Raw genomic sequence first — 383319 nt, 5'->3', positions numbered from 1 at the left:
CCGGTCGCCCTACTTCCAACCATCCCCGGCATGTCGGATTTCGCGGACCTTGGACTAGGCGGGCTCGACATCGGCGCCTGGGAGGCGCTGGTGGCTCCCGTGGCCACTTCCCCCGAGATCATTAGCCAGCTGCATGCCGCTGCGCTGCAGGCAGGCAACGATCCCAGGCTCGGCGAGCGGATGCGTGAGGTCGGCTTCACCGCCGAACCATCCGCCACGCCAGGGGCGCTCGCTGACAAGATCAAGCACGAAACGCCGATCTGGCGGCAGCTGGTGGAGGCCTCCGGCGCGAAGCTCGACTGATCGCGCAAGTCACGAACCACAGCGGCGGCCGGGCATAAGTCCGTGCGTACCGTGGCTGGCCATCCTTGAACGTCCGAGAAGGACTTGTGCGCCGACGCACCCAGCAGTTGTGGTGAGTCGCGACGCCGACCTGGAGGTTTATCGTGCTTAGCCGCTTTTGGGTGGCCGGGCAGAGCTGCCTCGCTAAGCGTTTGGAGACCCTGCCCTTATTGGTGCTCACCGCTGCCCAGGTCGGATCGGCGGTGCTGCCACGATGGACGCCTACCGCGGCGGAGGGCGTACAGCAGAGATAGCCGCTCGCACCCCAACTGCCGCTGTGCGCCCTTATCGGCTAGTGGAGGCCGCAGGAGGGATTGCTGCAGTACGAGGCTAACCGTGGCTACACTGTTCGTCGCTTTGGTTGGGTAACGTCCACGGAGGTGGTGGAAAATCCGGCGTGGTCCGGGGTGTAGGGCTTGGGTGGCCATCGGACCTGGCGGCTAGGGTGGAGTTGCGAAGCTCCCACCCCTGACCGGCCGAGGACCCGATGACCGAGGAGGGACTGCCACTGGCTGACCTGCTGGCGAAAGCAGGAGATGGTGACTTCCTTTGCAGTGTCGCGGAGGCGGTGCTGCAGATGCTGATGGAGGCGGACGTGGAGGGGCAGATCGGCGCCGCCCGGCACGAGCGCACCGGCGAGCGGCTGAACTACCGCAACGGCTTTCGCGACCGCACGCTGGACACGCGGCTGGGGTCGCTGCAGCTCCGGATTCCCAAGCTCCGGCAAGGCAGCTACTTCCCGCCCTTCCTGGAGCCCAGGAAGACCTCGGAGAAGGCGCTGGTGGCGGTGATCCAGGAAGCCTGGATCGGCGGCGTCTCGACCCGGCGTGTGGATGAGCTGGTGCAGGCCATGGGCCTGTCGGGCATCTCGAAGTCGACCGTCTCCAAGCTGTGCCGCGACATCGACGAGCGGGTCACGGCCTTCCTCGACCGGCCGCTGTCGGGCGAGTGGCCCTACCTGTGGCTGGACGCCACCTATCTCCGTCAGCGCGAGGGCGGGCGCATCGTCTCGGTCGCCGCCATAATCGCCGTGGCCTGCGATGCCGAGGGGCGGCGCGAGATCGTCGGCCTGCACATCGGCCCCTCGGAAGCCGAGACCTTCTGGGCGACCTTTCTCAAGAGCCTGGTGAAGCGCGGCCTGAAGGGCGTGAAGCTGGTTATCTCCGACGCCCATGAGGGGCTGAAGGCGGCGATCGCTCGCGTCCTCGGCGCGACCTGGCAGCGGTGCAGGGTTCATTGGATGAGGAACGCGCTGGCCCACGTCGGCAAGGCCCAGCAGTACATGGCCTCGGCCGCGCTGCGTCAGGCCTTTCTCCAGCCCGACCAGGACGGGGCCCGGCAGACCTGGCGCCATGTCGCCATGTCGCCGACCAGCTCCGCGAACGCTGGCCCAAGCTCGGCAAGCTCATGGACGACAGCGAGCATGACGTGCTCGCCTACCTGGCGTTCCCAGCGCCGCATCGGACCAAACTGCACTCGACGAACCCGCTGGAGCGCCTCAACAAGGAGGTGAAACGCCGCGCCGACGTCGTCGGCATCTTTCCCTCTGAGGCGTCCATCATCCGCCTCATCGGCGCTGTGCTGCTCGAGGCCAACGACGAATGGCAGCTGCAGCACCGCTACATGGGCGTCGAGGCCATGGGCGAGATGCTCAACCCGGCCCCCACCAACGAAACCCTGCAACTCCCACCCAGAGCCGCCTGAGCCGTGGCCATCTCAAGCCCAGATGCAATTTCCACCACGTTGACGGACGCTACCCCGAAGCAGCCGGGGAATGGCCCTCCCCATTCCTGATGACCCCTGGCCGGCAGCCGGGGCGTTGCTGTTGCAGGAGTGGGGAGAGCGAGCCCCTGGAAAGCAAGGCGCAGGCGCCGCACTGCCGCGGGGGCCGGCACGATGGCCGCGCGAGTGACAAGCTCGCGCAACCGGCCTCAGCCCACATGCCGGACGAGGTTTTCACCGGAAACTGGGAGCGGCGTTACGGCCAACCCCCGGCGACAGCATCAATGACCAGCGCAGGTGGGCCCGCCGACACACTGACCAGCCCTGCCGCGGAGGAGCACCTCCCGGGCGGGCATAGATGTGGAGGCGCCCACCGAGGGCCAGATCAGCCCTGATGAACGCCCAACGGCGGGCACAGGCCCATGATCCGGCCCGCCCCGCGACCTATCATTCCAGAGCCTGCCAGGGACCACCTCGGCTCCGCGCGCCCGTCCCTGCCGAGGAGAGCACCGAGGGCCGCCTGGCTGAAACCGGGCTCGTCCGCGGAATCCGCCCTTCGCGCCCCGCTCCCGTCAGATCGGACAGACGCCCGAGGCGCATTGCAGGTGCGCCAGGTCGATCGCCTCGTGCAGCGCGGGATCGGAAATCCCCTCGACGAGTCCCGCGAAGCGCCCCAACGGTACCTCCTCCTCCGGCAGGTACTCGTAGCCCAGCGCATGGTCCGGGCGGCTCGGCAGGATCGCGCAGCAGCGGATGCGCGGCTGGTGCTCCAACAGGATCGTGCGGAACGCCTCCAAGTCGTGCCGATCGGTGAGGATCTTCAGCGTGTAGGAGACCTGGTTGCCCCTCTCCGCGCCGATCCAGTGCCGCTCCAGCAGCGCGAGCCAGCGGTACTGGTCCTCCGGCGAGGCTTCCGGAGCGGTGACGAGCCTCTCCCCGATGCCGAGGCGCTGGATCAGTGGCAGGGTCGGGAATCCGACCACCGACATGCCCGGGAAGCTCCGCAACGCCCGAACGGGGTAGCCGCGGGATTCGTAGTCCGTCAGCAGCGGGTCGCTGTCATCGGCCCAGTCGCCCGTGCCGTCCCGCGTGCCCCTGAACTGCACCCAGCGCAGATACTGCCGCCGCGCCGGCAGGTGGGCGCCCTCGGTCAGGCCGAAGAGCTTGCTCGTGGTCCCGGCCGGCTTGACGGTGGTGATGGTGACCGGCGCCTCCAGGCCCATCTGCGCGGCATAGGCCCGTCCCTCGTCCTTCGCCGCTGCCGAGAGCCGCCCGAGCATGGCCCAGAAGGGGGCGGAGCGCGCCTCGTCCAGCAGGTCGTCGAAGCCGAGGCCCCAGCGCATCCAGGCCCATTCGTGCAGGCCGGTCGGGCCGATTCCCATGCGGTTGGTCCGGCGCACCTCCTCCGCGTAGAGCGCGTCCATCGTGTTGGCGCGCATGAGGAAGCGCACGCCGAGGCGGACGGCGTCCTCGACGCGCGCGTCCCACTCGGCCGCCAGATCGTCCGGCACGAGGCCGGGCGTCACCTCCGAAAGGTCGGCGGGGCAGGCGAAGAGCGGGCTGAAATCGGCGATGACGCAGTAGCCGCCCGTGACGTGCAGCGTGATCTCGCCGCAGGGATTCGTGGTCACCGGGAAGCGCGCCGTCCGCGCGCGGCGCGACAGCTCGGCCAGCAGCGGCACGGCCAGGTCGGCCGCGTAGCGCGCCGAGCGCACGTCGCGCCCGTCCGTGTGCACGGGCTTGCGCCAGGCGCTCCCCGTGCGCGCATCCTCCAGCCGGTCGCCGTTGATGAAGCCGGGCTCGCCGTTGATGTAGGCGCAGCACGTCGCCTCGTCGAAGACCGCGAGCGCGTGGCGGTGCAGCGGGTCGGCGCTGCCGGAGCGGGCGGCGCGCACGCCCTCCCAGAACTCCGCGTCCACCATGACGGAGTTGTTCGCGGTCCAGAGCCCGCCCTCGGACTTGGCGCAGATGAAGCGCAGGATGCCGGGGTCGCGCCAGGACTTCGTTGCCATGCGCGCGGCGCGGCGGGCGCCGCCCACCTGCACCTCGACCGAGAGGTGGTGATCCACCAGTAGCGCCTGCTCCCAGGGGGCAAGCGCCTCGTCCCCGGGCGCGCGGTGCCGGGCGGGCTCGATGACGTGCTGGCGCAGGTTGACGAAGGCGCGCATCAGCGAGAGCGGACCCGAGGCCGGGCGGCCCTGCATGCCCGCGATCGGTGCGCCGCGCGGGCGGATCGGGCTGAAGTCGAGCAGCAGCGTGCGCCCTGCCGCGCCCTCGAAGGAGAGGCTTTCCAGCAGCTCCACCGCCTTCGCCCAGCCCTCCCGGCTGTCCGCGACCTCGTGGCGCAGGGCGCCGGGCGGAAGCCCCGCCGCGTCGCCGACGAACTCGCGCGCGATCCAGGCCCTCAGCTCGGCCTCCTGCGCCTCGGTGAGGTCCTCCAGCGCGGTGCCCCAGGGCAGCAGGCCGAACTCGCTGCCGAAGCGGTGCAGGTCCGCGCGGGTCCGCGGCCAGTCGGCATGCGTGGGGTCGAGGCGGAGCAGCAGCCTCGGCGCCTGGCCCCAGTCCACGGCGACCAGCTCATCGTCATAGGCCCGGCCCACGCCGCTCCCGTTCAGCAGCAGGTAGAACAGGGTGAAGGAGGCGTTCGCCGTCGAGCAGTTGGTGAAGACCTCCATGTTCCGGCCGGGCTGCCCGGCATCGCCGTGCTGGAGGTGGCGGCCCGAGGTGATGAGGGCGCCAGTGGCGATCGCGTTGCGCAGCCGCGCCCGCTCCGCCGGGTCCGCCGCGGCACCGAGCAGGGCCATGTTGCCCGCCGCCACGCGGTCCGCCACGCGGCCGAGATCCTCCCCGTCCTCCGGACGGAACACGGTGCGGCGCGCGACCGCGAGCCCCATGCCGGGGTCGAGCTGGCGGGCGGGAAGCGGGGCCGTTCCGAAGCGCGCGCCGGGAATCGAGAAGAGCCCGGCCTCGGGGGCGCGGGAGAGAACACCGTCCATCGGTACTATTGGTCCTCGCGCTCGCCGCCGTCGGCGAGTCGGTCAACACATCATATGGTGGCTATACGGGCGCGCAACCCGCAATATCTGGTGTTAGCACCGGAGCAACCGGGGCCGGCAGGCAATCCGCCAGGCGGGAGTCGTCGAGCTCCGCCAGGAAGGCCTCCCTCGCCCTGGCCAGCCGTGCGCGCAGCCGGCAATCCGGCGACAGGCAGCAGGAGCCTCCGTCCGGGAGGAAGCACTCGACCAGCGCCTGCCCCCGCTCGAGGTGGCGCACCACCGCGCCGAGGCTGATCTCGGCCGCTGGCCTGGCGAGCATGACCCCGCCTCGCGCCCCGCGAAGGGTCCGGACGAAGCCCGCCTCCGTCAGATCCTGGACGATCTTGTGGATGTGGTTGCGCGGCACGCCGATCTCGCGCGCCAGCGCCTCCGTCGTCCGGTGGCGGCCCTCATCGGCGCCGAGGCGCATCAGCAGCCGCAGGGCGAAATCGGTGGAGGCAAGGAGGCGCAAGGCATCAACCCCGAAACTGGTATTGACGATACCACATTCTCGGGAGAGGGTAACCCTCATCGGCGATGCAGGACTGCACCGGCCGAGAAGGGCCCCACGGGCCCGCAGGAGACCCGCCATGAGCGTCACCACCGAGCCCGGCTTCGCGACCCGCCGGGTTGCCGAGATCGCCGCCACCCTCCCCGGCTCCACCGCCGTGTTCCGCAAGCACAAGCTCGACTTCTGCTGCGGCGGGGACGTGCCGCTGGCCGAGGCCGCCGCGAAGCGCGGCGCGAGCCTGCCCGCGATCGAGGCGGAGCTGGCCACGCTCCTCCCCCGCGAGGCCACGGCGCCGGAGGAGACGGGCGCGCTGATCGACCTGATCGAGACCCGCTACCACGCCACCCACCGCCGCGAGCTGCCCGAGCTGATCCGCCTCGCCCGCCGCGTTGAGGCCGTGCACGGCGACAAGCCCGAGGCCCCGCGCGGCCTGGCCGACCTGCTGGAGGAGATGGGCGCCGAGCTAGAATCGCACATGCAGAAGGAGGAGGCCGTGCTCTTCCCGATGATGCGCGACGGCGGCCACCCGATGATCGGCCACCCGATCGCCATGATGCGCCACGAGCACGACGACCACGGCGAGCACCTGCGCGCGCTCGAGGCGCTGACGAACAACGGCGTGCCGCCCGCGGGCGCCTGCAACACCTGGCGCGCGCTCTTCGCCGGCACGCGCAAGCTGGCCGACGACCTGATGGAGCACATCCATCTGGAGAACAACGTCCTCTTCCCGCGCTTCGGGGCCTGAGGATGGCAGACTCCACGCCCATCGGCGTCGTCACCGTCTCCGACCGCGCGAGCCGCGGCGAGTACGAGGACAAGGGCGGGCCGGGGATCGAGGCCGCGCTCGCCCGCATCCTCGCCTCTCCCTGGCACCCCGTGCGCCGCCTCGTGCCGGACGAGCAGCCGCTGATCGAGGCGGCGCTGCGGGAGCTCGCCGATGTCGAGAACTGCCCCCTGATCGTCACCACCGGGGGCACGGGCCCCGCGCTGCGCGACGTGACGCCGGAGGCGACGGAGGCGGTCTGCGAGCGGATCCTGCCCGGCTTCGGGGAGCTGATGCGCGCGGTCTCGCTGCGCGCGGTGCCCACCGCCATCCTCTCGCGCCAGATGGCGGGCACGCGGGGGCGCAGCCTCATCGTGAACCTGCCGGGCAAGCCCTCCGCCATCGCGGAGTGCCTCGACGCCGTCTTCCCCGCCATTCCCTACTGCATCGACCTGATGGGCGGCCCGAGGCTGGAGACGGACCCTGCCGTCTGCGCCGCCTTCCGGCCCAAGGGAGCCTGACGGCACGGGGATGAGCGGCTGGGGCGAGTTCATCGCGGCCTTCGCGGCCTTCCTTCTCTCCCACGCCCTGCCGGCGCGGCCAGCGCTTCGCCGGCGCCTCGCGGCAGCGGTGGGGGAGCGCGGCTATCTCGCGCTCTACAGCCTTGTCTCGCTTGCCATCCTCGCCTGGCTCGTCGCTGCCGCCGGGCGGGCGCCCTATGTCGGGCTCTGGACCATGGAGCCCTGGCAGTACTGGGCGCCGAACCTCGCCATGCCCCTCGTCTGCCTGCTCGTGGCCTTCGGTGTCGGCGCACCCAACCCGCTCTCCTTTGGCGGGCACGCCGCGGGGTTCGATCCCGCACATCCCGGCATTGCGGGCCTCGCCCGGCACCCCCTGCTGATCGCCATCGCCCTCTGGGCCGCGGCCCACATCGTCCCGAACGGCAACCTCGCCCATCTGCTCCTCTTCGGCAGCTTCGCGGGCCTCGCGCTGCTGGGCATGACCGCGATCGACCGGCGCAAGCAGCGGCAGCTCGGTGGGGCGGAATGGGCGGCCCTCGCCGCCCGCACCTCCCTCTGGCCGGGAGCCGCGCTGCTCTCCGGGCGGTGGCGGCCGTCATCGCCCCCCTCGCCTGTCCGGCTGGCAGCAGCGCTTCTCCTCTGGCTGGTTCTTCTGATGCTCCACCGGCCCGTCATCGGCGTCTCGCCCCTGCCGCCCTGACCCGTCCGGGCCGGAGCACCTCCCTGCCCTGCCATGGCGAGACCTTTTCCTTGACGCCGGGCTCTCTTCGGGCCTCTACCGGATCTCCCCTGATCTCACGCCGCCGTGATCAAGCGACAGCCGGCAGGACTCGCCGATGAGCACCATGACAAAGCCACATGCCGGCCCCGGCAGCCTGGACCAGGCGATGCTCCAGGGCATTCCCTTCTTCGCCGGACTGGGGCGCGACGAACTGGCCGACATCCTCCAGGCCGGACACACCCACCGCCTGCCGAAGGATACCGTGCTGTTCGAGCAAGGGGACGCGGCCCGATCGCTCCACCTCGTCCTCCAGGGGCGGGTCAAGGTCGTACAGACGGCGGCTGATGGTCAGCAGATGGTGCTGCGCTTCGTCGGCCCGAACGAGTTGGCGGGCGTCCTCGCGCTGCTCGGCCCCGGGCAGACCTATCCGGCCACCGTCGCGGCCGTCCTCGACTGCGTGCTGCTCTCCTGGAACCCGGCGGCGCTCGAGGTCCTGCTGCGCCGCTTCCCCCAGGTCGCGCTCAACGCGATGCGCGCGCTGAGCGGCCGCACGCAGGAGGCCCATGACCGGCTGCGGGAGGCCTCGGCCGAGCGGGTGGAGCGGCGACTGGCGCTGGCCCTGCTGCGCCTCATCCGCCAGGCCGGGGTGAAGGAAGTGGATGGCAGCATCACCATCGACTTCCCCCTGGCCCGGCAGGATCTGGCCGAGATGGCGGGAACCACCCTGCACACCGCCAGCCGCATCCTCAGCGGCTGGGAACATGCCGGGATCCTGACCGGAGGCCGGATGCGGGTGGGCGTGCGCGACCCGCACGCCCTGGTGCGGATCACCGAGAGCTAGGGCGTCCCTGCGGCAGCCTTCAGCTCCGCCAGCAGGTCGGGAAGGCTGAGCCGGTACTCCGCGCTCGCCTCGGCGACGCTGTGGAACGGGCTGACGGCGCAGCCCACGCAGTGCATGTGACGGCGAACGAAGACGGGGACGGTGGCGGGCCAGTCCCGCATCACCTGCTCAACGGGCATCTCGGGGGTGATGGCCGCCTCGGTCATGGCCTCGAACTCCGAAGGTTGAGAAAGGAAGGGCGCCGGTCCCCTCGGACCAGCGCCCATTCCGCTCCGCCGCGCTCCGCCTACTCCGCAGGCTGGGCGGGCACCGGCGCGGGAAGCGGGCCGGCGCCACGCTGGCGGGCGGAGGCGCGCACCGCGCGCACCAGCTTCCAGGCGAAGATCCCCAGCAGCACCGGCCCGGCGGAGAACACGATGTCCCCCGGCACGCGCATCCACACCACTAGGTGCATCAGCGGCTGGTGCATGAACTCTGCCGACCGGGCGTACCAGAGCCCGTGCGACACGCTCGCCCAGGCCTGCAGCGCCCCCTGCGGCAGCAGCGAGAAGAGGATCATCATGCTCAGCCCCCCGTTCAGCGCCCAGAAGGCCGCCTTGAGGTAGCCGTCCTGCCAGGCGTGCCGCGGCGCGAGACCGCGGAGGCAGAACAGCATCAAGCCAATGCCGAGCATGCCGTAGACCCCGAACAGCGCGGCGTGGCCGTGCGTCGCCGTCGTGTTCAGGCCCTGGATGTAGTAGAGCGAGATCGGCGGGTTGATCATGAAGCCGAAGAAGCCGGCGCCGACGAGGTTCCAGAAGCTGACGGCGACGAAGAACAGGATCGGCCAGCGATAGGCGGCCACCCATCCCTTCTCGCGGCTGTGGCGCCAGTTCTCATAGGCCTCGAAGCCCACCAGCGAGAGCGGCACCACCTCCAGCGCCGAGAACACTGCGCCCACCGCGATGACGGAGGAGGGCGTGCCGGAGAAGTAGAGGTGGTGCAGCGTGCCGAGGATGCCGCCACCGAGGAAGACGATGGTGGAGAAGAGCGCCGCGTTGTTCGCCGTGCCCACGCGCACCAGGCCCAGCCGGGTGAAGAGAAGCGAGATCACACAGGTGGCGAAGACCTCGAAGAAGCCCTCCACCCACAGGTGCACCACCCACCAGCGCCAGTACTCCACCAGGCTGATATGCGTGTGCTTACCCCACATGAAGCCGGCCGCGTAGAAGAGGCCGATCGCGACGGTGGAGAGGAACAGGATGATGAGCAGCGGCCGCGCGGCCTCCGCCCGGTCGCGGAGCGCCGGCATCAGCGCCCGGCCCATCAGCACGAGCCAGAGCATCAGCCCGACGAAGAGCAGGATCTGCCAGAAACGGCCGAGATCGACGTACTCGTAGCCCTGGTGCCCGAAGTAGAAATTGGCATCCAGGCCGAGCTTCTGCTGCACGCCCAGCCACTCGCCGAACATCGAGCCGACGACGACGAGCACCAGCGCCGCCCAGAGCGCATCCACGCCCAGCTTCTGAAACCTGGGTTCGTAGCCGGAGATGGCGGGCGCGATGTAGAGGCCCGTGGCGAGCCAGGCCGTCGCGATCCAGAACACCGCGAGCTGCGTGTGCCAGGTGCGCGTGACCGCATAGGGCAGGAGTTGCGACAGCGGGATACCGAAGAACTCGTGCCCTTCCACCTGGTAGTGGGCGGTCAGCGCACCGAGCCCGACCTGGGCCAGGAACAGCCCGATCACCGTCAGGAAGTACTTGCCCGTCGCCTTCTGCGAGGGGGTGAGGCGCATCCCCAGCAGCGGATCGGTGCCCGGGAGGCTCGGCGCCTCCTCATGCGCGCCGGCCGCGGCGTGGTGCCAGACGAGCGCGCCGATGCCGGCCACCAGCAGGATGACCGAGACGACGGACCAGACCACGGAGGGCGTGGTCGGCACGTTGTTCACCAGCGGCTCGTGCGGCCAGTTGCTGGTGTAGGAGAGGCCGGGCTCGCCGGGGCGGTCGGTCGCGGTGGCCCAGGCTGTCCAGAAGAAGAAGCCGGTCATGGCCTGCCGGTTCTCGGCGGAGGGCATGGCGTTGTCCGCGATGGCATAGGCCTCGCGCAGCTTCGCCAGGCGCGGCTCATTGCCGAAGAGCCCAGCGTAGTGCGCAGCCACCTCGCGGATCACCGCCGCGCGGTCGGCCGAGACCTTGATCGCGCCGGTCGCGGGGTCATGCGTGTTGGTGCGCAGCTCGGCGACGAGCCGCGCGCGGAGCGCGCCCTGCGTCTCCGTATCCAGCGCCGCGTAGCCCGCGGCCCCGGCGCGGCGCGCCCAGAGGTCGAGCAGCGCGACAGCCTCGCGATGCAGCCAATCGGCCGACCAGTCCGGGGCGAGATAGGCGCCATGGCCCCAGATGGAGCCGAGCTGCTGCCCGCCGGTGGACTGCCATGCCTGGCGACCGCGGCCGATCTCGGCGCCGGTGTAGAGGACCTCGCCGCTGGCCGAGATGACGCTCTCGGGCACGGGCGGGGCGGCGCGCATGATGTCGCGCCCGAGCATTCCCAGCCAGCCGAAGGAGGCGAGGAAGACGAGCGTGAGCGCGATCCAGAGTCTGCTTTGTCTCTTCATGATGTCCCTCAGCCGCAAGGCCGGCCGGGCGTTTTCCCGGCCGGCTCAGGCGATCCGTTCAGCGCCCGGCGCTGGCCGTGCGGGCGGGTACGTTGAAGATCTCGGGATTCGCGGGCCCCTCGACGTTGAGGAAGCCGATGCAGCCCTTCTCGAGGCGGGACAGCGCGTGGTCCACGAGGATGAAGCGGCCGGGAACCTCGCACTTGAACTCCACCGCGCAGGCGCCGCCGGGCGCAACCGTCGTGGTCTGCACGTTGTTGAGCGGCTTCGTGGTGAGGTCGCCCATGGAGTAGACCTTGTCGAAGACCTCGCCGATCACGTGGAAGGAGGAGGTCAGGTTCGGCCCGCCCACGCCGAAGAAGATGCGCACCGTCTCGCCCACCTTCGCCTTCAGGGGGGTATGGGTGGTCAGCGCGCCGACCGCGCCGTTGAACAGGACATGGGTGGGGCGCTCGTCCAGCAGCCGGTCCAGGTCCTCGCCGATCTCGCCCTTCGTGCCGAAGGGCTGGTCCGTGTAAAGCTCGCCTTGCACGACGTAGAACTCGCGGTCCACGCGGGGCAGTCCGCCCTCGGGCTCGACCAGGATCAGCCCGTACATGCCGTTCGAGATGTGCTGGGCATGGGGCGCCACTGCGCAGTGATAGATGTAGAGGCCGGGATTGATCGCCTTGAAGGTGAAGCTCTTGCTCTCGCCCGGCGCGGCGACCGTCACGGCACCGCCGCCGCCCGGGCCGGTGACGGCGTGGAAGTCCACGTTGTGGGAGTGGACGCTGCCGTCGGCGTTCCTCATCGTCACGTCGACGGTGTCGTTGACACGGACGCGGACGAAGGGGCCGGGCACCTTGTTGTTGAACGTCCAGTACCGGTAGGTTGCGCCGTCGGCCAGCTGGCCGGTCACCTCGGTGGTCTCCAGGTCCACCCGCACGCGCTGCGGCCCGCGCTGGCCGATGGGGCCCGGCAGGTCGCTCGGGTCGCGCACGATGTCGATGACGGGCGAGGCCGCGGCGGACGGGGCGCTGGCGGGAATCACTGGCGCTCTGCCGTGCGGCGCGGTGCCATGGGCCAGGGCATCCCCCGCAACGGCCAGAACGCCGGCGCTGCCCATGGCGAAGATCCTGCGGTTCATCATCATGTCCGTAGCCGCTCCAAATCGGCTGATGCTCTGCGTGAGCGGCGGGGAGCATTGGCCAGTTCGGACCGGGCATCTTTGTCCGCCGACAATGATGGAAGCCGTTCGCGCTGGCCGCCGGAGGAAAGGCCTCCTCCCCCTGCGGGCGCAGCCTTCGTTCACCGGCAAGGACGGCCGGAGTGCGCCGCGGCGCGAACGGAGGGCGAGGTAAGGAAGCTGGATCGCGGCGAGGATGATGGTCTTTGAGCCGTCCTCCTCCGCCTCGTACCCGGCGACAGCCTGCGCTTCCGCGCCAGCCACCCCGGCCACGATACGAAGTCGATCCACGCGGCCACCGCCCATCCCACCCGCGCGTTTCCAGAGCATGTTCAGGGGCCAGGAGGACTGATCCTCCCGCCGGGTTAGCCGCACGGGGCAGTCCTGCGTCATTCCACGCGCGCCTTCGGGCCGGCACTGGCGGAGGATGGTCAGGCGAGGATCGCAGGGGCGATGCAGTTGCCGGCGCGCTTCAGCGCACGGCCTTCGCGCCATAGGCCGTGGACCGAGGCCATGCGCCGGCGGGGCGCCATCCGTCTCGGCGCCTCATCCCAGGCCTTCCCGGGGGCACAGGCTATCCGGCGGCCCTTGCCGGTACTGCGGCTCCCGAGGCTGCCGCAAGGTGATGACCCCAGCGCGGTCACCGCAGCCGCGTCGCGGCGAGGCTGGACCCGCCGCGACGCTCATCGGCCGGTCACTCGGCCCGGATGTTCGCCCGCCGGGCCACCTCGCCCCAGCGCTTCGTCTCCGCCTCAACGAAGGCGTGGAACTCCTCGGGCGAGTTTCCGCCGGGCTGGAGGCCGAGATCGCGGAAGCGGGCGAGCACTTCCGGGTCCTGCAGGGCCGCCCGAGCCTCCCGGTTCAGCCGATCGATGATCGGCCGGGGCACGGCGGCCGGCGCGAACAGGCCGCTCCACGACACGGACTCGAAGCCGGGCAGCACCTCCGCGATGGCGGGGAGATCGGGCGCCGAGGGATTGCGGCCCTGCGACCCGACACCGAGCGCCCGGATCTGTCCAGCCTGCACGAGCGGCCAGGCAGAGGAGAAGTTGTCCAGCACCATCGTGAGCTGCCCCCCGATCAGGTCGTTCAGGCTCTGCGAGCTTCCGCGATACGGGACATGCACGCCCGTGGTGCCGATCGTCTGGAGAAGCAGCTCCGTGCCGAGATGCTGCGAGGTGCCGACGCCGGAGGAGCCGTAGGTGTGCTCGCCGGGCTTCGCCTTCAGCATGGCAATGAGTTCGTTCAGGTTCCGCGCGGGCACGCGCGAGTTCACCACCAGCAGGTTCGGCTGCGTCGCCAGCAGCGTGATGTCCCAGAAGTCCCGCAGGTTGTCATAGGGCATCTGAGGGTAGACGCTGGCATTGATGGCATGGGCGCTGATGGTGCTGATGCACAGCGTGTAGCCGTCCGGCGCCGCCTTGGCGCAGACGTCACTGCCGATGTTGCCGCCCGCCCCTGCCCGGTTCTCGACCACCATGGGCTGGCCCAGCCGCTTGCTCATGCTCTGCGTGACGACGCGGGCAAGGATGTCGGTGGACCCGCCGGCAGCGAAAGGCACGACGACGCGGATCGGGCGGGTCGGGTACTCCTGCGCCCGGGCGGGCAAGGCAGCGAGCAGCACACCGAAACACACCCACAGGGCTCGCAAGGACATCTCTTTCCTCCTCAGATTCACGCTTCGTGACGCCGCTCCCGCTTCACGCGGAGGCGGCGGACCTGCCGAATTTCATCGTCAAAGCGGCTGGCCTTCCGCCATGTCGCGGCCCACGGAGCGCGCCCGCGGGTCCAGGAAGCAGTGCAGGATGGCCGGCTTGCCCGAGGCCAGGGCATGCTCGAAGGCGGCGGCGAAGTCCTCGGTGCGGCGAACCGTCTCGCCATGGCCGCCGAAGGCCGTGGCATAGGCGGCGAAATCGGGGTTCACGAGCCGCGTCGCGGAGATGCGCCCGGGATAGTCGCGTTCCTGATGCATGCGGATCGTGCCGTACATGCCGTTGTCGATCACGATCGTGATGACCGGGATGCCGTACTGCACCGCCGTCGCGAATTCCTGGCCCGTCATCAGGAAGTCGCCATCGCCGGCGATGACGACGGCAACGCTGTCCGGCTTCTGCCGCTTGGCCATCACCGCCGCCGGCACGCCATAGCCCATCGAGCCGGAAGTGGGCGCGAGCTGCGTGCCCAGCTTCGAGAAACGCCAGTGCCGATGCATCCAACCCGCGAAGTTGCCCGCGCCGTTGCAGAGGATCGCGTCCGGCACGCGCTCGTTCAGCCAGCGCACCACCTCGCCGTACTGGAAGTCGCCGGGAAGCGTGCGGGGCTCGCCGGAGAGGTCGAGATAGGCGCGGTGCGCGGCCTCGGTGGCCGCGGCCCAGACCGGCCTCCCCTCGGGCGAGAGCCCGGCCAGGGCCGGCGCGAAGGCGCGCGGCGCTGCCTGGATGGCGAGGACCGGCGCATAGACCCGCCCCAGCTCCTCCGCCCCCGGATGCACATGCACCAGCCTCTGCTTCGGCACGGGAATGCCGAGCAGCTCATAGGAGTTGGACGGGATCTCCGACATTCGCCCGCCGACCAGCAGCAGGAGATCCGCCTCCTTCGCCATGGCGGCGAGGACCGGCCCCGGCCCGATGCCGAGATCGCCGGCATAGCAGGGATGGTCCCAGCGGAACCGGTCGGCCCGGCGGAAGGAGGTGCAAACCGGCAGCGACCAACGGGTGGCGAAATCCCCCATCGCGTCCACCGCCGCCTCGTCCCAGCCCGAACCGCCGAGGATGACCAGGGGCCGCTCCGCCCTGGCCAGCAGCCCGGCCAGTGCCTGCATGTCGGTGGTGGAGGGAACGGGAAGCGCGGGCTCGACGCGCGGCACGTCCACCACCGTCGCGACCTCCGTCAGCATGTCCTCCGGCAGTGCGATCACCACCGGCCCCGGCCGCCCCTGCATCGCCACCCGGAAGGCGCGGGCCACCATCTCCGGGATGCGGTCGGGGGTGTCGATCTCGGTGGCCCACTTCGTCATGCTGCCGAAGACCGCGCGGTAGTCGAGCTCCTGGAACGCCTCGCGCTCGCGCATCTCCCGCGCCACTTGGCCGACGAAGAGGATCATCGGGGTGGAGTCCTGCATGGCGATGTGCACGCCGCAGGAAGCGTTCGTCGCGCCCGGCCCGCGCGTGACGAAGCACACGCCGGGCCGGCCCGTCAGCTTGCCATAGGCCTCCGCCATGATCGCCGCCCCGCCCTCCGCGCGGCAGGTCAGCACGTCGATCCGGGCGTCGTACAAGGCGTCCAGCACGGCGAGATAGCTCTCGCCCGGCACGCAGGTGACCCGCTCCACACCCTGGGCGAGGAGCTGGTCCACCAGGATCTGGCCGCCGGTGCGCGCGGCCGGCGCGCGGGGCGTCAGGTCGGAGGCGGTGCCGGGTAGAATATCCACGTCAGGATCCTTCGTGTGAGATCGGCCGGGAGGGACAAGGCGCGCGGTTCGCGAGCGCTGGCGGCCGGTTCACGCCAGAACACCGATCTGCCAGGGCACGAACTCGTTCCGCCCGAGCCCGTTCAACTCGCTCTTCGTCCGCTCGCCCGAGGCATGGCGGAGAAGTTGCCGGAAGATGCGCTCGCCCATCTCCGCCACCGTCATGCGGCCGTCGATGATGACGCCGCAGTTGATGTCCATGTCGTCGGCCATGCGCTCGTACATGGGCGTGTTGGAGGCGAGCTTGATCGTCGGCGAGGGGAGCGAACCGAAGCAGGACCCGCGCCCGGTGGTGAACATAACCATATTCGCGCCGCCGGCGATCTGCCCGGTCGCGGAGGTCGGGTCGTAGCCCGGCGTGTCCATGAAGACGAGGCCGCGCGCCGTCACCGGCTCCGCATACTCGTAAACCTCCATCAGCGGCGAGTTGCCGCCCTTCTTGGCTCCGCCGAGCGACTTCTCCAGCACATTGGCGAGGCCGCCGGCATTGTTGCCGGGGGAGACGCGGCCGTTGATCTGGGTGTCGGCTCCCGTGCTGTAGTCCAGCCACCAGTTCATCCGGTCCACGAGCTTCTGCCCGATCTCCGGCGTCACCGCGCGCGCCGTCAGCGTGTGCTCCACGCCGAAGATCTCGCCCGTCTCGCTCAGGATCGCCGTGCCGCCATGGCGCACCAGGATGTCCATCGCTGCGCCCAGCGCCGGATTGGCGGAGAGCCCGGAGAACCCGTCCGACCCGCCGCACTGCATGCCGATCACCAGGTGCTCGGCCGAAACCGTCTCCCGGCGCACGTCACTGGCCGCCGGCAGCATCTCCTGCACGATCGCGACGCCGGCCTCCACCGCGCGGCGCAGCCCGCCGGATTCCCCGATCACGAGCGTCCGCAGCTTCGGCCCCTCGGCCAGCCCCTGCTCCCGGAGGAAATCGTCCAGGGCGTTGCTCTCGGCGCCGGTCGCGATCACCAGGGCCGCGGCCGTGTTCGGGTTGCGGATCGTCCCGGCGATGGTCCGCCGCAGCAGCGCCATCGGCTCGCCCGAGCGCTCCATCCCCTCCCCCGAGCCATGGGCGAAAGGGGCCACGCCGTCCAGATCCGGGAAGCCCGCGAGCCGCTCCGGCGTGAACCAGTCTGCGATCCTGCGCGCCGCCGTCGCGGCGCCCGCTCCCAGCGCGAAGACGCCGACATAGTTCCGCGTCCCCACGCGGCCGTCCGGGCGGCGGATGCCCTGGAAGGTCGCGCGCTCCGCCGCGGGGACGTACTCGGTCGGCCGGTAGTTCTTCGAGAAGGCGTAATCCTTCTCCACGGCGTCGAAGAGGATGTTGTGGCTGTGCATCCAGGTGCCCGGCGCCAGATCCTCGGAGGCGTAGCCGATCACCGTGTTGTACTTCCTCACCGCCTCCCCCTTCCGGATGAAGCGCGCGGCGATCTTGTGTCCTGCGGGCACGTCCTGCCGCGTGACGGTGTTCTCCATCGCGACCGAGGTTCCGGCGGGCACGGGCATGCGCGCGACCACCACGTTGTCGGCGGGGTCGAGACGGATGAATGGGTTGAGCGGGGCTTCCACGTCCATTCCTGCCTCCTCAGGCCAGCACGCCGACGGGCCAGGGCACGAACTCGTTCTCTCCCATGCCCTCGATCTCGCCCTTGGTCCTCTCGCCGGAGGCGTGGCGGAGCAGCGCGTCGAAGATGCGCCGCCCCATCGCCTCCACGCTCACGCTGCCGTCCAGCACCGGCCCGCAATCGATGTCGATGTCATTCGCCATGCGCGCGAAGGTCTCGCCGTTCGAGGCCATCTTGACCGTGGGCGCCGGAAGCGATCCGAAAGCCGTGCCCCGCCCCGTCGTCATGGCGATCAGGTTCGCGCCGCCGGCGATCTGCCCGGTGACGGAGACCGCGTCATGGTCGGGCGTGTCCATGAGGACGAGGCCCGGGCCCTGCACCCGCTCGCTGTAGCGGTACACGCCCGCGATCGGCGCATCCCCCGCCTTGCGCAGCCCGTCGAGCGCCTTCTCGACGACGCTCGCCAGCCCGGCCTGGGCAGGCCCGCGGTCCAGCACGCCGTTCAGCACCGTGTCCCGCCCGCGGTGATGGGCGCGCCACCAGGCCAGCCGCTCGCGCAGGGCCTCCGCCACGGCCGGCGTACCCGCCCGCGCCAGGAGAGCCCCCTCCGCGGCTAGCAGCTCCGGGGTTTCCGACAGGATCGCCGTGCCGCCCGCCTGCAGCAACAGGTCGACCGCCACCCCGAGCGCCGGGTTGGCCGAGAGCCCGCAGAACCCATCCGGTGCCGCACCTTGCAGCCCGAGCACGAGATGGGCCGCGGAGACCTCCTGCCGCTGCGCGGCGTTTGCGGCCGGCAGCATCGCCTCCACCATGCCGCGCGCGGTGTCCACGGCACGGCGGATGCCGCCGACGTCCTGGATGGTCACGGTGTGCAGCCGCTCGCCCACCTCCAGCCTTTCCTGCTCCAGGAAGCTCTTGAGGTTGTTGCGCTCGCAACCGAGCGCCACCACCACGGCCCCTGCCGTGTTGGGGTGGCGGATGAAGCCCGAGAGGGTGCGGCGGAGGAGATCCATCGGCTCCCCGGTCATCTCCATCCCGCAGCCGATCTCGTGGATGAAGGGCACGACGCCGTCCACGTTCGGGAATGCGGCCAGCCGCTCCTCGTCGAACAGGTCCGCTGCCTGACGTGCCGCTGTCGCCCCGCAATTCCCGACGACGAAGACGCCGATCATGTTGCGCGTGCCCACGCGCCCGTCGTCGCGCAGGAAGCCGCGGAAGCTGGCCGGCGCCACCGCCGCGCGCGGCGAGGCGGGGATGGAGGGAAGCGCGACGCCGGTGCAGGACAGGTCCGCGGCCCGCAGCCGCTGCCCTGCCGCAATGGCGGCCGTCGCCCGGCCGATGGGCATCCCGCCCCGCAGCACCGCCTCTCCGGCGGCGATGTCGTGGAGGGCGATCTTATGGCCGGCCGGTACCTCCTCGCGCGCCGCCAGTCCCATTCCGGGCAGCCCCTCTCCCGCGCTCAGGCCGCGCAGGGCGACGGCGACGTTGTCGTGGGAAGCCGGAGGGAGCACGGGCCGGCCCAACAGGCTCTCGCCCTCCGCCAGGAACACCGCCATGAACCGCCTTCCTCCTCTGAGGAGCCCCGTCCTGCGCCTTGGGCGAGCCGGGCCATCCCTTCGTTGAGAGAAGACTAAGGCGTCCGATCAATACCGGTCCAACATCATATTTGTATTTCTGTAATATCAGATTTAGATCGCGGCGTGCTGGACCTGAACCATCTCCGCTCCTTCGTCGCCGTCGCGGAGGAACTCCACTTCGGCCGCGCCGCGCGGCGGCTAGGCATGACCCAACCGCCGCTGAGCCGGCACATCCAGTTGCTGGAGGCTAGGCTGGGGGTCCGGTTGCTCGAGCGCACCAGCCATTCCGTGGCTCTCACGCCAGCGGGCCAGGTTTTCCTGCCGGAAGCCCGCGCGCTGCTCGGGGCCAGCGAGCGCGCCTCGCAGCTCGTCCGTCAGGCCGCGCAGAGGCATGGAAGCGGCACCCTGACGATCGGCTTCATCGGCTCCTCCACCTATGATTTCCTGCCGAGCATCCTCAGCCGGGCCCGCGCCGAGCTGCCCAACACGGAGCTCGTGCTGAAGGAGATGCTGGGATCGGCGCAGATCGACGCGCTGCAGCTCGGGCGGATCGATCTCGGGCTGATCCGGCCATCGCCATCTCCTCTCGCCTACGCCTCGTCCTGCGTGCTCCGCGAAGGGATGGCGCTGGCCCTGCCGCAAGGCCATCCCCTCACCTCGGGCCGCTGGCCGAGCCTGCACGACCTGGAGGGCGAGCCCTTCATCATGTACTCGCCGGACAGCCCCTACATGCACGCGCTGCTGTCGACGGCTTTCGCAGCCGCGGGCATCCGCCCGCGGGTGGTGCAGGCCGTCTCGCAGGCCCAGACGATCCTGTCCCTCGTCAGCACCGGCATGGGCCTGGCCCTGGTGCCGGAAGACACGCGGAAGGCCTGCTTCGGGGACGTGGTCATCCGCCCGATCGGATCGACGCCCGAGCTGGTCGCCGAATTGCACGCGATCTGGCAGCCGGAGAACCGTAATCCCGCCCTCGGCCCGTTCCGCGACCTCTTGCACCGGATCGCGAAGCGACGGCCCTGATCCCGGCCGGAAGGATCAGGAGACGCGATCGGATCAGAGCAGCGATCTCACGCGATCGAGTGTCCGGTCCAGGTGGAGGCCGAGCACCCGGGCCAGCGCGTCGCCGTCCCGCGCCTTCAACGCGCGGAGCATCTCCTCGTGCTCCTCCACGGCCCCGGCCCACTTCTCCGGCTCCGCATTGCCGATGAAGCGGATGTGCTTCATCCGCGCCTGGATGACCTCGTGCGTCCAGGACAGCGTGGCGTTGTCGGACAGCGCGACGATGCCGGAATGGATGGCCTGGTTGAGCTTGAAATAGGCCAGCCGGTCGCGCTCGGCGTAGCGCTCCATCATGGCGCGGTGCATCGCCGCCACCCCCTCGATCCCCGCATCCGTCGCATGGGCGCAGGCAAGGCGCCCCGCGAGCTCCTCCATGGACTTCAGGACGACGAGACCGTCGGCCACATCCTTCACGCTGAGCTTGCGCACCACCGCGCCGCGCGCCGGAACCAGCTCGACCAGCCCCTCGCCCGCCAGCATGCGGACCGCCTCGCGCAGCGGCGTGCGCGAGACGCCGAGTTGGGCGCCCAGCACCACCTCGTTGATGCGCGCCCCCGCCGGGATCGTGCCCTGGGTGATGAGGTCGCGCAGCCTGGATGCGACCTCCTCCTGGAGCGGACGGCGGATGATGCGGCCGCCACTCCCCAGGATCTCCGCTTCGGCCGGATCTGACGGCAATGCCCCTGCCTCCCAATCGGCCACCCTATAGGGCTGCTTGACGCAGCGGGCGAGCCCCGATAACACACACATACTGCATACAGTACAAAGAATGAAGCTGAGGGGAGAAGGGCATGGTCCAGGATCTGCCGGTTGCGAGCCTTCCCCGCATTGCCCTGGCCATGGGCGATGCGGCCGGGATCTCGCCCGAGCTCACGGCCAGGGTCCTCGCCGACGAGGCGGTGCGGGGATCGGCGGAGATCACCGTGATCGGGGACCAGCGCGTGCTCGCGGACGGCGCGCGCATCGCCGGTCTCGCGCCCGAGCTCGATGTGGTTATGCAGGGCGATCCCTCTCCGCCTCGCCAGCCCGGCCGCCCGCTGCTGATCGATCTCCAGCACTGCGACCCCGCCGCCATCCCGGTCGGCGAGATCTCCGCGGCGAGCGGGCGCTTCGCGACGGAGAATTTCCGTCGGGCCCTCTCCATGGCCGCGGCCGGCGAGGCCGATGCGGTGTGCTTCACGCCCTTCAACAAGGCGGCGATGCGCCTCGTCACCCCCGGCTACGACGACGAGATCGGGTTCAGCGCGGAGACGATCGGCTTCCGCGGCGTCGCCAAGGAGTTCAACATCCTGGACGGGCTCTGGAACGCCCGCGTCACCTCCCACGTGCCGCTGAAGGACGTGGCTGGGCTGCTGAGCCGGGAGAGCATCCTCGACAACCTGCGGCTGACCCATGAGGCCCTGCGCGCGGCGGGGATCGCGCGGCCCCGCATCGCGGTCGCGGGACTCAACCCGCATGCCGGCGACAACGGCAACTTCGGGACGGAGGAGATCGAGATGATCGGCCCGGCCGTGGAGGCCGGCAAGCGGGAAGGATTCGGCTGCGATGGCCCCTTCCCCGCCGACACCGTCTTCCTGCGCGCCAGGCGCGGCGACTTCGACGCCGTGCTGACCATGTACCACGACCAGGGCCAGATCGCGATGAAGCTCATCGGCTTCGACGCAGGCGTGACGCTGATGGGCGGCTTCCCCTTCCCGATCTGCACCGCGGCCCATGGCACGGCCTATGACATCGCCGGCAAGGGCGTCGCCCATCCCGGCGCCATGCGGAACGCCATGCTGCTGGCCGCACGCATGGCAATGCGGGAGACCACCGCGGCCGCCTAGGGACGACCCACCCGCGCAGACCCGGAACGGGCACGCGGTCACCGAGACAGGAGGAGAGTTCATGAAGCTGTTCCGAAGGGCCGCGCTGGGCGCCGCCCTCTGCACGATCCTGGGCGCCGCGCCGCCCGCCGCCGCCCAGGCATCCTGGCAGCCCACGCGGCCGGTGGAGTTCATCGTCACCGCCGGGGCCGGCGGCGGCACGGACCTCTTCGCCCGCGCGGTGCAGGCGGCGATCACCCGCCACAACCTTGTTCCCACCTCCATCGTCGTCAGCAACAAGGGCGCAGGATCGGGGGCCGAGGGCTTCGTCTACGGCCGCGGCGCCCAGGGCGACCCGCACAAGGTGATCTTCGGCACGAACAACGAGTGGCTGCTGCCGCTGGTGGCGCGGGTGGCCTGGAAGGCGCAGGATCTCACCCCCGTGACCGTCATGGCCTATGACGAGTTCATGCTGTGGGTGAAGGAGGACTCCCCCTATCGCAGCGCGGCCGACCTCGTCGCCGCCGCGCGGGAGCGTCCGGGCGCCATCCGCATGGGCGGCAGCCAGACCAAGGACACGGACCAGGTGCTGACGCTGCTGGTGCAGCGCGCCACCGGCGTGCGCTTCAACTACATCCCCTTCCGCAGCGGCGGCGAGGCGGGGGTGCAGCTCGCGGGCGGCCACATCGACGCCAACACCAACAACCCCGCCGAGAGCATCGGTGGCTGGCGCGGCGGCCAGGTCCGCCCCCTCTGCGTCTTCCGCCCCGATCCGCTGCCCCAGGGCCCGCGCGTGACCGAGGCCCAGGCCTGGTCCGACATCCCGACCTGCGCGAGCCAGGGCGTGCCGATCGAGGAGTACCGCATGCCCCGTACCATCTTCTTGCCGCCGGGCGTGCCGCCCGCGGCCCAGGCCTACTGGGCCGAGGTGATGCGGCGTGTGGCCGAGACCCCGGAATGGAAGGACTACCTGCAGCGCACGAGCCAGAGCGCCGCCCTCATGTCCCCGGCCGAGATGCGCGCCATGGCCGAGCGCGAGGAGCGCGCGGCGCGGGAGATCTACGCCCCCGAAGGCTGGCTGGTGAACTGACGCGGGCGGGAGGGCCGGGCCATGCTGAACCGACTGCAACTGGAGTACGGCTTCGCCGGGCTCGTCTTCCTCGTCGGCGCCATCGGCTTGCGCGGCACGGTGGAACTCGAGACGGGCTGGGCCGCCGATGGTCCCCAGGCCGGCTTCTTCCCCTACCGCGTCTCCCTCATCCTCATGGCGGCCGCGGCCCTCGTCGCCTTCCAGGCCTGGCGCAACCGCGCGGCCCTGTCGCAGGCCGTGGTAGTGGAGGCGGAGGGCGGCGGGCGCGTGCTGCGCTTCGCCCTTCCCGTCCTCGGCATGGTGCTGGTGGCGCAGTGGCTCGGTCTCTACCTCGCCATGGCGCTCTACCTGCTGGGCACCATCCGCTTCACCGGGAAGCGGCCTTGGGGCACGGCCCTCGGCGTCGCGCTCGGCGTCACCGCCATCACCTTCGTCGTGTTCGAGAAATGGTTCGCCGTGCCGCTCCTGAAGGGGCCGCTCGAAGTGATGCTGGGCCTGGGCTGAGGGGGGCGCGACATGCTGTCCAATCTCGACGCGCTGATGCACGGCTTCTCCGTCGCGCTCACCGCCCACCACCTGATGCTCATGATGGCGGGGGTGCTGCTCGGCGTCCTCGTCGGCGTGCTGCCCGGGCTCGGGGCGCCGAACGGCGTCACGCTGCTGCTGCCGCTCACCTTCACCATGGACCCCGTCTCGGCCATCATCCTGCTCACCAGCCTCTACTGGGGGGCGCTGTTCGGCGGGTCCACCACCTCCATTCTCTTCAACATCCCGGGCGAGCCGTCCTCCGTCGCCACCACCTTCGACGGCTACCCCATGGCGCGGCAGGGGCGCGCGAGCGAGGCGCTGACCCTCGCCTTCCTGTCCGCCGGCATCGGCGCGATGGTCGGCATCGTCGTCATCACCCTGCTCTCCAGCGCGGTCGCCTCCTTCGCGCTGCGCTTCGGGCCGCCGGAGTATTTCGCGGTCTACTTCCTCGCCTTCGCCTCATTCATCGCCTTCGGCGGCGGCGCGCCGCTAAAGACGATTGTCTCGCTCGGCCTGGGCTTCGGCTTCGGCATGATGGGGATGGACACCGTCTCCGGCTCCATGCGCCTGACCTTCGACATCCCCGAGCTGATCCGCGGCATCTCCTTCCTCGTCGTCGTGATCGGCCTCTTCGGCCTGGGCGAGTTGCTGCTGACGATCGAGGAAGGGCCGGAGTTCAAGGGGGCGAACGGCCGCCTCGATCCCCGCGCCATGCTGCGGGCCCTTGTCAGCCTGCCGCGCTACTGGGTCGCGGTGCTGCGCGGCAGCGCGGTGGGGGTGTGGATGGGCATCACGCCGGGCGGCCCCACCGCCGCCTCCTTCATGTCCTACGGCCTGGCGCGGCGAATGTCGCGCAACGGCGCCCGCTTCGGCCAGGGCGAGCCGGAGGGCGTGATCGCGCCCGAGACGGCAGACCACTCCGCCGGCACCTCCGCCATGCTGCCCATGCTCGCCCTCGGCATCCCGGGCTCGGCGACCTCGGCGGTCATGCTGGGCGGGCTGATGATCTGGGGGCTGAATCCGGGGCCGATGCTCTTCACCGAGCAGCGCGACTTCGTCTGGGGCATGATCGCCTCGATGTATCTGGGCAACGTGATCGGCGTGGTCCTGGCCCTCGCCACCGTGCCGCTCTTCGCGGCCATGCTCTCCGTCTCCTTCTCCGTCATCGGGCCGATCATCGTCACCGTCTGCCTCGTCGGCGCCTACACCGTCGCGGGCGCGCCGTTCGACCTCTGGCTGGCCCTCGTTTTCGGGGCCGCGGGCTTCCTGATGAAGAAGCTGGACTACCCGCTGGCCCCGCTCGTCCTCGCCATGGTAATCGGCGACAAGGCGGAAGATGCCTTCCGCCAGTCGATGCTCCTCTCCAACGGCTCACTGGGCGTGCTCTGGTCCAACCCGCTGGTCGGCACGCTCTCCACGCTGGCCGTCCTCTTCCTTCTCTGGCCCGTGATGGCCGCGCTTCTCGGCCGGCATCGGACCAGCCGGGCCATGAAGCTCGCCCAGGCGGAGAACCGCGCATGAGGATCGCCTTCCTCGGCCTGGGCCTGATGGGGGCGCCCATGGCGCGCAACCTCCTCGCCGCCGGGCATGCCCTGACGGTCTGGAACCGCAGTCCCGGCAAGGCGGCGCCCCTCGTCCAGGCCGGCGCGGCCGCCGCGCCCTCCGCGGCCGAGGCAGCCGCCGGCGCCGAACTGGTGATCACGATGCTGGAGAACGGCCCGATCGTGGAGGCCGTGCTCTTCGGGGGCGTGGACGCCGCCATCCCGGCGGGATCCATCGTCGCCGACATGTCCTCCATCCGCCCGGCCGAGGCGCAGGACCACGCGCGCCGCCTTGCCGCCCGCGGCGTGCACCACCTGGACGCGCCCGTCTCGGGCGGCACCACCGCCGCGACCGACGGCACGCTGGCCATTATGGCAGGCGGCGAGGCCGAGGTCTTCGCCCGCGCCGAACCCGCGCTGCGCGCCCTGGGCCGGCCCGTGCTGGTCGGGCCCAGCGGGGCCGGTCAGCTCGCCAAGCTGGCGAACCAGGTGATCGTCGGCGCGACCATCGGCGCGGTGGCGGAGGCGTTCCTGATCGCGGCGCGCGGCGGCGCCGATCCCGCGCGGCTGCGCGAGGCCCTGCGCGGCGGCTTCGCCGAGAGCCGCATCCTCGACCTGCACGCCCAGCGCATGATCGAGCGCGACTTCGCCACGCGCGGCCGCTGCGTGACGCATCTGAAGGACCTCGACAACACGCTGGACGCGGCCTCGCGCCTCGGACTCGGCGAGACGCCCTATACTGCCATCACCGCCGGCCTCTTCCGCGACCTGATCGCGGCCGAGGGCGACCCGGACCACTCCGCACTGCTGTTGGAGCTGGAGCGGCGCAATCCCGCCCGGCTTGAGGAAACCACCCCGTGACCGACGACCCGAACGACTACAGGAAACCTGGTGAGCTGCGCTCCCGCGCTTGGTTCGCGCGCCAGGACAAGATGGGCTTCTACTACCGCTCCTGGCTGCGCAACCGCGGCCTGCCCAACGACCAGTTCGACGGGCGCCCGGTGGTGGGCATCTGCAACACCTGGTCCGAGCTGACGCCCTGCAACGGGCATTTCCGCACCATCGCCGAGCACGTGCGCTACGGCATCCTGGAGGCCGGCGGCTATCCGCTGGAATTCCCTGTGCTGAGCCTGGGCGAGACGCAGATGCGCCCGACGGCCATGCTCTACCGCAATCTCGCCTCCATGGACGTGGAGGAGGCGCTGCGCGCCAACCCGCTCGACGGCGTCGTGCTGCTGATGGGCTGCGACAAGACCACGCCCTCCCTGCTGATGGGCGCGGCCAGCGTGGACCTGCCGACCATCGGCGTCTCGGGCGGCCCGATGCTCAGCGGCCACTACCGCGGGCAGAAGATCGGCTCGGGCACCAACACCATCTCCATGAGCGAGCAGCTCCGCGCCGGCGAGATCACGCTGCGCGAGTTCCACGAGGCCGAGGGCGCGATGTCGCGCTCCGCCGGCTCCTGCATGACCATGGGCACGGCCTCCACCATGGCCTCGATGGTCGAGGCGCTCGGCGTCGGCCTGCCCGGCAACGCCGCCATCCCGGCGCCCGATGCGCGGCGCAACGAGCTGGCGCGCCTCGCCGGGCGGCGGATCGTCGAGATGGTGCGGGAGGACATGCGCCTCTCGAAGATCCTGACGCGCCAGGCCTTCGAGAACGCGATCCGGACTCTGGCCGCCATCGGCGGCTCCACCAACGCCGTGGTGCACCTGCTGGCCATCGCCGGCCGCCTCGGCGTGACGCTGGAGCTGGAGGATTTCGACCGGCTGGCGAGCGAAGTGAACTGCCTCGTGAACCTCCGGCCCTCCGGCGAGCACCTGATGGAGGATTTTTACTACGCCGGCGGCCTGCCCGTGGTGCTGCGGGACCTCGTCGAGCGCAGCCTCCTCCACGGCGACGCGATCACCGCCAATGGCCGTACGCTCGCCGAGAACGTGGCGGATGCCCAGTGCTGGAACCGCGACGTCATCCACTCCTACGACGCGCCCTTCAAGGCCCAGGCCGGCATCGCCATCCTGCGCGGCAATCTCTGCCCCGATGGCGCCGTCATCAAGCCCTCCGCCGCATCGCCGCATCTGCTGCAGCACACCGGCCGCGCCGTGGTGTTCGAGAGCATCGAGGACCTGCACGAGCGCATCAACGACGAGGATCTCGACATCGACGAGAGCTGCGTCATGGTGCTGAAATATTGCGGCCCGAAGGGCTATCCCGGCATGGCGGAGGTTGGGAACATGCCCCTGCCGCCGAAGCTGCTGCGCCAGGGCGTGCGCGACATGATCCGCATCTCCGACGCCCGCATGTCCGGCACGGCCTATGGCACCGTGGTGCTCCACGTCGCGCCGGAGGCGATGGCGGGCGGCAATCTGGCGCTCGTGCAGAACGGCGACACCATCACCCTCGACGTGCCCGCGCGCAGCCTGCACCTGCATGTGGACGAAGCGGAGCTCGCCGCCCGCCGCGCCGCCTGGGTGCCGCCCCCTACCCCGCTCGCCGAGCGCGGCTACACCCGCATGTATGTCCAGCACGTGCTGCAGGCCGACAAGGGCGTGGACCTCGACTTCCTCGTCGGCAACAGCGGCGCCCCGGTCGCGCGCGACAACCACTGACCCGCCCTCGGCAGATCCGGAGAGTTGCGATGACCTCGTCCCGTCCCCGCTACCAGGGCGTCTTCCCCGTCGTGCCCACCATCTTCGACGAGGGCGGCGCGCTCGACCTCGCGGGGCAGAAGCGCTGCGTGGACTTCATGATCGATGCGGGGTCCGATGGGCTCTGCATCCTCGCCAACTTCTCCGAGCAGTTCGTGCTCTCGGACCGCGAGCGCGAGGTGCTGACGGCGGAGATCCTGGACCACGTCGCCGGGCGCGTGCCGGTGATCGTGACCACCACGCATTTCTCCACCCGGATCTGCGCCGAGCGGTCCCGCCAGGCACAGGCGGCGGGCGCGGCGATGGTGATGGTGATGCCGCCCTATCACGGCGCCACCATTCGCGTGCCCGAGATCGGGATCCTCGATTTCTTCCGCGGCGTGTCGGATGCAATTGGTATCCCGATCATGATTCAGGACGCGCCCGTCAGCGGCACGGCCCTGTCGGCCACCTTCCTCGCCCGCATGGCGCGCGAGATCGAGCAGGTCTCCTACTTCAAAATCGAGGTTCCCTTCGCCGCAGCCAAGCTGCGCGAGCTGATCGCGCTCGGGGGCGAGGCGGTGGAAGGTCCCTGGGACGGGGAGGAGGCGATCACCCTCATGGCCGATCTCGACGCGGGCGCCACGGGCGCCATGACCGGCGGCGGGTTCCCCGACGGCATCCGGCAGATCGTCGATGCCTATCGCGAGGGGCGGCGTGAGGAGGCGGCGGAGGCCTACCAGCGCTGGCTTCCCCTCATCAACTACGAGAACCGGCAATGCGGCCTTCTCGCGGCCAAGGCGCTGATGAAGGAAGGCGGGGTGATCGCTTGCGACGCACCCCGCGCCCCGCTCCAGCCGCTGCACCCCGCGACGCGCGCGGGGCTGATCGAGGTGGCGCGCCGGACCGATCCGCTCGTGCTCCGGTGGGGCCGGTAGGGTCAGGCGGAAGAAGCGAGGAACGAGCCTCGTGCCAGCGACGAGCTGCTCTGCTGGATGCAATCGTTGGTGTCGAAGCGGCAGTCTGGGGCAAGGGGAGCCAGAAGCGGCCGCCGGCATTCACCCGCGGCTTCTTCCATCCCGACGGGAGTGCTGGCTTTGTCCTACAGGCCGATCGGCCACGCCGCAGCGACGGCGTCCCGCGTAGCCTAAGGGCGCTTCCAGAAGAGGACGGTGTCGGACAGCCCGCCCCCGGCCTCCATGGCGTAGCCGGGGATGGTCCCGGCCTCCTGCCAGCCCAGCGAGCGGTAGAGCCGTTCTCCATCGTCGTCGGCGCGGGTGTCCAGCACCAGAAGCCGGCGCCCGATGCCGCGCGCGGCCTGCTCCACGCGCAGCATGAGCGCGCGTCCAATGCCGCGGCGCCGGAAGGCGGGGTCCACCAGCAGCTTCGTCACCTCCGAGCGATGGGCGGCGTTGGGCTGGGGCGCGAGGGCGAGCTGCACGGTGCCGGCGAGCTGTCCGTCGCACCAGGCGGCGAGCAGCACCGCGCGCCCCGTCGCAACATCGGCGGAGACGCCGCGCCAGAAGGCGCGCGCCACCTCGGGCGAGAGCGGAGGCAGGTAGGAGACGGAGGCGCCGGCCGCGACGCAGGCGACCATGATCTCGGCCAGCCGGCGCTCCGCGCTCGAGGCGGCGGCGGCGTCGAGCGCCTCCACCACCACGCCCGTCGCGGGCTTGGCGTAGCGGAACTCGAGCGACTTCGAGATGTCGTCCAGGATGCGGATGGAGCCCGCCCGGACATAGCCGCGCTTCTCGTAGAAGCGGTGGGCGGATTCGAAGCGCGTGTCCGTCCAGAGGATCATGCGGCGCGCGCCATGGGCGACGGCGTGGCGCTCGGCGCCGTCCAGCAGCGCGTGGGCGAGGCCGCTGCCGCGGGCCGCGCGGGCTACGTACATCCGGCCGATCTCCCAGGCCTCGTCCTCGTCGCGCAGCGGGCGGGTGGCGACCATGCCGACTACCTCGCCATCCTCCGCCTCGGCGGCCCAGAGGGCGCCGCCGTTCTTCGCGAAATGCGTGGCGAGCGCCCGCAGTTCGGGCACCTCCGCATCCACGTCCAGCACGCAGTTCGGGTACTCCGCCCAGGCGTCGCCGATCAGGCGGATGAAGTCATCCGCATCGGCGTCACGGCCGGGGCGGATGGTGAAGCTCATGCCAGGCCCCGGCAGAAGTCCTGGATGCGGGCGCAGGCCTCGCGCAGCGTCTCCGTGTCCGCCGCGTAGGAGAGGCGGATATAGGGGCTCATGGAATAGGCAGCGCCGGAGACGGTGGCGACGTGGTTCTCCTCCAGCAGCGCCATCGCCACGTCCTCGTCGGTCTCCAGCCGCTTGCCGCCCGCGGTCGTCTTGCCGAGACAGCCGGCGACGCTGGGATAGACGTAGAAGGCGCCCTCGGGCTTGTGGCACTGCAGGCCGGGGCACTCGTTCAGCATGGAGACGACGAGGTCGCGGCGCTCGCGGTAGAGGCGCCGCCGCTCCTCCACCCCGTCCTGCGGGCCGTCCAGCGCGGCGATGGTCGCGGCCTGGGCGACGGTGGCGATGCCGTTCGTTGTCTGGCTCTGCATGTTGGTCATCGCCTTGATCAGCGCGCGCGGCCCGCCGCCGAAGCCGACGCGCCAGCCCGTCATCGCATAGGTCTTGGAGGCGCCCGACACGGTGAGGGTGCGCTCGCGCAGCCCGGGCTCGACGGCAGCGATGGAGTGATGCCCGCCCGTGTCCTCGTAGATGATGTGCTCGTACATCTCGTCCGAGAGCACCCAGACATGGGGGTGGCGCATCAGCACATCCGCCAGCGCCTTCACCTCCGCGCGGGTGAGGGCGGCGCCGGAGGGGTTGTTGGGGAAATTCAGCGTCACCCACTTCGTGCGCGGGGTGATGGCGGCCTCCAGGTCCTCGGGGCGCAGCTTGAAGCCGTTGTTCTGCGGGCAGGGCACGAGAACCGGCACGCCGCCGGCCAGCTTGCCGATATCGGCATAGGCCGACCAGAAGGGCGTGGGGATGACGATCTCGTCGCCCGCATCCACGGTGGCGAGGATGGCGTCGAGGATCACCTGCTTGCCGCCATTGGCGACGATGATCTCGTCGAGGGCGTAGTCCAGCCCGTTCTCGCGGCGGAACTTGCGCTGCACGGCAGCCTTCAGCTCGGGCCAGCCGTCATTGGGGGGATACTTCGTCCTGCCCGCCAGCGCCGCCTGATGCGCGGCCTCGATCGCCTCGGGCGGGGTGGCGAAGTCGGGCTCGCCGACCGTCAGGCTGATGACCTCCTGCCCGGCCTCGCGCAGCTCGCGCGCGCGGATGGACATGCGGGTGGAGCCGGAGATGACGATCTCCTGCAGCCTCTGGGCGAGGGCGGGCATTCGGCGGGTTCCAGTGAGCGGATCGGACAAGGGGTGCGCGCCGCCCCGCGGGACGGCGCGCAAGACGTCAGTGCAGGCGAGGCATCAGTTCAGGCCTTGGCAGAAGCGCTGGATGCGCGCGCAGGCCTCGCGCAGCTGCTCCTCGGCCGCGGCGTAGGAGATGCGCATGTAGCCCGGGAAGAGGAAGGCCGAGCCGTGCACGGTGGCGACGCCCTCCTCCTCCAGCAGGGCGAGGACGAAATCCTCGTCCGTCTCCAGCCGCTTGCCCGCCTTGGTCGTCTTGCCCAGGCAGCCCTGGACGGAGGGGAAGACGTAGAAGGCGCCCTCCGGCGTGTTGCAGTGGATGCCCGGCGCCTCGTTCAGCATGGAGACGACGAGGTCACGGCGGCGCTCGAAGGCCTGGCGCATGGTCTCCACATCGTCCTGCGGGCCGTTCAGCGCCTCGACGGCGGCGGCCTGGGAGATGGAGGAGGTGTTGGAGGTGGACTGGCTCTGCAGCTTGTCCATCGCCTTGGTCAGCGCCACGGGAGCGCCGGCGAAGCCGATGCGCCAGCCCGTCATCGCATAGGCCTTGGAGCAGCCGTTCATCGTCAGCGTGCGGTCGCGCAGGCGCGGCTCCACCTCGACGACGGTGGCGAACTTGAAGTCGCCATAGACGAGCTTCTCGTAGATGTCGTCGGTGAAGACCCAGACATGCGGGTGGCGCAGCAGCACGTCCGTCAGTGCCTTGAGCTCTTCGGCCGTGTAGGCGGCGCCCGTGGGGTTGCACGGGTTGTTCAGCATCAGCCACTTCGTCCGGGGCGTGATGGCGGCTTCGAGCTGCTCGGCGGTGATCTTGAAGCCCTGGTTCGGCCCGGCGGGGATCGTCACCGGGGTGCCGTCGGCCAGCGCGACGATGTCGGGGTAGGAGACCCAGCAGGGGGCGGGGATGATGACCTCGTCGCCCTTGTCGAGGGTGGCCACCATCGCGTTGAAGATCACCTGCTTGCCGCCGGTGGAGACGATAATCTCCTCCGGCTTGTAGTCGAGGCGGTTGTCGCGCCCGAACTTGGCGGCAACGGCCTTGCGGAGGGCGGGGGTGCCGGAGACGTCGGTGTAGAGGGTCTGGCCCTCCTCGATCGCCCGGATCGCCGCGTCCTTGATGTTGCGCGGCGTCGGGAAGTCCGGCTCGCCGGCCGAGAGGCTGATGATGTCCCGCCCCGCCGCCTTCATCTCGCGCGCCTTGGTGGAGATGGCGATGGTCTGGGAGGGGGATACCTTGTTCAGGCGCTCGGCGGTGAGGGACATCGTTCCAGTCTTCGAGAGTTTCGCGACGGGGCCGGAACCTAGCCCCCCTCGGCGCGCGGCGGAACCGGCGGAATGCGCATTTCAGCCGCGACGGCGCAATAACAGCCCCACCGCCGCCAGGGTGAGCCCCGCCGCGGCGAGGAGAAGGGTGGCGAGCGCATTCACCTCCGGCGTCATGCCGAGCCGCAGCATGGAGAAGAGGGCCACCGGCAGGGTGGTGCCCGCGGGGCCCGAGGTGAAGGAGGCCAGCACCACGTCGTCCAGCGAGAGGGTGAAGGCGAGCAGCCATCCGGCGGCGAGCGAGGGCGCCATGAGCGGCAGGGTAACGGTGGCGAAGGCCGCCGCGGGGGTGGCGCCGAGGTCCAGCGCCGCCTCCTCCAGGTCGCGCTCACGGCTGGCGAGGCGGGACTGGACGATCACGGCCACATAGGCGCTGCCGAGGGTCGCATGGGCGAGCAGGACCGTCAGCGCCCCCCGCCCCGCGGGCCAGCCGATGGCGGATTCCAGCGCGACGAAGAGCAGGAGGAGGGAGAGGCCCGTCACCACCTCCGGCAGGACGAGCGGCGCCCCCGCCAGGGCGCCGAGCAGCGCGCGCCCGGCGAAGGGGCCGTGGCGGGCGAGCACCCAGCCCGTGGCCCCGCCCAGCAGCACGGCCAGCGTCGCGGCACCGGCGGCGACCCGCAGCGAGAGCCAGGCGGCCTCCAGCAGGCGCTCGTTCGCGGCCAGGGCGGCGAACCAGCGGAGGGAGAAGCCGCCCCATCGGAAGGGGACCGGGCTGGCCGAGAAGGCATAGGCCACCAGCAGCACCACGGGCAGCCAGAGGAAGGCGATGCCGGCCCAGAGGGCGGCGCGGACCGGGCCGGGCATCATCCTTCCCGCCCCAGCCGCTGGAAGAGGAGGATGGGGAGGATCAGCAGGGCCAGCAGCGCGAGGGCCAGGGCGGAGGCGACGGGCCAGTCGCGGTTCCCGAAGAACTCCTGGAAGACCACGCGGCCGACCAGGGTGGCCTCGGGCGGGCCGAGAAGCTCGGGAATCACGTACTCCCCCGCCGCCGGGATGAGAACGAGGAGAAAGGCCGCCGCCATCGCCGGGAAGAGCTGCGGCAGGGTGATGCCGAGGAAGGCGCGGCCCGGCGTGGCGCCGAGATCGGCCGCGGCCTGCTCCAGCGCGGGGTCCAGCCGGGTCGCGGCGGCGAAGACGGGCAGGACGGCGAAGGGCAGGTAGGCATGGACCATGCCCAGGAGCATCGCGCCCTCGGTGTAGAGAAGCGGCACGGGCGCCTCCACCAGGCCGAGGGCGCGCAGCAGGCCATTGATCCAGCCCTCGTCCCGCAGCAGCCCGATCCAGGCGCCGAGGCGGATGAGGAAGCCCGTCCAGAAGGGCAGCAGCACCGCCGCCAGCAGCGCGTCCCGCCACCGCCCCGCGCGGGCGATGGCGATGCCCATGGGGGCGGCGAGCAGGAGGCAGAGCCCGGCCGTGAGGGTGGCGGTGACGAGGGACTGCGCCAGCGAGTCCCGGTAATGCGGGTCCTCCAGGATCAGGCGAAGGTTCTCGGGGTTGATCCCCTCCCCTCCCCAGGGCGGGCTGTAGGGCGGCACCCCCTCCGCCTGCCAGGAGAGGGCCATCACCGCCACCAGCGCGAGCGGCGCGGCGACGAGCAGGGCGAGCCAGAGGCCGGGGAGGAGGCGAAGGGCGATCCTCATGCGCGCAGCGGCACCACCGAGGCGGCGTCCCAGCTCACGCGCAGCTCGGCCCCGGGCGGGGGCGGGGCGCCGTCCTCCTCCGCGTGCAGCACGCGCAGGGTGGCGCCGCCGGCGAGGCGGACGAGCAGAAGCGTGCTCTCGCCGCGGAAAGCGGCGTCCTCCACCCGGCCGGCCGCCGTGTTCTCGCCGATCGCCGGGCCGATCCGCACGCGCTCCGGCCGCAGGGCGACGGCCTCCACCCCCAGCGGGAGCGGCGCGGCCGGGCGCAGGGTGCAGGCGGCGCCGGGGCTCTCCAGCGCCCCGTCGGCGGTGCGGGTGCCGGTGATGACATTGGCGGCGCCCAGGAACTCGGCGACGAAGCGGGTGGCGGGACGGTCATAGACCTCGCGCGGCGGGGCGACCTGGACGAGGCGGCCGCGATCCATCACCGCCACGCGGTCGGCCAGGGCCAGGGCCTCGGCCTGGTCGTGGGTGACCATGACGAAGGCGGCGCCGCTCTCCCGCTGGATGGCGCGCAGCTCGAAGCCCGTGCGCTCCCGCAGGTTGGCGTCCAGCGCGCCCAGGGGCTCGTCCAGCAGGAGCAGGCGCGGCCGCTTCACCAGGGCACGGGCGAGGGCCACGCGCTGGCGCTGCCCGCCCGAGAGGGCATGCGGGCGGCGCGACTCCAGCCCCTCCAGCCGCAGCATGGAGACAGCCTCCGCCACGCGCGACGCGATCTCCGCGCGTGGCCGGCCCTCGCGCTTCAGCCCGTAGGCGATGTTTGCCGCCACCGTCATGTGCGGGAAGAGCGCGTAGGACTGGAACATCATGTTCACGGGCCGGCGGTGCGGCGGCACGCCGAGGAGATCCGCGCCGTCCAGCATCACCGTGCCGGAATCCGGCCGCTCGAAGCCCGCGACGACGCGCAGCAGGGTGGACTTGCCCGAGCCCGAGCCGCCGAGCAGCGCGAGGAACTCGCCGGGTGCGACATCGAGCGTCACGCCGTCCAGCGCCGCAACACTGTCGAAGCGCCGCGTGACGCCGCGGAGGGAGAGGCGTGGCGGGGTCACCGCTCCCGCGCCGTCGCCCGTCAACGGCCGGCCTTGAAGCGGGACCAGGAGCGGGCGCGGGCGCGCTCCGCCGCCGGGCCGGGGGCGGAGACGGTGAAGCTGCGCGCGATGGCCTCCGGCGGGGGATAGATGTTCGGGTCCGCCGCCACCTCCGCGCGCAGATGCGGGCGGGAGGCCGGGACGGCGTTGGGATAGCGCACCTGATTCGTCACCCCCGCGATCACCGCCGGGCGCAGCATGTAGTCGATGAACCGCTGGGCGGCCTCGGGATTGGGTGCGTCGGCGGGAATGGCGAGCATGTCGAACCAGAGCTGCGCGCCCTCCTTCGGCTGCGCATAGGCCAGGCCGCCATTCGGGGCGCGGTTCTGCGCCTGCACGACGTCACCGGAATAGGTGAGCACGGCGCAGTACTCCCCCTGCGCCAGCGCGTCGGTGATGGCGGCGGAGGAGATGATGGCGCGCACATGCGGGCGGATGGCCAGCAGTGCGGCCTCGGCGGCGCGGGCATCGGCGGCGTCGGCGCTGTTGGGATCCTTGCCCAGCCAGCGGAGGACGGAGGGGATCACGTCGATGCCGCTGTCCATGATGGCGATGCCGCAGCGCGCGATTCGGGCCGCGTTCTCCGGTTTGAGAAGCAGGTCGAAGCTGTCCAGCGGCGCGTCGGGCGCCAGCGCCCGGATGCGGTCCGGCCGCAGGCCGAGGCCGATCGTGCCCCAGAGATAGATGGCGCCGTGCCGGTTGCCGGGATCGCTTCCCGCCACCTGGGCCAGCAGCGCGGGATCCTGGTTGCCCCAGTTGGGAATGGCGGCGCGGTCCAGCACGCGCAGCGCGCCGGCGCGGGCCAGGCGCGCGAAGCTCGGCTCGCTGGTGGGCACGATCACGTCGTAGCCGGAGCGGCCGGCGGAGAGCTTGCCCTCCAGCGTCTCCAGGCTGTCGAACACGTCGTAGCGGACCCGGATGCCCGTCTCCTGCTGGAAGCCCTCGATCGCGCGGGGATCGATGTAGTCGGTCCAGTTGTAGACGTTCAGCACGGGCTGCGCGGCCGCCGTCCAGGCGAGGGCTAGGGCCGGCAGGAGGGCGAGCAGGAAGGGGCGGAAGGGGTTCATGCCGTCTCCCGGAGGGCGCTGGGGGCGGTTGAGGTTATGGCGAAGCGCGGCGGGCGCAAGCTGGGTATTTTTTCTAGCATGATCTAGGAAGTATTTCTTGACATAGGACAAAGCCTCGGTTACCTCCCCTCCTATCAACGGGACAACTGCGCCCGCATCCCATCCGCCCCCTTCCGCCCCGCCCGGCCCCCGCCGGAGCGGGGTTTTTCGCGTCCGCCCGCAGGAGCCGTGCCCGCATGCCCTACAACTCCAGCAACCTGATCCCGCTCGTCGCGGCGGACAGCTTCACCCTCTGGCTCTACAAGACCACGGACAGCAGGGCGACGGTCCTGTCCGCCGGCTACTTCACCCCCGCGGCCAACCGCCTGCTGGCCGGCCATATGGTGGTCCTCCAGGCCTCGGACGCCACCGCGCTCCTGCCGGTCCGCAGCAATGCGGAGGTCGGCAACGGGCTGGTGGTGGATGCCTCGTCCTCCCCGATCCGGCTCAGCGGCGCGGGCTCGCTCGACCTCGGCGCCGACCTGGCGGCCGCGGCGATCGCGCGCTGCGTCTCCCTCGGCGCCATGCCCAGCGGCGTGAACGAGGGCGAGACCTTCACGGTGCACGCCACCGCCTCGGGCGCGACCACGAACCTCCGGTTCAGCATCCTGGACGCCGCGGGCAGCGTGGTGCGCGGCCCCATCACCGTCGCCGTCGCCGCCGGCGTGGCGAGCACCACCTTCACCGCGCCTACCCCCGGCAACGGCTACCGGCTGAAGGTGGAGGACGCGGCGGATGCCCTGGTCGCGCTGCTCTCCCCCAGCTTCGTCGTCCTCCCCGCCTTCGCGCTGCTCCTCGAGTCCGGGTTCAACCTCCTCGCCGAGACCGGCACCCGGCTCGTGATGTAGCGCCGCCCGACCGTCCCAGCTTCCTCCCCCCGACGCCGCCCCCATCACGGAGCCGCAAGCCCCCATGCCCGACAGCAAGATCACCGATCTTCCGCCAGCCACCGCCCTGACCGACACGGACATCTCCCCTTTCGTGCAGGGCGTGGGTTCCGCGGCCGAGACACGCAGGACCACCTTCGGCCAGATCCGCACCACCCTCATGGCCGACCGCCCCCTGCATGTCCGCGACTACGGCGCGGTGGGCAACGGCACCACGGATGACACGGCCGCCTTCCAGGCCGCCCTGAACGCCGCCGCGGCCTCGGGCGGCGTCGTGCTCGTCGGGCCGCGCCGCTACCTCATCGACAGCGCGGACCTCGTCATCCCCGCCAATGTCACGCTCCAGGGCGGCGGCGATCCCGGTGGCTGGCGCGTGAACAACGACTACAGCGCCCTGCCCTACTGCCTCGTGCTGAACCCCGCGCGCACGATCCGCCTGCGCCGGAACGCGGCGCTGGAGCAGGTGGCGATCCTGCGCAAGGGCTTCACCGCGCCCACCACCCTCCGCGAGGCGCTGGACTGCATCGCCGCCTTCTCCGGCACGGCGGTCAGCATCGGCGACGGCACGACGGGCAGCAGCGCGACCAACGCGACCGACGCCTCCGTGCGCGGCCTGCTGATCATCGGCTTCAACTGGGGCATCTACAGCAACGGCGCGAGCCGCACGCGCATCCGGGACGTGCTGGGCGACTGCACCAACGGCCTCTATCTCGGCAAGTCCTACGACATCTCGCACAACGAGCGCATCAACTGGCACCCGCTGGCCACCACGGGCCGAACCTTCTCCTCGCCCAGCTACAACGTCATCGGCTGCGTCAACAACGGATCGGGCCTCGTCCGCCTCACCCTGGGCTCGGCGCATGAGCTGCGGTCGGGCGACCTCGTCGTCGTCTCCGGCGTGGGCGGGGTGGCGGGCGCGAACGGGCGCTTCACCATCGCCGGCGTGCCCAGCGCCACCACGCTGGACCTGGCCGGCAGCAGCTTCTCCGGCAGCTTCAGCAACGGCGGCACGGTCAATCCCACGCCGACCCACCGGCGCGGCAAGGCCTTCTGGGTCTACGACTCCGACATGCCGAACTTCGTCAACTGCTTCGAATTCGGCCATGACACCGGCTGGCATCTGGACGACCTGACGCATTCCGGCCAGTTCGTGAACTGCGGCCTGGACGGCATCGTCGTCGATCCCGCGACGATCGGCGTCCAGATCAGCGCCCAGGCGAACCGCAACAAGTGGTATGGCGGCTTCTGGTCCAGCAAGGGCCGCGCGCTGGTGGTGGACTGCCAGTCGGCCGACCACAACACCATCGCCGGCGTCATGCTGCCCGCGGGCTCTGGCCGTTCGGTGGAGCTGCTGGACGGTGGCCTCGTGCTGATGGGCTGCGACATCTACGGCGCCGTCCACGTCTTCGATAACGCCGACAGCCTGCAGATCCTGGGCTGCGACATGAAGAGCGCGAGCCTCACGGGGCAGAGCGCGGCCGCCATCCAGAAAGTCCAGATCTCGGGCAGCCGGATGAACAACGCCGTCGGGATCGCGCGCCAGATCGGCGGGCAATCGGAACTGGCGGCGATCTCCTCCGCCGGCGCGATCGAGACGCGGCTCTCGGCCCGCTCGGACGGCATCGTCGCCCTGCACCGCCGCAATGCGAGCACGGGCGCGATGCTGCGCCTGCACGGCAGCGCGGACACCGCTGCGGCCTCGCTCAGCGTGGCCGGGTCGGACATCCAGCTCTCGGGCGACGCCTCGCTGAACCCGAACCCGGTCTATGCCCTCGGCAACAACGGCATGACGCAGCCGCTGACGCTGCGCCTGCGCCGCCTCTCGGCCACGCCGGCCGCGAACGACCGCTTGGCCGCGCTGGAGGCGAACGGCAACAACAGCGCCTCGGCGGAGGTGACCTTCGGCCGCATCGCGGCGGTGGCAGAGGCCGTGACGACGGGGGCGGAATCCGGCGCCATCGTCGTCGAGACGCGCTCGGCGGGCACGCTCGCGGAGCGCCTGCGCATCGCCGCCAACGGCGCTGTGACGCTGACGGGGCCGCTGACCCTGCCGGCCGATCCGGCCGCCGCGATGCAGGCCGCGACGCGCAACTACGTGGACAACAGTTACGTCCAGCGCGCCATGCCCATGGCCGTCACCTCCGCCGCGACGGCGCTGATCTTCGCCTCGCACAACGCGCGGATGGTGGTCGCCAACGCCGGTACGACGCTCTCCCTCGACTGGGCGGCGACCGGCAACGGCTTCGCCTGCATGGTCGTGAACCGCACCGCGGCCGACCTCGCGATCACGCTCACCGGCTTCTCCTCGGCGATCGTGAATGCTGACGGCTACACGAAGATCCGTGCGGGCGCCGTCGCCAGCCTCCTCGTCCTCTCGCCCGATGGAGGCACGACGAAGCTTTGCTACCTCACCGGCGGAGGAGCGCCATAATGATCGGAGCCACTCCTTCCATCCACGCGCTCGGCGGCGGGCCGCTCCGGCTCATCGCGCCGGGCAGCCTTCTTTCCCCAATCCTTCCGGCGCGCACGACCGCGGGCCTGGCACTGGGCGCCGACGGCACGAGCTGGGCCGAGGTCGCGGCCGGCACCCCACGCTTTCACGGCGTGGGGCGGCGACTGCTGATCGAGGGCCAGCGCACCAACGGCGTCCGCAACCCCCGTGCGGAAGGAGCGGTGGCCGGCACGCCGGGCACGTTGCCGACGAACTGGAACCTGCAGCCCGTCAGCGGTGTCTTATGCCAGGTCGTCGGCATGGTCAGCACCGGTGGGATGAGCGCCCTACGGCTGCGTCTCTCCGGGACAGCCGGTGTGACGGGGGCTTTCATCATCAGCTTCGATGCCGCGAATGCCTGCCCGGCCGGACCGAACCAGACCTGGACCGGGGCGGCGTTCCTACGGCGCGTCGAGGCACCGGCACCGTTCGGCGGCTACGGCCTGCGCCTGATCGCGCGCGACGGCGCGGGAGCCACGGTGGAGAGCGTCATCAACACCCTGGTCGCTCCCTCGTCGGCGATGGAGCGGCGTAGCCATACGCGCACCACGGGCACCAGTACCTCCATCACTCACATGCAGCACGGCTTGTCGCTGTCCTGCACGGCCGGCCAGGCCTATGACGAGACGCTGGAGATCGGCTGGCCGACGCTGGAGCAGGGCGCCTTCGGCTCCTCGCCCATCCTGCCGCCAGCGGGCGCCCCCGCCGCAGCCACGCGCGCCGCCGACGCGCCGAGCCTCGCGCTGACGCCCGCCCAGGCGGCGCGCGGAACGCTGGTGGGGACGTTCATGCTGCCCCAGGCCGCGGCTTCCTCCAACCAGGGCCTGCTCTGCCTGGACGACGGCACGCTCAGCAATCGCATCGTCCTGCGGAACGCGAGTGGCGGGAGCCTCGTCAACGCCCTCAAGGTGATCAGCGGCACGGTCATCGGCATCGGCAGTCTCGGGAGTCTCACCTCCGGCGTGCCCTTCAAGGTGGCGCTGGCCTGGGACGCCGCAGGGACGAGCGTGTCGATGGGCGGCTCGGCTTCCGTCAACGTCGCGGGCGCCATTCCCTCCATCAGCCGCCTGCTGATCGGCCACAACCAATCCGACCTCGTTGGTGCCACCTTCGGCGAGATCGGTGCGCTCGACCTCCACCCCACCCGCCTGCCGGACGCGGCCCTGCAGGCGCTCACCGCGAACTAGAGGAGATCCCCCCATGTCCGACCTGACCGATTACGCCCGCAACCTGCTGGCCCGCGCCATCTGCGCCCGTGCGCCGGGCCTGCCCGGCAATGTCTTCGCCGCGCTCGGCACCGGCGGCTCCGCCTCGGCGGGGCTGACCGGGGAGCCGGTGGGCAATGGCTATGCCCGCCAGCGCGTGACCTTCACCGGCACGGGCGCCCAGCGCAACGCGGAGGCGATCCGCTTCGTCTTCTCCGCCGCCGCCGGCACGCTGAGCCATGTGGCGCTCTACGACGCGGCCTCGGGCGGCAACCCGCTGCTCGTCTCGCCGCTCAACGCCGCCGTCACGATGACGGGCGCCGGCACGGTGACGTTGGCGGCGGAGAGCCTGGTGGTGAACCCGTCCTGACGCTTCCGGGGCACCCTCCCTAGTGCCAGTCCCGGCTGGACGGGAAGGCGGGGCCGCGCGGGTCGGGCCGGTGGTCCGTCCCGCGCGCGACCTCGTCGGCCCGCGCCAGCGGCACCGCCAGGGCGCCCATCCCGTGGAGACCATCGAGCAGCGCGGAGCGGTCCGAGAGGCGCTCGCCAACGAGATGCACGATCGGCACCGCGCCGCCGTCGTAGCGCTCCACCCTGCCCTCCACCAGCAGCAGCCGCGCCGCCACCACGGGCGCGCGGTTCGCCTCGATCACCCGGGGGTGCAGCACGAGGTTGATCGTGCCGAACTCGTCCTCCAGCGTGAAGAAGACGGTGCCCCTCGCGCTGCCCGGCCGCTGCCGCACGAGCACGAGCCCGGCCGTGCGGATCCTCTGCCCCCCGCGCGCCGCCGCCACCGCGCGGCTGTCCCGCAGGCCGAGCCGTGCCAGCCGCTCCCGCAGCAGCGCCACTGGATGCGCGCGCAGCGTCAGCCCCGTCGCGCCGTAGTCCAGCGCCGTCTCCTCCCCCTCTGTCTCGCCGGGCAGGGATGGGGCGGCCTCGGCCGCGGCGAAGAGCGGCAGCGGAGGCGGGGCGGCGCGCTCCACGGCCGCCGCTTCCCACAGGGCGCGACGGCGCTCCAGCCCGAGGCCGCGGAAGGCATCGGCCCGCGCCAGCGCGTCCAGCGCGCGCCGGCCCAGCCCGGCCTCCGCCAGGGCCGCGGGCGTGACGCGCGGGCGCATGGCGGCCACCGCCTCCCCCTCCTCCCTCGGCAGTCCCGAGACCTGGCGCAGCCCCAGCCGCAGCGCCCATCCCTCGCCGTCCCGCTCCAGCGTGCAGTCCCAGTCGCTGGCCGTCACGTCCACCGGGCGCACCGCGACCCCGTGCGCCCGTGCGTCGCGCACGATCTGCGCGGGGGCGTAGAAGCCCATGGGCTGGCTGTTCAGCAGCGCGCAGGCGAAGGCCGCGGGATGGTGGCGCTTGATCCAGGCGGAGATGTAGACGAGCTGGGCGAAAGAGGCGGCGTGGCTCTCGGGGAAACCGTAATCGCCGAAGCCCCTGATCTGCCGGAAGCAGCGCGCGGCGAAGTCGGGCGTGTAGCCGCGGCCGGTCATGCCGTCGATGAACTCCCGCTCGAAGACGCCGAGATCGCCGCCGTGCCGCCACGCCGCCATCGCGCGACGCAGCGCGTCCGCACGATCGGGCGTGAAGCCCGCGCCGACGATGGCGATCTCCATCGCCTGCTCCTGGAAGAGCGGGATGCCCAGCGTGTTCCGCAGCACCTCCTCCAACTCCGCCCTCTCGTACTCCACCGGCTCCAGCCCCTCGCGGCGGCGAAGATAGGGGTGCACCATGTCGCCCTGGATCGGGCCGGGGCGCACGAGCGCCACCTCGATCACCAGGTCATAGAAGCAACGCGGCCGCATGCGCGGCAGCATGTTCATCTGCGCCCGGCTCTCCACCTGGAAGACGCCGATCGAATCCCCGCGCGAGAGCATCTCGTAGGTTGCCGGATCGTCCTGCGGCACCGCCTGAAGGTTCAGGTCCAGCCCCTCGTGGCGGCGGAGGAGGTTGAAGGCGCGCCGGATGCAGGAGAGCATCCCGAGACCCAGCACATCGACCTTCAACATCCGCAGCACCGCGATGTCGTCCTTGTCCCACTCGACGGTGTGGCGGTCCTCCATCGCCGCCTTCGTCACGATGGCGAGGTCGGTCAGCCTGCCGCGCGTGATGATGAAGCCGCCGACATGCGTCGCCAGGTGGCGCGGGAAGCCGTGCAGCTCCCCCGCCAGGTCCATCGCCATGCCGAGGCGCGGATCGGCCTCCGGGTCCAGCCCCGCGCCGCGCGCGACGTCGCGCAGCGTCTCCGCGCCATCGTGCCACGACGCCTTGGCGAGCCGCCCCGTGATGTCGTCGGACAGGCCGAGCGCGCGCCCGACCTCCCGCACCGCGCTGCGCGTGCGGTAGCGGATGAGCGTCGCCGCCAGGGCGGCGCGGTCGCGGCCGTAGCGCTCGTAAATGTGCTGGATCACCTCCTCGCGCCGCTCGTGCTCGAAGTCGATGTCGATATCGGGCGGCTCGCCGCGCGCGTCGCTCAGGAAGCGCGCGAAGAGCAGGCGGTGCTTGGAGGGATCGACGGCGGTGATGCCGAGCACGTAGCACACCGCCGAATTCGCCGCCGATCCCCGCCCTTGGCAGAGAATGCCCTTTGACTTTGCAAAGCGCACGATCTCGTGGACCGTCAGGAAGTAGGCCGCGTAGTCCCGGCGCGCGATCAGCGCCATTTCCTCGGCGATCTGCGCCGCCACCTTCGGCGCCGGCCCCTGCGGCCATCTCTCCCGCACCGCCTCGGCCACGCGCCGCGCCAGGGTCTCCTGCGCGCTCAGGCCGGGCTCCAGGATCTCCTCGGGATACTCGTAGGAGAGGTCGCGCAGGCTGAAGCGGCAGGCCTCCATCACGCGCAGGGTCGCCTCCACCGCGTCCTCATGGCCGGCGAAGAGGCGCCGCATCTCCGCCTCGCCCTTCAGATGCGCCTCGGCATTCGCCTGGGCGTGGAAGCCCAGCGCATCCACCGTCACGCCCAGCCGGATCGCGGCCAGCACGTCCGCCAGCCGGCGGCGCGAGGCCGCGTGCATCCGCACCCCGCCCGCGGCCAGCAGCCCCGCCCGGGCGGAGCCCGCCATCGCCGAGAGGAGTCGCAGCCGCCGCCGGTCGTCGCCGCCGAAGCGGTGCTGGGCCGCGACGAAGAGGGGCAGCGCCAGGGCACGCCGCATCGCCTCCGCGTCGCGCCGCAGGCGGTGCGCGAAATCCTCGCCCGGCGCGTCGGGCGGCAGGATCGCCATCACCTGCCCCTCGGCGGCGGCGACCAGCGCCTCGCGCGGGATGCGGCACTCCCCCTTCTCCCCCGCCATCCGCGCGGCGGAGAGCAGGCGGGAGAGCCGCGCATAGGCGGCTCGGTCCGTCGGCCAGACGAGGTATTCCCCCCCGTCCTCCAACGCCACGCGGCAGCCATGGACGAAGCGGATGCCGGCCCCCTCCGCCGCCGCCATGCCGCGCACCAGCCCGGCGAAGGAGTTGCGGTCCGCGATGCCGATGGCGGCATGGCCCAGCCGCTTCGCCGCCGCCACCAGCTCCCAGGGATGCGACGCCCCCTCCAGGAAGGTGAAGTTCGACATCGCGGCGAGTTCCGCGAAGCCGCTCACGGCAGGATCCCGTGCAGGTACCAGCGCGACGAGCCCGGGCCGCCGGAGCGGCAGACCCAGAGGCGGCGGCCATCGGGTATCTCCAGCCGGTAGTAATCGCGCACGGGGCGGCCGGGGCGGTCCCGCCACCATTCCGGCTCCAGCCGCTCCGGCCCCTCGGCCGCGCGCACGGGGATCCAGCGGGCGCGCCAGAGGATGCGGACGGGCGGGTCGTCCGGCAGCAGCGCCATCGCCTCCAACCGCTCCGGCCGGCGCAGCAGGCGCAGCGGGCGCGGGCGCGCGGCCCAGCCCGCCGGCACCGCTGCCGGCGCCGTCCCTGGGGCGAGCGGGTCGGCGCGCACCACCGCCCGCTCGGGCCAGTGGCTCTCCCGCGGGCGCAGGCCCCAGGCGGGCAGGCGCTGCGCCACGCGGTCCAGAAGCGCGGCCAGGGCGGCGCGCCCGTCCTCCCCCTCCAGCCCGGACTGGGCGGCGGCCAGGAGCTCCGTCGCCTCCGCCAGCAGCGCGATACGGTCGAAGCCGAAGCCCGGGGCCAGTTCCTCCAGCCGCGGGGAGAGAAGGCGCGAGAGGTGGCGCGGGTCGCGGCTGGCCAGGCCGAGGCCGACCGCCAACTCCTGCACCCCGCCATCGGCCCGGTGGGCGCGCAGGACGAGACGCCGCAGCCCCCGCCCCTCCCTCTCCAGCCCCGCGCAGAGCCGCGCGAGCAGATGCTCCGCCGCGATCTCGATGGCGGTGCGGGTGATCAGGGGCTCCTCGACATCGAGCGCCGCGTGCCGGTCGGGCGGGGGGCGGATGCTGCGGAAGGGCGCCGGGACAATTCCCGTCGCGCGGTCGAGGGCGAGGACCAGCCCGGCCCCGAAGCGGCGGGCGAGCGGCGCGCGGGGCTGGGACAGCACCTCCCCGATCCGGTGCAGGCCCAGGCGGCGCAGGCCGGCCGCCACCCCGGCCTCCAGCCGCAGGACCTCGATGGGCAAGGGGGCCAGGGCCGTCGCCTCCCCACCCCCCGGCACGAGGGCCGGGATGCCGCAGCGGGCCAGCGCCATGGCCGCCGCCGCGCTGCCCGCCACGGCCCCGGAGGCCGCGTGACCCAGCCGCGCGAGCCCGGCCACGGCGCGCCGCAGCACCTCCCCTTCCCCCCCGTGCAGGCCCACCGCGCCGGTGATGTTCACGAGCAGCCCGTCCGGCGGCTCCGGCGCCGCGAGCGGGGCGATGCGCAGGGACCAGAGGGCGAGGTCCGACAGCCGCGCCGCCGCCGCCTCCGGCCTGTCGGGATGGGCCGGCACACCCGGCGCCAGGGCCTGCGCATCGCCCAACGCCTGGCCGGGCCGGACGCCCAGGGCCAGCGCCGCCGGATCCGCCGCGGCCACGAGGCGCCGGTTTCCCTGCATGTGCCAGGTGAGGACGGGGCCGGGCAGGCGCAGGATCTCGGTGGCCAGCCATGGCAGGTGCAGGGCGAGGAAGCGCGGCCCGGGTCCCGGCTCTCCTTCCGGAAGGCTTGCGGCGGGGCTTGCGGGGCCGAGCGGCGCCCGCAGCCTCGGCGGCTCGCAAGCGCGGCGCCTCACGCGCGCCGTCCCGGCCGGCGGGCGCGATCAAGGCGGGGTGGGGCTGCCGAATCGTGGAGCATGTTCGCCAAATGTTCCGGTCATTCGGCGAACTGGCAAGCCTCTCGACGGGGCGCAGGGGCCAAGCCCCAGGCCCGGTCGGATAGGGGGCTACTGGATGGCGGGTGCCGGCTCGTAAGGCGCGAAGCCTGCGGCGAGGGCGGAGAAGCGGGCGCGCATTCCCGTCGCATCCGCGGGCGCACCGCTCATGGGCATTTCGGAGATGCAGCGCTCCAATTCCTCCCGCAAGGATCGCAGCGCCTCAACGCGCCGCCCTACGGGAAGGCGGGACAGGATTCGATCGAACGCCTCCGTCACGGCCTGCTCAAGAGCATCCTCCGTTTCGGCGGCCTGCATGGGCAACTGTTCCATTGCACGCTCTCCCTGAGCCATGCCGTTTGTAGCCCATCCAGGGGCTGCACAGGCATCGCTGTCCACGCCAGCGCAGCACAAGATCGCGAGAGTGTTCCCGCAGCGGTTGAAATTTCCCGATCCTTCCAGGCGCCTCGCGATCCGCGCCGCAGTTGGTCGCGCAGCATCGAATCAGCCGGCAGGAAACGCTGCCTCAGGCCGCGTGAAGCGGTTGCGCCACGGCGCGCAGCCGGGCGGCCCGTTCCTCGAGCCCCGCGATGTTCGAGAATGTATGGGCAATGTCCGCAAGCTTGCCTTGCTCGGCGCAGCCCGGAACCGCTCCTTCGAAGGCCGCCAGCACGGCGTCCGCCAGCATGCCCATGAGTGGGCTGAAGCGCGCTGCGCAACCCGCGGGCCCGGCCCATTCCGGCGCGGCACCCCACCAGAGGATATCGAGCAGCCTGCCCGGCTCCGTCATGGCGAAAACATCGCGCGCCACCTCCGCCACCGCGTCCAGCACGGACTGCTTCATCGCGGCGTCGTGGTCCGCTCCGTCCAGTTTGAGGCGGAGATCGCGCAGCACACTGTGAAGCACCGGTTCGGAAGGGCAGAGGACGGGGGCGCCGATCATCGTGCCCGTGCTGTCCTCCAGCATTCCCGGCGCTTCCAGCGCATTCACCAGGGGGTGGTAGTCGTGATCGCCGCTCCAGTCGAACTGGCCGCGGAAGAAGCTCTCGTCATAGCCCCTGGGAACGCCGGAGAAGCTCACCGCCACGTCGCGCCCGCTGCGAAGGATCTCGAACAGGGCCAGTTCCAGCGTGTTGACGGGCCAACCGAGATCCACCGCGCTCCAGAACCGGCCGGGCTCGTGCTCTCCGGCCAGGGCGAGCGCGTTGACCAGCAGATGCGTTGCCTGGCGCAAGTTCTGCACGTTGAAATGACGGTCCGGGCCGTGCAGCCGGACATGACCGTCGCGGATGCCCTCCGCGATCTCGCGCGCGACCACGCCGTTCTCCAGCACATGGGTGAAGCGCGTCATGGCGAAGAGCGTGGGGCCGCCCGAGCGCGCCGCCCGCGCCCACTGGACCTCTGCGAGCTTCTTGCTCGCGGTGTACACGTGATCCGTAAGATAGGCGTAGCACTTCCCCGTCGAGGAATAGACGGCCTGGGCGACTCCGTGCCGCCGGCAGGCCTCGATCACGTTGGCGGTGCCGAAGACATTCGTGTCCACCGCCTCTCCCACCACCAGCTCGGCCTTGCCGGGCTCGCGGATACTGGCGAGGTGAAAGACCACCTCCGGCCGCGCCTTCGCGAAGGCCGCATCAAGCGCGGCGGGATCGCGGATGTCGGCCTGAAGCCAGCTTCCGTCCCCCTGGTGGGGCACGATGTCGAGGTTGACCAGCTCGGCCGGGCCGAAGCCGGCGATCAGCCCGCGCAGCCGCGTCCCCACGCAGCCCGACCCGCCCGTCACCAGCACGCGCCGGCCGCGCAGGCGCCGCTCCGCCGCTGCGTGATGGAGATCGACGCTGCGCGTCAGGGCAAGCTCCATCGGATCCTGCGCGAGCCGCCCCTCCTCCCGCATCGTCCGGATGAGGGATCGCGTCGCGGAGCGGAGCTCCACGAGATCCTCTTCCGATGGAGGACGATGCAGGCTGGAGAGTTCGGCAATGCGACGCACAAGATCAACGCTCGACGGAACCGGCATGGCCGGGATCGCTCCTTCCGGCATCTCGCCTGGAACAGGCGGATCAGGGAAGGCTACCGAGGACATCTGGACCGTGCACATGAAAAACGTTTCATTGTCGAAAAAACTTAACAACCCAGATCTCGGCTCGGCAGCCTCGTGGACAGCTAGGTATCCATAGCTTCGTTGATGGGAACGAGAGCGGTCGAGACTTTTTCCCAGGCCGCGAAGCCGCCCTCCAGATTGGTGAGCAGGCGGGAATCATAGCCTGCTGCGGCAAGCGAGCGGATGACAGCGGCACTGCGGACCCCGCCCTGACAGTAGAGCACCACCTCACGCGAATGGGGAATCGCCGCGAGCACCGCGTCAGCATCCCTCCCCGAAGCGCGCAGCGCGGCTTCGATCTCGGGCTTCGGCAGCGTCAGGGCACCCGGGATGACGCCGCCCGCCCATTCCGGCGGGTTGCGGACATCCAGCAGAAGGACATCCTCGCCGGCGTCCAGCCTCGCGAGCAACGCCTCGGCGGTGATACTGCCACCCGGCTGCGGCGCGGAGCAGACCATCGGCTCGGCCCGCAGCACGATCTCCCCGGACGGCTTGCTGCAACAGGGGCAGTTCGGCGACTTGGCGAGGGTGACGGTGTCGAAGCTGAGGTCGAGCCCGTCATAGACGAGCATGCGCCCGATCATCGGCGTGCCGATCCCGGAGATGAGCTTGATCGCTTCCGTGGCCTGGAGCGCGCCGATCACCCCGGGGAGCACGCCGAGCACGCCCGCCTCGGCGCAGTTGGGCGCGAGCTCCACCGGGGGCGGCTCGGGGAACAGGCAGCGGTAGCAGGGGCCGCGGCGCGCATCGAAGACGCTGAGCTGCCCGTCGAAGCGCAGCACGCCCCCGAAGACATTCGGCTTGCCCAGCTTCACGCAAGTATCGTTCACGAGATAGCGTGTCGGGAAGTTGTCGGTCCCATCGATGATCACGTCGTAACCCGAGATCAGTTCCAGCGCGTTCTCGACCGACAGGAAGACGTCGTGCCGCTCGATCACCAGTTCCGGATTGAGGTCGAGCATCCGTGCGGCGGCACTCTCGGTTTTCAGGCGGCCGAGCGTCGAGTAGCCGTGCGCGATCTGCCGCTGCAGATTCGTCTCCTCGACGCGATCCGGATCGACGAGGCCGATCCGGCCCACACCGGCCGCCGCGAGATAGAGCGCCGTCGGGCTGCCGAGTCCCCCCGCGCCGATGAGCAGGGCGCTGCCGGCCTTCAGCCTGCGCTGCCCCTCGATGCCGAACTCGGGGAGGATGAGATGCCTGCCGAAGCGGCGCATCTCAGTCTCGCTGAGTTGCGCCTGTCGAAACACGCTCTCCACGGTTCAGCCTCCCGCGATGCTGGCGAGGATGCGCACCTCATCCTGCTCGCCCACGGGCGTTTCCAGACCCTGCAGCAAGCGGATGTCCTGCCCGTTCCTCGACACCACCACAAAGGGGCGCAGCTTCTCCCCCGCGAAAAGATGGCTGCGCATTTCCGGAGCCGTCCGGGTGAGACTATCGAGAACGGAGGCGACCGTTTCACCCTCGACGGTCAGGCGCGCGTGCTGCGCCGTGTACCGCCGCAACGAGCTTGGGACCAGAATGACCGCCATTGCTGCTCTCCCGCACGAGGCACCGCCTCAACCGGTCCGGGAGCATAACCCCGCATTTTTCTTATTATATAGATAAGGCCCCCAGAAGCGCACGCCTCACGCGATCGTGCAACCTTAACAGATCCGTAACGAAAATGGAGGGGTTTGATCTTTGTGCTAACAGATTCGGGTTGGCGCAAGAACACTGCTAACCGCGACCTGAACTGCCCCTGCTACCGCCAGCCCGGCCGGCACCTCTTGGCGAGGTCGCTCCCAAGGGAGGAATCATCAGAGGGAGGGATGGTGCTGCCAGAGAGGATTGAACTCTCGACCTCTCCCTTACCAAGGGAGTGCTCTACCACTGAGCTACGGCAGCGTCCGGCCTGTGGGCGAGGCGCTACCTAGCCGCTGTCCCCGCCCCGCGCAACCCTTGCCTCTCCACCTCCTCACTTGACGCGGCCGCCTCTTCGCAGAATGGCTCCTCCCATGGCCGACGACGCGCCCAGCCCGACCGATCCCCCCCCCCGCTCCGCCTCCTCGGAGCGGGAGAAGCGCCTAGCCGCGGCGCTGCGGGAGAACCTGCGGCGCCGCAAGGCCCAGTCGCGGGAGAGGGCCCGGCCGGAGCCGCCGCCATCCGGGGCCGAGGACCGGAAGTAGGGCTTTCCTACCCGGCCCCGGTTGCTCCCCCGCATCCCAGGGTTTATCCCGCCCCCGCCTTCCCCGGGGCGCCGGCGCCTCCGGGGATGCGCCAGCGCTCCCCCCGGGGCGCGCCAGGGGGACCCCGCCATGCCGATCATGCCCGACCACTGGATCCGCCGCATGGCGGTGGAGCAGGGGATGATCGAGCCCTTCGTCGAGGCCCAGCGCCGGGAGGGGGTGATCTCCTACGGCCTGTCCTCCTACGGCTACGATGCCCGCGCCGCCGGGGAGTTCAAGATCTTCACCAATGTCGACAACGCGGTCGTCGACCCCAAGCGCTTCTCCGAGGACGGCTTCGTCACCCGCACGGGGGAGACCTGCATCGTCCCCCCCAACTCCTTCGTCCTGACCCATACGGTCGAGTATTTCCGCATCCCGCGCGACGTGCTGGTGATCTGCCTGGGCAAGTCCACCTATGCCCGCTGCGGCCTGATCGTGAACGTCACCCCGCTCGAGCCGGAATGGGAAGGGCAGGTGACAATCGAGATCAGCAACACTACCCCTCTGCCCGCCCGCATCTACGCGAATGAGGGCATCTGCCAGTTCCTCTTCCTCAAGGGAGAAGGGGCGCCGGACGTGTCCTATGCCGACCGGGCCGGGAAATACATGCGCCAGCGCGGCGTCGCGCTGCCGCGCCTCTGATAGAGAGTTAAGACGATGGACCGCATCCGCCTCCGCGGCGGCCGCCCGCTCCGCGGCACCATCCCCATCGGGGGGGCGAAGAACGCCGCCCTACCCCTGATGGCCGCCGCCCTGCTGACCGACGGGCCGCTGGTGCTCACCAACGCCCCCGCGCTCGACGACACCCGCACCATGGCGGGGCTGCTGGAGCAGCACGGGCTGACCGTGGCGCACGACCCCGCTGCCCGCACCATGACCCTGGGCGGGGCGGCGACGAACCTCGTCGCGCCCTATGACCTCGTGCGGAAGATGCGGGCCTCCGTCCTCGTCCTCGGCCCGCTCCTGGCCCGCTACGGCCAGGCGAAGGTCTCCCTCCCCGGCGGCTGCGCCATCGGGACGCGGCCCGTGGACCTCCACCTCAAGGGGCTGGAGGCGATGGGGGCGAAGATCGACCTGGACTCCGGCTACATGAACGCCACCGCCCCCGGCGGGCTGAAGGGGGCCAAGGTCTACTTCCCCCAGGTCTCGGTGGGCGCCACCGAGAACCTGCTGATGGCCGCCACCCTCGCCGACGGCATGACCGAGCTGGTGAACGCGGCGCGGGAGCCGGAGATCGACGACCTCGCCCACTGCCTCATCGCCATGGGGGCGAAGATCGAGGGCGTCGGCACGGACCGGCTGCGGATCGAGGGGATGAAGTCGCTGCACGGGGCCACCCACGCCATCGTGCCCGACCGGATCGAGGCCGGGAGCTTCGCCTGCGCCGTCGGCGTCACCGGGGGCGAGGTGCTGCTGGAGGGCGCCCGGATGGAGCATCTGGGCACCGTCGCCCGCGTGCTGCGAGAGGCCGGGGTGGAGCTGGACGAGGTGCCGCCCAACGGCAGGGCGGGCGGCGTGCTGGTGCGCCGCACCTCCGGCCTTCGCGGCGTGGACGTGATGACCGAGCCCTTCCCCGGCTTCGCCACCGACATGCAGGCCCAGTTCATGGCGCTGATGGCGGTGGCCGAGGGGGCCTCCATGATCACGGAGACCATCTTCGAGAACCGCTTCATGCACGTGCCCGAGATGAACCGCATGGGGGCGCGCATCAACGTCCAGGGGCGGTCCGCCATCGTGCGCGGGGTCTCCCGCCTCTCCGGCGCGCCGGTGATGGCGACCGACCTCCGGGCCTCCATCTCCCTCATCCTCGCCGGGCTGGCGGCGGGGGGTGAGACGATCGTGAACCGCGTCTACCACCTCGACCGCGGCTACGAGCGGCTGGAGGCGAAGCTCGCCGCGGTGGGCGCCGACATCGAGCGAATCCCCGGATAGCTCAAGAATCCTTCATCGAAGCGCCGCGAAAGCGGTGCTAGGCTCTCCCATGGACCTGCCGATCACCTCCCCCTTCCTTCCCCGCCCGGCGGGGGCCACCGATCTGATCCTCGCGCTCCCCAAGGGGCGCATCCTGAAGGAGGTCCAGCCCCTCCTGGCCCGCGCCGGGCTGGTGCCGGGAAGCGACTTCCACGACGAGGACAGCCGCCACCTCCGCTTCCCCACCAACCATCCCGGGATGGACGTGGTGCGGGTGCGGCCCTTCGACGTCGCCACCTTCGTCGCCCATGGCGGCGCGCAGATCGGCATCTGCGGCGCCGACGTGCTGATGGAGTTCGACTACCCCGAGATCTACGCCCCGCTGGACCTCGGCGTCGGCCGCTGCCGCGTCAGCGTCGCCGGCCCGGCGGACGACCCGCTGGCGGAGGAGGTCTCCCGCCTCTCGCGCATCACGGTGGCCACCAAGTATCCGGGCATCGCGCGCAGGCACTTCGCGGCCCGCGGGGTGCAGGCGGAGATCGTCCACCTGAACGGCGCGATGGAGCTGGCCCCCTCCCTCGGCCTCGCCCGGGTGATCGTGGACCTCGTCCAGACCGGCTCCACCCTCCGCGCGAACGGGCTGGTCGAGCGCGAGGTGATCGCCGGGGTCACCTCCCGCCTCATCGTCAACCGCACGGCGTTGAAGACCGAGCCCGAGCTGATCGGCGCCTGGCTGGCGCGCTTCCGGGAAGCCCTCTCCGCATGAAACGCCTCGATACACGCGACCCCGGCTTCGAGGCCGCGTTCGTCGCCCTGCTCGACACGGCGCGCGACACCACCGCCCGGGTGGACGGGGTGGTGGCCGGGATCATCGCCCGCATCCGGGCAGAGGGCGACATCGCCCTGCTGGACCTGACCGCCCGCTTCGACCGCTGGCAGCCCGCCAGTGCCGATGCCTTGCGCGTGACGCCAGAGGAGATCGCCGACGCCATCGCCTCCATCGAGCCAGGGCTGATGGAGGCGCTCGACACCGCCGCGACGCGGATCGAGACCTTCCACCGCGCACAGATGCCCGCGGACGTCACCATGCCCGACCCGGCCGGGCTGACCCTCGGGATGCGCTGGAACGCCGTGGACGCCGCCGGCCTCTACGTGCCCGGCGGGAAGGCGGCCTATCCCTCCTCGGTGCTGATGAACGCCATCCCCGCCCGCGTGGCCGGGGTGGAGCGCGTGGCGGTGGCGGTGCCCACCCCCGATGGCGAGATCAACCCGCTGGTCCTGGCCGCCTGCGGCCGCGCGGGGGTGACCGAGGTCTGGCGCATCGGCGGCGCCCAGGCGATCGCGGCGCTCGCCTGGGGGACGGAGAGCATCCCCCCCGTGGACAAGATCACCGGGCCCGGCAACGCCTATGTCGCCGAGGCCAAGCGCCAGGTCTTCGGCCGGGTGGGCATCGATTCGATCGCGGGCCCTTCCGAGGTGGTGGTGCTGGCCGACGGGGACCAGGACCCCGCCCGCGTGGCGATGGACCTCATGGCCCAGGCCGAGCACGACGAGGCCGCCCAGTCGATCCTCATCACGGACAGCCCGGCGCTGGCCGATGCCGTGCCCGGCGCGGTGGAGGCGGCGCTGGCCACCCTGCCCCGCGCCGCCATCGCCGGCGAATCCTGGGCCCGCCACGGCGCCGTCATCCTCGTGCGGGACCTGTCCGAGGGCGCGGCGCTGACGGACCGCCTCGCCCCGGAGCACCTGCAGCTCATGGTGGCCGATCCGCGCGCCCTCTTCGCCCGGATCCGCCATGCCGGGGCCGCCTTCCTCGGCCCCTGGTGCCCCGAGGCGCTGGGGGACTACGTCGCCGGCCCGAACCACGTCCTGCCCACCGGCCGCACCGCGCGTTTCGCCTCGGGCCTCTCGGTCTTCGACTTCCTCAAGCGCACCACCTGGATCGCGGCCGAGGAATCGGGGCTGCGCGCCACCGGCCCCGCCGCCGTGGCCCTCGCCCGCGCCGAGGGGCTGGACGCCCATGCCCGCAGCATCGCCGAGCGGATCGGCTTGAACTCGTTCTGAGCCCCCGCTCCCAGCGAAAGGTGAGGCCCCCGCGCATCGCGGGGCGCCAATCCGCCCGCACATGACCGCTTTCCTTGACCCGTGCGGCCCGGCGCATCATCTTCCGCTTGCTCTGACACACGATGCGCGGACCCCTTGCGGGGCCGCGCCTGTTTGCGTGCCGGGCCGGACGCGCATCCGCGCTGCCCGCTTTCCGCGCCGCCCCTTCATCGAGCGGGGTCGCGGCGCCCCCGCGATGATGAAGGATACGCATGTCGAAGGAAGACATGATCGAGTTCAGCGGCCAGGTGGTGGAACTGCTTCCCAACGCCATGTTCCGCGTGAAGCTGGACAACGAGCACATGGTCCTGGCCCATACCAGCGGGAAGATGCGCAAGAACCGCATCCGCGTGCTGGCCGGGGACCGCGTGAACGTCGAGATGACCCCCTACGACCTCACCAAGGGCCGGATCACCTTCCGCTTCAAGTAGGGCCGCCTCAGGTGACGCCGCTTCGGGAATCGCCCCGCCTCGCCGAGAAGGCCGGCCGGTGAGCGACGCTCCGTCGGACGCCTTTGCCGCGGAGACGGCCCCGGCACGCCCGCCCCTGGTGCTGGCGAGCGCCAGCCCGCGCCGCCTGGACCTCCTAGCCCGGCTGGGCATCCGGCCCGACCGCGTGGACCCCGCCGAGATCGACGAGACGCCGCGCAAGGCGGAGCTTCCGCGCGCCCTCGCCGCGAGGCTCTCGCGCGCCAAGGCCGCGGCCGTCGCCGCCCGCTCCCCCGGCGCCCTGGTGCTGGCCGCCGACACGGTGGTGGGGGTGGGCCGCCGCATCCTCGGCAAGCCCGAAGATGCCGCCGAGGCCCGGCGCTTCCTCGAATTCCTCTCCGGCCGCCGGCACCGCGTGACGACGGGGGTGGCGCTCATCGCGCCCGACGGAACCCTGCGGGCCCGGCTGGTCGAGACGACCCTCGCTTTCCAGCGCCTGACAACGGCCCAGATGGACGACTACGTCGCCTCCGGCGAGTGGGAGGGCAAGGCGGGCGGCTACGCCATCCACCAGCGCGCCGAGGTCTTCGTGCGCTTCCTCTCCGGCAGCCATTCCAACGTGGTGGGCCTGCCCCTCTTCGAGACGGCCCAGCTCCTGCGCGGCGTGGGCTGGCTCACGCCCTGACCTCCGTGGCCGACGCGGCGATCCTCGTTTCCGTCTCTCCCGGGGAGCGCCGCACGGCGCTCTGGCGGGACGGGCGCCTGGAGGCCGCCTTCGTCGAGCGGCCCGCCCGCCCCGACGGGGTGGGGGACATCCATCTCGGCCGCGTCGCCGCCCGCGTTCCCGCCCTCTCCGGCGCGTTTGTGGCGCTGGAGGGCGATGTCAGCGGCTTCCTCCCCGATGCGCAGGGCGGCGAGGGGCTGACCGAGGGCACCCACCTCCCCCTTCGCGTCACCCGCGCGGCGCAGGGCGGCAAGGGACCGCGCCTTTCCGGCACGGGCTTGCCGAAGGACCTGCCGCGGGAGGGCCCGCCCCGCCTTCTTCGCCGCGGCCCCGATGCCGCGCTGCGGCTGGCCGCCGCCCATCCCTCCCTCCCCCTGCTGGCGGACGGCGCGGCCGAGGCGGCCCGCCTGCGCGCGGCGCTCGGCCCGGAGCGCGTGCGCCTGCTGGCCCGGCCCGTTTTCGACGAGGCGGTGGAGACGGCGTTCGACGAGTTGGCCTCCCCGGAAGTGGCCCTGCCCGGCGGCGGGCGGCTCCTCATCCACCCCACCCCGGCCCTGACGGCGATCGACGTGGACACCGGCAGCGCCGCCGGCCGCTCTGCCGGCGCCCATCGCGCGGTGAACGCCGCGGCTCTCGCCGAGGCCGCGCGGCAGATCCGCCTGCGCCACCTTGCCGGGCCGATCCTGCTGGACCTCGCCGGCGGCAGCGCCGCTTCCCGCGCCGCGCTGCTCCCAGCACTGCGCTCCGCCGCGGGGGCCGACCCGCTGCTGCGCGTGGTCGGGCTCACCGGCCTCGGGCTGATGGAGATGGTGCGGACCCGCATCCACCCGCCGCTGCACGAGATCCTCGGCCAGCCCCTGAGCCCGCTGAGTTACGGCCTGGCGGCGCTGCGCCGCGCCGCGCGCGAGGCGGGCTCCCGCCCCGCCGCCCCGCTCGCCCTGCGCGCCCACCCCGCCGTGCTGGCGGCGCTGCGCGGGCTTCCGGGAGCGCTGGAGGACTACGCCGCCGCCGCGGCCCACCCTATCTCCCTCCGTCCCGACCCGGCCCTGGCGCCGGGCGCCGAGGTGATCGAGGAGGCCTCACCCCATGCCAGCTGACCCGAAACCCGTCTGCCCCGTCTGTGGCCGCCCGACCGCCCCCTCCGCCCGCCCCTTCTGCTCGCCGCGCTGCCGGTCCGTCGATCTCGGCCGCTGGCTCGGCGGCACCTATGCCATCCCGGGCGAGCCGGAAACGGAGGAGGAAAACAGCGCGGAAAGATGAATTCATGCCCTGGACAGGTGCCGGGGCATCGTCTATCCCCCGCCTCCTCTGCAGGCGGCGACTGCCGCTTCGCTTGGGCCCAGGTAGCTCAGTTGGTAGAGCATGCGACTGAAAATCGCAGTGTCGGTGGTTCGATTCCGCCCCTGGGCACCATTCCCCCTTCCCTGACGATCAGCACCGAGGCAGCAGCCCCGCTCCGTAAGGCACGCCCGCAAGCGTGAAGCTGCGGGGGCATGCCCGGACCGGCGGATGTGGTAACCGCTGGCCGGGCTGAGTTGCCCGGATGCCGCCCCCGGGGATGCGATCGTGAAAAGCCGCCACCTGCCCTTCCTGCTCCTCGCCGCCAGCCTGGGCGCCGCCCCGGCGGCCGCGGTGGAGCCGGACGACCTCGACCTCTTCCTGCCCAGCACCCTGCAGGACGCATTCGCCGGCCAGCCGGGGGAAGCGGAAGCGCAGCTCGGCCTGCGCTACGACCGCCGTCGCGGGAAGGATGAGCTTCGGATCTTTCCCCAGTATCAGATCAGCCCGGCGGACGGTCTGCTGCTCAATCTCAGCCTTCCCTACACCGTCGGTTCCGGCGAGCGCGCGAACGAGGGCGAGGTGGGGGTTGGCTTCTTCTACAACCTCAACCGCGAGCGGGGCTGGCTGCCGGCCTTCGCCGTCGCCGTGGAGGCCGATACCCCGGTCGGGCCCGGCGATCGGGGCACGCAGGTCCAGGTGACCGGCATCGCCACGCGCAGCATCGACGCGGCCGCGCATCGCCGGCTCCATGTGAATGCGAGCTGGTCGGTTCGCTTCGCTCCTTCCGCCGAGGAGCGGCACCAGCCCTACCGGCTGGTTGCGGGATACAGCCAGCTCCTGAGTCCGCAAACCGCGCTCATCCTCGACTACGTGCGCGAGCGCCAGGAACGAGGCGAGCACGATGCGAACGTCGTGGAACTGGCATTCCGGCATCGCTTGGCAGAACGCGTGACGGTGGGCTTCGGCGCCGGCGCGGGAATAGGGCGCGCTTCGCCGCGCTACCGCCTCCTGTTCAGCGTCGAAGCGGATTTCTGAACCTGCGCCGCACGGGGCACCCCGGAACCGTGCCGCCCCCTCACACCGGTTCGTGATTGGCCGTCCCTCGATCCGCTCCAACTAACAGGGAAACTGCGATGGGATAGGAAGATGCTGGCAACGGGGACTGGGCGTCGGCTCGGCGTAGCGGTTGTGGGTCTGGGTGGCGCGGTCGCCACCACGGCGGTGGCAGGGATCGAGGTCATTCGCCGCGGAGCCAACCGGCTGGAGGGACTCCCGCTCGCCGATGTCTCCGTCCCGGGCATGGCCGACTACCGCGACATGGTCTTCGGCGGCTGGGACCTCGACGCCTCCGACCTTTCGAGCGCCGCCAGCCATCACCGGGTGCTGAACGACACCCAGATCAAGGAGACGCAGGACGCGCTCTCCGCCATCAAGCCCTGGCCGGCAGTGGGCAGCGGCGCCTTCTGCCGCGGCGTGGACGGTGCCAACAAGTTCGAGGCGCCCGGCCATCGCGCGGCAGTGGAGGCGATCGCGGCCGACCTCAAGCGCTTCCGCGAGACGAGCGGCGCCGATGGCATCGTGATGATCAACCTCGCCTCCACCGAGCGCACGCCCGGGGACGATGCCGCGCTCAACTCGCTCGATGCCTTCGAGCGCGCGCTCGACCGCGACGATCCCTCGATCGGCCCGGCCATGCTCTACGCCTATGCGGCGATCGAGAGCGGCGTTCCCTACGGCAACTTCACGCCCTCGCTGGCCGCCGACGCGCCGGCGCTGAAGGAGTTCGCCAAGTCCCGCAACGTCCCCGTCGCCGGCAAGGACGGCAAGACGGGCCAGACCATGATGAAGACCGTGCTCGCCCCCGCGCTGCGCGCCCGCGCGCTGCACGTGGACGGCTGGTTCAGCACGAACATCCTGGGCAACCGCGACGGCGAGGCGCTGCGCGATCCTGGCAGCCTGCAGTCGAAGCTCGACACCAAGGGAAGCGTGCTGGACAGCATCCTCGGCTACCACGTCGAGGATCACCTCGTGGACATCCGCTACTATCGCCCGCGCGGCGACGACAAGGAGGCATGGGACAACATCGACGTCTCCGGCTTCCTCGGCCACAAGATGCAGATCAAGGTGAACTTCCTCTGCAAGGACAGCGTGCTCGCCGCGCCGCTGGCCCTGGAGATCGCGCGCGTGCTGGACCTCGCGCAGCAGCGCGGCGATGGCGGGGTGCAGGAGCAGCTCTCGATCTTCTTCAAGGCGCCGATGGTCGCCAACGGCCACGCGCCGGAGCACGCCTTCCATGTGCAGGAGCGCATGCTGATGGACTGGCTCGGGGCCCCGCAATGAACGACGGGATCGCGCCGGCGGCGGAAGCGCCGCCGGCGCGGATCCTCGGGCTGTTGCGGGAACTGGGCGAGCTGAAGCGCATCCGCTCCGCGGGGCGCGAGGGCTCGATCGCCGACCGCCTCTTCGCCTCCGCCTGGTCCGCCCTCTGTGGCGGGCAGGCGCTGGAGGAGGCGTGGCGCGCCACCACCGCCTCCGCCCTCGCGGCGACGCGCCTGGGCGACATCGACCGCACCGTGCTCGCCGAGGTCGGCGTCACGGGCGGCGAGGCGGAGGCGATCCTCTCGCGCGCCGTGGACGAGGCCGCGGAGGAAGTAGAGCCCGCCCTGCGCGCGGCCCTGCGCGACGCGCCGCGGATACCGGCCGGCACCCCTGCCCCGGACTTCGTCCCGCGGCTCGCGCGGCAGCCCCGCGCGGGCGTTACCTGCCCCGGCCGCCCGCGCCTGCTGCTGGAGCCGCCCGAGAACCATGCCGAGCACTGCCTGATGGTGGCGGTCTACGGCGTACTGCTCTGCCCCTTTTACGGAGCCCGGCCAGAGACCGTCTATCTCGCCTCCCTCGCGCACCACCTGCACAACGCGATCATCCCGGATTCCGGCTTCGCGGGAGAGGTGCTGCTCGGCGAGCATCTGGAGCCCGCCTTCGCCCGGGCGACGGAGAAGGCGCTGCAGGAACTGCCGCCCGCCCTTGCGGATGGGGTTCGGGAAGCGCGCGCGATCCTGCCGGACGCGAGCACGCCGGAAGGCCGCGCCTTCCACGCGGCCGACACGCTGGACCGCGTGCTGCAGATCGAGCAGCATCTGCGCGCGGGGAAGGCCAGCATGTCCTACGTGCTGAACGACATGGCGCTGGTGCATGAGGGGCCGGTAAAGCCCTTCCAGGACCGGCTGCTCGCGGTGGTCGGGCTGGCGGCATGAGGCCGGACACGGCGCATTCGGTGGTGGATTCCGCCGGCCGGCGCTGGCCGGTGATCGACGGCATCGCCTTCGCCCGCGTCTCGCGCCCCGAACTCGCCGCCGAGGCGTTGTCGCGCCTGGATGCGGGCGATGCCGAGGGCGCGCTGGTCCTCCTGCTGGCCGACCAGGACGACTGGTGGCGCGGCCCCACCGCCGACGAGGCCGCGCTGCGCGCCCTCCTGCGGGACCGCGCGCGGCTGAGCCTGCGCGAGGCGATGGCGCATCTCGCCTGGGGGCCGGTGGGCGACTATTTCGCGCATCGCTGGAGCGACCCGACCTTCTTGGCGGGTCTCGCGCTGATGGAGGCGCACTGGACGGCGCCTCGCACCGCCTTCGAACTGGCCTGCGGCATCGGGCAGTATCTCCGCGCCCTTCTCCAGCGTGGCGTGGCGGTGGCGGGGGCGGATGTGGTCTTCGCCAAGCTCTGGGTCGCGCGGCACTGGGTGGCGCCGGAGGCGGAGCTGATCTGCCTCGACGCCGCGGTCACGCCCTGGCCCGTGGCGGAGGACCGGCGCTTCGACCTCGTCGCCTGCCACGACGCTTTCTACTTTCTCGAACCGAAGCGGCCGATCCTCGACCGCCTCCGCCGGATGGCGGGCGCGACCGGCATCCTCACGATCGGCCATGTCCACAACCGCGAATGGCCGAACCTCTCCGCGGGATCGGCCGTGACGGCCGAGGAGCTGTCTGCACTTTTCCCCGATGGCATCGTCTATGACGATGGCGACCTCACCCGCGCCGCGCTGGAGCGTCGTGCGCCGCGCGCCGCAGCGCCGGAAGCGCTGCGCGGGGCCGAGGCCTTCTCCGTCGTCGCCGGGCCGGGCGCAGGGCCAGCGCGCCCCGTGACGGGCGATCTCGCCCTCCCGCCGGAGGGGGCGCCGCTGCGCCGCAACCCGCTCTACCGCTCGGGCGAGATCGCCTGGCCCTCCGAGCGCTACGCGCGGGAATACGGCCCGCGCGCCACCTATCCTGCCCGAGCCACCTGCCCCGAGCGCGCGGTGGCGGGCGCAGCAACGGCCGACTGGGCCATGCGGCGCGAGTTGCTCGACCTGCCGGAGCGCTGGTGATGCCCGAGGCGCCGCTTCCCGCGCGGGGCATCAACTGGGGGATCGTCGGCTATGGCTGGGTGGCGCGCGACTACGCGGCACCGGCCATCCTCGCGGCCGGGCACAGCCTGCACGCCGTCTGCGACCCGACCCCGGCAGCGCAGGCCGCCGCGCGCGCCCTGGCGCCGGCGGCAGCGATCCACGGCGAGTTGGCGCCGCTGCTCGCCGATCCGGCGCTGGACGCGATCTATGTCGCGACGCCCAACCACCTGCACCGCGCGGCTGTGGAGGCCGCCGCGGCGGCGGGCAAGGCCGTGCTCTGCGAGAAGCCCATGGCCGCGACCCTCGCGGACGCCGAAGCCATGGCGGCATCCGTCGCGCGCGGCGGCATCCTCTACGGCACCGCCTTCGACCAGCGCCACCATCCCGCCCATGCCGCCATCCGCGAAGCGGTGTCGGGCGGGCTCATCGGCACCCCCACGGCGATCCGGATTGCCTATGCCTGCTGGCTCGGGCCGGCCTGGAGCGTGACGGGAGAAGGCGACAACTGGCGCGCCGATCCCGCGCGCGCGGGTGGCGGGGCGCTGATGGATCTCGCGCCGCACGGGCTCGATCTCGCGGAGTACCTGCTGGGCGAGCGGATCGAGGAGATCGCCGCCCTCACCCAGCGCCGCGTGCAGGACTACACCGTCGATGACGGCGCGCTGCTGATCGGCCGCACGACGGGCGGCGTGCTCGTGCAACTGCACGTCGCCTACAACTGCCCGGACGCGCTGCCGCGCCGCCGGCTGGAAGTGCTCGGCGCCGCCGGACAGATCCTGGCTGAGAACACGATGGGCCAGGATCCCGGCGGGCGCGTCACGCACACCGACGCCGCCGGGCAATCGCGTCCCCTGCCCGTGCCGGACGAGAACGCCTCCCCCTTCGCCCGGCAGATGGCCGCCTTCGCGCGCGCCCTCTCCACCGGCGACCGCACCACCTTCAGCGCGGAGCGCGACCTGCACACCATGCGCCTTCTCCACCGGGCCTATGCGGAGGACCCCGTATGCCGTTGACGCCCTGGGCCTGCGCGAATTGCGGCTTCTGGCAGAAGCATTTCGAGCCGCGCTCCTGCCCCGTCTGCGACGACACGCGCAACGACCTCCCGCATGACGGCTGGAAGTTCCTGCGGGAGGAGGAGGTGGCGTCCATGCTCACCGGCTCCTGGCGCCGGCTCGACCGCGACATGGTGGCCTTCAACACCTCCCCGCCGCTCGGGCTCAACGGCACGGGATGGCTGCTGCTGCACCCCGACGGCAACCTCGCCTTCGAGGCCGCGCCCTATTACACGCCCGAGATGCTGGAGGAGATCCGGCGCCTCGGCGGCATCCGCTTCCTCGCGGCCTCGCACTGCCACGGCTACGGCGCGCTCTGGCAGCTGCAGGACGTGTTCCAGCCGGAGGTCATGGCCATCCAGAAGGACGACCTACGGATGACCAAGGCCTTCCGCGTCACCTGGCCCTATGACGAGGCGCTGGAGCTTCGCCCGGGCCAGACGCTGATGCATGTGGGCGGCCACTACGAGGGGCAGGCGGTGCTGCACGACGCGAACCGCCGCATCCTCTTCTGCGGGGACGCCTTCAAGGTGGACCAGGACAGCGCCGGGGAGAACCTGGCCGTGTCCACCCATAAGGCCTTCCACAAGGACATCCCGCTCTCGCCCGGCGAGGTGCGGAAGTACCGGGACGTGATCGGCGCCGTGGATTTCGACACGGTCTGCACGCCCTTCGAGCACGCGCCGGGCATCACCACCGAGATCGCGCTGGCGGTGCTGGACGATCAGCTGCGCGGCCCGCCGGGCGTGCGCCACATCCCCATGGAGGAACTCCGCCGCCGCGCGGAGAGGAGGATCGCATGAGTGACGAGCTGCGCGCCGTGGCGGAGGCTTTCCGTGCCACCATGCCGAAGGACTCCCACGTCTCCGTCTTCCGCATCGATCATCTCGACCGCACGGGCGTTCCCGTGGTGCAGGCGAACCTGATCCTGGAGAACGAGCCGGCCACCGTCGGCTACGGCTACGGCTTCACCGAGGTCGAGGCCGAGGTCGGCGCGCTGGGCGAGCTGTGCGAGGAGGTGCATTGCGGCCGCCACGTCGCCGAGGCGCCGCGCGTGACCGGGAGCTTCGTCTCCCTCTCGCGCGACCGCGCGGTGGTGGACCCCCTCACCCTCTGCCTTCCCGCCGGGTCGCACTACACGCCCGAGATGGCGCTGCCCTGGATCGAGGCGCGGCGCTGGCCCTCGGGCGAGCCCGTCCTCGTGCCGCGCGAATGGGTGGCGGCCTATCCCTACCAGCTCGGCGAGAAGCCGCTGCTGATCACGCCCATCACCAACGGCCTCGGCGCCGGCTTCGACCTGGAGCACGCCATCGCCCACGGCATCATGGAGGCGCTGCAGCGCGACGGGAACGTCGTCTCCTACCGCGCGCTGGACCAGGGCGCGGTGGTGGTGCCGGACGAGGTGCCGGACCCGCAGACGCGCGGGCTGCTAGACCACCTGAAATCGCTCGGCATCGACGTGACGGTGAAGCTGGCCGCCACCGATTTCGGCATGGCCAACCTCTACGTCGTCGGCGACGACAGGGGCGAGCCCGTGGCGCCGATCCAGGTGACGGCCTGCGGCGAGGCGGTGAGCCCGGACCGCGAGCGCACGCTCCGCAAGGCCCTGCTGGAGTTCTGCGGATCCCGCGCGCGCAAGGCCGCGACGCACGGCCCCATCCCGCTGCTGCGGGAGAAGCTGCCGCGCGACTACGTGGAGCGCCAGCTCGCCGTGGCCATGCTGGACGAGGAGGAGCAGCGCGCCCTCGACGCCATGGTGGAATGGATGGAGCAGGACGCCGCCTCGCTGCGCGCCCGCCTCTCGGGCAGCGTCTTCGCCGAGCGGAGCCGGCGCAACTTCTCCGACCTGCCGACGGTGCCGGCCTCCGCCGTCGCTTCCTCGAAGGACCGGCTGGCGCTGCTGGTGGAGCGCCTCGCGGCCGAGGAGCTGGAGGTGCTCTACGTCGACTGTTCGCCGCCGGATAAGGCCGTGCGCGTGGTGAAGGTCATCGTCCCCGGGCTGGAGAGCGAGACGATGAGCTATCACCGCATCGGCTGGCGCGGCGTGCGCCGGCTGCGCGACCGTGACGACCCGCTGGTGCTGGACGCGCCGAAGGAGGGGGCGAAGCGCGTGCTCCTGCGCCCGGAGGACGAGGCGCGCGCGGGCGGCCCCGCCTGGTTCGACGCGGCGCTGGCGGACCGCATCGTCGGCCGCCTCTACCCCATGTACCGGGAGACCGGCACCTTCTCCGCCCAGCTCGTCCTCGGGCAGCGCAGCGGGGAGGCTGTGCCGGCATGAGCCTCCGCTACGCCTACAACACCAACGGCGCGGCCAACCACCGCCTGGCCGATGCCGTCGCGATCATCGCCGATGCGGGCTATGACGGCGTGGCGCTGACGCTCGATCACCACCATCTCGACCCCATGGAGGAGGGATGGGAGCGCCGGGCGGAGGCGCTGGCGCGCGATCTCTCGGCCCGCAATCTCGGCTGCGTCATCGAGACGGGGGCGCGCTACCTCCTCGATCCCCGCGCGAAGCACGAGCCCACTCTGCTGACCCCGAGCGCGGAGGGGCGTGATCGCCGCGTGGCCTTCCTCAACCGCGCCACCGATATCGGCGCGATCCTCGGCGCGGAGGCCGTGTCCTTCTGGGCCGGCGTGCCGCGCCCGGGTGTGGAGCGGGAGCAGGCGAAATCCTGGCTGCGCGAGGGCGTGGAGCGCGTGCTGGCCCACGCCGCCGCGCGCGGCGTCACGGCGGCGCTGGAGCCGGAGCCGGGCATGCTGGTGGAGACGGTGGACGACTGGTCCGCGCTGGACCTGCCCGGCCTCACCCTCGCCCTCGATCTCGGCCATCTCCTGGTGACGGGAGAGCGCGAGCCCGCCGCGGCGGTGCGCGAGTTCGCCCCGCATCTCGGCACGGTGGCGATCGAGGACATGGCGCGCGGCACGCATATCCATCTCCCCTTCGGCGAGGGCGACATGGATATCCCGGCCTGCCTCGACGCGCTGGAAGGGATCGACTTCTCCCGCCTCGTCTGCGTCGAGCTGTCGCGCGAGAGCCACCGCGCCGACACGATGATCCCGCAGTCCTTGCAGTGGCTGCGCGCCTGCCGCGCCTCGGCGCAGGCCGCATGAGGGTCCTGTTTCTCTCGCGCCGGTTCTTCCCCGCCATCTCGGGGATGAGCGTCTACGCCATCAACCTGCTGCGCGAGCTCGTGAAGGCGGGCCACGACGTGACGATGGTGAGCCAGTACCGCGGCGATGCCGCCGGCACGAGGGTTTATGGCGGCGGCCCGCCGCCGGAGGTGCCGGGCGTGCGCGTGATCGGCCGCCGCTCCCTCGGCGAGGAAGCCTTCGCCGAGCCGGGCGGCGCGGATTTCGAGCGCGACGTGGACGACATGGTGGAGACCATCCTCGCCGAGCATGCGCGCGAGCCCTTCGACGTGCTGCACGCGCAGTACGGCTATCCCAATGGCTGGTCCGTGCTGCTGGCGGCGCAGAGGATCGGCGTGCCCACCGTCGTCTCCATCCAGGGCGGGGACGGCCACTGGGTCGGCTCCTGCTGCGAGACGCACCGGCAGGCGATGCTGCGCGTGCTGAACCACGCGGACCGCCTGCTGATCGGCTGCGACAGCTTCGCGCAGGAGGTGGTGGACCGCCTCGGCGTCCCGCGGGACCGCTTCACCATCGTCCCCGGGGCGGTGGAGGTGGACCGCTTCCACCCCGCCCCCGGCCGCGAGCCGGGCGAGGCCGCGGATCCCGTGCGCCTCTTCTACCACGGCCGCGTGGACCGCCGGAAAGGCGCGCTCGACTTCCTCGACGCGCTGGCGATGCTGCGCGCGCAGGGCGTGGCCTTCGCGGCCACCATCTCCGGCATCGGGCCGGATCTCGATGCCTGCGTGGCGCGCGACGCGGAGCTGGGCCTGGGCGTGCGCTTCTCCGGCTATGCCGACTACGCCGCCGCCCCGGCGCTCTACCGGGAGCAGGACGTCTTCGTCTCCCCCACCTATGCCGAGGGCTTCTCCAACACCGTGCTGGAGGCGATGGCGAGCGGCCTCGCCACGGTGTCCTGCTACGCCGTGGGCGTGATGGACTGCCTGCGCCATGAGGAGAACGGGCTGCTCTCCCAGCCCGGCGACGTGCCCGCGCTGGCCGAGAACCTGCGCCGCATCGTCACCGACGCCCCGCTGCGCGCGCGCCTTGCCCGCAACGCGCTGGAGGAGTGCCGCCGCACCTATTCCTGGGAAGCCGTTGGACGGCAGATCATGGGCGTGTACGAGGAGGTCCGCGGCACGACGCCGGACACGGGCTTCGATCCCGTCCTGCCGCTGTCCGAGTGCCGCTTCCGCGCGGCGCCGCATCTCCTCTGATGCCGCTCGCCCTCGCCCTCTCCCCGCACCTGGACGACGCGGCCTTCTCCGCGGGCGGGGCGCTGGCGCATATGGCGCGGGAGGGGTGGGAGGTGGTGGTGGCCACGATCTTCACCGCGACCGTCCCCTCCCCCACCGGCTTCGCCCTTGCCTGCCAGACCGACAAGGGATTGCCGCCGGAGGCCGACTACATGGCCATCCGCCGCGCGGAGGACAGGCGCGCCTGCGAGGCGCTGGGCGCGGGGGCGCTGCACCTGCCGCTGCGCGAGGCGCCGCATCGGGGCTATGGCTCCGCCGCGGCCCTCTTCGGTCCCCCACGGTCGGACGACATGGCCCATCTGCACGCGGCGGAGGCCATCGCGCCGCTGCTCCGTGACCTCCGCCCCGAGTTGGTCCTCGCGCCCCAGGCCATCGGCGGGCATGTGGACCACGTGCTGACGGTGCGCGCGATCCAGCTGCTCGACATCCGCCTGCCCCTGCTCTGGTGGCGCGACTTCCCCTACACGATCCGCGCCGACACGCCGCGCCGCCCCTTCGAGGCGATGCTGGCCACCCTTCCCGAGACCGCGCTGCCCACCGAGCCCGAGGCGAAGCACCGGGCCTGCGCCGCCTACACGACCCAGCTCGGCTACCAGTTCGGCGGGCCGGAGGGGCTGGCGCGCATCCTGGCCGCGACGGGCGGGCAGGAGACGGCGCGAGCCCAGGGTGCCGTGCCGCTGACGAGGGCCGCCTGATGCCGCCGCGCGGGCCCCATGCCGGCGCCCTGTCGAACCCGGCGGAACTGGCCGCGCGCCATGCCCTCCTGCAGCGCGCGGCGCACACCGCGCCGATCCGCGCCCTGGCCGAGCGCATTCGCCGCGCCACCGGCCGCCCCGTGCCGGAGCCGGACCCGCTGGATGGCGGGGCCGGGGCGCGGATGCTCCTCCTGCTGGAGACGCCGGGGCCGCGGCTCTCTCACACGGACGCCATCGTCTCCCGCGACAAGCCGGGCGGCACGGGCGCCAATCTCCGCCGCTTCCTCGACACCGCCGGGATCGCGCGGGGGGACACCCTCATCTGGAACGCCGTGCCCTGGATCATCCACGCCCCCGGCGCGCGCAACCGGGCGCCGCGGATGGCGGAACTGCGGGACGGGCTGGCCTGGGTGCCGCCCCTGCTGGACCTGCTGCCGCGCCTCCGCGTCGCCGTGCTGGCCGGGCGCTTCGCCGGCATGGCGGAGGCGCCGATCCGCGCCGCGCGGCCGGGGCTGCCCGTCCTCGCCATGCCGCATCCCAGCCCCACCTATGTCTGCACCAGCCCCGCCGTGCCCGCGCGCATCCTGGCCGCGCTGACGGAGGCGGCGCGCCTCCTCAGCGGCCCGGCGGGGGAACCGAGAGGAGAAGCGGCGTGACCTCCGTCCTCGTCACCGGCGGGGCCGGCTATATCGGCAGCCAGGCCGTGCTCGCGCTGATGGATGCGGGCTTCGCGCCCGTGGTGCTGGACGACCTCTCCACCGGGCTGCGGGAGGCCGTGCCCCCGGGAGTGCCGCTGGTTGTCGGGGATGTGGCCGATGCCGCCCTCGTCGAGCGCGCGCTGCGCGACCACCGCGCCGGGGCCGTGATGCATTTCGCGGCCTCCCTCATCGTGCCGGAGAGCGTGGCGCGGCCGCTCGCCTACTGGCGCAACAACCTCGCCGGCACGCTCGGCCTGCTGGAGGGATGCGTGGCGGCCGGGGTGCGGCGCCTCGTCTTCTCCTCCACCGCCGCCGTCTACGGCATCCCCGAGGTGCTGCCCGTGGCCGAGGACGCGCCCTGCCGACCGATCAACCCCTATGGCGCCAGCAAGCTGGCGGCGGAGCGGCTGATCGGGGACGCCGCCGCGGCGCACGGCCTCTCCTGCGTCGCGCTGCGCTACTTCAACGTGGCCGGCGCCGATCCGCTCGGCCGCACGGGCCGCCGCCGCCCGGGGGCGACGCATCTCATCGCCGTCGCCTGCGACGCGGCGCTCGGGAGGCGCGACGCCGTCACGGTCTTCGGGGACGACTACGACACGCCCGACGGCACGGGGGTGCGCGACTACGTCCATGTCGCCGACCTCGCCACCGCCCATGTCGCCGCGCTGCGCCACCTTCTCGACGGCGGGGGGAGCGCCACGCTCAACTGCGGCTACGGGCGCGGCCACTCCGTCCTCTCCGTGCTGCGGGCGGTGGAGCACGCCGCGGGCCGCCCCGTGCCGCACCGCATCGCCCCGCGCCGCGCCGGGGACCCGCCCGCCGTCATCGCCGTGGCCGACCGCGTGCGGGCGCTGCTCGGCTGGCAGCCCGCGCATGACAGCCTGGACCGCATCGTCGGGGACGCGCTGGCCTGGGAAGGGCGCCTCGCCGCCCCGGCCATGCGCGCCCTCGCGTGAGGCGCCCCGTGAGGGAGCCGGCGTGAGCGTGCGGCAGGAAGCCGCGCGGCGCGCGGCGGGGCGGCGCCGGCGCATCGCCTTCGCCGGGCTGGTCGCCCTGGCGACGATCGGGCTGGTCGCCCTCGGCGTCCATGTGCTGGCCGGCGGGGGGTGGACGGCGGTGGAGGGGCTGCTCCTCCTCTGCTTCCTGCTCAACGCGCCCTGGCTCGGCCTCTCCGCAGCCACGGGGCTGCTCGGCCTCATCATGCGCCTGCGCCCGCCGCCGCCCGAGCCGGCGCCGCGCGGGCGTTCCCTGCCGCGCACGCTGCTCGCCGTCTGCGTGCGGGACGAGGCGATGGACGCGGTGCTCCCGCCCCTCGCGCGGCTGCTGGAGGGGCTGCGGCGCGCGGGCCACGGGGAGCGTTTCGCCATCGGCGTCCTCTCCGACACCGCCGATCCGGCCCTCGCGGCGGCGGAGGAAGCGGCGGTGCGCGCCCTCGCCGCCACCCTGCCGCCCGACGCGCTGCGCTATCGCCGGCGCTCGGAGAACACGGGCTACAAGGCCGGGAACGTGATGGACTTCCTGGACCACCACGCCGCCGGCTTCGAGCTGATGATCCTGCTGGACGCGGATTCCGAGATGACGCCGGAGGCCGTGCTGCGGCTGGTGCGCGCCATGGCCGCCTCCCCGCGCCTCGCCATCCTGCAATCCCCCATCATCGGCCGCGACGCCGCCGCCCCCTTCGGCCGGCTCTTCGGCGCCGCGCACCGGGTGGGCGGGCAGACCTGGACGCTCGGCCAAGCCTGGTGGCAGGGGGATGAGGGGCCGTTCTGGGGCCACAACGCCGCCATCCGCATCGCGCCCTTCCGCGCCCATTGCCGGCTGGACCTTCTGCCCGACGGCTCGCACATCCTCTCGCACGACCATGTCGAGGCCGCGCGGCTGCACGCCGCGGGATGGGGCGTGCGGGTGCTGACCGATCCGGAGGCGGAGGAGGGCTCCTTCGAGGCGCATCCGCCCAACCTCCTCGCCTTCCTCTCGCGCGACCGGCGCTGGGCGGCGGGGAACATGCAGTACCGCCACCTCCTGCGAGACCCCTCGCTCGGCGCGACCGGGCGGTTCCAGATGCTGCAGGCGATCCTGCACTATCTCCTCTCGCCGATCTGGTTCGCCATGCTGCCCCTCGCCGCGCTGAACGCCGCGACGGATGGCGAGGGCACGCCGCGCGGGGCGCTGCTGGCGCTGCTCCTGCTGGGCTACCTCGCGCTGCACCTGCCGCGGCTGGCCGGGCACGCGGCGCTGCTGCTGCAGGGGGCGCCGGAGGGGCGGGCCGCGCATCTCCGCAGCGCCCTGACCTCCAGCCTCTTCATCCTGCTCTTCGAGCCGATCACCGCCTTCCACAACGCGCTCATCATCCTCTCCCACGCGCTCGGCCTCCACGGCCGGGGCTGGCCGGCGCAGCAGCGGGAGGAGCGGCGGCTGGGCTGGGGGGAGGCCGCCTCGCGGCTCTGGCCGCACACGCTGGCGGGCCTCGCGGTGCTCGCCCTGCTGGCCGCCTCCGGCTCGGGCTTCGTCCTGGCGCTCGGCCTGCCGGCGGTGGCGGGGCTGGTGCTCGCCATTCCCTTCTGCGTGCTGACCTCGGTCCCGGATCACGGGACCTCGGTCCCGGACAACGGGCCGGAACGTGGCTGAGGCCGCGCGCCGGGCGGGGCCGCTGATCGGGGCGCCCGGCTGGCGGCTCGCCACCATCTTCACCCTCTACGCCTATCAGGGGCTGGTCGCGGGCTTCGCGCTCACCGCCCTGCCGAACCACTTCGCCTCCCTGGGCGCGACGGCGCAGGCGGTGGGGGCGCATGTGGCGATGGTGGGGCTGCCCTGGATCCTGCAGCCGCTCTGGGGCCCGGTGGTGGACCGCTTCGGCGGCTTCGCCATGGGCCGGCGGCGCTTCTGGGTGATCGCGGGGCTGTGCTCCTCCCTCCTCGCCCTCTCCCGCCTGCTGCTGGTGGAGGACGCCTCGCCCGCCGGGCTGACGGCCATCAGCGCCGTCTTTCTCGTGCAGAGCGCCTTCGCCGCGCTGACCGACACGGCGACGGACGGGATGATCATCGACCACGCTCCTGCCGGCACGCTCGGCACGGCCAATGCCGTGACGCGGATGGGCTTCGTCGGGGGCGGCGCGCTGGGGGCCACGCTCTTCGCCTGGAGCCTGCCGGCCCTCGGGCTGCACAGCTCGGTCCTCATCCTGCTCGCGATCGGCTCCGCCGCCCTCATCCTGCCGCTGCTGGTGCGGGAGGGGCCGGGGGACGCGCGCCTCTCCCTCCGCCTCGCGCCGCGCCCCGCCATCGCCCACGGCTTCGGGCCGCTGATGCGGCGGCTGGCGGAGAGCCTGTCCGGGCGGCGCACGCTCCTCCTCCTCGCCTTCTGCTTCACGACCGACGCCGCCGCGGCGATTTTTCGCCTCCCGCTCAGCGTGGACCTCATCCAGTCCCGGGGATGGGAGGCGGAGGCGCTCTCGCGTTTCCAGGCCGCGGCCGCGCTCGTCACGGGCACGGGCGGCGCGCTGCTCGTTGGATGGTGGACGGACCGCGCGGGGGCCGGCCCGACGCTCGCCGTCCTGCTCGGCCTCTGCGCCCTCTCCCATGCCGGGGCGGCGGTGCTGCTGCTGGTGCCCGACCCCGGATGGGCGGCGCTGGCCGGGCCCGTCGCGCTCGGCCTCTCAACCGTCATGCCCGCGCTGCTCTTCGTGGCGCTCGCCCCCGCGGTGATGCAGGCGAGCCACGGGCCGGCGGCGGCGACGCGCTTCGCCCTCTTCATGGCCTCGCTGAACATGGGCGACGTCACGGGGTCGGCGGTGGCGGGGCAGGCCGCGTCGCTGGTGGGGCTGCCGCTGCTCGGGCTGGGCGCGGGGGCGGTGTTCCTCCTCGCCGCCTCGGTCGCGGCGGCGCTGGTGCCGCGCGCGCCCGGGGATGCCTCCGGCCCGTCGCGCGGCGGCTGACCTCCCGCCGCCCCGGCGTCAGGCGGAGACGCGGGCCTGGCCGAGGATGCCCCTCACGGCGGCGACCAGCTCGCCGGGCGGGACCGGCTTGGTCAGCACCGGCGCGCCGCCATGCCCCGTGGGCGCCTCCCCGTAGCCTGTGGCGAAGAGCATCGGCACGCCCCGCGCGGCGAGCATGTCGGCCAGTGGCGTGACATCCTGGCCCGCGAGGTTCACGTCGAGCACCGCCGCGTCGATCTGCAACGTGCGCCCGGCGAGGACCATCGCCTCGCGCAGGGTCGATGCCGGCCCGAGGACCTGGCACCCCGCCGCGACGAGGGAGTCCGCCGCTTCCAGCGCCACCAGCACCTCGTCCTCCACCAGCAGCACCTGGGTGCCGCGCAGCGCGCCGCCGGGCGAGGCGGGGCCGGGGGCGGAGGCCGGGGGCGGGGCGGCGGAGGGGCCGAGATCCGCGATGCAGCCGCCCCCCATGCGCATCCGCACGACGAGGCCCTCCGCATCCCAGTCCCGCTCGATCGTGCCGTGGAGCTGGTGGCGCAGCGTGATCTCGATCAGCCGCGACCCGAAGCCCCGGCGCTGCGGGGGCGCCGCGAGGGGCGGCCCGCCGGACTCGGTCCAGACCATGGCGATGCCGGGCACCAGCTCCCCCGGAAGGGCCTCCACCCGCCAGCGCAGGGTGATCCTTCCCCCCGGGCGGGAGAGCGCGCCGTACTTCGCCGAGTTCGTCACCAGCTCGTGCAGCACCATCGACAGGGGCTGCACGCTGTCCGGCTTCAGCACCACGGCGGGCCCCTCCAGCACGGCCCCGCCCGCCCTGTGCGCCCCCAGCTCCTCCTCGGCCAACTCTTGGAGCGAGACGCCCTCCCAGCGGTCGCGGGCGAGGAGGCTGTGGGCGCGCGCCATGGCGGAGATTCGCCCCTCGATGGCGCGGGCGAACTCCTTCGGGTCCTCCTTCGGGGAGAGCTGCACGAGGGAGCGGACCACGGCCATCACGTTGCGGGCGCGATGGTCGATCTCGCGCATCAGCAGCCGCTGCTGCTGGTCCGCCGCGCGGCGCTCGCGAAGGTCGCGCAGGATAACGGAGAGGCCGATCACCCGCCCGTCCTCCGTCATCGTGCGGGTGACGGTGATGGCGACGGGGATGCGCTCGCCGTTCCTGGCCACGCGCAGCGCTTCGTGGTCGCGGATCGTCTCCCCCGACATGGCGCGGCGGTAGAGGGGCGCGCCCGCCTCGTCGGGCGGGAGGAGCATGTCCGCCCGCTCCCCCACCGCCTCGGCCGCCGTGTAGCCGAACAGCGCCTCCGCCCCGCCGTTCCAGGTCAGGATGCGCCCCTCCTCCCCGGAGAGGCTGACGATGGCGTCGGCCGCGGAGTTCACCACCGCGGCCAGCCGGGCGTTCACCTCCTCGCCCAGCCGCTGCTCCGTGACGTCCTGCATGAGGGCGACGGCGCGCAGTGGCGTCACTCCCTCCCAGTCGGAGACGGAGGCGAAGACGCGCAGCCACAGCACCGTCCCGTCCCCCCTGATGACGCGGTGCTCGGAGGTGCTGCGCCCGGCGGCGACGAGCGCGGTCAGCCTTCCCCGGTCGGCGGTGGAATCGGTGGGCAGCAGGTGGTGGAACAGGTCGGAGCCGACCAGCGCTTCCTCCCCGCGCCCGAGCATCTCGCAGAGGCGCCCGTTGACGCGCTCGATCCGGAAGTGCGGGAGGTCGAACCCGACGACGCCCACCGCCGCCGTCTCGAAGATGGCGCGGAACTCGGCCTCGCTCTCGCGCAGCGAGCGCTCCCGCGCCTCGGCGGCCTCGGCCATGGCGTTGAAGGCGGCGGCGAGGCGGCCGAACTCGGAGCCGCCCCCCTCGTCCGGCGGCAGCCTGGCCGCGGTGTCGCCCGCGCGCCAGCGCGCCGCGGCCGCGAGGAGCCGGTCCACGGGGTCGCGCACGAGGCGGCGGGCGCCGAGCACGGTCAAGCCGATGGCGAGCAGGGTGGTGGCGAGCAGCACCAGCGCCCCGCCCCTCTGCACCCAGAGCGCCTCGTCGAGCATGGAGGCGTCGTCGAAGCCGAGGGCGACGAGATGCGTGCCCGTCACCTCCGCCGGAATATAGGCGAAGCTGCGGTGGACGCCGTCCGCGCCCATGCCCTCCTCCACCCCCGCGGAGCGGCGGCCGAGGAAGTTGCGAACCGCGCCCGCGGCCGGCTTGCCCACCTCCTCGGCGCCCTCCGGCCGGGCCGCCAGCACCGTGCCCTCGCTGTCGACGATGGAGAGCAGCGTGTTCGGGGGTAGCGGGATGCGGGCGATCTGCCGCCCGAGCCAGTCGAGCCCGACCGCGGCATGGACCACCCCCGCCATCCGGCCCTCGTTGTCGTAGAAGGGCTGGGCGAAGTGGAAGCTGCTCTGCCCCGAGGCCCGGCCCAGGACGAAGCCGCCGACGACGAACCCCCTCTCCCTCACCGCCGCGCGGAAGTACTCGCGGTCGGCGATGTTGTTGCCCCGGGCGCCGGGCTGGGCGGAGCAGACGACCTCCCCGTCCAGCGTCGCGGTCGCCAGCAGGACGTAGCGGGGGAAGTCCCCCATGATGCGCCGGAAGAAGGCCTGGCACTCCGCCTCGTCCAGGGCCCGCACGACGCGCAGGTTGCCGAGCGAGGTCAGGAGCTGCCGCGCCCCGTCCGCGAGCTGGCGATGGTCGGCGGCGACGAGGCGGGCGAGGCGAAGCGCGTCTTCCCGCGCCGCCGCCTCCTGCGCCCGCCCGGCCTCGCGCGCCCCCCAAACCAGCACGGCGAGCGCGGGGATGAGGGCGAGGCCGACCAGGGAGAGCAGGCGGAACAGCAGGGACATGAAGTCGTATCCGAGGTGAGGCCGGCCATCGCCGACGCTCGGGAAGGACGACCCTACAGCACAACCGTGGATGGGTCTGCATTATCGATGCAGGGGCGCACCGGAAGGCCAGCCGGGGTCGAGCAGCCCCGTCCGTTCGCCGATTCGCTACCGGTCCGCGCGCGGCCCGGCGCGGGCCCCCTCACCCGGCCGGCAGGTCAGCGGCGGCCGGGGGAGAGGAGCGAGAGCAGCCAGGGTTGCGAACTGGCCCCCGCCGTTGACGGCGAGGAGCCCGGATTGCCCGGCTCCGGCACCGACAGGTCGCGCCAGGCCAGCTGCGACATCATGACGAGGGAGGCCGCGTAGTAGTGGGGCGCCCCCGCGACGCGGGGAAGGAGCGCCGCGCGGCCCGAGCCGTAGAGGCTGGCCTGGGCCAGCCGCTCGACGGCCCGCTGGCCGGCATCACCGCCATAGGGAGCGATGGCGTTGGTGCGCAGGTCGGCCCAGGCCGGCGGCGAGGCATGGGCGGGATCGCTCCAGAACTCCACTGCGGAGCGCAGCGCGGCGCCGTCGGTGCGCCCCCCCCAGGCAAGGTAGAGGGGCACCCGAACCGCGTCGTAGGAGAAGCGCGGGGGCCAGCCCGCCGCCAGCCCGGGCCGGCCGGCGCCGCGCGGCAGGGTCACCCAGTCCGGCGGCAGCCGCCAGCGCCCGAAGCGCGCGCGGGAAGCGAGCGCGACGCCGCTCTCCTCCAGCGCGCGCCAGTGAGGTGAAGGCAGCACGCGGTCCAGCGCCCGGAAGGCGGGGATGACGTAGTAGCTGGGATTCAGCACGAGGTGGTCCGGCCGGAAGAAGCCCTCGGCTCCCGGCAGCAGCACGATCTCGTCCCCCTGGGACAGCACCACGCGGCGCAGCAGGTCCCGGCCCATCTGCACGGCGAGCGCGCGGTGCTGCGCCGCCCCCCAGCGCTCCGCCGCCTCGGTCAGGGCCCAGGCCACCATTAGGTCGCCATCCGTGGCGTTGTTCAGGTCGCTCACGGGTGTCGCGGTCCCCGGGCGGTAGCGCCAGGCGAGCAGCGCGTCCGTGGGCCGGCGAAGCACCGTCCGGGTCCATGAAAGGACGCGCTCGAAGGTCGCGCGGTCATCGGCCCGCACGGCGAAGAGCAGTGCCGCACCCTGCCCTTCGGAATGCGAGATGTTGCCGTTCCCCGTGTCGAGCACACGCCCTTCGGGGGTGACGAAGCGCTGCCGGAAGGCCGGCCATTCCGTGGGGACGGTGGCGAGACCCGCCCTGGGCCGCAGGGCGAGAAGGCCGCCGGCGCAGGCGGCCAGCACGGCACGGCGTGCCGGGCGCGGAGCGGCGGGCAGCCATGGGTGAGCGACCAGCTTTTCCGTCGTCATGTCGGTCTGCGCTCCGGCGGCGTGGTGGGCATGGGCGCCGATGCCGTGGCGCCCTGCGCAATCGTTAGCCACCGCGCCCGGCAGCTTCGAGTAACCTTCGCGTTATGGTTGTATTAAGGGATCCAAAACACCCTCACGTTGTGCGAAGTGTCGCCGCTCAACAGCGATAGTCTCACAAAGAATCACTTTGGGCGAACACTCCTGCCATTCCGCCCGGAGTGGCCGGGCTTTGCCATGCAGGATCTGTGTTGTGCGGGACACAACCGATCTTCGCTGACATGAGCGGTCCTCTGGCTCGCGCAGTCCGCTTCGGGGAGACGGACCGGAAAGTGAGGTCGGCCTGAGGCAGCAACCCTGAAAATCCCTGGCTTTCCAGCGGCGTTCCGGGAACAAGCTTCGGCCAGCTGTCAGGGGATGAGCCAAGTTCCTTGAATAACGAGACGGGAACAAAATTGTGGAAACTGACACTCTCTTACTGCGTGTGGATTCCTGCTCTCTCTCGCCTTAATGTTGTTCTCTCGTGATCGTGCGCAGAGGGAAACCCTGATGTCTGGCTCTCGGCCAGTTCTTGTCCTGGAAGACGATGCCAGCGTCGCCGCGACCATCTGCAATGCCCTCGTCCGCGACGGTTGGAGAACCGAGCGGGCCTCCACCCTCGCCGAGGCGCGCGCGCGGCTTCGCCAGGACAATCCGCGGATCGCCGTGGTGGACCTCGGCCTGCCGGACGGCAACGGCATCGCCTTCGTCCGCGAGGCAGCGGCTCGCCCCGATCTCGGCGTGATCGTGGTGAGCGGGCGGGCCGACGAGGTGGACCGGGTCGTGGGCCTGGAGGTCGGCGCCGACGACTACCTCGCCAAGCCCTTCTCCCTGCGCGAGATGGTGGCCCGGGTCCGCGCGCTCAGCCGCCGGCTGGACGCCATCGCCTCCACCGCGGCGGAGCCGCAGGCACCGGCGACGCTGGAGACGGCGGGATGGAGCATCGGCGGCGTGCAGCTCGAGCCGAGCCGGCTCCGCCTCGTCGCGGGCGACGGCACGGAAACCCGGCTGACCGGTGGCGAGGCGGGGCTCCTCACCCTTCTCCTCGAGGCCGCCGAGCACTTCGCGCGCCGGGAGACGATCTCGGAGAAGGTGCTCGGCCGGCGGCTTCTCCCGGAGCAGCGAGGGGTGGACCAGCTCGCCTCCAATCTCCGTCACAAGCTCGCCCAGGTCTCCGACGGCAAGGTCACCGTGGCCGCGGTCCGCGGCCAGGGCTACCGGTTGGTATGGTAATCGCGCCACGGCGGGGAGCCGGCCCGGCGGCACGGCTCTCCGCGACTGTCCACAACCCCGCGTTATTCTAGCAACGATCGAACAATCGGTAGCGACGCTGGATGCCTCGATCGCCGGACCGCGCGGCCATGGCCCTGGCCGATACGCAGCGCCCATCCCCTGACGCTACCAACTGCGCGCTCCCGCCCCGCTTCGGGGCGCTCATACGCTCCCTGCCCGGCGCCGCCCTGCTCCTGTCGGCCGATAGGTTCCGCATCCTGGAGGCGAGCCCATCCCTGCTTCGGGCGAGCGGAGCCGGGATAACCGGGCGTCCGCTCGCCGATCTCGTCCCCGGCGCGCTCGGCGCCGTACCGGATGAGGCGGCCGAGGCTCTCCAGGCCCTGCTCCGCCGGGCCCGGGAGACCGGGCGGCCAGGCTCCCTCCCGCCGCGGCCATGGGGAATGGCGGGCGACGCCCCCGGCGGGCGGGTCCGCGCCCTGAGCGCCGCACCGGTTCCGGGCGAGGACGGCGCGGTCGAGTTCATCCTTCTCCAGGCCGAGGACGTCACGGAGCGCGAGGCCGATCGCGCCCGCCTCGCCCATGCGCTGAAGCTGCAGCGCGTGACCGGCCGCACCGCCCGGCTGGGAGGCTGGGAGATGTCGCTGGCTACGGGCCGGATCGCCTGGGCCGAGGAGGCCTGCGCGGTGCTCGACCTGCCGCCCGGCCATGTCTCGGGCCTGCGCGAGGCGCTGTCCTTCGCCCTGCCGGAATGGCGGGCCGGGCTGCGCGCCGCCTTCATGGGCTGCTTGCGCAACGGCACCGGCTTCGCGAGCGAGGTGGAGATCGTCGCCGCCCGGGGCTGGCGCAAATGGGTCCGCATCGTCGGCGAGGCCGAGCGGGACGGCGCCGGGCGGGTCCGCGGCGTTGCCGGGGCGATCCAGAACGTCTCCGAGCGCAAGGCGGTTCAGGAGGCCAACCAGCGGCTCGCCGAGCGGCTGGCGGCGCGGGTGGGCGGGATCACCGATGCCTTCCTCACCCTCGATAACGCCTTCCGCCTCACCTACGCCAACCCGATGGCGCTCGCCCTGCTGGCCATCCCCGATGCGGAGAGGCTGGGCCAGCCCGTCTGGGAGAGCCCGGGCTTCGCGGCGGAGGGCCCCATCGGGCACCGCCTGGCCGCCGCCGCGGCGGAGGGGCGCACCCTGCGCTTCGAGGCCTTCCTCGATGCCGCCGGGCGCTGGTTCGACATCCACGCCTTCCCCACGCTGGGCGGCCTGACGGTCACGCTGCACGACGTGACGGAGCGGCGGCGGGAGCAGGAGAAGCTGCGCCTGCTGGAGGCCTGCGTGGCGCGGATGAACGACATCGTCGTCGTGACCGAGGCGGCGCCGATCGACGAGGCGGGGCCGCGCATCGTCTTCGTCAACGACGCCTTCGAGCGGCGCACCGGGCTGGTGCGCGAGCAGGTCTATGGGCAGACGCCGCGCATCCTGCAGGGCCCGGGCACGCAGCGCGCCGAGCTGGACCGCATCCGCGCCTCGCTGGCCGCCTCGCGCCCCGTGCGGGCGGAGCTGATCAACTACACCCGCACGGGCGAGGAGTTCTGGACCGAGCTGGACATCCAGCCCGTGGGCGACGCCGATGGCCGCATCACCCACTGGGTCGCCGTGAACCGCGAGATCACGGAGCGGCGACACTACCAGACCCAGCTCGAGGAGCAGGCCGCGCTGCTCGACCAGGTGGGGGACAGCATCCTCGTCCGCACCATGGACGGTCGGATCTCCTACACCAACACCAGTGCGCAGCGCCTCTACGGCTTCAGCGCGGAGGAGATGCTGGGCGAGGATCCCCGCGCCCTCATCCACGAGCGGCACGAGGCGCTGGAGGACGCGATGGCGGAGCTGCTCGCCTCCGGTCACTGGGCGGGCCAGCTCTTCCAGCGCTGCAAGGACGGCACGGGCATCGTCGTCGAATCCCGCTGGACCCTGATGCGCCACGCCGACGGCGCGCCGCGCGCCATCCTCTCCGTCAACACCGACATCACCGGACGGCTGGAGCTGGAGGCGCGGCTGCGCCAGTCGCAGCGGCTGGAGGCGGTGGGGCAGCTCACCGGCGGCGTCGCGCACGACTTCAACAACCTTCTCACCGTCATCCTCGGCAATGCGGAGATCCTCGCCGAGAGCCTCGTCGGGGACGACGAATTGCGCGACATGGCGGAGATGACCATGGCCGCGGCGGAGCGCGGCGCGGCGCTGACGAACCGCCTGCTCGCCTTCTCGCGCCGCCAGGCGCTGGACCCGAAGGTGACCGAGGTGAACCGCCTGCTGGCCGGGCTCGGCACGATGCTGCGGCGGACGATCGGCGAGCACATCGACCTCCGCCTGCTGCGCGCCAACGATCTCTGGCACGCGATGATCGACCCGCCGCAGCTCGAGAACGCCGTGCTCAACCTCTGCATCAACGCGCGCGATGCCATGCCCTCGGGCGGGCGGCTGACGATCGAGACGCGCAACATCGACCACGACACCGGCTTCGCCGTGCCGGAGGGGGAGCTGGCGCCGGGCGAGTACGTGATGATCGCGGTGTCGGACACGGGCACGGGCATGGAGCCGGAGGTGCTGGCCCGCGCCTTCGAGCCCTTCTTCACCACGAAGGAGGTTGGCCAGGGCAGCGGCCTCGGCCTCAGCATGGTCTACGGCTTCATGAAGCAGTCGGGCGGCCATGCGAGCATCTATTCGACGCCCGGCCTGGGCACGGCGGTGCGGCTGTACCTCCCCCGCGCGCATGGCCGCTCCGCCCCCGAGCCCGCCGCGCCCGTGGTGAGGGGCGCCGGGGGGAGCGAGCGCGTGCTGCTCGTGGAGGACGACGCGCTGGTGCGCGAGCACGTGGCCGCGCAACTACGCGAGCTCGGCTACCGCGTCGAGGTCGTCCCCGGCGCGGCCGAGGCGCTGGAGGCGCTGGCGGCGCGGAACTTCGACCTGCTCTTCACGGACATCGTCATGCCCGGCGGCATGGACGGGCTGGGCCTGGCGGCCGAGGCGCGGCGGCTCCATCCGGGCCTGCGGGTGCTGCTCACCTCGGGCTACACCGAGGGCGCCCTCACCTCCTACGGGCCGCCGGAGCCGGACGTGATGATGCTGAGCAAGCCCTACAAGCGGCGCGACATGGCCGAGGCCGTGCGGCGGGCCCTCGACCACGGGCGCTGATCCCCCGGGGGCGATCCACGATGCATTTCTGCATCACCGCGCGATCACCGTGCGCGGAGGCGGGCGGAGTACCGGCCGCCCCGGAGGGGGTGGGAATAGGAGACGGCGGAATCCGGGGTTACACTCCGGCCCGACGCCCCTGGCTGCCCGAGGAGAGACCGGCGATGGATTCTGGCGAGTGGAACACCCGCACCATGCCCCTCCCGCAGCTGCGCGCGAAGGCCGGGCGGGGCTGAGGAGGCCGGCGCCGCGCCCCGGCGGGCGCGGCCGGCATCCGGAAGACCTGCCCCAGACGGAGTTCCCCATGCATTTCCGCAAGCGAGTCCTCGTCACCGGGGGCGCGGGCTTCCTCGGCTCGCATCTGTGCGAGAGGCTGCTCGAGCGCGGCGATCACGTGATCTGCCTCGACAACTACTTCACCGGCACGCGCGACAACATCGCCCACCTGCTCTCGAACCCCTATTTCGAGGCGATCCGGCACGACATCACCTTCCCGATCTATCTGGAGGTGGACCAGATCTACAACCTGGCCTGCCCGGCCTCGCCGGTCCACTACCAGCACGACCCCGTGCAGACGACGAAGACGAGCGTGCACGGCGCGATCAACGTGCTCGGCCTCGCCAAGCGGCTGCGCGTGCCGGTGTTCCAGGCCTCGACGAGCGAGGTCTACGGCGATCCCGCCGTCCATCCGCAGGTCGAGGAGTACTGGGGCAACGTCAACCCGATCGGGCTGCGCTCCTGCTACGACGAGGGCAAGCGCTGCGCCGAGACGCTGTTCTTCGACTACCACCGCCAGCACGGGCTGCAGATCAAGGTGGGGCGCATCTTCAACACCTACGGGCCGCGCATGCACCCGAATGACGGGCGCGTGGTCTCGAACTTCATCGTGCAGGCACTGCGCGGCGAGCCCATCACCATCTATGGCGAGGGCCGCCAGACCCGCTCCTTCTGCTACGTCTCCGACCTCGTCGAGGGCTTCATCCGGCTGATGGAGTCCGAGCCCGGCGTGACGGGGCCGCTGAACCTCGGCAACCCCGCCGAGTTCAGCATCCTCGAACTCGCCGAGATGGTGCTCGCCGAGGTCGGCGGGCCGAGCCGCCTCGTCTTCAAGCCGCTGCCGAGCGACGACCCCCGCCAGCGCCAGCCCGACATCAGCCGCGCCAAGGCAGTGCTGGGCTGGGAGCCGCGGGTGCAGTTGCGCGAGGGCCTCCGGGCGACCATCGCCTATTTCGAGCGGGCGCTGGGGCGCCCGGCCGAGCAGAGCCTCTGAGCCGCGCCGGGTGGGCCGTGTTCTCGTCACCGGCGCGGCCGGCTTCATCGGCGCGTATCTCTGCCGCGCCCTCCTCGCCCGCGGCGAGGAGGTCGTCGGGCTCGACAACTTCAACCCGTACTACGACCCCGCGCTGAAGGAGGCGCGGCTCGCGGCGCTGACGGGGGATGCCGCGCCGGGCGCCTTCCGCATGCACCGGGCGGATCTGGCGGACACCGAGGCGGTGCTGGCGCTGATGGCCGGGGATCGCGGGATCGACCGCTTGGTCCATCTCGGCGCCCAGGCGGGGGTGCGCTGGTCGCTCCAGGCGCCCTTCGCCTACAGCGCGGCCAATGTCACCGGCCATCTCGGCATCCTGGAGGGGGTGCGGCGCAGCGAGGGGCGGATCCTCCACACGGTCTATGCCTCCACCAGCTCCGTCTACGGCTCGCGCACGGACGGCGCCTTCCGCGAGACGGACCGGGCGGACCACCCGGCCTCCCTCTACGCCGCCACCAAGCGGGCGGGCGAGCTGATGAGCAGCGCCTATGCCGACCTCTACGGCCTCTCGCTGACGGGGCTGCGCTTCTTCACCGTCTACGGCCCCTGGGGGCGGCCGGACATGGCCTACTGGCTCTTCACCGACGCCATCCTCAAGGGCGAGCCGATCGCGCTGTTCAACGGGGGGGAGATGCGGCGCGACTTCACCTATATCGACGACATCGTGGCCGGCGTCCTCGCCGCCCTCGACCACCCGCCGGAGGGGGGCGGCCATCGTCTCTACAACCTCGGCAACAGCCGCCCCGAGGCGCTGCTGGACCTCGTGTCCACGCTCGAGGACCTTCTCGGGGTGAAGGCGCGGCGGGTGCTCAAGCCCATGCAGCCCGGAGACGTGCCCGCCACCTTCGCCGATGTCGGCGCCATGCGGCGGGACTTCGGCTGGGCGCCGACCACCGATCTCCGCACCGGCCTCGGCCATTTCGTCACGTGGTGGCGGGGTTATTTCGGATAGGCCGGCCGGTCGTTGCCTGGGCGGATCGCCCATTGGGCAAATTGCGGGACGGCAAGCCTTTGGCCTAGTGTCGGCCCGGCTTGCCGGGCGGGGTGACGCTCGGCCGGGGACCACAGAGACGGGAGTGGGCCATTCCTCACGCTGACGGGCCGATCGAGCCGCCGACCCGCCGACCCGCCCCTTCCGCCGAGGTCACGGGCCACCCGCTGCGCCCCGGCGACACGGTGCTGGTGACCGGGGCCTCGGGCTTCCTCGGCTCGGCCGTGGCGCGCGCCCTCGCCGCGCGAGGGCTGCGCCCGCGTCTTCTCCTCCGCCCCGCGAGCCCACGCGGCAACCTGGCCGGGCTGGCCCACGTGCCCGCCGACGGCGACCTGACCGACCCCGCCTCCCTGGCCCGGGCGATGCGGGGCGCGCGCTACCTCTTCCACGTGGCCGCGGACTACCGCCTCTGGGCGCCCGATCCCTCGGTGATCCTGAGGGTAAACGTGGACGGCACGCGCGACCTCATGCGGGCGGCGCTGGAAGCGGGGGTGGAGCGCGTCGTCTACACCAGCAGCGTCGCGGCGCTGAAGGTGGCGGGCGCCACCGCGCCGGTGGACGAGACCGCCCCGCTCGACCCCGACGAAGCCATCGGCACGTACAAGCGCAGCAAGACCCTCGCCGAGCGGGTGGTGGAGCGGATGATCGCCGAGGAGGGGCTGCCGGCGGTGATCGTGAACCCCTCCACCCCCATCGGCCCGCGCGACATCCGCCCGACCCCGACGGGGCGCATCATCCTTGATGCCGCGCGCGGAAAGATCCCGGCTTTCGTGGACACCGGGCTCAATTTCGCGCATGTGGACGACATCGCGGAGGGCCACCTGCTGGCCTTCGAGCGCGGCCGGATCGGCGAGCGCTACATCCTGGGTGGCGAGAACCTGTCCCTGCAAACCCTTCTTGCCGAGATCGCCCGCCTTGCCGGCCGGCCCGCGCCCCGAGTGAAATTGCCGCGCGCGCCGCTCTTCCCCCTGGCCCTGGGCGCGGAGACGGTGGCGCGGCTGACGGGCCGGGAGCCGCTGCTGACCGTGGACGGGCTGCGCATGTCCCGCTACCGCATGTTCTTCACCTCGGCCAAGGCGGAGCGGGAGCTGGGCTACCGGGCCCGCCCCTGGCAGGAGGGCGTGGCGGATGCCATGGCCTGGTTCCGCGGCGCGGGCATGCTGCCGTGAGCATCGCCCTCGGCTTCCTCGCGGCCGCGATCTGGCTCGTTCTTCTTCTCTTCCGCGGCGGCTTCTGGCTGGCCCGCGAGCGGGACGACCGGGACGCCCCGCCCGAGCCGGCGCGCTGGCCCTCCGTGGTCGCGGTGGTGCCGGCGCGGAACGAGGCGGACGTGATCGGGCGCTCCATCGGCAGCCTTCTCGCCCAGGACTATCCCGGCCCCTTCCGCGTGGTGCTGGTGGATGACGGCAGCACGGACGGCACCGCCGCCGCGGCCACTGCTGCGGCCCTTGCCGCCACGGGCCGCGCGGCGCTGGAGGTGCTGCCCGGCGCCCCCCTGCCCCGGGGCTGGACGGGCAAGCTCTGGGCGCTGGAGCAGGGCGTCCGCCATGCCACGGCCGGGGATAGGCCGGACTTCGTCCTGCTGACGGATGCCGATATCGGCCACGAGCCCGGCAACCTCCGCGCCCTCGTCGCCCGTGCCGAGGCCGGGCGCTTCTCCCTCGTCTCGCTCATGGCGGAGCTCTCCTGCGCCACCGCCGCCGAGCGCTTCCTCATCCCCGCCTTCGTGTTCTTCTTCGCCATGCTCTACCCCTTCTCCTGGGTGGCCGATCCGCGCCGCCGCACCGCCGCCGGGGCTGGCGGCTGCATGCTCGTCCGGCGCGAGGCGCTGGAGCGGGCGGGCGGGATCGCCGCCATCCGCACGGCCATCATCGACGACTGCGCCCTCGCCCGCCGCCTGAAGGCGCAGGGCCCGATCTGGCTCGGCCTGACGCGCCGGGCGCGCAGCCTGCGGCCCTATGGCGGCATCGGCGAGATCGGGCGGATGGTGTCGCGCTCGGCCTATGCCCAGCTCGGCTACTCGCCGCTGCTGCTCGCGGGGACGGTGGCGGGGATGGTGGTGACCTATCTCCTGCCGCCCGCCCTCGCCCTGTTCGGCACGGGCATTGCGGGGGCGGCGGGGCTCGCGGCCTGGGCGATGATGGCCCTCGCCTTCCAGCCGATGCTGCGCTTCTACCGCGCCTCCCCGCTCTGGGGCGCGGCGCTCCCGGTGATCGGGGCGGCCTACACCCTCTTCACCCTGCAATCCGCCGTGCAGGTCTGGCGCGGCCGGGGCGGCATGTGGAAGGGCCGGGCACAGGCCATGGCGGGCGACGCATGAAGGACGTGCCGGACAGCATGCTCGCCGCCCCCGACGCGGCGTGGCTGGAGGAGGTCGAGGCCGGGGTGTCCCGCGCCGCCGAGGCGCTGCGCCGCGAGCAGCGCGAGGACGGCCACTGGGTCTTCGAGCTGGAGGCGGACGCGACCATCCCCGCCGAGTACGTGCTGCTGCGGCAGCATCTCGGCGAGCCGGACGATCCCGCGCTGGAGGCGAAGATCGGCAACTACCTCCGCCGCATCCAGGGAGAGCACGGCGGCTGGCCGCTCTTCCACGGCGGGGCGCTCGATGTCAGCGCGTCGGTGAAGGCGTATTTCTGTCTCAAGATGAGCGGTGACAGCCCCGATGCCCCGCACATGGCGCGGGCGCGGGCGGCGATCCTGGCGCATGGCGGCGCGGCGCGCGCCAATGTCTTCACGCGCATCCTGCTCGCCATGTACGGCGAGGTCTCCTGGCGGCAGGTCCCCACCATCCCGGTGGAGATGATCCTGCTGCCGCGCTGGTTTCCCGTGCATATCTCGCGCATGTCCTACTGGGCGCGCACGGTGCTGGTGCCGCTGCTTGTGCTCCAGGCGCTGCGCGTGCGGGCGCGCAACCCGCGCGGCGTGCGCGTGCAGGAGCTGTTCGCGCCGGGCCGCGCGCCGCGGCGGCGGGTGCGCACGCATCGCCACCCCGCCTGGTCGCTGTTCTTCAACGGCATCGATGGCGGGCTGAAGGTGGCCGAGCCGCTCTGGCCCCGCCGCCTTCGTCGGCAGGCCATCGAGCGCTGCGTGGCCTTCGTGACGGAGCGGCTGAACGGCGAGGACGGGCTGGGCGCCATCTACCCCGCCATGGCGAACGCCGTGATGATGTACGACGCGCTCGGCTACCCAGAGGATCATCCGGACCGCGCCATCGCCCGCCGCTCGATCGAGAAGCTCCTCGTGATCCGCGAGGAGGAGGCCTATTGCCAGCCCTGCGTCTCCCCCGTCTGGGACACGGCGCTCACCGCGCACGCGATGATGGAGGTGGGCGGCGAGACCGCGGAGGCGACGGTGCCGCGCGCCCTCTCCTGGCTGAAGCCCCTGCAGGAGCTGGACGTGCGCGGCGACTGGGCCGAGGCGCGCCCGCATCTCCGCCCCGGCGGATGGGCCTTCCAGTACCGCAACGCCCACTACCCCGACCTCGACGACACGGCGGTGGTGGTGATGGCGATGGACCGCGCCCGCGGCCAGCTCGGCCTCGGTGCGGGCTATGACGAGGCGGTGGCGCGCGGCGCCGAGTGGACGGTGGGGCTGCAGAGCAGCAATGGCGGCTGGGGCGCCTTCGACGTCGACAACGTCCACTACTACCTGAACAACATCCCCTTCGCCGATCACGGCGCGCTGCTCGATCCGCCCACGGCCGACGTCTCCGCGCGCTGCCTCGGCATGATGGCCCAGCTCGGCGAGACGCCGGAGACGAGCCCGCGCATGCGCGCCGCCCTCTCCTATCTCGAGCGCGAGCAGGAGGCGGATGGGAGCTGGTTCGGACGCTGGGGCGTGAACTACATCTACGGCACCTGGTCCGCCCTCATCGCGCTGAACGCGGCGGGGCTGGACGGCTCGGCGCCGAGCGTGCGGCGCGGCGCGGACTGGCTGCTCTCCATCCAGAACCCCGATGGCGGCTGGGGCGAGGACTGCGAGAGCTACAGCCTGGACTACCGCGGCTACGAGCCCGCCCTCTCCACCGCCTCGCAGACAGCCTGGGCCCTGCTCGGCCTGATGGCGGCGGGCGAGGTGGACCACCCCGCCGTCGCGCGCGGGATCGAGCATCTCCGCCGCACCCAGGACGAGACGGGGCTGTGGCGGCAGGACGCCTATACCGGCGGCGGCTTCCCGCGCGTCTTCTACCTCCGCTACCACGGCTATCCCCGGTTCTTCCCGCTCTGGGCCATGGCGCGCTACCGCAACCTCAAGCGGGGCAACGCGCGGCGTCCGGCGCACGGGATGTGACGGCCGGCGCCGCGCCGGTGCTCCTGGCCACGGGGCTGCTGCGGGAGGCGCGCATCCTCGCCGGCCCCGGCGTGACGGTGGTGGCCGGCGGCGGCGACCACGCGCGGCTGGAGGCGGCGCTGGACCGGCTCGCGCCGGGCGCGCGCGGCATTCTCAGCATCGGCATCGCGGGCGCGCTGGCGCCCGGCTTGCGGCCCGGCGACTGGGTGGTGGCGGATAACGGCACCGATCCCGGATGGGCCACCCGCCTCGCCGCCCTCCTGCCCGGCGCGAGGTCCGGACCGATCCTGGGCATGGAGGCGATGGTCGCGGAGGCCGCCGGGAAGGCCGCGCTTCACCGTGAGACGGGCGCCCTCGCCGTGGACATGGAGAGCCATGTAGCGGCCAGGGTGGCCCGCCGCCACAACCTGCCCTTCGCCGCGGCCCGCGCCATCTCCGACGCAGCGGACCGCAGCCTTCCCCCCGCCGCGCGGGTCGGGATGCGGCCGGACGGGGGGATGGACCTGCCCGCCGTGCTGCGCGACCTCGCCCGCGATCCCCGCCAGATCCCCGCCCTGATCCGGACGGGGTGGGAGGCGGAGCGGGGCTTCCGCGCCCTACTCCGCGGCCGCGACCGGCTCGGGCCCGGCCTCGCCGCTCCCTGAGCGCGTGATCCTCACGCGCGGGCCGTGCTTCGCACTCGCCGGCTTCTCCGCGCGGATCTCGCTCAGCTTCTTCTCCACATGGCCGGAGAAGACGTACTGCGCCGGCCGCTGCCGATCGAGCGGGATGTCCTCCGCCATCGGCCCCTCCGTGCGGATGCCGCCCAGCGTGACGGCCAGGGCCTTGATCGGATTCGTGACCATGTGCTGCACGGCCGAGGCCTCGAAGCCCGAATGGACCATGCAGTCGGCACATTTCTCATAGTTGCCGACGCCGTACTGGTCCCAGGCCGTGTCCTCCATCAGCTCCTTGAAGGTCTTCGCGTAGCCCTCGCCGAGGAGGTAGCAGGGCTTCTGCCAGCCGAAGACCGTGCGCGTCGGGTTGCCCCAGGGCGTGCAGTGATAGGCCTCGTTGCCGGCGAGGAAGTTGAGGAACATGCGGGACTGGGTGAAGGGCCAGGCCTTGCCGCCGCGCCCGCGCGAGAGGATGCCGCGGAACAGCTCCTTCGTCCTCGTGCGGTTGAGGAAGTGCTGCTGGTCCGGCGCGCGCTCATAGGCGTAGCCGGGGGAGACGGTGATGCCGTTGAGGCCGAGCGCCGTCACGTCGTCAAAGAAGCGCGCGGTCTGCTCGGGATCGGCGTCGTTGAACAGGGTGCAGTTGATCGAGACCTGGAAGCCCTTGGCCTTCGCCAGCCGGATCGCCTCGACCGCCTTCTCGTACACGCCTTCCTGGCACACCGACTTGTCGTGCATGGCCTGGTTGCCATCGAGGTGGATGGACCAGGTGAAGGAGGGGCTCGGCTCGTAGTCGTCGATCTTCTTCGCCAGCAGCAGCGCGTTGGTGCAGAGGATGACGAACTTCTTCCGCGCGAGGTAGCCGCGCACGATCTCCGGCATGTCCTTGTGCAGCAGCGGTTCGCCGCCCGCGATCGAGACGACGGGCGCGCCGCACTCGTCGATCGCCTCCATGCACTGCTCGACGGAGAGGCGCTGGTTCAGGATCTCGTTGGGATAGTCGATCTTGCCGCAGCCGGCGCAGGCCAGGTTGCAGCGGAACAGCGGCTCCAGCATCAGGACCAACGGATAGCGCTTCCGTCCGGAGAGCTGCTGCTTCAGCAGATAGGCCCCGATCCGGGCGGCCTGCAGCACGGGAATTCCCAAGGCTGCGCTCCTTCTTACTCGGCTGGCTGGGCGAGCGTCGTGGACGAGGGTGTCCTGAGCTCGGCGGGGAGGCGGAACTCGATGTTTTCCTGGATTCCCGCCATGGCCGCAACCTCCACCTCCCCATGGGAGGTGCCGTGCCGGCGCAGGGCTGCCAGGACGTCGAGGACCAGCTCCTCCGGGGCCGAGGCCCCCGCCGTCAGCCCCACCGTGGAAACGCCCTCCAGCCAGCGGGGGTCCAGCTCACCCCCGTTGCCGATGAGATGGCTCGGCACCCCCTGCTCTTCCCCGATCTCGCGCAGCCGGTTGGAGTTGGAGCTGTTGCGGCTGCCGACAACGAGCAGCAGGTCCACCTGCGCGCAGAGCTCGCGCACGGCGACCTGCCGGTTCTGCGTGGCGTAGCAGATGTCGGACACGTCGGGCCCCTCCAAGTCGGGGAAGCGGGCGCGGAGGGCGGCGATGATGCCGCGCGTGTCATCCACGCTCAGGGTCGTCTGGGTGATGTAGGCCACCGGCGTCTCCGCCGGCAGGTCCAGGCGCTCCACCTCCTCAGCGGAGGAGACGAGATGCACAGGCGCGTCCACCTGGCCGAGCGTGCCGTCCACTTCCGGGTGGCCGGCATGGCCGATCAGCACCAGCGTGCGGCCCCGCGCCGCGTAGCGCTTGCCCTGGACATGGACCTTCGCGACGAGCGGGCAGGTCGCGTCCAGCACCGGGAGGTTCCGCGCGGCCGCCTCCTCCACCACGGAGCGGGCGACGCCATGGGCGCTGAAGATAGTGACCGCGCCGTCCGGGATCTCGGACAGCTCCTCGACGAAGACGGCGCCCTTGCGCTTCAGCGTCTCGACGACATGCGCGTTGTGCACGATCTCGTGACGTACGTAGACCGGCGCGCCGAACCGGGCGAGCGAGCGCTCGACGATGTCGATGGCCCGGACGACTCCGGCGCAGAAGCCCCTCGGTTGTGCCAGAAGAACCCGCATGCAGACCGATCCTTCCCCTCGGGCCGCCGCGGCCCGCCCCTCTAACGCAGGTTAGGCGCGGGTGCGGCGATTTCCTATAACCTAAGGGCAGCCCTCGGGTCGCAAGACCCGGCCGGGTTGCGCTTTCGTCCCGGGCGGACATTAATCGCCGCCGGCGAAGGCGCGCCGCTTCAATTCCGGGGTTCGTTATGTCGTCCAGTTCCGCCGAGGCCGTTCCCCTCGACAGCCCGAAGGTCGCAGAGGCCGACTACTACGCCCGCAACTGGACCTTCGACGCGCCGGGGCCCGTGAGGATCGGCAGCGACGCGCACGGCCAGATGTTCGCCCGCATGCTGCTGGAGACACACAACCCCTACAAGCCGCGCGTGCTGGACTGGCCGAAGCTCGATCCCGACGCCCATGCGCGGCTGACCGGCCTGCCCATCTGGGACATCGCCGTGCAGACGGAGGGCCGCGCCTCGCTGCGCGTGCTCGACTACGCCGCCACCATCATGGACCCGCTGCTGCACAGGGCGATGGTCATGGATGGCGAAGAGGAGGCGCGCCACAAGAAGGTGCTGTCCAACCTCGTCGAGGCCTATGGCGTCGTGCTGGAGCCGGAGCCGGAATACACGGGCTACCGCGATGTCGAATGGGGCTGGATGCGCACGGGCTACAGCGAGTGCATCGACAGCTTCTTCGCCTTCGGCCTCTTTGAGGCCGCGCGCCGCTCGGGCTATTTCCCGCCCGACCTCGTGGACACCTTCGAGCCCGTGATCCAGGAGGAGGCGCGCCACATCCTCTTCTTCGCGAACTGGGCGGCCTGGCAGCGCGCGCGGCAGCCCCTGTGGCGCAAGCCCTGGTTCCTGGCCAAGACGGCGGCCGTCTGGGCCGTGCTGATCTGGGACCGGCTGGTGATGGCGCGCGACCTCGGCGGTTCCTCCAAGCAGACGAACTTCACGGCATCGTCGGATTCCATCGGCGTCAGCATGAGCGCGTCGGAGCTGATCGACATCTGCCTCGCCGAGAACGACCGTCGCATGGCCGGCTACGACAGGCGCCTGCTGCGCCCGACGACCGTGCCCTTTTTCATCCGTATCGCGCGCCGCTTCATGCGCAACCCCCAACCCAGCGCAGCCTGAGGCGATGAGCAGCAACACCGTCATCCACCGCATCGTGCGCCCCGCCGTGCGCGCCGTCGCGCCCAGCGGGATCACGCCGAACAGCATCACCACCCTGCGCCTCGTCACCGGCATCGCCGCCGCGGCCGCCTTCGCCTGGGATGCCGGGCCCTGGCAGGCCGTGGGCGGGGCGATCTTCCTCCTCTCCATGCTGCTCGACCGCGCGGACGGGGAGTTGGCGCGGCAGACCGGTCAATCGAGCGCCGCCGGGCACCGCTACGACCTCATCAGCGACTGCTTCTCCAATATCATCGCCTTCATCGGCATCGGCATCGGGCAGATGGCGGTGATCGGCGCCACCGGCCCGCTGCTCGGCACGGTGGCGGGGGCGGCGATCGGAGCGATTTTCTGGCAGCTCCACGTGCTGCGGATCGGCACGCTGCGCGGCTACGACCTCGCGCCCGGCATCACCATCGATCCCGACGACCTCCTGGCCCTCGTGCCCGTGCTCATCTGGGTCGGCGCGGCGGTGCCGATGCTATGGGCGGCCGCGATCATCACGCCGGGGGCGGCGCTCTACCTCGCCATCGCCGGTGCGCGGCAGCAAGGGGCGGGGCAGCGGCCCTAGGCCGCTTCCAGCGCCGCCATCACCTCCGCCACCGCCAGCAGAAGCCGCTCGAAATCGCGGCGGTCCAGCGCGCCGATGCAGCCGATGCGAAAGGTTTCCGCCCGGGTTAGCTTGCCGGGGTAGATGAGGAAGCCGCGCTCCGCCAACGCGTCGTAGAAGGGGCGGAAGGCCAGGGGGCGGCCCTCCGGCATGCGGAAGGTCGCGATGATCGGCGCCTGGACCGCCTCCTCCAGGAAGGGCTCGAAGCCCAGCCGCCGCATCCCGGCCAGCAGCGTGGCAAGGTTGTCCGCGTAGCGGCGGCGGCGCGCGGCGGGGCCGCCCTCGGCCTCCAGCAGCCGCAGCGCCTCGACCAGCGCGGCCACCACCTGCACGGGCGGGGTGAAGCGCCACTGGCCGTCGCTCTCGAAGCCCTTCCACTGGGCGTGCAGGTCGAAGGAGAGGGAGGGGCTCGCGCCCGCCGCCCGCTCCAGCGCCTCCGGCCGGACGAGGGCGAAGCCGATCCCCGGCACCCCCTCCAGGCACTTGTTCGAGGAGGCGAGGACGGCGGTGACGGGGGTGGCGGAGAGGTCGATCTCCAGCGCGCCGAAGCTGCTCATCGCGTCCAGCAGCAGCGCCCGCCCCTCCCCCGCCACGGCGGCGGCGATGGCGGGGAGCGGGTTCAGGATGCCCGTCGTCGTCTCGCAATGGACCAGCGCGACATGGGTGATGGAAGGGTCCGCCCGCAGCGCCTCGGCCACCGCGCCCGGCTCCACCGCCCGGTCCTCGGGCCAGCGCAGGGCCTCCACGGCGCGGCCCATGCGTCGCGCGATGGCCACCATTCGCTCGCCATAGGCGCCGTTGACGAGGACGAGCAGCCTGTCCGCCGGCCCGACGAGGGTGGCGATCGCCGCCTCGACGATGAAGGTGCCGGAACCCTGGAGGGGAACCGCGGCGTGCGTACCCTCGCCATTGGCCACGGTCAGGATGCGCTGCCGCAGCTCCGCCGTCAGCGCGATGAAGGCGGGGTCGCGCGAGCCCCAGTCCCGCATCATGGCCCGGCGCGTCGCCTCCGCCGTGGTCAGCGGGCCCGGGGTGAGAAGGATGGGGGTGGTGCTCATGGGTGGCTCCCTGCCCGGGCCTCGGCGGGCGCTGCGGGGGTGGTGGCGACGCTCCATCGCCAGGAGATCACGCCGGGCAGGCCGAGGATGATGTCCCGGATGCGGCGGACGAGGACGAGGGCGATGGCGCGGTCCGGCGGGATGCCGAACAGCCCACAGATCAGCACGTATCCGCCCTCCTGCACGCCGATCGCGCCGGGGATGAAGAAGCCAGCGCTGCGCACGGCCTGGCCGAGGCTCTCGATGACCAGCGCCTCGGCCAGCCCGGCCTCAATGCCTACTGCCTGCATGGCCGCCCAGGTCTCCAAAACGCCGATGAGCCAGGATGCGAAGTGCCAGAGCCCGCTGCGCCAGAGGCGGCCGGGCTGGCCGTAGAGCCCGACCACCGTGTCGTGCAGCCCCGACAGCTCCCCGAGGGAGGTCCAGCCGGCACGCGCGGCCAGCTTCGGCAGCATCGTCTCCACGACACGGAACAGGCCCCAGCGCTGCGCCGCGATGAACACGCCGGTGGTCCCCGCGCCGAGCGCCGTGCCCACCACGGCCCAGAGGGTGGTGGAGGAGCCCGTCGCGTGCGGGATCATCAGCAGCACGGCGAGGCCGAGAAGGGAGAAGACGATCTGCGACGCCATCTCCGTGCCGAGGTCGATGGCGAGGCTGGCGATCACCCGCACCTTCGCCACCCCGTGGCGGACGAGAAGCTGCGCCCGGATCAGCTCCCCCATCGCCTGCACGATCGGCAGCAGCGCGTTGGCGGAGACGCGGATCCAGCGCAGCCATGCCAGGCCGAGCACGCCGGGGCGGCGGGGGTCCTCGATCAGCGGCCCCCAGCCGAGGCCGGAGGCGAAGATCTGCGCGACGTTGAGCACGAGCACGGCCGCCATCCACCACCCCGTGTCCAGCAGAAGGCGGAGGATCGCGGCGGGGTCGTTGGTCGCGATGAGCGCGGCGGCGATGGCCAGCCCGACGAGGAGGCTGACCGCGGTGGTCAGGATCACGCGGCGGCGGTCTCCGTGACCGGCACCGCCAGGAAGTCGCGGAAGCGGCGCGCGACATCGGCCGGCCTCACCGTCGGCCGGCCGAGCTTCGCCATGGAGCCCGGCGCGATGCGCAGGTGGATCATCGCGGGCCCGCCACCCGCCAGGGCGGCGCGGAAGGCGCTCTCGAACCCGTCCAGCGAGGCGCAGGACGCGGCGTAGCGGTAGCCGCAGGCGAGGGCGATGGCAGCGAAATCCACCGAGGCCGAGACGGTCGCCTGCCCGCCCGTCGAATCATGCACGCCGTTGTCCAGCAGCACATGGACCAGGTTGCGCGGCGCCTGGGCGCCGATGGTGGCGAAGGTGCCGAGCTTCATCAGCGCCGCGCCGTCCCCGTCCAGCACCACCACGGGCCGCTCCGTGTGCAGCGCGACGCCGAGCCCCATGCCGCTGGCCCCGCCCATGGAGCCGACCTGGTAGAGGTGCTGCGGCCGGTCCGCGAGGGTGAAGAGCTCGCGCCCGCACTTGCCCGTGGTGGCGATCACCCCCGCCCTCTCCGGCACGATGGCGAGGAAGCGCTCCAGCACCGCGGCGCGGGAAGGGCGGTCGCCGCTGGCCGGGAAATCCTCGCGCGTGCCGGGCGGCGGCAGGGCGCGCGGGGGCTGGTCGAGCTCGCGCTCCGCCACGTCGTCCTTGCGGACCACCATGGCGAAGGGCAGCCCCGTCGCTTCCATCCGCTCCGCCGCGTGGGACAGCGCCGGGCCGAGGGCCTGCCGCGCCTGGGGGAAAGGCGCCTGCTCCAGCCGCATGAGGGAGATGAGGTCCTGCGTGATCTCGCCCATCACCTCGTGCTGCGGCTCGTCCGGAATGCCGGGCTCGCCGCGCCAGGTCGTGAGGAAGAGGGTGGGGATGCGGAAGGGATGGTTGAGGGAGGTCAGCGGGTTCACCGCATTGCCGAGGCCGGAGTTCTGGCACATCACCACCGTCCGCCGCCCCGCGAGCCAGGCGCCGGAGGCGATGGCCACCGCCTCCCCCTCGCTCGCCGCGCCGACATAGGCGAGGGCGGGCGTGGAGAGCACGCCGTTGATCAGGGGCGTGAGGAAGCTGCAGGGCACGCCGCTGTAGAAGTCGAAGCCGGCGCGCCCGGCCTCGGCGATGAAGTCGTCGGCCGTGATCATGTGAAGTTGCGGGCCTCGGCGAGGTCGGTGAGCGTGTCCACGTCCAGCCAGTGGCCGGTGAAGTACTTCACGCGCACGGGGTGCTTCGTGGCGATGCGGGTGAGCAGGGCCGGCAGGTCGGCCCCCTCCAGCAGCCCTTCCATCTCCATCGCGGCGATCTCCTCCCGCAGCCATTCCGCGCCGCGCGCGGTGAAGCGGGCGAGGCCCATCCACTCGCCGCAGAGCTCGCCGGGCGCGACCTCATGCGCCATGAGGCGAAGATGCGCGGGGCGGTCGTCGAGATAGTCGCCGGAGAAGCGGCGGTCGGCGGCGACGAGGTCCCGCTTGCCCGGGCGGGGCTGTGCCCCCAGCGTGTCCACCGCCACGACCACATCGGCGCTGCTCGTCAGCAGGCTGTCCAGGATGTAGCGGCGGAAGAGCACGTCGCCATAGGCGATGATCGTCTCGCCCCTGATCGCCTCCCGCGCGCAGGCGAGCGACCAGGCCTCGCCCGTCTCGGCGTGGCGGTCGTTGTCCAGCGTGCGGATGCCCTGCAGCGACACCGTCTCCTTGCGGTAGCCGCGCACCACGGTCACGTCCCGCACGCCGCTCTCGCGCAGCGTGCCGACGAGGCGCTGCAGGAGCGACTGGCCGCGGATGTCGAGCATGCATTTCGGCTGGTCCAGCGTCAGCCCGCCCATCTCCCCGCCCGAGGCCGCGAGCACGATGGCACCGGGCGCGGGACGGGCCGGGAGGTAGCGGCGCTCGGCCTCCTCCAGCTCGGCATTGCCGACGAGGCGGAAAATGTCCTTCACCGTCGCCACGCTTCCCTCCACGCGGACGAGGGACTGGTCCTCGTGGATGCGCGCGGCCGTCTCCCGCATGGCGGTGATGGAGGCGCGCAGCAGGTGGTTCGCCCAGATGATGGTGGATATGCCGGCCTGGCGGAACAGCTCGGTCGGCGTCGCGTAGTACATGGTGGGGACGATCACCAGCGGGGCGCGGCCGGCCCAGCGCTCGGCGAAGGTGAAGATCTCGTCCGCATCCGCCTTCTTCGAGTGGATGAGGATCGCGTCGGCGCCGGCGCGGTGATAGGCCTCTGCGCGGCGCAGCGCCTCCTCCATGCCCTGACCGGAGATCAGCGCCTCGACGCGCGCGACGAGGGTGAAGTCGTCATCCGTCTGGCTGTCCTTGCCCGCCTTGATGCGGCCGCAGAACTCGTCCACGTCGGCGAGCGGCTGCGCCTCCCCGATGAAGGAGTTCGTCTTGGGGAAGAGCTTGTCCTCGATGCAGACGCCGGCGATGCCGCGCTCGCAGAGCTTGCGGACGAAGCGGCGCACATTGTTGAAGTTGCCGTGCCCCGTGTCGCCATCGACGAGGATGGGCAGCGTGGTGGCGTCGGCCATGTATTCCAGCACGTCCAGCACCTGCGTCCAAGACGCCTCGTTGCTGTCGCGCAGCCCGAGCGAGGCCGAGGTCGTCAGCCCCGAGGCCCAGATGCCGCGGAACCCCGCCTCCTGCACGATCTTGGCGGAGAGGCCGTCATGCGCCTCCATCAAAAAGGAGAGGGAGGGCGAGGCGATCTCGCGCCGCAGCGCGGCGAAACGCGTCACGGGCGACGAGGAAGGGGTGTCCCCGGGCCGGAGGCCCGACAGGCTCGCATCACTCAAGGCGCTTCCTCTCGTTGCAAAAGGCGGAGTGTAAGACAGGCCAGGATGGCTGCCCTTGCAGGGCCGGCATAGTAACTTTACCTTCACGCGCCTTGAAGAGCCGCGCGGGATATTCTGGTTGACCGTTTCCCCTTCCGTCCCTTCCGCGATCATTCTCGCCGCGGGGGTGGGCCGGCGCCTCGGCGGGGCGCATGACCGCCCCAAGATCCTGCTCGAATTCGGCGGCCGCACCCTTCTCGCCCGGCATCTCGACGCGCTGGAGCAGCACGGCATCCGGTCCGTCAGCATCACGGTCGGCTTCGAGCGGGCGCTGATCGAGGCGGAGGTCGAGCGGCTCGGCCGGTCCGGGCAGGTGCACTTCGTCGGGAACCCGGACTTCCGCGAGGGCAGCCTCGTCTCCCTCTCCGTGCAGGAGAGGGCGCTGCGCGCGGGCGGGCCGGTGCTGCTGATGGACGGCGACGTGCTCTACGATCCCCGCATGATCGGCGCGCTGGTCGAGGCGGAGGGCGAGAATATCCTTCTGCTCGACCGCGACATCGAGCCCGGCGACGAGCCCGTGAAGATCTGCTTCCGCGACGGCACCATCGTCGATTTCCGCAAGAAGCCGGAGCACGCGCATGACAGCCACGGGGAATCCGTGGGCTTCTTCCGCTTCTCCGCCGGGACGGCGGCCGCCCTGGCGGAGCGCGCCGCCGCCCTCGTCGCCGCGGGCCGGCGGGAACTGGAATACGAGGAGGCGATCCGCGACCTCATCCTCGCCGGGCCCGACCGCTTCCGCGCGGTGGACATCACCGCCCTGCCCTGGATCGAGATCGACTTCGAGGAGGATGTCCGCCGCGCGCGGGAGGTGGTTCTGCCGCAGCTCGGCGCCGCCTGAACCCCGCGGCGTGGCCTCGGGGCCGGGGAGCGTGTATCCGCTCCGGCATGCCGGCCCCGCTGCCGGCCGACCCCTGACCGCGAGGCGCCGACGTGGCCACCCAGACCTCCCCCATCGGCCGCGTCGTCGCCTTCAGCGCCGCCCGCCCCTGGGTGGTCCTGCTCCTCGGCCTCGCTCTCTCCCTCGCCGCGCTCCTCTACACCGCGCGCCACTTCGCCATGACGACGGACACGGCCGAGCTGATCTCGACGGATCTCGAATGGCGCAAGCGCGAGATCGCCTATGACGCCGCCTTCCCCCAGCAGGAGGACCTAATCGTCGCGGTGATCGACGGCGCGACGGCCGAGATCGCCGAATCCGCCGCCGCGCGCCTCGCGGCCGGGCTGGCGGAGAGGCGGGGCGCCTTCCGCAGCGTTCGCCGCCCCGATGGTGGCCCCTTCTTCGACCGCAACGGCCTGCTCCTCCTCCCGCTCGGCACGGTGCAGGAGACGACCGAGGCGCTCGTCCGCGCCCAGCCCTTCCTCGGGCCGCTGGCCGCCGACCCGAGCCTGCGGGGCGTGCTGGGCGTCATCTCCACCGTGCTGGAGGGGGTGGCGCGCGGCGATGCCTCCCTGCGCGACATCGCCCCCGCCGCGGGCGCCCTCTCCGACGCCTTCGAGGCGGTGCTCGCCGGGCGCCCCGCCTTCTTCTCCTGGCGCGCCCTCATCGGCGGCGGGCAGCCGGGGCCGCGGGAGATGCGGCGCTTCGTGCTCGTCCAGCCCGTGATGGACTACAGCGCCCTCCAGCCCGGCGCCGCGGGCAGCGAGGCGATCCGCGAGACAGCGCGGTCCCTGGGCCTCGATCCCGCCCATGGCGTGACGCTCCGCCTGACCGGCCCCGTGCCGCTGGCCGACGAGGAATTCGCCAGCCTCGCCCAGGACGCGGAGCTGGTGACGGGCGCGATGCTGCTGGCCCTCCTCGGCATCCTCTGGCTCGCCGTGCGCTCCGCGCGCTTCGTGGCCGCCATCCTCATCACCACCCTGCTCGGGCTGGTGGTGACGGCCGGGCTGGGGCTGCTGGCGGCCGGTCGGTTCAACCTCATCTCCGTCGCCTTCATCCCGCTCTTCGTCGGGCTGGGGATCGACTTCAGCATCCAGCTCTCCGTCCGCTGCCTCGCCGAGCAGGGGCGTCACCCGGACATCCGGGACGCGCTGGCCGCCGCCGGGCGGGGCGTGGGGCGCTCCCTCGCGCTCGCCGCGGCGGCGATCGCGGCGGGGTTCTTCGCCTTCCTGCCGACGAGCTATGTCGGCGTCGCCGAGCTCGGCCTGATCGCCGGCCTCGGCATCGTCGTCGCCCTGCTGCTCGGCGTCACCCTGCTGCCCGCGCTGCTCGTGCTGATGCGCCCGCCCGCGGGGGGGCGGGCGGAGTTCGGCTACCCCGCCCTCGCCCCGGTCGAGCACGCGCTGCACCGCCACCGCCGCGCCGTGCTGTGGATCGCGGCCCTCGCCGCGGCGGGCTCGGCCGCCCTGCTACCCTTCGTGCGCTTCGACTTCAACCCGCTGCACCTCCGCAGCCCGGAGGTGGAATCCATGCGGGCCATAGCGGACCTCATGGCCGACCCGGACCGCACGCCGAACACGATCAGCGCTCTCCTTCCCTCCCCGGAGAGGGCGGACGTGCTGGCCCGGCGGCTGGAAGCCCTGCCGGAGGTGTCCCGCACGGTCACGCTCGACAGCTTCGTGCCCGGCCAGCAGGAGGAGAAGCTGGCGCTGGTGGCGGACGCCGCGATGCTGCTCCTCCCCGCGCTGGAGGGGGTGCAGCCCCTCCCCCCGCCCGAGGATGCGGAGCTCGTGCAGCGGCTGGGCGCCACCGCCGCCGCGCTGCGGCGGGCAGCTTCCGGCGCGGGGGACGAGCCCGCCACGGCCGCGCGGCGCCTGGCCGGCGCCCTGGAGGGGCTGGCCGCCGCCTCGCCGGACCGCCGCGCCGCGGCGGCGGAGGCGGTGACGGACCCGCTCGCCACCTTGCTCCGCCAGATCCGTGCCGTTCTCTCCGCCGGGCCGGTGACGCGTGCGGAGCTGCCGGCCGAACTCGCCGCGGACTGGACGGCGCGGGACGGCCGCGTGCGGCTGGAGGCCTTCCCCACCGGCGATCCGAACGACAACGCCAACCTCCGCCGCTTCTCCGCTGCCGTGCAGGCCGTGGTGCCCGAGGCGGTCGGCGTGCCGATCTCCATCCAGGCGGCGGGGGACAGCGTGGTGGAGGCCTTCATCCAGGCCGGCATTCTCTCGGCCCTGGCCGTGACCCTGCTGCTCGCCCTCGTGCTGCGCCGGGTGCGGGACGTGGTGCTGGCCATGATGCCCGTGCTGCTGAGCGGGCTGCTGACGCTGGCCACCTGCGCGGCCCTCGACCTGCCGCTGAACTTCGCCAACATCATCGCCCTGCCCCTGCTCTTCGGCATCGGCGTGGCCTTCAACATCTACTTCGTCGTCGCCTGGCGGGCGGGGGAGCACGACCTCCTGCAATCGAGCCTCACCCGCGCGGTGGTGTTCAGCGCGCTGACCACGGCCACCGCCTTCGGCGCGCTCTGGCTCTCCAGCCATCCCGGCACGGCCAGCATGGGGCGGCTGCTGATGATCTCGCTCGGATGGGAGCTGGTGGTGACGCTCCTCTTCCGCCCCGCCCTCCTCGCCACCTCGCCGGAGGACGCGGCCGGCGCATAGGCCTCACGGGCGCTTCACGGTCACGTGCGCGCGGGGCGGCTGTGCCCGGGCGGGGCGGCGGCTATGGTCGCCCCATGCGCCTCCGCCTCCTGATCCTCCCCCTCATCCTCTCCCTCGGCGCCTGCGCCACGCGGGGGGCGGAGGGAGAGGCGGCCACGCCGGGGGATCCGCTGGAGCCGGTGAACCGGCAGGTGCTCGACGCGAACCTGGCGGTGGACGATGCGGTGCTGCGCCCCGTCGCCCTCGGCTATCGCGAGGTGGTGCCGGAATACGCGCGGAACCGCGTCCGCTCCTTCCTCGACAACCTGTCGGAGCCGCGCATCTTCGCGAACAACATCCTCCAGGGCCGGCTGCTCGATGCCGGCCACACGACGATGCGCTTCTTCTTCAACTCCACCGTCGGGATCGGCGGGCTCTACGACGTGGCCACCGATTTCGGCATCGCCCGCCGCACCGGCGATTTCGGGCAGACGCTGCATTCCTGGGGCGTGGAGTCCGGCCCCTACCTCATGCTGCCCCTCGCCGGCCCCTCTAACACCCGCGACACAGTTGGCATGGTGAGCGACGGCTTCCTGAACCCGATCAGCTGGCTCCTGCCCTTCGAGGCGAACATCGCCCGCACGGCGGTGGCCGGCGTGGACCTGCGCGAGCAGAACATTGAGGGGCTGGACGCGCTCCGCAGCGGCTCGCTCGACTTCTACGCGCGGCTGCGCAGCGTGTGGCAGCAGCGCCGCGACGCCGAACTCGGCCGCACGGGCGATGCTGGAGATCGCATCGACGTGCTGGAGGACCCCGGCGGCGGCCTCAACGTGCTGGACGATCCCGGCGCCGCCCGGTAGCGCGCCCTATCCCCCGAGAAGGTCGGCCGTCCGCCGCCGCAGCTCCGCCGCCAGCCGCTCCGCCCCGCCGGACTGGAGCACGCCGGCAAATTCCGACCGGCGCGAGGCCAGCTCGCTGATCGTGCCGGTAAGATAGACATCCACGATCCGCCACCCGCCCGGACCGCCGCGCAGGAGGTAGTTGAGCTGCACCGGCGCGTCGCTCACACGGTTCAGTGAGGTCCGCACGAGGCGGTCGCCGCTCTGGAGCGTCGTCTCGCCCGAAGTGGTGAAGCTCTCGCCGGAATAGCCGTTGAAGCGGTTGGCATAGGTCGCGACCGACCAGTCGGAGAAGGCCTGGACAAGGGCCGCCTGCTCCTCCCGCCCCATGCGCGACCAGGGCGGGCCGACCGCGATCCGCGTCATGGCCGGCAGGTCGAAGGCGGCCTCCATCGCCGGGCGCAGCCGCTCGAACCGCCCGCGCGTGCCGAGCGAGCGGGCGTTGCGCATCAGCTCGATCAGCGCGGCGTGGAAGCGCTCCACCACCTCCGCCGGCGCCGACTGGGCCAGGGCCGGGAACGGGAGGGCGGCGCCGAGCGTCAGGAAGAGCCGGCGCGTCGGGCCGGGACGGGTGTTCACCTTCATGGCGCGGAGCCTTAGCACGCACCGCCCCCGCCCGCCCCTGCCAAGGGCGCGAGCGGCCGCCCCTACCCCGCCCGCCGGTCCCGGGCGATGTCGAGGAAGACCTCCTCCAGGTCGTCCCGCCCGTAGCGGGCGAGGAGGTCGGCCGGGGAGCCGCTGTCCACCAGCCGCCCCCGCTTGAGCATCAGCACATGGCCGCAGAGCCGCTCCACCTCCGCCATGTTGTGCGAGGCCAGCAGGATGGCGCAGCCGCTCCTCTCCCGGTAGCGCTCGAGCCAGGAGCGCACGAAATCCGCGGTGTCGGGGTCGAGGCTCGCCGTGGGCTCGTCCAGCAGCAGCACGTCGGGGCGGTTGATGAGGGACTTCGCCAGCGCCACCCGCGTCTTCTGCCCGGCCGAGAGCTCCCCCGCCGGCCGGTCCAGCAGATCGGTGAGGGAGAGCTGCTCCGACAGCTCCGCGATGCGCTCGCCCAGGCCCGCCACGCCGTAGAGATGGCCGTAGACCGCCAGGTTCTCCCGCACGCTCAGCCGGTGCGGCAGGGCGATGTAGGGGGAGGAGAAGTTCGCCCGGGCCAGGGCCGCGAAACGGTCCCGCGCCATGTCGTGGCCGAGGACGCGCGCGCTCCCCGCGCTCGGGATGAGCAGGCCGAGCAGCATGGCGATGGTCGTGCTCTTCCCCGCCCCGTTGCCGCCGAGCAGCCCGAAGGTCTCGCCCCGCGGCAGGGTGAAGGAGAGGGAATCGACGGCCAGGGTGTCGCCGTAGCGCTTCGTCAGCCCCTCGGCCAGGATGGCGGGAGCGGCGGGATCGGGGGCGCGGCGCATGCCCAAGGAGGTTGGGTGCCCCGCCCGGTTCCGCCAGGGATGGCCCCGGTCAGGAGCGGAGGTGGCGGTCCGTCGCCCGGCCCTGGAAAAGGGTGATGCCGTTCTCCCATCCCCAGGCGATGGCGGCCGTGCGGTCCGCCCCGGTCAGCACCACCTCCACCCCCTCGCCGGCCAGCGCCGCCGCCGGGCCGGGATCGGAAGGAAGCCCATCCCCCCAGGCCAGGCGCACCGTTCCCACCCCGAGCCGGGAGGGCGGGAGCAGGGCCAGGGCCGCGCCGTTCGGGGCCTCCAGCGCCAGCCCGTAGCCACGGCAGAGGGCAAGGTCCCGCCCCAGGGCGAAGCCGGCGGGATCGGAGAGGATGTCCGCCGCGGCCACGCCGAGGGTGAGCATCGGCCGCACCGCCCCGGGCAGCCGCCCGTCCAGCCCGAGGAAGGCTTCGGAGGTGAGGGCGGCCACCGAGAGCGAGAGGTGCAGCGGCCTCGGCGAGGCGAGCCATTCCGGCCGCGCGATGCCCGCCAGCATCCGGGTTTCCAGCGAGAGGCGCAGATGGGCGGCCAGGGCCGGCGCATCCTCCAGCCCCCATTCCGGCAGCAGGCGGTCCCGCAGGGCGCGCGGCAGGGGGGCGATCGAATGGGCCACCACCCCCGAATCCCCCTCGGGCGCAAGGCGGAGGATCGGCTGGCGGCGGAGATAGGGGGCGGGGTCCGCGCGCGTGAGCGTGGGCAGCACGGCCGCGAGCGCCCCGGCCTCCAGCGGCGGAAGGCTGGGCGGGGCCGCCCCCTCGCGCGGCGCGAGGCCGAGGCTCTCCTCCAGCCCCGCCAGCAGCGCCCCCGATTGGTCGGGCAGCCTGAGCGCGCGGACCACCTGCCCGATCGCTTCCTCCTCCACCGCTCCCTCGAGCGCGCGCAGCACGGCGGGGCGCAGCGTGTCCGGCGGGGCGGTGGCCACGGCCATGTCGCCGTCCGGCAGGTGGAAGACCCGGGCGCGGCGGGCGTGCTGCGGCAGAGCGAGCGCCTCCCGGAGCAGGCGGCGGTGATGGGGGCGGTCCAGCCCCTTGGGCAGGCGCGACAGGCGCAGCCAGAGCACGTCCCGCACGGAGCCGGAGGCGAGGCAGCGCCGCACCAGCGCGGCGAGGTCCGCCGCGCCCCCGTCCGGCCCGGTCAGGGGCGGCGGGTCGGCCGCGGAGAGATGGCTGCCCATGCGCGGCGGCTCGGGCGAGAGGGCGCGCAGCGCCGGGGCGGCCTGGGCGGTCCTCACCCGCTCCTCCGCCGCAGCACGGCCAGCAGCCTGTCCGCCCAGGGACCGGAGAAGCGCGCGATGCCCTGCGCCAGCCCCCATTCCGCCGCGGCGGCGTCCGCCACCCCTTCCAGCACCACGCGGCCCGGGCCCAGCTGCCGCCAGAACTCCCCGGGAAGGGCGTGCAGGGCGGGATCATGGGCGAGGTGGAGCACCGCGCCGGGAAGGCGCGCGGGATCGATGAGCGCGAGTGCCGCCGCGCCCGGCCCGTCCACGGCGAAGGGAACGGGCGGCGGGCAGGCCAGGGCGCGCGGGGGCAAGACGGGAAGGAAGCCGGGCGCCCCCTCGCCCAGCGCCTCGGGCGGGAGATCCAGGTGCAGCCCCCCCTCAGTGTCGGGGACGAGGCCGGGCGCGCGCCGGGCGACCAGCCCCCAGGCATGCGACTTCCAGGGCTCGCCCGCCCAGGCCGGACCGAGCGCCGAGGCGATGGCGCTGGCCGAGGGCAGCACGCGCAGCCCGGCCGGGCGCGGCACGCCGCCCGGGCCGAAGCCGAGGATCGGCCGGAATTCCAGGAGGCCGATGACCGGACGGGCGGAGAGGATCGCCTCCAGACCGGTCCCCGTCTCAATCGGCGCGGGCGGAACGGCTAGGGCCTCCGTCACCAGGGCGGCGTCGCGGCCGTTGAGCACGGCCGAGAGGGCGCGGCGGGCCATATCCAGCGCCGGTGGCGCGGCGACCAGCCGCCAGGTGCCGTCCGCGGTGGAGGAGACACGGCCGCCGCGGTTGCGGGCGGCATCCTCCAGCAGGGCGCGGGCGATGCGGTGGGCTTCCGGCGCGAGGTTGGGGCCGGGGCGGAAGAGCAGCGCCGCCATGGGCGGGGGCCCGTCCTGGGCCGGATGCGTGAGGGCTATCATCGCAACGTGAATCTGCGCCGCCTTGGGTTAATGCTTCGTCACCGCGCGACGCCCCGTTGCCACCCGCCCCGGCGGCGGGCTACGCCCGTGGGGATGACCGGCCCCGCGCCCGACACCCCTGTTCCGTCCATGGCCGCCGCCGACCTCGCCGAGGCCGTGCGCTCCCTCCGCCGCGCCTCCGTCCTCGTGGTCGGCGACGCCATGCTCGACCGCACCGTCTACGGCCACGTCACCCGCATCTCGCCCGAGGCGCCCGTGCCCGTGATCTCGGTGGAGCGGGAGGTGGCCATGCCCGGCGGGGCGGGGAACGTGGTGCGAAACCTCACCGCCCTCGGCACCTCCGTCGCCTTCCTCTCCGTGGTGGGGGACGACCAAGCGGGGTCGGACCTCACCGGCCTCATCGGCGGGCAGCCGGGGGTCGAGCCCTGGCTCCTCGTCCAGGGCGGGCGCACCACCACCACCAAAACCCGCTTCATCGCCTCCGGCCAGCAGCTGCTGCGCGCGGACCAGGAGGTGGCGCAGCCGATCCATCCCCGCCTCGCCGACCGGCTCGTGCGCATCGCGCAGGACACGGTCGCCGCGACGAAGGTGATGGTGCTGTCGGACTTCCGGAAAGGCGTGCTCGCCGGCGAGGTGCCGGAGAAGCTGATCGCCGCCGCCCATGCCGCCGGGCGGCGCGTGGTGGTGGACCCCAAGGGCGACGACTTCTCCCCCTATGCCGGGGCCGACCTCATCGTGCCGAACCGCGCCGAGCTTCGCCGGGCCACGGAGATGCCGGTGGATACCGAGGCGGGGCTGCTCGCCGCGGCGCGCGCGCTGCGCGACCGCCATCGGCTCGGCGCCGTGCTCGTCACCCGCGGGCGGGACGGCATGACCCTGCTGGAGGGCGACGCGCTCTATCAATTCCCCGCCGAGGCGGCGGAGGTGATCGACATCTCGGGCGCGGGGGACACGGTGGTGGCGGTGGTGGCCGCGGGCCTCGCCGCCGGCCTGCCCCTGCCGGTCGCCGCGCGGCTCTCGAACATCGCGGCCGGGCTCGTGGTGGGCAAGATGGGCACGGCGGTCGCGCGCGACACCGACATGCTGGAGGCGCTGGGCGGGCAGCACGGCGCGCTCCGCAAGATCGTCTCCCGCATGCGCGTGGCCGAGCAGGCCGAGCGCTGGCGCCGGCGGGGCTGGCGGATCGGCTTCACCGACGGACCCTTCGACCTGCTGCATCCCGGCCATATCCACCTGCTGGAGCAGGCGCGGCGCTGGTGCGACCGCCTGATCGTGGGCGTGCAGGCCGATGGCGCGGTGCGGCAGCTCAAGGGGCCCACCCGGCCCGTGCAGAACGAGGCGGCGCGGGCGGCCGTGCTGGCCAGCCTGCCCTCCGTCGATCTCGTCACGATCTTCGACGAGGAAACGCCCGTCTCGCTGATCGAGGCGATCCGGCCCGACGTGCTGGTCAAGGGCGCCGACCACCGGATCGAGGAGGTGGCGGGCGGCATCCTCGTGCAGGAATGGGGCGGCACCGTCCGGCTGGCCGAGTTGCTGCCGGAAGGTGCCGCGACCGTGGGCGGGCTGGGCGGCTAGGACCGCCGGAGGCTCCGGGCGGCCAGCGCCGCCGCGCAGGACGGCGCTACCAGGCGCCGCCCGCCCTCAGCGACGGCGCCTCAGCGGCGGCCCTGGAGCATCCCGAGGTCGATCAGGTGCTCGCGGATGCGGTCGCTGGCCAGCAGGGCCGTGATCTTGTCCGGCACGGGCGCATTGGCGCTCTCGGCGATGGCCGTGGTCAGGTTCAGCAGCTCCTGGTGGCCCTGCTCCTGCACCTGGATGAACATGCGGTCGAAGGCCTCGCCATTGGCCGCGTTCAGGCGGTTCATCACCTGCGCCTTCTCGCCGGTGAAGCTGGGATCAGGGAAGTTGTGGCCAGCCAGCTTCATGGCCTGGGCGACGCCCTCCTGCTCCCGCACCTCGAAATTGGCGAAGCGCTTCAGGTCGGGGTTGGTCGCCTTCTCCATGCCGAGGCGCGCGGTGACGAGGGAGAAGTGCCCGGCCTCATGCGTCATCATGGCCAAGCGCTCGGGGGGCTGGCCCGCGAGGTTGGCGGGCGGGGTCGCGGCGGAGGGGGTGGCGCCGGGGCCGGGGGCGCGCATGTCGATGCCCTGCTGGGCGCGGGCCATGGCGGGGATCAGGGCGGCGCCCGCGAGGGCGAGCGGAAGGGTGCGGCGTTGCATGGCGTGTCTTCTCCGAAGGGGGGCGCGGAGAGGAACGACCGGTCCGGTCAAGGGTTCCGGCGGGCGCAACAAGCGCGCGGGACGGTGATGCCCGCCCCTATTCGCAGAGCAGCGCGGCGCGCATCTCCTGCGCGCCCACGGGGTCGAGCGCCGCCGCCAGCCGGCCGGCGGCCAGCACGGCGTAGCGGTGCATCAGCGACTTGCGGCGCGCGCCCGCCAGCGCCCGGTGCTCGGTGTCGCGCACCATCACGGCGTCGAAGCCGTCGCTGACGATCAGCCCGATTTCCTCGGGGATGAGTTCCTGCGGGAAGTCGATGTCCACGGCGAAGTAGAGCCGGTCGCACCAGCCCCGGTACTCCTCCCACTTGTGGTCGGAGAGGAAGTCGCGCGGGCCGGACTTCACCTCGATGGCGTAGAGGCAGCCCTCCGGCGTCAGGGCCATGATGTCCAGCCGCCGCCCGCAGGGGATGGGCATCTCGGCCAGGGGCGCCCAGCGGTTGCGGGCGCAGAAGCGCATGGCTGCGCGGCAGGTGGAGGCCGTGCGCTCGGGGATGCTCAGGTCCAGCGGCATGGGCCGATTCACGCGGAGTCGCGGGGCAGGTCAAGCTTCCAGTTGGGGGTGCCGGGGGTGTAAAGAGGCGCCGTGTCCAATGAGCCCAACTCCCCTGGCCCTTTCTGGAAGCGGAAGTCCCTCCAGGCCATGACGAAGGCCGAGTGGGAATCCCTCTGCGATGGCTGCGGCCGCTGCTGCCTGCACAAGATCCGCGACGAGGATACGGAGGAAATCCACTTCACCAATGTCGCCTGCCGCATGCTGGACACCGCGGGCGGCGGCTGCCGGGACTACGCAAACCGGCGCACCCATGTGCCGGACTGCGTGCAGTTGAAGGCGAAGATGCTGCCCGCGCTGGACTGGCTGCCGCCCACCTGCGCCTATCACCTCCTCGCCCACGGGCAGGATCTCCCGGACTGGCACCCCCTCGTCTCCGGGGATCCCGAGAGCGTCCACCGCGCCGGCATCTCCGTGCGGGGCCGCGCCATCTCCGAGCGCGAGGCCGGGCCGCTGGAGGACCATGTGGTCGCCTGGCCCGGCCGCTGGCCCCGGGGCCGCGCGCCGCGCGCCCGCCGCACGGGCTGACCCCCTGGACGGGCCCGACCGCCCCGGCCGATCCTGCGCGGACCCACCAGGAAGATCCGCCCCGTGTCCGAGCCGCTGCGCTGCCGCATCCCCGCCGTCGCCACCCTCCAATCCGACGACGACACCGCCCGCGTCACCCGCTGGGACTTCCCGCCCGGTGCCGAGACGGGCTGGCACCGCCATGGCTGGGCCTATCTCGTCGTGCCCGTGACGGACGGGGTGATGCTGCTGGAGGAGCCGGGCGGCGCGGTGCGGGAGGCGCGCATCGCCGCCGGCGTCTCCTACACCCGCCCGCCCGGGGTGGAGCACAACGTGGTCAATGCCGGCACGGTGCCCTTCTCCTTCGTGGAGATCGAGTTCAAGGCGCATCCGGGCTGACCGCGCGGCGGGATCCGGTGAGGGCGGCCCGTCAGGCGGTTGTAAATGCGTGCCCCCGGCATGGCGCCGGCCACGGCCTCTGCTGCCCCTCTGTCAAGCCGTTGAACCGGACCCCGCCGAGGGTCCATTCTCCGGTCCATGGAACATAACGAGACCGAGAGCGTTCCCCTCCGCGCCCACCCGCTGGCCCTGCCGACGCCGACCCCGGTGCGCTGGAACCGCTCGGCCCGGGCACGGCGGGTCTCGCTCCGGATCGACCCCCGCGCGGGGGAGGTGGTGGTGACCCTGCCGCCCCGTTCCGGCCGCCGCGCCGGCATGTCCCTGCTGACGGCCCATGCGACCTGGGTGAAGGAGCGGCTGGCGAGCCTCGCCCCTCCCGTTCCCCTCGCCGAGGGGGAGCGGGTTCCGCTGGGCGGCGTGCCGCATCCTATCCGCCACGACCCCACCGCGCGCGGCCCCGCCATCCTGTGGAACGGGGAGATCGTGGTGGCCGGGGACAAGGCCTTCCTCGCCCGCCGCGTCGGCGACTTCCTGAAGGCCGAGGCGAAGCGGCGCATCGCCGTGCTGGCCGCGGGCCACGCCGCGGCGCTCGGGGTGAAGATCCGGCGCATCTCGCTGAAGGACACGCGCTCGCGCTGGGGAAGCTGCGCGCCGGACGGCACGCTCGCCTTCTCCTGGCGGCTGGTCATGGCGCCGGACTGGGTGCTCGACTACGTCGTGGCGCATGAGGTCGCGCATCTGCGCGAGCTGAACCACTCCGACCGCTTCTGGGCCCATGTCGCGCGGCTGACGCCGCACCGGGAGGCGGCGCAGGACTGGCTGCGCCGGCACGGCCCGACGCTGCTGCGGGTAGGGTAATCTTAACGCACCGATAAGAATCGGCCGCTAGCGTCGGAAGGGATCGTGGAGACCCGACCGTGACCGGCGCCATCAGTGGCAGCCCTGCCCCACTCTATACCAGCCTGCCCAGCGGCTACGCCGCCCCGGCCTCCACCAAGGCGCCGCCCTCCTCCGCCACCGCCGATATCGTCGATATCCGCGTGCCGCTCCCGGTCGGCGGCTTCACGGCGCGGGCGGGGGACGCCTTCTCCGTGCGCGAGTTGTTCGGCTCGCCCAGCGCCGACCTCGTGCGCGTCGCCATCCGCGGCGACGGCGCGGGGCGGCTGATCCTGCGCGGCGCCGATGTCACGGGGACGACCGATTTCGAGCCGATGGACTTCAACGAGCTGCAATTCGTCGCCGGGGCGGAGGGCAGCGTGCAGGACATCGTGGCCGTGGCGCGCAAGGGGACGAAGGGCGCGGACGGCAAGTGGACCGGCATCTCGGACAGCGAGCCCGTGCAGGTCACGGCCCTCGTGACCGGCACCCGCTCGCTCGATGCGTCACATGCGCTCCGCACCGCGCCCGGGATGGGCGACGCCGATGCGGACGCGATCGACCTCGTCCAGGACGCCGCCGTCTTCGCCGCCTTCGGCAGCCGCCAGGCCCCCACCCTCACCACCGCCGGCAACATCACGCTGAAGGCCGGGGACAAGGTCGCGCTGCACGACCTCTTCAGCGCGGGGAGCAAGCCCCCGGCCGCGCTCATGCGCGTGGCCCTGCGGGATCCCGGGGACGGGACCGGCGGCAAGCTGCTGCTGAACGGCGAGGACGCGACCCACCGGATCGACTTCACCCCGGAGGAGTTCATCAACCTCCAATTCGTCGCGGGGCCGGAGGGGAGCTCGCAGGATCTGGTGGTGGTGGCGCGCGCCGGGACGAAGGGCAGCGACGGCAGTTGGACCGGCATCGTGGACAGCCCCGCCACCATCATCACCGCCGAGGCCACGGGCCTGCGCTCGGCCAATGCCGCCCCTGCCCTGCGCGGCGAGCTCGACCCGGCCGCGGCGGATGCCGGCTATCTCCGCCTGGCGCGGGACGCGGCGGTCTTCGCCCCCATGGGCAGCCGCACGGCCCCTACCCTCTCGGGCGCGGGCGACCTCACGGTGAAGGCGGGGGACAGCCTCTCCCTGCGGGACCTCTTCCCGCTCTCCGGCAAGACGGAGGCGGCGATGATGCGCGTCGCATTGCGCGACGACCCCCGCGGCCCCTCGGGCGGCCGGCTCGTCCTGAACGGGGAGGACGTGACCGCGCGCACCGACTTCACCCCGGCCGAGTTCCTCGGGCTGCAATACGTGGCGGGGCCGCAGGGCGGGGCGCAGGACATCATGGTGGTGGCGCGGGCCGGCACGGAGGTGGGGGGCAAGCTCACCGCCATCACCGACAGCCCGCCCGCCCTGCTGCGCGCCGAGGTGACGGGAACCCGCTCCCTCAACACCGCGGAGGCGCTGCGCACCCCGGTCGATCCCTCGGCGGCCGATGCGGATTTTATGCGGGTCGCCTCCCAGGCCGTGCTCTATGCCCCGCTGAAGGGGCAGACCGCGCCCGGCCTCGCCACCGTGGGGAACTTTACCGCGGCGGCGGGGGACCGCTTCGCGCTCCAAGCCCTCTTCACCTCGCCCTACAGCGCCGCGGCGGAGGCCACCTCCTATCGCGTCGCGCTGCGGCAGGAAGACACGGCATCGGGCGCGAGGCTGCTGCTGGACGGGGAGGACGTGACCCGCCGCATCGACTTCACCCCCGCCGAATACCGCTCCCTCCAGTTCGTGGCGGGGGCGGCGGGGAGCGCGCAGGACCTTGTGGTGGTGGCGCGGCGGACGGATGCCTCGGGCATGCGGATCGACAGCCCCGCCCTCCAGGTCACGGCCCGGAGCACCGGGGAGCGCTCCCTCAACGCCCTCCCCGCCCTGCGCGACGCCCCGGCGGAGGACGCCTTCGCGCGCCTGGCGCGGGACGCCTCGGTTTACGCGCCGATGGGCAGCCGCACGGCCCCGACCCTCGCCGCCGCGGGGGACTTCACGGCAGCGGCCGGCGACCTCCTCTCCCTCGCCACGCTCTTCGACACGGGAGGACAGCTCTATGACAGCGGCATGCGCTACCGCGTGGCGATGCGGGACGACCCCTCCGGCACGGCGGGCGGGCGCCTGATGCTGAACGGGGAGGAGGTGACGGGCCGCACGGAGTTCAGCGGCGCGGAATTCGCCTCCCTCCTCTTCCAGGCCGGGCCGGAGGGGAGCGCGCAGGACCTGCTGGTGGTGGCGCGGCGGACGGAGGCGGGCAGCGGCGTCGTCACCGACAGCCCGGCGACCGAGATCACCGCCCGCGCCACCGGCACGCGCTCCGTCAACGCCATGGCCGCGCTGCGCAGCGCCGGGTTGGGCGTGAGCGGCTTCGACCGGGTGGTGCAGGACGCCGCGATCTACCGCGCCTCCTCGGCCCCCGCCCTCTCCACCGCGCTTCGCCCGGCCACCTCATCCCTCTCCCCGACGGCGCTGGCGGAGGCAGTGGGTGCCTATCGCGCCACGGGCGCTGTGCCGGGCAGCGCCCGCGGGGTCGATCTTACGGATCTCATCGGCGCGGCCGTGGGCACGAAGCAGGCGAGCGGAACGGGAGCGCAGCTCCGCCCGGCCGCCGAGTTGGTGGCGCTCCTCGGCGCGGGCGCGGTGGGCGGGGTGCGGACCACGGGCCCGGACCTCACGCAGCTCACCACCATCGCCCTCAGCGCGCGGGTCTAGGATCGCCATCTGCGGCGATATCCGAATTCGACACCTACTGGACAGCAGGCAAGGTCCTGCTGTCCCGCTTACTGTTGGGCTGTTGTTAACCCCTACATACCGTTGGAAGAAGGATTTGAACGTTCCAGATCCTCTGCTGATATCTCAACTCACAGCGTCTGAGGACAGAACACGACTGTATGCGACCTGCTTGTCTTCTTTCTGCAATCCCGCCAGCCAACCATCCACGACAATACGAAGATCGTCGATAACGCTTCTCTCGAAACCCTCAGCCTCATTCTTGACCACATGCTTGTGCCACACGTACTGGGGGAGTGGATAATTCACATCCACCAAGGAAATCCCTTCCACCGAAACTGGTTCCCGCTTGGCCATGGTTATTTCTTGCCCATATTGCCACGTACAGAGGCAAACCATAATGACGGAACCTTTAGAATTCGCACGCAGCCATTCCCAAATTCGGCGAACAGCACTCCAATTTGCATGCCGGGGCTGCATGACGTGGAGCACGAAGCACTTCCTATCTTCGTGAGCCAGCAACTCACGGAAATTCCTCAGCCGTCTGTCATATACCTCACGTAGGCGTTCGAAGTTGTTTTCAGCGAACTCCCGACCGACCTCGTGGTTGAAGCCCACCTTGTAAAGAACATTGGAACAAAAATTCTTCTCCTCAAGATATGTGAGGTTCGCCGGGTCTGTGTAACCCCGGAAATCCTGTTCCAGAAGATTGGCAAGAGACGATATCTGATGCACGGAGAGATCGAAGGGCATGGATCGTTCGCCGAACTTGGCGCTGGGCTTCAAGCCCCATCGCGTCAGCACCGTTCTTGAGAAGCAATCCTCTCCGATAGACACAAAATTAACGCCCGCATATTTCAGCAGGCACTCTCGGCGGTATCGAGCCGAACTCTCCATACGATCGAAGGTGACATTCAACATGGACAACGCTTTCCGTCGCGCCTCCTCGATCGCGGCGATGTCTGCCCGGGAGTTCGAGAAGCTTTGCCCCGATGTAGCGAGCAACCAGGACGTCAGCAGCTTCTGTAGTTGCGTCTCCGCTGCCTCGACACTGAATTTATCGTTGTGAACGGCTTCCAGTTCCATCTTTCCCTCTCGACCCTCACCGGACCGAAGATATGACATATCCGCGATCTTCGTCCAAGGTTTTCCGTTCACCACCCGTAACCATCGAAAGATTGGCGAAAGGTCATAACTGTTCCGCGGCCCGCCTTTTCATGGTTGCCAAGTAGGCGGAAAAATCGAATCCAGCGATCGCATCATGGAAGGCCGTAGAACACACACTTCCGGACAAAGCCTCAAGGTTAAGCAAGCAACCCCTCCCGCCCGGCTTGGCAGGCGAATCTCTCACCGCGAGATACAGCTTTGAATAAAATAACTCAGCTCCTTTCAGTCGTCCTTCCTGAATCTTCTCCTCCAGTATTTTCTGTACGTCGGCATGCCTGTTGCACCCAGATGACAAAACCCCTCTCGTGATCAGGTGCTGAGCCAGTCGCCGCCTACGAAGTTCTGGGTTCAGCGACTTCAGATGCAGGATGAAAAATGCACCTACCGATTGATCGGTCATGAGGCCGAGCGCGTTCCTGGCCGTATTGTGCCCGAGATGTTTGACATAGAAAAGCTTATCGGACCGGACGATCGACTTGCCCGAATTCAAACCAACCCTTAATGCACCCTGCCCCACGTCAAATGATATCGGAACGCTCCAATCGATGCGCGACTCCTGTGTGCTCGACGGAGGCTCCTGGTTGAACAGCCACGTTCCGGCATGCACATCGTCCTCGCAACTTTGCAGAAAGCTCGCAATTCGTCCTGTCGATAGGCAAGCACCCTCGTACATTATCAGAAATTCATCGGCATCAAGGATGGTGGCGTACTTGCAATTCGCTTCGATAAGTCGGAAGAATTCCACATTCGAATTCGGAGAATGTATGCGGTCGTAATAATGGGGATAACTCAGTACCAGTGCCCTGCTCCTGACCCCATCGAGCATTTCAATGTACTCAGGATCTTCGGATCCACAATCCAGGATGATTATGTTGTTCTCGCCCACGATGGCGGAATGGTGCTTAAACCATTGCGGAAAGAGTTCAGGCTCGTCTTTTGCTTTGAGGACGATTTTGAGACATGTGTTCCGACCCGCCGCATATTCCAGCCCCAAGCGGCGGCCTACGTTCAGCCAATCCAGATAAGCGTTTTCCGGAGAGTCGAACGTCTTCCCTCTCGCAAGTTGGTAATGTGCAACATCGAAGTCGGGCGTACGATGCTCGACAGCGGCGGCGCAGTTACTCCATGTTCGCTCCCCTTCATTTTCCAGCATGAAGAAGTAAGGATCGAACCGTTCCAATGCCCGCCCCCAAAAACTTGATACATACAGCAGAAGGGGATTACCAACAATCCTATCGATTCTGACACGATCAAGGCCGCAGGTACTCGTCCCTCGTGCTACGGACCGCCTAGCGGCCGGCCCTTCACAGGGTTAGGGAACTGGCTCGGCACTGTTGAACGCTATCGTTCCAGCCCTGCCCAGAACTCTAACGAGAGACCGCTGCTAGACCCCGCGTTGCAGCCCCCCGTCCACGGCCACGGCCTGCCCCGTGACATAGGCGGCGACGGGCGAGGCGAGAAAGGCGACCATCGCCGCCACCTCTTCCGCACTCCCGAGCCGGCCCATCGGGATGTCCGCGGCCACGCGGGCCAGCACATCGGCCTCCGCGATTCCCTCGTCCCGCGCCATGGCCGCGGCACGGTCGCGCCAGAGGGGCGTGAGGGCCCGGCCGGGCAGAACGCTGTTCACCCCGATCCCGTCCGGCGCCCATTCCAGCGAGAGCGTCTTGGCCAGGGCGAGCACCCCGGCCTTGTGGACGTTGGAGACGACCTGATGCGACGTCGGCTGCCGCGCCGAGACGGCGCCGAGCAGCACCACCCGCGCATCCCCCGCCCGGCGCAGCGCGGGCAGCAGCGCGCGGGCGGCGCGCACGGTGCCGAGGATGTTGAACTCATAATTCTCCAGCCAGGCCCCGTCGGTCAGGTTCTCGAAGGCGCTGCGCCGGCTGCCACCGGCCGCGAGGACGAGGGCGTGCAGCGGCGCCTCCCCCAGCCGGGAGACGAGGGCGGCGAGGGAGGCGGGGTCGGACTGGTCGCAGACGGTCGTGTCCGGCGCCGCGCCCGTCTCCCCGCGAAGGGTCTCCGCCGCCTCCTCCAGCCGCGCCGCGTCGCGGGCGGCGATGGTCACCGCCGCGCCCTCCCGCAGCAGCAGCGCCGCCGTGGAGAGCCCGATCCCGGAGGAGCCGCCGATCACCAGGGCGCGGCGGCCCCGCATGCCGAGATCCATCCGCCTACTCCACCTTCGCCCCGGAGGAGCGGACGATGGGCGCCCACTTCGCCGTCTCCTCCCGGATGAAGCGGGCGAGTTCCTCGGGCGAGGAGGGCAGAGGCTCCACCCCCTGCCCTTCCAGCGAGGCGGAGATGGTGGGGTCCGCCAGCGCCTCCCGCATGACGGCGTTCATGCGCGCCACGATCTCCAGCGGCAGGCCCTTCGGCCCGACCAGGGCGTACCAGTTCTGCACCTCGTAACCCGGCAGGGTCTCGGCCACGGCGGGCGTGTCGGGCATGCTGCGGACGCGCCTGAGGGTGGGCACGGCCAGCAGGCGGAGGCGGCCCGACTGCACCTGCGGCATCGCCGTGGGCGCGGTGGAGAAGGCGTAGTCGATCTTCCCGCCGATGAGGTCCGTCATCAGCGGCCCGCCGCCGCGATAGGGGACGTGGACGGTCTTCACCCCCGCCATCCCGTCCAGCAGCGCGCCCGCCAGGTGCCCGGCCCCGCCGACGCCGGAGGAGCCGTAGGTGATCGTCTCCGGCGACTTCTTCGCCGCCGCGATCAGCTCCGCCACGCTCCGCCAGGGGCGGTCCGCCGGCACGACCAGCACGTTCAGCACGTTGCCCGACATGGCCACGGGGGTGAGGTCGGCCTGCGGGTCGAAGGGCAGGCTGGCATAGAGGCTGGGATTGATGGCGAGGGCGCCGATCGTGCCCATCAGGAAGGTGCTGCCGTCGGGTGGGGAGCGCACCACGATCTCGGTCGCGAGGTTCCCGCCCGCGCCGGGCCGGTTGTCGATCACCACGGGCTGGCCGAGCAGGGCGGTCAGCTTCGGCTGCATCACCCGCGTGCTGATATCGGTGGCGCCGCCGGCCGCGAAGCCGACGACGATGCGGATGGGCTTGTTCGGCCAGGGATCCTGGGCGATCGCCGGGATGGGGAGCGCACAGGCGCCCAGCCCGGCGCCCAGCAGGGCGCGGCGGTGCATCATCGGACCTTCCTCTCTTGCGGCACCTCCCGGGCCCGTCTGTCGCGGGTCTCTCGGGAGGGCCGGTTCAACGCGGTATCGGCGGCCTGCAGGCCGGGGCGGGCCAGCGCCCTGCTGCCCGGCGCGGGCTAGCGCCCGCGGAACTGCGGCGGACGCTTCTCCATGAAGGCGCGGCGGCCCTCAATGTAGTCCTCGCTGCCGAAGCACTGCAGCACGAGGCGGTTGCACAGCGCCTCGTCCGGCTGCGCCTTCAGCGCCTCGGCCACGATGGTCTTCACCGAGCCGACGGTGAGCGGCGCGTTGCCGGCGATGGTGGTGGCGTAGTCCTGCACCGTGGCGTCCAGCGCGTCATCCGCCACCACGCGGTTCACCAGCCCCATGATGCGCGCGTCCTCGGCCGAGAAGCGCTTGGCCGTGAAGAACATCTCCTTCGCGAAGGAGGGGCCGACGAGGTGGACGAGCCGGCGGATGCCCGCCAGCGGGTAGCCCAGGCCGAGCTTCGCCGCGGGGATGCCGAAGGAGGACTTCTCCGTGCAGAGCCGCAGGTCGCAGCACACGGCGAGCGCCGAGCCGCCGCCGATGCAGTGGCCGCGGATGGCGGCGATGGTCGGCTTGGGGAAGTCGGACAGCGCCTCGTACACCTTGGCGGTCTGCGCCTGGTAGGCGTCCACCGCCTCCTTCGAGCCGCGCTCGCTCTCGAACTTCGAGATATCGGCGCCCGAGACGAAGGCCTTGCCGCCCGCGCCGGTGACGACGACGACGCGCACCTCCGGATCGGCCCTGAAATCCTCCAGGATGCGCTCCGCCGCGATCCACATCTCCATGGAGACGGCGTTGTGGCGCTCGGGGTTGTTGAAGATCATCCAGCCGACGCCGCCCTCCTTGCGGGAGAGCATCTTGTCGGTGCCGAGGTCCGGGTTCGGCGGGGGAAGCGCGTCGGGCATAATTCTGCTGTGTCCTAGATCACCTGGCGGGACTTGAAGCCCGCGATCTCGTCCTCGGAATAGCCGGCCTCGCGCAGCACCTCCTCCGAGTGCTCGCCGATGGCGGGCGGGTGGCTGGCGATGCGGCTGGGGGTGCGGGACAGCGTGATGGGCTGCGCGACATAGGTCTGCGCCTTCCCGCCATCGTCGAACTCGGCGGCGATGCCGAGATGCTTCACCTGCGGGTCCGCGAACATCTGGTCGATCGAGTAGATCGGCCCGGCGGGCACGCCCGCCTCGTTCAGCGCCGTGACCCACTCCTCGCTCGTGCGCTCGGCGATCTTCGCGTCGATCGCCGCGTTCAGCGCGTCGCGGTTGTCGGAGCGGGAGGCGGCGTCCTTGAAGCGCGGGTCCTCCAGCCATTCAGGCGCGCCGGCGGCGATGGCGAAGCGCTTCCAGATGGCGTTGCCGGTGGCGGCAATGTTGATGTGCCCGTCCCGCGTCTTGAACACGCCGGTCGGGATAGAGGTCGGGTGGTTGTTGCCCGCCTGCTTCGGCACCTCGCCGGCCTGGAGCCAGCGCGCGGCCTGGAAGTCGAGCATGAAGGCCTGGGCCTGGAGCAGCGAGGTCTGCACCCACTGCCCCTTGCCGCTCACCTCGCGCTCCAGCAGCGCGACGAGAATGCCCTGGGCCGCGAAGATACCGGCGCAGAGATCGGCGATGGGGATGCCGACGCGCACGGGGCCCTGCCCCGGCAGGCCGGTGATGGACATCAGCCCGCCCATGCCCTGCGCGATCTGGTCGAAGCCCGGGCGCCCGGCATAGGGCCCGTCCTGCCCGAAGCCGGAGATGGACGCGTAGACGAGGCGCGGGTTCACCGCCGCGAGGTCCTCGTAGCCGATGCCCAGCCGGTCCTTCACGTCGGGGCGGAAGTTCTCGACGATCACGTCCGCCTCGGCGGCGAGCTTCTTGAGGATCGCCACGCCCTCGGGCGACTTCAGGTTCAGCGTCAGGCCGCGCTTGTTGCGGTGCAGGTTCTGGAAGTCCGGGCCGCCGCGCGGGCCGCCCATCGGGTCGCCCTGGTCCAGCCCCTCCGGCATCTCGATCTTGATCACCTTCGCCCCCCAGTCCGCGAGCTGGCGCACGCAGGTCGGGCCGGAGCGGACGCGGGTGAGGTCGAGCACGGTGAAGCGGGAGAGCGCGCCGCCCGCGGCGGCATCCGCGCCGCCCTGCGGGGCTGGGGTCGGGGCATCGAGCATGGCGTGTTCCTCCTGCGGCGCAGGCTGAACCCCGCGGCCCAGCCTGTCAACAGCCTGTTGACAGCAACACCACGGCCGTGATGCCCTGCCCAGCATGGACACCCTGCCCCCACCTCTCCCCCTGTCGGAGCGCGCGCGGGCGGAGCTGGAGCGGCTGATCCTCTCCGGGGAGCTCGCGCCGGGCAGCCGGCTGAACGAGGTCGCCCTCGCCGCCCGGCTCGGCCTCTCCCGGGGGCCGCTGCGCGAGGCGCTGCGCGGGCTGGAGCGCGACGGGCTGGTGGCAGCCGGGCCGGCGGGCCAGGGGATGAGCGTGCGCCGGCTCGAGCCGGAGGAGATGGCCGAGCTCTACGACATGCGGGCCCTGCTCCAGGGCTTCATCCTCGGCCGCCTCGCGGAGCGGCAGGCGGAGGGCGCGCTGCCGGCACCCGCGCTCGGCGAGCTGCGGGACCAGGTGGCGCTGATGGGGGAGGCCGCCTCGGCGGGGGATGCGGCCGGCTACTACGCCCGGAATCTCGCCTTCCACGAGGCCCTGTACGAGCTGGCCGGGCATCGCCGGGCCGCCACGCTCTACGGCTCCCTGCTGAAGGAAAGCCATCTCGCCCGCCAGCGCTCCCTCTCCCGCCCGGAGCGGATGCGCGAGAGCAATGCCGAGCACGCGGAAATGATCGCGGCCGTGGCGGCCGGCGATGCCGCCCGCGCGCGCTCCCTGGGAGAGGCGCATGTGGCCGGCGGAGGCAAGCGCCGCTGGCTGGAATCGCTCGGGCGGGACTGAGCGGACGCATCCGGGGAGGCTCCGGCCCCGCCTTACCGGGGGCGGGCTGGCCTGCCACGGGGTCCGATGCGGCCTCGCAAAGGAGGATCGTTTTTGCGATGATGCCCGCGGCCTGACACCGCATGAACCCCTCACCCCCCTACCCACGGTCGCACCCGCCTCCCGGTCCCGCGCCCGTCTCGCACCGCCCATGGCGCCTCTTCGCGGCGACGGTGGTGATCGTCGGCGCCTGCTTCGCGGCCGTGTTCCTCATCCTGTTCGACCGGGGCGGGCGCGAGGCGGCGCATGAGGCCGAGCGGCTGACTCTCGGCGTGACGGCGACCATGGCCGACCAGCTCGCCCGCGCGATCCAGACGGTTGATTTCGTCCTGCTCGACATGGCCGAGCGCAGCAACGACACCGACCCCGCCGCCACCGCCCGCGCCCTGGCGGGGCGCATCCGGGACGTGCCGCAGCTCCGCGCCGTGCTGGTGGTGGATGCCACCGGCATGGTCACCGCCTCCACGGTCGAGGCGCTGCGCGGCGCCTCGGTGGCCGACCGGGAATGGTTCCGGGTGATGCGGATGGGCGGCCCGGCCCTGCGCCTGGGCGCGCCGGAGGCCGGGCGCTTCCTGGCGGGATCGGCGTCGATGGGGGCCCGCGCGATCGGGGCCGCCGGGATCTGGTCCATCCCCCTCGCCCGCGCGATGCGCACCCCGCGCGGCGACTTCAACGGCGCCGCGGTCGCGCTGCTGAACCCGGACTACCTCGTCTCCGTCGGGCGCCGCCATGCCGAGGCCTTCGGCGTCACCGTCCGCATCCACTCCCTCAGCGGCCTGCTGCTCGCGCGATCGGATGGGCGGGCCGAGGGGGTGGGCGAGGCGAATCCCTCGGCCTGGCTGTTCCGCGACTTCCTGCCCCGGAGCGAGAGCGGCACCTTCTCCGGCATCGACCAGGACGGGCAGGACGTCTTCGCGGCCTTCTCCACCATCCGCCAGGGACCGATGGTGATCGAGGCGGCGCGGCGGAAGGCCGTGGCCCTGGAGGGATTGGGGCGGCTCGCGGGGCTGCTGGTCGGCGGCGGCGTGGCGATCGCGGCCATCATGCTCATCGCCCTCTGGTTCATGTCCCGCCAGGCGGCCGCGCTGAAGGCGCAGGGCGACGCGCTCAGCGAGAGCGAGAGCGAGGCCCGGGCGGCCACGCGCGCGAAGGAGGAGTTCCTCGCCGCGATGAGCCACGAGATCCGCACGCCGATGAACGGCGTGATCGGCATGACGGGGCTCCTGCTCGATTCGCCGCTCGACCCGATCCAGCGGCGCTACGCCGAGACGATCCAGGGCAGCGCCGAGCACCTGCTGATGGTGCTGAACGACATCCTCGACTTCTCCAAGCTGGAGGCCGGGATGATCGACCACGAGCACATCCCCTTCGCGCTGGAGCACGAGATCTCCACCATCGTGGAGCTCTTCGCCGCCCGCGCGGCGGCGAAGGGGGTGGAGATGGTGGCCTCGCTGCCCCCCGGCCTGCCGCGGCAGGTGCTGGGCGATCCCGGGCGCTTCCGGCAGATCCTGTTCAACCTCGTCGGCAACGCCATCAAGTTCACCGAGAGCGGCTGGATCGAGGTCTCGCTCATGGCCAGCCCGCTGGAGGACGAGGAGGGCGCGCTGCGCCTCACCTGCTCCGTGGCCGATACCGGCATCGGCGTGGACCCCGCCAAGGTGCCGATGCTGTTCGACCGCTTCACCCAGGCCGACGCCTCGATCAGCCGCAAGTACGGCGGCACGGGCCTCGGCCTCGCGATCTGCCGCAAGCTGGCGGAGCGGATGGGCGGCGGGATCGAGGCCACGCCGCGCAAGGGCGGCGGCAGCGTCTTCCGCTTCTGGATCGTGGTGGGCGAGATGCCGCAGCCGCAGCCGGTCCCGCCGCCGCTCGCCGGCCGGCGCGTGCTGGTGGTGGACGACCTCCTCATCAACCGCGAGGCAATGACGCGCCAGCTCGCCGCCGCCGGGGCGAATCCCATGGCGGCCGAGAGCGGCGAGGCGGCGCTGCACCTCCTCCGCCTCGCCGCCGGGCGCGGGGTCGGCTTCCACGCGGCGGTGCTGGACGGTGCGATGCCCGGCATGGGCGGGTTGGAGCTTGCCCGCCGCATCCGGGCCGAGGCGCCGGGGCTCGGCAACCCCGCCCTCGTCCTCTGCTCCTTCGCGGCGGAGGCGCAGGGCATCCCGGTCGCGGCGCCGGGCGGGCCGGTGGATGCCGTGCTGCTCAAGCCCGTCCTGCCCGGGCGCCTGCTGGAGGCCGTGGCCGCCGCCCTCTCCCCCAGCCCGGTGCAGGCGCCGACGGCGCAGGTGGTGCAGCTCCCCCTGCCGGGCGCCCGGCAGTTCCAGCCGGAGGCGCGGATGCGGGCGCCCGCTAGGCACGTGCTGCTGGTGGAGGACAATGCGACGAACCAGCTCCTCATGCGGGCGCTGCTGGGCCGGCTGGGGGTGGAGGTGACGGTGGCGGGCAACGGGGCGGAAGCCGTCCAGCACTGCCGCGAGGAGGTCTTCGACCTCATCCTGATGGACCTGCAGATGCCCGTGATGGACGGGCTGGAGGCGACGCGCGCGATCCGGGCCGGCGGGCCGAACAGCGATTCCAGGATCGTGGGGCTGACGGCGGCGGTAGGCGCGGAGTTCGAGCGCCAGTGCCGGGAGGCCGGGATGGACGACTATCTCTCCAAGCCCGTGCAGCGGGACCAGCTCTCACGCGTCATCGGCCTCGCCCCCGCGATGAGCCCCACCCCGGCGGAGTAGCCGCCCTTCAGGCGAGGCCGTCCCCCGCTGCCAGGGCGGCCAGCTCGGACAGGGCCGCCTTCGCCTCCTCGCCGATGCCGATGATCATCCTCTGCGCCGGCGTCCGGTCGTCCGGGCGCATGGCCTGCCGCGCCATGGCCTCGAGCGACCGCGCGCCGATGGAGCCGGCGGCGCCGGCCAGCCCGTGGGCGGCGCGGCGGTATTCCTCCACATCCCCGGCGCGGGCGGCATCCACCATCTGGCGGACCAGGCGGGCGAGGTCCTGCTCGAAGGTGCGCACGATCCCCACGAACACGTCGCGGGGCAGCTCCTCGGCCAGCTGGCCGGCCACATCGGGGTCGATTGCGCTCACGCCGCGCAGGTTGCGCCCGCGCGGCCGAGGGGTCAACGCGGGGGGGGCGCTGGTGGCCGCGCCGCGGCGAGGGCATCCTGCGCGCCCCGTTCCACTAGGAGTCCACGACATGCTCCGCGCGTCCCCCCTGCCGCTCGCCGCCCTGCTGCTCCTCGCGGGCTGCGGAGGGAATCCCGGCCCGGGGGAGCGCGCCGGCCGGTCGGTGGACCGGGCGGCGGAGCGGACGGGCGGCGCCCTGGGGAATGCCGCGCGGGAGACCGGGGCCGCGCTGGACCGCGCCGGCAACTGGGTGGGGGAGCGGGTCGATCCCGGCCGCCGCTAGGAGGGCCCGACCCGGCCATCCCACGGGACGGAAACGCCCCCTCTCAGAGATGGCGCCTCGCACCCCGCAGCGCGACGAGCGAGCCGATCCCGCAGCCCGCCATGACGAGGGCGGTCGCGATCCCCGCCCCGTCCTCCAGCGCGCCGTTCAGCAGCGTCATCAGCGCACCGAACCCCATCTGCACGGCCCCCAGCAGGCCGGAGGCGGTCCCTGCCCGCTCCGGCCGCACGCTCACCGCCGCCGCCACCGCGTTCGGCAGGCTCATGCCGTTGCCGAGCGCGACGACGGCCATGGGAAGGAAGAAGCCCATCAGCGTGTGCGGGAGCAGGAGCTGCACGCCCAGCATGACGGCCGAGCCGAGGACCATGACGAGAAGCCCGGCCGAGAGCATCCGCACCAGCCCCATCCGCGCGGAGAAGCGCCCCGCCATCCAGGCCCCCGCGGCGAAGAGGACGGAGACGGCAAGGAAGGCGGTGGCGTAGCCGCGCGGCGAGTGGCCCATCGATTCCGCCACCTTCGGCGCACCGGCCATGAAGGCGAAGAACACGCCCGTGGAGGCCGCGCCCACCGCCCCGATCCAGAGAAAGGCCGGCAGGCGCAGAAGGGACATGTAGGCCAGGCCCATGCCGCGCAGCCCCGGCAGCGGCTGGGGCTCGCGCAGCGTCTCGGGCAGGCGGAGCAGGACGGCCAGCAGCAGCGGCACGCCGAAGAGAAGGCAGCCCACCATCGTGGCGCGCCAGCCGAAGCGCTCCTCGACGAGGGCGCCGGCCATGGGCGCGACCATCGGCGCCAGGGTCATCGCCATGACGACGTAGCCGATGCGGCTGGCGGCCTCCTCGCGCGGCCAGACGTCGCGGATGATGGCGCGGCCGAGCACCATGCCCGAGCAGGCACCCATGGCCTGCGCCACCCGCCCCAGGCCGAGCCAGGGCATGGAGGGGGCGAAGGCCGAAAGGGCCGAGGCGACGAGGTAGAGGCCGAGCGCGCCGACCAGCACCGGCCGCCGCCCGTAGCGGTCCGCCAGCGGCCCGTAGAGGAGCTGCCCCAGCGCGACGCCGAGGAGGTAGAGGGTGAGGGTGAGCTGCGCGACGCCGTAGGGCACGCCGAGATCCACCGCCATGCGCGGCAGGGCGGGGATGAGGATCTGCATGGTGAAGGGGCCGAGCCCCGTCATGGCCACCAGCAGCCAGAGGGCCGGGCGGCGGCCGGGCGGCATCACCGGCCCCCCACCCCTCACCAGCGGAGGGCGCGCAGGGCGGCGACCGGGGCCACGCCCTCGGCCGTGGCGCGGGCGACGAGGGTGGCGGAGTCGGCATCGCCCAGCCCCTGCTCCGCGGCGAGGCCGCCCAGGGCCCAGACGGCATCCAGCCCCGCGGCCTGGGCGCCGGCAAGGTCGGTGTGCGGGCTGTCCCCGATCGCCACCACCGCGTCCCGCGGCAGGTCGAGCAGCGCCATGACGGGATCGTAGGCGGCGGGGTCGGGCTTGCCGATCTCCAGCGTGCGCCCGCCCAGTTCGGCATAGCGCTCGGAGAGCGCGCCGGCGCAGATGATGAGGCGCCCGCCCACCACCACGAGGCGGTCGGGGTTCACGCAGAGCATGGGAAGGTCGCGCGCCAGGGCGGCGCGGAGCCCTTCCTCATAGGGCTCGACGGTGCTCACGCCCCGGTCCGGGTCCGGGCCGGTGTTGAGGAGCCAGTCCGCCCCTTCCGCCCGGTCCGTCAGCTCGATGCCGAGCCCCTCGACCACGGAGCGGTCCTCGGGCTTGCCGATATGCATCGCGCGGGGGCCGAGGGCCTGCACGAAGGGATGGGCACGGTCCCGCAGCAGGCGCCAGGTGATCTCGCCGCTCGTCATCACGGCGTCGTAGAGGGAGCGGTCGATGCCGAAGCCGGTGAGCTGGGCCTCCACGATGTGGGAGCGGCGCGGGGCGTTGGAGAGGAAGACGATTCGCGCCCCCGCCGCCTTCATCCGGGCCAGCGCGTCGGCCACGCCGGGGAAGGCCGCCTGGCCGTCATGCACCACGCCCCAGAGGTCGAGGACGAAGCCGCGATAGCGCCCCGTCAGCTCCGCAACGCCGTCCAGGATCCTCATCACGCCTCCACTCCGATCGCGTCCGAAAGGGTCTTCACGCCGTCGCGGTGGAGAAGCGCGGCGAGGTCCCGCTTGATCCGCCCGACAAGGGCCGGCCCGCCATAGGCGAAGGCCGCGTAGAGCTGCACGAGCGTGGCGCCCGCCTTGATCTTGGCATAGGCCGTCTCGCCGCTCTCCACCCCGCCCGCGCCGATGAGGGTGAGCCGCCCGCGCGAGAGCCGGTGGACCCGGCGGAGCAGCTCGGTCGAGGGCTGGAAGAGCGGCCGGCCGGAGAGGCCTCCCGCCTCGGCCCGGTGGATGGAACGAAGGGTATCGGGCCGCGCGATCGTGGTGTTGGAGACGATCAGCCCGGCGACGTCGCGATCCGCGCAGGTCCCGACGATGGCCTCCACCGCCCCTTCCGCGAGGTCGGGGGCGATCTTCACCAGCACGGGCGGGCGGCGGGGCAGCTCGGCCCGCGCGGCGAGGGTGGCGTCGAGGATGGCGGCCAGCCGCGCCTCCCCCTGGAGGTCGCGCAGCCCCGGCGTGTTGGGGGAGGAGACGTTGATGGTGACGTAGTCCGCCTGCACCGCCACGGCCGCGTAGAGGGCGGGGATGTCCCGCTCCGGCACCGCGCCCTCCTTATTGATGCCGATATTCGCGCCGAGCACGGCGGGCAGCGGGCGCGGCAGGGCGGCGAGGCGGGCGGCGAAGGCCGCGATCCCCTCGTTGTTGAAGCCGAAGCGGTTGATCACCGCCCGGTCCTCGGGGAGCCGGAACAGCCGGGGCCGGGGATTGCCGGCCTGGGGGCGCGGGGTGGCGGTGCCGGCCTCCACGAAGCCGAAGCCGAGCCGCATGAGGGGGAGCACCGCCACCGCGTTCTTGTCGAAGCCGGCGGCGAGGCCGACGGGATTGCGGAACGCCAGCCCGAGCGCGCGCACGGCCAGCACGAGATCGTCCGGCCCCTTGTCCCGCCCGGCCAGGCCGAGCCTGAGCGCGTGCAGGGAGAGGTTGTGCGCACCTTCCGGGTTCATGCCCCGGACGAGCGGCATCAGGGCGGAGGCGATGGCGGGGCGCATGGCACCCGCTTGTGCCGCAGTGCGGCGCGAAGGGCCAGGGGGAGTGCCGCGTTGACGCGGGGGTGATGGGACGGGAGAAGCACCCGCCCCTGCCTCACCCCTCGCCGGAGACGAGCCCTTGCGCGGCCCCTTGCTGATGCTCCTCGCGCTCGCGCTCTTCGCGGTGCTCGACGCCAATTCGAAGGTGCTGTCGGGGGGCTACCATGTGAGCCAGGTGCTCGCCTTCCGCTACGCCGTGCTGCTGGCGCTGCTCGGGGCGGCGCGACTGGCCGTGCCGCGCGCGGGCGGCGGGCTGGCCTCGCACCGGCCAGGGGCGCAGCTCCTGCGCTCGGCCTTCATGGTCGGCTCGGGCGCGGGCTTCTTCCTCTCCCTCCGCAGCCTGCCGCTGGCCGAGGGCTATCTCGTCTACTTCACCGCGCCCTTCATGCTGCTGGCGCTGTTCCGGGTGCTGCTGAAGGAGGCGGTTCCGGCGGCGGCCTGGGGCTGGTGCGGAGTGGGGTTCGTCGGCGTGCTGATCGCCCTCTGGCCCGGCCTCTCGGCGGGCAGTTCCTGGGCGGCCTATGGCTGGGGGCTCTTCGGCAGCTTCTGCCACGCCATGGTGCTGGTGATGAACCGCAGCCTGCGCGACGAGCCCGGCATGGCGCGGCTGATCTTCTGGAGCGCGGCCCCTGCCCTGCCCCTCCTCGCGCCCTGGGCGGCGGCGGAGTGGGTCACGCCCTCCTGGGGCGACGCGGTCGCGCTCTGCGCCAACGGCGTGCTCGCGGGCGGGGCGACGGTGGGGCTGGCGGCCGCCTTCCGGCACGCGAGCGCGGGGCGGCTGGCGCCGCTGGAGTTCACGGCGCTCGTCTTCGCCGTGATCGCGGATGTGACGGTCTGGGGGGTGTGGCCCGCGGCCCCGGTCTGGGTCGGGGCGGCGGTGGTGACCTTCGCGGGGGTGATGGCGCAGCGGCGGTGAGGCCGGATTGACCGGGCCCGCCCCGGCCTCCCCTAATCCCCGCCCGCCCGGGACCGGGCGACCAAGGATGCGGAGGAAACCAGAATGTTTATCCTGCCCCGTGCGGCCGGGCTGTTCGCCCTGCTCGCCGCCTTCGCCGCCCCCGCCAGCGCGCAACCCGCGCCCTCCGAGACCGCGCGGTCCCCCCAGGGCCCGCTCCTGATCGAGCGGCAGGGTTCCTTCTTCGTGGGCGGGCGGACGCTGCGCTCGGACACCCTCTCCACCCAGCCGGCCTATGCGCCGAGCGGCACGATCACCGTGGACCAGATCTATGTCCGCTATCAGGTGCCGGCCGGCACCGGGGGAAAGCGGCCGCTCGTCCTCGTCCATGGCTGCTGCCTGACAGGCAAGACCTGGGAGACGACGCCGGACGGGCGCATGGGCTGGGACGAAGCCTTCCTCCGCCAGGGCTACCCGACCTATGTGATCGACCAGGCCTGGCGCGGCCGCTCAGCGGCGCATCCGACCACCATCAATGCCGTGAGGACCGGGCAGGCCGCGGCCGACACGCTGCCCACGGTCTTCGCCGCCGGGCAGGAGGACGCCTGGGCAATCTTCCGCTTCGGCCGGCGCCATCCCGAGGTGTTCCCCGGCCTGCTCTTCCCGCTGGAGGCGCAGGAGGAGTTCTGGAAGCAGATGGTGCCGGACTGGAACTTCGCCGTGCCCACGCCGAACCCGACGGTGGTGGGGCTCTCCGCCCTCGCCAAGAGGCTGGAAGGGGCGGTGCTCGTCAGCCACTCGCAATCCGGCATCTATCCCTTCCAGACGGCGACGATGAGCCGGGAGGGGGTCGCGGGGATCGTCTCGATCGAGCCCGGGGCCTGCCCGGCGGCGGATAGCGACATGGAGCCCTACAAGGGCCTGCCCATCCTCGTGCTCTGGGGGGATTTCGTGGAGGAATCCACGCGCTGGTCCCCGCGCCTGCGCGCCTGCCGCGACTTCGCGCGCGCGGCCAATGCGGCGGGCGGCAAGGTGGAGGTCGCGGTGCTGCCGGAGATGGGAATCCGGGGCAACTCCCACATGCTGATGCATGACCGCAATTCGCTGGAGATCGCGGACTGGCTCGGGGGCTGGATCGGCCGGAACGTCGGGGAGCGGCGCTGAGCGTCGCCCTCAGGGCACCCAGTCGGGGAAGCGGTGCAGCCCGTCCGCGCCGAGCGGCAGGAAGACGGCGCCGCGCACGGCGGAGAGGGGCAGCGGCGCGTAGAGATGGGGAAAGAGGCCGGGGCGCTTGCCACCGGCCGCCGGTTCCCAGCGCAGCGCCGCCCCGAGCGCCGCACTCTCGGCGCTGACGAGCCAGAGATCGGGCTCGCCCGCGCGGTGCTTCGCGGCGCTGGCGCGGAGCTGGGCGGCGGTGGAGAAGTGCAGGAAGCCGTCCCGCCGATCATCTGCGCTGCCGTGATAGGCGCCGGCGTGCTGGGCCGCGCGCCAGTCCTCGCCGCGCATGAGGGTGTGGATCAGGGGTTCCGGGGCGTCGGCCATGGAGGGGGTGCATAGCGCGGGCGGCGCCCCGCGCCAGCCCCCTCCCCGCTCAGGCGGCGACGAGGGCGGGCGCGGCGGGGCTGGCCGGGCGCTCGCCCACCTCCAGCCGGTAGAAGACGAGGCCGCCAATCTCGGCCGAGGCCTCCCGCGCCACGGCCCAGGCGGGAAGGGTATCGGCCGGGTGCCAGTGGGTGGCGCTCCCCGTCGGGTCCGCCAGCGCGCCGGAGAGGGCGCGCGCCGCGACGCGGCGGCAGACGGCCAGCGCGCCGTCGCCCGGCGGCGGGGAGAGGATCAGCCCGTGCGCGGGGTGGCGCGGGTTGCGGCTGGGGAAGAGGAAGGGGTCGCGGAAGGCGGCGAGCAGTTCCCGCGTGCCCGGCTCGGGCAGGCGGGCATGGCCGCCGCGGGCGAAGGGGGCGGCGCCGGGGATGCGCTCCGGGCGCGGCATCAGGGCGCGGGCGCGGTTCATGGCAAGGGCCGCGAGCGCCTCGATGGCGCGCACGGGGCGGGTTCCGGCCTCGGCGAGGAGGGTGCGGGAGAGGGCTTCCGCGATGTCCATGGTTCAGCGATCCTCGGCCAGCACGCGAACCTGCGCGGCGGTGCTGTGGGCGGCACGGGTGGCCTCATCGAGCTTCTGCTCGATGCGGATGAGATGGGTGGTTAGGCGGTTGTCCACGTCCCGGATGAGGGAGAGCGGGACGTAGGTCCGCGCCACCTCCATCTTGAAGGCGGAAAGGTCCTCCCGCGTGCGCTCCAGCGCCGCCTCGTGCTGAGAGAGGTCGGGCGGCACCGGCGGGGGGGCGCCCTCGGGCGCCTGGGCGATGCTGCGGCGGATCGAGTGGAGCAGCCAGGCGAGGATCGCCATCAACGGCGTCTCCACCGCAGCGGCGATCCACTGCGGCTCGGGGGGAAAGGACGGCATGGCTCCTCCTTCGGGGGATCGGGCCAGGGAAGGTTGATCGGAAGGGTTGATCGGGGGGCGCGCCGCCCCGACTTGCCGGGGCACCGCAGGGGGTGCTTTGTGAAGTCGATGTGGAACGAGCCCTATCTCGAGACCTGCTGCCGGGCGGCGCTGCACCGGCTGTTCCTGACGCATGGCGGAATCCGCCCGGCGGGGCTGCCGGACGAGCCCTGCCTGCGGCGGCTCTGCACGATGGGCTTCGCGGAGGAGGTCACGCCCGGGCGCTTCGCCATGACGGAGACGGGAGCGAAGCGGCACGGCAGCGAGGTGCTGAAGAAGGCGGCCGCCTGAACCCGATGGCGCCGCCCCGGGGCGCGGCCGTCACCCCCGCCAGGACGCCCCGCGCGGCGCCGGCGGCAGCGACGGCAGCCGCACCGGCTCCGCCAGAAGACAGCCCGCCACCGCGTCGAGCGCGTCGTCGCGCGCGCCGTTCGCGCCGGGCTTCCACTCCGCCATCTCCTGCGGGAAGGCGGTGCGGAACACGGCCTCATGCGCGTGCAGCCGGCGCGCGGCCATCACGGGGTCCAGCGCGCCGAGGATGCGGTCCGCCTTCGCCTTGTGGCTGTGGTGCTCCACCACCGTGCAGGCGGCGCCGGCGCGCGACATCTCCCGCCGCAGGAGCGGGGGAAGGAACTTCCCGATGCCGTTCGTCTCCACCCGCACCACGGGGAGCAGAAGCTCCTTCGCGATGGTGGCGACGCGGCGGCACTGCTGCGTGGCGGGATCGGGCTGCGCGTCCGGGTTCTGGGTGATGTAGGCCAGGCGGTGCAGGTAATGGTTCCCCTCGCCGTCCGAGAAGGTGGCGGCGAGCACGCTGGAATCCCCCTGCCCCGCGCGTCCGTAGGCCGGGTCCCAGAAGCCGCCGCCGGAGACGAGGCGGCGCCCGAGAAGCGAGAGGATCGGTCGCCCGTTCGCCTCGCGGTAGTCACACTCCTCGCCGTAGCGCACGAGCAGCGCGGGATCGAGCCGCGCGGCGCCGGAGGAGGCGCATTCGAGCATCATCTGCCGCCGGAACTGCAGCGGCCCCACACGGTCGCGCAGTGACTGGATGCCCTCTCGCGGGAAGCGCTCGGGCCAGGCGCTGCGTCCCGCCGCGTCGAGCAGCGGCACGCGCAGGCGGCGATAGGTGGAGAGATAGGCGCCCTCCGTCTCCGGCGGGGCGTAGAGGCTCTCCGCGCAGTGCGGCGTGCCGACAAAGAGGATGGTGCCGCCGGGCGTCAGGATGAACTCGCATTCGGAGAGCCGCTCGCGCAGCTCCTCGCGCTTGCCCGGCGTGTCGCAGTTGCCGGCCACCTCGACGTCGTCGCAGATGATGAGCTCGGCGCGGGCGCCAGTGACGTTGCCGCCGATGCCCTGGGCGAGCATCGAGGGCTCGCGGATCGCGCCGCGCCGCTTCACGGTGAAGCGGTCGGAGGCCCAGGACTCGTCGCCGCCGAGAAGGTGGCGGCAGAGCGGGTGGCGCTCGATGATCCGCCGCACCGTCGCGACCATCCGCGCGGCGAGGCTGTGATCCGCCGCGAGCACGAGCACGCGCAGCTCCGGCTGCACGGAGAGGCGCCAGGCGCACCACAGCCCGATCAGCGTGGACTTGCCGCAGCCGCGGAAGGCCATCAGCAGCAGGCGGCGGTCGTCGGCCGCATGGCGCGCCATGAGCCAGCGCGCGATGCGGCGGTGCACGCCGGGGGTGGAGATCCCGGCACGCAGGTTCCAGGCATAGAGGAATTCCAGGAAGTCGGGCCCTGGCGCCTCAGGCGATATCATCCTCCGCGTTCTCCTCGACCTCTCGGTCTTCCTGCTCCGCCAGACGGATGGAGCGGCGGGCCTCGGCGAGCAGGGCGCCCGTCTCGGCCGCCGCCTCGCCCTCGGCCCCGCCGCGGTTGAGCTTCATCAGGTGCTCGATATGCGCGAGCGCGGCCCGCGCCGCCGCGTGGTGCGCGGTGAAGGCCTTCGGGTCCTCATGCGTGCCCGGAGCCGGGCCGCGCGAGACGAAGGCCTCGTAGTCCTCCGCCACCTTGCGGACGGCGCGGCGCAGCTCCTCCGGCGTGAGCGGGATCACGATTTCACTGCCCGCACGCGCACCGTGCCCGGGTTGAGGTCGATCGCCGCCCCGCTGCGGTTCCAGGCGGTGACGGTGACCACGTCCTGCGCCCCGACCTGGGCGAGGAACACGACGCCCGAGGTGGAGAGGCTGAAGGAGGCCTGCACGAAGTCGCCGGGGCGCGCGCCCGCGCAGGGCACGTTCACCTGCGCCGAGCCGCCGGCCGCGATGGAGGGCGGATCCCAGGCCAGCTCCGCCTTCACCTCCCGCACGCCGTGCGGCAGCTCGGGCGTGCCGTAGAGCAGGGTCGGGCTCCGCGAGGGATCGCAGGCCAGGCGCATGCTCCGCACTTCGTAATCCGTGCCGACGCGGGCGACGCCGATGATCGCGCTCTGCACCTGGGGCGCGAGGCGGACCACCTGCAGCCGGGTGAGGCTGGCATCGTTGCTGTCGGCATTGCCCTGCCACCAGCGCGGGCCGGCGACATAGGTGAGCGACATACCGGAGGCGCGCACCATCTCCCCGTCCGCCTCGGTGAGGAGCACGTTCCCCGCACCGAAGCACTGGATGACCATGCGGGGGTTGTCCGCGTCCACCGCCAGGGCGAACTCCTTGCAATCCCGCGTGTCCACCACGAAGCCAAGCCCGCGGCCGCCGGGCAGGATCACGCCCCGGTCCGTCAGCGCGTAGCCGTCGAGTGCCTGGAAGGTGAACTGAGGCAGGGTGGTCGGCGTGCCGCTGACATTGGTGGAGAGGCAAGCCAGCTTCTCGAAGCCGGTCTCCGATGCGTTCCACCGGATCGCCGCGGCACGCAGGTTCGGCACCTCGCCGACCGCGCGCGTGGATTCACGGTGACCGGCCGCCTGGTGCAGGGCGCGCACGACGGAACCGACGCGCGTCGCCGAAGCGGTGTAGTCGATGTCCACACCGTAGGCCTGGCTGGCCCAGGCCACCTCGTAGAAGTGATCCTGCGCGCCGGCCGTGTGGCGGGCGACATAGGGATCGCAGCCCTCCATCCGGATGTTGCGCGCGACCACGCCTCGCGAGTTCACCTGGATGAGGAACGGGATGCCGTCGATGGGGCGGTCCCGAGACTGCAGCTCGAAAGCCGGGCCGTCGAAGACGTGCCGGTTGTGCGCCACATAGGCGCCCGGCGCGGCCGAGAGGCGGATGCCGTAGCGGTCCTTCTCCGGCCAGGTCGCGAACGAGTGCGCGAAGTGCCCGCCGTAGTAGCGCACGGAGGTGTTCCAGGCAGCGGCACTGGCCGTGCGGACATCCAGCCCGTAGCGGTTGTCCACCAGGCGGCCGAGATAGAGCACCGTGTCCTCGAAGCCGCGCTCCACGCCCAGCGTCTGCACGCCGATGGTGAAGCCTTCCACCTGGCGCACGTCGATCAGGCCGGAGTCCTGGTTGCGGATCAGGATACCGATGTCGCGCTCGTCCTCCCAGGAGGAGATGCCCGCTCGCAGCACGCGCAGGCCCTGGTAGATGCGGGCCCTGTTGCGGATCGCCGCACCGTCGCCGAGGGTCAGCGCCGCCTCACCGCCCGCGCCCGCATAGAGGATGGCACCGCGCATGCTCAGCCCCGCCGCGGCACCCGGCAGCACGAGCGGGATGGTGGTGCGATAGGTTCCCTCCCCGATGTCGAGGAACTTCCCGGATGCCGCCGCCGCGTTCATCGCGGCCTGCAGGGCGGGTCCGTCATCGGTCGTACCATTGCCCATGGCGCCGAAGTCGCGCGCGGAGAGACGCTCGGACAACTTGTCCTCCACCGTTCGGGGGATCGCGCCGGGGAAAGGGGCGGAGAGAGTCGCCTCGCCGCGCGAGAAGGTGGCGATGTCGCCCAGGCTGTCGAAGCCGAGAAGCCGGTTGGCGCGCGCCGCGCGCATCGGCAGCACGAACTTCCCCCCTACCTCGCCGGGTCCCTGGCGCAGCGCGCCGGCCGTATCCTCGCGCAACTCCTGGAGCGCGGCCATCTGCCGGTCCAGCTCGTCGTTCAAGGTATTGGCGCGCAGCACGCCATTAGGCTGGTAGTCGGTCACGCGCTCCATGACGAGGCGGCGGCGCAGCACCACCTTGGCGCCCGCGGCCAGCGGAACGGCGAAGGTGATGGTTCCGCCCTCCGACTTCCCGGCACCCGAGACGGCGAAGCCGCTCGCGATCCGGAGTCCGTCGACATGCACCTCGATGTCGTCAGCCCCGAAGATGGGAAAAGGATAAACGAAGACGGTCTGCGCGCCGTCAGCCACGTAATGCACGCGCGGCGCGACGTCGCCGATGCGGATGTGCTCGGCCATGTATGATCTCCGGTTCTGCCGCGGGGGGCTTGTTCAGGTCAGTCGAGCAGGTTCTTCATGGCGCGGCCGAGGCCCTGCCCCGCGCGCACCCAGTTCGTGAGAGACGAGTCCTGGTCGAGCAGGGACTTCCGGCCGGCCGAGAGGCGCGCCGCATAGGTCGCGTCGTCGGCTTGCTGGGCCCCCTGCGCGGTGGCGCGCAGGCCGGCCGTCAGCGCCGCGGCCGATCCCTGGTCGGGGTTGACCCCGCCGGCCGCGAGGCGCGCGCGGGCGGAGGCGATGCTGCGGTCCAGCGCGCGGCGGCGCTCGGCCGTGTCCTGCGCCGCCTGGATCGCCAGCACCTGCTGCTGCACCTCCTGCTGCGCCTGGGCGTTCTGCTGCTGGATCTGCGCGTTCTTTTTCTGCCGCTTCGCCTCCTGGCTGGTGGCGTAGATGGAGGCGCCGGTGGCGGCGAGCGTCACGACGGGGGCAAGCTGCGCCATCAGTCGGTCGTCCTCGTCTCGGTTGTCACGGAAAGCAGGGTGAATGGCAGCGGCGCATCGCCCTCGATGCGCCAGAGCGGGGCGAGGTGGTCGCGCCGCCAGCCGAGGCCGCGGAGCGTCACGTCCCCCGTGTAGGCGGGGGGCGCGGCGTCCAGCATCGGCGTGTCGAGCCGGCGGAACGGAACGGGGCGCACGCCCTGGCCGAGATCGACCGAGAGGGCGCCCGTGCCGAGCAGGCGGAAGGTGATCGCGACGAGCCGCACCGGCCCCATGCGCGCGCCCTGGGCCGAGATGGTCTCGGCCGGCATGGGTTCCACGACATGGGCGAAGGGAAGGCCGGCCTGCACGGTGCCGGCGGCGGGATCGATCGCGATCGCGCCGCCCAGCACCGTCGCGGCCTCGCGCGGGGCACCGTCGGCGAGCACCGCGATGCTGCGTCCTTCGAGGTGCCCCAGCCCGGACCAGCGCGTGCCGGCCGCGTCGCCCACGGCCGTGACGGAAGCGTCCAGGCCCATCGCATCGTCGAAGCGCTCGAGCCGGAAGCTGCCGGCACGCTCCACCACGGCGTAGACCACGCCTTCCATCTCCGCGAGCGAACGGAAGGCGCCATCCGTCTCCTGGCGCGTCCAGCCCGTCACCTCCTCGGCACGGTAGATGGTCAGCGTCGCCAGCCCGCCGTCCCTCATCGCGAGGTGAAGCAGGCGGCGCCGCGAATCATAGGCCATGGCGACGGGGCCGTTGATGAGATGCCGCGCCACCAGCCCGAGGTCATCGGCCTGATAGGCGCCCTGGAGATCCGTGTAGGAGAACTCGTGCACGGCCCGCCCGGAGCGAGCGGCGAAGACGGTGGAGCCGTCCACGTCGAGGGGCGGCACGCTGCGGTCGGTCAGCGAACCCACGCGGGTTTGCCGCGTCACCTGGATGGAGGACGGCGTCAGCGGGTCACCGCTGACCATCCACTCCGCTCCCGAGGTGAAGACCTGCAGGTGCCGCCCCGCGAAGACCGCACGGATGGCGTTCAGCTGGTCGGAGACAAGGCCGAAGGCGATCGCCTGGTCGTCCAGCCCCTCCCCGAGATCGAAGTTGTCGTAGGCCGCCGTGCGGGAGAACCACAGGCGGTTGGGCAGGTCCCGCCCGCCGCCCAGCACGAGGCGCCCCTGGTGGAAGCAAGCGCTGACCGGCCAGCCATGCACCGCGCTGAACGCGGCCTCATCCCATTCCGTCGTCGCCTCCGTGGATGGGAGCGCGTCGATCACCCGCGCCGTCGCATTCGTCCCGCTGCTCACCGCGGTGATGCTCAAGCGCTTGCCCCGGAGCCGGACCTGCACCCCGGCATGGGCCGGCCGGAAGACGTCCGATGAGGCGGTGAGTGTCACCACCCCCGTCGTCGCGCTCGGCATGATGGCGACGGCCGCGGAGGCGTAGCGGTGGAACGGCTCCGCCGCGAAGGCGAAGGCGGCCACCGACCAACCACCCGCCTCACCCCGCCGGACGGCCTGGGGCGGCATCTCGGGATGCAGCAGCAGGAGGGTGCTGGCGCTCTGCGTGAAGGCGATCTGCGGCAGCATCGCCGCCGTCCAGGGTCCTGCCAGCTCGGCCACCTGCGCGTCGCCCTGGAAGACCCGCATCGCGCCGTGCAGGAGCACGAGGAGATAGGCCTGCTCCGTGCTGACCTCGAAGGGAACCAGCCGCGCGGCGCCGGGCAGCACCGCCAGGTGGCGCAGCCCAGGACGGCGCTGCACGCCGCCCGTGGGCTGGATGATGACGTTGCGCAGGCGCATCGCGCCGTTCGCCCAGGCCGGAACATCGCTCCGGCCGAGCAGTTCCGGCGCCAGCTCGCCGGCCGTGAAGGCCGTCTTGGCGCGCTTGATGACGGGCATGGCGGTTATCCCCGGACGCTGAGAAGGGGAAAGCTCTCGATGCCCCTCGGCGTGGCCTGCTGGCTGTCCACCAGCCTCGCCTGGCGCAGCTCGCTCTCGGCGATGCGGTGCAGCATCTCCGCGCGCGAGCTGTTCTCGGTGAGCGGGAGGCAGAACTCCGCGGCCAGCCGCGCGACGAGAGCCGCGGCGAAGAAGGGCGGGAACTCGCCCTCGGCCGGCCGGAAGACATAGGTGAGCGTCACCGACGTGGCGTCGGCATGAAGGCGCCCTTCCTGGATGCGGAAGGGAAGCCCGCGGCCACGGCCGCTGCCGGCGGAGAGGACGCGCAGCAGCTCTCCAGGGAGTTGGAAAGCGTGGGCCATATCGGCGACGGGCACCGCCTCCAGGCGGTTGAGCGACATCTGCCCCGTGGCGAAGGACCAGGGATGGCAGGAGAGCAGCATGTCGCGCGTGCCGGGATAGAGGTTGGCGGCAACCTCCGCCTCGGCCGTTCCCTCCTCCAGGGAGGCGATCGGCTGCGCGCCGATCTTGAGCAGCGCGCGCGAACAGAGGACGAGGGCGGAGAGCGCCATCGGGTCGATGCTCCCTGAAGGGGGGTCGGGGGGAATGCGCGGGGGCCGGCGCCGGTGCGGCCGCGAACGTCGCGCCACCTCGGCACGGAACAGGCGGTGCATCACGGATCACCGGCCCCACGCGCGGCGCGCGCCGATCGGGGGTCCGGGCGCGCGCATCGTCTCGTTGGAAAGCGGGCCGCGCGCGACGATCCCTCGTCGCGCGCGGCCCCGTTCACGCGGCTCGTCCGCGGGGCCACGCCGCCATCCGGCGGCGCGATCCCGTCGTCATCGGGCCGCGCACACCCGCCACTACTCGGCCGCGCGCATCCGCACGACGCCGGTGTCGTCGATCATGACGGCGCCCTGGCTCATCATGTTGTTGACGAAGTGCGCGGCGCGGTCGCCGTGCCAGGTGATGTCGGTCATCACGTCCTGCGCCACCGCGTGGCCGATGGCCGTGCGGTGGTAGAAGTAGCAGAAGCGCAGGTTGCCGCTCTTCGTCAGGCCGGAATGCGGCATCCACAGCGCGCCGAGCCAGCGCTTCGCCTGCATGCCCTTCCAGGGCAGGTCGGCATCGCCGACATACTGGGCGTTGGCGAACTCCTCGATCTGGAGGAGCTGGCTCCACTGCTTCCAGCCGACGACGGCGAAGCGGTTGCCGTCGTCCGGCACGTCGGCGGCACCGAGCTTCTCGAAGGCGAGCAGTACCTTCGCCTTGGTCAGCCCGTCCGTGTCGGTCGTGCCGGCCGCGGTGCCGACGGCCTCCTGGGTCGCGGTGTCGAGGGCGGCGATGATCAGCTCATCGGTCTTGCGGCCCAGCGCATAGGCGCCGGCATTCGCGACCACCGCGCGCTCGTCCAGGTTGGACTTGATCTCGTCGAGCCGGTCGACCCACTCACCGGCGTAGTAGTCCTGCAGGAAGCACTCGATCGCGGAGTAGTCGAGGTTCATCACCGGCACCACGCCGTTGCGCGCCTTCGCCGCGGCCGTGCCCTTGCCGACGCGGGGGAAGACGGTGGAAGCGCCGTGGACGCCGGTCTTGGAGCGGACGGTGGGGCGCAGCTTGCTGCCCTGGCGCTGGAAGGCCTCGTGCACCTCGGCCTGGAACTGCTTGACGAAAGCCTGGTCGATCGTGGCGGACATGCGTGTCGTCTTTCGGGATTGGGTTTCGACGCGGTGGGTGCGCCCGCCCGGTTGGCGCGGCCTTCTGCGGGAGAGGGCCGGGGCCGGGCGGGACGCGGAACGGCACGCGCCCGCCGCGGCTCCCGTGGATGCTCCATCGGGGCCGGGGCGGGTTGGTCGCGCCGGAAAGGTGGAAAAAGAAAAGGCCCCGTCCGCATGGCGGAGGGGCCTTGGAGAGAGGACGGGGGCGGGCGGCACCAGGGGGATAGTTGGGTGCCACCCGCCCCCGCAGCCGGTCCGCACGAGGGGGGATGCGGAACCGGCGACGAGCGGGGGTCACCCTTTGGGGGGATGCAGTCGGTGACCGCCCGTCGTCTTGAGGCATCGGTAAAACGCGACGTCCCGACTCAGGTTTCAGGACTTTAGCCCGGAATCCTGAATGCCTGGTTGAGGCTTCGGGTTCACCCTCCCGTGAGGCGGCGGAAGCCCTCCGTCACCCGCTTCACGAAGTCCGGCTCGCGGGAGCGCCAGTAGCGGGGGTCGCGCATCATGCGGCGGAGCGAGGCCTCGTCCATCCCCTCGGGCGCCTCGGCCTGGCGCGCCAGGGAGGGCTCGCCCTTCTCCATCATGCGGTGGAGCGCGATCACCCCGTCCGCCGTGGTGGAGAGGGCGGCGACCATCTCCTCGGGCAGGGTCGCGCGGGCCCAGGTGGCGATCTGCTTCGCCGTCCGGCGGTAGCGGTCCTCGCCGCCGAACTCGCTCCGCAGCCGGTCCCGCTGGCGCTCCGCCTCGAACTGGGAGGCGGCCTCGGCCACGATCGGCAGCAGCCGCTCGGCCGCGAGGTCGTAGACGAGCTGCACCTGGGAGGGGGTGAAGCCCGCCCGGTGCAGCGCCGCGTTCACCTCGGGGTCGGCGCCGATCAGCTCGTGCCTCGGCTCCACCTGGTACTCCTCGGCCGTGTCGGGCACGCCGATCGCGCGGCGGAAGCGCTGGCGCTCCTCCTCCGGCGCATCGTCGCCCGGCGGGGCGAAGCGGGCGGAGAGCTTGCGCTCCAGCTCGCGATAGGACTTCAGCAGCGCCTCGACGCGCAGCTCGCCCAGCTCGGTGTCCCAGAACTTCTCCGGCACGCCCTCGGGCCGCTCCGCCCGGGCGGGCGGTGCCTCCTCCTCCGGGATGTCGGACTCGACCTCCAGCAGGTTCTCACTCATGCGCTGGGTTGCTCCTGAATGGGCGCCAGGATGGCGCTGGGCGCGGAAAGCGTGCGGGCGAGGTGGCGCGCCGCCGCGGGAAGATCGACGACGCCCGCGGCCGCCGGCCCGAGCGCCGATACGGCCTGCAGGAAGAGCAGCGTGTTCGCCGCATCCGCCCTGCCCTGCACGCGGGCGAGGGGCGACTGGTAGGCGATGCGCGCCTCGTGCCCGTCGATGAGGATGGGCGGCACCTCGCCCCGCCGCCGGAGGATCGAGAGGCAGCGCGCGATCAGTGGCGTCAGCAGCTCGGCCTGCAGGCGGCCATAGGTGGCGCCGAGCAGCCGGGCCGTCTCGGCGCTGCGCTCCAGCACCTCGGTCGCGGTCATGTTCGGCCGGTGGGGCGAGAGGAGCCGGTCGGCCAGCAGCGCCGAGCGGATCCGCGCCCGCATGTCGGAAAGCACGAGCTGCGACACGTCGAAGGAGCCCGGCGCCGCCAGCGGCGTCAGCCCGGCGGAGCCGACGGCCTTGGGGATGATCGCCCCCGGCTCCAGCCGGATCGTCGCGGGGTTCAGCACCCCGTCGTCATCGGCCTGCCAGATGCCCGTCGCCGCGATGGAGGCGTTCTTCAGCACCAGCTCCACCACCTTGTTCGCGGTGCGGATGTCCGGCAGCGCCTTCATCACGGGGCCGCGCCCATAGGTCTCGCCCGGCGCCTTCATCCAGCGGAAGGCGAGGAAGGGGCTCTCCTCGAAGCGCCCCTCGGCGAGGGGAAGCGCGCGGCCGTCCCGCTCCAGCACCGCGGCGAAGCGCGGGCCGCCGCGAGTGGGCCATACCGCCTCGATCACCCGGTGCGTCGCCTCGGGCTCGTCGGCGCGGAAGAGGTCCGGCGGCAGGGAGGCGCCGGGGTAGCGGGCCGCGATGGCGTCGGCCGTCATCCTGATGAGGCGGAACACCGTGTCCAGCCGGCCGGAAGCGCCCTCCTCCAGCACCGCTTCGCGCAGCGGCACGGCGGTGAAGCGCAGCGCGGAGGCCTCGCCCGGGGGCGCCTCCTCCACCAGCACCACGCCGGTGCCGGCGACGACGAGGTCCAGGAAGGCCTGGTGCATCTCGAGCGCGAAGTTGGAGCGGTCCAGATGGCCCTGCAGCGTGTCCGCCGCGCGCTCCAGCACCCCGGCCAGCTCGGGATCCGCGCCCTCGTCCACGGGGGCCAGGCCGAACCAGCGGGACCAGGGCGGCGTCAGTTCGGCGAGGAGCGAGGCCGCGAGGTTCTCGGCCGCATCCGCCGCCGTGCCGTCATGCAGCGAGGGCCCGCCGGTGCCGGGCGTGGCCGCGAGGACGTGGTCGTAGCAGTCGCGCCACACGCCCTCCCAGGGGCGGCGCCCCTCCAGCGCCCGCTCGGCGCGGGCGATGATCTCGTCGGGCGTCATGCCGAGACCTCTCTTTCCTGGTGCAGCGGGAAGGTGGTGCTCTCGCCCATGCGCCGGCCTGCTCCTGTGTCTGGGAACCCGGGCCCGAAAAAGATCAGGCCCGGCACCGGAGGGGGTCCGGGCCGGGCCTGAGAGTTCAGGGATCGGGAGGAAGCCATCGGGCGCAATTCGCCCGTTGACGAGAGAGGTTCTAGCCTGGGACTCGCCCAACGTCAAGAACATTTTCCTTGTTAGGGAACTTTTTCTTCAAGCCCCGGAAAAGCCCGTGCGGCGTGACGGCGAAGGGGGCCGCCGGCCCGATCAGCGCGCGACAGAGCGACACGCAGGAGAAAGGCATCGCGGAGGGCAGGCCCTGGGCCGGTGCCGCGGGCAGGAAGGGCCCGAGCACGCGGCAGCCGGCGCGGCGCCAGAAGCCGGGCAGGTCGAACTCCGCCTCCACCGCCAGCCGCGTCACGAGGAGGCGGCGCGAGAGGGGGTCGAGCACGGTCCAGCCCAGGTCGTCCTGCAGGGCGGCGAAGCAGTGGCGGAAGCCCGGCCGCAGGAGCCGCATCCAGCCCTGGTCCGCGCCGCCGCCGAAGGCGATCCAGAGAAGCTGCGACTGCGACTCCGCGACGCGCCGATGTCCGGCCCCTCCATGCGCGACGCCGCCGCCCCGGGGGTCCGGGACGGCGGCGAGCAGGTCGGGAGCCGGCACGAAGGGTGCCGAGATCATGTTGTAACGGCCCGGTTTCAGGCCAGCGGGGGAAGCGCGAGCGAGACCACCTCGGCGGACTCCGCGCGCGGCTCCGGCCCGGCCACGATGCCCTTCATCCGCAGCGGCCAGTCCAGCCGCTCCATCGCCTCGCGCCAGAGACGGTGGTCGCCGCGCTCGCGCAGCACCGTCGGGTCGGGCGCCGTGCCGCGCTCGCCCCAGATCCGCATGATGCGGGCATGGGCCAGGTCGATGCGGCGGTGGCGGTAGAGCCGGTCGAGGCACTTCACCACGTCGTCGGGCTCGCAGGGCCGGGAGACCAGGCCGCGGCCGGAGACGATGCGCGCGCCGTCCCGGCGGGCGACGAGGGCGGCCATGGTCCAGAACCAGGCCTCCTCGGCGCTATGGAACGGCTGCACCTTGTCCATGCTCGAGAGGGTGGTCGACGTGGTGCGGAGGGCACCGGAAGCGGGACGGGTCATCGGGGGCTGATCCTGTCAGTTGTGAACACAACGTGAACATCAACCCACGCGCTTGTGATCGTCAAGGGGATTCTGCGACTCTATTCCTGTTGCCGTCAGATTCCTCGCCTATATGATGGGGCGATGCAGCACAGCGACATCTGGCGCGCCCTCGACGCGTTGGCGGCGGAGAACGGACTCTCCGCCTCCGGCCTCGCGCGCAAGGCCGGACTCGACCCGACCGCCTTCAACCCCTCGAAGCGGATCGGCCCGGACGGCCGCGCCCGCTGGCCCTCGACCGAGAGCGTGGCCAAGGTCCTGGCCGCCACCGGCGCGGGGATGGACGAGTTCGCGAGCCTCATCACCGGCAACATCCGCGCCTCCGGCCGCCCGAGCCGCCGCATCCCGCTCATCGGCCTCGCCCAGGCCGGCAGCTCCGGCTACTTCGACGATGGTGGCTACCCCGTGGGCGGCGGCTGGGATGAGATCAGCCTGCCCGAGGTGGGCGACCCCAACGCCTATGCCCTGGAGATCAGCGGCGACTCGATGGAGCCGGTGTTCCGGGACGGCGACGTCATTATCGTCTCCCCCAGCGCCCCCGTGCGGCGCGGGGACCGGGTGGTGGTCCGCACCCGAGGCGGGGAGGTGATGGCCAAGGAGCTGATGCGGCAATCCGCCAAGCGGGTGGAGCTCGCCAGCCTCAACCCCGCCCATCCGAACTACAGCTTCGACCTGGAGGAGCTGACCTGGATGCACCGGATCGTCTGGGCCAGCCAGTAAGGCCGGCCCGCGGAGCCCCGCCCCGGGGCTTCAGTCCCCCGCGGCTCCTGCGGAGAGCAGCCGCAGCACCTTCTGAGGGTCCTGCTCGCCCGAGAGCGCCATCAGCACCCCGTTGGGCAGCCGGACCGAGGCCATGCCGGCCTGCTCATAGGCGCGCAGCATCTCCTGCTTCACCCCCGCGAAGGCCGGGGCTACCCCGGCGGCGTCGCAGAGGTCGCGGAAGCGCCAGATCGCGTTGATCTGCGCCTCCGGCAGCCCTGCCGGATCGCCCTCCGCCACCCAGACCCCTTCCAGGCGGCGGAAGGCGAAGCCGGCCCGGCCGCCATCGGCGAAGACCACGCCGTCGGCATGGGGCGGCACCCGCGCGCCGAGCGCCATCAGCCGCGCCTGGGCCGATTCGTCATAGTCCTCGGCCCGGATGCGGGCGGGGCGCAGGAGGCGGAAGGCGGCGTAGAGAAGCAGCGCCACCGCGATGCCGATGGCGAAGCGCAGCGGCGTGGGGGTGCCGGATTCCACCACCACCTCCCACCAGGTCGCCGTGGAGAAGCGGCCGTGATAGGCGATCGTCGCCAGCGTCAGCCCGCAGATCACCCCGGTGGCGAGGGAGAAGACGCGCGATCCCGTCAGCGGTTCCCCCGTCAGCCGCGCATCCCGGTAGAAGGCGTGGCGCATCGCCGCGAGGAAGAGCCCCGTGCCGAGATAGGCCGCGGCCACCCACCAGGGATCGCCGCGCACCGCGAGAATCCACACGCCGTTCGCCAGCAGGACCAGCCCCGCCCACCAGGCGATGCGCAGGCGGCGGAGCATGCCGTAGGAGACCACCAGCAACAGCGAGCCGACGACGGAGGCCGCGAACTGGCTCGCCAGCGCCGCCCACTCCCCGCCCCATTGCGCGATGTCCGTCGCCCGCGCCGGCAGGGCGCCGACGAAGAGCAGCACCGCCCCGCCCAGCCCCGTGAGGCCCGAGAGCACCGGCACCTCAAGCGCCCCCGTCACCCGCGCCTCGGCCTGCATCCGGCCCATGGCGGGGCGCCTCTGGCTTACCTCGAAGGCCGCGAAGAGCCCGCCCGCGAGGAAGAGCGGCACGATGTAGTAGAACAGCCGGAACAGCAGCACCGCCCCGATCACCTCGGCGGAGGGCAGGTAGGGCTCCAGGCTCAGCAGGATGAAGCCGTCGAACACGCCCAGCCCCCCGGGCACGCTGGCGGCCAGCCCGGCCGTGTAGGCGGCGATGTAGATGCCGAGGAACTTCCAGAAGGTCAGGCCCGGCGCCTCGGGCAGCAGGGCGTAGAAGATCGCCGCCGTGACCGCCACGTCCACGCTCGCCAGCGTCACCTGCGCGATCGCCATGCGGAAGCCGGGCAGGTCGATCTGGTGCCCGAAGATCCTGAAATGCGGCCAGAAGCGCGACAGCACGACATAGGCCGCGACGATGGCCCACATCACCACCGCCACGGCCTGCGCCGCCCATTCCGGGATCGCCTCCCCCTCCCCCACCCAGGGCAGGACCGAGGGTTCGAGGAACAGCACCAGCCCGCCGAGCGCGAAGCCGCCGAGGCCGAAGGTGAGGGAGGTGAAGGCGATGACCTTCGCGATCTCGACCGGGGTCAGCCCCCAGGCCGCATAGAAGCGGTACCGCACCGCCGCGCCAGACACCGCGGCGAAGCCGAGGTTATGCGCCAGGGTATAGGCGCAGAAGGAGGCGAGCGAGGTCCGGAGATAGGAGATGGGCTTGCCGGCATAGACCGAGCCCAGCCGGTCGTAGATCGTCAGCACGGCATAGGCGATGAGGGTCCAGCCCCCGGCGATCCACAGCTTCCGCTCCGGCGTGTTCTCCAGCGCCCGGCCCACATCCGCCACCGAGAGATTGCGGAACTCCCGCTGCACGACATAGAGCGCCCCCACCAGCAGGATCAGGCCGAAGACGGTCGGTCCGTGCTTGCGGATCAGCGCCCAGCTCATGCGGCGTCGGCGCCCGGGGAAGCGGGAGCCTGGGCGAGCGTGCCCTCGATCAGCGCCACCGTCTCGGGGATGCCGTAGAGCGCGACGAAGCCGCCGAAGCGCGGCCCTTCCTCCTGCCCCAGCAGCACCTGGTAGATGGCCGCGAACCAGGCGCGGGAGACGCCGGGGCGCGAGGGATCCTTGCCCGGCTGAAGGAAGGGCTCCCGCCGCCCGGCGTCGTAGACGAGGTCCTGGATGGCGGAGGGCCGCTCGGCGGCCGGCAGCGCCTCGATCCGCGCCCGGTTCTCCCGCAGGAGGGCGGCGAGCTGCAACAGCGCCTCCCGCTCCGCCTCGCTCGCCGGGCGGAAGCGCTTCGTCGGCTTCACCATGTCCCGGTAATAGGCCGAGGCCCGCTCCACGAGGGTCGCGAGCATGGGCGAGGCCTCTGGCGTCGCCTCCGGCGCGTGGCGGCGCAGATAGCCCCAGAGCATCTCCGGCGTCTCGGCATTGGCCGCGACGGCGAGGTTCAGCAGGAGGGTGAAGGTGATCGGGCTCCCCGCCCCGTTCGGCAGCGCCCCGCCATGGATGTGCCAGGCCGGGTTCGCCGGGTCATCGCTGGCGCGCAGCTTCTCCACATTCGCCAGGTACTCGTCGGTCGCCCGGGGAATGACGTCGAAGTGGAGCCGCTTCGCTCGGCCGGGCTGCTGGTACATGAAGAGGGACAGGCTCTCGGGCGGGGCATAGCGCAGCCATTCCTCAATGGTCAGCCCGTTGCCCTTGCTCTTGCTGATCTTCCCCCCCTGGGCGTCCAGGAAGAGTTCGTAGGTGAAGCCGACCGGCGGCTCCCCGCCCAGCACGCGGCAGATGGCGGAGGAGAGCTTCACGCTGTCGATCAGGTCCTTGCCGGACATCTCGTAGTCCACGCCCAGCGCGTACCAGCGGAGCGCCCAGTCCGCCTTCCACTGCGCCTTCACGTGCCCTGATGTGACCGGCGTCTCGAAGCGCTCCCCCGTCTCCGGGTCCCGCCACACCACCGTCCCGGCATCGGGGCGGGTCTCCTCCATCGGCACCTGCATGACGATGCCCGTCCGGGGATGGATGGGGAGAAAAGGCGAGTAGGTCGCCCGCCGGTCCGGCCCCAGCGTCGGCAGGATCACCGCCCGCACCTCCTCATGCACCGCCAGCATCCGCAGCAACGCCTGATCGAAGCGCCCGGACGCGTAGTAATCGGTGGAGGAGGCGAACTCGAATTCGAAGCCGAAGGCCTCCAGGAAGGCCCGGAGCCGCGCGTTGTTGTGCGCGCCGTAGCTCTCATGGGTCCCGAAGGGGTCGGGGATGCGCGAGACCGGCTTGCCCAGGTTGGCCCGCAGCAGCTCCGGGTTCGGCACGTTGTCCGGCACCTTCCGCAGCGCGTCCATGTCGTCGGAGAAGGCGAGCAGGCGGGAGGGAAGGCCCGTCAGCCGCTCGAAGGCCCGGCGGACCCAGGTGGTGCGCGCCACCTCGCCGAAGGTGCCGATATGGGGCAGGCCGGAGGGGCCGTAGCCCGTCTCGAACAGCGCCGTACCCTTGGCCCTCACCGAGTCGCGGTCGGCCACCTTCGCGGCCTCCTCGAAGGGCCAGGCGCGGATGTCGCGCAGGGAGGGATTGGCGGGGTGGCGTTCCATGACCGGGCCCACATGCCCCCGCGCCCCCGCCGGGTCAACGCGCCGTTCCGTTGCAACCACGACGCAGCGGCCCGCGGGCATCGCTGCCCCCCGAAACAAGCGCCTCGCATCCCGTTCCGCCGCCTGTATAAACCGCACCGCCACACTGGCGGGGGTGGGGCCTGTTCCCGACCCCCAAGCAACGCCTCGAAGGGATGGCAGGTCATGCGCGTTGGGGTTTTCGGTGCGACGGGCGCGGTCGGCAAGGAACTGGTGCAGGTCCTGGGGGACCGCGGCTACCCCGTGACCGAGCTGCGCCTCTTCGCCTCCACGCGGAGCGCCGGCACCCGCCTGCCCACCCCCTTCGGCGAGAAGACGGTGGAGGTCTACGACCCCGCCAGCCCGCCGAAGCTGGACCTCGCCCTGCTCGCCGTCTCCGGCGAATGGTCCAAGGCCCATGCGAAGGAGCTGGTCGCGGCCGGCGCCGTGGTGGTGGACAACTCCTCCGCCTTCCGGCTGGAGGATGACGTGCCGCTGGTCGTGCCGGAGGTGAACGCGGCCGCGGCGGGCGGCGCCCGGCTGATCGCCAACCCGAACTGCACCACCGCCATCCTCGCCGTGGCGCTCGCCCCGCTGCACCGCGAGTTCGGGCTGAAGCGCGTGATCGTCTCCACCTACCAGGCCTCCTCCGGCGCCGGCGCCGAGGGCATGCAGGAGCTGGAGGACGGGCTGCGCGAGGTGCTGGCGAATGGCGGACAGGCGAAGAACGCCGTCTTCCGCCATCCCCTGCCCATGAACCTCATCCCGCACATCGATAGCTTTCAGCCCAACGGCTACACGCGGGAGGAGATGAAGGTCACCTGGGAGACCCGGAAGATCATGGGCCTGCCCGACCTCCTGATCTCCTGCACCGCCGTCCGCGTGCCCACGCTGCGCGCCCATGCCGAGGCCGTGACGATCGAGACCGAGCGCCCCGTCACCCCCGAGGCCGCCCGCGCCGTGCTCGCCAGGGCCCCCGGCGTGAAGCTGGCCGACGACACCGCCAACGCCGTCTATCCCATGCCCCTGACGGCCAGCGGCCAGTACGACGTGGAGGCCGGGCGCATCCGCTCCAATCCCGTCTTCGGGGAGTGCGGCCTCGACTTCTTCGTTTGCGGCGACCAGCTCCTGAAGGGCGCGGCCCTGAACGCGGTGCAGATCGCCGAGGCCCTGCCCCTCAAGATGGCGGCCTGAAGAAACAGCTGGGGAGAGGGAACTCTCCCCGGCCTTCCCGTCTTCTTCGGCCACCCGCCGAGAGGACGCGCCGTGACCGACAAGCCCCCCGACATCCCCGGCGGCGCGCAGCTGCGCACCATCGCCATGCCGCGCGACACCAATGCCGGCGGCAGCATCTTCGGCGGCTGGACCCTCTCCCAGATGGACCTCGCGGGCGGCACCCTGGCGGGCGAGCGCGCGGCCGGCCGGGTAGTCACCGTCAGCATCGACGCCATGCGCTTCCTCCGCCCCGTCTCCGTCGGCGACGAGGTGAGCTGCTACTGCGTGATCGAGAAGGCCGGCGACACGTCCATCGCCGTGAAGATCGAGACCTGGGCGCGGCCGCGCGGCGGGAAGCCCGCGGAGAAGGTGACGGAGGGCCTCTTCACCTATGTCGCCATCGACGAGGATGGCCACCCGCGCGAACTGCCGGAGGCGGGCGAGGGCTGACCTCGCCCCGCTCCCCCGAACGCAAGAAGGGGGCGGAGAGCCCAGGCCCTCCGCCCCCTTCCTGTGAGAGCGCCCCTCCCGGGGCGCGCCCCCTTCACCTCACTCCGCGGCCTGCTGGCGAGCGGGCATGGAGATGCCGAGCCCCTGCGCCACGCGGCTGCCGTACTCGCGGTCGGCCTGCATGAAGTAGCAGACCATCTTTTCCTGGATCACCGGCGCGCATTGCGAGAGCGCGCCGACGAGGTTCTTCACGAGGTCGTCCCGCTCGAAGTCGGAGAAGAGGCGCCAGCGCTCTCCGGCCTGCTTGAAGTCGTTCGTGCGCTCGATCTTCTGGCGCCCGACCTCGCCCGCCACATAGACCCGCGGCGGCGGTCCCAGGCGGGGCTGCTCGACGAGGCCGTCGAAGTTGGACGGCTCGTAGTTCACGTGCTTGTTCGCGCCCTGCTCCGCGCCGTCCACGTGGTAGCTCATCTGGCCTCCGCGCTGGTTCGTCGCGAAGGGGCATTTCGGCGCGTTGATCGGCAGCTGCAGGTAGTTCGGGCCCACGCGATAGCGCTGCGTGTCCGAATAGGCGAAGGTCCGCCCCTGCAGCATCTTGTCGTCCGAGAAGTCGATCCCGTCCACCAGCACGCCCGTGCCGAAGGCCACCTGCTCGACCTCGTTGTGGTAGTCCACGGGGTTCCGGTTCAGCTGGATGTGGCCGACATGCAGGAAGGGGAACTGCTCCTCGGGCCAGAGCTTGGTGACATCGAGCGGATCCCAGTCCAGCTCGGGATGCTCGTCGTCGCTCATCACCTGGATGTACATGTCCCACTCCGGGAACTCTCCGCGCTCGATCGCGTCGTAGAGGTCGCCGGTGGCATGGTTGAAGTCCTTCGCCTGGATGGCCTCGGCCTGTTCCTGCGTCAGGTTCCGCACGCCCATCCGCGGCTGGAAGTGGAACTTGCAGAGGACCGTTCCCCCCTCGGCGTTCACCAGCTTGTAGGTGTTCACGCCGGATCCCTGCATCTCGCGATAGGTGGCCGGGATGCCCCAGGGCGAGAAGAGGTGGGTGATCATGTGCGTCGCTTCGGGCGTGCAGCTCACGAAGTCGAAGAACCGGTTCATCTGCTGGCGGTTGTGGATCGGGTCCGGCTTGAAGGCGTGGACCATGTCCGGGAACTTCATCGCGTCGCGGATGAAGAACACCTTCAGGTTGTTGCCAACCAGGTCCCAGTTGCCCGTCTCGGTGTAGAACTTGATCGCGAAGCCGCGGGGGTCGCGCAGCGTCTCCGGGCTGTGCCCGCCATGGATCACCGTGGAGAAGCGCAGGAAAATTGGGGTCTCCGTGCCCGGCGTGAACACCTTGGCGCGGCTGTACTTGCTGATGGGGTCGTCACCGGCCTTGCCGGTCGGCACGAAGATGCCGTGCGCCGCCGCGCCGCGCGCGTGCACCACGCGCTCGGGGATCCGCTCCCGGTCGAAATGCGACATCTTTTCGAGGAACTGGTAATCCTCGAGCACCAGGGGACCGCGGTTGCCCACGCTCCGCGTGTTCTGGTTATCGAAGACCGGGTGCCCTTGGCGAGTGGTCAGGCCCACACCGCGCGCTTTATCAGACATTTTCCGTCCCTTCCCTACTGATGACGTGGGGAGGCTAAGGTGTTGGGACGGGGCCGGGAAATTGAAAGGTGCCGCGCATTCGATAGGTTTGCTCTATCGCGTGCGGCCAACCCGTTGAAACGTGCTATCGGGTTGCCTGGAACACCGGGAGGGCGAGTTGCCCTCCCGGCTTCGTGACAATCAGCCCGCCAGCGTGCGCCCGGCGGAGCCGAGATCGGCGAAGGCCTCGTCCAGCCGCTTCACGATGCCCTTCTCGCCCGCCCGCAGCCACTTGCGGGGGTCATAGAGCTTCTTCTGCGGCTTGCCCGTAGCCGGGTCGATCTGGTGCTTGAAGGCTACCGCATTGGCCTCGACATAGGCGCCCACCGGCTCGGAGAAGGCGAATTGCGTGTCCGTGTCGATGTTCATCTTGAACACGCCGTAGGACACGGCCTCGGTGATCTTGTCCTTCTCGGAGCCCGAGCCGCCGTGGAAGACGAGGCTCATCGGCTTCTCGCCGCCGCCGAACTTGGCGGAGACCGCCTCCTGCGAGCCCTTCAGGATCTCGGGCCGCAGCTTCACGTTCCCCGGCGCATAGACGCCGTGGACGTTGCCGAAGGAGGCCGCGACGGTGACGTGGCCGATGGGGGAGAGGATCTCCCAGGCCTTCAGCACGTCCTCGGGCTGCGTGTAGAGATGCGCGTTGTCGGCGCTCTCCTCGATGTCGTGGCCGATGCCGTCCTCCTCGCCGCCCGTCACGCCGAGCTCGATCTCGAGGCTCATGCCCAGCGGGGCCATGCGCTTGAGGACCTTGGCGCACTCCTCGATGTTGATGTCGAGCGGCTCGGCCGAGAGGTCGATCATGTGGGAGGAGAAGAGCGGCTGGCCCGTCCGCTTCATGTGCTCCTCGCCATGGTCGATCAGCGCGTCCACCCAGGGCAGCAGCGAGCGGTCGGCATGGTCGGTGTGGAGCACGACGCAGACGCCATAGGCCTTGGCCACGGTGTGCACGTGCTGCGCGGCCGAGACGGCGCCGAGCACGCGGGCGGCCGCCGCGTCGGGGCAGCCCTCGCCGGCGAAGAAGCGCGCGCCGCCGTTGGAGAGCTGGATGATGACGTCGGACTTGTTCTTCGCCGCCGCCTCCAGCACCGCGTTGATGCTGTTCGTGCCCACCACGTTCACGGCCGGCAGGGCATAGCCGCCGTCGCGGCAGGCCTGGAGGAGGGTGAGGTAGTCGGCGCCGGTGACGACGCCGGGCTTGAGCTTCGCGGCCGTTCCCGTCGGCGAGATATGGTTCACGCTTGGTTTCCTGCTCTGTTAGGCCCTTGGTGCGGGGCGCGCCCTCTCGGGCGGGGCTTTCCCCACCGAATCCAGCGCGCGGGATAGCACGGAAAAACCCGCCGGGCACGTAACCGTGCCGTGGGCGGCACCGCGCCCGCCCCCGGCCAGCTTGGCGCGGCGCGCGATTCGCCGTCTCCCGCCCCGCGAACAAAGCGGGTATAGGCCCGCCGATGCCCCCTGCTTCGGCCCCCCACCCGGCGGCTCCCCGCCTGCTGCTGCCCGAAGCCCCCGCCCTCGTCGCCGGGATCGGCCGCGCCACCCTCCTCACCCCCGACGGCGAGATCGAGACGCTGGCGCCGCACGCCCTCGCGCGCCGGCTGGCCGACCTCCCGCCGCCGATGCTCGTTCACGCCCCGGCTACGGCGCGGCGGCTCGGCCTCGCCCCCTTCCCCGTTGCCTACGACCTGCTGGAACTCTTCGCCTTCGTCCTGCCCGCCCAGCTCGCGGCCCCCACGCCGCGCGGCCTGGCCCTGGCGCTCGGGCTGGAGGCGCCCGGGGACGACGAGGCCGCGGCGATCCTCTTGCCGGAGATCGCGACCACCCTCCTCCGCCACCTCGCCACCAACCGCCACGCCCTCCTGAACCGGGATGCCCCCCAGCTCGCCGCCCGGCTGCGGGACGCCTCCGACTGGGTCTGGGCGCCCAGCCTCCTCGCCGCCCTGGGCCAGCCCGAGGCCCGGCCCGCGACCGACGCGCTGAAGGTCTGGCGCCGCCTGCCGGAATGGGAGGAGACCGCGCCCCCTACCCCGCCCGCCTCCCTTCCCGTCGCCCCGCTTGAGGCCCGCAAGCGCCTCGCCGAGATCCTGGGCGCGGATGCCGAGACGCGGCCCGCCCAGGCCGACTACGCCTCCGCCGCCTCCCTCGCCTTCGCCCCGCGGGAGGCCGAGGGCCAGCCCCAACTCGTCCTCGCCGAGGCCGGGACGGGGACCGGCAAGACGCTCGGCTACATCGCCCCGGCCTCCCTCTGGGCCGAGCGCAACGGCGCCCCCGTCTGGATCTCCACCTACACCCGCAACCTCCAGCGCCAGATCGACCAGGAGCTGTTCCGCCTCTACCCCGACCCGGAGGAGCGGCGGCGCCAGGTCGTGATCCGCAAGGGGCGCGAGAACTATCTCTGCCTCCTGAACCACGAGGAGGCGGTGAACGGTGCCATGCCCTCCCGCCTCCTCGCCCTCTCGCTCGTCTCCCGCTGGGCCGCCGCGACCCGGGACGGGGACATGCAGGGCGGCGACTTCCCGGGCTGGATCGCGGAGCTCTTCCCCTGGGGCCACGTCGCCGGCCTGACGGACCGGCGGGGCGAGTGCATCCACTCCGCCTGCCCCCACTGGCGCCGCTGCTTCGTGGAGCACTCGATCCGCCGCGCCCGCACGGCGCGGCTGGTCATCGCCAACCACGCCCTCGTCATGGTCCAGGCCGCGCTCGGCGGCGGGGAGGACAAGCCGGCCCTGCGCTACGTCTTCGACGAGGGCCACCACCTCTTCGACGCGGCCGACAGTGCGTTCTCCGCCGAGATCAGCGGCGGCGAGATGGCGGAGCTGCGCCGCTGGCTCCTGGGCGCGGAGGGGGCGCGCGGCCGTGCCCGCGGGCTGCGGCGCCGGCTGGAGGAGATCACCTCCGACCACCCCGCCCTCCTTCCCCTGGTGGAGGAGGCGCTGCGCCATGCGGGCAGCCTCCCCGGCCCCGGCTGGTCCGCCCGCCTCGGCGAGTCCGACGATCGCGAGAGCTACGAGGGCGAGGACGACCTTCCCGGCCACCCCGCCCACACCAATCCCGGCGAGGCCTTCCTGCGCACGGTTATCCTCCAGGTCTTCGCCCGCTCCCCCGAGGCCGATGCGGGCTACGACGCCGAATGCGACCTCCATCCCCTGAACCCCGGCGTCGCCGAGGCCGGGGCCGCGCTGGAGGAGGCGCTGGGCCTCGTCGAGACCCCCCTCCGCGCCCTCCACGCCCGCATCTCCGGCCTGCTGGAGGACCCCGACGCGGAGCTGGAGACAGGCGACCGCATCCGCCTGGACACGGCCCGCCGCACGGTGGACCGCCGCGGCCTGCGCCCCCTCGGCGCCTGGCGCGCCATGCTCAAGGCCCTGGCCGGGCGGCCGCCCGAGCCCGGCACCCGCCCGGCCCATGTGGACTGGCTCGCCATCACCCGCCGCGAGGGGCGGGTGATCGACGCCGCCCTGCACCGCCACTTCCTCGACCCGACCGAGCCCTTCGCCGCCGCCGTCGCCGCCCCCGCCCACGGGCTGCTCATCACCTCCGCCACGCTCCGCGACAGCGGCGAGGGCGATGCCGAGCACGCCTGGGAGGAGGCGGAGAGCCGCACCGGCGCCGTCCACCTCGCCACCCCCGCCATCCGCGCCGCCGTCCCCTCCCCCTTCGACTACCCCAACCAGACCCTCGCCCTCGTGGTCACGGACATCGCGCGGGACGGGCCGCAGGCCGCGATGGCGATGGAGCAGCTCTTCCGCGCCTCCGGCGGCGGGGCGCTCGGCCTGTTCACCGCCATCCGGCGGCTGCGCGAGGCCCATGCCCGCATGGCCCCCGGGCTGGAGGCGGCAGGCCTGCCCCTCTATGCCCAGCACGTGGACGCGATGGACAACTCCACCCTGGTGGACGTCTTCCGGGCGGAGGAGGATTCCTGCCTTCTCGGCACCGACGCGCTGCGGGACGGGGTGGACGTGCCCGGCCGCTCCCTCCGCCTGCTGGTCTTCGACCGCATCCCATGGCCGCGGCCCACCATCCTGCACCGGGAGCGCCGCACCCATCTCTCCGGCGCCCGGCCCAAGGCCTATGACGACGCTATCGCCCGCCACCGGCTGCGCCAGGCCTTCGGCCGCCTGATCCGCCGCGCCGACGACCGCGGCGTCTTCGTGCTGCTGGACGGCCGCGCCCCCTCCCGCCTCCTCGCCGGCCTGCCCCAGGGGGTCGTCCCCCAGCGCGTGGGACTGGCGGAGGCCGTGCGGGAGACACGAAGGTTCCTGGGCGCTTCCTGAATGGTGATCGCCCCGATGATTGACGCGCCGGGGCCGAAGCGCGAACCCTTCGCGCAAGATGGACACGAACCTCATGGACGGCGCCCCCACCCCCCTCCCCACCCGCTTCAGCGCTCAGGAAGCGCTGGTCTGCGCCATGGTGCTGATGGGCGTCAGCGACCGCGGGATGACGGATGCCGAGCTGGCCGCCATGTCCCGCCTCGTGCGGGAGCTTCCCGCCTTCGGCGACTTCCACGCGGGTGAGATCGACACCGTCACCGAGGTCGTCCTCGGGCTGCTGGACCAGGCGGACGGGCTGGACCGCGCCTCGGAGATGATCCGGGACGCCCTCCCGCCCCGCCTGCGCGAGACGGCCTATCTCCTGGCCTGCGAGATCGCGGCCGCGGACGGGGAGGCCTCGCAGGAGGAACTCCGCTTCCTCCAGGATTTCCGCATCGCGCTGGACATCGACCGCCTTATCGCGGGCGCGATCGAGCGGGCCGCCAAGGCGCGTTTCCAGGTTCTCTGAACCGGGGCGCTATCGGCGGGGCACGGCAACAACCCCGCCGCAGCCGCGTTGCAGGGCATGACATCCCGAGGGGAGCATGACATGCCCGAGCAGACCCAGGACCACTACACCAACGTCGTCGCGACCTTCGCCTCGCGCGCGGACGCGGAGAACGCCCTCCAATTCCTGAACGCGGAGGCGATCCCGAAGGACCGGATCACCATCCGCACCGCCGAGCCCACCCAGGAGCCGCCCCACGCTCCCGGCGAGATGGAGGGCAAGGTGCAGGAGGATGAGCAGCGCAACCTCCGCACCATGGGCTCGAGCATGGCGGCCTCCGGCGCCGGCATGGCGGCCGCGGGCGCCGTGGTCGCGACCGGCGGTGCCGCCCTGCCCGCCATCGTTGCCGCGGCGGTCGCGGGCCTCGGTGTCGGCGCGGCCAGCGAGGGCGTGGCAGCGGCCGCGAGCCCGGACGTGAAGCCGGAATCCGAAAAGGCGGCCGTGTCCATCATCGTCTCCACGGCCAATGCGGACCAGTCCGAGCGCGCCAAGGGCGTGCTGCGGAAGGTCTCCGCCCTGCAGGTCTGGGAGGAGTAACCCTCCCCGGGGGGAAGTATCCTCCCCGGGGGTCTTTCCTCCCGCCGGGCAGCCCGCCGCGCGGCCTGCCCGGCACCATCCCCGGCCCCGCCTAACCCGGCTGGATGCGGGTCACGATCGGCGCCGGCTTCTTCGGAAGCTGCTGCGCCTCATAGGTGATCTCCTCACCCTTCTTCAGATCACGCCGCCCGGCCGCCTCCACGACGGTCGAGTGGACCATCACATCGGGCCCGCCATCGTCCGGCCTGATGAAGCCGTACCCTTTGTGCGGCTGGTACCAGACCACCGTTCCCGTCGGCATCGCGCCACCTCCGCGCTGAACTTCCCCATCCTACAACGAGAAAGGGCGGCCCGTTGCCGGACCGCCCCTCTTCGTCACTACTTTTGATCCGAGGATCAGAAGTCCATGTCGCCCATGCCGCCCATGCCGCCGCCGGGGCCACCGGCCGGGGCCGCGGACTTCGCCGGGCGCTCGGCCACCATCGCCTCGGTGGTGATCAGCAGGGAGGCCACGGAAGCGGCGTCCTGCAGGGCCGTGCGGACGACCTTCGTCGGGTCGATGATGCCGGCCTCGACGAGGTTCTTGTACTCGTCGGTCTGGGCGTCATAGCCGTACTCGTAGGCGTCCGAACGGAGCACCTCACCGGCGATGACCGCGCCGTCCTTGCCGGCGTTCTCGGCGATCTGCTTCAGCGGCACCGCGATGGCGCGCCGAACGATCTCGATCCCGACCTGCTCGTCGTTGTTCAGGCCCTTGAGCTCGGACAGCTTCAGGCTGGCGCGCAGCAGAGCCACGCCACCACCGGGAACGATGCCCTCCTCGACCGCGGCGCGGGTCGCGTGCAGCGCGTCGTCGACGCGATCCTTGCGCTCCTTCACCTCGACCTCGGACGAACCACCGACGCGGATGACGGCCACGCCGCCAGCCAGCTTCGCCAGGCGCTCCTGCAGCTTCTCGCGGTCGTAGTCCGAGGTGGTCTCCTCGATCTGCGCCTTGATCTGCTCGACGCGGCCCTGGATGGCCTCCTTCTCGCCGGCGCCGTCGATGATCGTGGTGTTCTCCTTCTCGATGCGAATGTTCTTCGCACGGCCGAGCTGGTTGAGCGTCACGGTCTCGAGCTTGATGCCGAGGTCCTCGGAGATCACCTCACCACCCGTCAGGATGGCGATGTCCTCGAGCATCGCCTTGCGACGATCGCCGAAGCCCGGGGCCTTCACGGCCGCGATCTTCAGGCCGCCGCGCAGCTTGTTCACGACGAGCGTGGCAAGCGCCTCGCCCTCGATGTCCTCGGCCACGATCACCAGCGGACGCCCGGACTGCACGACGGCTTCCAGCAGCGGCAGCATCGGCTGCAGCTGGGAGAGCTTCTTCTCGTGGATCAGGATGTACGGGTTCTCGAGCTCGGCGATCATCTTCTCCGCATTCGTGATGAAGTACGGGGAGACGTAGCCGCGGTCGAACTGCATGCCCTCGACGACGTCGAGCTCGGTCTGGATGGACTTGGCTTCCTCGACGGTGATGACACCCTCGTTGCCGACCTTCTCCATCGCCTGCGCGATCATCTCGCCGATCTCGGTCTCGCCGTTGGCGGAGAGAGAGCCGACCTGCGCCACCTCGGCGGACGTCGTGATCTTGCGGGTCTTGGCCTGCAGATCGTTGACGATCACGGTCACGGCCTTGTCGACGCCGCGCTTGAGGTCCATCGGGTTCAGGCCGGCGGCAACCGCCTTCGCACCCTCGCGGATGATGGCCTGGGCCAGCACGGTCGCGGTGGTCGTGCCGTCACCGGCGAGGTCGTTCTGCTTCGAGGCCACTTCGCGCACCATCTGCGCGCCCATGTTCTCGAACTTGTCGGCCAGCTCGATCTCCTTGGCGACGGTCACGCCGTCCTTGGTGATCCGCGGCGCGCCGAAGCTCTTGTCGAGCACCACGTTGCGGCCCTTGGGGCCCAGCGTGACCTTCACGGCATCGGCCAGGATGTCCACGCCGCGCAGCATGCGCTCGCGGGCATTGGCACCGAACTTGACGTCCTTGGCAGCCATATTTGTTTCTCCTGCTTCTCGTTGCTGCTCAGGCGGCCTTGGCGGTCGCGGCAGAGGACTCGACGATGCCCATGATGTCGGACTCCTTCATGATCAGGAGCTCCTCGCCATCGAGCTTCACCTCGGTCCCGGACCACTTGCCGAACAGGATGCGATCGCCGGCCTTCACGTCCAGCGCCACGATCTGGCCCTGCTCGTTGCGCGCGCCGGCGCCGACGGCCACGACCTCACCCTCCTGGGGCTTCTCCTTGGCGGTGTCGGGAATGATGATGCCGCCAGCGCTCTTCTCTTCGGCCGTCACGCGGCGAACGAGAACGCGGTCGTGCAGGGGACGGAACTTGGTCATACGGTCCTCTCCTGAGCCTTGATCCTGGTTAGACCCGGCCGGCTGGCGCTGCCTTCGGAAAGCCCGTTGGCACTCGCCGCCGGTGAGTGCCAGCGATCTAGGAGATCACCCCCCATCGCGTCAAGCCCGGCAGCACTCTCGGTGATAGAGTGCCAACGCATTGAAATGAAACATTTATTGTCCCCGGCGCTTCATATCGCATGGCACCATTTGCCCGGGGAGGCGCCTTTGCCGCCCCGATCAGGAGGAAAGGACATGCATCTGCGGGGCATCGAGCACGTCGTCCGCATCCCCGAATGGCACCTGACCACGGCCGAGATTCTCTACCGGCTGCCCGACCATCCGGCCGTGCTGCAATCCTTCATCTGGCAGAAGGTCGACCGCGCCCCGGCCTTCCCCGAACTGCACGGCTTCCTCGAATTCTGGCGCAAGGACATCGAGGGGCAGCTCCACTCCGTCCGCGTCGCCTCCGCCGCGCTCTGGCGCCCGGCCGAATTCACCTATGCCGAGGGCGTGCTGCACCTGCACTGAGGACGGGCGCCCTGCCGCCCCGGCGTGGGCGGCAGGCCCTCACGGCCGGGCCAGGCCCGTCAGCCAGCCCAGGAGAAAGGTGAGGGTCACCACGGAGAGGATCGTGCCCATCAGCACGGCCGCCCCCGCCCGCTCCATCCCCGTGGCGTAGCGGCGGGACATGAGGAAGGCGTTGGCTCCCGTGGGCATGGCCGCGAGGGTGACGGCGACCGCGAGTTCGAGCGCCCCCAGCCCGAGGAGCCGACCCAGCTCCCAGACCAACGCCGGCAGCGCCACGAGCTTCAGCAGGTTGATCACCACCGCGTCCGCCCAGTCCCGCTGGAGCTGGAAGTCCCGCAGGGAGGCGCCGAGGCAGAAGAGGAGAATGGGGCTCGTCCCCCCGCCGAGGATCTCCAGGAAGCGCCGCATGAAGAAGGGCGGGGTGGGCAGGAAGAGCGCCCAGAGATTGCCCAGCAGCACTGCCATCACGATGGGGTTGCGCACCACCGAGCGCAGCGTCGTCCCCAGCACCCGCGACACGGAGGCGCCCGCGGCCATCCCCATCTCCGCCACGATGGTCGTCAGTGGCAGCATGACCAGGGAGTAGAGGCCGATGATGGCGGTGGCGGGACCGATCCCCGCCGTGCCGAAGGTGGCCAGCACCACCGGCACCCCCATCATCAGCGTGTTCCCGAAGGAGCAGTTGAGGGCGAACAGCCCGGATTCGGCGAGGCCGCGCCGCGCCAGGAACCGGGAGGCGAGCAGCGCGATCCCATAGGTGACCAGCACCCCGGAGAAGAAGGCCACCTCTAGCCGCCCGCCATGCCCGCCCAGCCCGCCGCCCGAGGCCGCCGAGACGAAGAGCAGCGCCGGCGCGCAGAGCCAGTAGGCGAAGTCATTGATCCCGCGCAGCGCCTCGTCCGAGAGCACGCGCCGCCGCCCCGCGGCATAGCCGAGCGCGATCAGGAGGAAGACGGGGGCGACAAGGTTCAGCACCCCCAGCACGGCGCTAGCCCATCCCCGCCACGAAGTCGGCGAGCCAGAGGTTCCGGCTCCGCGCCGTGCGCGCGGCCCGCAGGATGGCCCCCACCGTGTCCACCGTCTCGGTGAAGTCGGTGTTGATCAGGACATGGTCGAATTCCTGCCAGTGAGAGGCGTCGTCGCGCGCCTTGCCCATGCGGCGGAGGATCTCCTCCTCGCTGTCCGTCCCCCGCGCGCGCAGCCGCCGCTCCAGCTCCGCGATGGAGGGCGGCATGAGGAACACGCCCACCACATCCCCCGGCATCGCCTTCTGCAACAGAAGGTGGCCCTGCCAGTCCACGTCGAAGAGCACGTCCCGCCCCTCGGCCAGCGCCGCTTCAACGGGCGCGCGGGGGGTGCCGTAGCGCTTGCCGTAGACATGGGCGCTCTCCAGGAAGTGGCCCCCAGCCTCCATCGCCTCGAACTCCTCGGGCGGGTGGAAGAAGTAGTGCACCCCGTGCACCTCCCCCGGCCGCGCCGCCCGGGTCGTGGCGGAGATGGAGAGGGACAGCTCCCCTTCCCGCGCCAGCAGGGCGCGCGAGACGCTCGTCTTCCCCGCGCCCGAGGGGGCCACCAGCACCAGGCAGAGGCCCCTGCGTTTCATGGTCCCGCTCATTCCACGTTCGCCGCCTGCTCGCGCAGCCGCTCGATGGCGGCCTTTAGTTCGAGGGAGAGCCGCGTCAGCGCCAAGCTGCCCGACTTCGCCCCCAGCGTGTTCGCCTCGCGCCCGAATTCCTGGGTGAGGAACTCCAGCTTCCGCCCGATCGGCGCCGCCTCCCGCAGCAGGGCGCGGGCGGCCTCCACATGGGCGCCCAGCCGGTCCAGCTCCTCCCGGACATCGGAGCGGGCGGCGAGCAGGGCCACCTCGGCGGCGAGACGCTCCTCGGGCACGCGGCGCTCGCCCTCCAGCAGGTCCGACAGCGCCGCCTGGAGACGCGCGCGGTGGGCGGCGGGCTGGCGCGTGGCCTCGGTGGCCGCCTCGGCCCGCAGCGCCTCGATCTCGTCCAGCAGGGTGGCGAGGATGGCGTGCAGCCGCGCGCCCTCGGCCGCGCGGGCGATGTGAAGGTCGGCCAATGCCGCCCCGAAGCCCTCCGTCACCGCGGCCCGGCGACCGGCCTCGGATGCCTCGTCCGGCACTTCCACCTCCGTCCGCAGCACGCCGGGCAGGGCGAGCACCGCCTCCGGGCGGGGCGCGGCGGCACCCGGCATCCGCTCGGCCAGCTCCCGCACCAGGGCCATGGCCCGCTCCAGCGCCGCCTGGTCGAGCACCAGCCGCGGCGCCCGGTCCTCCCGCTTGAGGGAGAGGGTGGCGGAGACGTTGCCGCGGGCGAATCGCGCCCCCGCCGCCTCGCGCAGCGGCGCCTCCAGCGCGTCCAGCCCGCCGGGAAGGCGCAGGCGCACGTCCAGCCCCCGCCCGTTGACGCTGCGGAGTTCCCAGGTGAAGGGGGTGCCGTCCGGCAGGGTGCCGGTGGCGCGCGCGAAGCCGGTCATGGATCGGATGGCCATGCGCGGCCTTCTGCGGCGGGAGAGGGCGCGATGCAAGGCACAGGACAGGGGTGGCCCTGGCGGCGGGTGGGGATCACGGGGGCCTCGTCCGGCCTCGGCGCCGCCCTGGCGCGCGAACTCGCCGCCCCCGGGCGCGTGCTGCATCTCGCTGGGCGGGACGCCGCGCGGCTCGCCGCCACCGCCGCGGCCTGCCGCGCCGCCGGGGCCGAGGTGGCCGAGGCCGCCTTCGACGTGACCGACGCCCCCGCCGCCGCGGATTGGGTGCGCGGCGCGGGCGGGCTGGACCTGCTGATCGCCAATGCCGGCACCTCCGCCGGCACGGGCGGGGCGCATGAGGCGCCGGACCAGGTGGCCCACATCTTCGCCGTGAACCTCACGGGGGCGCTGAACACGATCCTGCCGGCGCTGGAGATGATGCGCGCCCAGACGCCGGGGGCGGACGGCATCCGCGGGCGGGTGGCGGCCATCGCCTCGATCGCCGCCTTCACCGCGTCCCCCGGCGCACCGGCCTATTGCGCCTCCAAGGCCGCTCTCCAGCGCTGGACGGAGGCGACGGACGCGACGGCGCGGCGGGAGGGGCTGCGGCTGCACGCGATCTGCCCCGGCTTCATCCGCACGCCGATGACGGCGCGGAACAACTTCCCCATGCCGTTCCTGATGGAACCGGAGGACGCCGCGCGCCGCACCCTCGCCGGGATCGCGCGCGGCAAGGCCCGGGTGGCCTTCCCCCGGGCCCTCTACGCGGCGGCGCGCCTGGGCGACGCGCTGCCGCCTGCCTGGCTCAGCCGGCTCCCGGCGAAGTCCGGCCCCGATTCGCCAGAACCTCCTCCGCCACCACGGACTGGCTGAGCGAGGCCTGTCCCGGCGCCGCGACGGTGGAGCTGGCAGGGTTCATCACCCGCCGGTCCGAGCCGCGCCGGGCCCAGATGTTCAGCCCCTCCACCCCCGCGGCGAAGGCCATGGCGACGTAGACGAAGCCCTTGGGCACATGGAAACCGAAGCCCTCGCCCAGCAGCACCATCCCGATCATCACGAGGAAGGCGAGCGCGAGCATCACCACCGTCGGGTTCTTCTCCATGAAGTTGGAGAGCGCATCCATCGACAGCAGCATGACGGTGACGGAGACGAGGATCGCCACGACGATCACCCACATCACGTTGGTGAGCCCCACGGCGGCGAGGATGCTGTCCACGCTGAAGACCATGTCGATCAGGATGATCTGGAACACGGTCGCGCCGAAGCTCGCCACCACCTGGTTCGCCGCCTGCGCCTCCGCCTGGGAGCCGGGGTCCACGCGATGGTGGATCTCGATCACGGCCTTGCCGATGAGGAACAGGCCGCCGGCGATCATGATCAGGTCCTTGCCCGACACATCCATGCCGAGAACGTTGAACAGCGGCGCCGTCAGCGAGATCAGCCAGCCCACCCCGGCCAGCATGCCGAGGCGCATGACCACGGCGAGGCCGAGCCCGATCAGCCGCGCGGACCGCCGCCGCTCCACGGGCAGGCGGTTGGTCAGGATGGCGATGAAGACGAGGTTGTCGATCCCGAGGACCACCTCCATGCCGATCAGGGCGACGAGCGCGACGAGGACTTCGGCTTCCACGGGGCAACATGGCCTTTCTGTAATGTGAGGCGCTTGTATGGGGACGGTTCCGGAGCACGGTAAGGCCTCGCCCGCCAGAAAACGCCATGGAGGCACGATCCGTCGCCGTGGTGGCAGGGTCCAGCCCGCCGCCTCCGACCCCTGATGCGCCCTCGTATCCCCGCCCGCTCCTTCAGGACGGCCGGCGCCCGCCGGTCGCCAGCCAGACCCCAGCGAGCACCACCGCGCCGCCGAGCAGCACGCGCGGCTCCGGCCACTCGCCGAGCAGCAGCGCGGCGAAGACAGCGGCGAAGCCGGGCTGGAGATAACCTGTCATGGCAGCGTCCGTCGCCCGCGCCCGCTGCGCGAGGGAGAGGAAGAGCGTCACCGGCACCGCCGAGCCGAACACCCCCGCCCAGGCCACCGCCGCCCAGACCTGCCAGGGCTGGTCGAAGCCCGAGAGCGGCTCGAAGAGAAGGCTCATCGCCAGCGCCCCCAGCGCGCTCACCCCCTGCTGCCCCGCCGCCAGTTCCAGCGCGCCGCCCGGCCGGGTCCGCCGGACATAGACGGTGCCCAGGGCGTAGGAGAGCGCCACCACCAGCATCGCCGCCCCGGCCAGCAGCCCCGCCCCCTCCCCCAGCACGGCGGCGGGCCCGAGGATGACCGCGATGCCCGCGAAGCCGAGCCCGAGCCCGAGCAGGCCGCGCAGCCCCGGCCTCTCCCCCGGCAGCAGGGCGAGGGAGAGCAGCGCGACGAAGAGGGGCGTCGCCGACTGGATGAGCGAAACCGTCGCCGCTGCCAGGGAGAGCAGCGCGAAGGCCGTGAGGCAGTTCGGCAGCCAGCCATTCACCGTGCCGATCACCAGCCCGGCCCGCCAGCTCCACCGCCCCCTCTTGCCGAATGCGCCCGTGGCCGCGGCGAAGGCGAGCAGAACCGTGACCGCCACCGCCGCCCGCCCGGCCGAGAGCGCGAAGGGCGGCATGTCGCGCGCGGCCAGCCGCACCACGGGAAAGGCCGTGGCCCACATCGCGGAGATCAGCAGGAGCCGCCAGAGCAGCGGCCAGCCCGATAGCGGCGCGGGAGAGCCCCCGCTCACGCCCGCCGCGCCGCGCGCCGCCTCATCGCCCGGAGGAAGGGGCCGGGGCGGAAGCGCCGGCGGGGGTGGCCCGGGCGCGCTCGATCTCGCGCCAGCGGGCCACGTTGCGGTTGTGCTCCTCCAGCGTGCGGGCGAAGGCGTGGCCGCCGCTGCCGTCCGCCACGAAGTAGAGGAGGTCCGTCACCTCCGGCCGCGTCACCGCCCGCAGCGATTCCTTGCCCGGGGAGGCGATCGGCCCCGGGGTGAGCCCACGGTTGCGATAGGTGTTGAAGGGGTGGTCCCGCTCCAGGTCGGCCCGGGTCAGCGCGCGCTCCAGCGGCGCGCCGTCGGCGGCGGCATAGGCAACGGTGGGGTCCGATTGCAGCGGCATCCCGCGGCGCAGCCGGTTGATGAACACCGAGGCCACGCGCGGCCGCTCCGCCGCCACCGCCGTCTCCCGCTCCACGATGCTCGCCAGCACCAGCGCCTCGCGGGCGGAGGCGATGGGCAGGTTCGGCGCGCGGTCCGCCCAGGCCTCGCGCAGCGCCTCGTCCATGGCGGCGGTGGCCCGGCGAACGATGGCGGCGCGGTTGTCGCCCCACTGATAGGTGTAGGTCTCGGGCAGGAGATCGCCCTCGTCGATCGGCGGCGTCTCGCCCACCAGCCCCTCGGCGCGGTCGATCAGGGCGACGATCTGGCGGGCCATCAGCCCCTCGGGAATGGTCAGCCGGCGCTGGACCGGGCGGGCCGTCCGCAGCACCCCCAGCACGTCCCGGAGCGAGGCCCCGGCGGGGAAGGCGAACTCCCCTGCCCGCAGCGGCCCCTGCCCCCGCGTGGCCCAGACGGCGGCAAGGAACTCCCGCCCGTCCCCGATGATGCCGGCGCGCTGGAGCGCCGCGCCGATCGCTTCCGCCCCGCCGCGGGGCACGACGAGCTGCGCCGGCGCGGCCAGCGGCCCCGGGCGCTCATAGACCTGGCGGGCATAGAGGAAGGCCCCGCCCCCGGCGAGGCCAAGCAGCAGGAGCAGGATCAGCAGCGCGCGGCCGACACGTCCCATGCGGGCGGGTCCCTCCTTAGCGGGGGACCTGCCCCCGGGCGGGGTCTCTCATGCCCGGGGCCGGCTGGCCACCGGGCCGTTCCGTCAGGCGGCAGCCTTGAACAGGATGGAGGCGTTGGTGCCGCCGAAGCCGAAGGAGTTGGACAGCGCCACCTCGATCTTGCGCGGCTGCGCCTCCTTGGCCACCCGGTCGATGGCGGAGGGGTGGGAGGGCTCCTCCAGGTTCAGCGTCGGCGGCGCCACGGCGTCCCGGATCGCGAGCAGGGAGAAGATCGCCTCCACCGCGCCGGCCGCGCCGAGCAGGTGCCCGATGGCCGACTTGGTCGAGGACATGGCCACGCCGCGGGCATCCTCGCCGAAGAGCCGCTCCACCGCCTCCAGCTCCAGGTCGTCGCCGAGCGGCGTGCTGGTGCCGTGGGCGTTGATGTACTGGATGTCGCCCGGGGTCACGCCGGCGGACTTCAGCGCGGCCTTCATGGCGCGGAAGGCGCCCTCATGGCCCTCGGCGGGGGCGGTGATGTGATAGGCGTCGCCGGACATGCCGTAGCCGATCACCTCGCCGTAGATCTTCGCGCCGCGCGCCTTCGCGTGCTCGTATTCCTCAAGCACAAGGACGCCCGCGCCCTCGCCCATGACGAAGCCGTCGCGGTCCTTGTCCCAGGGGCGGGAGGCCTGGGCGGGGGTGTCGTTGAAGGCGGTGGAGAGGGCGCGGGAGGCGGCGAAGCCCGCCATGCCCAGCTCGGAAACCGCCGCCTCGGCGCCGCCGGCCACCATCACGTCCGCATCGCCCAGCGCGATCAGCCGCGCGGCGTCGCCCAGCGCGTGGACGCCCGTGGCGCAGGCCGTCACCACCGAGTGGTTCGGGCCCTTGAAGCCGTACTTGATCGAGACATGCCCCGAGGCGAGGTTGATCAGCGCCGAGGGGATGAAGAAGGGCGAGAGGCGGCGGTGCTTGCCCGCCGCGATCTGCTGGGAGGCCTCGTAGATCGTCTGGAGGCCGCCGATGCCGGAGCCGATCATCACGCCGGTCGCGTGGCGATCCTCCTCCGTCCCGGGCACCCAGCCGGAATCCTCGACCGCCTCCGTGGCCGCCACCAGCGCGAGCTGGATGAAGCGGTCCATCTTCTTCTGGTCCTTGACGGGGATCCACTCCGCCAGGTCCAGCCCGCCATCGGCGCGCGTGCCGTTCGGCACCGTGCCCGCGATCTTGGCGGGGATGTTGGACACGTCGAAGGACTGGATGGCGGTGATGCCGGACTCGCCGGCCAGCATCCGCTTCCAGACATGCTCGACGCCCAGGCCGAGCGGGCTGGCAATGCCCATGCCGGTAACGACGACGCGGCGCGGGGCCGTGAGCTGACCGAACACTCTCGCTTCTCCCTCCCGCGCCTCGGCCCCGGCCGGCCCGGGGGGCCAGCTTCAGGAAAGCCGGGCGGAGGCCGGTGGGCCGGCCCCGCGCCCTGCGCGTCGTTTACCTATTGACGGCCGGCCGGCCAGGGGCCGGTCGGCCGGTCACCTCGGCGGCCGATCAGGCCGTCTTGTGCGCGTCGATATAGGTGATGGCGTCGCCGACGGTGGTGATCTTCTCGGCCGCGTCGTCCGGAATCTCCACGCCGAAGGCCTCCTCGAAGGCCATCACCAGCTCGACCGTGTCCAGGCTGTCCGCGCCCAGGTCGTCGATGAAGGAGGCCTCCGGGGTAACCTTGCCCTCCTCGACGCCGAGGTGCTCGACCACGATCTTCTTCACCTTGTCGGCGGTTTCGCTCATCGCGCTTACTCTCTCCTGATGGCGGTTGACCGCCGAAAACCCGTTCGTGCCGCCAGGGACGGCGCTTTGCCGCGTTAACGCCCGGACGCAGGGCGCGGCCCTTAGCACGGCTCTTTCCCAGGGCCTAGACCGAAGCAGGGGGGTGCCGGGCGCGGAGCGGGGAACCGTTGTCGCCGCGCCTCACACGCCGTGCCTCCCCGGAGTTCAGATCATGGCCATGCCGCCGTTCACGTGCAGCGTGACCCCCGTCACCCAGGCCGCCTCGTCGGAGGCGAGATAGGTCACGGCGGCGGCGATGTCCTCCGAGGAGCCCATCTTCCCCATCGGGATGCGCCCCATCAGCGCGGCCTTCTGGGCATCGTTCAGGGCGTCCGTCATCGCGGTCTTGATGAAGCCGGGCGCGACCACGTTCACCGTCACCCCGCGCGGGGCGACCTCCTGGGCGAGCGCCTTGCTCATCCCGATCAGCCCGGCCTTGGCCGCCGCGTAGTTCGCCTGGCCCGGATTGCCCGTGACGCCGACGATGGAGGCGATGGAGACGATCCGCCCGCTCCGGCGCTTCATCATCCCGCGCAGGGAGGCGCGGGCGAGGCGGAAGGGGGCGGTCAGGTCCACCTCGATCACGTCGGACCAGTCCTTGTCGCCCATGCGGAGCGCCAGCCCGTCCCGCGTCAGCCCGGCATTGTTCACCAGGATGTCGAGGGAGCCGAACTCCCCCTCCACCCTCTCCACCAGGGCGGCGGGCGCCGCGGGGTCGGCGAGATCGGCCGGGGCCACCAGCGCCCGCTCCCCCAGCTCGGCGGCGAGGGAGGCCAGCTCCGCCTCGCGCCGCCCGGTGAGGGCCACGCGCGCGCCCTGGGCATGCAGGGCGCGGGCGATGGCCGCGCCGATCCCTCCGGTGGCGCCGGTGACGAGGGCGGTCTTGCCGGTCAGGTCGAACATGGGGGTTCCTTCAGGGCACTTGTGGGGAGGGGCGGGATCGCCTGGCCCTCAGAGGGCCTTCAGCACCGCCTCGATCTCGGCCGGGGTGCCGCAGGCCATGGCCCGGGCCTCGGGGGCGTTGCGCTTCATCAGCCCGGTCAGGACCTTGCCCGCCCCGAGCTCGACGAAGGTGTCGCAGCCCATTCCGGTCATGGCGGCCACGCATTCGCGCCAGCGCACGGTGCCCGTGACCTGCCGCACGAGGAGGTCCCGGATCTCGTCCGGGCCCGTCGCCTTGGCGGCGGTGACGTTGGCCACCACGGGGACCGCAGGCGCCCGCGGCGGGTCGCGCTCCAGCGCCTCGCCCATGGCGTCGGCGGCCGGGGCCATCAGGGAGGAGTGGAAGGGCGCGGAGACGGGCAGCAGCATGGCGCGCCGGATGCCCTCGGCCTTGGCGATTTCCACCGCGCGCTCCACCGCGGCCTTGTGGCCGGAGATCACCACCTGCCCACCGCCATTGTCGTTCGCGGCCTCGACCACCTCGCGCCTGCCCGTCTCCGGGTCCTCGGCGGCGCGCTCGCAGATGGCGCGGGCCTGGTCCATCTCGGCCCCGAGCAGGGCCGCCATGGCGCCGGTGCCGGCCGGGACCGCCTTCTGCATGGCCTCGCCGCGCAGGCGCAGCAGCCGCGCGGCCTGGGGCACGTCGAAGGCCCCGGCGGCGGCGAGGGCGCTGTACTCGCCGAGCGAGTGGCCGGCCACCAGCGCCACGCGGGATTTAAGATCGAACCCGCCCTCGGCCTCCAGCACGCGCAGCACGGCAAGGGATACGGCCATCAGCGCCGGCTGGGCGTTGGCGGTGAGGGTCAGCTCCTCCGCCGGGCCCTCGAACATCAGCCGCGTCAGGTTCTGCTTGAGCGTCTCGTCCACCGCCTCGAACACCTCGCGCGCGGGGGCGAAGGCGGCGGCGAGGTCGCGGCCCATGCCGACGGCCTGGCTTCCCTGGCCGGGAAAGACGAGAGCGAGGGCCATGGCGGGCGTTTCCTGCTGCTGACGGCGTGTGACGGCATGGGCCACGGCACCGGAGGCGCCCGAGGGCACCGCTCCCCGCCGTGGCGCGGCGGGGTAGCGGCGGCGTCACCGGAATGTCAACAGCCCGGGGCGCGATGGCACCCCCGGTTGGTCAGTAGGGGCCGCGCGGCCCCCGCCCCGGTCCGACCCAGACGCGGCGGCAGCGCTCGCGCTCCACCCGCACCGGGCGGCCGTAGCGGTCCCGGCGATGGACCACCACGGGGCGGCAGCGCGTCGCCCAGCGCACCTCCTGCAGGAGGTCGGGCTCCGCGCCGGCCAGGGGCAGGGCCATGGCCGGCGCCGCTGAGGCCGGCGCGGCCTCCGCGGCGGAGGACAAGCCGCCCACGCCTGCCATGAGGCCCAGGAGCAGGGCGAGACGCGAGAGACGTGCCATCGGGCGATCCTTTCCTCCTTGCCGGGCCCCCTTTCCGAGTTCCGGGGGCCCTGCCGCACTTCGACGAGGGGAAAAAAGCCGGGCGGTGCCGACAAGTTGCCGCTGCGTCACACCCCATCCGCGCCGTCGCGTTGCGAATCATCCGCATTCTTGACGGTATGTGGCAGCGGAAGTTAAGAGCGCCTCGCAATAGCAGAATCCCCGGAGAATCATATCTGATGAGCCGCGTGAACAACCGGTCGCTCTCGCCCCCGAACGCCGCCCTCGTGGCCGGCCTCAGCCTCGGGGCCGCCATGGTCGGCGACCTGGCCTTCGCGCAAGCTCCAACCCTCGCGGACGCTTCCACCCCCGTCGCGGTGCCGGAAGTCGCGGTCACGGGCGAGCGCCCGGCCAACCAGCTCCAGGCCCCCACGGGCAACCCGCGCCTGCCCAACTCCATCCAGGACACGCCGCAGACGATCAACGTCGTGCCCCAGGAAGTCCTGCGGGAGCAGACGGTGACGACGCTGGAACAGGCGCTGCGCAACGTCCCCGGCATCACCTCCACCATCGGCGAGGGCAATGGCGGCGTCACCGGGGACCAGTTCCGCATCCGCGGCTTCTCCTCGCAGAACGACGTGCTGGTGGACGGGCTCCGCGACTTCGGCTCCTACCAGCGCGACGCCTTCACCTATGAGGACGTGCAGGTGCTCAAGGGCGCCTCGGGCTTTGCCTTCGGCACCAGCGCCATCGGCGGCGGCATCAACGTCAACAGCAAGGTGCCGGGGCTGGAGAACCGCTACGGCGCGACGGCCACGGGCGGCATGGGGCCCTTCGCCCGCTTCACCGCCGACATCAACCAGCGCATCAGCGAGACGGCGGCCATCCGCCTGAACGTCATGGGCCAGAGCAGCAGCCTGGTGGACAAGGACGGGATCGACACGCGCCGCTGGGGCGTGGCCCCCTCCATCGCCTTCGGCCTGGGGACCCCCACCACCTTCACGGTGGAGTACCTGCACTACGAGGACCGGCACACGATCGACGGCGGCATGCCCGTGGTCTATCGCGGCCTCAACGCCATCGGCCGCCCCGCTTCCGAGTACGGCGTGCGGCGCTCCAACTGGTATGGCGTGCAGAACGACGAGGACGAGGTGACGGTGGACCGGCTGACGGCCCGCTTCGCGCACCGCTTCGGCGACTGGCTGACGATCAGCAACGACACGCGCCTGACCCGCGTGGACCGCGACACCGCCCTCACCCCCGTGAACTGCGCCACGAGCAATGTCAGCCTCGCCGCCTATAATGCGAGCTGCTCCGGCCAGTTCTTCCGCGGGCTGAACCCCACCCTCGCCTATACCGGCGGTGCCAGCGCGCCCTACAACCAGGTGAACGAGGCGATCCAGAACCTCACCACCGCCCTCGCCCGCTTCCGCACGGGGCCCGTGCGGCACGAGCTGACCGCCGGCGTGGACATCGCCCGCGAGACGGTTCACCGCACGGCCTATCCCTATGTGCCGACCCGGCCGAACGTGACGCTCCTCGATCCCTCGACGAACAACTCGCTCCTCCTCGCGACCGGGGCGGCCAACAACGAGCGCAAGACGGAATCCACCAATCTCGGCCTGTTCGTGAACGAGCGACTGTACCTGACGAACCAGCTCTCGGTCTTCGGCGGCTTCCGCTGGACGAATTACGACCTCGACTACCGCGCCGGCACGCCGGGCGCCGCCTTCGCCCAGGACTTCAAGATCCATGACAGCTTCTGGGACCCGCGCGCCGGCGTGATCTGGGAGCCGACGCGGGACCAGACCTACTACTACTCCTACTCCACCTCCACGACGCCGCCCGGCACCTTCTTCACCACCTTCCCCGCCGCCGCGGTGAACTTCGACCGGAACCTCGAGCCGGAGCGGAACACGAACCACGAGATCGGCGCGAAGGTCAGCCTCCTCGACAGCCGCCTCGGCCTGAACGCCGCGCTGTTCCACGCGGAGAAGGGCAACGCCTTCGTGCAGGACGCGGACGATCCCACCGCCGTCATCGCCACCGGCGACCGGCAGCGCATCCGCGGCGTGGAGCTGGGCATCACCGGCCGCATCACGCCGGAGTGGAACATCAACGCCGCCTATACCCATCTCGACAGCGAGACGACGCGCTCGCTCACGGCGAACATCGTGGGCAAGCGGGTGCAGTACGTGCCGAAGCACTCGGCCTCGCTCTGGACCACCTATGACATCGCCCGCGACACGCCCCTCAACGTCACCCTCGGCGGCGGCATCGTCTGGCGCAGCCAGGTCTTCCTCGACACCGCCAACACCGCCGAGGTCCCGTCCAACTTCAGCCTCGACGCGCTGGTGCAGCACAAGGTCAACCAGAACCTGACGGTGCGGGTGAACGGCTACAACCTGACGAACCGCACGAACTACGACGGCTTCTTCGGCAACCGCGCGATCGTCGCGGCCGGCCGCACCGTCCTCGTCTCCGTCGCCGCCGAGTTCTGACGGCACCTCCCGCCGGGGCACTCGCCCCGGCCTGACGACGGGCGGCCGGGCTGGCAGGATGCCGGCCCGCCGCCTGCACCCTTTCCAACCGGAGCACGACGATGCTCGTCCGCATCCCCCAGGTCCTGACCCCCGCCGAGGTCGCCTACTGCCGAGAGCGGCTGGAAGGCGCGAACTGGACCGACGGCAAGGCCACCGCCGGCCAGCAATCGGCCAAGGCGAAGTTCAACCTGCAGGTCCCGGGGGACAGCCCGGAGGGCAAGGAGCTGAGCGAGCTGGTGCTGCGCGCCCTCGGCCGCAACGCGATCTTCGCCACCGCCGCCCTGCCGCTGAAGGTCTTCCCGCCGCTGTTCAACCGCTACGACGTGGGCATGACCTTCCACGCCCATGTGGACAACGCCATCCGCCCCGTGCCCGGCACGGGCCAGCGCATCCGCACCGACGTCTCCTCCACCCTCTTCCTCTCGCCCAGGGACAGCTACGACGGCGGCGAGCTGGTGGTGCAGGACACCTACGGCACCCATGAGGTGAAGCTCGATGCCGGGGACATGGTGGTCTACCCCTCCACCTCGCTGCACAGCGTGAACCCCGTCACCCGCGGCAGCCGCTGGGCCTCCTTCTTCTGGACCCAGTCGATGGTGAAGGACGACGCCCAGCGCGCCTTCCTCTACGAGATGGACATGGGGATCATCGCCCTGCGCCAGGACCTGCCGGACGATCATCCGGGGGTGCTGGCCATGACGGCGGGCTACCACAACCTGCTCCGCCGCTGGGTGGAGATGTAGCGGCAGGCGGCTCAAGGAGGGACTTGCCCCGCGACGCACCTTCCCCTATGAGGCCGCGTCACCCTGCCGGGCGCGAGGCATCGCGCGCGGCTATGCCCGTTCCTGCCCCTGCATCCCGCAGGGGCCCCTGGGCTGAGACATCCGAAGGGACAGAGATGCCGCTATATGAAACCGTGCTGATCGCGCGGAACGACCTGACGCAGGCGCAGGTCGAGGCCATCGCCGACCAGGTCGGCGAGATCGTCGGCGCCACCGGCGGCGAGATCCGCAAGCGCGAGTACTGGGGCCTCCGCGGCCTCGCCTACAAGATCAAGAAGAACCGCAAGGCCCACTACATGCTGCTGGGCCTGGACTGCTCGGCCGCGGCCGAGAAGGAGACCGCACGCCAGCTCGGCCTGCACGAGGACGTGCTGCGCCACATGACGCTGCGGATCGAGACGATCGACGACGCTCCCTCGGCCATCCTGGCCAAGCGCGGCGACGACCGTGAGCGCGACCGCGGCTTCCGCGGCCCCCGCCCCGCCGGCCGCTTCGGCTCCGGCCGCGGCCGCGAGCGCGGCGACGACCGCGAGGAGTTCCGCGCCCGTCCCCGCGACGAGCTCGATCCCAACGGCGGCGAGGAGTAATCCCAGATGTCCGACACGACCGACCTGACCCCCGCCGCGCGCCGCCCGGCCGTCGGCGCCCGCCGGCCTTTCTACCGCCGCCGCAAGTCCTGCCCCTTCTCCGGCCCGAACGCGCCGAAGATCGACTATAAGGACGTGCGCCTGCTCTCCCGCTTCCTGAGCGAGCGCGGCAAGATCGTGCCTTCCCGCATCACGGCGGTCTCCGCCAAGAAGCAGCGCGAGCTGGCGAACGCCATCAAGCGCGCCCGCTTCCTGGCGCTGCTCCCCTACGTCATCAACGACTGATCGGGGCACGGCACCATGATCGACGTCATCCTGATGCAGCGGGTCGAGAAGCTCGGCCAGATGGGCGACACCGTGAAGGTGAAGCCCGGCTACGCCCGCAACTTCCTCCTCCCCTCCGGCCGCGCCATCCGCGCGACCGAGGGCAACCTCAAGAAGTTCGAGGCCGAGCGCGCTCAGCTCGAGGCCCAGAACATCAAGCGGCGCGAGGAGGCCGAGCGCGTGGCCGAGCGGATGGAGGGCCTGCAGATCGTCCTCATCCGTTCCGCCGGCGAGAGCGGCGCGCTCTACGGCTCCGTCTCCGGCCGCGACATCGCGGACGCGACGAAGGATGCCGGCCTCACCATCACCCGCGACCAGGTGATCCTGGAGCAGCCGATCAAGACGCTGGGCCTGACCACCGTCCGCGTCGCGCTGCACCCGGAGGTCTCCATCCCGGTGATCGTGAACGTGGCCCGCTCCCCGGAAGAGGCGGAGAAGCAGGCGCGCGGCGAGGACCTGCGCGCCGAGCAGGAGGCCGAGGAGGCTTCCCTCGAGGCCGAGCTGGCCGCCGAGCTCTCCGAGCTGGGCGCCGCCCGCGAGTAGCCGTCCCGCCCCACGGGCGTGAGAACGAGTGGCCGCTCCCGCGAGGGGGCGGCCATTCCTATTTCCGTCATCACGCTTTCACGAGTGCGGCCGGGGGCTGATTGAACGCTCCCCGGCATGGGCACAGCCTCCCTGCACTGAGGAGGCTTGGATTTGCTGATCGACTCCATCTTCGCCCGCCTGATCCGCCAGGGAAGGCTCACCCTCCGCCATCCCGACGGCACCCGCCGCGTCATCGGGGGCTCCGCCCCCGGTCCGGAGGCCGCCCTGGCCATCAACACGCCCGAGGCCGCCAGGCGCCTCGTCTGGAACCCCTCCCTCGGCTTCGGGGAGGGCTACATGGACGGCGGGATCGAGCCGATCGACGGCTCGACCATCTACGACGTCCTCGACCTCATGCTCCTGAACCTCGCGACGGGCGGCAGCCATCCCGCCATGAAGCTGGGAGAGGGGCTGCGATGGGCCGGGCGGCGCCTGCGGGACCTGAACACGGCCGGGCGCAGCCGCCGCAACGTCGCCCACCACTACGACCTCAACGGCACCCTCTACTCCCTCTTCCTCGATGCGGACCGGCAGTATTCATGCGCCTACTTCCCCACGGGAGGGGAGACGCTGGAGGAGGCGCAGGTGCTGAAGAAGCGCCACATCGCCTCCAAGCTGAAGCTCGACCGGCCGGGGCTGGAGGTGCTGGACATCGGCTCCGGCTGGGGCGGGCTGGCCATCATCCTCGCCCGCGACCACGGCGCCCGCGTGACCGGCCTCACCCTCTCCGAGGAGCAGCTCGCCGAGTCGCGCGCCCGGGCCGAGGCGGCCGGGCTCTCGGACCGGGTGCGCTTCGAGCTGATGGACTACCGGGACTGGACGCGCCCGATGGACCGGATCGTCTCGGTCGGCATGTTCGAGCATGTCGGGATCAACCACTACACGGCCTTTTTCCGCACCGTGCGGGACGCGCTGAAGGAGGACGGGGTGGCGCTGGTCCATGCCATCGGCCAGTCCGAGGGCCCGACGACCACCAATCCCTGGCTGACGAAGTACATCTTCCCCGGCGGCTACTCGCCCGCGCTGTCGGAGGTGGTGCCGGCGGTGGAGAAGGCCGGGCTCTGGATCACCGATATCGAGATCCTGCGCCTGCACTACGCCATGACCATCGCCCACTGGCGCGCCCGCTTCGCCGCGAACCGCAATGCGATCAAGGCCCTGTACGACGAGCGCTTCTGCCGGATGTTCGAGTTCTACCTCGCCGCCTCGGAGCTGTGCTTCCGCCGCTGGGGCCACATGAACTGGCAGGTCCAGCTCACCCGGCGGGTGGACGCCCTGCCGCTGACCCGGGACTACATGCTGGATGCCGAGCGGGCGGCGACATATCCACAGTATCCACCGCCATCCACAGCCACCCCGGCAGAGGTGGGAGAGGACGTGGAGCGCGCCGGGGACTAGACTGGCGGGATGAACGCCTTCGACAACCTCGCCGAGCCGGCCGGCGGCGGCATGCTGGGCCTCTCCCAGCGGCTGCCCCCCTCGAACATCGAGGCGGAGCAGGCCCTGCTGGGTGCCCTGCTGGCCAACAACAAGGCCTATGAGCGGGTCTCGGAGTTCCTGGCGGACGAGCATTTCGCCGACCCCGTCCATGGCCGGATCTACCGCGCCATCCAGCGCCGGATCGAGGCGGGGCAGCTGGCCGACGTCGTCACGCTGCGCGCCGAGTTCGAGCATTCCGGTGTGCTGGACGAGGTCGGCGGCCCGGCCTACCTGACCCAGCTCCTCACGGCCATGGTCGGCATCATCAATGCCGGCGAGTACGGCCGCGTCGTCTTCGACTGCTTCCTCCGCCGCCAGCTCGTCGATCTCGGCGAGGTCGTGGTGAACCGCGCCTTCGGCGCCGAGCCGGAGCTGGACGGCAAGGCGCAGTTGGAGGCCGCGGAGCAGGCGCTTTTCAACCTCGCCACCGACGGTTCCTCGGACGGCGGCATGGTCTCCTTCGAGAAGGCGCTGACCGCCGCGGTGGAGCTGGCCGAGCGCGCCTTCTCCACCCCCGGCGGCGTCTCCGGCCTCCCGACCGGGCTGCGGGACGTGGACAGCAAGCTCGGCGGCCTGCACCCCTCCGACCTCCTGATCCTCGCGGGCCGCCCCGCCATGGGCAAGACGGCGCTGGCGGTGAAGATCGGCTTCGGCGCCGCCCGCGCGGTGCAGCGCGAAGCGCTGGAGAAGGACCCGAACGCGGTGGTCCGCGGCGGCGTCGCCATCTTCTCGCTGGAAATGAGCGCCGACCAGCTCGCCACCCGTATCCTCTCGGAGCAGTCCCGCGTCTCGGGCGACCGCATCCGGCGCGGCGACATCGCCCAGCGCGACTTCGACAAGTTCGTGGAGGTGAGCCGCGAGCTCTCCTCCATACCGCTCTTCATCGACGACACCCCGGCCATCACCATCTCGGCGCTGCGCACCCGCTGTCGGCGGCTGATGCGGACCAAGGGGCTGAGCCTCATCATCGTGGACTACCTCCAGCTCATGCGCCCCGCCGCCGGCACGCGGCCGGAGAACCGGGTGCAGGAGATCAGCCAGATCACCCAGGGGCTGAAGGCCATCGCCAAGGAGCTGTCGGTTCCCGTGATCGCCCTCTCCCAGCTCTCCCGCCAGGTCGAGAGCCGGGAGGACAAGCGCCCGCAGCTCGCCGACCTCCGCGAATCCGGCTCGATCGAGCAGGACGCCGACGTCGTGATGTTCGTCTATCGTGACGAGTACTACCTTGCCCAGCGGATGCCGAAGGAGCTGAACTTCGACAACCAGGAGAAGTACACCGAGGCGCTGGACAAGTGGCAGAAGGACATGGAGGGGGCCCATAACAAGGCCGAGCTGATTGTTGCCAAGCAGCGCCACGGCCCCACCGGCACGATCCGCCTCTTCTTCGAGGGCGAGTTCACCCGCTTCGGCGATCTCGAGCAGACCCACGACCAGGATGACTATGCCTGACGGCTCAGGCCTCCTGACCGTCGATCTCGGGGCCATCGCGGAGAACTGGAAATCCCTGCGGGACCGCCATACCGGCATGGGCGGCGGGGAGACGGGCGCGGCGGTGAAGGCCGATGCCTACGGGCTCGGCGCGGCGAGGGTGGTGCCCGCCCTGGCCGCGGCGGGCTGCCGCCACTTCTTCGTCGCCCATCTCGCGGAGGGCATGGCGATCCGCCCCCTTCTCGGCCAGGGGCAGATGATCGCGGTGCTGAACGGCTTCCGCCCGGGGGAGGACGAGGACGCAGCCCTCACCCCCGTGCTGAACACGCCCGGCGACATCGGCGCCTGGTCCGGCACGGGGCGGGACGCGCTGCTGCACATCGACACCGGCATGGCCCGCCTCGGCCTCACCCCCGCCGAGACCGAGGCCCTGGCCGGGGACCCCTCCCCCCTCCGCGGCCTCAACCTCCGCTACCTCATGACCCATCTGGCCGCGGCGGACGCGCCGGGCCATCCGCTGAGCGCGGAGCAGGCGGCGCGCTTCGCCGCGGCCCGCGCCCGGCTGCCCGCCGCGCCCTCATCCTTCGCCAACTCCTCCGGCCTCTTCCTCGGCCCGGACTTCGCCTCGGACCTCGCCCGGCCGGGCTGCGCGATCTACGGGTTGAACCCGGCGCCGGGCGCCCCGAACCCCATGCGCCCCGTGATCCGCCTCGCCGCGCCGGTGCTGCAGGTCCGGGAGATCCCGGCCGGAACCCCCGTCGGCTACGGCGCCACCTGGGTGGCCGAGCGGCCCTCGCGGATCGCCACCGTTGCGGCCGGCTACGCCGATGGCTATCTCAGGGCCCTCTCCGGCCGGGCAACCGGCCGGCACAACGGGCAGGACCTGCCCCTGGTCGGCAGGGTATCCATGGATCTCACCACCTTCGACGTGACGGACCATCCAGGCATCGCCCCCGGCGCGATGATCGAGCTGATCGGCCCCGGCCTCTCCGCCGACGGCCTCGCTGCCCGCGCCGGCACGATCGGCTACGAGGTGCTGACCTCCCTCGGCGCCCGCTACCGCCGCGACTACAAGCAGGCCGCGTGAGCCCCGCCGTTCCGGCCAGGCTGGCCCAGGACGGGCTGGCCGCCCTCGGCCGCGCCGCGCTCGACCTCTGCCGCACGGTCGGCGCCGTCGTCCTCTTCGCGCTGCAGGGGCTGAGCCACGTCGTCCGCCCGCCCTTCCACCCGAAGCTCTTCCTCCGCGCCTTCCTGGAGGTGGCCTATTTCTCCCTGCCCGTGGTGGGGCTGACGGCGGTGTTCACCGGCATGGTGCTCGCGCTGCAATCCTATTCCGGCTTCTCCCGGTTCGGGGCGGAGGGGGCGGTGGCGAATGTCGTCGTCCTCTCCATCACGCGGGAGCTGGGGCCCGTGCTGGCGGGGCTGATGGTCTCGGGCCGCATCGGCGCCGCCTTCGCGGCCGAGATCGGCACCATGCGCGTGACGGACCAGATCGACGCGCTCACCACCCTCTCGACCGATCCGATGAAGTACCTCGTCACCCCGCGCCTGCTGGCGGGCATCCTGGGGATGCCGCTGCTCGTGATCGTGGCCGACGTGCTGGGGGTGATGGGCGGCTACCTCATCGGCACGCTGAAGCTCGGCTTCTCCAGCGGCAGCTATCTCCGGGCGACGCTCGACTTCCTCCAGGTGATGGACGTCGTCAGCGGGCTGGTGAAGGCCGCGGTCTTCGGCTTCGTCGTGGCGCTGATGGGCACCTGGTGCGGCTACACCTCGCGCGGCGGCGCGCAGGGCGTGGGCAGCGCGACCACCACCGCGGTCGTCGCCTCCTCCATCCTCATCCTCGCCCTCGACTACGTGCTCACCGAGGCCTTCTTCGCGCGATGAGCGAGAGCGTCATCCCCAAGATCAGGCTGCGCGGGCTGCGCAAGGCCTTCGGCACGAAGCAGGTGCTGGACGGCGTGGACCTCGACGTCATGCCCGGCCAGTCCATGGTGATCCTCGGCGGCTCGGGCTCGGGCAAGTCCGTGACCATCAAGTGCATCCTCGGCCTCATCACCCCCGATGCCGGCACGATCGAGATCGACGGGCACGACGTGACGGCCATGTCCCCGCGCGAGCGCGAGGCGGTGCTGGACCGCACGGGCATGCTCTTCCAGAACGGCGCCCTCTTCGACAGCCTGCCCGTCTGGGAGAATGTCTGCTTCAAGCCGCTCGCCCAGAAGCGCATCACCCGCGCCCAGGCGCGGGAGCGGGCGGCCTGGGTGCTGGAGGATGTCGGGCTGGACGCGAGCGTGGGCGATCTCTCCCCGGCCGAGCTGTCGGGCGGCATGCAGAAGCGCGTGGCCCTCGCCCGCGCCATCGCCTCGGAGCCCGAGATCATCTTCTTCGACGAGCCCACCACCGGCCTCGATCCCATCATGGGCGCGGTGATCGACGGGCTGATCGTGGACTGCGTGCGCCGCCTGGGCGCGACGGCCGTGACCATCACGCATGACATGGCCAGCGCCCGCCGCATCGGCGACGTGGCGGCGATGATCCACAAGGGCCGGATCATCTGGACCGGCCCGGCGGCGAGCCTGGGCGAGACGGGCAATGCGATGGTGGACCAGTTCGCCCATGGCGAGCGCGAGGGACCGATCGCGATGGAGCTGCGCCGCTAGCGCCCGCCCCCGGGCCCGGCAGTGCCGCCACGGGCGGGACGGGGCCGAGGGCGCAAGGTATACGGGATCCCATGCAGGACGTTGCATCCCTTCCCCGCCGGCAGGACGGCACGGTCGCCGCCGCAGCGCCGGCCGCGGGTTCCACCCTCCACCCGGCGGGGACTGTCGGGCCGGGGCCGCTCGACCTCGATCGCCTCCTCGGGCACGCGCCGGCCGACCGCCTCTCGCTGCTCCTGGTGGCCTATCTCCTCCTCCCGGCCCTGCTCTTCCTCCCGGGCTGGCTGGCGCCGGAGGTGGGGATTCCCGCCGCGCTGGCGGCAGCGACGGCCTTCGCCCTCGCCCCGGGCTGGCGGCAGCCCTGGCCGCTCACCGCGGGGATGACGGCCCTCTGCCTCGTGCTCGGGCTGCTCTGGGCGGGGGCCACGGGCTCCCACCACCTCGTCTACAGCAGCGCGGACTGGCAGATCCGGGACGGGGTTCTGCGCGACCTCGCCGCCGGCCCCTGGCCCGTGGCCTACCGGGAGCCGGACGGCTCCGCCTCCCTCCTCCGCGCGCCGCTGGGCTTCTACCTGCCCGCCGGGCTGGTGGGGCGATTTGCCGGCTTCCATGCGGCGCAGGCGGCCCTCTGGCTCTGGACCGGGCTGGGCTTCGGCCTCGCCCTGATGGTTCTCCTCCTTCTCGCCAGGGCGGTGGCGCCCGGGCGCAGGGCCGCCGGCTTCGCGGTGATGGCCGGGGTGTTCGTGCTGTTCCACGGCCTCGACCTCCTGCCGAACATGCTGCTCGACTGGCGCTTCGGCACCGGCCCCTTCGCGAGCTGGGAGCGGGGCGGCGAGTGGTGGCCGCGCTTCTTCCAGTATTCCGGCCATGTCACCGCCATCCTCTGGGCGCCGAACCACGCCATGCCGGCCTGGCTGCTGGCGCTGCTGATGCTGCGGCACGGGGCCTCGCCCGGCTTCGCACGCAACCTCGCCCTTCCCCTCGTCGCCGGCGCCTTCTGGAGCCCGGTGGCGAGTGCCGGCGCGGCCGTGCTGGCGGGGGTGGTCCTGCTCCGGCAGGAGGGATGGAGGGGCGCCCTGCGCGCGGTCTCCCCGGCCAACCTGCTGGCGGTCGTCCCGGCCGTTCCCATCTGCCTCTACCTCGTCGCGGGCTCGGCGGCGGTGCCGCACGGCTTCCTGCTGGCCGTGCATCCCGCCGGGAAGGCCCTGGCGGTCTGGGCCGCCTTCCTCCTGCTGGAGGTGCTGTGCTGGGCGATCCCGGCGGCGCTGCTGGTGCGCGGGCGCGTCGTCTCGGCCGCGGTCGTCCCCCTCTGCCTCATCCCCGCCTATGTCTTTGGCCCCGGCAACGAGATGACGGCGCGCGGCGGCATGGCGCCGCTGGCCGTGCTCGCCGTGGCGGTGGGCGCCGCCCTCCTCGCGCCCGCCCGGGAGAGGCGGCAGCGCCTCGCGCGGCGCGCGCTCGTGGGTTTCGGGCTGATCGCGGCGCTGGGCGCCGGGATGGAGGCCAGCCTCCTGGTGAAGCGGCCCTGGCCGGCAAGCGCGGAGTGCCCGCTGCCCGAGGCGGCGCGCCACTCCGTCTTCGCCCCCACGACGGACTGGGCGCACTATCTCACGGCCTGGCCGGAAGGAGCCCCGGCCGGCCTGATGCGGGAGCCGCAGCTGCGCCCGGCGGAGCGGCCGGCCGGATCGCCGCCCTGCTGGCCCGTCCGGGGACCCTGACAGGTCTGCCCTCGGCTACCCCGAGGCCGGTCCTGTTCCACCAGCACCGGTGGAACGGCCAGCCGCCGGGATCGAGGTGACCCAGGGCCGGGCGGGAGCGCCCTAGTACTCGTTCCGCTCGGAGAGGAGCCGGATGATGGAGGCCAGCCCGAAGAGCACGCCCGCGGCCACCACGGAGTACACGGCCCGGACCAGATGCTCGCCCTCCCAACCCGCCGTCGCGGCGGCGCCCACCGCCGGGGCGGCCTCGCGAAGGACGGAGATGCCCTCGACCAGCTCGTAGGCGGCGTGGAGCGCCGGGACGGCGGCGAGGATCAGGACGATCCAGTAGGCGGCAGGACGGTACATCGCGCTCTCTCTGGAAACTCTCCCGCCATTATTGCTGGCGCGGGACGATTCGGGGAGGGCGCGAGCGGCGATGTATCCGGCGCCGCCAACCTTTACCGCCCGCCGTGGCTACTGCCCTCGGCGGAGAGGAGGCGCCCGAGGGTGCCCAGGAGCTCGCGGAAGCCGCCCGGCTTCTCCAGCAGCGCGCCCTCGCTCACGCCGAGCCGCCTCAGCTCGCGGCGCTGCTCCGTCGTCATGTAGCCGCTCAGCACCACGATAGGCAGCTGCGGCCGCGTCGCCACGATCCAGCGCACGAGTTCCACGCCATCCAGGCGCGGCATGCGGATGTCGGTCACCACGGCGTCGAAGGGCTCCTCCTCCATCGCCTCAATCGCCGCCCTGCCATCCGGCGCGCAGGTGACGCGGAAGCCGCCCTCCGTCAGGCCGTCCTCGATCACCAGCGCCACCGACATCTCGTCTTCCGCCACAAGCACGCGCGTCGCGCGGTTGTCCGGCCGGATCATCATGGGTTTCCCTCAGCCGAGGACCGGCAGCCTACAACGGTATGGGTTGCAGCATCCATCCCTAGAACAACCCCTGCGCGCGTTGACGACAGCCCCGCCCTGAGGGGCAGGCATCGGCCATTCCTCGCGCGGTCAGCACGGGTCCGGTCTCTTCAGCTCATGCGTGACCGGGCCCTTTCGGACCTGGCGCTTCTCTCCGGCGACGATGGCGGACCGGATCCGGCGCGTGCCTGTCCGACCCGTCCTACCGATGCCCGCGATCTTGTTGCCGGATCGATCACAGGGGCAGGGGGGAATCATCACGAAACCGCGAGCTTTCGATTAAGAACCGGTATTGTGGAGTGTGGGCTGCACCAACGCGCCGAGATGATGCCGGCTGCCCTCGTCAGGATGAGCCGCCATGCCGGCGCTGATAGGCCGCCGGCGACATGCCCTCGTGCCGCTGGAAGAAGCGGGAGAAGTAGGCGGGCTCGAAGCCCAGCGCGTAGGCGACGCCCGACACGTTGCGCGATCCCAGGCGGAGCAGGCGCCGCGCCTCGGCCAGGAGCCGCTCATGGATCAGGGCGGCGGGCGAGCGCCCGGTCACGGCGCGGCAGGCCCGCGTCAGAGTGCTCGGGGTGACGCCGAGCCGGTCGCAGTAGAAATCCAGCGCGGCATGGCTGCGGTAGTGCTGCTCCACCGCCTCGCGGAAGCGGCGCACCAGCAGGGCGCGGGCGCCCCCCTCCCCCGGCCCGGCCGTCTCCTCCGCCTCCCGCCGCAGGAGGGAGAAGAGCAGCAGGACATGGCCGGCCAGCGCCGCCTCCCTCGCCGGGCCAAGGGAGCGGAAGGCGGCTTCCAGGCGCCCGAACAGCGCGTCCATCTCACCCGCCAGCACCGCCGCCCGGCCCGGGGAGAGGCTGGCGATGGTGGCGGGCATCGGCGCCGCCCCGATCAGCCCGGCGCAGCCCGACAGGAAGCCGTCCGTCAGGGTCAGCACATGGCCGGCGCTCGCAGGGTCGAAGCGGAGGCCGTGGACCTGCCCGGCCGGGACGAGATGCAGGACCGGGGCGCGGAAGCGGGCCTCGCCACCCGCGCCGAGCAGGCTCCCCTCCCCCTGCCGGATCCAGAAGACCTGGTGCAGCGCGCGGTGCCGGTGCGGGCGGATGGCCCAGCCGTGCCGGGCGCTGCGGGTGACCAGCGGCTCCACATGCACGGGGTCCGGCCGGTCGCGCGGCGTGTCGCCGTAGAGGTCGAACAGGGGAACGGGCCCGGCCTCGGCCCGGCCCTCGGGATCGCCGGGCGGTGCCGGGCTGCGCGGAAAGTCCAAGGATCTGCCCCGATCATCCATGGAAAGCGGGAGGGGATAGTCCGATATCTTACACAAGACCATGGAGGAGGAACGCCGTGCAGCACCGCACGCAGGTGGCCATCATCGGCGCCGGCCCCGCCGGGCTCCTCCTCTCCCAACTGCTCCACAAGGCCGGGATCGACTGCTTCGTGGTGGAGCGGAAGTCCCAGGCCTATGTCGAATCCCGCATCCGCGCCGGCGTGCTGGAGCAGGGCACGGTGGAGCTCCTCGACCGCGCCGGGGTGAGCGAGCGCCTGCACCGCGAGGGCCTGCCGCATCACGGCGTGCAGATGGCGCTCGATGGCGAGCTCTTCCGAATCGACCTGCACGGGCTGACCGGCGGGAAGTCCGTCACGGTCTATGGCCAGACGGAGGTCACGCACGACCTCATCCTCGCCCACCAGTCGCGCGGGGCGAACCTCGTCTTCGAGGCCGATGAGGTCGCGCTGCACGATCTCACCACCGACAGGCCCCATGTCACCTTCACCAGGGAGGGCGTGGCCCACCGCCTGGACTGCGACTACGTCGCGGGCTGCGACGGCTATCACGGCCCCAGCCGCGCGAGCATTCCCGCCGATGTCCTGCGCGTCTTCGAGCGCGTCTATCCCTTCGGCTGGCTCGGCATCCTCGCCGACGTCCCGCCCTGCGACGACGAGCTGATCTACTCCAACCACCATCGCGGCTTCGCGCTCGCCTCCATGCGCTCGCCCACGCGCAGCCGCTACTACGTGCAGGTGCCGCTGACCGAGCGGCTGGAGGACTGGCCGGACGAGCGCCTCTGGGACGAGCTCGCCCTCCGGCTCGGCCCGGAGGCCGCCTCGCGCATGACGCGCGGCCCGGCGATCGAGAAGAGCATCGCCCCCCTCCGCTCCTTCGTGGCCGAGCCCATGCGCCACGGCCGGCTCTTCCTGGCCGGTGACGCCGCCCATATCGTGCCGCCCACCGGCGCCAAGGGGCTGAACCTCGCCGCCGCCGATGTCGGACTGCTGGCCGAGGCGCTGATCAGCCGCTTCCTCGACCGTTCGGAGGCGGCGCTGGACGGCTATTCCGCCCGCGCCCTCGCCCGGGTCTGGATGGCCGAGCGCTTCTCCTGGTGGTTCACGAGCCTCACCCACCGCTTCCCCGAGATGGACGACTTCGCGCGCCGGATGCAGGTGGCCGAGCTGAGCTACATCCGCGCCTCCCGCGCCGCCCAGGCGGTGGTGGCGGAGAACTATGTCGGCCTGCCGACCGCCCTCACCACGCGCCTCGCGGGCCGCGGGGAGGCGACGCCCCTTCCCGCCCCGCCGCGCGCGGTCGCCTGAAGGCCCACAGCTTTCCAACCGCCGGACAGGCCCGGCGAGGATGAGGAGACACCCATGAGCGAGGTCGTCCACGGCTACCGCCGGCCGGACCCGGCAACGCAGCCGCCCCTGAACTCCCCGGCCTATGGCAGCACGGCCGCGCGCCACCCCAAGCAGCCGCTGCTGGAATTGCCGCACACGCCGACCGAGACGAGCAGCCCCCTGTTCACCGCCGCGCGCTATCCCGAGCTGGCGGACCTGACGGTGCTGGAGAACGGCGCGGGCCAGGCCATGGGCGAGCGCATCATCGTCGGCGGCCGGCTGACGGACGAGGACGGGCGCCCGGTCCGCCACGCCATGGTGGAGGTGTGGCAGGCCAATGCCGCCGGCCGCTACAACCACGAGGGCGACACGCATGACGCCCCGCTCGACCCCAACTTCCTCGGCCGCGGGCGCGTCTTCACCGACGAGAACGGCTTCTACCGCTACGTCACCATCCGCCCCGGCGCCTATCCCTGGCGCAACCACCACAATGCCTGGCGCCCGAACCACATCCACTACAGCCTGTTCGGCTCGGGCTTCGCGCAGCGCATGATCACGCAGATGTACTTCCCCGGCGACCCGCTGCTGCCGCTCGACCCCATTTTCAACACCGTCTCCGACGAGGCCGCGCGCAACAGGCTGGTCTCGACGTTCGACCTGGAGCTGACGCAGCCCGAACGGGCGCTGGGATACCGCTTCGACATCGTCCTGCGCGGGCGCGAGGCGACGCCGATGGAGGACGACCACCATGACTGACGCGACCACCTCTCGCGCCTCCAACGCGACCCCCGAGCTGGCGCCCTCCGAGGCCACGATGGAGCGGCTGGTCGCTTCCGCCCACCAGACCGCCGGCCCCTACTGGCATCTCGTGGACTTCCCGGAATGGGCTGACACCACGCGCCACTTCGCCGACAACCTGCCCGAGGGCGGGCAGCGCATCACCGTAACCGGGGTGGTGCGGGACGGCACGGGGGCGCCGGTGACGGACGCGCTGGTCGAGATCTGGCACGCCGATCCCGCCGGCCGCTACCCCGACGGGAATGGCGACCCTACCGCCTTCCAGGGCTATGGCCGCTGCGCGACGGACAAGGAGGGGCGCTTCCGCTTCGTGACGCTGAAGCCCGGCCCCGTGCCGGTCGGGCCGCATGCCGGGGCCAATGCGATGCAGGCGCCGCACATGGCGGTCGCCCTCTTCGCGCGCGGGCTGCTGCAGCACCTCTCCACCCGCCTCTACTTCGAGGGCGAGGCGCTGAACGAGACGGACCCCGTGCTGCGCGCGGTGCCCGAGGCGCGGCGCGGCACGATGATCGCCAAGCCCGCCGGGAACGGCGCCTGGACCCTCGACCTCCGCCTCCAGGGCGAGGGCGAGACGGTCTGGATGGCCGTCTGAGACCCACCGGCCAGGATCCGGCGCAGCGAACGCCCGTTGCGTTCGTTGAAACGTGGGAGGGGCAACGTCCCTCCCGCCTCAGGGAGGGGTACCCATGTCCGAGAGCCGGACCCTCGACGTCCAGCAGTTCCTGAACGAGCAGCCCTTCTCGGCGCTCCAGCGCGTCATCTTCGGGATGTGCTTCTTCATCGTCCTGCTCGACGGCTTCGACACCGCCGCCATCGGCTACATCGCGCCCTCCCTCATCACGGAATGGGGCGTGGCGCGCCCGGCCCTGGCGCCGGTGCTCAGCGCCGCGCTCTTCGGCCTGGCGGCGGGGGCGCTGCTCTCCGGCCCGCTGGCCGACCGCTTCGGGCGCAAGCTCGTGCTGATCCTCTCCGTGCTCCTCTTCGGCCTGGCGACCCTTGCCTCCGCCTTCGCCGGCAGCCTGGACGGGCTGGTGATCTGGCGCTTCGTGACGGGCATCGGCCTCGGTGCCGCCATGCCCAATGCCGTGACGCTGATGAGCGAGTTCTCGCCGGAAGGGCGGCGCGCGATGATCGTGAACGCGATGTTCTGCGGCTTCCCGCTGGGCGCGGCCTTCGGCGGCTTCCTCGCGGCCTGGATGATCCCGATCTGGGGCTGGCGCTCCGTGCTGCTGCTGGGCGGCGCGGCGCCGCTCGTGCTCGCCCTGCTGCTCGTGCTCCTGCTGCCGGAATCCGTGCGCTACATGGTGATGAAGCGATACCCCGCCGAGCGAATCCGCGGCGTGCTGCGCCGCATCTCCCGCGGCGCGGAGGCCGCGACGTCCTTTGTCCTGTCCGAGAAGGAGCCCGCCACGGGCAGCAGCGGGGCGCGCGTGGTGCTCTCGCGCCCCTATGCGGTGGGATCGGTCATGCTCTGGATCGCCTACTTCATGGGCCTCGTGATCTTCTACGCGCTGATCAACTGGATGCCCGTGCTGTTCGGCGATGCCGGGCTGTCGCCGCGCAACGCGGCGCTCATCTCGGCGCTCTTCCCGCTGGGCGGCATCGGCGCGATCTTCTTCGGCTGGCTCATGGACCGCTACAACGGCAACAAGGTGATCGCCGCCGGCTTCGTGCTCACCTCGCTCTCGGTGGCGCTGGTCGGGATGGTGGCGGGCAACCTCGCCCTGCTGGTGGTGACGGTCTTCGTGGCCGGGATCATCATGAACACGGCGCAGTCCTCCCTCCCTGCCCTCGCCGCGGGCTTCTATCCCACGGAGGGGCGGGCGACGGGCGTGGGCTGGATGCTCGGCATGGGGCGCTTCGGCGGCGTCGCCGGCTCCTTCCTCGTGGCCGAGCTGTCTCGCATGCAGATGTCGCTGAGCGGCATCTTCCTCGTGGTGGCCATCCCCGGCCTCGTCTCGGCCGCCGCCCTCTGGATCAAGCAGATGGCGCATCCGCAGGCGGCGCGGGACCCGGCCGCCCTCCCCGGCCCGGCCCCGAGCCATTGAGGCCGGCCGCACCATCCCCGGCGCGCAGGAGATATCCATGAGCCCCACTGTCATTGCCGTTGCCATCACCGGATCGGTGCCGCGCAAGAAGGACAACCCGGCGGTCCCCACCACCCCCGCCGAGCAGATCGAATCCACGCACGAGGCCTTCGAGGCCGGGGCGTCCCTCGTTCACATCCATGTCCGCAACCCCGACGAATCCTCCTCCTCCGATCCCGCGCTCTTCGCGCAAGTGCAGGAAGGCGTGCGCAGGCACTGCCCCGGGATGATCGTGCAGTTCTCCACCGGCGGCCGCGGGCGCGATCCCTCCGCGCGCGGCTCCTCCCTGCCGCTGAGGCCCGACATGGCCTCGCTCTCCACGGGATCGGTGAACTTCCCCACCATCGTCTACGAGAACCCGGCGGCGCTGGTGACGGATCTGGCGACGGGGATGCGCGACAACGGCGTGCTGCCGGAGATCGAGATCTTCGACCTCTCCCACCTCCACGGCGCGAAGCGGCTGGTGGATGAGGGGCTGATGAGCGCGCGCCCGCACGTGCAGTTCGTCATGGGCGTGAAGAACGCGATGCCGGCGGACGAGCACCTTCTCGACATCCTGCTCGGCGAGCTGCGCCGCGTGCTGCCGGACGCGACCTGGACGGCTGCCGGCATCGGCGTGAACCAGGCGCGAGTGATGGAATGGGCGCTGGCGCGCGGCGCGCACGGCGTGCGCACGGGGCTGGAGGACAATATCCGCGTCTCGCGCGACCGCCTGGCCGCCTCCAACGCGGAACTCGTGCGCTTGGCGGCGGAGGCTGTCTCGCGTCATGAGCGCAGGCCCGCGACGCCGGCCGAGGCGCGCGCGATGCTGGGCCTCACTCCCGCGGCCTGAGGCGCCCGCCTTTCCGGTTGGCCCCGCGAGGCGCCGTTCCTAGACTGGCGCGGTGCGGCGGGCGGAGGTCCCGCCCCGGGGAAGGAAACAGGGAATGGAACGGCGCGGATTCCTCCGTGGGGCGGCGGCGCCGATCGTGCTGGGCGCGGCGGGCGCGCGGGCGCAGGCGAGCTATGCCACGCGCCCCGTGCGCATCGTCGTCGGCGTCGCGCCCGGCGTGGGCACGATCGACCTCACCGCCCGCGCCGTGGCGGAGCCGATGGCCGAGGCGCTCGGCCAGCCCGTGGTGGTGGAGAACCGCCCGGGTGCCGGTGGCATCATCGCGGCCGAGGCCGCCGCGCGCTCCCCGGCCGATGGGCACACGCTCTTCCTCGGCGGTGCCGACACCGTCGTGCACGCCTTCCTCCTCGCGGACCGCCCGCCGCTCGATCCCTTCAAGGACTTCACCCCCGTCTCCCGCGCGACGCGGGACAACTGGATGGTCGCGGCCGCGCCCTCGCTCGGCGTGGACACGCTGGCCGGGCTGGCCTCGCTGGGGAAGCAGCGCGCGGGGGAGCTGACCTACGCCTCCTTCGGCGTGGGAACGCTCTTCCACCTTCTCGGCGCGCGGCTGGCCCAGCGCCTGGGCTTCGAGGCGCTGCACGTTCCCTATCGCGGCGACTTCACCTCCGACCTGCTCTCCGGCCGCGTCTCCTTCGTGGCACAGCCGACTGCGCTGCTGATGCCGCATGTGCAGGCCGGGCGGCTGAAGGCGCTGGCCGTCTTCTCGCCGGGGCGGCTGCCACAAATGCCCGAGGTACCCACCATCGCCGAGGCGGGCTTTCCCGACCTCACCTTCAACATGGGGATCATCCTCTGGGCGCCGGGCGGCACGCCGGCCCCGGTCGTCTCCCAGGTGAACGCGGCCTATGACCGGGCGGCGAAGAATGCAGCCGTGCGGAGCCGCCTCGCGGATCTATCGCTCGACACGATGGGCGGCACGACGGCGGAGGCGGCCGAGTACACCCGCTGGTTCATCTCCTTTGTGGACGACCTCCGCGCGAAGGTGCTCGGCGCGGCGCGCTGAGGGCGCCCTGTCCTGGCTCGGGGCAAAGGTGAAGAAGCTGGTGGCCCCGGGCGAAAATCGGACCGGCGCGGCTTGGTCAGGGCCAATAGCGGAAAGCCGACCGTACGCGCCCAGAGGTGAGGCGCAATAACTCAGCAAAGGGGAAAGTGGCGGACCCGATACGATTCGAACGTACGACCTTTGCCTTCGGAGGGCAACGCTCTATCCAGCTGAGCTACGGGTCCTCGCCGGACGCTCTTGTAGCGGGTCGCGCCGGGGAGAGGAAGCCCCCGGCGCGCGGAACCGCATCAGGCCGCGAGGGACAGGGGCGGCGCCTCGCTCGCCATGGCCAGGGCCGCCTGCCGCGCGCCGTCCACCCGCCGGGTCCAGCCGCGGCCGAAATGGGCGAAGCCCTCCAGCCCGCGGTAGTAGGAGAGGCGCCCCTCGGCCAGCCGGGCGATGAGGTCCGGCGCCCGGCAGGCCCGCACGGCGGCGAGGGTCACCGGCCCGATCGAGCCGTCCGCCGCCACCCCCGCGCAGCGCTGGAGGAGCCTCACGCTGCGGCCGGGGCCGGCATTCACCCCGAAGTCGAAGACCATGAGGTCGATGCCGGCGGGCAGCTCGGCGCAGCGCATCGGGGTCCAGTAGCGGGCGCGGTAGATCTCGCGGGCCTCGGCCCGGGTCAGCGCGCGCACGTCCTCGTCCGTCACCTCCGTCTCGCGGAATTCCGAGAGGGTGCGCCGGGTGATGCCCATCTTCGTGGCGCCGCCGGGATCGGCGGGGTGGTTCACGAAGCCGCCTTCCGCCTTCAGCACCTCGTCCAGGCAGGCATCGAACCGGTCCTCCGCCACGCGGGGGAGGGAGAGGACGGATACCGGGCGGAGCGGCACGGGCGCCGTCTCCCGCAGCGTCGTCATGGCCTCCTGCACGTGCCGGGCCTGCACCTCCTGCAGCCGGCCGACGATCGCGTCCTTGTCCCGGGAGGACTGGGAGGAGCCGATCCAGAAGTTCACCACCGCCGCGAAGGCCGCGCCGAGCGAGCCGACCGTGATGTTGATGACCGAGGCCACCTGCGGGTCGAGGCTCCCGGTGCCGCCGGGCATCGTCACCAGCAGGATCAGCACGGCGAAGAAGCCGATCACCACGAGGCTGGAGACCGTGGCCGGCCCCCAGGCGAGGCGGCTGCCGCCCCGCAGCATCTCGGCCATGCTCGCCCGGGCGGATTGGGTGTCCGACAGGGCGGCGCGCAGCGCGTCCAGCTCGGCCGCGCGCTGCCCCGCCTCGCGCTCGGCCGAGACACGCGCGCCCTCCAGCGCGATCTCCGCGAGCCGGATGCGGAGCGCCCCCATCCTCTCCGGATCGGCTTCCAGGGCGGCGCGGGCCTTCGCCGGCTCGTCGGTGCCGGCAGCCTGCCGCACGGCCTCCGCCGCCGCCTCCGCCACCGCGCCGGCACGATCCCCCGCGATCAGGCGCAGGAGGTCGGGGACCAGGGAGGCCGCGATGGCGATGAGGGGCAAGGCCATGGATGGATTCCTGTCAAGGAGCAACACAGGAACTTAAACCGAATGTTAATAGGAAATCAAGCCTTTTCACTACCGGCGCCTTGTTCGCGCCCCCCGGGATCGGCCATCCTGCCCGCCCCGCCCCAAGGTCCGCCGCCATGAACGAGATGTCCCTCCCGCGTCCGAACAACCTCGACTCGTTCTGGATGCCCTATTCCGACAACCGCTACTTCAAGGCGAACCCGCGCCTGCTCGCGCGCGCCGAGGGCATGTCCTACTTCACCCCTGAGGGGCGGGAGGTTCTGGACGGCACGGCGGGGCTCTGGTGCTGCAATGCCGGCCACGGGCGGCGCGAGATCGTGGAGGCCATCCAGAAGCAGGCCGCGATCATGGATTTCGCGCCCACCTTCCAGCTCGGCCATCCCATCGCCTTCGAGGCGGCGGCGCGCGTGGCGGAGATGACGCCGGCGGGGATCGACCGTGTCTTCTTCACCAATTCGGGGTCAGAGAGCGCGGATACGGCGCTGAAGATCGCCCTCGCCTACCAGAAGGCGCGCGGCCAGTCGCAGCGCGTGCGGCTGATCGGGCGGGAGCGCGGCTATCACGGCGTGGGCTTCGGCGGCATGTCGGTGGGCGGCATCGGCGGCAACCGCAAGCAGTTCGGCGCCATGCTCCCCTATGTGGACCACCTCCCCCACACGCATGACCCCGCCCGCAACGCCTTCACCAAGGGCATGCCGGAGCACGGGGCGGAGCTGGCGAACAAGCTGGAAGACCTCGTCGCCCTGCACGGCGACACCATTGCGGCGGTGATGGTGGAGCCCGTCGCCGGCTCCACCGGCGTGCTCGTGCCGCCGAAGGGTTATCTCCAGCGCCTCCGCGAGCTCTGCGACAAGCACGGCATCCTGCTGATCTATGACGAGGTCATCACCGGCTTCGGCCGCCTCGGCACGGATTTCGGTGCCGAGCGCCTGGGCGTCGCGCCCGACATCATGACCATGGCCAAGGGGCTGACCAACGCCGCCGTGCCCATGGGGGCCGTCGCCACCACCAACGAGGTTTACGAGACCGTGGTGGAGGGCTCCCCCGCCGGGATCGAGCTGTTCCACGGCTACACCTATTCCGGCCATCCCCTCGCCTCGGCGGCGGCCATCGCCACCCTGGCCCTCCACCGGGAGGAGGACCTGCCCGGCCGGGCGCGGGCCATCGAGCCCTATTGGGAGGAGGCGGCGCACTCCCTTCGCAGCGCGCCGGGGGTGGTGGACATCCGCAACTTCGGCCTCATCGCCGGGATCGAGCTGGCCCCGCGCGAGGGCAAGCCCGGCGCCCGCGCTATGGACGTCTTCCGCCGCTGCTTCGACGAGGGCGTGCTCATCCGCGTCACCGGCGATATCGTGGCCCTCTCCCCCCCGCTGATCGTGGAGAAGCCGCATGTGGACCGCATGATGGGCACGCTGGCCGACGCGATCCACGCCATCGCCTGACCGGCGGCACCCGAGAGGAAGGCTCCGGCCGCGGGCGGTGCGGGCCTTCCCGAAAGCTACTAACGAAGCCGTGTCCCCCCGCGGGGCCTCCCGGGCGTGGACGAGAGAGGGCCCGGCGCGTTCCCCGTCCAGAACGACAGGGAGCCGCGCCCGCCGGCCATGAGCACCACCACCGCGCCCGAGCCGCGCCCACCGGCCGAGGTCCAGCCCGCGGCGAGCCCGGACATGTCCCATCTGCTGACCGTGGTGGTCTCCGTCGTGACGGTGGCCGCGCTCTATCTCGCGCGCGAGGTGCTGATCCCGATCACCCTCGCCATCCTCCTCTCCTTCGTTCTCGCCCCCGTGGTGATGCAGCTCCGGCGCTTCAAGCTGCCCCGCGTGCCGGCCGTGCTGCTCTCGGTGATGCTGGCGATCGGGGTCATCAGCCTCATCGGCGCCATCATCGGCGTGCAGATCGCGGGGCTGGCGCGGGACGCCCCTCGCTACCAGAGCGCCATCCAGGAGAAGGTGCAGACGGCGCAGGGATCGGTCCTCGGCCGCATCAACGAGATCTCCAAGCGCCTGAACAACGAGGCGGCTCCCCCTGTCCCGGCGGACGCCCCCGGCGTGCCCCCGCCGGCCGCGCGTCCCGAGCCCACCCTGCCCGGCACGGAAGGCGATCGCCGCCCCGTGCCCGTGGAGATCAGGCAGGCCGAGGCCTCGGGCTTCGAACTGATCCAGAAATTCGTCTCGCCCGTGCTCGGCCCGCTGGAGACGACCTTCATCGTCTTCATCGTCTCCGTCTTCATCCTGCTCCAGCAGGCGGACCTGCGGGACAGGCTCATCCGCCTCTTCGGCTCAAGCGACCTGCACCGCACCACCGAGGCGCTGGACGAGGCCGGGCGGCGGCTGAGCAAGTACTTCCTCGCCCAGCTCATGCTGAACAGCGCCTTCGGCGTGATGATCGCGATCGGGCTCTACTTCATCGGCGTGCCCAGCCCGGTGGTCTGGGGCATCCTCGCCGCGCTGTTCCGCTTCGTGCCCTATGTCGGCTCCATTCTCGCGGCCGCCTTCCCCATCGTGCTCGCCGCGGGCACCGAGCCCGGCTGGACCATGGTGGGCTGGACCGCCGCCCTCTTCCTCGTGACCGAGCCGCTGATGGGGCAGGTCGTCGAGCCCATGGTCTACGGCCACAGCACCGGCCTCTCGCCCGTCTCGGTCATCATCGCCGCCATCTTCTGGACCTGGCTCTGGGGCCCGATCGGGCTGATCCTCGCCACCCCCCTCACCCTCTGCCTCGTCGTGCTCGGGCGGCATGTGGAGCGGCTGGAATTCCTGGATGTCATGCTGGGCGACCGCCCGGCCCTCACCCCCGTGGAGAACTTCTACCAGCGCATCCTGGCCGGGGACACGGACGAGGCCCTGTCCCAGGCCGAGACGCTGCTGCAGGAGCGCTCCCTCACCTCCTATTACGACGAGGTCGCGCTCAAGGGCCTGCGCCTGGCCGCGAACGACGCCGAGCGCGGCGTGCTGCGCCCGCAGAGGCTGGAGCGCATCAAGAACGCCGTCTCCGGCCTGGTGAACGACCTCGTCGAGGTGCCGGACAGGGATCCGCCGGAGAAATCGCACAAGGAGGACCCGGAGCTGACGAGCACGACGGTCGCCGAGAAGGCCGTGCCCGCCCAGCCCGCCCCCGACGTGCCCCTCCCCCCGCGGGAGGAGCGGGCGGGCAACTGGGGATCGGAGACCCCCGTGCTCTGCCTCGCCGGGCGCGGCCCGCTGGACGAGGCGGCCTCGGCCATGCTCGCCCAGCTGCTCACGAAGCACGGGCTGGGCGCGCGCGTGATCCCGCACGAGGCCAGCTCGCGCCAGCAGGTCGGTCGGCTGGACACGTCGGGCGTCGCGATGGTCTGCATCTCCTATCTCGATATCTCCGGCAGCCCCGCGCATCTCCGCTACCTCCTCCGCCGCCTGCGCCAGCGCATGCCGGGGGTGCCGCTGCTCGTCGGCCTCTGGCCGGAGGGGGAGGCGGTGCTGACGGACGAGGCCCAGGCGAAGGCCGTGGGCGCCGACCACTACACCTCCTCGCTCCACGACGCCGTCACGGCCTGCCTGAGGGTCGCCGCCTCCGGCGCGCAGGAGACGGGCGCGGCGAAGGCGGTTCTGGAGAAGCCGCTTCCGGGCTGACCGGATCAGGCGCCCTTGCGCTCGGCATTCCGCTTGCGCGTGGCCGCGGCCTTGCGCGCGGAGGCGGAGCGCTCCTCCGGCGTGCGGCTCGCCGCCGCCTTCACGGCCGAGGCCGAGCGGGCGCTCGCCGGCCGGGCCGCGGAGGCCGCCCCGCCGCGCTTGCCGCCGGTCTTCGACGGCTCGGTGTTCATCGGCCTGCCGCGGCCGGAACCGCTCCTCTTGCCCCCGCCCGTCTCCTTGTTGACGGTCGCCCATGCCCGGCGCTCGGCCTCGTCCTCCGGCACGCCGCGGGCCTCGTAGCCCTGCTCGATATGCTCCGCCATGCGCTTCTGCTTGTCGGTATAGGCGGACTTGTCGCCCCGTGGCATGGGACCGGCCCTCTCATGGATTGGATACCGGAACAACGCGGAACCCGCATGGCGGCTTCCACCGCCGCGGCCGGCACCCCCCATGGCCCGCCCCCGCCCTGATACCATATAACGCCGCGAACCCGACCTCCCCTCCCCCCCGAGGAAGCGCATGTCCGACACCCTGCCCACCCCCGTCACCGTCCTCACCGGCTATCTCGGCGCCGGCAAGACCACCCTCCTCAACCGCATCCTCACCGAGAATCACGGCCGCAAGTTCGCGGTGGTGATCAACGAGTTCGGCGAGATGGGGGTGGACCAGGACCTCGTCATCGACGCCGACGAGGAGGTGTTCGAGATGAACAACGGCTGCATCTGCTGCACCGTGCGCGGGGACCTCATCCGCATCCTCGGCGGGCTGATGAAGCGCAAGGACAAGTTCGACGGCATCATCGTCGAGACGACCGGCCTGGCGAATCCCGCCCCCGTCGCCCAGACCTTCTTCGTGGACGAGGACGTGAAGCGCGCGACGCGGCTGGACGCGATCGTGACGGTGGTGGACGCCAAGCACCTCCTCACCCGCCTGGGCGACAGCCCGGAGGCCGAGGAGCAGGTCGCCTTCGCCGACGTGATCGTGCTGAACAAGATGGACCTCGTTTCCAACGAGGAGGCGGACGAGGTCGAGCGCCGGATCCGCGCCATCAACCCGACGGTGGAGATCCGCCGCGCCACCAAGTCAGACGTGCCGCTGGACGCGGTGATCGGCCGCGACGCCTTCCGCCTCGACCGCATCCTCGCCCGCGAGCCCGAGTTCCTCTCGGGCGACGACGACCATAGCCATGACAGCAACGTGCAGTCCGTCTCCTTCGAGCTGGACCGCCCCGTGGACGCCGAGAAGTTCAACGCCTGGATCGGCGAGCTGCTCCAGACCAAGGGCCAGGACCTGCTGCGGACCAAGGGCATCCTGCACTACCAGGGCGATGACCGCCGTTTCGCCTTCCAGGCCGTGCACATGATCGCCGACGGCGACTACATCGGCCCGTGGAAGGAAGGGGACCCGCGCAAGTCGCGCATCGTCTTCATCGGCCGCGACCTGAACCGCCCGAAGCTGCGCCGCGGCTTCGAATCCACGGCGGCCTGACGCGATGTCGGGTGTTGCCGAAGCGGATTTCCTGCTGGACCAGCGCGGCACGGGCCGCGACCTCGGGGCCTGGGTGGTCGGCGCCGCCTTCGGGCGGGAGGGCCGCCTCGCCGGCTTCGCCCTCTCGGACGGCACGGTCCATCTCGCCGATCCCGCCGACCATGCGGCGGCGTGGCGGCGGCTGGAGGCACATGACGGCACGGGCCAGTCCCTCGTGCCCGATGCGGTGGATGGCCTCCTCTCCGGCGGCGATGACGGCAGGCTCGTCCGCATCGCGCCGGATGGAGGCATGGAGGCTCTGGCCGAGTTCGGCATGATGAAGTGGGTGGAGCACCTCGCCACCCATCCTTCCGGGCTGCGCGCGGTAGCGGTGGGCAAGAACGTCCATCTTTTCGACGGCAAGGGCGCGAAGCTGAAGGTGCTGGGTCCACACCCCTCCACCGTCGGCGGCGTGGCGATCGATGCGAAGGGCAAGCGCGTCTTCGCCACCCACTACAACGGCGTTTCCTCCTGGTTCGTCGCGGCGAAGGCGGACAAGCCGCGCGTGCTGGAGTGGAAGGGAAGCCACCACGCCGTCGCCATCTCCCCCGATGGGCAGAACGTCGTGACGGCGATGCAGGAGAACGCGCTGCACGGATGGCGGCTGACGGACAGCCAGCACATGCGCATGTCCGGCTATCCCGCGAAGACTTCCTCCCTCTCCTTCACCGCCAAGGGGCGCTGGCTCGCCTCGTCGGGTGCGGATTCCGTCGTGCTCTGGCCTTTCTTCGGCGGCGGTCCCATGGGCAAGGCGCCGACGGAGATCGCGGGTGGAGACCAAGTGATCTGCACCCGCGTCGCCTGCCATCCGCAGCACGAGGTGGTGGTGGCCGGTTTTCAGGACGGGCTGGTGCTGATGGCGGAGATCGGCTCGGGCAAGGTCGTGCCGGTCGCCGCGCCCGGGCGCGGCGCGGTCTCGGCGCTTGCCTGGAATCCGGCCGGCACGCATCTCGCCTTCGGCACGGAAACCGGCTTCGCCGCGCTTCTTGACTTGGCGAAGCGCTAGAGCGTCCCCACCCTCCGCCGCATGAGCGAACGCATCGACACACCCCTGATCTCCATTCCGCGCCTGGGCTACGGCACCTGGCGCCTCTCCGGGGCCGAGGGCCAGGCGGCGGTGGAATCCGCCCTCTCCCTCGGCTACCGCGCCCTCGACACCGCGGAGATGTACGGCAACGAGGCCGAGGTCGGCGCGGGGCTGAAGGCCTCGGGCCTGCCGCGCGGCGAGGTCTTCGTCACGAGCAAGGTGTGGTGGACGCATCTCGGCCCCGAGGAGATCCGCGCGCATTGCGAGGCCTCGCTGGAGCGTCTCGGCACGGATTACCTCGACCTCTACCTCATTCACTGGCCCGCGGCCGGGATGGATCTGCCGCGCGTGATGGGGGACATGGCACGGCTGCGCAAGGAAGGGCTGGCCCGCGCCATCGGCGTCGCGAACTTCCCGCCCGGCCTGCTGAAGCGCGCCATCGAGACGGGCGTGCCGATCGCGACGAACCAGGTGGAGTACCACGCGCTGCTCTCGCAGGACCGGCTGCTGGAGATCACGCGGCCCAACGGGATCGTGCTGACGGCCTACTCGCCGCTCGGCCAGGGAAGGCTCGCGAGCGACCCGAAGCTCCTCGCCATCGCGGAACGGCACGGGGTCAGCGCGGCGCAGGTCGCGCTCGCCTGGCTGCTGCGGCAGGACGGCGTGGCCGTGATCCCGAAAGCCGCGCGGCCGGAGAGCCAGCGGTCCAACCTGGAAGCGCTGTCTCTCGCGCAGAGGCTCACCGAGGCTGACATCGCGGAGATCGATGCGCTGCCGAAGGACCAGCGCTTCGTGAAGCCGGATTTCGCGCCGGACTGGTCGGCCTGACGGCGACCGGCCGGGCCGCGCCTCAGGTGTAGCGCACGCGGTCCGCGAAGCCCGCGGGCGACATGCAGAAATGCACGGCCGGGCGCAGCATCGAATCGATCTCGGCGGCCTGCGGCTCCGGCTGCGCCGCCGGGGCGGCGGGGCGGGCGTTGCGCGCGCGCCGGCGGGCCGGGGCGGCCTGGCGGGCAACGGGGCGCTCTGCCCGGATCTTGCGCGAGAAGACGGCCTCTCCCGCCGCGATCGGGGCCGCCGCGTCGCACATCGTGGCGGTCACGAAGGCCGGCGTGTCGGCGGCATGGGCCAGGGGCGCCATCGCCAGGAGGCCGAGGAGTGCGATCGTGCCTGTCTTAATCATCATCACACCCCCTCTTGTGAATCAGTAGGTTCTGATTCAAATCAACTATTTAGACCGGGTTCTTGCGCCACCCTCTGCGGAATGAACGCCGAGTCGGGACGGCGGTTTCGCGAAGCCGAAGGGCCGATCAAGCGTTGGGCGGGCGGCACCAACTCACACAGGCGATCGGGACCTCCTCCATGAGCGACAAGCGGCGCGGAAATCCTGGCCCTTCCCGTGACGACGACGAGGAGGACGTCGATCTCGGCATCAGCCTGCGGGCCGTCGCGAACATCATCGATGCCGCCCGCGCCGACGAGACGGATGACGACGCCGAGGACGAGGACGGCGCCAAGGCCGATGCGGCCGGCGGGGATCTCGAGACGCTGATCGACGAGCTGAACGAGGATGAGCAGGCCTCGCTCCTCGCCCTCGCCTGGATTGGCCATGGCGACTACGAGCCGGACGAGTGGGAGGAGGCGTTGGCCGCCGCGCGCGAGCGAGAGGAGGCCGATCCCGCAGGCCACCTCATGGGCTTGAACCTGCTCGGCGACTTGCTGGCCGAAGGGCTCGCCGCCTTCGGGATCGTCGTGGAGGAGATCGAGCGCTGAACCCGGCGTGGCCGGGCGCCGGTCAGGTCACGACCGGCCCCGGCAGCGCCGCGATCTCGCGCACGAGCTTGCGGCGCACGGCATTGCCGAAGGATTCGAAGTCCTCCGCCGCGACGAGGAAGGCCCCGTCCCCGCCGATGACGGAATCGCGGTAGTACTGGTCGAGCGGCACCGGCGAGGGCCGCCCGAAGGTAGGCCGGTCGTTCATGATCGGCAGCCCGTTGATCGTCACGCCCTCGGCCGCGACGCGGTCCCGCACGGTCTCGACGGGCATGCCGCTGTTGTTCACCCCGTCGCCCGAGACGTCGATCACGCGCCGCGTCCCCTCGAAGGGCGCCTCGGACAGCACGCGCATGGAGAAGTCGAGCCCGCCGGAGATCGAGGTCCAGGAGAGGGCCACACGGGGCGCGCGCCCCAGCTCGGCCGCCCAGGCCTCGGCCTCCGCGCCGCTGCCGATATGGGTCCAGGGGATGACGAGCCGCTGGTAATCCGAGCCGGCCCATTCGACATAGGCCACCGCGATCGCGCCCATCATGCCCGAGCGGATCGCCTCCATCACGCGCGCATCGGTGATCGCGCTGCGATAGCCCTCGCGCTGGAGCCGGGCCTCGTCGTCGTCGATCGATCGGGAGACATCCACGGCGAGCACGAGGAGAAGGTCCACGCCTTCCGCCGCGCGCGGCCGCGCCGCGGGGATGACCGCGGCGCCGCTGGCCGCGAGAAGGGACCGTCGCCGCATGGAACACGTCCTCGCGCCAGTGGTCCACTCATCAGATCAGGCCGGTCGGGGCGGGTGCAACGCTTTTGTCACGGCGCACGCGCTTGTCAGCCCGGCAGCACCACCTTTGGTTGCGTCGCCGGGTCCGGCACCCAGCCCTGCGGCCCGCGCCGGAGAAGGGGCGTGGCGAAGGCTGCCACGACGGGCAGCTCCGCGGGCCAGGACGGGACCCAGCGATCCCCCTGAGCCATGGCCACGAGGAACCCCACGGGCCTCACCCCCGCCCTGTCCAGCAGTTCCAGCCCCGCCCGCGCGGAGCTGCCCGTGCTGACCACGTCGTCCACCAGCAGCACGCGGCGGGTTTCGAGGCGCGGGAGGATGCGCGGGTCCAGCCAGATCCGCCGCTCCCCCGGCGTGGTGGAGGATGAGACGGGGGCGGAGAGGACCTCCTCGTACCAGCGCTTGCGCGAGTAGCCGGCCGCGACCCAGTTCGGATGGCCCAGCACCTCGGCCACGAGGGGCGCGAGGGCGTGGCCGAGGGTCGGCAGCCCGCAGACCACCTCGGCGCCGAGCGGCCGCGCGGCCTCGGCCATCCAGGCGGCGAGGCGCCGCAGCACGGCGAAGGAGGCTTGGTTGACGATCAGCCCGCCGACCGCGACCTCGCCGTAGTCGCGGAGCGGCAGGCGGAGGGCCGATCCGTCCGGCATCGGCGCCGCCATGCTCTCCCGATAGGGCGGCGCGTCCGGGGCGGGCTCAAATCTCTGCCAGAACTCCATGGCTTTCGCGCTTGGCACGGCCTGCCCCCCTGGTCCAGCCTTGCGGAAGGCCCGGCGCACGGGCATTCGCCACCCCATCCACCGGAGACGACGCATGACGACCCGCCGCACCCTCCTGACCGGCCTCGGGGCCGCCTCCGGCGCCGCCCTCTCCTGGAACACGGTGATCCGCTCTGCCCAGGCCCAGACGCCGCCGGGCGTGATCGTGATGGCCAAGCAGCTCGACGACCTCATCACCCTCGATCCCGCCGAGAGCTTCGAGTACACGGGCGCCGAGATCTCGGGGAACGTCTACCAGCGCCTCGTCTCCACCCCGAACGACGATCCCGCCCGCCTCATCGGCGACCTCGCCGAGAGCTGGACGGCGGGCGACGACGCGAAGACCTTCACCTTCCGCCTGAAGACCGGCCAGAAGTTCGCCAGCGGCAAGGAGGCGACGGCGGAGGACGTGGTCTACTCCCTCCAGCGCGTGGTGGCGCTGAACAAGAGCCCGGCCTTCATCATCAACCAGTTCGGCTTCAACCGCGGCAACATGGCGCAGACCATTCGCGCCACCGACCCCCGCACCGTGGTGCTGACCACCGCCGAGCCGACCGCGACCTCCTTCCTGCTCTACTGCCTGTCCGCGGCGGTCGGCAGCATCGTGGAGAAGGCGACCCTCTCCGCCCGCGTCCAGGGGGATGACTGGGGCAATGGCTGGCTGAAGACGAACTCCGCGGGCTCGGGCTCCTACAGCATCGTCTCCTGGCGCGCGAGCGAGGCGGTGACGCTGCAGGCGAACCCGAACGCGGCCGAGGCGCCCGCCACGCGCCGGATCATCATGCGCCACGTCGCCGACCCCTCGGCGCAGCTCCTCGGCCTGCAGCGCGGGGACTACGACATCGCGCGCAACCTCGCCTCCGACCAGATCAAGGGCGTGGCGGGCGACAGCCGCTATACCGTGGTCACGCAGCGCAAGGCCGGCGTGCTCTACATCGCGATGAACCAGAAGCACCCGATCCTGTCGAAGCCCGGGGTGCGGCAGGCGATCAAGATGGCGATCGATTACGAAGGCATCCAGAGCAACATCGTCCCCAGCAACTACGCCGTCCACCAGGCCTTCCTGCCGGAGGGCCTGCCCGGCGCTCTGACGGAGAAGCCCTTCAAGATGGACGTGGCCGGGGCCAAGCGCCTGCTGGCCGAGGCCGGGCATCCCGATGGTTTCGAGTGCTCCTTCGACTTCTTCTCCGGCGCACCCGTGGGCGACATCGCGCAGGCCGTGCAGGCGAACCTCGCCGCCATCGGCATCCGCGCGCGCATGCTGCCGGGCGAGATGCGCGCCGTCATCACCAAAACCCGCGCGCGCGGGCACGAGCTCGCCCTCCTGCGCTGGGGCTCCGACTATTTCGACCCGCACAGCAATGCCGAGGCCTTCAGCATGAACCCCGACAACGGGGACGATGCGCGCAACAAGACCCTCGCCTGGCGCTCGGGCTGGGAGATCCCCGAGCTGACCGCGCGCACCCTGGCGGCCGTGAAGGAGACGGACGCGGAGAAGCGCGTGGACATGTATGAGCAGTTGCAGCGCGACCATCAGCAGCAGAGCCCCTTCGCCATCATGCTGCAGGACGTGGAGGTGGCGGTGGTCCGCAGCGGGGTGCGCGGCTTCCGGATCGGCGTGCTGAACGACCGGACGGAATACGCCTCCATCGCCAAGGCCTGAGCCTTGCCCCGCGCGCGTCTGATATCACGGCAATGGGGATCGCTGGCGGCCACCGCCGCCAGCATCCCCATCACGCTGCTCGGCCTCGCCCTCGTCACCTTCTTCATCGGGCGCGTGGTGCCGATCGACCCCGTGCTGGCCGTGGTGGGAGACCGCGCCCCGGCCGACGTGGTGGCGCGCGCGCGGGTGGAGCTGGGGCTGGACCAGCCGCTGCCCATGCAGTTCTGGCGCTACCTGACGGACATCGTGACCGGCAATCTCGGCCGCTCCGTCATGACCTCCAACCCGGTGTGGGAGGACATCGCGCGCTTCTTCCCCGCCACCTTCGAGCTGGCGACGCTGGCCATCATCATCGCCGCCGTCCTCGGCATCGGGCTCGGCGTGCTGGCAGCGACGCGGCAGGGAAGCTGGGTGGACCAGGCCGTGCGCGTCTTCTGCCTCGCCGGCCATTCCCTGCCGGTCTTCGTGCTCGGCCTCGTCTCGCTGCTCGTCTTCTACGCCTGGCTCGGCTGGCTGCCCGGCCCCGGGCGCCAGGGCATCGTCTACCAGGACATGGTGGAGCCGGTGACGGGGCTGCTGACGCTGGACGCCGCGCTGGCGAATGACTGGCCGGCCTTCTGGGACGCGGTGCTGCACCTCGTCCAGCCCGCCGGCATCCTCGCCTTCTTCTCCCTCGCCTATATCGCGCGCATGACGCGCGCCTTCATGCTGGCGGAACTCCGCAGCGAGTACGTCACCACCGCCCGCGCCAAAGGGCTGTCCAACGCCCGCATCGTCTGGCGCCACGCCTTCCGCAACACGCTCGTCCCGCTGGTGACGGTGATCTTCCTCACCTATGCCGGGCTGCTGGAGGGCGCGGTGCTGACCGAGACGATCTTCGCTTGGCCCGGCCTCGGCCAGTACCTCACCGTCTCGCTGCTGAATGCGGACATGAACGCCGTCCTCGGCGCCACCCTCGTCGTCGGGCTGATCTACGTCGTGCTGAACCTCTTCGCCGACCTTCTCTACCGCCTGCTGGACCCCCGCACGCGATGAGCGGACCAACCCCCGGGAGCCCCATGGCCGACGCCGCCACCGCGACCGCGGCCCTGGAGCCCGTGCCGGACGAGACTGCGCCCGCCGGCGCGCCCCCGCCGCCTCAGCCCGGCGCCGTGCCCCGCCGGCGGGACTGGCTGCTCACCGATGCCCCGGCCTCCCGCTCCCAGGCTGCCTGGGGCCGGCGCTACCAGGCCTGGCTCGCCTTCCGGCGCAACCCGCTGGCGGTGGCGGGGCTGGCGGTGATCCTCGTGATGCTGCTGCTGATCCTGCTGGCGCCCGTGCTCGCCACCCATGATCCCGGCATCCAGCAGCTCGGCAACCGCCTCGCCGTCCCCTCCGCCGCCCACTGGCTCGGCACGGACGAGCTGGGGCGCGATGTCTGGTCCCGCTTGCTCTATGGCGGGCGCGTCACGCTGGGGATGGTGGTGGCCGTGGTGCTGCTCGTCGCGCCGCTCGGCCTGCTCGTCGGCTGCGTCGCAGGCTATGCGGGCGGGCTGTGGGACCGGCTGCTGATGCGGGTCACGGACGTCTTCCTCGCCTTCCCCCGGCTGATCCTCGCGCTCGCCTTCGTCGCCGCGATGAGGCCGGGGGTGGAGAGCGCGGTGATCGCCATCGCCCTCACGGCCTGGCCGCCCTATGCCCGCCTAGCCCGCGCGGAGACGCTCACCATCCGCCGCACGGACTACGTCGCCGCGGCGCGCATGACGGGCGCCTCCCCCGCGCGCGTCGTGCTGCGCCACGTCATGCCGATGTGCCTTCCCTCCCTGGCCGTGCGCGTGACGCTGGACATGTCCTCCATCATCCTCACCGCCGCCGGCCTCGGCTTCCTCGGCCTCGGCGCGCAACCGCCACTGCCGGAATGGGGCACGATGATCGCGACCGCCCGGCGCTTCATCCTGGAGCAGTGGTGGGTGGCCGTGATGCCCGGCATCGCCATCTTCGCCGCCTCCCTCGCCTTCAACCTGCTCGGCGACGGGTTACGCGACGTGCTGGACCCGAAGCAGCGATGACGAGAACCGTGTTGCCCGGCGAGCCCCTGGTCGCCGTGCGGAACCTCCACGTCGATTTCCCCTCCGCCACCGGCGTCACCCAGGCCGTGCGCGGCGTCTCCTTCGCCATCGGGCGGGAGAAGCTCGGCATCGTGGGGGAGAGCGGGTCGGGCAAGTCCGTCACGGGGCGCGCGCTGATGCGGCTCCTGCCCGGCAGCGCGAGGGTGCGCGCCGATGCGCTGCGCTTCGGCACGACGGACATCCTCCACGCCTCGGAGGCCGAGATGCGCGCGCTCCGCGGCGGCCGCATCGGGCTCATCCTCCAGGACCCGAAATACAGCCTCAACCCCGTGATGACGGCGGGCGCCCAGATCGCCGAGGCGTTGCGGGCGCACACGAAGCTCGGCCGCAGGGAGGCGCGCGAGGCCGCGCTGAACCTGCTCGAATCCGTCAAGATCCGCGATCCCCGCCGCGTCCACGACGCTTATCCGCACGAGCTCTCCGGCGGCATGGGCCAGCGTGTGATGATCGCCATGATGCTCGCCCCCAACCCCGAGCTGCTGATCGCGGACGAGCCGACCTCGGCGCTGGATGCCAGCGTGCAGGCCGAGATCCTCTCCCTGATCGAGGAGCAGGTGGACAGCCGCGGCATGGCGCTGATGCTCATCAGCCACGACCTTCCCCTGGTCTCCCGCTTCTGCGACCGCGTGGCCGTGATGTATGCCGGGCAGGTGATGGAGGAGCTGCCGGCCGCCGATCTCCACCGGGCTACCCACGGCTACACGCGCGGGCTGCTGGAATGCCTGCCGAGCCTGGAGGAGCGCCGGGAGCGCCTGCCCACGCTCAGGCGCGATCCCTCCTGGCTGGCGCCGCGCGCATGACCGCCGGAGCTGCGCCCATGATCAGCGCCTCGGATCTCGACGTGCGCTTCGGCAGTAACCACGCCGTGCGCGGGGTCTCGTTCGACGTCGCCGAGGGCGAGACCTTCGGGCTGGTGGGGGAGAGCGGCAGCGGCAAGTCCACCGTGCTGCGCGCCATCGCCGGCCTGATCACGGAATGGACGGGGCGGATCTCGGTGGACGGGCGCGCCCTCGGCCGCAAGCGCGACCGCGCCTTCTTCCGCACGGTCCAGATGGTGTTCCAAGACCCCTACGGCTCCCTCCATCCCCGGCAGACGGTGGACCGCATCCTCTCCGAGCCGCTGGTCGTCCACGGCGTACCGGACGCGGAGGCGCGCATCGCCCGCGCGCTGGAGGAAGTGGCGCTGCCGCGCACCGCCCGCTTCCGCTACCCCCACCAGCTCTCGGGCGGGCAGCGCCAGCGCGTGGCCATCGCCCGCGCCCTCGTCGCCGATCCCCGCGTGCTGCTGCTGGACGAGCCGACCAGCGCGCTCGACGTCTCCGTCCAGGCGGAGGTGCTGAACCTCCTGGCCGACCTGCGCGCCGCGCGCGGCCTCACCTGCATCCTCGTCTCCCACAACCTCGCCGTCGTCGCGCATCTCTGCGGCCGGCTGGCGGTGATGCAGGGCGGGCGGATCGTGGAGGTGATGGACGAGGCCGCGCTCCGCGCCGGCCGGGCCGTGCACCCCCACACCCAGGACCTCATCCGCCTCTCGCACGAGCTGGAGGGCACCTAGCCCCGCGCCCGCACTGCCCCCGTGGGGCAGCGGGCCGGGCGGCCGATCGTGGTTTGCGGGCGCGCTCCGCTCGCCTTCGTCACGGGGCGGGCCGCGCCGCCCCTTGCCGCCCCCGCCCCGCTCTTCCAGAGTGCGCGCAACCAGAAGTGAAGCCTTTGGGGGAAAGACGTCCATGACCCTGCGCGTGAACCGCCGCGCCCTGCTCTCCGCGGGCGCCGCCCTCCCCGTGCTGGCCCTGCCCGCGATCGGCCGGGCCCAGCCGCGCTACAAGCCGGAGTACAAGATCACGGTGGTCGGCAACCGGCCGATCGCCCTCTCGGAATCCGCCTTCGTCTGGGCCGATCTGGTGAACCAGCGCTCCGAGGGGCGGCTGAACTTCAAGGTCTATCCCGGCTCCTCCCTCGTCGGCGGCGACCAGACGCGGGAGCTGGTGGCGATCCGCCAGGGCGTGATCGACGGCGCCGTCTTCTCCACCATCAACATCTCCCCCCAGATCAGGGAGATGAACCTCTTCTCCCTCCCCTTCCTCATGCCCGGCACCGCCGCCTTCGACGCGCTGGTGGGGAGCGAGGTCGGGGCGGCGCTCTTCCGCACCCTCGCGGCCCGCGACATCGAGCCGCTGGCCTGGGGCGAGAACGGCTTCCGCGAGATCAGCAACTCCAAGCGCCCCATCCGCGCGCCGGGCGACCTGCGCGGGCTGAAGATCCGCTTCGCCGCCGGCGCCATCTTCTCCGAGATCTACACGGCCCTCGGCGCCAACCCCGTGCAGATGTCCTTCGCCGACCTCCAGCCCGCCCTCTCGACGGGCGCGGTGGACGGGCAGGAGAACCCGGTGAACCTCTTCCTCGGCTTCCGCATGGACACGCTGGCGCAGAAGCACCTGACCCTGTGGAACTACTGCGCCGATGCGGGCATCGTCGCTATCAGCAAGGCGGCGCTGTCGGGCTTCGAGCCGCGGGACCGTGAGATCGTGGTCGAGGCCGCGCGGGAGGCCGGGCAGGCCGGCAACAACGCCGCCCGCAAGGGGCTGGGGATGAACGGCGACCGCTCCTCCCTGGAGGAGTGCGCGCGGCGCGGGGTGGAGGTGATCGACCTCTCCGCGGCCGAGAAGGCGGCCTTCGCCCGCGCCACCCGCCCCGTCTTCGACAAGTGGGCGGGCACCATCGGCACCGACCTCGTCCGCCAGGCCGAGGCCGTCATCGCCCGCGTGAGCTGAGATTTCCCGGGGCGGCGCCGTGCCGCCCCGCCACGTCCTGAAAAGCACCATGACCGAACACGCCGATATCCAGGCCCCCGGCCTCCAGCTCGGGGAAGCCCCGCCGCGCATCCCCGTCACGCTGGAGGGCGCGCTTGCCGCCGCCGCCATGGCCGTGCTGGCCGTCATCACCATGGCGAACGTGCTCACGCGCTACTTCACCGACGTCTCCCTCGCCTTCACCGAGGAGTACTCGGTCGCGATCATGGTGGTGATGACCTTCCTCGGCAGCGCCGCCGCCTTCGGCGCGGACCGCCATATCCGTGTGACCTACTTCACCGAGAAGCTCTCGCTGCGCGCCGCGCGCGGGGTGGAGGTGCTGGTCCTTCTCTGCGGCCTCGCCGTTTTCGTCCCGCTTGCCTGGTACGGCGCCTTCTACACATGGGACGAGTACCGCTTCGAGGTCCTCTCCCCCGGCCTCGGCGTGCCGCAATGGCTTTATACGGGGTGGATGCCGCTCATGTCGCTCGTCATTTGCGCGCGGCTGCTCGGCCGCATGGTCCGGGTGATCCGCGCGTGACGCTGGCGATCCTCCTCCTCGTCGGGCTCTTCATCCTGCTGATGCTGGTGGGCGTGCCCATCGGCGTCGCCATGGGGCTCACCGGCTTCCTCGTCATCGCGATGGAGGGCATGGGCGTCATGGCCCTGCCCACGAACATCTGGACGGGCATCGCGAAGTATCCGCTGCTGGCTCTGCCCATGTTCGTCCTCGCCGGGCTGGTCTTCGAGCGGGCGGGGGTTGCCGCGCGCCTCGTCGGCTTCGCCCAGCTCCTCGTCGGCAATCGCACGGGGGCGCTGGCGATCGTGGCCGTGCTGCTCTGCATGATCCTCGGCGGCGTCAGCGGGTCGGGCGCGGCGGATGCCGCCGCCGTGGCCGCGGTGATGGTGCCGCCCATGCTGAAGCAGGGCTATCCCGCGCCCTATGTCGCCTCCCTCACCGCGGCGGGCGGGTCCACCGACGTGCTCATCCCGCCCTCCATCCCCTTCATCGTCTATGCCGTGCTCGTGCCGGGCGTCTCCGTGCCCGCGCTGTTCCTCGCGGGGGTCGTGCCCGGCATCCTCTCCGGCCTTGCCCTCATAGTGCCGGCCGTGTGGCTCGCGCGGCGCGGCGGCTTCGGCCTGCCCGAGCCGCGCGCGGCCCGCCCGCCGCTCACGGCCGCGCGGCTCTGGCGCTCCTTCCTCGACGCCGTCTGGGGCCTCGCCGCGCCGGTGGTGATCCTCGGCGGCCTCCGCTCCGGCGCCTTCACGCCGACCGAGGCCGCCGTCGTCGCCGTCTTCTACGGCCTCTTCGTCGGCGCCGTGATCTATCGCAGCCTCACCTGGCGCGATCTCTACGAGGTGCTGCGCGACAGCGCGGAGATCTCCGCCGTCGTCCTCCTCATCATCGCCCTGGCCGCCATCTACGCCCATGCCGGCAGCGCGGCCGGCATCTTCGACGCGCTCGCCGGGATGCTGATCGGCCTGACGGACAACGAGGTGGTGATGCTGCTCGCCATCACCGTGCTGCTGATGATCGCGGGCACGGCGCTGGACGCCATCTCCACCTATCTCATCTTCCTGCCCATCCTCCTGCCCATCGCGGCCCTGTTCCACTGGGACCTCACCTGGTTCGGGGTGATCATGACCATGAACGTCGCCATCGGCGCCTTCACGCCGCCCACGGCGGTGAACCTGATGGTCACCTGCCGCATCGCCGGCTGCAGCATGGAGAGCACCATGGTCTGGGTCTGGTGGTTCCTCCTGGCGATGACGGCGGTGATGCTGGCCGTCACCTTCGTCCCGGAGATCGCCCTGGCCCTGCCCCGCTGGATGGGAGACCTCTGAGGCCGGGCGGTCCGTTCCGCCTTGCCACGGAAAAGCGCAGCGCCGCCCCTGGAATGCCTAAGCCCGCGCCAGCCCCGACAGGGAACGGCCGGGCCGCGGCCAGGGGGGTGGATGGCACGCTTCTCGCAAACCCAGCAGGGTCCGGCCAGTCGCGGGGGGAATCCGCGGGCGCACCGGCCTCTGTGGGACGAAACAATGAGCCTGAATCTCACCCGCCGCGCCGCGCTGGCCGGCCTGGGCGGCGCGCTGGCGATGCCGGCGATCCGCCCCTCCTTCGCCCAGGGGTCGCCCATCAAGGTGGGCGTGCTCCACTCCCTCTCCGGCACCATGGCCATCAGCGAGACGGCGCTGCGCGACACCGTGCTGATGATGATCGAATGGGCCAATTCGAAGGGCGGCGTGCTCGGCCGGCGCCTGGAGCCCGTGGTCGTCGATCCCGCCTCCAACTGGCCGCTCTTTGCCGAGAAGGCGCGCGAGCTGCTGGCCGTGTCCAAGGTGGACGTGACCTTCGGCTGCTGGACCTCGGTCTCCCGCAAGTCCGTCCTCCCCGTCTTCGAGGAGCTGAACGGGCTTCTCTTCTACCCCGTGCAGTACGAGGGCGAGGAGCAGAGCAGGAACGTCTTCTACACCGGCGCCGCGCCGAACCAGCAGGCGATCCCGGCCGTTGAGTACCTGATGGGCAAGGATGGCGGCGAGGCGAAGCGCATCGCCCTTCTCGGCACCGACTACGTCTATCCCCGCACCACCAACCGCATTCTCCGCGCCTATCTCAACAGCAAGGGGATCAGCGACGCCGACATCATGGAGGAGTACACGCCCTTCGGCCATTCCGACTGGCAGGGCATCGTCTCCCGCGTGAAGCGCTTCGCGGGCGAGGGCAAGCGCACCGCCATCGTCTCCACCATCAACGGCGACGCGAACGTCCCCTTCTACCGCGAGCTGGGCAACCAGGGCATCAAGGCCGAGGACATCCCCTGCGTCGCCTTCTCCGTGGGCGAGGAGGAGCTGGCGGGCATCGACACGAAGCCGCTGGTCGGCCATCTCGCCGCCTGGAACTACTTCATGTCCGTCCCCGGCGCGCCAAACGACGAGTTCAAGGCGATGTGGCGCGCCTACATCAAGAACGACAAGCGCGTGACGAACGACCCGATGGAGGCCACCTACACCGGCTTCCGCATGTGGACGCAGGCCGTGCAGAAGGCCGGCACCACCGCGGTCGATGCGGTGCGCCAGGCGATGTACGGCCAGAAGGTCATGGCGCCCTGCGGCTATGAGGAGGAGATGCGGCCCAACCATCACCTCACCAAGCCGGTGATGATCGGCGAGGTGCAGGAGAACGGCCAGTTCAACATCGTCCACAAGACGCCGACCGCCATCGCGGCCGAGAACTGGTCCCCCTTCATCCCCGAGAACGCCAGCCGCCGCGGCTGACAGGAAAGGGGCGGCGGGGACAACCCGCCGCCCGCACCACCATGCTCCGCATCCTCCTCCTGCTCGCCTTCCTCGCCGGCGCGCTTCCCGCCGCGGCGCAGGATGCCTTCATCGAAGCCCTGCCCGGCCTTGCCGGGGCTTTCGGCACCCAGGCGGAGGCGGTGGAGCGCCTCGGCGCCGGCGGCGACCCGCGCGCCCTCCCCGTGCTGCGCGCCCTCTCCGACGGCCAGCTCCGCAAGCGCGACACCCTCATCATCCTCCCCAACGGCACGGATGCCGCGACCGGCCAGCCCGCGGATGCGGCGGGCGCCGAGACGGTCCGCATCAACAACCGCGTCCGCGCCGCGCTGCGCGGGGCGCTGGGCCGCCTCCAGCTCGTTTCCGCCAACCCCGATGAGCGCCTGGCCGCCGCCGATTCCGTCTTCCGCAGCCGAAGCGCCGAGAATATCGCGCCGCTGGAGGCCGCCATCGCCCGGGAATCCGTCCCCCGCGTGCGGGAGCGGCAGGAGCTGGCGCTCGCCGCCTCCCGCCTCGTCGCGCCCGATGCGGCGGTGAAGCGCCAGGGCATCGCGACGCTCGGCGGCGCCTCCTCGGAGGACGCGCGCGCCCTGCTGCTGGAGGCCCGCGCCACCAATCCCGACCTCGCCGCCGAGGTGGATGCCGCCGTCGCCGCCATCGACGGGCGCCTCGCCTTCAAGCGCGCCGCGGAGACGCTGTTCCAGGGCCTCTCGCTCGGCTCCGTGCTGCTGCTGGCCGCGCTCGGCCTCGCCATCACCTTCGGCGTGATGGGCGTGATCAACATGGCCCATGGCGAGTTCGTCATGCTCGGCGCCTACACCACCTTCATGGTGCAGGAGGCCCTCCGCGGCATTCCCTGGCTGCTGCCCTGGTCCCTTCCCCTCTCCGTCCCCGCCGCCTTCCTCGTCGCCGGCCTCGCGGGCGCGGTGCTGGAGCGCGGGCTGATCCGCCACCTCTACGGCCGCCCGCTGGAGACGCTGCTGATGACCTTCGGCGTCGGCATGATCCTGCAGCAGGCCGTGCGGCTCGCCTTCGGCGCGCAGAACCGGGAAGTCCTCTCCCCCGCCTGGATGCAGGGCACCCTCTCGCTTCCTGGCGGCATCCTGATCACGCAGAACCGGCTCTGGGTGATCGTCTTCTCCCTTCTCGTCCTCGCCCTCGCCTTCGCGGCCATCCGCCTCACCCGCTTCGGGCTGGAGATGCGCGCGGTGGTGCAGAACCGCCGCACCGCCGCCACCATGGGCATTCGCACGGGGCGGGTGGACGCGCTGACCTTCGCCTTCGGCTCGGGGATCGCGGGCATGGCGGGGGTGGCGCTCAGCCAGATCGACAACGTCTCCCCCAATCTCGGCACGGGCTACATCATCGACAGCTTCATGGTCGTCGTCTTCGGCGGCGTGGGCAGCCTCGTCGGCACCCTCGTCGGCGCCATGGGGCTCGGCGTGCTGAACAAGATCATCGAGCCATGGGCCGGCGCCGTGCTGGCCAAGGTGGCCGTGCTGGTGCTCATCATGCTCTTCATCCAGCGCCGCCCGCGCGGCCTCTTCGCCCTCAAGGGCCGGGCCGCCGACGCATGAGCGACATCACCGCCGCCCCCGCCCCCCGCGGCATCCCCGCGCGCCTGCTGATCCGCGGCGCGGTCATCGCCGCCATCGCCCTGCTCGCCCTGCTTCCCGTGCTGAACACGCTGCCCGCCGGAAGTGCCCTCCGCGTCTCGGACTTCACCGTGGCCGTCACGGGCAAGTGGATCTGCTACGGCGTGCTGGCGCTCGCGATCGACCTCGCCTGGGGCTATGCGGGCATCCTCTCGCTCGGCCACGGCGCCTTCTTCGCCCTCGGCGGCTATGCCATGGGGATGCACCTCATGCGTCTCATCGGGCCGCGCGGCGTCTACGGGCATCCCGTGCTGCCGGACTTCATGGTCTTCCTCGGCTACAAGGAACTGCCCTGGTACTGGCTGGGCTTCGACCACTTCCCCTACGCGATCCTGATGGCGATGCTGGTGCCCGGCGCGCTCGCCTTCCTCCTCGGCTGGCTCTCCTTCCGCAGCCGCATCACGGGCGTCTATTTCTCCATCATCACCCAGGCGATGACCTACGCGCTGATGCTCGCCTTTTTCCGCAACGACATGGGATTCGGCGGGAACAACGGCTTCACCGACTTCAAGGAGCTGCTCGGCGTGCCGCTGAACACGCAGGGCGCGCGGGCGGGGCTGTTCTACGCCGCCCTCATCCTGCTCGCGGGCTCGCTCATCCTCTGCCGACACATCACCAGCACGAAGCTCGGCCGCGTCCTCGTCGCGGTGCGCGACGCCGAGAGCCGGGTGCGCTTCCTCGGCTACTCCGTCACCTCCTTCAAGCTCTCCGTCTTTACCCTCTCCGCCGTGCTGGCGGGGCTGGCGGGCGCGCTCTACGTGCCGCTGGTGGGCATCATCAACCCCGGCGAGTTCGCGCCGGGCAACTCGATCGAGGCGGTGATCTGGGTGGCGGTCGGCGGCCGCGGCACGCTGGTCGGCGCCATCCTCGGCGCCTTCTCGGTGAACGCGCTGAAGACCTGGCTCACCTCCTTCGCGCCGGACCTCTGGCTCTTCGTCCTCGGCAGCCTCTTCGTCGCCGTCACCCTCTTCCTGCCGCGCGGCCTCGCCGGCCTTTTCCGGGGGCGCACGAAGTGAAGGGGCCCGGTCTCTACCTCGATGGCGTCTCCGTCGTCTTCGACGGCTTCCGGGCGCTGAACAACCTTTCCCTCATCGTCGATCCCGGGGAGCTGCGCGCCGTGATCGGCCCGAACGGCGCGGGCAAGACGACGATGATGGACGTCATCACCGGCAAGACCCGCCCCACCGCGGGCACGGTGACCTTCGGCGAGCACGACCTCACCCGCATGGACGAGGCGCGGATCGCCAATCTCGGCATCGGCCGCAAGTTCCAGAAGCCGACCGTCTTCGACGCGCTGACCGTGTTCGAGAACCTCGAGCTCGCGCTCAAGGCTCCGCGTGATCCCTGGTCCTGCCTGCGGTGGAAGCTGGAGAACACCGCGCGCAAGCGGATCGAGGCCGTGACGGAGGAGATCGGCCTCGCTTCCCGCGCGGGCGATCCGGCCGCCATCCTCTCCCACGGCCAGCGGCAATGGCTGGAGATCGGCATGCTGCTGATGCAGGACCCCGACCTCCTGCTCGTCGACGAGCCCGTGGCCGGGATGACGGACCAGGAGACGGAGCACACCGCCGCCCTTCTCCGCCGCATCGCCGGGACGCGCAGCGTTGTAGTGGTGGAGCACGATCTCGAATTTGTTCGCGCTCTCGGCAGCAAGGTGACGGTGCTGCACGAGGGCACGCTGCTCTCCGAGGGGTCCATCGACACCGTGCAGAACGATCCCCGTGTCATCGAAGTCTATCTGGGCCGCTGAACCATGCTCCGCGCCACCGACCTCCGCCTCTCCTACGGCGCCAGCCTGTGCCTGCGCGGCGTGAACCTCGCCGCCGATCCCGGGCGCATCACCTGCGTCCTCGGCCGCAACGGCGTGGGCAAGTCCTCCCTCATGCGCTCGATCATGGGGGTGGAGCGCATCAGCGGAGGGCGCATCGAGTGGGAGGGGCGGGACATCGCTGCCCTCTCCCCGGCCGACCGCGCCCGCGCCGGCATCGGCTACGTGCCCCAGGGCCGCGAGATCTTCCCCTTTCTCACCGTGCAGGAGAACCTGGAGACGGCGCTGGCAGCCGCCCCGCGCGGCAGCAAGGTATCCTCCGAGGTCTTCGACCTCTTCCCCATCCTCCGCCAGTTCCTGCGCCGCCGCGGGGGCGACCTCTCCGGCGGGCAGCAGCAGCAGCTCGCCATCGCCCGCGCGCTGACCGCCCGCCCGCGCCTGCTGATCCTCGACGAGCCCACCGAGGGCATCCAACCCAGCGTCATCAAGGACATCGCGCGCGTCATCCGCCACTTGGCGAAGGACCGCGGCATGGCGGTGGTGCTGGTCGAGCAGTATTTCGAGTTCGCGCGCGACCTTGCCGACCGCATCACCGTCATGGTTCGCGGCGAGGTGGCGCTGGAGGGAGAGGCGCAGGCACTGGAGGAGGAATCCGTCCGGCGCCTGCTGACGGTCTGAGCCCGCATGGAAACGGCCCGGGCTGATCGCCGGCAGGTTTCGCCGGCGGAGCCCGGCCCGGTCAAGGCCTCCTTGCCCCTGCGCGGCGCGGCGAAGGCTTGGCTCTCTGCCTCGATCACCATCGGCTACCGGTGGGGTCGAGAGCGCCGATGCTCCCCGACGTCCCACCGGGCCATGTCCCTCGCTTTCAGAAGTCCGCGCGCAAGGACAGATAGATGCGCCTGGCCGCTTGCGCACCGATTCCTTGCTGCTGGCGGCCGTGCAGCATGTTCTCGCCTTCCAGCGCCACGGTCAGCGTCTCAGTCAGGCGGTAGCCGGCCCGAACGGCGAGCGAGGCGTAGTCCTTCACCTCGACAAGCGTGGCTTCGTCCACGCCATTCACGCGGTAGCCGCGCACCAGCGTGCTGTACCGCCCGAACAGGTCGAGTTCGAGCGGGCCGTTGGCCCAGCCCGCCCGAACCGAGACGAGGTGGCGCGGCGAAGCCCGCTTGGGATCGAGGCTCGACGGCGCGAGCTCGCTGGAAACAGCGGAGAGCCGGTACTTCGCCCCCAGGCTCAGCCCACCGGCGGTTCTCCCCTCGGCCGACGCTTCCAGTCCCACGATATGCGCCGTGCCGAGATTGTAGGGCGTGTAGGTGTCGAGCGGCACGAGGGGCGGCGCGAAGGTGACCGTGGACAGGCCGCTGCTGAAGCCGCGGTAGCGCTGCGCGAAAGCGCTCAGCCCCAGCCTTCCGTCGATGCTGTCGACCCTGCGCGTGTATCCGGCCTCTGCGCTCTCCACCACAGTGGGGGCCAGGGTCGGGGTGCCCGTGTCCTGGTATCCGAAGGCCGGATAGGAGTCGCGCCACCCGTAATCCGACAGGCTGGGCAGGCTGATGCCGCGCCCACCACTGAGCCGGACCGTGTCCCAGGGCGTGGCGCGCCACACCAGCCCGATGTTCCAGGAAGGCTCGCCGAAGGATCGGTCGTAATCGCGGTCCCCATAGGGATAGGCCGGATCGTCATAACCCTTGGCACCGAGCCATAGATGGTCGTAGCGAAGGGACGTCGTCAGCTCGAGCGGCTCGGCCAGCTTCCAGTCCCACATGCCGCCCAGGCCGAGCACGCGGTAGCGGATTTCCGTGCCGGGAATCACGCTCATGCTGGCCTGCCGGAGCTGCAGCAACGGCCGGACGGTATGCGCGGCGCTGAGCTTCACCGTGCTGCTCAGGTCGGCAACGGTGAGGGCGCTATCGGTGGGATGCAGCGTAGCGGCGTAGGTGGCCTTTAGGGCGTTGTGATAGACCTGCGCCTCGACAAAGCCGAAAGCGGTGTCGGCCAGCATACGGCCGCGCAGGCTCCAGATCCGCTTGTCCTCCCGCCAGAACTGGCCGTAGTCCAGCATGTCGCCGCCGATGGCGCGGCTGTAGCTGGCATCGACGGAGCCGCGAAGCCCGGGGGCGAGACGGAACACGCCCTCGGCCGCGGCCTGGGCCCGCGTCGGCCCGCGCCGCGCATCCAGCTCCTGCACCTCGAAGTCGGTGAAGCCGCGGCGCCAGGCATCCTCTCCCCTCAGGCCCGCGGAAACGCGGATGCCGCCGCCATCGCCTATCGGTGCAGAGGTCATCCCGGACGCCTCGCGATACCGCCCGGTGCCCGCGCGCAGGATGCCCGTCGACATGCGGTCCCTCGCTGCGTCGAAGGTGATGATGTTGATCACGCCCGACGCCGCGTTGAAGCCGAACAGGGCGCTGTTGGGCCCTTTCACCACCTCGATCTGGCGGATCTCGGAAAGCTGGACTGGAACGGAATCCCAGGAGGTGTAGGCGTAGTGGTCGAGATAGACTTGCCGTCCGTTCACCAGCACGAGCATCCGCGGCACCTGCGGCGTGGTGAACCCGCGCACCCCGACGGAGAAGTCGTGCGCGTTGTACTGGTGCACGTCCAGCGAGGTGTAGCGCGCCAGCACCGCCGGGATGTCGTGCGCGCCCGAGCGGCGGATCTGCTCGGCCGTGATGATCTCCATGTCGACGGGAACATCCGACGCGCGCTGCGGCTTGCCCGTGGCGCTGGTCGTCGCCGGCTCGTCGAAAAGTGCCTCCAGGGCGCCGTAGTCGACCCCCTGGGCGGCGGCGGCGGCCGGCAGCATCAGGCACAGCACCGCGGCGATACGGCCCGCCCTCCGCACCGGGCGCGAAGTCACGGGCTGCTCGGCATGGCGAGACATGGGGCTTATTGCTCCTGGATCATCATGCGGAAGGCTGGGGCGAAGGTGACCCCCGCCGCCTGCTCCGCGACGCGACTGACGAGGATTTCGACCCGGGGCTCGCTCCGCACGGCCATTACCAGCAGGCCGGCGCGCACCAGGGCCGGGTCCGAGGTGATCGTCAGCACGCCACGCCCGCGAACGAGACCGGCCAGCAGGCCAGCATCGCTGGGCAGCGCCTCGGCCAGCACCACCACCGCGGGCATGACGCCGGATCTTAGTTGCTCGAGCGAGACCGCCCGGAACTGGGGGCTCAGCCCGCCAACGCGGGCAAGACCCTCGGAAGCCTCGGCGAGTTGCTCGGCCGCGATGCGGCCGGGGCCGGCCGCATCCCCGTAGGCGAGCGCGATCTGCACCGTGCTGCCGGGCGGGGGATGCAGGAATCCGACAGCCTTGGTGACAACACGCAGGTCACGCGGCGTCGGCTGCGCGGCGGCCCGTGCCGGGCGCGGCGTCCCAAGGCCTCCACCAAGAATAGCGGGACCCAGGGCGAGCAGATGGCGGCGGCTGAGCCACCCACCATACCTCCTGCCGGAAGGCGCGATGTGCTGGGCGTGCATTTTGCCGGAGCCCCGAGATGTCGACCTGCTGCCGGCCTTCCCCGCTGCCCGGGAGGGTGTCCCGGTCACATGCGTTCAGGAGCCGCAGGCGACCCCTATGCACCGCGCTTCCTGAACGAACGGCTAACGCCCTGCGGAACGCGCGCGGTCGCTTCCGGCACCAACGGTCCCGCGAGGACGGGAACGAGCCGGGCACACCGGCCACCGGAGCGGGGATGCCGCTGGGAAGGCGAGGAGCATGAACCCGCCCCCGCCTCCCGCGTTGCCAACCGGCATCTCCGGAGGGCGGGTCATGGCGGAAGGGAAGCGCGTCGCGCTGGTCACGGGCGGGGCGAGGGGCATCGGCCAGGGCATCGCGAAGCGCCTCGCCGCCGATGGCTGGCACGTCGTCACCGCCGATACCGAGGCGAACGGGCCCGAAGAGGCAGCGCGCCATGTCCGGGCCGACATCGCCGACGAGGCGGCGGTGCGCGCGCTGGTGGAGGGCATTGCGGGGCAGGAGGCGCGGCTGGACGGCCTCGTCTGCAACGCCGGCATCATGGTGCGAAAGCCGCTGCGCGACCTCGGCCTGGAGGAATGGTCCCGCGTCATCGGCACCAACCTCACCAGCACCTACCTGCTCGCGCGCGCGGCGGAGCCGATGCTGCGCCGGGCAAAGGGAGCGATCCTCACCATCGCCTCCACCCGCGCCCACCAGTCCGAGCCGGATACCGAGAGCTACGCGGCCTCCAAGGGCGGCCTCCTCGCCCTCACCCACGCGCTCGCCATCAGCCTCGGCCCCGACGTGCGCGCCAACGTCATCTCGCCCGGCTGGATCAACGTGCGGGACGAGAGGCTGAGCGAGGCGGACAACGCCCAGCACCCCGCCGGCCGCGTCGGGCGGCCGGAGGACATCGCCTCCCTCGCCGCCTGGCTCCTCGGCCCGGAGAGCGGCTTCGTCACCGGGGCCGAGTTCGTCTCCGACGGCGGGATGACGCGGAAGATGATCTACGAGGACTGAGTGGAGAACCAGGCAGGCGGGCGGCGCTCCCGGAAGGCGGCGATGCCCTCCTCCGCCTCGCCGCTCGCCGCGCAGCGGGCGAAGGCCGCGGCGCCGGCCTCCGCATAGCCCTCGGGCAAGGCCCTGCCGAGGGCGGCGAGCATCGCCTTCGTCTCCGCGATCGCCCCCGGCGCGCCCTGCAGCACGTCGGTCACCACGGCGTCCACCATCGCGCCCAGCGCCGCGGCGTCCGGCGCGACGTCGTGCACCAGCCCGATCCGCCCGGCCTCGGCCGCGCCCAGCACATGGCCCTGCAGCACCATCCGCGCCGCCTGGCTGCGCCCCGCGCGATGGGCGATCCATGGCAGGATCTGCGCCGCCACCAGCCCGCGCCGCACCTCCAGCGCCGCGAAGCGCGCATCCGCCGAGGCGAGCGCGATGTCGGCGGCGCAGACGAAGCCCAGCCCGCCCGCGAAGGCCGAGCCCTCCACCGCGCAGACCACCACCTGCGGCAGGGCGGAGAGGGCCGCGAAGCGCGCGCCGATGCGCCGGTTCCGCTCAAGCTGCGCGGCCCGGCGCTGTTCCGGCGTGCCGGTCTCGCCGCCGACCTCGCCGAGGTCCAGCCCGGCGCAGAAATGCCCGCCCGCGCCGGAGAGCACGAGGACGCGCGCCGAACGGTCCTCCCGCAACTCGGCCAACAACCCGTCCAGCGCCTCGGACAGCGCCGCGTTCAGCGCGTTGCGGCGGGAGGGCCGGTTCAGCACGGCGCGCACCACGCCGCCCGACCGCGTGACCAGCAGCGGGCTCTCGTCGATCATTTCTTTCCTCTCCCTTGTCGCCGCGCGGCCGCGCCGCCGGTTCTAGATCACCACCCCGCCGCTGACATGCAGGCACTGCCCCGTGACGTAGCCCGCCCCGGGCGAAGCGAGGAACGCCACCGCCGCCGCGACGTCGGCGGGCTGGCCCAGGCGCCGCAGCGGGATGCGGGCCAGGATCGCATCCCATGCCGCGGGCTCCAGCGCCACATGGGTTCCCGGATCCTTGCGGGTGAAGCCGGGCACGACGGCGTTGACCGTCACGTCCGGTGCCCATTCCACCGCGAGCGATCGCGCCAGCGCCTCCACCCCCGCCTTGGCCGCCGCGCTGGCGGGAAAGAGGGCGGTGTCCGTTCGGAAGAGATGAGCGACGAAGGAGGATACTGCGACAAGCCGGGCGAGGCCGCCCTCCCGCCCCGCGCGTTGCAGATGCGGCCCGGCGGCGCGCGCCAGCCGCATGAAGCCCCAGAGCACCGCGTCGGCGCTGCGGGCGAAGGTCTCGTCGGTCATCTCGGCGAGGGCGGTGCGGTCGGCGAAGCCCGCATTGGCGACCACCACCTCCAGCCCGCCGAAGGCATCGACCGCCTCGGCCACCAGCCGCGCGGGCGTATCCGGGTCGGCCAGGTCCCCCTGCAGCACCAGCGCAGCGGCGCCCGCCGCGCGCAGCTCGACCGCCACCGCCTCGGCGCCCGCGCGATTCGCGCGGCAATGGACAGCGATCGAGGCGCCCGGCACCGCCATCGCCCGCGCGGTGGCCGCGCCGATCCCGCTCGATGCGCCCGTGATCAGGATCCGCCGCTCGCTCATCCACCTCTCCCCACCGCTCCAGCGCGGTGCTGGGGACAGGATGCCCCCTTGCGCGTCGTCGAGGGAGGGTGGGTCCGTGAAAGCCTTCGGCGAGCGAACGTGGAGATCACGCCTCCATCATTGCGATCTCAAACAAGAGACGTGCACGTTATCACGAATGAGTGATACCACCCTGCCGCGAGCCAGCCCAAGAGTTCGTTCTGGCAATTAATTCAGGACTCTTGTCCATTTTTGAGATGACATACGGAAGTTCTCTCGAATCCGGGAATGAGGCTGGCGCGTTCGTTAGCAATTGCAGTAAACCCGTTAAAGTTGTGTTCACGGAGGCGACAGTGCCACGAGGCGAGGGGTATCCGACGCTCCGCAAGGCGCTCCCAGCCCCGGCGCCCCATGTCATCCTCGACATCTCCCGCCTGCTCGTCTGCGGCAGCAAGGCTGCCCCTTCCGGCATCGACCGGGTCGAGATGGCCTATGCCCGCCGATGGGCAACAATGCCCGAGGATCGCTGCACTTTCGTCGCCCAGCGACTGACCGGGGACTATGTCGCGCTGCCCTGGCGGGCCGTGGTGGGCTTTGTCGCCCAACTGTCCAAGGCCTGGGGCCAGGGCGATCCGGGCAGCAAGGCCGCGCGGCGCGCACGGCGCATCTCCATCGCCCTGCGCTGGCGGGTGATGGCCGGGCTCGGCCACCGGCAACTCGCGCGACGGTTGCAGGAGACGGGGCCAAAGGCCTTCCTGCTCGTGTCCCACCGCGCGTTGGAGCGCCCCCGCCCGATACAAGCGATGCGCGAGGCCGGCTGCGCCTTCATTCCCCTCATCCACGACCTCATCCCCGCGACGCATCCGGAATACGCCCGCCCCGGGCAGGCCGACCGGCACCTCCGGCGCATCGGCACCACCGCCACCCTGGCGGACGCCGTCATCGTCAACTCCGCCCATACCGCTGCGGCGCTGCGGCCCCATCTGCGCGTGCGCACGACCCCGCCGCCCGTCATCGTGGCCCCGCTCGGCATCGAGCCGCCGCCCGCCCCGGCCCCGGCCCTGCCGGCGGAGCCCTACTTCGTGGTTCTCGGCACGATCGAGCCGCGCAAGAACCACCTCCTGCTCCTCCATCTCTGGCGCGACCTGGCCGCCCGGATGGGGGGACGCACGCCGCACCTCCTCATCGTCGGCCGCCGGGGATGGGAGAACGAGAACATCGTCGACATCCTCGAGCGCTGCGACGTCCTCCGCGGCACGGTGCGCGAGGTGGGGCAGGTGCCGGACCGGGAGGTCTGGGAGATCCTGCGCGGCGCCCGCGCCCTTCTCTTCCCCTCCTTCGCGGAGGGCTACGGCCTGCCGCTGGCCGAGGCGCTCGCGCTCGGCGTTCCCGCCATCTGCTCGGACCTTCCCGCCTTGCGGGAGGTCGGCGGCACCGTGCCCGACTATCTCGACCCGCTGGACGGCCCGGCCTGGCGCAACGCCATCCTCGACTATGCCGAGCCCACCAGCGGCTCCCGCACGGCCCAGATCGAGCGCCTGGCCAGCTGGCGGCCGCCGCGGTGGGAAGCGCATTTCGCGGCGGTGGACGAGATGCTAGCCTCCCTGCCGCAGCGCGGTTTCCGCCCGGCCCGTTCCTCCGTGCCGGGCTGGCTCGGCGCCCGCGCCGCCCAGGTGGACCGCGCCACCCCTTGATCCCACGCCCGCCCGAGGCACGCCGGTGAGGCGGCCCGCCGCAGCGCGCCCGACCGGAACCGATCTCCGCAGCACCATGCCCCGCACGCCTCCCGCCGAGCCGATCGCCATCCTCGGCGCGGCCTGCCGTTTCCCCGGTGCGCCGGATCTCGATGCCTTCTGGTCCCTCCTGGCCGAGGGGCGGGACGCCGTCTCCACCCTGCCGGCGGACCGCTTCAACCAGGACTGGTTCCACCATCCCCGCAGGGAGGAGGCCGGGCGCTCCTACAGCTTCGCCGCCGGCCATCTCGGCGACATCGCGGGCTTCGACCCCGCGCATTTCGGCCTCTCCCCGCGCGAGGCCGCGGAGGCCGACCCGCAGCAGCGCCTCCTTCTCGAGGTTGCCTGGGAAGCGCTGGAGGATGCGGGCTGGCCCGCCTCCTCCGTGGCGGGGCGCGAGATCGGCGTCTTTGTCGGCGGCTCCTCGACCGACTACGCCGAGCTGCGCCTCTCCGATCCCTCGGGCGCCGACCGCTACTTCATGACCGGCAACACCCTCTCCATTCTGGGGAACCGGATCACCAACGTTCTCGACCTCCGCGGCGGGGCGCAGACGATCGACACCGCCTGCTCCTCCTCCCTCGTCGCCCTCTCTCTCGCCGTGGACTCGCTCCGCGCGGGGCGGGTGGAGGCGGCGCTGGTGGGCGGGGTGCAGCTGCTCCTCTCGCCCTACGCCTTCACCGGCTTCTCCCGGGCCTCGATGCTCTCGCCCAGCGGGCGCTGCCATGTCTTCTCCGCGGCGGCCGACGGCTATGTGCGCGGCGAGGGCGCGGGGATGGTCGTCCTCAAGCCCCTCTCCGCCGCGCTGGCGGCGGGGGACCCCGTGCGCGGCGTGATCCTGGCTGCCGGGGTGAACGCGGTCGGCCGCTCCATCGGCCTCTCCCTGCCCGATCCGCAAGCCCAGGCTGCGCTGCTGCGCAAGGTGCTGGCCGAGGCCGGCCTGCCCGCCGGGCGGGTGGGTTACTTCGAGGCCCATGGCACCGGCACCCAGGCCGGCGACCCCGTGGAGGCGCAGGCGATCGGCGAGGCGCTGGCCATGCCCGGCGCCGGAGACCGTGGCTCGCCTCTGCCCGTGGGTTCGGTGAAGTCGAATATCGGCCATCTGGAGACCGCCTCCGGCATGGCCGGGCTGCTCAAGGCGCTGCTGATGCTGGAGAGGCGGGTGATCCCGCCGAACCTGCATCTCGGCACCCCGAACCCGCGGATCGACTTCGCCGGCCTCGGAATCCGCGTGCCCACCGCGCCGGAGCCCCTGCCGGGCGATGAGCCGGTGATCGGGGTGAACTCCTTCGGCTTCGGCGGCACCAACGCCTCCCTCCTCCTCGCCGCGCCTCCGCCCGTGGATGCCGCGCCCGAGACGGAGGCCGCGGCCCTGCCGCCCCTGCTCCTCTCCGCCCGCTCCGCCGAGGCGCTTCCCCGCGCCGCCGCCGCCTGGGCCGAGGCGCTCCGCGCGGCACCCGGGCGCGCCCCGGCCCTGCTGCGCGGCCTCGCCCGCCACCGCGACCTCGCCCCGCATCGCCTCGTGCTGCGCGCCGGGGATGCCGAGGGGCTGGCGGAGGCGCTGGAGGGCTTCGCGGCGGGCGAGCCCCGGGGGGTGCAGGGCACCGCCCCCGCCCTTCCCGCCCCCGGCCCCGTCTTCGCCTTCTCCGGCAACGGCTCCCAGTTTCCGGGCATGGCGCGGGACGCCATGGCCGGCTCCCGCGCCTTCCGCGAGGCGGTCGAGGCCGCGGATGCCGAGATGGCGCCGCATCTCGGCTGGTCCGTCGCCGCCGCCCTGGCCGATGGCCTGACCGCCGAGGCCCTGGCCGCGACGGAGGTGGCCCAGCCCGCGCTCTTCGCCGTGCAGCACGGGCTCGTCGCCGCCCTGGCCGGGGAGGGCATCGCCCCCGCCCTCGTCCTCGGCCATTCCGTCGGCGAGGTCGCCGCGGCGCTGGCGGCGGGCATCCTGGATCTTCCCGGGGCGGCGCGGCTGATCGTCGCCCGCTCGGCGGCCCAGGCGCGCACGCGCGGCAAGGGGCGCATGGCCGCCCTCAACGCCACCGAGGCCGAGGCGGCGCCGCTGCTCGCCGCCTGCGGGCCGGGGCTCGAGATCGCCGCCCGCAACGCGCCCCGCGCCCTCACCGTCGCCGGCCCGGCCGAGGCGATCGCCCGCCTCGCCGTCGCGGCCCGGCAGGGGCGCCTGTCCTTCGTCCCGCTCGACCTCGACTACGCCTTCCACTCCGCCGCGATGGACGAGGTGGAGGGGCTGCTGCGGGAGTCCCTGGCCGGGCTGCGGCCGGCGGCGCCGCGCATCCCCTTCCTCTCCGCCGTCACCGGCACGCTCCTCGATGCCCCGGCGGATGCGGAGTACTGGTGGCGCAACCTCCGCGCGCCCGTCCGCTTCGCCGAGGCCGCCGCCGAGGCCGGGCGGCTCGGCGCGCGTCCCGTCATCGAGATCGGCCCCAACCCGATCCTGCAATCCTATCTCCGGGAGGCCCTGCGTGAGGCCCTGCGTCCTGGCGGGAGCGAGGCGCCGATCCTCGCCAGCCTCTCGCGCCGGGACCCGCCGGGCGACCCGGTCCCCGCCATCGCGGACCGCGCGACGGCGCTGGGCGCCGATCCCCGCACCGGCCCCGCCTTCGCCGGCCCGGCCCTCCGCCGCGGCCTGCCCCGCACGCCCTATGCCCGCCGGCGCCACTGGTTCCCGGCCACGCCCGAGACCCACCGCCTGCACGACCCCGTGCTGGACCACCCCCTCCTGGGCTTCCGGCGAGAGGCGGATGCGGCCGAGGCCGGCTTCGCCACCTGGACACGTGACCTGGACGCGGCCCTGCTGCCCTGGCTCGGCGACCACCGGCTGGGGGAGGAGGCGGTGCTGCCCGCCGCCGCCATGGTCGAGATGGCCCTCGCCGCCGGCCTCCGCCGCTTCCCCGAGGCCGAGGCGCTTGAGGTTTCGACGCTCCAGATCCTCCGCCCCCTGCCCATCCCCGGCGCCGAGCCCGGGGCCGGGAGCCAGGAGGTGCGCTTCCGTCTGGGCGACGACGGCGTGTTCCGCCTCGAATCCCGCCGCCGGATGACGGGCGAGGCCTGGTCGCTCCACGCGCGCGGGCTGCTGCGCCCCGCCACCGCCGAGGCCCTCCCCGCCCTGCCGCCCCCGCCCCCCGCTGGCCGCCGGGTGGAGGAGACCGCCCTGCACGCCGCCGCGGCCCGCTGCGGCCTCGACTACGGCCCCGCCTTCCGCCCCGTGCTCCACGTGGATCTCGCCCCGTCCGGCCGCGCGGCCGAGGTGGCGCTCGGCCTTCCCGCCGGGGCGCCGGAGGACGCGCCCTTCCTGCTGCACCCCGTCCGGCTGGACGGCGCCATGCAGGGGCTGATCGGCCTGCTCGCCGACCGCCGCGCCTCCCCCGCCGGCGAGGCCCTGGTTCCCGTGCGCTTCGAGCGCCTCGTCGTGCGGCGGGACGCCGCCCCGGCCACCCGCGCCGCCCTCGCCCTCACCCATGCCGGGGAGCGCGCGGCCGAGGCCCGCATGGTCCTCGGCGACGCCGCCGGTCGCCCGGTGGCGGTGGCCGAGGGCGTGTGGTTCCAGCGCGCCCGCCTCGGCCGGGCCGAGGCCGCGGAGGCGGCGGTCTTCCGGCTGGAGGACGTGCCCGCGGCCGACCCCGCCCTGCCCCCGCCCGAGGGGGGTCGCCTCCTCGACCTCGCCATGGCCGCGGCCGGCGCGCGGGACGAGTCGCTGGACCTCTCCGAGACCGCCCTCCTGCTGGAAGGCTATGTCGCCGCTGCGGCGATGGCCGCCTTCTCCGGAGACGATGGCCGGGATGGCGCGTCCCCCCGGCCCGTCCTGCCCGCCACCCCCTATGCCGCCGCCCTACTCCGCGCGCTGGAGGAGGACGGGCTGGCCGAGCGGGAGGGCGCCGGCTGGCGGCTGCTGCCCGCCGACGACCTGCCCGCGCCCGGGGAGATCTGGCGCTCTGTCCTGATCGAGCGCCCGGCCCTGGCGGGGGACCTCGCCGCCCTCGCCCTGGCGGCCGAGCGCCTGCCCGATGCCCTGGCCGGCCATCTCCCGCCGGAGGACGCCGCGCCCGGCCTCCCGGAGGAGTCCGCCGCCGCCGACCGGCTGGCCCAGGTCCTGGCCGACGCCGCCGGCGCGGTCGCCGCCGCCTGGCCGGCCGAGCGCCCGCTTCGCGTGCTCGACCTCGGCGGCGCGGCGCTCACCCGCCACCTCGCCACCGCCCTCGCCCGCGCGGGCCGCCGCGTGCAGCAGGTGCTGGCTGGCCCCACGCGCCCCGCCCCGGCCCCGCAGCCGACGCTGGAGGTGGTCCCTCTCGACTGGGACCCCGCGGGCGGCGCGCCGCCCCCCCTCACGGCGGATCTCGTGGTCGGCGTCGCCCCGGCCATGCGCGGCGGGGCGGGCACCGGCCTCCTCCCCGGCCTCGCCGCCGCGCTGGCCGAGGGCGGGCTCCTGCTCCTGGCCGAGCCCCTGCCCGGGCGCGTGATCGACTTCGCGCGGGGCCAGGAGGCCGGGAGCCGTTCCGCCCCGCCCCTGCCCGGCCTGGACGCCTGGCGCGGCGCGCTGGCCGCCGAGGGCTGGGCCGCCGCGCGGGTGGAGGCGCTGCAGGCCTCCCCCTGGCCCGCCGCGATCCTCGCCGCGCAGCGCCCCACCCCCGTCCCCGCCACCCCGACGGCAGCGCCGCCGCGCCGGCACGTCCTCCTCGCCGATTCCGGCGCGGCGCCGCTGGGCGAGGCCCTGGCCGCCGCGCTGTCGGCCTCCGGGGCGGCGGTGGAGATCCACCGGCTGGAGGACGCGGCCTCCCTTCCCCCGCGCCTGCTGCGGGATGCCGCCGTGGTGGCCCTCGCCAACCCGGCCCCCCTCGCGCTCCCGACAACCCTGGCGGGCCTGTCCAGCCTTGCCGGGGCCGCTTCCGGCGCGGCCCGCAGCCTCGCCCTCGTCGCCCAGGGCGACCCGGCCTGCCCCGCGGCCGAGGCGGTGCGCGCCCTCGGCCGCGTGCTCGCCAACGAGATGCCGGACCTCGCGCCGCGCCGGATCACCGTGGACGCGGCCCTCGCCCCCGCCGCCGCGGCGCGGCGCCTGCTGCCGGAATTGCTGACTTCCGGAGCGGAGACGGCGGCCGAAGCCGCGCCAGGGGCCGAGCCGGAGCTCGTCCTCGGCCTCTCCGCCCGGCGCGTGCCGCGGATCGTCACGGGCCAGCCGCCCGGCCCGGCCCTGCCCGCGCGCCTGGCCGTGCGCCAGCCGGGCGCCCTCTCCTCCCTCGGCTGGGAGCCGATGGAGCCCCTGCCCGCCCCCGGCCCGGGGGAGGTGCGGATCCGGGTGGAGGCGGCCGGCCTCAACTTCCGCGACCTCATGTGGGCTCAGGGCCTGCTGCCGGAGGAGACGCTGAAGGACGGCTTCGCCGGCGCCGGCCTCGGCATGGAATGCGCGGGGGTGGTGGAGGCGGCGGGGCCCGGCGTCCTGCTGCATCCGGGCACGCGCGTCTTCGGCTTCGCGCCCCGCGCGCTGGCCAGCCGCGTGCTCACCCGCGCCGAGGCCGTGGTTCCCGTCCCGGAGGGGCTGAGCCCCGCCGCCGCCGCCACCATCCCCGTCGCCTTCCTCACCGCCGTCTACGCGCTGGAGAGCTGCGCGCGCCTCCTTCCGGGGGAGCGGGTGCTGATCCATGGTGGCGCCGGGGCGGTCGGCCTCGCCGCGCTGCAGGTGGCGGGGGCCGCGGGCGCGCAGGTGGCGATGACCGCGGGCACCCCGGCCAAGCGCGCCTTCCTGCGCGCGGCCGGCGCCGACCTCGTGCTCGACAGCCGCGCGGCGGGCTTCGACGACGCGCTGCGCCGGCACTGGCCGGAGGGGGTGGACGTCGTGCTCAACTCCCTGGCCGGGGAGGCGATGGAGCGCTCCCTCGCCCTGCTCCGGCCCTTCGGCCGCTTCGTCGAGCTGGGCAAGCGCGACTATGCCGAGGACCGCCGCGTGGCGGTGCGCCCCTTCCGCCGCAACATCACCTATTTCGGCGTGGATGTGGACCAGCTTCCCCGCGCGCGCCCGGCCGAGGCCGCGCGGCTGCTGGAGGCCATCCGCGGGCGGCTCGCCATCGGCGACCTCCGCCCCCTGCCCTATGCCCGGCGCGCGGCCGAGGATGCGGAGGGCGCCTTCCGGCTGCTCCAGGCGAGCGGGCATATCGGCAAGATCGTCCTCACCCCGCCCCGGGGCGACGCGCAGCCCGTGCCGGACTGGTCGCCGCGCGGGGGCGGGACGATCCTCGTCACGGGCGGCGCCTCCGGCTTCGGGCTGGAATGCGCGAAGTGGCTGGCCGCGGGCGGGGCGTCGCGCCTCGCCCTGCTCTCCCGCCGCGGCCCCGCCACCCCGGGCGCGGCGGAGGCGGTGACGGCGCTGGCCGCCCTCGGCGCGCGGGCCAGCCTGCACGCCGTCGATGCCTCGAACGAGGCGGCGCTCGCCGCCGTGCTGGCGGAGCTGCGGGAGGAGGGGCCGGTCACCGGCGTCGTCCACGCCGCCGCCGTGTTCGACGACGGCGCGGCCACGGCGATGAACGCCGCCCGCTTCGCCCGCGTGCTCGCGCCCAAGCTCTCGGCGGCGGAGAACCTGGACCGGCTGACGGCGGGCGACCCGCTCGACCTCTTCCTCCTCTTCTCCTCGGCAACGACCGCGCTCGGCAATCCGGGCCAGGCGAACTACGTCGCGGCGAATGCGGGGCTGGAGGCCCTGGCCCGCCGGCGCCGCGCCGCCGGGCGCCCGGCGCTCGCCATCGGCTGGGGCCCGATCGGGGATGCCGGCATCCTGGCGCGCGACGCCGAGACGGCGCGCACCCTCGGCCGCCGCCTCGGCGTGGAGCCGATGGCGGCCCGCGAATCCCTGGAGGCCCTGCCCGCGCTCATCGCCTCGGGCGTGCCCGCGATCTCCCTCGCCCGCGTCGCCTGGAAGCGCGTGGGCGCCGCCCTCCCCGTGCTGCGCGAGCCCGCCTTCGCCGCCCTGCGCGGCCGGGCGGAGGAGGCGGATGCCGATATCGCCGACATGCGCGCCCATCTCGCCGCCCTGCCGGCGGCCGAGGCGCGGGCGCTGCTCACCCGCATCGGCGCGGAGGAGCTGGGCCGCATCCTGCGCCTGCCGCCCGAGAGCATCGCGCCCGACGCGCCGGTCGCGCGGCTGGGCCTCGACAGCCTCGGCGGGCTGGAGCTGCGCGGGGCGCTGGAGGCGCGGCTGGGCATGACCGTGCCCCTCTCCGCCGTCACCGAGGACCTCACCGTCGCCGGCCTCGCCGCGCGCGTCGCCGAGGGACTCTCGGGAGGCGGGCGCGAGGCCGGGATCGACGCGCTGCTCGACAGTTTCGAACCGGGGGCGGCGACACCACCTACGCCGGAGCCGACCCCGGCGGACGCGGCCACGCTGCCCCCCGGCGCGGGTTCGGCCACCGCTTCGATGGAGAACCCCGCTTGACCCAGGGCCAGGGCCTCACCGCCACCGCCCGCCTCGCCCTTCTCCAGCGCCTCACCAAGCGCCGCGCGCGGCAGGAGGAGAGCGGCGCCGAGGGGGGCGGCAGCTCCTTCGCCGAGCTGCCGGCGCTGCGCGACTTCGAGCTGATGAAGACGGCGATGGAGGCGCTCGACCTTCCCAACCCGTTCTTCCGCCCCCATGCGGGCGCGGCCTCGGCCACCACGGTGATCGAGGGGGCGGAGTACCTGAACTTCTCCTCCTACAACTATCTCGGCCTCAACGCCGATCCGCGCGTGAAGGCCGCGGCCCATGCGGCGATCGACCGCTACGGCGTCTCGGCCTCCGCGTCCCGCATCGTCTCGGGCGAGCGGCCGCTGCATGCGGAGCTGGAAGCGGCGCTGGCCGCGCATTACGGCGCGGAGGCCGCGCTCACCCTCGTCTCCGGCCATGCGACGAATGTGACGGTCATCGGCCATCTCATGGGCCCGCGCGACGTGATCCTGCACGACGCGACGATCCATAATTCCTGCATCGAGGGCGCGCGACTCTCCGGGGCGCGGCGCATTCCCTTCGCGCATAACGACCATCAGGCCGCCGAGCGCGAGCTGGCCGCCGCGCGCCGCGCCGCCGGCCGCGCCCTCATTCTCATCGAGGGCCACTACTCGATGGATGGCGACGTGCCCGACCTCGCGCGCTTCATTGAGATCGCGCGCCGCCACGACGGCTGGCTCATGGTGGACGAGGCGCATTCCATGGGCGTGCTCGGCCCCACCGGCCACGGCATCGCGGAACTCCAGGGCGTCGATCCCTCGGGCGTCGATATCTGGATGGGCACGCTGTCGAAGACGCTCTCCTCCTGCGGCGGCTATGTCGCGGCGCGGCGGCAGCTCATCGACTGGCTGCGCCACACCGCGCCCGGCTTCGTCTACTCCGTCGGCCTCGCCCCCGTGCTGGCGGCCTCCGCCCTCGAATCCCTGCGCATCCTCGGGGAGGAGCCCTGGCGGGTGGCAAGGCTGAACGCGAACGCCACCCGCTTCCGCGACGGGCTGCGCGCGCGCGGGCTGGATGCCGGCGCCTCGGCCGGCCACGCCATCGTGCCGCTGATGACGGGTTCCTCCGTGCGGGCCGGCCGCCTCTCGGCCGAGCTGTTCCGGCGCGGCTTGAACGTGCAGCCCATCACCTTCCCCGCCGTGCCCGAGCGCGCGGCGCGGCTGCGCTTCTTCCTCTCCGCCGACCACACGGAGGAGCAGATCGACCGCGCCCTCGGCATCGTGGCCGAGGCGGCGGCGGGCACCGGGCCGGCGGAGGGCGCGGGCTGACGGAAGGGGCGCCCCGGCCGCCGCGCATCGCCCTGCTCACCCTGCCCGGCGCCGCGAGCGCGGAGGCGGTGGCGGAGTTCGCCGCGGCCGAGCGGGAGAGGATCGTCCTCCTCGGCCTCTCGAACCCCTACCGCCGCGCGGCGGGCGGCGCGGTCGGCCAGGCCTGGCGCCACCTGCGCCGCTCCGGGCCGCGCTTCCTCCTCTATCTCGCGGTGAACATGGCCCTGCCGCGCCTCGCCGCCGCGCTGCGCCGGGGGCCGGGGCCGCTCGCCCGGGCGCTCGGCGCGCGGGGGGTGCCGGTGCTGGAGGTGGATGACGTGAACGGGCCCGGCTTCCACGCGGCCCTGCGCGCGGCGCGGCCGGACCTCATCGTCACCTTCCACTTCGACGCGATCCTCTCGGCCGAGACCCTCGCCCTCGCGCCGATGGGCGGGATCAACATCCACCCCTCCCTCCTGCCGCGCCATCGCGGCCCCGTGCCGACCTTCTGGGCGGGGATGGAGAGCGTGCCGTCGCATGGGGTCACGGTCCACCGCCTCGCGCCGCGGATCGATGCGGGGGCGATCCTCGCGCAGCGCGCCATTCCCCTCCCGCCGGGCACCACCGCCTCCGCCGCCGCGCGGCTGCTGCACCGTGCGGCCGTGCCGCTGGCGCGCGAGGTGCTGGCACGCCTCGGCACGGGCGCCGTCGAGGAGGGGCGCGTCGTCGAGGTGCTGCCCTACTGCCCCTTTCCCTCCCGGGCCGCGCTGCACGAGGCGCGGCGCCGTGGGCTGCGCCTCGTCGGCCTCGGCGATCTCCGGGCGGCGCTGCGCGCGCGGCTCTGAGCCCTCGACGCCACACCCCGGGCACGCCCGCCCGCGGATTCACCGGTCCGCTGCCGCACAGGATTGTCCTGGCCCCCCGTGGCGCATAAGGAACGAGGGTGCGACAGGAAACCGAGAGCACCGCGCGACGGGAATTCCTGTTCCTGCAGGGCCCTATCACCCCTTTCTTCACTCGGATGGGCGCGCGGCTGCGCGAGCTCGGCCACGGCGTGCACCGCATCAACCTCTGCCTCGGCGACAAGCTGAGCTGGCGCGGGCCGGGGGCGGTGGACTTCACCGGCCGCCCGGGCGACTGGCCCGCTTACATCGCAGCCTTCCTCGACCGCCACGGGATCACCGACATCGTCCTGCTCGGCGAGCAGCGCCTCTACCACCGGGAGGCCATCGCGGCCGCCAGGGCGCGCGGCATCGCGGTGGTGGCGACGGATTTCGGCTACATCCGCCCGGACTGGATCACCTTCGAGTTCAACGGGCTCGGCCGCGACAGCCTCTTCCCGCGCGACCCCGCCGCCATCCTCGCCCTGGCCGAGGATCTGCCGCCGCCCGACCTGGCGACGCGCTACCGCGACAGCTTCCTCAACCAGGCCGCCTGGGACGTGGCCTACCACTTCGTCTCGCTCATTCCCGGCTTCTTCCGCCACTACGAGAGCCACCAGATCTACCATCCCCTCCAGGTCTATCTCGGCACGCTCTCGCGCATCCTCACGCGGCGCCGGGCCAATCGCCGGGCGGACGGCATCATCGCGCGGCTGAAGGGGCGCGGCCCGCTTTTCCTCATGGCGATGCAGATGGAGACGGACTTCTCCGTCCGCGCCTATTCCGCCTATTCCGACCTCGACACGGCGATTGAGGAGGTGACGCGCTCCTTCGCCGCCCATGCGCCGGCCGACGCGCAACTCCTGTTCAAGGTCCATCCGCTGGACCCCGCGATGAAGAACTGGCGCCGCCGCGTGACGCGGATCGCCGGGCGCGCCGGGGTGGCGGAGCGCGTCCACTATCTCGGCGGCGGCAACCTCGGCGACATCACCGAAAGCGTGCAGGGCGTCATCACCATCAACAGCACGGTCGGGCTGCGCGCCATCGTGGACCGGCTGCCCACCCACGCGCTGGGCGAGGCCCTCTACAAGATCCCCGGCCTGACCCATGACGGCCCGCTCGACCGCTTCTGGACCGAGGGCCGCCCGCCCGATCCCGAGCTGCGCGAGGCCTTCCTGCGCGGCATCGCCTGGTGCCTGCAGATCCGTGGCGTCTACTACGCGCAGCCCGGGCTGGACGCGGCGGTGGAGGCGGCCGTCCACCGCCTGCACAACCGCCTCGTGAACCGGCCGGTGTTGCCGGGCCGCGGCTGAGGCGGGCGGGCGCTACCGGCGCCGGCCGACCCGCGCGAGGGCGCCGCGCAGGAAGCCCTCTATTCCGCGATGGATGGTGAGCGGCGAGACCCGCCAGGCGGAGGAGTCCTCCAGCCGCTCCATCATCACCTCCGGCGGGCAGGGCAGCAGCGTCACGGGATCGATGTAGCGGGGGTAGAGGATGAGGGCGGCGGCGACCAGCTCGTCCACCCTGCGCGGGACGTCGCGCCGCCCGGGCGGGAGGGGCGCGCGGTCCGCCGTCAGCCCCCATCCGGCATAGAAGGGCTGACCCCAGCAGGTCACGGCCACGCCGCGCAGCAGCGCCTCGAATCCCGAGAGGGAGGTGAGGGTGTGCAGCGCGTCGATCCGCGGCAGCAGCGCTGGCAGCGGCACGCCGCCCACCACCGCGTCCGCGAGGCCGGCAACGTCTTCGGCGCGCAGCCGGCCCCGGCGGAAGCCCGCCTCCAGGTCGGGATGCGGCTTGTAGAGGATGAAGGCATCGGGCTCCGCCTCCCTGACGGCGCGCAGCAGCCCGAGATTGGAGCGGATCGCCCCGCCGCCCAGGCGGACGGAGGCGTCGTCCTCCACCTGCCCGGGCACGAGCACGACGCGCCGCCCGCGCGGGATCTCCGGCAGCGCGCCGCCCCCGGCGAGATTGTATTTCGAGACGCCACGCCGGACGATCTCCGACCGCAGCGCCGCCGCGCGCGCGAGGAGTTCCGGCCCGAAGCCGCCCTCCGTCAGCAGCATCTCCAGGTCCGAGGGCTGGCGGGGATCGTAATAGGCGCCGCGCGTGTCGAGGCTGTAGGAGGCGCCGGGGAGGAAGCGCGCGCCGAGCCCGCGCGAGCGCACGAAGCCATCTTCCAGCAGCCTTAGCGGAACACCCTGCGCGCGCAGCTTCTCGGCCAATCCCTCCGGGCAGGAAGCGGCCCAGGCAACCACCGCCCCGCCCTCGGCCCGCGCCCGCGCCGCCGCGCGGAGGGCGCTGCGCTCGAAAGCCGGCACGCCGCCCTCATGCGCGAGCAGCGCGGCAACCTGCCGCCGCTTCCAGCGCGCGATGCCGATGAGGGCGGAGACGCCGCGGTTGGCGCGCTCCGCCGCAACCCAATCCGCGAGCAGCGCGAAACCCTCCGCGCGGCTCCAGGGCCGGGAGCGGAAGGGATCGGCCGCGCGAATGCGCCGGAGCAGCGGGAGGAGATGCCCCCCCGGCCTGTCATGCGCGACGCCCGCCGCCTCGGCCAGCGCGGCCATGAAGGGGCGTGCCCCGTGCAGCGAGGCCGCGGCGTCGAGCAGCGTCCAGGGGGAGAGCGGCGCCCCGGCGGTTGGAAGGCCGGCATCGTCGAGCACGGGGGCGGCGGCGGGATCGGCGAAGGGATCGCGCGCGAGGACCACCGGCCGGCCGGTGGCGCGCGCGGCGGCCAGCGCCCCCTCCGCCCTGCCGCGCCGCGCGGGATCGCAGGGGTCCAGCACCAGCGCCGCGCCGAGGGGCCAGCCGAGCGCCGCCGCGCCGGGATCGGGCAGGCCCGGCGGCCCGCCAAGCCGCGCGCGCGCGATCAGCGCGGGGAGCGCCTCCGCCTCGCCCGGCAGGAGGGGGGATTCCGTCTCCGTCAGGACCAGGGGCGGGGCGTCGCGGCCTCCGAAGCGGGGCGGCGCGAAGGGAGCGAGAGAGAAGTGAGGAAGGGTCGGGGCATCGCCCCCGCGCTCGGGCCAGAAGGCGGGAAGGTGCGGCCAGCGCGACAGCAACCGGGGATGGCAGCAAGAATGCAACAGGTCGCCCTGCGCGTGCGTCGGGGTCATGGAGACCTTTTGCTCCGTTTGCGCGCTTACGTTAATGTGATCGCATGATGGAAGCCATGCTTACCGGCCCGGCCAGTGCCCGGCGGAAGTGCCCGACACGCCCGACGACGGTCCGCGTCGCGGCAGCGATCCGCCCCCTCGCGCTCCTCCTCGCGCTCGCCGGCCCGATGCTCGCCGGCTGCGCGCGGAGCACGGCGGAGAGCAGCTGGTGGAACCCGGCCGGCATCGGCCCCGCCCCCCAGTCGCCGCCGCCCGCAACGGATGTCGTGCTGCCCGCCCGCGCCGCCGATCCCCTCGCTGCCTTCGCCGCGCGTGCCCGGCAGGGCCAGGCGGAGAGCGTGCAGCTGCCGCAGGGCGTCGTCTCCGCCCGCATGGTGCGCGCCTACAACGCCGCCTCCGGGCGGGAGTGCCGCGAGCTGCAGTTCGGGCCTTCCGGCATCGCCGGCGGCGCGCCGGGCGCGACCTATTGCAACGACCCCTCGCAGGGATGGGTCGCGGCACGGGCCTTGCTGCGCGGCGGGGCGGTCTATCGCCCGTGAGCGCGACCGGCACGGTGCCGATCCCGCCAGAGCGGCGGGAGAAGGGTCATTGGATCATCGAGGGCATGGCGACGCAGGGCCGCGTGATCGGCGCCCTCGTCATGCGCGAGATGCAGACGCGGTTCGGCCGGCACAACCTCGGCTTCCTCTGGCTGTTCTTCGAGCCCCTCTTCCTCGGCTCCATGGTCGGGGTGATGCACCTCGCGCACGGCCAGCGCCTGCCGGGCGGGGCGGACCCCTTCATCTTCAGCATCGTGGGCTACGTGCCCTTCTTCATGTTCCGTTCCATCGTGAACCGGGCCGGCAGCGCGATTCACGCGAACCTCACCCTGCTCTTCCACCGGCAGGTCACGCCGGCCGATGTCATGATCGCGCGCAACCTGCTGGAGGCGGTGGCCGTCGTCGGGGTGATCGCCATCATCCTGACCGTCGCCGCCTGGTTCGCGGAGATCCTGCCGGCGAATCCCGGGCTGATCGCGGGCACCCTCGCGCTCCTGTTCCTGCTCTGCCACGGCGCGTCGCTGCTGGTGGCCGCGGCCAGCTCCCGCTGGGACAGCGCGGAGCGGCTGATCCATCCCATCACCTACCTGATGATGCCGCTCTCCGGCGCCTTCTTCGCGCTGCACTGGATGTCGCCGGGGATCCGCGAGCTGCTGCTGTGGAACCCGCTCGTGAGCATCCACGAGGCGATCCGGCACGGGATCTTCGGCGACGCGTTCCCGTCCTATTACGACCTCTTCTATGTCGGCCAGTGGATCCTGGTCGTGAACCTCCTCGGCATGCTCGCGCTGCGCACCGCGCGCCGCAAGCTCGAGATCTTCTGAGCCGGCCGCGCACCTCCCATGGCACTCATCCTCGAGAACGTCTGGAAGTCCTATCCCGTCCGCGGCGGGCGGCGGGACATCCTGCGCGGCATCAACGCGGTGATCGAGCGCGGCGACGCGGTCGGCATCCTCGGGCGGAACGGCGCGGGCAAGTCCACCCTCATGCGCGTCATGTCCGGCGTGGAATCGCCCACCCAGGGCCGCGTGCGGCGGGAGATGTCGGTCTCCTGGCCGCTCGGCTCGGGCTTCGGCCTGCAGGCGAGCCTCAGCGGGGCGGACAACGCGCGCTTCATCGCGCGCATCTACGGCCAGGACGTGCGCGAGACGCTGGACTTCGTGCAGTCCTTCTCCGAGATCGGCCAGTACTTCCACGAACCCGTCCGCACCTACTCCGCGGGCATGATGGGCCGGCTCCTCATGGGCCTGTCCTTCGCCGTGAAGTTCGACTGCTACCTCGTCGACGAGATCATCTCCGCCGGCGACCAGCGCTTCGTCCAGAGGTGCCAGACCATGCTCGAGGAGCGGCTCGGAAACGCCTCGCTCCTCATGGTCTCGCACTTCGCCGATCACATCAGGCAGTACTGCCGCACCGCCGTCGTGCTCCGGAACGGCCTCCTCGAGCTGTATGAGGACCTCGATGAAGGTATTGCCGTCTATCAAAGCCTTTGAGGCGGCCCCGGCCGGCGCGTCCATCGCCGCGCCGCGCCGCCCGTCGCGCCTCGCCAGGGGGCTGCGCAAGTGGCGCGGCTTCCTGCTGGCCGTGGCGCTGCCGACCGCTCTGGTGGCCACCTACTACTACGGCATCGCCGCCGGCCAGTACGCCAGCGAGGCGCGCTTCCTCGTGCGCGGCTCATCCTCCGCCAGCAGCTCGATGAGCCTGCTGGGCTCGGCCCTCGGCAGCGCCGGCTTCAAGCCGGTGCAGGAGGAGGCGATGGCGGTCCGCGACTTCCTCCACTCCCAGGACGCGGTGCGCGAGCTGCGGCAGTCGGTCGACCTCGTCTCGATCTGGCGCCGGCCGGAGGCCGATCTTCCCGCCATGCTCTGGATGAGCGAGCCGACGATCGAGCAGCTCACCCGCTACTACCGGCGCATGGTGACGGCGGAGTACGATTCGGAGGCGAGCACGGTGAACCTCCAGGTCCGCAGCTTCCGGCCCGAGGACTCCAAGGCGCTGACCGAGGGCCTGCTCCGCATCGCCGAGAACCTCGTCAACCGCCTGAGCGAGCGGCAGCGCAACGACACGCTCGGGGTGGCGCGGCACGAGGTGGAAATCGCCGAGCGCCGGGTCGTCGCCTCGCACGAGGCGCTGAAGACCTTCCGCCAGGGCGAGCAGGCCATCGACCCCTCTCGCGAGATCGCGGCGAATGTGGGGAATGTCAGCACCATGGAGGGCGCCCTGACCCAGGCGCGCGCCGAGCTGCGCGAGAAGTCCGGCTACATGCGGCCGGACAACCCTCAGATCGGCGTCCTCCGCAACCGGATCGCCGCGCTGGAGGCCGGCATCGCCAACGAGCGCCAGCGCCTGACGGGCGGGAACCAGGCCGCGCCGCAGCAGCTCGCCGGCTACGAGCGGCTGATGCTGGAGCGGGAGTTCGCGGACAAGCAGCTCGCCTCCGCCGTCGCCAGCCTCGAATCCGCGCGCGTCGACGTGGCGCGCCAGCAGCTCTACCTCGCCCGCATCACCCAGCCACAGATCGCGGAGAGCGCGCAGTATCCCAAGGCGGCCTTCGCCGTGGGCAGCGTCTTCGCCGTGCTCTGCGTCTTCTATGGCATTGCCTCCCTGATCTTCGCCGGGTTCCGTGAACATGCAGCCTGAACACCGCAAGCCTCGCGGGCCTTTCCTCGCCCTCGCCCTGCTCGCCGCGGCCCTGCCGGTCCTGTCGCCGGCCGCCGCCTCGGCGCAGGCCGGGAGCGTGCTGCAGCAGCCGGTTCCCGGCCGCCTCGGGCCGCTGCTCGCCCAGGCGGCGCCCGTGCAGACCCTCGATTCCATCCTGCCGGATGCGAGCACTCTCTCCCGCCCCGGCACCACCACCGAGGCGGAGGGCGGGCCCACCATCTCCGGCCCGCTGGGCGAGCCGCAGCGCGCGCCCGGCCCCTCCACCACCGTCTTCGGCGCGAGCCTCTTCACGCGGGGCGCGCCCGTTTCCTCCGACGCGCCGAACCCGAACTACGTGATCGCCGTGGGCGACCGCGTCTCCGTCCGCGTCTGGGGCGCGGTGGAGTCCGAGGCGATCGGCCAGGTGGATGCGGACGGCAACCTGTTCCTGCCCTCGATCGGCCCGATCAAGATCGCCGGCACCCGCTCGGGCGACCTCCAGCGCGTGGTCGAGGGGGAGGTGCGCCGCATCTACACGCAGCAGGTGCAGGTCTATGCCGTGCTGCTGAACGTCAACCGGATCGGCGTCTTCGTCACCGGCTTCGTTCGCGCGCCCGGCCGCCATGTCGGCACGGGGATGGAGAGCGTGCTGGACTACCTCCTGCGGGCCGGCGGCGTGGACCCCGCGCGCGGCTCCTTCCGCGACATCCAGATCCAGCGCGGCGGCCGCACCGTGCAGACGGTGGACCTCTACCCCTTCCTCCTCACCGGCCGCCTGCCGCGCTTCCTCTTCCAAGAGGGCGACACGATCGTCGTCGCCAAGCAGGGCGCGCTGGTCAGCGTGGAGGGCGCGATCCGCAACAACTACCTCTTCGAGGTGCCGGGCCGCGCCATGACGGGCGAGGAGCTGATCGGGCTCGCCGGCCCGCTGCCCTCGGCCACCAACGTCGTCGTGCGCGGCACGCGCAACGGCGCGCCCTGGTCCCGCTACACCACGGTGGCCGAGCTGCGCCGCATCCAGCTGCTCGACCAGGACGTGGCCAGCTTCATCACCGACGCGCCGGCCCAGACCATCCGCGTGACGATCGAGGGCAGCCGCATCGGCCCCTCCGTGCTGATCGCGGACCGCGACATCGGCCTCTGCCAGCTCCTCGACCATGTGGCGGTCGATCCCGTGCTGGCGGACACGAAATCGGTCTTCCTGCTGCGCCCGCGCATCGCGGCCCAGCAGCAGCGCACGATCAACGAGACGCTGGACCGGCTGGAGCGGCAGCTCTTCAGCGCCACCTCCACCACCACGGGCGTCGCCGAGATCCGCGCGAGCGAGGCGCAGCTCGTCTCGCAGTACATCTCGCGCGGGCGCCGCATCCGGCCGGAGGGGCGGCTGGTGGTCTCCGACAGCTCCGGCCGCTGCACCGACACCCGGCTCGAGGATGGCGACACCGTCGTGGTCCCCGAGCGCAGCGAGGTGGTGCTGGTGGCCGGCGAGGTCTCCGCGCCCCAGGCCGTGCTCTGGCGCCCGAACCTGCGGATTGAGGACTATGTCCGCCAGGCCGGCGGCTTCACCCAGCGCGGCAACCTCTCCAACATCATGATCCGCCGCGCGAGCGGCGAGCTGGTGCTGGAGCCGCGCGAGGGCCCGCGCCCCGGCGACGAGCTGATCGCCCTCCCCCGCCTGGACCCCAAGCTGTTCCAGGTGACGCGGGACGTGCTTCAGCTCATCTATCAGACGGCCCTCTCCGCCCGCGTCTTCCAGTAACGGCGGAGGCCTCCGGGCGGCGCCGCGCGCGCCGCCCGCGTCTTTCAGCCCGGGATCGCGGGCACGAGGACCCGGTTCTCGAGGAAGGCCACGCGGTCGGCCGGCGAGCCGCCCGCCATCACCGCCACCGAGACGACGCCCACCCCCGCCTCCCGTCCCTCGGGCAGGCGCGTGCCGGGCAGGCATTCGAGGGCGAGGTGTAGCTCGGGGTCGCCCGCCCCGATCTCCAGCGCGATCTCCTCCCGCACGCCGGGCCGCAGCTCGGCGGCCGAGACCGGCGCGCCGGCCCGGCCGAGCGTGATCCGCAGCAGCCCTTGTGCCCCGGGGGGCCAGCGGAAGACGAGGGCCAGCCGGGCCGGCCCCGAGGAGGGTGCGAGGAGGTGCATCACCGCCCGGCCCGCCCGCGTCCACACGCCCCAGTCCTCCACGGGGTACCAGCCGCCGCCGCTCTGCACGGACTCCGCGCGGGTGAGCGCGGGATCGGGGCCGATGGCGTGCGCGTGGCCGAGCGCGACGGGAACGCAGGGCACCAGGGCGGGCGGGGCCTCCCGCGGCGTGGCGGCCAGGCGCCGGGCCGCGGCGAGAAGGTCCTCCGCCACCTTGGCCCAGGGACGCAGCCCGCCGTGCCGCGGGATGCGGGCCGCGAGCGCGGCCAGCCGCGCGGGGTCCGCGATCAGCCCCTCCGCCGCCGTGGCCAGGTCCTCCGCGCTGTTCGGGGTGAAGAACACCGCGCCCTTGCGGCCGCTCTCCATCAGCGCCGGGATCTCGGAGACGAGCGGCACCCGCCGGTGGAAGAGGGACTCCGAGACGGGCAGCCCCCATCCCTCGTGCCGGCTGGGATAGAGGGTGAAGAGGCAGCCGCGGTAGAGTCGGGAGAGCGCCGCGTCGTCCAGCTCGTGAAGCAGCGTCACCCGCTCCGCCAGGGCGGGGTCGGCGGCCAGCGCGTCCATCACCGGCCCGTCCCCCGGCGCGCGCCGCCCGGCGAGGACGAGGCGCGGCGTGCCCCCGGCGCCCCGGCGGTCGAGCAGCATGCGCCAGGCGGCGAGGGCCAGGAGGTGGTTCTTGCGCGGCTCCAGGCTGGAGACGAGGAGGACGAAGGGCTCCTCCGGCAGGTCGGGATGGACGCGCCCGGCGGCGCGGGCGGCCTGGAGCGCCAGGGGCGCCGCGCGGCGGCGGGACAATCCGGCGAGGCGAAGGGCGCCGGCGGCCGGGGTGGCCGCCACGGTCGGCGGCGGCTCCGGCTCCTCCTCCGCCTCTACCGTGGCGGGCCTTCCGTCCGGCGGGACGACGGTGACGGGGGGCGCGGGCCAGTCCGGCAGGTAGCGCGCCATCAGGCGGCGGTACTCGGCGGCGGTGGCCCCGGAGACGGCGATCACCCCGTCCGCCAGCGCGGGCAGGCCGGAGAACCAGCGCCCGAAATCGGCCCGCGTCGCCTCGTCGACCTGGCCGGGGAGCACCAGCGGGCCGCAGTCATGCAGCACGGGCACGTGGCGCGCCCCCGCCGCCCGGGCCGCGCGGAGGGCCGTGGCGTAGCGCGGCAGCCACCAGGCGCTGCCGAGGGTGATGATGACGGCGCCCGGCCCCGGCCGCAGCGCCGCCCCCTCGCGGCGCCAGGCGCCGAGGACGGACAGCGCCTCCCTCCATGCGGGCTCCTCCGGGTCCGCCCCGCTGCGGGACAGCGCGTGCAGGCGGCGGAAGAGGCCGAGGGGCAGCACGCGCCACACGCCGTCCTCGGGATGCATGGCGCAGAGCGTCGCGCCCCCGGCCACGGCCGCGATCTCGGCCTGCACGCGCTGGATGCCGCTCGGCGCCCGCCGGTGGCCGTACCAGCTCACGAGGTCGGAGAGGTCGAGCACGGGCCCGTCGGCCGGCGCGGCGGTGAGATGGGGCAGGAGGGCACGCCACTCGTTCCAGGGATCCGTCTCCAGCGGCGCGAGGGCGAGCGCCCGCCCATAGGCCTCCGCCGCCGCGCCCCGCCGCCCGAGCAGCTTCAGCGCGTGGCCGATCTGGAGGGGGATGTCGGCCTCGTCGGGCCTCAGCGCCTCGGCGCGGCGGTAGAGGGCGAGGGCCGCCGCCGGGTCGCCATCCTCCTTCAGGCAGTGGCCGCGCTGGACGAGGATGCCGGGATCGTCCGGCCGCAGGCGGAGGAAGGCGCCATAGGCCTCCGCCGCCTCGGCCCAATCGCCCGCGTCGCGCGCGGCATCGCCCCGCGACAGCAGCTCGCCCGGATCCTCCCCACCATTCCCGCTCACGCCCGGTCCCCCTCGCATCCGATCCCCGTCGCGCATGGCGGAGCATGCGGTGGCGGGTATTGCAAGGCCAGCGCGCAACCCCCGGTTCCTGCCCGCGGCCATCTCGCCTAGAATGAACGGGATGCGCCCACGGATTCTCATCGATGGCTTCAACCTCGCGCTGGAACAGGGCACCGGCGTGTCCACCTATGCGCGGAACCTCTCCTACCGGCTCGGCACGATGGGAGCCGAGGTGGAGGTGCTTTACGGCCGGCCCGTCAGCCCAAAGCTGAAGCCGCTGCTGCGGGAGGTCACCTTCTTCGACGATCCATCCCAGCGCATGATGAACATCCGCCCCGCCCGGCAACTCCGCCAGATGCTCCTCGCCGGCTTCAACGAGAAAGTGGTCGAGGTGCCGGTCACGGGAAATGTGGTGACGGACACCTTCTCCGCGCGCATGCCGCATTTCGACCGGCTGTGGAACGTGGAGGACGTGTTCACCCGCTCCCACAACAACTTTAAGATCTTCAAGAGAGTGATCCCCCTGCCCAGCCCGGCGAACTCGCCGGAACTGGTGCACTGGACCTATCCGCTCCCGCTGCGGATCCAGGGTGCAAAGAACATCTACTGCTTCCACGACCTCGTGCCGCTGCGCCTGCCCTTCACCACGCTGGACCACAAGCGACGTTACTACCGGCTCTGCATGACGCTCCTCGCCCAGGCAGACCATATAGTCACGGTCAGCGAGGCCTCGCGTCGCGACATCATCAACCTCCTCGGCGCCGATCCGGAGAAGGTGACCAATACTTACCAGTCGGTGGAATTGCCGCCCAAACTCGCCGACAAGCCGGAGGACATGGCGCGCGACGAGGTGGCGGGATCCTTCGGCCTGGACTGGAAGGGCTACTTCATGTTCTTCGGCGCGATCGAGCCGAAGAAGAATGTTGGCCGCATGATCGAGGCCTTCCTCGCTTCCGGCTCCGATCTGCCGCTCGTCATCGTCGGCAAGCAGGCATGGAAGAGCGACCAAGAGCTGAAGGTTCTCTTCGACGACCACATTAAGTACATCTCGCAGGAGAACGGGCGGCTGGTGACGCGGCGCAAGATCGTGCTGCTGGACTACGCGCCCTTCCGCCTGCTGGTCAGCCTTATCCGCGGCGCCAGGGCCGTGCTCTTCCCCTCCCTCTACGAGGGCTTCGGCCTACCGGCGCTGGAGGCGATGAGCCTCGGCACGCCCGTCCTCACCTCCGACACCTCCTCCCTGCCGGAAGTGGTCGGGGACGCTGCCGTGAAGGTGAATCCCTACGACATCCGCGCGATGGTCGAGGGCATCCGGGCGCTGGACGCGGATGCCGACCTGCGCGGGCGCCTCTCGCTGGAAGGCCGCCGCCAGGCAGGATTCTTCAGCGCCGAGGCCTACGAGCGGCGACTCTCCGAGCTCTACGCCCGCCTCGGCGTGCGGTTCGAGCCGGGCGCCCCGCCGGCGCCGTTCTCGGAACCGGTCTTGGACTCCGCCCCCGCGCTTCGCTAACACCCCGACCCGAACGCCCATCAAGGCCCGCCGACATGACCGACGACACCGCCGACACCGCGCCCGGCCCCGCCGACACCGCCCCCGCCATGCCCGACCGCCTCTCGACCGACCCCGCCAGCCCCTATTTCAACGCCGAGCTGCTGGAGCGGGGCGTGGGCATCCGCTTCAAGGGCGTCGAGAAGAACAACGTGGAGGAGTACTGCGTCAGCGAGGGCTGGGTGCGCCTCTCCGTCGGCAAGGCGCTGGACCGCAAGGGCAAGCCGATGACGATGAAGCTGCAGGGAAAGGTGGAGCCCTATCTCCGGGACGAGCCCGCCGAGGGCTGAGCACGGTGGCGGCGCGGCGGCCGGCCGAGCCCCCGGGGGCTCCTTGACCCCGCCCGCGCCGCCTCCGCATATGGCGCCCATGCTCCTCCGGCCGCGCACAGCCCCCATGCGGGCGCGAATTCCCGGCCCGGTCCTCCTCTGAGGGCCGGGAGACAACCGCCGCGCCAGCCCCTTCGCTGCGCCGGGCCCCGATCCGGGCCCGCGCGGCCCCGAGACCCGGACCGACCATGACCGACGCCCCTGCCCCCGAGAATGCCAGCGCGCAGGAGGGCCGCGACTACCGCAGCACCGTCTTCCTGCCCCGGACGCCCTTCCCCATGCGCGGCGACCTGCCCAAGCGCGAGCCCGCGACGCTCGCCCGCTGGAAGGCGCAGGACCTCCGCGGGCAGCTCCGTGAGCGCTCCCGCGGGTTGCGGAAGTTCGTCCTTCATGACGGCCCGCCCTATGCGAACGGCCCGCTGCATATCGGCCACGCGCTGAACAAGATCCTGAAGGACGTGATCAACCGCGCCGCCCAGATGTCGGGGCGGGACGCCGACTACGTCCCGGGCTGGGACTGCCACGGCCTGCCGATCGAGTGGAAGGTCGAGGAGGAGTACCGCGCGAAGAAGCGGGACAAGGATTCCGTCCCAGTCCTCGAGTTCCGCGAGGAGTGCCGGCAGTACGCCCGCCACTGGCTCGGCATCCAGTCCCAGGAGTTCCAGCGCCTCGGCGTGCTCGGCGACTGGGAGAACCGCTACGCCACCATGGACTTCACCTCGGAGGCGGTGATCGCCGGGGAGATTGGGAAGTTCCTGATGAACGGCTCCCTCTACCGCGGCCTGCGCCCGGTGATGTGGAGCCCGGTCGAGAAGACCGCGCTGGCGGACGCCGAGATCGAGTACCACGACGTCACCAGCCCCACGCTGCACGCCGCCTTCCCCGTGGTGAGCACGGGCGTGCCGGAGCTGGAGGAGGCCCGGGTGGTGATCTGGACCACCACCCCCTGGACCATCCCCGCCAACCGCGCCGTCGCCTATGGCGAGGAGATCGACTACGCGCTGATCCATGTGGACGGCATCGAGGAGGGCTCGCGCCTCGCCACCGGCGACGACCTGATCGTGGCCCTCTCGCTCCTCCCCGCCTTCGAGAAGGAGGCCGGCATCGCCGCGCACTCGCTGCGGCGCGTCTTCAAGGGGGCCGAGTTCGCCGGCACGATCCTCGCCCACCCCCTGCGCGGCTGGGCGCCGGGCGAGGGCGCCTATGACCACGACGTGCCGATGCTGCCGGGCGAGTTCGTCACGGCCGAAGCCGGCACGGGCTTCGTGCACATCGCCCCCAGCCACGGCGAGGACGACTTCGCCCTCGGCCGCGCGCACGGCCTGCCCGTGCCGGAGATGGTGGGCGACGACGGCACCTACACCGTCCAGGCGGCGGGCTTCGCAGGCACCCACGTCTTCAAGGCGCATGAGGCCGTCATGGCCGCGCTGGAGACGATGGGCACGCTCGCCGCGCGCGGCACGCTGAAGCACAGCTACCCGCATTCCTGGCGCAGCAAGAAGCCCGTGATCTTCCGCGCGACGCCCCAGTGGTTCATCGCCATGGACGACGCCAACCGGATCCGGGCGAAGGCGCTGGCCGCCATCGCCGAGACGCAGTTCGTGCCGGACCAGGGGCGCAACCGCATCGGCTCCATGGTCGCGGCGCGCCCGGACTGGTGCATCTCCCGCCAGCGCGCCTGGGGCGTGCCCATCGCCGTCTTCGTCGAGAAGCGCACGGGCGAGCCGCTGCGCGACCCCGAGGTGATGGAGCGCATCCTGAGCGCCTTCCGCGAGGAAGGGGCCGATGCCTGGTACAAGCCCGGCGCCGCCGCGCGTTTCCTCGGCAACGAGCGGAACCCGGACGAGTACGAGCAGGTGATGGACATCGTGGACGTGTGGTTCGAGTCCGGCTCGACCCACGCCTTCTGCCTGCCCGACCACAACCTGCCCTTCCCGGCAGACCTGTACCTGGAGGGCTCGGACCAGCATCGCGGCTGGTTCCACTCCTCCCTGCTGGAAGCGATCGGCACGCGGGACATGGCGCCCTTCAAGGCGATTCTGACCCATGGCTTCGTGCTCGATGAATCCGGGCGGAAGATGTCCAAGTCCCTCGGCAACGTCACCGCCCCGCAGGAGGTGATGAAGGACTACGGCGCGGACATCCTGCGGCTCTGGGTGATGAACTCGGACTTCGCCGAGGACCTCCGCATCGGCAAGACGATCCTCGGCCAGCAGGCGGAGCTGTATCGCCGCATCCGCAACACGCTGCGCTGGCTGCTCGGCAGTCTCGACGGCTTCACCGAGGCGGAGAGGGTCGATCACGCGGAACTGCCGGAGTTGGAGCGCTTCATCCTGCACCGCGTGGCGGAGATCGACGCGCGCATCCGCCGCGCCGCCGCGGATTACGACTGGTCCGGCGTGGTGCCGGAGATCCACAACTTCTGCGCCTCCGACCTCTCGGCCTTCCTCTTCGACATTCGCAAGGACAGCCTCTACTGCGACCGCGCGGACGACCCGCGCCGCCGGAGCGCGCGCACGGTGCTCGACGTGCTGCACCGCTGCCTCTGCACCTGGCTCGCCCCCGTCCTCGTCTTCACCGCGGAAGAGGCCTGGCTCGCCCGCTTTGGCGAGGCTGCGGACAGCGTGCACATGCAGACCTTCCCCGAGATCCCGGCGGCGTGGCGGGACGAGGCGCTGGCGGCCCGCTGGGCGCGGGCGCGGGCCGTGCGCTCCCTCGTCACCGCCGCGCTGGAGAAGGCGCGCGCGGCCGGCACCATCGGCAGCTCCCTCCAGGCCGCGCCGGAACTCTATCTTGGCGAAACCTATGCCGACCTGACGGACCTCCCCTGGGCCGAGCTCTGCATCACCTCCGACCTGACCCTGCTCGGCACGAAGCCCGAGGGCGAGGGGGTGGAGGAAGGGGAGCACGCCGCCGCCCGCTTCGCCCCGGCGCCCGGTCAGAAATGCGACCGCTGCTGGCGCGTGCTGCCGGAAGTCGGCCGCTCCGCCGCCCACCCCACCCTCTGCCTGCGCTGCGAGGCGGCGGTCGCGTGATGAGCGCCCATCTCCGCCGCGGCCTCTCCCTCGCCCTGCTGGTCCTGCTGGCCGACCAGGCGAGCAAGTGGTGGATCCTGGAGGTGCTGAACCTACCGGCCCGCCGCAACGTGCCGCTGCTCGGCGGCGGCGATTTCGGGCTGGACCTCACCATGGTCTGGAACCGGGGCGTCACCTTCGGCCTCCTCTCCGGCAGCGAGCCCTGGCACGCCTGGGCGCTGGCGGCGCTGGCGGCGGCGATCGCCGTCTTCCTCGTCCGCTGGATGGCCAAGGCGGAGAACAACCGCACCGCCCTCGCCCTCGGCGCCATCGTCGGCGGGGCGGTGGGCAACGTGATCGACCGCGCCCGCTTCGGGGCGGTGGTGGACTTCGTGGACGCCTATGCCTGGGGCTGGCACTGGTACGTCTTCAACGTGGCGGACGCGGCCATCGTGCTCGGGGTGGCCGTGCTGCTGATCGAGGCCGTCACGGCCCGCCCCTCGGAACAGGGGGCGTCGTGACGAAGGGTATCCCCCCTCGCCCGCCTGTTTCCGCTTCCCCCCGGGCCCTGCTAGAAGGCGGCTGCCATGACCCCTCGTCCCCTTCTCCTGTTGCCCCTGCTCCTGCTGGCCGGTTGCGGCAGCGACACGACGCGCGCCCTCGGCCTCACGCGCGACGCGCCCGACGAGTTCCAGGTCGTCACCCGCGCGCCCCTCTCCATCCCGCCCAGCATCGGCGACCTGCCCACGCCCCGCCCCGGCGCCCAGCGCCCGCAGGAGCTGACGGCGCGCGAGAGCGGGGAGAGCACGCTCGCCCCGGCCGCCGCCCTCGGGGAGGGCCGCCGCAGCCGCCCCACCGGGGCCGAGGCCGCGCTGCTCGCCCAGGCGGGCCGCGCCTCCGGCGCCAGTTCGACGGGCAATATCCGCCGCCAGGTGGACGAGGAGAGCCTTCGCCTGGACCGCCCCCGCCAGAACGTGGTGGAGCGGCTGATGTTCTGGCAGGACCCGCCGCGCCCGGGCACCGTGCTCGACCCCCAGCGGGAGGCGCAGCGCCTGCGCGAGAACTCGGCCCTCGGCCGCTCGCCCGAGGATGGCGAGACCCCGATCATCCAGCGCCGCCAGCGCGGCCTGCTGGACGGGCTGTTCTAGGATGGGGACCCGGACGGGATGCCGCAGAAAGAGACCCGTCCGGCCATTCCAGAGCCGTCCCAGCACCCCCACATGCCCGGAATGCCGTCCCTGACCCGCCGCGCGGCCCTCGCCACCGCCGCCGCGGCCCAGGCCGCCGTCGCCACGCGCGCGGCCGCCTCCACCCCCCCGGCCGTGCAGGCTCCGCCCGCCGTCGCCGCCCCGCCACCCATTCCCGCGGATCGCCCGCTCTTCGGCGCGACTCTCTGGCGCATGCCGAACGGGCTGCGCGTCGCGCATGTCCGCACCCGCGGCGCGCCCGTCGTGGCGCATTATCTTTTCTACGGCGTCGGCGCCGGGGATGACCCGGCCGGCAAGTCCGGCCTCGCCCACTTCCTCGAGCACATGATGTTCAAGGGCAGCGAGCACGTGGCCGACGGCGAGTTCTCCCGCCGCGTGGCGCGGGAGGGCGGGCAGGACAACGCCTTCACCTCCCGCGACGTGACCGCCTACCACCAGACGGTCGAGGCCACCCGTCTCGGGCTGGTGGCGATGATGGAGGCCGACCGCCTCCGCGCGCCCCTCTACCCCGCCGAGGGAGTGGAGCCCGAGCGCGCCGTGATCCTGGAGGAGCGCCGCCAGCGCACCGACAGCAACCCCCGCGCCCGCTTCCGCGAGGCCTTCGACGCCGCCATGTGGGGCCGCCAGCACTGGCGCGGCCGCCCGATCATCGGCTGGCCGGAGGACATCCGCGCCATCACTCGCGACGACATGCTCGACTTCCACCGCCGCTGGTACGCGCCGGCCAATGCCGTGCTCGTCGTCGCCGGCGCGGTGGAGGAGGAGGCGCTGCGCCGCGTGGTGGAGAGCGAGTATGGCGGCGCCGAGGGTGGGGAGGCGATCATCCGCCGCCGCGCCGAGCCGCCTGCCGCCCCCCTGGAGGGCCGCCTCGTCCGCAACGATGCCGGGGTGCGGGAGGCGCAGATGGTCCGCGCCTGGATCGCCCCCACCCTCACCTGGGGCCGGGAGGGGCTGGCCACGGAGCACGCCCACCCGCTGGAGGTGCTGGCGCATCTCCTCGGCGGCGGTCCCGGCTCGCGCCTGCACCGGGCGCTGGTGCAGACCGGCCTCGCGAACAACGCCGCCGCGAGCTACGACAGCGACGCGCTGGGCGCCGACTCCTTCTCCCTCTACGCCACCCCCCGCGGCGACACGACGCCCGCGCGGGTGGAGTCGGCGGCCGAGGAGGAGATCGCCCGCCTGCTCGACCAGGGCGTGACGGCCGAGGAGGTGGCGCGCAGCCAGCGCCAGCTCACCGCCGGCGCCCTCCTCTCGCTCGACGGCATCGGCGCCGCGCCGCGCCTGCTCGGCGGCGCGCTGGCCATCGGCCTGCCGCTCGACGCCGTGGAGCACTGGCCCGCCCGCATCCGCGCCGTGACGCCGGAGGCCGTGATGGCCGCCGCCCGCGCCGTCTTCACCCACCCCTCCACGACGGGATGGCTGCTGCCCGAGGGCCTGCGCGCGCCATGAGCGGGACGATTCCAAGCGGCTTCACCCTCCCCGTGCAGGTGGTGGAGGCGGGCGGCGTCACCGCCTGGCTCGCCGAGGACCACGCGGTCCCCGTCATCTCCCTCGCCTTCTCCATCCCCGGCGGCGCCGCGCTGGACCCGGAGGGGCGGGAGGGCGCCTGCGCCCTGGCCGCCGCGCTGCTGACCGAGGGCGCGGGCGATCTCGACTCCAACGCCTTCCAGGAGCTGCTGCGCGACACCGCCATCTCCTTCAACTTCTCCGCGGACCGGGACGAGTTCTCCGGCAGCTTCCGCTGCCTGACCGACGCGCTGCCCGAGGCCACGCGCCTCGCCCGCTTCGCCCTCTCCGCGCCGCGCATGGAGGCGGGTGACATCGAGCGCGTGCGGGCCCGCGCCATCGCCGGCGCGCGGCAGGCGCTGGAGAACCCGCGCGGCCAAGCCGGGCGCGCTTTCTGGTCCGCCGCCCTGCCCGGCCCCCTTGGCCGCGCCCCCGGTGGCACGGCGGAGAGCCTCGCCACCCTGCCGGGCGATCTGCTGAAGTCGGTGCCCGCCCGCCAGTTCCGGCGCGGCGGCCTGCTCGTCGCCGCCTCCGGCGCCATCACCGCGGGCCAGCTCCGCGACGTGCTGGCCGCCCTCTTCGGCGACTGGCCGGCCGAGGCGCCCGAGGGCGTCCCCGCCCCGCCCCCCTTCTCCGCCCGCGGCGTGCAGGTGCTGACGATGGACAGCCCGCAATCGGCCGCGGTCTTCGGCCAGCCCGGCCTCGCCGTGGACGACCCGGACTGGGAGGCGGCCGGCGTGGTGCTGCGCGTGCTGGCGGGCGGCGGCTTCTCCTCTCGGCTGATGCAGGCGGTGCGGGTGGAGCGCGGCCTCGCCTACGGCATCGGCGCGGGGCCGGAGCCGGTGGCCGGGCGCAGCGTGATCGTCGGCTCCGTTGCCACCGAGAACGCGCGCATGGCCGAGACCCTTTCCGTGCTGCGCGGGGAATGGGCGCGCATGGCCGCTTCCGGCCCGACCGAGGCCGAGCGGGAGGAGGCGGTCGCCTATCTCACGGGCAGCCAGCCCCTCTCCTTCACCTCCACGCGGCAGGTGGCGAACATCCTGCTGGCCCTGCGCCGGAACAACCGGCCGCTGGACTGGCTCGCCAACCGTCCCGCCCGCCTCGCGGCGCTCTCGCGCGAGAAGCTGGCGGAGGTGGCGGCGCGGGTGCTGCAGCCGGACGCGCTGGCGGTGACGGTGGCGGGCAAGCCCGAGGGGCTGTAGCGGGCGCGTTCCTTGCTTGCGGCGTGATCGCTCCCGCCGCACAGCCGAGGAAGGACCCGCCATGCCCACGACGCGCCGCCCCCTCCTGACCGCCCTCGCCGCGCTGCCCTTCATGACAGGAGAGGGCCAGGCCATGACGCCCGGGAATGAGACCGCCCTGATCGCGGTGGACGTTCAGAACGACTTCATCCCCGGCGGCTCGCTCGCCGTGGCGGACGGGGCGGCGGTGGTGCCCGTGATCAACCGCCTCGCCCCGCGCTTCGCCAATGTCGTCCTCACCCAGGACTGGCACACGGCGGACCATCTCTCCTTCGCCTCGCAGCACCCGGGGATGAAGCCTTTCGAGACCGTCTCCATGCCCTATGGCCCGCAGGTGCTCTGGCCCGATCACTGCGTCATGGGCACGGAGGGCGCCGCGCTGCACCGGGACCTCTCGGTGCCCCATGCCCAGTTGGTGATCCGCAAGGGCTACAACCGGGCCGTGGATTCCTACTCCGCCTTCCTGGAAGCCGACCGCAGCACGAGGACGGGGCTGGACGGCTACCTGAACAGCCGAGGCATCCGGCACGTGTTCATCGCCGGGCTCGCCACCGATTTCTGCGTTGCCTGGACGGCGCTCGACGCCCGCCGCCTCGGCTTCGAGGCGACGGTGATCGAGGATGCCTGCCGCGCCATCGACCTCGGGGGCAGCCTAGCCAGGGCCTGGGCGGAGATGGAGGCGGCGGGGGTGCGCCGCGTCCAGTCCAGCGCCATCGGCTGAGAGATTAGACCCCCAGCGTGCCCGCCTTCGCCGCGGCGTAGCGCTCGGCCACCCGGTCCCAGTTCACCACGTTCCACCAGGCGTTCAGGTATTCGGGCCGGCGGTTCTGGTACTTCAGGTAGTAGGCGTGCTCCCACACGTCGTTGCCGAAGAGCACGCGCTGCCCGTCCATCAGCGGGGTGTCCTGGTTCGGGCGCGTGGTGAGGGCGAGCTTGCCGTCCCGCGCCACGGTCACGAAGACCCAGCCGCTGCCGAAGCGCCCGGCGCCGGCGGCGTTGAACTCGGTCTTCATCCGGTCGAAGCCGCCGAGGTCGCGGTTGACCGCCTCCGCCAGCTCGCCCGAGGGCATGCCGCCACGCCCGCCCATGACCGGCCAGAACATGCTGTGGTTCGCGTGCCCGCCCGCATTGTTGCGGACGGTGGTGCGGATGCTTTCCGGCACCTCGTCCAGCTTCGCCAGCAGCTCGTGCAGCGGCAGGGCGGCGAGCTGGCCGTGGTCCTTCAGCGCGTTGTTCAGCGCCGTGACATAGGCCTGGTGGTGGCGGCCGTGATGGATCTCCATCGTCTGCGCGTCGATATGCGGCTCGTTGGCCGAGGGCGCGTAGGGCAGTGGGGGCAGGCTGTGCGGCCCGGACGGCGCCGCCGCCGGCGCCTGCGCCCAAGCGGGCCGCGAGAGGGCGATGGCGGCCAGGGCGGGAAGGCCGGCCAGGACGGCGCGGCGGCTGGAGGGTGTCACGGCGCTCTTCTCCTCGGCGCGGCGGAATGGCGGCGCCCGCTCGGTGTAAGGAGGTTCGGCCCCGACGGTTGCCCCCGACGATTGCTCAGGGGGCGGGATCTCACCCCCGTGCCGCTGGCCGGAACAGGACGGCGAGGGCCAGGGCCGCGGCGGCCGCCATGAGTGACCCCGCGCCGGCCATGCCGGACCCGGCCGAGAGCGCGAAGGCCAGCGCCGCGCCGCAACCCGCGGCCCGCAGCAGCACCGGACGGAGGAACCGGCGCGCGGCCAGCCCCGGCGGGGCCCCGCAGGCCGCGGCGGCGCGGGCCAGTGCGGGATCGGCCCGCCCGAGCGCGAGCCACACGACCAGCGCGACGACCGGCGCCCCGAGCAGCGCCTCCGCGACGATGACGCCCGCGACGGGGGCGATCCCCTCCTCCCCGGCCAGGAGCGCCAGCGCAGCCGCCGAGATCGCCGGCGGCAGGAGCCAGGGCAGGAGGGTGATCACCGCGGCCATGCCGCGGCCGGGAAAGCCGGCCCGCAGCCCGGTCCCGGCCGCGGTGCCGAGCACGGTGGCCAGGAGGCTCGCGGCCGCCGCGGCCGGCAGCCCGCCGATGCTTCCCCCGCCCGCCATCTCCAGGAGAGGGAGCGCGGCCACCGGGACCAGGAGCGCCAGCAGCACCGCCATGCCGGGAAGCCGCCTCATGCCCGCCTTCCCCAGCGCAGGAGAAGGAGCGCGGCCAGCACCGAGGGCAGCAGGAGCCAGAAGGCGGTCGCCCCCGCCTCCCCCCACTGCCCCACCCCCGCGGCGGCGCCGAGGGCGTTGGCGGCACCGGGAGCGGCGGGCAGCAGCTCCGACCCCAGCGCCTGCGCGAAGGCCAGGGCGCAGCCGAGGGCGAGGCCGCGCCGCGCCAGGGGCAGCCCGACGCGCAGCAGGACCCGCCCCGGCCGGGCGCCGAGCGCGGCCGCCGCGCGGGGCAGGCGCGGCCCGGCCCGGCGCAGGCTCAGCGCGACGGGCAGGGCGATCAGCGGCACGGCGCCGAGCAGCAGCGCCGCGAGGGCCGCCGCCAATCCCTGCCCCAGCAGGAGCGACACGCCCGCCGCCCGGCCCGTCTCCCCGGCCAGCAAGGACAGCAGGGCGAGGCCGGCGAGCAGGGCGGCGCGGCGGGAGGAGGCCTCCGCGATCAGCCGGGCCAGGGCCCAGGCGAGCGGAAGCCCCGCGAGCACGGCCAGCGCCGCCCCGCCGATGCCGCGCGCAAGGCGGGCGCGGTCATGCGGGCCGCCCTCCGTATCCTCCAGCCCGCCCTCCGTCCCCTGCCGCAAGCCGAAGGCGGAGAGGAGGTGGAAGCCCGAGACCGGGGGCGCGGCCCGCCGCAGCGCAGCCCAGCTCTCCGCCTCGCCCCATACGGGATCGGCGACGAGGACCGAGGTGGCGCGGCTCGTGATGGTGGCCGGGGCGCGCGCGGCCGTGCCGGGCAGCGCCTCGCGGAGGGAGGGGACATCGGCGCCGAGCCGGTCCGCCGCGCGCTCCAGCGCCGCCGCGCCTTCCGGCCCGGCAGCCTGCAGGGCGGCGAGGTCGGCGGCGAGCGCCTCGAAGGCGGCGTCGTCGGGCAGGCCCCGCCCGTCCCAGAGGCGCAGCGCGCGCAGGGTGCGCGGCAGGGCGGGCGCCACCTCCGTCTCGGCCACGGCGCGCCAGAGCAGGGCGCCCAGCGGCGCGACCGATCCGGCCAGCACCATCAGCACGAGCGGCGCGACGAGCAGCGCCGCGCGGAAGGGGCCGGGCCTCACCGCGCCGCCCAGGCCGCGAAGCGGCGCTCCAGCCGCGCCAGGTTCTCGTGCCAGAAGGCGTCGTCGATCCGGAGCGCGCCGCGCATGTTCTCCGGGGCGGTGGGGAGGTTGGCGGCCACCTCGTCCGGCAGCCCGTCCTGAGCGCCGAGGGCGGTGACGCCGTAGGGGATGCGCGGCGGCAGCCCGGCCTGGACGGCGGGGTTGCCGATGAAGCGCAGGAAGCCGATCGCCCTCTCCCGGTTCGGGCTGTCGCGCAGGATGGCCCAGCTGTCCTGGGTCAGGAGCTGGCCGGCCCAGACAATGCCGAGATCGGCCGAATCCTCCCGGTTCGCCGCGTCGATCCGGCCGTTATAGGAGACGGCCATCGAGACCTCCCCGGCCCCGAGCAAACGCGGCGGCTCGCTGCCCTGCTCCCACCAGCGCAGGGCGGGGCGGATGGTCTCCAGCCGGCGGAAGGCGCGGTCCACCCCCGTCGCCGTCCGCAGGGCGGGATAGACGCCCTCGGGCGCGACGCCGTCTGAGAGAAGGGCGATCTCCAGCGTCGTCTTCGCGCCGCGCCGCATCGCGCGGGGGCCGGGGAAGCGGGTGGTGTCGAAGAAATCCGCCCAGCCCTCCGGCGCCACGCCGCCGCGGCGATAGGCGAGCACGAAGCCGTAGAGGATGGCGCCGACACCGCAATCGCTTAGCGTCCCCGGGATGTAGCGGCCGGCGCCGCCGACCTCGCCGGGATGGATGCGCTCCAGCAGCCCCTCCTCGCAGGCGATCAGCAGCTCGTCGCCCTCCAGTTGGACGAGGTCCCAGCGCGCGGTGCGGGAGCGGTCGCGCAGCGCCTCCATCCCCCCATCCCAGGTCTCCTCCAGCAGGCGCTGGCCGGTGACGCGCTGGAACGGGCGGAACATCGCCTCGCGCTGGGCGTCCTGGTAGGCCCCGCCCCAGGAGACCACGGTGAGGTCGCGCGCCTGGGCCCGCGCCCGCCCGCCCGCCAGGGCGGCGGGGCCGGCCAGCGCGGCGGCGGCGAGAGCCCGGCGCGTGAGGCGGCCGGCCGGAAGGGTCTCCTGCCCGGGCATCGCGGATCTCTGCCTTTCCGGTCGGTGATGGTGCGGCGCGGCGCGGCATGATGCGGCGGAAGCGGCGCGGCGGCGAGTCCCCCCTCCGCGGGGGTCGTTGTTCAGGCGGGATAGACCCGCGCGGCCGCGAGGGCCCAGGCAAGGGCAGCGTCCTCCCCCACGGCGGGCAGGGCGAGGTCGGGGGGGCGATGGGCGAGCAGCTCGCCCCCCTCCCCGACCTCCAGCCGCAACCGGAGGTGCCCGCCCGCGAAGCGGTTCTCCACCAGCCGCGCGGGAAGGGCGTCCTCCCCCATCTCCTCGGCCGAGAGCGGGGCGACGGCCACCGCCTCCGGGCGGATCACGAGGAGGCAGCGCCCGCCGGGCCTCGGCGAGCCCTCCGGTCCCGTCACGGGCAGGCCCTCCACCGTCGGGCCGCAATCCAGGCGCACCCGGCAGAGCCCGTCCTCCATCGAGACGACCCGCCCGCCCAGGCGGTTGCAGGGGCCGGTCAGCGCCGCGACCAGGGGATCGGCGGGGCGCTCGTAGAGGTCCCGCGGCGTGCCGGCCTGGCGCAGGGTGCCGCCCTCCAGCACCGCCACCCGGTCCGAGAGGGCAAGAGCCAGGGCGGCGTCGCGCGTGGCGTGCAGCACGGTGAGGCCGAGCGCGCGGTGGAGGCGGGCGAGGTCCGCGGCCAGGGCCTCGCGCTCCTCCCCCGCCAGCGCGCCGAGGGGGTCGTCCAGCAGCAGCAGCGCGGGCTCGTGGACGAGGGCGCGGGCAAGGGCGACCCGCATCGCGATGGGGAGCGGCAGCCCCGCCGGCCTCTCCGCGCTCAAGCTGGGCGGCACGCCCAGGCGCTCCAGCATCGCGCCCGCCCGTTCCTCCCGCTCGGCCCGCGCCACGCCCCGGGCCTCCAGGGCGAAGGCGGCGTTGGCGAGGACGGTCATCTCCGGGAAGAGGTCGGGGGTGCCGGAGACGAGGCCGATGTCGCGGCGCCAGGTCGGGACGCCCGCCTGCTTCTCCCCCTTGATGAGCAGGCGCCCGCCATCGGGTTCGAGAAAGCCGGCGACGAGATCGAGGGCGACGCTCTTCCCCGCCCCGGCGGGGCCGAGCAGCGTCACCATCTCCCCCCGCATGACCTGGAGGTCGAGCCAGGCGAGGGCCTGCCCCTCCCCGCGGCGGCCCTCCTTGCGGATCCCCTCCATCACGAGGAGCGGCAGGGCGGCGGGGGTGGCCGGCACGGGCAGTTTCGCCGGGTGCCGGGGGGTGCCGCGGTTGAAGACCGTGCCATCGGTGCCGAAGCTCACCAGTCGCTGCGCCATCGCGTCCTCCGCCGAGCGGCAGGCATCGCGGGGCGGGGCAGAGGTGTCAACCGCCCCCGGCGCCGCCTCAGGCGGCGGTGGTCGCCATCCCGGCCTCGATGCCGTTCACCCCGGCCAGGAGAGCGGGGATCGCCTCCGCCGGGCAGGGAGCGCCGAAGAGGTAGCCCTGCGCCTCGGCGCAGCCCTCCCGCGCGATGGTGGCGAACTGGGCCTCGGTTTCCACCCCCTCGGCCGTGGTGCCGATCGCCATGCTCTCGGCGATGCCCGTCACCGCCCGGACGATGGCCAGGTTGGCGGGCTGCTCGATCTCGCGGATGAAGGCCATGTCGAGCTTCACCTTGTCGAAGGGGAAGTGGCGGAGATAGGCGAGGGAGGAGTGCCCCGTGCCGAAGTCGTCCATCGCGACGCGCACGCCCATCGCCCGGAACCGCCCGATCAGGGCGAGGGTGGCCTCGGGATCGTGCATGACGGAACTCTCGGTGATCTCCAGCTCCAGCCGGCCCGGCTCCAGCCCGGAAGCCGCGAGCGCCGCCTCCACCGCCGCCTCCAGCCGCTTGCTGCGGAACTGGACGGGGGAGAGGTTCACCCCCACCCGCAGCCCGTCGGGCCAGCGCGCCGCCTCGCGGCAGGCCTGGAGCAGCGCCCATTCGCCCATCTGCACGATCAGGCCGTTCTCCTCGGCCGCCGGGATGAACTCGCCCGGGGGCACCATCCCGCGCCCGGGGTGGCGCCAGCGCATCAACGCCTCGAAGCCGATGATGCGCCGCGTCGCGACCTGCACCAGGGGCTGGTAGAACAGCTCCAGCTGGCCGCGCAGCAGCGCCTCGCGCAGCTCGCTCTCCAGCCGGCGCCGCTCCACGAGCTGCTGCTCCATCGCGGGCTCGAAGAGGCGGGCGCGGCCGCGGCCGTCGCCCTTGGCGCGATAGAGCGCGAGGTCGGCCTTCTTCATCAGGGTCTCGGCATCCGTCCCGTCCGCGGGAGCCTGGGCGATGCCGAGGCTGGTGCCGATCAGGACGGGCTGCCCCTCGATCAGGAAGGGCTCGCTCAGCGCCTCGACCACCCGCTCGGCCATCTCCCGAAGGAGGAGGGCGCTCCCCGAGGGCTGCGCGAGGATGGCGAACTCGTCCCCCCCGAGCCGGGCGATCATGTCCTCCTCCCGGGCGAGGCCGCGCAGCCGCTCCGCCACGAGGCAGAGGAGCCTGTCCCCGGCCAGGTGGCCCATCGTGTCGTTGACGTCCTTGAAGTGGTCGAGGTCGAGGCAGAGCACCGCGAAGGGCCCTCCCTGCCCGGCGCGGGAGAGCGCCTCCTCCATGCGCATCCGCAGCGCCAGCCGGTTGGGCAGACCGGTCAGGCTGTCATGGCTTGCCATATGCGCGATGCGCTCGTCCGCCCGCTGCCGCTCGGTGACGTCCTCGATCTCCGTCAGCCAGCCGCCCTCGAAGGGCGTGAAGCCGATGGAGAGGAAGCGCCCGTCGGACAGGCGGCGGCTGTAGCGGGTGGCCAGCCCCTGGGCGACCCGCGCCATGTAGGCCGCGTGCAGGAAATGGGCGGACTCGCCGTGCAGGTTGCCCTCCCGCACCATCGCCCCGATGATCTCGGCCGGGGTCATGCCGCGCTCCAGCCGGTTCGTGGAGAGGGCGAAGAGGCGGTGCATCGCGGCGTTCGCCAGGGAGAGCCGCCCCTCCGCGTCGAACATCAGGAGGCCCTGGCTCATATTGCCCAGCGCGGCGACGAAGCGCGCGTGCTGGGCGGCGAGCTCGCGCTCGGCCCGCTGCCGCTCCTCGTCCACCCGGAGCGCCGCCATGGCCTTCTCCAGCCTCTCCTGGTCGCGCAGGCGGCGGGAGACGAGAAGGACGACGAGCAGCGTCGTGGCGCAGGTCAGGGTGGCGCCGGCCGCGATCCAGACCGCCTCCAGGGCCCAGTCGTCCAGCACCTCATCCAGGGCTTCGCTCGCGCTGAGGATCAGGCCGTATTCGGGCAGGCTCACCGGCGCCGCCTGCACCTCGCCCTCCCTGCCGGGCAGGATGACCGTGCCGCCATCCGCGGCGGCGAGCCGCTCGACGGTGCCCGCCTCCTCCACGCGCCCCAACGCGCCCGGGCGGAGCGGGAGATGGGCGATCAGCACGCCGTCCCGGCGCCAGAGGCCGAGCGCCTGGCCGTGGCCGAGCCTCGCGCTGCCGAACAGGTCCTCGGCCTGGCGGATCTCGATGGCGCCCAGCACGAGGCCGGCGAACCGGCCGTCCTCCCCCAGCAGCCGGCGCACGAGATAGATCGTGGGCACGCCGTAGCGCCGGCTGGTCACCACATCCGTCAGGAACACGTCCGGCGCGCGATAGTCGCGCGCGGCCGCGAAGTAGGGACGGTCGGAGAGGTTGATCGGCGTGGCCGGAAGGCCCCGGGAATGGCCCGTGATCCAGCCCTCCTGATCCACCAGCATGATCGCCTGGGACGGGGGGAGCGAGGCCGCGAGGTCGCGCAGCACGGCATCCATCCAGGGGGGCAGCGCGCCGGCGCCGCCCTCCACGCGGACCTTGCCCTCCCGCATCCGCATCGCCAGCCGCTCCATCGCGTGGTCGAGCGACTGGAAGTTGCGCGCCGTGCTGTCGGCGACCATCGCGGAGATGTTCCGGAGGTGCAGGCCCCGCTCGGAGATCGCCTCCTGCCGCTCGTGCAGCGCGAACCAGGAGGAGCCGGCGAGCACCCCCAGGCAGAGGATCACGCCGCCGGCCCAGAGCATCCAGAGCGGGCGCGAACGGAGGCGAACCATCCCGGAACGCGCGATCCGCTGCAGGATGACGGTCACGACGCGCCTCCGATTCTGTCGCGATTGTGATTGCAATCTCTTAATGTAGACTTACCCGCCATGTCTCCCCTCTTCTCGGCTTCCGGCTTGCCCGCCGCCCCGGCGCGGATTAGCCCGGGGAGGAAGAGAGAGGACGGAACGGCCATGGAGCAGGCGGAGCCGAGCGTGGTGGCGCGCATCGAGGGGCGGGCGGGCACGATCCTGCTGAACCGCCCGCGCGCCCTGAACGCGCTGGACCAGGGCATGATCGATGCCCTGGCCGAGACCGCCGCCCGCTTCCGCGACGACCCCGCGGTGGACCTCGTGGTGCTGGAGGGCGCGGGCGGGCGCGCCTTCTGCGCGGGGGGGGACGTGCGCGCCATCCGCGCCGCCGCCCTCGCCGGCGACGCCGCGGTGATCGAGCGCTTCTTCGCCGGGGAGTACGGGCTGAACCGGCTGATCGCCGAGTTCCCCAAGCCCTGGATCAGCCTCATCGACGGCGTCTGCATGGGGGGCGGCATCGGCGTCTCCGTCCATGGCAGCCACCGCGTGGTGAGCGAGGCCTCCCTGATGGCCATGCCGGAGACGGCGATCGCCCTCTTCCCCGATGTCGGCACCTCCCATGTCCTGCCGCGCCTGCCCGGCGCGCGCGGGGCCATGGGCAAGTGGCTGGCGCTCACCGGCGCGCGGCTCGCGGGGGCGGAGGCGGTGGAGGCCGGGATGGCCACGCACCACGTCCCGCGGGAGCGGCTTCCCGCCCTGCGCGAGGCCCTGCTGGCGGGCGATGCCGGCGCGGTAGAGCGCCACGCCGCCGCCGTCCCCCCCGGCCGGATCGAGGCGGAGCGCGCGGCTATCGAGCGCTGCTTCGCCCCCGACGACATGGCCTCCATCATGGCGATGCTGGCCGCCGAGGGCACGGACTGGGCGCGGTCCCAGGCGGAGCTGCTGCACCGGATGTCCCCCACCTCGCTCGCCGTCACGCTCGAACTGCTGCGGCGCGGCGCGGGGATGGACCTGCCCGCCTGCCTGGAGATGGAGCTGCGCCTCACCCGCGCCGTCACCCGCCATCCCGACTTCGCCGAGGGCGTGCGCGCCGTGCTGATCGACAAGGACAACGCCCCGCGCTGGCAGCCGCCCGGCATGGGCGAGGTGGATCCTGCGGCGGTGCGGGCGATGTTCGAGGGATGATCTCCCTCTCCCGCTTTCCCCGGCTGGAACAGGCGAGCGGCTGGCTCTTCGACCGTCTCGGGGGCGAGTACCGGCTGCGCGGGATGCGCTTCATCGTGCCGCGGGAACTCACGCGGCAGGGCTTCCGCGGGCGCTTCCTGCTCGGCCTCTACGAGATGCCGGAGCGGCTGCTGCTGCGCCACCTCCCCCCGGATTCCACCCTGCTGGACCTCGGCGGGTGCCTGGGCGTCGTCTCCTGCCTCGCCAACCGGCGGCTGCGGAACCCGGCCGGGCACGTGGTGGTGGAGGCGAACCCCGCGCTCATCCCGGTTCTCACCGCCAACCGGGACCGCAACGGGGCGCGCTTCGCGGTGGTGCACGGCATGGCGGGCGGGGATGGCCGGTTCTGGCCCGGCGGCAACATCGTCGCCGGCAGCGGCCACCGCCCGCGCGGCGAGGCGGTGAGCGTCCCCGTGCTCGACCCCGGCGCCATCGAGGCGGAGCGCGGGCTGCGCTTCGACGCCTACATCATGGACATCGAGGGCGGCGAGGCCGATTTCATCGCGGCGGAGGAGGCCCGCCTCGCCCGCGCCCGCTTCGTGCTGCTGGAACTCCACCCCGACTTCATCGGCGCCGAGGCCTGCGAGGAGGTGCGCCGCCGCCTCTCCGCCGCCGGGCTGGTGCGCCGCGGCCGCGTGCTGAACGCCGAGGCCTGGCTCCGCCCCTGAGTCCTGGCCCTAGCCCTGCCCCAGCAGGCCCCGGCGCAGCCCGGCGCTGGAGGCGTCCGGCCCGATGAAGCTCGCCAGCATCATCCGCCCCTGATGCGCGCCGACGCGCACCGGGGGCTCCCCGGCATAGGCGATCTCGGCCCGGTCTGGCAGGAAGAGCCAGTCCTCCACCTGACCGGCCGGAAGGTCGCGCAGCCGGGCGCGGAAATCAGCCGGCATCTCGCAGCCGCAGCCATCCCGGAAGCCGTCCTCCCAGCCGCTCACCAGCCGGCTGCGCGGGACGTCCACGCTGTAGCGGATACGGAGGAGCTTCACCCCGGGGGAGGCGAGGATCGCCTCGGCATCGCTGCTGCGCCCCTCCAGGTAGAGCCAGCCCCGCAGCACCTCGAAGCCGAGGAAGCGCCTGACGCCCGTGCCGTTCAGCACGAGGCGGCGCCCGGCGGTCTCCAGCACGGGCGGGGCCTCCTGCGCGCGGGCGGGGCGTGGCAGGGCGGCGGCCAGGAGCGGGAGGGCGAGGAGCCGGCGCGGCACCCCGCCCGCCCGGGCGGAGGTTTCCGACCAAGCCGCCGCAAGACCGTCTCGCGCCATGCCACCCCCTCCTGCGCCCCTTCGGGAGCCCTTCCCGGTCGCGGCTCCGGAACAGATGGGGCCTGCGGACCGGTCCGTCACCGTCGCCCCGGACCCTTCGGAGGGCAAGGGGAGGGGATCGCCCGCTATTCCCGGCCGGCGGCCCGGGCGAGGAGGATCTGGTTCAGGCTCCCCGGCCCCAGGGGATTGCGGGCGAAGTCCCCGTAGCGGGCCAGGGGCTCCAGCCCGCCGGCCTCCAGCAGCAGCGGCAGCTCCTGCGGGAAGAACTGCCGCAGGACGAGCGGCGCCATGACCTGCCGGGCACCGTCCCCGCGCCGGATGCTCCACTCGGAGATCCGCACCTGCTCGATCGGGTCGTAATGCGCCACCTCCTCCGCCTCGATCGCCGAGGCGGGGTTGGGGCCGAGGTCGAGGCGCCGCGCCTCCCCCTCCGGCCGGCTCAGCAGCGACAAGTCCGGCCGCACCACGTCGAAGGCCAGCACGCCCCCGGGCGCCAAGTGCCGCCGCACCGCGGCGAAGCAGGCGCGGAGATCCTCGCCCCGCGTCAGATGGGCGAGCGAGTTGCAGGAGATGATCACCAGCCCGAAGCGCATCCCGAGATCGAAGGACCTGATGTCACCGAGCACGAAGCGCGCGGCGACGCCCCGCTCCGCCGCCTTGCGCGAGGCCGCGGCCAGCATGGCGCGGGAGGCGTCCAGCCCTACCACCTCGTGCCCGTCGCCCGCGAGGGGGATGGTCAGCCGCCCCGTCCCGCAGGCCAGCTCCAGCACCGGCCCGCCGCGCCGCCGCGCCTCCTCCCGGTAGAAGGCCTCGCAGGGGCCGGGCGGCACGATCGCGTCGTAGAGATCGGCCATGTCGTAGAGGGCGGGCCGGGCGGAGCCGCCCCCTCCCCCATCCCGGTCGAGGACCGGCCCGGGGTGATTGGTATGTCCTGGCATGGTTCGCATGCCCCCGGTTCCCATCGATCCAGAGCCGCCTCAATCGAATTCGAGGGCTGCTCCCGCTCCTGTTGGAGCGGCCAGGGCTGCCGGCCGGCGCCGCCTTCCCGCGGGAGCGGGGCGGAGCCCGCGCGGGGGTCGGTTCCCCTGCCCTACGCCATGGCGGCCCTCAGTCCGCCGGCGCCTGGGCGGGCGCCTCATGGGCGCGGGTGCGCGGGCGCACCTGCGGGACGAGGAAGGCGAGCAGCAGCGTCACCGCCGACATGGCGAGCACGCCCCAGAAGGTGAGGTGCAGCGAGGCGCCGAGCGCGGCCCGCACCCCGGCATCGGCGATCCCGCCCTGCCCGTGCTCCAGCAGGCGCTGCACCGCCTCGAAATCCACCTCCGCTCCGCCCACTCCGCCATAGCCGCGCGCGAGGCCGAGGTTGAGCACCCCGCCCAGCACCGCCGCACCCAGCGCGCTGCCGAGGTTGCGGGAGAAGATGTTCGAGGCGGTCGCCGCCCCGCGTTCCCCCCAGCCCACGCTCTCCTGCACCATCACCACGGCGGCGGTGCTGAGGAAGCCCATGCCGAGCCCCATCACGAAGGACCCGCCCCCCGCCAGCACGGGGGAGGAGCCGGGGCCGAGCAGCACGAAGGCGAGCGCTCCCGCCGGCAGCAGCGCCGCGCCGAGCAGGAGGCAGGCGCGCAGCCCGAAGCGGCCGAAGGCGCGGGCCGCGACCGTCGCGCCGATGGGCCAGCCGAGCACCATCATGGTCAGCGCGAAGCCCGCCTCCAGCGCCGAGCGGCCGAGCACGCCCTGGACATACATCGGCAGGAAGGCCGTCAGGCCGATGATGGCCATGCCGCTGAACAGCACGGTGGCGTTGGTCGTCGCGATCGGCCGGCGGATCCAGAGGGCGAGGTTCAGCACGGGATCCGCCGCCCGCGTCTCCCACCAGAGGAAGGCAGCCGCGAGGGTGAGAGCGGCGATGGCGAAGAGGGCGGAGAAGCGCCCGCCCGGCTCGGTGGCGGCCGCCATCAGCGCGCCGATGGCGAGGGTGAGGAGCACGCTCCCCGCCACGTCCACCGGCCGTCGCTCCCGCGGCACGTCCTCCCGGAGGTAGAGGGCGAAGCCGGCGGCGGCCAGGACGCCGATGGGCAGGTTCATCCAGAAGATCCAGGCCCAGCTCATGTTCCCGACGATGAGCCCGCCCACCACCGGCCCGAGCACGGAGGAGACCCCCCAGACGCTGGCCAGCCATCCCTGGATCCGCGCCCTCTCCTGCACGGAGTAGAGGTCGCCCACCACCGTCAGCGCGATCGGCTGGATCGCCCCGGCGCCGACGCCCTGGAGCAGCCGGAAGGCGATCAGCGAGGGGATGGACCAGGCGAGGCCGCAGAGGGTCGAGCCCAGCAGGAAGACCGCGATCCCCGCCAGCATCACCGGCCGCCGCCCGTAGACATCGGCCAGCTTGCCGAAGACGACGGTGGTGGAGGTCTGCGCCAGGAGGAAGGAGGCGAAGACCCAGGCGTAGAGATGCAGGTCTCCGAGCTGCCCCGCGATGCCCGGCATGGCGGTGGAGACGATGGTCGCCTCGATGGCGATCATGAACATCGCGACCATCACCGAGGCGAGGACCAGCGGGCGGCGCGGAGAAGGGGCGAGCATGGGCGTGGGTTAGGCCCATCCCGCCGCCGTTGGAACGCCCGGCGCCGTCACCTTCGGGCGAGGCGCGGCCGGGCGGGCGCGCGCCCTAGTTGCGCCGCCGCCGCTCCGCCGCCTCGGCCCGGCGCATGTCGATGAACACGGCGTAGTCCTCGTGCTTCGTCGGCACCCAGCCCACCGCGCTGCCGCGCTCGACCGCCTTCTGGATGTCGGGATGGGCGGCGGGAAGGGCGAGGTGGAAGTCCACCATGTCCTTCTTGAAGGAGGCCGGCAGGTCCGAGCGCACCACGACCGGGCCGTTCTGGATGGGGCGGGAGCGCCAGATGATCCGGATGTCCTTCATGTCCAGCAGCCCCTTCTCCACCGCGGCCGTCAGCACGCCGCGGGAGAAGCCGCGGGCCTCGTCGCCCTGGCCGGAGGACCAGCAGACCCCCGCGTCGTACTGCTTCTGCAGCACGGCCACGAGCGCCTGGTCGTGCCCGCCCGCGAAGCCCGTGCGGCCGAAGAAGCCTTCCGGCGCGATCCCCGCCGCCCGCAGCTCGGCGCGCGGGATGAGGTAGCCGGAGGCGGAGTTGGGGTCCGACCAGGCCATGGCCTTGCCCCGCATCCCCTCCAGCGAGGTGATGCCGGAATCGGCGCGGGTGTACATCAGCGCGACGTAGCTCGTGCTGCCGTCCGGCTCCTGGGTGACGAGGATCGGCTCCACCCCGCCATTCGTCTCCAGCCATACCCCCGCATAGGCGGCGGGGGACATGTTCGCGATCTCCAGCTGCTTCGCGCCGAAGGCCTGCTGCACGCCGGAGTAGTCCGAGGCGAAGAACATGCGGGCGGGCACGCCGAAGGTGTCCTCGAACAGCTTGCGGTAGCCCTCGTAGCGGCCGAGCCGGTCGCTCTCGGACTCCCCGCCCAGCACGCCGAGCCGGATCTGCGGCACCTGGGCGGCCCAGTCCCGCCGCCCCGGCGCCGGCATGGAGGGCGCGGGCATAGGCGGCGCGGGCGGGCGGGCCGGCTGGGCGGCAAGGGAGAGGGGCAGCAGGCTCCCGGCGGCGACCAGGTGGCGGCGGCGGATCATGGGCGGCTCCGGTTGGGGACGGCACCGGGGAGGGTGTCACGCCCCGCGGTGCCCGGCCAAGGGCCGGGCTGTTGCGCCCCCGGCCCGGCCCGATACCCTGGGCGCCATGGCAAGGCGTCAGGAAGGCGCGCCGGGGAAGGAGGCGCGGCACGCGGCCATCCTCCAGGCGCTGGGCACGGACCCCACGGTGCGGATCAGCACCCTGGCGGCGCGATTCGGCGTCTCGGGCGAGACGGTGCGGCGGGACATCGAGGCGCTCTCGGCCCGGGGCGCCGTGCGGCGCACCTATGGCGGGGCCTCCGTCACCCATGCCGGGGTGCAGCCGGACTTCCGCGCGCGGGAGGCAATGGCCGGGGCGGAGCGCGCCCGGATCGGCGCCGCCGCCGCCGCGCTGGTGGAGCCGGGCGCCGTGCTGATGGTCGATGCCGGAAGCACCACGGCCCGCCTCGCCCGGGCGCTGGCCGCACGGGGCACGGGCGTCACCCTTCTCACCAACAGCCTCGCCGTGGTCTCGGCGGCCGGGGAGGCCGACGGGTTGCGCGTGCTCGTCGCCCCCGGCGAGTTCTACGCGGTGGAGCGCGCCCTTTACGGCGCCGAGACCACCGCCTTCCTCACCCGCTTCAGCGCCGACATCGCCTTCATCGGCGCCTCCGGCCTGACCGTGGAGGGCCCGAGCGACGCCGAGAGCCGCGCGGTCTGGGTGAAGCGCGCGATGCTGGAGCGGGCGCCGCGCCGGGTGCTGCTGCTCGATTCCGGCAAGTTCGGCCACGCCTATTTCGAGCGCGTGGCCGACCTCTCCGCCCTCACCGACCTCGTCACCGATGCCCCGCCGCCTCCCCCCCTGGCGGCGGCGCTGGAGCGGGCGGGGGTGGCGGTTCATCTCGCGAAAGATGTTTGACCCTCCACATCGAGAGTGACATCCTCCACACCATCCGGAGGTAACCCGTTGGCCCAACCGCCCGCCCCGCAGCCCCTGAGCGCCGCGCCGCCCGCGCGGCTGGCCGCGCTGCGCTACGTGCTGACCGATATCGACGATACGCTGACCGAGGAGGGCCGCCTGCCCGCCCTTGCCCTGGCGGCGATGGAGTCGCTGGCCGAGGCGGGGCTCTCCGTCATCCCCGTCACCGGCCGCCCGGCCGGCTGGTGCGACGCCATCGCCCGCCAGTGGCCGGTCGCCGCCGTGGTCGGGGAGAACGGGGCGCTGTGGTACGCCGAGGACCGCGCGGCCCGGCGCATGATCCGCTGGCAGGCGCAGGAGGAAGGGGCCCGCCTCGCCGGCCGCGCCCGGCTGATGGCCCTGGCCGAGGCCGCGATAGGGGCCGCGCCCGGCTCCCGCCTCGCCGCCGACCAGCCCTTCCGCCTCTTCGACGCCGCCGTGGACTTCGCCGAGGATGCCGGCCCCCTCTCCCTTGAGGATGCCGCGCGCATCGCGGCGGTGTTCGAGGCGGGCGGGGCGCGGGCGAAGGTCTCCTCCATCCATGTGAACGCCTGGTTCGGGGAGTGGGACAAGCGATCGGGGATCGAGAACCTCTTCGCCGCGCGCTTCGCCCCGCTGGGCCGGGTGCTGGACCAGGTCGCCTTCCTCGGGGACAGCCCGAACGACGCGCCGCTCTTCGCCGCCATCCCCTTCTCCGTGGGGGTGGCGAACGTGCTGCCCTTCCTCGGCCGGATCGAGGCGGCCCCCGCCTATGTCACGCCCGCGCCCGGCGGGCGCGGCTTCGCCCAGTTCGCGCGCGCCCTGCTCGCCGCGCGCCAGGAACGCACGGAGGAGAACGCCGCGTGAGCACCACCCTCCCGGCCACCATCCCCGACACCGTCGACCTCCTCGTCGTCGGCGGCGGCGTCAACGGCTGCGGCATCGCGCGGGACGCGGTGGGGCGCGGCCTCTCGGTGATGCTGGTGGAGCGGGACGACATCGCCGAGGCGACCTCCTCCTCCTCCTCCAAGCTCATCCATGGCGGCATCCGCTACCTCGAGACCTACGAGTTCCGCCTCGTGCGCGAGGCGCTGGCCGAGCGGGAGGTGCTGCTCGGCATCGCGCCGCACATCGTCTGGCCCATGCGCTTCGTCCTGCCGCACCGGCCGGAGATGCGGCCGCGCTGGATGATCCGCGCGGGGCTGTTCCTCTACGACCACCTGGCCCGCCGCGTCTCCCTGCCGGGCAGCGAGGCGCTGGACCTCGCGCACCTGCCGCAGGGGGCGCCGCTGAAGCAGCCGGAATTCGCGCGCGGCTTCGCCTATTCCGACTGCTGGGTGGAGGACAGCCGCCTCGTCCTGCTGAACGCGCGGGACGCGGCGGATCGCGGCGCGACGGTGCTGACGCGCACCCGCTTCGAATCCGCCAGCCGCGCCGCCGATGCCTGGACCGTCCGGCTGCTCGACGCGGACGGCACGGCGCGCACGGTCCGCGCCCGCGCCATCGCCAACGCCGCCGGGCCCTGGGTGATCGGCGCGCAGGGGGCGACGGGCACCGCGCTGCGCGGGCGCGTGCGGCTCGTGCGCGGCAGCCACATCGTGGTGCCCGCCCTCTACGAGGGGCCGCAGGCCTATATCCTGCAGAACGACGACCGGCGCGTCGTCTTCGTCATCCCCTATGAGGGCCGCTTCTCCCTCATCGGCACGACGGACGTGCCGCACGACGCCGCCGAGGGAAAGCCGCACTGCACGCCGGAGGAGGCCGCCTATCTCTGCGAGGCCGTCTCCCGCCAGTTCCGCAGCCCCGTCGCCCCCTCGGACATCGCCTGGACCTATTCCGGCGTGCGCCCGCTGCACGACGACGGCTCGGACAACCCTTCCGCCGTCACGCGCGACTACACGCTGAGCCTGGACACGGCGGGCGCGCCGCTGCTCACCGTGCTCGGCGGCAAGATCACCACCTATCGCCGGCTGGCCGAGGATGCGGCGGGGAGGATCACCCGCGCGCTCGGCCGCCCCGGCACGCCCTGGACCGCCCGCGCGCCCCTGCCCGGCGGCGATCTCGGCGGCCTCTCCCGCGATGCCTTCACCGAGAGCACCGCCCGCGCCCATCCCTGGCTGCCCGCCCCCATGCTGGAGCGCCTGGTCCGCACCCATGGCGGGGAGCTGGAGCGGGTGATCGACGGCGCCACCTCCATCGAGGCCATGGGCGGCGATCTCGGCGGCGGCATCACCGCGCGGGAGCTGGAATGGATGCGCGCCCGCGAGTGGGTGCGGGCGCCGGAGGACGTGCTGTGGCGCCGCACCAAGCGCGGCCTGCACATGACGCATGAGGAGCGAAACGCCTTCGCCGCGCGCTTCGGGGAGCTGCTCCCGGCCTGAGGGCCGCTACCCGCCGGGCGCGAGGACGGGGAAGCGCAGCGTCACCACCGTCCCCACCCCGTCCTCCCCCGGCAGGCGGGAGAAGGAGCCGCGGAGTTGCGCCGCGAGCCCGCGGAGCAGCCGCGTGCCGAGGCCCGAGCCGGCATGGGGGGCGGCCGGGGGTGCGTCCTCCAGGTCTCCCTCCTCCGGCAGGCCGAGCCCGTCGTCCCGGATGGTCAGCAGGTAGTCGTCCCCCTCCCGCGCGAAGCCCACCCGCACGGTGCCGGAGCGGTCCTCGGGGAAGGCGTATTTCAGCGCGTTGGTGACGGCCTCGTTGAGCACGAGGCCGAGCGGCACGGCGCGGTCGGAGGGGATGAGATGCGCCTCCGCCTCCGCCACCACGGCCACGGGGCGCAGGCCGGCGCCGAGATGCATGCCATCGAGATCGGCGCAGAGGCCGGTGACGAAGTCACGGGTGTCCACGAAGGTCGGGTCGCGGTCCTCGGCCCCGTCGTCGGGAGCCAGCCGCGCATGCACGCGCGCCATGGCGAAAGCGTGGTTGGCCGCCTCCTGCAGCCCGTCCCGCGCGGCCTCGGAGGGGGCGGAGCGGGCGCGGAGGCGGAGGAGGCCGACAAGGGCATTGAGATCGTTGCGCGTGCGGTGCCGGAACTCCTGGAGCAGCAGGGTGCGGGCCCGCTCCGCCCGGTTCGCCCGCGCGACGGCCCGGTTCAGCGCCTCGACCACGAAGGCCACCGTCGCCCCCACCGCGATGAAGAGGATGAGCGCGACGAGATCCGACACCTCCTCGACGCTGAGGGAGCCGACCGGGGAGATGTAGAAGTAGGTGGCCAGCAGCGCCGAGACGAGCGTGGCGAGCAGCCCCGCCCCCCGGTCGAACAGGGCGGAGCAGAGCAGGATGCCGATGAAGGAGAGAAGGAAGGGATAGCCCGAGGGCAGCACGGAATCGGCCAGCCGCCGCACGGCGAAGACGCCGAGGGTGACGGCCAGGGTGATGGCGTAGCGGACCGGAACGGGCAGGGCCTGGCAGGCGCCCACGGCCCTGGCGAATAGCTTTTGGACGGGCATAGGGCCCTCAACGCCCGGAGGGGCTCCGGAACGGTTCCGCTCCGCTTCTCGTGTTCCGGCGCGGGCCGCTCGGCTCCCGGTTGCCCTCCGGTCGGCCTCCCGGTCTGTTCGTCGAGCGGGCCGGGGCTCTACGCGCTCCGGGCCAGCAGCGCCCGCGCGAGGCCCTCGAACTCCGCGACCGACAGCGTCTCGGCCCGGCGGGTCGGCTCGATGCCGGCGGCCGCCAGCAGCGCCTCGGCCTCGCCGAGCGACTTGAGGGAGCCGCGCAGCATCTTGCGCCGCTGCCCGAAGGCCGCGGCCGTCACCCGCTCCATGGCGCGGGCCAGGGAGGGCTCGGGCTGCACGGCATGGGGCACGAGGTGGACGACGGCGGACCACACCTTCGGCGGCGGGCTGAAGGCGCCGGGGGGCAGGCGGAGGACCATATGGGCCTCGCAGCGCCACTGGGCGGCCACGGCCAGCCGGCCATAGCCTTCCGTGTCCGGGGCGGCGACGATCCGCTCGGCCACCTCCTGCTGGAACATGAGGGTCATGCTCTCATAGGCCCCGGCGCGCGCCAGCCAGCCGATCAGGAGGGGAGAGCCGACATTGTAGGGCAGGTTCGCCACGATCCGGCGCGGCGCCGGCATCATCGCCTCCGGGTCGACCTTCAGCGCATCGGCCTCGGTGACGGTCAGCCGGCCGGGATAGGCGGCCGCCAGCTCCGCCAGGGCGGCGATCGCCCGGGAATCCAGCTCCACCGCATGGACATGCCCGGCGCCCGCCGCCAGCAGCGCCCGCGTCAGCCCGCCCGGCCCGGGGCCGACCTCCAGCACCTGGCGGCCGCCGAGGTCGCCCGCCAGCCGCGCGATGCGGCCGCACAGCGCCTCGTCCAGCAGGAAGTGCTGGCCCAGCGCCTTGCGCGCGGCCAGCCCGTGCCGGTGCACCGTCTCGGAGAGCGTGGGCAGGCGCCCCGCCGCGCCGGGCGGCCCCTCCACGCCCTGCGGGTCCACCGCGCGCCCTCCCCGCCCCTAGCCGCGCATCTCGATCGTCGCGCGGCGGCGGAGGTCGCGGTTCTGCTGGCGGGAGAGGTTCTCCACCCGGTCGCGCAGGAGCTGCTGCTTCGCCTGCTCCGGGGTGAAGCTGGCGAGGTTGCGCGTCTCCTTCGTGCAGACGGCGATCACCAGGATGCCGTCGGGCGTCACGATCGGCTGGCTCGGCCGGCCGGGCGTCAGCCCCGCCACGAGCTGGCGGAGCTGCGGCGGGCCGAGCGTGTCCAGCCGCACCTCGCCGCCGGGATCGGCGGGGCGGGGGGAGTTGGCGGCCCGGGCCGCGGCCTCCACCGCGTCGCAGCCGCCGCGGATGCCCTGGGCGCGGGCGAGCTGCTGGCGCTGCTGCTCCGTCGGGTTCTCGGGGTCGAGCGGCGAGGAGAAGGGCAGGAAGGCCTGGCGCAGCGTGACCATGGTCGCGTTCTCGCGCCCGGTCTCGCGCTTCTGGCGGAGCGCGACGATCTGGTAGCCGCCCGGCACCTCGATGGCGTTGGAGACGGCGCCCGCCGGCATGCGCCGCACCACCGCGGCCACCTCCGGGTCCAGCCGCTCGGCGCTCACCCAGCCGAGGTCGCCGCCCTGGAGCGCCGTCCCGCTCTGGCTGAACTGCGTGGCCGCGACGGGGAAGGGCAGGCCCTGGCGCAGGCGGCCGATCACGTCGTCCACGAAGCGCTTCGTCTCGCCGGCCGAGGAGGGGTCCTCGACGGGCACGAAGATCTCGGAGACCAGGTATTCCGGCTGGCCGATGCGGGCGTTGTGGGCGGCGATCGCCTCGCGCACCGCCTCTTCCGAGGGCTCGGCACTCGTGCCGAGCATCCCGCGGATGAGGCGGGACCAGCCGATCTGGGCGCGGATCTGGTCATGGAGGACGCGCGGCTCGACGCCCGCGCCGCGGAGCTGGGCGCGCAGCCCGCCCGGGGGCAGGCCGTTGCGGCGCTCGATGTCGCCGATCGCCTCGGCCACCTCGTCGTCCCCCACCGGGATGCGCCGGCGCTGGATGTCCTGCAGGCGCAGCCGCTCCTCGATGAGCTGGCGAAGGATCTGCGGGCGGAGACGGGTCAGCAGGTCGCCCCCGGGCTGGAGCCCGACATTCAGGGCGAAGAGCCGGGCGCGGGAGGCGATCTCGGACTCGGTGATGACGTCGCCGTTCACCACGGCCACGATCCGGTTCGCCGTGCCCGGGTCCATGGCGGGCTGGGACCGCGGCGCGGCCTGGCGGCCGGCCGGCTGGGCCAGGGCATCGCCCGGATGCGCGGCGATGGGCAGGGCCATGGCGAGGCCGAGAAGGAGCGGGAGCGCCGGGCGGAGGCGGGAAGGGCTTCGCATGGGCGGGTTCCTAGACCATGCGCGCCTCGGATTGAAGCGAGGCGGCGATGGCCATTGTCGGGTTCCGGATCGGCCCGCCCGGCTCGGCGGGCCGGAGGGGGCCTAGAGCGCGCGCAGCCCGAAGTCGCCCACGGTCTTCAGCGCGATCCGGAAAAGCAGGGTGGTGCCGCTGGGATAGGTGCGGCTGGTCGTCGTGTTCTCGGCGAAGGAGCGGTAGAAGCGCCCCTCGAAGAGGAAGCACTCGTCCTCATAGGCCGCGCTCGCGCCCACCGCGACCCCGCGCTCCGCCTCGATGTCGTAGCGCCCGAAGACGCCCGCGCGCCAGTTGGTGGTCACCCGCGTGTTCACCCCCGCGAAGACCTCGCGCGTGTAGCGCACGGGCACGCGGAGGGCGGAGGGGATCTGGTAGAGGTAGCCGAAGTTGAGGCGCGTCCCCGGCAGCCCGACGGGGTCGAGGCCGAAGCCGGCCGCGGTCTCGATCAGGCGGCGGTCCAGCGAGCTTCCGTCCAGCCGCGAGCGGGCGGTGACGTCGAACCAGGTGGTGGGCGCCACGGTGACCCGCCCCACCCAGTCCGAGGCCCGCTTGTCCAGCCCCGTGCCCTCGGTGAACAGCGCCTCGTCGGAGGCGCGGAAGGAGCGCCCGATCAGCGCGTCCACCGAGCCGCCATTGGGGAAGAACCAGCCGCCGCGCAGCGCCGCGTCCACCCGCGTGCCGCCCTCCTGCCGGTCGCGGCCGTTGAAGCGGTTGAGCGCGAAGAGGTTCGCGTCGGTGAACTCGAAGTCGAGGCTGTCCTCGTTCGGGATGTCCCTTTGCCGGCCGGTGTTCGGGCCGGTCACGAGCTGCACCCGCGGCTCGATGAGCTGGTGGCCGAGGCTGCCGGCCGAGCGGACGAGGGGCAGCCGCCAGTCCAGCGCGACGCGGACATTGCCGGTGGCGGTGGTGGTGCTGCTCTCCGTGCCGAAATTGGGCGCGAGGTCCAGGTTATTCGCGTTGTAGGCGAGGCCGTCGGCCTGGGCCCGGAAGGTCCACTGCGCGCCGAAGCTGTCGAAGCGCGGCAGCTCGTAGCTCAGCCGGGTGCCGGCCCGCCGGGTCTGCGTGCCCTCGTTGCGATAAACGTTGAAGGCGGTCGCGTCGCCCACCAGCGTGCCGCCCAGCGAATCCCGGCCGAGCACCCTCTCGTAGTAGAGGTTGGGCAGGACGAAGGGGATGCGCCCCGTGATGTCCTGCTCGCGCAGGCCCTGGAAGGCGAGGCCGCTGATCCGGGCATAGGAGTCGTAGCCCCAGAAGCCCTCGGCATAGGCCGTGCTGCTCAGCACCGCGGTGGCGGGCTGGCGGTAGGCGCGCAGGTAGGTCTCGCTGGTGGCGCGGTTGATGCTGAAGCCGGCCTGCCAGTTCTCGTCGATGGTGAAGAGGCCGCGCGAGAAGATGTGGCCGCCCAGGCCCTTCTCACCCGTGGACTGCCGGCCGTTGAGGTAGCCGATCGAGCCCTGGGCCTGGATCTGCCCGAAGTTGAAGCGCTGGCGGTAGCTGAAGAAGCCGTTCGGCGCCGCCTCGGTCGACAGCAGGGGCGTGACGATGAGGTCGGAGGACTGGTTGATGGCCCAGTAGTACGGAAGTTCCGTGAAGCCGCCGAGGTAGCGCGTCTGCCCGAAGGAGGGCGAGAGGAAGCCCGAGGAGCGCGGCGTCGAGGGGTCCGGCATGGACAGGTATGGCGTGTAGAAGGACGGGACCCCGGCGAAGTCGAGGGTCGCGTCGCGGAAGCGCAGGCGCTTGTCCGTGCCGTCCTGCGTCGCGAGGCGGGAGCGGAGCTGCCAGAGGGGCGGCGCCAGCGGGTCCTCGGCGCAGAGGTCGCAGGAGGAGTAGACGACGCGGGAGAGGTCCATGATGACCGCCCCGCCCTCGACGGTGCGGCGCCGGGCGCCGTTGGCGGCCACCCGGCCGTTCTGGGCCAGCAGCCCGCGCAGCCCCTCCACCACCGCGTCGCGCGTGCCGCCCTGCAGCTCCACGCGCTCGGCGAAGAGAACCTGCCCATCGGGCTCCAAGAGCTGGACATTGCCCTCGGCCGTGGCGAGGCCGGTGTCGCGGTCATAGGTGAAGCGGTCGGCGCGCAGGATCCGCTCGCCCTGCCAGGCCTCCACCGCGCCGCGGGCCGTCACGCGGTTCTCGTTCTGGTCGTACTCCACCTCCGCCGCGGTGAAGGTCACGGGCGTGTCGCGGTCGAAGGAGACGGCGCCGCCCCGGCCGAGGGCGCCCCCGCCCGGCGCGGCAGGCGCGGCCGGGGCGGCGGGCGCCCCGAGCCCGGGGCTCACCCCCGTTCCGAGCTGGTCCGGCCGCATGCCCAGCGGGGAGCCCTGGGCGTGGGCGGGCGCGAGGGGAATCGCGGGCAGGGCCAGCGCCGCCAGGAGGGCCGAGCCGGCCAGGAGGCGGGCACGGCCGGAGAGGGAAGCCGGGCCGATCCGCTTCCGCCCCGTCACATCCGTCATCCGTCCTCCAGGTGAAGAAGAAGCGCGACCGCGCACATGAGCCCCGCCGCGGCCGGCGCCCAGGCGGCCAGCACCACGGGCAGGGTGCCCGTCTCGCCGAACTCGCCGGTCACGCGGTCGAGCAGGAAGAGGGCGAAGCCGGCCGCGACCCCCGCCCCCAGCATCTGGGCGACCCCGCCCTTTCGGGCCTCGCGCATCGAGAAGCCGGCGGAGAGCAGGGCCATGGCAACGGCCAGCATGGGCAAGGCGAGCAGGGAATGGAACTGCAGCCGGTGCCGCACGGCCGAGAATCCCGAATCCTCCAGCACGCCGATGAAATCCGGCAACACCCAGAAGGAGAGGGTGTCGGGGCTGGCGAAGCTGTCCTCGATCCGGTCCGGGGTCAGTTCCGTGGGCAGGCGCAGGGTCTGGGCGGGGCTGGCCTGCCGGTCCGGGCCGAAGGCGATGGCCCCCTCCAGCACCCAGGCGCCGCCCGCCAGCGTCGCGCGCGGGGCCTCGACTCGGCCGAGGAAGCGGTCGGCGGCGGAGATCCGCCAGAGCGAAACCTCGTCCAGCCCGAAGGTGCCGATCCCGCGGGAGGCCGGGCGGCCGGAGAGGATGGCGACGCCCTGCGGGTCCAGTTCCCGGTCCGCCTGGCGCAGCCACAGCCGCCCGCCGGCGATGGTGCCCGTGCCCGCGTTGCTGCGCAGCACCGCCTGATCCAGCCGCTCTGCCCGGGACAGCATGACGGCCGAGAGGGGAGAGAGGCCCGCCGTCGCCCCCGCGCCCAGCATCGTGGCCACGAGGACGGGGCCGAGCAGGAAGCCCCAGGCCGAGATCCCGGCCGAGCGCGCCACCACCAGCTCGGAGGAGCGGGCGAGCCGCCAGAAGGCGAGGATGCCGCCGAGCAGGATGGCGAAGGGCAGCACCTGCATGGCCACGAAGGGGATGCGCAGCGCCGCGATGGTGGCCACGGTGCCGAAGCCCGCCTCCCGCGTCGCCGCCCGGCGCAGCAGCTCGATGAAGTCGAACAGCGCGACGAGGCCGGTGAGCGCCGCCAGCATGATGAGGCACATGACGAGGAAGCGGCGCGCGACATAGGCGCCGAAGGTCAGCGGAAAGGTCACCCGGCGGCCCGCCGGCGGAGGGCCCGGCGGCCCGTGGCGGGCACGGGCGGCGCCCGCCGCGGCCAGCCGGGCGCGCCAGAGAGCACCCAGGCCGCCGCCAGCCCGGGGGCCAGCGCATGGGCCCAGATGAGCGGGATGAAGCGGTTGTCGCGCGCCGCCAGGTTGCCGACCGCGAGGCCGAGGGCGAGGAGCACGACCACCGCCCCGACCGCCGTGATGGCGGTCAGCCCCCCGCCATGCCGGCGGAAGCCGCTGGAGAGCGCCGCCGCCAGCCCGACGAGGGCGAAGGACAGGGTCGTCAGCGGCGAGGCGAGGCGCCCGTGGCCCTCGGCCCGGAACTTGCGGACGTCGCGCTCGGCCAGCCCCTCCGCGGGATCGGGGTTCAGCAGCTCGCCGATGAAGCGTTCCCGGCTGTCGCGGTTGCGGGAATCCTCGGTGCGGTTGCTGCGGGCGAGGTCCACGCTGTTCTCGCCGAAGGCGAGCACCGTCAGCCGCGGCTGGGGCGGCGTGCCCGGCGGGGAGTTGGGGAGCACCGCGCGCTCCATCTGCTGGCGCTGCCCGTTCTGCAGGATCACGCGCGGGCCGTTGGCGCCGGGCAGGATGACGCCGCGCTCGGCCAGGATGGTCACGGGGGCACCGGCCTCCCGCTGGTCATGGATGAGGATGCCGCGCAGCGTGCCGTCCCTCTCCCGCAGCCGGGCATAGACGGTCAGGTCGCTGCTGACGCTGCTGAACACGCCCTCCTGCACGAGGATGGCGGCCATCTGGTTGCGGATCTCGAACTGCCACTCCCGGAAGGCGGCGTGGGAGATCGGGACGAGCCAGGTCTGCAGCACCACCCCCGCCCCCGTCGCCAGCAGCGCCACCAGCAGGGCCGGGCGGGCCAGCCGCCAGTCCGACAGCCCGGCCGCGCGCATCACCACCAGCTCCCGGTCCGAGGCGAGGCGGACATAGGAGAAGAGCGTCACCACGAAGGTCGTGATCGGCAGGATCACCGCGAAGAAGGAGGGCAGCAGCAGCCCCGTCAGCTCCAGGAAGACGGAGAAGGGCAGGCCGCGGTCCAGCACCAGCTCGATGAAGCGGAGCGACTGGGTAAGCCAGATCAGCGCCGCCAGGCCGACCGTCACGGCCAGCAGGGCGATCGCGATCTGCCTGAAGATGTAGCGCGTGACGCGGCTCATGGGGGGCGCAACCTATCCGCCCCGCCGGGTGGGGGCAAATGGGCCTTTGAGGCCCGCCGCGGGGTGCCTACCCCCCGAGGAAGGCCCGGATGGCCGCAGCCGGCACGATGCGCGAGTGGTCCGGCTCGGCATCCGGGCGGTGGCTCACGATGCCGAGAAGGCAGTTGCTCCCGGCATCGAAGACCCCCGCCCCCGATTCCCCCTCGTCCATCGGCAGGGGAAGGTCGGCATAGGCGCCGTCCGCCGCGCGGATCTCCGGCACCATCGCGCCCGCCCGCACCGCTTCCCGCCGCCGGGCGGAGAGGACGAGGACGTCCTGCCCGGGGGTGGGGCCGCCCCGGCAGGGCCGCGCGGCCGGGCCGGGCGGGATGAAGGCCGCCTGGAGCAGGGCGAGGTCCTGCCCGCGGCGGTAGAGGGGCCCGATCCCGGGCTCGACATGGCCCTCCCCCACGCGCACCGGCCTGACGGGCAGGACGCGCCCGCCGAAGAGGATGGTGGTTCCCCCCATCCCCCCGACGCAGCGGCGCAGCTGGGGCACGAGCCCGTCCACGAGATGGGCCGCCGTGAGGAAGCGCCCCTCGCCGATATAGACGGCGTTGCCCTGGAGCGGGCAGGCCGGGCCGTAGCCCCCGCGCAGCTCGGCGCGGAAGGCGTCGGGGATGTCGGGCAAGCGCGGCGAGGGGGCGGGCTCGGCCGAGGGCCGCCCGGCCCGCTCCGCCGGGGCGTCCTCCACCCAGGGGCGCGGCACCGGGGCCGGGGCGGCGCAGGCCGGGATGGCGAGCGCCGCCAGAAGGGCCAGCCCCCGCCCGCGGATCACGTCGGCAGCACCTTGCCGGGGTTCAGCAGGCCCTTGGGGTCGAGCGCGGCCTTGATCCGCCGCATGGCCTCCAGCTCGGCCCCGCCGCGCCAGTCGGCCAGCATGTGCGGCTTGAGGCGCCCCACCCCGTGCTCGGCGGAGAAGGAGCCCTCGAGGTCGCGCACCACGGCGTTCACGCAGTCCATGATGTCGTGGGAACGCGCGAGGAAGGCGGCGGGATCCATCCCCTCCGGCTGCTCCAGGTTCATGTGGATGTTGCCGTCGCCCATATGGCCGAAGGGCACGGGGCGGCTGCCGGGGATGAGGGCCTGGAGCGCCTCGCCGCAGCGGCGGATCAGCTCGGGCACCTTCGAGACGGGGACGGAGACGTCGCTCTTCACCGAGGCCCCTTCCCGCTTCTGCGCCTCCGGGTGCTCCTCGCGCAGGCGCCAGATGGCTTGGCGCTGGGCCTCGCTCTCGGCCAGGGCGGCGTCGGTCACCTCGCCGGCCTCCAGCGCCTCCTCCAGCACCGCCTCCATCAGCCCGCGCAGGTCGGCATCAGGGCGGGAGGAGGCGAGGTCCACCAGCACGTAGTGGTCCGCGCGCTCGGCGATGGGCAGCGTCGCGCCCTCGATGTGGCGCAGCACGAGGTCCATGCCGTTGCCGCCCATGTACTCGAAGGCGCGCACGGCAGACTCGTCGCGGTCCCGGAAGCGGCGGAAGAGGGAGAGGGCGGCCTCCTCGCTCTCCAGCGCGCAGAGGGCGATCGCCTCGGCGCGCGGGCGGGGAAAGAGGCGCAGCACGGCGGCGGTGACGATGCCGAGCGTGCCCTCGGCGCCCACCATCAGGTGGCGCAGCGCGTAGCCCGTGTTGTCCTTCCGCAGCCGGCGCAGCCCGTTCACCACGCTCCCGTCCGGCAGCACGAATTCCAGCCCGAGCATGAGGTCCCGCGCGTTGCCGTAGCGGACGGTGGTGTTGCCCCCGGCATTGGTGGCGAGCACCCCGCCGATCGTCGCCGTGCCCTCGGCGCCGAGCGAGAGGGGGAAGAGGCAGCCCGCCCCCGCCGCCGCGTCCTGCGCCGCCTTCAGGATCACCCCGGCCTCGGCCACCATGGTCATGTCCACGGGGTCGATGTCGCGGATGCGGTTGAGGCGGGAGAGGGAGAGGATCACCTGCCGCCCGCTCTCGTCCGGCATGGCGCCGCCGACCATGGAGGTGTTGCCCCCCTGCGGCACCACGGGCACGCCTGCCTCGTGGAGCAGCCGCATCGCCCCCGCCAGCTCCTCCGTCGAGGAGGGGCGCAGCAGCGCCGGGGAGGCGCCGCGGTAGAGGCCGCGCCAGTCGGAGAGGTGCGGCACGAGGTCCGCCTGGTCCGTGACGACGCCGCGCGGGCCGAGAAGCGCGTGCAGCGCATCCAGCAAGGCGGCGGGCAAGGCGGGAAGGGCGGGGACGGGCGTATCGGGCATGGCGCCAGGACCAAACGCCCGGCCAGGGGCGCGGGTCAAGGGCGTTCACACGGCACGCACGGTTCCGCCGCGACGAAGCCGGCCACGCCGGCGAAAGGGGCGGGCCGGCGGGCGCCGGAGAGGCGCGGGAGAGGCAAGGAACCGGGGCTCCTTCTCCCTCCCGCCGTCGGGTCAGGCGAAGAGGATGTCGCCCGGCTGCACGGCCCGGCCGCTCAGCGGAAGGAGGCCCGGCCGCGCCGCTCCCCTTTCGGCCGCCCGCCCGCGACGAGCAGCGCGATCACCGGCAGCCCCACCAGCACCAGCGCCAGCGCCGCCACCGCCCCTTCCTCATAGGTACCGCGCGCCGCCTCGGCGTAGAGGGCGGTGGCCAGGGTCTCGCGGTTGAAGGGCCGCAGCAGGAGGGTGGCGGGTAGCTCCTTCATCGCGTCGAGGAACACCAGCAGCGCGGCGGAGGACAGGGCCGGCAGCAGCAGCGGCAGGTGGACGCGGCGCAGCACCCGCCCGGGGCCGGCGCCCATGGAGCGGGCGGACCAGTCCATCTGCGGCCGGATGCGGGAATAGGCGGCGTCCAGCGCCCCCGCGGGGATGGCGAGGAAGCGCACGAAATAGGCCAGCACCAGCGCCGCCGCCGTGCCGGAGAGGAGCGGCACCCAGGGCAGCGCCTCCGTCAGCTCGTCCAGCCCGCCGAAGACGAGGATCAGCCCCACCGCCGCGATCCCGCCGGGCAGGGCGTAGCCGAGAAGGCTCGCCCGCAGCAGCGCCGCATCCGTGGTGGCCCGCCGGTCCGGCATGCAATCCCCCCGCGCGCCGAAGGCGAGCAGGAGGGCGGCGGGCAGGATCAGCAGCGTGGCCGCGCCCGAGAGGATCGCGCTGTTGCCGATCCACTCGCCCAGGCCGGGCGGCAGGCCGAACTCCGCCACCCGCATCGCCGCCGCCCAGACGAGGTAGGAGACGGGGATCACGAAGCCGAGCAGCACGGGCAGGGCGCAGAACAGCATCGCCAGCAGCCCCGCGCCGGGGGAGAGGGTGCGCCGGTCCGGCCGCGCGCTCTCGCGCACCGCATGGGCGCCCTGCGCGCGGCTGCGCCCCCATCCCTCCAGCACCAGCAGCGCGGCGACGAGGGCGAGGATGGTCAGCGCGATCTGCGCCGCCCCCTCCAGGGAGGAGCGGGTGATCCAGGTGACGTAGACCGAGACGGTCAGCGTCCTCACGCCCAGGAATTCCGCCGCGCCGACATCGTTCAGCGTCTCCAGCAGGGCGAGCGAGGTGCCGGCCGCGATGGCGGGCCATGCCATGGGAAATCCGATCTGGAGGAAGAGCCGCAGGCCGCGGCAGCCCAGCCCCCGCCCGGCCCGCAGCACGTCCGCCCCCTGGGTGAGGAAGGCCGTCCGCGCCGCGAGATAGACATAGGGGTAGAGCACGCTGCCCATCACCATGATGCAGCCGGGCAGCGAGCGGATCTCGGGCAGCGGAATGGCGCGCGGGTCGCTGATCCCGAGCAGCGCGCGGAGCCCGCCCTGCACCACACCCGCGGGATGCATCACGTCCAGCCAGGCATAGGCCGAGACATAGGTCGGCAGGGCGAGCGGCAGCACCAGCGCCCAGGAGAGCGCCCGCCGCCCGGGGAAGCGGTGGCAGGAGACGAGCCAGGCCGTCCCCGTGCCCAGCACCAGCACCACCGCGCCCACCCCGGCCAGGAGGAACGCCGTCTCCACCGCCGCCTGGGGCAGGACGTGGCGGATCAGGTGCGGCCAGAGATCGCCCGATCCGCGCGCCGCGGCGACGGCGAGGGCCAGGACCGGAAGGGCGACGAGCCCCACGCTGGCGGCCGCGCCCAGGCGATGAAGGCGCATGGGCGCGACCCGTCAGCTCTCAGCGGTCGAAGCCGACCTCGTCCACGATCCGGCTGGCGGCGGCGCGGCGGGCGGCGACCTCGGGCAGCGAGACGTTGCGCGGCACCAGCGGGCCGAAGCCGTCCACGATCTCGTTCACCGGCGTGCCCGGGCGCACGGGGTTCTCGAAATTGCCGTCGGCATAGATCTGCTGCGCCTCGGGAGAGGCGAGGAACTCGAGGAAGCGCACGGCCTCGGCCCGGTTCGGGGCGTGGCGCGTGACGGCGCCGCCCGAGATGTTCACCGCCGTCTCGTTGGCCGGCAGCACGATGCGCACCGCCTCGCCCCAGCGCTTCTGCTCCTCGCCGCCGCGGCCGGAGAGCATCAGCCCGGCATAGTAGGTGTTGGCCAGGCCGACGTCGCAGATGCCGGCCAGGATGTCGCGCGCCACCTCGCGGTCGCCGCCCGTCGCGCGGCGGGCGAGGTTGCCCTTCAGCTTCGTCAGGTAGTCGCGCAGCCAGGTCTCGCCGTGCTCGATCATGAGGATCGAGAAGAGGGCCGTGTTGTAGGGGTGCTGGCCGGAGCGGATGCAGACCTTCCCCTTGAAGCGCGGCTCGGCCAGCTCCTCGTAGGTCAGCTTGGCGGCCTCGGCCTCGGGGATGCGCTCGCGGGAGGCATAGATGGCCCGCGCGCGGGTGGAGAGGGCGAACCAACGGCCCTCGGCGTCGCGCAGGTTGGCGGGGATGGCGGCTTCCAGCGTGGCGGACTTCACGGGCTGGGTGAGGTTGCGGTCCACCAGCTCCATCAGGTTGCCCACATCCACCACCATGGCGACGTCGGCGCGGGACCGGCCGCCCTCGGCGGCCAGGCGCTCGGCCAGCCCGCCCTGGACGAAGACGGTGTTCACCCCGATGCCCGTCTCCTGGGTGAAGCGCTCGGTCAGCGGGCGCATCAGCCCGGGCTCGCGGGTGGTGTAGAGGTTCACCTCCGCGGCCCCTGCCGCCAGGGGCGCGAGGAGCAGCGAGAGGGCGAGCAGCGCGGCCTTCTTCGGGCGGTTCATGGCGGGCGGGCCTCTTCCGGGCAGGGGGTCTCGATCGGGGCCGCAATCTGTTCCAAGCCCCGCCCGCCCGCAATAGCTGAGAATGAGTATCAGTGCGGAATCGGCACCATCCGGCTCAGCGCAGCAGGAACAGCCCGATCACGCCCCCCGCCGCGAGCGTCCAGATGGGCGAGAAGGAGCTCCGCCAGACGAAGATCGCGGAGCCCAGGGTGATGGCGGCGGCTACCGCCATCTCCGCCCCCGTCCCCCGCGCCGCGGCGGCGGCGGTGACGAGGCCGGTGGCCAGGATGAGCCCGACCGCGACGGGCACCAGCCCCGCCCGCAGCGCCGCCAGCCGCGCATCGCCCGCCAGGCGCTGGGTGAGCATCGCCACGCCCCAGGCGAGGATGAAGGTCGGGCCGATGAAGCCGAGGATGCTCGCCACCAGCCCCTGCCACCCCGCCACGTGCCAGCCGATCACCGCGACGAAGAGCACGTTCGGCCCCGGCGCCGCCGAGGCCAGCGCGTAGCCCTGGGAGAAGGTCGCGTCGCTCATCCATCCCCGGATCTCCACCACCTCCCGGTGCATCTCCGGCACGGCGGCATTCGCCCCGCCGACGGCAAGAAGGGAGAGCTTGAGGAAGAAGAGGAAGATATCCAGGGCGAGCGGGTTCACGCGCGCCCTCCCCGCCAGACGACGGCCGCCACCGAGACGGGGCCGAGCACGAGCACGATCACGGGCAGCGGCACCCGGAACAGGGCGGCGGCCAGCGTGGCGAGCAGCCCGATCGCCACCAGCTCCGGCGGCGGGCGCAGGCGCCCGGCCATGCGGAAGGCGGTGCCGATCACCATCCCCGCCGCGGCGCAGGCCAGCCCGTGCATGAAGGCGGCCACCCGGGCGTCGTCGGCGAATTCCTGCCAGAGCAGGACGAGCGACATCAGCACCACGAGCGGCCCGGCATAGAGCCCGCCGGTCGCCGCGAAGGAGCCGCGCAGCCCCGCGAAGCGCCGCCCGATCATCACGGCGGCATTGCCCACATTCGGCCCCGGCAGCACCTGGCCGAGGCCGAGCACCTCGGCGTAGTCGCGCTCGGTCAGCCAGCGGCGCTCCTCCACCACGGCGCGGCGCACCCAGATCTGGGCGCCGCCGAAGCCCATCAGCCCCGCCTTGGCGAAGGCGGCGAAGAGCGCGGCGGGGCCGGGCGGCGGGTTGAGGGGCGGTTCATCGGGCGGCGCGGAATTCTTGGGCACCGGGGCAAAATCCGCCCCTCCCGCCCGCGCGGCAAGGGGGCAGCGCGGGCGATCATCGCGGCGCGGCGGCGCGGCGCAGCCGGTCGTTGATCGCCTCGCCCAGCCCCGCATCGGGCACGGGCATGGCCGCGATGCCGGCGAGGCCGAGCCGCGCGCCCTCCGCGTCCAGCCAGCGCAGCCCGGCGAAGAGCCGCGCCGCCGCCTCCACCGGGTCGCCCGAGGCGGAGAGGTTCCAGGTCACCGCCGCCCCCGGCAGGGGAGCCCCGAAGGCGAGCAGCGCCTCCCCCTTCCCTACCTCCCGAGCCTCCAGCCGCACGGGGAGCGAGGGCGCGTAGTGCGAGAGAAGCATCCCGGGGGATCGTATCGCCGTCTTCTCCCCTTCCGGGCGCGAGACCGGGCCGACCAGGGCCTCGATCTCCACCACCGTCACCCCGCCCGGGCGCAGGAGCACGGGGTCCGGGCCGGAGAGGTCGAGCACCGTGCTCTCCACCCCCACCGCGCAGGGCCCGCCATCCAGCACCGCGGCGATGCGGCCGGAGAGGCCGTCGAGCACGTGGTCCGCCGTGGTCGGGGAGACGCCGCCCGAGCGGTTGGCCGAGGGCGCGGCCACCGGCACCCCGGCCGCCCGCAGCAGCTCCAGCGCGAGGGGGTGGCCGGGCACGCGCACGGCCAGCGTGTCCAGCCCGGCCCCGGTGAGATGGCTGATCCGGCCACCCTCCCGCCGGGGCAGGACGAGGGTGAGCGGCCCCGGCCAGAACCGCGCGGCCAGGGCCCTTGCCCGGGCATCCGGCACCACCTCGGCGAAGGCGGAGGCGGCGTCGGGGAAGTGGCTGATCAGCGGGTTGAAGCTCGGCCGGCCCTTGGCCGCGTAGATGGCCGCCACCGCCGCGCCGTCCGTCGCGTCCGCCCCCAGCCCGTAGACCGTCTCGGTGGGGAAGGCGACGAGCGCGCCACTGCGCAGCAGGGCCGCCGCGCGCGCGATCCCGGCGGGCGGGAGCCGCTCCGTCATGCCATTCCTTGCGCGAGGAAGGGGTGGTTCTCGAAGCCCGGCTTGCCGTAGCGCAGCGGCGCCCCGTCGAAGCCCGCCACCCGGCCGCCGGCGGCCTCCAGCAGGGCCTGGGGCGCGGCCGTGTCCCACTCCATCGTGCGGCCGAAGCGGGGGTAGAGGTCCCCTGCCCCCTCGGCCAAGCGGCAGAACTTCACGGCCGAGCCGATCTTCTCGATATGCGCGACGCGCCGCCCCTCCAGGAAGCGGTCCAGCCGGGGATCGTCGGAGTAGTGGCGGGAGGCGAGCACCGTCGCCCCCTCCTCCGGGATGGCGCGGGCGCGGATGGGGCGCCGGCCGCCGACATCCCGCTTCCAGGCGAGGCCGAGGGGGGCGATGCCGCCGAAGATCTCCATCGTCGCGGGGATGACGACGGCGCCGAGATGCGCGCGGTCCCCCCTCACCAGCCCGACATTCACGGCGAAGCTGTCATGGCCCCTGGCGAATTCCCGCGTGCCGTCCAGCGGGTCCACGAGCCAGTAGCGGTCGGCGAGGCGGGTCACGAGCCCCGCCGACACCTCCTCCTCCGCCACCACGGGGATATCAGGCGTCGCGGCGCGCAGCCCCTCGACGATCAGCGCCTCCGCCACCCGATCCGCCTCCGTCACGGGCGATTCATCGCTCTTGCGCTCCACGGCGAAGCCCGCGGCGCGGATGGCGTTGATGGCGTGGGCAGCGCGCTCGGCGAGCGTCGCGGCGAGTTCGAGCAGGTCTTCGTCGGTCATCCCGGGGGAGATAGCGCGGGGCGGGACCGGGGGGCAGCCCCGCATGGAAGGGAGAGGATCGCTTACGGGACCTTAGGGTTTCGCATGCAGAACATTCTCGGCAACCAACGCCCAGGAAGAATCCCTCCGTCATGCCCCGACGTCTGTCCGACTGGCCGATCGCGGCCCGGCTCCATCTCTGCACGCTGGTCGCCGTCATGGGACTGATCGGCCTGGCAGCCTATGAGATCCGGGCCCGCTCGACCGAGCTGGAGGAGGCCCGCATCGGAACGCTGCGCGCCGTGGTGGAGTCCGGCGCGTCCATCGCCGCGCATTTCGAGAAGGAGGAGAGGACCGGCCGCATGGACCGCGCCGCCGCCCAGGCCGCCGCCGCCGCCGAGATCCGCGCCTTCCGCTACGGCGGGAACGAGTACCTCTGGGTGAACGACGCCCAGCCGAGCCCGCGCCTGATCGCCCATCCCTTCCGCCCGGACCTGGAGGGCAAGGACGTCTCGGGCATCCGGGACCCGAACGGCTTCGCCCTCTTCATCGCCTTCGCCGAGAAGGCCCGCCAGTCCGGATCCGGCGTCGTCGGCTATCTCTGGCCGCGGCCGGGGGCGCAGGCGGGGGAGCCGCCTGTGGAGAAGCTCTCCTTCGTCCAGGGCTTCGCGCCGTGGAACTGGGTGATCGGCACCGGCGTCTATGTCGACGACCTCCGGGCGGCGCAGCGCGAGCTGGTGCTGCGGGGCGGCCTGATCGCCGGCGCCGCGGCCCTGGTGGTGGGGCTGCTGACCTGGACGGTGGGGCGCGGCATCACCCGCCCGCTCGCCCGCGTCACGGCGGCCACCGCCGCCATGGCGGGCGGTGACCTCGGCACCGAGGTTCCGGGCGCGGAGCGGCGGGACGAGCTGGGCCTTCTCGCCCGCGCGCTGGAGACCTTCCGTGAGAACGGGCTGAAGGCGCGGCGGCTGGAGGAGGCGGCCGCCGCCGAGCGCGCGGCGCGCGAGCGCCGGCACGCGGCCATGGAGCGCCACACCCAGGACTTCGGCGCCTCCGTCTCCGGCGTGCTCGCCATGCTCGGCAAGTCCGCCGAGGACATGCGCGCCGCGGCGGCGGACATGTCGGAGGTGGTGGAGCGCACGCGCGGCGGGGCGGAGAGCACCGCCTCGGGCGCCGAGGAGTCCTCGCGCAACCTCGCCTCCGTCGCCGCAGCGACCGAGCAGCTCAGCGCCAGCGTGGCCGAGATCGCACGGCAGGTGGCCCAGAGCGCGAGCGCGACGAAGGCGGCGGTGGAGCGCGCGCAGAGCACGGACGCCGCCGTGCGCGGGCTGAGCGACGCCGCCGACCAGATCGGGGAGGTGGTGCGGCTCATCACCGACATCGCCGGGCAGACGAATCTCCTCGCCCTCAACGCGACGATCGAGGCCGCCCGCGCGGGCGAGGCCGGGCGCGGCTTCGCGGTGGTGGCGGGCGAGGTGAAGACCCTGGCCAACCAGACGGCGAGCGCGACCGACCGGATCGGCCGGCAGATCCAGGCCGTGCAGGCCGCGACCGGCGAGGCCGTGCAGTCCGTGCGCGAGATGAGCGCGGCGATCGGGGAGATCAGCAGCGTCGCCGGCGCCATCGCGGCCGCGGTGGAGCAGCAGGGCGCGGCGACGCGCGAGATCGCGAGCAGCGTCCAGCACGTCTCCCGCACGACCGAGGACGCGACCGGGGCGATGCGCGAGGTCGCCAAGGCCGCGGACCGCGCCAGGGGCAGCAGCGATTCCGTCTCCACCGCCGCGCGGGACGTGGCCGGGGTATCGGGCACGCTGAGGACGGAGGTGGACCATTTCCTCCGGGCCATGCGCTCGGGCGGGGAGGAGAAGGATCGCCGCCGCTACGAGCGCATCCCGGCCAGGGGCGTGCGCGTCACTCTCCGCTCGGCGAAGCTGCCCGGCGCCGGGACGGAAGTGGAGCTGAAGGACATCTCGCGCGGCGGCGCCGCCCTGGTGCTCGACTGGGAGGCCGATACGGGAACCGGGCTGGAACTCGCCTTCCCCGGGGTCCAAGGCCCCATTCCCGCCCGGGTGGTGCGCGCGCAGGGGGGCGTAGTGAGCGTCGTCTTCCGGCAGGACGAGGAGAGCGCACAGCGGATCGACCGCGTGCTGGACCGGATCGGGCGCGCGGCGAAGGCCGCCTGAGGCCGCCTGAGGCCGGAGGGGCTTGCGGCCTTCCCGGCATGGCGTATCGCCCGCCCGGTGCTATCTCTGCCACGAACAGCCAGCGGACGTCCCATGCTCGACATCGCCTTCGCCAAGGCCGCCCTTCCCGAGAGCGGCGCCCTCGTTCTTCCCCTCGCCGAGGAGGACATGGGCGGCGCCCTGATCGCGGAGTGGGACCGGCTGCTCGGCGGCCATGTGACGCGCGGGGTGGCGGCGGCGGAGTTCAAGGGCCGCAAGGGGCAGTCCGCCACCCTTCTCGCGCCGGGCGGCGGGCTCTCGCGCCTCGTTCTCGTCGGCCTGGGCAAGCGCGAGGCGCTGGACGCCGCGGCCGCGGAGGCCGCGGGCGGCAACGCCGCCGCCGCGCTCGGCCGCGAATCGGTCGCCTCCATCGATGCGCGCGCCATCGGCGGCTGGGCGGGCGCCCCGGCGGACATCGCCCTCGGCGCCGTCCTCCGCGCCTGGCGCTTCGACCGCTACCGCACGAAGGAGAAGCCGGAGGACAAGCCGCGGCTGGGCGGGATCAAGGTGCTGTGCGAGGACCCCTCGGCCGCCAAGGCCGAGTGGGCACCGCGCCGCGCCGTGGCCGAGGGCGTCTTCCTCGCCCGCGAGCTGGTGAGCGAGCCCGCCAACATCCTCAACCCGCCCGAATTCGCCGACCGCCTCCGCAAGCTGGAGAAGCTGGGGGTGGAGGTGGAGGTCTTCGGGCAGAAGGACCTGGAGAAGCTCGGCTTCGGCGCGATGCTCTGCGTTTCCCAGGGCTCGGCCCAGCCGCCGCGCATGGTGGTGATGCGCTGGAACGGCACGGACCAGAAGAAGAAGGACAGCAAGCCGATCGCCTTCATCGGCAAGGGCGTGACCTTCGATACCGGGGGCATCTCCATCAAGCCCGCGGGCGGGATGGAGGACATGAAGTGGGACATGGCCGGCGCCGGCACCGTCTCCGGCCTCATGGCCGCCCTGGCCGGCCGCAAGGCGAAGGTGGATGTCGTCGGCATCGTCGGCCTCGTGGAGAACATGCCCTCGGGCACCGCGACGCGCCCGGGCGACGTCGTCACCTCCTATTCCGGCCAGACGATCGAGGTCATCAACACGGATGCCGAGGGGCGGCTCGTGCTCGCCGACGTGCTGTCCTACTGCAAGAAGCGCTTCGATCCGGCCTTCATGGTCAACCTCGCCACGTTGACGGGCGCGATCATCGTCTCCCTCGGCCACGAGCATGCCGGGCTCTTCTCGAACGACGACGGCCTCGCCCGGCGCATCGAGGAGGCGGGCAAGGCCGTGGGGGAGCTGGCCTGGCGCATGCCGCTGGGCGAGGCCTATGACCGCGCCATCAAGTCGGACATCGCGGACATGCGCAATGTCGGCGCCGGGCGCGCGGGCGGCTCCATCACGGCCGCGCAGTTCCTCCAGCGCTTCGTGGAGGGCTGCCCCTGGGCGCATCTCGACATCGCCGGCACGGCCTGGAGCAGCAAGGACCAGCCCACCGTGCCCAAGGGCGCGACGGCCTGGGGCGTGCGCCTGCTCGACCGCCTGGTGGCCGAGCACCACGAGGGCCGGCAGGCCACCCCCGAGCCCGAGCCGGCCGAGGAGGAGGTCGCGGCGGTGACGGGCGCGGGCAGCGCCTCTCCCGCCGTCCTGTCCGAGGGCACGCCGGCCACCGAGCCGCTGCTCCCCGCGCCCGATACCGGCGCCGGCCCGGCGGGAGAGCCCGCCCCGGTTCCCCTCCCGACGCGCCGCCCGGCCACCCGCCGCCCGCGCCGCTGAAGCGGGGCCCGTGCTGAAGTTCCGCCTTCTCGACCGGCCGCGGGGGCTCCACCCCGTGGCCGTGCCGGTGCGGCCGGGCGCGCCGCTGCCCGCTCCTCTCGCCGCCGCCGCTTCCGCCGCCGGCTTCGAGGCGGCGCGCGGCGAGGCGTTGCGGCTGGACGGGGTGGAGGAGCGGACGGTCTGGCTGGTCGGCGTCGCGCCGGGGCCGCAGGGGATGGAGGCCGCCGGGGCGCTCGCCGCCGCCTCCATGGCGGAAGCGGTTGAGGGAGGCCACGGCCCGCGCCACGGCGCGATCGACGCCCGCGGCCTCTCGCCGGAGGATGCCGCTGCCCTGGCCATGGGCGCCGGGATGCGCGCGCACCGCCTGCCGCATTACGGGGCGGAACCCCCGCCCGCCCTCCGGCAGCTGGACCTGCTGGTGGACAGCGTCGAGGCCGCCGAGCCCGGCCTTGCCCGCGCCCGAGCCCTGCTGCGCGCCGTGGGCTTCGCGCGGGACCTGGCGGCGGAGCCCGGGAACATCCTCACGCCCCCCGCCTTCGCCGGGCGGCTGGAGGTCCTGTCCGAACTCGGGGTCGAGGTGTCGGTGCATGGCCGCGGCTGGCTGGAACGGCACGGCTATGGCGGGCTGCTCGCCGTCGGGCGCGGCTCGGCCTTTCCGCCGCGCCTCGTCACCCTGCGCTGGCCCGGCCACGGGCGTCGCTATCGCGAGGCGCCGCCCGTGGTATTCGTCGGCAAGGGCATCACCTTCGACACCGGCGGCATCTCCATCAAGCCCGCTGCGGGGATGGAGGCGATGAAGGCCGACATGGCCGGGGCCGCCGCCTGCGCGGGCGCGATCCTCTCCCTCGCGCTCCGCGACAGCCCCGCCGCCGTCACGGCCGTCCTCGCCATCGCCGAGAACGCGACGGGGGCGGACAGCTACCGCCCGGGCGACGTGCTGCGCACCGCCTCCGGCCTCCAGGTCGAGGTGGTGGACACGGATGCGGAGGGGCGGCTGGTCCTGGCCGATGCCCTGCACCACGCCCGCGGGCTGCGGCCGCGCGCCATCCTCGACCTCGCGACGCTGACGGGCAGCATCGTCACCGCCCTCGGCCACCAGCGCGCCGGCCTGTTCGGCAATGACGAGGGGCTGCGGGACGCGGTGATGGCGGCGGGCGAGGCGGTGGGCGAGCCGCTCTGGCCCATGCCCATCGGCGCGCGCCACCGCGAGGACCTGGCCAGCGACATCGCCGATCTCCGCCACTGCCTGCCCCCGGGCGGCCTCGGCCCGGGCTGGGCGGGCCGGTTCCTCCCCGATGCCTGCCACGCCGCCGCCTTCCTGCGGGAGTTCGCGGCCCCCGACGAGGGGGAGCGCATCCCCTGGGCGCATCTCGACATCGCCGGGATGGACCTACGGGAGGAGGGGAAGGAGGCCGGTCCCTATCCCCTGCCCCCGGGGCCGAGCGGCTACGGCGTGCGCCTGCTGGACCGGCTGGTGGCGGACCGCTTCGAGGCATGACCGAGATCGGCTTCTACCACCTCACCCGCACGGCGCTGGAGGTCGCGCTGCCGAAGCTGCTCGGCCGCGTGCTGGCGAGCGGCGGGCGGGCCGTGGTGCGCGTCGGCGGGCCGGAGCGGCTGGCCGCGCTGGACACGGCCCTCTGGCTCTGCCCCGACCCGGACTGGCTGCCCCACGGCACTCCCGCGACCGGCGACGCCGATCTCCAGCCGATCTGGCTCACCACCGAGGACGAGGCGCCCAACGGCGCCCGGCACCTCTTCCTCGCCGATGGCGCGGAAACCGCGCGCCCCGAGGCCTATGACCGCGTCTTCGACCTCTTCGACGGCAACGACCCCGCCGCGCTGGAGGCCGCGCGGGACCGCTGGCGCCGCGCGCGCGCCGCCGGCCATGCCCTGACCTACTGGCAGCAGGGGCCGAACGGCTGGGCGAAGCGGGAATAACGAAGCGGGAATAACACGGGCGTAACCCTTGCCGCGCCGCTGCGGGCCTGCCACATCGGCCCGGCCTTCAGGAGCGCATTCCATGTCCGACGAAAACCAGGCCACCGAGACCATGACGGTCGGCGCCCTGATCACCGAACTGCAGAAGCTCGACCCCGCCCGCCCCATCGCGCTCGGCATCATGCTCGGCGGCGAGGAGGACGAGGAGGGCGAGATCGACATCTACGGCATCGACCTCATCGAGGAGATGGAAGCCGAGGACGGTTCCCCCGCCTATGTCATCGCCTGCGACCTCCGGGGGTCCGACGACGACGAGGAAGAAGCGGCGGGCTGAGCCGCCCCGCGGGGCCGCACTTCCGCCCCGCAGGTAAGTGACCGCGGCGCCCCCGGCCCTGGCCGGGCGGCGCCGCGCGCGTTTCAGGGACCGCCCCGCGCATCCTCCGTGCCCGCCCCTCGTTTGAGGGGGGCCCCTTCCTCACGGACCTGCCGGACCATGATCTCCACTCGACTGCACGGGCTGATCGACTACGGCGTGGCCGCCCTGCTCGGCGGCCTCGCGGCCTCGCGCGCCGTGCCGCCCTCCGCACGCGGGCCGCTCGGCACCGCGGCGGCCTTCCACACCGCCTACTCCCTCCTCACGGATTACGAGGGCGGGGTGAAGTCCGCCCTCTCCATGCGCCAGCACCTCATGCTCGACGCGCTGGGCGGGGCGGCGCTGGTCGGCACGGGGCTGACCATGCGGCGCGCCTCGCCGGAATCCCGCGCCCTGCTGGTCGGCTTCGGCCTGGCGGAGCTGGCGGTGGTCGCCCTCTCCAGCGCCCTGCCCGAGCGCGGGCCGGGCCAGGGCGGCGGGCCGGTGGCGCGGCTGCTCGGCCGGGACGAGGCGGAGACGGAGCACCGCACCGGCTACCCCCCGCTGGACACGCCCAAGCCGGTGACGGAGGGCGTCTACCTCGTGGACAGTCTCCTGCCCAACGCGCCCGTCAGCGTGCGCATGACGGTGCTGAAGATGCCCGATGGCGGGCTGCTGCTCCACTCCCCCACCCGCTTCACCCGCGCGCTGAAGACGGAGCTGGAGGCGATCGGGCCGATCCGCCACCTCGTCGCGCCCAACATCGCGCACTGGACCTTCATGAAGGACTGGCAGGAGGCCTGCCCGGACGCCACCACCTGGGCGGCGCCGGGCCTGCGCGGGCGCGGCCAGGTGCGGCGCAGCGGCCTGCGGCTGGACTTCGACCTCGGGGAGGAAACCCCCATTCCCTGGGGCGGGGCGATCGAAAACGTCCTCGTCCCCGGCGGCGCCGGCTTCCACGAGGTGGCGATGTTCCACCGCCCGTCCCGCACGCTGCTACTGACCGACCTCGTCATCAACATGGAGGAGCGCAAGCTGCCGCTGCCGCTGCGCCCCATCGTGCGGCTCTTCGGCTCGACGGCGCCGGACGGCATGCCGCCGCCCTATCTCCGCGCCGTGGTGAAGTGGCGGCACGCGGAGGCGTCCCGCGCCGCCAGCCGCCTCGTCGCCCTGCATCCGGAGCGCGTGATCTTCGCCCATGGCCGCTGGTTCGAGCGGGACGGGGCGGCGCATCTCCGGCGCTCCCTGCGCTGGCTGCTGCCGGAGGAGGAGGCGCGGCCGGTGGTGGTGGGCGGCGCCGCGATGCCCGCCGGGCCGGGCTAGCCCGGCACCCGGAACGATCCCTTAGTGCGCGTGATGCGCCCCGCCACCCTCCGGGGCGCGGCGGCGCGGGGCGGGCCGCCGGCCGGATGAAGCGGCACCATGGCCAGCATGACCGGCGCCTTCCCCGGCCCGGGGAGCGTGGCCCGCATGAGGGTCGGCCGGCGCGGGCACCGGCACCGCGCCGTGTCCCGCATTCGAACCCCCGGCATGGCCCGCATGGGGATCGGCCGAGGCGGGCTGCGCCGCTCCCCCCTGGTGGCCATGCCCGCCATGGGACATCCCCTCCATCCCGTGGATCATGGAAGCCGGGACCGGCACGGCCTCCACGTCGCCGGGATAGGCCCCCATCGTCCGCCGCATGAAGGCGATCTCCTGCGACTGGTCCGTCAGGATGTCCACGTTCAGCAGGCCGAGGAAGCTGTTCCGCGCGTTCGGGTCCGCCTGGTAGGCGCGCGCCATGTCGAGCGCGGCCTGGTGGTGGATCGTCATCGCCTTGGCGAACTGCACGTCGCGCGCGCTCATCGGCCGGTCCGGCGGGGAGGCCGGGGTGAGCGGGCCGGGGATGGGCGCGCGGGAGAAGCGGAACTGCTGCGCCAGCGATTCCGTCGCCGCGGGCTGGATCGCGAGGCGGGCAGGGCCGGAGCCGATGAAGCCCGGCGGCTGGTCGAGCTTGCGCGCCACCTCGTCCATCAGGGCGATCTCGTAGCGCTGGTTCACGATGATCGCGTAGGCGAGCTGCCGCAGCGCCGGGCTGCGCGCCTCCGGATCGGCGAGGTAGTCCTGGGACATCGTCAGCGCGCCCGCGTGATGCGCGCGCATCCCCGTCAGGTAGTCCCGGTCCGCCTTGAGCACGGCCGGCAGCGCCGCGGCGGGGGCGACGGTGTAGATGTCCAGCAGCGGGGGATGAATGCCGGAATCCTCCCCCTCCCCCACCAGGGCACGCGCGGGCGCGGCGAGGGCCAGGAGCGCGGCCAGGGAGGTGGCCAGAAAGGCGGCGGGGGTCGCGAGGCGCGGTCGATGGGCGGTCTCGGCGGTCATCTGTCGGTTCCCTGTCCTGCCGCGTCTCCGCGGGCAGGCGGAAGCTGGGGCTTCCCATGGTGGGAAGGTCAAGGCCGGCCGCGGGCGGCGCCCCTAGCTCCGCCCGAACATCCGCGCGAGGTCCCCCGCCCCGAGGCGCAGAAAGGTCGGGCGCCCGTGGGAGCAGGTGGCGGCGCGCGGCGTCGCTTCCATCTCCCGCAGGAGGGCCGCCATCTCGGCGGGGTTGAGGCGCCGCCCGGCGCGGACGCTGCCGTGGCAGGCCAGCCGCGCCACCGCCGCGTCCAGCCGCCGCTCCAGCGCCGTGCTCTCCTCCCAGTCGGACAACTCGGCGGCGATGTCGGCCAGGATGGGCGCGGGCTCGGGCGTGCCGAGGAGGGCGGGCAGAGCCCGGACAAGGATCGCGCCGGGGCCGAAAGGCTCGATCTCCAGCCCCAGCCGGGCAAGGTCCTCGGCGCGCTCGGCCAGCCGGGCGGCATCGGCGGCGGGCATGTCCACCACCGCCGGCAGCAGCAGCGGCTGGGAGCGCACCCCGCCCGAGACGAGCTGGGCCGACAGGCGCTCATGCGTCAGCCGCTCATGCGCCGCGTGCTGGTCCACGAGGATCAGCGCGCCGTCCGGCGCCTCGGCCAGGATGTAGGTGTCCTGGATCTGGGCGAGCGGCCGGCCGAGCGGCCCCTCCGCCGCCGCGCCGGGCGGCAGGGGCGGCGCCTCGGCGGGCACGGTGAGGGCGCCGGGCGGCAGGGCGAAGCGCGGCTGCACCGGCCGGGCCGGGGCCGGGGATGCGAAGGCGAAGCCTCCCTCGGCGAAGCCGGGCGCGCGGGCGGGGATGGCCTCGGGCCAGGGTGCGGTCGGTTCCGATGTGCCGGGCAGGGGCTGGCCGGCGCGGCTGGGCCAGGCGGGATCCGGCGCGTCGGCGAGGCCCCCGGCTGAGCCCCGGCCGAGGGCGGCATCCCAGCCACTGCGCCCCCCGCCCACCCCCGCCCCGGTGCCGAGCGCCCGGCGGAGCGAGGCGATCAGCGCCCCCCGCACCCCGCTCGCGTCGCGGAAGCGCAGCTCGGTCTTCATGGGATGGACGTTCACGTCCACCGCCTCGGGCGGGATCTCCAGGAACAGGGCGGCGACGGGGTGGCGCCCGGCGGCCAGCACATCCCGGTAGGCCACGCGCAGCGCCGCCCGCAGCAGCGGGTCCCGCACGGGGCGGCGGTTGACGACGAGGTGCTGCTCGGCGGCCGTCGCGCGGTGATGGGTCGGCAGCGCGGCCAGGCCCTCCAGGAGGAGGTCGGGCCAGCTTCCCCCCACGGGCACGGAGGCGGCGGCGAAGTCCCGCCCGAGCAGGGCGGCGGCGCGGCCGGCGCGGTCGGCGGGGGGGAGATCCAGCGCGGCGCGGCCGTCCACGGTGACGCGGAAGGCCACCTCCGGCCAGGCCAGGGCGAGGCGCCGCACGGCCTCCACGGCGTGGGAAGCCTCGGTGCCCGGGGTCTTGAGGAACTTGCGGCGGGCGGGGGTGGCGAAGAAGAGGTCCCGCACCTCCACCCGCGTGCCCGGCGGGGCGGCGGCGGGGGTCACCTCCCCCACCCGCCCGGCCTCCACATGGATGGCATGGGCCTCGCCCTCCCGCGGGCGCGTGGTGATCGTCAGGCGGGAGACGGCGCCGATGGAGGGCAGCGCCTCCCCCCGGAAGCCGAGGGTGGCGATGCGGAACAGCGTCTCCTCCTCCGGCAGCTTGGAAGTGGCGTGGCGCTCGATGCACAGGGCGAGGTCGGCGGGGATCATGCCGCGGCCGTCATCCTCCACGAGGATGCGGTCGATCCCCCCGCCCTCCAGCGTGACGGAGACGCGGCGCGCGCCGGCATCGAGGGCGTTCTCCACCAGCTCCTTCACGGCGGCGGCGGGGCGCTCCACCACCTCGCCGGCGGCGATTCGGTCGGCTGTGGTGGGAGGAAGGCGTCGGATGGACTGCGCCTGGGCGAGAGGGATCGGGATCACCCGGGAGGGGATGGGGCTTTCGCGCGCCCCGGACAAGTCTGCCGCGCCGGGGTGAAGAAGGGGTAACCGGCCCGGCGGGAGGGGACCGCGCTCCCTGCCACCTTCCTCCCCGCGACGCGTTGAGCCGGCGAAGGGGATCGCCGATGACGACACCGCACCGCCTGGTCATCCTGGGCGCGGGCGCCGCGGGGCTGGACCTCGCCACCCGCCTCGCCCGCAGCCGCGTGCCCGGCCTGTCCATCACCCTGGTGGACCGCGCGGGATCGAGCATCTGGAAGCCCCGGCTGCACCAGGTGGCCGCGGGCACGCTGGACACGGCGCAGGACGAGGTCGTCCTCCTCGCCCATGCCGCGCGCCACGGCATCGCCTACCGCCCGGGCATCCTGCGCGGGCTGGACCGCGCGGCGCGACGGGTGACGCTCGGCACCGTGCAGGACCGGGAGGGGCGGGACGAGCTGACGGCGGTGGTGGAGTACGACAGCCTCGTCCTCGCCATCGGCAGCCGGGCGGACGACTTCGGCATCCCCGGGGTGCGCGAGCACTGCGCCTTCATCGACGACCGCGAGCAGGCCGAGGCCTTCAACGGCGAGCTGCGCCGGGCCGTGATCCGCTGCCTCGACGACCCCGCCCAGCCGGACCTCTCCATCGCCATCGTCGGCGCCGGCGCCACGGGCACGGAGCTGGCGGCGGAGCTGCACCAGGCGCTGGAGCTCGCGGGCGGCTACGGCCTGCCCGGCCTGCGGCGGCGGCTGCGCGTCACGCTCATCGAGGCGATGCCGCGCATCCTCGCCGCCCTGCCGGAAAAGGTCTCGGACGCCGCGACGGCGGTGCTGCGCCATCTCGGCGTGGAGGTGCTGACCGGGGCGGCCGTGGAATCGGTGGATGCGGAGGGGGTGGTGCTGAAGGGCGGGCGGCGGATCACGGCCGGGATCCGCGTCTGGGCCGCCGGGATCCGCGCGCCCGAGGTGACGCGCGCGCTGGACGGGCTGGAGACGGACCGGGCCGGGCGGATCCGGGTGCATGAATCCATGGTCACGCTGACGGACCCCGCGGTGCTCGCCCTCGGCGACTGCGCCGCCCTGGTGCCGGCGGGGCAGGAGCGGCCGCTCCCCGCCACCGCCCAGGTGGCGCACCAGCAGGCCCGGCACCTCGCCCGCCACCTGCCCGCCTGGCTCCGGGGCACGCCCATCCCGCCCTTCCGCTACGTCCAGCGCGGAGCCCTCGTCTCGCTCGGCGACTACGACGCCTTCGCCAGCCTCGGGCGGCTCGGCGTGCTGCGCGGCGCCTTCATCGAGGGCTGGCTGGCGCGGCTGAGCTACGCGCTGCTCTACCGGCAGTTCCAGCTCGTCGTGCACGGGGCGCGGGTGCCGCTGGTCTGGGCGGCGGGCGCGCTGCGGCGGTTGGCGCGGCCCTCCGTGCGGCTGGAATAGGTTCCCCGGCTCAGTCCGCCCGCAGCCGGTGCAGCTCGGCGATCAGGGCGGTGGTGGAGGGGTCGTGCGCCCCCGCCTTCGCTCCCGGCGCCAGTTCCGGCAACAGCGCGCCGGCGAGCTGCTTGCCCAGCTCCACCCCCCACTGGTCGAAGGCGTTCACCTCCCACAGCGCGCCCAGGCAGAAGACCTTGTGCTCGTACAGGGCGACGAGCTGGCCGAGGGTGTTCGCGTCCAGCCGGGGCAGGACGAGGGTGGTGCTCGGCCGGTCGCCGGGGAAGAGGCGGTGGGGAAGCAGGGCCTCGACCGCCGCCGGCGCCACCCCCTTGGCCTCCATCTCCGCCCTCACCTCGGTCGCGTCCCGCCCGCGCAGCAGGGCCTCGGCCTGGGCGAGGCCGTTGGCCAGGAGCTGCCGGTGGTTCTCCTCGAAGCCGTGGGCAGGATTGGCGACGAGCACGATGTCGGCGGGCACGGGCGTCGTGCCCTGGTGGAGCAACTGCATGAAGGAGTGCTGGGAGTTCGTGCCGGGCTCGCCGAAGACCACGGGGCCGGTCGGGCGCGGCACGGGCAGGCCGCCCAGCGTCACGCGCTTGCCCAGGCTCTCCATCTCCACCTGCTGCAGATGGGCGGGGAAGCGGGCGAGACGCTCGTCATAGGGCAGCACGGCGCGGCTGGGCAGGCCGAGCCCGTTCACGTGCCACACCTCGGTCAGCGCCATGAGCAGGGGCAGGTTCTCGGCCTCGGGGGCGGAGAGGAAGTGCTCGTCCATCCGCCGGGCGCCGGCCAGCAGCGCGGCGAAGACCTCCCAGCCGCAGGCGAGGGCGATGGAGAGGCCGATCGCGGACCACAGGGAGAAGCGCCCGCCCACCCAGTCGCGGAAGCCGAAGACCTGGCTCTCCGGCACGCCGAAATCCGCCGTGGCGCGCAGGTTGGTCGAGAGGGCGACGAGATTCGCCCCGGCCGCCTCCCCCAGCGCGTCCCGCAGCCAGCCGCGCACGAGATGGGCGTTGGCCATGGTCTCGGCCGTGGTGAAGGTCTTGCTGGCGACCAGCACGAGAGTGCGCGCGGGGTCCAGCCCGTGCCGCATGACCTCCCAGGCATGGCCGTCCACGTTGGAGAGGTAGTGCGCCCGCATGGGCATGCCGTGCCGCCACAGGGCGCGGGCGGCCATCTGCGGCCCGAGGTCGGAGCCGCCGATGCCGATGTTCACCACATCGGTGAAGCGCCCCTCTCCATGGATGCGGGCGCAGAAGGCCTGCATGGCGTCCAGCGTGGCGTGGACCTCGGCGGAGGCGTCCTCCTCCCCCGAGCGAAACGTGCCGCGCGGGCCGCGCAGCGCCATGTGCAGCACGGCGCGGTCCTCCGTCGCGTTGATCCGCTCGCCCCGCGCCATGGCGTCCCGCGCCGCCAGCACGCCGCGGGCGAGGTCCAGCAGCGCCTCCCGCACCGCATCGGAGACGGAGGTCTTGGAGAGGTCGGCGAGGATGTCGCCCGCCCGGTGGGTGAAGCGGGCCGCGCGGGAGGGGTCCTCCATCAGCGGTCGGATGGCGGAGGCGCCGGGCGCCCGCGCGAGTTCCGCCAGCCGGTTCCAGGCCGCCTCTGCTCCATCCGCCATGCCGGAACGCCCCTCTTCCAGAATCCGGCGGGAGGTTAGGGGCGCGGGCGGCGGGGCGGAAGCGGGGGGGGCGCCTGACCCTAAAGCCCGCGCCCGGCATGGCGGGGGCGGGGGGAATGCGGGGCTTGGGCGGCACGATCCTCGCTAACCTGCCCCGCATGATCCCAGGCGCCGCCCTCATCCTTCTCTGCCAGCTCGCGGGGGAGGCCATTGCCCATGGCACGGGCTGGCCGCTTCCCGGCCCCGTGCTGGGCATGATGTTCCTTCTCCTCCTGCTCCTCGGCAACGACCTGCTGCCCGAGCCCCTGCCCACCCCCTCCGTCACCGGCGCGGCGGACGGCATCCTGGCCAACCTCTCCCTTCTCTTCATCCCGGCCGGCGTCGGGATTGTGGGCAAGCTGGACGTGCTGGCCCAGTACGGGCTGGGGCTGGCCGTGGCGCTGGTCGCCTCCACCCTCATCGGCCTGGCCGTCACCGCTCTCGTCTTCGCCGGGGTCGCCCGGCTGGTCGGGCGGGACGGGGAAGCGGAGGACGCGGCGTGAGCGACGCGGATTTCAGCCTCTGGGTCTATCTCTCCCGCACGCCGCTGCTCTGGCTGACGGTGACGCTGCTCGCCTATGTCGCGGCGGACCGGCTCTCGGCGGCCCTCGGGCGGCACCCGCTGGCCAATCCCATCCTGATCGCCGTGCTGCTGGCCGCCGGGATGCTGGCCGCCACCGGCACGCCCTACCGCACCTATTTCGAGGGCGCGCAGTTCGTCCACTTCCTCATCGGCCCGGCCACCGTGGCGCTGGCCGTGCCGCTGCACCGCCACCGCCGCACGGTGTGGCGGGCGATCCTGCCGATGGGGGCGGCGCTGCTGGCGGGCTCGCTGGCCGCCATGCTCTCGGCCCTGCTGATCGCCCGCGCCTTCGGCATGCCGGAGACGGTGCTCGCCTCGCTGGCGCCGAAATCCGTCACGGCCGGGGTGGCCATGGGTATCGCCGGCAGCCTGGGCGGGGATCCCGCCCTGGCGGCGGTGCTGGTGATCCTCACCGGGGCGATCGGGGCGGTGACGGTGACGCCGCTGATGAACGCGCTCCGCCTGCGGGACTACCGGGCGCGCGGCTTCGCGGCGGGGCTGGCGGCGCATGGCATCGGCACGGCGCGGGCCTTTCACGTCGATTTCATGGCCGGGACCTTCGCCGGGATCGCGCTCGCGCTGAACGCGCTGGTCAGCGCCGTGCTGGCGCCGGTGGTGCTGCGGGCGCTGCTCTAGGGCGTCCCCCGGCGCAACTCCCGCCCGCCGGCGCCGATCTAGAGGGCTGCCCCGCGATCAGGAGACGCCAGCATGCCCCAGCCCTTCCTTCCCCCCGGCTCAGCGGCCGTGATCACGGGCGGCGCTTCCGGGATCGGACTCGCCGCCGCCTTGCACTTCGCTCGCCTGGGCCTGCGGGTCTGCATCGCGGATCTGGGCGCGGAGAGGCTGGCCCGGGCGGCCGAGGCGCTCTCCGCCGCCGCACCGGGCGGAGAGGCGGAGGTCATGGCGGTGGAGGCGGATGTGAGCCGCCCCGAGGACCTGCGCCGCCTGGAGGCCGAGGTCCGCGCGCGCTTCGGCGGCACCGACCTGCTCATGAACAATGCCGGCGTCCAGCCCGGCAGCGCCCTGTTCGGCCCGGAGGAGAACTGGGAGCGGGTGATCGGCGTGAACCTCTGGGGCGTGATCCACGGCTCGCGCATCTTCGCGCCCGGCATGATCGCGCGCGGGCGGCCGGGCCTGATCATCAACACGGGGTCGAAGCAGGGCATCACCACCCCGCCGGGCGACCCGGCCTACAACGTCTCCAAGGCGGGGGTGAAGGCCTTCACCGAGGCGCTGCAGCACGAGTTGCGGAACACGCCGGATTGCCGGATCACCGCCCATCTGCTGATCCCCGGCTTCGTCTTCACCCCGCTGACGGCGGGCGGGCGCGGCGAGAAGCCCGCGGCCGCCTGGACGCCGGAGCAGACCGTGGACTTCATGATGGACCGGCTGGCGGCCGGCGACTTCTACATTCTCTGTCCCGACAACGACGTGCCGCGCGCGCTGGACGAGCGCCGCATCCTCTGGGCCGCGGGCGATATCGTCGAGAACCGCCCGCCTCTCTCGCGCTGGCACCCGGATCATGCGGGGGCCTTCAAGGCCTTCGTGGAACGCGGGGGCTGAGGGGCGGGAAGCGGCCCGTTCACGCCGGGGATTTGTGGGGCGCGCGTTCCTCCCTTAAAGGGCGCGCATGTCCCGCCGCCCCGCCGCCAGCGCCGATCCCGAGCCCGTGCTGATCACCACCACCGAGGAGCTCGTCCCGCTCTGCGAGCGGTTGCGCCAGGAGCCCTTCGTGACGGTGGACACGGAGTTCATGCGCGAGCGGACCTACTGGCCGGAGCTCTGCGTGGTGCAGCTCGGGGGCGAGCGGGACACGGCGGTGGTGGATGCCCTCGCCCCGGGGATCGACCTCTCCCCCCTCGGCGCCCTGCTCGCGGACGATCAGGTGGTGAAGGTCTTCCATGCCTGCCGGCAGGACGTGGAGATCTTCCTCCTGCGCTTCGGCGGGACCCCGCAGCCGATGTTCGACACCCAGATCGCCGCCATGGTGGCCGGCTTCGGCGACCAGGCGAGCTATGACAGCCTCGCCCGCGCGCTGGCGGGCGCGCAGATCGACAAGGCCTACCGCTTCTCCGACTGGTCCGCCCGCCCGCTCTCGCCGGCCCAGATCGCCTATGCGGCGGCGGATGTGACGCATCTCCGCCGCATCTACGCCGCGCTGCGCGAGAGGCTGGCGCGGGAGGGGCGGCTGGACTGGGTGGCGGAGGAGATGGCGGCGCTGACCGACCCCGCCACCTACGGCACCGATCCCGACAGCGCCTGGGAGAAGCTGCGCCCGCGCACGAACAACCGCCGCTTCCTCGCCACGCTGCGCGCCATCGCGGCCTGGCGGGAGCGGGAGGCGCAGCGGGTGAACATCCCGCGCCAGCGGCTGCTGCGCGACGAATCCCTGCTGGAGGTGGCGGCCACCGCCCCCGCCGACGCCGCCGCCCTGGCCCGCGCCCGCGGCGTGACCGAGGGCTTCGCTCGCGGCAAGTCCGGCGCCTCCCTCATCGCCGCCATCGAGGCCGCGAAGGAGCTGCCGGATGCCGAGCTGCCCGAGGTTCCGCGCGAGCGGGCCGGCCCTTCCCCCTCTCCGGCGCTGGTCGCGCTGCTGAAGGTGCTGCTCGCCGCCAAGGCCGAGGAGCACCAGGTGGCCCCCCGCCTGCTGGCCAGCTCGGAGGAGCTGGACCGGCTGGCGGCCGACGCCCCGGGCGACCTGCCCGCCCTCCAGGGCTGGCGCCGCCGCGTCTTCGGGGCGGACGCGCTGGCCCTGCGCGACGGCGACCTCGCCCTTGGGGTGGAGGGGCGCCGGGTGCGGCTCATCCGCCAGGGCGCCTCGCAGGGAGCCTCGGCCGGCGCCGACGGTGGCGGGGCGGGCTGAAACCCTCGTCCTCCCCGCGGATTGAAGCCCCTGGGCAACCCCCGCGCTTGCGCCGGGCCGCCCCGTGGTTTAGCGCCCTTCCCCGTCCCACCGCATCGGATCACGAACAACACATGGCGCGGACCCTGCCCGAGATGACCGCCGATCCCGCGCGCGACCACAAGCGCGCGGTGCTGGACGCGGGGGCCGTGCGGGACGCCTATCGCCGCTGGGCCGGCGTGTACGACGCGGTCTTCGGCGGCGTCTCCTCCTTCGGCCGCAAGCGGGCGGTGGCGGCGGTGAACCGCCTGCCCGGGAACCGCGTGCTGGAGGTGGGGGTGGGCACCGGCCTGGCGCTGCCCCGCTATCGCCGGGACAAGCGGGTGGTCGGCATCGACCTCTCGCGGGAGATGCTGGAGAAGGCGAACGAGCGTGTCGCGGCCGAGAACCTCTCCCATGTCGAGGGGCTGATCGAGATGGACGCGGAGCGCATGGCCTTCGCCGACGACTCCTTCGACATCGCGGTGGCCATGTTCACCGCCAGCGTCGTGCCCGACGCGCGCCGGCTCTTCGCCGAGATGTCGCGGGTGGTGCGGCCGGGCGGGCGGCTGCTCTTCGTGAACCATTTCGCGGCGCAGGACGGCCCGCGCTGGTGGGTGGAGCGCACCATGGCCCCCCTCTCCCGCGTGCTCGGCTGGCACCCGGACTTCGCGCTCTCCGACCTGCTGGACGGCGATGCGGAGGTCGAGGCGCTGGAGTCCTGCCCGCCCGGCGGGCTGTTCACCCTGGTGCAGGTCCGCAACGCCCAGGCGGCCCAGGCCCTGGCCGCCTGACACCGGCCCTTCCCCTCCGGGGGAAAAGGGCTCGGGCCCCGTAGAGGAGGCCCGCCCCGGGCGCCGCTACTGCACCTTGATGTCGCGCGAGCGGATCACCTCGCGCCACTTCCTGTTCTCCGCGGCGTTGTAGGCCGCCCATTCCTCCGGCCGCTGCGTCTCGGGCGCGACGGCGAGGGCGGCGAGGCGCTCGCGCGTCTCCGGGGCGGTCATGGCGGCGCGGGCCAGCTCGTTGATGCGGGAGACGATCGGCGCGGGCGTGCCGGCGGGGGCGAGGAGCGCGATGTGCTCCACCGCCTCGTAATCGGGGAAGCCCTGCTCGCGGAAGGTCGGGATCTCCGGGGCGACGGGGCTCCGCTCGCGAGAGGAGATGGCGAGCGGCCGCAGCTCGCCCGACCCGATCAGCGGCAGCAGGCCGGAGGCCGCCTGGATCACCATGGAGACCTCGCCCTGCAGCGTGCCCTGCACGGCCTGGGCGCCGGCGCGGTAGCCGACATCGTTCAGCTGCAGCCCGGCGGCCTGGAGGAACAGCTCCGTCGCCAGATGGGTGGAGCTGCCCGTGCCGGAATTGGCATAGGTCATGTTGCTGCCCGGCCGCTTGGCCAGGGCGATGAACTCGGCCAGCGTGCGGGCGGGCGAGTTCTTCGGCACCACGAGGATCATCGGCTGCGCGGCGATGAGGCCGATGCCGGTGAAGGCCGCGTCGTTGTCGTAGGCGAGCTGGTAGAGATGCGGCGCCATCGCATAGGTGCTGATGGTGCCCACCAGCAGCGTGTAGCCGTCCGGCCGCGCGCGGGCGACGGAGGCGAAGCCGATCGTGCCGTTGGCGCCCGCGCGGTTGTCCACCACGAAGGACCGGGCGGTATCCTGCGAGAGCCGCGCGGCGAGGATGCGCGCCACCGCATCGGTGGAGCCGCCCGCCGCCCAGGGCACGACGAGGGTGACGGGCCGCTCGGGATAGGCGCCCGCCCCGGCACCCACACTGGCCCCTTGCGCCACGGCGGCGCGCGGCGCGGCGAGGTGGAGCATCGGCAGGCCGAGCGCGGCGGCGCCGAGAGTGCGGCGGGTGATCATTCCAGGCGTTCCCCAGCGGCCCGCTTGGTGCGGGCCGTTCCGGGGGCTGAATGTCACGATTCCCGATGCAGCGGCAAGGCGCCCGGCGCGTGCGGGTCCAGCACCGCGTCCGGCAGCGGCATGACATGGCCGGACCAGGTCCAGACGAGGGCGCACTCCACCCGCCGCCCGGGCCAGGCGGCGCGCAGCACGGCGCGATAGGCCGCCATCTGCCGGAGATAGGCGGGCTGGACCTTCGAAACCTCCTCCGGCGGCGGGCGGTTGGTCTTGTAGTCCAGCACGAGCACGCGGTCGGGCCCGACCAGCAGCCGGTCCACCTGCCCCGCGATGGGGATGCCCCCGACCACCCCGGCCAGCGGCGCCTCGGCGAGGCTGTCCGGCCCGAAGGCGCCCGTCAGCGCGGGGTGGCGCAGCACCGCCAGCGTCTCGGCCAGCGTCGCTTCCCTCTCCGAGGGGTCGAGCCCGTGGCCGGGGCGGGCGAGGTGGCGGCGGGCCAGCTCCTCCCAGCGGGATTCCGGGTGCTCCGGCAGGTGCTGGAGCAGGCCGTGGATCAGCAGCCCGCGCCGGAAGCGCCGGCCGCCGGGATCGCCCGCGCCGTGCGGGGCGGCCGGGGTCTCGGCCTCGCCCTCCAGGCGGGAGGGGGCGATGGGGTCCTCGCTCGCCTCCGGGGGCGCGGCGACGGTGGCCCAGTGCGGCAGGATGGCGGCCTCGGCGCGCAGCACGGCGGGGTCGGGCTTCGGCTCGGCCTCCTGCGCGGTGGTGATCTCCCATCCCTCCGGGCCGAAGCCGCAGCCTTCGGGCAGGCCGAGCGCCGCGGGGTCGAAGGGCACGCGGGCGAAGCCGGGCCTGCCGCCCTCCAGCCCGCGGAAGAATCCCTCCTTCACCAGCGTGTGCCAGGGCGGGTGGGCCGGCGGCTTGCGAGGGGCGAGGCCGCAGACGAGCAGCCGGTCCTCCGCCCGCGTCAGCGCGACGTAAAGGAGGCGGTTCTCCTCCTCCGCATCCGCATGGGCGCGGGCGTCGCGCGCGCGGGTCCAGTGGGCGGCCTGGAACTCCTTGCGCGGCGCCCAGAGGGGGACTTCCAGCGGCACCTCTCCCGCCTCGCCGCGGCTCCAGAGCAGCGTGTCGCGCGCGCCGCCCCGGCCGATATCGGGGATGATGACGACGGGCGACTGCAACCCCTTCGACCCGTGCGCGGTCATGATGCGCACGGCATCCGCCGCGTTCTCCATCTCCCGCTTCACCTCGGCGCCGCCGCGGCGGAGCCACTGCACGAAGCCTTGCAGCGAGGGCGCGTGGCGGTTCTCGTGGCGGAGCGCGGCGGAGAGCAGCTCGTCCAGCGCCTCCGCGGCCTCGGCGCCCAGCCGCGCGAGGAGGCGGGCGCGGCCGCCATGCTCGCCCAGCACCTCCGAGAGCAGCGCGTGGGGCGTGACGAGATCCGCGCGGTCCGCCAGCGCCGCGATCCAGGAGGCGGCCGCGCCGATCGCCGACCTCTCCTCCCGCCGCTTGACCAGCACGTGCCAGAGCGGCCCTTCCCGCCCGTGGGCGAGGGCGAAGAGGTCGTCCTCCGACATGCCGATCAGCGGCGACTTCAGCAGCGCGGCGAGCGCGAGATCGTCCTCGGGCAGCAGCAGCACGTCGCACAGCGCCAGCATGTCCCGCACCGCGATCTGCTTCACCAGCTCGATCCGGTCCACGCCGCCCACGGGGATGGCCCGCTTCTTCAGCTCGCGCACGAGCAGCTCGATCAGACGCGTGCGGCGGCGGACCAGCACCATCACGTCGCCGGGGCGGATGGGACGGTCGCCGCGCGCGGGCAGCGTCTCCTCCCGGATCATGCGCCCGATGCGCGCGGCGATGGCCTGGGCGAGCAGGGCCTCGGAATCCTGCGCGGCCACGGGATCGCGCGGGACGATCCAGGGCTCGGGCGCCTCCGCCCCGGCATGCTCGAGGAGCGGCCAGATCTCCACCTTCCCCGCATGGCCCGCGCGGTCGGCCGAGTGCTCCAGCATCACGCCGTCGCGCACCACGCCCTTGCGCGCCACGCCATCGGCGAAGACGTGGTCGACGAGGTTGAGCACGGGCGCGCAGGAGCGGAAGGAGACGTTCAGCGGCACGCGCTCGAACACCGAGCCGCCGCGCGTCACCTGCGCGTCGAAGCGCGACTCCCACTCGGCGAAGCCGCGGGCGTCGGCGCCCTGGAAGCCGAAGATGCTCTGCTTCTCGTCGCCCACGACGAAGAGGGTGCGGTCGCCCGGCTCGCGCGTGCCGGAGCCGGCGAAGAACTCCTCTGCCAGCGCCTGGGCGATGCCCCACTGCGCGGGGTTCGTGTCCTGCGCCTCGTCGAGCAGGAGGTGGTCGAGGCCGCCATCGAGCTTGAACAGCACCCAGGCCGAGCCGGGATCGCGCAGCAGGCCCTGGGCGCGGTGGATGAGGTCGTCGAAATCCAGCGCGCCGCGGCGCTGCTTGCGCGCGCGGTAGTCCTCCAGCACCGGCCGCGCGGCGGAGAGCAGCGATCCCGTGGCGCCGAGCAGGCGGTGCGCGCTCCAGCGGGAGAGCAGCGCCTCCACCCGCGCCATCTCCTCGGCGAAGGCGGCCTCCTTCGCCAGCGCGGCGCGCGGCTCGCCCTTCTGCGTGAACAGCGCCTCCTGCCAGGCGGGCCAGCGGGAGACGCGCGCCTCCTCCGGCTCGGACAGGATGGAGAGCAGCGTCATCGCCGCCTCGCGCGGGCCCTTGTTCTTGTGCTGGGCAAGGGTGGACAGCGCCTCGCGGAAGGAATCCGGCGGGCAGCAGAGGCGGAGGAGAAGGGTCTCCTCCGTCTCCTCCCCCGGGATCTCAAGGCACTCGCGCAGCGCCGCGGCGTGGCCGTCCGCGCGCTCCAGCAGGGGGCGCAGGCGCTCGCGCTTGCCCACCAGCTCGCGCAGCGCCTTGGCCAGGCTGTCGGCGGAGACGAGCCGCGCGAGGCCGGCCAGCGCCTCCTCCGGGATGGCGCGGCCGGCCAGCGCGGCCTCGCGCGCCTCGGCCAGCAGCGTCGCGCTGTCCGCCTCCTCCAGCAGGGTGAAGGCGGGGGGCAGCCTCGCCTCCAGCGGGAAGGAGCGGAGCAGCGACTGGCAGAAGGCGTGGATCGTCGCGATCCGCATGCCCCCGGGCTGCTCCAGCACACGGCAGAAGAGGCGGCGCGCGGTCTCGATCTCGGCGCGGGTCGGCGGCTGGCCCGTGAGGTCCTCCAGCGCCTGCCGCAGCGCGGGCTCCTCCAGCACGGACCACTGGCCCAGCCGCAGGGCGAGGCGCGTCGCCATCTCCGCCGCCGCGGCCTTGGTGAAGGTGAGGCAGAGGATGCGGCCGGGCTGCGTGTCCTCCCGCAAGAGAAGGCGCAGCACGCGGTCCGTCAGCACCTTCGTCTTGCCCGAGCCGGCGGAGGCGCCCACCCAGGCGGAGATGCGGGGATCGGACGCCGCCTGCTGCGCGTAGCGCGCGCGGACCCGCGCCGAGAGGGCTTCGTTCACGCGGAATCGCCCCCTTCCGCGCCGCCCCATTCGGCCAGGCGCGAGAGATGGTCGTACTCGTCCCCCTTGGGCGCGCGCGCGGGGTGCGGGCGGGCGAGGAAGGGGCGGTCGCCCAGCAGGAAGTCCTGGACGAGCGTGTTCAGCGCCTCGAAGGCGTTCTCGCTCACCTCCGGCAGGGTGGAGTCCTTCGGGCGGAAGGGAACGGCGGTGCCGGCCTCCCAGCCACCGGAGACGTGCCAGTGCTCCAGCGAGGAGACCCCGGCGGCGGGGATGCCGGCGAAGCCGCCGCGCGCGGCGATGGCGGCCTCCAGCGGCATCTGCGGCGCGCGGCCGTCCGCGATCTCGCTGTTGTTCGGGGGCGCGCCGGTCTTGAGGTCGATCAGCACGAGGCTGCCGTCCTTCATGACGTCCACCCGGTCCGCGCGGCCTTCCAGCCGCACGCCGCAGGGAAGCTCGATGCCGCCGCTGATCTCGGCGTGCCGGGTCGCCACGCCGTCCCGCCGCCGCTCCTCATCGAGCACGAATTCCGCGATGCGCGCGAGGCGCGGGCGCCAGTAGGCGACGAGGCCCGGGCGCGGCGCGAACTCGGCCAGCGCCTCCTCCGTGGCCGCCTCGAAATGCGCGGCGGCCTCGGTGCAGCGGGGGTCGCCGTCGCAGAGCGTCAGCCAGCGCGAAACCATGTGGTGGACGATGTTGCCGTACTCCGCCGCATCCGCCTCGGCGTCGAGATCATCGAGGGGGCGCAGCTTCAGCACGCGCTTGGCATACCATGCGTAGGGGTCGGATTTCAGCAGCCACACATCGGTTACGCCGATGCGGCGCGGGCGCAGGGCCGCGGGCGGCGCGGGGGCCGGGCGGGCGCAGGGGCGCGCCACGTCGGGCATGTCGAGCAGCCCCGCCCAGCCCGTGGCGGGCGAGGTTTCCAGCCCGCCCAGCCCCTGCCCGTTGAGGAAGGTCTCGATCCGCGTCAGCCAGCGCGCGGCCACCGTGGGCGAGCCGCCGCGCTTGCGGGCGCGGGAGAGCGTCGCGCGCGGTGCCGAGAGGGCGGAGAGAAAGAAGTCCGCGCAGACGCGGCCGATCCGCGCCTCGGGCGCGGGCAGGCCGAAGGCGGCGCGCATCGGGCGGCTCATCCAAGCGCCGGGATCGGTCGCGAGCGGCCAGACGCTCTCCTCCAGCGCGCCGAGCACCACGCGGTCGAAGGACTGGAGCCGGGCTTCGAGGAGGCCGAGGATCTGCACGCGCGGGTGGGAGGCGCCCTTGCGCCCGCGCACGGTGCGCACCCCCGGGGCGAGCGGGCCTTCCAGCAGCGCGTCGAACAGCGCGGGCCAGGCGGCGGCCTCCAGCGGCGGCAGGGCGCGCATGGCGGGCTCGAGCGAGGCGAGATGCACGGCCAGCGGCTCGCCCTCCTCGCCGCGATAGAGGCGCAAGCCCCCGGGAAGCTCGTCGGTGGAGGCGAGGGCCTCGGCGGCGGCGAGATGGTCGGCCAGCAGGTCCGCCGGCGGGCGCACCTCGCGCTCCAGCGCGCGGAAGTTGCCGAGCGCCGCCTCCAGCGCGTCGAGCATCGCGCGCACGCGGGCGCGCGGCTCCTCGTGGCGGATCGCCTCGGCGGCGCGGCGCAGCCCTTCCAGCCCGGCGCCGGGGCGCGGGCCGCGGAGCGCGTATCGCTCGAGCTCGCGCACCGCCTGCATCCAGGCCTGGCGCGGCATGCCGCCCGAGCAGAGCGGGTGCTTCAGGCAGCCGAGCAGCGGGATGGGCGCGAAGCCCTCCTCCACCATCCGCCCGATCTGGCGCAGGAAGGCGCCGGCCGGCGTCATGCCCAGCGGCTGGCCGGCGGAGTCGTCGGCCAGGATGCCGTGGCGCAGCAGCTCCACCGAGACGCGGCGGGCCAGGTCGCGGTCCGGCGTCACCAGCGCGGCGCGGGCGCCGGGGGTCTCCAGGGCTTCCCGCAGCAGGAGCGCGATGGCGGCGGCCTCGCCCGCCTCGTCCGGGGCGATCAGCACGTCCAGGCCGGAGAGGGCGGGGCGCCAGCGCTCGGGCTCCCTCTCCTGCCAGCAGGCGATGCCCTCCTCCGGGCGCAGGGCGCGGGCGAGAAGCTCGGCGCGGGCCTCGTTCGGCGCGGGCGCCTCCGGGGCGCGGTAGGGCCAGGGGCGCAGGTCGGCGGCGGTGGCGTCCATGCCGCGCAGCAGGCGGGCGGTGCCGTTCAGCGGGTGGCTGTTCGCCTCCCGCAGCACCTCCCACAGCCCGGCATCCATTTCCTCCCCCGCGCCGTGCAGCACCACCGCGCCCTTCTCCATGCGGGCGATGGCGCGCAGCAGCTCGGTCGCGGCGGGGATGGTGCCGCCGATGCCGATGCCGGCCGCGATCACAGGGTCCTTCGGCGGGCTGTCGCGCCAGGCGGCGGCCTGGGCGCGCAGCGTGACGACGCGGCGCGCGCCGATGTCGGAGAGGCCCTGCTCGTCGAGCCAGGCGTGCCAGTAGCGGATGGCGGCGCCGAGGAACTCGTGGGTGATCTTCCAGTGCGTCGCCAGCTCGCCCGTGACGAGGTCCGGGATGCCCTCGGGGTCGCATCCCTCCAGCGCCATTTCGTCCAGCAGCGTCGAGAGTTCCAGCGCGAGGCGCCAGGCCTGGTCCGGGTTGCTCGGGCCGCCGAGATGCGGCGGCAGGCGCATCACCACCTCGGTCAGCACGGAGAGGCGCCGCGCGGGGTCCACCGCCGGCGGCTCGTCCAGCAGGGCGGGGAGGGACAGCTCCTCCGCATCCTCGGTCGAGAGGCCGGCGAGCGCGCGGAGGCGGGGCAGCAGCAGCGCGGGCTTGCCGGAGGCGCGGAGGAAGGCTTCGCGCAAGGAGCGCGCGGCGCGGCGGGTGGGCAGGAGGATGGTGGTGCGGGCGAGCGCCGCCGGATCGTCCAGCCCATCGGCCATGGCGAGCACGCCATAGGCGAGATCGTCGAGGAAGGGGCGGTGGGCCGGAATCTCGTACAGCCTCAACGCACGTCCCCTGCCTGCCCCCGATGAGAGAACAGCGCTAGAACAGCTTCACGAGGCCCTTGTCCAGAACTTCCTCAGCCCGTTGCAGATCCGGTGGGGTCGAGAGGTGGAACCAGACGCCGTCATGCACCAGCCCGTAGAGCCGCCCGGCCTCGATCGCGCGCATCCAGGCCCGCATCAGCCCGAAGCGGCCGGGCTGCGTGCCGTCCAGCAGGCGGGGATGGATGATCTGCACGCCGGTATAGGTATAGGGCGCGACCTCCCTCTCCTTCGGGCGGCGGACGCGGCCGAGGGGATCGAGCAGGAAGTCGCCGAGCCCGACATCGCCGTCCACCGTCGCGGCGCGCACGAGCAGCAGCAGCGCGTCCATCTGATCCGCGTCGAAGGCGGCGGCGAGGCGCGCGAGGGCGGGGGTGGGGCCGTCCAGCCAGTAGGCGTCGCCGTTCACAACAGCGAATGGGGGCGCGAAGGGCTCCCCGCCGAGATGCGGCAGGGCGTTGCGGATGCCGCCGCCGGTCTCCAGCAGCTCATCCTCCACCAGCACCGTGGTGCGGGGGGCCGTGCGCGCCGCGCAGGCGGCCACGACCTGCGGCGCGAGGTGGAAGGCGTTCACCACCACATCCCCCACGCCCGCCTCGTCCAGCCGGTCCAGCGCGTGGTCCAGCAGGGAGCGGCCGCGCAGGGTGAGCAGGGGCTTCGGCACGGTCTCGGTCAGCGGGCGCATCCGCGTGCCGAGCCCGGCCGCCAGCACCATGCCATGGGTGAGGCGGATCATGCGGCGGGTTCCATGAGGGGGTTGGCGCGGCGGTCGCGCGGCAGGTTCTCGTCGAGGAAGGCGGCGAGCGGCGCCGTGGCGGGGTGGCGCAGCACCTCCTCCAGCAGGCGCCAGCAGCGCGGGCCGTGCCGGAGGTAGTGCGGCTTCCCGTCCCGCCGGTCCAGCCGCACCCAGAGGGCGGCGACGCGCAGGTGGCGCTGCGCGGCCATGGCGGCCGTCGCGGCCTCGAACGCCTCGCGGTCGATGCCGGGGCGGAGGTCGAGGTAGCGCGCGGTCGCGGCCCGGCGCACCTCCCCGGCCACGTCGCGGCGCGCGTCCTGTAGCAGGCTCACGAGGTCATAAGCGGGGTGGCCGTGGCCGGCATCCTGGAAGTCGATGATCCCCACCGAGGCCGGGCCGGGCCGGGCCGACAGGGGGAGGAGGTTGGCGGGGAAGTAGTCCCGGTGGACGAAGCCGCCCGCACCTTCGAAAGGCTTGAGCATCGCGCGCATGGCGGCGTGGAAGCCCTCCCGCTGGGCGGGGGTGGGCCCGGCCCCCATCGCGGCGGGCCACCACCAGTCGAGGAAGGTGGCGCCGGCGGCGCGGGCCATGGCCTCGCCCTCCCAGGCCGGCAGGCCGGGCGGCGGCGGGGCCTCGTGCAGCGCGGCGAGGGTTTCGGCGGCCGCGAGGTAGAGGGGCAGCGGCTCCGCCCCCCCATCCAGCAGCGTGGCGTGGGTCGGCTCGCCCAGGTCCTCCAGCAGCAGCAGCCCGGCCGGCGGGTCGGCGGCCAGCACCTCCGGGGCGGAGAGGCCGATCCCGCGGAGATGGGCCGCGATGGCGAGGAAGGCGCGCAGGTCGGCCTCGGCCGAGGGCAGCCCCACGGCGGCAGCGCCCGACCCGTCCATCAGCAGGGCCGGGCGCGGCCCGCCGGCGAGCCTGACGTAGCGGCGGTGCCCCGCATCCCCCGGCAGGGGCGTGCGGCGCGCCCCGGCGAAGCCATGGGCGGCGAGGAAGGCGTCGGTGCTCATGCGGTCTCGGCCAGGGCGGCCAGCCGGGGGTCGTCCCAGCCGGCGAGGGTTGCGGTGCGGGCCTCCGGCGCCCCGGCGGGGGACAGGGCGATGCGGAGGGCGCCGGGCGGGGCGAAGCGGCCGAGGCGGTCCGGCCATTCCACCAGCACGATCCCGTCCAGCGCCTCCTCCCAGCCCAGCTCGGGCAGGGCGTCCGGCCCCTCCAGCCGGTAGAGGTCCATGTGGTGCGCCGCCCCGAGGGGCAGGTCGTAGGACTGGACGAGGGTGAAGGTGGGGGACGGCACTTCCAGCCCCGGATCGCCCGCCGCGGCGCGCAGGAAGGCGCGGGCGAAGGCGGATTTCCCCGCGCCCAGCGGCCCGTCGAGCAGGATGGCGTCGCCCGGGCGCGCCAGGCGGGCGGCCCGCGCGGCGAGTGCGGCGGTCGCGGCCTCGTCGGGCAGGGCGAGGGTGATCGGGGATGGCATCGGTGCCCCTTTCTGCCCGCTTGTCCCCTCCGCCGGCAAGCCGCGCGGGGATCGGCCAGGCCCAGGCAGGCCCAGGCGGGGAAACCCGCCCGCGCCGATCCGGTTAGCCCCTCACGGGCGGCCGTGGGGCCGCCAGGGAAAGGAACCCATCATGCGTCTTCTCCGCGCGGCCCTGATGCCGATGCTGCTCCTGGCCACCCTCGCCGCCTGCACCGGCGGGAACCGCACCTTCGGCGAGCGCGCCCGCGACACGATCGACCCGCCGAACGGCCCGGTCGAGTCGACCGGGCGCGCGGTGGACCGGGCGATCGACCGCGTCCGCCCGAACTGAGCGGAACCGCACAAACGAAAGGGCCGCCGGCTGGTGCCGGCGGCCCTTCTCATGTCAGCCCCAGGTTTCAGCCCAAGGGCAGGCGATCAGCTGTGCTGGCCGCCATTGCCCGTGGCACCGGCGTGCAGGAGGAAGTTCTGCGCGGGGTCGGTGCGGGTGGCCTGGTTGCCCGCGAGCGGGGTGCGGCTGTTGGCCGCGGTCCAGGCGGGGGAGGCCGTCGGGCCCGCGACGTAGAGGCCGTCCGCGAAGGACGGGGCGGCGGCGCCGGCGACCAGAACGGTGGCGAGGCCGAGGGTCCGGAGGGCGCGGGAAAGGTTGGAGGTGAACATCGCTCTTATCCTTAGTGTGGATGGCGGCGGCAGGTTGTCGTCGTCTGGAGAGCGATATAGTCCCCCTCTCCCATCCACGCCACGCGATCCCGTGGATAGGTCCCATCCACGCCATGGATGAAACCCACCCTCCCCGGAGAGAACGCCCTCAGGCCGCCTCGGCCGGCAGGTCGAAGGCGTCGGGATAGCCGAAGAGGCCCACCGCCCCGCCGGTATGGACGAAGACCACGTTCTCCCCGGCCTTGAAGTGGCCCTTGCCGATGAGGTCGATCAGCCCCGCCATGCCCTTTCCGGAATAGACGGGGTCGAGGAGGATCCCCTCCCTCTCCGCCACGAGCTTCACGGCCTCCACCATGCCGCGGGTCGGGATGCCGTAGCCCTGGCCGACATAGTCGCAATTCGCCCGCACATGCTCCGCCCGCACCGTGCCCTCGGGCAGGCCGAGATGGGCGGCGGTGCGCTGGGAGAGGGCGAGGACATTCGCCTCCTGCTTCTCCCGCGGGGCGCGCACGCCGATGCCGAGCACGGGGATGCCGCTGTTCAGCCCGACGAGCCCGGCCACCAGCCCGGCCTGTGTGCCCGCGCTGCCCGTGGCATGGACGACATGGTCGATCCGCAGCCCCATCTCCGCCGCCTGCGCCACCAGTTCCAGCGCGGCCCCGACATAGCCGAGCGCACCGACGGGGTTCGAGCCGCCGCCGGGGATGACATAGGGCTTGCGGCCGGCGGCGCGCAGCTCTTCCGCCAGCGCCTCCATCTCCGCCTGCATGTCCGCCCCGCCGGGGCGGCGGGAGACGGTGGCGCCGTGCAGCTTGTCCAGCATCACGTTGCCCGACTGGGTGTAGGCGGGGTCGGTGTAGCCCGTGCGGTCCTCCAGCAGGATGTGGCAGGCAAGGCCAAGCCTCGCCGCCGCCGCCGCCGTCTGCCGGGCATGGTTGGACTGGGTGGCGCCCTGGGTGATGACCGTGTCCGCCCCCTGCGCCAGCGCCTCGCCCATCAGGTATTCCAGCTTGCGGGTCTTGTTGCCCCCGGTGGAGAGGCCGGTGCAGTCGTCCCGCTTGATCCAGAGCCGCGGCCCGCCCCCTGGGCCGGAGAGGTGCTTCGAGAGCCGATCCATCGGCTCCAGCGGCGTCGGCATGTGGCCCAGGCGGATGCGGGGGAAGCGGGCGAGATTCATGGGCGTTTCCTGGCGTTCACGGTACTCGGGGCCGCGGAGGCTAGGCCGGGGCGCCCGCCGCGCCAACCGCCTGCCCCGGGCTGCCTCCCGGCCGCTCCCCGGCATGCCCTCCCGGCTGCCGCAATGGGGCTGCCCCAAGATGTCGGAAAGGCGGCGAAGCCCATCCCAATCCCGCCGGGATGCCGCGCCATGAATGGCCCTGTCAGAGAGCCGGGACGGTCCCGGCGGAAGGGCGAGACGATGAAGAAGCTGGTCCTCGGGGCGATGCTGGCCGTGGCGGGCGCCCTCACCGTGGTGCCCGGCGCGAAGGCGCAGGGCTTCGGCTACTACAGCTACGGCTATGCCCCGCCGCCCCATCACTGGGAGGCCGAGCGCTGGCGGGAGCGCATGGAGCGCCGCGCCTACTGGCGCCAGCAGCGCGAGATGGCGGAGAGGGAGGCCTATGAGGCCGGGCGGCGCGACGCCTATCGCCAGGGGCGCCACCACGGGCACTCCTGGGCCTATCGCTGACCCCGTAGCGGCATCTGGCGGGGGCGGGGCCGCTTCCCGCCCCACCCCGCCCGCTGTATCACGCCCCCTCATTTGATGGACGGGAGGGGCGCAGCACCCATGACCGCGCATATCGAGACGGATGTCGCCATCATCGGCGCGGGGCCCGCGGGGCTCTTCGCCGTGTTCGAATGCGGCATGCTGCGGATGAAATGCGTGGTGGTGGACGCGCTCGAAGCCATCGGCGGCCAGTGCTCGGCCCTCTACCCGGAGAAGCCGATCTTCGACATCCCCGCCCATCCCCGCATCGCGGGCGGCGACCTGATCGACCAGCTCCAGCAGCAGGCCCAGCCCTTCGCACCCATCTACCTCCTCGGCCGCCGCGTCGAGCGGCTGCTGGAGGACAATGGCGAGTTCGTCCTCGGCACGAGCGAGGGGGACAGCGTGCGCGCCAAGGCCGTGGTGCTGGCCGCCGGCGCCGGCGCCTTCGGGCCGAACCGCCCGCCGCTGGAGGACCTGCCGCGCTACGAGGCCTCGGGCGCCGTGCGCTACATGGTCTCCCGCCGGGAGGACTTCCGCGGCAAGCGCGTGGTGATCGCGGGCGGCGGCGATTCCGCCGTGGACTGGGCGCTCTCCCTGAAGGAGATCGCGGCAAAGGTGACGGTGGTGCACCGCCGCCCGAAGTTCCGCGCCGCCCCGGAGAGCGCGGCCCAGCTCGACGCCGCCGCCGCGCGCGGCGAGCTGGAGCTGGCCATCCCCTACCAGCTCCACGGGCTGAAGGGCGATGGCGCCAACCTCACCCATGTCACCCTCGCCACCCTCAAGGGCGAGGAGAAGGACGTGGAGGCGGACCACCTGCTCGCCTTCTTCGGCCTCTCCATGGAACTCGGCCCGATTGCCGAATGGGGCCTGGGGATGGAGCGCAGCCACGTCACCGTCACCCCCGCCACGCTGGAAACCTCCCGCCCCGGCATCTACGCCATCGGCGACGTCGCGACCTATCCCGGCAAGCTGAAGCTCATCCTCCAGGGCTTCTCCGAGGCGGCGATGGCGGCGCACGCCATCCATCCCCGCGTGCATCCGGGCGAGGCGCTGCACTTCGAGTACTCCACCTCCAAGGGAGTGCCGGTCCATGGTTGAGGGTGGGGCTGACGGCAGGCTCGTCATCGGGACGAAGCGCTACTCCTCCTGGTCGCTGCGCGGCTGGCTCGGCGTGCATCTCGCGGGGCTGGAGGTGGAGGAGGTGCTGATCCCGCTCACCGGCGGCGGCAACACGGCGGCGATCAAGTCGGCCACCCCCGCCGGCCTCGTGCCCTATCTGGAGCACCGGGGCGCGCGGGTCTGGGAGAGCCTCGCCATCCTCGAATACTGCGCCGAGTTCGCGCCCTCCCTCTGGCCGGAGGACCGGGTGCTGCGCGCCCATCTCCGCAGCGCGGCGAGCGAGATGCATGGCGGCTTCCGCGGCCTGCGGATGGCCATGCCGATGAATCTCGGCCGCGACTTCTCCGGCCGCGGCGCGACGCCGGACGCGCTGGCCGACATCGCGCGGATCGAGACGGTCTGGGCGGGCTGCCTCGACGCCACGGGCGGTCCCTTCCTGCACGGCGCGGCCATGGGTGTGGCGGACGCAATGTACGCGCCCGTCGTCGCGCGCCTCATCACCTATGCCCCGCCCGTCTCCCCGCGCAGCCGCGCCTATATGGAGGCGGTGCGCGCCCATCCCCTCGTCGCCCGCTGGTACGACGAGGCGGCGCGGGAGCCGGAGTCCTGGCTGCTCCCGCACTACGAGGCCGGGCCCGCCGCCTGATGGCCGGCGCCACCGGGCTGGACCATCTCGGCATCTGCGCGCGGGATGCGGGGGCGCTCTGGGCGGCCTATGAGCGGCTCGGCTTCACCCTCACCCCCGTCGCGCAGCAGTCGGGCGGCAACGGGCCGCTCGGCACCGCCAATCGCTGCGCCATGCTGCGGCGGGGCTACATCGAGCTGCTGGCGATCCTCGACCCCGCCCTGCCCGACAACGGCCTCGGCGCCATGCTCGACCGCTTCGAGGGAGCGCGCATCCTCGCGCTGGGGATGAGGGATGCGGAGGGCAACCTGGCGCGGCTGCGCCGGGCGGGGCTGGAACTCCCGGGCACCCTCCCCCTCTCCCGCCCCGTCGAGCCCGGCGGCCCCGTCGCGCGCTTCGAGCGCCTGCCCCTGCCGGAGGCGCCGGAGGGCCGCGTGCAGCTCGTGCGGCACCTGACGCCGGAGGCCCTCTGGCAGGAGCGCTGGATGACCCATCCGAACGGCGCGACGGAATTGCGTGCGGCGATCATCGCCGCGGACCGCCCGGCCGAGAGCGCCGCCCGCCTCTCCCGCTTCGCCGGCCTGCCGCTGGAGCCGGACCCCGCCGGCGGCTTCGCCCTGCCCCTGCCCGACGGCGCGCGGGTGCGGGTGCTCGCCCCCGAGGTGGCGGCGGAGATCCTGCCGGGAGTGGTGCCCCCCGCCCTGCCGGCGGTGGTGGGGATGGTGATCGGCGTCGCCGACCTCGACGCCACCCGCGCCGCCCTCGCCTCCGTGATGCGGGTGGAGGTGCCGTCGGGGGTGATGGTTCCGCCGGAGGAGGCCGCGGGTTGCGCCCTGGTCTTCGCGGCATGAGGCGGTCCAGCGCCCTCCGCCGCTCCGTGGAAACCTACTACGCCCCGGGCCGGGACGCGGCGCTGGACGCCTTCCACGCCCGCTTTCTCGGCCCCGGGGATCTCGGCTTCGATGTCGGCGCCCATGTCGGGGACCGCGCGGCGAGCTTCCGCCGCCTGGGCGCGCGCGCGGTCGCGGTGGAGCCGCAGCCCGGGCTGTTGCGCGTGCTGCGCCTTCTCTTCCGCGGGGATGAGGGGGTGGCGCTGGTGCCCGCCCTCGTCGGCGCCGCGCCGGGGGAGGCGGTGCTGCGGCTGAACACGCGCAACCCCACCGTCGCCACGGCATCCGGCGACTTCGTGGCCGCCGCCGACGGCGCCGCCGGCTGGGAGGGCCAGGAATGGGACCGGGAGATCCCCCGCCCCGTCACCACCCTCGACGCCCTGGCCGCCGAGCACGGCATGCCGGACTTCATCAAGCTCGACGTGGAGGGCTTCGAGGCCGAGGCGCTGGCCGGCCTCCTCTCCGCGCCCCGCGCCCTGTCCTTCGAGTTCACCACCATCCAGCGCGGCGTCGCGGCGGCGTGCCTGGCGCGTCTGGCCGCCCTCGGCCCCTACCGCTTCAACGCCTGCCTCGGGGAGAGCATGGAGCTCGCCCACCCCGCGCCGCTGGGGGCGGAGGCGATGCGGGGCTGGATCGAGGCCCTGCCCCATGTCGCCAACAGCGGCGACGTCTACGCCGCCCTCGACCCCGCGCGGATCACCACCTGATGCGCGCCGAGGCCTTCCTGCCGCATCTCGGCTTCGCGGCGCTGCTGATCCTGCTCTCGGCGGGGGTGGTGCGGCTGCTCATCGCCTATCCCATGCTGGACGACCCCGCCCGCCGCGCCGCGACCGCGCACAAGGTGCCGACGCCGCGCGGAGGGGGCCTGGGGATCGTCGCCGCCTTCGTCGCGGGGATGGTGGTGCTCTACGGAACGGCCCGCTTCGCCCGCATCGCGGAGGCGGAGTTCATCGGCATCATCCTCGCCGCGCTGGCCATCGCCGGCGTCGCCCTGCTGGACGACCTGCTGGACTTCCGCTTCGTCGTGAAGCTCGCCACCCAGGCCGGGGCGGCGATGGTGGCGCTGGCCAGCGGGCTGGTGGTCACGCGGCTGGCCGTGCCCTGGGTGGGGGTGGTGGAGCTCGGCGCCTGGGGGCCGGTGCTGACGCTGTTCTGGATCGTCGCCTGCACCAATGCCGTGAACTTCATGGACGGGATGGACGGGCTGGTCGGCGGCTCGCTGCTGGTGGCCTGCGCCTCCCTCGCCTTCATCGCGGCGGAGCAGTCGGCCTGGTTCGTCTACGCGGCGTCCCTGTTCCTCACGGCCGGGCTGATCGGCTACCTGCCCTACAACCTCCACCCCGCGCGCATCTTCATGGGCGATGTGGGCAGCCAGTTCCTCGGCTTCATCCTGGCCGTGCTGGCGGTGGCCTGCGCGCGCTTCGACACGGCGCAGATCTCCTTCCTCATCGTGCCGCTGCTGCTCTTCGCGCATCTCTTCGACACCGGCTTCACCCTGCTGCGCCGCGCACTGATGGGCGAGCCGCTGAGCGCGCCGCACCGGACGCATCTCTACCAGATGGCCCAGCGGTCCGGCCTTTCCGTGCGCTGGGTGGCCGCGATCCACGGGGCCTTCGTGCTGTTCCAGGCCGGGCTGGCCCTGGCCTTTCCGCGGCTTCCCCCGGAGGTGAAGCCGCTGGTGGTGCTGCCGCCGCTGGCGGTGCAACTCCTCTGGCTCGCCCTTGTCGCGCGCCGCGTGCGGCGGGCCGGGCTCAGTTGGCGGGGGGGCTGACCACCTCGATCGTCACGGGGCGGCCGTCGGTCCCCACCCACTGCTCCGAGCGCCAGACCGCCCCCGTCTCGGGATCGGCCCAGTAGCGGTTCACGAAGCGCGCCCCGCCGCCGCAGCGCTCCTCCACGAACAGGCCCTCCGGCACCCGCTCCGCGCGCAGCCGGCACTCCAGCGCCACGCCGAAGCGCATCCGGCCGGGATCGCGGGAGGCCGGGACGATGTCCACCAGCCGGCGCGCGGCGGCGGGGCGCTCGGCCAGGGCGGTCACGTCGTCCAGCGGGTCCGGGCTGTCGAAGCGGGTGGCGGCGAGGCTTGTCGGGTTGCCGGCGGTGGCGACCACCCGCGCCCCGTCGGTCGCGAGCACGAAGCCGTCGTCCGAGCGCCACATGCGCTGCTCGCCATTGCCCTGGATCATCCGCATCACCCGGCGGCGGCGGCCCTCGGTGACGAGGAGGGTGGGGCCGTCCGTCACCTCCGCCTCGGCCTCCTCCAGCACGCCGGAGGGCGGCTCGTAGCGCGCGGGGGCGAGGCCGTCCTGCCGGGGCGGCAGGAAGACGCTGGCCCGTAGCGCGTTCTCGGCGGAACGGCCCCACTCGCCCATCTCCGGCGCCTGGCAGGCGGCGAGGGCGAGCGGGAAGAGGAGGAGGGTGCGGCGCATCCCGGCCAGGATAGGCCCCTGCCCCGCCGCACGCATCACCGAATTGTGAGACTCAGGGTATCTCGATGGCCGTCAGCCCCGCGGCCAGCGCCGCCCGGAGGTCGGGCAGGGCGAGGGCCACGCAGCCCTCGGTCGGCGTGTAGTCCGGGCGGGCGACGTGGAGGAAGATGGCGCTGCCCCGGTGCGGCACCACGGGCGCGTCGTTCCAGCCGAGCACGCCGATGATGTCGTAGACCCCGTCCCCCCGCCACAGCTCCTCGTGCCGGCCGGCATAGGGCAGCGTGACCGGGCGGTTGTAGGCGGGGTCGGCGGGGTCGTCGCACCAGCCGTCCGAGGGGCCGATGGGCTCCACCGGCACGGCGCAGCGCGGCGCCGGGCCGCGATCGGCGCGGTATAGCACGCGGCGCAGGGGCAGGGTGCCGCGGGGCGTCGCGCCATCGCCCTCGCTCTTGTCGGCGCGGAGGCCGCCGCGGCCGATGGCGCAGCGCCAGCGGTCGCACATCAGGGCCAGCAGCGGGTCTTCCAGGCGGGCGGTCGTCATGCAGCCCTCCTTGCCGAAAGGGGGGGTGCCGGGGCAAGCCCCCTCAGGCCGTGTTGGCGGCGAGCTGCTCCTGATAGGCGGCGCGGGCCCGGGCGATGGTCGCGGGATCGGGGGTCTGACCCCAGGCGAGGAAGGCCGTGGGCTGGTCCCGCCCGGCCGCGATGGCCTGGAGCGTGCCTACAAAGCCCGTTACCTCCAGCATGGCCGAGGCCACGCCGCCGAGGAAGCCCATGGGCCCGCCGATCGCCGTGCCCACCATGATGCGCGCGGCGATCGGGGCGGCACTTCCCGTCGCCTCCCGGTAGATCATGCCCACCCCCGGCACGTGCTGCAGGGGGTTGAGGGACTCCAGCACCTCGTCGAAGGAGAGCTCCACCGGCATCGGCGGCGATTCATCGCCGAAGAGGGGCGGGCCGCCATCGGCCGCGGGGCGGCTGCCGCCATAGGTCCGGCCGGCGAACATGCCCCAACCCTCGGGGGAGGTGGTGTTGGGCACGGTGTAGGTCATGGCGCGCTCCGCTCCATCGGGCGGTGGGCGCAGCGCAAGCGGCGTGCCTAGAGCATTTTCAAGCCGGGTGGAATCACCCGGCGGCTCGGAAAATGCGACAAAGCAAAGGGCTAGAGTGGTTGCCGTGAGCCAGGGCGAACGGAAAGCGCTCTAGCCCAGCAGGTGGCCGAAGCGCGCCTTCTTCGTCGCGAGATAGCCGTCATTCACCCCGTTGGCGGCGAAGAGGTGGGAGACGCGCCCCTCCACCGTGACCCCGCAGGCGGCGAGGCCGGAGAGCTTGTCCGGGTTGTTCGTCAGCAGCCGGACCCGGGTGAGGCCGAGGGATTCCAGCATCGTCGCGGCGACCCGGAAGTCCCGCTCGTCCGCGCCGTAGCCGAGGGCGCGGTTGGCATCCAGCGTGTCCAGCCCGCCATCCTGCAGCGTATAGGCCCGGAGCTTGTTCACCAGCCCGATCCCCCGCCCCTCCTGGGCGAGGTAGAGCAGCACCCCGCCCGCGGGCTCCGCCGCCATGCGGGCGATGGCGCCGCGGAGCTGCGGCCCGCAGTCGCAGCGCAGGCTCCCCAGCAGGTCGCCGGTGAAGCACTCGGAATGGATGCGGCAGAGCGGCGCCGGCCCGCCGGGCGCGGCATCCTCCGGCCGCCCGACGAGGATGGCCAGGTGCTCGATCCCACCATCGGCGGCGCGGAAGGCGGCGATCCGGGCCTCCGGCGCCTCCTCCAGCGGCACCCGCGCCTCGGCGACGCGGGTCAGGCTCGCGCTGGCCGCGAGGGGATAGCCCAGCACCTCCGACACCCCCACGGAAAGGAGGCCGAGCCGCGTCCCGGCGGGGATGGAGGCCGGGGCGGCGACGAGGGCGGGTAGCAGCCGCCCGATCTTGGCCAGGGTAATGGCGGCGGGCGACAGCGCTCCGGCGAGGCCCGGCGCGGCGACGATCCCCGGCGCCTCGGGCAGGAGCTGCTCGGCCACGGGGTCGGCCATGCTCCGCAGCGCCTCGGGCGCCAGGAGCGCGGGGGAGAGGCGGAGCGCCACCGGCGCGTCCTCCCCGGCGGCGGGGGCGGGAACGGGCCGGGCGAGGAGACTCGCGGCGCGGGGCGCGGAGAGGAGGAGGACGGGAGGGGCGAGGGAGGCGGCCGCAAGGTCGGCGAGGCCGCGCGCGCCCACCGTCTCGGCCGCCGCCAGCACCAGCGCCTCGCCGCCCGCGTCCAGCAGCACGGGCGTGCCGCGGCGGAGGTCGGAGACCGCGCGGTGCACGGCCCGCATCGCCAGCGCCCGCGAATCGCCCGCCAGGCCGCTTCCCCGCCAGCCGGGCAGGCGGGCCGCGTCGGCGCCCATCGAAGCTTCGGCCATTCCGGTCCCCTCGGCGTATCCGAATCGCCCCGGTCGGGCGAATTCCTGGACTGCCTTATCAAAAGCGATTCGCCTATCGGCGAGCCGCCAATATGGGATGCCGGAAGTGTCCAAAAGGGGGCAGAAACGTTCTGTCTGGCGGCATTCCCCACGAAAAAGAGAGCCAAGTCTTGCCGGGACAGGACGATCTGCCCCATATCGCGTTATCACGGCTCCGGGATCGGGCGTTCCGGCGCGCGAACCCCGGGCTTTTCCTACTCCGGGCTTTCCTACAGGAGGGTGCATGTCGGACCCACGTCCGATCCTGATCGTGGACGACGATCCGGCGCTGCGCGCCACCTTGTCCGAGCAGCTGGCGATCGAGGGCGAGTTCGCCCCGCGCGAGGCCGGGACGATGGCGGAAGCGTCGAAGATCCTTCTGGCCGAGGGCGCCCGGTTCGATGCCGTGCTGCTGGACATCGGCCTGCCGGACGGAGACGGGCGCGATCTCTGCGCCGAGCTTCGCCGCAACGGCATCAAGGTGCCGATCATCATGCTCACCGGCGCGGACGGCGAGCAGGACATCGTACGCGGCCTCGATTCGGGTGCGAACGACTACATCGCCAAGCCGTTCCGGATCATGGAGTTGCTGGCCCGCGTCCGCGCCCAGCTGCGCGGCTTCGACAATTCCGAGGACGCCGTCTTCGTCATCGGGCCCTACACCTTCCGCCCCTCGGCCAAGATGCTGCAGGACCCCGGCCGCAACCGCCGGATCCGCCTGACCGAGAAGGAATGCGCGATCCTGAAGTTCCTCTACCGCGCCGGCGGTCGGCCGGTGGGGCGGCAGATCCTGCTGAACGAGGTCTGGGGCTACAACGCCGCCGTGACCACGCACACGCTGGAGACGCATATCTACCGCCTGCGCCAGAAGATCGAGCCGGACCCCGCGACCGCCTCCCTTCTGCTCACCGAGGGCGGCGGCTATCGGCTGGACCCACTGGCGGGCCGCGCCGCGGCCTGAGCCCGGAAGGGAACGCGACCCAATAGGGGCCGGGGAGGGAGGCTTCCCCGGCCCTTCTCATGTCCGGGCCACCCAGAGTCCGCCCTCAGTGCCCGGGGAGCCAGACGCGCATGGTGGTGCCCTGCCCCACCGTGCTGTCGATCAGCAGCTGCCCGCGGTGATGGGCGACGATGTGCTTCACGATCGCCAGCCCCAGCCCCGTGCCGCCCGCCGCGCGGGAGCGGCCGGGGTCCACGCGGTAGAAGCGCTCGGTCAGGCGCGGGATGTGCTCGCGCGCGATGCCCGGCCCGTCATCCGCCACCTCCAGCAGCACGCCGGGGGCGAGCCCCCCTTCCGGCGCGGCGAGGGCGCGGACGGTGAGGCGGACCGCCCCCCCTTCCCGCCCGTAGCGCACCGCGTTCTCCAGCAGGTTCCGCAGCACCTGGGCGAGCTGCCCGGGATCGGCCGGCCTGGCCGTGGCGGGGGCGAGCCTCGCCTCCAGCGTGACGCGGCGGGCGGCGAGGATGGGGGCCATGGCCGCCGTCTCGTCCCGCGCCAGCGCGTCCAGCCGCGCCTCCCCCTGCGGCGCCTGGTGCTCGGTCATCTCGATGCGGGAGAGGCCGAGCAGGTCCTCGATCAGGCGGCGCATCCGCTCGGCCTGATCCGCGATGATGCCGAGGAAGCGGGTGGTCGCCTCCGGGTCCTCGGCGGCGGGGCCGCGCAGCGTCTCGACGAAGCCGATGATGGAGGCGAGCGGGGTGCGCAGCTCGTGGCTGGCATTGGCCACGAAATCCGCGCGCATCCGCTCGGCCGCCCGGGCCTGGGTGCGGTCGGCCAGCACCACGAGCAGCCGCCCCCCGTCCGAAAGCGGGGGGTCCATCGGGATGACCTGGGTGGAGAGGTCGCGCGCCACGGGGACGGGCAGCACGACATCGGCCGATTGCGGGCCTCCCTCGGCGAGGGCGCGGTCGATGGCGCCGGCGATCAGCGGGTGGCGCAGGAAGGCGGCGGTGTCGGCCGCGCTGCCCTCGGCGCGCCCCACGGCATTGGAGGCCGGGCCGGGGGCCGGGCCGGGGCCGAAGAAGCGGCGCGCGGCGGCGTTGGCGCGGAGCGGACGCCGGTCCCCGGCCAGGACGAGCAGCGGGTCCGGCAGGGCCTCGACGATGGCGGCGTCGGTGCGGCGAAGCTGGCTCACCAGCGCCTCCCGCCGCGCGAGGCTGCGGGTCAGGCGGGAGGCGGCCTCGGCCACCCCCGCGGCGGCGGGCAGCAGGGGATCGTGCTGCGGGGCGGGCAGCCCTTCCGCGGCCGCGCGCAGCTCCGCCTCCAGCCCCGCCAGCGTGTTCAGCCAGGAATGGGCGAGGAGGAAGGCCGCGAGCCCCGTCGCCATCAGGCCGAGCCCGACCGCGACGGGGTCCGTCCCCGTCAGCAGCAGGAGCAGCAGGGCGGCGCAGGGCACGCCGCCGATCAGCCCGGTGACGCGCAGCAGGGCGCCCGGGGAGGGACGCGGCTTCAGGAGCCGGCGGCGCCCGGCAGCAGCGGCGGCTCCACCATCTGCGGCTCGGCGCCCGGGGTCAGGGAATAGACGGCCAACGCCCGCTGCACCTGCCCGCCGGGCAGGAGGCGATAGGCGCCCTCGGCCCCTTGCAGCACCTCGCCCAGGGGAAGAGAGGCGGGGGCCGCCGGGTCTCCCCCGCGCACGCCGCGCAGCGCCGCCGCCGTCGCGTCATAGGCGGTGGCGGCGAGGCGGGGCGGGCGGGCGCCGAAGGCGGACTGGTAGCGGGCCTCGAAGCCGTTGCGGGCCGCGGGGTCGGGGCCGGGCACGAGGGCACCGCCGAGGGCGGGATCGGCGGCGATTGCCGGCTCGCCCGCCCAGAGGCTCGGCCCGCCCAGCCGTGGCGGCGCGGGAAGCCCCGCCCCGGCGAGGGCCGCGGCCATCTCGCGCGCCCCGGTCGCGCCCGTCTCGCCGAGGATGAGGAGGCCGATCCCCTCCGGCCCGGCCTGGGAGGCGACCTGCCCCGCCGCCTGGGCGCGGGAGGCGCCAGAGGGGTAGGAGACGATCACCGGCGCCGCCATGCCCGCGGACTGGGAGGCGTTGCGGAGGGCCGCGGAGAGCTGGCGCATGAAGGGCCCGTCCGGCCCGGCAAGGCCGACGCGGCGGATGCCGGCCGATTGCGCGGTGGCCAGCAGGCGCCGCACCTGCTGCCCCGGGGTGAGGCCCGTGACCCAGACGCCGTTGCCGCCCTGGTCCGCATCGTTGGTGAAGGCGAGGACGGGCACGCCGGCCGCGCGGGCCTGGCCGGCGGCGGCCGCGGTCTCGGGGCCCGTGAGGGGGCCGACCACCACCCGGGCGCCCTCCGCGATCGCCCCGCGCACCGCCTCCGAGGCGCCGCCGGCCGATCCCGCCGTATCGCGCGGGAGGAGTTCCACCCCGCGCAGGCCGGAATCGAACAGGGCCATGGTGGCGGCGTTCAGCATGGGCTGGCCGAGCGCGCCCTGCGGCCCGCTGAGGGGCAGGAGGACCGCGACCCGCGTGGGCTGGACCTCCATCGGCGCGGCCATGCCGCCGAAGAGCGGGGCGGCCGGGCGCGCATAGGTCCCGCGCGGCACTTGCGGGGCGCAGGCCCCGAGGCCCACAAGCGCCAGCAGCGCCGCGGTGGCGCGAAGACGCGCCACGGCGGTGCGGAGACGCGCCGCGGCGGCGCAAAGGCGGGAGAGGCGGCTTGCAGAGGGACGGGGAAGCGGGGCCTGGGCCCGGGACGGACAGCGAACCAAGCGACGCCCTTTCTGAGATCAGCGGCCGGAACGCCGCGCTGGCCCCGGGTTTATGGCTGGTCGCGACCCCCATCGGCAACCTGGGGGACCTCTCCCCCCGCGCTGTCGTGACCTTGCGCGGCGCGGAGACGATCCTCTGCGAGGACACGCGGGTGACGGCGCCCCTCCTCGCCCGCCACGGCATCGCCGCGCCGCTCCACGCGCTGCACGACCACAACGAGGCGGCGGAGGTGCCGCGGCTGATCGAGCGGCTGCGCGGCGGGGCGCGGCTGGCCCTCGTCTCGGATGCCGGCACGCCGCTGGTGAGCGACCCCGGCTACCGCCTCGCCCGCGCGGCGATGGAGGCGGGGATCCATGTCTCGGCGGTGCCGGGGCCGAACGCGGCGGTGATGGCCCTCACCCTCTCCGGCCTGCCTCCCCTGCCCTTCCTCTTCGCCGGCTTCCTGCCGCCCAAGGAGGGGGCGCGGCGGGAAGCCATCGCGCGGCTGCGGGCGGCGGAGGGCGCCGGGCTCTCGGCCACCCTCGTCTTCTTCGAGGCGCCGCACCGGCTGGCCGAGTGCCTCGCCGCCCTGGCCGAGGGCTTCGGGGACCGCCCGGCCGCCGTGGCGCGGGAACTGACCAAGCGCTTCGAGGAGGTGCGGCGCGGCCCCCTGCCCGAGCTCGCCGCCCATTACGCCGGGCACGCCGCGCGGGGAGAGATCGTCGTGGTGGTGGGCCCCGCCGGGGCCGAGGCGCCGAGCGGGGCCGACGAGCTGGACCGCCGGCTGCGCGCCGCGCTGGAGGCCGGGCAGTCGCTCCGGGACGCCGCCGCCATGGTCGCCGCCGCCACCGGCCTGCCCCGGCGGCAGGTCTATGCGCGGGCGCTCGAACTCGGGCGGGAGGGGGGCTGAGAACCCCTCGCCATGAACCCGTTGCCATCATGGGCGGGGCGCCCTAGGGGAGCGCAACCATGGCGGGAGAGACCGGGTTGAGCGACGCGCTGCCAGCCCCTGCGCTGCATATCGAGCCGGCCCCGGCGGTGCTGGACGTGCCGGTGGTGCTCTTCGCCTTCAACCGCCCGGCCTATCTCGAACGCGTCTGCGCCTCCCTGCTGAACCAGCGCGGCTTCACCCTCGACCCCCGCCGCGTCTTCCTGCTGCAGGACGGCGCCGTCTCCCCCCGCACCGGGCTGCGCTACGCCGAGGACGCGGAGGTGGCGGCCTCCATCGCGGCCTTCCGCACCCATTTCCCGCGCGGGCAGGTCTCGGCGGCGCCGCACAACATCGGCATCGCCGCCAATATCCGGCGCGGCGAGATCCTCGCCTTCGAGGCGGTGAATGCCGACTGTGCCTATTTCTTCGAGGACGACCTGGAGCTCGGGCCGGACTACCTCCGGATCATGGGCGAGCTGCGCGCCCTGTCGGACCGCGACCCCCGCATCGGCTACTTCGCCGCCTATGGCGACCACCAGGCCCAGCCCCCCGGCCCCGAGGCCTGGCTGACCATGCTGCAGCACCACTGGGCCTTCGGCCTGAGGCGCGAGCCCTGGCGGCGGCTGCGGGACTGGCTCGCCCCCTATGACCGCATCCTGGACGAGACGGACTACGCCTGGCGCGACCATCTCGCGATCTTCCGCTGGATGGAGACGCTGGAGGTCGCCGGCGGCTTCTCCTCCCAGGACGCGGTGAAGACCCTCGGCTGCCACGCGCTGGGCATCGCGCGCGTCATGACCGATGTCTGCTTCGCCCGCTACATCGGCGCCCAGGGCGCCTCCTTCCGCGACGAAAAGTTCCGGGAGATGGGCTACGACCGGATGAACTGGGTCGAGGGGCCTCAGTACCATCTGGCCGAGGATGCCGGCACCCAGGTCTCGGCCATCCTCGGGGACTCCCGCAAGCGGCACGAGTTCTTCCGCCAGGTGAAGCTGCCGAAGCTGCTGGAGGAGCAGGGCCGCATCCGCCTCGACCGGGACCGCCCGGCAACGCGCGAGGACGTGACCGCCCTCTTCCGCCTCCTGCTGGACCGCGTGCCGGAGGAGGCGGCGCTGGAATCCATGGCGGAGAGGCAGACGCTGCGGCAGGTGCGGGAGACCATCCTGGCCAGCCGGGAGTTCCGGGGGCGCACGCCCCGCTTCCGCGTCGCGGGCTGATCCGGCCCACGGCGATGGCCCCGGGGGGTTCCCGATCCGCGCGGGACCGCCCAACTTGGGCACTGCGGGCCCTGCCCGCCCCGATGCCCTCCCCGGACAGGACGCCCGCATGAACGCTCCGATCGATCCCTCGCGGCTGAAATTCGGCATCGGCCAGCCCGTCTCCCGCAAGGAGGACCCCGTGCTGCTGCGGGGCGAGGGGCGCTACAGCGACGACCTCTCCCTGCCCGGCCAGGCCCATGCGGTGATGGTGCGCAGCCCCTATGCCCATGGCGTGATCCGCGGGATCGACACGGCGGAGGCCGCGGCCATGCCCGGCGTGCTGGCCGTCATCACCGGGCGTGACCTGGAGGCGGCCGGCATCGGCCCCATGCCCGTGGCCGTGGGCCAGAAGAACCGGGACGGCAGCCCGGCGCGCACGCCCCGCCAGCCCGTCCTGACGACGGACAAGGTGCGCTTCGTCGGCGATCCCGTGGCGATGGTGGTGGCCGAGACCGCGAAGGAGGCGCGCGACGCCGCCGAGGCCGTGGTGCTGGACGTCGATCCCCTCCCCGCCGTGGTCGAGGCGCGCGACGCCGCCGCCCCCGGCGCGCCCCTCCTCTATGACGACGTGCCCGGCAACGCGGTGGTGGACTTCCACTACGGCGACGCGGAGGCCGTGGCCGCCGCCTTCGCGCGCGCGGCGCATGTCACGAAGCTCGCCATCCGCAACAGCCGCGTCGTCGTCTCGCCGCTGGAGCCGCGCTCGGCGCTGGCGAGCGTGGAGGAGGGCCGCCTCGTCCTCCGCATGGGCAGCCAGGGCGTGTTCGGCATGCGCGGCAACATCGCCAAGGTGATGGGGGTAGAGCCCTCGGAGCTGCGCGTGCTCACCGGCAATGTGGGCGGCTCCTTCGGGATGAAGTCGAGCGTCTATCCCGAGTATCCCGCCCTGCTCCACGCGACGAAGATGCTGGGGCGGCCGGTGAAGTGGACGGATTCGCGCTCGGAGAGCTTCCTGTCGGACAGCCACGGCCGCGACCACGACTTCGAGGCGGAACTGGCGCTGGATGCGGAGGGCCGCTTCCTCGCGCTGCGGCTCAAGGGCTTCGCCAATCTCGGCGCCTATCTCAGCAACGCCACCACCCTGCCGCCGACGATGAACACGGTGAAGAACGTGATCGGCGTCTACCGCACGCCGCTGGTGGAGGTGTCCACGCGCTGCGTCCTCACCAACACCACCCCGGTCGGCGCCTATCGCGGCGCGGGGCGGCCCGAGGGCAACTACTACATGGAGCGGCTGGTCGACACGGCCGCGCGCGAGATGGGCATCGACCGCGTGGAGCTGCGCCGGCGCAACCACATCCGCGCCGACCAGATCCCCTATGACGCGCCCTCCGGCATGCATTACGACAGCGGCGACTTCCCCGCGATCCTGGAGGAGGCGCTCGCCGCCGCCGACTGGGACGGCTTCCCCGCCCGCCGCGCGGAGAGCCGGCGCCGCGGCAAGCTGCGCGGCATCGGCATCGGCCACTATCTCGAGGTCACGGCGCCGCCGAACAAGGAGATGGGCGGCATCCGCTTCGACGAGGATGGCGGCGTGACGATCATCACCGGCACGCTCGACTACGGCCAGGGCCACGCCTCGCCCTTCGCGCAGGTGCTGGTCGATCGCCTCGGTATTCCCTTCGACCTGATACGGCTCGTGCAGGGCGACAGCGACCTGCTGGTGGCCGGCGGCGGCACGGGCGGCTCGCGCTCCATCATGGCGAGCGGGCAGGCGATCTCCGCGGCCAGCGCGCTGGTGATCGAGAAGGGCCGCAGGCTCGCGGGCCACGCGCTGGAGGCGGCGGAGGAGGACATCGAGTTTTCCGATGGTCGCTTCTCCATCGCCGGCACGGACCGCGGCATCGGCATCCTGGAACTGGCGGCCGCCGCCCGCACCATGCCCGGCCTGCCGGAGGAACTCCGCACGCTCGACGTGACCACCACCGATCAGTACGCGGACTCCGCCTTCCCCAATGGCTGCCACATCGCAGAGGTGGAGATCGACGAGGAGACGGCGGAGGCGCAGGTGGTGAGCTACGTCACCGTCAACGACTTCGGCGTGCTGGTGAACCCGATGCTCGTCGCGGGGCAGGCGCATGGCGGCATCGTGCAGGGCATCGGCCAGGCGCTGACGGAGCGCACGGCCTATAGCGAGGACGGGCAGCTCCTCTCCGGCTCCTACATGGATTACGGCCTGCCGCGCGCGGAGCACGCGCCCTTCTTCGCCTTCAACAGCCACCCCGTTCCCGCGCGCACCAACGTGCTGGGCGCCAAGGGCTGCGGCGAGGCGGGATGCGCGGGCGCCCTGCCCTCGGTGATGAACGCGGTGGTGGACGCGCTGGCCGAGCGCGGCGTCCGCCATGTTGACATGCCCGCCACGCCGCAGAAGCTCTGGGCGCTTCTCAACGAGGGAACCACGGCATGATCGTCCTTGTCACCGGCGCGACGGCGGGCTTCGGCGCCGCCATCTCCCGCCGCTTCGCGGCCGACGGCGCCCGCATCATCGCCGCCGGCCGCCGCGCGGAGCGGCTGGAGGCGCTGCGGGACGAGCTGGGCGCCGACAAGGTGCTGCCCGTGGTGCTCGACGTGCGGGACCGCGAGGCCGTCACCCGCGCCGTGGAGGGCCTGCCCGCCGAGTGGTCCGGGGTGGACGTGCTGGTGAACAATGCCGGCCTCGCCCTCGGGCTGGAGCCCGCGCAGAGCGCGAGCCTCGACGACTGGGACGCGATGGTGGACACGAACGTGAAGGGGCTGATGTACCTCACGCGCGCGGTGCTGCCGGGGATGATCGAGCGCGGGCGCGGGCATGTGGTGAACATCGGCTCCACCGCGGGCGAGTGGCCCTATCCCGGCGGCAATGTCTACGGCGCGAGCAAGGCCTTCGTCCGCCACTTCAGCCTCAACCTGCGCGCCGATCTCTACGGAACGCCGGTGCGGGTGACGGATATCGAGCCCGGCCTTGTCGGCGGCACGGAGTTCAGCAATGTCCGCTTCCACGGCGACGACGCGCGGGCGGCCTCGATCTACGAGGGCGCCGACGCGCTGACGCCGGACGACATCGCGGATGCCGTGCACTGGGTGGCCTCCCGCCCGGCGCGGGTGAACATCAACACGCTGCAGGTGATGCCCGTGGCGCAGAGCTTCGGGCCGCTGCGCCTCCACAAGCCCGGGAAGTAAAGGGGCGGCGCTACGGCGCCGTCCCCATCGCCCGCCGCGCCATCTCCACCGCGCCGTCCCGCGTGCGCGCGGCGCCCACGAAGCGGCGGAGATGGACGAAGACGGCGTCCGGCACGCCGCAGCGCTCGGCCAGCTCGGCTTCCTGCAACCCCGCCCAGGCCTCGGGCAGCGGCAGGCGCTGCGCGAAGGAGCCGGGCTCGGGCGGCATGGTGTCCAGCATCCAGTTGCCGTTGGAGGCCGGGCTGACGGTGAAGAGCACGGGCAGGCCGTGGTCGAACACCGTGCCCTTCCAGGGCATGCCGCGGTCGAGCACGAGGATGCGCGGGTCCTCCCCCGCCCGGTGCGCGTCGAGGACGACGGCCTCGGCCGCGTGGCGCGAGCGCATCGCGTCCACCCGGCGGCGCAGCACGCCCTCGGCCATGGCGGTGGCCTCCAGGAAGGCGGCGTCGCCCGCCGTCGGGCCGGTGGAGGCGGGATCGTCCCAGGGCGGGTTGAAGTCGCCGATCAGCGCGCCGAGGCCGAGCGCGTCGTCCCGCACGGGGCCGGTGGCGGAGACGCCGTTGTCCAGCTCGTCGATGCGGCGGACAACGCTGCGGTCGATCTCCGCCGCGATCGCCGGGGCGAAGCGCGCCCCGTCCGCGGGCAGCAGGGCGGCGACCGCGCGCTCGCCATAGACCTGCCAGACGAGCCCGGCCGAGGAGAAGGGCGTGCCGTCCGACCGCAGGGGCGCGCCGCGCTGGTGGTGGTCGAAGCGGTTGGTTGCCCCATCGAAGACGGTGCCGACATCCCAGACGATGTCGGCGGCCGCGATCGGCTCGGGCTTGCGCGTGCGGATCAGGAGATGGTCCCCGTCGGGATCGCGCAGCCCGAGGGCGAGGCGCAGCACGGCATAGGCGAAGACCTCGTCGCAGTGGAACTTGCCGCTATGCGTGGCCAGCACGGGGCGGGCATTGGTGTCCGGCATCGTCTCAGGCCTCCACCAGCTCGCGGCTGCGGAGAAGCGCCGCGGTACTGGGCGCGCGGCCGCGGAACTGCACGTAGAGTTCCATCGGGTCCCGCGTGTCGCCGGCGGAGAGCAGGGTGCGGAGCCGCGCGGCGGTGTCGGGGTCGAAGGGGTTCTGCACCTCGGTGAAGGCGTCGAAGCCGTCGGCGTCCAGCACCTCGGCCCACATGTAGGAGTAGTAGCCCGCCGCGTAGCCGCCTCCGGCGAAGAGGTGCTGGAAATGCGCCGGGCGGTGGCGGATGCCGATCTCCGCCGGCATGCCGATGGAGGCCAGGAACTCCCGCTCGAATGCCTCGATGTCGATCGTCCCCGGCGCGGGATGGCTGTGCAGCGCCATGTCGATCAGCGCGGCGGCCGTGTACTCCACCGTGCCGAAGCCCTGGTTGAAGCCGCGCGAGGCGAGCAGCCGCGCGATCAGCGCGTCCGGCACGGGCTCGCCGGTCTCGTGGTGCCGGGCGTACTGACGCAGCGTCTCGGGGAGGGCGAGCCAGTGCTCGTAGATCTGCGAGGGCAGCTCGACGAAGTCGCGGCGGACGGAGGTGCCGGACTGGGCGGGGTAGCGCACGCGGCTGAGCAGCCCGTGCAGCGCGTGGCCGAACTCGTGGAACAGCGTCTCCGCGTCGTCGAAGCTCAGCAGCGTGGGCTCCGATTTCGCGAAGTTGTTGTTGTTCACGATAACCGGGGAGACCGGCGCGTCCAGGTCCTCCTGGTCGCGATAGCTGCTCATCCAGGCGCCCGAGCGCTTGCCCGCGCGCGCATAAGGGTCGGCGAGGAACACGCCGACATGCCCCGCCTCGTCCCGCACCTCGTAGGCGCGAACGTCGGGGTGGTAGACGGGGGCGTCGGGGATGGGCGCGAAGGTGACGCCGAAGAGGCGCGTCGCCGTGTCGAAGGCGGCCTGCTGGATGTTGCCGAACTCGAAATAAGGCTTCAGCTCCGCCTCATCGAGCGCGTAGTCGGCGCGGCGCACCTTCTCGGCGTAGAAGCGCCAGTCCCAGGGGGCGATGTCGCCCTCGAAGCCCTCGGCGCGCGCGGCGGCGAGCAGGCGGTCGCGCTCGGCGGCGGCCTTGCGCTTGGCGGGCTCCCACACCTCGGAGAGCAGGCCCTGCACCGCCCCCGCCGTGCCGGCCATGGTGTCGGCGAGGCGGAAGGCGGCGAAGCTGTCATAGCCCAGCAGCCGCGCCCGCTCGGCGCGCAGGGCGAGGATCTCGGGGATCAGCGGGCGGTTGTCGTGCTCGCCGGGATGGGCCCCGCGCGCGATCCAGGCGCGATAGGCCGTCTCTCGCAGGTCGCGGCGCGCGGAGAAGGTGAGGAAGGGCTCGATGAGGGAGCGCGAGAGGGTGACGGCATAGCCCGGGATGCCGCGCTCGGCCGCGGCATTCGCCATGCCGTCGCGCAGGAAGTCCGGCAGCCCGTCGAGGTCCGCTTCCTCCAGGGCGAGGTGCCAGACCTTCTCGTCGTGGACGACGTTCTGGCCGAAGGCGGTGTGCAGCGCGGCCAGCCGTTCGGAGATCTCGGTCATGCGCGCCCGCGCCGCCTCGTCCAGCGCGGCACCGGAGCGGATGAAGCCGAGATGCGTGCGCTCCAGCAGGCGCCTCTGGTCCTCCTCCAGCCCCAGCGCCTCGCGCTGGCGATGGAGGGCATCGACGCGGGCGAAGACCGCGGGGTCGAGCGAGACGCGCATGCCGTGCTGGGCGAGGCGGGGCGACATCTCCCGGTCCAGCGCCTCCAGCGCCTCGCCGCCGAGGCTGACGACGAGGTTGCCGAAGACGTTGCCCACCCGCGCCAGGGCGCGCCCGCTGCGCTCCAGCGCCTCGATCGTGTTGGCGAAGCCCGGCTCGACCGGATCGGCCCCGATGGCGGCGATCTCGGCCAGGTGCTCCCCCATCGCCGCCTCGAAGGCGGGGGCGAAGTGCTCGGGACGGATGAGGTCGAAGGGCGGCGTGCCGAACGGGGTCGTCCAGGGGGACAGGAGGGGGTTGAGCTCGCTCATGGGCGCATACGCGGCCGAAGCGGTGCCGGGGTCAAGGCGCCGCGGGGCCAGGGTCAGCGCAGCAGCACGGGGAGCAGGGCGTCGAGCCGCAGCCGGCCCTCCATCGTGGCCCCCAGCCGGCCACCGGGGAGCCAGCGGAGGTAGCCCTCCTCCATCAGCGCCTCGAGCATGGCGTGGTCCACCACCGCGTCGAAGTCCAGGCCGCTGCGGGCCTCGATGCGGGCGGGGTCGATCCCTTCGGCCAGGCGCAGGCCCATCAGCATCGCCTCGCGCCCGCGCTCCACCGGGGTCAGCGCCTCCTCCTCCACCCGGGCATGGCCGTCCCGCTCCACGCGCTCCAGCCAGATCTCGGGCGCGCGGTGGCGGCGGGCGGCGAACACCTCGCCACCGGTCGTCAGCCGCTGGTGCGCGCCGGCGCCGATGCCGAGATAGTCGCCGTAGCGCCAGTAGGCGAGGTTGTGTCGGCTCTCCGCGCCGGGCCTGGCATAGTTGCTGACCTCATAGGGCAGGAGGCCGAAGCGGGCGGCCTCCTCGGCCGTCGCGGCATAGAGGGCGGCGGCCTCGTCCCCTTCCGGAAGATGGAAGGCGCCGCGGGCGTGCTCGGTCGCGAAGCGCGTGCCGGGCTCGACGGTGAGCTGGTAGAGCGAGAGGTGGTCGGCGGCCAGCGAGAGGGCGCGCCGCAGCTCCTCCCGCCAAGCCGCCTCCCCCTGGCCGGGGCGGGCGTAGATGAGGTCGAAGGACAGGCGCGGGAAGGTAGCGCGCGCGTGCTCCAGCGCCGCTACCGCCTCCCCCGCCGAGTGGTTGCGGCCGAGGAAGCCGAGCGAGGCCGCGTCGAGCGCCTGAACGCCGAGCGAGAGGCGGTTCACCCCGGCGGCGCGGAACTCCCGCAGCTTGCCGGCCTCCACGCTCGTCGGGTTGGCCTCCAGCGTGATTTCCAGATCGGGCGCGGGCTCGAACAGGGTGCGGGCGCGGGCGATGAGGGCGGCCACCGCCTCGGGCGGCATGAGGGAGGGCGTGCCGCCGCCGAAGAAGATCGAGACCAGCCGCCGCCGGCCCGCCCTGCCCGCCTCGTGCTCCAGCTCGGCCAGCAGGGCGCGGCCGTGGCGGGCGGCGTCCACCCCCGGGCGGACATGGGAGTTGAAGTCGCAATAGGGGCACTTGGCCGCGCAGAAGGGCCAGTGGACGTAGAGGGCCAGCGGCTCCGCGATGTCGGCGGCGGGCCGGGCGAGGATGGGGGCGTCGGTCACGGCGGGGATATGGTCACGGAGGGTGGCCGGGCGGAAGGCGGCCCGCCCGCCGCCCGGCCATGCAGGGGTGCGGGGTGGGGCGCGGGGTGTAGCCAAGCCGGCGCATCGGGCGCAGTTAGGGCGCCCCGGCCGGCGAACGGCCGCTGCGAGGTGCCAAGGCCCTGCTCCCTCCCCCGCCCGCCGTCTTCCCCGACGGCCTTCCCACCCCCCGCCGCCACCTGGCCACCCTCGCGGTCGCGCTCGGGATCATGATGTCGGTGATCGACAGCACCATCGGCTCGGCGGCGCTGCCGACCATCGCGCGGGCGCTGGACACCTCGCCCGCCTCGGCCATCTGGGCGACCAACGCCTACCAGCTCGCCGTCACCGTCTCCCTGCTGCCGCTGGCGGCGCTGGGGGAGATCATCGGCTATCGCCGCGTCTATCTCGGCGGCCTCGTGCTCTTCACCATCGCCTCGCTCGGCTGCGCCATGGCCGGCAGCTTCGAGGGGCTGGTGGCCGGACGCGCGATCCAGGGCTTCGGCGCGGCGGGGCTGATGAGCGTGAACTCGGCGATCATCCGATTCATCCAGCCGCGGGCCCGGCTGGCGCGGGGGCTTGGGCTGAACGCGATGATCGTCTCCTCCGCGGCCGCCGCGGGGCCGACGGTGGCGGGGCTGATCCTCGGCGTCGCGGACTGGCCCTGGATCTTCGCGGTGAACGTGCCGATCGGGCTGGGCGCCCTGCTGATCGGATGGCGCGCCCTGCCCGAGAGCCCGCGCGGCCGCCAGCGCTTCGACATCGTCAGCGCCCTGCTCTCGGCCTCCACCTTCGGCCTGCTCATCCTCGGCCTCGACGCCCTTGCCCATGGGGGCGGGCTCTGGGCGGCGCTGCCGCAGGTGCTGGCCGGGCTGGCCGCCGGCGCCCTGCTGGTGCGGCGGCAGGTGGGGGTGGCGAAGCCGCTGCTGCCGGTGGACCTGCTGCGGATCCCGGTCTTCACCCTCTCGGTCTGCACCTCCGTCTGCTCCTTCATGGCGCAGGGGCTCGCCTTCTCCGCCCTGCCCTTCCTGCTGCAGAGCGGATACGGCTTCTCCGTCTTCACCGCCGGGTTGCTGACCACGCCCTGGTTCCTCGCCACCGCCATCGCCGCCCCCCTCTCGGGCCGGCTGATGGAGCGCGTGCCGGCCGCGGTGCTGGGCGGGGTGGGGCTGGCGATGATGTCGGCGGGGCTGGGGCTGCTGGCGGTGCTGCCGCCCTCGCCCGATGTGGCCGACATCGTCTGGCGCATGGTCCTCGGCGGCTTCGGCTTCGGCCTGTTCCAGACGCCCAACAACCGCACCATGGTCGGCGCCGCCCCGCCCGAGCGCGCGGGCGGGGCGAGCGGGATGCTGAGCACCGCGCGACTCCTCGGCCAGACCACGGGCGCCGCGCTGGTGGGGCTGGTGCTGGGATGGATGCCGGGCATGCCGGTGGGGGCGCCGAAGCTGGCGCTCGCCATCGGCTGCGGCATGGCCGCGCTGGGCGCCCTCGTCAGCCTGCTGCGGCTGCGCGCGCGGGCTTCCGGCTGACCGGACTCAGCGACACGGCCGGGCACGCCTCGCCAAACGCGCGCGACCGCGCGAGACTGCCCGCGACCACGGAGCCCGATTCGATGACCTCTCCGCATTTCGTGCCCGCCACCCCGCAGACGACGCGCATCGGCGTGTTCGACGCGGCCTTCCCGCCCGTGGCGAGCATCGCGGCGGGCGAGCGCGTGACGCTGCAATGCGTCTCCGGCCTGGGCGACGCCGTGCCGGGCCCGGAGAGCGGGATGACGGTGCCGCAGGCGCTGCGCGACATCGCGCAGGCGAACACGGCGGGCGCGGTAGGCCACATCATCACCGGCCCCGTCGAAGTGCGCGGCGCGGAGCCGGGCGACGCGCTGCGCGTGGACATCGAGCGCATCGAGCTGGGCTCCGACTGGGGCTTCTGCGGCTTCCGCCCGCTCGCCGGCACGCTGCCCGAGGACTTCCCCTTCCGCCGCATGCTGCACATCCCCGTGGACCAGGCGGCGAAGACCTGCACCCTGCCGATGGGCGGCGGCATCAAGCTGGATCTCGCGCCCTTCTTCGGCGTGATGGGAGTCGCGCCGCCGGAGGAGTGGGGACGCATCTCCACGAAGGAGCCGCGCGCGCATGGCGGCAACCTCGACAACAAGGAGCTGGTGGAGGGCACGACTCTCTGGCTGCCCGTCCATGTCCCGGGCGCGCGCTTCTCCGCCGGCGACGGGCACGGCGTTCAGGGCGATGGCGAGGTCTGCATCAACGCGCTGGAGACCTGCCTCACCGGTACCTTCCGCCTCGATGTCGAGAAGGGCGGTGGCGCGCGCGACCCTGTGCTGCGCTTTCCGCGCGCCGAAACTCCCTCACACTTCATCACAATGGGGATGAACGAGGACCTTGACCTCGCGATGAAGCAGGCGCTGCGCGAGATGATCGCCTTCATCGCGCAGCGCACGAACCTCTCGCCCGCCGATGCGTACCAGTTCTGCTCGCTCGCGGTGGATTTCCGCGTGACGCAAACGGTGAACGGCGAGAAGGGCGTGCACGGGATGTTGAGAAAGGGGCTGCTCTTCTAATTCTGCGTGAAGTGGAACACCCAAGGCGCTGTTCCGATTCACACACCGAATCCTGTCCACAGAGTCACCCACATATCCGTCCACAAGTTTTCGTGCGCCTCATCTTGTGGGACAGCAACCGCATGACCTACCGTATCTTGTATCGACGTTGACGGGGGTAGCCGCGATGGACTGGTCAGCGGAAGCGATCGAGCAACTCAGGGCACTCTGGGCGGAGGGACACTCCACCGCCGAGATCGGTCGCCGCATGGGGATCTCGAAGAACGCTGTCGTCGGAAAGGCGCATCGCCTGCACCTGCCGGCGCGTCCGAGCCCGATCCAGCGCGAGCAGGCCGCCGCGGCCTCCGCCGCGCCGCGCCCCGTGGCGCCCGCAGCATCCACGGCACCGGCAGTGCCCGCACCGGCACCGCGCCCCGTGGCGCAGGCACCGGCGCCCGTGGAGAGCGTGGCGCGCCCCGCCGCGCCCGTCCTGCGCGCCGCACCGCCGCCGCCCGTGGTGCGCCCCTTCCAGCGCAGCAACGCGCGCAGCTGCTGCTGGCCGATCGGAGAGCCCGGCACGCCGGAGTTCCGCTTCTGCACATCCGAGGCTTTCGCCGGAAAGCCCTACTGCCTCGAGCACGCCTCGATCGCCTATGTGAAGGCGCGCGACCGCCGCGAGGACGCGGCCTGACGGGATTGCCCGGCGCGTCATTGCCGGGCATGTCGGGGGGCGCCGGTCAGGGGGACCGGCGCCCTTCGTCGTTCTAGGCGCCCTGCCCGCCGATCAGCCGGCGCCGCAACTTCCCGCCGAGCCAGTCGATGAGGCCGACGGTGACCACCATCAGCAGGATGATGAACGCTACCTCGTCCCAGTGGCGCACCTTGATGCGCTCGGCGATCTGCAGCCCGATCCCGCCCGCGCCGACGACGCCGAGAATGGAGGCAGAGCGCGTGTTGCTCTCGAAGAAGTAGAGGGCCTGCGCCAGCATCACCGGCAGCACCTGCGGCAGGATGCCGAAGCGGATCGCCATCAGCCGCGATCCGCCCGCCGCCGTCACGCCCTCGGCCTGGCGGCGGTCCGCGTTCTCGATCGCCTCGGCATAGAGCTTGGACAGTGTCGCGAGGTCGGAGACCGCCAGCGCCATCACCCCCGCCAGCGGCCCGAGGCCGACCGCGCGCACGAAGGCGAGCGCCCAGATGAGCTGGTCCACGCCGCGCAGACCGTCGAAGACGCGGCGGAGGGAGAAGCGCAGCAGCGTCGCGGTGAGGATGTTGCGCGCGCCGAGGAAGCCGAGCGGCACGGCGAGCACCGCCGCGATCACCGTGCCGAGAAAGGCCATCGCCACGCTCTCGGCGATGCCGCGCAGGATGTCGCCCCACAGCTCGCCCGGCGAGGGCGGGATCATCAGCCTGACGATGGTGAACAGGCCCGACATCCCGTTCCACAGCCGCGCCGGCGTGATGTCGAAGAGCCACAGCGCCCAGCCGAGCCAGAGGAGGAAGGCCGCCCCGCCCGCCAGGCGCAGCGCGCGCTGGCGCGGGGTGAGGGAGAAGGCGGAGGGCAGTGCAGCCTTCCAGCGCGCGACATCCGCCCCACTCACGCCCGGCGTGACGTTCGCTTCGCTCACGCCCGGCGTGACGTTCGCTTCGCTCACGCCCGGACATCCCCCGAGAGGCGCCGCCGCAGGGCTTCGGAGAGCAGGTCGATCATCGCCACCACCACCACGATCAGCAGGATGATGGCCGAGATCTCCTCGTAGTAGTTCTGGCTGATGACGAGATACAGCTCCTGCCCGATCCCGCCCGCGCCGACGAAGCCGATCACGCTCGCCCCGCGCACGTTGATCTCGAAGCGCAGCAGGGCGTAGCTGACGATGTTCGGCGCCACCTGCGGCAGCATCGCGAAGCGGCAGGCCTCGGCCCAGGTTCCGCCCGCGGCGCGCAGCGCGTCCCAGGGGCGCATGTCGGCATTCTCGACTGCCTCGGCGAAGAGCTTGCCCAGCGCGCCCGTGGTGTGGGCGGCGATGGCGAGGATGCCGGCCAGCGGGCCAACGCCGAAGGCCCAGACGAGGATGAGGGCATAGACGATCTCCGGCACCGTCCGCATCGCCTCCAGCCCGCGCCGCGCGAGGCGGTAGGACCAGGGACCCGGTGCGGTGTTGCGCGCGGCAGGAAAGGCGAGGAGCAGCGCCACCGCCCCGCCGGCCAGCGTGGCGAGGGCGGCCATGTTCGCCGTCTCCAGCAGCAGCAGTGCCCATTTGTCCAGGCGGTAGAACCAGAAGGCGAGGCTGCCCTCCGTCTCCCAGCCGCCGAACAGCGTTGCCCAGCGGAGGTCCGGCAGCAGGCGCAGAAAGTAGTCGCCCGCGCGGGGCAGGCCGGCGGCGAGCGCCGCGGGGTGGAACTCGCTCGTCCAGGCGGCGGCGAGGAGGGCAGCGAGAAGAAGGGCAAGGCCCAGCAGCGCCCGCCCCCGCCGCGCACGGCGCGCGGCCTGGAAGGCGGCTTCGCCGCGCGCGGCGGCGGGGGAGAGGGCGGCGCTCAGCGCCTCCTGCGGCGCTCGGCCGCCTCCTCCTCGCGCAGCTTCACCACGAGCGCGTAGTCCGCATGGGTGACGGTGCGGAAGCCCGTGCCGCCGCCGCGCTCGATCCCCTCGTAGACCGCGCGATGCGCGAGCGGCAGGGCGAGGAAGAAGCGGCGCATGTCCTCCTTGAAGGCGTCCGGCAGCTCGGCGCGGCAGGCGATGGGGCCGGCGGGGATGGGGTCGCTGCGCCAGATCACGCGGAGGTCGCGCATGTCGAGCATCCCCTTGTCCACCATCACGCGCAGCGCCCCGCGGGAGAAGCCGGCGGCCGGATCGCCCTGCCCCGAGGCCCAGGTGCAGGCGGCGTCGTACTGCCCGTGCAGCACGGAGACGACGGCCTGCTCGTGCCCGCCCGCGAAACCCGTGCGGGAGAAGTAGCCCGCGGGGTCGATGCCGGCGGCGCGCAGCGCGGCGCGTGGGGCGAAGTAGCCGGAGGTGGAGGCGGGATCGGCCCAGGTGAGCGTGCGGCCGCGCATCCCCGCGATGTCGGTGATCCCGGAATCCGCCCGCACCACCATGACGGAGACGTAGCCGAGCGATCCGTCATCGCCCTCCGCCGCCACCAGCGCCTCGACGGCGCCGCGCGTGTCGATCCAGGTGCCGGCATAGTTGGCCGCGCCCATCTGCGCCATCTCGATCCGCCCGGCGGCGAAGGCCTGGCCCACCCCCGCGAAGTCGGCGGCGGGGTAGAGGCGCACGGGAAGCCGGAAGGTCTCCTCCAGCAATTGCCGGTAGGGCTCGTTGCGGGCGAGGCGGTCCGTCTCGTTCTCCCCGCCGGAGATGCCGATGCGGAGCACGGGGATGGTATCCGCCCAGGGACGGCGGCCGGGCTCGGGGAAGACGGTGCCGGGATCGGTGCTGCGGCGGGGCGCGGCCTGCGCCAGCGCGGGCACGGTAGTGGGCGCACCGGCGAGCGCGGCGGTGGCGAGAAGCGCGCGGCGGCTGTGCATGTCCTGCCCCCTCAGGCCGCCGCGGGGGCGTGGGGCGTCTCCGCCTCCAGCGCCTCTTCCGGCACGCCGTAGATCGCCTCCACCTCGCCGCCGGTGAGCACCGAGGGTGGGCCGTCGAACACCACGCGCCCGGCCGCCATGGCGATGATTCGGTCGCAGTAGCGCCGCGCGGTGTCGAGATGGTGCAGGTTCACCAGCACGGTCAGCCCGTCCCGCCGGTTCACGTCGCGCAGCGCCTCCATCACCACGCGCGCGTTGCGCGGATCGAGCGAGGCGATGGGCTCGTCGGCGAGCAGGATTCGCGGCTCCTGCAGCATGGCGCGCGCGATGGCCACCCGCTGCTGCTGCCCGCCCGAGAGGGTGTCGGCGCGCTGCAGCGCCTGCTCGGCGAGGTCGAAGCGGTCCAGCGCGTCGAGCGCCATGGCGCGCTCCTCCGGCGTGAAGCGCAGCAGCAGCGAGTTCAGCGCCGCCAGGGCGCCGTGCCGGTGGTTCAGCCGGCCGACGAGCACGTTGGTCAGCACGTCCAGCCGCTGGATGAGGTTGAAGCCCTGGAAGATCATCGCGCAGCGCGTGCGCCAGTCCCGCAGCGCCCGGCCGCGGAGCGTGGTGACGTCGGTGCCGTGGTGCAGGATGCGGCCCGATGTCGGCTCGGTCAGGCGGTTGACCATCCGCAGCAGGGTGGACTTGCCCGCGCCCGAGCGGCCGATGATTCCGACCATCTGGCCATCGGGGATGGCGAGGGTGACGCCGTCCACCGCGGCGCGGCCCCCGCCGTCGCCCGCGGCGCGGCCGCCGAAGCGGCGCGTGAGGTCCTGGAGTTCGAGCATCGGCAGCCCTTGGGTTCGGCGCGCAGCTTAGAGCGGATCGGCGCCATCCGGCGATGCCGCGCCCACCGATCCGCCCCGGGCCAGCGCGTCGGGCGGGTTACAGCCCGGCGAGCACCGCCTCCTTCACCCGCGCGACCTGCGCGTCATCCAGATAGGGGTGCATGGGAAGCGCGAGGATGCGCTTGCACAGGGCCTCGCTGACCGGCAGCGGCGGCGCCCCCGCGATCGCGCCGGCATGGGCCTCGCGATAGGCGGGCTGATGGTGCAGCGGCAGGGGGTAGTAGACCGCGGTCGGCACGCCGCGCGCCTTGCAGGCCTCCTGCACGCGGCCCCGCTGCGCCTCGTCCGCCAGCAGGATGGAGTAGAGGCCGTAGGCGCTCTCCGCCCCCTCGGGCCTCGCCGGGGTCTGCACCTTGCCCGAGAGCGCCGCGTCGTAGCCGGCGGCCACGCGGGCGCGGGCGGCCAGCTCATCCTCCATCAGCGGCAGCTTGCAGAGCAGGATGGCGGCCTGGATCGTGTCCAGCCGGCCGTTCATGCCGGTGCGCATCACCTCATAGCGGGTCTTGCCCTCGCCATGGGTGCGGAGCGAGCGGTAGAGGTCGGCCTTGTCGGCATCATTGGTCAGCAGCGCCCCGCCATCGCCGTAACAGCCGAGGGTCTTGGTGGGGTAGAAGGACAGGGCCGCGGCCCCGGCCCAGTTGCCCAGCCGCTTGCCGCCCAGGGCGGCGCCGAAGGCCTGGGCGGCGTCGTCGAGGGCGAACATGCCCTCCTCCGCGCAGATCGCCTCGATGGCGGGCCAGTCGGCGGGCAGGCCGAACAGGTCCACCCCCACCACGGCGCGCGGGCGGAGCTTTCCTTCCGCCTTCACCAGGGCGAGGCGGCGGCGCAGGTCCTCCACGTCGAGGTTGAAGGTCACGGGGTCCACGTCCACGAAGACCGGCGTGGCGCCGAGCACGAGCGGCACCTCGGCCGTCGCGGTGTAGGTGAAGGCGGGGAGGAAGACGGCGTCGCCCCGCCCGATCCCCTCGGCCATCATCGCGATCTGCAGCGCATCCGTGCCGGAGGAGACGCCCACGCAATGCGCGGTGCCGGCGAAGGTCGCGAGCGCGCGCTCCAGTTCCTCCACCTCCGGCCCCTGCACGAAGCGGCCGGAATCGAGCACGGCGGCGAGGCGACGGTCGATCTCCGGCCGGATCAGCGCCTGCTGGGCGCGGACGTCGAAGAGGCCGATGGGCGGGAGGGCGGCGGTGTCTTGCGGCATGGCCCGCCCCTTAGCGCAGGGCGGGCGGGGTGTCGAAATCAAGGATGGTGTCGGCGGGTTACGCCGCTGTGAGGACGGGGCGGGTTACGCGTTGTGAGGCAGGGCGGGTTACGCCGCGGTGATGGCAGCGGGTTGCGCAGCGTTGGCGGCCGCGGGTTGCGCAGCGGGGAAGTCGGGCCGCGCCGCCATGGGGGCCGGGAACCGCGCCCGGGAAGGGGCCGGCTTGCGGACGGGCGCGGGCCCCGGACTACGCCGCCGGCCGCCGCAGCACGCGTGACAGGATGAGCCCGAGCGCCAGCATCGCCGTGCCGCTGACCAGCAGCGACGCCACTGCCCCCAGCCCCGCGAGGAGAGCCCCGAAGAGAAGGGGGCCGAGCGACTGCCCCACGAAGAAGGAGAAGGCGTGCAGCGCCACCGCCGAGCCGCGGGCCCGGGGGGCCACCTCCGTCACCCGCGTCTGGAGGGAGTTGTGCATGGTGAAGTAGCCCAGCCCGATCAGGAACATCCCGAGCACCACCGGCAGCACCCCGAGCACGCCCTCCCCCGCCGCCGCCAGCCAGCCCGCCCAGGCGATGCCGGCGAAGCCGAGCCCCGCCAGCACCCCCGCCACGCGCAGCATCGCCGGCAGCCCGACGCGGGTGAGCATCGGGCCGGCGATGAAGGTGTAGGCCACGCCCGAGGCGCCGAAGGCGCCGATGGCCAGCCCCGCCTGGGCCGGCCCGCCCAGCCCCCACCCCGCCACCAGCGCCGCGAGATAGGGAAAGAGGCCGAAGACGAAGAGCCCCTCCGCCGCGACGGAGGCGTAGAGGATGCGCGCCATCCGCAGCCGCATGATCTCGCCGTAGCGACGCACGGCCGCGGCGGCGTCCAGCCGGCCCGGCGGCGGGTCGGGCTCCCGCCGGAGGTCCCACCACAGCACCAGCCCCATGGCCAGCACCGCTACGGCGCCGCCGCCGATGATGCCGCGCCAGTCCACCAGCCCGTGCACCAGCCCCGAGACAACGCCGCCCGCGATCTGCCCCGCCGTGCTGAAGGCGAGCAGCCGGCTGAGCGCCACCTGCCGCCCTTCCAGCGGCACCCGGTCCCCGAAGGTGGCGATGACGAGTGGATAGATCCCCCCCGCCGCCGCCCCGGCCAGGGCGCGGAAGCCGAAGAGAAGGCCGAGGGAGGGGGTGAGCGCGCAGGCGACGAGGGCGAGGCCCGTCAGCAGCGTGGCGAGCCCGATGATCCGCCGCTTGCCCAGCGCGTCCCCGACCGGGCCGAGGAAGGGCTGGATCAACGCGTAGGGCAGCGCGAAGGCCGAGGCGAGGAGGGCTACCTGGTCCGTCGCCGCCGCGAAGTCCCGCGCGATCTCGGGCAGGATGGGGTCCAGGCTGCGGGAGGAGAGCGAGGTGGTGAAGGCCGTGAGGCCGTAGAGGGTGATCAGGCGGCGGGTGCGGGCCTGGGTATCGGGCGGGGCAGACATGCCCGGGCATCGTGCGGCGCCCGGGCCGGGGATGCCACCCCCGGCGGCGCGGATCGGGGATGCGGGCCGCGCCGGGGCCTGCGCCTCCTGTCAGGCCGGGGCGGGATGGCCGAGGAAGTCCGGGATAGCACTCCCGGCCATGGCACGGCCGAGCAGGAAGCCCTGCACCTCGTCGCAGCCCTGGCGGCGGAGGTAGTCGAGCTGCTCCTGCGTCTCCACCCCCTCGGCCGTCGTCCGGAGCTGGAGGCTGCGCGCCATGGCGATGATCGCCTCCACGATGGCGCGCCCTCCCGGATCGGCGCCGATGGACTGCACGAAGGACTTGTCGATCTTCAGCTTGTCGAAGGGGAAGCGGCGGAGATAGCTGAGGCTGGAATAGCCGGTCCCGAAATCGTCGAGCGCCAGCCTGACCCCCAGCGCCTTGAGCGAGCGCATCGCCTTCAGCACGCCCTCTGCATCCTCGATCAGCAGGCTTTCCGTCACCTCCAGCTCGAGCCGCGAGGGGGACAGGCCGGTGGTGGCGAGGGCCTCGGCCACGATGAGCGGCAGGTTGCCGCGCCGGAACTGCAGGGGCGAGAGATTGACCGCGACGGTGCAGGGCCGCTCCCAGCCCGCCGCGGCCGCGCAGGCCTCCCGCAGCACCCGCTCCCCGAGTTGCAGGACCAGCCCGCTCTCCTCCGCCACCGGGATGAACTCGGCCGGGGGGATCGCGCCGCGCTCGGGGTGGTTCCAGCGGACGAGGGCCTCGAAGGCCGTGACCTCGCCCGTGGCGCAGGCATGCAGCGGCTGGAAGTGAACGGACAGCCCACTCCCCGACAGGGCGGCGCGCAGGTCCCGCTCCATCCGGTCGCGCTCGCGCAGCCGCGCCTCCATCGACGGCTCGAAGAAGCTGGTGGCGCCGCGTCCGGCATCCTTGGCGCGGTGCAGCGCGGTCTCCACATTCGCCAGCAGGGCGGCGACCGTCGCCCCGTCTCCCGGGGAGATCGCGATGCCGGCGCAGGCTTCGAGACTCACGGCGGCCCCCTGGTAGTCGCAGGGAAGCCGGATGGCGGAGAGGATGCTCTCGGCCAGCGCCGCGGCGTCGCCGGGCTCCGAGAGGCCCGGCCGCACGAGGACGAACTCGTCCCCGTCCACCCGGGAGACGATGTCGGCTGGCTGGGCCAGGCCGCGCAGCCGCCCCGCCACCTGCCGCAGCAGCTCGTCGCCCGCGGCATGGCCGAGCGCGTCGTTGACCGACTTGAAGCGGTCGAGATCGATGCAAAGCACCGTGACCGACCCGCCGCTCCGCTCCGCCGCCTCCAGCGCCTTCGTCAGGCGCTGCTCCAGCAGGACTCGGTTGGCAAGGTCGGTGAGGGTGTCGTGATGGGCGAGGTGCCGCACCTCGGCCTCGGCGCGGCGGCGCTCCGTGATGTCGGTGAAGGTGCTGACCATCCCGCCCTCGGCCAGGAAGCGGTGCCGGGCCTCCAGCACCCGCCCGTCCGGGCGGACGCGCTCCCTCAGGCAGACGCCCCGCCCCTCCTTCAATCCGGAGGAGGCGATCCAGCGGGCGAAGTCGAGGTCGCTGCCGCCCTCCCCGAACTCGCCCTGCCGCGCCTGCCAGTGGATGATTCGGGCGTGCTCGGCCCCCGGCTCCGCCATTTCGGGCGGCAGGTCCAGCAGGGCGAGGTAGCGGCTGTTGCGCAGCACGATCCGGCCATCCCGGTCCACCATGACGAGACCCTGGTCGAGGTTCTCAATCGCGTGCCGGAGCACCTGTCGGGAGAGGAGGAGGCGGCGCTTGTTGCGGATCAGCAGCGCGCCGGCGGCGAGCACCAGCACCGTCAGCCCCCCGCCGACCGAGAGGGTGCCGAGCAGGATGCGCCGGTAGCTCCCGGCGAGCGGGGCGGTCTCCATCCCGATCGCGACCGCGATGGGGTGGTTGCGCATCTGGCGGAAGCTGACGATCTGCTCCGCCGCGCCCTCCATCGCGGGCATGCGCAGGCTGCCCGAGACCGCACCGACGGCGGCCCGGCCCAGCGGCGTGTCCGAGATGTTCTGCCCGAGCAGCGCCCCGTCCGGCGCGGCCGCGCGCACGACGCCGTCCTTCCCCAGCAGGAGCATGGTGCCGCTGAAGTCGAGCAGCTCGTGGAACTGCGTGAACCAGTAGGGATCGAGCGAGCAGACGACGACGCCGGCGAAGCTGCCGTCCGGCCCGAGGATCTTGCGCGTGAACTGCACCGTCCAGCGGCCGGAGACGCGGCCGAGCACGGGCACGCTGATGAAGAGAAAGTCCTCGCTCCGCTCCAGGTGGACGCGGAAATGCGGCCTGTCCGCGAGGCTGAGCGTGCCGTCCGCGGGCCCGAGATTGGTGAAGACGAGGCGCCCCGCCGCGTCGATGACCGCGAGCTGGACCACCATGCCGTCGCTGTAGCGGCCACCGGAGATCAGGTCCGTCGAGAAGCCGGCGGGATCGCGGGCATAGGTGTCCCGTGCCATGCGAAGGCGGTGGTCGATCGCGTCGATGGTGCGGGAGACCCCCTGCTCGGCCGCGCCCGCGATGTTGGCGGCGGCCTGCTCCGCCCCGTGCTCGATCCGCACCCTCTCCTCGTCGAGCCACACGCCGATGGCGCCCCAGAGCATCGCGAGGATCAGGGCGATGATCGCCAGGTCGAGCTTCAGTTCCGCGAGGGCCCTCAGCCGCGTCCTCAGCCGCGCGCGAATGCGGGAAGTGGCGAGGGGCCGCGCGGGAACGGAGTCCGGGGCCGGCGTGTCCGGCGCCGTATGTCGCAAGCACGCCCTCCACTTGCCCAGGGTTCCGCCTGGGGCGAAGGTAGGCGCGATTCGTCAACGGCCCCTTAAGCCGCCCCGGCCAGCCCCGTCGGCGTCGGGGCGGAGCCCAGCCGGGCGGACAGGCTCGGCCGCGCGTTCAGCAGCACGGGATCGAACCCGGCCTTGCGCTTGTAGCCCGCGGCGATCTCCTGCAGCTCCGCCAGAGGCAGCACGGCCTCGCGCCCGCCGGCGGCCTCGAAGCCGTCCGGCGCGCGCCGGTCCGCGAGGTCCAGCACGAGGTCGGGCCCCTGCCCCCGCGCGGCCTGGACCAGGGCCGAGGTGGCCGGGCGGCGCGCCGCCTCGTAGGCGCGCAGCCCCGCCACGGCCTCGCCCTCCGTCGCCAGGTGGAAGGCCAGGGTGCGGGCATCCAGGATGCCCTGGGAGGCGCCGTTGGAGCCGATGGGGTACATGGGATGCGCGGCGTCGCCGAGCAGCGTCACCCGGCCGCGCGTCCATTCCGGCAGGGGGTCTCGGTCCACCATCGGGAACTCCCAGACGGCCGGGGCGGCGCGGATCAGGGAGGGCACGGAGAGCCAGGGCCATTCCCATCCCGCGAAATCAGGCAGGAAGTCCTCAATGCGTCCGGGGCGGTTCCAGTCCTCCCGCGCCCAGGGGGTGTCGGGGTCCATCCGCCGCTCGGCGATCCAGTTGACGAGGGCGGGGCGGTCGGCCGTGGCCTCGCGGATGGGGTAGCAGACGAACTTCAGGTCGCTGTTCCCCGCCTGCACCATGGTGCGGCCGGTGAGATAGCCGGGATGCTCGGCCACGGCCCGCCACATGAGGCTGCCGTTCCAGCGCGGGGCGCCCTCATGCGGGTGCCAGCTCGCGCGGATGGCGCTGTGGATGCCGTCGGCGGCCACCACCGCGTCGCCGCGGACCCGGCCGCCGCCCTCGAGATGCAGCGTGGCGCCCTCCGCATCGGATTCCGCGCCGACGCCGCGGGAGCCGAGATGGATGGCATCCCCCAGCCGCTCCCGCGCGGCCTCCAGCAGCAGCATGAAGAGCGTGCCGCGGTGGATGCTCACCTGCGGCCAGCGATAGCCGGCGGCGAGGCCGCGATCCTCGCGCCAGACCTCCTCGCCGCGCCGGGTGGCGTAGAGCAGCTCGCGCGTGGGCACGCCGGCGGCCAGCACGCGCTCGCCCAGGCCCAGCTCGGTCAGCTCACGCACCGCATGGGGCAGGAGGTTGATGCCGACGCCGAGCGGCTTCGGCATCGGGACGGCCTCGTGCAGCTCGACGCCGATCCCGGCCTCGTGCAGTGCCATGGCGAGGGTCAGGCCGCCGATCCCGCCGCCGGAAATGATCACGCGCATGGCCGCTGCCTCCGTTTTGCCGGATGTTGGCAGCGCGCGACGAAAGGTTCAACAATTGAACAATGACGAGGGCCAGAACGGTTCTGGCCTGCTCTCCGGCACGGTCTCCTACGGGCTGAAGCGGGCCTATCGCCGGGTCATCCGCGACCTGGAGGAGGCGCTGCGGCCCCACGACTTCACGCCGCCGCTCCTGGCAGCCCTCTCGATCGTGGAGGCCAATCCGGGCATCGCGCCGGCCCATCTCGCCGAGGCTATGGGCCATGGCCGGTCCCGCGCCGCGCCGCTGCTCGACCGGCTGGAGGCGAAGGGGCTGCTGGAGCGGCGCGACGGCGCGGACCGCCGCAGCCTCGGCCTGCATCCCACCCCGGAAGGGGTGGCAATGCTCCAGCGGCTCCGCCCTCTCCTCCAGGCCCATGAGGGCCGGATCACTGCGGGGCTGGGGGCGGCCGAGGCCCGCGGGCTCGCCGCCCTGCTCGAAAGGGTCGCGCCGGGCGGCTAGGGCGGCCGCCCTGCGCCGGGGCGCTCAGCCCACCCGGTTGCCGATGAGGTCCTGCACCACCGTCGGGTCGGCGAGCGTCGAGGTGTCGCCCAGGCTGTCCGTCTCGTTGGCCGCGATCTTGCGCAGGATGCGGCGCATGATCTTGCCCGAGCGGGTCTTGGGCAGGCCCGGCGCCCACTGGATGGCATCGGGGCTGGCGATCGGGCCGATCTCCTTGCGCACCCAGGCCACCAGCTCCTTGCGCAGCGCCTCGCTCGGCTCCTCGTCCATCTTCAGCGTGACATAGGCGTAGATGCCCTGGCCCTTGATCTCGTGCGGCATGCCGACGACGGCGGCCTCGGCCACCTTCGGATGGGCCACCAGCGCGCTCTCGATCTCGGCCGTGCCCATGCGGTGGCCGGAGACGTTCAGCACGTCGTCCACCCGGCCCGTGATCCAGTAGTAGCCGTCCTCGTCGCGCCGCGCGCCGTCCCCGGTGAAGTACTTGCCGGGGAAGGTGGAGAAGTAGGTCTGCACGAAGCGCTCGTGGTCGCGGAACACGGTGCGCATCTGGCCGGGCCAGCTGTCGGTGATGACGAGGTTGCCCTCCGCGGCCCCCTCGACGAGGTTGCCGTCATTGTCCACTAGGGCGGGGAAGACGCCGGGCAGCGGCAGGGTGGCGGATCCCGGCTTCTGCGCGACCGCGCCGGGCAGCGGGGCGATGAGGATGCCGCCCGTCTCGGTCTGCCACCAGGTGTCCACGATCGGGCAGCGCTCGTCGCCCACCACGCGGTAGTACCAGAGCCAGGCCTCCGGGTTGATCGGCTCGCCCACGGAGCCGAGGATGCGGAGCGAGGCGCGGGAGGTCTTCTTCACCGGCCCCTCGCCCTCGCGCATCAGCGCGCGGATGGCGGTGGGCGCCGTGTAGAAGATGTTCACCTTGTGCTTGTCGATCACCTGCCAGAAGCGGCTGGAATCCGGCCAGTTCGGCACGCCCTCGAACATCAGCGTCGTCGCGCCGTTCGCGAGCGGGCCGTAGACGATGTAGGTGTGGCCCGTCACCCAGCCGACATCGGCCGTGCACCAGTAGACCTCCCCCGGGCGGTAGTCGAAGACGAGCTGGTGGGTGAAGGCGGCCCAGACGCCGTAGCCGCCGGTGGTGTGCAGCACGCCCTTGGGCTTCCCGGTCGAGCCGGAGGTGTAGAGGATGAAGAGCGGGTCCTCGGCGCCCATCGGCTCGGGCGCGCATTCGGCGGATTCGGCGTCGCAGAGCGTCGCCCAGTCGTGGTCGCGGCCGTCCTGCATCGCCACGGCATTGCCCGTGTTCTTCGCGACGATGACGTTCCGCACCGTCGGGCAGGTCTTCAGCGCCTCGTCCGCATTTGCCTTCAGCGGCACGCTGCGGCCGCCGCGCCGGCCCTCGTCGGCGGTGATGAGGAGGGTGCTCTCGCAGTCCTGGATGCGGCTGGCGAGGCTGTCCGGGGAAAAGCCGCCGAAGACGATGGAGTGGACGGCGCCCAGGCGCGCGCAGGCGAGCATGGCCACCGCGGAATCCACGATCATCGGCAGGTAGATCGTCACCCGGTCCCCGCGGCGGACGCCGAGCTTCTTCATCGCGTTCGCCAGGCGGCAGACGCGCTGCAGGAGCTGGGTGTAGGTGACCTTCTCGTCGCTATTGGGGTCGTCGCCTTCCCAGATGATCGCCACCTGGTCGCCGCGCCCGCCCTCGACATGGCGGTCGAGGCAGGACTCGGTGATGTTCAGCACCCCGTCCTCGAACCACTTGATCGAGACGTCGCCCTCGAAGCTCGTGTTCTTGATCCGGGTCGGCGCGCGCATCCAGGAGAGGCGGTTCATCTCCCGCTTCCAGAAGCCCTCGGGGTCCTGCCGGGCCTCGGCGACCATGGCGCCGAGGCGCTCGGCATCGGCGTGGCTGCCGGCGGCTATCTCGGGCTTCACGGCAATCAGCGAATGGTCGGTCATGGCGACGGGTCCTCCGGGGGCATGGCCCTTATGAGGCGCATCGTCCCCGGCTTCCCCGAGGCGTCAAGGCCGGGATGGGGTCCTTGAAGGGGGCCGTTCCATTTTTCACCCGTTCCCCTGTCGCAAGGATGCGACGGATGGGGGCCGGAACGGCAGGCACCCCATCCACCCCTCATCAGCGCCGGTAATACGGGCGGTAGTAGGGGCCGCGCGGCGGAGGCGGCGGGTAGCCGCGGTGCCAGGCGCGGTGCTGGCGCCAGTGTGGCGGGGGCGGCGGCGGGCGGCGCCAGTGGCGCGGGCCGTTGTAGTGCCGCGGCGGCCCCCATTGCACGGCGACGAGCGGCGCCTCGGCTCGCTCCGCGGCCGCGAGGGCGGGGACGGGCCGAGCCTCCGCGGCCGGGATCGCCGCCAGGGCGGGGGCGCCGAGCAGCCCGCCGAGGATGAGGGCGCGGGCCCAGGCACGGGGGCCCTTGGGGATGTTCGGCATGACTGCCTCCTCTCCGCGGCGCGCCGGAATGGCGCCGCTCACGGGAAGAAGCGCCCGGAACCGGGCAGGGTCGCGACAGGAGTGCGGCGAAGGGGAGGCGTTCGGTATCGCCATGTATCCACGGGCGCGGCCCCGGCAGGCCAGGGCAGCGCGCCGCGCGGCGGATGTCAGGCGCGGGCGACGCAGCGGGTCGGCTCTCCGGGGTGACCGGCCGGGAGCCGGTCCCGGCTACTCGGCCGCGGGCAGCGAGAAGGGCAACATCGCGCCCGGCCGGGGCGAGGCGAACTGGGTGGCGGCCAGCACATCGGCCAGGGCGCAGATCGACGCGGCCGCGTGGCCGAACCCCTCCTCATAGGCAGAGGCGGCGATTTTCTCGAGTGCGGCCACGATACGGGTGGCCGGGTCCGCAGCAACTTCGTCCATGACAGCCTCCATGGCGCCTCGACATCCAAGGCCAATATCTCACGGAGAAGTGAAGGTTTACACCAATCGACAGTTGAATCGTATGTCACATAATTTCGACGATTGCAACGATCTCAAGACGCAGGGGCGATTTGGGATTCTTCTTCCCCTGACTGAGCTTTTTGGAAGCCGTCCCCAGCCTATCCCAGCTGGGCAGGGGAGCAAAGTGTTCTCGCCCGCGTAATGTCGCGGTCCGGCGCGGTCAGCCCCTCTCTCCCGCCCCATGCATTCTGTAGCCCGAAAGCCTCTACACCGCGCTGGATGACCCCCGGATGAAACCGGCACCGGAAGCCCGCGCTGCTGCTGTTACAAGCATCGGGAGCACCGCTTCATGTCGATCATCTGGACCATCATCATCGGACTCGTGGCGGGCGCCATCGCCAAGCTGCTGATGCCCGGCCGCGATCCGGGCGGCTTCATCATCACCACTGTCCTCGGCATCGTCGGCGCGCTGGTCGCCACCTATCTCGGCCAGGCCGTCGGCTGGTACCGGGCCGGCGAGGGCGCGGGCCTCATCGGGGCAGTCGTCGGCGCGGTCATCGTGCTGGTGATCTACCGCATGGTCGCGGGCCGCTCGCGGGCCTGACCCCTTCGGGAACAGCCTCCGCCCCGCGCCAGCGGGGCTGGAACACCGGCCGGCGGCCCGCAAGGGCCGCCGGAGCCTTGTCCGGGCCGTGCCTCTCGTGTCACCGACGGGCATCATGCCGGGCGAAGTGGGGAGAGGGCGAAACCTTCGCCCGGCTGAGCCGTCTATCCTGAATAGAAGCCGTGGCGGATCCGGAGGCGGATCCCGCAAGCCAGTCCCCCTGGGGTCGCTCCCTTTACGACGCGGCCACGGCCTTCATACCCAAGTGCACCACAGGCTTTCCGACGACCCGGCCGCTACGAGGCTGGAGCCGCCGGCGAAACCTTGGAAGGGCTCGGCCGCTGCAACGGCGCAACCCGATCGGAGCGCCCGCCTTGTCCGCCTCCACCTTTCCCGCCCCGGCCGAGGGGCGGTTCCGCGTGATCCGCGCCCTTGCCTCCGGCTGGTGGCTGCTTCTCCTGCGCGGGATCGTCTCGATCCTCTTCGGAATCTTCGCCTTCCTCGCCCCAGGGCTGGGACTGGCCGTCATCCTCGGCACGCTCGCGGCCTGGCTCGCGCTCGATGGCGCCTTCACCCTCTGGCACGCGGTCACGGGCCGCTCGGCCCCGGCCGGCATGGCGCAGCCCGCGGGGGCGCGGCCGGGCAGCGGCTGGATGTGGCTGGACGGGCTGCTCTCCCTCCTCGCCGCAGCGCTGCTGCTGATGATGCCGATCGCCTCGGCCATCGCCCTCGTGCTGCTGGTCGCCGCCTGGTCGGTCGTCACCGGGGCGTTCCGCATCGTGCTGGCCTGGCGCAGCGGGAGTTGGCTGCTCGGGCTCTGGGGCGCGCTCGGCATCGCGGTCGGGCTGTGGTTGGCAGCCGCGCCGGGGCCGGGGCTGCTCACGCTGATCTGGGTGGTGGCCATCCAGGCCGTGGTCGGCGGGGCGCTGCTGGTCGGCCTCGCCTTCCGCCTCCGCCGCGTCCATCACGACCCCACCCCAGGCTGAACCCCGCCCAGCGCCGGACGCAACAAGCCCCGGTTGCGCCGGGCGCAACGGCGCTGCACCACTTCCCCCCGCGCCCCGGCACCGATTCGCCGGGCGAAGGGGGATCGACGTGCTGTTCGCCATCGTGAGCTACGACAAGCCGGACGCGCTGGAGCGCCGGCTCGCCGCCCGGCCGAAGCACCTGGTGTGGCTGGAGGCCGCCGGGCCGCGGCTCCGCTATGTCGGCCCCCTGCTGGACGAGGAGGGCAAGCAGCGCGGGAGCATCGTGGTGACCGAGCAGCCGGACTTGGAGACCGCCCGCGACTTCGCTCGGGCCGATCCCTTCTGGGAGGCCGATGTCTTCGCCACCCAGACCGTCCACGCCTTCCGCGAGGTGTTCCGCGACGGGGCGCGGGTGGCGTGACCGCCCTCTGGCTGGTGAAGAGCGAGCCCGACGCCTTCTCCTGGGACCAGCAGGTGGCGAACGGGGTGGAGCCCTGGACCGGGGTGCGGAACGCCCAGGCGGCGAGGAACCTCCGCGACATGCGGGTGGGCGACCGGGCCTTCTTCTACCACTCCAACGAGGGGCGGGAGATCGTCGGCATCGTCGAGGTCGCGCGCGAGGCCTATCCCGACCCCAGCGACGAGACGGGACGCTGGTGCTGCGTGGACATGCGCACGGTCGGCCCCGTGCCGCGGCCGGTCACCCTCGCCGCCATGAAGGCCGAGCCGCGGCTGGACGGCCTCGCCCTCATCCGCCAGTCGCGTCTCTCCATCGTGCCGGTCTCGGCGGAGCACTGGGCCGTGATCTCGGAGATGGCGGGGCTTTGACGGGCGGGCAGGCCCTCTGCCGGCCGGAGGAGATCCCGGAGAACGGGGCGCGGGGCTTCCCGCCCCCGCCCGGCGGCGACTACGGCCTCGTCGTCCTCCGCCGAGGCGGGGAGGTCCGCGCCTATCTCAATTCCTGCCCGCATCTCGGCCTGCCGCTGGAGAGCCTGCCCGACCGCTTCCTCGACCGCGAGGGGCGGCACCTCGTCTGCACGGCGCATGGCGCGCGCTTCCGGGTGGAGGACGGGTTCTGCGTCTCAGGCCCCTGCGCGGGAGATTCGCTCGAGAGGGTGGAACTGCGCCTTGAGGGCGGCGTGCTCGTCCTCGCCGCGGATGCGCAGGGCTGAGGAGGGGTTCAGAAAGGAGGGGATGGTGGAGCTGAGGGGAATCGAACCCCTGGCCTCGTCATTGCGAACGACGCGCTCTCCCAACTGAGCTACAGCCCCTTAACCACCTTCGCGCAGGCTTGGGGACCGGCGCGCGTGGCGGGCTTATTCCCTGCCCCGTGCCCGGCGTCAAGCGCCCGCTTGCGTGCCCGGCTGGACGAGGCATGGCATGGGCCATACACAACGCCCGCCAGGGTGCGCCAAGGGGCGCGCGGCGGCTTCGGGGGCAGGGATGACAGCGATCTTCTGGCTGGTCGATCAGGTGATCGGCATCTACATCTGGCTGCTGATCATCGCGGCAGTATTCAGCCTGCTCACGGCGTTCAACGTGCTGGACACGCGCAACCGCCTGGTCTGGTCCATCGGCGACTTCCTCTGGCGGGTGACGGAGCCCGCGCTGCGGCCGATCCGGCGCATCCTGCCCGATCTCGGCGGTGTGGACCTCTCGCCGCTGGTGCTGATCCTGCTGCTGCAGGCGCTGCGGATCTTCCTCAACGTCACCGTCTTCCCCGCCCTCTGGCGGCTCGCCGCCTGAGATGACGGCGCGCATTCTCGACGGGAAGGCGGTCGGCGCGCGCCTCCGCGCCGGGCTGGGGGAGAGGGTGGCGGGGCTGTCCTTTCGCCCCGGCCTGCGGGTGGTGCGGGTGGGGGACGATCCCGCCAGCGTCGTCTATGTCCGCTCGAAGGACCGGGCGGCGAAGGAGGCGGGCTTCGACAGCGAGACGATCCTCCTGCCCGAGGACGTGCCCGAATCGGAGCTGCTCGCCACCGTGCGCCGGCTGAACGCCGACCCCGCGGTGGACGGCATCCTCGTCCAGCTCCCGCTTCCGAAGCACATAGACCCCCAGAAGGTGCTGGAGGCGGTGGACCCCGCCAAGGACGTGGACGGCTTCCACCCCGTCAATGCCGGCCGCCTCGCCGCCGGCCTGCCCGGCCTCGTGCCCTGCACGCCGAAGGGGGTGATGCACCTCCTGGCCGAGGCCGGGGTGAAGCTCTCCGGGGCGCGCGCCGTGGTGCTCGGGCGCAGCGCCATCGTCGGGCGCCCGATGGCCGCGCTGCTGCTGGCGGCCGATGCCACGGTGACGATGCTGCACTCCCGCTCCCGCGACATCGCGGAGGAGTGCCGGCGGGCCGAGGTGCTGGTCGCGGCGGTGGGACGCGCGGGGATCGTGCGCGGCGACTGGATCGCGCCCGGCGCCGTGGTGGTGGATGTCGGCATCAACCGCACGGCGGAGGGCAAGCTGACGGGCGACGTGGAGTTCGAGGCGGCGCGGGAGCGCGCGGGGTGGATCACCCCCGTTCCCGGCGGCGTCGGCCCGATGACCATCGCCTGCCTGCTGGAGAACACGCTGGAGGCCGCCCTCGCGCGCCGCGGCCGGGCGGAGCTGGAGCCGAATGGCGGCGTCGCCGAGGCCCATGCGACGCCGGAGCAGTCCTACGGACACGGCCCCGGTCTTGCCTGATGGTCCCCGCGTGAAGGTCCCGGCCTGATGCTGTTCCGCTTCCTCCAGGGCGTGAGCCTTCTCGCCCTGCTCGGCTGCGCGCTGCTGGCGCTGCAGGGCACGCCCCTGCTCGGGCCCGAATGGTCCCGCGCGCGCATCCTCTATGCCGCGGCGGGGGCGGTCTCGGCGCTCAGCCTGCTGGCCATCGGGCGGATCGGGCTGATGGTGGCCCGGCTGGAAGCCGCGCAGGCCGCGTTGCTGGCGCGCATCGAGGGCCGGGCAGGGCGGGAATGAAGCCCGCCGACCTCGCCCTCGCGGTCGCCTTCGTCCTCATCTGGGGCTCGGCCTTCAACGCGGCGCGGCTGGTGGTGCTGGAATGGCCGCCCTTCTGGGCGCTGGCCCTGCGCTTCGTCCTCACCGCGCCGCTGTTGCTCATCATCGCCCGCGCCACGCGCTCCCGCTGGCCCGGCCGGGGGGACCTGGGGCGGGTGGCGCTGATGGGGCTGCTCGGCACCGGGGGCTATCTCGCCCTTTCCTGGTGGGCCATGGCGCTCATCCCCTCCGGCCTGGTCGCGCTCATCACCGCCTCCACCCCGCTCGTCGTGGCGCTGGGCGAGGCCGTGTTCCTCGGCCGGCGCCCCTCCCCCATGGCCTGGGCAGGGCTGGCGCTGGGCTGGGCGGGGGTGGCGGTGCTCGGCGGGGCGCGGCTGGCCGGGCATTTCGGCGGGGCGCAGGGGATGGCGGAGGCGCTGGGCGTGGCGCTCGCCCTGCTCGGCGCCGTCTCCCAGGCGGCGGGGCTGCTCGTCTTCGCCCCGGCGCGGGGGCGGGTGGATCTCTGGTCTGCCAGCGCGGGGCAGAGCCTCGTCAGCGCCGCGCTGCTGCTGGTCCTCGCCCTCGTGCTGGAGGGCGCGCCGCCCGCCGCCGCCAGCGACCGCGTGCTGCTCGGCCTCGCCTACAGCGTCACGGTGGTCGGCATCGGCGGCTACGCCCTGTTCTTCGTCATGCTCCGGCGCTTCCCGCCCTCCACCGCCGCCGCGCTGCAGCTCATGGCCCCGCCGGTGGCCGCCGTCATCGGATGGGCGGCGCTGGGGGAGGTGCTGGGCTGGGCGGATCTCGCGGGCGGAGTGCTCACCCTTTCCGGCCTGATGCTGCTCTTCCGGGCGCGCGCGAGGGAAACCGCCGCCCCAACACGCTGAAGAGGGGGCGCTGAAGGGGGCTGCACATCGGGCGCGAAATGCGCCAAGTCGCGCGGGCATGCCCATGAATCCCACCCGCTCCGCCGCCTTCTCCCTTCTCTCCGCCGTGCTGGAGCGCCGCCGCGCGCTGGACGAGGCGCTGGACGCCCTGCCCGCCCGCATCCAGCCGCGCGACAAGGCCGCGGCCCACCGCATCGCCGCCGCCGTGCTGCGCCGCCTCGGCAGCATCGACGCGGTGCTGGAGCCCTATCTCCGGCGCGAGCCCTCCCCCCCGGCGATGCAGGCGCTGCGGATCGGCGCGGCGGAGCTGCTGCTTCTCGGCACCCCGGCCCATGCCGCCGTGGCCAGTGCGGTGGCCCTCGCCCCCAAGCCCTTCTCCGGGCTGGTGAATGCCGTGCTGCGGAAGGTGGCCGCCGACGGTCCCTCGGCGCTGGAGGGGCTGGACGGGGCGCGGCTGGACACGCCGGCTTGGCTCTGGTCCGCCTGGCACGCGGCCTATGGCCCGAAGGTCCGCGCCATCGCCGAGGCGCACACCCGCCCGGCGCCGCTGGACCTCTCCCTCGCCCCCGGCACCGCCGCGCCGGAGGGGGCGGAAATCCTGCCCAACGGCACGGCCCGCCTGCCCGCCGGCACCCGCATCACGGAACTTCCCGGCTTCGCCGAGGGCGGCTTCTGGGCGCAGGACGCCGCCGCCAGCCTCCCCGCGCGCCTTCTCGCCCCCTCCCCCGGCGCGCGCGTGGCCGATCTCTGCGCCGCGCCGGGCGGCAAGACCGCGCAGCTCGTCGCCACCGGCGCGAAGGTGACGGCGGTGGAGAGGGACGCGCAGCGGGCGAAGCGCCTGGGCGAGAACCTCGCCCGCCTGCGGATGGAGGCCGAGATGGTCGTCGCCGACGCCATCCCCTGGGCCGCCGAGCGCGGGGGCACTTTCGACGCCGTGCTGCTGGACGCTCCCTGCACCGCCACCGGCACCATCCGCCGGCACCCGGAGGTGGCCCATCTCCGCCGGCAGAAGGACGTGCCGAAGCTCGCCGCCACCCAGGCCGGGCTGATCGAGGCGGCGGCGGGGCTGCTCGCCCCCGGCGGGCGGCTGGTCGTTGCTACCTGCTCCCTCCAGCCGGAGGAGGGGGAGGCCCATCTCGCCCGCGCCGCCGCCCTCGGCCTGCGCCCCGATCCCGTGCGGCCGGAGGAGGTGCCGGGGCTGGAGGGCGCGATCACCGGGGAGGGCGCGCTCCGCACCCGGCCGGACCTCTGGGCCGAGCGGGGCGGGATGGACGGCTTCTTCGTCGCGCGCTTCACCCGGGGCTAGGGGTGCGCGTCCTCTTCGTCGCCAATGTCGACTTCGCGCTGCGCCACTTCATCCTGCCCCTGATGCGCGGCGCCCGCGCGAGGGGGCACGAGGTCTTCGCCGCCTGCGCCGAGGGGCCGCTGCTGGACCTGCCGCGGGCGGAGGGCTTCACCGTCCTCCCCGTGCCCATGGCGCGCAGCTTCTCGCCGGGCGCGAACCTCCGCGCCTTCCGCGCCCTGCGCCGCGTGGTCCGGGATATCCGGCCGGATCTCGTCCACGCGCATTTTCCCATCTCCGGCCTGCTGGCCCGGGTCGCGGCCCGGATGGAGGGGGTGCCGCGCACGGCCTATACGGTGCACGGCTTCCTCTTCAACCAGCCCGGCCGCCCCTGGCGCCGCGCCCTCTCCCTGGCCGTGGAATGGCTGGGCGGGCGGCTGACCGACACCTTCCTGACCGTCAGCGAGGAGGAGGCGCGGGACGCGAGGCGCCTCCGCATCCACCCCCACCCCGTCGCCGCCCGCAACGGGCGCGACCCCGCGCGCTTCCGCCCGGATGCGGAGGCCCGCGCGGCCCTGCGCGCCGAGATCGGCGCCGCGCCGGATGAGGTGGTGGTCACCGCCCTCTCCCGCCTCGTGCGGCACAAGGGCTATCCGGAACTGCTGCGGGCCATGGAATCCGTCCCCGGCGCGACGCTCTGGGTGGTGGGGGAGCGGCTGGCCAGCGACCACGGCGCGGATCTCGAGCCCGACTTCGCCCGCGCCGCGGAGGCCCTCGGCCCCCGGCTGCGCCGCCTGGGCTACCGCCACGACACCGAGCGGGTGCTGGCGGCCTCCGACATCTTTTGCCTGCCCAGCCATTTCGAGGGCCTGCCCATGTCGGTGATCGAGGCGATGCTGACGGGCCTGCCCGTGGTGGCCACCGATATCCGCGGGCCGCGGGAGCAGGTGGTGGTGGAGGGGACCGGCCTCCTCGTCCCTCCCGCCACCGTCGCGCCCCTGGCGGAGGCGCTGAACCGCCTGGCCGGGGACGCCGCGCTGCGTGCCCGGATGGGCGCGGCCGGGCGGGAACGGGCGCTCGCCCTCTATGACGAGCGCGCGGTGGTGGAGCGCACGCTGGACCTGCTCGGGTTGTAGCGCCGTGTCCAACCCTGCGGCGCAGCGGGCGTTCTCCCTGCTGAACCCGGCAGGAGAGAGCTACGTCCATGAGCGAAGAGAAGAAGGGCGCCCACATCCTCCCCGAGGAGAACGCCGTCTCCAGCGCCACCGGCTTCAGCGGCCCGGAGCCGCGCCCGCGCGACAAGTCGCCGGAGCACCAGTACAAGCCGAGCCCGGGCGACAACAACAACTTCATCGGCCCGGACGCGCCCGGCGGCCCGGTGAACATCAGGGTGAAGGGCGCCGAGGGTGACGCCCCCGGCCAGCCGGACGAGATCGCCGAGCCCGACAACGGGGTGACGGAGGAGACGAAGCGCAAGACGACCGGGCTGGGCAAGCACGGCATCTAGCCACCGCATTCTCCGGCGGACAGGGCCGCCCCGCGGCCCTGCCCCGTCGGGCGCGGTTCTCAGTCGCCCCTGTGGGGCGCGGGTCCTAGAAGTCGCTGACGCGCCCCTTGCGCTCCCAGTCGCCGTAGCGCGTCGGCTCCGGCCCGGTCGGGCCGCCGATCTCGGGAAGCTTCGGCGCCTCGGGCTTCGGCGCGGCGGCCGGCTGGGCGGCCGGAGGGGTGGGCTGGGTCTTGGTCTCGTCGGTCTCGGTCATGCATCCCAGATAGGGTGCCTGGGGCAGAGGAGGAACGGGTCCCGTGTCGGGTTATGCGCGCACCGCGGTGCTCATGGCGGGCCTCGTGGCCCTCTTCGCGGGGGTGGGGTTCCTGCTGGGCGGACGGCAGGGAATGCTGATCGCCTTTCTCTTCGGCGTAGGCATGAACGCCTTCACCTGGTGGAACTCGGACCGGATGGTGTTGCGGATGCACCGTGCCGAGCCGATCGGGCCGGCGGAGAACCCGCGGTTGCACGCCCTCGTCGCGGGCCTCGCCGCGCGGGCGGGGCTGCCGATGCCGGCCCTCTACCTCATCCACGAGGACCAGCCGAACGCCTTCGCCACCGGACGCTCGCCCGATCACTCGGCGGTGGCCGTCACCACCGGCCTGCTGGCGATGATGCCGGAGGAGGAGGTGGCCGGGGTGGTCGCGCATGAGCTGGCCCATATCCGCAACCGCGACACGCTGATCATGACGATGACGGCAGGCCTCGCCGGCGCGATCGGGATGCTGGCGCAGTTCGGCGGGCTGTTCGGCAACCGGGACCGCAACAACCCCCTCGGCGGCATCGGCGCGCTGCTGGCGATCATCGTCGCGCCGCTGGCGGCGATGCTCGTGCAGATGGCGATCAGCCGCTCCCGCGAGTACGAGGCGGACCGGCTGGGGGCGGAGATCGCGGGTCACCCGCGCGGCCTCGCCAACGCGCTGCAGCGGCTGGAGGCGGGGCGCGGCCTGCCGAACCTCGCCGCCGAGGCGAACCCGGCGGCCGCGCATCTCTTCATCGTCAACCCGCTCTCCGGCGCGCGGATGGACAATCTCTTTTCCACCCATCCCAGCACGGAGAACCGCGTGCGGGCGCTGATGGAGCTGGCAGGCGGGATGCCGGTGGGGCGGATGCCGGGCGGGCGCGGCCCATGGAACGGGGCGGCGGGCCGCTCCGCGGGCCAGCCGGGGCGGGGCTTCACCCGCCGCGGTCCCTGGGCCTAGGCTCCCCGCGGACAGGGCTCGCGCCCGTCCGGCGGAGAGGATGAGGACCAACCCGATGCCCCTGGACGGCGTGCGCGCCCTCGTCTTCGACGTCTTCGGCACGGTGGTGGACTGGCGCGGCGGCGTCGCGCGGGAGGCCGCGCCCTTCCTCGCCCGCCACGGCAGCTCCGCCGATCCCGCCCTCTTCGCCGATGCCTGGCGCCGGCGCTACCAGCCCGCCATGGAGGAGGTCCGTAGCGGCCGCCGCCCCTTCACCCGGCTGGACGTGCTGCACCGGGAGAACCTGGATGCCGTGCTGCCCGATTTCGGCATCGACCCCGCCGGCCTGCCCGCGGCGGAGCTGGACGAGCTGAATCTCGCCTGGCACCGGCTGGACCCCTGGCCGGACGCGGTGGCGGGGCTCGCGCGACTGAAGGCGCGCTACATCATCGCCCCGCTCTCCAACGGCAACATCGTCCTGATGATCGACATGGCCAGGCGGGCCGGCCTGCCCTGGGACGCGATCCTCGGGGCGGAGGTGGCGCGGGCCTACAAGCCGGCGCCCGAGGCCTATCTTCGCACGGCCGAGATCCTGGCGATGCGGCCGGAGGAGGTCTGCCTCGTCGCCGCCCATAACGGCGACCTCGCGGCGGCGCGGCGATGTGGGCTCCGCACCGCCTTCGTCCCGCGCCCGGCCGAGCACGGGCCGGGGCAGGCCACCGATCTGGCGCCGGAGGAGGAGTGGAACGTGGTGGCCGAGGATTTCGGCGCGCTCGCCGCCCGCCTCGGCCTCTAGCCCACCCCTCTCAGGAGGGCTGCCCGGTCGAACCCGTGCTCGCCGCCCGCTCCAGCGTCTCCAGCGATTGGAGCACGCCGCGCGCGGCATCGAGCGACTGGCCGTGCGGCACGGCGGGGTGGCCCTGCACGATGTCGGCGAAGCGATTCTTCATCTCACGCATCGCGTTGTCATAGACCGGCGTGCCGGAGAGGCCCTGCGGTGCGCGCTCGGCCACCTGCCAGGCGTCGCGCGTCTTCTGCATGAGCTGGATCGTGTCCGGCGAGGCCGCGCCGGGCTGGGTAGGCCGCGCCCCGCCCTCGGAGCGCGAAATCTCCTGCCGCAGCTCGCGCGAGGCGCGCTGGAGCATCCCGACATAGGTCTGCATGTCCGGCGCCTGGGGTGTGGCGCTGTTCGGGTTGGGATTCGCCGCCGAGGGCTGCTCGGCCGGGCGGGACGGGGCCTGGAAGGTGGTCTGGGCCCCGGCGCCGGCCGCAAGGCCGAGGCAGAGCGCGGGGACGGCGAGAAGGGAGAGGATCGGCGCGCGCATGGGCTCCTCCGGGATGCGGTGTGGAGGGGAACGCCGCAGGCGCCGTTTCGGACAGCCGAACCCGAAAGAAACCTGCCGGGGCGCCGTCAGGCCGTTCCTCGCACCGCCCAGGCCCGGGCGGAGAGGGCGATGCTGCCATCGGCGCCGACGGGCAGCGCGGCGCGCAGGGCGTCGCGCAGCGCGGCGCGGCGCTCCTCATCGAGGGACAGGCAGTAGGCCGGCGCGGGCGCCCCGCCCGCCAGGAAGGGGGACCAGTAGTCGTCGAAGTCGCGGAACACCGTCGGCACCTCGATCGCCGTCACCGCCACCTCCCGCATCCCCGCCCCAGCAAAGAGGGCCTGCAGCGGCTCGGGCCGGCAGAGGGCGAAGCGCAGCGCCTCGTCCTTCCCTCCCGCCCCCACGGGGTCGAGCGCCGCGGCCGCGTCCCAGAAGCGGCGCATCATCCCCATGCCCTCCGCATAGTCCCAGACATAGGCCGCGACGATCCCGCCCGGCCACGCGGCGCGGCGCATCTCCGAGGCCACCTTCCCCGCATCCGGCACGAAATTGAGGACGAGGCCGCTCACCACCGCGTCGAAGGCGGCGTCCCCGACGGGCAGGGCCTGGGCGTCGCCGTGGAGGAACCCGGCGCGAGGGTCCGTCACGCGGCGGCGGGCATAGGCCAGGAAGCCCTCCGAGGGGTCGATGCCGATGACCGCTTCCGGCGCGTGGTGGGCGAGGATCCTCTCGGTGAGCGCGCCGGTGCCGCAGCCGACATCGAGCCAACGCGCCCCCGCCCCCAGGCCGAGCCGGCCGAGGAACCTCGCCGCGACGAGCCGGCTCCAGCGGCCGACATAGGGCTCATAGGCCTCGCCCGCCGCCCATAGCCGGTCCGGGCCGGGTGCCGGACGGGGCTCGTCTCCGGTCGCCATCGCGCGCCTCCCCGTGCAGGGTCGCCGTTCAGGCTAGGACGGAAGCGGACGGCGCGGGCAAGCGAAATCCTCCGCAACGAACCTCTCCGGTCGCTGCCGCTCCTAGTCCGCCACCGCCCGGCTGCCCCGCGCGCCCTCGGCCGGGATGTCGGCCACCACCTCCCGCGCCAGCGCCAGCAGCAGGCGGCGCAGCCAGGCATGGCCCTGATCGGCCTCGAAGCGGCGGTGGAAGATCATGGAGAGCCGGGTGTGCTGCGTCGCCTCCGCCACATCAGGGGGGAGGGCCAGGGTCTCCAGCCCGTGCGCCGCGGCCATCTGCCGCGCGAGGCGGGAGGAGAGGGTCATCACCATGTCCGTCCCTAGCAGGATCGCCGGCACGGCGGAGAGATGGGCCACCACCGCCCCCAGCCTCCGCGTGCGGCCGAGGTCCCGCAGCACCCGGTCCATCGCCCCGTCGCGCGAGCCGTTGGGCGAGTGCAGCAGGTGCGGGAAGGAGACGTAGCGCTCCACCGTCAGCTCCCCCTCCAGCAGCGGGTGGCCGGGGCGGGCGAGGATCGTGAAGGCCTCGGGCAGCAGGCGGAGCCGGGTGTAGAGCGCGGCCGGCTCGGCCAGCATGGCGATGGCGAGCTGCGCCTCGTTGCTCTCCAGCAGGGCGGTGGCGTTGGTGCGGTCGGCGTGGCGGATCGCGACGAGGATGCCCGGCGCTTCCGTGGCCAGCCGCGCGAAGAGCGGCGGGGCGAGGACGGCCTCCGCGTATTCCGAGAAGGCGATGGTGAAGACGCGGTCGCTCGTCGCGGGGTCGAAGGGGGCGGTGGCGGCGAGCGTCTCCTGCAGCCGGTCCAGCATCTCCTCCACCGGGCGCATGAGGGCGAGCGCCAGGCTCGTCGGCTCCACCCCGCCGGGCGCGCGCAGGAACAGCTCGTCCCCGAGCGAGGCGCGCAGCCGGTTGAGCGCGTTGGAGACGGCGGGCTGGGAAAGGTTCAGCCGCGCCGCCGCGCGGGTGACGTGCCGCTCCCGCGCGACGGCGTCGAAGACGCGCAGGAGGTTGAGGTCGAAGGCGGAGAGGTCCTTCACGGCGCGTGGGCCGCCTCGGCGACGGGCGTCTCTGCGAGATGTGCCGGCGCCTCGGGGCGCGCGGCGGGAAGCGCGGCCAGCTCCTCCGGCGTGGCGGCGACGCGGTGGCGGACCAGCCAGGCCGAGAGGCCGGGCGAGGCCGTCCAGACGCAGAGGGGGATCGCCAGCACCGGCCCCGCGAGGAAGGGCAGCGCCAGCAGCAGCGCTACCGGCAGCCCCCCTGGCGAAACCCCGGCCAGCACCGCCGCGCAGCCCAGGCCGAGAAGCGTGTGCGGCAGGAGCAGCCGCGCCGCATCCGCCCAGGCGACGCCCCGCTCCGCCCGGTTCTGCGGCGCCCATCCGTCCCGCGCGCCGAGGGCGAGGCGGAGAAGGGCGAAGGCCTTGTTCATCAGGCTCACGGGCTCAATGAGCAGCGAGAAGACGATCTCCGCCCCCATCCCCCGCAGCACCGCCGCCCGCCCGCCATAAGCCGCCGCCCGCTCCGGGCGCAGCAGCAGCTCCAGGTAGCCCAGCAGCTTCGGCGCGGCATTGGCGAGCCAGGTGAGCCCCACCAGCGCCGCCAGCGCCCCCATCGGCGTTCCTGCCCCGCCGCCCAGGGCCGCGTTGCCCACGGCCGCCAGCAGGATGCCGAGCCAGAGCGGCGCGCAGAGGAAGAGCAGCATCGCCTGGGCGAGCTGCCATCGCCCCATGGCGCGCAATCCCGGGCGCAGGATGAGGTGGCGGTACTGCATGTTGCCCGCCCCCCAGCGCACGTCGCGCGCGAGGAATTCGGGCAGTGCCGGCGGGTTGCCCTCCAGGCTGCCGGTGTCGTCGGGCAGGCAGCGCAGGCGCCAGCCGGCCGCGCGCAGCCGCACCGCCTCCACCTGGTCGTGGGAGAGGATCGCGCTCCCGTCCGGCAGCGGGGCGAGGCGGGCGTGCTCGCGGAAGGGCGCGATGCGGAGGATCGCGTTGTGGCCCCAGTAGGGCCCGTCATCGAGCTGCCACCAGCCCTGCCCCATCGCCCAGGCGCGCATCCCCGCGCGCATCCCGAACTGGAAGAGCCGCGGGAAGGCGCGGGCGGCGGGGCGGCCGGCGATGAGCTGCTGCACCAGCGCGAGGCGCGGGTCCGCCCGCATCGCCCTGACAAGCCGCAGCACGGCCGGGGCCGACATCTCGGAATCCGCGTCCAGCATGAGGGCGAGGTCGTGGTCCCCCGCATGGTGGTCGAGGAACTCCATCACGTTCCCCGCCTTGAAGCCCGTGCCCTCGGCGCGGCGGCGATGGCGCACGGGAATGCCGCCCGCCCGCGCCGCGGCGAAACCCGCCACGGCCGCGTCCTCCGCAGCCGCGAGGACGGGATCGCGCGTGTCGGAGAGGAGCCAGAGGGTGAAGCGCTCCCCCTCCCCCACCGCCTCCAGCCCGTCCAGCAGCCGGGCGAGGGACGGGAGGACATCCTCCATCGGCTCGTTGCGGATGGGAACCGCGATGGCGGTGCGGAGCGGCGGCCCCCCGGTCGGTTCCTGGGGCGGCGCCGCGACCTGCGGGACGAGGAAGGCCGGCGCGTCCCGCTTCGCCAGGAGCAGGGCGAAGCCGATCGCGGCATTGGCCACGCAGATCGCCGTCCATGGCAGGGTGCCGATGTAGAGGACGGCGATCGCCACCTCCCACCCCGTCCATCCCCCGGAGGCGAGAACGCGCCACAGCAGCGCCAGCAGCGGCGCGGCGACGAGGAGGCAGAGGAGGAGGAAGGCGGCCCGCCGCGCGGCGGGCCGCTCCCCCGGCAAGGGAGGGGGCGGATTCACCCCTCCAGTCTGGCCCGCTTGCGTGGCGGAAGCGAGGCGGCCCTAGCCGTGCGCCCCGCATTCGAGGGAGACCACCGCGCTGGCCTCCCGCACCATCGCGAAGAGCTCGCGCAGCGGCTCCATCAGCTCCGCGTGCTCGCGCCCGTAGCCGGCGCGGCGCGGCGAGGGCGGCTCCCCGTAGTCCAGGGCCGCGCTCGGCGGCTCATGGGCGGGGAAGACTTGGTCGAGCAGCTTCGCCGCCTCCTCCACGTCCAGCCGCAGCAGGCGCCGCAGCAGCCCGTCCCGCGTCACGCCGTGGCGGGGGGAGAATTCCGGGATGTTCACCGCCCGCATCCAGATCCGGTGGATCAGCAGCAGCCGCAGCGCGTGGACGGCGAAGAGGCGGTCCGACATGCGCGGCCGCTCGCCCTCCGCGGGCCAGGCGGCGCGCAGCGCGGTGTCGTCGGCCAGCAGGCGGCGGAAGACGCGGCGCACGGGGTCGCCCAGGCCCTGCTCCTCCAGCGCCGTGGCCACAGCCGCGAGCGCCGTCGCGTTGAAGGGGTTGCGCGCATTCGCCGCGCGGTCGAGCCACATGCCGGGATCGAGGGAGGCGACGTAGCCGCGCAGCACCTCCGTATCCGAGAGGGTGAGCCCCGCCCGCGCGAAGGCCATGGCGCCGGCGAAGCGCGGCGACTTCCGCAGGAGGTCGGCGAAGCCCTCCGGCTCCCGCGCCGCCCCGGCGCCGAGCCCCTGGGTAAGGTTGGCGAGGAAGCCGAGCTGCTGCAGCACCGCGTTGTTCGGGATGGCGCGCAGCTCGCGCGGGTGGCGGATCGTCGCCGGCCCGCCCGTGTCGCTCTGCCGCGCCGCGGGGCGCGACCCCGTGCGGTCCAGCAGCGCCGGGCCGAAGCCGCCGAGCAGCCCGGCATAGCCGGGATCCTCCACCAGCCCCGCCATGGCGCCGCGCATCCCGGCGAAGAGATCGGCCGCGAAGCCCGCCTCGGCATAGACGGGGTCGGTGATCTCTCCCGGCAAGGGCGCGAAGGCGTGCTCGGCGATGCGCGCGACCGTCGCCTGGGCGAGGGCGCGCGTGCCGAAGAGCTGGTAGCCGTCCCCGCCCTGGAAGCTCGTCTCCAGCCGCGTCGCGATGCGCTGCGCGGCGAAGGCGGCGCGGGTCGCGGGGGGGTCGAGGTACTCGAAGCGCGCGGCCAGCCCGTCCGGGTGCCCGCCGCGGCCGAGCCCCTCGCCATGCGTGTCGAAGAGCACGACCTCCAGATCCGCCAGCCCGTGCCGCGCGAGAAGGTCGGCGACGCGCAGCTTCAGCCGCTCGATCAGGTGGCTCGCCGCGGGCTGGCCGACATAGCGGCCGGAATCGGAGTAGCCGAACTGCAGGCAGAGCCGCCCGATGCCCTTGAGATAGGCGCGCCAGTGGGGCGAGCGCAGCGCCTCCTCGATCACCCGCTCGCCGCGCCGCTCCAGCGCCTCGGCCGTTTCGAAGAGCGGGCTGATCTCGACGTGCCGCTCCGCGCCGCAGAGCCGCGCGAGCAGCAGCGCGCAGAGCAGGGTGTAGCCGCTCTCGGTCTCGGCCACGAGGAAGCGCACGGGCTGGGAGGCGTCGATGTGCTTGGCGATTTGCGCGACCGTCATCATCAGCCGCATGGCGCTGGCGGATTCCGAGAGCAGACCGCCCGTGTCCACCGGCTCCGGCCGCGCCTCCTCCAGCGCGGCGTTGATGGCGCCGAAGAGCGCGCGGCGGCGGGCGGCGTCATCGGGGGCGCCGCCGAGCGCCGGGACGCGCAGCCGCGCCGCGTTGTGGAGCTGCGCCGAGTTCAGCCGGACATGCGTGTGGGCGAGGGAGAGCCCGTGCCCCACCAGCCCCGAGCGCGCGACGAGCAGGGCGAGCCGCGCCGCATCGTCCGGCGCGGCCGCGATGGCGCCGCCGAAGAGTTCCAGCAGCGGCTCGGGCGTCGTCAGCGCCTCCTCCCGCCGCCCGACGAGGGCGAGGGCGAAGCGCTGCGCGGCCTCCGGCTCCGGCGAGCCACCGGAGGGATTGGGCGGGGGACAGGCGGCGATCTGCGCGCGCACGGCCTCCAGCGCGAGGGCGATCCGCTCCCGCAGCGGCTCCGCCCCCTCCGGCGGCAGGGCGGCGACCTGCGCCTCAAGCCTCGCGAGGCCCAGCTCCTTCATCCGCAGCCGCAGCCGCAGCGTGTCCTGCCAGCCGATATCGGTGCGCCCGTCCGTGTCGTAGCCGACCCAGGAGGAGAGGATGACGGGCGCGGGCAGCAGGCTGCGCCAGCGGTCCGGCCAGATCTCCCGCGCGACGCCGAGGAAGGCGGCGGAGAGCCGGTCCAGCGCGTCCCGCCCGTTGGTGATCGCCTCCACCGCCTGGGAGAATTCCTCCTCCAGGTCCGGCGGCACGGGGCGCAGCGGCAGGCCCTCGGGAACGGGCGCACCGCAAGCGGCCTCGGCCAGCGCGCGGTTGGTCGCGCGCGGGAGGGAGAAGGTGGGGTGGGCGGTGAACACCGCCGCCGCGCGGGGGCGCTCGCAGGCCGTGCGGAAGGCGGCGAAAGGCACGGGGCTGTCGGCGGGGTCGGGCCGCGCGGCGCGGGAGGCGACCCCGATCAGCGCCGCGTCCGTCGCCTCCGGATCGGTGCCGCCGACCTGCCGCGCCAGCCGCGCGGCGCGGTCCGCGAAGGCCATGTCGCCGATCCGGCGGAGCGCGGCGCGGAGGGCGGGCAGGTCCAGCTCGCCATCGTCGATCCGGCGGCTGATCGCCAGGGCCATGGCCAGGGCCGGGGCGGCGAAGGGATCGCCCCTGCCCTGCGCGCGGGCGTTTGCCGCGAGATGCAGCAGGTCGAGCGAGGTGTCGGGCCTGGCGGCGGCGTCGTCCATGCGGTGTTCCCCTTCAGCGGCCCTTGTGCAGCGCGATAACGAACCGGCGGGCCGAAGGGTGCGGCGGCCCGGCGGCTCTGGCAAAGCCTTTGCGATGCGCGGAACCGCCGCCCGGGATCGTCCGGGCCTGACGGGGGATCAGGGCCTGCGCGTTCTGCTCGTGGATGCCGATGGCGAGCGCGCCTCCCTTGTCTCGGCGGGGCTGAGGGCAGCCGGTTACGAGGTGGTGGCGCTCGCCCCCGACGCGATCGACCTCACCCGCCGCGTGCGGGATTCCGGGGCCGAGGTGATCGTCTGCGACCTCGACGACCCCGGCCGCGACGCGCTGGAGAGCATGCGCGCTCTCAACCGCGACGAGCCGCGCCCGGTGGTGCTCTTCGCCGAGCGGGGCGAGCCGGAGCAGATCGAGGCCGCGCTGGAGGCCGGGGTGGCCGCCTATGTCGTGGAAGGGCTGGCCCCCGGCCGCGTGCGCCCCGTGATCGAGGTGGCGATCCGCCGCTTCCGCGCGCATCACTCCATGCGGCAGGAACTGGAGGCGACGCGGGCGACGCTGGCCGCGCGCGCGGTGATCGACAGGGCCAAGGCCCGGCTCATGGAGCGCGGGCGGCTCAGCGAGGAGGAGGCCTATCGCCGGTTGCGCCGGACGGCGATGGACCAGGGACGCCGGATCGTGGATGTCGCCCAGGCAGTTCTGGATAATAAATAGGCGATTTGCCTAAATGGCATTCTTGAACGGGGTTGCCGTCGCCAACATGCCTTCGTAGAGGGCAATATCGTGCTTGCGGCAGTGTGGCGCGGCATGGTGAAAAATGAGCCCAAGGGAACGGCCTGCAACGACGCAAGCCCTCGCGCTTCCCGATCGGCCACTTGGCGGTCCAACGGCGGCCCGCCTCCCGGTTCCAAACGGAACCCCGGAGCGCGCACGTGCCCGACACCTTCCACGAACTCCGCCCCTCTCCCCTTCTCAAGAAGCTTGGGGGTGCGTGAAGGATGAACGCGACTGTTCCTCCCCGGCATGCGGCCTCCTCCGCGGCTGTGCCGGCCCATGCGACGCCGGTCGCGCCCGCTTCCCTGCCAGCGCCCAGCTTTCTCGCGCGGCTGCGCGGGCTGTCCGGGCGGGTGCTGCCGCCGCTGGTGGTCGTGCTCGCGCTGGCGGGCCTGTGGGAGCTGGCCGCCAGCGGCCCCTCGGCCACCCTTCCCCCGCCGTCGCGCGTCTGGGCCGATGCGGGCGAGCTGATCACCGACCCGTTCTTCGATCGCGGCGGGCTCGACAAGGGCCTCTTCTGGCACCTGGCCGCCAGCCTCCAGCGCGTCGCGCTCGGCTTCGTGCTGGCCGCCGTGGCCGGCATCGCGACGGGGCTGCTGATCGGCACCTCCCAGCTCGCCATGCGCGGGCTCGATCCCCTGTTCCAGGTGCTGCGCACCGTCCCCCCGCTCGCCTGGCTGCCGCTCTCGCTCGCCGCCTTCCGCGAGGCCCAGCCGAGCGCGATCTTCGTGATCTTCATCACCTCCGTCTGGCCGGTCATCATCAACACCGCGGTCGGCGTCCGTAACGTCCCGCAGGACTACCGCAACGTCGCCGCCGTCATCCGCCTCCGCGGGCCCGCCTACTGGGCGCGCATCATCCTCCCCGCGGCCGCGCCCTACATCTTCACGGGGCTTCGCATCGGCATCGGCCTCTCCTGGCTCGCCATCATCGCGGCCGAGATGCTGATTGGGGGGGTCGGCATCGGCTTCTTCATCTGGGACGCCTGGAACAGCTCCAACCTGTCCGACATCGTCGTCGCGCTGGTCTATGTCGGCCTCGTCGGCTTCGCCCTCGACCGCCTCATGGCCCTTCTCGGCCACCTCGCCACCCGCGGCACCGCGACCGCCTGAGGAGCGCTTCCCGATGAGCAAGCCCATCACCGGCCCCGCCTTCCTCGACATCTCCGATGTCACCATCGCCTTCCCGCGCTCGCGCGTCCCCGTCCTCAACGGGGTGGACCTCAAGATCCGGCGCGGCGAGTACGTCTCGGTCATCGGCCATTCGGGATGCGGCAAGTCCACGCTGCTGAACGTCGTCGCCGGCCTGCTGCCCGCCACCTCGGGGGGCGTGGTGCTGGACGGGCGCGAGGTCTCGGGGCCGGGGCCGGACCGGGCGGTGGTGTTCCAGAACCACTCCCTCCTGCCCTGGCTCACCTGCTACGAGAACATCCGCCTCGCGGTCGACCAGACGCTCTCGCGCGCCATGAGCCGGGCCGAGCGGCACGACTGGACGATGGAGAACCTCGCCCTCGTCCGCATGACAGGGGCGAAGGACAAGCGACCGGGCGAGATCTCGGGCGGCATGAAGCAGCGCATCGGCATCGCTCGCGCGCTCGCCATCAAGCCCAAGGTGCTGCTGCTCGACGAGCCCTTCGGGGCGCTCGACGCGCTGACCCGGGCGCACTTGCAGGACCAGGTCATGGCCATCCATGCGAGCCTGGGCACGACGGTGATGATGATCACCCACGACGTGGACGAGGCCGTGCTGCTCTCCGACCGCATCGTCATGCTCACCAACGGGCCCAACGCCCGCATCGGCGAGATCCTCGACGTCGATCTTCCCCGCCCGCGCGACCGCCTCGAACTCGTCGCCGACCCCCGCTTCATCGCCGCGCGCGCCCATGTTCTCGCCTTCCTCCACCACCGGCACGCAGCACCGGGAATGGTCGCGGCGTGAAGGCCCTCGTCATCGGCGCCGGTCCGGCCGGCACGCGCTGCGCGCTCCGCATCGCCGCCCGCCTGCCCGGCGCGGCGGTGACGCTCGCGGGCGCCGAGCCCGCCCTGCCCTATGACCGCGTGGCGCTGTCCAAATACCTTGTGGGTGAGGTGGCGCAGGAGGCGCTGATCACGCACTCCCTCGCCGATCTCCGGGCGGCGGGCGTGCAGTACCGCCCCGGCACGCCGGTCGCCTCCCTCGACCTCGCGATGCGCCAGGCGATCACCGCGCGCGGCGAGCGGATCGACTATGACTGGTGCGTGCTCGCCACGGGCAGCCGCTCCTTCCGCCTGCCGCTGCCGGGCGCGGAGCTGCCCGGCGTGATCCCCTGGCGCGACCTGGCCGAGACGCGGCGGATGATCGAGGCCTCGAAGGATGGCGGCCCGGCGGTGGTGATCGGCGGCGGGCTGCTCGGGCTGGAAACGGCAGTGGGCCTCGCCGCGCGCGGCATGAAGGTGACGGTGCTGCACGCCGTCGGCTGGCCGATGGAGCGGCAGCTCGACTACGACGCGGGCACGCTGCTCGCGAACCGCCTGCGCGCGCGCGGGCTGACGATGCACATGCCCGCCGCGACTGTCGCCATCGAGGGCCGGGAGCGCGCGGAGGCCGTGCGGCTCGGTACGGGCGAGCGCATCCCCGCGCGCCTCGTCGTCATGTGCGTGGGCGTGCGGCCCAACGCCGATCTCGCCCGCGCCAGCGGGCTGGAGGTCGCGCGCGGCGTGGTGGCGGACGCCGCCATGCGCACGAGCGACCCGCATGTGCTCGCCATCGGCGAGTGCGCGGAGGTGGAGGGGCGCCTCATCGGCCTCGTCGCCCCCGCGCTGGAGCAGGCGGAGATCGCCGCCTCCACCATCGCGGGCGAGGAGCAGGCCTGGGCGCCGCGCGCGGACTCCGCCGCGCTGAAGGTCTCGGGCACGCATGTCTGGTCCGGCGGCGAGGTGGCGCCCGTGGATGCGGAGGCCGTGACCTTCCGCGCGGGCGAGAGCTACCGCCGCCTGTGGTGGCGCGGCGAGCGCCTCGTCGGCGCCGTGCTCTACGGCGACACGGGGGAGGCCGGCTTCTTCCAGAGCCTCATCGCGAGCGGCCGGCCCGTCGCCTCGCGCGCCGAGGCGGCACTGGGCCAGGCCTGGATCGGGAACGCGGCCTGATGGAATCCGGCTTCTCAACCGAGCAGCAGAACTACCTCAAGGGCTTCATGGCGGGCGTCGAGGCCCGCCGCGGCACGCTCTCCCCCGCAGGAGGCGCGGAGGGGGGCGGCGCGCCGCCGGACGCGATGCGCGCGGCGCAGGACGCCGCCATCGCCGCGGGCGGCAAGCTGAATGCCGAGGAGAAGATGAAGCGGGAGAAGCACCCGCTGGACCGCTGGGACGAGGTGGAGGCGCGCGCCCGCGCGGGCCGGTTCCCGCACGGGCTGGAGAACCTCGCCACGCGCTGGCACGGCCTCTTCTATGTCGGGCCGGCGCAGGACTCCTTCATGTGCCGGCTCCGCATTCCCGGCGGCATCCTCTCCTCCTGGCAGGCGCGCGGCATCGCCGAGGTCGCGGAGGATTGCGGCGGCGGCTACGTGGACGCGACGACGCGCAACAACCTCCAGATCCGCGAGATCCCGGCCGACAAGGGCGTGGAGCTGCTGGAGCGGCTGGCCGACCTCGGAATCATCCCGAAGGGCACGGGGGCGGACAACATCCGCAACATCACCGCCTCCCCCACCGCCGGCATCGACCCGCAGGAGCTGATCGACACCCGCGGCATCACCCGCAAGCTGCACCACCACATCCTGAACACGCGCGACCTCTTCGGCCTGCCGCGCAAGTTCAACATCTCGATTGACGGCGGCGGGTGCGTCGCGGTGGTGGAGGACACGAACGACATCGCCTTCACCGCCGTCCGCATGGATGGGGAGGTGGTGTTCCGCCTCGCCCTCGGCGGCATCACCGGGCATCGCGACTTCGCGCGCGACACGGGGCGCGTGGTGGCGCCGGACGAGGTGGTGCGCGTCTGCGACGCGATCCTGCGCGTCTTCCTCGCCCATGGCGACCGCACGGACCGCCGGAAGTCCCGGCTGAAATACCTGCTGGACCGCTGGGGCCTGCCCCGCTTCGTGGAGGAGGTGGAAAAGCAACTCGGCGCCCCGCTACGCGCGGCCGGCCCCTTCGAGCCCGCGCCGCCGCCGGACAAGCACGGCCATCTCGGCGTGCACGACCAGAAGCAGGCGGGAATGCAGTATGTCGGCGTGGTGCTGCCGGTGGGGCGCATCACCGGCGACCAGCTCCGCGGCCTCGCCCGCATCGCCGATCTCTACGGCAGCGGCACGCTGCGGCTCACCGTGTGGCAGAACCTGCTGATCTCCGACATCCCGCGGGAGCGCATGGCCGGGGCGGTGGCGGAGATCGAGGCGCTCGGCTTCGGCACCACCGCGAGCCACGCGCGCGGCGGCCTCGTCGCCTGCACCGGCGCGGCGGGATGCAAGTTCGCGGCGGCCCATACGAAGCAGCACGCAGCGGCGCTGGCCGATTATCTCGATGCGCGCATCACCCTCTCGAAGCCGGTGAACATCCATCTCACGGGCTGCCACAACTCCTGCGCCCAGCACTATATCGGCGACATCGGGCTGATCGGCGCGAAGGCCGAGCGCGGCGAGGAGGAGGTGGAGGGCTACGACCTGCATGTCGGCGGCGGCGCCGGCATCGAGCAGGGCATCGGGCGCCTTCTCTTCCCCAAGGTCCCGGCAGAGGACGTGCCGCCCCTCGTGCTGAACCTCCTGCGCACCTGGCAGGAGGATGCGCCGGGGGAGAGCTTCCAGTCCTTCACCGCCCGCCACGACGAGGACGCGCTGCGCGCCATGGCCGTCCGCACCCCCGCGGAGATCGACGCATGAACGCCATCTCCCCCATCCCCGGCGCCTTCCCGGGCGCGGCCCCCGTGCCGCTGATCCCGGAGAGCGCGCCCTTCACGGCCGAGCAGCGCGCCTGGCTGAACGGCTTCCTCGCCGGCCTTTACGGCGGTGCCGCATCCCCTGGCGGCACGGCCCCCACCGCCGAGCCGGAGGCGGAGGAGGACTTCCCCTGGCACGACCCGGCCCTGCCGCTAGACGAGCGCCTCTCCATGGCCGCGGGCAAGCCGCAGTCCCGCCGGCTGATGGCGGCCATGGCGCAGCTCGATTGCGGCCAGTGCGGCTATGTCTGCCAGACCTATGCCGAGGCCATCGCCTCGGGCGCCGAGGGCTCGCTCTCGCTCTGCGTGCCCGGCGGCAAGGCGACGCAGAAGGCGCTGAAGGCCCTGCAGGCGGAGACGCCGGCCGCCGCCGCACCCGCCCCGGCGCTCAGGCCGGCGGGGCCGGAGATGGTGCCCGTGCGGATGCTCGCCGCGCACAGGCTCTCCGGCGAGGGATCGGCCAAGGACGTGCGGAACGTGGTGCTCGATCTCGAGGGAACCGGGCTGCGCTACGAGCCCGGGGACAGCCTCGGCCTGCTCGCGCCCAACGACCCCGCGCTGGTGAGGGCCTGCCTCACGGCCCTCGGCGCCACGGGCGAGGAGCCCGTGCCCTGCCCCGACGGCGTGGCCCGCCCGGTGCGCGAGGCCTTCCTCGCCCATCTCGCCATCGCCCGCCCGCTGGACAGCAGCTTCGATCTTCTCGCCGGCAGCGCGAGGGACGCGAAGGAGGCGGCCATGCTCCGCAAGCTCGCGGACGGCGACGACGACGCGGCGCCGGCGGATGCCGACCTGCTCGACCTGCTGGAGGCCTTTCCCTCCGCCCGCCCGCCGCTGGCCGATCTCGCGGCCTCGCTGCCCGGCCTCAAGCCGCGCCTCTACTCCATCGCCTCCTCGCCGCTCGCCGTGCCGGGCAGGGTGGAGCTCTGCGTCTCCGTCGTGCGCGCGGAGCGGCGCGGGCGGGTGCGGCAGGGCGTCGCCTCCTCCCATCTCGGCTTCCGGGCCCTGCCCGATCTGGCGGAGGGCGAGGGCCACGCCGCGCCGGGCGACCGGGAGCGCGCGCTGGCCGGCACGGTGCCGGCCTATATGCAGGTCAGCCATTTCCGCCTGCCGGACGACCCCGCCATTCCCGTCATCATGTGCGGCCCCGGCACGGGCATCGCCCCTTTCCGCGCCTTCCTGCAGCACCGCGCGGCGCAGGGCATCCGCGGCCGCACCTGGCTCTTCTTCGGGGACCAGAAATCCGCCACCGATTACCTCTTCCGGCCCGAGATCGAGGGCTGGCTCGCGGACGGCACGCTGGAGCGCCTCTCCCTCGCCTGGTCGCGCGATCCCGGCACGAAGAAGACCTATGTGCAGGACCGCATGCGCGAGAACGCCGCCGACCTCTGGCGCTGGTTCCAGGACGGCGCGCGCTTCTACATCTGCGGCGACGCCGCGCGCATGGCCAAGGACGTGGACACTGCGCTGCGCGAGATCGCCATGCGGGAAGGCCGCATGGACGCCGACGCCGCGCGGGACTGGATCGTCGCCCTCGCCCGCCAGAACCGCTACCAGCGCGACGTGTACTGAGCGCGATGGACGCCCTTCCCCCTCCCGCCTCCCTCACGCGCGATCCACCCCCGCGCGCCGTTCGCACGACCTGCCCCTATTGCGGCGTGGGATGCGGCGTTCTCGCCGCGCCCGACGGGCGCGTGGCGGGCGACCCGGATCACCCCGCCAATGGCGGGCGGCTCTGCAGCAAGGGCACCGCGCTGGGCGAGACGCTCGACCTGCCCGGGCGGCTGCTGCACCCGCAGGTGTGCGGCAGGCGCGCCTCCTGGGACGCGGCGCTCGACGAGGTGGCGGAGGGCTTCCGCCGCGCGCAGGCGGAGCTCGGCCGGGACGGAGTGGCCCTCTACGTCTCCGGCCAGCTGCTGACCGAGGACTACTACGCCGCCAACAAGCTCGCGAAGGGCTTCCTTGGCACGGGCAACATCGATAGCAACTCCCGCCTCTGCATGGCGAGCGCGGTCGCGGCCCATAAGCGCGCCTTCGGCGAGGACGTGGTCCCCGGCACCTATGAGGACCTGGAGAGCGCCGATCTCGTCGTGCTCGTCGGCAGCAATCTCGCCTGGTGCCATCCCGTGCTGTTTCAGCGGATCGCGGCCGCCCGCGCGCTGCGCCCCTCCATGCGGCTCGTCATCGTCGATCCCCGCCGCACGCCGAGCGCGGAGGGGGCCGACCTGCACCTCCCCATCCGCCCGGGCTCCGATGTCGCGCTGTTCAACGCGCTGCTCGCCCATCTCGACGATCACGGCCTGACGGACCGCGCCTATGTGGGGGCGCACACCCAGGGGCTGGACGCCGCGCTCGCCGCCGCCCGCGCGGATGCTGCCGGTGCTGCCGCACGCACGGGGCTCGATCCCGGGGCGCTGGCCACCTTCCTCCGCTGGTTCGCGGAGACGCCGCGCACCGTCACCCTCTGGAGCCAGGGCATCAACCAGTCGGAGACGGGAACGGACGGCGCCAATGCCATCATCAACGCGCACCTGCTGACCGGGCGGATCGGGAAGCCCGGCGCCGGCCCCTTCTCCGTCACCGGCCAGCCCAATGCGATGGGCGGGCGCGAGGTGGGGGCGCTCGGCCACGTGCTCGCCGGCCATCTCGACTGGTCCGTGCCGGGCGAGGCGGAGCTGGTGCGCCGGCACTGGAACGCCCCCAACCTCGCCACCGGCCCCGGGCTGAAGGCGGTGGACCTGTTCCGCGCGCTGGGCGCCGGGAGGATCGGCGCGCTCTGGGTGATGGCCACCAACCCCGCCGTCTCCCTGCCCGAGGGCGAGACCGCGCGGGAGGCGATAGCCCGCGCGCCCTTCCTCGTCGTCTCCGACATCATGGAGCGGACGGACACGGCCGAGCTCGCCCATGTGCGCCTCCCCGCCCTGGGATGGGCGGAGAAGAGCGGGACGGTGACGAATTCCGAGCGCGTCATCTCCCGCCAGCGCGGCTTCCTCCCCGCCCCGGGCGAGGCGCGGCCGGACTGGTGGATCATTGCCCAGGTCGCCGCCCGCCTCGGCTGGGGGGCGGAGTTCGCCTGGAGCGGCCCGGCCGCCATCTTCCGCGAGCACGCGGCGCTGACCGGCCTCGGCAACGAGGGCAGCCGCGCCTTCGACATCTCCGGCCTCGCCGGGATGAGCGACGCGGAGTACGAGGCCATGGCGCCGACCCGCTGGCCCGTCCCGGCCCGGGGGCCGGCGGCGCCGCGCTTCTTCGCGGGCGGCGGCTTTCCCGCCCCCGGCAGCCGGGCGCGCTTCGTCCCGGTCTCCCACAAGCCGCGGGAGGAAGGCGACGGCCTTCTCACCCTTCTCACCGGCCGGCTGCGCGACCAGTGGCACACCATGACCCGCACGGGCCTCGTGCCGCGCCTCATGGCCCACGCGCCCGAGCCCGTGCTGGCCGTCCATCCCGAGGATGCCGGGGGGCTGGAGGACGGCAGCCTTGCCCGCATCACCGGCCATGGCGGCGCCTCCGCTGTGCTGCGCCTGCGCCACGACCCCGGCCAGCGCCGCGGCACCGCCTTCGCGCCGATGCACTGGACGGCCCAGGCCTCGCCCGCGGCGCGCGTCAACGGCACGGTGCCGCCCGTAGTCGACCCCATCAGCGCGCAGCCCGCGCTGAAATCGGCGCGCGTCGCCCTCTCCGCCTTCACCCCGGCCTGGCACGGCTTCCTCATCGCTCGCCGCGACCTTGGCCCCGCCATCGCGGAGTGGGCGGCCGTCGCCGTGCTCGGGGAGGGGCTGTGGCGCCACGAGCTGGCCGGTGTCGAGGCGCCGGGCGAGGCCTTCGCGCGCCTCGCCGCCCTCGTCGCGGCGGAGGGCGCGGAATGGGCGCGGCTGGAGGATCCCTCGGCCGGGCTGCACCGCGGCGCGCTGCTGCGCGGCGACGGGCGGGTGGAAGCGGTGCTCTTTCTCGACCCGCACCACCGGCTGCCGCCGCGCGACTGGCTCGCCGGGCTGATGCGGGAGGGCGGCGCCGCGCCCGTCTCCGCCCTTCTCGCCGGGCGTCCCTCCGACGGCCCCCCGCCCTCCCCCACCCTCTGCGTCTGCCACGGCGTCTCGCAGGAGTGCGTGCGCGGGGCCATCCGGGGCGGAGCGTGCAGCCTCGCCGCGGTGGGGGAGGCCACGGGGGCGGGCACGGGCTGCGGCTCCTGCCGCCCGGAGATCGCCGCCCTGCTCGCCGCCGCGCCGGTTCCGGCCTGATTGCGCCCCAGGCCGGTGCCGGACCTACCCGCCCGTGCGGCCCTCGTCAGCGTCCGGCCTTCAGCCCGGCTGCCCGAGACGGCCGCGGAGACGGCCCTTCAGGCGGCCTCCATCCCCTCCCCGCCTGCCCGCCCGGCCATCACATGCTCGTCGCCCCAGTCCTTCAGGGCCCGGATCACGGGCGCCAGGCTGCGGCCCCGGGGCGAGAGGGCGTACTCCACCCGCGGCGGCACCTCGGCATAGACGCGGCGGGTGATCAGCCCGTCCGCCTCCAGCTCGCGGAGCTGGTTGGTCAGCATGCGCTGGGTCACGTTCGGCAGGCGGCGGCGGATCTCGTTGAAGCGCATCGTGCCCTCCCCGAGGTGGTGCAGGATCACGCCCTTCCACTTGCCGTCGATGAGGGCGAGCGTCGCCTCCACCGCGCAGCCGGGGCTGCAGTCGAGCGAGGCGTGGCGGGTGCGCGGCACGACGGTATCCTTTCCGACACTATGGGCAGTTTATGTGCGTTCTTGCGGCGAGCGAGCGTATTCCGCATCTCCGGGGCCAGCAACGCATTCGGAGAAGCGCCATGCGCGCCATCGGCTACGCGAAGTCCCTGCCCATCACCGCCGGGGAAGCCCTCCTCGATCTCGACCTGCCCGCGCCGGCGCCGCGCGGGCGCGACCTGCTGGTGGAGGTCCGCGCCGTCTCGGTGAATCCGGTCGATACGAAGGTCCGGCTGCGCGCGGCGCCCGCCGAGGGGGAGCACAAGGTCCTGGGCTGGGATGCGGCGGGGATCGTGAGGGCCGCCGGGCCCGATGCCTCCCGCTTCAGGCCGGGCGATGCCGTGTTCTACGCCGGGGACCTCACGCGCCCCGGCACGAATGCCGAGCTGCACCTGGTGGACGAGCGCATCGTGGGCACCAAGCCGGCCTCGGTCGGCTTCGCCGAGGCCGCCGCCCTGCCGCTGACGGCCATCACCGCCTGGGAGGCCCTGTTCGACCGGCTGCAGGCACGGACCCATGCCGTGCCGGGCGCCGCGCCCGCGATCCTGATCGTGGGCGGCGCCGGCGGCGTGGGCTCCATCGCCGTCCAGCTCGCCCGCAGGCTGACGAAGCTGACCGTCATCGCCACCGCCTCCCGCCCGGAGACGCGGGATTGGGCGCTCGGCCTCGGGGCGCATCACGTAGTGGACCACTCGAAGCCGCTGGCGGCGGAGGTGACTGCGCTCGGCCTCGGCGCGCCGGGCTTCGTCCTCTCCACCACCCAGACGGACCGGCACTTGGCGGAGATCGCGGAGCTGATCGCGCCGCAGGGCCGCTTCGCCCTGATCGACGACCCCGAGACGCTCGACGTCTCCCTCCTCAAGCGCAAGAGCGTCTCGCTGCACTGGGAGTTCATGTTCACCCGCTCCATGTTCGGCACCGCCGACATGGCGGAGCAGGGCGCGCTGCTGGACGAGATCTCGCGCCTCGTGGATGCGGGGACGCTCCGCACCACCCTGGGCGAGCATTTCGGCGCCATCAACGCCGCCAACCTGCGCCGCGCCCACGCGGTGCTGGAGAGCGGCAAGGCACGCGGCAAGATCGTGCTGGAGGACTTCGGAGGCTGAGGGCCGGCGCTGCGGCGGGGCGGTTCCCCCGCAACGCCGCCCACTGCGGCGCGTTCCCGACTGGCCAGGTCAGGGAGGGCGCCACGATGGCGGAACAGCCGGATTCCAAGAGCATCGCGGTTCCGGCGGCGAACGTGCCGCTCCCGGGCGACGAGGTGGAGCCGAATGCGGGCCAGACGGCGCAGGGTCCCTGCCACCGGTGCAGCGGCACCGGCCGGCTGGACGCCGCCCCCTGCCCGGATTGCGAGGGGACGGGGCTCGTCACCGTGACGGTGGGCGACGCCTGAACCCGCCGCGGGACGGGTGACGCCACCCGCCGGGCTGGGCATGATGGCGGGCGAAGCGGCCCGGAAAAGGGCCGAGGAGGAGACCTGCCCATGCCCACCAGACGCCAACTCGGCCGTCGCGGCGCCGCTGCCCTCGCGCTCTCGGCCGCGGGGCTGCCGCTGGCCCGCCCCGCCCTGGCCGCCTTCCCGGACCGCCCGATCACCGTCGTCGTCCCCTTCGCGCCCGGCGGCGCGAACGACCTCGCCGGGCGGCTGCTGGCGGACCGCATCGGCCCCCTCCTCACCCCCGACGGGCGCGCGCTGGTGGAGAACCGGCCCGGCGCCGGCAGCGCGATCGGCGCGGACTACGTCCGCCGCGCGCGGCCGGACGGCTACACGCTGCTCGTCGGCTCCGCCTCCACCCTCGCCGTCGCCCCGGCCTCCGGCGCCAGCGCGGCGCGCTACCACCCGACCCGGGACTTCACGCCGATCACGGTGGTCGGCACCAGCCCGCTCGGCGTGGTGGTGCCCAGCAATTCCGGCATCACCACCCTCGCCCAACTCGTGGAGCGCCTGCGCGCGGAGCCCGGCCGCATCGGCTATGCCAGCTCCGGCGTCGGCGGCGTGTCGCATCTCGCGGCGGACCTGCTGGCCAATCTCGCCGGCACGCGCGCGCAGCACATCCCCTATCGCGGCGGATCGCAGACGGCGGAATCGCTCATCAAGGGAGAGACGCTCTACGCCGTGGACCAGCTCGGCTCCGTCGTCGGCCAGGTGCGGGACGGGGCGTTGCGGCTGCTCGCCGTCACCACCCGCCAGCGCGACCCGAACTTCCCCGACGTGCCCACCGTGGCCGAGGCGGCGCTGCCGGAATACGAGCTGACGACCTGGACCGCGATGGTCGGGCCGAAGGACATGCCCGAGGATGTGACGGCGGCCCTGAGCAAGGCCGCCAACGCCGCGCTGTCCGAGCCGCGCGTGCGCGAGCGGCTGGAGAGCACGGGCACCACCCCCATGGCGGACAGCACCCCCGCCTCCACCCGCGCCTTTCTCGACCGCGAGTACGACCTCTACGCCCGCGTGGTCGAGCGCATCGGGCTGCGCCTGGACTGAGCGCCCCATTGGCGGTCCCACTGGCGGTCCCACTGGCGCGCGCCGTGCATCGCGCGATGCGCGTCGGGCCTCACGCGGCGCGTCACCCCGCCGGAGGAACCGCATGACCAGCCTGCCCACCGAGACCGGGCGCTTCGCCCTGGGCGACCTGCCCGTGCTGAAGGGCGGCGCCATCCGCGGCGCCACCCTGCAGTGGAAGACGCACGGCACCCTCTCCCCCGCGCGGGACAACGCCGTGCTCTACCCCACCAGCTACGGCGCGACGGCGGCCGAGCTGGAATGGCTGATCGGGCCGGAGGGCGTGCTGGACCCCTCGCGCCTGTTCGTCGTGCAGGTGGACATGTTCGGCAACGGCGTCTCCTCCTCGCCGCAGGAGACGCCGGACTACCCCGCCCTCGTCACCGCCTGGGACAATGTCCAGGCCCAGCGCCGCCTGCTCCGCGAGGTACTGGGGATCGAGAGGCTGCGCGCCGTCTATGGCTGGTCCATGGGGGCGCAGCAGGCCTATCACTGGGCCGCGCTCTTCCCCGATGCGGTGGAGGCTGTGGTCATCAACTGCGGCAGCGCGCGCACCGCCGTGCACAACCAGGTCTTCCTGCGCGCGCAGATGGCGATCCTCGAAGCCGCGCCGGAATATCTCGGCGAGGGCCGCTTCTCCGCCCAGCCGGCCGCCGCGCTGCGCGCCTTCGGCCGCAACTATGCCGGCCACGCGATGAGCCAGGACTTCTACCGCGCCGGGCTGCACCTGGCGCCGGAAACGCCGGACCTCGAATCCTACCTGCGGGGCTGGGAAAGCCGATACCTCGCCAAGCACGCGGCGAATCTCCTGGCGCAGATGCGCTGCTGGAACGCGGGCGACATCAGCGACAACCCCGTCTTCGGCGGCGACCTCCAGGCCGCGCTGCGCGCCATCACCGCCCGCGTGCTGCTGATGCCGGGCGAGACCGACATCTACTTCCGCGTGGCGGACAACGAGGCGGAGCTTCCGCATCTCCGCCACGCCGCGCTGCGCCCGATCCCCAGCATCTGGGGACACCGCGCGGGCAACCCGCTCGGCAATGCGGAGGACACGGCGTTCCTGCGGCGGCAGGTTGCGGAGTGGCTGGGCTGATCTACCGGCCGGAAGGGGCGGTGATCCCGCCGACGAGGAAGTCCGTCAGCCGCCGCACCACCTCCCCAATGTCCTCCGTCGTGTAGCGCCCCTCCGACACCTCCGCGAGCCGGTCGAAGCCCGAGAGCATGTAGAGATAGGTGCCCACGGCGAAGATCATGCGCCAGTGCGCGTCCGCCGCGTCCAGCCCGGGCACGGCGCGCTGCAGTGCCGCGATGTAGTTGCGGGTGGAGGCGTCATAGACCTCCCGCCGCAGCCGTAGGGAGAGCTCGTCCGGCTCGTGGTGCAGCCGCGCCTGCATCCGCACGAAGGCCATGGCCTGCGCGCCCCGCTCCCGCAGCGCGAATTGCGGGGTGAGGTAGGCGGTGATCAGCTCCCGCGCGTCCGGCGGCTCGGGGCGGGCGAGCAGCGCGTCGAGCAGGGCCTGCCGCTCGCGCGAGACCTCCAGGCCGCGGCGCTTGAACAGGGTCTCGAACAGCCCCTGCTTGCTGCCGAAATAGTAGATGATCAGCGCCTGCGTCACATCCGCCCGCTCGGCGATCTCGCGGAGCGAGGCGGCGACGTAGCCGTGCTCGGCGAAGACCTCCTCGGCCACGGCCAGGATGGCGTCCTGCGTCGGCACGCCCTCGGGGTCGGCCGGGCGCCGGCCGATCCTTCGCCGGGGCGGCGCGCTCACGCTCAGGCCACCGCGCGGGCCGGCTCGACCAGCGGCGCGGTGAAGACGTCGTAGCCGAAGACCCAGGAGGGGTCCTCGTTCGTGCGAAGCCAGGTGTTGTCGTGCGACACCTTCTGCACGCGGGAGGCGCGGTCGATCCGGTTGGCGCGGTAGAGGGCGAAGGCGGTCTCGTGGTCCTCCGCGCCCACCTCCCTGAAGCAGCGCGCGAGCATCGCCGCGTCCTCGATCGCCATGGCCGCGCCCTGGGCCATGTGCGGCTTCATGGGATGGCAGGCATCGCCCAGCATCACCAGCCGCCCGCGGCTCCAGAGCGGAAGCGGGTCGCGCTCCAGCAG

General features: G+C 72.8%; 339 protein-coding genes, 4 tRNA genes and 3 pseudogenes (1 of these 346 cut by a window edge). 187 read left to right on the top strand and 159 right to left on the bottom strand.

Features of this window, described 5'->3' with window-relative positions; genetic code table 11:
• A pseudogene (locus FHS87_RS01950) lies at positions 1-303 on the top strand (hypothetical protein); the annotation flags it as partial.
• Positions 304-829: 526 nt separating this feature from the next.
• Positions 830-2046: pseudogene (locus FHS87_RS01945) on the top strand (IS256 family transposase).
• A gap of 590 nt (positions 2047-2636) precedes the next feature.
• Here the strand turns inward: FHS87_RS01945 and FHS87_RS01940 are convergent.
• Complete coding sequence (locus FHS87_RS01940) at positions 2637-5060, bottom strand: recombinase (RefSeq protein ID WP_184513230.1); 2424 nt, start codon at positions 5058-5060, stop codon at positions 2637-2639.
• 61 nt (positions 5061-5121) lie between these two features.
• Positions 5122-5571, bottom strand: a complete 450-nt coding sequence (locus tag FHS87_RS01935) for an RrF2 family transcriptional regulator (RefSeq protein WP_184513228.1) — start codon at positions 5569-5571, stop codon at positions 5122-5124.
• A 118-nt stretch (positions 5572-5689) separates the two neighbouring features.
• On the opposite strand from FHS87_RS01935, the gene ytfE reads away from it, so the two are divergent.
• From ytfE to FHS87_RS01915, 4 genes are all read left to right on the top strand, one after another.
• Positions 5690-6355 carry an iron-sulfur cluster repair protein YtfE gene (gene ytfE / locus FHS87_RS01930; RefSeq protein ID WP_184513226.1) on the top strand — a complete coding sequence of 222 codons (666 nt, stop codon included), beginning with the start codon at positions 5690-5692 and terminating at the stop codon, positions 6353-6355.
• Positions 6356-6357: 2 nt separating this feature from the next.
• Positions 6358-6894 carry a molybdopterin adenylyltransferase gene (mog, locus tag FHS87_RS01925; RefSeq protein WP_184513224.1) on the top strand — a complete coding sequence of 179 codons (537 nt, stop codon included), beginning with the start codon at positions 6358-6360 and terminating at the stop codon, positions 6892-6894.
• Positions 6895-6904: 10 nt separating this feature from the next.
• The gene (locus FHS87_RS01920; RefSeq protein ID WP_184513221.1) at positions 6905-7594 is read left to right on the top strand and encodes an NnrU family protein; all 690 of its coding nucleotides are present in this window, start codon (positions 6905-6907) and stop codon (positions 7592-7594) included.
• Between the two features lie 136 nt (positions 7595-7730).
• Complete coding sequence (locus FHS87_RS01915) at positions 7731-8456, top strand: Crp/Fnr family transcriptional regulator (protein WP_246417729.1); 726 nt, start codon at positions 7731-7733, stop codon at positions 8454-8456.
• Here FHS87_RS01915 and FHS87_RS01910 read toward each other — a convergent pair.
• The 7 genes from FHS87_RS01910 to FHS87_RS01880 form a co-directional block, all read right to left on the bottom strand.
• Positions 8453-8662 carry a DUF1858 domain-containing protein gene (locus FHS87_RS01910; protein ID WP_184513219.1) on the bottom strand — a complete coding sequence of 70 codons (210 nt, stop codon included), beginning with the start codon at positions 8660-8662 and terminating at the stop codon, positions 8453-8455. The two genes, FHS87_RS01915 and FHS87_RS01910, sit on opposite strands and share 4 nt — an antisense overlap.
• 80 nt (positions 8663-8742) lie before the next feature.
• Complete coding sequence (locus FHS87_RS01905) at positions 8743-11046, bottom strand: nitric-oxide reductase large subunit (protein WP_184513217.1); 2304 nt, start codon at positions 11044-11046, stop codon at positions 8743-8745.
• Between the two features lie 58 nt (positions 11047-11104).
• A complete protein-coding gene (gene nirK, locus FHS87_RS01900) occupies positions 11105-12172 on the bottom strand; it encodes a copper-containing nitrite reductase (RefSeq protein WP_246417728.1) in 1068 nt (355 codons plus the stop codon).
• A gap of 733 nt (positions 12173-12905) precedes the next feature.
• The gene (locus FHS87_RS01895) at positions 12906-13868 is read right to left on the bottom strand and encodes a Bug family tripartite tricarboxylate transporter substrate binding protein (RefSeq protein WP_184513215.1); all 963 of its coding nucleotides are present in this window, start codon (positions 13866-13868) and stop codon (positions 12906-12908) included.
• Positions 13869-13946: 78 nt separating this feature from the next.
• Positions 13947-15641 carry a thiamine pyrophosphate-binding protein gene (locus FHS87_RS01890; RefSeq protein ID WP_312861845.1) on the bottom strand — a complete coding sequence of 565 codons (1695 nt, stop codon included), beginning with the start codon at positions 15639-15641 and terminating at the stop codon, positions 13947-13949.
• Positions 15642-15710: 69 nt separating this feature from the next.
• The gene (locus FHS87_RS01885; RefSeq protein WP_184513213.1) at positions 15711-17246 is read right to left on the bottom strand and encodes a UxaA family hydrolase; all 1536 of its coding nucleotides are present in this window, start codon (positions 17244-17246) and stop codon (positions 15711-15713) included.
• Between the two features lie 10 nt (positions 17247-17256).
• Positions 17257-18792 carry a UxaA family hydrolase gene (locus FHS87_RS01880; protein WP_184513211.1) on the bottom strand — a complete coding sequence of 512 codons (1536 nt, stop codon included), beginning with the start codon at positions 18790-18792 and terminating at the stop codon, positions 17257-17259.
• Between the two features lie 144 nt (positions 18793-18936).
• Here FHS87_RS01880 and FHS87_RS01875 point away from each other — a divergent pair, with 144 nt between their 5' ends.
• Entirely contained in the window at positions 18937-19833 is an 897-nt protein-coding gene (locus tag FHS87_RS01875; protein ID WP_184513209.1) for a LysR family transcriptional regulator, read from the top strand.
• Between the two features lie 33 nt (positions 19834-19866).
• Here FHS87_RS01875 and FHS87_RS01870 read toward each other — a convergent pair whose 3' ends face one another.
• Positions 19867-20550 carry a GntR family transcriptional regulator gene (locus FHS87_RS01870; RefSeq protein ID WP_246417727.1) on the bottom strand — a complete coding sequence of 228 codons (684 nt, stop codon included), beginning with the start codon at positions 20548-20550 and terminating at the stop codon, positions 19867-19869.
• Between the two features lie 113 nt (positions 20551-20663).
• Here FHS87_RS01870 and FHS87_RS01865 point away from each other — a divergent pair, with 113 nt between their 5' ends.
• The 7 genes from FHS87_RS01865 (at position 20664) to FHS87_RS01835 (ending at position 28401) form a co-directional block, all read left to right on the top strand.
• The gene (locus tag FHS87_RS01865; RefSeq protein ID WP_246417726.1) at positions 20664-21698 is read left to right on the top strand and encodes a 4-hydroxythreonine-4-phosphate dehydrogenase PdxA; all 1035 of its coding nucleotides are present in this window, start codon (positions 20664-20666) and stop codon (positions 21696-21698) included.
• Between the two features lie 61 nt (positions 21699-21759).
• On the top strand, positions 21760-22767 hold the full coding sequence (locus tag FHS87_RS01860) for a Bug family tripartite tricarboxylate transporter substrate binding protein (RefSeq protein WP_184513205.1): 1008 nt from the start codon (positions 21760-21762) through the stop codon (positions 22765-22767).
• 21 nt (positions 22768-22788) lie between these two features.
• Positions 22789-23271: a tripartite tricarboxylate transporter TctB family protein gene (locus FHS87_RS01855; RefSeq protein WP_184513202.1), complete on the top strand. Its 483-nt coding sequence runs from the start codon at positions 22789-22791 to the stop codon at positions 23269-23271.
• 12 nt (positions 23272-23283) lie between these two features.
• Positions 23284-24816, top strand: coding sequence for a tripartite tricarboxylate transporter permease (locus FHS87_RS01850; protein ID WP_184513200.1), 1533 nt, complete (start codon positions 23284-23286; stop codon positions 24814-24816).
• Complete coding sequence (locus tag FHS87_RS01845) at positions 24813-25697, top strand: NAD(P)-dependent oxidoreductase (protein ID WP_184513198.1); 885 nt, start codon at positions 24813-24815, stop codon at positions 25695-25697. Before FHS87_RS01850 ends, FHS87_RS01845 begins: the two co-directional genes overlap by 4 nt.
• The gene (locus FHS87_RS01840) at positions 25694-27445 is read left to right on the top strand and encodes an IlvD/Edd family dehydratase (RefSeq protein ID WP_184513196.1); all 1752 of its coding nucleotides are present in this window, start codon (positions 25694-25696) and stop codon (positions 27443-27445) included. The genes FHS87_RS01845 and FHS87_RS01840 overlap by 4 nt, the downstream gene beginning before the upstream one ends.
• A 29-nt stretch (positions 27446-27474) precedes the next feature.
• Complete coding sequence (locus tag FHS87_RS01835) at positions 27475-28401, top strand: dihydrodipicolinate synthase family protein (protein WP_184513194.1); 927 nt, start codon at positions 27475-27477, stop codon at positions 28399-28401.
• Positions 28402-28610: 209 nt separating this feature from the next.
• Here the strand turns inward: FHS87_RS01835 and FHS87_RS01830 are convergent, their stop codons facing one another.
• The 7 genes from FHS87_RS01830 to FHS87_RS01800 form a co-directional block, all read right to left on the bottom strand.
• The gene (locus FHS87_RS01830; protein ID WP_184513192.1) at positions 28611-29612 is read right to left on the bottom strand and encodes a GNAT family N-acetyltransferase; all 1002 of its coding nucleotides are present in this window, start codon (positions 29610-29612) and stop codon (positions 28611-28613) included.
• Positions 29609-30814 (bottom strand): pyridoxal phosphate-dependent aminotransferase, encoded by a 1206-nt coding sequence (locus FHS87_RS01825; protein ID WP_184513190.1) that lies wholly within the window; start codon positions 30812-30814, stop codon positions 29609-29611. The genes FHS87_RS01830 and FHS87_RS01825 overlap by 4 nt, the downstream gene beginning before the upstream one ends.
• 84 nt (positions 30815-30898) lie before the next feature.
• Complete coding sequence (locus FHS87_RS01820) at positions 30899-32101, bottom strand: pyridoxal phosphate-dependent aminotransferase (protein ID WP_184513188.1); 1203 nt, start codon at positions 32099-32101, stop codon at positions 30899-30901.
• Positions 32102-32182: 81 nt separating this feature from the next.
• Entirely contained in the window at positions 32183-32968 is a 786-nt protein-coding gene (locus tag FHS87_RS01815; RefSeq protein ID WP_246417725.1) for an ABC transporter permease subunit, read from the bottom strand.
• Positions 32968-33804 (bottom strand): ABC transporter permease, encoded by an 837-nt coding sequence (locus FHS87_RS01810; RefSeq protein ID WP_184513183.1) that lies wholly within the window; start codon positions 33802-33804, stop codon positions 32968-32970. Before FHS87_RS01810 ends, FHS87_RS01815 begins: the two co-directional genes overlap by 1 nt.
• A complete protein-coding gene (locus FHS87_RS01805; protein ID WP_184513181.1) occupies positions 33801-34853 on the bottom strand; it encodes an ABC transporter ATP-binding protein in 1053 nt (350 codons plus the stop codon). The genes FHS87_RS01810 and FHS87_RS01805 overlap by 4 nt, the downstream gene beginning before the upstream one ends.
• Before the next feature lie 20 nt (positions 34854-34873).
• Entirely contained in the window at positions 34874-35959 is a 1086-nt protein-coding gene (locus FHS87_RS01800) for an extracellular solute-binding protein (RefSeq protein ID WP_184513179.1), read from the bottom strand.
• A gap of 236 nt (positions 35960-36195) precedes the next feature.
• Between FHS87_RS01800 and FHS87_RS01795 the strand changes: the two genes are divergently transcribed.
• From FHS87_RS01795 to FHS87_RS01780, 4 genes are all read left to right on the top strand, one after another.
• Entirely contained in the window at positions 36196-36846 is a 651-nt protein-coding gene (locus FHS87_RS01795; RefSeq protein ID WP_184513177.1) for a hypothetical protein, read from the top strand.
• 64 nt (positions 36847-36910) lie between these two features.
• Positions 36911-39316 (top strand): glycosyl hydrolase family 28-related protein, encoded by a 2406-nt coding sequence (locus tag FHS87_RS01790; protein WP_184513175.1) that lies wholly within the window; start codon positions 36911-36913, stop codon positions 39314-39316.
• On the top strand, positions 39316-40563 hold the full coding sequence (locus FHS87_RS01785; RefSeq protein WP_184513173.1) for a hypothetical protein: 1248 nt from the start codon (positions 39316-39318) through the stop codon (positions 40561-40563). Before FHS87_RS01790 ends, FHS87_RS01785 begins: the two co-directional genes overlap by 1 nt.
• A 13-nt stretch (positions 40564-40576) precedes the next feature.
• Entirely contained in the window at positions 40577-40951 is a 375-nt protein-coding gene (locus tag FHS87_RS01780; protein ID WP_184513171.1) for a phage tail fiber protein, read from the top strand.
• A 19-nt stretch (positions 40952-40970) separates the two neighbouring features.
• On the opposite strand, the gene FHS87_RS01775 is transcribed toward FHS87_RS01780, so the two are convergent.
• The 6 genes from FHS87_RS01775 to FHS87_RS01755 all read right to left on the bottom strand — a co-directional run bounded on the left by FHS87_RS01775 (position 40971) and on the right by FHS87_RS01755 (position 49784).
• Complete coding sequence (locus FHS87_RS01775) at positions 40971-44159, bottom strand: error-prone DNA polymerase (RefSeq protein ID WP_312861844.1); 3189 nt, start codon at positions 44157-44159, stop codon at positions 40971-40973.
• Positions 44156-45718, bottom strand: coding sequence for a Y-family DNA polymerase (locus FHS87_RS24420; protein ID WP_246417723.1), 1563 nt, complete (start codon positions 45716-45718; stop codon positions 44156-44158). Before FHS87_RS24420 ends, FHS87_RS01775 begins: the two co-directional genes overlap by 4 nt.
• A 604-nt stretch (positions 45719-46322) precedes the next feature.
• On the bottom strand, positions 46323-47729 hold the full coding sequence (locus FHS87_RS01770) for a polysaccharide biosynthesis protein (RefSeq protein WP_184513167.1): 1407 nt from the start codon (positions 47727-47729) through the stop codon (positions 46323-46325).
• A 230-nt stretch (positions 47730-47959) separates the two neighbouring features.
• Positions 47960-49156, bottom strand: a complete 1197-nt coding sequence (gene moeB / locus FHS87_RS24415; protein ID WP_312861843.1) for a molybdopterin-synthase adenylyltransferase MoeB — start codon at positions 49154-49156, stop codon at positions 47960-47962.
• A 3-nt stretch (positions 49157-49159) separates the two neighbouring features.
• Positions 49160-49429 (bottom strand): MoaD/ThiS family protein, encoded by a 270-nt coding sequence (locus FHS87_RS01760; RefSeq protein WP_184513165.1) that lies wholly within the window; start codon positions 49427-49429, stop codon positions 49160-49162.
• A 280-nt stretch (positions 49430-49709) separates the two neighbouring features.
• A tRNA-Thr gene (locus FHS87_RS01755) sits at positions 49710-49784 on the bottom strand.
• A gap of 110 nt (positions 49785-49894) precedes the next feature.
• On the opposite strand from FHS87_RS01755, the gene FHS87_RS01750 reads away from it, so the two are divergent.
• The 24 genes from FHS87_RS01750 to FHS87_RS01635 all read left to right on the top strand — a co-directional run bounded on the left by FHS87_RS01750 (position 49895) and on the right by FHS87_RS01635 (position 71699).
• Positions 49895-50065, top strand: a complete 171-nt coding sequence (locus FHS87_RS01750) for a hypothetical protein (RefSeq protein WP_184513163.1) — start codon at positions 49895-49897, stop codon at positions 50063-50065.
• 129 nt (positions 50066-50194) lie between these two features.
• Positions 50195-50749 (top strand): dCTP deaminase, encoded by a 555-nt coding sequence (gene dcd, locus FHS87_RS01745; RefSeq protein ID WP_184513161.1) that lies wholly within the window; start codon positions 50195-50197, stop codon positions 50747-50749.
• A 15-nt stretch (positions 50750-50764) separates the two neighbouring features.
• Positions 50765-52039, top strand: a complete 1275-nt coding sequence (gene murA, locus FHS87_RS01740) for a UDP-N-acetylglucosamine 1-carboxyvinyltransferase (RefSeq protein WP_184513158.1) — start codon at positions 50765-50767, stop codon at positions 52037-52039.
• Positions 52040-52088: 49 nt separating this feature from the next.
• A complete protein-coding gene (hisG, locus tag FHS87_RS01735; protein ID WP_184513156.1) occupies positions 52089-52784 on the top strand; it encodes an ATP phosphoribosyltransferase in 696 nt (231 codons plus the stop codon).
• Positions 52781-54082: a histidinol dehydrogenase gene (hisD, locus tag FHS87_RS01730; protein WP_184513154.1), complete on the top strand. Its 1302-nt coding sequence runs from the start codon at positions 52781-52783 to the stop codon at positions 54080-54082. The genes hisG and hisD overlap by 4 nt, the downstream gene beginning before the upstream one ends.
• 251 nt (positions 54083-54333) lie before the next feature.
• Entirely contained in the window at positions 54334-54552 is a 219-nt protein-coding gene (gene infA / locus FHS87_RS01725) for a translation initiation factor IF-1 (RefSeq protein WP_007003972.1), read from the top strand.
• A 58-nt stretch (positions 54553-54610) separates the two neighbouring features.
• Positions 54611-55234, top strand: coding sequence for a Maf family protein (locus FHS87_RS01720; RefSeq protein WP_184513152.1), 624 nt, complete (start codon positions 54611-54613; stop codon positions 55232-55234).
• 5 nt (positions 55235-55239) lie between these two features.
• Positions 55240-56370 (top strand): ribonuclease E/G, encoded by a 1131-nt coding sequence (locus FHS87_RS23580; RefSeq protein WP_184513150.1) that lies wholly within the window; start codon positions 55240-55242, stop codon positions 56368-56370.
• Entirely contained in the window at positions 56360-56533 is a 174-nt protein-coding gene (gene yacG, locus FHS87_RS01710; protein WP_184513147.1) for a DNA gyrase inhibitor YacG, read from the top strand. The genes FHS87_RS23580 and yacG overlap by 11 nt, the downstream gene beginning before the upstream one ends.
• A gap of 77 nt (positions 56534-56610) precedes the next feature.
• Positions 56611-56686: transfer RNA gene (locus FHS87_RS01705), tRNA-Phe, on the top strand.
• Positions 56687-56839: 153 nt separating this feature from the next.
• Positions 56840-57589, top strand: coding sequence for a hypothetical protein (locus tag FHS87_RS01700; protein ID WP_184513145.1), 750 nt, complete (start codon positions 56840-56842; stop codon positions 57587-57589).
• A 111-nt stretch (positions 57590-57700) separates the two neighbouring features.
• The gene (locus FHS87_RS01695) at positions 57701-58894 is read left to right on the top strand and encodes an inositol-3-phosphate synthase (RefSeq protein WP_221299361.1); all 1194 of its coding nucleotides are present in this window, start codon (positions 57701-57703) and stop codon (positions 58892-58894) included.
• Complete coding sequence (locus FHS87_RS01690; RefSeq protein ID WP_184513143.1) at positions 58891-59808, top strand: HD domain-containing protein; 918 nt, start codon at positions 58891-58893, stop codon at positions 59806-59808. The genes FHS87_RS01695 and FHS87_RS01690 overlap by 4 nt, the downstream gene beginning before the upstream one ends.
• Positions 59805-60914: a class I SAM-dependent methyltransferase gene (locus FHS87_RS01685; RefSeq protein WP_184513141.1), complete on the top strand. Its 1110-nt coding sequence runs from the start codon at positions 59805-59807 to the stop codon at positions 60912-60914. The genes FHS87_RS01690 and FHS87_RS01685 overlap by 4 nt, the downstream gene beginning before the upstream one ends.
• Positions 60914-61948, top strand: a complete 1035-nt coding sequence (locus FHS87_RS01680) for a Gfo/Idh/MocA family protein (RefSeq protein ID WP_184513139.1) — start codon at positions 60914-60916, stop codon at positions 61946-61948. The genes FHS87_RS01685 and FHS87_RS01680 overlap by 1 nt, the downstream gene beginning before the upstream one ends.
• Positions 61939-62790 carry an MBL fold metallo-hydrolase gene (locus tag FHS87_RS01675; protein WP_184513137.1) on the top strand — a complete coding sequence of 284 codons (852 nt, stop codon included), beginning with the start codon at positions 61939-61941 and terminating at the stop codon, positions 62788-62790. The genes FHS87_RS01680 and FHS87_RS01675 overlap by 10 nt, the downstream gene beginning before the upstream one ends.
• On the top strand, positions 62787-64265 hold the full coding sequence (locus FHS87_RS01670) for a YcaO-like family protein (RefSeq protein WP_221299359.1): 1479 nt from the start codon (positions 62787-62789) through the stop codon (positions 64263-64265). Before FHS87_RS01675 ends, FHS87_RS01670 begins: the two co-directional genes overlap by 4 nt.
• Complete coding sequence (locus tag FHS87_RS01665; protein ID WP_184513135.1) at positions 64262-65101, top strand: sugar phosphate isomerase/epimerase family protein; 840 nt, start codon at positions 64262-64264, stop codon at positions 65099-65101. Before FHS87_RS01670 ends, FHS87_RS01665 begins: the two co-directional genes overlap by 4 nt.
• Entirely contained in the window at positions 65098-66336 is a 1239-nt protein-coding gene (locus tag FHS87_RS01660; RefSeq protein WP_184513133.1) for a glycosyltransferase family 4 protein, read from the top strand. The genes FHS87_RS01665 and FHS87_RS01660 overlap by 4 nt, the downstream gene beginning before the upstream one ends.
• The gene (locus tag FHS87_RS01655; RefSeq protein WP_184513131.1) at positions 66336-67070 is read left to right on the top strand and encodes a PIG-L deacetylase family protein; all 735 of its coding nucleotides are present in this window, start codon (positions 66336-66338) and stop codon (positions 67068-67070) included. The genes FHS87_RS01660 and FHS87_RS01655 overlap by 1 nt, the downstream gene beginning before the upstream one ends.
• Positions 67070-67726: a uracil-DNA glycosylase gene (locus FHS87_RS01650; RefSeq protein WP_184513129.1), complete on the top strand. Its 657-nt coding sequence runs from the start codon at positions 67070-67072 to the stop codon at positions 67724-67726. Before FHS87_RS01655 ends, FHS87_RS01650 begins: the two co-directional genes overlap by 1 nt.
• Positions 67723-68724: a UDP-glucose 4-epimerase GalE gene (galE, locus tag FHS87_RS01645; RefSeq protein WP_184513127.1), complete on the top strand. Its 1002-nt coding sequence runs from the start codon at positions 67723-67725 to the stop codon at positions 68722-68724. Before FHS87_RS01650 ends, galE begins: the two co-directional genes overlap by 4 nt.
• A 22-nt stretch (positions 68725-68746) precedes the next feature.
• Complete coding sequence (gene mdoH, locus FHS87_RS01640; protein WP_184513125.1) at positions 68747-70396, top strand: glucans biosynthesis glucosyltransferase MdoH; 1650 nt, start codon at positions 68747-68749, stop codon at positions 70394-70396.
• Complete coding sequence (locus tag FHS87_RS01635; RefSeq protein WP_184513123.1) at positions 70389-71699, top strand: MFS transporter; 1311 nt, start codon at positions 70389-70391, stop codon at positions 71697-71699. The genes mdoH (FHS87_RS01640) and FHS87_RS01635 overlap by 8 nt, the downstream gene beginning before the upstream one ends.
• Before the next feature lie 18 nt (positions 71700-71717).
• On the opposite strand, the gene FHS87_RS01630 is transcribed toward FHS87_RS01635, so the two are convergent.
• A complete protein-coding gene (locus tag FHS87_RS01630) occupies positions 71718-74531 on the bottom strand; it encodes a PAS domain S-box protein (protein WP_184513121.1) in 2814 nt (937 codons plus the stop codon).
• Between the two features lie 197 nt (positions 74532-74728).
• Entirely contained in the window at positions 74729-75907 is a 1179-nt protein-coding gene (locus FHS87_RS01625; protein ID WP_184513119.1) for a glycosyl hydrolase family 8, read from the bottom strand.
• A gap of 546 nt (positions 75908-76453) precedes the next feature.
• Here FHS87_RS01625 and FHS87_RS01620 point away from each other — a divergent pair.
• The 8 genes from FHS87_RS01620 (at position 76454) to FHS87_RS01585 (ending at position 87595) form a co-directional block, all read left to right on the top strand.
• Complete coding sequence (locus FHS87_RS01620) at positions 76454-77176, top strand: response regulator transcription factor (protein WP_184513116.1); 723 nt, start codon at positions 76454-76456, stop codon at positions 77174-77176.
• 101 nt (positions 77177-77277) lie between these two features.
• The gene (locus tag FHS87_RS01615; protein ID WP_184513114.1) at positions 77278-80361 is read left to right on the top strand and encodes a PAS domain-containing hybrid sensor histidine kinase/response regulator; all 3084 of its coding nucleotides are present in this window, start codon (positions 77278-77280) and stop codon (positions 80359-80361) included.
• Between the two features lie 304 nt (positions 80362-80665).
• A complete protein-coding gene (locus tag FHS87_RS01610; RefSeq protein ID WP_184513112.1) occupies positions 80666-81631 on the top strand; it encodes a UDP-glucuronic acid decarboxylase family protein in 966 nt (321 codons plus the stop codon).
• A gap of 10 nt (positions 81632-81641) precedes the next feature.
• The gene (locus FHS87_RS01605; protein ID WP_184513110.1) at positions 81642-82622 is read left to right on the top strand and encodes an NAD-dependent epimerase/dehydratase family protein; all 981 of its coding nucleotides are present in this window, start codon (positions 81642-81644) and stop codon (positions 82620-82622) included.
• A gap of 224 nt (positions 82623-82846) precedes the next feature.
• The gene (hpnA, locus tag FHS87_RS01600; protein ID WP_312861842.1) at positions 82847-83830 is read left to right on the top strand and encodes a hopanoid-associated sugar epimerase; all 984 of its coding nucleotides are present in this window, start codon (positions 82847-82849) and stop codon (positions 83828-83830) included.
• Complete coding sequence (locus FHS87_RS01595; protein ID WP_184513107.1) at positions 83827-84981, top strand: glycosyltransferase; 1155 nt, start codon at positions 83827-83829, stop codon at positions 84979-84981. The genes hpnA and FHS87_RS01595 overlap by 4 nt, the downstream gene beginning before the upstream one ends.
• A complete protein-coding gene (shc, locus tag FHS87_RS01590; RefSeq protein ID WP_221299357.1) occupies positions 84978-86951 on the top strand; it encodes a squalene--hopene cyclase in 1974 nt (657 codons plus the stop codon). The genes FHS87_RS01595 and shc overlap by 4 nt, the downstream gene beginning before the upstream one ends.
• Complete coding sequence (locus FHS87_RS01585) at positions 86948-87595, top strand: phosphorylase family protein (RefSeq protein WP_184513105.1); 648 nt, start codon at positions 86948-86950, stop codon at positions 87593-87595. The genes shc and FHS87_RS01585 overlap by 4 nt, the downstream gene beginning before the upstream one ends.
• Here FHS87_RS01585 and hpnH read toward each other — a convergent pair.
• On the bottom strand, positions 87548-88753 hold the full coding sequence (gene hpnH / locus FHS87_RS01580) for an adenosyl-hopene transferase HpnH (RefSeq protein ID WP_184513103.1): 1206 nt from the start codon (positions 88751-88753) through the stop codon (positions 87548-87550). The two genes, FHS87_RS01585 and hpnH, sit on opposite strands and share 48 nt — an antisense overlap.
• Before the next feature lie 14 nt (positions 88754-88767).
• A complete protein-coding gene (gene ispH, locus FHS87_RS01575) occupies positions 88768-89736 on the bottom strand; it encodes a 4-hydroxy-3-methylbut-2-enyl diphosphate reductase (RefSeq protein ID WP_184513101.1) in 969 nt (322 codons plus the stop codon).
• A gap of 188 nt (positions 89737-89924) precedes the next feature.
• On the opposite strand from ispH, the gene FHS87_RS01570 reads away from it, so the two are divergent.
• A complete protein-coding gene (locus FHS87_RS01570) occupies positions 89925-90857 on the top strand; it encodes a ferritin-like domain-containing protein (RefSeq protein ID WP_184513099.1) in 933 nt (310 codons plus the stop codon).
• A 4-nt stretch (positions 90858-90861) separates the two neighbouring features.
• Positions 90862-91464, top strand: coding sequence for a CDP-alcohol phosphatidyltransferase family protein (locus FHS87_RS01565; RefSeq protein WP_184513097.1), 603 nt, complete (start codon positions 90862-90864; stop codon positions 91462-91464).
• Here the strand turns inward: FHS87_RS01565 and FHS87_RS01560 are convergent.
• From FHS87_RS01560 to aepX, 4 genes are read right to left on the bottom strand one after another with little or no spacing between them, the layout of a single operon-like run.
• Positions 91461-92561 (bottom strand): 2-aminoethylphosphonate--pyruvate transaminase, encoded by a 1101-nt coding sequence (locus FHS87_RS01560; protein ID WP_184513095.1) that lies wholly within the window; start codon positions 92559-92561, stop codon positions 91461-91463. The genes FHS87_RS01565 and FHS87_RS01560 overlap by 4 nt on opposite strands.
• Positions 92558-93556: a lysylphosphatidylglycerol synthase domain-containing protein gene (locus tag FHS87_RS01555; RefSeq protein WP_184513093.1), complete on the bottom strand. Its 999-nt coding sequence runs from the start codon at positions 93554-93556 to the stop codon at positions 92558-92560. The genes FHS87_RS01560 and FHS87_RS01555 overlap by 4 nt, the downstream gene beginning before the upstream one ends.
• Positions 93553-94713, bottom strand: a complete 1161-nt coding sequence (gene aepY / locus FHS87_RS01550) for a phosphonopyruvate decarboxylase (protein WP_184513090.1) — start codon at positions 94711-94713, stop codon at positions 93553-93555. Before aepY ends, FHS87_RS01555 begins: the two co-directional genes overlap by 4 nt.
• Complete coding sequence (aepX, locus tag FHS87_RS01545) at positions 94710-96362, bottom strand: phosphoenolpyruvate mutase (RefSeq protein ID WP_246417721.1); 1653 nt, start codon at positions 96360-96362, stop codon at positions 94710-94712. Before aepX ends, aepY begins: the two co-directional genes overlap by 4 nt.
• 118 nt (positions 96363-96480) lie before the next feature.
• Between aepX and FHS87_RS01540 the strand changes: the two genes are divergently transcribed.
• The 3 genes from FHS87_RS01540 (at position 96481) to FHS87_RS01530 (ending at position 100777) form a co-directional block, all read left to right on the top strand.
• Positions 96481-97239 carry a phosphocholine cytidylyltransferase family protein gene (locus FHS87_RS01540; RefSeq protein WP_184513088.1) on the top strand — a complete coding sequence of 253 codons (759 nt, stop codon included), beginning with the start codon at positions 96481-96483 and terminating at the stop codon, positions 97237-97239.
• 92 nt (positions 97240-97331) lie between these two features.
• Positions 97332-99938, top strand: a complete 2607-nt coding sequence (locus FHS87_RS01535) for an MMPL family transporter (protein ID WP_184513086.1) — start codon at positions 97332-97334, stop codon at positions 99936-99938.
• A gap of 74 nt (positions 99939-100012) precedes the next feature.
• Positions 100013-100777, top strand: coding sequence for an MlaA family lipoprotein (locus FHS87_RS01530; protein WP_184513084.1), 765 nt, complete (start codon positions 100013-100015; stop codon positions 100775-100777).
• A gap of 6 nt (positions 100778-100783) precedes the next feature.
• Here FHS87_RS01530 and FHS87_RS01525 read toward each other — a convergent pair whose 3' ends face one another.
• The 4 genes from FHS87_RS01525 to FHS87_RS01510 form a co-directional block, all read right to left on the bottom strand.
• Positions 100784-101401, bottom strand: a complete 618-nt coding sequence (locus FHS87_RS01525) for an ABC transporter substrate-binding protein (protein ID WP_184513082.1) — start codon at positions 101399-101401, stop codon at positions 100784-100786.
• 62 nt (positions 101402-101463) lie between these two features.
• Positions 101464-102219, bottom strand: coding sequence for an ABC transporter ATP-binding protein (locus FHS87_RS01520; protein ID WP_184513080.1), 756 nt, complete (start codon positions 102217-102219; stop codon positions 101464-101466).
• Positions 102220-102268: 49 nt separating this feature from the next.
• A complete protein-coding gene (locus FHS87_RS01515) occupies positions 102269-103477 on the bottom strand; it encodes a serine/threonine-protein kinase (RefSeq protein WP_184513078.1) in 1209 nt (402 codons plus the stop codon).
• Positions 103474-104328 (bottom strand): hypothetical protein, encoded by an 855-nt coding sequence (locus FHS87_RS01510; protein WP_184513076.1) that lies wholly within the window; start codon positions 104326-104328, stop codon positions 103474-103476. Before FHS87_RS01510 ends, FHS87_RS01515 begins: the two co-directional genes overlap by 4 nt.
• Positions 104329-104463: 135 nt before the next feature.
• Between FHS87_RS01510 and FHS87_RS01505 the strand changes: the two genes are divergently transcribed.
• On the top strand, positions 104464-105945 hold the full coding sequence (locus FHS87_RS01505; protein ID WP_184513073.1) for a bifunctional heptose 7-phosphate kinase/heptose 1-phosphate adenyltransferase: 1482 nt from the start codon (positions 104464-104466) through the stop codon (positions 105943-105945).
• 80 nt (positions 105946-106025) lie between these two features.
• Here the strand turns inward: FHS87_RS01505 and FHS87_RS01500 are convergent, their stop codons facing one another.
• Both FHS87_RS01500 and FHS87_RS01495 read right to left on the bottom strand, forming a co-directional pair.
• Positions 106026-106589: a DUF4142 domain-containing protein gene (locus FHS87_RS01500; protein WP_184513071.1), complete on the bottom strand. Its 564-nt coding sequence runs from the start codon at positions 106587-106589 to the stop codon at positions 106026-106028.
• A gap of 97 nt (positions 106590-106686) precedes the next feature.
• A complete protein-coding gene (locus FHS87_RS01495) occupies positions 106687-107160 on the bottom strand; it encodes an MmcB family DNA repair protein (protein WP_184513069.1) in 474 nt (157 codons plus the stop codon).
• 129 nt (positions 107161-107289) lie between these two features.
• On the opposite strand from FHS87_RS01495, the gene FHS87_RS01490 reads away from it, so the two are divergent.
• From FHS87_RS01490 to FHS87_RS01475, 4 genes are all read left to right on the top strand, one after another.
• On the top strand, positions 107290-107727 hold the full coding sequence (locus FHS87_RS01490) for a YcgN family cysteine cluster protein (protein ID WP_221299355.1): 438 nt from the start codon (positions 107290-107292) through the stop codon (positions 107725-107727).
• A gap of 63 nt (positions 107728-107790) precedes the next feature.
• Positions 107791-108105 (top strand): cupin domain-containing protein, encoded by a 315-nt coding sequence (locus FHS87_RS01485; RefSeq protein ID WP_184513065.1) that lies wholly within the window; start codon positions 107791-107793, stop codon positions 108103-108105.
• A gap of 138 nt (positions 108106-108243) precedes the next feature.
• Positions 108244-108963 carry a M48 family metallopeptidase gene (locus FHS87_RS01480; protein ID WP_184513063.1) on the top strand — a complete coding sequence of 240 codons (720 nt, stop codon included), beginning with the start codon at positions 108244-108246 and terminating at the stop codon, positions 108961-108963.
• Positions 108964-109022: 59 nt separating this feature from the next.
• Positions 109023-111719: a hypothetical protein gene (locus FHS87_RS01475; protein ID WP_184513061.1), complete on the top strand. Its 2697-nt coding sequence runs from the start codon at positions 109023-109025 to the stop codon at positions 111717-111719.
• Between the two features lie 144 nt (positions 111720-111863).
• On the opposite strand, the gene FHS87_RS01470 is transcribed toward FHS87_RS01475, so the two are convergent.
• From FHS87_RS01470 to FHS87_RS01445, 6 genes are all read right to left on the bottom strand, one after another.
• On the bottom strand, positions 111864-112823 hold the full coding sequence (locus FHS87_RS01470) for a DUF1796 family putative cysteine peptidase (RefSeq protein ID WP_184513059.1): 960 nt from the start codon (positions 112821-112823) through the stop codon (positions 111864-111866).
• Positions 112824-112926: 103 nt separating this feature from the next.
• Positions 112927-114084: a glycosyltransferase family protein gene (locus tag FHS87_RS01465; protein WP_184513057.1), complete on the bottom strand. Its 1158-nt coding sequence runs from the start codon at positions 114082-114084 to the stop codon at positions 112927-112929.
• 204 nt (positions 114085-114288) lie between these two features.
• Positions 114289-115059: an SDR family oxidoreductase gene (locus FHS87_RS01460; RefSeq protein WP_246417720.1), complete on the bottom strand. Its 771-nt coding sequence runs from the start codon at positions 115057-115059 to the stop codon at positions 114289-114291.
• 16 nt (positions 115060-115075) lie between these two features.
• Entirely contained in the window at positions 115076-116047 is a 972-nt protein-coding gene (locus FHS87_RS01455; RefSeq protein WP_184513053.1) for a Bug family tripartite tricarboxylate transporter substrate binding protein, read from the bottom strand.
• A gap of 125 nt (positions 116048-116172) precedes the next feature.
• Positions 116173-116988: an enoyl-CoA hydratase gene (locus FHS87_RS01450; protein ID WP_184513051.1), complete on the bottom strand. Its 816-nt coding sequence runs from the start codon at positions 116986-116988 to the stop codon at positions 116173-116175.
• Positions 116989-117002: 14 nt separating this feature from the next.
• Positions 117003-118226, bottom strand: a complete 1224-nt coding sequence (locus FHS87_RS01445) for a CaiB/BaiF CoA transferase family protein (protein ID WP_184513049.1) — start codon at positions 118224-118226, stop codon at positions 117003-117005.
• Positions 118227-118320: 94 nt separating this feature from the next.
• On the opposite strand from FHS87_RS01445, the gene FHS87_RS01440 reads away from it, so the two are divergent.
• Together FHS87_RS01440 and FHS87_RS01435 are read left to right on the top strand one after the other, a co-directional pair.
• Positions 118321-118998 carry a GntR family transcriptional regulator gene (locus FHS87_RS01440; protein ID WP_184513047.1) on the top strand — a complete coding sequence of 226 codons (678 nt, stop codon included), beginning with the start codon at positions 118321-118323 and terminating at the stop codon, positions 118996-118998.
• A 122-nt stretch (positions 118999-119120) separates the two neighbouring features.
• Entirely contained in the window at positions 119121-121769 is a 2649-nt protein-coding gene (locus FHS87_RS01435; protein WP_184513045.1) for a hybrid sensor histidine kinase/response regulator, read from the top strand.
• 7 nt (positions 121770-121776) lie between these two features.
• Here the strand turns inward: FHS87_RS01435 and FHS87_RS24120 are convergent, their stop codons facing one another.
• Entirely contained in the window at positions 121777-122121 is a 345-nt protein-coding gene (locus FHS87_RS24120; RefSeq protein ID WP_184513043.1) for an Hpt domain-containing protein, read from the bottom strand.
• 109 nt (positions 122122-122230) lie between these two features.
• Between FHS87_RS24120 and FHS87_RS01425 the strand changes: the two genes are divergently transcribed.
• Positions 122231-122443 (top strand): hypothetical protein, encoded by a 213-nt coding sequence (locus FHS87_RS01425; RefSeq protein WP_184513041.1) that lies wholly within the window; start codon positions 122231-122233, stop codon positions 122441-122443.
• Between the two features lie 43 nt (positions 122444-122486).
• Here the strand turns inward: FHS87_RS01425 and FHS87_RS01420 are convergent, their stop codons facing one another.
• The 3 genes from FHS87_RS01420 to FHS87_RS01410 are packed head-to-tail and all read right to left on the bottom strand — an operon-like array spanning position 122487 to position 125592.
• A complete protein-coding gene (locus tag FHS87_RS01420; RefSeq protein ID WP_184513039.1) occupies positions 122487-123659 on the bottom strand; it encodes a multidrug effflux MFS transporter in 1173 nt (390 codons plus the stop codon).
• Between the two features lie 17 nt (positions 123660-123676).
• Positions 123677-124534, bottom strand: coding sequence for a TIGR01459 family HAD-type hydrolase (locus tag FHS87_RS01415; RefSeq protein ID WP_184513036.1), 858 nt, complete (start codon positions 124532-124534; stop codon positions 123677-123679).
• The gene (locus tag FHS87_RS01410; RefSeq protein ID WP_184513034.1) at positions 124534-125592 is read right to left on the bottom strand and encodes a quinone-dependent dihydroorotate dehydrogenase; all 1059 of its coding nucleotides are present in this window, start codon (positions 125590-125592) and stop codon (positions 124534-124536) included. The genes FHS87_RS01415 and FHS87_RS01410 overlap by 1 nt, the downstream gene beginning before the upstream one ends.
• A gap of 118 nt (positions 125593-125710) precedes the next feature.
• On the opposite strand from FHS87_RS01410, the gene FHS87_RS01405 reads away from it, so the two are divergent.
• Both FHS87_RS01405 and FHS87_RS01400 read left to right on the top strand, forming a co-directional pair.
• Positions 125711-126547, top strand: a complete 837-nt coding sequence (locus tag FHS87_RS01405; RefSeq protein ID WP_246417719.1) for a DMT family transporter — start codon at positions 125711-125713, stop codon at positions 126545-126547.
• An 84-nt stretch (positions 126548-126631) separates the two neighbouring features.
• A complete protein-coding gene (locus FHS87_RS01400) occupies positions 126632-127690 on the top strand; it encodes an alpha/beta hydrolase family protein (RefSeq protein ID WP_184513032.1) in 1059 nt (352 codons plus the stop codon).
• 9 nt (positions 127691-127699) lie between these two features.
• On the opposite strand, the gene FHS87_RS01395 is transcribed toward FHS87_RS01400, so the two are convergent.
• Genes FHS87_RS01395 through FHS87_RS01385 form a run of 3 tightly spaced genes read right to left on the bottom strand, consistent with a single transcriptional unit; the run spans position 127700 to position 128987 of the window.
• Entirely contained in the window at positions 127700-128068 is a 369-nt protein-coding gene (locus FHS87_RS01395) for a DUF952 domain-containing protein (protein ID WP_184513030.1), read from the bottom strand.
• 49 nt (positions 128069-128117) lie between these two features.
• Positions 128118-128624 (bottom strand): cell wall hydrolase, encoded by a 507-nt coding sequence (locus FHS87_RS01390; protein ID WP_184513027.1) that lies wholly within the window; start codon positions 128622-128624, stop codon positions 128118-128120.
• Positions 128625-128627: 3 nt separating this feature from the next.
• Positions 128628-128987: a hypothetical protein gene (locus FHS87_RS01385; protein WP_184513025.1), complete on the bottom strand. Its 360-nt coding sequence runs from the start codon at positions 128985-128987 to the stop codon at positions 128628-128630.
• A 108-nt stretch (positions 128988-129095) separates the two neighbouring features.
• Here FHS87_RS01385 and FHS87_RS01380 point away from each other — a divergent pair, with 108 nt between their 5' ends.
• Positions 129096-129317: a hypothetical protein gene (locus FHS87_RS01380; RefSeq protein WP_184513318.1), complete on the top strand. Its 222-nt coding sequence runs from the start codon at positions 129096-129098 to the stop codon at positions 129315-129317.
• 30 nt (positions 129318-129347) lie between these two features.
• Here FHS87_RS01380 and terL read toward each other — a convergent pair whose 3' ends face one another.
• From terL to FHS87_RS01325, 11 genes are all read right to left on the bottom strand, one after another.
• On the bottom strand, positions 129348-130787 hold the full coding sequence (gene terL / locus FHS87_RS01375) for a phage terminase large subunit (RefSeq protein WP_184513023.1): 1440 nt from the start codon (positions 130785-130787) through the stop codon (positions 129348-129350).
• Positions 130774-131082, bottom strand: a complete 309-nt coding sequence (locus tag FHS87_RS01370; protein WP_312861841.1) for a hypothetical protein — start codon at positions 131080-131082, stop codon at positions 130774-130776. Before FHS87_RS01370 ends, terL begins: the two co-directional genes overlap by 14 nt.
• Complete coding sequence (locus FHS87_RS01365) at positions 131079-133361, bottom strand: hydrolase (protein WP_184513021.1); 2283 nt, start codon at positions 133359-133361, stop codon at positions 131079-131081. Before FHS87_RS01365 ends, FHS87_RS01370 begins: the two co-directional genes overlap by 4 nt.
• A gap of 38 nt (positions 133362-133399) precedes the next feature.
• The gene (locus tag FHS87_RS01360; protein ID WP_184513019.1) at positions 133400-133840 is read right to left on the bottom strand and encodes a hypothetical protein; all 441 of its coding nucleotides are present in this window, start codon (positions 133838-133840) and stop codon (positions 133400-133402) included.
• The gene (locus FHS87_RS01355) at positions 133840-135720 is read right to left on the bottom strand and encodes a hypothetical protein (RefSeq protein WP_184513017.1); all 1881 of its coding nucleotides are present in this window, start codon (positions 135718-135720) and stop codon (positions 133840-133842) included. Before FHS87_RS01355 ends, FHS87_RS01360 begins: the two co-directional genes overlap by 1 nt.
• A gap of 5 nt (positions 135721-135725) precedes the next feature.
• Positions 135726-136292, bottom strand: coding sequence for a hypothetical protein (locus FHS87_RS01350; protein WP_184513015.1), 567 nt, complete (start codon positions 136290-136292; stop codon positions 135726-135728).
• Positions 136293-136583: 291 nt separating this feature from the next.
• Complete coding sequence (locus tag FHS87_RS01345) at positions 136584-137417, bottom strand: phage capsid protein (protein ID WP_184513013.1); 834 nt, start codon at positions 137415-137417, stop codon at positions 136584-136586.
• A gap of 440 nt (positions 137418-137857) precedes the next feature.
• A complete protein-coding gene (locus tag FHS87_RS01340) occupies positions 137858-138604 on the bottom strand; it encodes a capsid assembly protein (RefSeq protein ID WP_184513010.1) in 747 nt (248 codons plus the stop codon).
• Complete coding sequence (locus FHS87_RS01335) at positions 138601-140013, bottom strand: portal protein (protein WP_184513008.1); 1413 nt, start codon at positions 140011-140013, stop codon at positions 138601-138603. Before FHS87_RS01335 ends, FHS87_RS01340 begins: the two co-directional genes overlap by 4 nt.
• Before the next feature lie 190 nt (positions 140014-140203).
• Positions 140204-140725: a hypothetical protein gene (locus FHS87_RS01330; protein ID WP_184513006.1), complete on the bottom strand. Its 522-nt coding sequence runs from the start codon at positions 140723-140725 to the stop codon at positions 140204-140206.
• Positions 140726-140742: 17 nt separating this feature from the next.
• A complete protein-coding gene (locus tag FHS87_RS01325) occupies positions 140743-141186 on the bottom strand; it encodes a hypothetical protein (protein WP_184513004.1) in 444 nt (147 codons plus the stop codon).
• 123 nt (positions 141187-141309) lie between these two features.
• Between FHS87_RS01325 and FHS87_RS01320 the strand changes: the two genes are divergently transcribed.
• Positions 141310-141945, top strand: coding sequence for a S24 family peptidase (locus tag FHS87_RS01320; RefSeq protein ID WP_184513001.1), 636 nt, complete (start codon positions 141310-141312; stop codon positions 141943-141945).
• 30 nt (positions 141946-141975) lie between these two features.
• Here FHS87_RS01320 and FHS87_RS01315 read toward each other — a convergent pair whose 3' ends face one another.
• Entirely contained in the window at positions 141976-143907 is a 1932-nt protein-coding gene (locus FHS87_RS01315) for a phosphatidylglycerol lysyltransferase domain-containing protein (protein ID WP_184513000.1), read from the bottom strand.
• Entirely contained in the window at positions 143904-145550 is a 1647-nt protein-coding gene (locus FHS87_RS01310) for a lysine--tRNA ligase (RefSeq protein ID WP_184512998.1), read from the bottom strand. The genes FHS87_RS01315 and FHS87_RS01310 overlap by 4 nt, the downstream gene beginning before the upstream one ends.
• Positions 145551-145754: 204 nt before the next feature.
• Here FHS87_RS01310 and FHS87_RS01305 point away from each other — a divergent pair, with 204 nt between their 5' ends.
• The gene (locus tag FHS87_RS01305; protein WP_184512996.1) at positions 145755-146762 is read left to right on the top strand and encodes an aspartate-semialdehyde dehydrogenase; all 1008 of its coding nucleotides are present in this window, start codon (positions 145755-145757) and stop codon (positions 146760-146762) included.
• Between the two features lie 126 nt (positions 146763-146888).
• Positions 146889-147233 carry an acyl-CoA thioesterase gene (locus FHS87_RS01300; RefSeq protein WP_184513314.1) on the top strand — a complete coding sequence of 115 codons (345 nt, stop codon included), beginning with the start codon at positions 146889-146891 and terminating at the stop codon, positions 147231-147233.
• A gap of 99 nt (positions 147234-147332) precedes the next feature.
• Here the strand turns inward: FHS87_RS01300 and FHS87_RS01295 are convergent, their stop codons facing one another.
• Together FHS87_RS01295 and fbaA are read right to left on the bottom strand one after the other, a co-directional pair.
• Complete coding sequence (locus FHS87_RS01295) at positions 147333-148835, bottom strand: catalase (RefSeq protein ID WP_184512994.1); 1503 nt, start codon at positions 148833-148835, stop codon at positions 147333-147335.
• 180 nt (positions 148836-149015) lie between these two features.
• Entirely contained in the window at positions 149016-150113 is a 1098-nt protein-coding gene (gene fbaA / locus FHS87_RS01290) for a class II fructose-bisphosphate aldolase (protein WP_184512992.1), read from the bottom strand.
• A 212-nt stretch (positions 150114-150325) separates the two neighbouring features.
• Between fbaA and FHS87_RS01285 the strand changes: the two genes are divergently transcribed.
• The 3 genes from FHS87_RS01285 to FHS87_RS01275 all read left to right on the top strand — a co-directional run bounded on the left by FHS87_RS01285 (position 150326) and on the right by FHS87_RS01275 (position 154232).
• Positions 150326-153148, top strand: coding sequence for an ATP-dependent DNA helicase (locus FHS87_RS01285; protein WP_184512990.1), 2823 nt, complete (start codon positions 150326-150328; stop codon positions 153146-153148).
• Positions 153149-153206: 58 nt separating this feature from the next.
• Positions 153207-153656 (top strand): tellurite resistance TerB family protein, encoded by a 450-nt coding sequence (locus tag FHS87_RS01280; RefSeq protein WP_246417718.1) that lies wholly within the window; start codon positions 153207-153209, stop codon positions 153654-153656.
• Between the two features lie 81 nt (positions 153657-153737).
• Entirely contained in the window at positions 153738-154232 is a 495-nt protein-coding gene (locus tag FHS87_RS01275; protein WP_184512988.1) for a hypothetical protein, read from the top strand.
• A 91-nt stretch (positions 154233-154323) separates the two neighbouring features.
• On the opposite strand, the gene FHS87_RS01270 is transcribed toward FHS87_RS01275, so the two are convergent.
• The 3 genes from FHS87_RS01270 to groES form a co-directional block, all read right to left on the bottom strand.
• Entirely contained in the window at positions 154324-154533 is a 210-nt protein-coding gene (locus FHS87_RS01270; protein WP_184512986.1) for a cold-shock protein, read from the bottom strand.
• A gap of 95 nt (positions 154534-154628) precedes the next feature.
• Positions 154629-156275: a chaperonin GroEL gene (gene groL / locus FHS87_RS01265; protein WP_184512984.1), complete on the bottom strand. Its 1647-nt coding sequence runs from the start codon at positions 156273-156275 to the stop codon at positions 154629-154631.
• A 28-nt stretch (positions 156276-156303) separates the two neighbouring features.
• On the bottom strand, positions 156304-156621 hold the full coding sequence (gene groES, locus FHS87_RS01260) for a co-chaperone GroES (RefSeq protein WP_184512982.1): 318 nt from the start codon (positions 156619-156621) through the stop codon (positions 156304-156306).
• 255 nt (positions 156622-156876) lie between these two features.
• Between groES and FHS87_RS01255 the strand changes: the two genes are divergently transcribed.
• Positions 156877-157152: a Usg-like family protein gene (locus FHS87_RS01255; protein WP_184512981.1), complete on the top strand. Its 276-nt coding sequence runs from the start codon at positions 156877-156879 to the stop codon at positions 157150-157152.
• A gap of 39 nt (positions 157153-157191) precedes the next feature.
• Here FHS87_RS01255 and FHS87_RS01250 read toward each other — a convergent pair whose 3' ends face one another.
• The 3 genes from FHS87_RS01250 to FHS87_RS01240 are packed head-to-tail and all read right to left on the bottom strand — an operon-like array spanning position 157192 to position 159657.
• Positions 157192-158136, bottom strand: coding sequence for an AEC family transporter (locus tag FHS87_RS01250; RefSeq protein WP_184512978.1), 945 nt, complete (start codon positions 158134-158136; stop codon positions 157192-157194).
• 4 nt (positions 158137-158140) lie between these two features.
• The gene (gmk, locus tag FHS87_RS01245; protein WP_246417717.1) at positions 158141-158755 is read right to left on the bottom strand and encodes a guanylate kinase; all 615 of its coding nucleotides are present in this window, start codon (positions 158753-158755) and stop codon (positions 158141-158143) included.
• A gap of 8 nt (positions 158756-158763) precedes the next feature.
• A complete protein-coding gene (locus FHS87_RS01240; protein ID WP_184512975.1) occupies positions 158764-159657 on the bottom strand; it encodes a YicC/YloC family endoribonuclease in 894 nt (297 codons plus the stop codon).
• A 30-nt stretch (positions 159658-159687) separates the two neighbouring features.
• On the opposite strand from FHS87_RS01240, the gene FHS87_RS01235 reads away from it, so the two are divergent.
• Complete coding sequence (locus FHS87_RS01235; protein ID WP_184512972.1) at positions 159688-160506, top strand: SDR family NAD(P)-dependent oxidoreductase; 819 nt, start codon at positions 159688-159690, stop codon at positions 160504-160506.
• Here FHS87_RS01235 and FHS87_RS01230 read toward each other — a convergent pair.
• The 8 genes from FHS87_RS01230 to FHS87_RS01195 all read right to left on the bottom strand — a co-directional run bounded on the left by FHS87_RS01230 (position 160439) and on the right by FHS87_RS01195 (position 167525).
• The gene (locus FHS87_RS01230) at positions 160439-161263 is read right to left on the bottom strand and encodes a TerC family protein (protein ID WP_312861840.1); all 825 of its coding nucleotides are present in this window, start codon (positions 161261-161263) and stop codon (positions 160439-160441) included. The two genes, FHS87_RS01235 and FHS87_RS01230, sit on opposite strands and share 68 nt — an antisense overlap.
• Positions 161264-161435: 172 nt before the next feature.
• The gene (locus FHS87_RS01225; protein WP_184512970.1) at positions 161436-162338 is read right to left on the bottom strand and encodes a DMT family transporter; all 903 of its coding nucleotides are present in this window, start codon (positions 162336-162338) and stop codon (positions 161436-161438) included.
• 22 nt (positions 162339-162360) lie between these two features.
• On the bottom strand, positions 162361-163374 hold the full coding sequence (gene mltG / locus FHS87_RS01220) for an endolytic transglycosylase MltG (protein WP_184512968.1): 1014 nt from the start codon (positions 163372-163374) through the stop codon (positions 162361-162363).
• An 84-nt stretch (positions 163375-163458) separates the two neighbouring features.
• Positions 163459-164742: a beta-ketoacyl-ACP synthase II gene (fabF, locus tag FHS87_RS01215; RefSeq protein WP_184512966.1), complete on the bottom strand. Its 1284-nt coding sequence runs from the start codon at positions 164740-164742 to the stop codon at positions 163459-163461.
• A gap of 160 nt (positions 164743-164902) precedes the next feature.
• Positions 164903-165142, bottom strand: a complete 240-nt coding sequence (locus FHS87_RS01210) for an acyl carrier protein (RefSeq protein ID WP_184512964.1) — start codon at positions 165140-165142, stop codon at positions 164903-164905.
• Positions 165143-165346: 204 nt separating this feature from the next.
• On the bottom strand, positions 165347-166084 hold the full coding sequence (gene fabG / locus FHS87_RS01205; protein ID WP_184512962.1) for a 3-oxoacyl-[acyl-carrier-protein] reductase: 738 nt from the start codon (positions 166082-166084) through the stop codon (positions 165347-165349).
• Between the two features lie 48 nt (positions 166085-166132).
• Positions 166133-167092: an ACP S-malonyltransferase gene (gene fabD, locus FHS87_RS01200; protein ID WP_184512960.1), complete on the bottom strand. Its 960-nt coding sequence runs from the start codon at positions 167090-167092 to the stop codon at positions 166133-166135.
• Between the two features lie 151 nt (positions 167093-167243).
• Positions 167244-167525, bottom strand: a complete 282-nt coding sequence (locus FHS87_RS01195) for a hypothetical protein (protein WP_184513343.1) — start codon at positions 167523-167525, stop codon at positions 167244-167246.
• Positions 167526-167743: 218 nt separating this feature from the next.
• Here FHS87_RS01195 and FHS87_RS01190 point away from each other — a divergent pair, with 218 nt between their 5' ends.
• The 11 genes from FHS87_RS01190 to FHS87_RS01140 all read left to right on the top strand — a co-directional run bounded on the left by FHS87_RS01190 (position 167744) and on the right by FHS87_RS01140 (position 179610).
• Positions 167744-170005, top strand: a complete 2262-nt coding sequence (locus tag FHS87_RS01190) for a TonB-dependent receptor (RefSeq protein ID WP_184512958.1) — start codon at positions 167744-167746, stop codon at positions 170003-170005.
• A 101-nt stretch (positions 170006-170106) separates the two neighbouring features.
• Positions 170107-170790, top strand: a complete 684-nt coding sequence (locus tag FHS87_RS01185) for a Fe2+-dependent dioxygenase (protein ID WP_184512956.1) — start codon at positions 170107-170109, stop codon at positions 170788-170790.
• 155 nt (positions 170791-170945) lie between these two features.
• The gene (rpsF, locus tag FHS87_RS01180; protein ID WP_184512954.1) at positions 170946-171416 is read left to right on the top strand and encodes a 30S ribosomal protein S6; all 471 of its coding nucleotides are present in this window, start codon (positions 170946-170948) and stop codon (positions 171414-171416) included.
• Positions 171417-171422: 6 nt separating this feature from the next.
• Positions 171423-171701, top strand: a complete 279-nt coding sequence (gene rpsR / locus FHS87_RS01175) for a 30S ribosomal protein S18 (RefSeq protein ID WP_043830720.1) — start codon at positions 171423-171425, stop codon at positions 171699-171701.
• 15 nt (positions 171702-171716) lie between these two features.
• Positions 171717-172283, top strand: a complete 567-nt coding sequence (rplI, locus tag FHS87_RS01170; protein ID WP_184512952.1) for a 50S ribosomal protein L9 — start codon at positions 171717-171719, stop codon at positions 172281-172283.
• A gap of 147 nt (positions 172284-172430) precedes the next feature.
• Positions 172431-173723 carry an SAM-dependent methyltransferase gene (locus tag FHS87_RS01165; RefSeq protein WP_184512950.1) on the top strand — a complete coding sequence of 431 codons (1293 nt, stop codon included), beginning with the start codon at positions 172431-172433 and terminating at the stop codon, positions 173721-173723.
• Positions 173724-173732: 9 nt separating this feature from the next.
• Positions 173733-175253, top strand: a complete 1521-nt coding sequence (locus FHS87_RS01160; protein ID WP_184512948.1) for a replicative DNA helicase — start codon at positions 173733-173735, stop codon at positions 175251-175253.
• A complete protein-coding gene (gene alr, locus FHS87_RS01155; RefSeq protein ID WP_184512946.1) occupies positions 175246-176319 on the top strand; it encodes an alanine racemase in 1074 nt (357 codons plus the stop codon). Before FHS87_RS01160 ends, alr begins: the two co-directional genes overlap by 8 nt.
• Positions 176316-177119: an MlaE family ABC transporter permease gene (locus FHS87_RS01150; protein ID WP_312861839.1), complete on the top strand. Its 804-nt coding sequence runs from the start codon at positions 176316-176318 to the stop codon at positions 177117-177119. Before alr ends, FHS87_RS01150 begins: the two co-directional genes overlap by 4 nt.
• Positions 177116-177895 carry an ABC transporter ATP-binding protein gene (locus FHS87_RS01145; protein ID WP_184512944.1) on the top strand — a complete coding sequence of 260 codons (780 nt, stop codon included), beginning with the start codon at positions 177116-177118 and terminating at the stop codon, positions 177893-177895. The genes FHS87_RS01150 and FHS87_RS01145 overlap by 4 nt, the downstream gene beginning before the upstream one ends.
• A gap of 71 nt (positions 177896-177966) precedes the next feature.
• On the top strand, positions 177967-179610 hold the full coding sequence (locus tag FHS87_RS01140; protein WP_184512942.1) for a hypothetical protein: 1644 nt from the start codon (positions 177967-177969) through the stop codon (positions 179608-179610).
• Between the two features lie 102 nt (positions 179611-179712).
• Here FHS87_RS01140 and FHS87_RS01135 read toward each other — a convergent pair whose 3' ends face one another.
• The 3 genes from FHS87_RS01135 to FHS87_RS01125 form a co-directional block, all read right to left on the bottom strand.
• A complete protein-coding gene (locus FHS87_RS01135; protein ID WP_184512940.1) occupies positions 179713-179958 on the bottom strand; it encodes a hypothetical protein in 246 nt (81 codons plus the stop codon).
• Positions 179959-180050: 92 nt separating this feature from the next.
• On the bottom strand, positions 180051-180464 hold the full coding sequence (locus FHS87_RS01130; protein WP_184512938.1) for a response regulator: 414 nt from the start codon (positions 180462-180464) through the stop codon (positions 180051-180053).
• A gap of 382 nt (positions 180465-180846) precedes the next feature.
• Positions 180847-181767 (bottom strand): helix-turn-helix domain-containing protein, encoded by a 921-nt coding sequence (locus FHS87_RS01125; protein ID WP_184512936.1) that lies wholly within the window; start codon positions 181765-181767, stop codon positions 180847-180849.
• Between the two features lie 77 nt (positions 181768-181844).
• Between FHS87_RS01125 and pobA the strand changes: the two genes are divergently transcribed.
• The 6 genes from pobA to FHS87_RS01095 all read left to right on the top strand — a co-directional run bounded on the left by pobA (position 181845) and on the right by FHS87_RS01095 (position 187896).
• A complete protein-coding gene (gene pobA, locus FHS87_RS01120; RefSeq protein ID WP_184512934.1) occupies positions 181845-183092 on the top strand; it encodes a 4-hydroxybenzoate 3-monooxygenase in 1248 nt (415 codons plus the stop codon).
• A gap of 54 nt (positions 183093-183146) precedes the next feature.
• Positions 183147-183869 carry a protocatechuate 3,4-dioxygenase subunit beta gene (gene pcaH / locus FHS87_RS01115; RefSeq protein WP_184512932.1) on the top strand — a complete coding sequence of 241 codons (723 nt, stop codon included), beginning with the start codon at positions 183147-183149 and terminating at the stop codon, positions 183867-183869.
• Positions 183862-184503 carry a protocatechuate 3,4-dioxygenase subunit alpha gene (gene pcaG / locus FHS87_RS01110; RefSeq protein WP_246417716.1) on the top strand — a complete coding sequence of 214 codons (642 nt, stop codon included), beginning with the start codon at positions 183862-183864 and terminating at the stop codon, positions 184501-184503. The genes pcaH and pcaG overlap by 8 nt, the downstream gene beginning before the upstream one ends.
• A gap of 94 nt (positions 184504-184597) precedes the next feature.
• On the top strand, positions 184598-185959 hold the full coding sequence (locus tag FHS87_RS01105; protein WP_184512930.1) for an MFS transporter: 1362 nt from the start codon (positions 184598-184600) through the stop codon (positions 185957-185959).
• Positions 185960-185996: 37 nt separating this feature from the next.
• Entirely contained in the window at positions 185997-186830 is an 834-nt protein-coding gene (locus FHS87_RS01100; RefSeq protein ID WP_184512928.1) for a BKACE family enzyme, read from the top strand.
• A gap of 94 nt (positions 186831-186924) precedes the next feature.
• Positions 186925-187896 (top strand): Bug family tripartite tricarboxylate transporter substrate binding protein, encoded by a 972-nt coding sequence (locus FHS87_RS01095; protein WP_184512926.1) that lies wholly within the window; start codon positions 186925-186927, stop codon positions 187894-187896.
• 147 nt (positions 187897-188043) lie between these two features.
• On the opposite strand, the gene FHS87_RS01090 is transcribed toward FHS87_RS01095, so the two are convergent.
• Positions 188044-188120 (bottom strand) — tRNA-Arg (locus tag FHS87_RS01090).
• 63 nt (positions 188121-188183) lie between these two features.
• Positions 188184-189398, bottom strand: coding sequence for a glycoside hydrolase family 108 protein (locus tag FHS87_RS23340; RefSeq protein ID WP_221299353.1), 1215 nt, complete (start codon positions 189396-189398; stop codon positions 188184-188186).
• A 137-nt stretch (positions 189399-189535) separates the two neighbouring features.
• On the opposite strand from FHS87_RS23340, the gene FHS87_RS01080 reads away from it, so the two are divergent.
• Together FHS87_RS01080 and FHS87_RS01075 are read left to right on the top strand one after the other, a co-directional pair.
• Positions 189536-190861, top strand: coding sequence for an aminotransferase class III-fold pyridoxal phosphate-dependent enzyme (locus FHS87_RS01080; RefSeq protein ID WP_456306599.1), 1326 nt, complete (start codon positions 189536-189538; stop codon positions 190859-190861).
• A gap of 159 nt (positions 190862-191020) precedes the next feature.
• Positions 191021-193027, top strand: a complete 2007-nt coding sequence (locus tag FHS87_RS01075; RefSeq protein WP_184512924.1) for an AI-2E family transporter — start codon at positions 191021-191023, stop codon at positions 193025-193027.
• A gap of 5 nt (positions 193028-193032) precedes the next feature.
• Here the strand turns inward: FHS87_RS01075 and FHS87_RS01070 are convergent, their stop codons facing one another.
• Positions 193033-193395 (bottom strand): plasmid stabilization protein, encoded by a 363-nt coding sequence (locus tag FHS87_RS01070; RefSeq protein ID WP_184512922.1) that lies wholly within the window; start codon positions 193393-193395, stop codon positions 193033-193035.
• Positions 193396-193546: 151 nt separating this feature from the next.
• On the opposite strand from FHS87_RS01070, the gene FHS87_RS01065 reads away from it, so the two are divergent.
• From FHS87_RS01065 to FHS87_RS01055, 3 genes are read left to right on the top strand one after another with little or no spacing between them, the layout of a single operon-like run.
• On the top strand, positions 193547-194515 hold the full coding sequence (locus tag FHS87_RS01065; RefSeq protein ID WP_184512920.1) for a CobW family GTP-binding protein: 969 nt from the start codon (positions 193547-193549) through the stop codon (positions 194513-194515).
• A 4-nt stretch (positions 194516-194519) separates the two neighbouring features.
• Positions 194520-195560 (top strand): WD40 repeat domain-containing protein, encoded by a 1041-nt coding sequence (locus FHS87_RS01060; RefSeq protein WP_184512918.1) that lies wholly within the window; start codon positions 194520-194522, stop codon positions 195558-195560.
• Positions 195561-195581: 21 nt separating this feature from the next.
• Positions 195582-196409: an aldo/keto reductase gene (locus FHS87_RS01055; protein ID WP_184512915.1), complete on the top strand. Its 828-nt coding sequence runs from the start codon at positions 195582-195584 to the stop codon at positions 196407-196409.
• Positions 196410-196431: 22 nt separating this feature from the next.
• Here FHS87_RS01055 and FHS87_RS01050 read toward each other — a convergent pair whose 3' ends face one another.
• The gene (locus FHS87_RS01050; protein ID WP_184512913.1) at positions 196432-196767 is read right to left on the bottom strand and encodes a hypothetical protein; all 336 of its coding nucleotides are present in this window, start codon (positions 196765-196767) and stop codon (positions 196432-196434) included.
• A gap of 176 nt (positions 196768-196943) precedes the next feature.
• Here FHS87_RS01050 and FHS87_RS01045 point away from each other — a divergent pair, with 176 nt between their 5' ends.
• A complete protein-coding gene (locus FHS87_RS01045; RefSeq protein ID WP_184512911.1) occupies positions 196944-197354 on the top strand; it encodes a DUF3775 domain-containing protein in 411 nt (136 codons plus the stop codon).
• A 22-nt stretch (positions 197355-197376) separates the two neighbouring features.
• Here the strand turns inward: FHS87_RS01045 and FHS87_RS01040 are convergent, their stop codons facing one another.
• A complete protein-coding gene (locus FHS87_RS01040) occupies positions 197377-198093 on the bottom strand; it encodes a DUF1194 domain-containing protein (RefSeq protein ID WP_184512909.1) in 717 nt (238 codons plus the stop codon).
• Between the two features lie 86 nt (positions 198094-198179).
• Positions 198180-198866: a phosphoribosyltransferase gene (locus tag FHS87_RS01035; protein ID WP_312861838.1), complete on the bottom strand. Its 687-nt coding sequence runs from the start codon at positions 198864-198866 to the stop codon at positions 198180-198182.
• A 76-nt stretch (positions 198867-198942) separates the two neighbouring features.
• Here FHS87_RS01035 and FHS87_RS01030 point away from each other — a divergent pair, with 76 nt between their 5' ends.
• The 13 genes from FHS87_RS01030 (at position 198943) to urtE (ending at position 212842) form a co-directional block, all read left to right on the top strand.
• Positions 198943-200550, top strand: a complete 1608-nt coding sequence (locus FHS87_RS01030; protein WP_184512906.1) for an ABC transporter substrate-binding protein — start codon at positions 198943-198945, stop codon at positions 200548-200550.
• 3 nt (positions 200551-200553) lie between these two features.
• Positions 200554-201585 (top strand): ABC transporter permease, encoded by a 1032-nt coding sequence (locus FHS87_RS01025; protein WP_246417715.1) that lies wholly within the window; start codon positions 200554-200556, stop codon positions 201583-201585.
• 23 nt (positions 201586-201608) lie between these two features.
• Positions 201609-202598: an ABC transporter permease gene (locus FHS87_RS01020; RefSeq protein ID WP_184512904.1), complete on the top strand. Its 990-nt coding sequence runs from the start codon at positions 201609-201611 to the stop codon at positions 202596-202598.
• 11 nt (positions 202599-202609) lie between these two features.
• On the top strand, positions 202610-203458 hold the full coding sequence (locus FHS87_RS01015) for an ABC transporter ATP-binding protein (protein ID WP_246417714.1): 849 nt from the start codon (positions 202610-202612) through the stop codon (positions 203456-203458).
• Positions 203459-203475: 17 nt separating this feature from the next.
• Positions 203476-204213, top strand: a complete 738-nt coding sequence (locus FHS87_RS01010; protein ID WP_184512900.1) for an ABC transporter ATP-binding protein — start codon at positions 203476-203478, stop codon at positions 204211-204213.
• 172 nt (positions 204214-204385) lie between these two features.
• Positions 204386-205429 carry a TRAP transporter substrate-binding protein DctP gene (dctP, locus tag FHS87_RS01005; RefSeq protein ID WP_184512898.1) on the top strand — a complete coding sequence of 348 codons (1044 nt, stop codon included), beginning with the start codon at positions 204386-204388 and terminating at the stop codon, positions 205427-205429.
• Between the two features lie 49 nt (positions 205430-205478).
• Entirely contained in the window at positions 205479-205988 is a 510-nt protein-coding gene (locus FHS87_RS01000; protein ID WP_184512896.1) for a TRAP transporter small permease, read from the top strand.
• Positions 205985-207292: a TRAP transporter large permease gene (locus FHS87_RS00995; protein ID WP_312861837.1), complete on the top strand. Its 1308-nt coding sequence runs from the start codon at positions 205985-205987 to the stop codon at positions 207290-207292. The genes FHS87_RS01000 and FHS87_RS00995 overlap by 4 nt, the downstream gene beginning before the upstream one ends.
• Before the next feature lie 195 nt (positions 207293-207487).
• Entirely contained in the window at positions 207488-208723 is a 1236-nt protein-coding gene (gene urtA, locus FHS87_RS00990; RefSeq protein WP_184512894.1) for an urea ABC transporter substrate-binding protein, read from the top strand.
• A 41-nt stretch (positions 208724-208764) separates the two neighbouring features.
• Positions 208765-210318, top strand: coding sequence for an urea ABC transporter permease subunit UrtB (gene urtB, locus FHS87_RS00985; protein ID WP_184512892.1), 1554 nt, complete (start codon positions 208765-208767; stop codon positions 210316-210318).
• Positions 210315-211412: an urea ABC transporter permease subunit UrtC gene (urtC, locus tag FHS87_RS00980; protein ID WP_184512889.1), complete on the top strand. Its 1098-nt coding sequence runs from the start codon at positions 210315-210317 to the stop codon at positions 211410-211412. The genes urtB and urtC overlap by 4 nt, the downstream gene beginning before the upstream one ends.
• Complete coding sequence (gene urtD / locus FHS87_RS00975; protein ID WP_184512887.1) at positions 211409-212146, top strand: urea ABC transporter ATP-binding protein UrtD; 738 nt, start codon at positions 211409-211411, stop codon at positions 212144-212146. The genes urtC and urtD overlap by 4 nt, the downstream gene beginning before the upstream one ends.
• 3 nt (positions 212147-212149) lie before the next feature.
• Entirely contained in the window at positions 212150-212842 is a 693-nt protein-coding gene (gene urtE, locus FHS87_RS00970) for an urea ABC transporter ATP-binding subunit UrtE (RefSeq protein WP_184512885.1), read from the top strand.
• Between the two features lie 187 nt (positions 212843-213029).
• Here urtE and FHS87_RS00965 read toward each other — a convergent pair whose 3' ends face one another.
• Positions 213030-215048: a TonB-dependent receptor plug domain-containing protein gene (locus tag FHS87_RS00965; RefSeq protein ID WP_184512883.1), complete on the bottom strand. Its 2019-nt coding sequence runs from the start codon at positions 215046-215048 to the stop codon at positions 213030-213032.
• A 5-nt stretch (positions 215049-215053) separates the two neighbouring features.
• Positions 215054-215443, bottom strand: coding sequence for a hypothetical protein (locus FHS87_RS00960; RefSeq protein ID WP_184512880.1), 390 nt, complete (start codon positions 215441-215443; stop codon positions 215054-215056).
• Between the two features lie 496 nt (positions 215444-215939).
• Between FHS87_RS00960 and FHS87_RS00955 the strand changes: the two genes are divergently transcribed.
• The gene (locus FHS87_RS00955) at positions 215940-216647 is read left to right on the top strand and encodes an SDR family oxidoreductase (RefSeq protein ID WP_184512878.1); all 708 of its coding nucleotides are present in this window, start codon (positions 215940-215942) and stop codon (positions 216645-216647) included.
• On the opposite strand, the gene FHS87_RS00950 is transcribed toward FHS87_RS00955, so the two are convergent.
• Positions 216635-217444, bottom strand: a complete 810-nt coding sequence (locus tag FHS87_RS00950; RefSeq protein ID WP_184512876.1) for an enoyl-CoA hydratase/isomerase family protein — start codon at positions 217442-217444, stop codon at positions 216635-216637. The two genes, FHS87_RS00955 and FHS87_RS00950, sit on opposite strands and share 13 nt — an antisense overlap.
• Positions 217445-217486: 42 nt before the next feature.
• Entirely contained in the window at positions 217487-218248 is a 762-nt protein-coding gene (locus FHS87_RS00945) for an SDR family NAD(P)-dependent oxidoreductase (protein ID WP_184512874.1), read from the bottom strand.
• Positions 218249-218580: 332 nt separating this feature from the next.
• Here FHS87_RS00945 and FHS87_RS00940 point away from each other — a divergent pair, with 332 nt between their 5' ends.
• The 5 genes from FHS87_RS00940 (at position 218581) to FHS87_RS00920 (ending at position 230884) form a co-directional block, all read left to right on the top strand.
• Positions 218581-219921 carry a glycosyltransferase family 4 protein gene (locus FHS87_RS00940; RefSeq protein WP_312861836.1) on the top strand — a complete coding sequence of 447 codons (1341 nt, stop codon included), beginning with the start codon at positions 218581-218583 and terminating at the stop codon, positions 219919-219921.
• A gap of 25 nt (positions 219922-219946) precedes the next feature.
• A complete protein-coding gene (locus FHS87_RS00935; RefSeq protein ID WP_184512870.1) occupies positions 219947-227395 on the top strand; it encodes a type I polyketide synthase in 7449 nt (2482 codons plus the stop codon).
• A complete protein-coding gene (locus FHS87_RS00930) occupies positions 227392-228711 on the top strand; it encodes an aminotransferase class I/II-fold pyridoxal phosphate-dependent enzyme (protein WP_184512868.1) in 1320 nt (439 codons plus the stop codon). Before FHS87_RS00935 ends, FHS87_RS00930 begins: the two co-directional genes overlap by 4 nt.
• A gap of 68 nt (positions 228712-228779) precedes the next feature.
• A complete protein-coding gene (locus FHS87_RS00925) occupies positions 228780-229535 on the top strand; it encodes a formyltransferase family protein (protein ID WP_221299350.1) in 756 nt (251 codons plus the stop codon).
• A gap of 98 nt (positions 229536-229633) precedes the next feature.
• A complete protein-coding gene (locus FHS87_RS00920) occupies positions 229634-230884 on the top strand; it encodes a capsule biosynthesis protein (protein WP_312861835.1) in 1251 nt (416 codons plus the stop codon).
• Between the two features lie 12 nt (positions 230885-230896).
• Here the strand turns inward: FHS87_RS00920 and FHS87_RS00915 are convergent, their stop codons facing one another.
• Positions 230897-232681 carry a capsular polysaccharide export protein, LipB/KpsS family gene (locus FHS87_RS00915; protein WP_184512866.1) on the bottom strand — a complete coding sequence of 595 codons (1785 nt, stop codon included), beginning with the start codon at positions 232679-232681 and terminating at the stop codon, positions 230897-230899.
• Positions 232682-232725: 44 nt separating this feature from the next.
• Here FHS87_RS00915 and FHS87_RS00910 point away from each other — a divergent pair, with 44 nt between their 5' ends.
• The 5 genes from FHS87_RS00910 to FHS87_RS00890 are packed head-to-tail and all read left to right on the top strand — an operon-like array spanning position 232726 to position 237619.
• Complete coding sequence (locus FHS87_RS00910) at positions 232726-233220, top strand: hypothetical protein (protein WP_184512864.1); 495 nt, start codon at positions 232726-232728, stop codon at positions 233218-233220.
• Positions 233217-234044, top strand: coding sequence for an ABC transporter permease (locus FHS87_RS00905; protein ID WP_184512862.1), 828 nt, complete (start codon positions 233217-233219; stop codon positions 234042-234044). Before FHS87_RS00910 ends, FHS87_RS00905 begins: the two co-directional genes overlap by 4 nt.
• An 18-nt stretch (positions 234045-234062) precedes the next feature.
• Positions 234063-234713: an ABC transporter ATP-binding protein gene (locus FHS87_RS00900; RefSeq protein WP_184512860.1), complete on the top strand. Its 651-nt coding sequence runs from the start codon at positions 234063-234065 to the stop codon at positions 234711-234713.
• Positions 234682-235860, top strand: a complete 1179-nt coding sequence (locus FHS87_RS00895; protein WP_184512858.1) for a capsule biosynthesis protein — start codon at positions 234682-234684, stop codon at positions 235858-235860. Before FHS87_RS00900 ends, FHS87_RS00895 begins: the two co-directional genes overlap by 32 nt.
• Positions 235850-237619: a polysaccharide biosynthesis/export family protein gene (locus FHS87_RS00890; protein ID WP_184512856.1), complete on the top strand. Its 1770-nt coding sequence runs from the start codon at positions 235850-235852 to the stop codon at positions 237617-237619. Before FHS87_RS00895 ends, FHS87_RS00890 begins: the two co-directional genes overlap by 11 nt.
• 44 nt (positions 237620-237663) lie before the next feature.
• Here FHS87_RS00890 and FHS87_RS24410 read toward each other — a convergent pair whose 3' ends face one another.
• Positions 237664-239871: a glycosyltransferase gene (locus FHS87_RS24410; RefSeq protein ID WP_184512854.1), complete on the bottom strand. Its 2208-nt coding sequence runs from the start codon at positions 239869-239871 to the stop codon at positions 237664-237666.
• Between the two features lie 121 nt (positions 239872-239992).
• Between FHS87_RS24410 and FHS87_RS00880 the strand changes: the two genes are divergently transcribed.
• The 8 genes from FHS87_RS00880 to pncA all read left to right on the top strand — a co-directional run bounded on the left by FHS87_RS00880 (position 239993) and on the right by pncA (position 249439).
• Positions 239993-241381, top strand: coding sequence for a glycosyltransferase family 4 protein (locus FHS87_RS00880; protein WP_184512852.1), 1389 nt, complete (start codon positions 239993-239995; stop codon positions 241379-241381).
• A gap of 35 nt (positions 241382-241416) precedes the next feature.
• A complete protein-coding gene (locus FHS87_RS00875; RefSeq protein WP_246417713.1) occupies positions 241417-241710 on the top strand; it encodes a DUF3297 family protein in 294 nt (97 codons plus the stop codon).
• A gap of 227 nt (positions 241711-241937) precedes the next feature.
• Positions 241938-244784, top strand: coding sequence for an isoleucine--tRNA ligase (gene ileS / locus FHS87_RS00870; RefSeq protein ID WP_184512850.1), 2847 nt, complete (start codon positions 241938-241940; stop codon positions 244782-244784).
• Complete coding sequence (gene lspA, locus FHS87_RS00865; protein ID WP_184512848.1) at positions 244784-245284, top strand: signal peptidase II; 501 nt, start codon at positions 244784-244786, stop codon at positions 245282-245284. The genes ileS and lspA overlap by 1 nt, the downstream gene beginning before the upstream one ends.
• 66 nt (positions 245285-245350) lie before the next feature.
• Positions 245351-245911 carry a DUF3035 domain-containing protein gene (locus tag FHS87_RS00860; RefSeq protein ID WP_184512846.1) on the top strand — a complete coding sequence of 187 codons (561 nt, stop codon included), beginning with the start codon at positions 245351-245353 and terminating at the stop codon, positions 245909-245911.
• A gap of 72 nt (positions 245912-245983) precedes the next feature.
• Positions 245984-247420: a M16 family metallopeptidase gene (locus FHS87_RS00855; RefSeq protein WP_246417712.1), complete on the top strand. Its 1437-nt coding sequence runs from the start codon at positions 245984-245986 to the stop codon at positions 247418-247420.
• On the top strand, positions 247417-248679 hold the full coding sequence (locus FHS87_RS00850; RefSeq protein WP_184512844.1) for a M16 family metallopeptidase: 1263 nt from the start codon (positions 247417-247419) through the stop codon (positions 248677-248679). Before FHS87_RS00855 ends, FHS87_RS00850 begins: the two co-directional genes overlap by 4 nt.
• A 61-nt stretch (positions 248680-248740) precedes the next feature.
• A complete protein-coding gene (gene pncA / locus FHS87_RS00845) occupies positions 248741-249439 on the top strand; it encodes a bifunctional nicotinamidase/pyrazinamidase (protein WP_184512842.1) in 699 nt (232 codons plus the stop codon).
• A 4-nt stretch (positions 249440-249443) separates the two neighbouring features.
• Here the strand turns inward: pncA and FHS87_RS00840 are convergent, their stop codons facing one another.
• The 6 genes from FHS87_RS00840 to FHS87_RS24405 all read right to left on the bottom strand — a co-directional run bounded on the left by FHS87_RS00840 (position 249444) and on the right by FHS87_RS24405 (position 257110).
• Positions 249444-250175: a superoxide dismutase gene (locus FHS87_RS00840; protein ID WP_184512840.1), complete on the bottom strand. Its 732-nt coding sequence runs from the start codon at positions 250173-250175 to the stop codon at positions 249444-249446.
• A gap of 100 nt (positions 250176-250275) precedes the next feature.
• Positions 250276-250860 (bottom strand): hypothetical protein, encoded by a 585-nt coding sequence (locus tag FHS87_RS00835; protein ID WP_184512838.1) that lies wholly within the window; start codon positions 250858-250860, stop codon positions 250276-250278.
• A complete protein-coding gene (locus tag FHS87_RS00830) occupies positions 250857-251942 on the bottom strand; it encodes an ABC transporter permease subunit (RefSeq protein WP_184512835.1) in 1086 nt (361 codons plus the stop codon). Before FHS87_RS00830 ends, FHS87_RS00835 begins: the two co-directional genes overlap by 4 nt.
• Positions 251939-253009 carry an extracellular solute-binding protein gene (locus FHS87_RS00825; protein ID WP_184512833.1) on the bottom strand — a complete coding sequence of 357 codons (1071 nt, stop codon included), beginning with the start codon at positions 253007-253009 and terminating at the stop codon, positions 251939-251941. The genes FHS87_RS00830 and FHS87_RS00825 overlap by 4 nt, the downstream gene beginning before the upstream one ends.
• A gap of 101 nt (positions 253010-253110) precedes the next feature.
• On the bottom strand, positions 253111-254307 hold the full coding sequence (locus FHS87_RS00820; RefSeq protein ID WP_246417711.1) for an ABC transporter ATP-binding protein: 1197 nt from the start codon (positions 254305-254307) through the stop codon (positions 253111-253113).
• A gap of 67 nt (positions 254308-254374) precedes the next feature.
• Positions 254375-257110, bottom strand: coding sequence for a bifunctional diguanylate cyclase/phosphodiesterase (locus tag FHS87_RS24405; protein WP_184512831.1), 2736 nt, complete (start codon positions 257108-257110; stop codon positions 254375-254377).
• A 144-nt stretch (positions 257111-257254) separates the two neighbouring features.
• Here FHS87_RS24405 and FHS87_RS00810 point away from each other — a divergent pair, with 144 nt between their 5' ends.
• Complete coding sequence (locus FHS87_RS00810; RefSeq protein ID WP_184512829.1) at positions 257255-258277, top strand: enoyl-CoA hydratase/isomerase family protein; 1023 nt, start codon at positions 257255-257257, stop codon at positions 258275-258277.
• A complete protein-coding gene (locus FHS87_RS00805) occupies positions 258274-258984 on the top strand; it encodes a class I SAM-dependent methyltransferase (protein ID WP_184512827.1) in 711 nt (236 codons plus the stop codon). The genes FHS87_RS00810 and FHS87_RS00805 overlap by 4 nt, the downstream gene beginning before the upstream one ends.
• A 9-nt stretch (positions 258985-258993) precedes the next feature.
• Here FHS87_RS00805 and FHS87_RS00800 read toward each other — a convergent pair whose 3' ends face one another.
• The 4 genes from FHS87_RS00800 to phnD (FHS87_RS00785) all read right to left on the bottom strand — a co-directional run bounded on the left by FHS87_RS00800 (position 258994) and on the right by phnD (FHS87_RS00785) (position 263230).
• Positions 258994-259572 carry a chalcone isomerase family protein gene (locus tag FHS87_RS00800; RefSeq protein WP_184512825.1) on the bottom strand — a complete coding sequence of 193 codons (579 nt, stop codon included), beginning with the start codon at positions 259570-259572 and terminating at the stop codon, positions 258994-258996.
• Positions 259573-259697: 125 nt separating this feature from the next.
• The gene (locus FHS87_RS00795) at positions 259698-260510 is read right to left on the bottom strand and encodes a class I SAM-dependent DNA methyltransferase (RefSeq protein WP_184512822.1); all 813 of its coding nucleotides are present in this window, start codon (positions 260508-260510) and stop codon (positions 259698-259700) included.
• A 169-nt stretch (positions 260511-260679) separates the two neighbouring features.
• Positions 260680-262161, bottom strand: a complete 1482-nt coding sequence (locus tag FHS87_RS00790) for an MDR family MFS transporter (RefSeq protein ID WP_184512820.1) — start codon at positions 262159-262161, stop codon at positions 260680-260682.
• Between the two features lie 85 nt (positions 262162-262246).
• On the bottom strand, positions 262247-263230 hold the full coding sequence (gene phnD / locus FHS87_RS00785) for a phosphate/phosphite/phosphonate ABC transporter substrate-binding protein (protein ID WP_184512818.1): 984 nt from the start codon (positions 263228-263230) through the stop codon (positions 262247-262249).
• 106 nt (positions 263231-263336) lie between these two features.
• Between phnD (FHS87_RS00785) and FHS87_RS00780 the strand changes: the two genes are divergently transcribed.
• Genes FHS87_RS00780 through glpD form a run of 3 tightly spaced genes read left to right on the top strand, consistent with a single transcriptional unit; the run spans position 263337 to position 266527 of the window.
• Positions 263337-264128 (top strand): DeoR/GlpR family DNA-binding transcription regulator, encoded by a 792-nt coding sequence (locus FHS87_RS00780; protein WP_184512816.1) that lies wholly within the window; start codon positions 263337-263339, stop codon positions 264126-264128.
• A 48-nt stretch (positions 264129-264176) separates the two neighbouring features.
• Positions 264177-265013 (top strand): HAD-IIB family hydrolase, encoded by an 837-nt coding sequence (locus FHS87_RS00775; protein WP_184512814.1) that lies wholly within the window; start codon positions 264177-264179, stop codon positions 265011-265013.
• On the top strand, positions 265010-266527 hold the full coding sequence (glpD, locus tag FHS87_RS00770) for a glycerol-3-phosphate dehydrogenase (protein ID WP_312861833.1): 1518 nt from the start codon (positions 265010-265012) through the stop codon (positions 266525-266527). Before FHS87_RS00775 ends, glpD begins: the two co-directional genes overlap by 4 nt.
• A gap of 6 nt (positions 266528-266533) precedes the next feature.
• On the opposite strand, the gene FHS87_RS00765 is transcribed toward glpD, so the two are convergent.
• The 14 genes from FHS87_RS00765 to cysQ all read right to left on the bottom strand — a co-directional run bounded on the left by FHS87_RS00765 (position 266534) and on the right by cysQ (position 282871).
• Positions 266534-267592 (bottom strand): sensor histidine kinase, encoded by a 1059-nt coding sequence (locus FHS87_RS00765; RefSeq protein WP_184512811.1) that lies wholly within the window; start codon positions 267590-267592, stop codon positions 266534-266536.
• A 128-nt stretch (positions 267593-267720) separates the two neighbouring features.
• Positions 267721-268518, bottom strand: coding sequence for a 16S rRNA (adenine(1518)-N(6)/adenine(1519)-N(6))-dimethyltransferase RsmA (gene rsmA / locus FHS87_RS00760; protein WP_456306600.1), 798 nt, complete (start codon positions 268516-268518; stop codon positions 267721-267723).
• A gap of 84 nt (positions 268519-268602) precedes the next feature.
• Positions 268603-269946, bottom strand: coding sequence for a peptidylprolyl isomerase (locus tag FHS87_RS00755; protein WP_184512809.1), 1344 nt, complete (start codon positions 269944-269946; stop codon positions 268603-268605).
• 102 nt (positions 269947-270048) lie between these two features.
• Entirely contained in the window at positions 270049-272430 is a 2382-nt protein-coding gene (locus FHS87_RS00750) for an LPS-assembly protein LptD (protein ID WP_246417710.1), read from the bottom strand.
• Complete coding sequence (gene lptG, locus FHS87_RS00745; protein ID WP_184512807.1) at positions 272427-273536, bottom strand: LPS export ABC transporter permease LptG; 1110 nt, start codon at positions 273534-273536, stop codon at positions 272427-272429. The genes FHS87_RS00750 and lptG overlap by 4 nt, the downstream gene beginning before the upstream one ends.
• Positions 273533-274717, bottom strand: a complete 1185-nt coding sequence (lptF, locus tag FHS87_RS00740; protein ID WP_184512805.1) for an LPS export ABC transporter permease LptF — start codon at positions 274715-274717, stop codon at positions 273533-273535. Before lptF ends, lptG begins: the two co-directional genes overlap by 4 nt.
• A 67-nt stretch (positions 274718-274784) precedes the next feature.
• Positions 274785-275534 carry a trypsin-like peptidase domain-containing protein gene (locus FHS87_RS00735; protein ID WP_184512803.1) on the bottom strand — a complete coding sequence of 250 codons (750 nt, stop codon included), beginning with the start codon at positions 275532-275534 and terminating at the stop codon, positions 274785-274787.
• Entirely contained in the window at positions 275531-276979 is a 1449-nt protein-coding gene (locus FHS87_RS00730; protein ID WP_184512801.1) for an FAD-binding oxidoreductase, read from the bottom strand. The genes FHS87_RS00735 and FHS87_RS00730 overlap by 4 nt, the downstream gene beginning before the upstream one ends.
• Positions 276980-277191: 212 nt before the next feature.
• Complete coding sequence (locus FHS87_RS00725; protein ID WP_184512799.1) at positions 277192-278832, bottom strand: ABC transporter permease; 1641 nt, start codon at positions 278830-278832, stop codon at positions 277192-277194.
• Positions 278833-278851: 19 nt separating this feature from the next.
• Positions 278852-279871, bottom strand: a complete 1020-nt coding sequence (locus FHS87_RS00720) for an extracellular solute-binding protein (RefSeq protein ID WP_184512797.1) — start codon at positions 279869-279871, stop codon at positions 278852-278854.
• 115 nt (positions 279872-279986) lie between these two features.
• A complete protein-coding gene (locus FHS87_RS00715) occupies positions 279987-280526 on the bottom strand; it encodes a chromate transporter (protein ID WP_184512795.1) in 540 nt (179 codons plus the stop codon).
• Positions 280523-281101 carry a chromate transporter gene (locus FHS87_RS00710; RefSeq protein WP_184512793.1) on the bottom strand — a complete coding sequence of 193 codons (579 nt, stop codon included), beginning with the start codon at positions 281099-281101 and terminating at the stop codon, positions 280523-280525. Before FHS87_RS00710 ends, FHS87_RS00715 begins: the two co-directional genes overlap by 4 nt.
• Positions 281102-281153: 52 nt before the next feature.
• Positions 281154-282110, bottom strand: a complete 957-nt coding sequence (locus FHS87_RS00705; RefSeq protein ID WP_184512791.1) for an L-threonylcarbamoyladenylate synthase — start codon at positions 282108-282110, stop codon at positions 281154-281156.
• Positions 282107-282871: a 3'(2'),5'-bisphosphate nucleotidase CysQ gene (cysQ, locus tag FHS87_RS00700; protein WP_184512789.1), complete on the bottom strand. Its 765-nt coding sequence runs from the start codon at positions 282869-282871 to the stop codon at positions 282107-282109. The genes FHS87_RS00705 and cysQ overlap by 4 nt, the downstream gene beginning before the upstream one ends.
• Positions 282872-283002: 131 nt before the next feature.
• Here cysQ and FHS87_RS00695 point away from each other — a divergent pair, with 131 nt between their 5' ends.
• The 6 genes from FHS87_RS00695 to FHS87_RS23335 all read left to right on the top strand — a co-directional run bounded on the left by FHS87_RS00695 (position 283003) and on the right by FHS87_RS23335 (position 290434).
• Entirely contained in the window at positions 283003-285033 is a 2031-nt protein-coding gene (locus FHS87_RS00695; protein WP_184512787.1) for a methyl-accepting chemotaxis protein, read from the top strand.
• Between the two features lie 93 nt (positions 285034-285126).
• Complete coding sequence (locus FHS87_RS00690; RefSeq protein WP_184512785.1) at positions 285127-286818, top strand: leucyl aminopeptidase; 1692 nt, start codon at positions 285127-285129, stop codon at positions 286816-286818.
• 10 nt (positions 286819-286828) lie between these two features.
• Positions 286829-288316: a leucyl aminopeptidase family protein gene (locus FHS87_RS00685; protein WP_184512783.1), complete on the top strand. Its 1488-nt coding sequence runs from the start codon at positions 286829-286831 to the stop codon at positions 288314-288316.
• Positions 288313-288759, top strand: a complete 447-nt coding sequence (locus FHS87_RS00680) for a DNA polymerase III subunit chi (protein ID WP_184512781.1) — start codon at positions 288313-288315, stop codon at positions 288757-288759. The genes FHS87_RS00685 and FHS87_RS00680 overlap by 4 nt, the downstream gene beginning before the upstream one ends.
• Positions 288760-288841: 82 nt before the next feature.
• Positions 288842-289093: a hypothetical protein gene (locus FHS87_RS00675; RefSeq protein ID WP_184512779.1), complete on the top strand. Its 252-nt coding sequence runs from the start codon at positions 288842-288844 to the stop codon at positions 289091-289093.
• Positions 289094-289252: 159 nt separating this feature from the next.
• Complete coding sequence (locus tag FHS87_RS23335; protein WP_221299348.1) at positions 289253-290434, top strand: DUF4336 domain-containing protein; 1182 nt, start codon at positions 289253-289255, stop codon at positions 290432-290434.
• A gap of 21 nt (positions 290435-290455) precedes the next feature.
• Here FHS87_RS23335 and FHS87_RS00665 read toward each other — a convergent pair whose 3' ends face one another.
• Positions 290456-291472, bottom strand: coding sequence for a DUF305 domain-containing protein (locus FHS87_RS00665; RefSeq protein ID WP_184512777.1), 1017 nt, complete (start codon positions 291470-291472; stop codon positions 290456-290458).
• Positions 291473-291565: 93 nt separating this feature from the next.
• On the bottom strand, positions 291566-293449 hold the full coding sequence (gene mutL, locus FHS87_RS00660; RefSeq protein WP_408906376.1) for a DNA mismatch repair endonuclease MutL: 1884 nt from the start codon (positions 293447-293449) through the stop codon (positions 291566-291568).
• 152 nt (positions 293450-293601) lie between these two features.
• Between mutL and FHS87_RS00655 the strand changes: the two genes are divergently transcribed.
• Entirely contained in the window at positions 293602-294888 is a 1287-nt protein-coding gene (locus FHS87_RS00655; protein ID WP_184512775.1) for an NAD(P)/FAD-dependent oxidoreductase, read from the top strand.
• Between the two features lie 10 nt (positions 294889-294898).
• Here the strand turns inward: FHS87_RS00655 and pgi are convergent, their stop codons facing one another.
• The gene (gene pgi, locus FHS87_RS00650) at positions 294899-296500 is read right to left on the bottom strand and encodes a glucose-6-phosphate isomerase (RefSeq protein WP_184512773.1); all 1602 of its coding nucleotides are present in this window, start codon (positions 296498-296500) and stop codon (positions 294899-294901) included.
• A 116-nt stretch (positions 296501-296616) separates the two neighbouring features.
• On the opposite strand from pgi, the gene FHS87_RS00645 reads away from it, so the two are divergent.
• The 5 genes from FHS87_RS00645 (at position 296617) to FHS87_RS00625 (ending at position 300797) form a co-directional block, all read left to right on the top strand.
• A complete protein-coding gene (locus tag FHS87_RS00645; RefSeq protein WP_246417709.1) occupies positions 296617-297042 on the top strand; it encodes a CidA/LrgA family protein in 426 nt (141 codons plus the stop codon).
• Positions 297039-297758: an LrgB family protein gene (locus FHS87_RS00640; protein ID WP_184512771.1), complete on the top strand. Its 720-nt coding sequence runs from the start codon at positions 297039-297041 to the stop codon at positions 297756-297758. The genes FHS87_RS00645 and FHS87_RS00640 overlap by 4 nt, the downstream gene beginning before the upstream one ends.
• A gap of 72 nt (positions 297759-297830) precedes the next feature.
• Entirely contained in the window at positions 297831-298685 is an 855-nt protein-coding gene (locus tag FHS87_RS00635; protein ID WP_184512769.1) for an SDR family NAD(P)-dependent oxidoreductase, read from the top strand.
• Between the two features lie 67 nt (positions 298686-298752).
• Positions 298753-299985, top strand: coding sequence for a ribonuclease D (gene rnd, locus FHS87_RS00630; RefSeq protein ID WP_184512767.1), 1233 nt, complete (start codon positions 298753-298755; stop codon positions 299983-299985).
• 113 nt (positions 299986-300098) lie between these two features.
• Positions 300099-300797, top strand: coding sequence for a class I SAM-dependent methyltransferase (locus FHS87_RS00625; protein ID WP_184512765.1), 699 nt, complete (start codon positions 300099-300101; stop codon positions 300795-300797).
• Between the two features lie 66 nt (positions 300798-300863).
• Here FHS87_RS00625 and FHS87_RS00620 read toward each other — a convergent pair whose 3' ends face one another.
• Genes FHS87_RS00620 through tsaE form a run of 6 tightly spaced genes read right to left on the bottom strand, consistent with a single transcriptional unit; the run spans position 300864 to position 310607 of the window.
• Positions 300864-301871 (bottom strand): Bug family tripartite tricarboxylate transporter substrate binding protein, encoded by a 1008-nt coding sequence (locus FHS87_RS00620; protein WP_246417708.1) that lies wholly within the window; start codon positions 301869-301871, stop codon positions 300864-300866.
• A gap of 53 nt (positions 301872-301924) precedes the next feature.
• Positions 301925-305374, bottom strand: coding sequence for a double-strand break repair helicase AddA (gene addA / locus FHS87_RS00615; protein ID WP_184512763.1), 3450 nt, complete (start codon positions 305372-305374; stop codon positions 301925-301927).
• Complete coding sequence (addB, locus tag FHS87_RS00610; protein ID WP_184512761.1) at positions 305371-308361, bottom strand: double-strand break repair protein AddB; 2991 nt, start codon at positions 308359-308361, stop codon at positions 305371-305373. Before addB ends, addA begins: the two co-directional genes overlap by 4 nt.
• A 37-nt stretch (positions 308362-308398) precedes the next feature.
• Complete coding sequence (locus FHS87_RS00605; RefSeq protein WP_184512759.1) at positions 308399-309136, bottom strand: nucleotidyltransferase family protein; 738 nt, start codon at positions 309134-309136, stop codon at positions 308399-308401.
• Positions 309133-310143, bottom strand: a complete 1011-nt coding sequence (locus FHS87_RS00600; protein ID WP_184512756.1) for an aminoglycoside phosphotransferase family protein — start codon at positions 310141-310143, stop codon at positions 309133-309135. Before FHS87_RS00600 ends, FHS87_RS00605 begins: the two co-directional genes overlap by 4 nt.
• Positions 310140-310607: a tRNA (adenosine(37)-N6)-threonylcarbamoyltransferase complex ATPase subunit type 1 TsaE gene (gene tsaE, locus FHS87_RS00595; RefSeq protein WP_184512754.1), complete on the bottom strand. Its 468-nt coding sequence runs from the start codon at positions 310605-310607 to the stop codon at positions 310140-310142. The genes FHS87_RS00600 and tsaE overlap by 4 nt, the downstream gene beginning before the upstream one ends.
• Positions 310608-310758: 151 nt before the next feature.
• Here tsaE and FHS87_RS00590 point away from each other — a divergent pair, with 151 nt between their 5' ends.
• Positions 310759-310938: a hypothetical protein gene (locus tag FHS87_RS00590; protein WP_184512752.1), complete on the top strand. Its 180-nt coding sequence runs from the start codon at positions 310759-310761 to the stop codon at positions 310936-310938.
• An 86-nt stretch (positions 310939-311024) separates the two neighbouring features.
• Here FHS87_RS00590 and FHS87_RS00585 read toward each other — a convergent pair whose 3' ends face one another.
• Complete coding sequence (locus tag FHS87_RS00585; protein WP_184512750.1) at positions 311025-311267, bottom strand: hypothetical protein; 243 nt, start codon at positions 311265-311267, stop codon at positions 311025-311027.
• Positions 311268-311415: 148 nt separating this feature from the next.
• On the bottom strand, positions 311416-312444 hold the full coding sequence (gene cuyA / locus FHS87_RS00580) for a D-cysteate sulfo-lyase (RefSeq protein ID WP_184512748.1): 1029 nt from the start codon (positions 312442-312444) through the stop codon (positions 311416-311418).
• Positions 312445-312684: 240 nt separating this feature from the next.
• Between cuyA and FHS87_RS00575 the strand changes: the two genes are divergently transcribed.
• The 6 genes from FHS87_RS00575 to FHS87_RS00550 all read left to right on the top strand — a co-directional run bounded on the left by FHS87_RS00575 (position 312685) and on the right by FHS87_RS00550 (position 317380).
• A complete protein-coding gene (locus FHS87_RS00575) occupies positions 312685-312954 on the top strand; it encodes a hypothetical protein (protein ID WP_184512746.1) in 270 nt (89 codons plus the stop codon).
• 99 nt (positions 312955-313053) lie between these two features.
• On the top strand, positions 313054-314073 hold the full coding sequence (locus FHS87_RS00570; RefSeq protein WP_184512744.1) for an NAD(P)/FAD-dependent oxidoreductase: 1020 nt from the start codon (positions 313054-313056) through the stop codon (positions 314071-314073).
• On the top strand, positions 314066-314740 hold the full coding sequence (locus FHS87_RS00565; RefSeq protein WP_184512742.1) for a glutathione S-transferase family protein: 675 nt from the start codon (positions 314066-314068) through the stop codon (positions 314738-314740). Before FHS87_RS00570 ends, FHS87_RS00565 begins: the two co-directional genes overlap by 8 nt.
• Complete coding sequence (locus FHS87_RS00560; RefSeq protein ID WP_184512740.1) at positions 314740-315570, top strand: VOC family protein; 831 nt, start codon at positions 314740-314742, stop codon at positions 315568-315570. Before FHS87_RS00565 ends, FHS87_RS00560 begins: the two co-directional genes overlap by 1 nt.
• Complete coding sequence (locus tag FHS87_RS00555) at positions 315567-316316, top strand: FkbM family methyltransferase (protein WP_184512738.1); 750 nt, start codon at positions 315567-315569, stop codon at positions 316314-316316. The genes FHS87_RS00560 and FHS87_RS00555 overlap by 4 nt, the downstream gene beginning before the upstream one ends.
• Positions 316316-317380, top strand: coding sequence for a glycosyltransferase family 4 protein (locus FHS87_RS00550; protein ID WP_184512736.1), 1065 nt, complete (start codon positions 316316-316318; stop codon positions 317378-317380). The genes FHS87_RS00555 and FHS87_RS00550 overlap by 1 nt, the downstream gene beginning before the upstream one ends.
• On the opposite strand, the gene FHS87_RS00545 is transcribed toward FHS87_RS00550, so the two are convergent.
• The 4 genes from FHS87_RS00545 to ribA all read right to left on the bottom strand — a co-directional run bounded on the left by FHS87_RS00545 (position 317361) and on the right by ribA (position 320434).
• The gene (locus tag FHS87_RS00545) at positions 317361-318038 is read right to left on the bottom strand and encodes a YjbF family lipoprotein (protein ID WP_246417707.1); all 678 of its coding nucleotides are present in this window, start codon (positions 318036-318038) and stop codon (positions 317361-317363) included. The two genes, FHS87_RS00550 and FHS87_RS00545, sit on opposite strands and share 20 nt — an antisense overlap.
• Positions 318039-318090: 52 nt before the next feature.
• On the bottom strand, positions 318091-318579 hold the full coding sequence (locus tag FHS87_RS00540) for a L,D-transpeptidase family protein (RefSeq protein WP_184512734.1): 489 nt from the start codon (positions 318577-318579) through the stop codon (positions 318091-318093).
• Between the two features lie 43 nt (positions 318580-318622).
• Entirely contained in the window at positions 318623-319087 is a 465-nt protein-coding gene (locus tag FHS87_RS00535; RefSeq protein ID WP_184512732.1) for a hypothetical protein, read from the bottom strand.
• Between the two features lie 150 nt (positions 319088-319237).
• Positions 319238-320434, bottom strand: coding sequence for a GTP cyclohydrolase II (ribA, locus tag FHS87_RS00530; protein WP_408906375.1), 1197 nt, complete (start codon positions 320432-320434; stop codon positions 319238-319240).
• A gap of 283 nt (positions 320435-320717) precedes the next feature.
• Here ribA and FHS87_RS00525 point away from each other — a divergent pair, with 283 nt between their 5' ends.
• Positions 320718-321434 carry a response regulator transcription factor gene (locus FHS87_RS00525; protein WP_184512730.1) on the top strand — a complete coding sequence of 239 codons (717 nt, stop codon included), beginning with the start codon at positions 320718-320720 and terminating at the stop codon, positions 321432-321434.
• 85 nt (positions 321435-321519) lie between these two features.
• On the opposite strand, the gene FHS87_RS00520 is transcribed toward FHS87_RS00525, so the two are convergent.
• Entirely contained in the window at positions 321520-322869 is a 1350-nt protein-coding gene (locus tag FHS87_RS00520) for an ATP-binding protein (RefSeq protein WP_312861831.1), read from the bottom strand.
• 53 nt (positions 322870-322922) lie between these two features.
• Positions 322923-324086 (bottom strand): penicillin-binding protein activator, encoded by a 1164-nt coding sequence (locus FHS87_RS00515; protein WP_184512728.1) that lies wholly within the window; start codon positions 324084-324086, stop codon positions 322923-322925.
• Between the two features lie 116 nt (positions 324087-324202).
• On the opposite strand from FHS87_RS00515, the gene rsmI reads away from it, so the two are divergent.
• The 4 genes from rsmI to ydfG all read left to right on the top strand — a co-directional run bounded on the left by rsmI (position 324203) and on the right by ydfG (position 329514).
• Positions 324203-325075 carry a 16S rRNA (cytidine(1402)-2'-O)-methyltransferase gene (gene rsmI, locus FHS87_RS00510; RefSeq protein ID WP_184513263.1) on the top strand — a complete coding sequence of 291 codons (873 nt, stop codon included), beginning with the start codon at positions 324203-324205 and terminating at the stop codon, positions 325073-325075.
• A 59-nt stretch (positions 325076-325134) separates the two neighbouring features.
• Positions 325135-326313 (top strand): glycosyltransferase family protein, encoded by a 1179-nt coding sequence (locus FHS87_RS00505; RefSeq protein WP_246417706.1) that lies wholly within the window; start codon positions 325135-325137, stop codon positions 326311-326313.
• 109 nt (positions 326314-326422) lie between these two features.
• Complete coding sequence (locus FHS87_RS00500) at positions 326423-328762, top strand: xanthine dehydrogenase family protein molybdopterin-binding subunit (RefSeq protein ID WP_184512726.1); 2340 nt, start codon at positions 326423-326425, stop codon at positions 328760-328762.
• The gene (gene ydfG / locus FHS87_RS00495; RefSeq protein ID WP_184512724.1) at positions 328759-329514 is read left to right on the top strand and encodes a bifunctional NADP-dependent 3-hydroxy acid dehydrogenase/3-hydroxypropionate dehydrogenase YdfG; all 756 of its coding nucleotides are present in this window, start codon (positions 328759-328761) and stop codon (positions 329512-329514) included. The genes FHS87_RS00500 and ydfG overlap by 4 nt, the downstream gene beginning before the upstream one ends.
• A gap of 10 nt (positions 329515-329524) precedes the next feature.
• Here ydfG and FHS87_RS00490 read toward each other — a convergent pair whose 3' ends face one another.
• The 3 genes from FHS87_RS00490 to hemW are packed head-to-tail and all read right to left on the bottom strand — an operon-like array spanning position 329525 to position 333718.
• Positions 329525-330478 (bottom strand): MYG1 family protein, encoded by a 954-nt coding sequence (locus tag FHS87_RS00490; protein ID WP_184512722.1) that lies wholly within the window; start codon positions 330476-330478, stop codon positions 329525-329527.
• A gap of 4 nt (positions 330479-330482) precedes the next feature.
• A complete protein-coding gene (locus FHS87_RS00485; protein ID WP_184512720.1) occupies positions 330483-332510 on the bottom strand; it encodes a M3 family metallopeptidase in 2028 nt (675 codons plus the stop codon).
• A 53-nt stretch (positions 332511-332563) separates the two neighbouring features.
• The gene (gene hemW, locus FHS87_RS00480; protein ID WP_184513259.1) at positions 332564-333718 is read right to left on the bottom strand and encodes a radical SAM family heme chaperone HemW; all 1155 of its coding nucleotides are present in this window, start codon (positions 333716-333718) and stop codon (positions 332564-332566) included.
• A gap of 287 nt (positions 333719-334005) precedes the next feature.
• Here hemW and FHS87_RS00475 point away from each other — a divergent pair, with 287 nt between their 5' ends.
• The 3 genes from FHS87_RS00475 to FHS87_RS00465 all read left to right on the top strand — a co-directional run bounded on the left by FHS87_RS00475 (position 334006) and on the right by FHS87_RS00465 (position 337023).
• The gene (locus FHS87_RS00475) at positions 334006-335304 is read left to right on the top strand and encodes an MFS transporter (protein WP_184512718.1); all 1299 of its coding nucleotides are present in this window, start codon (positions 334006-334008) and stop codon (positions 335302-335304) included.
• 83 nt (positions 335305-335387) lie between these two features.
• On the top strand, positions 335388-336353 hold the full coding sequence (locus tag FHS87_RS00470) for an acetamidase/formamidase family protein (protein WP_184512716.1): 966 nt from the start codon (positions 335388-335390) through the stop codon (positions 336351-336353).
• A 166-nt stretch (positions 336354-336519) separates the two neighbouring features.
• Entirely contained in the window at positions 336520-337023 is a 504-nt protein-coding gene (locus FHS87_RS00465; RefSeq protein WP_184512714.1) for a GcrA family cell cycle regulator, read from the top strand.
• Positions 337024-337096: 73 nt separating this feature from the next.
• Here FHS87_RS00465 and phnE (FHS87_RS00460) read toward each other — a convergent pair whose 3' ends face one another.
• The 8 genes from phnE (FHS87_RS00460) to FHS87_RS00425 all read right to left on the bottom strand — a co-directional run bounded on the left by phnE (FHS87_RS00460) (position 337097) and on the right by FHS87_RS00425 (position 347534).
• Positions 337097-337987, bottom strand: coding sequence for a phosphonate ABC transporter, permease protein PhnE (gene phnE, locus FHS87_RS00460; RefSeq protein WP_312861829.1), 891 nt, complete (start codon positions 337985-337987; stop codon positions 337097-337099).
• On the bottom strand, positions 337984-338871 hold the full coding sequence (phnE, locus tag FHS87_RS00455) for a phosphonate ABC transporter, permease protein PhnE (protein WP_184513255.1): 888 nt from the start codon (positions 338869-338871) through the stop codon (positions 337984-337986). The genes phnE (FHS87_RS00460) and phnE (FHS87_RS00455) overlap by 4 nt, the downstream gene beginning before the upstream one ends.
• Positions 338868-339860, bottom strand: a complete 993-nt coding sequence (gene phnD, locus FHS87_RS00450; RefSeq protein WP_184512712.1) for a phosphate/phosphite/phosphonate ABC transporter substrate-binding protein — start codon at positions 339858-339860, stop codon at positions 338868-338870. Before phnD (FHS87_RS00450) ends, phnE (FHS87_RS00455) begins: the two co-directional genes overlap by 4 nt.
• An 11-nt stretch (positions 339861-339871) precedes the next feature.
• Positions 339872-340687 carry a phosphonate ABC transporter ATP-binding protein gene (gene phnC / locus FHS87_RS00445; protein ID WP_184512710.1) on the bottom strand — a complete coding sequence of 272 codons (816 nt, stop codon included), beginning with the start codon at positions 340685-340687 and terminating at the stop codon, positions 339872-339874.
• Positions 340688-340784: 97 nt separating this feature from the next.
• Positions 340785-341948, bottom strand: a complete 1164-nt coding sequence (locus FHS87_RS00440; protein WP_184512709.1) for a DegT/DnrJ/EryC1/StrS family aminotransferase — start codon at positions 341946-341948, stop codon at positions 340785-340787.
• Positions 341949-342195: 247 nt separating this feature from the next.
• Complete coding sequence (locus FHS87_RS00435; protein WP_184512707.1) at positions 342196-343413, bottom strand: MFS transporter; 1218 nt, start codon at positions 343411-343413, stop codon at positions 342196-342198.
• Between the two features lie 90 nt (positions 343414-343503).
• Entirely contained in the window at positions 343504-346182 is a 2679-nt protein-coding gene (locus tag FHS87_RS00430) for a bifunctional diguanylate cyclase/phosphodiesterase (RefSeq protein WP_184512705.1), read from the bottom strand.
• Between the two features lie 65 nt (positions 346183-346247).
• Positions 346248-347534, bottom strand: coding sequence for a flavin-dependent oxidoreductase (locus FHS87_RS00425; RefSeq protein ID WP_184512703.1), 1287 nt, complete (start codon positions 347532-347534; stop codon positions 346248-346250).
• A gap of 55 nt (positions 347535-347589) precedes the next feature.
• Here FHS87_RS00425 and FHS87_RS00420 point away from each other — a divergent pair, with 55 nt between their 5' ends.
• Positions 347590-348033 (top strand): MarR family winged helix-turn-helix transcriptional regulator, encoded by a 444-nt coding sequence (locus FHS87_RS00420; protein WP_184512701.1) that lies wholly within the window; start codon positions 347590-347592, stop codon positions 348031-348033.
• A gap of 24 nt (positions 348034-348057) precedes the next feature.
• On the opposite strand, the gene acs is transcribed toward FHS87_RS00420, so the two are convergent.
• The 3 genes from acs to FHS87_RS00405 form a co-directional block, all read right to left on the bottom strand.
• Positions 348058-349995 (bottom strand): acetate--CoA ligase, encoded by a 1938-nt coding sequence (acs, locus tag FHS87_RS00415; RefSeq protein WP_184512699.1) that lies wholly within the window; start codon positions 349993-349995, stop codon positions 348058-348060.
• A gap of 175 nt (positions 349996-350170) precedes the next feature.
• Positions 350171-350482 carry a hypothetical protein gene (locus tag FHS87_RS00410; protein ID WP_184512697.1) on the bottom strand — a complete coding sequence of 104 codons (312 nt, stop codon included), beginning with the start codon at positions 350480-350482 and terminating at the stop codon, positions 350171-350173.
• 228 nt (positions 350483-350710) lie between these two features.
• Complete coding sequence (locus FHS87_RS00405) at positions 350711-350905, bottom strand: hypothetical protein (protein WP_184512694.1); 195 nt, start codon at positions 350903-350905, stop codon at positions 350711-350713.
• 370 nt (positions 350906-351275) lie between these two features.
• Between FHS87_RS00405 and FHS87_RS00400 the strand changes: the two genes are divergently transcribed.
• The 5 genes from FHS87_RS00400 (at position 351276) to FHS87_RS00380 (ending at position 353670) form a co-directional block, all read left to right on the top strand.
• Positions 351276-351530, top strand: a complete 255-nt coding sequence (locus tag FHS87_RS00400; RefSeq protein WP_184512693.1) for a GlsB/YeaQ/YmgE family stress response membrane protein — start codon at positions 351276-351278, stop codon at positions 351528-351530.
• A gap of 374 nt (positions 351531-351904) precedes the next feature.
• On the top strand, positions 351905-352516 hold the full coding sequence (locus FHS87_RS00395; RefSeq protein ID WP_184512690.1) for an HdeD family acid-resistance protein: 612 nt from the start codon (positions 351905-351907) through the stop codon (positions 352514-352516).
• A gap of 109 nt (positions 352517-352625) precedes the next feature.
• Positions 352626-352919 (top strand): YciI family protein, encoded by a 294-nt coding sequence (locus tag FHS87_RS00390; protein WP_184512688.1) that lies wholly within the window; start codon positions 352626-352628, stop codon positions 352917-352919.
• Complete coding sequence (locus tag FHS87_RS00385; RefSeq protein ID WP_184512686.1) at positions 352916-353326, top strand: EVE domain-containing protein; 411 nt, start codon at positions 352916-352918, stop codon at positions 353324-353326. The genes FHS87_RS00390 and FHS87_RS00385 overlap by 4 nt, the downstream gene beginning before the upstream one ends.
• The gene (locus FHS87_RS00380; RefSeq protein WP_184512684.1) at positions 353323-353670 is read left to right on the top strand and encodes a Rieske (2Fe-2S) protein; all 348 of its coding nucleotides are present in this window, start codon (positions 353323-353325) and stop codon (positions 353668-353670) included. The genes FHS87_RS00385 and FHS87_RS00380 overlap by 4 nt, the downstream gene beginning before the upstream one ends.
• Before the next feature lie 23 nt (positions 353671-353693).
• On the opposite strand, the gene FHS87_RS00375 is transcribed toward FHS87_RS00380, so the two are convergent.
• Positions 353694-353769, bottom strand: a tRNA-Ala gene (locus FHS87_RS00375).
• A gap of 172 nt (positions 353770-353941) precedes the next feature.
• On the opposite strand from FHS87_RS00375, the gene FHS87_RS00370 reads away from it, so the two are divergent.
• From FHS87_RS00370 to FHS87_RS00340, 7 genes and pseudogenes are all read left to right on the top strand, one after another.
• The gene (locus FHS87_RS00370; protein WP_184512682.1) at positions 353942-354244 is read left to right on the top strand and encodes a YggT family protein; all 303 of its coding nucleotides are present in this window, start codon (positions 353942-353944) and stop codon (positions 354242-354244) included.
• Position 354245: 1 nt separating this feature from the next.
• Positions 354246-355082: pseudogene (gene folD, locus FHS87_RS00365) on the top strand (bifunctional methylenetetrahydrofolate dehydrogenase/methenyltetrahydrofolate cyclohydrolase FolD); the annotation flags it as partial.
• Between the two features lie 117 nt (positions 355083-355199).
• Positions 355200-355445: a hypothetical protein gene (locus FHS87_RS00360; RefSeq protein WP_184512678.1), complete on the top strand. Its 246-nt coding sequence runs from the start codon at positions 355200-355202 to the stop codon at positions 355443-355445.
• Entirely contained in the window at positions 355442-356347 is a 906-nt protein-coding gene (locus tag FHS87_RS00355; protein ID WP_184512676.1) for a DMT family transporter, read from the top strand. The genes FHS87_RS00360 and FHS87_RS00355 overlap by 4 nt, the downstream gene beginning before the upstream one ends.
• Before the next feature lie 58 nt (positions 356348-356405).
• On the top strand, positions 356406-357653 hold the full coding sequence (locus FHS87_RS00350; protein WP_184512674.1) for an RsmB/NOP family class I SAM-dependent RNA methyltransferase: 1248 nt from the start codon (positions 356406-356408) through the stop codon (positions 357651-357653).
• Between the two features lie 2 nt (positions 357654-357655).
• The gene (locus FHS87_RS00345) at positions 357656-358765 is read left to right on the top strand and encodes a glycosyltransferase family 4 protein (protein ID WP_184512672.1); all 1110 of its coding nucleotides are present in this window, start codon (positions 357656-357658) and stop codon (positions 358763-358765) included.
• Positions 358766-358833: 68 nt separating this feature from the next.
• A complete protein-coding gene (locus FHS87_RS00340) occupies positions 358834-359136 on the top strand; it encodes a hypothetical protein (protein WP_184512670.1) in 303 nt (100 codons plus the stop codon).
• A gap of 85 nt (positions 359137-359221) precedes the next feature.
• Here FHS87_RS00340 and FHS87_RS00335 read toward each other — a convergent pair whose 3' ends face one another.
• A complete protein-coding gene (locus tag FHS87_RS00335) occupies positions 359222-359389 on the bottom strand; it encodes a DUF1674 domain-containing protein (protein WP_184512668.1) in 168 nt (55 codons plus the stop codon).
• Between the two features lie 43 nt (positions 359390-359432).
• Between FHS87_RS00335 and htpX the strand changes: the two genes are divergently transcribed.
• Entirely contained in the window at positions 359433-360377 is a 945-nt protein-coding gene (gene htpX / locus FHS87_RS00330; RefSeq protein WP_184512666.1) for a zinc metalloprotease HtpX, read from the top strand.
• A 40-nt stretch (positions 360378-360417) separates the two neighbouring features.
• Positions 360418-361152 carry a haloacid dehalogenase type II gene (locus FHS87_RS00325; RefSeq protein ID WP_246417704.1) on the top strand — a complete coding sequence of 245 codons (735 nt, stop codon included), beginning with the start codon at positions 360418-360420 and terminating at the stop codon, positions 361150-361152.
• A 10-nt stretch (positions 361153-361162) separates the two neighbouring features.
• Here FHS87_RS00325 and FHS87_RS00320 read toward each other — a convergent pair whose 3' ends face one another.
• From FHS87_RS00320 to FHS87_RS00300, 5 genes are all read right to left on the bottom strand, one after another.
• Entirely contained in the window at positions 361163-361681 is a 519-nt protein-coding gene (locus tag FHS87_RS00320) for a hypothetical protein (RefSeq protein WP_184512663.1), read from the bottom strand.
• An 86-nt stretch (positions 361682-361767) separates the two neighbouring features.
• Entirely contained in the window at positions 361768-362592 is an 825-nt protein-coding gene (locus FHS87_RS00315; RefSeq protein ID WP_184512661.1) for a class I SAM-dependent methyltransferase, read from the bottom strand.
• A 102-nt stretch (positions 362593-362694) separates the two neighbouring features.
• Positions 362695-363666 (bottom strand): LysR family transcriptional regulator, encoded by a 972-nt coding sequence (locus FHS87_RS00310; RefSeq protein ID WP_184512659.1) that lies wholly within the window; start codon positions 363664-363666, stop codon positions 362695-362697.
• The gene (gene mdoH, locus FHS87_RS00305; protein ID WP_312861826.1) at positions 363663-365447 is read right to left on the bottom strand and encodes a glucans biosynthesis glucosyltransferase MdoH; all 1785 of its coding nucleotides are present in this window, start codon (positions 365445-365447) and stop codon (positions 363663-363665) included. The genes FHS87_RS00310 and mdoH (FHS87_RS00305) overlap by 4 nt, the downstream gene beginning before the upstream one ends.
• A 42-nt stretch (positions 365448-365489) precedes the next feature.
• Positions 365490-368315: a phosphoenolpyruvate carboxylase gene (locus FHS87_RS00300; RefSeq protein WP_184512657.1), complete on the bottom strand. Its 2826-nt coding sequence runs from the start codon at positions 368313-368315 to the stop codon at positions 365490-365492.
• A 94-nt stretch (positions 368316-368409) separates the two neighbouring features.
• On the opposite strand from FHS87_RS00300, the gene FHS87_RS00295 reads away from it, so the two are divergent.
• The 7 genes from FHS87_RS00295 to FHS87_RS00265 all read left to right on the top strand — a co-directional run bounded on the left by FHS87_RS00295 (position 368410) and on the right by FHS87_RS00265 (position 378227).
• Positions 368410-369021, top strand: a complete 612-nt coding sequence (locus FHS87_RS00295) for an ANTAR domain-containing response regulator (protein WP_246417703.1) — start codon at positions 368410-368412, stop codon at positions 369019-369021.
• 284 nt (positions 369022-369305) lie between these two features.
• Positions 369306-370193: a nitrate ABC transporter permease gene (ntrB, locus tag FHS87_RS00290; RefSeq protein WP_184512654.1), complete on the top strand. Its 888-nt coding sequence runs from the start codon at positions 369306-369308 to the stop codon at positions 370191-370193.
• 13 nt (positions 370194-370206) lie between these two features.
• On the top strand, positions 370207-371019 hold the full coding sequence (locus tag FHS87_RS00285; protein ID WP_184512652.1) for an ABC transporter ATP-binding protein: 813 nt from the start codon (positions 370207-370209) through the stop codon (positions 371017-371019).
• Positions 371016-372206, top strand: a complete 1191-nt coding sequence (locus tag FHS87_RS00280) for an NAD(P)/FAD-dependent oxidoreductase (RefSeq protein ID WP_184512650.1) — start codon at positions 371016-371018, stop codon at positions 372204-372206. The genes FHS87_RS00285 and FHS87_RS00280 overlap by 4 nt, the downstream gene beginning before the upstream one ends.
• Complete coding sequence (locus FHS87_RS00275; protein WP_184512648.1) at positions 372206-373936, top strand: NirA family protein; 1731 nt, start codon at positions 372206-372208, stop codon at positions 373934-373936. Before FHS87_RS00280 ends, FHS87_RS00275 begins: the two co-directional genes overlap by 1 nt.
• Positions 373933-375561: a sulfite reductase subunit alpha gene (locus FHS87_RS00270; RefSeq protein ID WP_184512645.1), complete on the top strand. Its 1629-nt coding sequence runs from the start codon at positions 373933-373935 to the stop codon at positions 375559-375561. Before FHS87_RS00275 ends, FHS87_RS00270 begins: the two co-directional genes overlap by 4 nt.
• A 5-nt stretch (positions 375562-375566) precedes the next feature.
• Positions 375567-378227, top strand: a complete 2661-nt coding sequence (locus FHS87_RS00265) for a nitrate reductase (protein ID WP_184512643.1) — start codon at positions 375567-375569, stop codon at positions 378225-378227.
• Positions 378228-378325: 98 nt separating this feature from the next.
• Here FHS87_RS00265 and FHS87_RS00260 read toward each other — a convergent pair whose 3' ends face one another.
• A complete protein-coding gene (locus FHS87_RS00260; protein WP_184512641.1) occupies positions 378326-378694 on the bottom strand; it encodes a winged helix-turn-helix transcriptional regulator in 369 nt (122 codons plus the stop codon).
• 101 nt (positions 378695-378795) lie between these two features.
• Between FHS87_RS00260 and FHS87_RS00255 the strand changes: the two genes are divergently transcribed.
• From FHS87_RS00255 to FHS87_RS00240, 4 genes are all read left to right on the top strand, one after another.
• The gene (locus FHS87_RS00255; protein WP_184512639.1) at positions 378796-379818 is read left to right on the top strand and encodes a zinc-binding alcohol dehydrogenase family protein; all 1023 of its coding nucleotides are present in this window, start codon (positions 378796-378798) and stop codon (positions 379816-379818) included.
• A gap of 86 nt (positions 379819-379904) precedes the next feature.
• Positions 379905-380105 carry a hypothetical protein gene (locus FHS87_RS00250; RefSeq protein ID WP_184512637.1) on the top strand — a complete coding sequence of 67 codons (201 nt, stop codon included), beginning with the start codon at positions 379905-379907 and terminating at the stop codon, positions 380103-380105.
• A 90-nt stretch (positions 380106-380195) separates the two neighbouring features.
• Positions 380196-381197: a Bug family tripartite tricarboxylate transporter substrate binding protein gene (locus tag FHS87_RS00245; RefSeq protein ID WP_184512635.1), complete on the top strand. Its 1002-nt coding sequence runs from the start codon at positions 380196-380198 to the stop codon at positions 381195-381197.
• Positions 381198-381300: 103 nt separating this feature from the next.
• Positions 381301-382308: an alpha/beta fold hydrolase gene (locus FHS87_RS00240; protein ID WP_184512633.1), complete on the top strand. Its 1008-nt coding sequence runs from the start codon at positions 381301-381303 to the stop codon at positions 382306-382308.
• A 1-nt stretch (position 382309) separates the two neighbouring features.
• On the opposite strand, the gene FHS87_RS00235 is transcribed toward FHS87_RS00240, so the two are convergent.
• Both FHS87_RS00235 and FHS87_RS00230 read right to left on the bottom strand, forming a co-directional pair.
• On the bottom strand, positions 382310-382984 hold the full coding sequence (locus tag FHS87_RS00235) for a TetR/AcrR family transcriptional regulator (RefSeq protein WP_184512631.1): 675 nt from the start codon (positions 382982-382984) through the stop codon (positions 382310-382312).
• Positions 382985-382986: 2 nt separating this feature from the next.
• Positions 382987-383319 carry the end of an FAD-dependent monooxygenase gene (locus FHS87_RS00230; protein WP_184512629.1) on the bottom strand. 819 nt of this gene lie beyond the right edge of the window, so the window shows 333 of its 1152 coding nt (coding positions 820-1152); its start codon lies off the right edge, out of view — the gene reads right to left on this strand; it ends in the stop codon at positions 382987-382989.

Source organism: Muricoccus pecuniae (assembly GCF_014199205.1).
Classification (GTDB): Bacteria; Pseudomonadota; Alphaproteobacteria; order Acetobacterales; family Acetobacteraceae; genus Roseomonas; species Roseomonas pecuniae.
The sequence above is the reverse complement of the archived record's forward strand: the minus strand, read 5'-3'. Positions and strand labels throughout refer to the sequence as shown.

Coding starts and splice junctions, on each gene's coding strand:
- FHS87_RS00475 (WP_184512718.1), top strand. CDS start 334,006: ATGATGTCGGTGATCGACAGCACCATCGGCTCGGCGGCGCTGCCGACC.
- ribA (WP_408906375.1), bottom strand. CDS start 320,434: ATGGCCGAAGCTTCGATGGGCGCCGACGCGGCCCGCCTGCCCGGCTGG.
- FHS87_RS01810 (WP_184513183.1), bottom strand. CDS start 33,804: ATGAGGATCGCCCTTCGCCTCCTCCCCGGCCTCTGGCTCGCCCTGCTC.
- FHS87_RS00965 (WP_184512883.1), bottom strand. CDS start 215,048: ATGTCTCGCCATGCCGAGCAGCCCGTGACTTCGCGCCCGGTGCGGAGG.
- FHS87_RS01460 (WP_246417720.1), bottom strand. CDS start 115,059: ATGCGGGGCCGCCGCGCCCTGGTGATCGGCGGCTCCTCCGGGATCGGG.
- FHS87_RS00910 (WP_184512864.1), top strand. CDS start 232,726: ATGATGGAAGCCATGCTTACCGGCCCGGCCAGTGCCCGGCGGAAGTGC.
- phnC (WP_184512710.1), bottom strand. CDS start 340,687: ATGCTCGAACTCCAGGACCTCACGCGCCGCTTCGGCGGCCGCGCCGCG.
- FHS87_RS01010 (WP_184512900.1), top strand. CDS start 203,476: ATGATCAGCGCCTCGGATCTCGACGTGCGCTTCGGCAGTAACCACGCC.
- FHS87_RS01055 (WP_184512915.1), top strand. CDS start 195,582: ATGAGCGAACGCATCGACACACCCCTGATCTCCATTCCGCGCCTGGGC.
- FHS87_RS01825 (WP_184513190.1), bottom strand. CDS start 30,814: ATGCCCGCCCTCGCCCAGAGGCTGCAGGAGATCGTCATCTCCGGCTCC.
- FHS87_RS01480 (WP_184513063.1), top strand. CDS start 108,244: ATGGAACATAACGAGACCGAGAGCGTTCCCCTCCGCGCCCACCCGCTG.
- FHS87_RS00915 (WP_184512866.1), bottom strand. CDS start 232,681: ATGACCCCGACGCACGCGCAGGGCGACCTGTTGCATTCTTGCTGCCAT.
- FHS87_RS01820 (WP_184513188.1), bottom strand. CDS start 32,101: ATGTCCCTCACCGCCGAGCGCCTGAACAAGGTATCCCCCTCCCAGACC.
- hisD (WP_184513154.1), top strand. CDS start 52,781: ATGAAACGCCTCGATACACGCGACCCCGGCTTCGAGGCCGCGTTCGTC.
- acs (WP_184512699.1), bottom strand. CDS start 349,995: ATGACCGACCATTCGCTGATTGCCGTGAAGCCCGAGATAGCCGCCGGC.
- FHS87_RS00690 (WP_184512785.1), top strand. CDS start 285,127: ATGCTCGACATCGCCTTCGCCAAGGCCGCCCTTCCCGAGAGCGGCGCC.
- FHS87_RS01880 (WP_184513211.1), bottom strand. CDS start 18,792: ATGGCGGTGTTCCTGGCGGAGGGCGAGAGCCTGTTGGGCCGGCCCGTG.
- FHS87_RS01080 (WP_456306599.1), top strand. CDS start 189,536: ATGAACGAGATGTCCCTCCCGCGTCCGAACAACCTCGACTCGTTCTGG.
- FHS87_RS00500 (WP_184512726.1), top strand. CDS start 326,423: ATGAACGCTCCGATCGATCCCTCGCGGCTGAAATTCGGCATCGGCCAG.
- FHS87_RS01060 (WP_184512918.1), top strand. CDS start 194,520: ATGTCGGGTGTTGCCGAAGCGGATTTCCTGCTGGACCAGCGCGGCACG.
- FHS87_RS01885 (WP_184513213.1), bottom strand. CDS start 17,246: ATGGACGTGGAAGCCCCGCTCAACCCATTCATCCGTCTCGACCCCGCC.
- cuyA (WP_184512748.1), bottom strand. CDS start 312,444: ATGAATCTCGCCCGCTTCCCCCGCATCCGCCTGGGCCACATGCCGACG.
- FHS87_RS00795 (WP_184512822.1), bottom strand. CDS start 260,510: ATGCCAGGACATACCAATCACCCCGGGCCGGTCCTCGACCGGGATGGG.
- FHS87_RS00535 (WP_184512732.1), bottom strand. CDS start 319,087: ATGACCTACACCGTGCCCAACACCACCTCCCCCGAGGGTTGGGGCATG.
- FHS87_RS01145 (WP_184512944.1), top strand. CDS start 177,116: ATGAGCGAGAGCGTCATCCCCAAGATCAGGCTGCGCGGGCTGCGCAAG.
- mltG (WP_184512968.1), bottom strand. CDS start 163,374: ATGGGACGTGTCGGCCGCGCGCTGCTGATCCTGCTCCTGCTGCTTGGC.
- FHS87_RS23335 (WP_221299348.1), top strand. CDS start 289,253: ATGATCTCCACTCGACTGCACGGGCTGATCGACTACGGCGTGGCCGCC.
- FHS87_RS00410 (WP_184512697.1), bottom strand. CDS start 350,482: ATGCCGAACATCCCCAAGGGCCCCCGTGCCTGGGCCCGCGCCCTCATC.
- ntrB (WP_184512654.1), top strand. CDS start 369,306: ATGAACGCGACTGTTCCTCCCCGGCATGCGGCCTCCTCCGCGGCTGTG.
- FHS87_RS00750 (WP_246417710.1), bottom strand. CDS start 272,430: ATGACGGATGTGACGGGGCGGAAGCGGATCGGCCCGGCTTCCCTCTCC.
- FHS87_RS00890 (WP_184512856.1), top strand. CDS start 235,850: ATGCAGCCTGAACACCGCAAGCCTCGCGGGCCTTTCCTCGCCCTCGCC.
- FHS87_RS00245 (WP_184512635.1), top strand. CDS start 380,196: ATGCCCACCAGACGCCAACTCGGCCGTCGCGGCGCCGCTGCCCTCGCG.
- pcaG (WP_246417716.1), top strand. CDS start 183,862: ATGACTGACGCGACCACCTCTCGCGCCTCCAACGCGACCCCCGAGCTG.
- FHS87_RS01325 (WP_184513004.1), bottom strand. CDS start 141,186: ATGACCCGTCCCGCTTCCGGTGCCCTCCGCACCACGTCGACCACCCTC.
- FHS87_RS01560 (WP_184513095.1), bottom strand. CDS start 92,561: ATGAGCACCACCCCCATCCTTCTCACCCCGGGCCCGCTGACCACGGCG.
- FHS87_RS01030 (WP_184512906.1), top strand. CDS start 198,943: ATGACGACCCGCCGCACCCTCCTGACCGGCCTCGGGGCCGCCTCCGGC.
- FHS87_RS01620 (WP_184513116.1), top strand. CDS start 76,454: ATGTCTGGCTCTCGGCCAGTTCTTGTCCTGGAAGACGATGCCAGCGTC.
- FHS87_RS00835 (WP_184512838.1), bottom strand. CDS start 250,860: ATGAGGCGGCTTCCCGGCATGGCGGTGCTGCTGGCGCTCCTGGTCCCG.
- FHS87_RS00725 (WP_184512799.1), bottom strand. CDS start 278,832: ATGCGCCTTCATCGCCTGGGCGCGGCCGCCAGCGTGGGGCTCGTCGCC.
- FHS87_RS01280 (WP_246417718.1), top strand. CDS start 153,207: ATGGACACGAACCTCATGGACGGCGCCCCCACCCCCCTCCCCACCCGC.
- FHS87_RS00850 (WP_184512844.1), top strand. CDS start 247,417: ATGAGCGGGACGATTCCAAGCGGCTTCACCCTCCCCGTGCAGGTGGTG.
- FHS87_RS00705 (WP_184512791.1), bottom strand. CDS start 282,110: ATGACGGAGCGGCTCCCGCCCGCCGGGATCGCGCGCGCGGCGGCCCTG.
- FHS87_RS01395 (WP_184513030.1), bottom strand. CDS start 128,068: ATGGCCGACGCCCCGGAACCCCTGATCCACACCCTCATGCGCGGCGAG.
- FHS87_RS01530 (WP_184513084.1), top strand. CDS start 100,013: ATGCGCCTCCGCCTCCTGATCCTCCCCCTCATCCTCTCCCTCGGCGCC.
- FHS87_RS00570 (WP_184512744.1), top strand. CDS start 313,054: ATGACCGCGCATATCGAGACGGATGTCGCCATCATCGGCGCGGGGCCC.
- FHS87_RS01690 (WP_184513143.1), top strand. CDS start 58,891: ATGAACGACGGGATCGCGCCGGCGGCGGAAGCGCCGCCGGCGCGGATC.
- FHS87_RS01095 (WP_184512926.1), top strand. CDS start 186,925: ATGGAACGGCGCGGATTCCTCCGTGGGGCGGCGGCGCCGATCGTGCTG.
- FHS87_RS01365 (WP_184513021.1), bottom strand. CDS start 133,361: ATGGCCGAGCACATCCGCATCGGCGACGTCGCGCCGCGCGTGCATTAC.
- FHS87_RS00880 (WP_184512852.1), top strand. CDS start 239,993: ATGCGCCCACGGATTCTCATCGATGGCTTCAACCTCGCGCTGGAACAG.
- FHS87_RS01905 (WP_184513217.1), bottom strand. CDS start 11,046: ATGAAGAGACAAAGCAGACTCTGGATCGCGCTCACGCTCGTCTTCCTC.
- FHS87_RS00265 (WP_184512643.1), top strand. CDS start 375,567: ATGGACGCCCTTCCCCCTCCCGCCTCCCTCACGCGCGATCCACCCCCG.
- FHS87_RS01915 (WP_246417729.1), top strand. CDS start 7,731: ATGAGCACCATGACAAAGCCACATGCCGGCCCCGGCAGCCTGGACCAG.
- shc (WP_221299357.1), top strand. CDS start 84,978: ATGAAGGACGTGCCGGACAGCATGCTCGCCGCCCCCGACGCGGCGTGG.
- terL (WP_184513023.1), bottom strand. CDS start 130,787: ATGATATCGCCTGAGGCGCCAGGGCCCGACTTCCTGGAATTCCTCTAT.
- FHS87_RS00800 (WP_184512825.1), bottom strand. CDS start 259,572: ATGGCGCGAGACGGTCTTGCGGCGGCTTGGTCGGAAACCTCCGCCCGG.
- FHS87_RS01315 (WP_184513000.1), bottom strand. CDS start 143,907: ATGAGCTGGGCGCTGATCCGCAAGCACGGACCGACCGTCTTCGGCCTG.
- FHS87_RS01310 (WP_184512998.1), bottom strand. CDS start 145,550: ATGGAACGCCACCCCGCCAATCCCTCCCTGCGCGACATCCGCGCCTGG.
- ispH (WP_184513101.1), bottom strand. CDS start 89,736: ATGCGGGTTCTTCTGGCACAACCGAGGGGCTTCTGCGCCGGAGTCGTC.
- FHS87_RS00360 (WP_184512678.1), top strand. CDS start 355,200: ATGCTGTTCCGCTTCCTCCAGGGCGTGAGCCTTCTCGCCCTGCTCGGC.
- urtB (WP_184512892.1), top strand. CDS start 208,765: ATGCTCCGCATCCTCCTCCTGCTCGCCTTCCTCGCCGGCGCGCTTCCC.
- gmk (WP_246417717.1), bottom strand. CDS start 158,755: ATGAAACGCAGGGGCCTCTGCCTGGTGCTGGTGGCCCCCTCGGGCGCG.
- rpsF (WP_184512954.1), top strand. CDS start 170,946: ATGCCGCTATATGAAACCGTGCTGATCGCGCGGAACGACCTGACGCAG.
- FHS87_RS00955 (WP_184512878.1), top strand. CDS start 215,940: ATGGCGGAAGGGAAGCGCGTCGCGCTGGTCACGGGCGGGGCGAGGGGC.
- FHS87_RS01625 (WP_184513119.1), bottom strand. CDS start 75,907: ATGACGACGGAAAAGCTGGTCGCTCACCCATGGCTGCCCGCCGCTCCG.
- rnd (WP_184512767.1), top strand. CDS start 298,753: ATGTCCCGCCGCCCCGCCGCCAGCGCCGATCCCGAGCCCGTGCTGATC.
- FHS87_RS00275 (WP_184512648.1), top strand. CDS start 372,206: ATGGAATCCGGCTTCTCAACCGAGCAGCAGAACTACCTCAAGGGCTTC.
- FHS87_RS00435 (WP_184512707.1), bottom strand. CDS start 343,413: ATGTCTGCCCCGCCCGATACCCAGGCCCGCACCCGCCGCCTGATCACC.
- FHS87_RS01835 (WP_184513194.1), top strand. CDS start 27,475: ATGACCTCGTCCCGTCCCCGCTACCAGGGCGTCTTCCCCGTCGTGCCC.
- pgi (WP_184512773.1), bottom strand. CDS start 296,500: ATGGCGGATGGAGCAGAGGCGGCCTGGAACCGGCTGGCGGAACTCGCG.
- FHS87_RS01665 (WP_184513135.1), top strand. CDS start 64,262: ATGAGCCTCCGCTACGCCTACAACACCAACGGCGCGGCCAACCACCGC.
- FHS87_RS01440 (WP_184513047.1), top strand. CDS start 118,321: ATGGACACCCTGCCCCCACCTCTCCCCCTGTCGGAGCGCGCGCGGGCG.
- FHS87_RS00860 (WP_184512846.1), top strand. CDS start 245,351: ATGACCCCTCGTCCCCTTCTCCTGTTGCCCCTGCTCCTGCTGGCCGGT.
- FHS87_RS00590 (WP_184512752.1), top strand. CDS start 310,759: ATGCGTCTTCTCCGCGCGGCCCTGATGCCGATGCTGCTCCTGGCCACC.
- FHS87_RS01195 (WP_184513343.1), bottom strand. CDS start 167,525: ATGGCACGTCTCTCGCGTCTCGCCCTGCTCCTGGGCCTCATGGCAGGC.
- FHS87_RS00810 (WP_184512829.1), top strand. CDS start 257,255: ATGGAGCAGGCGGAGCCGAGCGTGGTGGCGCGCATCGAGGGGCGGGCG.
- nirK (WP_246417728.1), bottom strand. CDS start 12,172: ATGAACCGCAGGATCTTCGCCATGGGCAGCGCCGGCGTTCTGGCCGTT.
- fabG (WP_184512962.1), bottom strand. CDS start 166,084: ATGTTCGACCTGACCGGCAAGACCGCCCTCGTCACCGGCGCCACCGGA.
- FHS87_RS01495 (WP_184513069.1), bottom strand. CDS start 107,160: ATGCCGCTGGACCTGAGCATCCCCGAGCGCACGGCCTCCACCTGCCGC.
- FHS87_RS01305 (WP_184512996.1), top strand. CDS start 145,755: ATGCGCGTTGGGGTTTTCGGTGCGACGGGCGCGGTCGGCAAGGAACTG.
- FHS87_RS01490 (WP_221299355.1), top strand. CDS start 107,290: ATGACGAAGGCCGAGTGGGAATCCCTCTGCGATGGCTGCGGCCGCTGC.
- FHS87_RS00425 (WP_184512703.1), bottom strand. CDS start 347,534: ATGCGCGTGATCATTTCCGGCGGCGGGATCGGCGGCCTGACCCTCGCC.
- FHS87_RS01795 (WP_184513177.1), top strand. CDS start 36,196: ATGCCCTACAACTCCAGCAACCTGATCCCGCTCGTCGCGGCGGACAGC.
- FHS87_RS00945 (WP_184512874.1), bottom strand. CDS start 218,248: ATGAGCGAGCGGCGGATCCTGATCACGGGCGCATCGAGCGGGATCGGC.
- FHS87_RS01680 (WP_184513139.1), top strand. CDS start 60,914: ATGCCCGAGGCGCCGCTTCCCGCGCGGGGCATCAACTGGGGGATCGTC.
- FHS87_RS00755 (WP_184512809.1), bottom strand. CDS start 269,946: ATGCGAAGCCCTTCCCGCCTCCGCCCGGCGCTCCCGCTCCTTCTCGGC.
- FHS87_RS01750 (WP_184513163.1), top strand. CDS start 49,895: ATGGCCGACGACGCGCCCAGCCCGACCGATCCCCCCCCCCGCTCCGCC.
- FHS87_RS01075 (WP_184512924.1), top strand. CDS start 191,021: ATGAGCACCACCACCGCGCCCGAGCCGCGCCCACCGGCCGAGGTCCAG.
- FHS87_RS01050 (WP_184512913.1), bottom strand. CDS start 196,767: ATGATGATTAAGACAGGCACGATCGCACTCCTCGGCCTCCTGGCGATG.
- FHS87_RS00825 (WP_184512833.1), bottom strand. CDS start 253,009: ATGCCCGGGCAGGAGACCCTTCCGGCCGGCCGCCTCACGCGCCGGGCT.
- FHS87_RS01420 (WP_184513039.1), bottom strand. CDS start 123,659: ATGCCGCCCGGCCGCCGCCCGGCCCTCTGGCTGCTGGTGGCCATGACG.
- FHS87_RS01760 (WP_184513165.1), bottom strand. CDS start 49,429: ATGGCGGTCATTCTGGTCCCAAGCTCGTTGCGGCGGTACACGGCGCAG.
- FHS87_RS01650 (WP_184513129.1), top strand. CDS start 67,070: ATGCCGCCGCGCGGGCCCCATGCCGGCGCCCTGTCGAACCCGGCGGAA.
- FHS87_RS01570 (WP_184513099.1), top strand. CDS start 89,925: ATGTCGTCCAGTTCCGCCGAGGCCGTTCCCCTCGACAGCCCGAAGGTC.
- FHS87_RS01685 (WP_184513141.1), top strand. CDS start 59,805: ATGAGGCCGGACACGGCGCATTCGGTGGTGGATTCCGCCGGCCGGCGC.
- FHS87_RS01470 (WP_184513059.1), bottom strand. CDS start 112,823: ATGGAACTGGAAGCCGTTCACAACGATAAATTCAGTGTCGAGGCAGCG.
- murA (WP_184513158.1), top strand. CDS start 50,765: ATGGACCGCATCCGCCTCCGCGGCGGCCGCCCGCTCCGCGGCACCATC.
- FHS87_RS00350 (WP_184512674.1), top strand. CDS start 356,406: ATGCCCATGAATCCCACCCGCTCCGCCGCCTTCTCCCTTCTCTCCGCC.
- FHS87_RS00820 (WP_246417711.1), bottom strand. CDS start 254,307: ATGGCGCAGCGACTGGTGAGCTTCGGCACCGATGGCACGGTCTTCAAC.
- FHS87_RS00655 (WP_184512775.1), top strand. CDS start 293,602: ATGACGACACCGCACCGCCTGGTCATCCTGGGCGCGGGCGCCGCGGGG.
- FHS87_RS01335 (WP_184513008.1), bottom strand. CDS start 140,013: ATGACGCCCGACGAGATCATCGCCCGCGCCGAGCGGGCGCTGGAGGGG.
- infA (WP_007003972.1), top strand. CDS start 54,334: ATGTCGAAGGAAGACATGATCGAGTTCAGCGGCCAGGTGGTGGAACTG.
- FHS87_RS01400 (WP_184513032.1), top strand. CDS start 126,632: ATGTTTATCCTGCCCCGTGCGGCCGGGCTGTTCGCCCTGCTCGCCGCC.
- FHS87_RS01185 (WP_184512956.1), top strand. CDS start 170,107: ATGCTCGTCCGCATCCCCCAGGTCCTGACCCCCGCCGAGGTCGCCTAC.
- FHS87_RS00485 (WP_184512720.1), bottom strand. CDS start 332,510: ATGAGCGAGCTCAACCCCCTCCTGTCCCCCTGGACGACCCCGTTCGGC.
- FHS87_RS00895 (WP_184512858.1), top strand. CDS start 234,682: ATGAAGGTATTGCCGTCTATCAAAGCCTTTGAGGCGGCCCCGGCCGGC.
- FHS87_RS01855 (WP_184513202.1), top strand. CDS start 22,789: ATGCTGAACCGACTGCAACTGGAGTACGGCTTCGCCGGGCTCGTCTTC.
- FHS87_RS01330 (WP_184513006.1), bottom strand. CDS start 140,725: ATGATCTCGGCACCCTTCGTGCCGGCTCCCGACCTGCTCGCCGCCGTC.
- FHS87_RS01385 (WP_184513025.1), bottom strand. CDS start 128,987: ATGCCGTCCTTTCCCCCCGAGCCGCAGTGGATCGCCGCTGCGGTGGAG.
- FHS87_RS01350 (WP_184513015.1), bottom strand. CDS start 136,292: ATGGCGCTCTCCGCCCTCGTCCTCTGTTCGCGCGCGCTGCTCAAGATC.
- FHS87_RS01415 (WP_184513036.1), bottom strand. CDS start 124,534: ATGAGGATCCTGGACGGCGTTGCGGAGCTGACGGGGCGCTATCGCGGC.
- FHS87_RS00540 (WP_184512734.1), bottom strand. CDS start 318,579: ATGACGACCGCCCGCCTGGAAGACCCGCTGCTGGCCCTGATGTGCGAC.
- FHS87_RS01865 (WP_246417726.1), top strand. CDS start 20,664: ATGGTCCAGGATCTGCCGGTTGCGAGCCTTCCCCGCATTGCCCTGGCC.
- FHS87_RS00300 (WP_184512657.1), bottom strand. CDS start 368,315: ATGGACGACGCCGCCGCCAGGCCCGACACCTCGCTCGACCTGCTGCAT.
- FHS87_RS00875 (WP_246417713.1), top strand. CDS start 241,417: ATGACCGACGACACCGCCGACACCGCGCCCGGCCCCGCCGACACCGCC.
- hisG (WP_184513156.1), top strand. CDS start 52,089: ATGGACCTGCCGATCACCTCCCCCTTCCTTCCCCGCCCGGCGGGGGCC.
- FHS87_RS01940 (WP_184513230.1), bottom strand. CDS start 5,060: ATGGACGGTGTTCTCTCCCGCGCCCCCGAGGCCGGGCTCTTCTCGATT.
- FHS87_RS01920 (WP_184513221.1), top strand. CDS start 6,905: ATGAGCGGCTGGGGCGAGTTCATCGCGGCCTTCGCGGCCTTCCTTCTC.
- FHS87_RS01270 (WP_184512986.1), bottom strand. CDS start 154,533: ATGCCGACGGGAACGGTGGTCTGGTACCAGCCGCACAAAGGGTACGGC.
- FHS87_RS01285 (WP_184512990.1), top strand. CDS start 150,326: ATGCCCCCTGCTTCGGCCCCCCACCCGGCGGCTCCCCGCCTGCTGCTG.
- rpsR (WP_043830720.1), top strand. CDS start 171,423: ATGTCCGACACGACCGACCTGACCCCCGCCGCGCGCCGCCCGGCCGTC.
- pcaH (WP_184512932.1), top strand. CDS start 183,147: ATGAGCGAGGTCGTCCACGGCTACCGCCGGCCGGACCCGGCAACGCAG.
- ytfE (WP_184513226.1), top strand. CDS start 5,690: ATGAGCGTCACCACCGAGCCCGGCTTCGCGACCCGCCGGGTTGCCGAG.
- yacG (WP_184513147.1), top strand. CDS start 56,360: ATGCCAGCTGACCCGAAACCCGTCTGCCCCGTCTGTGGCCGCCCGACC.
- FHS87_RS01360 (WP_184513019.1), bottom strand. CDS start 133,840: ATGGCGCAGCTTGCCCCCGTCGTGACGCTCGCCGCCACCGGCGCCTCC.
- FHS87_RS00285 (WP_184512652.1), top strand. CDS start 370,207: ATGAGCAAGCCCATCACCGGCCCCGCCTTCCTCGACATCTCCGATGTC.
- FHS87_RS01135 (WP_184512940.1), bottom strand. CDS start 179,958: ATGTACCGTCCTGCCGCCTACTGGATCGTCCTGATCCTCGCCGCCGTC.
- groES (WP_184512982.1), bottom strand. CDS start 156,621: ATGACCAAGTTCCGTCCCCTGCACGACCGCGTTCTCGTTCGCCGCGTG.
- ydfG (WP_184512724.1), top strand. CDS start 328,759: ATGATCGTCCTTGTCACCGGCGCGACGGCGGGCTTCGGCGCCGCCATC.
- FHS87_RS01830 (WP_184513192.1), bottom strand. CDS start 29,612: ATGAGCTTCACCATCCGCCCCGGCCGTGACGCCGATGCGGATGACTTC.
- FHS87_RS01240 (WP_184512975.1), bottom strand. CDS start 159,657: ATGGCCATCCGATCCATGACCGGCTTCGCGCGCGCCACCGGCACCCTG.
- FHS87_RS00675 (WP_184512779.1), top strand. CDS start 288,842: ATGTCCGACGAAAACCAGGCCACCGAGACCATGACGGTCGGCGCCCTG.
- FHS87_RS01800 (WP_184513179.1), bottom strand. CDS start 35,959: ATGAACCCCTTCCGCCCCTTCCTGCTCGCCCTCCTGCCGGCCCTAGCC.
- FHS87_RS01610 (WP_184513112.1), top strand. CDS start 80,666: ATGCATTTCCGCAAGCGAGTCCTCGTCACCGGGGGCGCGGGCTTCCTC.
- FHS87_RS01615 (WP_184513114.1), top strand. CDS start 77,278: ATGCCTCGATCGCCGGACCGCGCGGCCATGGCCCTGGCCGATACGCAG.
- FHS87_RS01565 (WP_184513097.1), top strand. CDS start 90,862: ATGAGCAGCAACACCGTCATCCACCGCATCGTGCGCCCCGCCGTGCGC.
- FHS87_RS01500 (WP_184513071.1), bottom strand. CDS start 106,589: ATGCAACGCCGCACCCTTCCGCTCGCCCTCGCGGGCGCCGCCCTGATC.
- alr (WP_184512946.1), top strand. CDS start 175,246: ATGCCTGACGGCTCAGGCCTCCTGACCGTCGATCTCGGGGCCATCGCG.
- FHS87_RS00490 (WP_184512722.1), bottom strand. CDS start 330,478: ATGCCGGACACCAATGCCCGCCCCGTGCTGGCCACGCATAGCGGCAAG.
- pncA (WP_184512842.1), top strand. CDS start 248,741: ATGCCCACGACGCGCCGCCCCCTCCTGACCGCCCTCGCCGCGCTGCCC.
- FHS87_RS00720 (WP_184512797.1), bottom strand. CDS start 279,871: ATGAACCGCCCGAAGAAGGCCGCGCTGCTCGCCCTCTCGCTGCTCCTC.
- urtC (WP_184512889.1), top strand. CDS start 210,315: ATGAGCGACATCACCGCCGCCCCCGCCCCCCGCGGCATCCCCGCGCGC.
- FHS87_RS00315 (WP_184512661.1), bottom strand. CDS start 362,592: ATGGCGACCGGAGACGAGCCCCGTCCGGCACCCGGCCCGGACCGGCTA.
- FHS87_RS01160 (WP_184512948.1), top strand. CDS start 173,733: ATGAACGCCTTCGACAACCTCGCCGAGCCGGCCGGCGGCGGCATGCTG.
- tsaE (WP_184512754.1), bottom strand. CDS start 310,607: ATGCCATCCCCGATCACCCTCGCCCTGCCCGACGAGGCCGCGACCGCC.
- FHS87_RS00255 (WP_184512639.1), top strand. CDS start 378,796: ATGCGCGCCATCGGCTACGCGAAGTCCCTGCCCATCACCGCCGGGGAA.
- FHS87_RS01300 (WP_184513314.1), top strand. CDS start 146,889: ATGCCGCGCGACACCAATGCCGGCGGCAGCATCTTCGGCGGCTGGACC.
- fabD (WP_184512960.1), bottom strand. CDS start 167,092: ATGGCCCTCGCTCTCGTCTTTCCCGGCCAGGGAAGCCAGGCCGTCGGC.
- FHS87_RS00765 (WP_184512811.1), bottom strand. CDS start 267,592: ATGCCCGTCCAAAAGCTATTCGCCAGGGCCGTGGGCGCCTGCCAGGCC.
- mog (WP_184513224.1), top strand. CDS start 6,358: ATGGCAGACTCCACGCCCATCGGCGTCGTCACCGTCTCCGACCGCGCG.
- FHS87_RS00645 (WP_246417709.1), top strand. CDS start 296,617: ATGCGGGGCTTGGGCGGCACGATCCTCGCTAACCTGCCCCGCATGATC.
- FHS87_RS01450 (WP_184513051.1), bottom strand. CDS start 116,988: ATGCCCGACGCGCTTCCCCCGCCGAACCCGGACCTCGGCACCGACAAG.
- FHS87_RS00295 (WP_246417703.1), top strand. CDS start 368,410: ATGCGCGGAACCGCCGCCCGGGATCGTCCGGGCCTGACGGGGGATCAG.
- FHS87_RS01660 (WP_184513133.1), top strand. CDS start 65,098: ATGAGGGTCCTGTTTCTCTCGCGCCGGTTCTTCCCCGCCATCTCGGGG.
- FHS87_RS00470 (WP_184512716.1), top strand. CDS start 335,388: ATGACCTCTCCGCATTTCGTGCCCGCCACCCCGCAGACGACGCGCATC.
- FHS87_RS00605 (WP_184512759.1), bottom strand. CDS start 309,136: ATGATCCGCCTCACCCATGGCATGGTGCTGGCGGCCGGGCTCGGCACG.
- FHS87_RS01895 (WP_184513215.1), bottom strand. CDS start 13,868: ATGTCCTTGCGAGCCCTGTGGGTGTGTTTCGGTGTGCTGCTCGCTGCC.
- groL (WP_184512984.1), bottom strand. CDS start 156,275: ATGGCTGCCAAGGACGTCAAGTTCGGTGCCAATGCCCGCGAGCGCATG.
- FHS87_RS01295 (WP_184512994.1), bottom strand. CDS start 148,835: ATGTCTGATAAAGCGCGCGGTGTGGGCCTGACCACTCGCCAAGGGCAC.
- FHS87_RS01100 (WP_184512928.1), top strand. CDS start 185,997: ATGAGCCCCACTGTCATTGCCGTTGCCATCACCGGATCGGTGCCGCGC.
- FHS87_RS00730 (WP_184512801.1), bottom strand. CDS start 276,979: ATGCCCGATACGCCCGTCCCCGCCCTTCCCGCCTTGCCCGCCGCCTTG.
- FHS87_RS00575 (WP_184512746.1), top strand. CDS start 312,685: ATGAAGAAGCTGGTCCTCGGGGCGATGCTGGCCGTGGCGGGCGCCCTC.
- FHS87_RS00680 (WP_184512781.1), top strand. CDS start 288,313: ATGACCGAGATCGGCTTCTACCACCTCACCCGCACGGCGCTGGAGGTC.
- phnD (WP_184512818.1), bottom strand. CDS start 263,230: ATGATCCGCCGCCGCCACCTGGTCGCCGCCGGGAGCCTGCTGCCCCTC.
- dcd (WP_184513161.1), top strand. CDS start 50,195: ATGCCGATCATGCCCGACCACTGGATCCGCCGCATGGCGGTGGAGCAG.
- FHS87_RS01455 (WP_184513053.1), bottom strand. CDS start 116,047: ATGATGCACCGCCGCGCCCTGCTGGGCGCCGGGCTGGGCGCCTGTGCG.
- dctP (WP_184512898.1), top strand. CDS start 204,386: ATGACCCTGCGCGTGAACCGCCGCGCCCTGCTCTCCGCGGGCGCCGCC.
- FHS87_RS01695 (WP_221299361.1), top strand. CDS start 57,701: ATGCTGGCAACGGGGACTGGGCGTCGGCTCGGCGTAGCGGTTGTGGGT.
- urtA (WP_184512894.1), top strand. CDS start 207,488: ATGAGCCTGAATCTCACCCGCCGCGCCGCGCTGGCCGGCCTGGGCGGC.
- FHS87_RS00585 (WP_184512750.1), bottom strand. CDS start 311,267: ATGTTCACCTCCAACCTTTCCCGCGCCCTCCGGACCCTCGGCCTCGCC.
- FHS87_RS00550 (WP_184512736.1), top strand. CDS start 316,316: ATGCGCGCCGAGGCCTTCCTGCCGCATCTCGGCTTCGCGGCGCTGCTG.
- FHS87_RS01785 (WP_184513173.1), top strand. CDS start 39,316: ATGATCGGAGCCACTCCTTCCATCCACGCGCTCGGCGGCGGGCCGCTC.
- FHS87_RS01815 (WP_246417725.1), bottom strand. CDS start 32,968: ATGCCCGGCCCGGTCCGCGCCGCCCTCTGGGCCGGCATCGCCTTCCTC.
- FHS87_RS00400 (WP_184512693.1), top strand. CDS start 351,276: ATGTCGATCATCTGGACCATCATCATCGGACTCGTGGCGGGCGCCATC.
- phnD (WP_184512712.1), bottom strand. CDS start 339,860: ATGCACAGCCGCCGCGCGCTTCTCGCCACCGCCGCGCTCGCCGGTGCG.
- FHS87_RS01380 (WP_184513318.1), top strand. CDS start 129,096: ATGTGGAACGAGCCCTATCTCGAGACCTGCTGCCGGGCGGCGCTGCAC.
- FHS87_RS01275 (WP_184512988.1), top strand. CDS start 153,738: ATGCCCGAGCAGACCCAGGACCACTACACCAACGTCGTCGCGACCTTC.
- aepY (WP_184513090.1), bottom strand. CDS start 94,713: ATGATCACGGCCGACGACTTCATCGCCGAGGCCGGGCGCGCCGGCTTC.
- FHS87_RS01845 (WP_184513198.1), top strand. CDS start 24,813: ATGAGGATCGCCTTCCTCGGCCTGGGCCTGATGGGGGCGCCCATGGCG.
- FHS87_RS01140 (WP_184512942.1), top strand. CDS start 177,967: ATGCAGGACGTTGCATCCCTTCCCCGCCGGCAGGACGGCACGGTCGCC.
- FHS87_RS23340 (WP_221299353.1), bottom strand. CDS start 189,398: ATGGCCTTGCCCCTCATCGCCATCGCGGCCTCCCTGGTCCCCGACCTC.
- FHS87_RS00335 (WP_184512668.1), bottom strand. CDS start 359,389: ATGACCGAGACCGACGAGACCAAGACCCAGCCCACCCCTCCGGCCGCC.
- FHS87_RS01040 (WP_184512909.1), bottom strand. CDS start 198,093: ATGCGGCGACGGTCCCTTCTCGCGGCCAGCGGCGCCGCGGTCATCCCC.
- FHS87_RS00555 (WP_184512738.1), top strand. CDS start 315,567: ATGAGGCGGTCCAGCGCCCTCCGCCGCTCCGTGGAAACCTACTACGCC.
- FHS87_RS00355 (WP_184512676.1), top strand. CDS start 355,442: ATGAAGCCCGCCGACCTCGCCCTCGCGGTCGCCTTCGTCCTCATCTGG.
- FHS87_RS01445 (WP_184513049.1), bottom strand. CDS start 118,226: ATGCTCGATGCCCCGACCCCAGCCCCGCAGGGCGGCGCGGATGCCGCC.
- FHS87_RS01520 (WP_184513080.1), bottom strand. CDS start 102,219: ATGCGCCGCGCCCCCGATCCCGCCGCTCCCGCCATCCTGGCCGAGGGG.
- FHS87_RS01255 (WP_184512981.1), top strand. CDS start 156,877: ATGCATCTGCGGGGCATCGAGCACGTCGTCCGCATCCCCGAATGGCAC.
- FHS87_RS00340 (WP_184512670.1), top strand. CDS start 358,834: ATGAGCGAAGAGAAGAAGGGCGCCCACATCCTCCCCGAGGAGAACGCC.
- FHS87_RS00635 (WP_184512769.1), top strand. CDS start 297,831: ATGCCCCAGCCCTTCCTTCCCCCCGGCTCAGCGGCCGTGATCACGGGC.
- FHS87_RS01410 (WP_184513034.1), bottom strand. CDS start 125,592: ATGCGCCCCGCCATCGCCTCCGCCCTGATGCCGCTCGTCCGGGGCATG.
- ileS (WP_184512850.1), top strand. CDS start 241,938: ATGACCGACGCCCCTGCCCCCGAGAATGCCAGCGCGCAGGAGGGCCGC.
- FHS87_RS00625 (WP_184512765.1), top strand. CDS start 300,099: ATGGCGCGGACCCTGCCCGAGATGACCGCCGATCCCGCGCGCGACCAC.
- FHS87_RS00695 (WP_184512787.1), top strand. CDS start 283,003: ATGCCCCGACGTCTGTCCGACTGGCCGATCGCGGCCCGGCTCCATCTC.
- FHS87_RS01210 (WP_184512964.1), bottom strand. CDS start 165,142: ATGAGCGAAACCGCCGACAAGGTGAAGAAGATCGTGGTCGAGCACCTC.
- FHS87_RS01130 (WP_184512938.1), bottom strand. CDS start 180,464: ATGATGATCCGGCCGGACAACCGCGCGACGCGCGTGCTTGTGGCGGAA.
- FHS87_RS01525 (WP_184513082.1), bottom strand. CDS start 101,401: ATGAAGGTGAACACCCGTCCCGGCCCGACGCGCCGGCTCTTCCTGACG.
- FHS87_RS01345 (WP_184513013.1), bottom strand. CDS start 137,417: ATGTCCGCCACGATCGACCAGGCTTTCGTCAAGCAGTTCCAGGCCGAG.
- FHS87_RS01510 (WP_184513076.1), bottom strand. CDS start 104,328: ATGGCGGCGCTGCTCTTCCGCCCCGGCCCCAACCTCGCGCCGGAAGCC.
- FHS87_RS01045 (WP_184512911.1), top strand. CDS start 196,944: ATGAGCGACAAGCGGCGCGGAAATCCTGGCCCTTCCCGTGACGACGAC.
- FHS87_RS01675 (WP_184513137.1), top strand. CDS start 61,939: ATGCCGTTGACGCCCTGGGCCTGCGCGAATTGCGGCTTCTGGCAGAAG.
- FHS87_RS01105 (WP_184512930.1), top strand. CDS start 184,598: ATGTCCGAGAGCCGGACCCTCGACGTCCAGCAGTTCCTGAACGAGCAG.
- FHS87_RS01320 (WP_184513001.1), top strand. CDS start 141,310: ATGCAGCACAGCGACATCTGGCGCGCCCTCGACGCGTTGGCGGCGGAG.
- FHS87_RS01020 (WP_184512904.1), top strand. CDS start 201,609: ATGGCCGACGCCGCCACCGCGACCGCGGCCCTGGAGCCCGTGCCGGAC.
- FHS87_RS00525 (WP_184512730.1), top strand. CDS start 320,718: ATGTCGGACCCACGTCCGATCCTGATCGTGGACGACGATCCGGCGCTG.
- cysQ (WP_184512789.1), bottom strand. CDS start 282,871: ATGACCGACGAAGACCTGCTCGAACTCGCCGCGACGCTCGCCGAGCGC.
- FHS87_RS01670 (WP_221299359.1), top strand. CDS start 62,787: ATGAGTGACGAGCTGCGCGCCGTGGCGGAGGCTTTCCGTGCCACCATG.
- FHS87_RS00565 (WP_184512742.1), top strand. CDS start 314,066: ATGGTTGAGGGTGGGGCTGACGGCAGGCTCGTCATCGGGACGAAGCGC.
- FHS87_RS01070 (WP_184512922.1), bottom strand. CDS start 193,395: ATGCCACGGGGCGACAAGTCCGCCTATACCGACAAGCAGAAGCGCATG.
- FHS87_RS00665 (WP_184512777.1), bottom strand. CDS start 291,472: ATGACCGCCGAGACCGCCCATCGACCGCGCCTCGCGACCCCCGCCGCC.
- FHS87_RS01340 (WP_184513010.1), bottom strand. CDS start 138,604: ATGAGTGAGAACCTGCTGGAGGTCGAGTCCGACATCCCGGAGGAGGAG.
- FHS87_RS00790 (WP_184512820.1), bottom strand. CDS start 262,161: ATGCTCGCCCCTTCTCCGCGCCGCCCGCTGGTCCTCGCCTCGGTGATG.
- lptF (WP_184512805.1), bottom strand. CDS start 274,717: ATGAGCCGCGTCACGCGCTACATCTTCAGGCAGATCGCGATCGCCCTG.
- FHS87_RS00560 (WP_184512740.1), top strand. CDS start 314,740: ATGGCCGGCGCCACCGGGCTGGACCATCTCGGCATCTGCGCGCGGGAT.
- FHS87_RS01505 (WP_184513073.1), top strand. CDS start 104,464: ATGACCGGCCCCGCGCCCGACACCCCTGTTCCGTCCATGGCCGCCGCC.
- FHS87_RS00780 (WP_184512816.1), top strand. CDS start 263,337: ATGGCAAGGCGTCAGGAAGGCGCGCCGGGGAAGGAGGCGCGGCACGCG.
- FHS87_RS01355 (WP_184513017.1), bottom strand. CDS start 135,720: ATGCCCGTCATCAAGCGCGCCAAGACGGCCTTCACGGCCGGCGAGCTG.
- FHS87_RS00465 (WP_184512714.1), top strand. CDS start 336,520: ATGGACTGGTCAGCGGAAGCGATCGAGCAACTCAGGGCACTCTGGGCG.
- FHS87_RS01910 (WP_184513219.1), bottom strand. CDS start 8,662: ATGACCGAGGCGGCCATCACCCCCGAGATGCCCGTTGAGCAGGTGATG.
- FHS87_RS00620 (WP_246417708.1), bottom strand. CDS start 301,871: ATGATCACCCGCCGCACTCTCGGCGCCGCCGCGCTCGGCCTGCCGATG.
- rplI (WP_184512952.1), top strand. CDS start 171,717: ATGATCGACGTCATCCTGATGCAGCGGGTCGAGAAGCTCGGCCAGATG.
- FHS87_RS01630 (WP_184513121.1), bottom strand. CDS start 74,531: ATGTCCCTGCTGTTCCGCCTGCTCTCCCTGGTCGGCCTCGCCCTCATC.
- FHS87_RS01860 (WP_184513205.1), top strand. CDS start 21,760: ATGAAGCTGTTCCGAAGGGCCGCGCTGGGCGCCGCCCTCTGCACGATC.
- FHS87_RS01235 (WP_184512972.1), top strand. CDS start 159,688: ATGCAAGGCACAGGACAGGGGTGGCCCTGGCGGCGGGTGGGGATCACG.
- FHS87_RS00270 (WP_184512645.1), top strand. CDS start 373,933: ATGAACGCCATCTCCCCCATCCCCGGCGCCTTCCCGGGCGCGGCCCCC.
- FHS87_RS00440 (WP_184512709.1), bottom strand. CDS start 341,948: ATGCCGCAAGACACCGCCGCCCTCCCGCCCATCGGCCTCTTCGACGTC.
- FHS87_RS01390 (WP_184513027.1), bottom strand. CDS start 128,624: ATGGACATCGCGGAAGCCCTCTCCCGCACCCTCCTCGCCGAGGCCGGA.
- FHS87_RS00325 (WP_246417704.1), top strand. CDS start 360,418: ATGAGGACCAACCCGATGCCCCTGGACGGCGTGCGCGCCCTCGTCTTC.
- FHS87_RS00405 (WP_184512694.1), bottom strand. CDS start 350,905: ATGGACGAAGTTGCTGCGGACCCGGCCACCCGTATCGTGGCCGCACTC.
- FHS87_RS00505 (WP_246417706.1), top strand. CDS start 325,135: ATGGCGGGAGAGACCGGGTTGAGCGACGCGCTGCCAGCCCCTGCGCTG.
- FHS87_RS01655 (WP_184513131.1), top strand. CDS start 66,336: ATGCCGCTCGCCCTCGCCCTCTCCCCGCACCTGGACGACGCGGCCTTC.
- FHS87_RS01780 (WP_184513171.1), top strand. CDS start 40,577: ATGTCCGACCTGACCGATTACGCCCGCAACCTGCTGGCCCGCGCCATC.
- FHS87_RS00805 (WP_184512827.1), top strand. CDS start 258,274: ATGATCTCCCTCTCCCGCTTTCCCCGGCTGGAACAGGCGAGCGGCTGG.
- FHS87_RS00370 (WP_184512682.1), top strand. CDS start 353,942: ATGACAGCGATCTTCTGGCTGGTCGATCAGGTGATCGGCATCTACATC.
- FHS87_RS00855 (WP_246417712.1), top strand. CDS start 245,984: ATGCCCGGAATGCCGTCCCTGACCCGCCGCGCGGCCCTCGCCACCGCC.
- FHS87_RS01065 (WP_184512920.1), top strand. CDS start 193,547: ATGTCCGACACCCTGCCCACCCCCGTCACCGTCCTCACCGGCTATCTC.
- FHS87_RS00545 (WP_246417707.1), bottom strand. CDS start 318,038: ATGCGCCGCACCCTCCTCCTCTTCCCGCTCGCCCTCGCCGCCTGCCAG.
- FHS87_RS00600 (WP_184512756.1), bottom strand. CDS start 310,143: ATGAGCACCGACGCCTTCCTCGCCGCCCATGGCTTCGCCGGGGCGCGC.
- FHS87_RS01850 (WP_184513200.1), top strand. CDS start 23,284: ATGCTGTCCAATCTCGACGCGCTGATGCACGGCTTCTCCGTCGCGCTC.
- urtE (WP_184512885.1), top strand. CDS start 212,150: ATGCTCCGCGCCACCGACCTCCGCCTCTCCTACGGCGCCAGCCTGTGC.
- FHS87_RS00320 (WP_184512663.1), bottom strand. CDS start 361,681: ATGCGCGCGCCGATCCTCTCCCTTCTCGCCGTCCCCGCGCTCTGCCTC.
- FHS87_RS00950 (WP_184512876.1), bottom strand. CDS start 217,444: ATGATCGACGAGAGCCCGCTGCTGGTCACGCGGTCGGGCGGCGTGGTG.
- FHS87_RS01435 (WP_184513045.1), top strand. CDS start 119,121: ATGAACCCCTCACCCCCCTACCCACGGTCGCACCCGCCTCCCGGTCCC.
- FHS87_RS00240 (WP_184512633.1), top strand. CDS start 381,301: ATGACCAGCCTGCCCACCGAGACCGGGCGCTTCGCCCTGGGCGACCTG.
- FHS87_RS00900 (WP_184512860.1), top strand. CDS start 234,063: ATGGCACTCATCCTCGAGAACGTCTGGAAGTCCTATCCCGTCCGCGGC.
- lspA (WP_184512848.1), top strand. CDS start 244,784: ATGAGCGCCCATCTCCGCCGCGGCCTCTCCCTCGCCCTGCTGGTCCTG.
- FHS87_RS01425 (WP_184513041.1), top strand. CDS start 122,231: ATGCTCCGCGCGTCCCCCCTGCCGCTCGCCGCCCTGCTGCTCCTCGCG.
- FHS87_RS01190 (WP_184512958.1), top strand. CDS start 167,744: ATGAGCCGCGTGAACAACCGGTCGCTCTCGCCCCCGAACGCCGCCCTC.
- FHS87_RS01000 (WP_184512896.1), top strand. CDS start 205,479: ATGACCGAACACGCCGATATCCAGGCCCCCGGCCTCCAGCTCGGGGAA.
- FHS87_RS00250 (WP_184512637.1), top strand. CDS start 379,905: ATGGCGGAACAGCCGGATTCCAAGAGCATCGCGGTTCCGGCGGCGAAC.
- FHS87_RS01790 (WP_184513175.1), top strand. CDS start 36,911: ATGCCCGACAGCAAGATCACCGATCTTCCGCCAGCCACCGCCCTGACC.